General features: G+C 67.7%; 404 protein-coding genes, 6 tRNA genes, 1 rRNA gene and 1 pseudogene. 179 read left to right on the top strand and 233 right to left on the bottom strand.

The genetic code is table 11. The annotated features are described in order from the left end of the window. Positions 1-473 precede the first annotated feature (473 nt). From NDI86_RS16585 to NDI86_RS16575, 3 genes are all read right to left on the bottom strand, one after another. Positions 474-1943: ribosomal RNA gene (locus NDI86_RS16585) — 16S ribosomal RNA — on the bottom strand. Between the two features lie 573 nt (positions 1944-2516). Continuing rightward, positions 2517-2813 carry a translation initiation factor eIF-1A gene (locus NDI86_RS16580; RefSeq protein ID WP_310901558.1) on the bottom strand — a complete coding sequence of 99 codons (297 nt, stop codon included), beginning with the start codon at positions 2811-2813 and terminating at the stop codon, positions 2517-2519. 132 nt (positions 2814-2945) lie between these two features. Then, the gene (locus NDI86_RS16575; RefSeq protein WP_310901557.1) at positions 2946-3182 is read right to left on the bottom strand and encodes a UPF0058 family protein; all 237 of its coding nucleotides are present in this window, start codon (positions 3180-3182) and stop codon (positions 2946-2948) included. Positions 3183-3328: 146 nt separating this feature from the next. Here NDI86_RS16575 and NDI86_RS16570 point away from each other — a divergent pair, with 146 nt between their 5' ends. Beyond that, a complete protein-coding gene (locus tag NDI86_RS16570) occupies positions 3329-4225 on the top strand; it encodes a prenyltransferase (RefSeq protein WP_310901556.1) in 897 nt (298 codons plus the stop codon). Positions 4226-4356: 131 nt separating this feature from the next. Here the strand turns inward: NDI86_RS16570 and NDI86_RS16565 are convergent, their stop codons facing one another. Continuing rightward, positions 4357-4506 carry a hypothetical protein gene (locus NDI86_RS16565; RefSeq protein ID WP_310901555.1) on the bottom strand — a complete coding sequence of 50 codons (150 nt, stop codon included), beginning with the start codon at positions 4504-4506 and terminating at the stop codon, positions 4357-4359. 69 nt (positions 4507-4575) lie between these two features. On the opposite strand from NDI86_RS16565, the gene NDI86_RS16560 reads away from it, so the two are divergent. From NDI86_RS16560 to NDI86_RS16545, 4 genes are all read left to right on the top strand, one after another. Further along, positions 4576-5787, top strand: a complete 1212-nt coding sequence (locus tag NDI86_RS16560; RefSeq protein WP_310901554.1) for a molybdopterin molybdotransferase MoeA — start codon at positions 4576-4578, stop codon at positions 5785-5787. Next, the gene (locus NDI86_RS16555) at positions 5784-7661 is read left to right on the top strand and encodes a molybdopterin biosynthesis protein (RefSeq protein WP_310901553.1); all 1878 of its coding nucleotides are present in this window, start codon (positions 5784-5786) and stop codon (positions 7659-7661) included. The genes NDI86_RS16560 and NDI86_RS16555 overlap by 4 nt, the downstream gene beginning before the upstream one ends. Positions 7662-7760: 99 nt before the next feature. Then, on the top strand, positions 7761-8969 hold the full coding sequence (locus tag NDI86_RS16550) for an iron-containing alcohol dehydrogenase family protein (protein WP_310901552.1): 1209 nt from the start codon (positions 7761-7763) through the stop codon (positions 8967-8969). Between the two features lie 56 nt (positions 8970-9025). Continuing rightward, the gene (locus tag NDI86_RS16545) at positions 9026-10282 is read left to right on the top strand and encodes an MFS transporter (protein ID WP_310901551.1); all 1257 of its coding nucleotides are present in this window, start codon (positions 9026-9028) and stop codon (positions 10280-10282) included. Here NDI86_RS16545 and NDI86_RS16540 read toward each other — a convergent pair. Further along, complete coding sequence (locus NDI86_RS16540; RefSeq protein ID WP_310901550.1) at positions 10279-11700, bottom strand: FAD-dependent oxidoreductase; 1422 nt, start codon at positions 11698-11700, stop codon at positions 10279-10281. The two genes, NDI86_RS16545 and NDI86_RS16540, sit on opposite strands and share 4 nt — an antisense overlap. 159 nt (positions 11701-11859) lie before the next feature. Between NDI86_RS16540 and NDI86_RS16535 the strand changes: the two genes are divergently transcribed. The 3 genes from NDI86_RS16535 (at position 11860) to NDI86_RS16525 (ending at position 13974) form a co-directional block, all read left to right on the top strand. Continuing rightward, the gene (locus tag NDI86_RS16535; protein ID WP_310901549.1) at positions 11860-12225 is read left to right on the top strand and encodes a winged helix-turn-helix transcriptional regulator; all 366 of its coding nucleotides are present in this window, start codon (positions 11860-11862) and stop codon (positions 12223-12225) included. Positions 12226-12288: 63 nt separating this feature from the next. After that, entirely contained in the window at positions 12289-13059 is a 771-nt protein-coding gene (locus NDI86_RS16530; RefSeq protein WP_310901548.1) for a creatininase family protein, read from the top strand. A 69-nt stretch (positions 13060-13128) separates the two neighbouring features. After that, entirely contained in the window at positions 13129-13974 is an 846-nt protein-coding gene (locus tag NDI86_RS16525; protein ID WP_310901547.1) for a class 1 fructose-bisphosphatase, read from the top strand. Between the two features lie 26 nt (positions 13975-14000). Here NDI86_RS16525 and NDI86_RS16520 read toward each other — a convergent pair whose 3' ends face one another. The 5 genes from NDI86_RS16520 to NDI86_RS16500 form a co-directional block, all read right to left on the bottom strand. Then, complete coding sequence (locus NDI86_RS16520; RefSeq protein ID WP_310901545.1) at positions 14001-14750, bottom strand: metallophosphoesterase; 750 nt, start codon at positions 14748-14750, stop codon at positions 14001-14003. Positions 14751-14797: 47 nt separating this feature from the next. Beyond that, positions 14798-16486 carry a hypothetical protein gene (locus NDI86_RS16515; RefSeq protein ID WP_310901544.1) on the bottom strand — a complete coding sequence of 563 codons (1689 nt, stop codon included), beginning with the start codon at positions 16484-16486 and terminating at the stop codon, positions 14798-14800. Beyond that, the gene (locus tag NDI86_RS16510; RefSeq protein ID WP_310901543.1) at positions 16483-17760 is read right to left on the bottom strand and encodes a Single-stranded DNA binding protein; all 1278 of its coding nucleotides are present in this window, start codon (positions 17758-17760) and stop codon (positions 16483-16485) included. Before NDI86_RS16510 ends, NDI86_RS16515 begins: the two co-directional genes overlap by 4 nt. A gap of 137 nt (positions 17761-17897) precedes the next feature. Further along, entirely contained in the window at positions 17898-18599 is a 702-nt protein-coding gene (locus NDI86_RS16505; protein WP_310901542.1) for a MinD/ParA family ATP-binding protein, read from the bottom strand. Positions 18600-18726: 127 nt separating this feature from the next. Then, entirely contained in the window at positions 18727-19794 is a 1068-nt protein-coding gene (locus tag NDI86_RS16500) for a zinc-dependent alcohol dehydrogenase family protein (protein WP_310901541.1), read from the bottom strand. A 235-nt stretch (positions 19795-20029) separates the two neighbouring features. Between NDI86_RS16500 and NDI86_RS16495 the strand changes: the two genes are divergently transcribed. From NDI86_RS16495 to NDI86_RS16480, 4 genes are read left to right on the top strand one after another with little or no spacing between them, the layout of a single operon-like run. Then, positions 20030-21556: an aldehyde dehydrogenase family protein gene (locus tag NDI86_RS16495; RefSeq protein ID WP_310901540.1), complete on the top strand. Its 1527-nt coding sequence runs from the start codon at positions 20030-20032 to the stop codon at positions 21554-21556. Positions 21557-21560: 4 nt separating this feature from the next. After that, positions 21561-21917 (top strand): hypothetical protein, encoded by a 357-nt coding sequence (locus tag NDI86_RS16490; protein WP_310901539.1) that lies wholly within the window; start codon positions 21561-21563, stop codon positions 21915-21917. Between the two features lie 50 nt (positions 21918-21967). Beyond that, positions 21968-22627: an HAD family hydrolase gene (locus NDI86_RS16485; RefSeq protein WP_310901538.1), complete on the top strand. Its 660-nt coding sequence runs from the start codon at positions 21968-21970 to the stop codon at positions 22625-22627. A 4-nt stretch (positions 22628-22631) separates the two neighbouring features. After that, a complete protein-coding gene (locus NDI86_RS16480; protein WP_310901537.1) occupies positions 22632-23570 on the top strand; it encodes a phosphotransferase family protein in 939 nt (312 codons plus the stop codon). Positions 23571-23573: 3 nt separating this feature from the next. Here the strand turns inward: NDI86_RS16480 and NDI86_RS16475 are convergent, their stop codons facing one another. Beyond that, positions 23574-27737, bottom strand: coding sequence for a PAS domain S-box protein (locus tag NDI86_RS16475; RefSeq protein ID WP_310901536.1), 4164 nt, complete (start codon positions 27735-27737; stop codon positions 23574-23576). A gap of 279 nt (positions 27738-28016) precedes the next feature. On the opposite strand from NDI86_RS16475, the gene NDI86_RS16470 reads away from it, so the two are divergent. The 8 genes from NDI86_RS16470 to NDI86_RS16435 all read left to right on the top strand — a co-directional run bounded on the left by NDI86_RS16470 (position 28017) and on the right by NDI86_RS16435 (position 34105). After that, positions 28017-28310, top strand: coding sequence for a DUF7344 domain-containing protein (locus NDI86_RS16470; RefSeq protein WP_310901535.1), 294 nt, complete (start codon positions 28017-28019; stop codon positions 28308-28310). Positions 28311-28579: 269 nt separating this feature from the next. Further along, positions 28580-29884: a carboxylate--amine ligase gene (locus NDI86_RS16465; RefSeq protein ID WP_310901534.1), complete on the top strand. Its 1305-nt coding sequence runs from the start codon at positions 28580-28582 to the stop codon at positions 29882-29884. A gap of 486 nt (positions 29885-30370) precedes the next feature. Next, positions 30371-30688 carry an RPA12/RPB9/RPC11 RNA polymerase family protein gene (locus NDI86_RS16460; protein ID WP_310901533.1) on the top strand — a complete coding sequence of 106 codons (318 nt, stop codon included), beginning with the start codon at positions 30371-30373 and terminating at the stop codon, positions 30686-30688. A 389-nt stretch (positions 30689-31077) separates the two neighbouring features. Next, the gene (locus NDI86_RS16455; protein ID WP_310901532.1) at positions 31078-32001 is read left to right on the top strand and encodes a DUF7351 domain-containing protein; all 924 of its coding nucleotides are present in this window, start codon (positions 31078-31080) and stop codon (positions 31999-32001) included. Positions 32002-32198: 197 nt separating this feature from the next. Then, on the top strand, positions 32199-32900 hold the full coding sequence (locus tag NDI86_RS16450; protein WP_310901531.1) for a class I SAM-dependent methyltransferase: 702 nt from the start codon (positions 32199-32201) through the stop codon (positions 32898-32900). 68 nt (positions 32901-32968) lie between these two features. Next, positions 32969-33289, top strand: a complete 321-nt coding sequence (locus NDI86_RS16445) for a hypothetical protein (RefSeq protein WP_310901530.1) — start codon at positions 32969-32971, stop codon at positions 33287-33289. A 76-nt stretch (positions 33290-33365) separates the two neighbouring features. Beyond that, complete coding sequence (locus NDI86_RS16440; protein WP_310901529.1) at positions 33366-33707, top strand: hypothetical protein; 342 nt, start codon at positions 33366-33368, stop codon at positions 33705-33707. Beyond that, a complete protein-coding gene (locus NDI86_RS16435; RefSeq protein WP_310901528.1) occupies positions 33704-34105 on the top strand; it encodes a hypothetical protein in 402 nt (133 codons plus the stop codon). The genes NDI86_RS16440 and NDI86_RS16435 overlap by 4 nt, the downstream gene beginning before the upstream one ends. Before the next feature lie 48 nt (positions 34106-34153). Here NDI86_RS16435 and NDI86_RS16430 read toward each other — a convergent pair whose 3' ends face one another. Further along, a complete protein-coding gene (locus NDI86_RS16430; protein WP_310901527.1) occupies positions 34154-34816 on the bottom strand; it encodes a hypothetical protein in 663 nt (220 codons plus the stop codon). Between the two features lie 144 nt (positions 34817-34960). Here NDI86_RS16430 and NDI86_RS22130 point away from each other — a divergent pair, with 144 nt between their 5' ends. Both NDI86_RS22130 and NDI86_RS16425 read left to right on the top strand, forming a co-directional pair. Further along, positions 34961-35545, top strand: coding sequence for a helix-turn-helix transcriptional regulator (locus tag NDI86_RS22130; RefSeq protein WP_417936281.1), 585 nt, complete (start codon positions 34961-34963; stop codon positions 35543-35545). A gap of 222 nt (positions 35546-35767) precedes the next feature. Next, the gene (locus NDI86_RS16425) at positions 35768-36373 is read left to right on the top strand and encodes a hypothetical protein (RefSeq protein ID WP_310901526.1); all 606 of its coding nucleotides are present in this window, start codon (positions 35768-35770) and stop codon (positions 36371-36373) included. A 209-nt stretch (positions 36374-36582) separates the two neighbouring features. Here NDI86_RS16425 and NDI86_RS16420 read toward each other — a convergent pair whose 3' ends face one another. Then, on the bottom strand, positions 36583-37374 hold the full coding sequence (locus NDI86_RS16420) for an alpha/beta fold hydrolase (protein ID WP_310901525.1): 792 nt from the start codon (positions 37372-37374) through the stop codon (positions 36583-36585). A gap of 212 nt (positions 37375-37586) precedes the next feature. Here NDI86_RS16420 and NDI86_RS16415 point away from each other — a divergent pair, with 212 nt between their 5' ends. The 4 genes from NDI86_RS16415 to NDI86_RS16400 all read left to right on the top strand — a co-directional run bounded on the left by NDI86_RS16415 (position 37587) and on the right by NDI86_RS16400 (position 41917). Then, a complete protein-coding gene (locus NDI86_RS16415; protein WP_310901524.1) occupies positions 37587-38273 on the top strand; it encodes a helix-turn-helix domain-containing protein in 687 nt (228 codons plus the stop codon). Positions 38274-38468: 195 nt separating this feature from the next. Then, positions 38469-39440, top strand: coding sequence for an ABC transporter ATP-binding protein (locus tag NDI86_RS16410; protein WP_310901523.1), 972 nt, complete (start codon positions 38469-38471; stop codon positions 39438-39440). Further along, the gene (locus tag NDI86_RS16405; RefSeq protein ID WP_310901522.1) at positions 39437-40354 is read left to right on the top strand and encodes an ABC transporter permease; all 918 of its coding nucleotides are present in this window, start codon (positions 39437-39439) and stop codon (positions 40352-40354) included. Before NDI86_RS16410 ends, NDI86_RS16405 begins: the two co-directional genes overlap by 4 nt. An 81-nt stretch (positions 40355-40435) precedes the next feature. Beyond that, on the top strand, positions 40436-41917 hold the full coding sequence (locus tag NDI86_RS16400) for an amidohydrolase family protein (RefSeq protein WP_310901521.1): 1482 nt from the start codon (positions 40436-40438) through the stop codon (positions 41915-41917). A gap of 56 nt (positions 41918-41973) precedes the next feature. Here NDI86_RS16400 and NDI86_RS16395 read toward each other — a convergent pair whose 3' ends face one another. The 8 genes from NDI86_RS16395 to NDI86_RS16360 form a co-directional block, all read right to left on the bottom strand. After that, positions 41974-42330, bottom strand: a complete 357-nt coding sequence (locus NDI86_RS16395; RefSeq protein WP_310901520.1) for a hypothetical protein — start codon at positions 42328-42330, stop codon at positions 41974-41976. 574 nt (positions 42331-42904) lie between these two features. Next, positions 42905-42975, bottom strand: a tRNA-Pro gene (locus tag NDI86_RS16390). A 57-nt stretch (positions 42976-43032) separates the two neighbouring features. Further along, the gene (locus NDI86_RS16385; RefSeq protein ID WP_310901564.1) at positions 43033-43923 is read right to left on the bottom strand and encodes an RNA-guided pseudouridylation complex pseudouridine synthase subunit Cbf5; all 891 of its coding nucleotides are present in this window, start codon (positions 43921-43923) and stop codon (positions 43033-43035) included. Beyond that, the gene (cmk, locus tag NDI86_RS16380) at positions 43920-44498 is read right to left on the bottom strand and encodes a (d)CMP kinase (RefSeq protein WP_310901519.1); all 579 of its coding nucleotides are present in this window, start codon (positions 44496-44498) and stop codon (positions 43920-43922) included. The genes NDI86_RS16385 and cmk overlap by 4 nt, the downstream gene beginning before the upstream one ends. Positions 44499-44660: 162 nt before the next feature. Next, positions 44661-45554 carry a DUF106 domain-containing protein gene (locus NDI86_RS16375; protein ID WP_310901518.1) on the bottom strand — a complete coding sequence of 298 codons (894 nt, stop codon included), beginning with the start codon at positions 45552-45554 and terminating at the stop codon, positions 44661-44663. Positions 45555-45587: 33 nt separating this feature from the next. Continuing rightward, positions 45588-46238 carry an adenylate kinase gene (locus tag NDI86_RS16370; protein ID WP_310901517.1) on the bottom strand — a complete coding sequence of 217 codons (651 nt, stop codon included), beginning with the start codon at positions 46236-46238 and terminating at the stop codon, positions 45588-45590. Positions 46239-46317: 79 nt separating this feature from the next. After that, entirely contained in the window at positions 46318-47169 is an 852-nt protein-coding gene (locus tag NDI86_RS16365) for an NAD-dependent epimerase/dehydratase family protein (protein ID WP_310901516.1), read from the bottom strand. A 43-nt stretch (positions 47170-47212) separates the two neighbouring features. After that, positions 47213-48088, bottom strand: coding sequence for a homoserine kinase (locus NDI86_RS16360; RefSeq protein WP_310901515.1), 876 nt, complete (start codon positions 48086-48088; stop codon positions 47213-47215). Positions 48089-48203: 115 nt separating this feature from the next. On the opposite strand from NDI86_RS16360, the gene NDI86_RS16355 reads away from it, so the two are divergent. The 3 genes from NDI86_RS16355 to NDI86_RS16345 are packed head-to-tail and all read left to right on the top strand — an operon-like array spanning position 48204 to position 52506. After that, positions 48204-50411 (top strand): sensor histidine kinase, encoded by a 2208-nt coding sequence (locus NDI86_RS16355; protein ID WP_310901514.1) that lies wholly within the window; start codon positions 48204-48206, stop codon positions 50409-50411. Between the two features lie 11 nt (positions 50412-50422). Next, positions 50423-51736 carry an NAD(P)/FAD-dependent oxidoreductase gene (locus tag NDI86_RS16350; protein ID WP_310901513.1) on the top strand — a complete coding sequence of 438 codons (1314 nt, stop codon included), beginning with the start codon at positions 50423-50425 and terminating at the stop codon, positions 51734-51736. Between the two features lie 59 nt (positions 51737-51795). Beyond that, the gene (locus NDI86_RS16345; protein ID WP_310901512.1) at positions 51796-52506 is read left to right on the top strand and encodes a hypothetical protein; all 711 of its coding nucleotides are present in this window, start codon (positions 51796-51798) and stop codon (positions 52504-52506) included. A gap of 9 nt (positions 52507-52515) precedes the next feature. On the opposite strand, the gene NDI86_RS16340 is transcribed toward NDI86_RS16345, so the two are convergent. Beyond that, positions 52516-53109: a DUF6149 family protein gene (locus NDI86_RS16340; protein WP_310901511.1), complete on the bottom strand. Its 594-nt coding sequence runs from the start codon at positions 53107-53109 to the stop codon at positions 52516-52518. A gap of 222 nt (positions 53110-53331) precedes the next feature. Here NDI86_RS16340 and NDI86_RS16335 point away from each other — a divergent pair, with 222 nt between their 5' ends. From NDI86_RS16335 to NDI86_RS16290, 10 genes are all read left to right on the top strand, one after another. Further along, positions 53332-54582 carry an NAD(P)/FAD-dependent oxidoreductase gene (locus NDI86_RS16335; RefSeq protein ID WP_310901510.1) on the top strand — a complete coding sequence of 417 codons (1251 nt, stop codon included), beginning with the start codon at positions 53332-53334 and terminating at the stop codon, positions 54580-54582. A gap of 76 nt (positions 54583-54658) precedes the next feature. Further along, positions 54659-54886: a hypothetical protein gene (locus tag NDI86_RS16330; protein ID WP_310901509.1), complete on the top strand. Its 228-nt coding sequence runs from the start codon at positions 54659-54661 to the stop codon at positions 54884-54886. A 65-nt stretch (positions 54887-54951) separates the two neighbouring features. Beyond that, entirely contained in the window at positions 54952-55572 is a 621-nt protein-coding gene (locus NDI86_RS16325) for a histidine phosphatase family protein (RefSeq protein WP_310901508.1), read from the top strand. A 54-nt stretch (positions 55573-55626) separates the two neighbouring features. Next, positions 55627-56046 carry a DUF7124 domain-containing protein gene (locus NDI86_RS16320; protein ID WP_310901507.1) on the top strand — a complete coding sequence of 140 codons (420 nt, stop codon included), beginning with the start codon at positions 55627-55629 and terminating at the stop codon, positions 56044-56046. A gap of 46 nt (positions 56047-56092) precedes the next feature. Beyond that, positions 56093-56923 carry a DUF7847 domain-containing protein gene (locus NDI86_RS16315; protein ID WP_310901506.1) on the top strand — a complete coding sequence of 277 codons (831 nt, stop codon included), beginning with the start codon at positions 56093-56095 and terminating at the stop codon, positions 56921-56923. Between the two features lie 48 nt (positions 56924-56971). Beyond that, the gene (locus NDI86_RS16310) at positions 56972-57508 is read left to right on the top strand and encodes a DUF5815 family protein (RefSeq protein WP_310901505.1); all 537 of its coding nucleotides are present in this window, start codon (positions 56972-56974) and stop codon (positions 57506-57508) included. A gap of 258 nt (positions 57509-57766) precedes the next feature. Further along, complete coding sequence (locus NDI86_RS16305) at positions 57767-57997, top strand: hypothetical protein (RefSeq protein ID WP_310901504.1); 231 nt, start codon at positions 57767-57769, stop codon at positions 57995-57997. A gap of 121 nt (positions 57998-58118) precedes the next feature. Continuing rightward, entirely contained in the window at positions 58119-61370 is a 3252-nt protein-coding gene (gene carB, locus NDI86_RS16300) for a carbamoyl-phosphate synthase large subunit (protein ID WP_310901503.1), read from the top strand. Between the two features lie 234 nt (positions 61371-61604). Beyond that, entirely contained in the window at positions 61605-63320 is a 1716-nt protein-coding gene (locus tag NDI86_RS16295; RefSeq protein WP_310901502.1) for a histidine kinase N-terminal 7TM domain-containing protein, read from the top strand. Positions 63321-63496: 176 nt separating this feature from the next. Next, positions 63497-64117, top strand: coding sequence for a hypothetical protein (locus NDI86_RS16290; protein WP_310901501.1), 621 nt, complete (start codon positions 63497-63499; stop codon positions 64115-64117). A 153-nt stretch (positions 64118-64270) separates the two neighbouring features. Here the strand turns inward: NDI86_RS16290 and carA are convergent, their stop codons facing one another. Continuing rightward, positions 64271-65317: a glutamine-hydrolyzing carbamoyl-phosphate synthase small subunit gene (carA, locus tag NDI86_RS16285; RefSeq protein WP_310901500.1), complete on the bottom strand. Its 1047-nt coding sequence runs from the start codon at positions 65315-65317 to the stop codon at positions 64271-64273. Between the two features lie 102 nt (positions 65318-65419). Between carA and NDI86_RS16280 the strand changes: the two genes are divergently transcribed. The 6 genes from NDI86_RS16280 (at position 65420) to NDI86_RS16255 (ending at position 71985) form a co-directional block, all read left to right on the top strand. Next, a complete protein-coding gene (locus tag NDI86_RS16280; RefSeq protein ID WP_310901499.1) occupies positions 65420-65833 on the top strand; it encodes an Lrp/AsnC family transcriptional regulator in 414 nt (137 codons plus the stop codon). Between the two features lie 387 nt (positions 65834-66220). Next, positions 66221-67264, top strand: coding sequence for a thiamine ABC transporter substrate-binding protein (locus NDI86_RS16275; protein WP_310901498.1), 1044 nt, complete (start codon positions 66221-66223; stop codon positions 67262-67264). Next, entirely contained in the window at positions 67265-68959 is a 1695-nt protein-coding gene (locus NDI86_RS16270) for an ABC transporter permease (RefSeq protein ID WP_310901497.1), read from the top strand. Next, the gene (locus NDI86_RS16265) at positions 68956-70005 is read left to right on the top strand and encodes an ABC transporter ATP-binding protein (protein ID WP_310901496.1); all 1050 of its coding nucleotides are present in this window, start codon (positions 68956-68958) and stop codon (positions 70003-70005) included. Before NDI86_RS16270 ends, NDI86_RS16265 begins: the two co-directional genes overlap by 4 nt. Before the next feature lie 39 nt (positions 70006-70044). After that, positions 70045-71052, top strand: coding sequence for an AIR synthase family protein (locus NDI86_RS16260; RefSeq protein ID WP_310901495.1), 1008 nt, complete (start codon positions 70045-70047; stop codon positions 71050-71052). 63 nt (positions 71053-71115) lie between these two features. Further along, complete coding sequence (locus tag NDI86_RS16255; protein ID WP_310901494.1) at positions 71116-71985, top strand: mechanosensitive ion channel family protein; 870 nt, start codon at positions 71116-71118, stop codon at positions 71983-71985. A gap of 24 nt (positions 71986-72009) precedes the next feature. On the opposite strand, the gene NDI86_RS16250 is transcribed toward NDI86_RS16255, so the two are convergent. Genes NDI86_RS16250 through btuC form a run of 3 tightly spaced genes read right to left on the bottom strand, consistent with a single transcriptional unit; the run spans position 72010 to position 76743 of the window. Beyond that, positions 72010-74385, bottom strand: a complete 2376-nt coding sequence (locus NDI86_RS16250; RefSeq protein ID WP_310901493.1) for a DEAD/DEAH box helicase — start codon at positions 74383-74385, stop codon at positions 72010-72012. Between the two features lie 22 nt (positions 74386-74407). Continuing rightward, a complete protein-coding gene (locus tag NDI86_RS16245) occupies positions 74408-75676 on the bottom strand; it encodes a heme ABC transporter ATP-binding protein (protein ID WP_310901492.1) in 1269 nt (422 codons plus the stop codon). Continuing rightward, entirely contained in the window at positions 75673-76743 is a 1071-nt protein-coding gene (gene btuC, locus NDI86_RS16240) for a vitamin B12 ABC transporter permease BtuC (protein WP_310901491.1), read from the bottom strand. The genes NDI86_RS16245 and btuC overlap by 4 nt, the downstream gene beginning before the upstream one ends. Positions 76744-76802: 59 nt before the next feature. Here btuC and NDI86_RS16235 point away from each other — a divergent pair, with 59 nt between their 5' ends. Then, the gene (locus tag NDI86_RS16235) at positions 76803-77831 is read left to right on the top strand and encodes a PGF-CTERM-anchored ABC transporter substrate-binding protein (protein WP_310901490.1); all 1029 of its coding nucleotides are present in this window, start codon (positions 76803-76805) and stop codon (positions 77829-77831) included. Between the two features lie 185 nt (positions 77832-78016). Further along, on the top strand, positions 78017-79108 hold the full coding sequence (locus NDI86_RS16230; RefSeq protein WP_310901489.1) for a GNAT family N-acetyltransferase: 1092 nt from the start codon (positions 78017-78019) through the stop codon (positions 79106-79108). Here NDI86_RS16230 and NDI86_RS16225 read toward each other — a convergent pair whose 3' ends face one another. Both NDI86_RS16225 and mvaD read right to left on the bottom strand, forming a co-directional pair. Beyond that, the gene (locus tag NDI86_RS16225; protein WP_310901488.1) at positions 79109-80305 is read right to left on the bottom strand and encodes an NAD(P)/FAD-dependent oxidoreductase; all 1197 of its coding nucleotides are present in this window, start codon (positions 80303-80305) and stop codon (positions 79109-79111) included. An 88-nt stretch (positions 80306-80393) separates the two neighbouring features. Next, a complete protein-coding gene (gene mvaD, locus NDI86_RS16220; RefSeq protein ID WP_310901487.1) occupies positions 80394-81368 on the bottom strand; it encodes a phosphomevalonate decarboxylase MvaD in 975 nt (324 codons plus the stop codon). Positions 81369-81594: 226 nt separating this feature from the next. On the opposite strand from mvaD, the gene NDI86_RS16215 reads away from it, so the two are divergent. Continuing rightward, positions 81595-81771, top strand: a complete 177-nt coding sequence (locus NDI86_RS16215) for a DUF7317 family protein (RefSeq protein WP_310901486.1) — start codon at positions 81595-81597, stop codon at positions 81769-81771. Between the two features lie 69 nt (positions 81772-81840). Here NDI86_RS16215 and NDI86_RS16210 read toward each other — a convergent pair whose 3' ends face one another. Together NDI86_RS16210 and msrA are read right to left on the bottom strand one after the other, a co-directional pair. Further along, positions 81841-82377 (bottom strand): cob(I)yrinic acid a,c-diamide adenosyltransferase, encoded by a 537-nt coding sequence (locus NDI86_RS16210; protein ID WP_310901485.1) that lies wholly within the window; start codon positions 82375-82377, stop codon positions 81841-81843. Positions 82378-82439: 62 nt separating this feature from the next. After that, positions 82440-83108, bottom strand: coding sequence for a peptide-methionine (S)-S-oxide reductase MsrA (gene msrA / locus NDI86_RS16205; protein ID WP_310901484.1), 669 nt, complete (start codon positions 83106-83108; stop codon positions 82440-82442). A gap of 177 nt (positions 83109-83285) precedes the next feature. Here msrA and NDI86_RS16200 point away from each other — a divergent pair, with 177 nt between their 5' ends. The 3 genes from NDI86_RS16200 (at position 83286) to NDI86_RS16190 (ending at position 84131) form a co-directional block, all read left to right on the top strand. Further along, a complete protein-coding gene (locus tag NDI86_RS16200) occupies positions 83286-83456 on the top strand; it encodes a DUF7838 family putative zinc beta-ribbon protein (protein WP_310901483.1) in 171 nt (56 codons plus the stop codon). A gap of 70 nt (positions 83457-83526) precedes the next feature. Further along, positions 83527-83724, top strand: coding sequence for a DUF7511 domain-containing protein (locus NDI86_RS16195; protein WP_310901482.1), 198 nt, complete (start codon positions 83527-83529; stop codon positions 83722-83724). Positions 83725-83762: 38 nt separating this feature from the next. After that, complete coding sequence (locus tag NDI86_RS16190) at positions 83763-84131, top strand: response regulator (RefSeq protein ID WP_310901481.1); 369 nt, start codon at positions 83763-83765, stop codon at positions 84129-84131. Here NDI86_RS16190 and NDI86_RS16185 read toward each other — a convergent pair. The 9 genes and pseudogenes from NDI86_RS16185 to NDI86_RS16145 form a co-directional block, all read right to left on the bottom strand. Next, positions 84128-87955: a PAS domain S-box protein gene (locus tag NDI86_RS16185; protein ID WP_310901480.1), complete on the bottom strand. Its 3828-nt coding sequence runs from the start codon at positions 87953-87955 to the stop codon at positions 84128-84130. The two genes, NDI86_RS16190 and NDI86_RS16185, sit on opposite strands and share 4 nt — an antisense overlap. 55 nt (positions 87956-88010) lie before the next feature. Further along, the gene (gene gcvPB / locus NDI86_RS16180; protein ID WP_310901479.1) at positions 88011-89450 is read right to left on the bottom strand and encodes an aminomethyl-transferring glycine dehydrogenase subunit GcvPB; all 1440 of its coding nucleotides are present in this window, start codon (positions 89448-89450) and stop codon (positions 88011-88013) included. Further along, entirely contained in the window at positions 89447-90766 is a 1320-nt protein-coding gene (gene gcvPA, locus NDI86_RS16175) for an aminomethyl-transferring glycine dehydrogenase subunit GcvPA (RefSeq protein WP_310901478.1), read from the bottom strand. The genes gcvPB and gcvPA overlap by 4 nt, the downstream gene beginning before the upstream one ends. 136 nt (positions 90767-90902) lie before the next feature. After that, positions 90903-91286 carry a glycine cleavage system protein GcvH gene (gcvH, locus tag NDI86_RS16170; RefSeq protein ID WP_310901477.1) on the bottom strand — a complete coding sequence of 128 codons (384 nt, stop codon included), beginning with the start codon at positions 91284-91286 and terminating at the stop codon, positions 90903-90905. Next, the gene (gene gcvT / locus NDI86_RS16165; protein WP_310901476.1) at positions 91283-92368 is read right to left on the bottom strand and encodes a glycine cleavage system aminomethyltransferase GcvT; all 1086 of its coding nucleotides are present in this window, start codon (positions 92366-92368) and stop codon (positions 91283-91285) included. The genes gcvH and gcvT overlap by 4 nt, the downstream gene beginning before the upstream one ends. Positions 92369-92541: 173 nt before the next feature. Beyond that, positions 92542-92814, bottom strand: a pseudogene (locus NDI86_RS16160) (ABC transporter substrate-binding protein); the annotation flags it as partial. 162 nt (positions 92815-92976) lie between these two features. Beyond that, entirely contained in the window at positions 92977-93852 is an 876-nt protein-coding gene (locus NDI86_RS16155; RefSeq protein ID WP_310901475.1) for an ABC transporter ATP-binding protein, read from the bottom strand. Further along, positions 93852-94982: a FecCD family ABC transporter permease gene (locus NDI86_RS16150; protein WP_310901474.1), complete on the bottom strand. Its 1131-nt coding sequence runs from the start codon at positions 94980-94982 to the stop codon at positions 93852-93854. The genes NDI86_RS16155 and NDI86_RS16150 overlap by 1 nt, the downstream gene beginning before the upstream one ends. A gap of 1 nt (position 94983) precedes the next feature. Then, on the bottom strand, positions 94984-96141 hold the full coding sequence (locus NDI86_RS16145; RefSeq protein ID WP_310901473.1) for an ABC transporter substrate-binding protein: 1158 nt from the start codon (positions 96139-96141) through the stop codon (positions 94984-94986). Positions 96142-96586: 445 nt separating this feature from the next. On the opposite strand from NDI86_RS16145, the gene NDI86_RS16140 reads away from it, so the two are divergent. The 3 genes from NDI86_RS16140 to NDI86_RS16130 all read left to right on the top strand — a co-directional run bounded on the left by NDI86_RS16140 (position 96587) and on the right by NDI86_RS16130 (position 98589). Continuing rightward, positions 96587-97048, top strand: coding sequence for an NYN domain-containing protein (locus tag NDI86_RS16140; RefSeq protein ID WP_310901472.1), 462 nt, complete (start codon positions 96587-96589; stop codon positions 97046-97048). A 258-nt stretch (positions 97049-97306) separates the two neighbouring features. Further along, entirely contained in the window at positions 97307-98152 is an 846-nt protein-coding gene (locus NDI86_RS16135; protein WP_310901471.1) for a TatD family hydrolase, read from the top strand. A gap of 296 nt (positions 98153-98448) precedes the next feature. Continuing rightward, positions 98449-98589 (top strand): hypothetical protein, encoded by a 141-nt coding sequence (locus NDI86_RS16130; RefSeq protein ID WP_310901470.1) that lies wholly within the window; start codon positions 98449-98451, stop codon positions 98587-98589. A 156-nt stretch (positions 98590-98745) separates the two neighbouring features. On the opposite strand, the gene pstB is transcribed toward NDI86_RS16130, so the two are convergent. The 4 genes from pstB to NDI86_RS16110 all read right to left on the bottom strand — a co-directional run bounded on the left by pstB (position 98746) and on the right by NDI86_RS16110 (position 103337). Further along, on the bottom strand, positions 98746-99621 hold the full coding sequence (pstB, locus tag NDI86_RS16125) for a phosphate ABC transporter ATP-binding protein PstB (RefSeq protein ID WP_310901469.1): 876 nt from the start codon (positions 99619-99621) through the stop codon (positions 98746-98748). Then, positions 99621-101258 (bottom strand): phosphate ABC transporter permease PstA, encoded by a 1638-nt coding sequence (pstA, locus tag NDI86_RS16120; protein ID WP_310901468.1) that lies wholly within the window; start codon positions 101256-101258, stop codon positions 99621-99623. Before pstA ends, pstB begins: the two co-directional genes overlap by 1 nt. Then, positions 101258-102271: a phosphate ABC transporter permease subunit PstC gene (gene pstC / locus NDI86_RS16115; RefSeq protein WP_310901467.1), complete on the bottom strand. Its 1014-nt coding sequence runs from the start codon at positions 102269-102271 to the stop codon at positions 101258-101260. The genes pstA and pstC overlap by 1 nt, the downstream gene beginning before the upstream one ends. Positions 102272-102356: 85 nt before the next feature. Beyond that, positions 102357-103337, bottom strand: coding sequence for a PstS family phosphate ABC transporter substrate-binding protein (locus NDI86_RS16110; protein WP_310901466.1), 981 nt, complete (start codon positions 103335-103337; stop codon positions 102357-102359). 328 nt (positions 103338-103665) lie between these two features. Here NDI86_RS16110 and NDI86_RS16105 point away from each other — a divergent pair, with 328 nt between their 5' ends. Continuing rightward, on the top strand, positions 103666-104664 hold the full coding sequence (locus NDI86_RS16105) for a PhoU domain-containing protein (protein WP_310901465.1): 999 nt from the start codon (positions 103666-103668) through the stop codon (positions 104662-104664). Here NDI86_RS16105 and ppk1 read toward each other — a convergent pair. From ppk1 to NDI86_RS16090, 3 genes are all read right to left on the bottom strand, one after another. Beyond that, positions 104661-107225 (bottom strand): polyphosphate kinase 1, encoded by a 2565-nt coding sequence (gene ppk1 / locus NDI86_RS16100; protein WP_310901464.1) that lies wholly within the window; start codon positions 107223-107225, stop codon positions 104661-104663. The genes NDI86_RS16105 and ppk1 overlap by 4 nt on opposite strands. Then, a complete protein-coding gene (locus NDI86_RS16095; RefSeq protein ID WP_310901463.1) occupies positions 107222-107935 on the bottom strand; it encodes a metallophosphoesterase family protein in 714 nt (237 codons plus the stop codon). Before NDI86_RS16095 ends, ppk1 begins: the two co-directional genes overlap by 4 nt. 179 nt (positions 107936-108114) lie before the next feature. Then, complete coding sequence (locus NDI86_RS16090) at positions 108115-108486, bottom strand: 30S ribosomal protein S8e (RefSeq protein ID WP_310901462.1); 372 nt, start codon at positions 108484-108486, stop codon at positions 108115-108117. A 335-nt stretch (positions 108487-108821) separates the two neighbouring features. Here NDI86_RS16090 and NDI86_RS16085 point away from each other — a divergent pair, with 335 nt between their 5' ends. Both NDI86_RS16085 and NDI86_RS16080 read left to right on the top strand, forming a co-directional pair. After that, positions 108822-109262: a DUF2240 family protein gene (locus tag NDI86_RS16085; protein ID WP_310901461.1), complete on the top strand. Its 441-nt coding sequence runs from the start codon at positions 108822-108824 to the stop codon at positions 109260-109262. Further along, a complete protein-coding gene (locus tag NDI86_RS16080) occupies positions 109262-109612 on the top strand; it encodes a DUF7993 family protein (RefSeq protein WP_310901460.1) in 351 nt (116 codons plus the stop codon). Before NDI86_RS16085 ends, NDI86_RS16080 begins: the two co-directional genes overlap by 1 nt. Here NDI86_RS16080 and NDI86_RS16075 read toward each other — a convergent pair whose 3' ends face one another. Next, positions 109613-110089 (bottom strand): hypothetical protein, encoded by a 477-nt coding sequence (locus NDI86_RS16075; protein WP_310901459.1) that lies wholly within the window; start codon positions 110087-110089, stop codon positions 109613-109615. Between the two features lie 117 nt (positions 110090-110206). On the opposite strand from NDI86_RS16075, the gene pyrF reads away from it, so the two are divergent. Continuing rightward, positions 110207-111034, top strand: a complete 828-nt coding sequence (gene pyrF, locus NDI86_RS16070; RefSeq protein WP_310901458.1) for an orotidine-5'-phosphate decarboxylase — start codon at positions 110207-110209, stop codon at positions 111032-111034. A gap of 51 nt (positions 111035-111085) precedes the next feature. Here the strand turns inward: pyrF and NDI86_RS16065 are convergent, their stop codons facing one another. Next, positions 111086-111286: a hypothetical protein gene (locus tag NDI86_RS16065; RefSeq protein ID WP_220589288.1), complete on the bottom strand. Its 201-nt coding sequence runs from the start codon at positions 111284-111286 to the stop codon at positions 111086-111088. A 268-nt stretch (positions 111287-111554) separates the two neighbouring features. Here NDI86_RS16065 and cofG point away from each other — a divergent pair, with 268 nt between their 5' ends. Then, a complete protein-coding gene (gene cofG, locus NDI86_RS16060) occupies positions 111555-112673 on the top strand; it encodes a 7,8-didemethyl-8-hydroxy-5-deazariboflavin synthase subunit CofG (RefSeq protein WP_310901457.1) in 1119 nt (372 codons plus the stop codon). Positions 112674-112886: 213 nt separating this feature from the next. Here cofG and cofH read toward each other — a convergent pair whose 3' ends face one another. Further along, positions 112887-114227 carry a 7,8-didemethyl-8-hydroxy-5-deazariboflavin synthase subunit CofH gene (gene cofH / locus NDI86_RS16055; RefSeq protein WP_310901456.1) on the bottom strand — a complete coding sequence of 447 codons (1341 nt, stop codon included), beginning with the start codon at positions 114225-114227 and terminating at the stop codon, positions 112887-112889. Positions 114228-114384: 157 nt separating this feature from the next. Then, positions 114385-115398, bottom strand: a complete 1014-nt coding sequence (locus NDI86_RS16050) for a sodium:calcium antiporter (RefSeq protein WP_310901455.1) — start codon at positions 115396-115398, stop codon at positions 114385-114387. Positions 115399-115565: 167 nt separating this feature from the next. Between NDI86_RS16050 and nadE the strand changes: the two genes are divergently transcribed. Beyond that, the gene (nadE, locus tag NDI86_RS16045; protein WP_310901454.1) at positions 115566-116441 is read left to right on the top strand and encodes an NAD(+) synthase; all 876 of its coding nucleotides are present in this window, start codon (positions 115566-115568) and stop codon (positions 116439-116441) included. A gap of 72 nt (positions 116442-116513) precedes the next feature. After that, positions 116514-117548: a phosphoribosylaminoimidazolesuccinocarboxamide synthase gene (locus tag NDI86_RS16040; RefSeq protein ID WP_310901453.1), complete on the top strand. Its 1035-nt coding sequence runs from the start codon at positions 116514-116516 to the stop codon at positions 117546-117548. Positions 117549-117602: 54 nt separating this feature from the next. On the opposite strand, the gene NDI86_RS16035 is transcribed toward NDI86_RS16040, so the two are convergent. From NDI86_RS16035 to NDI86_RS16025, 3 genes are all read right to left on the bottom strand, one after another. Further along, complete coding sequence (locus NDI86_RS16035) at positions 117603-117824, bottom strand: hypothetical protein (protein ID WP_310901452.1); 222 nt, start codon at positions 117822-117824, stop codon at positions 117603-117605. A gap of 226 nt (positions 117825-118050) precedes the next feature. Then, positions 118051-118269: a DUF1328 domain-containing protein gene (locus NDI86_RS16030; RefSeq protein WP_310901451.1), complete on the bottom strand. Its 219-nt coding sequence runs from the start codon at positions 118267-118269 to the stop codon at positions 118051-118053. A 368-nt stretch (positions 118270-118637) separates the two neighbouring features. Then, positions 118638-119606 carry a formyltetrahydrofolate deformylase gene (locus tag NDI86_RS16025; RefSeq protein WP_310901450.1) on the bottom strand — a complete coding sequence of 323 codons (969 nt, stop codon included), beginning with the start codon at positions 119604-119606 and terminating at the stop codon, positions 118638-118640. A 122-nt stretch (positions 119607-119728) separates the two neighbouring features. Here NDI86_RS16025 and NDI86_RS16020 point away from each other — a divergent pair, with 122 nt between their 5' ends. The 5 genes from NDI86_RS16020 (at position 119729) to NDI86_RS16000 (ending at position 122767) form a co-directional block, all read left to right on the top strand. Next, positions 119729-120604: a GAF domain-containing protein gene (locus NDI86_RS16020; protein WP_310901449.1), complete on the top strand. Its 876-nt coding sequence runs from the start codon at positions 119729-119731 to the stop codon at positions 120602-120604. Position 120605: 1 nt separating this feature from the next. Beyond that, positions 120606-121262, top strand: coding sequence for a DUF7504 family protein (locus NDI86_RS16015; RefSeq protein ID WP_310901448.1), 657 nt, complete (start codon positions 120606-120608; stop codon positions 121260-121262). A gap of 38 nt (positions 121263-121300) precedes the next feature. Further along, positions 121301-121555 (top strand): phosphoribosylformylglycinamidine synthase subunit PurS, encoded by a 255-nt coding sequence (gene purS, locus NDI86_RS16010; protein ID WP_310901447.1) that lies wholly within the window; start codon positions 121301-121303, stop codon positions 121553-121555. Further along, a complete protein-coding gene (purQ, locus tag NDI86_RS16005) occupies positions 121552-122229 on the top strand; it encodes a phosphoribosylformylglycinamidine synthase I (protein WP_310901446.1) in 678 nt (225 codons plus the stop codon). The genes purS and purQ overlap by 4 nt, the downstream gene beginning before the upstream one ends. Before the next feature lie 238 nt (positions 122230-122467). Then, the gene (locus NDI86_RS16000) at positions 122468-122767 is read left to right on the top strand and encodes a DUF7967 family protein (RefSeq protein ID WP_310901445.1); all 300 of its coding nucleotides are present in this window, start codon (positions 122468-122470) and stop codon (positions 122765-122767) included. Between the two features lie 30 nt (positions 122768-122797). Here the strand turns inward: NDI86_RS16000 and NDI86_RS15995 are convergent, their stop codons facing one another. The 3 genes from NDI86_RS15995 to NDI86_RS15985 are packed head-to-tail and all read right to left on the bottom strand — an operon-like array spanning position 122798 to position 124717. Continuing rightward, a complete protein-coding gene (locus NDI86_RS15995; RefSeq protein WP_310901444.1) occupies positions 122798-123193 on the bottom strand; it encodes a DUF8147 domain-containing protein in 396 nt (131 codons plus the stop codon). 18 nt (positions 123194-123211) lie between these two features. Further along, on the bottom strand, positions 123212-124288 hold the full coding sequence (locus tag NDI86_RS15990) for an archaeosine biosynthesis radical SAM protein RaSEA (RefSeq protein WP_310901443.1): 1077 nt from the start codon (positions 124286-124288) through the stop codon (positions 123212-123214). Positions 124289-124321: 33 nt separating this feature from the next. Continuing rightward, positions 124322-124717, bottom strand: coding sequence for a VanZ family protein (locus tag NDI86_RS15985; RefSeq protein WP_310901442.1), 396 nt, complete (start codon positions 124715-124717; stop codon positions 124322-124324). 136 nt (positions 124718-124853) lie between these two features. On the opposite strand from NDI86_RS15985, the gene NDI86_RS15980 reads away from it, so the two are divergent. After that, on the top strand, positions 124854-125903 hold the full coding sequence (locus tag NDI86_RS15980) for a zinc-binding dehydrogenase (RefSeq protein WP_310901441.1): 1050 nt from the start codon (positions 124854-124856) through the stop codon (positions 125901-125903). A 21-nt stretch (positions 125904-125924) separates the two neighbouring features. Here the strand turns inward: NDI86_RS15980 and arcS are convergent, their stop codons facing one another. The 3 genes from arcS to NDI86_RS15965 all read right to left on the bottom strand — a co-directional run bounded on the left by arcS (position 125925) and on the right by NDI86_RS15965 (position 128151). Next, on the bottom strand, positions 125925-127712 hold the full coding sequence (gene arcS, locus NDI86_RS15975) for an archaeosine synthase subunit alpha (RefSeq protein WP_310901440.1): 1788 nt from the start codon (positions 127710-127712) through the stop codon (positions 125925-125927). Positions 127713-127780: 68 nt separating this feature from the next. Further along, positions 127781-127933, bottom strand: coding sequence for a DUF8143 family protein (locus NDI86_RS15970; protein WP_310901439.1), 153 nt, complete (start codon positions 127931-127933; stop codon positions 127781-127783). Continuing rightward, the gene (locus tag NDI86_RS15965) at positions 127933-128151 is read right to left on the bottom strand and encodes a zinc ribbon domain-containing protein (protein ID WP_310901438.1); all 219 of its coding nucleotides are present in this window, start codon (positions 128149-128151) and stop codon (positions 127933-127935) included. Before NDI86_RS15965 ends, NDI86_RS15970 begins: the two co-directional genes overlap by 1 nt. 128 nt (positions 128152-128279) lie before the next feature. On the opposite strand from NDI86_RS15965, the gene NDI86_RS15960 reads away from it, so the two are divergent. Both NDI86_RS15960 and NDI86_RS15955 read left to right on the top strand, forming a co-directional pair. Beyond that, entirely contained in the window at positions 128280-128534 is a 255-nt protein-coding gene (locus tag NDI86_RS15960) for a hypothetical protein (protein ID WP_310901437.1), read from the top strand. Between the two features lie 49 nt (positions 128535-128583). Further along, positions 128584-129249, top strand: coding sequence for an NAD-dependent epimerase/dehydratase family protein (locus NDI86_RS15955; protein WP_310901436.1), 666 nt, complete (start codon positions 128584-128586; stop codon positions 129247-129249). A gap of 46 nt (positions 129250-129295) precedes the next feature. On the opposite strand, the gene tgtA is transcribed toward NDI86_RS15955, so the two are convergent. From tgtA to NDI86_RS15935, 4 genes are read right to left on the bottom strand one after another with little or no spacing between them, the layout of a single operon-like run. Continuing rightward, entirely contained in the window at positions 129296-130768 is a 1473-nt protein-coding gene (gene tgtA, locus NDI86_RS15950; RefSeq protein ID WP_310901435.1) for a tRNA guanosine(15) transglycosylase TgtA, read from the bottom strand. A 25-nt stretch (positions 130769-130793) separates the two neighbouring features. Continuing rightward, entirely contained in the window at positions 130794-131240 is a 447-nt protein-coding gene (locus NDI86_RS15945) for a type II toxin-antitoxin system VapC family toxin (RefSeq protein WP_310901434.1), read from the bottom strand. Then, positions 131237-131512, bottom strand: coding sequence for a hypothetical protein (locus NDI86_RS15940; protein WP_310901433.1), 276 nt, complete (start codon positions 131510-131512; stop codon positions 131237-131239). Before NDI86_RS15940 ends, NDI86_RS15945 begins: the two co-directional genes overlap by 4 nt. A 42-nt stretch (positions 131513-131554) precedes the next feature. Next, positions 131555-132100, bottom strand: coding sequence for an NUDIX hydrolase (locus tag NDI86_RS15935; protein WP_310901563.1), 546 nt, complete (start codon positions 132098-132100; stop codon positions 131555-131557). An 86-nt stretch (positions 132101-132186) separates the two neighbouring features. On the opposite strand from NDI86_RS15935, the gene NDI86_RS15930 reads away from it, so the two are divergent. After that, positions 132187-132312 carry a hypothetical protein gene (locus NDI86_RS15930; protein WP_310901432.1) on the top strand — a complete coding sequence of 42 codons (126 nt, stop codon included), beginning with the start codon at positions 132187-132189 and terminating at the stop codon, positions 132310-132312. Positions 132313-132321: 9 nt separating this feature from the next. On the opposite strand, the gene NDI86_RS15925 is transcribed toward NDI86_RS15930, so the two are convergent. The 9 genes from NDI86_RS15925 to NDI86_RS15885 all read right to left on the bottom strand — a co-directional run bounded on the left by NDI86_RS15925 (position 132322) and on the right by NDI86_RS15885 (position 141138). Then, a complete protein-coding gene (locus NDI86_RS15925) occupies positions 132322-134382 on the bottom strand; it encodes a hypothetical protein (protein ID WP_310901431.1) in 2061 nt (686 codons plus the stop codon). A gap of 166 nt (positions 134383-134548) precedes the next feature. Further along, on the bottom strand, positions 134549-135145 hold the full coding sequence (gene trmY / locus NDI86_RS15920) for a tRNA (pseudouridine(54)-N(1))-methyltransferase TrmY (protein ID WP_310901430.1): 597 nt from the start codon (positions 135143-135145) through the stop codon (positions 134549-134551). Between the two features lie 38 nt (positions 135146-135183). Further along, complete coding sequence (locus tag NDI86_RS15915) at positions 135184-135831, bottom strand: ICP22 family protein (RefSeq protein WP_310901429.1); 648 nt, start codon at positions 135829-135831, stop codon at positions 135184-135186. Positions 135832-135911: 80 nt separating this feature from the next. Further along, positions 135912-136715 (bottom strand): arginase family protein, encoded by an 804-nt coding sequence (locus tag NDI86_RS15910; RefSeq protein WP_310901428.1) that lies wholly within the window; start codon positions 136713-136715, stop codon positions 135912-135914. Next, on the bottom strand, positions 136715-137095 hold the full coding sequence (locus NDI86_RS15905; protein ID WP_310901427.1) for a translation initiation factor IF-5A: 381 nt from the start codon (positions 137093-137095) through the stop codon (positions 136715-136717). Before NDI86_RS15905 ends, NDI86_RS15910 begins: the two co-directional genes overlap by 1 nt. Before the next feature lie 145 nt (positions 137096-137240). After that, the gene (locus NDI86_RS15900) at positions 137241-137891 is read right to left on the bottom strand and encodes a DUF3267 domain-containing protein (protein ID WP_310901426.1); all 651 of its coding nucleotides are present in this window, start codon (positions 137889-137891) and stop codon (positions 137241-137243) included. 319 nt (positions 137892-138210) lie between these two features. After that, entirely contained in the window at positions 138211-139911 is a 1701-nt protein-coding gene (locus NDI86_RS15895; RefSeq protein WP_310901425.1) for an ABC1 kinase family protein, read from the bottom strand. A 17-nt stretch (positions 139912-139928) separates the two neighbouring features. After that, the gene (locus NDI86_RS15890) at positions 139929-140285 is read right to left on the bottom strand and encodes an Hsp20/alpha crystallin family protein (protein WP_310901424.1); all 357 of its coding nucleotides are present in this window, start codon (positions 140283-140285) and stop codon (positions 139929-139931) included. A 79-nt stretch (positions 140286-140364) separates the two neighbouring features. After that, positions 140365-141138, bottom strand: coding sequence for a GIDE domain-containing protein (locus tag NDI86_RS15885; protein WP_310901423.1), 774 nt, complete (start codon positions 141136-141138; stop codon positions 140365-140367). A gap of 93 nt (positions 141139-141231) precedes the next feature. Here NDI86_RS15885 and NDI86_RS15880 point away from each other — a divergent pair, with 93 nt between their 5' ends. From NDI86_RS15880 to NDI86_RS15870, 3 genes are all read left to right on the top strand, one after another. Beyond that, positions 141232-142161 (top strand): molybdopterin-binding protein, encoded by a 930-nt coding sequence (locus NDI86_RS15880; RefSeq protein ID WP_310901422.1) that lies wholly within the window; start codon positions 141232-141234, stop codon positions 142159-142161. A 76-nt stretch (positions 142162-142237) separates the two neighbouring features. Further along, complete coding sequence (locus NDI86_RS15875; RefSeq protein WP_310901421.1) at positions 142238-143014, top strand: hypothetical protein; 777 nt, start codon at positions 142238-142240, stop codon at positions 143012-143014. 75 nt (positions 143015-143089) lie between these two features. Further along, positions 143090-144988 carry a serine/threonine protein kinase gene (locus NDI86_RS15870; RefSeq protein ID WP_310901420.1) on the top strand — a complete coding sequence of 633 codons (1899 nt, stop codon included), beginning with the start codon at positions 143090-143092 and terminating at the stop codon, positions 144986-144988. Positions 144989-145003: 15 nt separating this feature from the next. On the opposite strand, the gene NDI86_RS15865 is transcribed toward NDI86_RS15870, so the two are convergent. From NDI86_RS15865 to ahbB (NDI86_RS15840), 6 genes are all read right to left on the bottom strand, one after another. Continuing rightward, the gene (locus NDI86_RS15865) at positions 145004-145627 is read right to left on the bottom strand and encodes an HAD family hydrolase (protein WP_310901419.1); all 624 of its coding nucleotides are present in this window, start codon (positions 145625-145627) and stop codon (positions 145004-145006) included. Positions 145628-145668: 41 nt separating this feature from the next. Continuing rightward, the gene (gene lwrS, locus NDI86_RS15860; protein ID WP_310901418.1) at positions 145669-146058 is read right to left on the bottom strand and encodes an LWR-salt protein; all 390 of its coding nucleotides are present in this window, start codon (positions 146056-146058) and stop codon (positions 145669-145671) included. Position 146059: 1 nt separating this feature from the next. Further along, a complete protein-coding gene (locus tag NDI86_RS15855; protein ID WP_310901417.1) occupies positions 146060-146338 on the bottom strand; it encodes a 4a-hydroxytetrahydrobiopterin dehydratase in 279 nt (92 codons plus the stop codon). 306 nt (positions 146339-146644) lie between these two features. Further along, on the bottom strand, positions 146645-147979 hold the full coding sequence (gene hemA / locus NDI86_RS15850; protein WP_310901416.1) for a glutamyl-tRNA reductase: 1335 nt from the start codon (positions 147977-147979) through the stop codon (positions 146645-146647). Beyond that, positions 147976-148623 carry a precorrin-2 dehydrogenase/sirohydrochlorin ferrochelatase family protein gene (locus tag NDI86_RS15845; protein ID WP_310901415.1) on the bottom strand — a complete coding sequence of 216 codons (648 nt, stop codon included), beginning with the start codon at positions 148621-148623 and terminating at the stop codon, positions 147976-147978. The genes hemA and NDI86_RS15845 overlap by 4 nt, the downstream gene beginning before the upstream one ends. Continuing rightward, positions 148623-149684, bottom strand: coding sequence for a siroheme decarboxylase subunit beta (ahbB, locus tag NDI86_RS15840; RefSeq protein ID WP_310901414.1), 1062 nt, complete (start codon positions 149682-149684; stop codon positions 148623-148625). The genes NDI86_RS15845 and ahbB (NDI86_RS15840) overlap by 1 nt, the downstream gene beginning before the upstream one ends. Positions 149685-149767: 83 nt before the next feature. Between ahbB (NDI86_RS15840) and NDI86_RS15835 the strand changes: the two genes are divergently transcribed. Beyond that, a complete protein-coding gene (locus NDI86_RS15835; protein WP_310901413.1) occupies positions 149768-150052 on the top strand; it encodes a DUF7577 domain-containing protein in 285 nt (94 codons plus the stop codon). Positions 150053-150063: 11 nt separating this feature from the next. Here NDI86_RS15835 and NDI86_RS15830 read toward each other — a convergent pair whose 3' ends face one another. Together NDI86_RS15830 and NDI86_RS15825 are read right to left on the bottom strand one after the other, a co-directional pair. Further along, a complete protein-coding gene (locus tag NDI86_RS15830) occupies positions 150064-151605 on the bottom strand; it encodes a TrkH family potassium uptake protein (protein ID WP_310901412.1) in 1542 nt (513 codons plus the stop codon). Positions 151606-151613: 8 nt separating this feature from the next. Continuing rightward, the gene (locus NDI86_RS15825) at positions 151614-151817 is read right to left on the bottom strand and encodes an HVO_0649 family zinc finger protein (protein ID WP_310901411.1); all 204 of its coding nucleotides are present in this window, start codon (positions 151815-151817) and stop codon (positions 151614-151616) included. 176 nt (positions 151818-151993) lie between these two features. On the opposite strand from NDI86_RS15825, the gene NDI86_RS15820 reads away from it, so the two are divergent. Then, positions 151994-152755 carry an Lrp/AsnC family transcriptional regulator gene (locus NDI86_RS15820; RefSeq protein WP_310901410.1) on the top strand — a complete coding sequence of 254 codons (762 nt, stop codon included), beginning with the start codon at positions 151994-151996 and terminating at the stop codon, positions 152753-152755. Positions 152756-152789: 34 nt separating this feature from the next. Here the strand turns inward: NDI86_RS15820 and NDI86_RS15815 are convergent, their stop codons facing one another. The 3 genes from NDI86_RS15815 to NDI86_RS15805 all read right to left on the bottom strand — a co-directional run bounded on the left by NDI86_RS15815 (position 152790) and on the right by NDI86_RS15805 (position 153668). Beyond that, the gene (locus tag NDI86_RS15815; RefSeq protein ID WP_310901408.1) at positions 152790-153200 is read right to left on the bottom strand and encodes a DUF5778 family protein; all 411 of its coding nucleotides are present in this window, start codon (positions 153198-153200) and stop codon (positions 152790-152792) included. 76 nt (positions 153201-153276) lie between these two features. Beyond that, the gene (locus NDI86_RS15810) at positions 153277-153471 is read right to left on the bottom strand and encodes a cold-shock protein (protein ID WP_310901407.1); all 195 of its coding nucleotides are present in this window, start codon (positions 153469-153471) and stop codon (positions 153277-153279) included. 2 nt (positions 153472-153473) lie between these two features. Beyond that, complete coding sequence (locus tag NDI86_RS15805) at positions 153474-153668, bottom strand: cold-shock protein (protein ID WP_310901406.1); 195 nt, start codon at positions 153666-153668, stop codon at positions 153474-153476. A gap of 105 nt (positions 153669-153773) precedes the next feature. Here NDI86_RS15805 and uppS point away from each other — a divergent pair, with 105 nt between their 5' ends. Next, a complete protein-coding gene (gene uppS / locus NDI86_RS15800; protein ID WP_310901405.1) occupies positions 153774-154694 on the top strand; it encodes a polyprenyl diphosphate synthase in 921 nt (306 codons plus the stop codon). Between the two features lie 158 nt (positions 154695-154852). On the opposite strand, the gene NDI86_RS15795 is transcribed toward uppS, so the two are convergent. Beyond that, entirely contained in the window at positions 154853-155461 is a 609-nt protein-coding gene (locus NDI86_RS15795; RefSeq protein ID WP_310901404.1) for an undecaprenyl diphosphate synthase family protein, read from the bottom strand. A 183-nt stretch (positions 155462-155644) separates the two neighbouring features. On the opposite strand from NDI86_RS15795, the gene NDI86_RS15790 reads away from it, so the two are divergent. Beyond that, positions 155645-156988 (top strand): DUF92 domain-containing protein, encoded by a 1344-nt coding sequence (locus tag NDI86_RS15790; protein WP_310901403.1) that lies wholly within the window; start codon positions 155645-155647, stop codon positions 156986-156988. Next, on the top strand, positions 156985-157407 hold the full coding sequence (locus tag NDI86_RS15785; protein ID WP_310901402.1) for a GNAT family N-acetyltransferase: 423 nt from the start codon (positions 156985-156987) through the stop codon (positions 157405-157407). The genes NDI86_RS15790 and NDI86_RS15785 overlap by 4 nt, the downstream gene beginning before the upstream one ends. Here NDI86_RS15785 and dnaG read toward each other — a convergent pair. Next, positions 157404-158714, bottom strand: a complete 1311-nt coding sequence (dnaG, locus tag NDI86_RS15780; RefSeq protein ID WP_310901401.1) for a DNA primase DnaG — start codon at positions 158712-158714, stop codon at positions 157404-157406. The genes NDI86_RS15785 and dnaG overlap by 4 nt on opposite strands. A gap of 184 nt (positions 158715-158898) precedes the next feature. Here dnaG and NDI86_RS15775 point away from each other — a divergent pair, with 184 nt between their 5' ends. The 6 genes from NDI86_RS15775 to NDI86_RS15750 all read left to right on the top strand — a co-directional run bounded on the left by NDI86_RS15775 (position 158899) and on the right by NDI86_RS15750 (position 163367). After that, on the top strand, positions 158899-159285 hold the full coding sequence (locus NDI86_RS15775; RefSeq protein ID WP_310901400.1) for a YgaP family membrane protein: 387 nt from the start codon (positions 158899-158901) through the stop codon (positions 159283-159285). 75 nt (positions 159286-159360) lie between these two features. Continuing rightward, positions 159361-159621 carry a DUF7571 family protein gene (locus NDI86_RS15770; protein ID WP_310901399.1) on the top strand — a complete coding sequence of 87 codons (261 nt, stop codon included), beginning with the start codon at positions 159361-159363 and terminating at the stop codon, positions 159619-159621. Between the two features lie 115 nt (positions 159622-159736). Next, the gene (locus NDI86_RS15765) at positions 159737-160654 is read left to right on the top strand and encodes an HFX_2341 family transcriptional regulator (protein WP_310901398.1); all 918 of its coding nucleotides are present in this window, start codon (positions 159737-159739) and stop codon (positions 160652-160654) included. Positions 160655-160764: 110 nt separating this feature from the next. After that, on the top strand, positions 160765-160983 hold the full coding sequence (locus tag NDI86_RS15760) for a DUF3311 domain-containing protein (protein WP_310901397.1): 219 nt from the start codon (positions 160765-160767) through the stop codon (positions 160981-160983). After that, the gene (locus tag NDI86_RS15755; protein ID WP_310901396.1) at positions 160976-162502 is read left to right on the top strand and encodes a sodium:solute symporter family protein; all 1527 of its coding nucleotides are present in this window, start codon (positions 160976-160978) and stop codon (positions 162500-162502) included. The genes NDI86_RS15760 and NDI86_RS15755 overlap by 8 nt, the downstream gene beginning before the upstream one ends. A gap of 172 nt (positions 162503-162674) precedes the next feature. Continuing rightward, positions 162675-163367 (top strand): cupredoxin domain-containing protein, encoded by a 693-nt coding sequence (locus NDI86_RS15750; RefSeq protein ID WP_310901395.1) that lies wholly within the window; start codon positions 162675-162677, stop codon positions 163365-163367. Between the two features lie 3 nt (positions 163368-163370). On the opposite strand, the gene NDI86_RS15745 is transcribed toward NDI86_RS15750, so the two are convergent. Further along, a complete protein-coding gene (locus NDI86_RS15745) occupies positions 163371-164012 on the bottom strand; it encodes a type IV pilin domain-containing protein (protein WP_310901394.1) in 642 nt (213 codons plus the stop codon). Positions 164013-164279: 267 nt separating this feature from the next. On the opposite strand from NDI86_RS15745, the gene NDI86_RS15740 reads away from it, so the two are divergent. The 4 genes from NDI86_RS15740 (at position 164280) to NDI86_RS15725 (ending at position 170612) form a co-directional block, all read left to right on the top strand. Then, a complete protein-coding gene (locus NDI86_RS15740) occupies positions 164280-166958 on the top strand; it encodes a valine--tRNA ligase (protein WP_310901393.1) in 2679 nt (892 codons plus the stop codon). 63 nt (positions 166959-167021) lie between these two features. After that, positions 167022-167822 (top strand): hypothetical protein, encoded by an 801-nt coding sequence (locus tag NDI86_RS15735; protein ID WP_310901392.1) that lies wholly within the window; start codon positions 167022-167024, stop codon positions 167820-167822. 70 nt (positions 167823-167892) lie between these two features. Next, positions 167893-169317, top strand: coding sequence for a citrate/2-methylcitrate synthase (locus NDI86_RS15730; RefSeq protein WP_310901391.1), 1425 nt, complete (start codon positions 167893-167895; stop codon positions 169315-169317). A 161-nt stretch (positions 169318-169478) separates the two neighbouring features. Further along, a complete protein-coding gene (locus NDI86_RS15725; protein ID WP_310901390.1) occupies positions 169479-170612 on the top strand; it encodes a citrate synthase in 1134 nt (377 codons plus the stop codon). Positions 170613-170712: 100 nt separating this feature from the next. On the opposite strand, the gene NDI86_RS15720 is transcribed toward NDI86_RS15725, so the two are convergent. Then, entirely contained in the window at positions 170713-171480 is a 768-nt protein-coding gene (locus tag NDI86_RS15720) for a DUF1405 domain-containing protein (protein ID WP_310901389.1), read from the bottom strand. Positions 171481-171678: 198 nt separating this feature from the next. On the opposite strand from NDI86_RS15720, the gene pdxS reads away from it, so the two are divergent. Both pdxS and NDI86_RS15710 read left to right on the top strand, forming a co-directional pair. Continuing rightward, a complete protein-coding gene (gene pdxS, locus NDI86_RS15715; protein ID WP_310901388.1) occupies positions 171679-172587 on the top strand; it encodes a pyridoxal 5'-phosphate synthase lyase subunit PdxS in 909 nt (302 codons plus the stop codon). Between the two features lie 86 nt (positions 172588-172673). Beyond that, positions 172674-173882: a mechanosensitive ion channel family protein gene (locus tag NDI86_RS15710; RefSeq protein WP_310901387.1), complete on the top strand. Its 1209-nt coding sequence runs from the start codon at positions 172674-172676 to the stop codon at positions 173880-173882. Here the strand turns inward: NDI86_RS15710 and NDI86_RS15705 are convergent. Continuing rightward, the gene (locus NDI86_RS15705) at positions 173879-174187 is read right to left on the bottom strand and encodes a hypothetical protein (RefSeq protein WP_310901386.1); all 309 of its coding nucleotides are present in this window, start codon (positions 174185-174187) and stop codon (positions 173879-173881) included. The two genes, NDI86_RS15710 and NDI86_RS15705, sit on opposite strands and share 4 nt — an antisense overlap. A 153-nt stretch (positions 174188-174340) precedes the next feature. Here NDI86_RS15705 and NDI86_RS15700 point away from each other — a divergent pair, with 153 nt between their 5' ends. From NDI86_RS15700 to hmgB, 4 genes are all read left to right on the top strand, one after another. Beyond that, positions 174341-174922, top strand: a complete 582-nt coding sequence (locus NDI86_RS15700) for a DUF2150 family protein (RefSeq protein ID WP_310901385.1) — start codon at positions 174341-174343, stop codon at positions 174920-174922. Positions 174923-175031: 109 nt separating this feature from the next. Next, positions 175032-178721 (top strand): PKD domain-containing protein, encoded by a 3690-nt coding sequence (locus tag NDI86_RS15695; protein ID WP_310901384.1) that lies wholly within the window; start codon positions 175032-175034, stop codon positions 178719-178721. A gap of 113 nt (positions 178722-178834) precedes the next feature. Then, positions 178835-181738 carry a PA14 domain-containing protein gene (locus NDI86_RS15690; protein ID WP_310901383.1) on the top strand — a complete coding sequence of 968 codons (2904 nt, stop codon included), beginning with the start codon at positions 178835-178837 and terminating at the stop codon, positions 181736-181738. Positions 181739-181799: 61 nt separating this feature from the next. Beyond that, on the top strand, positions 181800-183137 hold the full coding sequence (gene hmgB, locus NDI86_RS15685; RefSeq protein ID WP_310901382.1) for a hydroxymethylglutaryl-CoA synthase: 1338 nt from the start codon (positions 181800-181802) through the stop codon (positions 183135-183137). A 21-nt stretch (positions 183138-183158) separates the two neighbouring features. Here the strand turns inward: hmgB and NDI86_RS15680 are convergent, their stop codons facing one another. Next, positions 183159-183866: a helix-turn-helix domain-containing protein gene (locus tag NDI86_RS15680; RefSeq protein ID WP_310901381.1), complete on the bottom strand. Its 708-nt coding sequence runs from the start codon at positions 183864-183866 to the stop codon at positions 183159-183161. A gap of 51 nt (positions 183867-183917) precedes the next feature. Beyond that, positions 183918-184499, bottom strand: a complete 582-nt coding sequence (locus tag NDI86_RS15675) for a type IV pilin domain-containing protein (protein WP_310901380.1) — start codon at positions 184497-184499, stop codon at positions 183918-183920. Between the two features lie 76 nt (positions 184500-184575). Here NDI86_RS15675 and NDI86_RS15670 point away from each other — a divergent pair, with 76 nt between their 5' ends. Further along, on the top strand, positions 184576-185547 hold the full coding sequence (locus NDI86_RS15670) for a TIGR03885 family FMN-dependent LLM class oxidoreductase (protein ID WP_310901379.1): 972 nt from the start codon (positions 184576-184578) through the stop codon (positions 185545-185547). Between the two features lie 110 nt (positions 185548-185657). On the opposite strand, the gene NDI86_RS15665 is transcribed toward NDI86_RS15670, so the two are convergent. Further along, the gene (locus NDI86_RS15665; protein WP_310901378.1) at positions 185658-187250 is read right to left on the bottom strand and encodes an alpha-amylase family protein; all 1593 of its coding nucleotides are present in this window, start codon (positions 187248-187250) and stop codon (positions 185658-185660) included. Positions 187251-187384: 134 nt separating this feature from the next. On the opposite strand from NDI86_RS15665, the gene NDI86_RS15660 reads away from it, so the two are divergent. Both NDI86_RS15660 and NDI86_RS15655 read left to right on the top strand, forming a co-directional pair. Then, positions 187385-188887 (top strand): replication factor C large subunit, encoded by a 1503-nt coding sequence (locus NDI86_RS15660; protein WP_310901377.1) that lies wholly within the window; start codon positions 187385-187387, stop codon positions 188885-188887. Positions 188888-188969: 82 nt separating this feature from the next. After that, positions 188970-189356, top strand: a complete 387-nt coding sequence (locus NDI86_RS15655; protein ID WP_310901376.1) for a hypothetical protein — start codon at positions 188970-188972, stop codon at positions 189354-189356. A gap of 2 nt (positions 189357-189358) precedes the next feature. On the opposite strand, the gene NDI86_RS15650 is transcribed toward NDI86_RS15655, so the two are convergent. From NDI86_RS15650 to NDI86_RS15630, 5 genes are all read right to left on the bottom strand, one after another. Continuing rightward, positions 189359-190336, bottom strand: coding sequence for an amino acid ABC transporter permease (locus NDI86_RS15650; RefSeq protein ID WP_310901375.1), 978 nt, complete (start codon positions 190334-190336; stop codon positions 189359-189361). Then, complete coding sequence (locus tag NDI86_RS15645) at positions 190333-191076, bottom strand: amino acid ABC transporter ATP-binding protein (protein WP_310901374.1); 744 nt, start codon at positions 191074-191076, stop codon at positions 190333-190335. Before NDI86_RS15645 ends, NDI86_RS15650 begins: the two co-directional genes overlap by 4 nt. Further along, positions 191073-191744, bottom strand: coding sequence for an amino acid ABC transporter permease (locus NDI86_RS15640; RefSeq protein WP_310901373.1), 672 nt, complete (start codon positions 191742-191744; stop codon positions 191073-191075). The genes NDI86_RS15645 and NDI86_RS15640 overlap by 4 nt, the downstream gene beginning before the upstream one ends. 4 nt (positions 191745-191748) lie before the next feature. Beyond that, entirely contained in the window at positions 191749-192546 is a 798-nt protein-coding gene (locus NDI86_RS15635) for a basic amino acid ABC transporter substrate-binding protein (protein WP_310901372.1), read from the bottom strand. Positions 192547-192623: 77 nt separating this feature from the next. Continuing rightward, the gene (locus NDI86_RS15630) at positions 192624-193124 is read right to left on the bottom strand and encodes a COX15/CtaA family protein (RefSeq protein ID WP_310901371.1); all 501 of its coding nucleotides are present in this window, start codon (positions 193122-193124) and stop codon (positions 192624-192626) included. 113 nt (positions 193125-193237) lie between these two features. On the opposite strand from NDI86_RS15630, the gene NDI86_RS15625 reads away from it, so the two are divergent. After that, complete coding sequence (locus NDI86_RS15625) at positions 193238-195493, top strand: NADP-dependent malic enzyme (protein ID WP_310901370.1); 2256 nt, start codon at positions 193238-193240, stop codon at positions 195491-195493. A gap of 210 nt (positions 195494-195703) precedes the next feature. Here the strand turns inward: NDI86_RS15625 and NDI86_RS15620 are convergent, their stop codons facing one another. Next, a complete protein-coding gene (locus NDI86_RS15620; protein WP_310901369.1) occupies positions 195704-195958 on the bottom strand; it encodes a DUF8015 family protein in 255 nt (84 codons plus the stop codon). A gap of 178 nt (positions 195959-196136) precedes the next feature. Here NDI86_RS15620 and NDI86_RS15615 point away from each other — a divergent pair, with 178 nt between their 5' ends. After that, the gene (locus NDI86_RS15615; protein ID WP_310901368.1) at positions 196137-197030 is read left to right on the top strand and encodes an NAD-dependent epimerase/dehydratase family protein; all 894 of its coding nucleotides are present in this window, start codon (positions 196137-196139) and stop codon (positions 197028-197030) included. 15 nt (positions 197031-197045) lie between these two features. Here NDI86_RS15615 and NDI86_RS15610 read toward each other — a convergent pair whose 3' ends face one another. The 4 genes from NDI86_RS15610 to NDI86_RS15595 all read right to left on the bottom strand — a co-directional run bounded on the left by NDI86_RS15610 (position 197046) and on the right by NDI86_RS15595 (position 199144). Next, complete coding sequence (locus NDI86_RS15610; RefSeq protein ID WP_310901367.1) at positions 197046-197708, bottom strand: ribonuclease H family protein; 663 nt, start codon at positions 197706-197708, stop codon at positions 197046-197048. A 101-nt stretch (positions 197709-197809) separates the two neighbouring features. Further along, entirely contained in the window at positions 197810-198052 is a 243-nt protein-coding gene (locus NDI86_RS15605) for a DUF8028 family protein (RefSeq protein WP_310901366.1), read from the bottom strand. A gap of 203 nt (positions 198053-198255) precedes the next feature. Next, on the bottom strand, positions 198256-198666 hold the full coding sequence (locus NDI86_RS15600) for a DUF8009 family protein (protein WP_310901365.1): 411 nt from the start codon (positions 198664-198666) through the stop codon (positions 198256-198258). 40 nt (positions 198667-198706) lie between these two features. Beyond that, positions 198707-199144 (bottom strand): pyridoxamine 5'-phosphate oxidase family protein, encoded by a 438-nt coding sequence (locus NDI86_RS15595; RefSeq protein ID WP_310901364.1) that lies wholly within the window; start codon positions 199142-199144, stop codon positions 198707-198709. Between the two features lie 146 nt (positions 199145-199290). On the opposite strand from NDI86_RS15595, the gene NDI86_RS15590 reads away from it, so the two are divergent. From NDI86_RS15590 to NDI86_RS15580, 3 genes are all read left to right on the top strand, one after another. Further along, the gene (locus tag NDI86_RS15590) at positions 199291-199860 is read left to right on the top strand and encodes a response regulator transcription factor (RefSeq protein ID WP_310901363.1); all 570 of its coding nucleotides are present in this window, start codon (positions 199291-199293) and stop codon (positions 199858-199860) included. Positions 199861-200030: 170 nt separating this feature from the next. After that, a complete protein-coding gene (locus NDI86_RS15585) occupies positions 200031-200411 on the top strand; it encodes a nuclear transport factor 2 family protein (RefSeq protein WP_310901362.1) in 381 nt (126 codons plus the stop codon). A 208-nt stretch (positions 200412-200619) separates the two neighbouring features. Beyond that, positions 200620-202350, top strand: coding sequence for an FG-GAP repeat protein (locus NDI86_RS15580; protein WP_310901361.1), 1731 nt, complete (start codon positions 200620-200622; stop codon positions 202348-202350). A 253-nt stretch (positions 202351-202603) separates the two neighbouring features. On the opposite strand, the gene NDI86_RS15575 is transcribed toward NDI86_RS15580, so the two are convergent. Then, a tRNA-Met gene (locus NDI86_RS15575) sits at positions 202604-202748 on the bottom strand. Between the two features lie 109 nt (positions 202749-202857). Here NDI86_RS15575 and NDI86_RS15570 point away from each other — a divergent pair. Further along, on the top strand, positions 202858-203787 hold the full coding sequence (locus NDI86_RS15570) for a DUF7115 domain-containing protein (RefSeq protein WP_310901360.1): 930 nt from the start codon (positions 202858-202860) through the stop codon (positions 203785-203787). A gap of 39 nt (positions 203788-203826) precedes the next feature. Here the strand turns inward: NDI86_RS15570 and NDI86_RS15565 are convergent, their stop codons facing one another. Beyond that, positions 203827-204195 (bottom strand): DUF5830 family protein, encoded by a 369-nt coding sequence (locus NDI86_RS15565; RefSeq protein ID WP_310901359.1) that lies wholly within the window; start codon positions 204193-204195, stop codon positions 203827-203829. A gap of 244 nt (positions 204196-204439) precedes the next feature. Here NDI86_RS15565 and NDI86_RS15560 point away from each other — a divergent pair, with 244 nt between their 5' ends. Further along, the gene (locus tag NDI86_RS15560; RefSeq protein WP_310901358.1) at positions 204440-204616 is read left to right on the top strand and encodes a DUF7317 family protein; all 177 of its coding nucleotides are present in this window, start codon (positions 204440-204442) and stop codon (positions 204614-204616) included. A 91-nt stretch (positions 204617-204707) separates the two neighbouring features. After that, positions 204708-205370, top strand: a complete 663-nt coding sequence (locus NDI86_RS15555) for a TVP38/TMEM64 family protein (RefSeq protein ID WP_310901357.1) — start codon at positions 204708-204710, stop codon at positions 205368-205370. On the opposite strand, the gene NDI86_RS15550 is transcribed toward NDI86_RS15555, so the two are convergent. Next, the gene (locus tag NDI86_RS15550) at positions 205345-207936 is read right to left on the bottom strand and encodes a PAS domain S-box protein (protein WP_310901356.1); all 2592 of its coding nucleotides are present in this window, start codon (positions 207934-207936) and stop codon (positions 205345-205347) included. The genes NDI86_RS15555 and NDI86_RS15550 overlap by 26 nt on opposite strands. A 47-nt stretch (positions 207937-207983) precedes the next feature. Next, positions 207984-208103, bottom strand: a complete 120-nt coding sequence (locus NDI86_RS15545; RefSeq protein ID WP_310901355.1) for an HVO_2523 family zinc finger protein — start codon at positions 208101-208103, stop codon at positions 207984-207986. A gap of 96 nt (positions 208104-208199) precedes the next feature. Between NDI86_RS15545 and NDI86_RS15540 the strand changes: the two genes are divergently transcribed. Together NDI86_RS15540 and NDI86_RS15535 are read left to right on the top strand one after the other, a co-directional pair. Next, positions 208200-209717: a molybdopterin-dependent oxidoreductase gene (locus tag NDI86_RS15540; protein WP_310901354.1), complete on the top strand. Its 1518-nt coding sequence runs from the start codon at positions 208200-208202 to the stop codon at positions 209715-209717. A gap of 178 nt (positions 209718-209895) precedes the next feature. Next, the gene (locus tag NDI86_RS15535) at positions 209896-210186 is read left to right on the top strand and encodes a DUF7526 family protein (RefSeq protein ID WP_310901353.1); all 291 of its coding nucleotides are present in this window, start codon (positions 209896-209898) and stop codon (positions 210184-210186) included. A gap of 73 nt (positions 210187-210259) precedes the next feature. Here the strand turns inward: NDI86_RS15535 and NDI86_RS15530 are convergent, their stop codons facing one another. Continuing rightward, positions 210260-213433, bottom strand: a complete 3174-nt coding sequence (locus tag NDI86_RS15530) for an adenosylcobalamin-dependent ribonucleoside-diphosphate reductase (protein ID WP_310901352.1) — start codon at positions 213431-213433, stop codon at positions 210260-210262. A 589-nt stretch (positions 213434-214022) separates the two neighbouring features. Here NDI86_RS15530 and NDI86_RS15525 point away from each other — a divergent pair. Continuing rightward, positions 214023-214211 (top strand): DUF8029 family protein, encoded by a 189-nt coding sequence (locus NDI86_RS15525; RefSeq protein ID WP_310901351.1) that lies wholly within the window; start codon positions 214023-214025, stop codon positions 214209-214211. Here the strand turns inward: NDI86_RS15525 and trpG are convergent. Genes trpG through trpD form a run of 4 tightly spaced genes read right to left on the bottom strand, consistent with a single transcriptional unit; the run spans position 214208 to position 218152 of the window. Continuing rightward, positions 214208-214825: an anthranilate synthase component II gene (trpG, locus tag NDI86_RS15520; RefSeq protein ID WP_310901350.1), complete on the bottom strand. Its 618-nt coding sequence runs from the start codon at positions 214823-214825 to the stop codon at positions 214208-214210. The genes NDI86_RS15525 and trpG overlap by 4 nt on opposite strands. Then, positions 214822-216456 carry an anthranilate synthase component I gene (gene trpE, locus NDI86_RS15515; protein WP_310901349.1) on the bottom strand — a complete coding sequence of 545 codons (1635 nt, stop codon included), beginning with the start codon at positions 216454-216456 and terminating at the stop codon, positions 214822-214824. The genes trpG and trpE overlap by 4 nt, the downstream gene beginning before the upstream one ends. Next, entirely contained in the window at positions 216453-217160 is a 708-nt protein-coding gene (locus tag NDI86_RS15510) for a phosphoribosylanthranilate isomerase (protein WP_310901348.1), read from the bottom strand. The genes trpE and NDI86_RS15510 overlap by 4 nt, the downstream gene beginning before the upstream one ends. Further along, positions 217157-218152, bottom strand: a complete 996-nt coding sequence (trpD, locus tag NDI86_RS15505) for an anthranilate phosphoribosyltransferase (RefSeq protein ID WP_310901562.1) — start codon at positions 218150-218152, stop codon at positions 217157-217159. Before trpD ends, NDI86_RS15510 begins: the two co-directional genes overlap by 4 nt. 174 nt (positions 218153-218326) lie before the next feature. Here trpD and NDI86_RS15500 point away from each other — a divergent pair. Both NDI86_RS15500 and NDI86_RS15495 read left to right on the top strand, forming a co-directional pair. Continuing rightward, positions 218327-218401, top strand: a tRNA-Val gene (locus NDI86_RS15500). Between the two features lie 373 nt (positions 218402-218774). After that, positions 218775-219119 carry a hypothetical protein gene (locus NDI86_RS15495; RefSeq protein ID WP_310901347.1) on the top strand — a complete coding sequence of 115 codons (345 nt, stop codon included), beginning with the start codon at positions 218775-218777 and terminating at the stop codon, positions 219117-219119. On the opposite strand, the gene NDI86_RS15490 is transcribed toward NDI86_RS15495, so the two are convergent. Beyond that, positions 219116-219604 carry an HTH domain-containing protein gene (locus NDI86_RS15490; protein ID WP_310901346.1) on the bottom strand — a complete coding sequence of 163 codons (489 nt, stop codon included), beginning with the start codon at positions 219602-219604 and terminating at the stop codon, positions 219116-219118. The genes NDI86_RS15495 and NDI86_RS15490 overlap by 4 nt on opposite strands. A 114-nt stretch (positions 219605-219718) precedes the next feature. Next, positions 219719-220018, bottom strand: coding sequence for a lycopene cyclase domain-containing protein (locus NDI86_RS15485; protein WP_310901345.1), 300 nt, complete (start codon positions 220016-220018; stop codon positions 219719-219721). 107 nt (positions 220019-220125) lie between these two features. Here NDI86_RS15485 and NDI86_RS15480 point away from each other — a divergent pair, with 107 nt between their 5' ends. Further along, complete coding sequence (locus NDI86_RS15480; protein ID WP_310901344.1) at positions 220126-221262, top strand: CBS domain-containing protein; 1137 nt, start codon at positions 220126-220128, stop codon at positions 221260-221262. A gap of 6 nt (positions 221263-221268) precedes the next feature. On the opposite strand, the gene NDI86_RS15475 is transcribed toward NDI86_RS15480, so the two are convergent. Then, positions 221269-221541 (bottom strand): DUF8106 domain-containing protein, encoded by a 273-nt coding sequence (locus NDI86_RS15475; protein WP_310901343.1) that lies wholly within the window; start codon positions 221539-221541, stop codon positions 221269-221271. A 293-nt stretch (positions 221542-221834) separates the two neighbouring features. Further along, a complete protein-coding gene (locus NDI86_RS15470) occupies positions 221835-222446 on the bottom strand; it encodes a twin-arginine translocation signal domain-containing protein (RefSeq protein ID WP_310901342.1) in 612 nt (203 codons plus the stop codon). Between the two features lie 271 nt (positions 222447-222717). Here NDI86_RS15470 and NDI86_RS15465 point away from each other — a divergent pair, with 271 nt between their 5' ends. Continuing rightward, positions 222718-223101, top strand: coding sequence for a cupin domain-containing protein (locus tag NDI86_RS15465; protein WP_310901341.1), 384 nt, complete (start codon positions 222718-222720; stop codon positions 223099-223101). Positions 223102-223343: 242 nt separating this feature from the next. Here NDI86_RS15465 and NDI86_RS15460 read toward each other — a convergent pair whose 3' ends face one another. Beyond that, positions 223344-225569, bottom strand: a complete 2226-nt coding sequence (locus tag NDI86_RS15460; RefSeq protein WP_310901340.1) for a CDC48 family AAA ATPase — start codon at positions 225567-225569, stop codon at positions 223344-223346. A gap of 428 nt (positions 225570-225997) precedes the next feature. On the opposite strand from NDI86_RS15460, the gene NDI86_RS15455 reads away from it, so the two are divergent. Both NDI86_RS15455 and larC read left to right on the top strand, forming a co-directional pair. After that, positions 225998-226414 carry a universal stress protein gene (locus NDI86_RS15455; RefSeq protein WP_310901339.1) on the top strand — a complete coding sequence of 139 codons (417 nt, stop codon included), beginning with the start codon at positions 225998-226000 and terminating at the stop codon, positions 226412-226414. Between the two features lie 116 nt (positions 226415-226530). Then, complete coding sequence (gene larC / locus NDI86_RS15450) at positions 226531-227919, top strand: nickel pincer cofactor biosynthesis protein LarC (protein ID WP_310901338.1); 1389 nt, start codon at positions 226531-226533, stop codon at positions 227917-227919. 58 nt (positions 227920-227977) lie between these two features. On the opposite strand, the gene NDI86_RS15445 is transcribed toward larC, so the two are convergent. Beyond that, entirely contained in the window at positions 227978-228784 is an 807-nt protein-coding gene (locus NDI86_RS15445) for a hypothetical protein (protein WP_310901337.1), read from the bottom strand. Between the two features lie 117 nt (positions 228785-228901). Between NDI86_RS15445 and NDI86_RS15440 the strand changes: the two genes are divergently transcribed. After that, positions 228902-229744, top strand: a complete 843-nt coding sequence (locus tag NDI86_RS15440) for a hypothetical protein (RefSeq protein ID WP_310901336.1) — start codon at positions 228902-228904, stop codon at positions 229742-229744. Between the two features lie 45 nt (positions 229745-229789). Continuing rightward, entirely contained in the window at positions 229790-230509 is a 720-nt protein-coding gene (gene radB, locus NDI86_RS15435) for a DNA repair and recombination protein RadB (protein ID WP_310901335.1), read from the top strand. A gap of 52 nt (positions 230510-230561) precedes the next feature. Here radB and NDI86_RS15430 read toward each other — a convergent pair whose 3' ends face one another. The 5 genes from NDI86_RS15430 to trkA form a co-directional block, all read right to left on the bottom strand. Continuing rightward, complete coding sequence (locus NDI86_RS15430; RefSeq protein WP_310901334.1) at positions 230562-230813, bottom strand: hypothetical protein; 252 nt, start codon at positions 230811-230813, stop codon at positions 230562-230564. Between the two features lie 303 nt (positions 230814-231116). Then, positions 231117-231797 carry a phosphate signaling complex protein PhoU gene (gene phoU, locus NDI86_RS15425; protein ID WP_310901333.1) on the bottom strand — a complete coding sequence of 227 codons (681 nt, stop codon included), beginning with the start codon at positions 231795-231797 and terminating at the stop codon, positions 231117-231119. A gap of 220 nt (positions 231798-232017) precedes the next feature. Further along, the gene (gene phoU / locus NDI86_RS15420) at positions 232018-232683 is read right to left on the bottom strand and encodes a phosphate signaling complex protein PhoU (RefSeq protein ID WP_310901332.1); all 666 of its coding nucleotides are present in this window, start codon (positions 232681-232683) and stop codon (positions 232018-232020) included. Positions 232684-232749: 66 nt separating this feature from the next. After that, positions 232750-234285: a TrkH family potassium uptake protein gene (locus NDI86_RS15415; RefSeq protein ID WP_310901331.1), complete on the bottom strand. Its 1536-nt coding sequence runs from the start codon at positions 234283-234285 to the stop codon at positions 232750-232752. 87 nt (positions 234286-234372) lie between these two features. Next, positions 234373-235704 carry a Trk system potassium transporter TrkA gene (trkA, locus tag NDI86_RS15410; RefSeq protein WP_310901330.1) on the bottom strand — a complete coding sequence of 444 codons (1332 nt, stop codon included), beginning with the start codon at positions 235702-235704 and terminating at the stop codon, positions 234373-234375. A gap of 163 nt (positions 235705-235867) precedes the next feature. Here trkA and NDI86_RS15405 point away from each other — a divergent pair, with 163 nt between their 5' ends. The 4 genes from NDI86_RS15405 (at position 235868) to NDI86_RS15390 (ending at position 243124) form a co-directional block, all read left to right on the top strand. Then, entirely contained in the window at positions 235868-236308 is a 441-nt protein-coding gene (locus NDI86_RS15405) for a universal stress protein (RefSeq protein ID WP_310901329.1), read from the top strand. After that, on the top strand, positions 236301-238547 hold the full coding sequence (locus NDI86_RS15400; protein ID WP_310901328.1) for an amino acid permease: 2247 nt from the start codon (positions 236301-236303) through the stop codon (positions 238545-238547). Before NDI86_RS15405 ends, NDI86_RS15400 begins: the two co-directional genes overlap by 8 nt. 110 nt (positions 238548-238657) lie before the next feature. After that, positions 238658-241201, top strand: coding sequence for an extracellular solute-binding protein (locus tag NDI86_RS15395; RefSeq protein ID WP_310901327.1), 2544 nt, complete (start codon positions 238658-238660; stop codon positions 241199-241201). 645 nt (positions 241202-241846) lie between these two features. After that, positions 241847-243124, top strand: a complete 1278-nt coding sequence (locus NDI86_RS15390; RefSeq protein ID WP_310901326.1) for a tyrosine-type recombinase/integrase — start codon at positions 241847-241849, stop codon at positions 243122-243124. 5 nt (positions 243125-243129) lie between these two features. On the opposite strand, the gene NDI86_RS15385 is transcribed toward NDI86_RS15390, so the two are convergent. Continuing rightward, positions 243130-243345, bottom strand: a complete 216-nt coding sequence (locus NDI86_RS15385) for a hypothetical protein (RefSeq protein WP_310901325.1) — start codon at positions 243343-243345, stop codon at positions 243130-243132. A gap of 394 nt (positions 243346-243739) precedes the next feature. On the opposite strand from NDI86_RS15385, the gene NDI86_RS15380 reads away from it, so the two are divergent. Continuing rightward, positions 243740-244417, top strand: coding sequence for a DUF8102 family protein (locus tag NDI86_RS15380; RefSeq protein ID WP_310901324.1), 678 nt, complete (start codon positions 243740-243742; stop codon positions 244415-244417). 288 nt (positions 244418-244705) lie between these two features. Here NDI86_RS15380 and NDI86_RS22125 read toward each other — a convergent pair whose 3' ends face one another. The 5 genes from NDI86_RS22125 to NDI86_RS15360 are packed head-to-tail and all read right to left on the bottom strand — an operon-like array spanning position 244706 to position 251527. Continuing rightward, entirely contained in the window at positions 244706-244948 is a 243-nt protein-coding gene (locus tag NDI86_RS22125; protein WP_417936280.1) for a CopG family ribbon-helix-helix protein, read from the bottom strand. 41 nt (positions 244949-244989) lie between these two features. Continuing rightward, positions 244990-245718 carry a M48 family metallopeptidase gene (locus tag NDI86_RS15375; RefSeq protein WP_310901323.1) on the bottom strand — a complete coding sequence of 243 codons (729 nt, stop codon included), beginning with the start codon at positions 245716-245718 and terminating at the stop codon, positions 244990-244992. Further along, on the bottom strand, positions 245715-248687 hold the full coding sequence (locus NDI86_RS15370; RefSeq protein ID WP_310901322.1) for a type I restriction endonuclease subunit R: 2973 nt from the start codon (positions 248685-248687) through the stop codon (positions 245715-245717). Before NDI86_RS15370 ends, NDI86_RS15375 begins: the two co-directional genes overlap by 4 nt. Before the next feature lie 3 nt (positions 248688-248690). Continuing rightward, positions 248691-249968, bottom strand: coding sequence for a restriction endonuclease subunit S (locus tag NDI86_RS15365; RefSeq protein ID WP_310901321.1), 1278 nt, complete (start codon positions 249966-249968; stop codon positions 248691-248693). After that, positions 249965-251527, bottom strand: a complete 1563-nt coding sequence (locus NDI86_RS15360; RefSeq protein ID WP_310901320.1) for a type I restriction-modification system subunit M — start codon at positions 251525-251527, stop codon at positions 249965-249967. Before NDI86_RS15360 ends, NDI86_RS15365 begins: the two co-directional genes overlap by 4 nt. A gap of 257 nt (positions 251528-251784) precedes the next feature. On the opposite strand from NDI86_RS15360, the gene NDI86_RS15355 reads away from it, so the two are divergent. After that, complete coding sequence (locus NDI86_RS15355; RefSeq protein ID WP_310901319.1) at positions 251785-252168, top strand: PH domain-containing protein; 384 nt, start codon at positions 251785-251787, stop codon at positions 252166-252168. 117 nt (positions 252169-252285) lie between these two features. Here NDI86_RS15355 and NDI86_RS15350 read toward each other — a convergent pair whose 3' ends face one another. From NDI86_RS15350 to NDI86_RS15210, 29 genes are all read right to left on the bottom strand, one after another. After that, positions 252286-252747 carry a hypothetical protein gene (locus NDI86_RS15350; protein ID WP_310901318.1) on the bottom strand — a complete coding sequence of 154 codons (462 nt, stop codon included), beginning with the start codon at positions 252745-252747 and terminating at the stop codon, positions 252286-252288. 112 nt (positions 252748-252859) lie between these two features. Beyond that, on the bottom strand, positions 252860-255103 hold the full coding sequence (locus tag NDI86_RS15345; protein WP_310901317.1) for a DEAD/DEAH box helicase: 2244 nt from the start codon (positions 255101-255103) through the stop codon (positions 252860-252862). Beyond that, complete coding sequence (locus NDI86_RS15340) at positions 255100-255849, bottom strand: hypothetical protein (RefSeq protein WP_310901316.1); 750 nt, start codon at positions 255847-255849, stop codon at positions 255100-255102. The genes NDI86_RS15345 and NDI86_RS15340 overlap by 4 nt, the downstream gene beginning before the upstream one ends. Before the next feature lie 306 nt (positions 255850-256155). After that, positions 256156-257778 (bottom strand): DUF7845 domain-containing protein, encoded by a 1623-nt coding sequence (locus NDI86_RS15335; RefSeq protein WP_310901315.1) that lies wholly within the window; start codon positions 257776-257778, stop codon positions 256156-256158. Positions 257779-257868: 90 nt separating this feature from the next. Further along, positions 257869-259347 carry a preprotein translocase subunit SecY gene (gene secY, locus NDI86_RS15330; protein WP_310901314.1) on the bottom strand — a complete coding sequence of 493 codons (1479 nt, stop codon included), beginning with the start codon at positions 259345-259347 and terminating at the stop codon, positions 257869-257871. A gap of 9 nt (positions 259348-259356) precedes the next feature. Next, complete coding sequence (locus tag NDI86_RS15325) at positions 259357-259851, bottom strand: uL15m family ribosomal protein (protein ID WP_310901313.1); 495 nt, start codon at positions 259849-259851, stop codon at positions 259357-259359. Next, on the bottom strand, positions 259851-260315 hold the full coding sequence (gene rpmD / locus NDI86_RS15320; RefSeq protein WP_310901312.1) for a 50S ribosomal protein L30: 465 nt from the start codon (positions 260313-260315) through the stop codon (positions 259851-259853). Before rpmD ends, NDI86_RS15325 begins: the two co-directional genes overlap by 1 nt. Beyond that, the gene (locus NDI86_RS15315) at positions 260315-260953 is read right to left on the bottom strand and encodes a 30S ribosomal protein S5 (protein ID WP_310901311.1); all 639 of its coding nucleotides are present in this window, start codon (positions 260951-260953) and stop codon (positions 260315-260317) included. Before NDI86_RS15315 ends, rpmD begins: the two co-directional genes overlap by 1 nt. Further along, positions 260950-261513, bottom strand: coding sequence for a 50S ribosomal protein L18 (locus NDI86_RS15310; protein WP_310901310.1), 564 nt, complete (start codon positions 261511-261513; stop codon positions 260950-260952). The genes NDI86_RS15315 and NDI86_RS15310 overlap by 4 nt, the downstream gene beginning before the upstream one ends. Next, positions 261513-261962 (bottom strand): 50S ribosomal protein L19e, encoded by a 450-nt coding sequence (locus NDI86_RS15305; RefSeq protein ID WP_310901309.1) that lies wholly within the window; start codon positions 261960-261962, stop codon positions 261513-261515. The genes NDI86_RS15310 and NDI86_RS15305 overlap by 1 nt, the downstream gene beginning before the upstream one ends. Continuing rightward, the gene (locus NDI86_RS15300) at positions 261959-262810 is read right to left on the bottom strand and encodes a 50S ribosomal protein L32e (protein ID WP_310901308.1); all 852 of its coding nucleotides are present in this window, start codon (positions 262808-262810) and stop codon (positions 261959-261961) included. The genes NDI86_RS15305 and NDI86_RS15300 overlap by 4 nt, the downstream gene beginning before the upstream one ends. After that, positions 262810-263346, bottom strand: a complete 537-nt coding sequence (locus NDI86_RS15295) for a 50S ribosomal protein L6 (protein ID WP_310901307.1) — start codon at positions 263344-263346, stop codon at positions 262810-262812. Before NDI86_RS15295 ends, NDI86_RS15300 begins: the two co-directional genes overlap by 1 nt. Before the next feature lie 4 nt (positions 263347-263350). Then, a complete protein-coding gene (locus NDI86_RS15290) occupies positions 263351-263743 on the bottom strand; it encodes a 30S ribosomal protein S8 (protein ID WP_220589140.1) in 393 nt (130 codons plus the stop codon). A 2-nt stretch (positions 263744-263745) separates the two neighbouring features. After that, positions 263746-263913: a 30S ribosomal protein S14 gene (locus tag NDI86_RS15285; protein ID WP_310901306.1), complete on the bottom strand. Its 168-nt coding sequence runs from the start codon at positions 263911-263913 to the stop codon at positions 263746-263748. Then, complete coding sequence (locus NDI86_RS15280) at positions 263910-264443, bottom strand: 50S ribosomal protein L5 (protein ID WP_310901305.1); 534 nt, start codon at positions 264441-264443, stop codon at positions 263910-263912. Before NDI86_RS15280 ends, NDI86_RS15285 begins: the two co-directional genes overlap by 4 nt. Next, a complete protein-coding gene (locus NDI86_RS15275; protein ID WP_310901304.1) occupies positions 264440-265144 on the bottom strand; it encodes a 30S ribosomal protein S4e in 705 nt (234 codons plus the stop codon). Before NDI86_RS15275 ends, NDI86_RS15280 begins: the two co-directional genes overlap by 4 nt. Next, positions 265141-265503, bottom strand: coding sequence for a 50S ribosomal protein L24 (gene rplX / locus NDI86_RS15270; protein ID WP_310901303.1), 363 nt, complete (start codon positions 265501-265503; stop codon positions 265141-265143). Before rplX ends, NDI86_RS15275 begins: the two co-directional genes overlap by 4 nt. Before the next feature lie 2 nt (positions 265504-265505). Next, on the bottom strand, positions 265506-265904 hold the full coding sequence (locus NDI86_RS15265; RefSeq protein ID WP_310901302.1) for a 50S ribosomal protein L14: 399 nt from the start codon (positions 265902-265904) through the stop codon (positions 265506-265508). Further along, positions 265904-266230 carry a 30S ribosomal protein S17 gene (locus NDI86_RS15260; protein ID WP_310901301.1) on the bottom strand — a complete coding sequence of 109 codons (327 nt, stop codon included), beginning with the start codon at positions 266228-266230 and terminating at the stop codon, positions 265904-265906. The genes NDI86_RS15265 and NDI86_RS15260 overlap by 1 nt, the downstream gene beginning before the upstream one ends. After that, positions 266221-266553: a ribonuclease P protein component 1 gene (locus NDI86_RS15255; protein ID WP_310901300.1), complete on the bottom strand. Its 333-nt coding sequence runs from the start codon at positions 266551-266553 to the stop codon at positions 266221-266223. Before NDI86_RS15255 ends, NDI86_RS15260 begins: the two co-directional genes overlap by 10 nt. Then, on the bottom strand, positions 266553-266771 hold the full coding sequence (gene rpmC, locus NDI86_RS15250) for a 50S ribosomal protein L29 (protein ID WP_310901299.1): 219 nt from the start codon (positions 266769-266771) through the stop codon (positions 266553-266555). Before rpmC ends, NDI86_RS15255 begins: the two co-directional genes overlap by 1 nt. Further along, complete coding sequence (locus NDI86_RS15245; protein WP_310901298.1) at positions 266771-267703, bottom strand: 30S ribosomal protein S3; 933 nt, start codon at positions 267701-267703, stop codon at positions 266771-266773. The genes rpmC and NDI86_RS15245 overlap by 1 nt, the downstream gene beginning before the upstream one ends. Next, a complete protein-coding gene (locus NDI86_RS15240) occupies positions 267703-268164 on the bottom strand; it encodes a 50S ribosomal protein L22 (RefSeq protein ID WP_310901297.1) in 462 nt (153 codons plus the stop codon). The genes NDI86_RS15245 and NDI86_RS15240 overlap by 1 nt, the downstream gene beginning before the upstream one ends. A 2-nt stretch (positions 268165-268166) precedes the next feature. Next, positions 268167-268589, bottom strand: a complete 423-nt coding sequence (locus tag NDI86_RS15235; protein ID WP_310901296.1) for a 30S ribosomal protein S19 — start codon at positions 268587-268589, stop codon at positions 268167-268169. Beyond that, a complete protein-coding gene (locus tag NDI86_RS15230; RefSeq protein WP_310901295.1) occupies positions 268586-269308 on the bottom strand; it encodes a 50S ribosomal protein L2 in 723 nt (240 codons plus the stop codon). Before NDI86_RS15230 ends, NDI86_RS15235 begins: the two co-directional genes overlap by 4 nt. 2 nt (positions 269309-269310) lie before the next feature. Next, positions 269311-269568 (bottom strand): 50S ribosomal protein L23, encoded by a 258-nt coding sequence (locus tag NDI86_RS15225; protein ID WP_310901294.1) that lies wholly within the window; start codon positions 269566-269568, stop codon positions 269311-269313. Next, positions 269565-270305, bottom strand: coding sequence for a 50S ribosomal protein L4 (gene rpl4p / locus NDI86_RS15220; protein WP_310901293.1), 741 nt, complete (start codon positions 270303-270305; stop codon positions 269565-269567). The genes NDI86_RS15225 and rpl4p overlap by 4 nt, the downstream gene beginning before the upstream one ends. A gap of 3 nt (positions 270306-270308) precedes the next feature. Beyond that, positions 270309-271325, bottom strand: coding sequence for a 50S ribosomal protein L3 (rpl3p, locus tag NDI86_RS15215; RefSeq protein WP_310901292.1), 1017 nt, complete (start codon positions 271323-271325; stop codon positions 270309-270311). A gap of 4 nt (positions 271326-271329) precedes the next feature. Next, positions 271330-272172: a putative RNA uridine N3 methyltransferase gene (locus tag NDI86_RS15210; protein ID WP_310901291.1), complete on the bottom strand. Its 843-nt coding sequence runs from the start codon at positions 272170-272172 to the stop codon at positions 271330-271332. Between the two features lie 353 nt (positions 272173-272525). On the opposite strand from NDI86_RS15210, the gene NDI86_RS15205 reads away from it, so the two are divergent. From NDI86_RS15205 to NDI86_RS15185, 5 genes are all read left to right on the top strand, one after another. After that, positions 272526-272597 (top strand) — tRNA-Gly (locus tag NDI86_RS15205). Between the two features lie 423 nt (positions 272598-273020). After that, positions 273021-274217, top strand: a complete 1197-nt coding sequence (locus NDI86_RS15200) for an HNH endonuclease (protein WP_310901290.1) — start codon at positions 273021-273023, stop codon at positions 274215-274217. A 291-nt stretch (positions 274218-274508) separates the two neighbouring features. Then, positions 274509-274835 carry an MTH1187 family thiamine-binding protein gene (locus tag NDI86_RS15195; RefSeq protein WP_310901289.1) on the top strand — a complete coding sequence of 109 codons (327 nt, stop codon included), beginning with the start codon at positions 274509-274511 and terminating at the stop codon, positions 274833-274835. Positions 274836-274859: 24 nt separating this feature from the next. Beyond that, a complete protein-coding gene (mch, locus tag NDI86_RS15190; protein WP_310901288.1) occupies positions 274860-275792 on the top strand; it encodes a methenyltetrahydromethanopterin cyclohydrolase in 933 nt (310 codons plus the stop codon). Between the two features lie 4 nt (positions 275793-275796). Then, positions 275797-276276: a double winged helix-containing putative transcriptional regulator gene (locus tag NDI86_RS15185; RefSeq protein ID WP_310901287.1), complete on the top strand. Its 480-nt coding sequence runs from the start codon at positions 275797-275799 to the stop codon at positions 276274-276276. On the opposite strand, the gene NDI86_RS15180 is transcribed toward NDI86_RS15185, so the two are convergent. The 8 genes from NDI86_RS15180 to NDI86_RS15145 all read right to left on the bottom strand — a co-directional run bounded on the left by NDI86_RS15180 (position 276270) and on the right by NDI86_RS15145 (position 283862). Then, positions 276270-276881: an NAD(P)-dependent oxidoreductase gene (locus NDI86_RS15180; RefSeq protein ID WP_310901286.1), complete on the bottom strand. Its 612-nt coding sequence runs from the start codon at positions 276879-276881 to the stop codon at positions 276270-276272. The genes NDI86_RS15185 and NDI86_RS15180 overlap by 7 nt on opposite strands. A 46-nt stretch (positions 276882-276927) precedes the next feature. Continuing rightward, entirely contained in the window at positions 276928-278583 is a 1656-nt protein-coding gene (locus tag NDI86_RS15175) for a GTPBP1 family GTP-binding protein (RefSeq protein ID WP_310901285.1), read from the bottom strand. A gap of 224 nt (positions 278584-278807) precedes the next feature. After that, the gene (locus tag NDI86_RS15170) at positions 278808-279485 is read right to left on the bottom strand and encodes a phosphoglycolate phosphatase (RefSeq protein ID WP_310901284.1); all 678 of its coding nucleotides are present in this window, start codon (positions 279483-279485) and stop codon (positions 278808-278810) included. A 60-nt stretch (positions 279486-279545) separates the two neighbouring features. Further along, positions 279546-280118, bottom strand: a complete 573-nt coding sequence (locus NDI86_RS15165) for a J domain-containing protein (RefSeq protein WP_310901283.1) — start codon at positions 280116-280118, stop codon at positions 279546-279548. A 43-nt stretch (positions 280119-280161) separates the two neighbouring features. Beyond that, complete coding sequence (gene cofC, locus NDI86_RS15160; protein WP_310901282.1) at positions 280162-280773, bottom strand: 2-phospho-L-lactate guanylyltransferase; 612 nt, start codon at positions 280771-280773, stop codon at positions 280162-280164. Beyond that, positions 280773-281558, bottom strand: a complete 786-nt coding sequence (locus NDI86_RS15155) for a hypothetical protein (protein WP_310901281.1) — start codon at positions 281556-281558, stop codon at positions 280773-280775. Before NDI86_RS15155 ends, cofC begins: the two co-directional genes overlap by 1 nt. Beyond that, positions 281536-282717 carry a tubulin/FtsZ family protein gene (locus NDI86_RS15150; protein ID WP_310901280.1) on the bottom strand — a complete coding sequence of 394 codons (1182 nt, stop codon included), beginning with the start codon at positions 282715-282717 and terminating at the stop codon, positions 281536-281538. Before NDI86_RS15150 ends, NDI86_RS15155 begins: the two co-directional genes overlap by 23 nt. Positions 282718-282959: 242 nt before the next feature. Then, positions 282960-283862 carry a complex I NDUFA9 subunit family protein gene (locus tag NDI86_RS15145; protein ID WP_310901279.1) on the bottom strand — a complete coding sequence of 301 codons (903 nt, stop codon included), beginning with the start codon at positions 283860-283862 and terminating at the stop codon, positions 282960-282962. A 167-nt stretch (positions 283863-284029) separates the two neighbouring features. On the opposite strand from NDI86_RS15145, the gene tmk reads away from it, so the two are divergent. Beyond that, complete coding sequence (gene tmk / locus NDI86_RS15140; protein WP_310901278.1) at positions 284030-284617, top strand: dTMP kinase; 588 nt, start codon at positions 284030-284032, stop codon at positions 284615-284617. On the opposite strand, the gene NDI86_RS15135 is transcribed toward tmk, so the two are convergent. Then, positions 284614-284931 (bottom strand): DUF7991 family protein, encoded by a 318-nt coding sequence (locus NDI86_RS15135; protein WP_310901277.1) that lies wholly within the window; start codon positions 284929-284931, stop codon positions 284614-284616. The genes tmk and NDI86_RS15135 overlap by 4 nt on opposite strands. A gap of 62 nt (positions 284932-284993) precedes the next feature. Further along, a complete protein-coding gene (locus NDI86_RS15130; RefSeq protein WP_310901276.1) occupies positions 284994-285224 on the bottom strand; it encodes an Lrp/AsnC ligand binding domain-containing protein in 231 nt (76 codons plus the stop codon). A gap of 142 nt (positions 285225-285366) precedes the next feature. Between NDI86_RS15130 and NDI86_RS15125 the strand changes: the two genes are divergently transcribed. Together NDI86_RS15125 and NDI86_RS15120 are read left to right on the top strand one after the other, a co-directional pair. After that, the gene (locus tag NDI86_RS15125; protein ID WP_310901275.1) at positions 285367-286053 is read left to right on the top strand and encodes a potassium channel family protein; all 687 of its coding nucleotides are present in this window, start codon (positions 285367-285369) and stop codon (positions 286051-286053) included. A gap of 2 nt (positions 286054-286055) precedes the next feature. Beyond that, on the top strand, positions 286056-286286 hold the full coding sequence (locus NDI86_RS15120; RefSeq protein ID WP_310901274.1) for an Lrp/AsnC family transcriptional regulator: 231 nt from the start codon (positions 286056-286058) through the stop codon (positions 286284-286286). A gap of 341 nt (positions 286287-286627) precedes the next feature. On the opposite strand, the gene NDI86_RS15115 is transcribed toward NDI86_RS15120, so the two are convergent. The 5 genes from NDI86_RS15115 to NDI86_RS15095 all read right to left on the bottom strand — a co-directional run bounded on the left by NDI86_RS15115 (position 286628) and on the right by NDI86_RS15095 (position 288792). Further along, positions 286628-287140: a DUF5813 family protein gene (locus tag NDI86_RS15115; protein ID WP_310901273.1), complete on the bottom strand. Its 513-nt coding sequence runs from the start codon at positions 287138-287140 to the stop codon at positions 286628-286630. A gap of 62 nt (positions 287141-287202) precedes the next feature. Next, complete coding sequence (locus tag NDI86_RS15110; RefSeq protein ID WP_310901272.1) at positions 287203-287379, bottom strand: DUF8036 family membrane protein; 177 nt, start codon at positions 287377-287379, stop codon at positions 287203-287205. A 47-nt stretch (positions 287380-287426) separates the two neighbouring features. Further along, a tRNA-Leu gene (locus tag NDI86_RS15105) sits at positions 287427-287511 on the bottom strand. Positions 287512-287622: 111 nt separating this feature from the next. Next, positions 287623-287964 (bottom strand): ferredoxin, encoded by a 342-nt coding sequence (locus tag NDI86_RS15100; RefSeq protein ID WP_310901271.1) that lies wholly within the window; start codon positions 287962-287964, stop codon positions 287623-287625. A 51-nt stretch (positions 287965-288015) separates the two neighbouring features. Next, on the bottom strand, positions 288016-288792 hold the full coding sequence (locus tag NDI86_RS15095) for an MOSC domain-containing protein (protein WP_310901270.1): 777 nt from the start codon (positions 288790-288792) through the stop codon (positions 288016-288018). A gap of 126 nt (positions 288793-288918) precedes the next feature. On the opposite strand from NDI86_RS15095, the gene NDI86_RS15090 reads away from it, so the two are divergent. Continuing rightward, complete coding sequence (locus NDI86_RS15090) at positions 288919-291243, top strand: amino acid permease (RefSeq protein WP_310901269.1); 2325 nt, start codon at positions 288919-288921, stop codon at positions 291241-291243. On the opposite strand, the gene NDI86_RS15085 is transcribed toward NDI86_RS15090, so the two are convergent. The 4 genes from NDI86_RS15085 to NDI86_RS15070 form a co-directional block, all read right to left on the bottom strand. Further along, complete coding sequence (locus NDI86_RS15085; RefSeq protein ID WP_310901268.1) at positions 291240-291788, bottom strand: peptidylprolyl isomerase; 549 nt, start codon at positions 291786-291788, stop codon at positions 291240-291242. The two genes, NDI86_RS15090 and NDI86_RS15085, sit on opposite strands and share 4 nt — an antisense overlap. Before the next feature lie 159 nt (positions 291789-291947). Then, complete coding sequence (locus tag NDI86_RS15080) at positions 291948-292871, bottom strand: alpha/beta fold hydrolase (protein WP_310901267.1); 924 nt, start codon at positions 292869-292871, stop codon at positions 291948-291950. 71 nt (positions 292872-292942) lie between these two features. Further along, positions 292943-293965, bottom strand: a complete 1023-nt coding sequence (locus NDI86_RS15075) for a S1C family serine protease (protein WP_310901266.1) — start codon at positions 293963-293965, stop codon at positions 292943-292945. An 84-nt stretch (positions 293966-294049) separates the two neighbouring features. Continuing rightward, entirely contained in the window at positions 294050-295135 is a 1086-nt protein-coding gene (locus tag NDI86_RS15070) for an anthranilate phosphoribosyltransferase (protein ID WP_310901265.1), read from the bottom strand. A gap of 109 nt (positions 295136-295244) precedes the next feature. On the opposite strand from NDI86_RS15070, the gene ahbB (NDI86_RS15065) reads away from it, so the two are divergent. The 3 genes from ahbB (NDI86_RS15065) to mptA all read left to right on the top strand — a co-directional run bounded on the left by ahbB (NDI86_RS15065) (position 295245) and on the right by mptA (position 298069). Further along, positions 295245-296282 carry a siroheme decarboxylase subunit beta gene (ahbB, locus tag NDI86_RS15065; RefSeq protein ID WP_310901264.1) on the top strand — a complete coding sequence of 346 codons (1038 nt, stop codon included), beginning with the start codon at positions 295245-295247 and terminating at the stop codon, positions 296280-296282. 158 nt (positions 296283-296440) lie between these two features. Beyond that, positions 296441-297031: a response regulator gene (locus NDI86_RS15060; protein ID WP_310901263.1), complete on the top strand. Its 591-nt coding sequence runs from the start codon at positions 296441-296443 to the stop codon at positions 297029-297031. 93 nt (positions 297032-297124) lie between these two features. Then, positions 297125-298069 (top strand): GTP cyclohydrolase MptA, encoded by a 945-nt coding sequence (mptA, locus tag NDI86_RS15055; protein ID WP_310901262.1) that lies wholly within the window; start codon positions 297125-297127, stop codon positions 298067-298069. Positions 298070-298088: 19 nt separating this feature from the next. On the opposite strand, the gene NDI86_RS15050 is transcribed toward mptA, so the two are convergent. The 3 genes from NDI86_RS15050 to NDI86_RS15040 all read right to left on the bottom strand — a co-directional run bounded on the left by NDI86_RS15050 (position 298089) and on the right by NDI86_RS15040 (position 301537). After that, entirely contained in the window at positions 298089-298895 is an 807-nt protein-coding gene (locus tag NDI86_RS15050) for a TrmB family transcriptional regulator (protein WP_310901261.1), read from the bottom strand. A 49-nt stretch (positions 298896-298944) separates the two neighbouring features. Continuing rightward, positions 298945-300561, bottom strand: a complete 1617-nt coding sequence (locus NDI86_RS15045; RefSeq protein WP_310901260.1) for a DUF255 domain-containing protein — start codon at positions 300559-300561, stop codon at positions 298945-298947. Between the two features lie 67 nt (positions 300562-300628). Then, positions 300629-301537 (bottom strand): sulfite exporter TauE/SafE family protein, encoded by a 909-nt coding sequence (locus NDI86_RS15040; protein WP_310901259.1) that lies wholly within the window; start codon positions 301535-301537, stop codon positions 300629-300631. Here NDI86_RS15040 and NDI86_RS15035 point away from each other — a divergent pair. The 5 genes from NDI86_RS15035 (at position 301528) to NDI86_RS15015 (ending at position 305753) form a co-directional block, all read left to right on the top strand. Next, positions 301528-302898 carry a cytochrome P450 gene (locus tag NDI86_RS15035; RefSeq protein WP_310901258.1) on the top strand — a complete coding sequence of 457 codons (1371 nt, stop codon included), beginning with the start codon at positions 301528-301530 and terminating at the stop codon, positions 302896-302898. The genes NDI86_RS15040 and NDI86_RS15035 overlap by 10 nt on opposite strands. Positions 302899-303183: 285 nt before the next feature. Next, complete coding sequence (locus NDI86_RS15030) at positions 303184-303726, top strand: FxsA family protein (protein ID WP_310901257.1); 543 nt, start codon at positions 303184-303186, stop codon at positions 303724-303726. 151 nt (positions 303727-303877) lie between these two features. After that, positions 303878-303951: transfer RNA gene (locus NDI86_RS15025), tRNA-Ile, on the top strand. Positions 303952-304177: 226 nt separating this feature from the next. Next, on the top strand, positions 304178-305059 hold the full coding sequence (locus NDI86_RS15020; RefSeq protein ID WP_310901256.1) for a DUF4013 domain-containing protein: 882 nt from the start codon (positions 304178-304180) through the stop codon (positions 305057-305059). A 133-nt stretch (positions 305060-305192) separates the two neighbouring features. Next, the gene (locus NDI86_RS15015) at positions 305193-305753 is read left to right on the top strand and encodes an NUDIX hydrolase (protein ID WP_310901255.1); all 561 of its coding nucleotides are present in this window, start codon (positions 305193-305195) and stop codon (positions 305751-305753) included. A 4-nt stretch (positions 305754-305757) separates the two neighbouring features. On the opposite strand, the gene NDI86_RS15010 is transcribed toward NDI86_RS15015, so the two are convergent. From NDI86_RS15010 to NDI86_RS15000, 3 genes are all read right to left on the bottom strand, one after another. Then, positions 305758-307641, bottom strand: a complete 1884-nt coding sequence (locus NDI86_RS15010; RefSeq protein ID WP_310901254.1) for a histidine kinase N-terminal 7TM domain-containing protein — start codon at positions 307639-307641, stop codon at positions 305758-305760. A gap of 60 nt (positions 307642-307701) precedes the next feature. Further along, complete coding sequence (locus tag NDI86_RS15005) at positions 307702-308094, bottom strand: DUF7977 family protein (RefSeq protein WP_310901253.1); 393 nt, start codon at positions 308092-308094, stop codon at positions 307702-307704. Positions 308095-308225: 131 nt separating this feature from the next. Continuing rightward, positions 308226-308387, bottom strand: coding sequence for a hypothetical protein (locus NDI86_RS15000; protein ID WP_310901252.1), 162 nt, complete (start codon positions 308385-308387; stop codon positions 308226-308228). Positions 308388-308504: 117 nt separating this feature from the next. On the opposite strand from NDI86_RS15000, the gene NDI86_RS14995 reads away from it, so the two are divergent. The 3 genes from NDI86_RS14995 to NDI86_RS14985 all read left to right on the top strand — a co-directional run bounded on the left by NDI86_RS14995 (position 308505) and on the right by NDI86_RS14985 (position 311101). Further along, a complete protein-coding gene (locus NDI86_RS14995) occupies positions 308505-309482 on the top strand; it encodes a molybdopterin-binding protein (RefSeq protein WP_310901251.1) in 978 nt (325 codons plus the stop codon). 64 nt (positions 309483-309546) lie between these two features. Then, positions 309547-310371 (top strand): aldo/keto reductase, encoded by an 825-nt coding sequence (locus tag NDI86_RS14990; protein WP_310901250.1) that lies wholly within the window; start codon positions 309547-309549, stop codon positions 310369-310371. Between the two features lie 55 nt (positions 310372-310426). After that, the gene (locus NDI86_RS14985; protein WP_310901249.1) at positions 310427-311101 is read left to right on the top strand and encodes an MBL fold metallo-hydrolase; all 675 of its coding nucleotides are present in this window, start codon (positions 310427-310429) and stop codon (positions 311099-311101) included. 14 nt (positions 311102-311115) lie between these two features. Here NDI86_RS14985 and NDI86_RS14980 read toward each other — a convergent pair whose 3' ends face one another. The 6 genes from NDI86_RS14980 to NDI86_RS14955 all read right to left on the bottom strand — a co-directional run bounded on the left by NDI86_RS14980 (position 311116) and on the right by NDI86_RS14955 (position 316193). Beyond that, complete coding sequence (locus tag NDI86_RS14980) at positions 311116-311427, bottom strand: DUF7126 family protein (protein ID WP_310901248.1); 312 nt, start codon at positions 311425-311427, stop codon at positions 311116-311118. After that, positions 311424-312341: a glutamine-hydrolyzing GMP synthase gene (gene guaA / locus NDI86_RS14975; RefSeq protein WP_310901247.1), complete on the bottom strand. Its 918-nt coding sequence runs from the start codon at positions 312339-312341 to the stop codon at positions 311424-311426. Before guaA ends, NDI86_RS14980 begins: the two co-directional genes overlap by 4 nt. Beyond that, positions 312341-314011: a glutamine hydrolyzing CTP synthase gene (pyrG, locus tag NDI86_RS14970; RefSeq protein WP_310901246.1), complete on the bottom strand. Its 1671-nt coding sequence runs from the start codon at positions 314009-314011 to the stop codon at positions 312341-312343. Before pyrG ends, guaA begins: the two co-directional genes overlap by 1 nt. 79 nt (positions 314012-314090) lie before the next feature. Then, positions 314091-314492 (bottom strand): DUF7344 domain-containing protein, encoded by a 402-nt coding sequence (locus NDI86_RS14965; RefSeq protein WP_310901245.1) that lies wholly within the window; start codon positions 314490-314492, stop codon positions 314091-314093. Between the two features lie 95 nt (positions 314493-314587). Next, positions 314588-314773 (bottom strand): hypothetical protein, encoded by a 186-nt coding sequence (locus tag NDI86_RS14960; RefSeq protein WP_310901244.1) that lies wholly within the window; start codon positions 314771-314773, stop codon positions 314588-314590. Between the two features lie 64 nt (positions 314774-314837). Then, a complete protein-coding gene (locus tag NDI86_RS14955; RefSeq protein WP_310901243.1) occupies positions 314838-316193 on the bottom strand; it encodes a hypothetical protein in 1356 nt (451 codons plus the stop codon). An 86-nt stretch (positions 316194-316279) separates the two neighbouring features. Here NDI86_RS14955 and NDI86_RS14950 point away from each other — a divergent pair, with 86 nt between their 5' ends. Next, entirely contained in the window at positions 316280-317518 is a 1239-nt protein-coding gene (locus NDI86_RS14950) for an FG-GAP-like repeat-containing protein (RefSeq protein ID WP_310901242.1), read from the top strand. Here NDI86_RS14950 and NDI86_RS14945 read toward each other — a convergent pair. Further along, positions 317502-318080: an alpha/beta hydrolase gene (locus NDI86_RS14945; protein ID WP_310901241.1), complete on the bottom strand. Its 579-nt coding sequence runs from the start codon at positions 318078-318080 to the stop codon at positions 317502-317504. The two genes, NDI86_RS14950 and NDI86_RS14945, sit on opposite strands and share 17 nt — an antisense overlap. A gap of 90 nt (positions 318081-318170) precedes the next feature. Between NDI86_RS14945 and NDI86_RS14940 the strand changes: the two genes are divergently transcribed. Beyond that, on the top strand, positions 318171-319010 hold the full coding sequence (locus tag NDI86_RS14940; protein WP_310901240.1) for a PspA/IM30 family protein: 840 nt from the start codon (positions 318171-318173) through the stop codon (positions 319008-319010). A gap of 100 nt (positions 319011-319110) precedes the next feature. Here NDI86_RS14940 and NDI86_RS14935 read toward each other — a convergent pair whose 3' ends face one another. The 3 genes from NDI86_RS14935 to NDI86_RS14925 all read right to left on the bottom strand — a co-directional run bounded on the left by NDI86_RS14935 (position 319111) and on the right by NDI86_RS14925 (position 322883). Continuing rightward, entirely contained in the window at positions 319111-320148 is a 1038-nt protein-coding gene (locus NDI86_RS14935) for a DUF7972 family membrane protein (RefSeq protein ID WP_310901239.1), read from the bottom strand. Positions 320149-320239: 91 nt separating this feature from the next. Next, complete coding sequence (gene thrS / locus NDI86_RS14930; protein WP_310901238.1) at positions 320240-322168, bottom strand: threonine--tRNA ligase; 1929 nt, start codon at positions 322166-322168, stop codon at positions 320240-320242. A gap of 133 nt (positions 322169-322301) precedes the next feature. Next, positions 322302-322883 carry an HTH domain-containing protein gene (locus tag NDI86_RS14925; RefSeq protein ID WP_310901237.1) on the bottom strand — a complete coding sequence of 194 codons (582 nt, stop codon included), beginning with the start codon at positions 322881-322883 and terminating at the stop codon, positions 322302-322304. A gap of 239 nt (positions 322884-323122) precedes the next feature. On the opposite strand from NDI86_RS14925, the gene NDI86_RS14920 reads away from it, so the two are divergent. The 4 genes from NDI86_RS14920 to NDI86_RS14905 all read left to right on the top strand — a co-directional run bounded on the left by NDI86_RS14920 (position 323123) and on the right by NDI86_RS14905 (position 326018). Beyond that, on the top strand, positions 323123-323554 hold the full coding sequence (locus NDI86_RS14920; RefSeq protein WP_310901561.1) for a universal stress protein: 432 nt from the start codon (positions 323123-323125) through the stop codon (positions 323552-323554). Between the two features lie 155 nt (positions 323555-323709). Then, positions 323710-325236, top strand: coding sequence for an ATPase domain-containing protein (locus NDI86_RS14915; protein ID WP_310901236.1), 1527 nt, complete (start codon positions 323710-323712; stop codon positions 325234-325236). Beyond that, positions 325236-325793 (top strand): DUF7504 family protein, encoded by a 558-nt coding sequence (locus tag NDI86_RS14910; protein ID WP_310901235.1) that lies wholly within the window; start codon positions 325236-325238, stop codon positions 325791-325793. Before NDI86_RS14915 ends, NDI86_RS14910 begins: the two co-directional genes overlap by 1 nt. A 96-nt stretch (positions 325794-325889) precedes the next feature. Continuing rightward, entirely contained in the window at positions 325890-326018 is a 129-nt protein-coding gene (locus NDI86_RS14905) for a hypothetical protein (RefSeq protein WP_310901234.1), read from the top strand. Between the two features lie 3 nt (positions 326019-326021). Here NDI86_RS14905 and NDI86_RS14900 read toward each other — a convergent pair whose 3' ends face one another. Both NDI86_RS14900 and NDI86_RS14895 read right to left on the bottom strand, forming a co-directional pair. Further along, a complete protein-coding gene (locus tag NDI86_RS14900; RefSeq protein WP_310901233.1) occupies positions 326022-326366 on the bottom strand; it encodes a hypothetical protein in 345 nt (114 codons plus the stop codon). Next, positions 326363-326887: a DUF5817 domain-containing protein gene (locus NDI86_RS14895; RefSeq protein WP_310901232.1), complete on the bottom strand. Its 525-nt coding sequence runs from the start codon at positions 326885-326887 to the stop codon at positions 326363-326365. The genes NDI86_RS14900 and NDI86_RS14895 overlap by 4 nt, the downstream gene beginning before the upstream one ends. Before the next feature lie 105 nt (positions 326888-326992). On the opposite strand from NDI86_RS14895, the gene NDI86_RS14890 reads away from it, so the two are divergent. Then, positions 326993-328162: an NAD-binding protein gene (locus NDI86_RS14890; RefSeq protein WP_310901231.1), complete on the top strand. Its 1170-nt coding sequence runs from the start codon at positions 326993-326995 to the stop codon at positions 328160-328162. 26 nt (positions 328163-328188) lie between these two features. Here NDI86_RS14890 and NDI86_RS14885 read toward each other — a convergent pair whose 3' ends face one another. Both NDI86_RS14885 and NDI86_RS14880 read right to left on the bottom strand, forming a co-directional pair. Next, entirely contained in the window at positions 328189-329646 is a 1458-nt protein-coding gene (locus NDI86_RS14885; RefSeq protein ID WP_310901560.1) for an HPP family protein, read from the bottom strand. A gap of 70 nt (positions 329647-329716) precedes the next feature. Next, on the bottom strand, positions 329717-330442 hold the full coding sequence (locus NDI86_RS14880; RefSeq protein ID WP_310901230.1) for a nucleoside phosphorylase: 726 nt from the start codon (positions 330440-330442) through the stop codon (positions 329717-329719). Between the two features lie 82 nt (positions 330443-330524). On the opposite strand from NDI86_RS14880, the gene NDI86_RS14875 reads away from it, so the two are divergent. After that, positions 330525-330749, top strand: a complete 225-nt coding sequence (locus NDI86_RS14875) for a hypothetical protein (RefSeq protein WP_310901229.1) — start codon at positions 330525-330527, stop codon at positions 330747-330749. Between the two features lie 3 nt (positions 330750-330752). Here the strand turns inward: NDI86_RS14875 and NDI86_RS14870 are convergent, their stop codons facing one another. After that, positions 330753-331586, bottom strand: a complete 834-nt coding sequence (locus NDI86_RS14870; RefSeq protein ID WP_310901228.1) for a DUF63 family protein — start codon at positions 331584-331586, stop codon at positions 330753-330755. A 162-nt stretch (positions 331587-331748) separates the two neighbouring features. On the opposite strand from NDI86_RS14870, the gene deoC reads away from it, so the two are divergent. The 5 genes from deoC (at position 331749) to NDI86_RS14845 (ending at position 336603) form a co-directional block, all read left to right on the top strand. Further along, positions 331749-332384 carry a deoxyribose-phosphate aldolase gene (gene deoC, locus NDI86_RS14865; RefSeq protein ID WP_310901227.1) on the top strand — a complete coding sequence of 212 codons (636 nt, stop codon included), beginning with the start codon at positions 331749-331751 and terminating at the stop codon, positions 332382-332384. A 151-nt stretch (positions 332385-332535) separates the two neighbouring features. Then, positions 332536-333819, top strand: a complete 1284-nt coding sequence (locus NDI86_RS14860) for a tRNA (N(6)-L-threonylcarbamoyladenosine(37)-C(2))-methylthiotransferase (protein WP_310901226.1) — start codon at positions 332536-332538, stop codon at positions 333817-333819. A 263-nt stretch (positions 333820-334082) separates the two neighbouring features. Continuing rightward, positions 334083-335471 carry a selenium-binding protein SBP56-related protein gene (locus tag NDI86_RS14855; protein WP_310901225.1) on the top strand — a complete coding sequence of 463 codons (1389 nt, stop codon included), beginning with the start codon at positions 334083-334085 and terminating at the stop codon, positions 335469-335471. Positions 335472-335480: 9 nt separating this feature from the next. Then, positions 335481-335792, top strand: coding sequence for a 2Fe-2S iron-sulfur cluster-binding protein (locus NDI86_RS14850; protein ID WP_310901224.1), 312 nt, complete (start codon positions 335481-335483; stop codon positions 335790-335792). Between the two features lie 22 nt (positions 335793-335814). Further along, entirely contained in the window at positions 335815-336603 is a 789-nt protein-coding gene (locus NDI86_RS14845; RefSeq protein ID WP_310901223.1) for a DUF2182 domain-containing protein, read from the top strand. A gap of 15 nt (positions 336604-336618) precedes the next feature. Here the strand turns inward: NDI86_RS14845 and NDI86_RS14840 are convergent, their stop codons facing one another. The 5 genes from NDI86_RS14840 to NDI86_RS14820 all read right to left on the bottom strand — a co-directional run bounded on the left by NDI86_RS14840 (position 336619) and on the right by NDI86_RS14820 (position 342571). Beyond that, positions 336619-338670 carry a S8 family serine peptidase gene (locus NDI86_RS14840; protein WP_310901222.1) on the bottom strand — a complete coding sequence of 684 codons (2052 nt, stop codon included), beginning with the start codon at positions 338668-338670 and terminating at the stop codon, positions 336619-336621. A 212-nt stretch (positions 338671-338882) separates the two neighbouring features. Then, the gene (locus NDI86_RS14835; protein ID WP_310901221.1) at positions 338883-340295 is read right to left on the bottom strand and encodes a hypothetical protein; all 1413 of its coding nucleotides are present in this window, start codon (positions 340293-340295) and stop codon (positions 338883-338885) included. A gap of 335 nt (positions 340296-340630) precedes the next feature. Continuing rightward, positions 340631-341026: a DoxX family protein gene (locus tag NDI86_RS14830; protein WP_310901220.1), complete on the bottom strand. Its 396-nt coding sequence runs from the start codon at positions 341024-341026 to the stop codon at positions 340631-340633. Between the two features lie 48 nt (positions 341027-341074). Then, positions 341075-341989: a cation diffusion facilitator family transporter gene (locus tag NDI86_RS14825; RefSeq protein WP_310901219.1), complete on the bottom strand. Its 915-nt coding sequence runs from the start codon at positions 341987-341989 to the stop codon at positions 341075-341077. 24 nt (positions 341990-342013) lie between these two features. Continuing rightward, on the bottom strand, positions 342014-342571 hold the full coding sequence (locus NDI86_RS14820; protein ID WP_310901218.1) for an HIT family protein: 558 nt from the start codon (positions 342569-342571) through the stop codon (positions 342014-342016). 238 nt (positions 342572-342809) lie between these two features. Between NDI86_RS14820 and NDI86_RS14815 the strand changes: the two genes are divergently transcribed. Continuing rightward, positions 342810-343007, top strand: a complete 198-nt coding sequence (locus NDI86_RS14815; RefSeq protein WP_310901217.1) for a DUF7835 family putative zinc beta-ribbon protein — start codon at positions 342810-342812, stop codon at positions 343005-343007. A 152-nt stretch (positions 343008-343159) separates the two neighbouring features. Here the strand turns inward: NDI86_RS14815 and map are convergent, their stop codons facing one another. The 3 genes from map to NDI86_RS14800 are packed head-to-tail and all read right to left on the bottom strand — an operon-like array spanning position 343160 to position 345304. Beyond that, on the bottom strand, positions 343160-344056 hold the full coding sequence (map, locus tag NDI86_RS14810; RefSeq protein ID WP_310901216.1) for a type II methionyl aminopeptidase: 897 nt from the start codon (positions 344054-344056) through the stop codon (positions 343160-343162). A 45-nt stretch (positions 344057-344101) separates the two neighbouring features. Further along, positions 344102-344419 carry a hypothetical protein gene (locus NDI86_RS14805; protein ID WP_310901215.1) on the bottom strand — a complete coding sequence of 106 codons (318 nt, stop codon included), beginning with the start codon at positions 344417-344419 and terminating at the stop codon, positions 344102-344104. Positions 344420-344452: 33 nt separating this feature from the next. Beyond that, complete coding sequence (locus tag NDI86_RS14800; protein WP_310901214.1) at positions 344453-345304, bottom strand: isoaspartyl peptidase/L-asparaginase; 852 nt, start codon at positions 345302-345304, stop codon at positions 344453-344455. Positions 345305-345362: 58 nt separating this feature from the next. Here NDI86_RS14800 and NDI86_RS14795 point away from each other — a divergent pair, with 58 nt between their 5' ends. Then, on the top strand, positions 345363-346061 hold the full coding sequence (locus NDI86_RS14795; RefSeq protein ID WP_310901213.1) for a hypothetical protein: 699 nt from the start codon (positions 345363-345365) through the stop codon (positions 346059-346061). Positions 346062-346145: 84 nt separating this feature from the next. After that, the gene (gene icd / locus NDI86_RS14790) at positions 346146-347408 is read left to right on the top strand and encodes an isocitrate dehydrogenase (NADP(+)) (protein ID WP_310901559.1); all 1263 of its coding nucleotides are present in this window, start codon (positions 346146-346148) and stop codon (positions 347406-347408) included. Between the two features lie 106 nt (positions 347409-347514). On the opposite strand, the gene NDI86_RS14785 is transcribed toward icd, so the two are convergent. Further along, a complete protein-coding gene (locus NDI86_RS14785; RefSeq protein WP_310901212.1) occupies positions 347515-348252 on the bottom strand; it encodes a hypothetical protein in 738 nt (245 codons plus the stop codon). 137 nt (positions 348253-348389) lie between these two features. On the opposite strand from NDI86_RS14785, the gene NDI86_RS14780 reads away from it, so the two are divergent. From NDI86_RS14780 to NDI86_RS14770, 3 genes are read left to right on the top strand one after another with little or no spacing between them, the layout of a single operon-like run. Beyond that, positions 348390-349607 carry a potassium channel family protein gene (locus NDI86_RS14780; RefSeq protein WP_310901211.1) on the top strand — a complete coding sequence of 406 codons (1218 nt, stop codon included), beginning with the start codon at positions 348390-348392 and terminating at the stop codon, positions 349605-349607. After that, on the top strand, positions 349604-350992 hold the full coding sequence (locus NDI86_RS14775) for a TrkA C-terminal domain-containing protein (RefSeq protein WP_470303448.1): 1389 nt from the start codon (positions 349604-349606) through the stop codon (positions 350990-350992). The genes NDI86_RS14780 and NDI86_RS14775 overlap by 4 nt, the downstream gene beginning before the upstream one ends. A 48-nt stretch (positions 350993-351040) precedes the next feature. After that, positions 351041-351316 (top strand): ubiquitin-like small modifier protein 1, encoded by a 276-nt coding sequence (locus NDI86_RS14770; protein WP_310901210.1) that lies wholly within the window; start codon positions 351041-351043, stop codon positions 351314-351316. Positions 351317-351353: 37 nt separating this feature from the next. Here NDI86_RS14770 and NDI86_RS14765 read toward each other — a convergent pair whose 3' ends face one another. Beyond that, positions 351354-352262, bottom strand: a complete 909-nt coding sequence (locus NDI86_RS14765) for a GNAT family N-acetyltransferase (protein ID WP_310901209.1) — start codon at positions 352260-352262, stop codon at positions 351354-351356. 41 nt (positions 352263-352303) lie between these two features. Beyond that, a complete protein-coding gene (gatD, locus tag NDI86_RS14760) occupies positions 352304-353551 on the bottom strand; it encodes a Glu-tRNA(Gln) amidotransferase subunit GatD (RefSeq protein ID WP_310901208.1) in 1248 nt (415 codons plus the stop codon). A 250-nt stretch (positions 353552-353801) separates the two neighbouring features. Here gatD and NDI86_RS14755 point away from each other — a divergent pair, with 250 nt between their 5' ends. After that, entirely contained in the window at positions 353802-354281 is a 480-nt protein-coding gene (locus tag NDI86_RS14755; protein ID WP_310901207.1) for a hypothetical protein, read from the top strand. Here NDI86_RS14755 and NDI86_RS14750 read toward each other — a convergent pair. The 4 genes from NDI86_RS14750 to NDI86_RS14735 form a co-directional block, all read right to left on the bottom strand. Continuing rightward, positions 354278-354925: an ArsR/SmtB family transcription factor gene (locus tag NDI86_RS14750; RefSeq protein ID WP_310901206.1), complete on the bottom strand. Its 648-nt coding sequence runs from the start codon at positions 354923-354925 to the stop codon at positions 354278-354280. The genes NDI86_RS14755 and NDI86_RS14750 overlap by 4 nt on opposite strands. 50 nt (positions 354926-354975) lie before the next feature. After that, positions 354976-355845 carry a hypothetical protein gene (locus NDI86_RS14745; RefSeq protein ID WP_310901205.1) on the bottom strand — a complete coding sequence of 290 codons (870 nt, stop codon included), beginning with the start codon at positions 355843-355845 and terminating at the stop codon, positions 354976-354978. Between the two features lie 98 nt (positions 355846-355943). Then, positions 355944-356576: a DUF1405 domain-containing protein gene (locus NDI86_RS14740; RefSeq protein WP_310901204.1), complete on the bottom strand. Its 633-nt coding sequence runs from the start codon at positions 356574-356576 to the stop codon at positions 355944-355946. A 134-nt stretch (positions 356577-356710) separates the two neighbouring features. Beyond that, complete coding sequence (locus NDI86_RS14735) at positions 356711-356881, bottom strand: hypothetical protein (RefSeq protein WP_310901203.1); 171 nt, start codon at positions 356879-356881, stop codon at positions 356711-356713. Between the two features lie 287 nt (positions 356882-357168). Here NDI86_RS14735 and NDI86_RS14730 point away from each other — a divergent pair, with 287 nt between their 5' ends. The 6 genes from NDI86_RS14730 to NDI86_RS14705 all read left to right on the top strand — a co-directional run bounded on the left by NDI86_RS14730 (position 357169) and on the right by NDI86_RS14705 (position 362276). Then, positions 357169-357528 carry a DUF5802 family protein gene (locus tag NDI86_RS14730; RefSeq protein ID WP_310901202.1) on the top strand — a complete coding sequence of 120 codons (360 nt, stop codon included), beginning with the start codon at positions 357169-357171 and terminating at the stop codon, positions 357526-357528. Between the two features lie 54 nt (positions 357529-357582). After that, a complete protein-coding gene (locus NDI86_RS14725; protein WP_310901201.1) occupies positions 357583-358476 on the top strand; it encodes a Vms1/Ankzf1 family peptidyl-tRNA hydrolase in 894 nt (297 codons plus the stop codon). A 45-nt stretch (positions 358477-358521) separates the two neighbouring features. Beyond that, positions 358522-359532 carry an N-acetyltransferase DgcN family protein gene (locus NDI86_RS14720; protein ID WP_310901200.1) on the top strand — a complete coding sequence of 337 codons (1011 nt, stop codon included), beginning with the start codon at positions 358522-358524 and terminating at the stop codon, positions 359530-359532. Further along, entirely contained in the window at positions 359529-360557 is a 1029-nt protein-coding gene (locus tag NDI86_RS14715) for a dipeptide epimerase (protein ID WP_310901199.1), read from the top strand. The genes NDI86_RS14720 and NDI86_RS14715 overlap by 4 nt, the downstream gene beginning before the upstream one ends. A gap of 145 nt (positions 360558-360702) precedes the next feature. Then, the gene (locus NDI86_RS14710) at positions 360703-361629 is read left to right on the top strand and encodes a GAF domain-containing protein (RefSeq protein WP_310901198.1); all 927 of its coding nucleotides are present in this window, start codon (positions 360703-360705) and stop codon (positions 361627-361629) included. After that, the gene (locus NDI86_RS14705; protein WP_310901197.1) at positions 361626-362276 is read left to right on the top strand and encodes a DUF7504 family protein; all 651 of its coding nucleotides are present in this window, start codon (positions 361626-361628) and stop codon (positions 362274-362276) included. Before NDI86_RS14710 ends, NDI86_RS14705 begins: the two co-directional genes overlap by 4 nt. A 24-nt stretch (positions 362277-362300) precedes the next feature. Here the strand turns inward: NDI86_RS14705 and NDI86_RS14700 are convergent, their stop codons facing one another. The 9 genes from NDI86_RS14700 to NDI86_RS14660 form a co-directional block, all read right to left on the bottom strand. Beyond that, on the bottom strand, positions 362301-362774 hold the full coding sequence (locus tag NDI86_RS14700; RefSeq protein WP_310901196.1) for a redoxin domain-containing protein: 474 nt from the start codon (positions 362772-362774) through the stop codon (positions 362301-362303). 51 nt (positions 362775-362825) lie between these two features. Further along, complete coding sequence (locus NDI86_RS14695) at positions 362826-364715, bottom strand: glutamate-cysteine ligase family protein (RefSeq protein WP_310901195.1); 1890 nt, start codon at positions 364713-364715, stop codon at positions 362826-362828. A 60-nt stretch (positions 364716-364775) separates the two neighbouring features. After that, positions 364776-365423, bottom strand: coding sequence for a potassium channel family protein (locus NDI86_RS14690; protein WP_310901194.1), 648 nt, complete (start codon positions 365421-365423; stop codon positions 364776-364778). A gap of 2 nt (positions 365424-365425) precedes the next feature. Continuing rightward, a complete protein-coding gene (locus tag NDI86_RS14685) occupies positions 365426-366877 on the bottom strand; it encodes an APC family permease (protein ID WP_310901193.1) in 1452 nt (483 codons plus the stop codon). A 102-nt stretch (positions 366878-366979) separates the two neighbouring features. Next, positions 366980-367492 carry a gamma carbonic anhydrase family protein gene (locus tag NDI86_RS14680; RefSeq protein WP_310901192.1) on the bottom strand — a complete coding sequence of 171 codons (513 nt, stop codon included), beginning with the start codon at positions 367490-367492 and terminating at the stop codon, positions 366980-366982. Between the two features lie 117 nt (positions 367493-367609). Then, positions 367610-369790, bottom strand: a complete 2181-nt coding sequence (locus tag NDI86_RS14675; RefSeq protein ID WP_310901191.1) for an amino acid permease — start codon at positions 369788-369790, stop codon at positions 367610-367612. Between the two features lie 151 nt (positions 369791-369941). Further along, entirely contained in the window at positions 369942-370430 is a 489-nt protein-coding gene (locus NDI86_RS14670) for an Lrp/AsnC family transcriptional regulator (RefSeq protein WP_310901190.1), read from the bottom strand. Between the two features lie 76 nt (positions 370431-370506). Further along, complete coding sequence (hmgA, locus tag NDI86_RS14665) at positions 370507-371718, bottom strand: hydroxymethylglutaryl-CoA reductase (NADPH) (RefSeq protein WP_310901189.1); 1212 nt, start codon at positions 371716-371718, stop codon at positions 370507-370509. Between the two features lie 121 nt (positions 371719-371839). After that, positions 371840-372016 carry a hypothetical protein gene (locus NDI86_RS14660; protein ID WP_310901188.1) on the bottom strand — a complete coding sequence of 59 codons (177 nt, stop codon included), beginning with the start codon at positions 372014-372016 and terminating at the stop codon, positions 371840-371842. Between the two features lie 367 nt (positions 372017-372383). On the opposite strand from NDI86_RS14660, the gene nadA reads away from it, so the two are divergent. From nadA to nadC, 3 genes are read left to right on the top strand one after another with little or no spacing between them, the layout of a single operon-like run. Further along, positions 372384-373505, top strand: a complete 1122-nt coding sequence (gene nadA, locus NDI86_RS14655) for a quinolinate synthase NadA (RefSeq protein WP_310901187.1) — start codon at positions 372384-372386, stop codon at positions 373503-373505. Between the two features lie 3 nt (positions 373506-373508). Next, positions 373509-375062 (top strand): L-aspartate oxidase, encoded by a 1554-nt coding sequence (locus NDI86_RS14650; RefSeq protein ID WP_310901186.1) that lies wholly within the window; start codon positions 373509-373511, stop codon positions 375060-375062. Continuing rightward, complete coding sequence (gene nadC, locus NDI86_RS14645; RefSeq protein ID WP_310901185.1) at positions 375062-375877, top strand: carboxylating nicotinate-nucleotide diphosphorylase; 816 nt, start codon at positions 375062-375064, stop codon at positions 375875-375877. Before NDI86_RS14650 ends, nadC begins: the two co-directional genes overlap by 1 nt. A gap of 34 nt (positions 375878-375911) precedes the next feature. On the opposite strand, the gene NDI86_RS14640 is transcribed toward nadC, so the two are convergent. Next, on the bottom strand, positions 375912-376457 hold the full coding sequence (locus tag NDI86_RS14640) for an iron transporter (RefSeq protein WP_310901184.1): 546 nt from the start codon (positions 376455-376457) through the stop codon (positions 375912-375914). Between the two features lie 139 nt (positions 376458-376596). Here NDI86_RS14640 and NDI86_RS14635 point away from each other — a divergent pair, with 139 nt between their 5' ends. After that, positions 376597-377250 carry an RNA 2'-phosphotransferase gene (locus NDI86_RS14635; protein ID WP_310901183.1) on the top strand — a complete coding sequence of 218 codons (654 nt, stop codon included), beginning with the start codon at positions 376597-376599 and terminating at the stop codon, positions 377248-377250. Here the strand turns inward: NDI86_RS14635 and gpmI are convergent, their stop codons facing one another. Beyond that, positions 377251-378810 carry a 2,3-bisphosphoglycerate-independent phosphoglycerate mutase gene (gene gpmI / locus NDI86_RS14630; protein WP_310901182.1) on the bottom strand — a complete coding sequence of 520 codons (1560 nt, stop codon included), beginning with the start codon at positions 378808-378810 and terminating at the stop codon, positions 377251-377253. It abuts the gene before it with no gap. A gap of 176 nt (positions 378811-378986) precedes the next feature. Here gpmI and NDI86_RS14625 point away from each other — a divergent pair, with 176 nt between their 5' ends. Beyond that, positions 378987-379379, top strand: a complete 393-nt coding sequence (locus NDI86_RS14625; protein ID WP_310901181.1) for a DUF7522 family protein — start codon at positions 378987-378989, stop codon at positions 379377-379379. On the opposite strand, the gene NDI86_RS14620 is transcribed toward NDI86_RS14625, so the two are convergent. Further along, complete coding sequence (locus tag NDI86_RS14620; RefSeq protein WP_310901180.1) at positions 379380-380294, bottom strand: calcium/sodium antiporter; 915 nt, start codon at positions 380292-380294, stop codon at positions 379380-379382. 129 nt (positions 380295-380423) lie between these two features. Here NDI86_RS14620 and NDI86_RS14615 point away from each other — a divergent pair, with 129 nt between their 5' ends. Next, entirely contained in the window at positions 380424-381677 is a 1254-nt protein-coding gene (locus NDI86_RS14615; RefSeq protein ID WP_310901179.1) for a DNA double-strand break repair nuclease NurA, read from the top strand. Here the strand turns inward: NDI86_RS14615 and NDI86_RS14610 are convergent. Further along, positions 381674-382009 carry a DUF7113 family protein gene (locus tag NDI86_RS14610; RefSeq protein WP_310901178.1) on the bottom strand — a complete coding sequence of 112 codons (336 nt, stop codon included), beginning with the start codon at positions 382007-382009 and terminating at the stop codon, positions 381674-381676. The two genes, NDI86_RS14615 and NDI86_RS14610, sit on opposite strands and share 4 nt — an antisense overlap. A gap of 37 nt (positions 382010-382046) precedes the next feature. Beyond that, complete coding sequence (locus tag NDI86_RS14605) at positions 382047-382838, bottom strand: endonuclease/exonuclease/phosphatase family protein (protein ID WP_310901177.1); 792 nt, start codon at positions 382836-382838, stop codon at positions 382047-382049. Positions 382839-382927: 89 nt separating this feature from the next. Here NDI86_RS14605 and NDI86_RS14600 point away from each other — a divergent pair, with 89 nt between their 5' ends. The 3 genes from NDI86_RS14600 to NDI86_RS14590 all read left to right on the top strand — a co-directional run bounded on the left by NDI86_RS14600 (position 382928) and on the right by NDI86_RS14590 (position 386155). Further along, positions 382928-384799, top strand: a complete 1872-nt coding sequence (locus tag NDI86_RS14600) for an ATP-binding protein (RefSeq protein ID WP_310901176.1) — start codon at positions 382928-382930, stop codon at positions 384797-384799. A 178-nt stretch (positions 384800-384977) separates the two neighbouring features. Next, positions 384978-385682: a Bax inhibitor-1 family protein gene (locus NDI86_RS14595; RefSeq protein WP_310901175.1), complete on the top strand. Its 705-nt coding sequence runs from the start codon at positions 384978-384980 to the stop codon at positions 385680-385682. 41 nt (positions 385683-385723) lie between these two features. Next, positions 385724-386155, top strand: coding sequence for a universal stress protein (locus NDI86_RS14590; protein WP_310901174.1), 432 nt, complete (start codon positions 385724-385726; stop codon positions 386153-386155). A gap of 28 nt (positions 386156-386183) precedes the next feature. Here NDI86_RS14590 and NDI86_RS14585 read toward each other — a convergent pair whose 3' ends face one another. Next, positions 386184-386627: a universal stress protein gene (locus tag NDI86_RS14585; protein WP_310901173.1), complete on the bottom strand. Its 444-nt coding sequence runs from the start codon at positions 386625-386627 to the stop codon at positions 386184-386186. A gap of 50 nt (positions 386628-386677) precedes the next feature. After that, entirely contained in the window at positions 386678-387784 is a 1107-nt protein-coding gene (locus NDI86_RS14580) for a KaiC domain-containing protein (protein ID WP_310901172.1), read from the bottom strand. Between the two features lie 107 nt (positions 387785-387891). Between NDI86_RS14580 and NDI86_RS14575 the strand changes: the two genes are divergently transcribed. Continuing rightward, complete coding sequence (locus NDI86_RS14575; RefSeq protein WP_310901171.1) at positions 387892-388743, top strand: NAD(+)/NADH kinase; 852 nt, start codon at positions 387892-387894, stop codon at positions 388741-388743. Here the strand turns inward: NDI86_RS14575 and NDI86_RS14570 are convergent, their stop codons facing one another. Beyond that, a complete protein-coding gene (locus NDI86_RS14570; RefSeq protein ID WP_310901170.1) occupies positions 388744-389031 on the bottom strand; it encodes a DUF8006 family protein in 288 nt (95 codons plus the stop codon). It abuts the gene before it with no gap. A 126-nt stretch (positions 389032-389157) separates the two neighbouring features. Here NDI86_RS14570 and NDI86_RS14565 point away from each other — a divergent pair, with 126 nt between their 5' ends. Then, positions 389158-389733 carry a response regulator gene (locus tag NDI86_RS14565; RefSeq protein WP_310901169.1) on the top strand — a complete coding sequence of 192 codons (576 nt, stop codon included), beginning with the start codon at positions 389158-389160 and terminating at the stop codon, positions 389731-389733. On the opposite strand, the gene NDI86_RS14560 is transcribed toward NDI86_RS14565, so the two are convergent. The 5 genes from NDI86_RS14560 to NDI86_RS14540 all read right to left on the bottom strand — a co-directional run. Next, positions 389714-390334: a hypothetical protein gene (locus NDI86_RS14560; RefSeq protein WP_310901168.1), complete on the bottom strand. Its 621-nt coding sequence runs from the start codon at positions 390332-390334 to the stop codon at positions 389714-389716. The genes NDI86_RS14565 and NDI86_RS14560 overlap by 20 nt on opposite strands. A gap of 181 nt (positions 390335-390515) precedes the next feature. Next, positions 390516-392051 (bottom strand): glycerol kinase GlpK, encoded by a 1536-nt coding sequence (gene glpK, locus NDI86_RS14555; RefSeq protein ID WP_310901167.1) that lies wholly within the window; start codon positions 392049-392051, stop codon positions 390516-390518. A 143-nt stretch (positions 392052-392194) separates the two neighbouring features. Then, a complete protein-coding gene (locus tag NDI86_RS14550; protein WP_310901166.1) occupies positions 392195-392983 on the bottom strand; it encodes a TetR/AcrR family transcriptional regulator in 789 nt (262 codons plus the stop codon). Positions 392984-393098: 115 nt separating this feature from the next. Continuing rightward, the gene (locus NDI86_RS14545) at positions 393099-394265 is read right to left on the bottom strand and encodes an AAA family ATPase (protein ID WP_310901165.1); all 1167 of its coding nucleotides are present in this window, start codon (positions 394263-394265) and stop codon (positions 393099-393101) included. Between the two features lie 61 nt (positions 394266-394326). Further along, the coding region (locus NDI86_RS14540) for a DUF7973 family transport facilitator (RefSeq protein WP_310901164.1) at positions 394327-395107 on the bottom strand (781 nt) is incomplete at its 5' end.

Here is a 395107-nt window from a genome sequence, read left to right as displayed (position 1 = left end):
GCAATCCACCAGCTGGCATAGTAGCCAACGTCGTTGTGACTCGCTAAACTGAACGAGTCCAGTGGACGCCTGGATCGCACGTACACACGGTTTCATACTCGCCCCCAAGGTGGTAGATGGTGGGCGAGTCGACCCTTCCCACCCTCGGTTTGACCCGGGATGGTGCATCTGTCGTCGTACCAGATTCGAACGCCGTCCCACACTTAAGGGGCACGGTTCGAACCCGGCACGAAGTACGGACCCGTCGGGAGTTGCACCCGACGCCCCCGTGAGGGGGTCCGACTCGGAGAGGTCATGTGAGCCCAGCGGGCCCATGCAGTGTCGGCGCTTACCGACTCGCGGTGACTTGTGGTCACCAGTCAATGCCAATGGTGATTGTAGCATTACGAACGTCGTCGTCCTCTGGACGACATCGTTCGAGCCTACAATCACCAGTGAAGGTGGGTTGGGGCAAAGCCCCAATCCCGGTCAGTAGGAGGTGATCCAGCCGCAGATTCCTCTACGGCTACCTTGTTACGACTTAAGCCCCCTTGCGGAGCCCAGATTCGACCACCGCTTGGTGGCCTCATCCGGACCCCACTCGGGTGCTTTGACGGGCGGTGTGTGCAAGGAGCAGGGACGTATTCACCGCGCGCTTCTGACACGCGATTACTACCGAATCCAGCTTCATGCGGGCGAGTTTCAGCCCGCAATCCGAACTACGACTCCGTTTAGAGATTAGCTTCGCCTCTCGGCGTCGCGTCCCTCTGTCAGAGCCATTGTAGCCCGCGTGTTGCCCGGTCCATTCGGGGCATACTGACCTACCGTTGCCCGTTCCTTCCTCCATTTTAGCAATGGCAGTCCTCCTAGTGTACCCGACTACCGCAGGGGTATCGCTGGCAACTAGAAGTGCGGGTCTCGCTCGTTGCCTGACTTAACAGGACGCCTCACGGTACGAGCTGACGGCGGCCATGCACCTCCTCTCAACAGCTCGGGTAAGTTCGTCAAACTGACCGTCGTTACTGTTGTCGGGACCGGTGAGATGTCCGGCGTTGAGTCCAATTAAACCGCAGGCTCCTCCGGTTGTGGTGCTCCCCCGCCAATTCCTTTAAGTTTCATCCTTGCGGACGTACTTCCCAGGCGGCTCGCTTATCGTCTTCACTACGGCACATCACGTGCTCATGGCGCGTGACATACCTAGCGAGCATCGTTTACAGCCAGGACTACCCGGGTATCTAATCCGGTTCGAGACCCTGGCTTTCGTCCCTCACTGTCGGGTCCGGTCTCTCGACGTGGTTTCCCCATTGGTGGTCCGTCCAGGATTACGGGATTTCACTCCTACCCCGGACGTACCCGTCGAGTCTCTCGGCCCCAAGCCGTGCAGTTTCCACCGGACGCCCACGCGTTGAGCGCGTGGATTTCCCAATGGACTTACACAGCAAGCTACGGACGCTTTAGGCCCAATAATATCGGCCATCACTCGTGCTGCCGGTATTACCGCGGCGGCTGGCACCGGTCTTGCCCAGCACTTGTTCCTGAACCACCTTACGGTTCAGAAAAGCGAGGACTATATGCCCTCGCACTCGGAGTCCCCCTATCGCACTCTCGTGCAGTGTAAAGGTTTCGCGCCTGCTGCGCCCCGTAGGGCCCGGTATCTTGTCTCAGATACCGTCTCCAGGCTCTTGCTGTCACAACCTGTACCGATTATGGGCATGGTGGGCCGTTACCCCACCATCTACCTAATCGGCCGCAGCCACATCCTACAGCGCCGGAACGTTTCTCACTCTCGGCACTCCAGCGTGAGAGTGATATCCGCTATTGGCCTCAGTTTCCCGAGGTTATCGCGGTCTGTAGGGTAGTTTGGCCACGTGTTACTGAGCTATATGCCGCGGGTCTAACCCGCGCGACTAGCATGGCTAAATCGGACTCCGATAGCAATGGCCTCCGGCAGGATCAACCGGAATGTGCTGATATACATCAGCGGCGGAAGTGGTTGCACTCCGTCGGAAGCTAAACACATCGGTTCCTACACCGATGTTGACTACTGCATGGGTCCGTGGGCTCACATCAGATTCCATCTTGACGGCGGACCGCAGGGGTGGAATCCTCATGGTGCGAGCGCAAGCCCGCTGGCCTGACGCTCTGAGCGAACACCCGACCACCCAGGTGGGTCGTCGAGCCGTCGTCCCGGGGGCGTTCCCCGGTGCGACCTTCGCATCATATCCGATGGGAGGGGGATACATAAATGACTCGTCTCGACGGCGCCCTGTGCCGGCCCCACACGGCACACACGTGACGTGAGTCCGTCACACACCTAATCGCAAGACAGCGCCGTTGTAACACGAATAATAGTAATTTATCGAATGTGTCCGGAACGCGGCGTGGTCACAGCGTGTCGGCGTCGGTCGCTATTGAGCGACAATAGCGCTCCGTACTCCGCCCCGCGAGCACGGACTCGCGGACGTTTCGGATAGGCAACTCGCTCGTGAGACCACTCGCTCGGCGTGTCGTCGGCGTACTACCGCAGAAGGGGTAAATCAGGCGGTCAGCGTGTCGAGGTGGCCCTCGGCACGGAGCTGGTCGGCGTCCTGGCCGTCGTAGCGCCACTCGACGTTGGCCTTCTCGTCTTGCCAGTCCCACGGCTCCGCGAGGACGATGTCTTCCTCGTTGATCCACGTCCGGAACTTCATCCGGCCCGGGATGCGCCCCATCCGGGTCTCGCCGTCCTCGCACTGGAGGCGGACGTGGTTCCCGCCGAGGTGTTCTGTTACGACCGCAAACATTTCGTCGTTTGTAGGCATGCGGAGGTTCCGCCGCCCTGTATCTTCGCTCACACCGGTACTAGGCGCCCGCTGTGTATAAGTGATTTGAGAGTTGCGATAGCGCGTACCACACGGCCACGAAAAGACGCGAAAGAGAAGCCAGAAGCTGTCGAGCGTGGTGTCACGGCCGGAGCCGGGAGAAGTTCAGTCGGCGGCGAGGGTCAGCGGTTCCTCGCTCTCGGCGACCATCTCGTCGGTGAGACCGTCGGCGAGCGCGAACACGGCGGCCTTGTGGTCCGTCTTCGACTTGTGAATCGATGTCGGCTTGACCCCGAGGTCGGCGTACTCGTCGTGGTCGACATCGGTCCCCGTGTCGGCCTCGTAGTGGTGCTGTACCTGTGCGAGAAGGCTGTGAAGATGAATGAGCTCTTGCTTCTTCATGATGGTTCCGCCTAGTAGACGAAGGGTTATAGTATTATCTTGCCACTTGTTACCAATATATATCGACGTAGCAGCGACACTGTCACGTCGAGAGTGGCGAGAATGGACAGTACTACCGGCCGAGCGGTGAGAACTGGACACCACCCGTGAGTGACGCCGCCGAAACGGCGCGGGCGCTGTGGCTCGCCTCGCGTCCGAGTCAGGTCGCGCTCGTCGCGCTGGTCTACGCCCTCGGGGTCGGCATGGCACGGGCGCTTATCGGCGCCGCGGTGTCGTGGGACGCCGTCGGCGTCGGCGCCGCCGCCCTGCTCGGCGTGGCGCTGGGCGTCCACTACGCGAACGAGTACGCCGACGTCGAGACCGACCGCCTGACCGAGCGAACGCCGTTCTCCGGCGGGAGCGGCGCCGTCGAGCGGACCGGCATCGGTCGGACGGTACTGGCGCGGGCCGCTACAGTCGCGACGCTGCTCGGCCTCGGCGGCGCCGTCGTCGGCTGGTCGACCGGCCGGCTGTCGGTGACCGCGCTCGCCCTGCTCGCCAGTATCGCCGTCGCGGGACTTGCGTACTCGCTGCCGCCCGCGGCGCTGGTCCGTCGCGGCGTCGGCGAACTGACGAACGCCGTCCTCGGAGGGACGCTGCTCCCGCTGTACGGCGTCGCCGTCGTCGGACGCGTCTCCGCGACGGCGGTACTCGCGGTGCTGCCGTTCACGCTCCTGGTCGGCTGTAACCTGCTGGCGACCCACTGGCCCGACCGCGAGGCCGACGCCGCCGTCGGCAAGCGGACCCTCGCCGTGCGGTGGTCACTCGCGGGCCTCAGACGAGCGTACTGGCTGCTCGCGACCGGCGCAGTGGCGCTGACGGTCGGTCTCACGGGTCGCGTCCTGCCGGTGCCCGTCGTCGCGGCCCAGGCGCTCGCGCTCCCGGCGCTGCTGTGGGGCGGTGCCGTCCTCACCCGCCAGCGCTCGCCGTTCCCCGCGGTGAGTGCGATGGTCGTCCACGCGGGCGCGAGCGCGTTCGCCTGGTGGTGGCTCGCGCCCGGCTAATCCTCGATAGCGTGGTGCACGCCGACGCGGTCAGCCATCTACCGTGTCGTGCACGCCGACGCGGTCAGCCATTACCGTGTCGTGCACGCCGACGCGGTCAGCCATCTACCGTGTCGTGCACGCCGACGCGGTCAGTCTGCTACCGCGTCGTGCGGGCCGACCGGCCCGTGATTCGGGCACGCGCCCGCGATAGGGGTGTCGTTGAGACAGCAGTGGCGCCGCTGGGTGGCGACGAGCCCGGTGAGCAGCGGTTCGCCACAGCGCCGGCAGCGAAGGGTCATACCCACACTTCGTGGCGAAGCCTGTTACGGCTACCGGGCTTTTTGTCCGCGCGGGCCGACGCCGGAGGTATGAACGACAGCGACCGCCACGCGGGGTTCGAGGAGTTTACCCGGACGGCGGCGGCCAGAGAGCGGTTGCTCGCGGCGGTGACACCGACGGAGCGCACCGAGCGCGTGGCCCTTCGTGCGGCCGACGACAGGGTCGTGGCCACCACCGTGGACGCCGACCGGCCGGTCCCCCACTACGAGCGGGCGGCCATGGACGGCTACGCGGTCCGGGCGAGCGACACCTTCGGCGCGACCGAGCGGTCACCGGCCTCGCTGCGGGTCGCCGAGACCGTGCGAGCCGGAACGGCGACCCGGGTCCACACAGGGAGCGAACTTCCCGAGGGCGCCGACGCCGTCGTGATGGTCGAGGCGACCGACCGGACCGGCGACGAGTTGACCGTGTTCGAGGCCGTCCCGGAAGGGGGCAACGTCGGCCCGGTCGGCGAGGACGTGGCCGCGGGCCAGGAGCTGTTCGAACCCGGCCACGTGTTGCGACCCTCGGACCTCGGCCTGCTGAAGGCCGTCGGACTGGAGAGCGTCGACGTGTACGGGCGCCCGCGAGTGAGCGTCGTCCCGACCGGCGAGGAACTGGTCCAGTCCGACCCGGAACCGGGCGAGATTATCGAGACGAACGGCCAGACCGTCACACAGTACGTAGAGCGGTGGGGCGGCGAGGCGACGTACCGCGATATCGTCACGGACGACGCCGACGCGCTCCGGGCGGCCATCGAACGGGACCTCGACCACGATATCGTCGTGACGACCGGTGGCTCCTCGGTCGGGGAGCGCGACATCGTCCCCGAGGTGGTGGGAGAACTCGGCGAAGTGTTCGTCCACGGCGTCGCGCTGAAGCCCGGCCACCCCGTCGCACTCGGTGTAGTCGAGGAGACACCCGTGTTGATGCTCCCGGGCTACCCCGTCGCCTGTATCGTCAACGCCGTCCAGTTCCTCAGACCGGCCCTGGCCGCGGCCGGTCGGCGCGAGGCGCGCGCGCTGCCGACGACCGAGGCGCGCCTGGCGCGGAAGATAGCGAGCGAGCCCGGCGTGCGGACGTTCGCCCGGGTAGCCCTGGAAACCGGCGACGAGCCGACGGCCACGCCGACCCGCACGAAGGGTGCGGGTGTCCTCTCAAGCGTGGCGCTGTCTGACGGCTGGGTCGTCGTCCCGGAGGAGCGTGAGGGGTACGCCGAGGGCGCGACAGTCGCGGTCGAGGAGTGGGAGGCGAGTCGATGACCGACCGACGGGAGTTCCGCGACCTCGCCTCGCCCGAGGAGGCCCGGGCGGTCGTCGACTCGCTCGACGTCGACCCGGGGACGGAGACGGTCGCGCTGGCCGACGCCCGGGACCGCGTGCTGGCCGAACGCGTCGACGCGGCCCTCGACGTCCCCGGGTTCGACCGCGCGAGCATGGACGGCTACGCGGTGCGGGCCAGGGACACCTTCGGCGCCGGCGAGGCGACGCCCGAGACGCTCGAACTCGCCGGGACGGTCCACGCGGGCGAGGAACCCGACGTGACCGTCGAGTCCGGCGCAGCCGCCGAGATATCCACCGGGGCGGTGATGCCGGCGGGCGCGGACGCCGTCGTGATGGTCGAACGGACCACGGAGACCGACGACGGCGTCGAGATACGCACCGCGGTGACGCCGGGCGAGAACGTCATGCTGGCGGGCGCGGACATCGCCGCCGGCGCGCGCGCACTGGGCCCGGGCACGCGCGTGACACCCCGAGAAATCGGGCTGCTGGCCGCGCTGGGTGTCGACGAGGTGCGTGTTCGTTCGCGCCCGCGCGTGGGTATCGTCTCGACGGGCGACGAACTCGTCCGACCCGGCGAGCCCATCGACAGCGCGGCGGGCGAGATATACGACGTCAACAGCGACACCGTTGCCGCGGGCGTCGAGGACGCGGGCGGCGAGCCCGTCCTCTACCCCCACGCGGGCGACGACTTCGACGCGATGGAGCGGTTGCTCCACGAGGCCGCCGACGAGTGTGACCTCGTCCTCTCGTCGGGGTCGACCAGCGCCAGCGCCGTCGACGTCATCTACCGCGTCATCGAGGAGCGGGGCGATTTGCGACTGCACGGCGTCGCGGTCAAGCCGGGCAAACCGATGCTCGTCGGCACCGTCGGCGAGTCGGCCTACGTCGGCCTCCCGGGCTATCCGGTGTCGGCGCTGACCATCTTCCGGACCTTCGTCGCGCCCGTGATTCGAGAGGCGGCGGGCCTGCCAGAACCCAGAACGGCGACGGTCACCGGCGAGATGGCCGTCGACGAGCGCTACACCGAGGGGCGACTGCGCTACATGCCCGTGGGGCTGGTCGAGGACGGCGCGGGGACGACGCTGGTCTACCCGGTCGACAAGGGCAGCGGGGCGACCACCAGTCTCGTCGACGCCGACGGCACCGTCGCCGTCGGGGCCGACACCGAACGGCTGCCCGCCGGCCGGCGCGTCGAGGTGACGCTGTTCTCGCCGGACGTGCACGTGCCGACGCTGTTCGGCGTCGGCGAGGACGACCCGCTCTGGAACCGCCTGCTCGACCGAGTCGAGACGCCGCGCTACCTGCCGACGGGGACCGCCGACGGTCGGCGTCGCCTCCGCGAGGGCGTGCCGGACGTGGCGGTCGTCTCGGGTCCCTCGACGGACGACGAGCCGGGCGAACGGCTGGGCGACTGGGACCGCGAGTGGGGCCTCGCGGTCGCGCCCGACAGCGACGTGACCGACCTGGCCGCGCTGGTCGACGGGGAGTATCGGTTCGTCAACCGCGACGCCGGGTCGGGGCTGCGACGGAGCTTCGACGCCGCAGTCGACGCGCTGGCCGACGAGCGCGGCGTCGCCCCCGGCGAACTGACCGATGCCATCGACGGCTACGGATTGACGACGGGCGCCACGGAGAGGCCGGCCCGCAAGGTCGCCGCGGGCGAGGCCGACGCCGGGCTGGCGCTGCGGGCGACGGCCGCGACGCTCGGCCTCGAGTTCGTCCCGCTGGGCACCGAGCGCGTCCGGGTGCTTGCGAATCCCGACCGCACCGGGAAAGAGAGCGTCGAGCGACTGCGGACGCTGCTGGGTGACCTCGACGACCTCGTCGCGTCGCTGGACGGCTTCGAGGGGTAGCGGGCAGAAAGCCACACAAGTGACGGTCACCTACGGGGGACGATGCCAACTGAACCGTCTCCATCCCACGTCGCCGAGACCGCCGCGGAGGCCTGAGCGATGGCCGACTCGCTCGCCGAGCCGTTCCGCTTCGAGTACGACCCCGCGACGATTCGATACGGCCCGAACTGCGTCTCACAGCTGGCCAGCGAGGTGACCGCGCTGGGCTGTGAGCGCGCACTCGTCGTCACGGGGCGGACCGTCGGGGAGACCACAGCGGTGATGGACCCCGTCCGGGCGGGCCTGGACGACCGCCTCGCCGGCGTCTTCGCCGGGACCACGCCACAGAAGCGGCTCGGGACGGCCTACGAGGCACTGTCCGCGTATCGCGACACCGGCGCGGACTGCGTCGTGGCCGTCGGGGGCGGCAGCAGCGTCGACGTGGCGACGGTACTCGCGGTGCTGGCCGGGACCGACCGCGACCCCGACGCGGTCGGCGCGGAGCTCGTCGAGCGCGGGACCCTCTCCGTGCCCGACTCGGGCGTCCCGCCGGTCATTACGGTACCGACGACGCTGGCCGGCGCCGACCTCTCGCAGGTGGCCGGCGTCACCGCCGACCCGGCGACCTGCCCCGTCGCGGACCCGGCGAGCGGCGGTATCGGCGACGCCGAACTGATGCCCGCGGCGGCCTGCTACGACCCGGTGCTGGTGGCGACCACCCCGAGAGGAGTGCTCGCGGGGTCGGCGATGAACGGCTTCGACAAGGGCGTCGAGACGCTGTACGCCCGGAACCGGACGCCCGTCACCGACGCGACCGCGATGCGCGGGCTGGGGATACTGGCCGACGGGCTGGAAGCCCTCGGCGCGGGCGAGACCGACGAGACCACCCACCAGCGACTCACGCGGGGTCTCCTCCTCGTCCAGTACGGCATCTCCCGGCCCGACGGCACCACGCTCTCGCTGATTCACGCCTTCGGCCACGGCCTGACACGGACCGACGACGTCCAGCAGGGCGCGGCCCACGCTATCGTCGCGCCCCACGCGCTCGACTACCTCTTCGACGCTGTCGACGGTCGGCGCGACCTGCTGGCCGAGGCCCTGGGTGTCGCGGCGGCTGAGGACCCCGCGAGCGCGGTGGTCGAGCGCGTCGCGGACCTCGTCGCGGGTCTGGGCCTCCCGACCCGACTCCGGGACGTCGACGGGCCGGACCGCGAGGCGTTCCCCGCCGTGGCCGACGCCGTCCTCGCGGACTCGTTCATGGCGAACGCGCCGCCGGGGCTGGACCCCACGCGCGAGGACATCGTCGGCGTGCTGGAGGCGGCGTGGTGAGACGCGCCGCGACGGGACGGTACGGTTGAAGTCGGGCGGAACGTATCTACGTACTGATGGGAGACGCCGTCGGTACGGAGGGGACACGCACCGCCAGCGCGGTCGCTGACGGACGCTGGCGGACGCTGGTGGTCGTCGCGCTCGCGGAACTGCTGACGATGTCGCTGTGGTTCAGCGCGTCTGCCGTCGCACCTGAACTGACCGTCCAGTGGGGACTCACGCCGACGGAGGCGGGGCTGTTGACCAGCGCCGTCCAGGTCGGGTTCGTCGTCGGCGCGGTCGCCTCGGCCGCGCTCACGCTGTCAGACATCGTCCCGACCCGGTATCTGTTCGCCGCCTCGGCGCTCGCGGGCGCGGCCATCACTGCGACGCTGGGGCTCGTCGTCGACAGCGCCGGGGCGGCCATCGCGCTCCGGTTCCTCACCGGGGTCACGCTGGCCGGCGTCTACCCGCCGGGTATGAAGCTGGTGGCGGGGTGGTTCCGCCGGCGCCGCGGGTTCGCCATCGGGACGCTCGTCGGCGCGCTCACCCTCGGGACCGCGCTCCCGCACCTCGTCCGCGCCGTGGGCGGCGTCGGTCGCCCGCGGTTCGTCCTGCTGGTGGCGGCCGGCCTGGCGACGGCGGGGGGGCTGCTGGTGCTCCGTGTCCGACCCGGTCCCTACCAGTCACCCGCAGCGCCCTTCGACCCTCGCGCGGTGGGGCGCATCCTTGGCGACCGCGCGACCATGCTCGCGAACCTCGGGTACTTCGGCCACATGTGGGAGCTCTACGGCGTCTGGACGTGGATTCCGGTCTTCCTCGCCGTGAGTTTCGCCGGCCGCGAGTCGGCGCTCGCGACGCCGACCGTCGCCGCCCTGTTCGCGTTCGGGACCATCGCCGTCGGCGGCGTCGGAGCCGTAGCGGCCGGCCGGGTGGCCGACCGGGTCGGCCGGACCACCGTGACGGCGGCCAGTATGGTGGTCAGTGGGAGCTGTTGCCTGCTCGCCGGGTTCGCGTTCGCGGCCCCGCTGGCCGTCCTCGCCGCGTTCCTCGCCGTCTGGGGGTTCACCGTCGTCGCCGATTCGGCGCAGTTCTCCGCCGCCATCTCCGAACTCGCCGAGTCGAGCTACGTCGGGACCGCGCTCACGCTCCAGACCGCCATCGGCTTCCTGCTCACCATCGGCTCCATCCAGTTGCTCCCGGTGGTCGCGACGCGTTTCGGCTGGCGGTGGGCCTTCCTGCCACTGGCTGTCGGCCCGGTGGTGGGGACGCTCGCGATGTGGCGGCTCCGTCGGCGCCCCGAAGCGACCGCCCTGGCCGACGGCAACCGCTAGCCCGCCAGTTCGCCCCGCAACACCTTCGCCGCGACGAGTACCGGGTCCCACACGGGGCTGAACGGTGGCGCGTACGCCAGGTCGAGCCGTTCCAGTTCGGCGACGGTGAGGTCCGACGCTAGGGCCGTCGCCAGCGTGTCGATGCGGATGGCCGCGCGGTCCTTGCCGACGATTGACCCGCCGATGAGACGGCCGCTCTCCCGGTCGGCGGTCAGACTCACGGTCGTCGGTTCGTTGCCGGGGTAGTAGCCCGACCGCGAGCCTGCGGTGACACTCTCTGTCACCGGGTCGAAGCCGGCCTCGCGCGCGTCGCCGTGGTCGACGAACCCCACCCGGCCGGCCTCCAGGTCGAACGCCTTGACCACGGCGGTGCCGGCCACCTCGCCGACCGGTTCCGGGTCGCCGGCGACCGTCTGGCCGATGGCCCGGCCCGCGCGGTTGGCCGTGAGTCCGAGCGGGACCCACACCGGTTCGCCGGTGACGGTGTGGTCGTCCTCGGCGCAGTCACCGGCGGCGTAGACGTTCTCGACGGTCGTCCGGCCGTAGCCGTCGACCGCGACAGCGCCCGACTCGCCGAGTTCGACCGGCGTGGCAGCGAGGAGGTCGGTGTTGGGCGCGACGCCGATACCCACGAGGGCGAGTTCCACGTCGACGCGGCCGTTCTCGTGGACCACCGCCTCGACGCGGTCGCCGCCGGCCAGTTCCGTGACGCTACAGCCCATGTGCAACTCGACACCGCGCTCGCGGAGGTGGTCGGCGACGCGCTCACAGACCGACTCGCCGAAGGGCGAGAGGAGGTGGTCGCCACGCTGGAAGACGTGGGTCTCCACCCCGTGGGCGCGGAAGGCTTCGGCCATCTCGACGCCGACGTAGCCGCCGCCGACGATGGCCACGCGCTCGGGCGGGTCCATCGCGGCGTAGCGCTCGACGAGGTCGGCGTCGACGTAGTCGATGCTCGTGTCGACGGCCGGGTCGTCGGGGTCGGCCAGCGCGGCCCTGACGGCCGCGGCCGAGTCCAACCCGTGCATGGTGAAGGCCATGTCGCGCTCGAAGCCGTCGATGGGGGCCGTGACGGCGTGGGCGCCGGTCGCCACCAGCAGGTCGCTGTAGGGCTGTTCGAAGCGCTCGCCGTCGCCCTCGACGGTCACCGTCTCCGCGTCGGTGTCGACGGCGACCACCTCGTGTTCCCGCCGGAGGTCGATGCCGCGGTCGGCCGCCGCCTCGGGCGAGAGCGAGAGCAGGTCGGTCAGCCGGTCGACCTCGCCCTTGACGTAGTAGGGCGTCCCGCAGTGGGCGTAGGAGACCCACCGACCTCTCTCGAAGACCACGACGTCGCCGTCTGGGTTCTCTCGCGTGTACTTACTCGCGGCGCTGAGGCCGGCGGCGTCGCCGCCGACGACCACGAACGGGTCGCTCATACCGGGAGGTGGGGCGCCCGTCACCTAACTGTTGAGTTACCTACGGGTTACGACCGTCCCGCGGCCACGGCGGGGCCGTCGGGCGCGAGGCGGGTAGTAACACTCCGTAACGTAGCTACGAGACGTACCTATTAGTGGCTCGCCGACCGACGATTCGGTATGACCGAGGGCGCGAGCGAACCGCTGGCGGTGTGGTGTGCGGGCGAGGAGTGGTGTCCAATCACGACCACGGCGACGCTCATCGGGAAGAAGTGGCACCCCGTCATCGTCCACCGCCTGCTCGATAACGGCCCCTCGGGGTTCAACGAACTCAAGGAGAACGTCGACGGCATCTCCTCGAAGGTGCTCTCCGAGAGCCTGGAGGACCTCCAGGAACACGGGCTCGTCGAGCGGGACGTGGTCAACGAGCAGCCGTTCCGGGTGTCGTACTCGCTGACCGAGCGCGGCGCCTCCCTGGAGCCGGTCATTACGGAGATGGCGGCGTGGGGCAAAGAGCACCTCCGTCCGGCGGAGTCCGAGGCCTGAGTGAGGGGGTCGGCGGCGGGAGACGGCGCACGGTTTCAAGACGCTGGCTCCGAATGAGCCCGTATGTACCTCGCCGACGAGGCCTGGCCCGACCTCGAGTCGTACTTCGAGTCGGAGTCGCTCGCCCTGGTTCCGCTGGGCTCGACCGAACAGCACGGCCCCCACCTCCCCGAGGGCACGGACCACATCATCGCGGAGGCCTTTGCCCGCGCCGCGGCCGCGGAGACCGGCTATCTCTGCACCCCGACGATAACCGTCGGCGTCAGCCCGCACCACCGGCAGTTCCACGGGACGATGTGGGCGGACGCCCCGGCGTTCCGGGACTACGTCGAGAGCATCACTCGCAACCTCGCGTACCACGGTATCGACCGCGTCGTCTACGTCAACGCCCACGGCGGCAACGTCGAACACCTCCGTGAGGTCGGCCGCCGGGTGCGCGACGACGGCACGATGTACGCCATCGAGTGGATGTGGGACGAGTCCATCACGGAGCGAATCGAGGCGGTGTTCGAGACGCCCGGCCCCCACGGCGGCCCCAAGGAGACCTCGCTCATCCAGCATCTGGCGGACGAACTGGTCCACGAGGACCGCATCGAATCGGCCCGGGACGGCGGGCTCGTCGAGTTCGACGACGACACCATCCGCAAGTACGGCGCGACCACGTTCTACGACGCCATCGACAACACCGACAACGGCGTGCTGGGCGACCAGACCGACGCCTCCGCGGCCGTCGGCGAGGACCTGTTCGAGGCCGCCCTCGCGAACCTCTGTAAGCTCTGTGAGTGGCTCGCCGACCAGCCCTTCGAGGACCTCACACCGAAGCCACACGTGTAGGCTTAAGACGCTCCCGACACGATGTAGAACTATCATGTACGACCAAGCAGAGCCGAAGGAGGGGGACCGATGAACACCCTCGACGAAATCGAACGTGCCGTAAAGGACACCGCCCACTACGTCAGTGGCAACCTCGCGAACTACGCCCATCGCTCCGCGGGCGAGAACCCGAGCGGTGAGGCACAGGTCGGCGGCGACGTCTGGGCCGACGACCTCTTCTTCGATTCCCTCTCGGGCGTCGAGGGCGTCGGCGGCTACGCGAGCGAGGAACGCGAGGAGATAGCGCAACTGGGCGACGGCTACACCATCGCCATCGACCCGCTCGACGGCTCCTCGAATCTGGCCTCGAACAACTCCGTGGGGACCATCGTCGGCGTCTACGACAGCGACCTGCCCGCGACCGGGCGTACGCTCGTCGCGTCGATGATGGTGCTGTACGGCCCCTACACCACGCTGACGGTCGCCCGCCAGGACCGCGACATCGTCCAGGAGTACCTCCTCCGGGACGGCCACAGCGAGCGGTGGGGCACGTTCACCCAGCCCGAGGACCCGACGGTACTCGGGATGGCCGGCAAGTGGAGTCAGCGCAGCGACGCGATGAACGAACTGGCCCAGGAGTTCTCCCGCGAGTTGAAACCCCGATACGGCGGCGCCACGGTCGCGGACCTGGCCCAGGTGCTCGAGTACGGTGGCCTCTTTGGCTACCCCGCGACCGAGAAGTACCCGGACGGGAAGCTCCGTATCCACTTCGAGGCCGCCCCGCTCGCGTATCTGGTCGAGGCCGCCGGGGGCGCCTCCTCGGACGGCGCCCAGTCGCTGCTCGACGTCGACCCCGACGAGGTCCACGGCCGCACCCCGACCTTCCTCGGGAACGAGTCGCTCATCCAGCGCCTCGAAGAGGGACTGGCCGAGTAACAGCGGAGCGGCCGCGATTTTTCCTCTCAGACGTCCCGGTAGTCGCCCAACCGCGTCCCGTCGAGGAGGAACGCCTCCGCGTCGGCGAGCGCCGCGGGCAGAAACGGCGCGAGGAACTCCTGGCCGCGGACGTTGACCCACGTCCCGCCCGAGCGGTCGTTGAACGCCGGGAAGACGACGAGGTCCCCCGCGACGTCGAGCGGCCGGTCGTAGCGCTCCTCGAACGTATTACCCACGAGGGAACCGCGCAGCCAGGCCCGCTCTTTCCGGTTCCCGCCAACCTCGTCTTCCAGCCTGACGACGGGGTGTTCGTGGCCCACACAGACCACGGCCGATTCGAGGACCCGCGGGGCGGGCCAGGTGTGGCCGTGGGCGAACCCGACCTCGCCGATGGTCACCCCGTGGCCCGGCGTCACCGTCACCTCGGCGTCGACAGCGTCGAGGACCGGCTCCAGCTCCCCGTCGTGGTTACCTTTCACGAGGGTAACTGGAACGTCGACGGCCGAGAACAGCGCTTCTAGCTCCTCGCGTTCCGGTTCGAACGGCGCGCCGATAGCGTGACCGAGGTCGCCGACCACGACCAGTCGGTCGGCGCCGGTGCGGTCGAGCGCGGCCAGCAGTCGCGCCCGGCGCTCCCCGGCGGCCGACCGCAGTTCGACCCCGTCGTACCGCAGTCCGGCCTCGATGCCGGCGTGGTAGTCCGCGAGCGCGAGCAGTCGCTGGCCGTCAGTCTCGACCGTGGCCGCGGGGACGCCCGGAACGGGTTCGACACGCATCGCCCGCCCGTTGGCGACCGCGGGAGAAAAACGGCGCGACTCGCCGCTCAGATGGGTGTCAGCTTCCCGTCGTCGGGCTCGTAGCAGCGCCCGCCCATCAGCGCGTCCTGGATGGCGTCCTCGACTGCGGCCGGGTCCGCGCCGTGGGTCTCGACGACCGCGTCGACGACGGCCTCGCGGTCCGCCCCGCCGCCGTCGTTCAGGTCGGTCATCGCCGCCATCACCGCGTCTTCGAGGTCGACGTCCTCGTCCGGCCCGGAGTCGGTCGCGTCCGCCGTCTCCGCTGTGTCCGCTGTTGCCTCCTCGGCCGCGACCGACTGGGCCTCCGTCTCCGCGTCGGCCGCTTCGTTGGGGTCCATCGCCTCTGCCTCGGCCAGGTCCTCGGGGTCCGGCGTCTCGATGTCGGCCTCGCCGGCGTCGTCGACCTCCGTCCCGCTCTGGAAGTCGGTGCCGTACTCTGCCTCTATCTCCTCGCGTTCCTCCTCGTCGAGTTCGAACTCGGTGTCGAAGTCATCGACCGCTTCGTCGCCGTCGGTCGAACTGTCGAAATCGCCCAGCGTCCCCGAACTGCCTTCGTCGGCAGACATATCCGCCGAGACTGAGTCGGTCGTTTCTGGCGTCGATTCGGGCTCCGTCGTCGGCTCGACTGGTTCGTCGGATTCGGCCGACTGGCTCGCGGTCTCGGACGACGTTTCCGTCGAAGGTTCCGACTCGGCCGACGCGGCGCTGTCGGTCGGCTCGCCGGTCGCATCGGGTTCAGCTGTCGACGACGGCTCACCGTCGGTCGTCGACCCGGTCGTCTCGTTCTCCGGCGTCGCCGATTCGTCGGTGTCGACCGTCGCCGGCTCGGCGGCCTCTGTATCCGCCGTGGTCGGCTCGTCGACATCGGTCTCCGGCGTCGCTGTTTCCTCGGGTTCGGCGTCCGCCGTGGTCGGCTCGTCGACATCGGTCTCCGCCGGCTCCTCGCTCGACTCGGCCGAGGCCGCCTCGGCGGCGGCTTCGAGGGTCATCATCGCCAGGGCCGGGAGCGGCCCGTCCGACCCCTCACCGGGGTCTCGCGACAGCGACCCGGCTTCGTCGCGCTCGCCGGCGACGACGCGGGCGGCGTTGAGCGCGAGGTCCCGCACCGCCTGCAGGTAGTCGCCGGTGGTGTCGTAGTAGTCCAGTGCCAGCGTCGTGCCGGCGGCGTCGCTCTCGGTGACGCCGGCCGCGACCAGCGCGCTCCGCAGCGCGTCGCCCGAGAGGTCGGACTGCCTGGCGCTGGCCATCCGGCCGACGCGGGCGACGGTCTGCTCGGTGGCCTGGACCACCCAGCGGTCGCGCGTCTCGGCGTCGACCTCGCTGATGGACTCGGGCCGGACGGAGGTGAACACGCGGTCGCCGTCCTCGGGCTCGAAGGTCCGGGCCTTGCCCGTGACCGCGACGAACAGCGGCGGCGTCGCGGCCTCGAGGAAGGCCAGCGCCTCGGGCTGGTACTGGCCGGCGTAGACGACGAAGGGGCCGGTCGGGTCGACGATACGGGCGCGCAGCACCTCGTCGTTGACCTGCTCCAGTTCGGTGAGGACGCCGACGACGAACAGGCGGTTGACCCGCGCGCCCGTCGGGGTGACGACGTAGTTCGGGGCGCGTTCCTCGTCGGACTCCGAGTAGGAGAACTCGGCGTCGTCGAACTCGGCGGCGAAGATGCGGTGAGCGACCTCCCGCCGTCCCGGGCCGCTGTCGCCGGACTCGCTCATGCCTCGACCTCCGAGAGCAGGGCCTTCGCACGCTCGGCCGGGTCGGCCGTCGACTCGTCGAACTCGCTGGCGTTGAGATTGGCGCCGTACTCGTCGACCGACAGCGAGCCGCGGACGACGTACTCGCGGCCGACCACGCGCTCGGCGATGCGGTCCGCGACGACGGACTTGTCCATGGCGTCGCGGGCGTGCTCGCGGGCGTCGTCCAGGTCGCCGCCGTAGACGCGCTCGGTCAGTTCGTCGTCGAGGATGACCGTCACCGTCGCCGTCCCGTCGTCGAGGATGGCCTTCGTCCGCAGGTCGTCCTCGCCCTCGACGGCGCCGTGGGAGCGACACTGGCCGTTCTGGACGACGCGGCCACACTCCGGACAGCGCTCGATGAGCCCCGAGCCGTCGCGTATCTGGATGACGTTGCCGACGAGTTCGACGTCGAACTGGCCGCCGCTCTCGACGGCCTCGCCGATGGCCATCCGCGGGGCGTCGTCGGCGACGGCGACGGGTTCGGACAGCGGCGTGACCGTCGAGAACTCGGAGACGTTCACCGACGGCGCGCCGCGGAACTCCCGGACGAACGTCTCCTCGATGCGGACAGACGCCCCGGCCTCGATTTCGCCGTGGGGGTCCCAGTCGGTGAAGGGGAGCCGCCCGGTGGCGTCGCCCAGCACGCCGCTCAGGATCTCGGTCTCGCCGTCGCGGCCGTCGATGGTCTTGGTCTCACACTCCAGTACCTGCACCTCGACGGTGATACCGCGGTCGCCGGGTTCGAGGTCCCTGAGGGCGGCCTCGCCGCCGACCGGGGCGTCGACGTCGAGCGCCTCGTCGGCGACGCTGGCGTTCGTGCTCTCCCCGAGGTTGAGTTCGGGCTTACCGTCCCACTCGCGGACGCCGGCGTTGCCGAACTGGACGGTCTCGCCGGGTTCGAGGCCGCCGTCGAAGCCGTCCCACGCGGTGTAGGAGATGGTGCCCGTCTCGTCGGCGAGTTCCCCCTCGCGGATGACGTGTTCCTCGCCGTTGTACTGTATGGAGCGCCGACCCGACGTGAGCACCACCGCGGTGACGGTCACGTTCGAGTCGTCGGTCGTCACGTCGCCGATGGCCTTGCTGGCGGGGCCCGAACTGCCGCCACCGCCGTCGCCGTACTTCCGGCGGAGGCTCTGTTTGGCCTCGTCCATCGGGACCGAGTAGTTCACCAGGTTCTCCAGGTCGCGTCTGACCTCCTCTTTGTCTACGTCGAGGTCGGAGGCGAGTTCCTCGACATGGTCTTCGAGAGACATCGGTGGAGGGTTCGAGAGGGGCATGCAAAAGGGTTTGTGGCCGCGGGAGTCGTCGAATACGTCCGAGTGTTCGAAAGACCAAGGCCGGTATCAGTCACGGGAGGCACTCACCGCGGCAGTCGGTCTCCAGACCGGCGTCAACTCTCGTCCGCACCGATACCCTCCGCGAGGGCCTCGGCGACGCGACCGTACGCCGCGGCCCCCATCGAGTCGGGGGCGCGTCGGACGACTGGCTCGGTGCCGAACACCTCGGGTTCGTCGGGGACGGCAGCCAGCAGCCGCGTCTCCAGGCGGTCAGCGATGTCCCGCCCGGTCTCGTCGTCCGCGCGGGTGACGACGACGCCGGGGATGTGGCTGTCGACGTGTTCGGCCATCTCCTTGGTCCGCGTGGTGTCGGCGACGCCGTGTTCTTTCGCGGTCGTCGTCAGCACCACGTCGTCGGCCAGCCCGCAGGGGACCATCGTCGCGTGGGTGACGCCCGCGCCGGTGTCGAGCACGACCACGTCGAAGGCGGTCCGGAGTCGGTTACAGACGGTCTTGAGTCCGGCCGGGTCGGCGTCCGTGTAGCGGTCCAGCGAGGGGTCACCGTACACCGCGGCGACGTCGCCGCGCGTGTCGATGGCGGCTTCGAGCGGTTCGGCGTCGGCCAGCACGTCGTGTATCGTCGGTTCGTGACTCGTCCCCAACACGGTGTGCAGGTTGGGCATCGCCAAGTCCGTGTCCACGACGACGACGTCGAAGCCGGCGTCGGAGAGCGCGTACGCGGTGTTGACGGCCGTCGTAGTCTTGCCACAGCCGCCCTTTCCCCCGGCGATAGTGATGCAGTGCGCCCCTGTCATCTGTCAGTACCGTGGGGCAGGGACCGGAAAAAATGTATCTCTGTTCGATTGTCATCACGCCGCCCGCCGGCCGGTGAGAGCCGACCTACCGCCCGGTGACGCCGCCGTCGACTCGTCGCGGCCCGGCTCAGTTACTGAACTCGGTACAGACCGGGATGCCGAGCGTGTTGTACTCGCTCATTGCGGCCAGTTCGTCGGGCACCTCGTGGATGTCGACGGTCTTATCGACCAGCGCCGTCGGGTCGAGCTTGCTCGACTCTATCATGTCCAGCATCTCCGAGTACCGCGAGGGCTGGAGGCCGAGCGACCCCTTGAAGTCGATTTCCTTGGCGACGAACTCGTCGGTCGGCAACTCGACGTAGCCCGCCTCCTCGCTCGTGGTGAGGCCGATCTGGACGTGCGTGCCGCCCTTGCGCAGCGAGTTCACGGCGTTCTGGCAGGTCGTGGCGATGCCGAGCGCGTCGGCGGAGACGTCGGCACCGCCGTCGGTGATGTCGACGACCTCCTGGGCGGGGTCGTCGACCTCGCTCGCGTTGACCGTCGCCACGGCACCAAGCTCCTCGGCCTTTTCGAGTTTGTCGTCGGTCAGGTCGACGCCGATGACGTTGCCACCCAGCGCGTTCGCGATGTGGACCGCCGAGAGCCCGATACCGCCACAGCCGTGGATGACCACGTCGTCGCCAGCGCTGACGGGCGCGCGGTGGGCCATCGCGTGGAAGGAGGTCATGAACCGACAGCCACAGCCCGCGGCGGCCTCGGCGTCGATGTCCTCCGGTAGCGGCACCGCGTTCAGGTCGGCGTTGGGGATGTGGACCTCCTCGGCGAAGGCGCCCGGCGCCTCGTTCATGAACCCGAGGCCGACGTGGTTCTCGCAGATGTTCTCGCGGCCGTTGCGACAGAGGTCACACGACCCGCAGGCGAAGTTGAACGGGATGGCTACCTCCTGGCCCTCGTCGAGGTGTTCGACGTCGTCGCCGACCTCGACGATACGACCGGTGGGCTCGTGGCCCAGGATGTGGGGCGGGTCCGGCCGGTAGCCGAACCAGTCCCAGTCGCCCTGCCAGCAGTGCCAGTCCGACCGGCAGATGCCACAGCCGATTACCTCCGCGATGGCGCCGTGGGACTCGACCTCGGGCCGGTCGACTTCCTGTACGCTCAGCGGCTCTTGGAACGCCTCCAGTAGTACGGCTTGCATGACAACGGCTAGTAACGATTCCGCCGATATAATAGTCGGTGAACAATAATTATATAATCTCTCGGGTAGTATGGGGCCCGCGGATTTATTGGACCAGTTCTGTGACAATCCACCGGATATATCCTCTCAAACGACCCAGAACAACAATTTCGTTCGCACCGACATAAACGAAAGTTCGCAGTCATGTAAGAAATACGTAGTTTTTATATGTGTTTGCTGAATATCATTTATTGTCATGTCAGTAGACGACACATCACAGAGTCCGGCTGAGCGGAAATCGGCTATCAAGCAGCGCCACGAGCAGGCCGCAAACGAGGTGGTACCGGAGAACCGCCAGCTGTACATCGGCGGCGAGTGGGTGGCGAGCATCTCCGGAGAGACGTTCGAGACGACCGACCCGACCACCGGCGAGACGCTCGCCGAGGTCGCCGCCGGCCAGGCCGAGGACATCGACCGGGCCGTCGACGCCGCGTGGGACGCCTACGACGAGGTGTACAGCGGCTACTCGTCCGCCCAGCGCCAGGCGATGCTCGAAGCGATGGCCGACGTCGTCGAAGAGAACAAAGAGGAGTTCGCCCGGCTGGAATCGCTGGACAACGGGAAACCAATCACCGAGGCCCGCATCGACATGGGGCTGGTCGCCGACCACTTCCGCTACTTCGCGGGCATCGCCCGCTCGCACTCGGGGCGCACCGTCGACACCGACGACAGCCGCCACGTCCAGACCATCCAGGAACCGTACGGCGTCGTCGGGCAGATTATCCCGTGGAACTTCCCGCTGCTGATGGCGGCCTGGAAGCTCGGCCCCGCGCTCGCGGCCGGGAACTGCGTCGTCCTCAAACCCGCCGAGGAGACGCCGCTGACGATTCTGAAGCTGATGGAGGAGGCGGGCGACGTCGTCCCCGACGGCGTGGTCAACGTCGTCACCGGGTTCGGTCCCGACGCGGGCGAACCCCTCTCGAACCACGGGGGCATCCGCAAACTGGCCTTCACCGGCTCGACCGAAATCGGCAGCGAGGTGATGAAAAGCGCCGCCGACAACATCACCGACATCACGCTGGAACTGGGCGGCAAGAGTCCCCTCGTCGTCTTCCCCGACGCCGACCTCGACCAGGCCGTCCAGACGACCATCACGGCCATCTTCTTCAACACCGGGGAGTGTTGCTGTGCCGGCTCGCGGCTGTTCGTCCACGAGGCCATCAAAGACGAGTTCCTCGACCGCCTGGCCGACGCGGCCGACGACCTCACCGTCGACGACCCGCTGCTTGACTCGACGGACCTCGGGCCGAAGGTCACCGCCGAACAGGTCGAGCGAACGATGGAGTACATCGAGGAGGCGGAAGCCGAAGGGGCCGCCTTCGTCACCGGTGGGAGCCAGCCCGACGACGAGGCGCTCTCGGACGGCTGTTTCGTCGCGCCGACGCTCATCGACGACATCGACCACGACAGCAAGGCCGTCCAGGAGGAGATATTCGGGCCGGTCCAGGAGGTGTTCGAGTGGAGCGACTACGACGAGATGATAGAACTCGCGAACGACGTCGACTACGGCCTGGCCGCGGGCGTCCTCACGGAGGACCTCACGATGGCCCACGAGTGTGCGAAGGACATCGAGGCGGGCAACATCTGGGTCAACACGTACAACGACTTCCCGGCCGGCCAGCCCTTCGGCGGCTACAAGAAGTCCGGCATCGGCCGCGAGACCGCCCAGGAGGCCGTCGACCACTACACCCAGACCAAGACCGTCAACATCAGCCTGGACTGAGGCCGTGATTCCCTTCCCGCCGGTGGAGGGCGAACTCCGCGCCCAGCAGGTCTCGGTCGCCCCGGACGGGACCATCTACGTCGTCCCCTCGGGGATGCACGAGCGACTGCGGCGGGCCGTCGCGCCCGAGCGGACCGACAGCGACCCGAAGGTCGCCCTCGCCCTGGCGGGGTGGGTCTCGCTCCAGACCGACGGGATGACCGACCGCGTCAACGTCGACGCGCCCGACGACTACACCGACGCCGGGCCGATTCGGACGTTCGCGCGCGCTCACGACGCCGGGTCGGTGGCGGTGGCGCGCCATCCCAGCGGCGAGGTGCTGCGGTCGAACGAGCCGACGGCGTTCGAGTTCCGAGAGTAGCCGAGACCGCCGCGCCGCTTTTGGCGTTCGAATCCCTGGGTCGGGATACCGTGACGTTCGACGCCGTCATCTTCGACCTCGACGGGACGCTCGTGCAGCGAACGCAGGACACCGCGGCGCTGTACGACCGGGCCTTCGACCGGGTCGGCGTCGAGCCCTTCGCCGCGCCGCCGGAGCTGTGGGCGGTGCTCGACGGCCCGCCGGACCCCGCCGACGAGGTGGGCTACCTCGGCGCCGGGTTCGCCCGACTGGCCGCCCAGCACGGCCGCCGGGTCGACGCCATCGCGCTCGCCGAGGCCTTCGTCGCCGGGGTCGACAACGCGCAGGTCGCGTTCCGGGCGGAAGCCGCCGATGCGCTCGACGCCGCCCGCGAGGCCACAGCCACGGCCGTCCTCACGAACGGTCCCGAGGCCCGACAGGCCGAGAAGGTCGGCGCCGTCGGGCTGGCCGAGCGTGTCGACGCCGTCGTCTACGCGGGCGACATGCCCCGCCGGAAGCCCCACGCCGCCCCCTTCGAGGCGACGCTCTCGACGCTCGGGGTCCCGGCCGACCGGGCGCTGTACGTCGGCGACTCGCTTGCCTACGACGTGGCCGGCGCCCACAACGCCGGCCTCGCGGCCGCCTACCTCGACGACGGTGACGGCCCCGACCCCTACAGCCCCGAGTACGTACTCGACTCGCTCGCCGACCTCCCCGCGGTGCTGGAGTGACGGCGTGGACACGGCTCTCGCCAGCGCCGTCGTCGGGACGCACTTCCCGGGGCGAGCGGTCGCCTCGGTCGACCCGCTGTCGGCCGGGAAGCGCCCGACGGCCGTCGTCCGCTTCCGGGCACACCCGGCCGTTGTCGTCCAGTTCTCGGCCGACGGCGAGCGGGTCCGGACCGAGGCGGCCCTGGTCGCGGCGGTGCGCGAGCGGACGACGGTCCCGGCCCCGGCCGTCCTGGCTACCGGGACCCGCGAGGGACGGGGCTACGCCGTCAGCGAGTATCGGCGAGGGGCGGACCTCCACACCTCCTTCGCCGACAGCGCCCCGCCCGTGCGGCGCTCGCTCGCCGAGCAGTTCGGTCGCTACCTCGGCGAACTCCACGCCGCGTTCCCGTTCGAGGGCTGTGGGCGACTCGTCCGGGCGCCCGACGGCGACCCGAACGCCCTCGTCGCGTCCGCGCCCGACTGCCACCGCTGGCTGGTGTCGTACGGGCGCCGCGCCGTCGACCGACTGCCCGCCGCGTTCGACCCGCTGCGGGACCGACTCCGGGACTGTCTCGACGCCGCGGCCCCCGCGGCCCCGACCCCGCGGCTCTTCCCGTGGGACCTGCGGCCGGGCAACGCGCTCGCGGCCGACGGCGCGGTGAGGGCCGTCGTCGACTGGGAGCGGCCGATGACGGCCCCGCCGGCGCTGGCGCTGGCCAAACTGGCCTACCTCGTCGCCGACTGGTACGTCCCGGAACCGGCGCCGCTCCGGCGCGCCGTCCGCCGGGGGTACGAGGCGGTCAGGCCGGTGCCGACGGTGGCGCCCGTCCATCGCGTCGTCGCCGTCGCCGACAGCGCCGTCGACTCGCGGGCGACGGTCACCAACCCGGGGTATCCGCCGCGAGAACGGGACGCCGCCGTCGCCTTCCACCGCGCGTCGCTGTCGGCGGCGTTACCCGACTAGCGGTCAGTCGGCCGAGGAGAACACGCGGTCGAAGACCTGTCGCTCGGCCTTCCGGATGTGCTGGTGGAAGGTCGGCGGGGCGACGCCGAGCGAGTCGGCGACGGCCTCGCCCGCGGCGGCCCGCGGCCACTCGAAGAACCCGGCGTAGTAGGCCGTCTCCAGCACGGTCCGCTGCCGGTCCGTGAGGTCGGCGAGGAAGTCACCGCTCGCCGCGCCGTCCGTGCCACGTTTCGACAACTGGCGGCGCTTCAGGAGCGTCGCGTCCGGATACGCGTCCATGACGGTCTCTATCGCCCGCCCGATGTCCGCAGTGGGCGAGAGATGGACCACGAGGCGGTAGTCGCCGTCCTCGATGACGGCCTCCTCGACCGACCCGCCCAGCGAGGCGATGACCGACAGCACCGGCGGTTCGGTGACGGTGAGTTCGAACCGCTCGCCGTCGTCCCGGAAGGTCACGCTGTCGTAGAAGGGGACCTCCTCGGCCATGGCTTCGACGACGCCGGTGGCGTCCGGGGTCGCCCGACCGAACAGGACGTACTCGTCGTCTTCGACCGAGACAACGTGTTCGAGTTCGACGCGTCCCTCGACCGCCTCGTCGATGCCCAGCGACGCCATGACGTCATCGATATGGAAGGCCAGTTCGACCACTTCGTCCGACAGTAGCGCCTGCTTGCGGTCCACCGCGGCGATGGCGTGCCCGACGATTTCGCCGAGCTGGCTCACCATCTCGCGTTCGGCGGCCTGGAAGGCGTTCTGTCGGTCGGAGTAGACGTTCAGAACGCCATAAACCGTGTCCTCGTGGACGATGGGGATGGCCGCCGAGGACCGGTAGCCGTACTCGCTGGCGTGGTCATGCCACGGCTCGTACCTGGGGGCGGTCTGGGCGTGGTCGGTCGTCTGGACATCGCCGGTGCGGAAGGCCCGCCCCGTCGGTCCCTCACTGTGTTCGTCGTCAGGGTCCACGGAGATGGTGACGTCGTCGAGATACCCCTCGACGCCGGCCTCTTCGCGGAGCCGGACCGTCTGGGTAGTCGCGTCCGCGTCGCCGACCCAGGCGAACAGATACGAGTCCGCGTCCGCCAGGAGTTCACAGACGGTCCGTTCTATCTCCTCGCGGGTCGACTGCTCGATGACCGCCTCGGTTATCTCGCGGAGGACCCGGTTGAGGTTGTTCAGCGCGGTGAGTTGCTCGCGCTGGCGCGTGAGTTCGCGCTCGCGCTCGACGCGGGCGGAGATGTCCCTGGCGACGCCACACCGCCCGGCGAGGTCGCGGTGGCTGTACGGACTGAAATGCCCCTCGACGGGCACCGACTCGCCGCTCGCCGTCTGCAGCTCGAGTTCCAGAGTCGCCGTCGTCCGGTCGCCCGCCGTGACTTCCCGCGCTAGCTCGTTGGCCCGCCGGTTCAACGCCTCGCTGTTGACGAGCGTCGGGTGAGCGCCGAGAAGCTCCTCGCGGTCGTACTCCACGAGGTCACAGAACGCCTCGTTGACCAGGACGAACCGGTCGTCCTCGTCGAGCGCGTAGACGCCGTCGGGGACCGTCTCGACTATCGTCGCGTACAGTTCGAGGTCGCGCTCGCGCTCGATGCGGTCGGTGATGTCGCGGATGACGCCCGCGCGGCGCCGCTCGCCGTTCACCTCGAACGTCCGGAACCGGCTCTCGACCGTTATCGTTTCGTCCGTCGCGGTCTCGACCGCTTCCTCGAAGACCGCCACGTCGTCCTCGCCGCGGTCTATCGACCGCAGGGCGGTAGCTTCGAGCTGCTCGAAGTCGTCGCCGAAGACGAGCGAGGCGTGACTGCCAAGCAGCCTTGCACGGGAGAACTGCGTCATCTCGACGAACGCCTCGTTGACGTGGTGGAACGTCCCGTCCTCGTCGAGGACGTAGATGCCGTCGCCCACGGTCTCGACGATTCGCTCGTACTGTTCGAGGTCGCGCTCACGGGCCTTCCGACGGGTGACGTCACGGAAATACACCGACAGCCCGGTGTCGGACGGGTAGACCGTCACCTCGAACCACCGTTCGAGCGGTGGGTAGTACTCCTCGAACGTGGTGCTCTCCTGGTCGGCCAGCGCCCGCTCGTATTTTTGCTTGAACGCCGTATCGACGGCTTCGGGGAACGCCTCCCAGAGGTTTCGACCGAGGAGCTCTCCGGCCGGTCGCTCGAGCAGCGTCGCCGCCCGGTCGTTGACGTGGGTGATGCGCCAGTCGTCGTCGATGGCGAAGAAGCCGTCGTCGATACGGCCCAACACCTCTTCGAGTTCCGCCTCGATATCGTCGCGCTGGCGTTCGAGCCGGCTGGCCCGCTCCTTGAGCCGGGTGATGTCCTGGGCGGAGACGACGACCTGGTCGAGCGCCCCGTCCGCATCCGTCAACGGCACCGCGTTCATCGCGAGCCACGCGGTCGACCCGTCGGGCCGCTCCAGGCGGACCTCCTCCTCGGTGACTGACTCGCCCGTTTCGAGGACCCGTCCGACCGGCTGGAGGTCGTAGGGGATGGGGGCGCCGTCGGGCCCGTACAGCTGCCAGTCGTCCGCGCTGAACCCCGCTGTCTGCTCGGTCGAGAGGCCGAGCGTCTCCGCGAGGCGCTCGTTGGCCCGCAGTAGCTCCCGGTCCGTGTCGAAGAGGGCCAGTCCGGTCGGTGCCGTCTCGAAGACGCGGTCCAGGAGTTCGTGCTGGCGGTCCAGTCGCTGCTCGGCCCGCCGGCGGGCGACCACGGTCCCGAGTTCGGTCGCCACGGAGGAGACGAGGTCGACGAGGCGCTCGTCGCGCTGGCGACGGTCACGCATGAGAAAGGTCAGCACGGCGACGACCTCGCCGTCGGCGACCACGGGGACGCCCAACGACGACCGGAGGTCGGCATCCAGGGCCGCGTCCCGCCTGCAAAACTCGCCGTCCGAGTCGTCGGAGAGGTCGGCGGCCCACTCGCTCGTCCCCGACGCGTACACCCGGCCGGGGAGCCCCTCGCCGGGGTCGAACCGGTAGTCGCCGGAGAACGCCGCGAAGTCGGCCAGTTCGTCGACGTGGTAGTCCGCCTCCGCCCGCCTGAGGTCGCCCTCGTCGGTCGGGACCCAGGCCTCGGCGTACTCCCACTCGGTCACCGCACAGATGTCCCCCAGCGCCGCTTGGAGCCCCGACTCCAGGGAATCGGCGCCGGCCAGCGAGTTGATGGTGTCGGTCAGGAGTTCCCGCTCGGCCTCGTCGCGTCTCGACGCCGTCATGTCGCGGGTCACCTTCGCGAACCCCTGGAGGTCGCCGTCGGCGTCGCGGATGGCGGTTATCCTGACGTCCGCCCAGAACCGGGTCCCGTCGGCGCGGACCCGCCACCCCTCAGCCGACACCCCGCCCGACTCGCGGGCCGCGGCGAGGTTCGCCTCGGGCACACCGGCCTCGCGGTCGGCGTCCGTGTAGAACGTCGAGAAGTGTTCCCCGAGGATGTCCGACGCCTCGTACCCCTTGATGGCCGCCGAGCCGGGGTTCCACGTCCGGACGTGGCCGTCGGTGTCGAGCGTGAAGATGGCGTACTCCTCGACGGCGTCGACGAGCGATTCGAACTCGGCGCGCCGGTCGACGGGCGCGTCCGCGTCGCGGTCGGTGACCGGCGCGTACCGGTGGACCCGGCCCCCGGCGAGTGCGCCCTCGTGAATCCGCCGGCAGGTGTGTTCGAGCCACCGCGCCTCGCCGTCCGCTCCCGGGTCGACCCGGCACTCGAGGGCCGTCCCGTCGGCGTGTGCGTCGCCAAACGCCGCCGCGTCCTCGACGGCCGCCGCGAGCGGGCCCTCGACGAGCGCAGCGGCGCCCCTGCCGACCAGGTCGGCGTCCTCCAGCCCGAACGACCGCCTGAACGCGTCGTTGGCCCACGTCACGCGGTCGTCGGCGTCGACGACCAGGACGCCGGTGTCCCCGCAGTCGGCGACACCGTCGAGCAACGCTCGCGTCGCCGTTGCGTCGACCGCCGTCGGCGGCCGCCACCAGATACGGGCGCTGGCACCGACCTTCTTCGTCGCCAACCGGTCCGTCTCGGCCAGCCGTTCGAGACGGGCGTAGGCGGTCCGCCGACCGAGGTCGAGGTCCGCCGCCACCTCCGGCGTCGTCCGCGGCTCGCCGCCGGCCTCGAAGACGGAGAGCGTCTCGCCCAGTTCCGCAGTCAGTGTAGAGGCGTCCATACGAGACGGGTGACAGGGAACACGTATTACGTTTCCGCCGGTGGAAACAGATAGCCCGGTTTCCGACGAGACGGCAGTCGGCCGGAGAGTAAGTTCGACGTTTCGAACAGTCTCTCCTGTTGAACGATACTGCTCGAGCAGCGCCCGAGCTGAACCTAATCTATTCTAGTACAGAGTTAGATGTGTGCCGAGCGTCCGATTCAGACAGCGGCACCGAACTGCCGATACTCCGGGTCAATCATGTCGAACACTAACAAACCTACGCCGCAGTCGGTATCTGTGGCCACACTGGACGAAAGCGAACGTTACCGGATTCTGTCTGACGAGCGACGTCGGCTGGTCCTCGAAATCCTCGCCGAGCGAACCACCGGGATAGGGCTCGACGACCTCGCGCAGGCAGTTACCACGCGCCAGACGACCGGGACCGACGTCGGTCCCGGCACAGTGGACCGCGTGCGAATCGCGCTGCACCACAAGCACCTGCCGATGCTCGACGAGAGCGGCGTGCTCTCCTACGAGAGCGAGGTCCGCCAGGTCGAACAGCCCCGTGTAGCGAGCGAGCGCCACGCGTGACCGACGTGTCGTCCCTCGCCGGGGCGTGAGCGGCGGACTCGTGTCCGCGTCTCCCGTGTTGGGTCGGGAGACCGTCCGCGGACACGCGCCGGCCGGCGCCCACGTCGTCGACTGGCTGACGGGTACTGGCGCGCCCCGACGGCGAGAGCGGCCGGACGTCGGGGACCGCTCGCCCGGAGAAAGCCGGGCTGACGACGCGGAAAGCCGCCCTTGCCGACCGTCGGCCGGACGGTAACAATCCATCTTCGGGACGAGGTGTCAGGCCCCCGATGACCGACCTCGACCCCACCGCGTGGCGGACGCTCGTACTCGACGCCGACAGCCAGGCCGGCCTCTGTGTGGTCCGCTCGCTCGGCAAGCGCGGCGTCCCCGTGACCGCCGCGAGCGACAGCCGCCGCTCTCTCGGGGCGCTCTCGACGTACGCCGAGGACGCCGTCGTCCACCAGCCGCCCGCGACGGCACCGGCGGCGTTCATCGACGAGCTGGTCGGTGTCCTCGAGGACGGCGACTACTTCGCCGTCATCCCCGTCAACGACGCGACGACCAACGTGGTCTCGCGGGCGAAGGCCCGCCTCGAAGCGACCGGGACGACCGTCGGCGTCCCCGGGTGGGACCGGGCGAAACTGGCCTACGACAAGGCACGGACCTTCGATATTGCCGCGTCGCTGTCGGTCCCGACGCCGGAGACTCACGCCCCCGAGGGCCTCGACGACGTGGAACGACTGGCCGACGACGTCGACTACCCCGTCGTCGTCAAATCCCGCAGCAAGTACGTGCGCGATGCGGCGGGGCGACTGCGCCTGCACCGCGTCGGCGACGACAGCTACGCCGACGGTCCGGACGCGCTGGTCGCGACCTACCGCGACGTGCTGGCGACGAACGACCACCTGAACAGCTTCCCGCCGCTCGTCCAGGGGTACGTCCCCGGCGAGACGACCACCACCGTCGGCCTCGCCGACGACGGCGACCTGCTGGCCTGGTTCCAGGAGCGCCGGCTCCGAACCACCCCCCACAGCGGCGGCAACTCGACTGTCATCACCGGGATGCGCGACCAGCGGATGCGCGACTACGCCGCCGAGGTCGTCGACGCGCTGGAGTGGACCGGCCCGCTCCAGATCGAGTTCATGCACACCCCGGACGACGAGTACTACCTCATCGAGGTGAACGGCCGCTACTGGGGGTCGGTCCCGCTCGCCGTCGACTCGGGCGTCGACGTCCCGTGGCTCCACCTCTGTCAACTGGCCGGGTACACGCCGACGAACCCGCCGGTCTACCGCGAGGACGTGGTTCACCAGCGGCTGCTGTACGGCGATATCAAGTGGCTCGGCGAGCGGCTACTGGACGGCCACCCCTCGGCGATTCCGGCCTTCCTCGCTGCCTTTGGCTACGCGCGACCGGTGTTCCTGCGACCCGAGGACCCGCTGCCCAGCGTCGCCGCACCGCTCTACTGGGCCGGACAGCGGGCGAAGAAAGTGTGGGAGAAGGCGCGGGACGCCTGGGTATCGGAGTCAGCAGCGTCAACGGAAGGCGATGTGGAGACTGACGTGGCCGCTCCTGTCGAGGAAATACGCTGACTCGCGGGCTCGACTCCGGCGCTCGTCATGAACGTGGGCGGTACTCGACAGGAAACGTGACGAAGATCGGCCCGCTGAGGCGGGTACAGAGCGGTCTGCTGGTTCCCACGGCACACTACGCGTGTGAGGGTCAGAGGCCCGAATTTTCATGTCGTCTCTGTGTGACTCTGTACCAGTGTACCGGTTTCGGAAAGCACGGTATATCGTTGCGTTATGTGTCGTAGTAGTCACTGGACTCGGCTTGGCCACCCAGGTTGGCGAGGTATCTGTTCGGGGTCTTGCCTCTCGGTATCTTCTGTTGACGGCGATGCTGGGTCTGTTGGGTTTCGTCTGTTGGTTCGACACGAAAGTGGCTCCGCAGTTAGCGCCCGGATGCGACCCCCGAGACCACCTTTTGGCCGAGTCAGTCACACGAGTAGTTGCCCGAGATTCGCGACGAATCGGAGATTGACACATATATCCGACAACCGTGTATCCCTACGTTGTATGCAATTCTGTGACGAGTGTGGTTCTCTGATGCACACGGAGGGTGACACGTGGCTGTGTCGCTCCTGTGAGAACGAGGAATCGCGGGACTCGCAAGCGGAAGCGGCGATGGCGATACAGGACGGACAGCGGGACGACGGGGCACCCGACGTGGCCGATGCGACCCGGGGTACCACCGAGACGATGCAGGAGCCCTGCCCGGCGGACGGCTGCGACAGCGAGCGGGCCCACTACGAGATGATGCCGAAGCCGGGCGGCTCCTACGAGGTTCGGCTGTTCACCTGCGTCGAGTGTGGCCACAAGTGGCGCGAGTCCTGACTTCCCGGTACCCCGACCCACTCGAGGCGCACGCTGACCGAGCAGGGCGTTCGCGCGACAGCCACTGCGACGGAGCGTCCAGTACCGGCCTTCTTCGAGAGGGTCGTGGTCGTCGTGCAGGTGGAACGAACCGGTCTAACGACGTTGGCCGGCACCAGGCCGTGGTCTCCGCCAGTTCCAGTAGCATCTATCTCGTTGGTCGCTACTGTTGTGAGCACGCCTGCGGAGAAAGACACTCGGTAGCTGTTGACCCCGACACGTTCGGCCGTCAACGGCGGTGTGGTATGCACGCCGAACGTCGTCGAACGACTGTCCAGCAGTTCACGGAGGCGTGTCACCCTCGACCGGGGTTTCAATATCCTGTTGTCTAGAAGTAGAGACCGAAGACAATGTCTGAGCGTCGTTCGGCTACGGATATCTTTCGCCTTCTTGCTGATGACACCCGGGTCAGTATCCTTCGAGCTGTCGCTGTCGCCCAGTTCGAACTTGAGGGGGCCGGGGCGGGAGCCGCCGAACTCGCGTTTTCGGAGGTGTACGAACACGTAGACGTGGAGAATACATCGAAGCTGTCGTACCATCTCGGCGAACTCACCGGGACGTATCTACGCAAAACCGATGACGGCTACTCGCTTTCACACGCTGGAGAGCGCATCGTCCGCTTCATCCTGTCGGAGAACTACGAGCGACCGGAGTCGTTCGGCCCTGAACCGGTCGGTGGGGTATGTGTCTTCTGTGGCGAGGAGACACTGGAAGCGAGTCTTTCCCAGCAGTTTTTCCGTATCGACTGTACCGCCTGTGAGCAACAGGTTACGGGACAGCCGATTACGCCGGCACAGATCAGGACGCGGGACGGCGACTCGCTCGTACAGAGCGTCAAGTTACGCAGTGCGGAGGACGCCAGGCAGATTCGGCGGGGGATGTGTCCAGAGTGCGGAGCGCATCTGTCGGCCGACGTCGTTGCGGTTCCCGAAAGTCCACTGCCCGATGCAGATTCACTCGTAGTGACGAGCACCTGTGAGGAGTGTCTTCGAGAGTACAACAGTCCGTTGACCTACAGTGTCGTCTATCATCCGGCGTCGGTTGCCTTCCACTGGGAGCGTGGAATCGACGTGACGAGGCGAGGTATCTGGGAGTTTCACGAACGTGTCTACGAGGGCCGGTGGACATCCGAACAGACGGCATCTGAGCCCGACGAGTACAAGGTCGTATTGCGGCACGGAGACGATGCAGTTCGGCTCTATCTCGATTCGACTGCGACGGTGATGCGGACAGAGCGCGTGCGAGGCGAGAGCGGTGAGTTTCGGAATTCCTGACAGAACTATTACAAAATCGCCGTTGAACAGACGGCAACGTTTGGCGAGCAGTTCGCTGAATATCGGTGTCGAGATAGCCAAATCGGCTGTTCTACTCAACGGTGGTTTTGTAACGGATTCGATAAATTGTCAAATTTCCGATGCTTTTATCGGTGTTGCCGGCCCGACCCATACTCGCAGTCGACGGAGACCCACCCATGGAATCGAGCAATCCCCACGGCCAGGCAGGCGGGCAGCATCGAACACACAGCGAACACACCGACCATCGACAGCCGGTTCAGCGACACTCGAAGTCGGCCGACGAAATCGCCGACGCGTATGCAGAGGTGGCTGACCGACTCACCAGGTGGCAGCAACTCGACCGGCTCTTCGCCGGTCGGTATCGCCGCCGTCAGTTCGAGCACGTAGACGGTCGAGTGCTCGACGTCGCCTGTGGGACGGGGCAGAACTTCCGCTACCTCCAGTCGCCGGCGGCGGTCGTCGGAATCGACGTCAGCGACGCCATGCTCACTCACGCTCGAAACGAACTCGATAGACTCGGGCTGGACGGGGCGGTCCAGCAGATGGACGCCCAGGCACTCGAGTTCCCCGACGACAGCTTCGATACCGTCATCTCGTCGTTTTCGACGTGTACGTTCCCGGACCCGATTGCGGCGCTCCACGAGATGGAACGCGTCTGTGCTCCCGACGGCGAGATACTGCTGCTCGAACATCGTCGCAGCGACGTGGCGCCACTCGCCTGGCTCCAGAACCGGCGCGCAGCGTCCCACTACGAGAAGAACGGCTGCCGACTGAACCACGAGCCACTCGCGACCGTCGAGGCGGCCGGCCTCCCGGTCGAAAACGTCTCGACGGCGTTTTTCGGTCTCGTCACCGCCGTCGATGCGACGCCTCGGTGACCGCCCATGCGTACGCGTCCAACACCCAACTGGCCGATGAATCGCTGCGACCGTGGCAGCCTCGAGAGATGACTTCGCCCGATTGCTCCACGACGGACGACAGCACCGGCGGAACCACGAGACGGTCGTTTCTCGCCGGTCTCGGGACGGTGGCCGGTCGGACAGGAGCCACGCCCACCGCCCGGCGTCCTACTTCACAGACGGGCGAGGACCTATTCACCGACCCGGGCGAACTCGAAGCGGTCGTCGACGAGGTGATGGCAGCGCGAATCGGGACGACGACGCCCGGTGCGACTGTCGCCATCGTCTCCGGAGACACACCAGTCCTCACCGGAGGATACGGTGCTGCCGACACCCACGTCGAGACCGGGCGGCCCCGAGCGCGCTGAGACCGTTGCTGGCGAGTACAGCCTTTCGTCACTACCACAGAGCGGTCCGTTACAGGTCGCCGACCGACTCGCGCACTTGGCCGTCGAACCCGCAAACGACGGCCGCCTGCGTACGACGACCCTCGATGGGGACACCAGAGCATGGGTCGAGACCGACCCGTACGTGTACGAGGAGGTCGGCGGTCACGATGTCCTTGCTTTCGAGGTCACAGACGGCGAGGTGGACGTCCTGAACATGAGTAGCGAACCGACCGGTGTCTATCAGCCAGTGCCGGTTCAGGAACGCCGGCTCGTAACCGGGGCTGTCCTCGGGACGGCAGTATCTGGCTTCGGACTCTCACTCGTCGGCCGGGCCGGACAGAGTGTTTGGCGCCGACTGAAGCAGTACCCGACGGGCAGCGAGGAGGACGCAAAATGACAGACGAACAGGCCACTCGCCACCGAACCGAACAGCATCACAGCGAGCACTGGCGGCTCACTCAGGTCGTCAAAGACCGACTGACAAGTCCAGCGTGGCTGGCTCGTACAGCGGGTGTCTGCCTGAGTGGTGTCTCGGTTGGATTCGTCGTACTCTTGGCGTTCATTCTGGAGACCAGGGGCGATATCGCGCTTATCACGAGACCGCTCCCGATGCAGATTGCACTGGCCTTACCGACGGTGGTCGCCGTTCTCACGGCTGTGACGGCAGTCGGGACAGTACTCGCCTGGTGGAACAGGTACTGGTCGTTGCGAGCCCGACTCCATCAGACACTGGTGACGGTTTTGGGGCTCGGGTTCAGCTGGATACTCGCTACGCTCGGCTTTCTCCCACTTTGAACACCTATCCTGCACATCAGGAGGGGATACCTGCTCTAGAGATGTCGCTCAGATCGACCGCCAATCCGTGACGTCGGTAACGCGTTCGGTCGACAGGTCGACATCAACCACATAGAGCAGTTCTCCGGAGCCATCGTCTCCCGGCTGTCGGATGCGCACAACGGCACTGTCGGCAACGTAGTTGGTCCCTCTGCTAATCGTGACGGAGTCGCTCTGTCGTTCTTCAACGGACGTCTCGTTGATCGTAAAGGTGGTATCTGACTGTCCACTCGAATTGTCGAGAGTGACGTTATACGTTCGAAGGGTATCGTCCGACACCGTTAACCGCTGTATCGGCTCGACAGCGAGTTCGTACTCGCCTATCTCATCCAGGCCCGTAGCTACAGTCGAGTTGTTCAATGCTATCTCTCTCGCGCGCTCGCGGTCGGTCGCGCTCAGCGGTCGGTGTTCCGTTGTCTGTATCGAGAACCGCCCGGTATCGGTCTCCCGAATCGTGATCCGGCTCAGATTGGACACGTTGTGTACGACGGTTTCGGACTCGCCTCCGTTTGCGAACGTCACGTTCTCGTCACCGACGACGAATTCGGGATTCGCCCCGGTGGTTGCGAGCGGGTCAGCCGCCCATAGAGTGGTTCCGGCTCCCGCTATCCCAACGCCGAGTATGCTCAGTCCGACGAGGAAGAGGAGGCGCAAGCGGATGACTTCGTCCATATAATGTCCATGGGTGAAAGAGCCCATCAACACTGGGATGAAACGCGTTCGGAACCAGTTTGAAACGCGTTTCACAGCCGTTTCAGGCCTTCTAAGCCCGATTATTTCGTCAGGCATAAATCCCAGTTGAGAGAACCAATTTATATGCGTCTCCGGGCCCTCCAACACACGCATCTGGTAGCAGCAGTCGGTTTTCTTGCAGCAGTGCTCGTCTTGGCCGTCCAGCTAATCTCCCCGTCGCAAGTGATGGTTTCGCTGGGAGAGAGCGGTGCAGAGACGGTAAGTGTAGGTGAGTATTTCACGTATCGAGAAGTCGCAGTAATTGCAGGTGCCGCTTTCGTCTGTGGAGTGAGCGGAACCTATCTGGTGTTGCACGACCAGAGACACATCGTTACATCCGCCGATCGGTCATCCGCCCAGACACACCCTTCGTCACGAGAGATGCCGACTGACGGTGGGGCGACTCCCGCTGCTCAGTCCACAGCTAGTCCCGCTGGGACATCGGGACAGGTAGAGAAGTGGGAAGCGAACCTGGAAAGACTCGCGGATAACCAGGAAACGGTCTACGAACTACTGATTGAAGGCGAGGGGAAGTTACCGCAGCGGAAAATTGTAGAGCGAACAGACCTGTCGAAAGCCACTGTCAGCCGCACGTTAGATACGTTAGAGCATCGCGGACTCGTCGAGCGAAAGCGGAGTGGGATGGGGAATACGATACATCTGCAATGACCCAGGCTGTCTGTCCCTCCGGTTTTGGGCACCCACCAATCTCGGCGGAAGAGAGCCTGTAACCGGTTTCGAACGCCTTTCGGTCGCCTTTCCAATCAACGACTATCTGGTCTTTCATACTACGTCCAATCGAGGCGAGTTGGGACACCGAGACAAGGTCCCCGCCTGACGAACACACGCGGGTCGACCCGGTGTCTCAGCTCGCCGCAAATACGACGACTCATGCGTTACAAAGCACTCACCCTCGTGGTTGCGGCACTGCTCGCCCTCGGAGCGGGCGGTGTCACAGCCGCGTCTCTGACCAATCCGACAGCCGATGCAGCGTCGGCTGATGCACTGCCCGCTAACTACACTGTCGACGTCGTCAATCCTGACGGAGTGAGCGACGAGGCCGCCGAGCAGGCTATCGAGACGGCGTGGGCCAACGACGATGTACGAAGCCACCTCGACGGAACCGACGCAGTCCACTTCGAGGTCTGGGCATCGGAACTGGACGACGATACCGTCTACGTCGACGTCGCACCAATCGACTCTCCCGAGGAGACACTGGTTAGGGCCCACGTCGACGTCGCTCGGCAGACGGTCACGGCCACCGACGAACCAGTGACACTCGACGCTTCGAACGCCACTTCCATCACTGCCAGTGGTGAGGGTAACGTGTCGGTAAACGGTACCGACTACGAACTGAATCCCGATGCCGAGACTCCGGCGGAGAACGCGACGCGATACACTGCCGAACAGTCGACCGAGTTCCAGATCAACGCGAGCGCAGCCGACTCACAGTCCGCGTTCCGCGTAACCACGGACACATCGGAGGACGACCCGTAAAGCCGGCCGTCAGTACCACCCACTGTCACCGCTCCGCTTTTTCTTTTCCGACCTCGACCGGACGACGTCCAGTCGCTACCGCCAAGAGCGGTCACAACCAGTTCGCCACACCGCGACTGTGGCTCTAAGTCGAACGACTCCTCGTCGTCTGGAGAGGGGGTGTCGGCCCCTCGATGACTGATTCTGTGCTATGACACGACGGTTACCGATTATCTCTGGAGGAACGCATCGGCTGCTGCTGCGATTCGGTCCGGTGCCTCTCCCGGGCCGCTGTGACTGACACCGTCGAATTCGACGAGACGGCTGTGTGGTAGCGCCTCGTGAACGTCGCGGGCGCTCTCGCGGAGGAACTCCGGTCCGTTCGTTCCCGTCAACACGAGCACTGGCGACTCGACGTCGAGCGTCTCCGGGAGCCGGTACTGTTCGACGGCGCGATTCATCCGGACGACCTCCTCGGCGAGTTCCACGCAGTCGGGCCAGACCGGCCACTCGGACAGCCAGGCGTCGAACTCGTCGATTCCGTCGGGATGCAGGACCTGTTCGATGTAGCGTTTCACGGCTTCTTCGCGTTCGCCGTCGTCGACGAGTGTCGCCATTCGGTCAGCGAGGTCCGCCTGCTGTCGGTATCCCTCGGGAAGCACTGCCGGTTCGTAGGCGATGACTGCATCGACGGCCGCCTCGGTTGCAGCTTCGATGGCCGTCAGCGCACCGAAGGAGTGACCGAAGAGAACCGGCTCACCGTCGACGGCGTCGACGAGCGTGCGGACATACTGAGCCTCCCGGTCCAGGACGCCCTCGGCGCTCGTCTCCGCCATGTTGTCGAGACACGTCCCAAAGCCAGGTCGCTGTGGAATCACGGGGGCATATTCCCGAAAATGCGGGAGGACTGGCCGCCAGTACTGCCGCGGGGCCATGCCGCCGTGGAGGCAGAGTAGTGGCTGGCCGTCGCCGTGTCGTTCGTAAGCTATCTCCGAGCTATCTACTGAATGGGTCGTCGCCATACACTGGTGTGTCCTCGGGCGACGTGGCTAAGCCGTGCTCTCAGCCATTGGGCCATTTATTACCGGTGGCCGACGGACCCCTACAACCACACGCTTGCGGCTGGAGCTGTCCCGACAGGTCGGGCGTGTCCGAGAGGGTGACTCTCGACGAGCCGTATCGGTATCGCCGATAGTGGCGACAGTCACATTACAGTCGGTCGAAACAACGACGTATGGGACTCGTCGCGGAGTTCGATATCGACTGCGAGGCGTTACCGCTCGCCGGCGTGGCGGCAGCCGTTCCCGACGCGACACTGGTCCTCGACATGCAGTTCAATCACGGGAACCGCCCCCTGTTTCTCGTCACCGTTCAGGGCGGTTCGCGGACGGCCGTCGAGAACGCCTTCACGGACGCGTACGACGTCGGGGAGTGGACACTCGTCGGTCAGGCCGGTGACACCCGCCGTTATCAGGTGCGTCCGGCGCTCAGTCTGGAGGAACAACTCGGTGAACACCTCGCCGACCTCGAAGGCCTCGAAGCCCTCGCCACTGCCGACGCTATCATCGAACGGATAGCCGTCGTCCCGGGCGGCTGGCGACAGACCGGGTGGTTCGTCGACCGGGACGCGTTCAACAAGTTCGCCTCGTTCTGGCAGCACAACGCCGCGTTCCGGTTACACCGACTCACTCGGGACGGCGAGTCGGAACCGCCGGGCGATGGGCTGACCGACCGGCAAGACGAGGCGCTCCGCATCGCGTACGAGCGGGGGTACTTCGATATCCCGCGTACGGCCTCGTTGGAAGATGTGGCCGAAGAACTGGGTATCACGCCCTCGTCGGTCTCCGAGCGACTCCGCCGAGCACAGACCCAGCTCATCGAGGAGACGGTCGCGACGACGTGGCCGCCCCTCCCGAGCTGAGACAGAGCAATCGGTCCTTGGGGTGAGTGGGTTGGGGGTGGAGTATTTAAAAGGCGCCACTAATTGGAGCATCGCCTACCGGACTCCGTCTCGGTGTTTTAGTTGCCTATGACATTGCAACAGGCACGACACCCATCCGAGAACGAAGCGGACCCCGCGAAGCGTCGAACTTCGATCGAGGCCGAGGGCGTCCACGTGACGTACGACGATGGAACCGAAGCGGTCCGAGGCGTCTCTCTCGACGTCGGGGACGGCGAGTTCTTCGGCTTTCTGGGCCCGAACGGGGCAGGCAAGACGACCACAATCAAGACGCTCGTCACGCTGTTGCACCCGACCGAGGGGTCGGTCCGAATCAACGGCTACGATACGAAGGCGGACCCACAGGCTGTCCGCGAATCCATCGGCTACATGGCGCAGGAGACGAGTATCGACTTCGAACTCACACCGCGAGAGAATCTCCGTGTCGCCTGTCGGATGTACGGGGTCCCGACGGAGGAGCGCGAGGACCGAATCGAGGAACTGCTCGACCTCGTAGACTTGCGTGATGTCGCCGACAAGCGGGCGGAAACGTTCTCGGGCGGCATGCAAAAGCGCCTCGACACCGCGACTGTCCTCGTCCATCGCCCACCTGTGGTCTTCCTCGACGAGCCGACGACCGGTCTGGACCCGGAAGCGCGACTCCGGGTCTGGAACTACTTCGAGGAGATCAACGACCGCGGGACGACGGTGTTTCTGACGACGCAGTATCTCGAAGAGGCAAACGAACTGTGTGACCGCCTCGCCATCCTCCAGGATGGCCAGATAACCCATACGGGGACACCGGACGAACTCAAATCAGCCATCGGGACGGAGACGGTCACGCTGACACTACAAGACGCGTCCGAGGAAAACCAACGCCGTGTGATAGACACCGTTCGTCGCCTCGGCGCTCTCGACGCCGTGGCTATCGAACGGACCGCCGACGGCGTGGCCATCGAGGCCGACAACGCCCGCTCGGCCACGAGCGACCTGTTCACCGAGCTGGCCGCGGCGAACGCCACCATCACGGATTTCGACGTCCAATCGCCGACGCTCGACGACGTCTTCCTCACGCTTGCAGGAGAGGACGACGTGGGTGCGACCGGCGCCGCTGGTGACACGGTCCGTGCCCAGGAGGTGCGTCGATGAGTTCCGTTACCGACGGGCCGGGCGCTGTCGACGGTGACTCGGCACAGCGAGCGTCGGGCAACGGCGCCGCGACCGACGCACGGATCAGCTTCAAGCGCTGGCTCGTCAAGACGTCCCGCAATCCCTACGTGACCTTCACCTCGCTGGTCCAGCCGGTCATCTTCTTCGTCCTGATGGCCGAAGTCCTCGGTGCAATCGCCGGCGGCGCCGTGAGTCAGTCGGTACAGAGCGGCGTCACGTACGTGACGTATCTCACGCCGGCGATAATCATCCAGTCGGCGCTGGCTGCCGCTGCTGTCTCCGGTATCGGACTGGTCGACGATATGGAGACGGGAATGTTCGACAAGACACTGCTATCTCCGATGAACCGTAGTGCGATGTTCGTCGGGAAAGTGCTGTCGGAAGTGGTCCGAATCACCGTTCAAACGGGAATCATCCTCGGTCTCGGCTACCTGCTGTTGGTCCTCAAACCGGGAGCGTCCCCCGATCAGTATCTCCAGACGGGACCGCTCGGTATCCTCGGCATCGTCGTCGTGACGGTGATATTCGGCGGTGTCTTCATGGCGTATTCGAACATCGTCGCGCTCGTCACACGCGACCGGGAAGCCACCGTGATGATCGCGAACCTCCTGACGTTCCCGCTACTGTTCATTTCGAGTGCCTTTCTTCCCCTCGAGTTGCTTCCGAACTGGATTCAAGCCGTCGCCGTCGCCAACCCCATCACGTACGGCGTCGACGGCATCAGAGCGCTCATGCTCGGACGGGACGTGCTGTCGGTCTTCGAAGTGACGGCGTTCGCCGGACTCTGGAACACGGTAGTCCCTGCCGTTGCTGCGCTTCTGGGGTTCAACGTGGTTCTGGGCGCCGTTGCCGTCTCGCTACTCGAGCGGGCCTCGAAGTCAGAGGTCCAATAGCACCGTCTCTCCCCCACTTCTCACTGGAAACGGACCCACCGCTTTTCCAAAGACAGACAGAATATTCCGGATACAGCTAGTATGGCGCCTGATATCCTGATCCACGATGCGACGGTACTGACCGTCGACGGGAACAACCACCTGTATCGGAACGGGACCGTGATTGTCGAGGACGGGACGATTCGTGAGGTGCGACCGTCCGAACCGGAAGACGCCGAGTCGCCTGCCGAGACGGTCATCGACGGACGCGACCGACTCGTCATGCCGGGGCTCGTCAACGCTCACGCACACCTCGAACTCACGGCGCTCATCGGTGCGTTCAGCGAGATGGGCGTCGGTGAACTGTTCGCCGAGATGACCGCCCTCTGTGAGCAGTTGGGTCGCGGCCGGTACGGGTACCTCGTCGAAGCAGGCTGTGACCTCGCGGCGCTGAACTTCGTCCGGGGCGGTATCACGACGACGAACGCGATGGACGCGCTCCCGAGTCGCGGCGCCGACGCGTTCGGTGAAGCCGGGCTCAGGGGCTTTTTCGGCCCCTGGATAAGCGACCTGTTCTGGGATATCCCCGAAGACGAGCAGTTCGAGCGCGCTCGCTCGTTCATCGAGGAATACCACGGCAGCTACGACGGGCGGATTCAGGCCACCGTGTGTCCACACGACGACTGGTCGTGTTCCCGAAGCGTCTGGGAGCGCACAGCGACACTCGCAGCGGAGTATCCCGACCTCCCCGTCCACACGCATCTGCTCGAACTGGACGCGAGCAACACGATGGCCCGAGCGAACGACGCCGAGGACTCGCTCGCGCTCCTCGAGGAGGTCGGTCTCCTCGACGACCGCCTCGTCGCCGCTCACTTCCGCGTCGCCGACGAGGACGACATCGAACGGATGTCGGCAAACGACGCGTCGGTCGCCCACTGTCCCTCTATCTTCTGCTACTGGGAGCCCGACGGAGAGACCGAGTGGACACCAGTGCCGGCGCTGCGAGAGGCGGGCACGACGGTCGGCCTCGGTCTCGACGACCACTACTGGCACGACTCCAGCGACCTGCTTGCAGAGGCCCGACAGGCACGGTTGGCGGCTAATCTCTCCTTCGGGACGAATCAGTTCCACTCGATGGAACTGGTCCGAATGCTCACCATCGACGGCGCAAGGGCCCTTGGCGTCGGCGACGAACTGGGCAGTATCGAGCCAGGCAAGCGCGCTGACCTCGTTGTGCTGGATCTGTCTGCTCCGAAATTCGCACCGAAGACGAACGTCCCGGCGTTAGTAGCAAACACCGCCACGGCTGATGACGTCGAGTCGACTATCGTCGACGGTGAGTTGCTCATGCACGAGAAAGAGGTCCGCTCGATGGACCCCGAGGCGGTCTGTGAGCGTGCCGAAGCCGCCGTCGAACGCTTTGGTGACGATATCGGCTGGGAGCTAGAGCCGAGCGGTAGCGTTCCACCACGTCACCTGCGTACTGTCCGTGACCTCCCAAAACGGGGGCCGGCACACCTCGTGGCCCGTCTCGGGTTGCAACACATCAGGGACGGTTTCGAGGGTGTGTCTCGGGAAAGTTGAATTAGCCGTTCAGGTAGGGAATCCAACGACTTCTGCAGCGGCGCTGGCAGGCCCCGTTACTCTGCTTTCCACAGAGTGTCCGCTTGCCGCTTGAGACCAGTAGGCACGTGCCTTCCGGTCAGTCGATTTGTCTTGTGGCGCTTCTTCTCGCGGACCTCGTTCGCTTCCAGCGTCGCCTTCCGCCGGCCGGTGGGACCGAGCGTCTCTATCATCTCAGGGTCGTTGTGGACGTAGTCGTCGTCGCGTAGGTCGGCCAGACTCACCTCGGAGCGGATGGCGAACGTCGATGCTAACTGCCGGAGCGTCAGCCAGTCGCCGGCGTGGGGTAGCTTCGTCCCGTCAGCCGTTCCGCCGAAGAACGCTTCGACTGTCGCTCGTCGGCCGGGGTGGCGCTGCCACCGTAGATATGACACCCCAACTCGTACCGTCGCGACCCCGCCGTAGCCATCGACCTCGGCGTCGACGGCACCGACTCGGGAGCCAGCGACAGCGGCGCCGGGAGCAAGAACTCGAAGCGGCGATGGTCCACACAGCGGAAGCCGTAGCCCGGAATCGTCTCCCCAGACTCTCGGCGATATCGAACGCCAGCAGCGAACCGGTCGGGGGCTGTGGCGTGCCGACGGAGGCCCGTCCGTCGCGGCCACAGACCGGACAGAACACCGCACTATCGCGGGGCGAAACGTCGCTACCCCGAACAGACTCGGCGGCCGTGACCGGCGGTGTCAGCAGAGAGCGCGTTTTTATCCGGCCGAACATGCGCCGTGGTTGTCGCACTCCGCACTCACGACCGAGTCCGCCAGTAGGGCCGTGAACTGCTGGTAGTCATCGGCTCCGGAACCTATGGAATCACAGGTCTGGGTGGGGACAGACTCCGCGATGCCGGAACGCACGCCGACCACCCAAATTAAAAGCGTGTCTGGTGTACTTCCGAGAGGAGAATTCGGCTAGCTGGCCGCTATACTGGCCGTAATCTGAGTGAAATTGAAGTGGGACCGCCGAGATTCGAACTCAGGTCCGACGGACCCCATCCGCCGAGGATACCGCTACCCCACGGTCCCGCGTTTTGGACGAGGAGGGTTCGTCAATTAAGGGTGTCGTTTCGGGGGCGCCGTGTGTCACACCAGCACCCGCTCTAACTCGACCGTGGTACCGCTGTCTGCGTCGGGGTCGCCGACCAGCGTCCCCAGTGCCACCACAGCCCCATCGGGGGTAACGACTGCCACCAGTTCCCCCTCCGTCGGCGTCGCCGCACCGACAGCGGCCGACTCGGCCCCGACGACGCCGGGGGCGTACACCGGCGCGCCGTCGGCCACGGCCTCGGCGGCGCTGGGGGCGACACTCACTCGCGGGAGGTGCGAAAGCGCCGCCTCGGCGGGCTGCACAACCTCCCGCAGCGCGGCCTCCTCGCCCTCGGCGGCGAAGGCCAGCGCGTCGACGAGGCCGTGCATCGACACCAGCGAGCGGTCGTCGAACTGGCCCGTCGCGGTCCGTCGCAGGTCCCCCATGTGCGCGCCGGTCCCCAGCGCCAGCCCGATGTCGTGACAGAGCTTCCGGATGTAGGTGCCCGAGGCACACCGGACCCGCAGCAGGGCGCGGCGGTCCTCGCGTTCCAGCACGTCGAGCGCGTGAATCCGGCGAGTCCGGAGCTGTCGCTTGACGGCGCTCTTTCGCGGGGGCTTCTGGTAGACGTCGCCCTCGAACTCGCTGACCACGCTGTCGAAGTCCGGCGGCGCCCTGTCGTGCAGTTCCAGCACCGCGACGTACTCCTTGACGGCGTCGTCGAAGATGCGCGCGGCGCGGGCGGCCTCGCCCAGCAGGACGGGCAGACAGCCGGTCACCTTCGGGTCGAGCGTCCCGCCGTGGGCGACACGGTCCTGTCCGGTGGCGTCGCGGACCCACGCGGCGACCTGGTGGGCCGACGGGCCGGGCGGTTTGTCGAGGTTGACGACGCCGAATTCGAGCAGGGCGTCGACGTCGCGCTCGTCGGGCGGGGCGCGGACCATCAGAACTCGTAGCGGATGCCCTGGACCGGCGTCTTGCCCTCGTCGGCGCTCTCGTCGTAGGAGTCGACGGCGTGGAGGGCGATGCTCAGGGTCCCCGGGGGGTCCCAGCGGGCGGTGTTGATAGCGAGGTCGTAGATAGAGAGGTCGTCGAAGTCGATGTCGTAGTACTCGGCGTAGCGCTGGGCCTCGCTCGCGCTGCGCTCCTCTGTCTCGGTGCGGGCCTGCTCGAAGGGCTTGTTCTCCCGCTGGGCGATGCGGTCGGCCCGCGCGGAGAGGGGCGCGGTGAGCCAGAGCTTGATGTCGGCGTACTCGCCGGCCATCCAGCCCGCCAGCCGTGACTCGAGCACCACGTCGTCTCGCTCCGCGGCGATGTCGCGCAGCCGCCGGTCGAGGTCGCGGTCTATCTGGTCGTCGTCCTCGGCGGCCTTGTTCAACTCCAGCGGTGTCATGTCCCGCTCCTCGGCCAGCGAGCGGAAGATGTCACCGCCGGAGACGTGCTCGTAGTTCAGCGCGTCCGCCAGGTTCCCGGCGAGTGTGCTCTTCCCGCTGCCCGCGGGGCCGGAGACGGTAATCAACATGGTGGTTCTCCGGGACTACCGATAAAATGCGTTGTGTCTTGCTGTCGTCGGAGTCGTTCGTTGTTTGCTTCGGGAGCGGTGATTCAGTACAGCCAGAAAGTCCCGGGCCCTTTCTGGCTGTTGTGAACTGCGATAGTCCGAGAAAAACCGCGAGAAGACTTGTTAGCTCGCCGTCGGCGTCGTCTCGACGTTCAGCGCCTTCCGGATGACCTGGGTAAAGGAGAGCGAGCACAGGAAGTACCAGACGATCCAGGCCTGCATCGGGCCGACGAGCCCCTGGCGCCAGGTCTCGACCTCGCCGAACAGCGGCAGCGTGATGACCGGCGAGGCGATGGTCAGTCCGGGGCCAAAGACCATCCAGTATATCCAGAGGAAGACGGGGATGTTGATGAGCATAATCCAGACCATCGGGCGGAACTGCTGTTTGAACATGCCCAGCTGGTCGCCCATCAGCTCCATCTGCTCCTGTTCGATGCGTTCGAGGGCCTCGTCGTCGTCGCGCTCCTTGGCCTTCTTCCGGCGTTCCTTGATGTCCTCCATCTTCGCCTGGTGGTCGCCCATCCCCGTCATGTCCATCATCTGGTCCTGCAGGATAGAGGAGGTGGCGCCGGTGAACACGGCGAGGACGAGGATGAGGACGTAGAACGGGAGTACCTCGGCCAGCGGTCCGAGCGCGATGTCGAGGGTCCCGCCGATGGCGTTCCGGATGGAGTTGATGGAGTAGCCGGCGAACAGCCCCACCGTCCCGAGGGCGGCCAGTTTGTCCCACTGGCTCCACCCCTCCTCTTCGTCCGCCTCGTCGGGGGCGGCGTCGGTCGATTCCAGTGCCTCGCGGACGCCCTCGGGGTCCTCGATGACGAACCCCTCGCCGTCGGCGTCGACCAGCAGGCCGGACTCGATGAGCCGACCCCACTCGCCGCTGGTGATGTCGTCGCTGACGTCGCTCCAGGTGACGGTCCCTTTCTCCTCGGCGACGGTCAGTACCTCACCCAGCGCGTCCGTCATCGCCTCGCCGTCGTCGGCGAGACGCTCTACTTTCGGCGCGGTTCGTGCCATTGTGGAGTGTTCAGCGGGCGCGACGTATCAACTTTATTCTGTCCGGTCGTCGATGGCGGCCTGGATGTCGCTCCAGACCTCGTCGGGCGACTGCTCGCCGTCGATGGCGACGAACCCGTCGTGGTCCTCGTAGTGCGCGATGACCGGCGCGGTGTTCTCGTCGAAGACGTCGAGGCGGTTGCGCACCGACTCCTCGTTGTCGTCCTCGCGCTGGACGAGTTCGCCGCCACACTCGTCACAGACGCCGTCCGCCTCGGGCTGGTTGAACTCGACGTGGTAGTTCGTGCCACACTCGTCACAGACCCGGCGGCCGGTGAGGCGGTCGACGAGTTCCTCGCGCGAGACGTCGAGCGAGAGGACGACGTCGAGGTCGGTCATCCCTTCGAGTTCCTCGGCCTGTTCCAGGTTGCGCGGGTAGCCGTCCAGCACGAAGCCGTCGGCGGAGTTGAGCGCCTCGTCGACTATGGCGTTGACGACGGCGTCGGGCACCAGGTCGCCCGCTTCCATGTACTCACGCGGAGTGTCGTACTCCGTGTCCATGTCGGAGATGTCCATGTCCTTGTTCGCGCGGAGCGCGTCGCCGGTCGTGACGTGGTCCACGTCGTACTCGTCGGCGATGTTCGCGCTCTGTGTCCCCTTGCCCGCGCCCGGCGGGCCCAGAATCAGGAGTCGTGGCTGCGACATAGTCGCGAGTTCCGGCGGCGTGGTTAAAGGGTTGTCCAAATGGGCGCGGACGCGTCACTGGACGGGGCACCCCGGCCGCTCACTCCGGCGGGCCGTCCCACGCCTCGCCGTTGTCCAGTGGTTCGTACCCCACGGTCTCGCGGGCGTAGGCCAGGTCGTCCAGCCACCGCCGGTCGTTGCCGCTGACGCCGTAGAAGTGGTCCCACTCGACGCTGTCGTCGTCGAGACAGCACGCGACGAGTCGGGCGCAGTCCCGGCGTGACAGCCACAGCCCCTTCATCCGGGCGGCCTGTTCCTCGTAGGCCTCGCTCCCGCGCTCCCAGCGCCCGGCCTCGACGCCCGCCTCGGCGTCGCCGTAGGGGTGGTCGTACTCGGGCGCTCGCACCGACCCGATGCGGAGCGCGTAACACCGGATGTCGTGGGCTTCGGCGGCCAGTCGGCCCAGGTCCTCGCCGTAACACTTCGTCAGCCCGTAGCGCGAGTCCGGCCGGTGGGGTTCGTCGTGGCCCGCGCGAACGGCCTCGTCCGAGTCAGCCTCGCCCGCCGGGTCGTTGTGGTACACCCCAGGCTCGTTACGAACCTCCACCATCCCGACGGCGTGGTTCGAGGAGGCAAAGACCAGACTATCGAGTCCGGCGTCGACGGCCGCCTCGGTGACGTTGTGGAGGCCTTCGAGGTTGTCCCGCTGGGCCTTGGACCAGCCCAGCGAGCGGTCGTCGGGCCCGCCGGTCCCCGGGGTGAGCGCGAGGTGGACGACGGCGTCCCGCCCGTCGAAGTGGGGCCGGACGGCGTCGTAGTCACGCACGTCCGCGACCACGTCGGTGTCCTCGCCGTCCTCGATGTCGAGCAGCGTCAGGTCGTAGTCGTCACCGAGATGCTCCGCGAGGGCACTCCCGACGACGCCGTTTGCTCCCGTGATGAGCACGTCCATACCGACACAACGGCGGCGCGCTATTTCGGTCTTGGTCCGGAGGTCAGAAAATCTGTGCGCCCCGGCCGATACGGCTCTGATAGGCCCGCGCCTCCACGCCGTGGTCGCCGAAGGTGTCGAGCATCGCACTCGCGATGGCCCGCTGGGAGCCCTCGTGACACGCCGCGATGACCGTCGGGCCGGCGCCGGAGATGGTCACGCCGGTCGCGCCCGCCGAGAGCGCCGCCTCCCGGACGGCCTCGTAGCCGTCGATGAGTTCCGCTCGGGCGGGCGTGACGACGGTGTCGTGCATCCCCTCGCCGACGAGTTCGGGGTCGTTTCGGTGCATCCCCGTCGTCAGCGTGGCCGCGTTGCCGACCGTCTCGACGAGTTGCTCGACGCGGGCGTGTTCCGGGACGACACGGCGGGCGTCACGCGTCGAGACGACGATGTCGGGGAGACACGCGACGAGCGGGATGGAGGCGTCGACCTGCCGGACGCCCGAGTGGGTGGCGATGGTAAAGCCGCCCAGAATCGAGGGCGCGACGTTGTCGTCGTGGGCGTCGCCGGAGACGACGGCCTCGCCCTTGGCGGCGATGGGGACCAGTTCCTCGCGGGTGTAGCCGCGGTCGTAGAGTGCGTTCAGGCCGACGGCCGCGGCGGCGGCGCTGGCGGCCGAGGAGCCCAGTCCCGACGCCGGGCGGACCCCCTTGTCTATCTGGATGTGGGCGGGGGCCGCAAGCGCCTCGGCGACGGCGCCGACGGTGTTTTTCTCGGGGTCCTCGGGGATGAACTGGCTGCCGGCGCCGGTCACCTCGATGGTCGTCCGGTCGGCCTTCGAGACGCGGACAACGTCGGCCGGGCGCTCCAGCGCGACGCCGAAGACGTCGAAGCCGCTGCCGAGGTTCGCGCTGGTGGCCGGTGCCCGGACGGTTAGCATGCCTGCGGATTTTCGCAGGGTGGGCAAAAAGGTAGCGGGTCGGCGAACGCGCTCTCAGTATTGAGAACACGGACCAAACGCATAAACCCCAGAGATGGAATCTGGTAGTAGAAGGATGGTCGTCGACGTCGTCGGGGTACTCGTGGCCGGGAGCGCAGCGGGAGCGCTGGTCAGCGGGGTCCTGGCGGCGGGGGCGTGGCGCGACCGGACGATGCCGGGCACGGGCCCGTTCGCCTGGCTGATGGTGGCCGCCGTCGGCTGGTGTCTGCTGAACGTCGCCTGGCTCACGACGGCGGACCCGGCGGTGGCGACGGCCGTGTTCCTGCTGACGCGGCTCGTCTCCGGCCTCATCGTCGGGCTGTGGGTGGTGTTCGCGCTCTCCTACACCGGTCGGGAGGCGTTGTTCACTCGCGCCCGACTCGTCGCCCTCCTGCTCGTGCCGACGCTGTACAGCCTGCTCGCGCTGACGAACCCGCTGCACGGGCTGGTGACCGCAGACGTGACGCAAGTGATGGTGGCCGATGTGACGCTGTTCGTCGGCGAGACCGGCCCGGTGTACCTGGCCCAGACCGCCCTCCAGGTCGGCTTCATCGCGACCGGCTACGCCCTGTTCGGGGAGTTCCTGCTCCGGTCGCGGAACCTCTATCGCACGCAGACGTTCGTCATCCTCACGGCCGGACTGTTGACCGCCGGCGTCCAGGGGCTGTTCGTCCTCGGGGCGACGCCCCATCCCGGGCTCGACATCACGCCGCTGACCTTTGCCCTCAACGGCGGCCTCGTCGGCGTCGCGCTGTTGCGCTCCGACTTCGTCTCGGTGACGCCGCTCGCCGGCGACCTGCTGGTCGACGAGCTTCCCGACCCCGTACTCGCGCTCGACACCGACGAGCGGATTATCGACTACAACGCGGCCGCGACGGCGCTGTTCGGGACCGACGACCTGGGCAGTCGCCCCGTCGACGACGTCAGCCCCGGCCTGCTCGACGATATCGAGCGCGACGAGGTGTTCGCGCTCGGCGAGCCGCTGTCGTACTACGACCCCCGGACGAGCGCCATCACCGACCAGCACGGCGGCCGGCGGGGCCGGCTGGTCGTCCTCCGCGAGGTCACCGGCCAGCAGCGACGCCAGGACCGGCTGGAGGCGCTACAGGCGGCCACCCGACAGTTCGTCGAGGCCAGCCAGCCCGAGACCGTCGCGGAGCTGACGGTGCGGTTCGCGACGCGCGTGCTCGACCAGAACGCCGCCGCCGTCTTCCTCGCAGACGACGGCGCCCTGGAGGCGGCGGCCGTCAGCGACGGGGTCGGGCGGGCAGCCGACGAGTTGACCATCGACCCCGAGCGGACGCCGGACCACGAGCTGTGGCGGACCTACGAGAGCGGTGAGAGCCGTATCGCCGACTGTTTCGGTCTGGGGACGGCGATGGAGCGGGCGCTGATGGTGCCGATGGGCGACCACGGGGTCGTCGCCATCGCCTCGGCCGACGACAGCTACGCCACCGAGGACCGACAGTACGCCAGTATCCTCGCGCAGACGACCCAGGTGGCCCTCGAACAGCTCCAGCGCCAGCGGGAGTTGCGCGAGAGCCGCATCTCCATCGAGCGGCGCAACGAACAGATAGAGTTCTTCAACGGCGTTCTCAGACACTCGCTGCGGAACGCGATGGTCGTCGTGCAGGGGCGGGCTGACTACCTGCGAGACAGCGTCGGCGCCGAGGAGGAACACCACATCGACAGCATCACCGAGTGGTGTGCGCGCCTCACCGAGATGAGCGACGCCATCAAGGACATCAACGAGACGGTGTCGGCCAGCGAGAGCGAACGGCTGGACGCCATCTCGCTGTCGGCCGCCGTAGAGGGGTCCCTCGAGCGCGCCGTCGACCGGGACGCCGACGTGACCGTCGACGTGGAGCTAGCCGACGAGCGGGTGGTGGCCAACCACCTCGCCGAGGAGGTCCTGACCAGCGTGGTCGAGAACGCGGTCGAACACAACACCAGCGACCGGCCGCGGGTGGAAATCGACACCCGCCACGCGGGCGACTGGATACAGGTGCGCGTCGCCGACAACGGGCCGGGCATCAGTGACGAACTCAAGACGACCATGTTCGAGCGCTCGATTTCCAACGACCAGACCGCCGGCGGCTTCGGCCTCTACTTCGTCTCGGTGATGATGGACCTCTACGGCGGGAAAGTCTGGTACGAGGACAACGACCCGCGGGGCGCGGTCGCCATCCTGGAGTTCCAGCGGGCCGACGCGGAGCGAGACGCCACCGCTGCCGACGCGACGGCCTCGACGACGGAAGCGCAAACTAAATCCCACGACGACTGAAACCGGAGTGTATGATCGGTGTCGTCGGCGGCGGCGTCGCGGGCCTCGCAGCGGCGTATCGGCTACAGCAGCGCGGACACGAGGTTCGCGTCTTCGAGGCGAGCGAGGACCTGGGGGGGCTGGCCGCGGTGTACGAGACGGCCGGCGACCCCATCGAGAAGTTCTACCACCACCTCTCGAAGTCGGAGGAGACCATCGTGGAACTGGCCGAGGAGCTGGGGCTGGGCGAGGACGTCGAGTGGCGTATCGGCGAGAACGGCTACTACGTCGACGGCGTCGTCCACCCGATGGACACGCCCTGGGAGATACTATCCTTCCCGCATCTGAGCCTCTACGACAAGTTCCGGCTGGGGATGCTCACACTCGACGTCGACGTCCGGGGCGGAACGCCGAAGTTCGACACCTACGAGAGACTCGAGGACTTCGAGGACGTCCCCGTCGAGGAGTTCGTCCGCGACCACACCACCGAGAACGTCTACGAGACGTTCTTCGAGCCGCTGCTGGACGCGAAGTTCGGCTCACGGAAACAGGACGTCAGCGCCGCCTGGCTGCTGGGCCGCATCAAGTTCCGCGGCGAGCGCGACATCCTCAACGGCGAGATTCTGGGGTATCTGGACGGCGGCTTCGGTCGCCTGCTGGACGCGCTGGTCGAGGCGGTCGGTCGCGAGAACATCGAGACCGGCACCCGCGTGACCGACGTGCGGACCGAGGACGGCGAAGTGACCGGACTCAGCGCCGACGACGGGACCGGTGAGGCCGCTCACGACGTCGACAGCGTCGTCGTCGCAGCGATGCCGAACGTCCTCGAAGAACTCACGGGCTACCCCTGTGACATCGACTTCCAGGGGACCGTCTGCTCGGTCATCAGCATGGACGAGCCGCTGCTGGATACGTACTGGCTCAACATCGCCGACGAGGCGCCCTTCGGCGCACTCATCGAGCACACGAACTTCGTCGAGACGGAGCGCTACGGCGGCGACCACCTGCTGTACGTCGCTCGCTACATCCAGTCGCCCGAGGAGGACGTCTGGCAACAGGACGACGACGAGGTTCGGGAGACGTGGCTCTCGGGCATCGAGTCGCTGTTCCCCGAGTTCGACCGCGGTTCGGTCAACTGGGTGAAGACCGCCCGCAACCCCCGCACCGCGCCCGTCTACGAGCGGGGGTATCTGGACATGGTCGTCCCCTACGACCTCTCCGAGGAGGTCGCCGACGGGGTCTACTACGCCGGGATGGCCTCCGAGGCCCAGTACCCCGAGCGGTCGCTCAACGGCGGCATCGTCGCCGGCTACGAAGTGGCCGACCGCATCGACGGCTCGGAGTGATTCAAGACGGATTTTCAGCCTCCTGAAAGCGTTTATCCGGGCGCTTCCACGCGCCGCACATGAACAGACGCGACCTGCTCGCGACCGTCGGTATCGCGGCCGCGAGCGCCGGTTGTCTCTCCCCGTCGGACAGCGGCCCCCAATCGGACACCGGGACGCCGACAGACACACGGCCACGAACCGACACGCCAGCCACGCCGGGCGTCCCACAGGCCGGCGACGAGTTCGCCGGGGCGGCCTGCCCGTCGTTTCCCGCCCCCGACCGGACCGTCTGTCACCACACCGCCGGTGCGGACGCCGAGGTGGTGCTTGCCGCCGAACCCGAACTGTTCGACCCGGAGCGTGGCGACGACACCGTCGAATCGCTGTCGTTCACCCTCTACAACTACAGCGAGTGGACGGTCAGCTGTAACCCCGACGACTGGGCCATCCACGAGCACGCGGGCGGGACGTGGTCGTTCGTCGCACCACAGGGGCCGATACGAGAGCCGCTGCACGTCCTCGCCCCCGGCGACTCGCTCCGGTGGGAACTCCCCGAGATGACCCACCCGTCGCCGGGCGGCGACGACACGTACAGGGTCGACACGGCGCTCGAAGCCGGCGTCTACGCGTTCAGCGTCACCGGCACCTACGGCGAGCGGGGCCTCACCGAAACGCCGAGCGGCGAACCGCCCGCGGAGACGGCCTTCGTCGCGCTGTTCAGACTCGGGTCGGCGATTGGCGGCGCCGGAGCATCCGCCACTGCGCGGACCGACGCGCCGGGAGAGTGACTCTCGCGCTCAGTCCGCGGTCCCCTCGTCGTCGACGCCGGGGGCCTGACTCGGGTCGACGTCCTCGGGTTCGGTCTGGCCGCCCACGACGAGTTCGCCGTCCTCTGTCTCGACGTAGGCGTCGTCGGCGAACCCACCGACAGCGTGGGGGTGTTCGGGGTCTTCGAGCTTCTCCGGCGTCGAGGGCGCCTCCGCGATACCGCCCGCGGGCCGGAACTCGCCGAGCGGGTCCGAGATGGTGATGCCGTACTTCCCGAAGAAATCCTCGTACCGGTCGTAGTGGGCCTGGAGTTCGTCGGCCGGGAACTCCATCATCTCCGTCCAGCCGTGGTTGTAGAAGTCGAAGTTGGCCTGGACGTGGGTTATCTCGCGGGCTTTCGCCTCCGGGAACCCCGCCTCCAGCGCGGCGACGTAGGTGTCCATCGTCGCGTCGAAGAAGTCGTCCAGGTGGTCGCGGCGTTCGTCGGCCCGCTCGGGGTCGGCTTTCCCCGCGAAGATGTCGGTGTGCATCCCGACCAGCCGGTCGTTGACCTTCTCGCCGACGACCGGCAGCGTCAGCGCCTGCTTGGCCGCCCAGTGTCTGACGTTCTGACGGAGTTTCATCGCCCGAGCGTTAGGAGTCGAACGCCTTGAAAGGCTCGCTGGCGAGAGCGACGCCTGGGAGACGGTGTGGATACAGACAGCCAGTCGGGACACTGGCGACAGCGGCGGGGCGTACTGGCGCTCACGCGTCCCGAGAGCGGCGTCGGAGTCAACTGCGAGTCGATATCGCAATCGATACGCAGATAGCAATCCACATTAGGCGTCGTGCCGAACCCTCCCAACATGAGCACGTCGCACGTGATTATCGGGGACGGTATCGCGGGAGCCTCCGCCGCGGAGACAATCAGGGAAGCCGACCCTGACGCATCAGTGACCGTCATCACAGACGAGGGAGAGGCCCTCTACAACCGGATTCTCATCAAGGAGTTCGCCAAGGGGAAACTGCCAGAGGCCCCGATATCCATCCACGAGCCGGAGTGGTACGACGAGCGCGACATCGACCTCGAACTGAACACCCACGTCACGGACATCGAACCGGTCGCCCACGAGATTCACACCCACAAGGGCGAGACCTACGAGTACGACAAGCTGCTCGTCGCGACGGGCGGGACGCCGACCCAACTGCCGGTCGAGAACAGCGACGCCGACGGTATCCACCACTTCTGGACGTTCCAGGACGCGCGGGGCATCCGCGAGCACGCCGAGGAGTCCGACCAGGGCATCATCGTCGGCGCGGGCCTGCTCGGTATCGACCTGGCGGCCGTCTGTGCCGCCCAGGGCATCGACGCGAAGTACCTGATGCGCGGGGACCGCTGGTGGCGCTACGCCCTCTCCGGTGAGGGCGCCGAAATCATCCACGAGGCGCTGCGTGAGAACGGCGTCGAGCCCGTCTTCGACTCCGGCGTCGACCACTTCGAAGTCGACGACGACGGCCACGTCTCCGGAGCTGTGGACCCCAACGGCGACCAGTTCGACGGCGGCTGGGCCGGCGTCGCCATCGGGCTGAACTTCAACACGGAGTTCCTCCAGGGCGCAGGCATCGAACAGGACGACGGCATCGTCGTCGACGAGTACATGCAGACGAACGTCGAGGACATCTACGCCGCGGGCGACATCACGCAGTTCTACGACACCATCATCGGCGCCCGCGCCCAGAACGGCGCGTGGGGCTCGGCGAAAGAACAGGGGTCCGTCGCCGGGACGAACATGGTCGCCGACGCCGAAGAGCGCGAGTTCCGCTGGGTCTCCTCGTACTCGATTACGCACTTTGACTTCCCGTTCCTCTCCTTTGGCCACCCGACCCGGGGCGACGACGAGGCCGAGCGCAAGTACTCCGACAGCGAGTGGCGCCGACTCGCCTTCGAGAACGGCCAGCTCATCGGCGGCGTGCTCATCGGCGACCTCTCCCAGCAGTCCAAGTTCAAGAAGCTCATCCGCGAGGAACGCAAGGTCGCAGACCAGAAGGAACTGCTCCTAGAGAAAGACGTCGACCTCGAGAAAGTGAAGGCCAACACCGCCCCGCCCGCCGAGTAACGGCACTCTCGGGCGGTTTCCGCACAAAGTCGTATTTTTCGCCGCTATTTTGTCCGTCTGGTCCGTAGTTTCGCGCATGATTGGGCCACTGCTCCGGCGGTTCCTGAGCGGGACGACCGGCGACGATAGCGGAGACGCAAGTGGCGACAGCGGTGACGACGCCGGCTTCGCCGGGTCGGTGCTCGATTGGTCTGTCAACTACGGCCACGGTCCCGACGGTGGTCAGCAGGAGGCGGCCCGCGAGATGGCCGAGATACAGGCCACCGCCGAACGGCTGGAAGCACAGGACCGGCACCGCCGGTAACAGCGGGTCGGACCCATCCCGCCCGCAGGCGCACATTGATTTTCCCGCACGCCGATTGACCCCGTATGGCAGACACTGTCTGGGTCGTCAGACACGGCCAGCGACAGGACAGCGTCGACCCATCGTGGGACGACCACGCCGACCGCGTCCACGACCCGCCACTGACCGACCTCGGCCGGTGGGCGGCCTGGCGGACGGGTCGGCGGTTCGTCGAGTCGGGCGTCCCACTCGACGCCGTCTACGCCTCGCCGTTCCTGCGGACGGCTGAGACGGCCGAGGAAATCGGCCGGGAGACGGGCACCGACGTGTATCTGGAGCCGGGCCTGGGCGAACACCGCAACCCCGAGTGGTTCGACGCCGACCCGGAGACCGTGCCGGCGGAACACCTCGCCGACTGGTTCGACCCGATAACCCTCGACCACGACCCGTATCTCGTTCCCGAGTTCCCCGAGAGCGGCGACGAGGCAATGGCGCGGGCCGGGAACGTCGCCCGGCAACTCGCCGCGGACGTGCCCGGGACGGTCCTGCTCGTCGGCCACGGGCTCACGGTGGGCGGCGTGGTCGACGGGCTCGTCGGGTCGACCGACGGCGTGGACGCGCCCCTCTGTGGCGTCACCCGCCTCGACCGCGACCGGGGCAACTGGGAGCTGGCGTTCTCCGGCGACACGACACATCTGGACGTGTAGGCCCGGGCGCGAGAGAACGACGCCCTTTTTTCGACCGACGGCGGAGTGTGTCGTATGGACGGCGGCAGCGGCGACATGACACTCGCGTTCGACCTCGACGCCCTCAAGGAGCTTGCCTACCCGGACAGCGTGTTCACCGACGCGCGCCAGTGGTCCGAGTACGTCGGCGTCATCTCCGAACAGCCCACCTACGTCGTGACGAACTTCACGCGCAAACACCGCATCAGACAGGACTTCTTCTCGGGCCCGCGCGGGCGCCGGGAGAGCTTAGAGAACGTCAAGGAGCAGTTCGACACCGACCGCCACGTCTTCGTCGGCGACGGCGAGGCCGACGCCGAGTTGGCCGAGGCGACCGGCTGGGAGTTCCTCCCCGTCGAGGACGCCGCCGAGGCGGCCGACTGGGAACTGGGCGAGCCACAGGCCCCCGAAGCGGAGACGTCCGAAGAGGACGACCAGCGCGACGACTGGCCGTAGCGCGGGCGACTGTAACTTTATTACCGCCAGTCGGGAACAACGCCGTATGTCCCTGGATATCGGTGACGCCCTCCGTAGCGGTATCGACGGCCTCGCGAGCGAGGACGGCCTCCTCGTGGGGGCGGTGTTCCTCCTCTACAGCCTCGGCTCGCTCGTCGTCACCGAGAGCCTCGCCGCGGAGCTGCTGAGACTGGTGTTCGAGAGCGGCGTGTACACCGCCGAGCAGCGGGCGGCGATAGCGTCCTTCGGCGGGGAGTCGCCCTTCGCGCTGGGCGTCGGGCTCCCGGTGACCGTCGTCCTGGTCGCACTCGTCGCCCTCGCGGGCGAACTGGTCCGCTACTGGGCGATTCGGCTGTTCGCCGGCCCGGCGGAGACGGCCACCGACGACGTCGCCGACCGCGCCCTCATGGCCGTCGTCCTGGGCGGGACGGTCGCGCTGTCGGTGCTGCTGTTCCAGTCGGTCCTGCCCGTCGTCGGTCAGCTCGGCGGCCTGGCGACCACGCTCGTCGGGTCGATAGTCGGGCCGGTGGTCGGGCTCGTCCTGGTGACCGTCTTCGTCTACCTCCGCCAGGAAATCGCGCTGAACGACGGCGGGTACGGCGAGACGCTCCGCAACAGCGTCGCCCGGTTCCTCGACGACCCGGTCTCCATCGTCGTCCTGCTCGTCGTCCTCGGCCTGTTCGGACTGGTCGGCAGCCTCCCCGGACTCCTCACTGGCGTTCTCGGCGGGGACGCGGCCGTCGGCGGTCTCTCCCTCGCCATCGTCTCGCGGCTGCTGTCGGCGGTGCTGGGGACCGTCTTTCAGGTCCTCGGTATCGCCGTCGTCACGGACGCGTACGTTCAGGTCCGGGCGAGCGCCCGCGAGGCCGCCGCCTGAGCGGGTCGTATCGCGGGCTTTAACCACGCCAGCGGTCTAAGCACACCAATGGCAGAACCGCGCGTGCCCGGCGGGCGCGAGTCCGAGCTCGAACTCCCCTGTGGCGAGGTCGTCTCGACCCACGACGACCTCGACCTGGGGATGCGCGAGTACGACTGCGCCTGCGGGGCGAGCCACGCCGTCGTGCTCGATATGCATCCGCTGGCCCGCTTCGTCCCGGAGTTCCTGGAGGAGGTGCTCACCGAGACCATCGAGCCGGCCGACGACCACGACACGTTCACCATGGCCCACCTGATGGGCGTCGTCATCGAGGAGTTCCCCGAGAAAGTGGCCGTCGCCGACGCGACGGAGGACGGCGCCGTCGGCTTCTCGATGGCCTGGGTGACCGACTTCGACTCCAGGCGGCTCCACGAAATCGTCGTCGAACTCATCGTCGAGCTGATGGACCACGCCGTCTCCCACGCCGAGGACGACGAGATGGCCGCGGCGTTCGAAGAACAGATGCTGGAGTTCGACATCGGACTGTTCGTCGACCAGTACCGGGCGGAGCGGGATTTCGAGGACGAGCACGACTCGGCGGTCTGAGTCGTGCGCAGGCCGAGACGTTCCAACGACTCGCCGGCGCCCCCGGCTCCGAGGGACGTTTAAACCTGGCCTGATAGATAGGCCCCTGTCCCGCGACCCTCGGGTGGTAACAATCTGGTAGATGTTTGACGGAAGCGCCGACACCGTATGACAACCATCCGCCGAACGCGTCCGGACGCCGTCTGTCGATTCGGCCTAAACCGGCGTCAGACACCAGTCTGACGGTGTTATATGGGGTTTCGGCTATTGTATGTAGGTATGGCCATCCGTCACGGCGAGTTCGAGCGCATCCAATCGGTGCTTGACGACGCCGACGCAGACGGTCCCCTGACGGCCCGCGAGATTCTGGAGCTGCTGGAGGACGAAGGCGAGGAGTTCGACAGCGCTCACCGGGTCGCCACGGTGCTCGGACGGCGAGCCCAGACCGGCGAGGTCGAGGTCATCCGGGACCAGCCCTACCGGTACGACATCACCGACGAGAGCCAGTAAGGGACCCGCCGAGTGACCGCCGGCCCCGTGTGAGCCTGTCGCATTACGATATTCGAAATCGAGCTTCGAGAAGCGTACCGTTTCGCCGGGCTTATTACGATGTGTGGGTTCGAAACGGGTAATGACAGCCGAGGAAGACCGCACAATCCTGCTTATCGGGAGCGGCCCCATCAAGATCGGCCAGGCAGCCGAGTTCGACTACTCCGGCGCTCAGGCCTGTCGGGCCCTTCAGGAAGAAGGCGCGCGCGTGGTACTGGTCAACTCCAACCCGGCGACCATCATGACCGACCCGGACATGGCCGACAAGGTGTACCTCGAACCCATCAACACCGAGGCCATCACCGAGATAATCCGGAAGGAGAACCCGGACGGCGTCATCGCCGGCCTGGGGGGGCAGACCGGGCTCAACGTCACGGCGGAACTCGCCGAGGAGGGCGTCCTCGAAGAGTACGACGTCGACGTGATGGGCACGCCGCTGGACACCATCTACGCGACCGAGGACCGCGACCTGTTCCGCCAGCGCATGGAGAAGATCGGCGAGCCGGTCCCCCGGTCGACCACTATCTCGCTCGACGAGGACGAGTCCGTGACGGACTTCGACGAGGAGAACTTCCGCCAGCGTATCCAGGACGCCGTCGACGAGGTCGGCGGCCTCCCGGTCATCGCCCGCACGACCTACACGCTCGGGGGCTCGGGCTCCGGCGTCGTCGACGACTTCGAGGAACTCGTCGAGCGCGTCCGCAAGGGGCTTCGCCTCTCCCGGAACAGCGAGGTCCTCATCACCGAGTCCATCTCCGGCTGGGTCGAACTGGAGTACGAGGTCATGCGCGACGCCGACGACTCCTGTATCATCATCTGCAACATGGAGAACATCGACCCGATGGGCATCCACACCGGGGAGTCCACGGTCGTCACGCCCTCGCAGGTCATCCCCGACGAGGGCCACCAGCAGATGCGTGACTCCGCGCTGAAGGTCATCCGCGAACTCGGTATCCAGGGCGGCTGTAACATCCAGCACGCCTGGCGCGACGACGGCACGCCCGGCGGCGAGTACCGCGTCGTCGAGGTCAACCCACGCGTCTCCCGCTCCTCGGCACTCGCGTCGAAGGCGACGGGCTACCCCATCGCCCGCGTCACCGCGAAGGTCGCCCTGGGCAAGCGCCTCCACGAGATAGAGAACGAGATCACCGGCGAGACCACGGCGGCGTTCGAGCCCGCCATCGACTACGTCGTCACGAAGGTGCCTCGCTGGCCCATCGACAAGTTCCGTGACACCGACTTCGAGCTGTCGACGGCGATGAAGTCCACGGGCGAGGCGATGTCCATCGGGCGGACCTTCCCCGAGTCGCTGCTGAAGGCGTTGCGCTCCTCGGAGTACAACCCCGCCGTGGACTTCGAGACGGTCGACGACGACGAACTCGAATCGCAGTATCTCGTCCGTCCGTCGCCCGACCGCCCCTACGCCATCTTCGAGGCGTTCCTGCGTGGCTACTCGGTCGAGGAAATCGTCGAGCTGACCGACATCCACGAGTGGTACGTCGAGCGGTTCGAGGAGGTCGCCGACGCGGCCGAGGCCGCGATGGCGGGCGACTACGAGACGGCCGCCGCGGCCGGCTTCACCGACCAGGAGATAACCGCGCTCGCTGGCGGCGAGTTCAACGACACCCACGTCTCCTGGATGCCGGCCGGACTGGATAGCGACGACGGCGGCGAAGCGGAAGTCGAAGCGGCGACCGACGGCTCCGGCGTCCAGATAGAGGACGTCGAGAGCGAGACGGTCCACCGCGACTACAAGCTCGTCGACACCTGCGCCGGCGAGTTCGAGGCGACGACGCCGTACTACTACTCGACGCGTGACCCCATCTCGGGCATCGACCGCAACGAACTGCTGGTCGACCCCGACGTCGAGAGCGTCGTCGTGGTCGGCGGCGGCCCCATCCGCATCGGCCAGGGCGTCGAGTTCGACTACTGCTCGGTCCACGCCGTCCAGGCGCTGGAAGAGCTGGGCATCGACGCCCACGTCGTCAACAACAACCCCGAGACGGTGTCGACGGACTACGACACCTCCGACGGGCTGTTCTTCGAACCGGTCACGGCCGAGGAGGTCGCCGACGTCTGTGAGTCCACCGGCGCCGACGGCGTGATGGTCCAGTTCGGCGGCCAGACCTCCGTCGACATCGGCGAACCGCTGGAGGACGAACTGGAACGGCGCGGCCTGGACTGCGAGATTCTGGGGACCTCCGTCGAGGCGATGGACCTGGCCGAGGACCGCGACCGCTTCAACAAGCTGATGGACGACCTCGGCATCGCCCAGGCCGAGGGCGGCACCGCGACGAGCAAGGAGGAGGCGCTGGACCTCGCCCACGACATCGGCTACCCGGTGCTGGTGCGCCCCTCGTACGTGCTGGGCGGGCGCGCGATGGACGTCGTCTACAACGACGACGACCTGGAGACGTACATCGAGGAGGCGGTCCGCGTCTCCCCCGACAAGCCCATCCTGGTCGACGAGTTCCTCGCCGACGCCGTCGAACTGGACGTCGACGCCGTCGCCGACGAGGAGAGCGTGCTCATCGGCGGCGTGATGGAACACGTCGAGACCGCCGGCGTCCACTCGGGCGACTCGGCGTGTATGATTCCGCCCCGCTCCCAGGAAATCAAGGACGTGATGCCGCGCATCCGCGAGGTCACCGAGGACATCGCCGACGCGCTCGACACCGTCGGCCTGCTGAACGTCCAGCTCGCGGTGCGTGACGGCGAGGTCTACGTCCTCGAAGCGAACCCGCGCTCCTCGCGTACCGTGCCGTTCATCTCGAAGACGACGGGCGTCCCCATCGCGAAACTCGCCGCCGAAGTGATGGCCGGCGCGACCCTCGACGAACTCGACGTCGAGGAGCAGATTCCCGAGCAAGTCTCGGTCAAGGAGGTCGTCCTGCCGTTCGACCGCCTGCCGGGTTCGGACCCGCGGCTGGGCCCGGAGATGAAATCGACCGGCGAGGTCATGGGTACCGCTGGCTCCTTCGGCAAGGCCTACCAGAAAGCACAGATGTGTGTCGGCAAGGACATCCCGCTGGAGGGGACCGCCCTGGTCGACCTCCCCATCCTGGGCTTCGAGGAGCACTTCGACGTACAGAGCCTCGACGACTACGCGGACACCGAGGCCGTCGTCCAGGCCATCCAGGACGGCGACATCGACCTCGTGGCCTCGCGCGACCGCGACGTGCTCGAAGCGTGTGTCGAGGAGACGGTGACGTACTTCTCGACCCGCGAGAGCGCCGAAGCGGCCCTGGAAGCCATCAACTCCGCCGACCAGCCCCTCGCCGTGCAGGCGGTCAGCGAGCGCCCCAAGACGACGCGTCAGTGGGGAAGCGAGTAGGAGACGCCGCTAGGCGTCTCCGGACAGGCGAGCGTGTCGAGGCCGACCAACGGGAGGTCGTCCGAGACGGCGAAGCCGTCTCGTGAACCCGAAAATCTTCGATTTTCGAGGGCCTCGGAGCGAACCGACGACTACAGGGAGCCGGAGAGCAGTGAGCCGGAGTCTCACAGCTGAGCGACAGTTCAGACGGCTGCCAAAACGGCTATTACGCCGTCTCCGTAAGTACTCGGAAGCTTGCTCGTAGGCATCGGGGGACTGGTCGTAGGCTCGTCTATCAGCGCCGGTGGCGGTGCGCTCGCACTCGCGGGCTACCTCTACCGCCACCGCGAGAGCCCGGGCGTACCGTGGTTCATCGCTTCGGCCGTCGCCGTGAGCGTCTGGTGTCTGGCCTACGGGGTGGCGCTCCTGGTCTCTGCGACCCCGCTCCGGGAACACCTGACCGCGCTGTGGCTGTGTGGCGCTATCTGGACCGGCCCGCTCTTCTTGCTGTTCGCGCTGGCCTACACGGGCCGGACGGCCATCGCACGGAGTTGGCCGGGGCTGGCGGTGCTCGCGATTCCGACGGTCGGTTCGGGGCTCTTGCTCACGCACACCGCGCACTCGCTGTGGTGGACCGAGTTCACCGTCGCGCCGGTGTTTGGCCTGTCGACGGCCAGTTACGCGCTCCAGCCGGTGGCCTATCTCGTCACCGTCTTCACGCTGCTGTGTGCGGGGGTCGCCGTCCTGTTGCTGTTCGAGACGGTCATCAGCTACGGGCCGCTCTACCGGGGAGAGGCCATCGCGCTCGCGCTCAGCGTCGTCCCGCCCGCGGCCGGTTCGCTCCCGTGGCTCTTTGGCTTTGGCCCGTATCCGCAACTCAACCTCTCGCCGGCGCTGTTCGTCCTGCACCTGACGCTCGACGGCTACGCCTTCGTCGAGAAGGACATGTTCGAGACGAACCCGACGACACAGCGGGCCGCCGAGCGGTCGGCGCTCGACGACATCCCGACGCCGCTGTTCGCGCTCGACCCCGAGGACCGCGTGGTGACGGTCAACGACGCCGCGGTCGAGATTTTCGACCTCGACCGCGACGCCGTCCTCGGCCGGCCGCTCGACGGCGCCGTCCCGGTCGAACGCGGCCCGGACGGCGCGTGGGAAGCGGTAACGGTCACGGCGGCCGGTCGGGAGCGCCAGTTCACGGTCGCCACCGCCCCGCTGACCGACCCCGCCGGGACGGTGGTCGGCAGCACCGTCGTCCTCCAGGAGGTGACGCGGGAGCGCGAGCGCGAACAGCGCCTGGACGTTCTCAACCGCGTCATCCGTCACAACCTCCGTAACGAGATGACCGTCATCATGGGCCACGCGGATATAGTCGCCGACCGCACCGACGACCCCGAACTGACCACGTCCGCGGGGCGGATAACCGACAGCGCCGAGCGCCTGCTCGCGACCGGGGAGAAGGCCCGGAAGTTCGAGCGGGTACGCGCGAGTCAGGCCGGGCCGAAATCGGTCGACGTCGCCGGCCTGCTCTCGGACGTGGTTGCCGACATCCACGCGGAGTACCCTGCGGCCGCCGTCGACGTCGACGTCCGTCCGGCGACGACGACACAGCGGACGGACCCGCGTGTCCTCTCGCTCGTGGTCGGGTCGCTCGTCGAGAACGCGGTCGAGCACAACGACACCGACAGCCCGCGAGTCCGTATCGCGCTCAGCGAGGTCGACGGCGACCTCGAAATCCGCATCAGCGACAACGGGCCGGGTATCGACGCCGACGAACTGGCGCCGATACAGAGCGGCACGGAGACCGACTTGCAACACTCGACGGGGATCGGGCTCTGGGTCGCGTCGTGGGGGATGACGATGCTCGGCGGGGACCTGGAGTTCACGGACACGAGCGACGGCACGGAGGTCGTCGTCCGTCTGCGCGGCGACGCCGACCCCGAGCGGACGCGAGATGGACAAGCAGTTTGACAGCGGACTCGACAGGTTTCCCGATACGTCCGTGACGGATTGGCTGCAACCCCGCCTAGAATACGACGAACAACGCCCTTCGACAGTAACAGGACTACATACAGAAGGGTGATTAAAGCCGGTCGAGAGGCCACGTTCGTGAGCATGCAGGGACTTACCAAGCGGGGTCGAGTGCGATGACAGACCGGGCCACCGACGACCGGGCGCAGACCTTGGCGGAGATAGCGCCGAACGAGACGGTGACGGCGCCGTTGCTGTCCGGTGCCGAGGGGCGGTTCTCGACCCCGCCGTTGCACGAGCCGCCCGTCGCGTATCTCGAACCGGCGGAGTCGCCCGCGTACGTGCTCTCGAACGCCAAACGCGGCGTCGGTCTCGGGTCCAAGCGAAACACGGTCTCACCCAGTCGCGACCACGAGACGGTGATGCTGGTCACCGGCCGGCGGACGCTCTGTCTCGTCGGCCAGGCGTCGACGGACCAGGTCATCGAGATACCCCACGAGGACGTCGCCGCCGTCGGCTACAGGACCGGTCTCCGAGCCCACCGGCTCACCGTCAAGACGCCGCGGCACATCTACCACTGCTGGGTCACCCGGCGGGCCGACGAGGACCTGCTGGCGGCGGTGACCGAGTTCGTCGAGGACCGACAGGGCGAGACCCCCGAGAGCGTCGGTGCGGACGGCACCGTGATGTACCGCGGCCTCCCGGTACAACAGCGGTCGGAGTCCGACGAACCGACGCCGACCGGCGAGAAACAGACGGTGATGTATCGCGGGCTGCCGGTCGACGACTCGGAGTGAGACAGGTCGGTTTCGCCTCACTGTGTTCGACGCCCCGCTCACGGGTCGCTTCGCTCCTCGTTCGTGTGTTCGTGAATCGAGCGTAGCGAGATTCGCCCACGCCTCGCGCTCCGCCGCCGGCGGTTCAGTTGCGCCTCACTCCGTTCGGCGCAACTACTCCTCGGCCATCCCGAGCACGTCGTCGAAGAAGCCGAGCGAGTCGTGCGGGCCGGGGTTGGCTTCGGGGTGGTACTGACGGGTGATGATACGCAACTCGTCGTTCTCCAGGCCTTCCGGCGTGTCGTCGTTGACGTTGACCTGCGTCACGTCGAGTTTGTCGCCGGGGTCGGCGACAGTGTAGCCGTGGTTCTGGGTCGTCATCACGACCTGGTTGGTGCGGAGGTCACGCACGGGCTGGTTGACGCCGCGGTGGCCGAACTCCATCTTCTCGGTCTCGCCGCCCAGGGCGTTGGCGACGACCTGCTGGCCGAGACAGATACCCGCCAGCGGGACCTCGCCGACGTAGGTCTCGACGAGGTCGCCGGCCTGTCCGAAGTTCTCGGGGTCGCCGGGGCCGTTCGAGATAAAGAGCAGGTCGGGGTCGACAGCCGCGACGTCGTCCTCGCCCGCGTCGTAGGGGAAGACGTGGACTGTGGCGTCGCGCTCGACCAGCGAGTCCACGATGGAGCCTTTCGCTCCGCAGTCGACCAGCGCGACGGTCGAGCCGTCGCCGCCCTCGTTGTACGTCTCGACGCTGTCGACGGAGACCTGCGAGCCGATGTCGACGTGGTCGGACATGTGCTTGCACTGGTGGAGTTCGTCCAGCGCGTCCTGCTCGGTCGCGTCCGGCCCGGCGGCGATACCGCACTTCATCGCCCCCTCGTCGCGGATTTCGGTGACGATGTCGCGGGTGTCCAGATGGTCGACGGCCGGCACGCCTTCGCCGTCGAGCCACTCGGCCACGTCGTCGGTCAGTTCGCGGGCGACGACGCCCCGCGGGTGGACGCGGTCGTCCTCGAAGCGCTCCTCCCGGACGCCGTAGTTCCCGATGAGCGGGTAGGAGAACGTGAGAATCTGCTCCTCGTAGGAGGGGTCGGTCAGGCTCTCTTCGTACCCCGTGTAGGCGGTTGTGAACACGACCTCGCCGCGTGTCGACCCCGGAGCGCGAGCGCGCGCCTCGATGACACGGTCACCCTCCAGCGCCACGTATGCGTCAGCCATTACGAGATGCGTACAGTATTCCGCGGCATAAGGATTGCTTTCGAAGCCGAGTTACGATTTTCGTAATCCTCAAGTCGGCCGGGGCGGAAGGTTCGCATCTCGATGGACGAACTGGACAGGGAGATTCTGTCGATACTCCGGCGAGACGCCCGCACGCCCTACACGGAGATCGCGGACCAGGTCGGGACCTCCGAGGGGACGGTGCGCAACCGCGTCGACCGCCTGGTCGACGAGGGCGTCATCGAGCGGTTCACCGTGGCGACCCGCACCGGCAACGTCAAGTCCATGATAGAGGTCGGCGTCGACGTCAACGTCGACACCGAGGCCGTCACCGACCACATCGCCGAGTGGCCTGCCGTCGACTTCGTCTGGCAGGTCTCCGGCGAGGAGGACATCGTCGTCGTCGTCGACGCGGCCGACACCGGCGCGGTCAACGAACTCATCACCAGGGCGCGGGAGCTGGAGGAAGTGGTGAGCACGAAGACGAGGCTGATTTTGGACGAGCGCGTCGGGTGACCGGCGGGAAGCGACGCGAGAACCGAAATTCGCCGACAGAGGCTGATTTTGGACGAGCGCGTCGGGTGACCGGCGGGAAGCGACGCGAGAACCGAAATTCGCCGACAGAGGCTGATTTTGGACGAGCGCGTCGGGTGAGGAGCGAGGAACCGACCGGGGGGAGGTTCCTCGGATACCGAGAGCGGGGAACGGAGTGACCCGCGAGCGGAGCGAGGGCGCCATGCGACCTCGACTGGTGAACGGCTGGGCCGTGAACCGCTGTGGTACCCCGGAAGCTCCGGGTCCCGGCGAGCGCCAGCCACGGTCCGAACCGGACCGACTCGGTGCGCAACTGGCCCCACCGGGAAAGCGAGTGGTTCAAGTATTACTTGGTGTAACCACCGAGGTATGAAACGACGTGCGTTCCTCTCAGGCGTCGGCGCTGCTGGCGCCGCCGCGCTGGCGGGGTGTAGCAGCGGTTCATCGAACGAGTCGGACGACACCCTCACGGTCGCGACCTACTCCTCTTTCACCGGGGAGGACTCGGCCGGGAACTGGCTCAAATCGAACTTCGAGGCCGACCGCGACGCGACGGTTGAGTTCACGACGCCGGAGAACGGCGTCAACCAGTTCATCCAGCGCAAGTCTGAGGGCGCGCCGGTCGAGGCGGACCTGTTCGTCGGGCTGAACACGGGCGAACTCGTCCGCGCCGACGAGCAACTGGACGAGCAGTTGTTCGCGACGGCCGACGTCGAGGGCGCCGACTCGGTCAAGTCCGAACTGAACTTCGACCCGGACGGCCGCGTCGTCCCGTACGACACGGGTTACATCAGTCTCGTCTACGACGAGGGCGAAGTCGACGCCCCCGGCAGCTTCGACGCCTTGCTGGAGCCGGCCTACGAGGACGCTCTCATCGCCCAGAACGCCCAGCAGTCCGACCCCGGACGGGCGTTCCTCCTGTGGACCATCAAGGCGAACGGCGCCGACGGCTATCTCGACTACTGGCGAGACCTCTCCGAGAACGGCGTGCAGATTCTCTCGGACTGGGAGCCCGCCTACAACGCCTACACGAACGAGGAGGCGCCGATGGTGGTCTCCTACTCCACGGACCAGGTGTACTACCACGGCGAGGACGTCGACATGTCCCGCCACCAGGTCGGCTTCCTGAACGACCAGGGGTACGCGAACCCCGAGGGGATGGCGCAGTTCGTCGACGCGGAGAACCCCGACCTGGCCCGCGAGTTCATGTCGTTCGTGCTCACCGAGAAAGCCCAGACGGAAATCTCGGTCCGGAACGTCCAGTTCCCCGCCGTTTCCGGCGTCGAGCCCGGCGGTGACTTCGGCGAGTACGCGCTGGAGCCGCCGCAACCGGTCACGTTCAGCTACGACGAACTCGCCGGCAAGGTCGACGGCTGGATAGAGGACTGGGCGCGCGAAATCGCGAGCAACTAGATGGGGGTCCGGGTCGACCGTGCGCTCCCGGCCGGTGTGGTGGCCACGCTGGCGACGCTGGTCGTCGTCTTCTACTACCCCGTCGGGAGCGTCCTCGTCGGCGCCGTCCACGACGCCGGGCGGGTCACGCTCGCGCCGCTTTCCTCGGTGCTGGGCGACCCGTTCTACCACGACCTCTTTGCCTTCACCGCCTACCAGGCGCTGCTGTCGACCGTCGCCAGCGTCCTCGTCGGGCTCCCCGGCGCGTATCTGCTCGCCCGCTTCGAGTTCCCCGGCCGCCGGACGCTTCGCTCCGTGACCATCCTCCCCTTTGTCCTCCCCTCTATCATGGTCGCCGTCGGCTTCCTGGCGATGTTCGGTCGGACGGGCGTCCTGAACGACCTGCTGTCCGTCGTCGGACTCGGCCCCCTCGAACTGACGTTCACGCTCGAACTCGTCGTGCTGGCCCACGCCTTCTACAACGCGCCGCTGGTCACCCGCCTGGTGACGGCCGCCTGGGAGTCCGTCGACCCGGCCCGCGTCGAGACCGCCCGCACCCTCGGGGCCACCCCGCTCCAGGCCTTCCGCGACGTGACCCTGCCACAGCTACTGCCGGCCGTGCTGACCGCGTCGGTGCTCACGTTCGTCTTCACGTTCATGTCCTTTCCCATCGTGCTGGCCCTTGGCGGGCTCGACCTCGCGACCGTCGAGGTGTGGCTGTTCGCCCGCGTCCAGCGCCTCGACCTGACCGAGGCGGCGACGCTCGGGGCCATCGAGACGGCGCTCTCGCTGGGGCTGATATACGTCTATCTGCGCTTCGAGGCCGCGCAGGTGACCGCGGGGGGCGAGGGCCGCGGCCGGGCGCGGACGCCACTCTTCGCGGGCTGGCGGTCGCTCGCCGACCCGACGCGGCTGGCGCTCTTTGCCTACGTCGGCGTCGCCGCGGTGCTGTTCGTCGGCCCGCTGGCGAGCCTCGTCGTCGAGAGCGTCACGACCCCCGGCGGACAGGTCACGCTCCGGTACTACGAGTTCCTGCTCGCACAGCAGGCCTCGACGGCCACGGGGACGACCCGCCCGCTGCCCGCCGTCGTGAACTCCCTACTCTTTGGCGCGGGCGCGCTCTTGCTCGCCCTGCCGATGGGCGTCGTCGTCTCCGTCGTCGCCACGCGTGAGAGCCGGGGCTCGCGGCTCGCCGAGGCGCTGCTGACGGCGCCCCTCGCCGTCAGCGGCATCGTCCTCGGGCTGGGGATGTTGCGGACGCTCGTCTTCGGGACGACGCTCTTTGGCCACCGTATCACCGTCACCGGCCCTGTCGCCATCGTCGCCGCCCACGCCGTCGCCGCCTACCCGTTCGTCTCGCGCAACGTCACGCCGGCGCTGGGCCGCATCGACGACCGCCTCGTCGACGCCGCCCGCGCGCTCGGGGCGGACCGGACCACGGCGCTCGTCGATATCGAACTACCGCTCGTCGTCCCGGCGCTTATCGCCGGCGCGGCCTTCGCCTTCGCCATCAGCGTCGGCGAGTTCGACTCGACGGTGTTGCTCGCCGAGGGCGTCGACAGCGCGACGATGCCCGTCGCGCTCGAACGCTACACCGGCAACCGCTCGCTCGGCCCGAACCTCGGCCCGGCGACGGCGATGGGCACCGTCTTGCTCGCGGTCACCACCGTCAGCTTCGTACTCATCGACCGCGTCGGCAGCGGGTGGGACCGATGACCGACGCCGGTGTCCAGGTGGAGTCGATGCGGGTCGCCTTCGACGGCGTGACGGCGCTGCGAGACGTGTCGCTGGCCGTCGAATCGGGGGAGTTCTTCACGCTCGTCGGCCCCTCCGGCTGTGGCAAGACGACGATGCTTCGCGCCATCGCCGGCCTGACCGACGGGGCCGAGGGCACTGTCGCCATCGACGGCCGCGACGTGACCGACGCCCCACCGGAGGAGCGCAACGTCGGGATGGTGTTCCAGAACTACGCGCTCTTTCCCCACATGAGCGTCCGCGAGAACGTCGCCTACGGCCTGCGCTTTCACGAGCTTGCCGACAAAAGCGAGGACGACCGCGTGGCCGAACTGCTGGAGCTCGTCGACCTCGGCGGCGTCGCCGACCGCTCGCCCGAACAGCTCTCGGGCGGCCAGCAGCAACGCATCGCGCTGGCTCGTGCCCTCGCCCCCGAACCCGACGTGCTCTTGCTCGACGAGCCGCTGTCGGCGCTGGACGCGAAACTGCGCAAGCGACTCCGAGTCCAGCTACAGACCATCCAGCGGGAACTGGATATTACCACTATCTACGTCACCCACGACCAGGCCGAAGCACTGGCGCTCTCCGACCGCGTCGCGGTGATGCACGAGGGCCGCGTCGAGCAGGTCGCGGTGCCCGAGACCGTCTATCGGGACCCGACCTCGCGCTTCGTCGCCGAGTTCGTCGGCGACAACAACCTCTTCGACGGCCGCGTGACCGACGACGGGGCGAGCGTCGCCGTCGACGGGGCGACGCTGCCGCTGCCGGCGGGGACCGCCGCGTCCCCCGGCGAGTCGGTGACGGTGGCGGTCCGACCCGAGGCAATTGCGGTGGATGATGGCGACGAGGCGGGGGCAGACGGGACGACCCTCGCAGCGACGGTCGAAACCGTCGAGTTCCTCGGCGACGCCTACCGGGTCCACTGCCGGTGGCAGGGTCGCCGCATCGAGTGCAAGACGACGGCGGCGAACCCGCCGGCTGGTCGAGTCACGCTGCGGTTCGACGCGGCCGACGCACAGCTGCTGTGAGTCGGCGCACTTTAGCCCCACTCCGTCGAGAGGACGACAATGAGCGACCTCGGGAAGATAGACCGCGAGACCTTCCGGGACGTCATCTACCCCAATCTGGGCGCGAACCGCGAGGACGTCGCGGTGGGCCCCCGCCACGGCGTGGACTTCGGCGTCCTCGACCTAGGCGACCGGGCGGTCGTCGTCGCGACCGACCCAATCTCCATCCTGCCGGAGCTGGGCTGGCGCCGGGCCGGCCGACTCGCGCTCGAAATCGTCCTGACCGACGTGGCCGTCTCGGGCGTCGCCCCCTCCCATCTAGCGGTCAACCTGACGCTGCCACCCGCCTGGAGCGACGACGACCTGGAGCGGCTCTGGCTGGGCATCGCCGACCACGCCGACCGCCTCGGCGTCAGCATCGTCTCGGGACACACGGCGCGCTACCCCGGCGTCGACAGCTCCTGGGTCGGCGGCGCCACGGTGCTTGGCCTCGGCGACCACGACGACATCGTCCGCCCGGACGGCGCCGCGCCGGGCGAGGATATCGTCGTGACGACCGGCCCGGCGGCGGAGGTCACGGGCCTGCTGGCGACGCTGTTCCCCGAGCAACTGGGCCTCTCACACGAGACCGTCGCGACCGCACGGGAGCGCGTCGAGGACATCGCGGCCGTCGCGGACGCCCGCGCGGCCTTCGAGACGGGCGGCGTCACCGCGATGCACGACGCGACGGAGGGCGGCGTGGCGGGCGGGCTCGTCGAGATGGCGAGCGGGGCCGGGGTCAGGTTCGATATCGACGCCGACGCGATGCCGCTCGCGCCGGGCGTCGAGGCGGTGTGTGACGCCGTCGAGGTGGACCCGTGGACGGTGACGAGCGCGGGGACGCTGCTGGTGACGGTCGAGTCCGGGCGCGGCGAGGCGGTCGCCGAGGCGCTGCGCGGCCGCGGGACGCCCGCCGCGGTGGTGGGTTCGGTGACCGACGGCGACGGGGTGGCCGTCGACGGGGTGTCGCTGTCGGCCCCCGACAGCGACCCCTCGTGGGCCGTCTTCGAGCGGTTCAGCGAGGAGTGAGCGGACCGGCTGGCCGGGGGGCTGACGCCCGAGATTCATGAGGTGGGGTCGGGAAAGGTCGGTATGCAGTTGCCCGGCGCACCGAGTGTCGATATCGTCTCCGTGTACGCACAGCTCGCCGAAGACGGCGCTACCTTCCTCGTCGTCGCCGCGGCGGTGTATCTCCTCGGCCGGTTGCTCGTCGTCCCGGCGGTCCGCTGGGGCCTCGAACGGTCGGGCGTCGACCGGACCATAGAGAGCGCCCTGGGGAGCGTGGCCCACCTCGCCGTCGTCGCCGTGACGGTCGTCACCGCGGCGGGGGCCGCCGGCTTCAGCGGCGCGCTCGCGGGGTCGACGCTGGTCGCCGCGGGAATCACCGTCGCCGTCGGTCTGGCCGCACAGGACGTGCTCGGGAACTTCGTCTCCGGCGTCTTCATCGTCACCGACCCGGACCTGAACGTCGGCGACACCATCGAGTGGGACGGCAAACGCGGCGTCGTCGTCGACATCGACCTGCGTGTCACCCGCGTACGGACGCCGAACAACGAGCGCATCGTCATCCCGAACACCGACCTGGCGACGGGCGCGGTGACCAACCGGACCTCGACCGGCCCTATCGGTATCTCCTACGAGTTCGGTATCCCCTACGACACCGACGTAGCAGCCCTCGAAACCATCGTCGAGGCGGTCGCCCGCGAACTCGACCACGTCGTCGAGAAGCCCGAGCCGATAGTGGGGGTCAGCGAACTGGGCGCCACCGCGGTCCTCGTCGTCGGCCGGGTCTGGATACCGAACGAGCGCCGGAACCGGCTTCCGGGGGTGCGCTCGGCGTTCGTCCGGCGGGTCAACGAGGAGTGTCGGGCCGCCGGTATCGACCTGAGCGAGACGACCCAGCACGACGTGACGGGCGAGATGGCCGTCCACGGGCCCGACACGACCGAAATCCCGGACTGAGAGGGTGGCCCGACTGACGGCCGCTCACGCGCCGGTCAGTCCGGCGAGCAGATGGACGGCGCCGTGTTTGTCCAGCGGGTCGTTGGCGTTGCCACAGTGGGGCGACTGCACGCAGGCCGGACAGCCAGACGCACAGTCACACGAGCGCAGCATCGACAGCGTGGTCTCCATCAGCGGCGCCACGTCGTGGAAGGCCGCGCGGTTGAGGCCGATACCCCCCGGATAGCCGTCGTAGATGAAGATTGTCGGCTCGCCGGTGTGGGGATGCAGCGGCGTCGAGAGGCCGCCGATGTCGCCGCGGTCACAGAGGTACTCGAAGGGGTACATCGAAATCATGGCGTGCTCGGCGGCGTGGATAGCGCCGGGGAAGTCCCCCGACGCGGTGCCGCCGTCCGTCGCGGCGTCCGCCCCGTCAGCGGCCACGTCATCCGCCGGCCCGTACTCCCCTGCGAGAATCTCCGACTGGAGGTCGTCGGGGACGGTGTAGTACATCGCCTTCGTCGCCAGACTGGTCTCGGGCAGGTCGAGGGGGCGCTGGCCGAGCACCTCGCCCGACGAGCCGTCACGGCGCTCGTAGCCCGTTATCTGCTTTCGCATCGTCACCGAGGCGAATCTGACGGGGACGTCCTCGCGGGTGGGGAGCGGGCGCTCGTCGAGGTCCGTCTCGACGGTGATGGTCTTGTCGTGGAGGACGCGCGTGTAGTAGTCGGCCCACGTCCGGTCGAGTTCGGCGACACCGGTGGCGAGGTCGAGGTCGGTCACCTCGTAACGGCGCCCCTGGTGGTGGTAGATGGCGCCGGGGTGGGCGTCCCGCAGCGCGTCCTCGAAGGGAAGTCGGGCGACGACGTCGCCGTTCGCGACCAGTTTCACCTCGCGGTCGTCCGCCGTCCGGAGGCTCATGTCGTGGTGCGGGCGGCCGTTCGAGGTCCAGCGGACGCCCCCGTCCGTGCTCCGCCGGTCGAGTTCGCCCGCCGATTCGAGGGCCGCGACCACGTCCGGGAAGGCAGGGCCGAAGTGACGGTCGTCGTCGGGCGAGAGCCAGTTCTCGCTCGCCGCGGCCTGCACGTGGTCCGGCAGGAGCTGGTCGTTCTCGGGGTTCGTGACCGCCTGCTCGGCCGGTTTCTCGAACAGCGTCGACGGGTTCCGGAGGACGTACTGGTCGAGCTGGTCCTCGCCGCCGACGAGGACGACCAGTGCGGGGTCGGTGCCCCGCCCGGCGCGGCCGGCCTGCTGGAACGCTCGCATCCGTGTCCCGGGGTAGCCGTCGATGAGAACGGCGTCGAGGCCGCCCACGTCGACGCCCAGTTCGAGCGCGCTCGTAGACCAGACCCCGCGGAGGTCCCCCGACTGCAGACGCGACTCTAGCTCGCGGCGCTTCTCGTTCGTCAACGCGGCCTGGTAGGCCCCCACACCGTCGGCCAGGTCGTGGTGGCCCCGCGACCGGAGTTCGTCGGCGCTGTCGCTGGCGTAGCGCTCGGCGGTCTGTCGGGAGCCGGCGAACACCACCGTCTGCAGCCCCCGCTCGACCAGGTCGACGAACAGCCGCTTGGTCTCGACGTGACTCGACTGCCGCCGGCCGCTGCCCCACCCCTCTCCAGCGTCGTATTCGGGCGGGTTCCACAGCAGCCAGTGGCGCGGCCCGCTGGCGCTCGCGTCCTCGTCGACGAGGGCGAAGGTGTCGTCGGGCTGGCCGGTGACCGTCGCGGCGTGTTCGACGGGGTTGCCGATGGTCGCCGAACAGCAGACCCACTCGGGGTCGCTGTCGAAGCGCTCGGCGATGCGTTGCAGTCGACGCATCACGAGCGAGACGTGGCTCCCGAAGATGCCGCGGTAGCCGTGGACCTCGTCGACGACGACGGTTTCGAGGCGCTGGAAGAACCAGTCCCAGAGCCGGTGGCCGTGTGGGAGGATGCCGTAGTGGAGCATATCGGGCGTCGTCAGCAGGACGGTCGGCTGGCGCTCGCGGATGGCCTCCTTCTCCGATTTGGACTGACGGCCGGTGTACTGGGCGACCGAGACGCCCGAAGCGAAGCCGAGCCGCTGGGCCAGTTCGGAGAGGCTCTCGGTCTGGTCGTTGATGAGCGCGACCTGCGGGGCGATATAGAGCGTGGTCGCCCGCCGGTCCAGCGCTCGCTCGAAGGCGGGGACGGTGTAGGCCAGGCTCTTTCCGCTCGCCGTCTCGGTGGCGAGGACGACGTTGTCGCCGCCACGCACCGCGTCGATGGCGGCGGTCTGGTGGGCGTAGCAGTCGGTGATGCCGTCCTCGGCGAGGGCGTCGGCGAGCCGCGAGTCGAGCGCGCACTCGGCCGTCGTCGCCGCCCGCCCGGGGACCGTCCGCTCGTCGACTATCTGGCCCTCGTAGTAGGGCCGCCCGCGGAGCCACGCGATTGTGTCGTCCACGGGCGGCGTACGGACGCGACCGCTATCGGTTTTGCCCTTCCCTCGACTCGACGCGTCGGTCCTCGCGGGGTAGTTCGCCGTCGGTCGGGAGCCCGGCGACGGCGTCGCGCAGCGTCTCGACCGTCGCCACGGTCGTCCGGGGCGATTCGATTGCTGGCACGCCCTCGCCGTCGACGGCGACGACCCGCTCGGCCGCGGCGACGACCGACTCGTTGGCGTCGCCCACGTCGCCGGCGACCACGACGGCGTCGGCCCCGCGGGCGAGTTCCGTCGCCCGCTGTCGGGAGTCCCCGTCGACGCCGGCGAAGGGCGGGACCGTCACCACCTGACAGTCGAGGTCACGGGCGCGCTCGGCGGCCGCGTCGCCGGCGGGGACCACGCCCACGGAGACCGTCGCGCCGGCGGCGACCAGTCGGGCGAGGGCCGCTGCGGCCTGCCCGCCGGTACCGACGACGTGGACGGTCCGGTCGACAGACTCGCGGTCGGGGAGCGGGGTCACGAGCGGCGCGTCGGCCCCCGGCTGGCCGGTGACCAGCGTCTCGGCGTCGAAGGCGTCGGCGAGCGTCCCCGACTGCAACACTTCCCGGGGCTCGCCCGCGGCGCGGACCTCGCCGTCGGCCAGCAAGACGAGTTCGTCGCAGTAGCGCGCGGCGAGGTTCAGGTCGTGGATGGCCGCGACGGCGGTCTTGCCCTCCCGGGCGAGGGCAGCGACCAGTTCCAGCGTGTTGACGGCGTGGTTGATGTCGAGGTTCGAGGTCGGTTCGTCCAGTAGCAAGACGGGCGTCTCCTGGGCGAGCGCGCGGGCCAGCACCACGCGCTGGCGCTCGCCACCGGAGAGGGAGGTGACGGGGCGGTCGGCAAAGCGGGCCACGTCAGCGCGTTCCATCGCGGCGTCTACGGCGTCCGCGTCGTCGCTGTCGGCCCGCTCGAACCGGCCGAGGTGGGGCGTCCGTCCCATCTCGACGGTCTGGCGGACGGTGAAATCGAATGAGAGCGTCGTCGCCTGGGGCGTGCTGGCGACGCGCTGGCTCACCTGCTTCGAGGAGAGGCCGTCGATGGGGTCGCCCGCGACGCGGACGGAGCCGCTGTCGGGCGAGAGCGTCGCCCGCAGGACTCTGAGGGTGGTCGTCTTGCCGGCGCCGTTGGGGCCGACGAGGCCGACGACGGCGCCACATTCGGCGGTCAGCGAGACGTCCGAGAGTATCCGGGTCCCGCCCAGCGACACCGAGATGTCCGCGGCTTCGAGCATCGGAATCGGTTCGCCGTCGTGGCCCTGGCCGGAGCGACTCATAGCTCGTGGACCTCCCGCTTTCGCAGCAGGTAGAGGAAGAAGGGCGCGCCCAGCGCGGCGGTGACGATACCCACCGGTAGCTCCGCGCTGCCCGACCGGGCCAGAGTGTCCGTCGCCACGAGAAAGGAGGCCCCGGCCAGCGCCGACGTGGGCAGCAGGACGCGGTGGTCCGGCCCGACGAGCAGCCGCATCACGTGAGGGACGATGAGACCGACGAAGCCGATGATACCCGCGACGGCGACGCCGGCCGCGGTGGCGAACGAGGCAAGCGCGAGCAGTACCCGCTTGGTGCGCTCGACCTCGACACCCAGGCTCTGGGCGTCCTCCTCGCCCAGCAGCATCACGTTCAGGTCCCTGGCGTAGACCAGCAGGAGGGCGAACGGAATCGCGACCAGCAGGAGGCTGGTCCACACCTCGGGCCAGGCGGCGCCCTTGAGGTGGCCCATCAGCCAGAACAGCGCCCGGCGGATGCTCTCGCCGGCGTTCAACAGGAGGAAGGAGACGACCGCGCCCAGGAACGTCTGGACGGCGACGCCGGCGAGCAGGAGGGTCGCCACGGGGGTTCGCCCGTTCTCCGTCGCGATGAGGTAGACGCCGAAGGCGGCCACGAGCGCTCCGGCGAAGGCCGCCGCGCGCAGGCCCAGGCCAAACGGGAGGCTCGCCCCGGCGACGATGAAGCCGACGGCGCCGACGGCCGCGCCCGACGAGACGCCGATGATTGAGGGGTCGGCCATCGGGTTGCGGAAGATGCCCTGCATGATAGTGCCGGCGGCCGCGAGCGCGAAGCCGACGACGGCGCCCAGCAGGATACGTGGAAGTCGGATACCCATGACGATCCGGCGCTGAATCGGCGAGACGCGGAATCGAAAGACCGATGCGGTCGTCACGTCGACGGCCGCGCCGGAGATGTCGACCGCTGTCGGGACGGCGACGGCGTTGAGCAGGACCTGCGCCACGTCCGCGGGCGGAATCCACACCGGGCCGATGCCGGCGCTCACCGTGACGACGGCGACCAACAGCGCCGACAGGGCCAGCGACCACGCGGCCGTTCTCCCGGAAGTTCGCACTACCTAAAACCCACTTGCAGTAGGTAAATATTTATTGTTCCCAGTCGGCCGTTGTGACGATGCGACGACTTTCGACATTCGTCGTCGGCCTGCTGGTACTCGCGTCCGTGGCGGCGACGCCGGCGGCCGCGAGCGCGACACAGGCCGGCCAGCGCTGTGCGTTCCCGGTGACGATGACCGACGCGACCGGGACCGAAGTGACCATCGAGGACCGCCCCGACCGGGTGGTGACGACCAACCCCTCGGCCGCCCAGACGATGTGGGAAATCGGCGGCCGGGACCAGGTGGTCGGGCTGACCCAGTACGCCGCGTATCTCGACGGCGCGGACAGTCGGACGAACGTCTCGGCCAGTTTCGGCGTGAGCCGCGAGACGGTCGTCGGGACGAACCCGGACCTCGTCATCGCGCCCAACGCCAGCGCCGGGGAGGTCCAGGGGCTTCGCGACGCCGGGCTGACGGTCTATCACCTGCGGGAGGCAAAGACCATCGAGGACATCGCCGAGAAGACCACGACCATCGGGCGTCTGACCGGCAACTGCCAGGGGGCGGCCGACACCAACACCTGGATGAACGCGAACGTCGACACCGTGCGGCGCCTGACCGCCGACGTCGAGGACGACCCGCGAGTGCTGTACTCGCTGGGCGGGGGGTACTACGCCGGCGGTGACACGTTCATCGACGCCCTCTTCGAGGTGGTCGGCGCCGACAACGTCGCCGCGCGCGACCACGCCGGCTACCCGCAACTGAGCGACGAGGTGGTACTGCAACTGAACCCGGAGGTGCTCGTCGTCACCGACCGGACCACCGGTATCGCGAGCGCGGAACCGTTCGCCAGCACGCAGGCCGGGCGGACGAACAGCACGGTCCGTGTCAACGTTCGCGACCTGAACCAGCCCGCCCCCCGCAGCGTCGTCTACGTGGTCCGCAACATGACCCGACAGCTCTACTTCGGCCCGGATGCGGCCGCCGGCGCGACGGGGGCGGCCACTCCGACCGCGACCGGTGCCGACGGCCCCGGCTTCACCCCCGTGGGCGCAGTACTGGCCGCGCTGGTCGCGACGGCGCTGGTCGCCCGCCGACGGCGCTGACGCGACACAAGCTCTCGGTACCGACCCCTCCGTGACGATTACTCGCACCGTCGCTCCGCCCGCCGCGTGGTAAGACCGCAGTAGGGAGCGATGGCCGGGGTTACGGTTTCCGGGGGCCGGCGACCCCGCTACAGGGATGTCATAACAACCACCCGCCCGGTCGAATTGCGCGCGCGTTTCCTCCCATGTCAGAGTACGATATCCGCTGGTATCGACCGGCCGACAGAGCACAGTTTCTCGACCGCTACGCCGAGGTGCTGGACACCTGGAGCCACAGCCCGGAGTGGTTCGACTGGAAGTACGTCTCGAACCCGTACGTCGACCACGTCCCGATAGTCGTCGCCACGGCGGACGGCGACCTCGTCGGCGCGCGCGGCTTCTTCGCGCTCCCGATGGTCGTCGACGGCGAGCCGCGTCGCACGCTCCAGCCCTGTGACACCATGGTCCACCGCGACCACCGGGGACGGGGGCTGTTCGCCCGGATGGCCGAGCGGGCCATCGAGCGCTATCGAAAGCGGGAGGCGCCCTTCCTCTTTGGCTTCGCGACCGAGCAGAGCGGTGAGGCAGACCGGAATCTCGGCTGGCGGCGCGTCGGTACGGCTCCGCTCGCCTACCGCGTCGAGAACGTCACGCCGCTGCTCGCCGCGCAGACGACGGCGCCCGGACACCAGTTCGCCGGGAACATCGCGACCGAGGTCGTCTCGGTGCACAACCGGTTGCGGGAGTCGCGTGGCGACGGGTCGCCCGACGCGCGTATCCGCCGCGAGGAACCGGTCCCGGCCGAGACGCTGGCAGACATCTACGCCGACGCTCCGCCCGAGACGATACACGCCCACCGGGACCCGGCGTTCTATCGGTGGCGGCTCTCGAACCCGAACTGGAACTACACCGCCCTCATCGGCGAGTCGGGGGGCGAGCGAGCGGCCGTCGTCGTCGCGCGCACGCCGCCGGGGAAGCGGTACGGGCCGGAGATTACCAGGGTGGCCGAGGTCGTCCCCCTGGCCGACCACGCGGGCCGCGAACGGCTCCTGCGGGCGCTACTGGCCGAGGTCCGCGGGGCGTTTCCGGGTTCGGACCTCTTCGTCGCGCCGGCGACGATGCCCGACACCGTCCTCCGGGACCAGGGGTTCTACCGCGAGGGCGCGCCGCCGCTGTCGTACCTGCGCAGCGGCCGCCCGCACCTCGTCCGGGCGCTCGACTCCTGGGCGCCCGGCGGCCGGGCGCTCACCGACGGCGACAACTGGACCACGACGCTGCTCGAACTCGATACGGGGTAGTCACTCCGTCTCCGAGACGTCGACGATGTCGTCGGTCGCCGGGTCCTCGCTCTCCTCGGCGATACCCAGTTCCTCCCGGACGAGGTCGGTCGCCTCCCGTATCGCGCCGACGCTGCCCAGGTAGCCCGCGCCGACGGTCGTCTTGAGCGCCAGCGCCGGCCGACCCGTCACGACCGTTGGCCCGACCTTCGCGACGGCGTCGTCGCCGACCGAGACCAGCCAGCCGGGCACGTCGAACCGGTAGCGGGCGAGTCGCGGTTCGAACCCGTCGGCGTCCCCGCGGCGATGCTCGACCAGCGCGCGAACGTTGTCGGCGGCGACGCTGGCCTCGCGGATAGCCGCCGCCGCGCTGGCCGGGACGGCCGTGCCGTCGCTGTCGACGACCCGAGCCGCGTCGCCCACGGCGTAGGTCGAATCGCCCAGACGGAGGTCCGCGCGCACGACCGGCCGGTCGTCGTCGAGCGCCGGCGACCCCGTGATGCCACCGGTCCAGACGAACTGCTCGTAGTCGAGGTCGCTGCCGGTCGCCAGCGTGATGGTCCCAGCGTCGGCCCGCTCGACGGCGGTCCCGGTCCGCACCGACACGCCGGCGTCCAGCAGAGCGTCGTGGACGGCCCGCTGGAACGCGGCCGGGAACGCCGGAGCGACCTCGGACTCCTGTTCGAGCAGGCAGACCTCGACGCCGAGATTCCGTTCTCCGGCCAGGGCCGCGAGTTCGCCGGCGACCTGGACGCCCGACAGCCCCGCGCCGCCGACGACGACGCGGTCGCCGTCGGCCAGGTCGAGGAACTCCCGGCGTATCTCGCGGGCGTCCGGGAGCCGTTTCAGCGGCGTCGCGTGCTCTTTGACCCCCGGCAGGCCGTAGTACGCCGTCCGCGCGCCGAGACAGACCGCGCCCACGTCGTAGGAAAGCGTCTCCTCGCCGCCGCTCGGGGGTTCGAGCGTGGCCGCTCCGGCGTCGGCGTCGACGCCGGTGACCGTCGCCTGCCGGACCTCGCAGTCGAGCGCGTCCGTGAGCGTGACGGTTATCTCGTCGGCCAGCCCCGGCCGGCGGACGACCCGGTGGAGTTCGTGCTGGACGAGGTGGTCCGTCGATTCGTCGACGACGACCAGGTCGGCGTCGGCGGGGAGGCTCCGTTCGAGCGTTCGCGCGAGCGTCAGACCGGCGTAGCCGGCACCGAGGACGGCGACTTGCATTGGCCGGGGTTAGGACTGAACGGGGATAATGTTGTTTGCGAACGGGGAAAGAGCGCCGAGCGCTCTCGAACGACACAGAAAGGTCGAGTCAGAACAGCGCGTCGTCCTCGGGAAGCACTTCGGCGGGACCGCCGACTTCCCAGACGCGGGTGTCGACGCCACACTCGGCAATCGCGTCCTCCACGCGGTCCACGTACGCCTCGGTGGTGTTGACGTAGGTGCTCGCGCCGGTGTCGACCGAGAAGTACACCGGGATGTCCTCCTCGCTGCGGAGTTCGCGGACGGTGTTGAAAATCTCGATGGTGCGGGGCTGCCAGTACACCCAGCCGGCGGGACCGGTCATCGTCGTCGCGGCCAGCGACAGCGAGTCGTGCTCGGCCAGTTCGAACGCCCGAGCGAAGTCGGCGTCGTAGAGGGCGTCGCGCATGTCCGAAATCTGGTACTGGATGTGGGCCATCCGGGCCTGGAACATGTGGCTGTCGGCGGCCTCCTTGTGGGCGGCCTCGGTCTCCTTGTAGGAGGGGACCATCCCGGCGACGATGCGCAGGTCGTCTTCGAGGTCGGTCTCGATGCGCTCGCTGCGGCAGTCCCGGTCGTTGACGCCGGTCTTGAGGTGGGAGAAGGCGCCCGTCACCGCGCGGGCCGCCGACGCGGAACCGCGGCGCGCGACCGTCGAGATTTCCGGGCGGGTCATGTCCAGCCCCGCGGCCTCGACCAGCGCCGTCGCCGCGGCGGCAAAGCCCGACGAGGAGGAGCCAAAGCCGATGTTCGTCGGGAAGTCGTTGGTCGACTCGAAGCGGACGTGGTGGTCGATGCCCGCCAGCTCGCGGACGTGGTCGACGACCGAGTCGATGCGCTCGGCGCCCCGGCCCTCGACGTCCTCCCCGTCGATGACGTAGCTGTCCGCCGCGAGCGACGGGTCGAACTCGACGGTGGTCTTGGTCCGACTCGGCGCCGTGCTGACCGAGATGCTGTCGTGGTACGGCATCCGCCGCTGCTCGTCGCGCATCCCGTGGTACTTCACCAGCCCCTGGATGGGGTGGGCCTTCGCTGTGGCTTTCATACCTCACCCTTCCGGGCCGGTCACTTTGCTATTGCGAACCGGGCCGGTGGAGCGCGTGTCGGCCCGGCGCGTCGGGCGGAACGGACACGCCACACCGTTCTTCCATATTGGTCGCGTTATAGTAGACGTTCGAAAGATTATACGACCACTAATACTCAATGTGTGCTACTTATTGTCTGAGAAACTTTAATACCTAGTCGCGTTACGGTCCAGACGAGGAAAAACGATGTCACACACCTCCCTCACGACGGCGCTGACGCTGTACTACGGCGGAACCCTCGGGCTGGAGCAGGCCGCGGCCTACGGCGGCGTAGGGACCGGGAAGCTGGCCTCGGAGCTTCGTTCGCGGGGCTTCGACGTTCGCGAAGAAGACTGGGACCTGCTGGCCGAGGCCGCGAACTGAGCCGGCTCGCTGGCGCTCCGTCACTCTGCCCTCTTTACCCCTCCCGACGCCGGGTCGGCGCGACCCCCGTCAGTACTCGGGGCTCTCCTCCCGGACGCCCTCTCGCTTGTTGACCAGCCGCGCGAGCGTAAAGAGCGTGTCCGAGAGCCGGTTGAGATAGATGATGGCAGTGCCGTTGACCCCGGCCTCCTCGGCGGCCAACGAGACACAGCGCCGTTCCGCGCGCCGACAGACCGCCCGGGCGTGGTGGAGCTTCGCGCCCGGTTCCGACCCGGACGGCAGGATAAACGACTCGAGCGGGTCGAGTTCCTCCTCCGCGTCGTCTATCATGTCCTCGATGGCGTCTACGTGGGCCTCGGTGATCCGGGGGTCGTCCTCGTCGGGACTCGGGTTCGCGAAGTCGGCCTGGACGATGTGGAGGTGGTTCTGGATGGTCCGCAGGTCGTCGTCGATGTCGTCGTACCCGGTCGGCCGGACGACGCCGACCAGCGCGTTGACCTCGTCGACGGTTCCGTAGGCCTCGATTCGCCGGGAGTCCTTCGAGACGCGGTCCATCGTCCGCAGGTCGGTCTGGCCCTGGTCGCCGCGGCCGGTGTAGATGGTCATGTTCGTGTTGGGGCTGCCACGGTCTTATATGCTCGCCGGGGAGTCAGCGTTGGCGACGGCGCTCACAGCCGCCGTTCGAGTTCGGACAGCGCCGCCGGCGTCAGTTCGACCGCCGCGAGGACCGCCTCGCGCTGGTCGGGGTCACCGTGGCCCGCGACGAAGCCGTTCAGCCGCGCCGCGGCCGTCGAGTCGACCAGCGCCGGCCCGTAGATATCTTCGAACTCGGCGCCCAGGACCGGCGTCGAGCGGAGCTCGTACTTCTGGTGGTACTTCTCCGCCAGCGTGAACGAGTCGAGCGACTCGACGGCCGTCGCGACGGCCTTGCCGGTGCGGTCTTCGAGGGCCGCCGCCGAGGCGTCGGCCGCCGCCCGCTGGCCGTCGTCGTGGGCCAGCACGACGCCCCGGTACTGGCGCTTGTGCGCCGCCGAGAAGGGGTTGTGGTTCGCCCAGAACACGTCCAGCAGGTCCTCGTACGCCAGTGTTTCCGGGACGTACTCGACCTGGACGACCTCCGTGTGGTCGCCAAGCGAGTAGTAGCTCGGATTCGGCGCCGTGCCGCCCGCGTAGCCGACGCGGGTCCGGACGACGCCAGGCATCGCGCCAAAGCGGGCGTCCGGCCCCCAGAAACAGCCCATCCCGAACGTCGCCGTCTCCGTCTCCGCGGGCGCGAGCGCGTCGGCGTCGACCTGCAAGGCGGTGAGTGGCGGCTGGTGGTCCTCGGCCGTAGTCATGCGATACTGTAGGTGGTCTACCGGTTTGCCTGTTCGGGTCCAGACGTGCGTGAACGGAGACACCGGCAGCCGGCGTTACCGAGGAGACGCTGGCACGCAGTGAGAGCGGCGATTGCAGAACCCGATTCACTTTCTAGAACCGGGAGCTTCAATTGCGCCCGCGTACAAGCCGGTCCCATGAGCCTCGAACTGGAGCACTACTGTCCGGAGTGCGAGGAGTACCGCGAGTTCTGGAAGGTCGCCAGCACGACGATGCATCTCGGGCAGAAAGTCAAGTGGCACTGCGGCGAGTGTGACTACGGCTTCGTCCGCATCGACGGCGAAGTCGACACCGCACAGAGCGCCTGAGCGCTATATACCGGTACCGAGAGGTCCTAGAAGCGGTTTTATCTGCCCCTTCGGACAGACCACATGCAGGATGAGCCTGGACCCAGCGGGGGTGGCCTCGGCCGCCACCGACCGACCGGACGTGGAACTGGCACTGACCGTCGTCCGCTACGCGGACGGGCCGGACCGCTGTACGATGTACCCGCCGGACCTGACCGGCGACGCGCGGCTGTCGACGTGGCTGAGTGCTGACCACGGCGTGTTCGTCGACCTCGCGGCGATGCGGTGACCGTAGGTTTTTATTTCGGAAGGAAGTACACCTACGAGATGAGTATCGATGTTCTCCTGGTCGACGAGGACACGGACGTGCTCGAAATCGTCCAGACGTTTCTCGAACAGGAGGACGACCTCGACGTGACGAGCGAGGCTGACCCCGAGACGGCGCTGGAACGGGCGCTGACCGACGAGTACGACGTCGTCGTCAGCGACTACAAGATGCCGCGTCTCGACGGGCTGGAGCTGTGTACGGCGCTGCGCGATTCGGGACGGGCGATTCCGTTCCTGCTGTTTAGCGCCCGCGAGCCCGACGACGTGCGGGCGGCGGCCGACGAGGCCGGCGTGACCGGCTTCGTCCAGAAAGGGACCGGGACCGAGCAGTACAGCGTCCTGGCCGAGAAGATACGCGCCGCGACCTAGGTGTCGGTCCGCGGGAGCGCCAGCGTGACCGACGCGCCATCGGCCGCGTTCTCGAACCGCACCGTGCCGCCGTAGGACTCTGTCACCCAGATGACGAGCCACAGGCCCAGCCCGCTCCCGTGGCTCAACTGGGTTATCGGCTCGTTGCCGGTCAGCACGTCGAGTTCGTGGTCCGGGATGCCCGGCCCGTCGTCGGTGACGGTGACAGAGACCATCTCGGGAGCGGGGTCGACATCGACGGCCACCGACGGCTCCGCGCCGGCGTGTTCGAGGGCGTTCTCGACCAGTTCGCCGACGACCCGTCTCAGGCGGCCGTCCGCCGCCATGACGGGCGTCTCCGGCACGGAGACATCTATCGACGTCCCGTACTGGTCGGCGTACCGCGTGGCGACCGACGCGACGGTCTCGGTCACGTCGAGGGGCGCCGTGTCGGCGTCGTCCCGGCGCACCGAGCGCTCTATCTCGCGAGCGCGGTCGCTGAGGGAGGCTATCTGTTCGCCCTTCCGGAGGAGCCGTTCGAGCAGCGAGCGGGTGGCCTCGTCGTCGGCCCGTTCGTGGAGTTCGTCGGCGAGCCCGAGGACCACCGTCAGGTCGTTGCGGAGGTTGTGGCGCAACACGCGGTTGAGGACTTCCAGCCGGCGCTCGCGCTCTATCTGTTCGGTGATGTCGGTGTAGATACCGAAGCTCCAGACGCGGCCGTCGTCCCGGCGGTACGGGACGCCGCGAAAGAGGAAGTCGCGGAAGCCATCGGCGGTGCGACGACGGATTTCGGCCTGGACGGTCTCGCCGTCGGCACCCCGCTCGTCGAGCCGGTCGGCCTCGCGCTCGGCCTCGTCGTCCGGCGGGAGGATGTAGTCGTTGAGGTCGCCGTCGAGGACGGTCCTGCGGTCGAGCCCGAACACGTCGGTGAAGGCGGGGTTGACCGAGCGGACCAGCGGGGCGTCGTCGGTGAACTCCGTCTCGACGACGGCGTCGGGGAGGTTGTTGAACAGGTACGAGAAGCGGTCCCGCTCGTCGCGCAACTCCTCGCGGGTCTGTTCCAGTTCGGTCCGGTCGCGCACGACGCCGGCGGTGCCGCGGAACGACGCTTCGTCGATGAGCGACACCGCTATCTCGACCGGACGCTCCTCGGCGTCGGCCGTGTGCAGCGTCGTCTCCATCAGTATCGTCCCTCCCTCCTCGGTCCCGCGGAGGTCACGAATCCGCGCCTCGAACGCGGCGACCGAGGCCTCGTCGAGGATGGCCCGCGGGTGGCGGCCGTGCAGCTCCGCGCGCTCGTAGCCCAGATAGTCGGCCAGCGTCTCGGTGACGAGCTGGAAGCGGCCGTCGTCGTCGAGGACGTACACCATGTCCCGGACGTTCTCCATGACCGTCTCGTAGCGCAGCAGGTCCTGTTCGCGTTCGACGCGGTCCAGCGCGGCCGCGGCGTTCGAGGCGAGGATTTCGGCGACGGAGACGTCGGCGTCCTCGAAGGCGGCTTTCTCGTAGGTGGCGACGCTCAACACGCCGTGGTCGTCGAGCGGGACGTACATCGCCGCCTTCGCGTCCCGGTCGTCGTAGTCGCTCACGTCCTCGAAGTCGACACGGAGGGTCTCGCCGCGCTGGTAGGCCTGGCCCGGGAACGCCTCGTCGGCGTCGTACACCGGCCGGTCGGGCATCCCGTCGGTCCCGGCGACGGGCGCCAGCGTGTCGGTCTCCTCGTCGTAGAGGCGCACGAGGTTCAGGTCGAACCCCAGTTCGGACTCGGCGGCGTCGACGACAGTCTCGGCGACGGCCTCTGCGGTGTGGGCCTGCATCAGCGACCGCGTCGTCTCCAGCAGCGCGGAGAGCTTCTGGTCGCGTTCCTTCTGCTCGGTGATGTCGTGGAAGTACACCGAGAGCCCGTTGGCCGACGGGTAGGCGTTGACGCGGAACCACCTGTCGACCGGCGGGTAGTACTCCTCGAAGTCGACCGGCTCCTGTGTCGCCATGGCCTCGTGGTAGGCGTCGTAGAACTGGGCGCCGACGGCCTCGGGGAACATCTCCCAGAGGTCCTCGCCCATCACCTCCTCGGCGGACCGGCCCAGCACTTCCTCGGCGCGGTGGTTCCAGTAGGTCAGCGTCCAGTCGTCGTCGACGGCGAAGAAAGCCGCCCCGATGCGGCCGAGAATCTGCTCGATGCGACGGTTGGCCTCCCGGAGCTTTCGCTCGCGCTCCTTGCGCTCGGTGATGTCGCGGATGATGCCCGCCGTCCCCTCGAAGCGCTCGCCGTCGTCGTCCCACACCAGCGTCATGTGGTCCTCGGCCGGGAACGAGTCGCCGTCGGCGGGCAGTATCTCGAGGTCGAACGTCTCCTCGTCGTCGTCGCGCTCGTCGAATATCATCGACCGGACGATGGATTCGGCCCGTTCGACCACCGCGTCGTCTTTGATGTGGCTGGTGTGGGCCCCGAGGAGCTCCGACGCCTCGTAGCCGGTCAGCTCGGTCATCGCGTCGTTGACGAGTTCGAAGTGACCCGTCTCGTCGAGCGCGTAGATGCCGTCGTCGACGGCCTCGATGACGGTCTCGTACCGCTCGAGGGCGGCTTTGCGCTGGCGCCGCTCCAGTTCGCGGCTCGTCCACTCGGCGAGCAGCTTCGTGAACGTCTGCTCGCTCTCGGAGAACGGCTCCGTTCGGGGGGTCTCGTCGGCGAAACAGAGCGTCCCGTACAGCTCGCCGTCGACCACGACCTTCCCCCCGAGATAGCAGGCGATGCCCGACACCTGGTAGGCCATATCGTCTTCCCACCCCTCCGCGGCCGCGTCGGTGACGCCGTACAGCTCCCGGTCGTCCTCGATGATGCGGCGGCAGTACGTGTTCGACAGGTCCGTCTCGGCGCCGGACTGGATGACGTCGTGGTCGCCGACGACGGAGACGACCTCGTAGTCGCTCCCGTCGATGCGCGAGAGGTACCCAAGCGAGAGGTCCAGGCGCTCGGCACCGAGTTCGAGGACGCGGTCGATTATCTCGTCGTCCGAGAGCGTCTCGCTCGTCGCCAGCTGTGTCAGTTGCTGGAGCGACTCGTTGTTCCGCTCCAGTTCCCGTTCGCGGAACTTGCGCCCGGAGATGTCCCTGATAACGCCGGTACAGTACCACGCCCCGTCGTGGGTGAAGTCGCTGAACGACACCGCGACGGTGATGGTGTCGCCGTCCGCGGTCAGTATCGGGAACTCCAGATACTCCCAGTCGACGGAGCGCTCGCCGGTTTCGAGGTACTCGCCGACGCTGTCGAGATGTGGTTGCCCCATCCCGTCTGGCATGATGTCGGTGAACGGGCGGCCGACGAGGACCTCGCGGTCGTAGCCGGTCATGTCGGCGGCGGCACCGTTGGCGTAGGCGATTCGCGAGTCGGCGTCGATAGTGATGACGGCGGTCGAGATGCTCCCGGCTATCGTCTCGTAGGAGCCGGCCAGCGACCCGTCCAGCCGACTGGGCTCCGCGTCCCGGAGCAGCGCGCGGAGCCGGTCCGTCGGGTCGGTCTCGCTCCGCGGGACGTACTCGGTCACGTCGAGCCGTGTCGCGGCGGCGGCCACGCGACCGTCGGGTTCGTCGGTACACAGGACGACCGGCACTGCCGGGTAGTCGGCACGCACTGCTTTCAGCACCGCCAGCCCGTCCAGCCCCGCGTCGGGAGCGTGGTCACAGACGACGGCGGCGACGGCGGTCTCACCGAGGACGGCGAGCGCGCTATCGACGGCACTCGCCGTCCGAACTGGTCGGTCGAAGTGCCGACTCAGCGGACGGGAGACACCGCCGTCAGTGGCCGGCTCGGGACGGACGTGGAGGATAACTGCCTGCTCGGACATTCGCTTCAGTAGTTGTACTGACCGGTGCTACCACATAAATGGGCGGTCGGAATTATCACTGCTCGGAATCGAGCGCCTGCCAGGAGAGGCGCGGACTCCGGGCCGCCCGTACCTGGTCGATGCGGCCCGCCGCGGTCCGGCTGGGCGCCCGTGCCAGGGTCCCGTCGTCCTCGCCGTGGACGGCCTCGAATGCGGCGGCCAGCTGGTCCAGCGAGCGCCGGCTCTCGCCCTCCGTCGGCTCGGTCATCAGCGCTTCGTCGACGATTTCGGGCCACTTCGTCGTCGGCGGATGAACCCCGTGGTCTAACATCCCCTTGGCCACGTCGGCGGCGTCCTGCGGGGCCGCGCTGGCGACGAACTCGTGGTGGAACGGGCCGAAGGGCACCTCGTAGGGGATTTGCTCGGCGAGGTAGTTCGCGTTCAGGACGGCCTTCGCGCTGGCGTCCGCGAGCCCCGCATCGCCAAGTCGTGCGATGTAGGCGAACGCCTTCACCAGCACGGGCCAGTTGCCGTAGTAGCCGTGGACCTTCCCGATGGAGTCGTCGGGCCGGTAGTACTCGTAGTCGCCGCGGCCGTCGCCGTCGCGCTCGCGGACGTGGGGGTCGGGGAGGAACTGCGCCAGCGCCTCGGTGACGCCGACCGGGCCGGCACCGGGCCCGCCGCCGCCGTGCGGTGTCGCGAAGGTCTTGTGGACGTTGTAGTGCATCACGTCGAAGCCCATGTCGCCGGGTCGTGCCCGGCCGAGCAAGGCGTTGAGGTTCGCCCCGTCGTAGTACAGCAGCCCGCCGGCGTCGTGGACGATATCGGCAATCTGTTCGATGTCGCGCTCGAACAGGCCGAGCGTGTTCGGGTTCGTCAGCATCAGCGCCGCCGTCTCGTCGCCGACGGCGGCCGCCAGCGCGTCGAGGTCCACCCGACCGTCGTCCCCGCTTGGCAGTTCGACCACGCTGTATCCGGCCATCGCCGCCGTGGCGAAGTTGGTGCCGTGGGCCGAGTCCGGGATGACGACCTCAGAGCGGTCGTCGCCGTTGGAGTCGTGGTAGGCCTTGGCTATCCGGATGCCGGTGAACTCCCCGGCGGCGCCCGCCGGCGGTTGGAGCGTCACGGCGTCCATCCCGCCGATGTCGCCCAGATACTGTTGCAGCCGGTGACAGAGCGCGAGCGTCCCCTGGACGGTGCTGTCGGGCCGGTCCGGGTGGACCGCCGCCGCCGGTAGGGAGGCGATATCCTCGGTGAAGGAGGGATTGTACTTCATCGTACAGGAGCCAAGCGGGAAGGGGCCGCTCTCGACCCCGTAGTTCATCTGGGAGAGGCGCGTGTAGTGGCGGGCCAGTTCGGGCTCTGCGGGCGCCGGCAGCGTCAGCGAGTCCCGTGTCAGGTCGTCGGGCAGCGCCGACGACTCGACCTCGACCGTCTGTGACGCCTTCTCCGAGAGCAGTGGCTCGTAGCGCTCGCCGTCGTCGTCGCGCCAGTTCGCCTGCGTGTATCGAGTCATCGCGCCACCTCCGCGAGCGCGCCGACGAGTCCATCTTCGGCCTCGGCGGTCACCTCCGTCGCGGCGACCTGTATCAGGTGCTCGCTGACCTCGTGGACGGCGTAGCCGGTCGCGGCGAGGTCCTCGACGACCGCGTGGGCGGGCTGGTCGGTGTGGGCGACGAACTCCCGGAAGTGGTGGCCGTCGTGGACCGGCGCCTGCACCCCGACCACGTCGTCGAGCCTGGCCGCGAGGTCCCGCGGGCGGGTCACGCAGTCCTCCGCGAGGTCCACGAGGCCGTCGGGACCGAGCCAGGCCGCGTGTATCGCCGTCCGCAGGGCCACCCAGGCCTGGTTCGTACAGATGTTCGAGGTCGCCCGCTCCTTGCGGATGTGCTGTTCGCGGGTCTGTAAGGTCAGCGTGTAGGCCCGCCGGCCGTCGGCGTCCTCGCTGGCCCCGACCAACCGACCGGGGACCTGCCGGAGATACTCCTCGCGCGTGACGAACATCCCGAGGCCGAAGCCGTAGGCCGTCCCGGTGCCGAGCGAGGCGGCGTCGCCCACGACCACGTCGGCGCCCACGTCGGCGGGCCGTTCCAGCAGCGAGAGCGCCACCGGGTCCGACCCCAGACAGAACAGGGCGTCGTGCTCGTCGGCGAGGGCGCCGACGTCGGCGAGGCGCTCCTCGACGACGCCACGGACGGTCGGCGTCTCTGCGTACACCATCGCCACGTCCTCGTCGAATCGCTCGGCGAGCCCCTCGACGTCGGCTTGCCCGTCGGCCATCGGATACGTCTCGACCGCGAGCCCGGGGCCGTCGGCGTAGTTCGAGAGCACCGCACGCTTGCCCGCTCGGAGCTGTTCGGGGACGAGAATCGTCTCGCCCGACACCGAGCGAGCGCGCTGGGAGAGCGTCGCCGCCTCGCCCAGCGCCGTTGCCTCGTCGTACATCGAACAGTTAGCCACGTCGAGACCGGTCAGTTCGACCAGCATCGACTGGTACTCGAAGAGGGCCTGGAGAAAGCCCTGGGCGATTTCGGGCTGGTACTGCGTGTAGGAGGTCAGAAACTCCGACCGGCCGGCGAGGTCGTCGACCACCGACGGGACGTAGTGGGCGTAGTGGCCGCGGCCGAGGAACTCGGTCAGGTCGTCGTTCCGGCGGAGCAACCCCGCCGCCTCGCGACGCGTCTCTCGCTCTCCGCGGGCCTCGATACCGAACTCGCCGTCGAACGCGACCGAGTCGGGGACGTCGAACAGGGCCTCGACGTCGTCGACGCCGACGGCCGCGAGCATCGCCGCCGTCTCGCTGTCGGTGTGGGGCGCGTATGGGCTGGTCATGGTGGCTGTCCCGAAAAGTGGCGTACGGTCCCGCGAGCGGACATTGCTATGCGTAGTTACGGGTGGCCGCATATGATTATCTCGATTCTACCGACCCCCGGGTCGGCACCGGCCACGAGAAAGCAGTGACTGAGACCTACGCTATCTGGTCGCGGTACGCGTCGGCGTCGAGCAGGTCGTCGAGTTCGCTCTCGTCGGCCACCTCGACCTCCAGCATCCACCCCTCGCCGAAGGGGTCGTCGTTGACCAGTTCGGGCTCGTCGAACAGCGCCTCGTTGACCGCCCGGACGGTGCCCGAGACGGGCGCGTAGATGTCCGAGACGGCCTTGATGGACTCGACGACGCCGAAGTCCTCGCCCGCCGTGAGTTCGTCGCCCTCGTCGGGGAGTTCCACGAACACCACGTCGCCGAGTTCGTCCTGCGCGAAGTCGGTGATACCGACGCGCGCGGTGCCGTCGTCGGTGCTGACCCACTCGTGCGATTCCAGATACCGGCGGTCGTCGGGTACAGTGAAGCTCATCTGTCAATAAATGGCGTCGCCCGGGTACGTGCTTCCTTCGGTTCGCCGCGGATGACGACCCGGAGCTCGCGCCCCGGTTCGGCGTGCTCGGTCGGGACGTACGCGAGCGCGATTGGGACCCCCAGGGTCGGGCTCATCGTCCCGCTGGTGACGTGACCCAGCGTCGCGCCGTCGGCGTCGGTAATCTCGTAGCCGTGACGCGGGACGCCGCGGTCCAGCAGTTCCAGCCCGACGAGTCGCTCCGCAACACCCTCGCGCTCCTGGGCGGCTAAGGCGTCTCGACCGACGAACTCGGTATCGACGGCGACGGCCCAGCCGATGGCGGCCTCGTAGGGCGTCCGTGGCTCGTCCCGCGGGTGAAACTCCTCGCCCGAGAGCAGAAAGCCCATCTCCAGTCGCAGGGTGTCGCGCGCGCCGAGCCCGCAGGGCTGGCACTCCAGGACTTGCCACACCGTCTCCGCGTCGGCCGCCGGCCAGAGAATCTCGAAGCCGTCCTCGCCGGTGTAGCCGGACCGGGCGACGAGCGAGTCGACGCCGGCGACGGCGCCGCTCGCCACTTCGAGTCGAGCGAGCGAGTCGAGGTCTACTGTCGTCTCCCCCGCCAGCAGGGCTCTGGCGTCCGGGCCCTGTAGCGCGGCCATCGCGAACTCCTCCGTCCGGTTGGTGACCGTGGCCGTCAGTCCCCACTCGTCGCGATGGGTTACCCACCGTTCGGTCATCTCTCCGTCGTGGCCCGCGTTCGGGATGAAGAGGTAGTCGTCCTCGGTGTCCGCGGGCAACCGGTAGACGATGGTGTCGTCGAGCAAGATACCCTCCTCGTCAGTGATACCCGCGTACTGTGCATCACCGGGTTCCAGTTCGGCGACGTCGTTCGTCGTGAGCCGCTGGGTGAGTTCGAGCGCGTCGGGGCCGGTGACCGTAATCTGGCCCATGTGCGAGACGTCGAACTTCCCGACGCCCTCGCGAACGGCCGTGTGTTCCGCGCGTATCGAGTCGAACTCGACGGGCATCTCCCAGCCGCCGAAGTCGGTGAGGGTGGCGCCCTCGAACACCCCCGCCAGCGGGGGTTGTCTAAGTGTCATAGGTGATGACTGGCCGCCGGCGACCTTACGAGTTGGCCTTCGAGGGGGGACAAGTAAACCACATAGCGCGATAGCAAATCGGGTCGGGTCGCGATGACGGGGGCTCTGCAGCGACACAAAACTCGGCGCGGTAGTTACGGAGCGAAAATCCGGCCGTGTGGCCGTCGCGAGGGTCAGACGTCGCCCGTGACGACATCCGCGACCCGCTGGCGGTCGAACAGTTCCTCGCCGCTCGTGACCGTGCCGAACTCGTCGGGGAACAACTGCTGTGTGGCCCGCTCGGTCAGGAACAGGTTCTGTATCGGCCCCTGGTTGAGGAAGCCGCCGCGGTACACCCGGCCGTTCCGGACGGCGGTCAGTTCGCTCCCGACCGGGTGCTCGCGCATGTACCCCAGCACGACATCGCGGAACGCAGCCGGCGACTTCCGCTCGTGGCCCCGAATCATAGTGTCGCCCCTGGGGCGACCGACTGAGACAGGTCGTCGATATCGCCGGTCTGGACGCCCGCAGCGTCGCGTAGAGCCCGTCAGCCGCTAACAGTTCCTCGTGGTCGCCACGCTCGACGATGGGGCCGTCTCGGCCGTCGGTTCGCCGTCAGTCGACACCCGTTACTCCTCGATTGCGCTGTGCGGGGCGATGTGCGGGCCGGTCGGACTCTCGCCGTCGACGGTCGCGTCGACGCGGAACACGTCGGCCAGCAACTGCTCGGTGACGACCTCCTTTGGCGGCCCCCAGTCGTACAGCGACCCGTCCTGCATGGCGATGAGATTGTCGGCAAAGCGGGCCGCCTGACCGATGTCGTGGAGCACGATGCCGACGGTGACGCCCGCCTCGCGGTTCAGCGTCCGGACGACCGACAGGACGCGTAGCTGGTGGTGGAGGTCCAGAAACGTCGTCGGCTCGTCGAGCAACAGCACGTCGGTCTCCTGGGCCAGCACCATCGCTATCCAGGCGAGCTGTTTCTGCCCGCCACTGAGGTTAGTCATCTCGCTCTCGCGGAGGTGGTCGACGCCGGCGAGGTCGATGGCGCGGTCTACGGCCGCCTGGTCCGCGTCGGTGACTGACTCGAAGAAGCCCCGATGTGGGTAGCGGCCGTGGTAGACGAGGTCCTCGACCGTGATGGTCCCGGGCGACTCGTTCTCCTGAGAGAGCAGCCCCAGTTCGCGGGCCAGTTCCTTCGAGCCGAACGACTGGATGCGGTCGCCGTCGAGCAGAATCCGCCCCGCCTCTGGCTGGAGCTGGTCGGCCATCGTCTTCAGGAGTGTGCTCTTGCCGCTCCCGTTCGGACCGACCAGCGCGGTCACCTCCCCGGCCGGCAGCAGGACGCGCTCGCACTCGACCACCGGTTCGTCGGTCGTCGGGTAGCCGATGGCGAGGTCATCGCCGACCAGTTCGCTCGGGTCTGTCTGTGTCTCGTCCGCCGCGGTCGACTCGACCGCCGACCGCTCGTCGGCGGCCTCCGAGGGCAGTCCCGTCCCCGGCATCAGATTTCCCCCATCTTGTCCTGTTTGCGCATCAGGTAGAGGAAGTAGGGTCCGCCGACCAGTCCGGTGACGATGCCGACGGGAATCTGTGTGTCCGAACCCGCGAGCACGCTCATACCGAGGCGAGCCCCGACATCGGCCCCCACCATCAGCGCGGGCCCGGCGAACAGGCAGCCGACGATGAGTTGCTTGTAGTCGCTCCCGACGATGTTGCGGACCATGTGCGGGACGATGAGGCCGACGAAGCCGACGATGCCGGCGACGGCGATGCTGGCGGCGGCGGCCAGCACGGCGACGCCGGAGAGGGCAAAGCGGACCTTCTCGACGGACATCCCGAGCGCGTTCGCGGTCCGCTCGCCCAGCAACAGGACGTTCAGTTGCCGGGAACCGACAAGCGCCAGCCCCATCGCGACGACCGTCCAGGGCAGGGCCATCCTGACCTGCTCCCAATCGGTCCCCGTCAGCGACCCGGTCGTCCACGCGATGGCGCTCTGGACCACGCCGAGGTCGTCGGCGAAGAAAAAGAGCGCCGTCTGGAACGACTGGCATATCGTCCCGACGATGACCCCCGCTAACACGAGTCTGACCGGCGAGGTCCCGTTCTTCCAGGCGATGGCGTAGACGACGAGGAAGGCCACGGCCCCGCCCAGCGCCGCCGCCAGCGGCAGGAACGCCGACAGTCCGGTGAACACGAACAGCGTGAGCAGAATCATCAGCCCCGCGCCCGAGGAGACGCCGAGGACGAACGGACTGGCGAGTTCGTTGCGTGTGACCGCCTGGAAGATGGCCCCCGAGACGGCGAGGTTCATCCCCACGAGGATAGCGACGAACACCCGTGGCAGCCGGATGTTCCAGACGATGAGGCTCTCCGTGGTCATCTCCGGCATCTCCGTCCCCCAGAGGAACGCGTCCCACGCCTGCAGGCTGAAGACGACGTTCGGGTTGAACACGGCGCCCCACGCATCGGCGATGGTCATCGAGTAAGCGCCGTTGCTCACCTGGACGAGTCCGCCGGCGAGGACGACGGCCAGACTCGTCAGGCAGAGGGTCGCCAGCGAGCCATCGACCCAACCCAGCCAGCACTCCCGCCGGCCGGTCGCCGCGCTCCCGGAGTCGGGTTCCCCGCGCATCTCAGAGCGTTCCGTTTATCACGTCGGCGACGCGCTGGCGGTCGAAAAGCCGTTCGTCGGCGGGTATCTCCGGGTACGGCCCCGACTCGTAGCGGGGCCACTCGCCGAAGACGTCGGGGTAGAGCTGCTTGGCGGTCATCTCCAGCTGGAAGAGGTTCAGTATCGGCCCCTGGTAGCGCGCGCCCTGGGGGTAGACGCGCTCTTCCTGTACCGCGGTCATCTCCGAGGCGACCGGGTCCTCCCGGAACAGTTCGCGCCGCTGTTCGATGCTCGTCCCCGGTTCGAACCCGCCCAGGAACAGTATCACGTCGGGGTCGGCCTCGACCAGCGTCTCGTAGTCGACGATGCTCGCGGACTCGACCGACCCCTCGAAGGCGTCCCGCGCGCCGAGTGGCCGCGTGTGCGAGGTCAGGAAGCCCGGATTCGACAGCGTGTAGGCGTAAATCTCCTCCATCTGGTGGGACGCTATCATCACCGCGGAGGGGCGCTCGGACTCGGCCGGTAGCCCGGACTCGATGGTCGACAGCAGGTCGTCGTGGACCGCCGAAAGCGCCTCGTAGCGCTCCTGTTCCTGAAACGCTCGCGAGACGATTTCGAACTGCTCCCAGAGGGTGTAGTACTCGTAGCCGTCGGCGTAGGCCGGGGCGGGCTCCTGGTGGGTGTCGCTGAGCGAGTTGCCGAACCACGGCGAGACCTTCGACCCTATCTCGTCGATGTCGGACTCGCTCCAGACGTCCTGTTTGGTTATCCAGGCCGGGTCGGCCAGGTGGACGTCGCTGTCGAGCGCGTACAGTTTCTCCTTCGTCGGCTGCCACGAGGAGTACAGCCCCGCCCAGTCGAGCGAGACCCCTGGGAGCCGCGCGACGAACTGGTTCCACAGCCCGTCGTAGTAGTCGGGCGCGTGCATCGCGGTGAGGCTGTCGCCCCGACCCAGGGCGAACGCCATGTCCGCGTGGTGGGTGAGCCGCGTGAAGACGGTCTCGGGCGGTTCGTCGAAGGATACCTCCCCCATCGGCGAAATCGAGGCCGTGTACGCCCCGCTCGGCGTCCCGGACTCGCCGGTGTCAGCGGTCTCCGAACAACCGGCCATAGCCATCCCGGCCGCCAGCGTCCCGCCGTATTCGAGCGTCGCTCTCCGGGTCAGTCCGTCGTCCGTCATCGATTGCCCTCCGACCGCGTCGATACCCGATAGCTAGCAGTTTCGTTCGCCATACTGTTTAGGCCAACCTAAAAGATTAAAGCGGTTTCGAATTTTAGGGAGTCCTAAAACTCGCCATGGCTCAGCAGGGTGCACCGCATCGGGGACACCCCGGTGGACCGTCTTCCGGGAGCGGCCCCGAAGTGCTGACACGTCACACCCGACGGGGTGGGTCTCGCATCGACGGCCTCGGGTGCGTCGACGGCTGCGACCGGTATCGGACCCGCCTCGTCTGCGCCACGTACCAGCACGACCGGGAGCAGACACGCGCCGAGTCGGTACGTGGACGAAGGCCCGACCGGCGGCCCTGTCGGTATTCGATATAGCGGCTTCTGGTTTATCGTCGGTGAGTCGGGGGGCGACCCGAAACACCAGAGCTAAATCCAATCGCCGGCGAGAAGCCGATATGAGCCTCCTCAGTCGGTTTCGCGACGATAGCGACGACACGGACCGGGTCGGGCTGTTCGTCGACGGGCCGAACGTCCTCCGCAGCGAGTTCGACGTCGACCTAGACGAGGTCCGGACCATCGGCGAATCCTACGGGCCCCTGGCCGCGACGCGGCTCTACCTGGACGAGAACGCCTCACCGGGACTCATCCAGGCCGGCGAGGCCAGAGGCTTCGAGGTGATAACTACCAGTGGTGACGTAGACGTCCGCCTGGCCGTCGACGCGACCGAGGCCGTCGTCGCCGACCGCATCGACGTGCTCGTGGTGGCTTCCCGGGACACGGACTTCAAACCCGCACTGGAGGTCGCCGCCCGCAACGGCGTCCACACGGTGGCACTGGCCCCCGGCGAACACGGCAAGTCGGACGCGCTCCAGAACGCGGCCCAGGACGGGCTCTCGCTTTCGGCCGACGTGGAGTAGGGAGGCCGCGAGCGTAGCGAGCGGTCTCCGAAAAGCCGAACGGGGAGAGCGAGGCCAGCACGAAGTGATGGCCTCGGATGCGAGCGGCAAAGCCGCGAGCGAAGTGACCCGTGAGGCCCGCTGGCCGGGTGGCTGTCGCACGAAGCGCGAGCGAAGGAGCGGTCTCCGGACCGGCGGCGGACCCTCGCCTGCCGCGCGCGCAGTGAGTGTCGGACTGCGAGTAGGGGCGTTTTTGTCTCGGGACGCCCGACTCCGGGTATGGATATCGAGGAGACGCCGGTACTGGACAACCACCTCCACCTCGACCCGGTCCAGGGCCGCAACACCGAGGCCGCCGAAGAGTTCGCCGACCACGGCGGGACGCATCTGCTGGTGCTGAACAAGCCCTCGTGGCACCTCGTCGAGGCAGCCACCGACGAAGGCACCTTCCGCGAGGCGTTCGACCTCACCGTCGGGGCCGTCGCGGACGCCACCGAGGTGCTTCCGGGCCGGGCCTGGCCCGTCCTCGGCGTGCACCCGGCCCTCGTCTCGAAGTTGGTCGAGGACGGCTACACCCCCGACGAAGCCCGGGACATCATGCAAACGGGGCTGGACGTGGCGAGCGAGTACGTCACGGACGGTCCGGCACTGGCCATCAAGTCCGGTCGCCCACACTACGAGGTCGACGAGGCCGTCTGGGACGCCTCGAACGAGGTGATGTGTCACGCGTTCGAGCTGGCGGCCGACGGCGGTTTCGCCGTCCAGTTGCACACGGAGGGCGGCGAAGATTTCGAGCAGGTGACCGAGTGGGCAGAGGAACGCGGAATGGACCGCCAACAGGTCGTCAAGCACTACTCCGGCGGCCGGCTACAGGGACCCACGAAGTCCGTGCTCGCGGACAAGGACGAACTGGAAATCGCTATCGAAGAGGACGAACCGTTCCTGATGGAGACAGACTTCATCGACGACCCCGAGCGGCCGGGGGCGGTGCTGGGGCCGAAGACGGTGCCCCGGCGCGTGCGGTGGCTGTTAGAGAACGGCGAGGACGAGGCTGTTCGGCTCGCGCACGTTGAGACCCCGAAGGCGGTGTACGGTATCGACACCGAGGGGACGCTGTCCCGGTAGGCAGCGCCGTCAGGGATTCAGTCAGCCCAGTAGCGACAGCGAGGTCGTGAGCAGCCTCCAGTCAGTAAACCAGAGAGCGCGATATCAAATCGCCGCCGGGGCCTGACGTCGGTGCGAGACAGGGGACTTGGTTCGGCCAGCCGATGGGCGAAGGTTTTACTTTTAGGCCCGCCTAAAACATTGTATGAGCAGCGAGATTCGGCGGTCGAGAGTCACCGGAACCAGATGGAGGGGGACTGCGAGCAGGGCGGGTGGCCGAACGAGCGGACCAGTGGCGCGTCCGGAGGGGTTGTCACATGGATAGGTTGCCACGGCGGACGCGTGCCCGTCTCTGGGTGCGGATGTACGCGTCCCTGTTCGAAGTCGACGAGAACGACGGCGAGGAACCGGGAGCCGAGACGCCCGAGGAGACAGAGCATCCCGCGACACAGCGATGAGGGGCCACACTTCGGTTCACCTCTGTACGGCAAATTCACTGGCGAGAGACAGCACTGCGTCAGTCGTGAGAACGGTACGGCTCCGTGCAGCGCAGCGGCGGACGAAAAGAGAACGGCGGCCGGTCGGGCGAGCGCCTCCGGACGGACGACCCGGCCTTATCCGAACTTGCCGGTGATGTAGTCCTCGACGCGCTGGCTCTCGGGATTCTCGAATATCTTGTCCGTGTCGTCGAACTCCACCAGCTCACCGCCCGTGAGGAAGACGGCCGTCTTATCGGAGATGCGCGCGGCCTGTTGCATGTTGTGGGTGACGATGACGACCGTGTACTCCTCGGCGAGTTCCTCGATGAGGTCTTCGATCTGTGAGGTGGCGATGGGGTCGAGCGCGGAGGCCGGCTCGTCCATCAGGACGACCTCGGGGTCGACGGCGATGGCGCGGGCGATACAGAGCCGCTGCTGCTGGCCGCCCGAGAGGTCGAGTGCGGACTCGTCGAGGCGGTCCTTGACCTCGTCCCACAGCGCGGCCTTCTTCAGTGACTCCTCGATGACCGCGTCCATGTCCTCGGTCTTGTTCTGCGTGCGCAGCCCGTAGGCGACGTTGTCGTAGATGCTCTTTGGGAACGGGTTGGGGTGCTGGAACACCATCCCGATTCGGCGGCGCAGGGCGACCGGGTCGACGTCCTCGTCGTAGACGTTCTTGCCGTTGAACGTGAGTTCGCCGTCGACGCGGGCGATGTCGATGAGGTCGTTCATCCGGTTGATACACCGCAGGAACGTGGACTTGCCACAGCCGGAGGGGCCTATCATCGCGGTGACCTGGTTCTCGGGGATGGCCAGGTCGATGTCCTGCAAGGCCTGTGTCTCGCCGTAGAACACGTCGAGGTCGCGGGACTCGATGATGGTGTCGGTCGTCGTGACCACACCGCGGTCGTCGTTCTCGCTGAGCCCGCCCTTCCCCGGGTCGGTCGTAACGAGTGACTCTGTCTGTTCGTCGTCGGCCTCGGTCTCGGTCGCCGTGTTCTCTGTTGTCATTAGTAAGCCTCCTGTTGGTATTTATTGCGGACGAGAATCGCGACGCTGTTCATCGACAGCAGGACGATGAGCAGCGTGACGACGCCGGCCGCGACGACGCCGTAGCGGAACTCCGCCGACGGGAGGAACGCCCAGGTGTATATCTGCATCGGCATCGCCGTGAGCGTATCGAAGAGCCCGCCCGGCGGCGTGTACTTCGTCCCGACGGCGCCGATCATAATCAGGGGCGCAGTCTCGCCGATGGCCCGGCCCAGCGCCAGAATCGTCCCCGTCAGGATGCCCGGGAGCGACCGGGGGAGGACGACGTTCCGGATGGTCTGCCAGCGGGTCGCACCCATGCCGTAGGACGCCTGGCGAAGCGAGTCCGGCACCGAGCGAATCGCCTCCTGGGCGGAGATGACGACGATTGGAAGGATGAGCAGGGAGAGCGTCAGCGCCGCCGTCAGCACCGTCCCGGCCCCGATACCGCCGTAGACGGTCGGACCGAGTTGGAACTCGACGTTGACGAAGATGCCAAGCCCCAGCAGGCCGTAGACGACCGACGGGACCCCCGCCAGGTTGGAGATGTTGACGTTGATGAGTCGCGTCAGGGTGCCAAGTGGCCCGCTCGATGGCGCGTACTCCTCGAGGTACAGCGCCGTGCCGACGCCGAAGACGAACGTGAAGATGCTGACGAGGATGATGAGAAAGACCGACCCGATGACGGCGGGGTAGAGGCCGGCCTTGGCGGGCAGCGAGGAGGTCGGACTCGTCAGGAACTGCCAGTCGAGCCACGGCGACGGCTGTGCGGCGCCGAGCGCGCCGACGGCGAGTTCGCCGACCAGGAAGCCGCCGACGACGACCGCCGGCAGGACGAACGCGGCCCGCCGCGCCGGCCGTCGGGCGGTGTTTACGACCGCGTAGCCGAGGGGCACGCCGAGCATCACGAGGACGGCGAACCAGACGGAGCGTGCGACCGCCGGCACCGTGTCGACCAGCGGCACGCCGACGATAGCCAGCACCGGTATCGCCGCGGCGACGGCGACGGTCACCCGACGGGAGGCGTCGAACCGCTCGGCCGCCAGGAACGCCGCCAGCCCCGCCCCGGGAACCACCAGCGAGAGGAAGTAGACGCCGGGCGCGCCCAGCAACGCGGCCGCCGTGCCGAGGACGCCGAGCAAGAGCGTGCCCGCAATCGGGCCGGCGATGACCGCACCGAGCATCGCCAGGCCGACCCACGTCGCCTCGCGGTCGTACTGCCCGTAGAGGAACAGGCCGATGACGGGCGCGACCACCGTGAGGAAGTAGGTGAACCACACCTGTGGTCCGGCGATGACCAGCAGGACGATTATCGCCGCGAAGGACAGCATCCCACCGGCGAGCGTGAGCCCGACCAGTTCCAAGGCCCCGGCCGTCACCTCGGGCTTGTCGCGGGCGTACGCGAGGAAGCCGAGCAGGGGCGCGAGCAGCGTCACCGTGTACGTGAGATACCACGTCGTCCCCGCCGTGTCGAGCCCCAGGGCGTCCCAGAAGACGTACGCGAGCAACACGCCCAGCGCGAGGATGCCGACCAGCGACGCGCCGAAGGTGAGGTATCTGAAGACGGTGCCACGCAGCCTGCTGACCTGGCCGAATCCGGTCTCGGTCTCTGTTGCCATTATTCGTACTCCTCCCGGTAGCGGCTCGCAATCGCGTCACTGACGACGTTCATCCCCAGCGTGATGACGAAGAGCGTCAGCCCGATGGCGAAGAGGGACTGGTACGCCGTCGACCCCCCGGAGAGGTCGCTGACGGCGATGTTTATCATGGCGACGGTCATCGTCGCCGCGCTCTCGCTGTAGAGGGCGAGCAGGTCGCCCGGCGCGACGTAGGGGACGACGCCCAGCGCGGTCTGGGTCGGCGGGACGTCCGGCGGCTGGGCCCCGGCGGCGAGGACGACGGCCATCGTCTCGCCGATGGCCCGGGAGATGGCGAGGATGAACGACGAGGCGATGCCCGAGACTGCCGCGGGGACGACGATGCGCAGTGAGACGTTGAACTTCGTGGCGCCGAGGCCGTAGCCGGCCTGTCGGAGCGAGTCCGGGACCGAGCTCATCGCGTCCTCGCTGATAGAGGAGACCATCGGGATAATCATGATACCGACCACGATAGAGGCCGAGAGACCGTTGAACAGCCCGAGCGTCGGGAACTGCGTCCCGAGCGCCCCGTTGAGCCCGCCGATGACGACGTTGAGCGCCGGTGTGATGTACACCAGCGCGAAGTAGCCGTAGACGACGGTCGGCACGCCGGCGAGCACTTCGAGCATCGGCTTGAGCACGGACCGCGTGCGCGCGGAGGCGTACTCGCTGAGGTAGATAGCGGTCAACAGTCCGACGGGAAGGGCGACGAGCGCGGCCCCGAAGGTGATGAGCAGTGTCCCGAGTATCAGCGGGAAGATACCGAACGAGACCGGTTCGAGGTTCGGGCTGAATCGGGTGCTGGTGAAGAACTCGGTTATCGGGACCACCGAGAAGAACTCCGCGGCGTCGACGAACAACACGGCGATGATGCCCACGGTCGTCAACACCGAGAGGAGGGCACACCCGGCAAGGGCGTATTTGTACGTCGACTCCCGCACCGTCTGTAATCCCCGATCTCCTGTGAGGTCGGGAGTCTGTCCCTCGTTGCTCATCGTGGTTGTGGGTCCATTTGCTGTATCTCGGGAAAAAGTACCCGGAATTACTCTATAGCGCTATTGCGTCTCACTAGTTCACTATTTACTGGGCGCTCGAGATGACCTCGTTCAGCGAGTCCAGTTCGCTCTGCATCTCCTCTTCGGTCTTTGGCACGTAGCCGACCCGGTCCGCGATGAGTTCGGTGTTGGCGCTCTGGCGGACGTAGAAGCGGGCGAACTCGGCGATGTGGTCCTCCGCGAGGGAGCTGACCCGCGGGTAGGTAAACAGCGGCCGGGAGAGGGGGTAGTCGCCGCTCTTGGCGTTGTCGAGCGTCGGTTCGACGGGGCCCTCGCCGGCGTCGATGCTGACGGCCGTGACCGCGTCCTGGTTGCTCTGGTAGTACGAGAAGCCAAAGTAGCCGATGGCGTACTCGTCCTGCTGGACGCCCTGCAGGATGGTGTTGTCCTGCTCGGTCGGCTCGTAGTCGCTCGTGTGAGAGGCCTCCTCGCCGATAATCGCCTCCCGGAAGTAGTCGAAGGTGCCCGAGGTGTCCGCGGCACCGAACCGGTTTATCTCCTGGTCGGGCCAGTTGCCGTTGACGTCCGCCCACGTCGAGGCACCGTCGGCCCGCCATATCTCCTTGAGCTGGTCCGTCGACAGCTCGGTCGCCCAGTCGTTCTCGTTGTTGACGATGACCGTCAGTGCGTCCGTGGCGATGTTTATCTCGTGGTACTCGACACCGTTGCCGGAACACTGGTCCGCTTCGTCGCTCGAAATCTCCCGCGACGCGTTGTTGAAATCGGAGTTGCCCTCACAGAACAGGTTGCTGAATCCGCCACCGGAGCCGTCCCGACTCACGTTGAACTCGACCTGCGGGTTCTGGGAGCGGAACTGCTCGGTCACGGCCTGTGCCACCGGATAGACCGTGCTGCTTCCGGTGATACGGATGCTCCCGGAGAGTTGCGAGCCAGTCGACTCGCCACCGGGGCCTTCGGTACAGCCCGCGAGCGCGAGCGCGCCGGCGACACCGGCGCTTGTCAGGAAGCTACGGCGCGAGACGGAACGGTTCGGTGTGTCTGACATCACCGGAACGGAGACGAGAAATAAATAAATACTCTACTATGACGGTTCGATATACCTATGTTATCTATATAGATAGGCCATGACAACAACATTCATGGACACCACTATGAATTATGAACAATCCCGTTTTTTCGGCTTACAGGGCCCAAGAACCGACAATTATGGATATTATCGAATTTATTTCGACAGTCTGTCATTTCGAGGGAAAGGAGCCCCAGAAACCTCTTAGAAGCGTGTAGAGCCCAGAATTGTCGAATCAGGGGCGAACTCGTTGCTGAATATATAGATAGAGGTGGATTTATACCGAGAGGGAGTTATACGAACGTGCATGGAGACTCGCAAGGTGCAGGTGACGGGCGGTTCGACGTACACCGTGTCACTCCCGAAAGACTGGGCGACGGCCAACGACGTGAGCGCGGGGAGCGTCGTCGAGTTCCACGCCGAGGAGGACCTCCTGTTGCTCGCACCCAAACACGACGCGGACCGCGTCGAGGGGACCCTGGACATCGACGGGCTCGAGGACCCGGCCGAACTGACGCGTGCGGTGATGACGATGTACGTCAGCGGCTTCGACGTCATCCAGCTCGAGGCGCCCCGTATCACGGCCGACCAGCGCCGCATCATCCGGGACGCCACCCAGGGGCTCGTCGGGCTCGAAGTCATCGAGGAGACCTCGGACCGCATCGTCCTGCAGGACCTGCTCGACTCCTCGGAGCTGTCGATTCACAACGCCATCACGCGGATGCGGCTGGTCTCGCTGACCATGCTGTCCGACGCCGTGGAAGCGCTCATCGAGGACGACGACGACCTCGCGGCCAACGTGATGCAACGGGACGACGACGTCGACCGCCTCTGGTACATGGTCTCGCGGGTGTTCAGAACCGTCCTCCGGAACCCCACCGCCGCCAACGAAATCGGCTTCCCCCGCGAGACCGTCTTCGACTACCAGTCCAGCGCCCGCCAGCTCGAACGCATCGCCGACCACGCCACCAAAATCGCGAGTCTCTCCCTGGAAATCGGCGAGATAAGCGGCGACACCGCCGAGTTGCTGCGCGAACTGGAGTCCGACGCCATGACCGTCCCCGAGATGGCGATGGACGCCCTGCTGACCGACGACAGCGAAGAAGCCGTCGAGCAGGCCAACGACGCCCAGAGCCGCATCCCCGCCGTCGACGAGACCGCCCGCGACATCGACAGCAAGGTCCGGAAAGCCGACCCCGAGAGCGCCCAGATTCTGGGCCGTATCGTCGACTCCCTGTCCCGGACCGCCGACTACGGCGGCAACATCGCCGAGAGCGCCCTCCAGAAGGCCGCGCCGCGGCCCTAGTCGTAGAACCGCCGGAGCGCCGTCACCGCACCGTCTCTCGTCTTCAGGTATCGCCGCCCACCGTCCGGCGTCCGCACCGCGTAGTCGTAGGTCCCGCTGTCGGGCCGATACCAATGGTCGGCGTGCCGGACCAGCGGGTCGTCGGCCCCGCCGTCCGTGGTCGCCTCCGGGTCCGACGCTGCGGCTGTCGGAGACGGGGTCCCGCCGCCCGTGGCCGACGCCGTGTCTGCCGGCGTCGAGGCTCCGTCGTCCGCCCCGCCGTCCCGGTCGGCTGCGGACGCGCTGTCGACGCTCACCACGATGTCGCTGTCGACGGGGTAATCCGCCGGGAGGCCGGCGTCGACGTCCTCGTGGCGCCCGGCCTTCAGCGTCTCGCGCATCAGAATCGCCTGCGCGTTGACCACGGGTCGTCCGTCGCGGGGATACTGCTGGTCGTAGCTGCCGTCGCTGTTCATCACCCACCGCTTGCGGTTGTCAGCCAGGATGAGGTCGAGAGTGAACTTCAGTTGTCGCCGCAGCGCGGGGTCCTCGACCGGCGTGACCGCCTCGACGCGATAGTCGAGGTTCCGGGTCATCCAGTCGGCGCTCCCGACGTAATACTCCGGCTCGCCGCCGGTCGGCGGGTCCTCGTAGTTCGCCGAGCGGGCCGCACGCGCGCCGTTCTCGAAATAGAAGATGCGGGAGTGTTCGAGAAAGCGGCCGACGAGCGAGTGGACGGTCACGTTCTCGCTGACGCCCTCGATACCGGGCCGGAGTCGGCAGATGTCCCGGACGACGAGGTCGATATCGACACCGGCCATCGAGGCGCGGTACAGTTCCTCGACGATGTCGGCGTCCTCTAGCCCGTTGACCTTCACGACGATACGGGCGGGCCGCCCAGCCTGGGCATGCTGGGCCTCCCGGCGAATCGCCCGCGTGAGCTCCCGGCGCATCGTCACCGGCGAGACGAGCAGCTTGCGGAACTCCTCGTCCAGCGCCGGGCCGGTAAAGGAGTTGAACAGCGTCACGAGGTCCTGTCCGATGTCGCGGTCGGCGGTGAGCACCCCGAGGTCGACGTAGCCCTTGGCCGTCTCGGAGTGGTAGTTGCCGGTGCCGACGTGGGAGTAGAGGTTCACGCCGTCGTCCCCGTCGCGCACCACGAGCGCGGTCTTGGTGTGGGTCTTCAGGCCGATGGTCCCGTAGGCGACGTGGATACCGTTCTCCTCTAGGCGTCGGACCCACTCCAGGTTGTTCTGCTCGTCGAAGCGGGCCTTGAGTTCGACCATCACCGCCACCTGCTTCCCGTTCTCGGCGGCCTCGATGAGCGACTGGATGACCTGCGAGTCGCTCGCAGTCCGGTAGATGGCCGCCTTCACGGCGAGCACGTCCGGGTCGTTGGCAGCCTCCGTCAGGAACCGCTGGACCGTCTCACCGAAGTCGTGGTACGGATGATGCAGCAGGATGTCGCCCTCGTCGATGTCGTCGAAGACGGTCCCCGACTCCCCGTCCTCGGCGGGGGCGAGCGCCCGGGCGTCCGAGTCACGGAGCCGCGGGTGGGGCTGTGGCGTCCACGATTCGAGCTTCAGTTCGGGCCTGTCGAGTTCCGTCAGCGTCGTGAACGCGCGGTAGTCGAGCGGGCCGTCGAGGTCGTATATCTCGCGGTCGTCGAGGTCGAGCTGGGTCCGGAGGGTCTCGCGGATGCGCGGATGCGCGTCGGCCTCGATTTCCATGCGGACGACGCTGGCGAAGCGGCGCTGTTCGAGGACGTCCTCTATCATGTCGATGAGGTCCTCGGCGACCTCCTCGTTGCGCCGCACCTCGGCGTTTCGGGTGAGCCGGAACAGCGCCGTGTCCACGATGTCGACGTTCGGAAGCAAGAGGTCCAGATTCCGCCGCACGACGTCTTCGACGAGGACGTAGCGCTGGCTCCCGCTCGCCTGCGCCGTCCCGTCGCCTCGCGCCGCCTCGCCGACCGGCACCAGTCGCGGCCGGTTCGGCGGAATCTTCACTCTGGTAAAGGTCAGCTCCCCGTCGTCGGGCCGGGTCAGCACCGCGAGCGACAGCGAGCGGTTCGAGATGAACGGAAACGGGTGGGCCGGGTCGAAGGAGAGCGGCGTCAGCGTCGGGAGCACGGACTCCTCGAAGTACTCGCGTAGGTCCCGCCGTTCCTCGTCTCTCAGGGCCCCGTAGTCGAGCACCTCGATACCGGCCTCGGCCAGTGCGGGCCGGAGGGTCTCGCGGTAACAGTCGGCCTGCCGGGCGAGCATCGGTGCGAGCGTGTCGTGGCTCTCTTCCCACTGTTCGAGAGGCGTCCGGCCGTCGGCGGTGCGCTCGCTGATGCCCGCCTGTATCTGCTGTTTCAGCCCGCCGATGCGCTTCATGACGAACTCGTCGAGGTTTCTGGTGACAATGGCGAGAAAGCGGACCCGCTCCAGCAGCGGGTTGCGCTCGTCGAGCGCCTCGTGGAGGACCCGCCGCTGGAACGCGAGCGCCGACAGCTCCCGGTTCAGGTAGCGGTCGGGGTCCGAGAGGTCGACGCCGCTTGGGTCGTACGCCGGAAGCCCGATGTCGTCGTCGGTCACTGTCCCTCCGTGGGGTCGGCCACGCGCGGTTCGACGATACTGTCGGCCGACCGCGAGACGTAGGTCTCGGGCGGCTCGACCGTCACCAGTTCGTCGGCCCGGTAGTCGTAGGCCGAAAGCTGCCCGCCGTAGACACAGCCGGTGTCCAGGCCGACGGCGTGGTCGGTGACGAGCGGCTCCGCGAGGACGGTGTGACCGAAGAAGACCCGGGGCGACTCCCGGCGCGTCTCGAACCAGTAGGGACGGTCGTAGCTCCCGTCGGGCAGGAGCGAGCGGTTGTTCAACAGCTCGGTCAGCGTGTGTTCGGCGACGGGCTTGCGGTGGTCGATACCACCGTGGACGACGAGAGCGTCGTCCCACGTGAGCGCGACCGGCAACGATTCGACGTAGTCGTAGTCGGCGTCGGTCAACGCGTCGATTGATTTCCGGCCGTCGACGAGCTTCTGCTCGTTGTTGCCCCGCACGCTCACGAGGTTCGGGCGCCCCCCCACCAGGTCGAGGACGCCCTTGCTGTCCGGTCCTTTCCGGACGAGGTCACCAACGAAGACGACCAGGTCGTCTTCGGTGGGCGCGAGTTCGTCGAGCAACCGTTCGAGCGTGTCACGGCAGCCGTGGACGTCGCCGACGACGTAGATGTCCGCCCACGCGGTGCTGTCGATGTGCCGGGTCGGTGCGTCGAGTGCCGGATTGAACGTCGGTGGCTCGGTCATGGCGGTCACTGGTGTCTTGGCGAATCCGAGGACAGAGCCGACTTAGGTGCTTTATAATAGCCGTATATATCCGTCCCCACCGCTACCGAGGGCACTGTACGAATCAGGGCGGCCGTCGGCACGCTGTCGGCGGGCACCGCGGCTCTCGGGCCGGCGACGGTCGAAAGAAGACTGCGCGATTACTCGACGAGGACGGCGTTGACCTGACCGTCCTGGCCGGGGCGGGAGGTGACGCGGGCCTCGCCCTCGCTGGTCTCGACGATGGCGCCTTTCGTGATGATGTTACGGCGGGCGTAGTTCGGGTTCGAGGGGTTCTCCGTGACCTGCTCGATAGTCGCCTCGACGGTCTCGGCGCCGTCGGCGACCGACGCGACGTCCGTCGTGACGGCGCGGACCTTCTCCGTGTTCCCGCGGGCGTCGACGACCTTGAGTTTCTGCCCGCCGACCTGGGTCTCGGTGGGCTGGCGACCCAGCTCGTGCTTTTTCTTCTTGTGAATCGGGCGTCGTCGACCGCCTGTCCGCTTGCGTGGGGAGCGTCCCTGGTCTTTCATATCGGGTACGTGGCCGAGCGGCTACTTGAACCGTTCGATGCTAGTTACGGGTACTGGTGTAGTCGATGGCCGTTGCAACAGGGAGTTAGCTACCGCGACGAACCTGTACAGCCAGAAAGGGGCGTCGGGCTACACGAACCCCGGCGTTCGGGAGAGCAAAGCTCTCTCGTGATTACGAACGGCACCACGCACCTTTCGGACGACAGCGAGCCGCGGGAGTGTAGCCCGCCGGGGCTTTCTGGCTGTAATCGTGTCTGCACTTTATACCAAAAACGGTCCCAGTCACTGCTAGCAATCGCAACCGTTACACCGGGACCGGACGCGGGTACGACTAGATGAGTCTGAAGACGGCCGTGGCCGCGCCGTTTCGCCAGCGGGGGACCGACCGGATGGCCGAGAGCGAGTTCGTCGTGGCGCTGTCGCTGGACCGCAACTGGTTCTCGCCGGACCAGGCCAAGACCCTCGTGGACGTCGCCACCAGCGAGGGGCTCCTCGAACGGAACGAGGACGCACTGGTCACCGGCTTCGACGCGTCGACGACGGCCATCCCCGACGACTTCCGGCCGGGCGAGGAGATACTCCAGTCCCGGTCGACGTTCGAGCGGGTCCTGGACGCGGTCGTCGAGGCCGGCGTCGAGAAGCAGACGGCCGTCGCGGGCGTCAACCGCCTGCAGTCGGAGCTGGGCGTGACACTCGACGCCGCCGCCGTGGTCTACGCCCGCAGCGAGGGGGTCGACGTGGACGGTATCGCGGCCGAGGTCCGGGAGGAGCTGTGATGGTCGAGGACCGCATCACCGACGGGAAGCGAATCGGACAGCTGTTCGCGTCGGAGCTGACGGGGCTAGAGCGGGGACCGCTTGGAGCCGTCTCCGTCGAGGACGCCGAGCCGGACGTCGAGCCGACGCCGGCGGGCGCGTTCGCGTTTCGCGTCGCCGCCGACGGCCAGGCTATCGGGACCGTGACGGTGACCGAGACGACGGCGCGGCTGGAACTGGACGAACCGACGGATTTCGAGAGCGAGCGCGACGACGTGACCGTCGAGGAGAGCGGCACCGTAGTCGTGGCCCACAGCGGCGCCGCAGTCAAGACACTGGTCGACGTGGTCGCCGAGGCACTGCGGACGTAATCAGGCGGGCCCGGCCAGCGCCTCGCTGGTCCAGGCGATGAAGCCGGTCAGCACGAGCGACGCGCCGACGAAGGCGAGCGTCGCGGCCGTCGCGAGCACCACCGTCGTCAGCCCGAGCGGCGAGCCAAGCGCCATGACGACCGGCGAGAGCGTGATACACAGCGAACCGGCGGCGACCGCCTGGCGCTGCTTGCGCGAGAGGTTCACGCCGATGTGAAACCGGGAGCCTGCCGGTGGGTCGGGGGCGGCGAGCCCGAGGCAGAACAGCGGCACGCTCACGAACACGAGCGTGGCGGCGACGGCGTTGGACCAGAAGGCCCACTGGCCGGTCGTCGGGGCGATAGACAGCAAGGCACCGACGGTGAGGATAGCGAATCCGACGACGACTCCGACGGGCCTGAGCCGGCTGTCCTCCAGCGCGTCGCTCAGGTCGGGGAGTGTCTCCGCGACGTGTGCCACGTCGAGGGGGCGGTCCATGCGGAGAGGTTTCTCACACAGTATAAAATACTACTGGCCCGAATTATCACCGCTGATATTCGGAGGGGGCAGGCCGAGAGGGAAACGCTTGTATCCGTCCCCATCGGCCCGGTAGGTATGCACTTTTTCGACCGGCTGGCCGACCGCATCGCGGTCGCCGACAGCGTGGTCTCGGTGGGGCTGGACCCCGACCCCGCGCGCCTGCCCGACGCCGTGGCCGACGCCGACCTGCCCCGCTGGCAGTTCAACCGCCGTATCATCGACGCGACCCACGAACACGCCGCCTGCTACAAGCCAAACGCCGCCTTCTACGAGGACGCCGACGGCTGGCGGGCGCTCCGGGAGACTATCGCGTACGCACACGGGAAGGACGTCCCCGTCCTGCTGGACGCAAAGCGGGGCGACATCGGCAACACCGCTCGCCAGTACGCCGCGATTCTCGACGACGACCACGGCCCCGCCGCCGACGCCATCACCGTCAACCCCTTCCTCGGCCGCGACTCGCTCGAACCGTTCCTCCAGCGGGCCGAGAAGGGCGTGTTCGTCCTGGGCCGCACGTCGAATCCGGGCGGTGCCGACCTCCAGGACCTCGAACTGGCCTCCGGCGAGAAACTGTACGAGCGCGTCGTCCACCTCGCCGACCTCTGGAACGACAACGGCAACGTCGGGCTGGTCGTCGGCGCGACCAACCCCGAGGAACTCGAAGAGATACGCGAACTCGTCCCCGACATTCCGTTCCTCGTCCCCGGCGTCGGCGCACAGGGCGGGGACGCCGAGGCCGCCGTCGAACACGGCCTGGCCGACGGCGTCGGACTGGTCAACTCCTCGCGCGGCATCATCTTCGCCGGAGAGGACGCGGCGAACCGCGGCACACCCGAGAAGTTCTTCGAGGCCGCCGGCCGGTCGGCGAAGCAACTGAAAGGACAGCTCAATCAGTACCGATAGCGCCGCTCCGACCGCGTTCCGTCGCACCGCTCCGACCGCGTGCCAGGACCGCTAGAACCGAAAGGTGTCGACGCCGTCCGGCAGGTTCTCGGTCGAGTCTTGCCCGCCGCGGCCGCCGACCTGACTGCTGCACTCGATGCAAACGCCGAGCTGGCGGTCCCAGTGGCGCTCACACACCAGTTGCCCACACCGGTCACAGCCGTGCTCGACGTCGGGCTGCTGGCATATTTCGCACAGGCCTGAGACACTCATGGTACCGTGTAGCGTGCTCGGACGTTTCAACGCTTCGGGGCCAGGAACGGGAGAAGCTAGTCTCGATAGCACAAGTCAACGGAGTGAGCACAGCCAGAAAGCCCCGGCGGGCTGGACGAAGGCGGACGAAGCAAGGACCGCAACGAAGTGAGGACCGCAGCGAGGCCCCCCGAGTTTAGCCAAGCGGGGCTTTCTGGCTGTCCGCAGTATGCGGAAAGCAAACTGTCGTTGCTAGACGCTTTTGTCCGTCGCCCCCCGAGTCGGAGTCGTGATTCCGGGCGCCGACGAGTACGACGTCGACATCACTATCCCCGACAGCGAGGTCGAGCGGTTGCTGTCGGTGATGCCCGAGGACGTCGACGCGGCGCCCGAGTTGAGTTACTGCCGGAACGTCTTCGTCCCCCTGACGACGGCGTGTCGGTACACCTGTACCTACTGCACCTACTACGACCCGCCGGGGCAGGCGACGCTCATGTCGCCCGCGGAGATACGCGAGACCTGCCGACAGGGCGCCGCGGCGGGCTGTACGGAGGCGCTCTTTACCTTCGGCGACGACCCGGACGACCGCTACACCGAGCTGTACGACCAGCTCGACGAGCTGGGTCACGAGACCATCCACGAGTACCTGCGGGAGGCCTGCGAGATAGCGCTCGACGAGGGGCTGCTCCCCCACGCCAACCCGGGCGACCAGACGCGCGAGCAGATGGAAACGGTGGCGGACCTGAACGCCTCGATGGGCGTGATGCTCGAGACGACGGCCGACGTGCGGGCCCACGGCGGGCCCCGAGCGAAATCGCCCGGCCAGCGCCTCGCGACGATTCGGACCGCCGGCGAACTCGGCGTGCCCTTCACGACGGGTCTCCTCGTGGGCATCGGTGAGGACTGGCGCGACCGGGCCGAGAGTGTGCTGGCTATCGCCGCGATGCACGAGCGCTACGACCACGTCCAGGAGGTAATCGTCCAGCCGGTCGTCGAGAACGAGCGCTGGCGCGGCGGCTCACCGGACCTGGCGACGATGCGGCGGGTGACCGCGATGGCGCGGGCCGGCCTCCCCGAGGAGGTGTCCGTCCAGGTCCCGCCCAACCTCGCGCCGGCGCGGGACCTGGTCGACTGCGGCATCGACGACCTGGGCGGCGTGTCGCCGGTGACCGACGACCACATCAACCCCGACTACGCCTGGCCGGCCCTCGAAGAGCTCGCGGCCGTCGCCGACGCCGCCGGGGTGCCGCTTCGGGAGCGACTGCCCGTCTACGAGCGCTTCGTCGAGGCGGGCTGGTGTCCCCCGGCCATCGAGCGGGCCATCGGCGCCGACGGAGCGGCCGGCCGGCGGTTCCGGGCGGTGCTTGAACGGGGCGAGAACCCCACGACAGCGGTCAGCTCCGACTGAAGTGGGCGAAGACGCGAGCCGCTATCCAATCCCGGCCCGGACCCCGCACCCTCCCCTCGACGCAGGGCCACCCCGGGGATACCTAGATGGCTAGGTGATATCTATAATACCGTCCGAGAACTACTGATACCCGTACCCGGGCGTGCCTCTGACAGCCCACCCGGGTGGATTTTGTTTCCGTGAGCTACCGCCAGCCGTCGCTATATCACACAGTCACTCGAGCAACGGCGTCCCGTCGGCCCGCGGCCCGAGCGTCGGGCCGACTACCTCCGCGTCCGGGTCGACGACGCGGCGCTGCTCGTAGTCCGTCGACCGCTCGACCGGCGTCCGGCCGATGGCGGTTATCATGTCGGCGTACTCCCGGACCGAGCGGAACTCGCCGTAGCCGCCGCCGGCCCGCTTGGTAATCTCCTCGGAGAGGATGGTCCCCATGAAGTCGTCGGCGCCGCAGGTGAGCATCTTCAGCCCGCCCGCGTCGCCGTATTTCACCCACGACGACTGGATGTGGTCGACGTTGTCCAGAAAGAGCCGCGAGACGGCTATCATCAGTTCGTCCTCGTCGTCGCTCGCGCCGCCCTCGACCATCCCGCGGTCGTACAGCGGCGTCTCCTCGTGGACAAAGGAGAGCGGGACGAACTCCGTGATAGCACCGGTCCGGTCCTGTAGCTCGCGGACCTTCCGGAGGTGTTCGACCCGGTGGCGGGCGTTCTCGACGTGACCGTACATGATGGTCGCCGTCGTCCCCAGGCCAACGTCGGCGGCCGCCGCCATCGCTTCGAGCCACTCGGCGCTCCCGATTTTGCCGGGACAGATGACCTCGCGGACCTCGTCGACGAGGATTTCGGCGGCCGTCCCGGGGACGCTGTCGAGCCCGGCGTCCTTGAGCCGCTGGAACACCTCGCGGTAGGACCAGTCGGTCCCCCGGCGGGCGTGGTAGGCCTCCTCGGGCGTCATCGAGTGGACGTGGACGCCCCCGACGTCCATGGCGCGAATCTGCTCGCAGTAGGTGCCGGGGTCGACGTCGTACTCGCCCGCCGGCCGGTAGTTCAGGTCGCCCCGGTCGCTGGATTCCAGTATCTCGACGTGTTCGTCGTCGAGCGCGAGCGCGGGGTGCAGGCCGGAGACGGAACAGACCTCGTAGATGCCGCGGTCGAGGGCGTCGGTGACGACGTCGCGGGACTCCGCCGGCGTCTTCGTGAAGCCGCCGTGCTCCTGTTGGTAGTCGCTGCGGAACCGCTCGGAGCGGTCCTTGAAGTTACAGAACAGACAGCCCGTGTTGCACGCGGTCGTGACGTTGTTGTTGAGGTTGGCGACGAACGTGACCTCGTCGCCGACCACCTCTGCACGACGCCGGTCCGCGGCCTCAAGCACCAGTTCCTTGCGGCAGCGGTCGATACCCTCGGTGTCGGTCCCGGTGGTGACGAGTTCGACGCCGTCGGCCACGGTCAGGCGCTGGCCGTCCCGCGCCTTCGCCAGCGCGTTCTCGAAGCACTGGTCGGTCACCGGCTGCTGGGCGAACTCGAACTCGCCGGCCGGCTCCTGGGCGTCCGCCATTGACGTAGGGAACGTGGACGACCGAGAAAAGCGTGTGGTTCGACGGTGTCGACGCCGCAGTCGGTCTCCGACCGCGCCCCCCACCACAGCGACACCGCGTCGGGTCGACCGACGGTGAGGAGGGTACCAGCGGCGACCGTCGGGACCGGCGGCTGATTCACCCGGGGAGAATGCCGGTGACGGCCCCGGCCGTCTCTGCGACGACCCAGGCGACGAAGAGGAGATACGCGCCCAGCAGGGCGTACGACTCGAGTTGCGAGAGCGCGAGGTCCGTCCGGAGCGCGGTAAACAGCATGATAGTCGCGCCGGTGAGGACGCCGAACATCGGCACCGCCATCGCGAAGTCGACGGTCCAGGCGCCGGCGATGAGGACGCCCGCGGGGATAGCCACCAGCAGGTCGAACGTGTTCGACCCGAGGACGTTCGCCAGCGACGTGACGCCACGCCCGTCGCGGGCGGCGCGGACGCTGACGAGAGTATCGGGGAGACTGGTCGCCGCCGCGAGGACGGTCACGCCCAGCAGGAACTCGTCGACGCCCAGCGAGCGACCGATGACCTCGACCGAGTGGACCAGTTGCTCGACGGCGACGAGGATGACGGCCAGCCCCGCAAGCAGGAAGAGCCACTGTCGGCGGACGTCGACACCGTCGGGGGCGCCGTCGGACTCGTAGTCGGCGGTGTCCTGGTACTGGATGAAGATATAGAGCCCGTAGAGCGCCAGCGGAATCACCGCCAGCGGGCGGGTGACTTCCCCCGACAGCGTCGCCTCGCCGGGGTAGTAGATGACCGCCAGCGCGAACGTGATGAGCAGGACCGACACCGCGAGCATGTAGAACTGCGCCTCCTTGTACACCAGTGTGCGGTTCGAGTCGACGTCGCCGCCGACCGCGATGCCGGCGACGGCGGGGATGACGAGGACGTTGAAGATAGCCGAACCGACGATTGCACCGACGCCGAGCGGCATCGACCCGCCGATGGCCGCGATGACCACCGTCGCCAGTTCCGGGAACGACGAGCCGACGGCGACGATGATGGCGCCCTGGACGACGTCGGGAAGCCCGTAGTAGGCCGCCAACCGCTCGCTGGCCGCCTCCAGCCAGTCGCTGCCTTTCCAGATGGCGACCGTCCCGGCGACGATGATACCCGCCTCGACCAGCAGACTCCCTGCCATTGTGCCGTCGGTACACCCCTCGAAGTAAATCGGTTCCCATCGGCGGCGGTCGCACTAGCAGTGTGACTGGATGTTTCATGTGTATAAGGAGTAGGCGTATATGTTGCCGTCCGATTACTCTAAACGAAGCAACCCCACGTGTGTACAAATATGACGGATGAACCACAATGACGGCGGACCCACAGCGACACGCGAGCCCGTTCATACACGAGACGCGGGACGCGGCGGCCGTCGAATCGACCGTCCGCGCGTTCCTCCGCGAGCGCGTCGACGCGGCGGGTGCGGACGGCGTCGTCGTCGCGATGAGCGGCGGACTGGACTCGACGGTGACGGCCACCCTGGCCGTCCAGGCGCTGGGCCCGGACCGCGTCCTCGGCCTGGGGCTGCCCTGTCACAAGACCGACGCGTCGGCGACGATGGCGGCCGAAGTCGTCGCGGACCACCTCGACATCGAGTTCCGGCGGGGCCACCTCCAGCCGCTGCTCCGGGCGTTCGAACAGCGACTCGCACCGGCCCTGTCGGGCGAGGAGCCCCGCGGCCCGACGCCGACGCCCGACCGCGCCCTGCACAACGCCATCGCACGGCTCCGGCTGTGCTGTAGCTACTACGCCGCCAACCGTCGGAACCGCCTCGTCGTCGGCACGGCGAACCGCTCCGAACTCCTGCTTGGCTACGTCACGAAGTACGGCGACGGCGCCGCCGACGTGTTTCCGCTGGGCGGGTGCTACAAGACGGAGGTGCGGGCACTGGCCGAGCACCTCGGCCTGCCCGACCCCATCGTCGAGAGGGAGCCAACAACCGGCCGCTACCCCGGCGAGACCGACGCCGACGACCTCGGGGCGACCTACGACGTCGTCGACTCGCTGCTGTACCGGGTCGTCGAGGAGGGCGACCCCGTCGACGCGGCCGCGACGGAACTCGGCGTCGAGGTAGCGACGGCCCGGCGGCTGGTCTCGATGTGCGTCGAGACGGCGCACAAGCGGGCGATGCCGCCGATTGCGGACGTCGGTGGGCGGAGTCACCGGCCGACGGTCGGCGAGTGAGCCGGTCCCCGTGAGAGCGCCACCGCTCGCGGTATGAGAAACGTCTTTGTCCACCGTCCCAAAGCGCCGGCAATGACGAGCGTCAAGGAGTTCCGCGTCGACGAGCCGGCGACCGCCACCGACCTCGGGCGCGGCTCGTTCGCCTTCACGGACGACTACTCGGTGTTCGACTGGGGGAAGATGCCCGACGAGATTCCGGACAAGGGCGCCTCGCTGTGTACGATGGGCGCGTACAACTTCCAACTGCTGGAGGAAAACCACGTGCCGACCCACTACGAGGGCGTGCGAGCGGAGCCCGACGGCCCCGTCCTCGACCTCGGCGAGGCCCTCTCGGCCGGTACGCCGCCCGAGGAGATGGTCATCTCGCTGACCCAGGTGCCCGAACTCCCCGAGGCGGACGGCGAGTACGACTACGACGCCTACCACGCCGAGGCCGGCGAGAACTACCTCATCCCCCTCGAAATCGTCTTCCGGAACCGCGTGGGCACCGGCTCCTCGCTCCGGCGGCGGACCGACCCGGCCGACCACGGCCTCGACTACGACGAGTGGCCCGACGAGGTCGTCGAACTGGAGACACCAGTCGTGGAGTTCTCCACGAAGTACGAGGAGCAGGACCGCTATCTCGACCGCGAGGAGGCCGAGCGCATCGCCGGGACGGCGAGCCTCGACCGGCTGGAAGAGCTGGCACTGGCCGTCGACCACCTCGTCACCGACACCGCCGCCGACGCCGACCTCGTCCACGAGGACGGGAAGATAGAGTGCCTCTACCACGACGGGGGGATTCGGGTGGCCGACGTGGTCGGCACCTTCGACGAGAACCGCTTTGCCTACGACGGCCAGCAGGTCTCGAAGGAGGTCATCCGCCAGTACCACAAGCGGACCCAGCAGGAGTGGGTCGCGGCCGTCAGCGGGGCGAAAGAGCGGGCCGACGCCGAGGGCATCGCCGACTGGAAGTCGCTCGTCGACCGCCAGCCGGAACCCCTGGACGACGCGGTCATCGGCGCCGCACGGGACCTCTACTGCGCCGGGACGAACGCCTACGTCGACGGCGAGGTCTTCGACGCGCCCTCGCTCGACGCGGCCGTCGAGGCCGTGCGTGACCTCTGAGCGCCGGCAGGGAGTGACACGCCTTCCGGGAAGTTCGTTCGTCAGTGCAGCCGCCTAGAACAGAAAGAGGGCCCCGACCACCAGAACGAGAACCAGAATCGAGGCCCACTTGGCGAGACGCAGGAGCAGGCCACCGATGTGACGGTGGGCGAGCGCGGAGGTGATGGCCGCAATCAGGGTGAGCGCGAGGATGACCGCTGCGGCGGACCGTCCGCCCTGTGTCTGGAGGAGTCCGACCGGGTAGCGCCCAGCCAGCGCTGTCTGTGTGAAGCTCATACACGAGGGTGTCGGCTCAGGTATTTCACTCACCGACGTCGTTCAGACGGTATCGCACGCTTACCTGAACGGCCACGTCGCCTCGCCCACCGACATCTCGTCGGGCTGCTTGCGCCTGTCATCGGCGCGCCGACTGTGGCGACCCCAGCCAGCACGGGCGGATGTGACTAGTCGCCCGGTGGCGACTGCCCGAGCCGGTACGCCCCGGCGCGGGGCCGACGCCGCGTTACAAGAAGAACGTGACCACGGCGAGAACGACGAAGATGATGACCAGCCACTTCGCGATGTCCATGCTCAGCCCGGCGACGCCGCGGGCGCCCAACACCCCCGCGACCAGCGCCAGGACCAGAAAGAGGATTGCGAGTTCGATGAGGCCGCCCCCGAGCTGGAGGACTGGTAGTTCCGTAGCTGACAGGCCCGTACCGATCACCTGGTTGAGAACCATACGTAACGAGAGGGCGACGCGCCGTTTGAGTCCCCGAGGTCGTTCAGGAACGTATCCGCGAGTTACTCTCGGGCGGGAACGGCTCCGAGAGGGTAGGCATCGACCAGATTCTGGAGGGTCGACAGGTTCATCCGGCGTGAGAGTCCATCGAAAAAAGCGACAGCCCGGCACGTGCCGGGCTGGAACCGTCGCCGACTGCGTCGCACCGGCAGCGACGCTCTCGCTCGGTTGTAGAGCGCGTTATAGCGTTCAGGCGCGTCGGCCGCACCGGCTCGCGGTTCCACCGCTCGTATCGAGGTCCGGGGTACCTCGCGTGGGCCAGTCGTCCGTCGCAGCGAGCCAGACGCTGAGGCGCGGTCCTCGATGGCTTAGTCGTCGGCCTCGGCCTCCTCGTCGGCCACGAACTCGCCGAGGCCGTCGATGGGGCGGTCGGGGTTCTCGTCGTCCAGCGTCTCCGGCGCGCCGAGTTGCGCGTCGGTGTTCTCGGGGTCGCGAAGCTTCGTCCGGCCGCGGTGAACCGTCACCTCGTCGTCGAGGTGGAGCTTGATGGCCTCGATGAGCGCCTCGGCTTCCAGGGGCTGGCCCAGGGTCTGTAGCTCCTCTTCCGTGGCGTCGTCGGGGACGTTGAACGCCCGCTGGGTGATGATGGGCCCCTGGTCGAGGTCGGTCGTCACGTAGTGGGCGGTGACGCCGGCGATGCGGACGCCCTCCTCGATGGCCTGCATGTACGCCGACGCGCCGGGGAACGCGGGCAGCAGGCTCGGGTGGACGTTGATGATGCGGCTCTCGTAGCGAAAGACCACGTCCGGCGAGAGGATGCGCATGTAGCGCGCCAGCGCGATGAGGTCGGCGTCGTACTCGGCGAGCAGTTCGAGCAGCCGCTCCTCGTCGGGGGTTCCCTTCTCGTCGCCGATGTCGTGGAACGGGACGTCGTACTTCCGGGCGAGCGGTTCCAGGTCGTCGTGGTTGCCGATGACGACCTCGATGTCGGCGCCGAGGTCGCCGTTGGCCCACGCCTCGAAGAGCGCTTCGAGGCAGTGCGATTCCTTGGTCACGAGGACCGCGATAGACTGGGTCTCGCGGTCGGCCGGGAACCGGACCTGTACGTCGACGCCGAGTTCCTCGCCCAGTTCGGTGAGGTCCTCGCGGAGTTTCGCCTCCGTGGTGACCATCTCGGCGGTGTCGACGTGCATCGTCATCCGGAAGACGCCGTCCCGGACCGCCTGGTCCAGGTCCTCGATGTTGATGCCGCGCTCGAACAGCAAGGACGTGACCTCGGCGATGAGTCCCGTCTCGTCCTCGCCGACGACCGTAATCTCGGTCAGCGCGTGTCGCACAGCGGACACCTCCGGGCGGTTGCAGCGGTCATTGCCCCTCAGTTCTACGGGCGCGATTCAAAAGACTTCGTTTTCGCACACCCGGCGGTATAGCTTAGTTCCTTCAGCGAATACGCGAGCACGTGAGTGACGAGCTGCCCGCCGTCGTCTGTGCCGACGCCGACGAGGAGAGGCGGACGACGACGGTCGAAGCGCTGGAGACCGGGGGATTCGAGGTCCGTGCGAGCGAGTCGGTCGCGGCCACGGGGGACGCTATGGACGACAGCGTCGGCTGTGTCGTGACGACGGCCACGCTGCCGGACGGCGGCGCGTTCGACGTGGTCGAACTGGTCCGGGAGCGGTATCCAGACTGCCCGTGTGTGCTCTTTACCGGCGAAGCGCCGTCGGACTTGCCACGGGGCGGGCGCGACCAGGTGGTCGAGTACGTCCCGCGGACAGTCCCGGACGCCCACGAGCGCCTCGTCGACGTCGTCATGGCGGCCGCGAGCGGGGCCACGCAGCCGGCGTATCCGGTGCCAAGAGACGAGAGCGAACGGATTGCGGCCCTCGAAGCGTACGACATCGACGAGCTGGCCGCGTTGGACGCCTTCGACCGCCTGACCGCGCTGATAACCAGCCACTTCGACATCGACGTGGCCTTCGTCGGCCTGGTCGACGCCCACGAGGAACGGTTCGTCGCCTGCGAGGGGGCGAACTGGCGGACGCTCGACCGCGAGGACACCATCTGTACGCACACCATCCTCACCGACGAAGTGATGGTCGTAGAGAACGTCCAGGACGACCCCCGATTCGCCGCCAACGACCGCCTCGACGAACTCGAGATACGGTCCTACGCCGGTGCGCGCGTCACCGACGACGACGGGACGGCGCTGGGGGCGGTCTGCTGTATCCACGGCGAGCCGAGGTCGTACACGCGGGCCGAGCGCGACGACCTCCGCCGGTTCGCCGACGAAGTCGAGGAGCAACTGACACTGCGGCGCCGGCTCGGGGGTGTCTGAGGTGGCGACACGGCACGGGAGCCGGTACGAGTTCCCCGGCCTCCCGGTGGAGAGCGTCGACGCGGGGACGAACCTGTTGCTGACCGGACCGGCGCTCGGCGGCACTCGCGAACTCCTGCTCAGGCTCCTCCTGGGCGAGGACGGCGTACTCGTCATCACGGCCGACACCAGCGCCCGCAACGTGCTCGAAGCGTTCGAGGGCGTCGGCGGGCGACTCGACCGCGAGCGGGTCCGGGTCGTCAGCTGTACGCAGGAGCGCGCCGACGACCTCGGCGAGTTCGTCGCCTCGGTCGGCTCGCCGGGCGACCTCACCGGCATCGGCATCGAGTACTCCAGTCAGTACGAACAGGTGTACGCCCGCGGCTACGACACGGTCCGGACGGGCATCTACACGCTGACGCCGCTGCTGGTGTACAGCGAGGACGTCCGGCCCGTCTTCCGCTTTATCAACACGGTCACCAGTCGCATTCGGACCGCCGACGGGCTGGGCGTCTGTGCCATCGACCCGTCGGCCCACGACGAACGCGTCGTCAACAGCATCGCCCAGCCGTTCGACGCCCGCGTCGACGTCCGGGAGAGAGAGGGCGCCCTCGAACTCCGGGTCACGGGGATGCCCGACCAGCCCGGCGAGTGGACGGCCGTGCCGGCGCTTTCATAACACAAGCGTTTTCTCCGCCGCCTGCCCGGTGTGCAGTAATGACCGCCTTTACCGCGACCGTCACGGTCCGGCTGAAACACGGGGTGCTCGACCCCGAGGCCGAGACCACCCAGCGCGCGCTCGAACGCCTCGGGTTCGAACTGAACGACCTGCGTAGCGCCGACGTGTTCGAACTGGACGTCGACGCCGACAGCGCCGACGCCGCCGCCGAACGCGCCGAGGAGATGGCCGAGCGGCTGCTGGCGAACCCGACCATCCACGACTACGACGTGGCGGTCGCCCAGCAAGAATGACGATAGCAGTCATCCAGTTCGGCGGCTCGAACTGCGACCGCGACTCGGTGCAGGCCCTGGAGTCGATGGGTCTCGACGCCGAACTCGTCTGGCACGAGGACGGCCTGCCCGAGGACACCACGGGCATCATGCTCCCCGGCGGGTTCTCCTACGGCGACTATCTGCGAGCCGGCGCGATGGCCGCGCGCTCGCCCATCATGGCCGCGGTCCGCGAGGCCGCCGCCGACGGGACGCCGGTGCTTGGCGTCTGTAACGGGGCCCAAATCGGCTGCGAGTCGTCGCTGACTCCCGGCGCGTTCACCACCAACGAGAGCGCCCGCTTCCAGTGTGAACACGTCCATCTGCGCGTCGAGAACGCCGACACCCCCTGGACCAGCCAGTACGAGGACGGCGAGGTCATCGAACTCCCCATCGCCCACGGCGAGGGCCGCTACGAGATTACGGACGACCGACTGGACGAACTCGAAGCCGGGAACCGCATCCTCTTCAAGTACTGCGACGCCGATGGCGAGGTGACGCCCGAGGCCAACCCCAACGGCTCGAAACACGCCGTCGCCGGCGTCACCGGCGAGTCCGACCACGTCGCCGTCATGATGCCCCACCCCGAGCGCGCCTCGCTAGAGGACCTGGGGCGGACCGACGGCCAGCCGGTGCTTTCGGGCTTCGCGGAGTAACGACTGCACCGGGGATTCTCTCGTCCGAGGGGGTACAGCGCCAGCCGCAAGGCTGGGCGGTTCGTCCAAAGGGATAGGATGGGGCCAGTGGAGCGTGTGACGTGGTCCGCGGCCCCTACAGCCCACTTGGATACCAGTTGGTAAAAACACGAGCCTACCGGAGTGAAAGTGAAACTGGTCGGTTCACGCAGTGAGACCCGTCACCACACTCTTTTCGCTCGGGTACGTAGTCGGCCGTATGAACAGTGACGAGACAGCGGTGACCGAGGAGACCGTCCGGGTGTGGCTCGTCGAACGGACCTACGGCGACGACGAGCAGAACATGATCATCCTCACCTACGCGACGCCGGACGGCCGCCGGGACTTCCGGAAGGAGCGAGCGCTGACCTCCTACACCGGCGACCACCGCGAGACCCCCGTCTCGATGACCGTCGACCCGGACAACCTCGGGAGCGTGGACGACACCGAAACCCGCGAGCGCTACGCGACGGAGGCCGAGCGGATGCGGGAGAAACACGACCCGGCGGCGACGCTGTGAGCCCGTGGCACTCGCCCCAGACCGCGTCGGTTATCGGGCGGTCTCGCGGCCCGTAGACCCGAGTGCGAGATACACCGCGGCTGTGGCTGCCAGCCCGACACCGACGGCCACCTGGGTGGTGAGGAGGGCGCGCCCGACGTTCACGTAGGCGAGTGCGAGAACCGCGAGCACGGCGGGGCCGAACGCGGCGTAGGCGAACACCGCGCGGCGGCGGGCCGGGTGCAGCTTTGCGGCGTTGAGTGCGACGGCCATGAACGTGGCGAGGCCGGCCAGCAGGCCGAGCGGGAGCGCGACGAGCGCGGAGAAGGCGACGTCGAGGAGTTCGACGAGCGGCGTGGCTATCAGCAGGAACGTCGTGGCGGCCGCGCCGACCCCGGCCAGGAGCGTCGACGGGCCCAGTCCAGTCGTGTCGACGACGTCATCCATCGTATCTCACTCCCGGAGCTACCGCGCCAGCGGCGAGGCGTAGCTGTGCTCGCGTGCCAGGACGGCCTCGTAGGTCGCCTCACAGTCACAGCTGACCTGCTCGAAGACGCTGGGGTCCTGGCGCAGGTCGAAGTCCTTGACGGCGCGCTGGACCCGGTCGTCACACTCCCCGCAGTTGTGCGGGCCGCGGTCGCTGCCGTGGCCGACGGGGTCCGAGACGACGATGACGTCCTCGTCCGCGGTGGATTCCAGCACGTCGGCGACCGACCAGAGCCACGGCGGCCGGTAGCCGCCGTCGTGGTAGAGCTCCTCGACCATCGTGTAGCGCTGGACGTTACAGGGGTTCATCGAGACGGTGTGACAGCCGTCGACGGCGGCGCAGCGGCGAACGGACGATTTCATGTCTTCGACGGCCTCCGACTCCGTGAGGAAGGGCGGTTTCATGAGCAGATACGCCTTGACGCCCGCGCCCGCCTCCCGGGCCGCCCTACAGGCCTCCTCGAAGTCCGCGAAGTCGAAGTACTTGTTCACGCAGTCGTGGCGCACGCGGTCCGTGGCGGTCTCCAGGCCGACGGCCACGTCCGTCTCCAGTCCGGCGTCCACGAAGTCGCTCACGCGCTCGTCCTCGACGAAATCGGGCAGGGACTCGACGACGATGCGGTCGCGGTCGGCGAAGGTGTCGGCGATGGCCCGGCGGGTCTCGGCGGGCACCTCGCGCTCGTCGAGGAAGCTCCCGGAGGTGTAGATTTTGATGAGTCCCGACGGGTCGTCTGCGTTCTCTTCCTCGTGGTCCAGGCAGTGCTGTATCTGGGCCATGAGGTCCTCGTGGGCTACCTGTCCGCCCTCGACGGACTCGGCGACGTAGCCACACATCGTACAGCCGCCGGCGCGGGCCCACCGGCAGCCGCCGGTGTTCAGGATGATAGTCAGTGACTGGTAGACGCCGTCGGGCGTGTTGTCCTCGTCGAGCCAGACGCGCGTGGGCTCGCGGGGGTCGTAGGTGGAATCGTTGCGCGAGCGGACCTCGCGCATCACCGCGTTGTGGGCGTCCATCCCCTTGCCCTGCTCGTACACGTCGGGACTGGGCTTGCTCATTACGCCGCTCTTGCCGACGGGCACGTAAAGCCGCTACGCTCGGTCGTCCGCGTCGAGCGCGCCCACTCTCGCCGTCAGTGTCAGCCAGAGCGCGCCGCCGCCGACGGCGCCCACCGTGTTCGCGAGGGCGTCGGCCCCGCTCAGCGTCCGCGACGGGACAAAGCCCTGCAGGAACTCGATGCCGACGCCGTAGCCGACGGCGAGGGCGGCCACCAGCGCAACTGCGGCCATCGCTCGACTCCCGTGGCCCCACGCGAGCAGGCCGGTGAGCGCGGCGTAGCTGCCGGCGTGGACCCACTTGTCCAGCGCGATGCCGAGGAGTTCGGGCGCCGGACCGCCGGTCTCGGGCGCGGGCAGCAACGAGACGACAAGCACGAGGGCGGCGAAGGCTATCGCGGGGCGGTAGCGACGCCGCGTCGACCGGTCCATGTCCGCCGTTGTCGCCGTCGGCCGATAAGTCGCGCGGTGGACGGGCGCCGGCGAACCGCGGCGGTCGGCTCGCGGGGCCACCGGCCGCGGGGGACGTTGCCAGCAGTCTTTTCCCGGCACCCATCGCATACCTGATATGAAAGCAGCCCAGTTCGCGGAACACGGTCGCAGAGACGTCCTCGAATACGACGAGTTCGAAGACCCCGAAATCGGCCGCGACGAGGTTCTCGTGGACGTGAAAGCCGGCGCGCTGAACCACCTCGATGTCTTCACGCGGATGGGGCTGGGCGCGCTGGAGCGCCTCGACCTGGAGTTGCCCCACATCCCCGGCAGCGACGCCGCCGGCGTCGTCGAGGAGGTGGGCGAAGACGTCGCGCGGTTCGAACCGGGCGACCGGGTCGCGGTCGCCGCAGGGCTGGCCTGTGGCCACTGCGAGTTCTGCCGGGACGGCGAGCCGACGATGTGTACGGACTACCGGATTATCGGCGAACACGTCCGCGGCGTCCACAGCGAGCAGGCGGCGGTGCCCGCCGACAATCTCGTTCCCGTTCCAGACCACGTGGACTGGGAGATTGCGGCCGCGGCGCCGCTCGTCTTCCAGACGGCCTGGCGGATGCTCGTCACCCGCGCGCAGCTCCGGCCCGGCGAATCCATCCTGGTCCTCGGCGCCAGCGGCGGGGTCGGCCACGCCGCCGTCCAGATAGCAGACTACCTCGGCGCGGAGGTGTACGCGACCGCGAGCACCGACGAGAAACTGAACTACGCCGCCGAGGTCGGCGCGGACCACACCATCAACTACGACGAGGAAGACTTCGCCGACGCCGTCGCCGACGCGACCGACGGACGGGGCGTCGACGTGGTGGTCGACCACATCGGCAAGGCGACCTGGCAGGACTCCCTGCACAGCCTCGCGAAGGGCGGCCGCGTCGTCACCTGCGGTGCCACCACGGGCCGGGACCCCGAGACGGACATCAACAGCATCTTCTGGAACCAGCTGGAGATTTACGGCTCGACGATGGGATCGCCCGGAGAGGTCGACGACGTGCTCGAACTCGTCTGGGAGGGGGCGTTCGAACCGCGCATCCGCGAGACCCTGCCGATGAGCGACATCGAACGCGCCCACGAGATCATCGAGGAGCGCGAGGGGTTCGGGAAGGTCGTGGTCGTCCCCGACAGCGAACTGTAGCGCGCTGACTCCCCGCCCGGCCTACAGCTCCTCGACGTGGCGCATCTGGACGGCGATGCCCCGCGTCGAGGACTGCATCTCGGCGCCGTGCATCTCCGCACGGCCCACACCGAAGGCGGCGTCGCCTTGTACCACGACCTCGTCGCCGACGCGGATGTCGTCGCTAGCGTCGACGATGCCCGGCGCGAGCACGGAGCCGTGGGGGACGAACGGCTCTATCTCGACGGTCTTGGTCGGCACGTCGCTGTCGACCCAGCGGCGGGCGCCAGCCGTCGTCAGCGAGAGGACGCCGTACTGCTGGGCGAGCGCGGCGAGCTGTTCACCCTCGCTATCGTCCACCCGCAGTTGCGGATACCGGCCCTGCGTCGACACGTCGCCAAAGAGGTCGTCGCCGGCCCCCGCGCCGAACTGGTAGTCGGCGACGGCCTGTACCGTCCGGCGCTCGCGGGTGGACTTCCGGTACGTGTCCCACCCCTCCAGTTCCGCCGCGAGGTTGCCGAGCGAATCGGCCGTCGTCGGGTGGTCTCGGACGGTGTAAGTGAACTCGCGGCCCAGCGACTCGGCGACGCGCTCACAGATTTCTCGATAGCCTTCGCCGGGGACGTGCGCGATGACTTCGGGGTAGTCGGCGTCTTCGAGGTACGCCTCCAGCACCCTGGAGACGAACTCTATCTCGTTGGCCGACCAGTTGCCCGTCACCACCGAATCGTAGTGCTGGGCGGGGTAGGTGAGTTCCAGTTCCTGTGGGACGACGCCGATGGGCGAGGTCATCGAGACGACGTGGGCGCGCCACTGGACGGCGTCGTGGTACTGCTTGTGGCTCTGTGAGTCGCTGTAGGGCTTGCGGGCCGAACAGGGAACCAGGACGAGCGGCCGGTCGTCGAAGCGGGGCGTGTACCGCTCTGTGACCCGCTGGGCGAACCGTTGAATCTCGACGCGGCGGATAGCGTCCTCGGTGGCGGCGGCGAGTTGCGCCCGGCGGATGAGCGGCGTTCGCTGTTCGACGTAGCCGTAGCGCTGGTCGAGAATCCGGACCGTCGCCGTGAGCCAGTTGTCCTGGCGGGCCTGTCCCTCGACGTAGTCCCGCAGGCGGCCGTCACGAATCCGGCGGCGGACGCGGGCGAGTTCCGCGGCGAGCGCGCGGACGTTGTGTTCGGCGCAGTCGCTGCGGTCGAACTCCTCGCGGGACCCCTGACAGGCCGGGCAGGCACACGGCAGTTCCTCCAGGTCTTCGAGGAAGTACGCCTCGTCCGTCGTCAGATAGCGGCCCTCGGTGCCCCGGACGACGGCCCGGTGTGGGTCCACGAGGTCGACACCGGCATAGACCAGCGTCGCGACGTTCCGGGGCGTAGCGACGCCCGGCAGGTAGAGCGCGGTGTCGGCGGGGACGGCGTCGTTGACCGTCGTGACGGCGTCTACGAAGGCCGAGCCGTGGCCGACGTAGCCCGTCGCACCCGACAGCACCGTCACGTCGGCAGCGTGGTCGCCGGCGGTCGTCGGCGAGACGACGGCGCCGCTCGGGAAGTCGGCGTCGGGGTAGTCGTCGGCGAAGGCCTCGGCCACCTCGTCGGGCGTGCCGGCGGGCAGGCCACGATGGGGGAGTACTGTCACCGCCGCGTCGTCGCCCTCGGGGGGGTCGGGCTCGCTCGGCCAGCGGCCCCCGGCGTCGCGGAGGACGGTGTGTACCCGCCCCGGCGTGTCGGCGTCCACGTCGTCGACGAGGGCGGGCGTCGGCACGGACTCGGCGAGGCGCAACTCGCCGATTCGTGCGGCCCCGTCGCGCTCGTGGACCTCGAAGTAATCGGTCATAGTGGCTTTGAGCCACGGGCGACCAACTATCTTGCCTTTGGCGGACCGCCGTCGTCGGACCGTGAGAGCTACCTGTCCCGGCGCACCGTCCGCTCGGCCTCAGCGCGGTCCATCGTCTCGCGCTCGTCGCGTTCGGCCCGGACCAGCGCGAACAGGGCCAGCGGCGCGCCGACGGCCAGCAGGAGGACGAGGACCGCAAACAGGGCGCTGGCCGCCGCCATCAGCCGAGGAAGACGTCCACGATGTCGCTGCTGCCGGCGGTCCGGTCGCGGTAGAGTTCCGAGTAGCCGCAGTTGGTACAGGTGACCACCTTGAAGCTGTTCGTCTGGATGTCGAACATCTTCGAGAGGCCGCCGCCGGTCGTGGAGATTTCGCCGACCTCCGTCTCCGTGTGTCCGCACTTCATGCAACCGCGGGAATCGTCTGAGTGGGGGACCATGAGTCATGATTCCGGCCGCCGGCTGTTAAATCTGACCGTCGTATGTGAATGAGCCACACACGGAGAGAGCCGACGGTCACCGTCGGGACATCAGGGCGCTTTTCGCCGTCGAAGCCCGACCGGACGGCATGGTCGGGTCACGCACCCTGACGGCGGCCGCCGGTCTCCTCGTGAGCCTGCTCGTCACGGCCGCGCTGTGGTGGTACTTCGATACCCTGCTCGTCTTCCTGTTCCTGCCGTTCGTCCCGATTCTCTTCCGCGGCCTGGGCGAGGACGGTCCCACCGTCGTCCAGGAGTGCCCTCACTGCGGTTTTCAGGCGACTTCGGAGGCCTACGACTACTGTCCCCGGGATGGGAGCCGACTGGAGTCGGCCGAGCGGTGACGACCTGTTGGCAGCGGAGAACGTTTCCGTCTCCGGACCAACGGTGGCTATGGAACTGGTAGTCTTTGGCGGCAACGGCTTCATCGGCCGGCGCGTCTGCCGGCGGGCGGTCGAGGCGGGTCACGACGTGTGGAGTATCGCCCGCAGCGGGCCGCCGTCGCCCGACCAGCGAGGTCCCTGGGCCGACGCGGTGACCTGGCACGCCGCGGACGTGTTCGCGCCCCAGGAGTACCGCCACGCGCTGGCGGGCGCCGACGCGGTCGTCCACAGCATCGGCATCGTCGAGGAGTCGCCGAGCGAGGGGGTGACCTTCGAGCGGGTCAACGGCGACTCGGCTATCCTCACCGCCCTGGAGAGCGAGCGCGCCGGCGCCGACCGGTTCGTCTTCGTCTCCTCGGCGACGACGCCGCCGACGGTCCGGGACGCCTACCTCACCGCCAAGCGGCGGGCCGAGGCGGCCATCGCGGACCTCGATATGGCGACCACGGTACTGCGCCCCGGCGCGGTGTACGGACCCGACCAGCCCCACTTCCCGTCGGTGCTGAACCGGCTGCTGACCCTCGTTGGCGGGTTCGACCCGGTCGCCGAGCGGCTGGGCGATGGCCGGCCCCTCGACGTCGAGACCGTGGGGAAAGCCGTCTCCGATGCCGCGGTCGGTGGGGTGAGAGATGCTGACCCGCTAACCGTCGAAGAGATAGCGGCCCACACCGCGTGAGTTGCACCCGTCTCTGGTCGCTCGACCCTCCCAGACCGTCGGTTTCTCACTCCCGCGCGTGGAGGTCCCGCACCCGAACGCCGTCGGGAACCCGCGCGAGCGCCGCCTCGGGCCAGTCGTCGTGGACGAGCGTGAAGGAGGTGTCGGGGTGGCGTTCGACCAGGCGGGCGACGCCGTCGGCGGCCGCTTCGCGGGCGGCGCGGTCGGTGCGCTCTGGCACCTCTGCGGTCAGCGGGTACGTGTCGGCGAGTTCCCGCGGATAGGGGCCAAAGGGGGGCAGGACGCCCCAGGTCTCGTCGTAGCGGTCGTTCGAGCCGCCCTCGGTGAGCAGGACCTCGTCGGCGTCGAGTTCGAAGCGGTCCAGGCGCCGGTGGTGGCGCAGTACTTCGGGCCGACGGGCGCTCTCGGTCGAGGTGTAGAAGAAGGCGTCCTTCGAGACGCGGTCGGTCCGTTCGAGTTGCGCGGCGTGGTCGAGCAGGGTGCGGTAGCCGTCGAGCATCGCCGGGTGGCCCCGCGCCCGTGAGTCCACGAGTTCCAGCAGGTTCCCGGCGCGGATGGCCTGGCGGACGGTGCGAATCTCGCCGTAGGTGACGTGGAGGTTGTGACGAGCCAGCAGGTCCTGTCGACTGTCGTCGTCCAGCCCGCGCAGTTCGTCGGGCGTGTGGTCGGTACAGACCGGACAGTGGCAGGGGAAGTAGTCCAGTTCGTCGAGCAGTTCGGTGCCCCGCACAGTCAGGTAGCGGTCGTCGCGGGCGTACAGCGCGTAGGCGGCGGAGTCGAAGAGGTCACAGCCCAGCGCGGCGGCCATCGCGAACATCATCGGGTGACCCGCGCCGAAGAGGTGAACGGGGCCGACTTCGCCGAGGCCGCGCTTGCAGGCCGTAACGACCTCGGCGAGGTCGGCGTAGCGGTACTCGTTCAGCAGGGGGACGACGGCGCCGAGGGGGAACACGTCGAGGCCGGTGGTTCGGGCGTGGTCGGCGGCCCGCTCGCGCAGGTCGGGGTACGTCGACCCCTGGACCGGCGCGGAGACGAGCATCTCGCCGGTGTCGGCCGCCGCGGCGGTTTCGAGGCGGTCCTGCGTCGTGGCGAGTTCGGTCTCGGCGCGGTCGCGGTCGACGTCCGGCGGGGTCGGGATGTCGACTGGCGTCCCGATGTCGCTGCCAATCGCCCGCTGGAACTGGAGTATCTCCTCGGTCGTCACGTCGATGTCGCCGTACTCCGCAAGCTGAAACGACCCAGAGTCGGTCATGATTGCGCCCGAGAAATCGAGTAAGTCGTGCAGGCCCCGCTCCAGTGCCGGCTCACGGAGTTCCTCGGAGCCGTGCAGGATATAGCTGTTCGTGATGAGAATCTCGGCGCCAAAGTCGGATTCGAGCGCCGCCGGGTCGACCGTCTGGACGTGGGGGTTCACCACGGGGAGAATCGTCGGCGTCTGGACGGTGACGCCGGCCCGCGGCACCGAGAGTTCGCCCAGGCGGCCCGCGGCGTCGTACTGGCGGACCTCGAAGTTCGTCATTGCCCGGTCTGGGCGTGGCCCGCGCCTAAGGGTTGTGTTCCTCGGCGACGGCCGGGTCGGTCCGGTCGACGATACCGTCGAAGTCGTCGTCGAAGCTCAGGACGGTGTCGATATCGTGTGTCTCGGCGTACGCGACGGTGGTCGCATCGGTGAAACTCAGGCGCTGGTCGTCGTACGCCTCGAAGACATCGACGGCAGATTCGAACGTCGATGGCGAGAGATGTTCAAGGCGGAATAACGCGGGAAACTCACCGGCGCCGCGAAGTCGGCGGCCGACTTGCTTGGCTTCGGCGTGGCTATCGGTGCGTGTGAGCGTCAGTGTCACCGTTTCGTCGTAGATGTAGTCGGTGAGGAACGGCTGCCCACAGGCACCCCGAAGGACGGCGGCGATAGCCGCCATCGCAGTCTCGTGTCGGCTCGCACCCCGGTCGGCTTGCGCGTAGAACACGCCGGAGTCGACGAGTATCGTCATCCGTAGAGGATGTCGTCGATGTCCGCTTCGTCGGTTTCGGTGCCCGAATCGAAGGTATCGTCCAGAAACGCGTCGATGTCAGCCTCGGATGCAGGCACCGTCGACTCGCGGAACGAATCGACCACGTCCTCGCGCGAATCGTAGGCGTCGTCGATGAGCCGCGAGAGCAGTTCCTGCTGTGTCACGTTCTTGCCGGCCTCCAGTCGAATCTCCGCCTGGAGCTCTTCGAGGCGGGCCTTGGCCTCGTCGTCGACTTTGACCGCCGTCGTCATAGTTACTCAGTAACGCTCGTTACTGAATAAACGTTCGGCCGCTCACCGCTCGAACAGCGCGTAGTACATGACACCGACCGCCGAGCGCCCGTCCCGCAGTTCGCCGTCGCGAACCGACGCCAGCAAATCGTCGAACGCGGTCGTCTCCACGCGGATGGACTCGTTGAAATCGAGGTCCTGCTCGGCGGTCGGTGAACAGCCCTCGGCGAGGAAGTAGTGGAACACCGAGTCCGCGTAGCCGTTGGCTGGCTCGGCGGTGTAGAGATGCCGCACACTTCGGGCCTCGTAGCCGGTCTCCTCGCGGAGTTCGCGGGCGACGGCGGTCCGGGGCTCGTCGTCCTCGTCCTCCACGCTCCCCGCCGGCAGTGCGCGGTTGACGCGCTTGACCGCCTGGCGCCACTCCTCGATGACGACGACGTCGCCGTCCCCGGTGAGCGGGAGTACGACGACGCTGTCGCCCTCCCGCAGGAAGTCGAAGTCCGTCTCGGTGCCGTCGGGAAGTCGCACGTCCTCGTGGACGATATCGAATCCGGGACAACTGTAGGCGACGTCGTCGGCGAGCGTCTCCCAGGCGAGGTCGTCGGTCATGCCAGGCACTGTGACCGGGACCCCCATACCCGTGACGGTCAACGGGTCCACCGCTTATCTGTTAGCCGCTCGTAAATTCTCCCCGAATGAGAATATCCACGATACTGCTTCTGGTCGGCGCCGGGCTGTTCGTCCTGCCGGTTCCCGGGACGTTCATCGCCGGCGGACTCACGATGGCGGCGGGCGGTCTCGCCCGCTGGCTCAGCGGCTGACGACCCCGCTCAGAGCGACTGGGCCTCGCGGGCCTGGCTGGTCCGGCGCTCCGCCTGGTCGAGACGTTTTCGGGCGGCGGTCGACAGCGGCTCCGAGAGGGCGTCGCTGGCCTCGTCGAGTCTGGTCCGGACCCGCTCCAGGCGGCTCGCGACGAGTTCGAGCTGTCGGTCCGTGGTGGCGCGGTTGCCCGTTCGGGCTTCCTCGGCGGCCCGGTCAGCGGCGCCGACCACCGCGCCGAGCGCCTGCGTCAGGCCGTCGACGGAGTTCTCCCGACCAGTCGCGTCCTCGGCGGCCTCCGAGTCGGCCACCTGGTCGCGCGTCTCCGCGGCGATGTCGGCCAGAAACGTCGCCAGCGAGGCCTTGCCGGTGTCTGGCGAGTCGATGCTGACACGCCCCGACGCGGTCGGGTCGGGGTTGACGCGGACGGCGCCGACCTCGTCGGCCGCGTCCCGGACTTCGGCCGTGTACGCGCCGCCTTCGTGGACGTACACGGCGTCGGGACCGTCCAGGGGCGCGTCGTACAGCCGGCCACCGAAGTCGTCTTCGACGGCGAAGGCGGTCAGGTCGCTGTCCGCGTCGCCCGGGTCGACCTCGATTTTCCGCGCGCGGTCGCGGGCGACCATCGGTATCTCGCCGGCGACGCCGGCGACGGTCGGCCCGTCGCCGTCGGCGACCGACACTCCCTCGCTGTGGGGAGCCGCCCCGGCTCGGTTGACGGTCAGTCGGTGGTCGCCCGCGGGCACGTCCGTGACGGCGACGACGCCGCCGAAGGTCGGCACCGCCTCCGGCGCGCTCTCCAGAAGCGCGACCGCTTCGAGTCCCGATTGCTGGGTCGTAACGCCGTCCCCGTCGGGCGCGTCGGGGTCCGGGACGGCCGCCGAGACGGTCGCCACGACGGTGTTGACCGGGGCCGCCTCGCCGATGGCGTCGTAGCGGTCGGCGAGGGTGTCGCGGTGGTTCGGCTCGGTGATATCCGCCGCCGGGTTCGCGTAGCGGGGCTGGCCCCACGGCGCACCGGTCGTCGAGATGTGGCCCGAAACCGCGTCCTCGGCCGCCTCCGGGACGGCGAACTCGAAGCTAAGCTGTGGCCCGGTGAAGTCGGTGATATGCTCGATGTCCGTGGTCGGCACCAGGTCGTAGCCGATATCGGCGTCGCCGCTCTCGCGCGCCGCGTGGTCGAACACCAGCCCGGTCTCCCGGGCCGGCAGGTCGGTCGCCGAACCGGCGAACGCCTCGAACGAGCGCACGACCAGGTCGTCGGGGACGAAGTCGGCGCGCTCGACGGTCGGGAGGTCGGGGTGGTCGTACAGCGGCGCGTCCTCGTACTCCGGTAAGAGATACGGGAGCCGCGAGCCCTCGTCGCGGGGCAGCCCGTAGGCCAGCGGGATGGCGGCGACGTCCCCGAGAGACTCGACGGCGCGGTTCGTGATATCGGCGAAGGTGTTCCCCTCGGGGAGGCGCTGGAACCGGTCGGCCTCGTCGTTGAGCGACAGCGCGCTGGAGTGTGAGCCCAGTTCCGCCAGGATTCGGGGCCGCGTCTCCGGGTCGGGGTCGAGGAACTCGTTGTTCGGGACCCGCCGGGAGTGGGAACTCGCGACGTACAGTTGGGGGCTGTCGTCGGCCGTGTCGACGAAGACGTGGAGCACCTCCCAGTCGTGCCAGTGGAAGTTCGTCGTGAACTGGTCGAAGACGGAGTAGAACCAGAACTGGACGACCGCGAGCGGCGACTCGCGGTACTCGACGGCGTTGTAGAACACCGTCGGGTCCGGGGGCAGGTCACCGGTGAAGCGGTCGTGGTAGCCGTCGAGAGCGTCAAAGCCCGTGACGACGGTCTCGCCGTCCCGCTGGCTCGTGTAGGGCCGCGGGTCCGTGGGAAACCACTGCTCGCGCTCGTCGAAGTAGAGAGTGGGGGCGAACTGCGCGGCGAGCCGTCGGGCCCGCTCCGGACCGACCGCCGTCGGCGTCCCGTCCGCGCCCGGCGAGAACAGCGGACAGCCGGCGAGCGTCGCCGCCCCGGCGCCGGCGGCCGTCCCGAGCAGCCGCCGACGGGTCAGCGTCGGGTCGACCACGCCTCAGCGACACCTCCGACCCAGACACGCGGTCGAGGAGGCTGGACGACCGCCAGCGGCGTTCGATTGCATTCCCGTCACCCCACACCGCCACGGAACAAAGCTGTTCTGGCGGCCACTCGGCACCGAACTGGTCGTCGCACGGACGACTGGCGCGACCAGCGCATCAGTACCGCTCGAACCCGTCGGTGTCGAGGTAGTTGTGCGCGACCGTGATAGCGTGGTCGGCGTGGAGCGGCTGTGGCCCCAGCGAGAGGCGCGCTTTGGCGTGGGACTCGATGCGGGCCGTCTCCTCGTCGCCGAAGTCGCGGTGGTCCGAGAGCACGAACACGGGGTCGGTCGGCGGGTCGACGTCGACGACGGGGTCGCCGTCCTCGTGGAGCTGGACGACGGCGCCGTCACTGGCAACGTCGTCGATGGTCGCCGCGAACCCACGCCGGGTGAGCGAGACGCCGGGGGAGGTCTCGACCGGGACGTGACCGATGGCCTCCTCACGCTCTTCGAGGGCGTTCCGAACGAGCGCGGCCGTCGAGCGCTCGTCGGGGTTGAGTCGACGGAGGTCGCTCCCGTCGAAGGTGACGGTGTACGTGTCGGCGAGTACGAGGTGGACGCGAACGTCCTCGCGGATGGCGTGCGAGAGGAAGAAGGCGCTCGTGACACACCGACACAGCACGTCCAGGCGGCCGGCGGCCCCGGCGAGGTCGTCGAGCGAGAACTCGGCTGTAGTGGGCGCGTCGTGGCCGATGACGACGAACTGGCGCATACCCCAGCCAGTGGCCCGGCCGGGTTAGCCCTGTCGAACTACTCCGGCGCGACGAACTGGCCGTTCTCGACGGCGATGAGGTCCCGCTCGACGGCGGCGTCGACGACGGCGTCGAACTCCTCGGGCGCGATGTCGTAGGCGCTCGTCGCGACCTCGCGTATCTCACCGCGGTCGACCGGGAACGGGCGGTTCTGGAGCAGTCGCATCACCTTGTTGTACTCCAGTCTCGTCATGGTCGGTTTCGCCTCGGCGGCCTCCTCGCCGAGGTCGGTCGACACCTCCCCCGCCTCTGGCTCGCCCTCCGAAGGCGTCCGCAGGTCGGAGGTCTCCCCGGGGTCGGGAGAGGCGCCCGCGTCCGCCGCCGGGTGGCCCTCCCAGGGCGTCCGGAGGTCCGATGTCTCCCCGGGGTCGTCCGGCGCGTCGCTGTCCCCCGCGTCCGTCTCCTCGGCCTCGAACTCGAACGCCGACGCGTCGGCCGACTCCCCGGCGTCCGTCCCGGACCCCGGCCCGTCCGTCGCCGCCACCACCGTCTCGATGACGCCGCCGAGCTTCCGCCGACAGGTCGGACAGAGCACGACCGTCGGCCCCTCGTCGCCCGACTGGAGCTCCTTCGGGACGACTGGGTACTCGGAGAGCGAGACGTCGAGGGCACCGCCACAGAAGTAACACGAGGACAGTCGGTCCATAGGTGCGCAAGTCGCTCGGCGAATATAAATCCCGGCGAGCAGCGGGGGCTCCGGGCAGGGAGGCCCGGACGGGACCGAAACTAGCCGTCGGCGTGCGCGAAGACGAACGCTCGCAGCAGCTTCGCCGCGAGCGTCGCGGCCTGCCCGTCGTCGCGGTCGTTGACCTCCACCACGTCGAAGCCGACCGCGTGGGGCGCGACGGCGCGGACCACGTCGCGGAGCGCTCGTGGCTGGAGACCGAACGGTTCGGGCGTACCCGTGCCGGGCGCGAAGCCGGGGTCAGCGGCGTCGATGTCCACGGAACAGTAGACCCGCTCGCCGTCGAAGTCGGGCCGCCAGTCGGCCACGTCCTCGGGCGAGACGACGGTGACGTCGCCCTCGCTCGCCCGCTCCCACTCGCGCTCGCTGCCGGTGCGGGCGCCCAGTACGACCGCGCGGTCGGCGACCGACAGCGCGTGGTGGGTCACGGTCGCGTGCGAGAACTCGTCGCCGGCGTAGGCCTCCCGCAAGTCGAGATGAGCGTCCGCACAGACGTACACGTCGGGGTCCAGCGCCCGGACGGCCGCGACGGTGACGGTGTGCTCGCCGCCGACCAGCAGCGGGACGGCGCCGTCCCCGTCGAACTCGCTGATGGCGCTCTCCAGGAAGGTGAGGTACTCGGCGGTGTCGGCCGTGGGGCCGACGTCGCCGTGGTCGTACACACCGAGGTCGGTAAAGTGTCGCCCGGTGTGGTGGTCGAAGTCGTCGAACTGCTGGCCGAAGTCGCGAACGCGGCGCGGGCCAAAGCGGGCGCCCGGACGGAACGAGGTCGAGGCGTCCAGTGGCGCCCCCACGAGGGCGTAGGCCGCCGTCTCGCGGTCGGCGACCGCGCCGGGAAACGTCATTACGAGCGGGTGATCTTGCGCTGCTCCTCGTATTCGAGGTACTCGATTTCGTCGTCGGGTTCGAGCGTCACGTCGTCGGGCATCAGCATGGTGAACGTCTCGTACGTTTCGAGGTCCATCACCTGGGCGTCGCCGCCGTCGGTCGAGACGACCTGTCCCTGCTTCCGGTCGATGATGGGGACCCATATCTTCGCGTCGACGGGCTGGGAGAGCGAGCGCTTCTTGCTGTCGAAGACGCCGCGGGCGTCGATGCGGGCCTTCGCGCTGCCGTGCTTGCCCGGCTTGGCCGTGCTGTAGGAGTCTATCTTACACGGTGTGTCGTCTATCATCACGTAGCTGCCCTCGTCGAGTTCACGAACCTCCGTCTGCTGTCGAGCCATACCGCCGTGTTGCCGGTGTTGTAGTATAAACGGTTTGGAATCGGGGGCGTCGAGTCGACGGCCCGAGCGACTACTGCGACCGGGCCGTCTGCGCGGTGCTGAACACGCTCGGGGGAGAGGGACTCGCCGTCGAGCGGGGTGGGCGTCAGCGCGGTTCGAAGACGTACGAGTGGCGGACGTCGCTGTCGTACAGCAGCGTCCCCTCGGGTTTTCCGAGCAGATACGCCACGACGTAGAGGTCACCGACGGCCCCGACGGCGTTGACGACCAGCACCTGAAAGACGAAGAACGCGACGAACGGCACCGGGACGGCCAGCAGGGGCACCCCGACGGCGGAGATGGCGACGAGCGGCGCGAGCGCGACCGGGAAGACGTGTTCGCGGGCGACGAACTGGTGGAACGGCGTCGCGTAGAACGCGCCTATCTGTGGCATCGCGCCGTAGGAGACGCGGTAGCCGTACCGACCGAAGACGAGGCCGTGGACGAACTCGTGGACGACGACGGTCACGCCCAGCGCGAGCAGCGTCACGCCGACGATGAGCGGCCAGCGGAAGACGAAAGTCAGTCCGGTCGGGCGCTCGGAGACGACGGCGAGCGACTCGAACACGGTCGGCCCCTGTACGGTCCAGAGCACGCCGCCAAAGAGGAGGGTGGCGACCGGGAACAGGAGGACGCTGCCGACCACGAGCAGCCAGAGCGGATACTCGAACTCGGTCGGGTCGCCGTAGCCGTCGGGCGTCGCGGGGGTCAGCGTCTCGGTCGGGGCGTGGTCGCTGTCGGGGAGGTCCGCGGCCATAGAATCGACTCGCACGACCGACATTTCAGGGTGTGGGCGTCTGAAACACGGCTATCCGTCGAAGCGGGGGCGACCCCGCAGCCGTCGCCGTGACTACGCGACCGCGGTTCTCCGGGCCGACCGCGTGGTCGAACTACCCCGAGCCGACAGCGCCCGACGGCCGAAAAATGGCTGCGTGTCGACTACTCGCCCTGCTGGACTTCGTATATCTCGTCGGCTGTGAGGCCGTGGGCGTGTTCGTGGACTCTCTCCCCGGCCTCCTTGTTCGGTCCCCCGAAGAGACAGTTCTCGGCAGGAACGCCCGCCGACGGGGCGCTGCTCAGCCGTCCTCGCCCTCGTCGGGCAGTCCCATCGCCCCGACGTTGCCGCCGTCGCGTTCGCGCATGCTCTGGCGGGTAAACTGCGGCTTGGCCCGGACGCCTCTGCGCGACCGGAACGACCACCACAGCGAGAGGCCGAGCGCGAGGACGGCCAGACCGGCGATACCCGCCACGAGCAGACCGGCCTCGGCGTAGAGAAACGCCGTCGAGAACAGCGTGCTGGCGAGCATCATCCCGAGGATGAGCCGCTTTGTCATCGTCGCCAGCAGCCTGTCGGAGTCCTCGATGTCGGCGCGGACGGTCAGTTCCTCGCGGTCGACCCTGTCGAGGACGGATTCGAGTTTGGGCGGAATCCGGACCGCCGACTGCGCGGCGTCTTGCACCTCGGTGGCGCGGTCCTCGACGTAGTTCTTGACGCCGGCGGTGATATAGCCCTCCTCGCGCAGAAAGCCCGTCGCGACGGAGATGAAGTCGAAATCGGGGTCGAGCGTCACGCAGACCCCCTCGACGACCGTCGCGACACGGAGGACGAGCGCCAGATTGGCCGGGAGTCGAAGGGGGAACTCGTAGATGGTGTCCTCGACCTGCTGGACGATTTGCTGGACGCGGTACTGCTCGATGTCCTCGCCGCGAGCGTCGGCGATGGCGAGTTCCATCACGTCGCCCATCACCTGCCGGTCCGCTTCCGGACTCAGGGTCCCCATCTCGATGAGCGCGTCGAGGATGGCCTGGATGTTCTGGTCGGCGACGGCGGCGTAGAAGTCGACTATCTTCTCCTGGACGAACGGGTCTACCCGGCCGGACATCCCGAAGTCGTAGAAGACGAGCTTGCCGTCCGCCTGGACGGCGAGGTTGCCAGGGTGGGGGTCGGCGTGGAAGACGCCGTCGTCGATTATCATCTGGAGGTACGCCTCCTGTAAGGTCTCGGCGAGTTCGGTCCGGTCGAACCCCCGCTCGTCGAGGTCGTCGATGTCGTTTATCTTCGTGCCGGGAACGTACTCCATCGTCAGCACCCGTCGAGTGGAGTGGCTCTCCATCACGGCGGGAATCCGGACGCGGTCGTTGTCGGCGAAGTTGCCCCGAATCTCGCGGAGCATCTCGGCCTCGCGCTCGTAGTCCATCTCCTCGCGGATGGTCTTGGCGAACTCGTCGGCCAGCGTCTCCAGCGAGAACGACCGGGCGTCGTCGATGAAGTACATCAGAACCGGCAGCGACCAGCGGATGACCCGCAGGTCGGCCTCGACCAGGTCCTCGATGTCCGGCCGTCGAATCTTCACGGCCACGTCCTGCCCGTCGACCCGGGCCTGGTACACCTGTCCCAGCGACGCCCCGCTGATGGCCTCGGTGTCGAACTCGGCGAACCGCTCGTCGACGGGGCCGAGTTCGTCTTCGAGGACGACTTTCGCCCGCTCCCAGTCGGCCGGGGGCACCCGGTCCTGGAGCGCCGCGAACTCGTCGATGTACTCCGGCGGGAGCACGTCCGGCCGCGTCGACAGCAACTGGCCGAGCTTGATGAACGTCGGCCCCAGCGTCAACAGCGAGTCGAGCAGCGACTGGGCCCGCTCGCGGCGCTGCTCGCTCGTGACCCGCCGGGGCGACCCGAACAGGAGGAACCGTTTCCTGTCGCGGGCGTACGCGAACAACAGGGGGAGGAACTGCCGGGCGACGACGAGGAACCGCCAGTACGCGCGGAGATTCACCAACAGGGCACCCCGTCTCAGGCCTCGTCGATGGGGATAGTCGTACTGGGCGCGGCGCTGGCCTTCGGAACCTCCAGTTCGAGGACACCCCGAGAGACGGTTCCCTCGGCGCCCTGCCCGGTGGCGTCCGGCGGCAGCGGCAACTCGACGTCGAGGAACACGGACCGGTCCTCGCGGACGAACCGGAACTCCCGAGGCACGTCCTTGCTGCGCTGGCCCTCGATGACGAGCCGACCCGCCTCGACCGTCACGTCGAGGGTGTCGGCGGTCACGCCCGGCAAGTCCAGCACGAGCAGGTAGCCCTCCTCGGATTCGAGCACGTCCGCGAACACGGCGTCGGGAAGCGACCCCAACGCCTCACGCAGCGCTGACATGGGCGCGCCTAGGGGCGGAGTCGGTGTAAACCCGGCGGTTTCGGCAGGTTCGACCCGTGACAGCGATGCGCACGCGGACCTACAACAGGACGCTCACGGCGACGGCCGCCACGACCCCGACGAAGACGAGGCCCAGCCCGGCCCGCCAGAGCCCACCACGGGCGATACGCCACGCCGTCCCGCGCTCGTCCGTGTCCGAGATGACGAACACCGGCGCCGCGTCGCCGTCGGCGACGAGCGCGTCCACGAGGTCGCTCCCCCACTCGACCGACCGGCCCGACGTGGCCTGCCCGTAGACGTACACCGTCTCGCCGACGTCGAGTCGGCGCTCGGTGAACCGCTGCCTGTTGCCCACGTTGAACTGCGTTATCCTGAGGTCGATGACCCGGTCCTGCGGGTCGACGGCGTCGGTGGCGGCGACGTACCGAGCCAGTCGCTCGGGCAGTTCCGTCCCCGGCGGGACCGTCACCGAGTGCGACTGGAAGTGGATGTCCGCGCCGTCCGGGTCGACCTCCACCCGCCCGGTACCGTCGTCGACGACGAAGTCCACGCCGCCCATCCCCGTGTCCAGCGTCTTCCAGGACTGGTTCTTTCCGCTGGAACGTAGTTCCTCGACCTCGTAGGTGTAGGCCAGACAGCGCGAGCCGGTGAAGGGGGCCTCGACGGTGCCGGCGTCGCCTTCGACGGCCCGACCCTCTATCTCGACGGGGCCGCGGTGGCCGTGGAGGTCACGCACCGCCAGGGGGTCGTTCCGGAGGATGTGGTAGACGGTCCGGAGGCGGCTGCCGCCGGTGTAACAGAAGTAGCCGCCGACGGCGAGCGCGCCGAGGGCGACGAGCTGCGGGAGGACCATACGTGCACTCGCGGCGGGCCCGGTGAAAAGAATTACCGACATGTGAGCTCCCGCGACGCGGACGCTTTTGCCCGACCAGCCCCAACGGCGGGTATGGCCGGGGCCTCGCCGACCGACGTGGAGGAGTGTACACTGGAGACCGCCCGCCGCCAGCTCGGGAGCTACGCGGCGCCGGTCGACCGGACCGACCGCATCCCGCTGTCCGTGGCCGTCGGGCGGGTGCTCGCGACGGGCGCGACGGCCAACGACCGGATTCCGGGCGCCGACCTGGGGGTCGACGACATCGTCTTCGAACGAGGCCACCAGCTTCGCCCCGCCGACGTGGGGCTGCTGAAAGCCGCGGGCGTCAACGAGGTACTCGCGCGCCAGCGGCCACAGGTCGGTATCGTCCCGACAGGCGACGACGTCGTCGAGTACGACGCCGGTTCCGACGAGCGCGTCGAGACGGCCGGGTTCACGCTCGCCCAGTACGCCGACCGGTGGGGCGGGAAAGTGACCTACCGGACGCCCGTGACCGACGACGCCCCCGCCCTGCGGATGGCCCTCCAGCGCGACCTGACGCGTGACATGGAGGTGATAACGGGGACCGAGCCGGGTGATACGGTCCGCGAGGTGGTCCGTGAGCTCGGTGACGTCGTGGCCGACCGCGTCGCCATCAGTCCGGGCGGCGAGACGGGCCTGGCGGTAATCCGGGACCGGCCCGTGTTACTGCTGCCGGAGTCGCCCGTCGACGCCCGCGTGGGGGCGGTCCAGTTGCTCCGGCCGCTGCTGAAGGGCTTTGGCGACGCGCCGCTGACGCCCCATCCGAGTCGTGAGGCGACCCTCGACGCGGCCATCGACATCGACCCGGCGGTGCGCTCGTTCGTCCCTGTCGCCCTCGAGGGCGAGACCGGGACGCCGCTGTCGGGGACGGACCTGGCGACGGCGACGCGAGCCGACGGCTGGGTGACGGTGGCTGCCGGCGAGGACGGCCCTGGCGCCGGCGACGCCGTCTACGTCGAGGACTGGGACTATCTGCCGTAGCGCGTGTCGCCGTCCCGATACGTGTCCGTCGAACAGAAAGAACAGCTAAATGTACGGCATCGAAACCGCCTGTAGTATGCGTTATCTCACAACGGCGCTCGTCGTGCTCACAGTCGTGGTCGCCGGCTGTAACAGCGCGGGTATCGGCGGGACACCGACGGCGGCGGTAAACGGGACCGAAACTGGTACCGCGGCCGACGGGCCGACCCGGGCCAGTGTCGACGCCTCGGCGGTCCCGGGCGCCGACGGGAGTACCGTGACGGACAACACGGCCTTGCTGCGGGCCTACTACGAAGCGATTCAGACCGGCCCCACCGAGTACGAGACGACCTACGAACGCGACGGCACCGAACGTCTCGGCTTCGAGTTCCGAAACGACACGCGACAGCAGCGATACGTCTTGCGCACGTCGACTCGCCAGAACACCATCTACGTCGACGGCGATACCGGCGCCTTGCGAAACGAGACCTCGGGCGAGATTATCTACAGCAACGAAACGAACGCCATCGCAGATGCCGGGGACTACCTGCGGCCCACCTACACCCAGTTTACCCTCAACTTCATCTTCCCAGGTGAGTGGGAAGCGACGGACACCACGACCGTCCACGGCGAGGAACACTACGTCCTGGAAGCGACCGGCCTCAACGAGAGCCGGGTGGCGGTACTGCCGGTGTCGGCCGAGAGCGTCTCCTCGATGGACGGTCGCCTCGTCGTGGGCGCTGACGGGGTCGTCCACTCCGGGAACGTCACGCTGCACGGTGAGACGGATATCACGCTCACCTACGCGACACGGACGGACGACGGAATCGACGTCACCGCGCCGGACTGGTACGACGAGTCACAGGCGAGCTAACCCGGGGACGTTCGGATTCGACGACGACCCGCCTGCCGACAGGGTTTTACTGGTGGTTACACACCCTTCGAGGGAATGAGTGGGCCAGCAGAGCGATTCGAGGCGGAGACGACCGAGTTCGAGGAGGTCGAACTCGTCACCGCGGGCGAGTGCGTCCACGAGTACGCCGGGTTCCTCGTCGAGACGATGCAGCGAGTCCGCGTCCGGACGCTGGCTCCCGAACTGGCCGATGTCGACACGGCGGCCGAGGCCTTTACCGCCGTGAGCGACCAGTGGTACAACGCCAGCGCGAACGCGAACATCCGTGCGGTGGCCGACCGGGGGACCGACCCCCGGCCCTGGATTGCGGTTCCCGAGACGGACGGGACCACGCTCGCGGCCGCACAGTCGACGCTCTCGCCCGACGCCGTCGAGACGGTCCTCACCGACACCGCCGACGCGCTCCGGACGCTCGGGCTGTACAACACCGTCCACGGCTACCTCTCCCCCGCGGATATCACGCTGACGGGGCTCGACGACGCGACAGCGGAGCCGTCGGTGCAGGTCGGCGGGTTCGGGCTCGAACAGGCCGTCCGGACCGCGGTCGACGAGGTCGAACCGACGCCCTACACCGCCCCGGAGCTGCTGGACCGCGACGGGCAACCGAACCAGCGGACGGACGTCTACGGCCTCGGCGCCGTCGCCTACTTCGCCCTGACCGGGCGGCCGCCGGTCGACGGCGCCGACCTGGCGGCGGCGATTCGCGACGGGGTCCAGATGCCGCCCAGCGAGCACGAAGACGGGATTTCGTCGGCCCTCGACGACGTGGTGCTGCGGGCGCTCTCGACGGACCCCGCCGACCGCCAGGACTCGCCGTACGCGTTCCACCGCGCGTTCGTGGCCGCCTTCTCGCCCGACCAGCTCGGCGCGCCCGAGCCGGCTTCCGAGACACCCGTCGACGCCGAGACGTCCGACGCGGCGGGTGACACAGACACCGACCCCGAGGCGGGGTCCCCGGCCCCCGGCGAGCCCGCCGACGGACCCGACGCCACGGAGACGGACCGCAGCGGCACGTCCAGGCGAGTCATCGGGCTGCTCGCTCTCGTCGCCGTCGGCGGCGTCGTAGTGATGGGCGCGCTCGGAAGTGGGATAGTCCCGCTCGATTCCGGCGGACCGTCGACCGATCTGGTCGGAGAACCCGACGCCCAGGAGCGCCCCGACGCGACGGCCGAGCCGACGCCAGCCCGGAACGGCGGTGACGGGACCACCGATGGTGGCGGTGACGGGACCACCGCCGGCGACGGCGACGGCGACACGGCCGCCAGCGTCGACGGGGTGAACAGCGTTCCCGGCGTGTCGGACGGCGAAGTGACGAACACCACGGCCCTGTTGTTGGCCTACTCCGAGGCGGTCTTCACCGGCCACACGGACTTCGAGACGACCTACGACGGGAACCGGCAGGCGTTCCCCGTGGAGCCCGCCGACGTCGAGCAGTTCAGCTTCCGGTTGCGAAACGACACCCAACAGCAACTGTACGTCGAAGACACGACGGAGTCGCTTCGGACCTACTACATCGACGGCGAGCGAGCCGCTATCCTGGACGAGGCCGCCGGGGAGATTCGCTACAGCGACGGGACGAACTCCGTCAGGTCCGACGCGAACTTCGCCCGTGTCTTCCCGGCCCTGACGCTCAACTACATCTCGCTCCTGCGCTGGGAAACCGCGGGCACCGCGACCGTCGACGGCGAGGAACACTACGTCCTCGAAGCGACCGGCGTCAACGAGACGGCCCTGTCGGAGGCGGGGTACACCCCGTCGGCCGACGACGTCACGTCGGGGGAGGGCCGCCTCGTCGTCGGAAGCGACGGTGTCGTCCACGACGGCAGTCTGCGTCTGACGGGCGACACCGAGGTCAGCATCACCTACTCGCTGCGGACGGACGACAGTATCGAGGTGACCCAGCCGGACTGGTACGACGAGTCACAGGCCAGTTGAGCGGACGACCGGCAATCACAGCTCCAGGAGCGACGTGACCCGGTGGTCGCCCCGGACACAGCGGTCATCGCTGATGGGCGAGTCGCGCGCGACGTGGATACCGTCGAGGCCGGCGTTCCAGGCCGCGCCGATGTCACCGGGGTTGTCGCCGGCCAGGACCCCCGCGTGGCCGGTATGAGCGCCCATATCGCTCATCGCTCGGTGAACCGGTTCGGGGTCCGGCTTCCAGCCGATGTCGTCGTCACAGCAGACGACGGTGTCGAACCAGTCGCTGATGTCCAGCCCGTCGAGTATCGGCTCGGTCAGGTACGCCTGACAGTGCGTGACGAGGCCGACTGGGTCGGTCCGGTCGGCGAGAAAGCCCTCGACGTCGTCGTACAGGTAGGTCGCCTCGGCCCGCTCGAGGGGGTCTTCCTCCTCGTGGAAGACGTCCCAGAACAGCGACGGGTCGACCTCCCGCTCGGCCAGCAGGCCGCGTCTGGCGTCGCCCTGGCCGTACCACAGCAGCGCGGCCTCCCGCTCGCTGAACCCCTGGCCGAGCCGGTCGCCGACCCGCTCCATGACCTCGACCGGGTACGCCGGCTCGACGTCCACCAGCGTCCCGTCGAGGTCGAACAGCCAGAAGTCGTAGTCTGCCATTGGGGAGCAGTGTAGGGCAGTTACGGGTAAAGCCTTTCTCCTTACTCGACGTGAATCGAACTCCCCAGATACTTCGTCAGCACCTCGGTGACGCTGTCGGCGTTGAAGGCGTCTAAGTCCGCGGCGATGGCGGCTTTCAGGTCGTCGAGATACGCCTCCGTCGTCCGGAGTTCGCTGAACGACACCGACTGGACGGGGACGCCCAGCGCGTCCGCGGCCAGCCGACGCCCGTGGGCGTCGTCGCCGACGTTCCCGCGCCAGAGCGTGTCCCGGAAGAACAGCCAGCCGTCCTCGCCGGGCGGCGCGGCCGCCTTCGACAGCACCGTCTCGAAGGTATCCGGTTCGGCACTGTACCCCGGTACCGGGTCGAGCCGGACGGTCACGCGGAACAGGTAGCGGGCCGGCGGGTCGTCGCGGTCTGGCCCCGCCACGTCAGTCGTAGATACCGTCCAGCCGCTCGGCCATGTCGATGTCGTTGCCCGTGATACCGCCGGCGTCGTGGGTCGTCAGCCGCACCTCGCACTCGCCCCAGCGGACGGTCATCTCGGGGTGGTGCCAGGCGTCCTCGGCGACGCCCGCGGCGGCCGCGAGAAAGCCCGAGGCGCCCAGATAGTCGTCGAACTCGTAGACGCGCACGATTTCGTCGCCCTCGCGGTCCCAGTCGGCCGGGAGCCGGTCGGCGATTTCGTCGTCGGATAGCAGGTCTGCCATACCGGCAGGTGGCCTGCCAGCCTCAAAGTGGTTTGGCCGCTAGGAACGGGCGTGTCTGATAGAGAGAACGACACTGCAAACAGCCAGAAAGCCCCGACACGCTAACCTCGGCGAAGCAAGCACCGACGGCGCCCAGCGAGCCGCGGGAGCCGATAGCACGGGGGCGTTCTGGCTGTTAGCGATGTCGCTGACGGTGTTGTTATGGGGGATTTCCGGCTGTTAGCGATGTCGCCGCCAGCGGTTACTACGGGAGTGTTCTGGCCGTTCGAAGCGCGTCGCTCCCGTCAAAACGGACCCGAACCGCGACTAGTCGTCGGCCAGTTGTTCGAGTACGGCCGGGGGAATATCCTCGCGCATCCCTTCCGGGATGTCCTCGATGGCCATCCCCTCGACGAACTCGGGCGGGTCGGGCCCGAAGTCGGGGTCGAAGAGTTCGAGGGCGGTGTGGATGGTGTCCCAGTCGTCCTCCTCGGCGGCGTCGCGCAGGCTCCTGGTCGGAGCGGCAAGCAGCTGTGAGACGATGGAGTCGGCCATCGCCTCCAGCACCTCGCGCTGGTCCTCGTCGAAGTCGGCCTGCGCCACCGCGGTGTTGAGTTCGGCGGCTTTCACCCGCTCGGCGCTCTCGTACATCGCCGAGATGACGCGGTCGGCCCGCTTGCGCTTGTACTGGGTCAGCAGGTGGTCGAACTCCTCGTCGACCAGCGCCTCGACGGCCTCGGCGGCCCGCTGGCGCTGCGCTCTGGTCTCCTCGGTCACCGACTCCAGGGCGTCGAGGTCGTACACCGTCACGGACGGGAGCCGCTCGGCGCCCGACGGCACGTCGCGGGGCTGGGCGATGTCGACGACGGCCGTCTCCCCCGCCTCGGCGAAGGCGTCGACGTCGAACACCTGCCCGCTGGAGCCGGTCGCCGAGACGACCACGCGGGACTCGGCGAGGGCGGCCTCGACCGCGTCGAGGGCGACCGCGCTGGCGTCGACGTCGACCGTCTCGGCGACGTGTTCGGCGTGGGGCACCGTCCGGTTGGCGACGATGAGCCGGTCGACCCGCTCGGAGAGGGCCTTCGCGGCCAGCTGTCCCATCTCGCCGGCGCCCACGACCAGCGCCGTCCCCCCGTCGAGTGCGCACTCGCGGTCGACCAGCCGCACCGCGGCGGAGGCCAGCGAGACGACCCCCTCGTTGATGCCCGTCTCGTTGCGAGCGCGCTCGCCGACGTGGATGGCCTTCGTGACGCCGTCTTCGAGGAGCTGGCCGATACCGCCGACGCCGCGGGCGTCCTCGTAGGCGTCCCGCAACTGGCCGAGAATCTGGTCCTCGCCCAGCACGATGGATTCGAGGCCCGCCGCCACGCGCATGAGGTGGCGCAGGCTCGCCTCGTGACCCATCTCGACGGCGACGTCGTCGGTGACCGACCGCGTGAACAGTTCGAGCGCGTCGATGCCGGTCTCGTGGTCCGGCGCGACGACGTACCCCTCGGTCCGGTTGCAGGTCTGGAGCGCGAACGCCTCGGAGACGCCCGGCTCGGCGAGCAGCGACTCGACGGCGTGGCGCTGGCTGTCGGCGGCGGCCGCCTCTAGCTGGTCCACGCTGGCCCGTTCGTGGCTCACACACACGCCGACGATGACGCCTGTCTCATCTCTCACGACGTATCACCCATTTGGTATCCAATCACGTCTGCTGCTACTTGTCGAGCTTTGGGCCTGCCACTATCTAAAGCCTTCCAAACCCGGTCGGACCTGACGACCGTTCTGACCGCGTCACGCCGTTCCGCGGCCGACATGTCGGTTCGCTTGAACTCCTCGCGCAGGGCCCCGGTCAGTTCCGCCATCGCGCCCGCACCGTCGAACTGCGCCTCCAAGGACTCCCGGAGGTACTTCGAGAGCGCCGGCGAGTGGCCGCCGGTGGCGACGGCCATCAGTACCGGGTCGTCCCGGACCGTGGCGGGGACGACGACGTTGCCGACGGCCTGCTCGCCGTGGTCGTCGGCGCGGTTGACCAGCGCGCCCCGCTCGCGGGCGGCGGCCTCGGCGGCCGCGTTCAGGCCGGCGTCGTCGGTGGCGGCGACGACCAGCGCCGGGTCGGTCCGCTCGACCCACTCCCGAATCCCGTCGGCGTCGGGCGCCTCGCGGACCAGTTCGGCGGCGCCAAAGTCCCGGTCGGCGAACTCGGGGCTGACGACGACGACGTCGGCCTCGGCGGCGAAGCGGCGGGCCTTGCGCGCGCCGACCGGGCCGCCGCCGACGACCAGCACCGTCTCGCCCGTGAAGTCGTGGAGGAGCGGAATCATCAGTCGTCGGCCGACTCGGCGTTGGCCCGTGCGCGCTCGTTCAGCCTGATACCCGTCTTCTTGAGGATGCGCGTCGAGAACAGCGTGTCCCAGTCGTCCTCGCCAACCGCCCAGTACTCCGTCATCCGGTCGTGGACCTGCTGGATGCGGGCCTCGCTCTCGGCCTCGCTGCGGCCGTGGGTCATCGCGAAGAAGTTGTACGGCCAGACGCCCTCGTGGCGCGGGCGCTCGTAGCAGTGGGTCACGAAGTCGAACTCGGCGATTGCCGGGCCCACCTCGTCGATGACGTCGTCGGGCACGTCCCAGACGGTCATCCCGTTCTCGGAGTAGCCCAGCGCGTAGTGGTTCGGGATAGCGCCGACGCGGCGGACCTTCCCCTCCTCGTTGAACCGCTTGATAGTCCTGACGACCCAGTCGGTGTCGGCGCCGATAGCGTCGGCCACGTCGGCGTAGGGCGTCTCGGTGATGGGGAGCCCGCCCTGTATCTCCAGGACCAGGTCGAGTTCCTCGGGCGTCAGGGACTTTCGGTCGGTCGGCTCGACCGCGGGCCCGGCGTCGCTGCAGTCGACGGCCTGGGTCTGGGGCCCCTCGACGGGGAACTTCGCGCCGACGTGGAACTCCTGCTGTTTCGGTAAGTTGTAGGTCGGTTCGCCGGTCTCGTCCTCTATCTCGGCCAGTACCTCCTCGACTCGGTCCTCCTCGACCACGCTCAGCACGAACCACATGTTGAGATACGGGTGTTCGCGCTCGTAGTTGTGGGCGACCTCGGGGTGTGCGTTGACCATGTCCACGTGGTCGTCGTAGCTGTCTTCGGGGGCGTGGGTGGCGACGAGCGTCGCCGTCCCGCCGATTGCCTCGGCGTTGATGAGCGCGCCAAAGCGGCTCAACACGCCCCGCTCGTCTAACTCCTGGACCCGTTCGAGCAGTTCGGCCCCGGTGATGTCGATGCCGTGGTCGGCCAGCGCGGCCGCCGCCGCGTCGAAGGGCCGGGAAACGACCGGGAACCCCCCCTGGAACGCGTTACAAATCGCGCTGTCTACCCGTCCGAGCGCTTCGGTCATAGCCGTCAGTGAGGACTCGGTAAATAAAAACGGCGCGGGAGCAGGTGTGTAAATTTTACCACGGTAGGGCGCCTACGCCACGTGTGGTAATCTCTACCGCGGAGCTGGCGTTCCGGTTGCTGGTCTACCTCTGCGTACTGGTAGGTGCGCCGCTCTTTTTCGTCGCGATGTTCCGGCTCATGGACTACGCCGCCCACGAGACGCTGGTCGAGCAGTTCAGCGGCCAGCGGGCCGGCCGCGACACCGGGCAACTCAACGCCTACTTCCGGCAGGCAGCGGTCGAGGCGACCAGCTGTGACATCTGCGGGGCGGCCAACGGGCCCGACTACACGTACTGTCACAACTGTCAGGAACGGCTCCAGCGGTAGCCGGTGGCGGCTCAGCTCCGCCAGTACGACCCCGTCAGGAGCACGAGGACCGGGAGTATCTCGAGCCGGCCTATCCACATCAGAAAGACCATCAGCAGCTTCGACACCCGCGGGAATGCGAGGAAGTTGTTCATCGGTCCGACGAGACCGACGCCCGGCCCGACGTTGCCAAGCGTCGCGGCGACGGCGCTGGCCGCCTCGAACGCGGACAGGGACTCGCCGGAGACGCCGACACCGACGACGAGCAGCGTCGCGACCCCGAAGATGACGAGATACAGCGCCGAGAAGGCGTAGATGCCGCGGATGGCCGTCTCGTCGATGACCGTCTCGCCGAGCCGGACCGGCTGGATGGCCTCGGGGTGGACGGTCGTGAACAGCTCCCGGCGGAACGACTTCAGGATGACGACCCACCTGATTATCTTGATGCTGCCGCCCGTACTCCCCGCAGAACCGCCGACGAACATCGCGAACACCAGGACGAACTGGGCGTGCTGGCCCCAGAAGTTGAAGTCCGTGCTGGCGTAGCCGGTCGTCGTCACGATGGAGGCGACCTGAAACGCCGCGTGGCGCAGCGACGGTTCGAGCGCGCCCACAAGGGCGTCGAGGCCGGGCGCGGTGAACAGCATCCCGGCGGTGATGGCGGTCAGGACGCCCATCGCGCCGAGATACGCCTTCAGTTCGACGTCCTCCCACACCGTCGAGAGGTCCCGGTTCCAGAGGTGCCAGAACAGTGCGAAGTTCGTCCCGGCGGCGACCATGAAGGGGATGATGAACCACTGGACGACGGCGGTAAACGCCTCGATAGAGCGGGCCTCCGGGGAGAACCCGCCCGTCGGCATCGTCGTGAAGCCGTGGGCGACCGCGTTGTAGAGCGTCATCTCCGGGGCCAGCCCGGCGAGGTGGAAGCCGTAGAGCCCGACGATTTCGACGACCGTGAGCCCGACGTAGAGCCCCCACAGCGCGCGGGCCGTTTCGGCGATACGCGGCGTAAGCTTCTCGATACCTGGTCCCGGTGCCTCGGCGTCCATCAGTTGGGCGCCGCCGACGGAGAGTTCGGGCAGGATGGCGATGGCGAGCACGACGATACCCATCCCGCCCAGCCACTGGGTCTCCTGGCGCCACATCATGAGCGCCCGGGAGTGGCGTTCGAAGGAGATACTGCCCATCACCGTCGACCCCGTCGTCGTGAAGCCGCTCATCGTCTCGAACAGGGCGTTGACGGGGAACCGGAGCGTCGACGCCGCCCCGTAGCCCGTCATCGCCCCTTCGAGGACGTAGGGGACCGCACCGACGACGCTGACGAGCAGCCACGTCAGCGCGACCATCAGGAACCCCTCTCGCGGGCCGAGGTCACGGCCGGGGTCGTCGTGTAACTGTTCGAGCGACCAGCCGACACCGAACGTGACCGCCATACTGACCAGGAACACCGTCAGCCCGCGTCCGTAGTACAGCGACAGCGCCAGGGGAAACAGCAACGCGACCGTGAGCCACTTGACGACACTGCCCGTCAGCGCGACGGGTGCGCGCCAGGCGACACGAACCTTCGAACGCATCCCGACGGCTACGCCTCGTCGAGATGGACAGTGTGTTGCTGGAGCGTCCCACACGTGGGGCACTCGTGGTGGTACTCGACGACGCGGCCGTTCGTCTCGGTCTCCCACTCACCGTCGGTGTCCGCGTACCCGCAGTCGGGACAGGACAGCGCTTCGGTATCGTAGTACTGTTTGAGCCGCTCGAACGGCGACTTGGTCGCGTCCCCGGTCATACACCGGAGTGTGGACACCCCCATTCATAAATATTCCTGTCCAAAATTATCGGATGTGAAATCGAACCCCGCCTGTATTTTCTAATCGAAAGAGCGGCGTTCGATAGCCAGCCCGAGGACGCGGTGGCCGCCCGTCGTACACAACGGCTTTTATCGAGGCGAAAATACGCGTCCGTATGGGTTACCGAATCGACGAGATAGACGAGCGTATCCTGTACTATCTCGGGGACGACGCCCGTAACACGTCGGCGCCGACGATAGCGGAGGAGGTGGACGTGACGCCGGCGACGATTCGGAACCGCATCCGTCAGCTCGAACGCCACGGCATCGTCCGTGGCTACCACGCCGACATCGACTTCGAGGCGGCCGAGGGCAGACTCACGACACAGTTCACCTGCACCGCCCCGGTCGGCGACCGCTCGGCGCTCGCGAACGAGGCGCTCGCGACCGGCGGCGTCGTCGACGTCCGCGAGCTACTGGCCGGGCAGCGGAACCTCGTCGTGACGGCCGTCGGCGAAGACACCGAAGACATCAACCGTATCGCCCAGCAGCTGTCGGCGCTGGGGCTGACTATCGAGCGCGACGACATCGTCCGGGACGCCTCTCGCGGCCCCTACGAGCCGTTCGCGCCGGAGGGCGACGAGTTCCACTCGGCCGTCACGGACTTCCAGGACGTCGTCGGCGGGGCCGAAGTCGTCGAGTTCACCGTCTCGGCCGACGCCGACATCGCCGGTCGGACCCTCGAAGGCGCCAACGCCGCCGGCGTCCTCCCCGACGACGTGCTGGTCGTCAGCATCGAACGGGGCGACCACAACATCACGCCAAACGGCAGTACCCGAATCGAGGCCGGCGACGTCGTCTCCATCTTCTCGCCCGGGACGTTCCCGGAACGGCTCATCCAGGCCTTCGAGACGACGGAGTCGCCGTCCAAGCGGTAGGTCGAAATCAGCGAGACGGGCGAGAGCGCCGGGACTACTCCCCGCGGACGCCCGTGACCGCAAAGCCCTCGTCCTCGATGGCGTCCAGAACCGCCTCGTGGTCGGCGCTGGCCTCGTAGTAGAAGACGAGGTCGAACGAGCCGTTACGGAGAAGCTGCTGGCACTCCCAGACGAACTCCTCGCCCTCGAGGGTGAGCCCCTGGTGCTGGTTCGAGGAGAACTGCGGGTCGTCGCTGCCCGAGTAGACGAACGTCTCCGTCGGGTCGATACCGTACCCCTCGGCGATGCGCTCCCCGACGTCGATGGTCGCCTGCATCATCTCTATCTCCTCGCTGTTGTCGTACTCCGTGTGGACGACCGCCCCGTTGAGCTGTATCTCGCCGGGTTCCAGGAGTTGCTTGGTCCGCCGATAGAGGTCCTCGTCGAGTGCGTCGCCGTCGCTCATACCCGTGGCTGGGCCGGCGACGCTCTTACCGGCTTCGGATTGCGGGGCGGGCTCCGGCGAGCCCGTGGTCGGTCGCCTATAACCGCGTCACGTTCTCGGCGCGTGGCCCCTTGTCGGCCTGGACGATGTCGAACTCGACCTCCTGACCCTCCTCCAGGTCGGGCCCGCCGACGTCCTCCATGTGGAAGAAGACGTCCTCCTCGGAGTCCTCGGTGTCGATGAAGCCGTACCCGCCGGTGTCGTTGAAGAAGTCGACCGTGCCTGTCGCCATTGTTACAGCCTCGTGAGGTTCTTCGCGCGCGGACCCTTCTCCGCCTGTTCGATGTCGAACTCGACCTCCTGGCCCTCCTCTAGGTCAGGGCCGCCCACGTCCTCCATGTGGAAGAAGACGTCCTCGTCGGCGTCCTCCGTGTCGATGAATCCGTAACCGCCTGTGTCGTTGAAGAAGTCTACCGTACCGGTCGCCATTGCGCTTTCCGGTTCTCGCCCCCGCCTAATAAATCTATGTGGGGCCTTCGCACGCCGGCCGCCGAGCCACAAACCCCTTATCGGTTCGTTGATATGCTACTGGTGATGCGAGAGCGGCTAGAACGGTTGGGCTACGGCGCGTACGAGCGGGTGCTGCGGCGAGAGCTGTCTGGGACGCCGAACCACGTCGCGGTCATCATGGACGGGAACCGGCGCTACGCCCGCAAACAGGGCGTCGAGACGAGCCAGGGGCACAGCGAGGGCGTCGAGACGGCGGAGGAGCTATTACACTGGTGTGACGACCTCGGCATCGACGAAGTGACGCTGTACACCTTCTCGACGGAGAACTTCGACCGCCCGAAAGAGCAACGCGAGTATCTTTTCGACCTCGTCGAGGAAAAGCTCCGGGGCTTCGCCGACGCCGACCGGGTCCACGATGCCGAGGTCTGTATCCGCGCCATCGGCGAGACGGACATGCTGCCCGAACGCGTCCGTGAAGCCATCGACTACGCTGAGTCCCGGACCGGGGAGTACGACCGCCTCAACCTCAACATCGCCCTGGCCTACGGCGGCCGCGCGGAGTTGCTTGGCGCGGCCCGCGACATCGCCGACCGCGTCGAGGCCGGCACGCTCGACCCCGTGGCCGTCGACGCGGATACCATCGAGGAGTACCTCTACGAGGGGCCGACGCGGGACGTCGACCTCATCGTCCGCACCGGCGGCGCCGAGCGCACCTCGAACTTCCTCCCCTGGCACGCCAACGGGAACGAGGCCGCGACCTTCTTCTGTACGCCCTACTGGCCCGAGTTCCGCAAAATCGACTTCCTGCGCGCGATTCGGACCTACCAGAACCGCGAGCAGTCCTGGCGCGCGACGCGGGCCCGCCGCGCGATGTCGCTCGTCCAGGCCGTCGAGGACGCCGACCTCTCGCAGGCCCGCCAGGTCCTGGGTCGGTTCCGCGACGCGCTGCCGAGCAAGGAACGGGCGGCCGTCGAGGACGAGGCGGTCGAGTCCGTGGCCGATTGAGGCGGGCACACCGCTTGGCAGCAACTACGGTATCGCCCGAACGTCCCAGAGACTCGCGTCGCTCACTTGCCGACTCGTCGCCGAGCGAGGGTCGGCAGGATTCGCCCTACCGGCCAAAGTTCCGATGGACTCCCTTCGGTCGCCCATCGGCGTTGGGACTAGCGTCCAAACCGCCGCTGTCGTTCCTGGTAGTCCCGCAGCGCCCGCAGGTAGTCGCGCTGGCGGAAGTTCTGCCAGTTCACGTCGGTGAAGTACAGTTCGGAGTACACCGACTGCCATATCATGAAATCCGAGAGCCGCTCGGCGCCGGTCTTGATGACCAGGTCCGGTGCGGTCGGGAAGACCAGATGCTCCTCGACGGCAGCCTCGTCGATGTCGTCGGGCGAGAGGTCGCCGCTGTCGACCCGTTCCGCGAGTTTACGGACCGCCGTGGCGAACTCGGACTGCCCGCCCAGCCCGATGGAAATCTGAATGGGGGCGTCGGCGGCCCGCTGGTCCTCGGGGCCACGGACTGCCACGTCGGCCGGCGCCCGCAGGTTCGATAGCTCCCGGCGCAGCGTCGGCACCACCTCCTCGTCGAGGACGCTGACGTAGACGACGATGGTGTCCGTGCCGTACCGCACCGCCCACTCGAAGAACCGCTCCAGCGTGGTGTAGGCGCCGTCGCTCAACAGGTCGCGCTCGGTGATGACGAGCGCGACGGTCTCCGGGAGGTCGGCGTCGCTCCGACGGAGACGGAGCGCGAGATACTGGTCGTACAGACCCACGCCGACGGCTACGCCGACCGCTCGCCTAAAACTCACGGTCCCGGGAGCAACCGCAGGCGGTGGCGTCGTCGAACAGGACGGGGTCGTCTGGCAATCCACACAACCAGTTACAGAGCCGACACCAGCGGCTGCTAGGCGGCAAGTTCGGAAAGGGTAAGTGCCTCTCGGGGATACCGGCGGCACGTGACATCGACAGTCCGACGGGCGGGCGCGTTCGCCGCGGTCGGCACGCTGGCCTTCGCCGTGCCGTTCGCCGCCGGCCTCGCCTCGCCCGCCGCGGCGACTGTCGCCGCGACCGCGCCGTTCCTCGTGGTCGCCTTCTTCGCCATGTTCGCAATCGGCCCGGACACTCCCGTGTTCGAGATATTCGCCCGGCCGGGCGACTACGAGGACGGCCGCCTCTACGGGCTGGCCGCGTTCGCGCTGGCCGCGGCGAGTCTGGCCTTCCTCTCGATTCAGTTCGACCTGCCTGTGTGGGCGTTCGTCGCGACGGTCGTCATCGTCTCCTACGGCAACTTCGGCCAGCGCGTCGCCCACCGGTGGCGCAGCGACGAGGTGGTGGCGACCGCCGGCTTCGTCGTCACCGGCTTCGCCTGCGGGACCGCCGCCGCCGTCGTCGCCGCACGGCTCGGAACCGGCAGCGTCGCGCCAGCGACCGCGCTGTTCCTGGCCGGCACCGGCGCGCTCGTCGCCGCGCTGTTTCGCTCCGTCCTGTTCGAACGGGACGACCCCCTCGTGGTGCTCTCCGTTGGACTGCTGCTCTGGCTGCTGTTCGAACTCGACCCCGGCGCGGGGACGACCCGCGTGTTCATCGCGCTGGGGGTTTCGGCGGTGCTTGGCTACGTCGCCTACGCGCTCGACACTGCCTCGCTGCCGGGGATGCTGACCGGCGTCCTGCTCTCGCTGCTGACAATCGTCCTGGGCGGGTACGGCTGGTTCGCCATGCTCATCACCTTCTTCGGACTGGGCGGGCTCTCGACGAAGTACCGGTACGAGGCCAAACAGGACCGCGGCATCGCAGAGGCAAACGAGGGCGCCCGCGGGAGCGGAAACGTGCTCGCGAACTCCATCGTCGCCCTGGTCGCGGTGGTGCTGTGGGCCGCCAGCCCGACGCACATCTCGGTCGACCCGGCGGTCTTTCTGTACGCCTTCGCGGGCGCCGTCGCCGCCGCCATGACCGACACCTTCTCCAGTGAGTTCGGCGGCCTGTACGACAACCCGCGGCTCATCACGACTTTCGAACGCGTCGAACCCGGCACCGACGGCGGCGTCACCTGGCAGGGTATCGTCGCCGGGCTGGTCGGCGCCGGCATCATCGCCGGTATCGCCGCGGCCACCCTGGACGTCGTCGGGCCGGTGGGCGCGGCGCTCATCGTCGGCTGTGGCTTCGTCGGGATGACCGTCGACAGCGTCCTCGGCGCCACCGTCGAGGGCACCGTCGTCGGCAACCAGGGCGTCAACACGCTGGCGACGCTTGCGGCGGCGCTGACCGGCGTCGGCGCGGCGCTCGCGGTCAGTCTGGTATGATTCGCCCGGCCGTCCCGGCCGACGAGTCGCGCCTGGAAGCCATCCAGTCGGCGGCCCTCGACGACCCCTGGCCCGAGTTGCTCGCGGTCGCCATCGACGGCCCGCCACACGTGCTGGTCGCAGACGAGGGCGCGGGGCCCATCGCGTACGCGCTGACGGTGCCCGACGAGCCGGTCGCCTACGTCGCCGAACTCGCCGTCGCCCCCGGCCTACAGGGCCAGGGGTACGGCTCCGAACTGCTGGGCGCGCTGCTCGACGAACTCCGGGAGGTTGGCTTCGAAGAAGTCCGGCTCACCGCCCGCGCCGACGACGACCGGGTTCGGTCGTTCTACGACGGCTTCGGGTTCGCCGTCGAAGCCGACCTGCCCGACCACTACGACGACGGCGGGGCGGGCGTGTTGCTGGTCCGTGACCTCTAGACCGTCCGGACCTGCACGCTGGTGGGCTGTTTGACGTACTCGCCGTCGCCCGTCGCGACGACCACTTCGACGCCACGCTGGGCGGCGACGTCCAGCACCTTCTGGGAGCAAGTGTCGTCGAGGACGACCGTCCGGGGCGCGGGGTCACAGCCCTCGATGAGCGACACCGCGTCCGCGGCGTCGCCCTCCGCGAGGACCGACAGCTCCGGGTCGAGCAGACGGACGGTAGCCGTGTCGGCCCCGATGGTGGCGTCGATGTGGTCCGAGAGCGTGGTCGGCCCGTCGGTGGCCGTCTCGGCGTCGGCGTCACGTCCCGCGACCGCCTCCTGTGTCGTGGTATCGTCGGACGCGGTCTCCGGGTGGCCCCCGGAGGTGGCTCCGGCCGTCGCGTCCGCGTCGACGCCGGCGACGGCGGCCGCGGCGTCGCCCTCACCGGAACCGGGCTGGAGCGCCACCGACTCCGGGCCAGCGCCGTCGGCGTCGAGGACGGCCTCTGGGCTCTCGGCCTCGGCGACCGTCTCGTACGGTATCTTCTCCCGCAGCGCGGCCATGACGGCCCCGCGGGGGAGGTCCTCGACGGAGCGGCCACGTGGCGCGACGGCGACGAAGTCGACTTCGCCGACCTGCGAGAGCTCTTCTAAGATGAGGTCCCCCCCGCGGTCGCCGTCGAGGAAGGCCGTGACGGTCCGGTCCCGGGTCAGGGCCGCGACGGCCTCGGGTACGTCGGTCCCCTCGACGGCGATGGCGTTCTTGACGCCGTACTTCAGGAGCTGTAACACGTCGGCCCGCCCCTCGACGACGACGATGGCGTCCGAGTCCGCGACGCGGGGCCCGGCCGGGAGCCCCTCGTAGGTGGTGATGTCCTCGACGCGGGCGCGCTGGCGAACCGTCTCGACGATGTCCTCGCTCTGGACGGCGTCGGCGTCGAAGGAGGCGAGTAGCTCCGTCGCCCGCTCGACGACCGCGCGGCGCTTGGCGCTGCGGATGTCCTCGATGTCGGTGACGACGATTTCGGCGCTACAGGGACCGACCTGGTCGATGGTTTCGAGCGCCGCCGCAAGGATGGCCGTCTCGACCTTGTCCAGCCCGCTCCCGACCGTAATCTCGCCGCTGGAGGTCCCCTCATCGGAGCGAATCTCGACGTCGATGCGTCCGACCTTCTTCGAGTCCTGCAGGTCACGGAGGTCGAGCTCGTCGCCGAGCAACCCCTCCGTCTGGCCGAACACCGCGCCGACCACGTCGCTGCGCTCGACGACGCCGGCGGCGGTTATCTCCGCGTGTATCAGGTACTTTGCTGTCTCGTCCATTGCTGGCCGGTTCGACCCGTCGCAGAACGCAGACCACGGGACGCTACCGTTACCTTACGTACGTGGCGACGGCCCAAATAACCTGCCCACCCGTCCGCTCGGCCGCGACCGACACCGCTTGCCCACGACCGAACAGACGGGCGGGGCCGGCAAGCCTCAAGGGCGTCCGGCCCGACGTTCCCGTATGGACGAATCCACAAACGTCGGCGGCCGCGACCGCCTCGTTCGCTTGCTCCTGGCTGCCGGGCTGAGTATCGCCGCGGTCCGGTGGCTGCACAGCGGGAAGCGCCTGCGCGGGGGGCTCGCGGGCGCCGGGGCGCTCGTGTTCGGATTCAACGCGACGACCGGCTACTGCGGCGTCAACGACGCGCTTGACGTGGACACGACCGGCGACGGCGAGGAGGTCAGCATCGAGTTCGACGAGACGGACGGCGAGACGACCGCCGACGCCGGCGCGACGCAGGTCCGCGAGCACTACCTCACCTGTGCCGCCTGTGGCGAGCCCATCGTCGCGGGCCAGTCCCGCGGCCCGAACAGCCAGGGCGACATCGTCCACGACGACTGTCCCTGAGGGAACGCCTGCCGCAGTCGCTGCCCTGGTCGGCAGATTCTTGTGGTGTGCTCACATGGGACGAGTTGCACAGCCATGCAACCGTGCCAGAACTGTCAGGCGGCCATCGACGAGTATCTCCTGGATAAACAACTCGAACCCCTGCGGGAACTCACAGTCGACGACTTCAACCTCTGTGTCGACTGTACGACGGTCGTTCCGGAGGCGTGCGTGGAGTGCGACGGCGGGGTGTACGTGCCACGGACGGAGAGCGAGGCGCCCGACTACTGCCCGGCCTGCCGGGCCGAGGTGCTCAAACGGACCGGCCGGGACCCGGGCTGGACGGCTTCGGCCTGAGTACGCACCACAGCGGCCCGTTTTCGGAGCGTCCCCGGTCAGCCGTCGCGCCCGGGAGAGGGCCAGGCCACGGAGAACGCGGGGGATTTTATAAACGGCCCCGCTACGCACCGGTATGCAGACCCACATCGTCCCGGTCGGCTTCGACTACGACCGGCTCATCGCGCCGCTGGTGCGCGAGCAGCTCGACGTGGACCGCGTCATCCTGCTGGAGGGGGCGGTCGGGTCGGAAGCCAACGTCGAGTACTCGCGCAACCTCGCGAAGAAGCTCGAGAAGGACTACCGGAACCTGCTGGGCGCCGAGACCGAACGGGTCGTCGTCGCCGACGTCTACGACTACGACGCGGCCTTCGAGCAGGCCTTCGCGCTCATCAACGCCGAACTCGACTCCGGGAACGAGGTGTGGGTCAACGTTTCCGCGATGCCCCGGACCGTCTCCTTTGCCTTCGCGACCGCCTCCCACTCCATCATGGTCGAGCGCGAGGGCGACCGGGAGCGCATCCACACCTACTACACGGTCCCGGAGAAGTACTTAGAGACCGAACTGGCCGAGGAGCTGCGCAGACAGGTCGAACTGCTCGAAGATTTACAGACCGGCGAGGGCGTCGACGACCGCGTCGACGAGCGGCTGTCGTCGGCGCTCGACCTGCTGGACGAGTTCGACGAGCGCGGGACGACCATCGGCGCCAAGGAGATAGACGGCTCTCACATCGTCGAGCTACCCGTCGCCTCCTTCTCGAACGTCAAGCCGTTCGAGGAAGTGATTCTGTTCACGCTGGGCGAACACGGCGAGTTCGAGTCGGTCTCCGAACTCGCGCAGGCGCTGGCCCGCGACATGGGCGAGGAGTACACCGACTCGTTCCGCTCGAAGGTCATCTACAACGTCGACCGGCTGGGCCCCGGCGGCAAGGGGTACATCGAACAGGAGGAACACGGGAAGTCCTACCGGACGAAGCTGTCCCGAATCGGCGAGCTGTGGGTCCGCGCCCACTCCGCCGAGGACCGCGAGCGGGGCGCCAGCGACCTGCCGTGAGAGAGTCACGAGGAGTCGACGGAGCCGGTTGTTGAAGAGAATAGTTCTTCAAATATAGCGCGTGATGAAACATCACGCATTAGTATCGCCAGCGGCTAGCCAACGATAGAATGAGCACCGTTCGAATCCTCGCGTGGACAGTCGTCGCGCTGGTGCTGATGGCGCTCGCCGTGCCGTGGTTCCTCTGGGGCGAAGCCCGGACGGCCGTCGGGCTCCCGCTGTGGCTGTGGTGGCACGTCGGCTGGATGGCACTCGCCAGCCTCGTCTTCGCCGTCTTCGCGCGCACCGACTGGGGTCTCGGCGTCGAGGAGGTGAGCCAGCGTGGCTGAGACGACGCTGGAACTCGGTATCGTCGGCGGGTACATGCTCGTCGCGCTCGCAGTGGGCGTCGTCGCCTACCGCCTGACCGACCGCACCGCCGAGGACTACTACCTCGCGAGTCGGACGCTCGGGACCGTCGTGTTGCTCTTTACGACGTTCGCGACGCTGCTGTCGGCCTTTACCTTCTTCGGCGGCCCGAACCTCGCCTACAGCGCCGGTCCCGAGTGGATTCTCGTCATGGGGCTGATGGACGGCGTCATCTTCGCCGTCCTCTGGTACGTCCTGGGGTACAAGCAGTGGCTGGTCGGCAAGCGCCACGGCTACGTGACCCTGGGCGAGATGCTGGGCGACCGCTTTGGCTCGACCCCGCTCCGGGTCGTCGTCGCCGCCGTCAGCCTCTTCTGGCTGTTCCCGTACGTGATGCTCCAGCAGAAGGGCGCGGGCCAGGCCATCGTCGGGCTGACCGGCGGCGCCGTCCCGTTCTGGGTCGGCGCGGGCGGCATCACCCTGTTCATGGTGGGCTACGTCGCCCTGTCGGGGATGCGCGGCGTCGCCTGGACTGACACCCTCCAGGGCCTGTTTATGCTCTCTATCGTCTGGGTCGCGGTGGCGTGGGTCCTCTCGGCCGTCGGCGGCGCCGGCGCAGCGACCGCCGCGCTGGGGGCGAGCGAGCCCGCTTTCCTCGGCCTCGGCGGCGGGCTCTACACGCCCCAGTACATCGTCTCGACGGCGGTGAGCATCGCCTTCGGCGTGACGATGTTCCCCCAGATAAACCAGCGCTTCTTCGCCGCCGGGTCGAAGAAAGTGCTCAAGCGCACGTTCGCGCTGTGGCCGGTGCTGGTCGTGCTCCTCTTCGTCCCCGCCTTCATGCTGGGCGCGTGGGCGGCCGGGCTGGGCGTCACGGTGCCGGAGGGCGGCAACGTCGTTCCCGCAATCCTGAGCGAGTACACGCCGACGTGGTTCGCCGCGCTGGTCGTCGCCGGCGCGATGGCGGCGATGATGTCCTCCAGCGACTCGATGCTCCTGTCGGGGTCGTCGTACCTGACCCGTGACCTCTACCGGCCCCTGACCGGGCGCGACGACGCCAGCGACGAGCGGACCGACCGCCGCGAGGCGCTGCTGGCCCGCGCGGGCGTGGTCGCCTTCGCGACGCTCTCCTTCGTCGCCAGCCTCTACACGCCGGGGACGCTGGTCCAGATAGGCGACACCGCCTTCAGCGGCTTCGCACAGCTCACGGTGCCGGTCGCGCTGGCGCTGTACTGGCGCGGGACGACCCGCACCGGGATGTTCGCCGGCGTCGTCGGGAGCCAGTTGTTCTACGGCCTGCACGTCTTCCCGGTCGTCGCGACGCTCGCGGGGCTGGTCGGGGCCGACATCGCGCTGCCCGCGGCGTATCTGGGCTGGTCGCCGGGTATCGTGGGCATCCTCGTCGGCGGCCTGCTTACCGTCTCGGTCTCGCTGGTGACGGCGCCCGCCGCGACCGAGGACCGGACCGCCTACGCCGTCTCCGGCGTCGAGAGCGACTGACAGCGGAGCCAACGGCGCCCGTTCGTCACCCGGCCCGTGCGAGAGACTCTCTGTTAATACACATTCATTACCTGCTATCGCATATCCGGTCAGCGTGAAATCCGATATATCCGGAAGTAAAGCTGGTAATTTATCTGCAGATGACGTGACGAGCAACCGACGGCGGGTGCTCATGGGACTGGGTGCGGCCGCGGCGATGGGGCTGGCCGGCTGTTCGGGTTCGGACGCGACCGGAACCCCGACGGCGGGGACGACCACCGGCACACCGACGGGCGGGGACGGCAGCGACGCCGTCGACCCTCGCTTCGGGTACGTGGGGACCGCTGGCACCGAACCACCGGTGGAAGCCGACCACACGGTCGACCTGAACATCCGACCGCGCGACCCGGTCCCCGTCCCGGAGTTCTACTTCGAGCCGACCGGTCTCTCCGTCGACCCCGGCGACACCGTTCGGTTCAACATGGCTACGCCACATCACAACGTCAACGCCTACCACCCGGAGTTCGGATACGCCCAGCGCGTGCCGGCGGACGCGCCGGCGTACTCGTCGCCGATTCTCACCGGCGGCGACTACTGGCTCTACACCTTCGAGACCGAGGGCGTCCACAACATCATGTGTGCGCCCCACGAGGTGTTCGGAATGGTGGGCACCGTCGTCGTCGGGTCTGCCAGTGGGCCGGGCGCGAACCCGGTCGGCGAGGCGCCCAAGCCGACCCCGCAGTCGCGGCCGCCGGAGTTCACCGCCGGAACCGTGCTGAGCGACCCGGCGATGGACCCGGACAACATCGTCGAGCAGGGTAGCGTCTCCTGGAACGACATCGCCGACGAGAACAAGCGACTGCTGCTGGAACCGGTCGAGGCGTAGCGGTCACCCGGTCACTTCGTGTTCCGCTAAGACAGTCGTCTCGTCGCTACGTTCGGACGTCCAGACGACCCGGACGGTGTCGCCGACGTCGAGGTCGATGTGGTTGTCCGTGGGGGCCGTTCGTTCCCCCGTGGGGACGAGGATATTCTCGCTGATGTTGTCCGAGCCGCCCTGTGGGTCGGAGCTGTCGCCGGTGACGACAGTGTACCCCGGGGTACCGTCGTCGAGAGCCGGGTCGTCACCGTGGACGACAGTGACGCTACTCCCCGCCGAGACCGTTCCGGAGCCGTCCCACAGCCCCGACTTCACGTCACAGTCGGGCCCACAGCCGTCGACGGTTATCCCCCACGCCCGCTCCCCGTCGACGCGGACGCTGAGTCGGCCCTCCTCTATCGCATCGCCGCCGGTCTGGGTGATAGTGACCACGTAGAACTTCGCGTAGTTGCTCCCTGTCGCGTTGACGTACATGGTCTCCTGTTGGATGTCGAACGAGGCCTGGGGGGCCGGCGTGGCCGTCGACTCGCCGATATCGAGCGCGAACGTCGCGACTACCGCGGCGAGAATCACCGCGATAGCCACCAGCAGAACGACCGAAATGACCGAGCTAACCGCAGACTCGTCCTCGTAAATCTGGTACCGGCACACAGCGTTTACTTGTCAAATCATGCTACTTAACCGCTTATACCGTTACCAGTTGTGAAACCGTCGGTGGACGGTCTGTGAGAAGCGAAAATAGAACGGAGTCACACGAAACCGAAGTCGTTTAGCCCCCGGTTGGCTCACATAGAGGTAATGGCGCGTCGAGCACACAGCCCGCCCGTTCTCGTACCGGTAGTAGGGGTCTCCACGCCCCACTAATCTCACCTCTCGACGCCCGCACCGTTTTCGACCGACTGCGACCAGCCAGCCGACATGAGTGACACACAGGACCCACCGACCGAGGAATCGCCAGCCGACCAGCAGCTCACGGGCGAGTACGACCCCAGCGACATCGAACCCAAGTGGCAGGACCACTGGGTGAACGCCGACACCTACGCCTACGACGGGGACGCCGACACCCGCTTTGCCATCGACACGCCCCCGCCCACGGTGTCGGGGAACCTCCACATGGGGCACCTCTACCAGTTCACGCTGCAGGACTTCGTCGCGCGCTACCACCGGATGGCCGACGACACCGTCTACTTCCCCTTCGGCTACGACGACAACGGCATCGCCAGCGAGCGGCTCACAGAGCGCGAACTCGACATCCGCCACCAGGACTACGAACGGCGGGTGTTCCAGGAGAAGTGCCGCGAGGTCTGTGCCGACTACGAGGAGGAGTTCACCGAGGACGTCCAGTCGCTCGCCATCTCCGTCGACTGGGACAACACCTACAAGACCATCGCGCCGGAGGTCCAGCGGGTCTCGCAACTCTCTTTCCTCGACCTCTACGAGCAGGGCCGGGAGTACCGCCAGCGCGCGCCGACCATCTGGTGTCCCGACTGCGAGACCGCCATCTCGCAGGTCGAACAGGAGGACGAGGACAAGGCCACGAAGTTCAACGACATCGCCTTCGACCTCGTCGCCGACAGCGAAGGTCCCATCACGTGGGACGAGACGTTCACCATCTCGACGACCCGACCCGAACTCCTGCCCGCCTGCGTCTCCGTCTTCGTCCACCCCGACGACGACGAGAACCAGCATCTGGTCGGCGGCACCGCGCGGGTGCCGCTGTTCGAGCAGGAGGTCCCCATCATCGCCGACGAGCGCGTCGACATGGAGACCGGTTCCGGCCTCGTGATGTGCTGTACTTTCGGCGACCAGAACGACATCGAGTGGTACCAGGCCCACGACCTGGACCTCCGACTCGCCATCGACGAGTCCGCGACGATGACCGAGGTCGCGGGCGACTACGAGGGCATGAGCACCCACGAGGCCCGCGAGGCCATCATCGAGGACTTAGACAGCGAGGGCTACCTGCTCGAATCGCGCGACCACGACCACACCGTCCAGGTCCACGAGCGCTGCGGCGTCGAGGTCGAGTATCTCGTCACCGAGCAGTGGTACATCGAGATGCTCGACAAGAAAGACGAGTACCTCGAAGCCGGTCGGGAGATGGACTGGTACCCCGAGAAGATGTTCAGCCGCTACCAGCACTGGATTGAGGGCCTGGAGTGGGACTGGTGTATCTCCCGCCAGCGCGACTCGGGCATCCCGATTCCGGTCTGGTACTGCGAGGATTGTGGCGAACCGGTCATGGCGAGGCGCGAGGACCTCCCCGTCGACCCCCTCTCGGACGACCCGCCGGTCGACGCCTGTCCCGAGTGCGGACACGGCGACCTCACGCCGGAGGAGGACGTCTTCGACACCTGGGCCACCTCGTCGCTGACGCCGCTCGTGAACGCGGGCTGGGACTGGGATTCGGGCGCCGAGGACTTCGTCTGGGACAACCCCGAACTCTACCCGTTCGACCTCCGCCCGCAGGGCCACGACATCATCTCCTTTTGGCTGTTCCACACCGTCGTCAAGTGCTACGAACACACCGGCGAGGTCCCCTTCGACAGCGTCATGATAAACGGGATGGTGCTGGACGAGAACCGCGAGGCGATGTCCAAGTCGAAGGGCAACGTCATCCCGCCCAGCGAAGTGCTGGAGAACTTCCCGGTCGACGCCGCCCGCTACTGGGCCGCGGGCACCTCCATCGGCGACGACTTCCCGTACAAGGAGGGCGACCTCGAAGCCGGCGAGCGCCTGCTCCAGAAGCTCTGGAACGCCTCCCGGCTGGTCGACCAGCTCACGCCCGCCGCGGTGCCCGAGGAGCCCGACGAACTGTCGTCGGTCGACCGCTGGCTGCTCGCGGAACTCGACGCGACTATCGACTCCGTCACCGCGAAGTTCGAGGACTACGCCTTCTCGAAGGCCCGCAACGAGCTACGCTCGTTCTTCTGGAACACGTTCTGTGACGACTACCTCGAAATCGCGAAACAGCGGGTCTCCGAGGGGAGCGACGCGTCGACCGAGTACACGCTCCTCACTGCGCACCGGACCTTCCTGAAGCTCTTTGCCCCGTTCCTCCCGCACATCACGGAGGAACTGTGGGATAGACTCGCGTATGGCGACGCTGACACCGGCGGCTCCGTCCACACCACCGACTGGCCCGTCGCTGGCGGCTACGAGGCCGACCTCGAAGCCGGCGAGACGGCGATGGAGGTCGTCTCCGCCCTGCGCCGGTACAAGACCGAGAACGGCCTCCCGCTGAACGCCGACCTCGACCACGTCGAGGTGTACGGCCACGTCGAGGGCTTCGAGGCGGCAATCGGCGAGGCGATGCACGTCGAGCGGCTGGACACCTACGAGGACGCCCCCGACATCACCACCGAGGTAAGCGGTATCGACCTCGACTACTCCGTCGTCGGCCCGGAGTTCGGTAGCGACGTGGGCGCCATCGACGGCGGCATCGAGTCGGGCGACTACGAAATCGAGGACGGCCGGCTCGTCGTCGCCGGCGAGTTCGAACTCGGCTCCGACCTCTTCGAGGTCGAGGAGACCCGAACCTACTCCGGCGAGGGCGAGATGACCGAGACCGAGAACGCGGTCGTCGTCGTGCGGTAGGGCGACGGTCCCGCCGCCGACCGACCGCACAGCTTTATTTTCCGCCGCAGTGAGCCACCAGCCATGCACGGGAACCCACCGGCCGCGCTGGGGAGTGGGGCCTACGTCGCCGGGGTCGCAGGCGCCGCGGCGCTGGTGGCCGGCCGCCCTCTCGCCGCCGGCGCCGCCGTCGCCGTCGCGGGGCTCTGTCTGGGTATCGTCGCGGGCGGGCTGGCGGTCACTCGCACCCGACTGCTGGCCCGGCGCGTGGCCTCGCGGGCGACCGGCCTCGCGGTGCTGGCACTCGGGCTCTGGGTCACGTGGACGGGGGTCCAAAGCGGCGCCGGCACCCGCTACCAGTTCACCATCGGCAGCGTCTTCCTCGCCGTCGTCGGCTGGGCCGTGATGGTGAGGGGCGACGGCGCCGCCGGGGTGGCTGACGGCGACGGGCGCTCGGAGACGCTGGCCGTGCTCCCGTGGACGACGGACGGCAGGGGCGTCACCGACGCCCGACGGCGGCAACTCGAACGCCTCGTCGACGTGGCCGCCCTCGTCGTCGTCACCGGTCTCTTCGTCCGGGCGGCCGTCCTGTCGGACCCCTCGAGCTGGCTCTTCGGCGGGCTCTTTCTGGCCGTCTTCCTCCCCGGGGCGCGCTCGCGGGTACGGCTGACCGACGCGGGACTGGTCACCACGCGATACGTCTGCTGGCGAGTTCCGTTCGACCTGACCCAGACCCCCTGGACGCGGGTCTACGGCTACGAGGCGACCGACGACCGGGTCACGATTGCGACGGAGTTCGGACCCGACCTCGTCTACGACCGGGCACGAATCGACGACAGCGAGCGGGTCGTCGGGGTCCTCGACGAGCGCGTGCCGAGGCTCTGAGCCGGGCGTGTCTCTGACGGCGGCCCCGCGACGGGAAAACAGCTAACACCGCACCTGCCCATCAGCGGACGTGACACACTCGGTCTTCGACCCCGGACTGGAGGCGATAACGGTCGCGGAGACCGAACTCAGCGACGTGGACGGCGACGCCGGCGAACTCGTCGTCAGGGGGTACCCCATCGCGGAGCTTGCGGCCAACGCGACCTACGAGGAGGCGGTGTCGCTGTTGCTGACCGGGCGGCTGCCGCCGGCCGACGAACTGCGAGCGTTCCGGTCGTCGCTGGCCGACGCCCGCGCACTGCCGGACGGCGTCGGCCCGGTGCTCCGGGCCGCGGCGGCCGAGGACGCCGACCCGATGGACGCGCTGCGGATGGGGCTGGCCGCCGCCTCGCTCGGTCTCGGGGACGCGGCCCCCCGCGCCGTCGCCCGACGCGTCGTCGCCGTCGTGCCGACTATCGTCGCCGCCCACTGGCGCTATCGGGAGGGCGAGTCGCCGGTCGCGCCGGACCCGGACCTCGGCCACGCCGCGAACTACCGATACGTGGTGACGGGCGAGGAACCGACGGCGGCCCAGCGACGGGCACTGGAGACGTTCCTGACGACGATGGTCGACCACGGGCTGAACCCCTCGACGTTCACCGCCCGGACCGTGGTCTCGACGGAGTCCGACCTCGTCTCGGCGGCCACGGCGGCCGTCGGCGCGCTGAAGGGGCGACGCCACGGCGGCAATCTCCAGCGCGTCTTCGACCTGCTCCGGGCGGCCCACGAGGCCGACGACGTGGCGGCGGTGGTCGAGGCGCGACTCGATTCGGCGGGGTGGCTCCCCGGCTTCGGCCACCGGCTCTACGACGTTCGGGACCCGCGGGCGGCCGTGCTCTCGGCGGCGCTGGAGGCGCTGCCCGGCGCGACGAGCGACGCCTTCCGGGCGACGGTCAGAGAGCTCGAGACCGCCGGGACGGCCGCGCTTTCCGAGCGCCAGCAGCGGCGTAGCGCCCCGACCGTCGAGTTCTACGCCGCGGCGCTGCTGTACAGCGTAGGCGTCCCGCCGGCGCTGTTCACGCCGACCTTCGCCGTCGCCCGCGTCGGCGGCTGGATGGCCCACTGCCTCGAACAGCGGGCGAACAACGAACTGGTCCGGCCGGTCGCGCGCTACGTCGGCGAGACCGGGCGCTCGTGGACGCCCGTCGAGGAGCGGGGCACCGACTCGGCGGCGTCGCGTCGCGCGGCGGTCGGGCCGGTGGCCGAGCGGCTGTCGACCCTCTCCGAGCCGGCGCGCCTGGAGATACTGCTCGCGCTCGCCGACGCGGCGACCCCGGTCGAGTACTCGACACTGCTGGCCGCCACGTCCATCGACGACAACGGGCGGTTCAACTACCACCTGCGACAGCTCCGTGGCACCTTCGTCGATAGCCGCGACGGGGGGTACGCCCTCAGCGCGGCCGGCCAGCGCGTCGTCGACGACGTCGTGACCGGTGACCTCCTGCCCGGAGAGTGAACAGCGGGGCCGTGAGTGGAGAACGCGCGTTCTCCATCGACGACGCGTCGGCGCCGGACCGCCCGGAGTCCGGTCTGGACGCCCCGTCCACAGACACGTCACGAATGCTACAGAAGCGCAGTTCTCCGAGCGTTTAGGGGTCGCTGGCGCCTGTGTACGGTATGCCCCGACAACAGCTTCGGTCCGGACTGGAGGGTGTCACCGTCGCCGAGACGCGGCTGAGCGACATCGACGGCGAGGCCGGCGAGCTCGTCGTCGGCGGGTTCCCCGTCGAGACGCTGGCGACGAACGCCAGCTACGAGGAGACGCTCTTCCTGATGCTGGAGGACCGACTGCCGACGGCCGACGAACTCGCGGGCTTTCGCGCGGACCTGGCCGCCCGGCGTGACCTCTGTGAGGCGGCCCACGCCGTCGTTCGCCGCGCCGCCGCCGACGGCGAGTCGGCGATGGACGCCCTGCGGATGGGGCTGGCGGCGGCGAGTCTCGACGCCGACACCGGCGACCACCGCGCGGCGGCCAAGCGCGTCGTCGCCGTCGTCCCGACTATCGTCGCCGCCTACTGGCGCTACCGCGAGGGCGAGTCGCCGGTCGACCCCGACCCGGACCTCGGCCACGCCGCGAACTACCTCGCGATGCTCACCGGCGAGACGCCGGACGACCACGCCGTCCGGGGCCTGGAGACCTATCTGAACACCGTCGTCGACCACGGCCTGAACGCCTCGACGTTCACCGCCCGGACCGTGGTCTCGACGGAGTCCGACCTCGTCTCGGCGGCCACGGCGGCCGTCGGCGCGCTGAAGGGGCCGCTCCACGGCGGCGCGCCGGGACCGGTCCTGGAGATGTTGCGGACGGTCCACGAGACGGGCGACCCGGCGGCGTACGTCCGTGAGACGCTCGACGCCGGAGAGCGACTGATGGGCTTCGGTCACCGAGTGTACCGGGTGCGCGACCCACGCGCCGCGGTGCTCTCGACCGCTGCCGAGCGGTTCTACGGCGCGGCCGGCGAGCGGGCGTTCTACGACACCGTCGAGCAGTTCGAGTCGGTGGCGCTGGACCTCCTCGCCGAGCACAAGCCCGACCGGCGGCTGGCGACGAACGTGGAGTTCTACACCGCCGCCCTGCTCCACGGCGTCGGGGTCCCGCGCGAACTGTTCACCCCGACGTTCGCCGTCGCCCGCTCGGGCGGCTGGATGGCCCACTGCCTCGAACAACTGGCCGACAACCGGCTGGTCAGACCCGTCTCGCGGTACGTCGGCGAGACCGACCGCGAGTGGACGCCCGTCGAACGGCGGTGACCGGCTTCCCTCCCCCGCTGACGCACACCTCCACCAGCCCGCCCTCCTGACGCCTCTCCCCTGCCGACAGTCGTCCCCGCTGACGCCACCACCCGGCCCCTCACCGCCGTTTCAGCTTCTCCGCGCGCGTCGCCAGCGCCAGAAAGGTCGCCAGAATCGTCAGCGTGACCGCCCAGCCCGCCGCGAGGTCGTGGGCCAGGACGGTGTGGTCGAACTCCCAGTACGTGAGCAGTGGCTCGCCCCGCAGCCAGGTGTGGTGGGGGCCGTCCAGCACGGGCACGAAGTAGTCGACGACGTCGTTGAAGCCGTACCAGAAGACGGCGACGGCGACGGCCGGAACCGAGAACGTCGCGTAGCGGTGGATGAGAAACGCCTCGACGGCCATCGCCACGTGCGAGAAGATGAGGAACCAGTAGAGCCACGGCGCGATACCCTCGCTGCCGTTGATGAACAACTGGACGTACGGGGTCCACAGGCCCAGTTTGATGCAGCCGAAAAAGGCCAGCGCGTGGAGCCACTGGGCGTCCCAGTCGAGTTTCCACGCGGCGAAGGATAGCCCGATGAACAGCGTCGCGACGGGCGAGTCCGGAATCAGCGGATAGGCCAGCGGCGGCGCGGCGCCCAGTTGCCCGCCCAGCAGCGGCGGGGCGAGGTCGGTCGGCTGCCCGGCGTAGTACCAGAAGCCAAACAGCGTCCCGACGAGGTTGACGATGGCGATGGGCCACGCGAGGCGGAGGCCGACGTTTTCGAGCCACTCGGGCAGCGGCGCGACGTAGCGGGGCAACCCCTCGGTCGGCGGTAGCGACCCGTCGAAGTACCGGGCCACGAGCGACTCGATTCGACGCCCCACCCGGTTCACGGCCGACATACCAGCCCGTGTGTGTTCCGCTCGTAAACCGATAGCGGTTGTGTGGGGCGGGCGTGGGCGTCGCCGTATCGCGGGCCAAGGTGCCACCGGCAAGATTCGAGTCCGGTCAGCGGACGGCGGCGACAGCGTTACCCACAGAATCCACGTCTAGGGGCGGAAGGACACGGGTTAAGTGAATCCAGTCCTAAGCCCGGCGTAATGGCTGAAGCTACCGATTTAGAGGAACTCCGCCGCGGCACTGACCTGGTCAAGCGCGGCTTCGCGAAGATGCAGAAAGGCGGCGTCATCATGGACGTCGTCACGGCCGAACAGGCCCGTATCGCCGAGGACGTCGGCGCGGTCGCCGTCATGAACCTCGAAGCGGTGCCGGCCGACATCCGCAAGCGAGGGGGCGTCGCGCGGATGGCCGACCCCGCCTCGCTGGAGTCGGTCATCGACGAGGTGTCCATCCCGGTGATGGGCAAGGCCCGTATCGGCCACCGGAAGGAGGCCGAGATTCTGGAGGCGGCGGGCGCGGACATGCTCGACGAGAGCGAGGTGCTGACCCCCGCCGACGACCGCTACCACATCGACAAGCGCGACTTCACCGCGCCCTTTGTCTGTGGGGCGCGCAACCTGCAGGAGGCCCTGCGCCGCATCGACGAGGGCGCGGCGATGATTCGGACCAAGGGCGAGGCCGGCACCGGCGACGTGAACCAGGCCGTCCACCACCAGCGCAACATCAAGGGGTCGATTCGCAAACTGGAGGGGATGAGCTACGAGGAACGCGAGAAGTGGGCCCGCGAGCACGAGGCCCCCGCCGACCTCGTCCACGAGACGGCGGACATGGGTCGCCTGCCCGTCGTCAACTTCGCCGCCGGCGGCATCGCGACGCCGGCCGACGCCGCGCTCATGATGCACCACGGCTGTGACGGCATCTTCGTCGGCTCGGGCATCTTCGGCGCGGAGGACCCGGAAGCGATGGGCACCGCCATCGTCGAAGCGGTGAACAACTGGGACGACGCCGAGAAGCTGACCGAGATATCCAAGAACGTCGGCAAGGGGATGAAAGGCGACGCGAACGCCGACCTCCCCGAGGAAGAGAAGTTGCAGGGACGGGGCGTCTGAGCGGACGGCACGGCCGGTTTTTCGGCGCACCTCGCTCGGTTATCCAAAGACGAAGAACCAAGTCCGTCGGCGAGTGACAGAGGAGTGTGCAGCAGACGGAGACGGCCGCGACCGGCGCAAACGAGGGGTTGCTGGACCTGATCAGGGCGTTCCAGGAGACACTCGAGGGACTGGCTGTCAGCCAGGGCCGCGTCGTCGCGACGGCCCTCCTTCTCACCGTCCTCGTCGTCACCGTCGTCGTCGTTCCGGCGGTGCTCTCACGGCTCCGCGCCGTCGCCATCGAGCGGATGGGCGCCGAGGAGTCGGGCAACGTGTTGCAGACGCTGGCCGCCTACACCCCGACGACGTTTCGCGGACTGCTCCTGCGGACCACGCAGGTGACGGTACTCGCCATCGTCGTCCTCTCTTTTCTCGTCGTCTGGGGCGTCGCGGACGTGACCGCGGCGCTCCGGCCGTTTCTGGCGGACAGAGACCCGACGCTCGTCCCGACGATACAGACCATCGTCCTCGTCATGCTGGCGTTCGTCGCGTCGGACCAGCTCCAGCGGTGGATAGACCGCTTCTCCACGGCGGTCGCCGACTTCACCGAACACCAGGAGGAGATTCTCCTCCGCATCGGCCAGGTAACCATCTTCGTCACCGTCGGCGCGACCATCTTCGCGGTCTGGAGCGTCAACATCGGCGGCCTGCTCGTCGGGGCCGGCTTCCTCGGTATCGTCGTCGGCTTCGCCGCGCGACAGACGCTTGGGTCGCTCATCGCCGGCTTCGTCCTGATGTTCTCGCGACCGTTCACCATCGGCGACTGGGTCGTCATCGGCGACCAGGAGGGCATCGTCACCGACATCACCATCTTCAACACGCGCCTGGAGAACTTCGACGGGGAGTTCGTCGTCATCCCGAACGACAGGGTGAGCGACAGCGCCATCACCAACCGAAGCCGGAAGGGGCTCCTGCGCCTGACGCTCGACGTCGGCGTGGACTACGAGGTGGACGTTGACGCGGCCAAAGAACTGGCGCGCGAGGCGATGATGGACGTCACCGACGTCGTCGACTCACCGCCGCCACAGGTCGTCCCGAAGGCCTTCGGCGACTCCGCCGTGGTGCTGGAACTGCGCTTCTGGATAGACCACCCGACGCCGCCCCGCAAGTGGCGGGCCGTCTCGGCCGTGGTGCGAGCGGTGAAGGCCGCGTTCGACGAGGCGGGCATCGACATTCCCTTCCCCCAGCGCACGCTCACCATGCGGGAGGAGGCCGCCGCCACCGAGACGCCGCGCGGTATCCAGTCTGAGGACTAGCCGTAGAGCCCCGCGAGCAGGAGTCCGGCACCGAGCAGCCAGCAGCCACACAGCGCCGTGAGCGTCGCGACGTGGACGAGCCAGGCCAGTCCGACGCCGCCAAGCAGCGGGGCATCCATGGCCCGCATCGCGAGCGCGACGCCGCCCGCGGGCGAGGCGGCCGTGGCGAGCAGTCCGGCGAGCGCGCCCGCGGCGACCGGCACGGTCAGCGCGACGATACCGAGCCCCAGTCGTAGCAGGACTGTACCGACGAGCGCCGGGTCGAGGCGGCCGGTCGGCCGGGCGGCGGAGCCGCCGTGTGCCATACCGTACCATACCATCTCCGAGCTGATAAATATCGCCGTCGACCCCGTAGTGCCTGAGCCGGAAAGCAGGGCTCCCGTCGTGCGGTTACCACGCTGGGCTCCGGCGCCAGTGGCTGTCGAAGCTATTATCCCCAGGCGCACGTACGAGGTGATATGAGCACGCCGCCGGGGGAGTACTACACAGACGAACGCTGGCAGAACTGGCTCGACCGCATCGAAAACGAGGGGATAGACCCCGAAGACGAGGACTCCGCGCGACTCCTGTTGAACCTGCAGGACGACGCCGCCATCGCGGTCGCGAAGATACTCACCGACTACGAGGACGGCGACATAGACGAGGAGACGGCGCTGTCCGAGCTGGCGGGGGTCCGCGAGATAGTTCTCGACGATATCGACATCGACGACGAGGAGACGCTGATGCTCATCGACGGCGTGCAGACCTCGCTGGTCTGTGTCTTCTACGCCGCCGAGGAGTACACCGCCGAGGGCGTCGCGAGCGAGGCGACCGTCCCGGACTACGTCGGCGCGGCCGCCGACGCCGAGGCCGAGGAGGACTTAGACGCCGCGCTGGGCTACTGCGTGCAGGCGGGCACGCGCATCATCGACGGGGACGAACTCCCGATGGACGTCGTCGAGGAGCTCGAATACGGGCTCGTCTCCGAGTGGGTCAACGGGCTGGACAGCCTCCAGACGGCGCTGTCGGACCCGGAAGTCGTCGAAGAAGACGAGGACTGAGCGGCCGTTTTCTCTCGAACCGGCGCGGCGAACGCTGGCTGGACCCGGTCGTTTTCGCGTCCGATAGCCGGCGGATAGGTTTTTAAGCAGTAGTACGCAAGTAGTCGGCATGGATTTGGTCGGGGACCGGCGGGGACAGTCCATCCAGGTCGGCGCCGTGTTGCTGTTCGGAGCCCTCATCATCGCCTTCGCCAGCTACCAGGCCTTCGTCGTCCCCGACCAGAACCGCGGGGTGGAGTTCAACCACAACCAGCAGGTCCAGTCGGAGTTACAGGACCTCCGCAACGCCATCGTCTCGGTCGGCGGGTCCGACGAGCGCCGCAGTGTGACCGTCGCACTCGGCACCAGATATCCGAGTCGGCTGGTCGCCCGGAACCCGAGCCCGCCCAGCGGGTCGCTGGAGACGGTCGGGACCGACAGCGACAGCGTCGGTCTGCGGATATCCAACGCACAGGCAGCAGGCGAGAGCGCCCGCGAGACCGGCGACTTCTGGAACGACAGCCAGCGCTACACCACCGGCGTCCTCCGCTATCGGCCCAGCTACAACGTCTACGCCAGCGCCCCGACCACGACGTACGAACACACCGTCCTCTACAACCGCTTCGACAGCGGCACCATCACGCTCGCCAACCAGTCGCTCGTCGACGGCACCGAAATCTCGCTGGTGGTGCTCAACGGCACGCTGTCGCGGGCCTCGACTGAGGCCACGTCGGTCGACGTCCGGGCGGTCAGCAGTTCGACCGAGCGCGTCCGCATCGAGGACGACGGCACCGGGCCGGTCAACATCACGTTCGCCTCTACCCGCTCGGCGGCCTACTGGGACTTCCTGGAGAACACCCAGCCCAGCGTCACGAGCGTGACCAACGCCTCCAGCGGGAACGGCTTCTACAACGTCAGCGTCGAACTGCAGCAGGGCCAGACGTACACCCTCAAACTGACGAAAGTCGGTGTCGGAACCGGCGTGACCGGCGAGGACGCCGCCTACCTGACCGACGTCGAGGGCGACGGCGCGAGCGTCTCACAGGGCGAGACCACCGAGTTGACGCTCGAAGTGCGCGACCGGTTCAACAACCCGCCGGACGACATCTCGGCCGTGCGCGTGAACGCGTCGGTCGCCGGGAGCGGGTCGCTCCGGTCGACCTCGAAGGTGCCCGACGAGGACGGCCAGGTGACGTTCACGTACGAGGCCCCATCGAGCGGGACCGGGTCACAGGAGGTTCAGTTCAGCTACGTCGGCATCGACGGCAGTTTCGATGCCACGACACGACAGAACGTCTCGATGACGGTCGACGTTACGGCGCCGTCAGGTGGCGGCGGGGGCGCGTACGCCGTCACGTGGACACGACCGCCGTTCAGCCAGCGCATTGTCAGCGAACAGTTGGTGTTCCGCGACGGGAGTTCGCCACTGACCGAGTCGGTCGGTCTCCGGTCCATACCGTTTCTCGCGCGAGCTACCGGCAGCGGAACTACGGTGGCCTACGCGACGCTGGATTACAGTGTGAGCGACGGGGTGGTCGTCCGTCCCGTTCCGACGGTGGGTGAGACGGACGGGAGCGGGTACAACGGAACGGTGGTGCAGTGGCAGTCCGACGGACGGTCATCGGTGTTCGTCGCCAGTGGAGGGACCGGCGACGAGGCGACAGCGACGTTCGACCGACTGCTCAACGAGAGCTTCGAGCATCCCAACAACGCACTCGTCTCGAACGGGTGGCAGTACAACAACAGTGCTGGTGAGGGCGATTCGGGCGTCGTGTCGTCTGTGACTGCTCCGGCGGGGTCACGCGTAGCCTACATCAGTGGGCCCGCGAGCACGACGGCCGACAGAGCCGTCGAACTCAATTACACGCTCGATACAGGCAACTACGACACGATATCCGTGAGCTACGTCGCACGGGAACCGACAGCGGATGACGACGCGGACACGCCCGACAGCGGGAGCAACTGGGAACCCGGTGAGAACCTTCGAGTACAGTACCTGGCCAGCGACGGCTCGTGGGTCACTATCGACAATATTTCCGCACAGGAGGGCGACCGGAGCGTCCCCTACGACCAGTACCGACGAACCGTCATCGAGGACACTGCAAACGCGTCCCACAGCGGCTTCCGACTCCGCTTCGTTCAGCGCGAGACGACGGCCGACGACGAGTGGCGGATAGACGCCGTCGACGTCGTCGGCGCCACCACGTCGTCGGTGACTGCCCAGAATCAGGCGCCGGTCCCGGCGTTCCGATACAGCCCCGATAGTCCGACGAGCGGTGAGTCCGTCACATTCGACGCGAACCGTTCGGACGACCCGGACGATTCGGATATAGCGAGCTACCAGTGGGACTTCGGCGACGGAACGACTGCGAACGGAGAGCAAGTGAGCCATAGCTACGGCAGTGACGGGTCGTACACAGTCACGCTGACAGTCACGGATGGTCGTGGCGCGACGGCGACGACGACCCAGACAGTGTCCGTCGGGAGTGGCGGTGGCGGCGGTACTCGGGACCCTGGCTTCGCCTACGAGGACGTGAACCAGGATGGACTGTACCAGTCTGGAACCGACACGCAACTCTCCAAGTCGACCCTGCAGGGAACCTACTCGGCCGGGGCCGGCAATGGACTCGTCGTCCCCGACAGCGTTGGGGCGTTCAACACGAACACCGATATTGACTGGTCGGCAGACGGGATGTTCGTCGGGGTAGATGTCAGCGACGATTCGAGCGTCACCCTCGACGCCGGCTCCGGACAGCTAACCCTCGACGGCACGCAGGTACAGTCACTCGGCGCCATCACCGCGACCGGTGACACGGTGGACGTCGGCGGTGTCTCGGTCGACAACTACCGGAACGGCAACGGCAACGGACAACCGGTCCAGATAACCGCCACCGGCGGCAGTCTCAGCGCCGCGAACCTGCAGGTGGCGGCGCCGAACGACATCACGCTCGACGGGGACGGTGTCACGGCGACCGGCGCGACGCTCGACAACTACCAGAACGCAAACGGCGCCGGAAGCATCGACGTGACGGCCGGTAGCGGAACGGCCGACCTCGGCTCCGCGACGGTCCGGTCGCTGGACGACATCAACGTCACCGGAACCGACGTGACCGTGTCGGGCGCCACGCTCGACAACTATCAGAACGGCAACGGCAACGGCCGTGCGATTCGCCTGGAGGCCAGCGGCGGTGACGTGACCGCGACGAACAGCGCCACGGTCGACTCGTACAACGATATCGTGGTCTCCGGGACGAACGTCGACGTCTCGACCGCGACGCTCGACAACGACCAGAACGCAAACGGCGCCGGGAGCATCGACGTGACGGCCACAGACAGTCTGACGGGTACCAGCACCTCGTTCCAGTCGCTCAACGACATCAACGTCACCGGAGGGACGGTGGACGTCTCCAGTGCGACCGTGAACAACTACCAGAACGGCAACGGCAACGGACGGGCGGTGCGCGTGGACGCGACCGCCGGTTCCCTGACGGGAACCGGTCTCAACGTCGACAGTAACGAGGCGATACGGCTCACCGGGGACACCATGGACATCTCGGATTCGGACCTGAACAACTACCAGAACGGCAACGGCCAGGGAGACATCCGGCTCGAGACCCGGAGCGGCGACATGGTCGTCGAACGGGCCGTGTTGACCACGAACGACGCCAACCGTGCCTTCGTAGCGGACACGTCCGGCGACGACCTCTTCGTCCAGAACGGCGAGTTCTATCAGGGTAACACGAACGGTAACAACGGGTCGCTCGTCAACGAGAACAACGTCGATGTCAACGGGACTCCCGCCCGCGGGAGCGTCTCGTGACCGCCGGCGTCGGCAGGCCCGTCTGGCGCGCCCTCCCGTCGCCCGTCGGCCGTTCTCACGCTCTGTAATCGCCCGCAACGGTCTTATCCGGAGTTACCCCACGTAGACCCAAGATGGAGGGGCGGGCACAGTCCGAGTCGATAGGCGTCGTCCTGCTGACGGTGGTCGTCGTCGTCACCGTCGGTGTCGGCGGCGCCGCGGTACTCGGTGGCGTCGCCGACGATGTCGACAGCGCGAGCGCCCCGCTCGTCGATTTCAGCGTCGAGATAACGGCCGACGATATCACCATCACCCACGGCGGTGGCGACGTCGTCGCCCAGTCGGAACTGACGGTCATCGCGCGCGGCGAGACCACGACGGAACGCTACGGGTTCGACGCCGCCAACGTCTCCGGCGACGACGATGGGCAGTTCGAGCCCAGCGAGCGGTTCCGCCGGGACCACGACCTGGTCGGGCCCCGGGTCGAGGTGACCGTCGTCCACGGCGCCTCGAACACCGTCCTCGTACGCGAGTCACTCACCGTCGGCGAGCCCGGCGAGGGGCTCCCGCCGACCGCCCGCTTCAGCGCCAGCCCCGACGACCCCGATCCCGGAGAGACGGTGACCTTCGACGCGTCGGCGTCGGGCGACGACGACGGCGCTATCGTCGAGTACCGCTGGGAGTTCGGCGACGGGACGACTGCGACGACGACGGCCCCGACGGTCGAGCACACCTACGGCAGCGAGGGCAACTACACGGTCACTCTGACCGTCGAGGACGACGACGGGGCGACCGACACCGCGTCGGAGACCTACCGGGTGACGGACCGTCGGGCGCCCGACGGCCCGAGCGACGTGACAGGGGGGCTCGCCTACGAGTACTACGAGGGCACGTACACGAGCCTGCCGGACTTCGAGGCCGAGACGCCGGTGCGGGCCGGCGAGGTCGACGGCTTCGACATCTCCGTGCGCGACCGCGACGAGAACTTCGCGTTCCGGTACACCGGCTACGTCGAGGTGCCCGAGGGCGGGGAGTACACGTTCACCACCGATTCGGACGACGGGAGCCGACTCTACATCGGCGAGGAGCTGGTCGTCGAGAACGGCGGCCTCCACAGCGCGACCGAGGCGTCGGGAACGATAGCGCTCCAGCCCGGGCGACACGCCATCACTGTCACGTTCTTCGAACACACCGGCCAGGAGGCACTCGACGTGCGCTGGAGCGGGCCCGGCGTCACCGACGGCCAGTCGCTCCCCGAGAGCCGGCTCTACCGCAACGCCACGCCGACCGCGGCCTTCACCGCGGACTGTGACGCGCTCACCTGTTCGTTCGACGGCAGTCCCTCGACGGCGCCCGGAAGCAGCGTCAGCGGCTACGACTGGGACTTCGACGGCGACGGCGTCACCGACGCCACCGGCCAGTCCGTCACGCACGACTTCGCCGGCGGCGGCGACTACGACGCGACGCTCACCGTCACGACGGCCGACGGGGAGACGGCGACGGCCGAACGGACCGTCACCGCGGTCGAGCCCCGACCCGCCGCGGCCCCGGGCGACACGACGGCGGGGCTGGCCTACAGCTACTACGAGGCCGACCCGCTGGACGACCGGAGCGACCTCCAGCCGTCGGCCATCGTCCGCAACGGGACGACCGACCAGTTCGACCTGGAGCCGACCCACCGCGAGGAGAACTTCGCGTTCCGCTACACCGGCTACGTCGAGGTGCCCGAGACCGGCAACTACACCTTCTATACGACCTCCGACGACGGCAGTCGGCTCTCCATCGGTGACGAACTCGTCGTCCGGAACGACGGGCTCCACGCCGCACGGACCCGCGGCGGCGAAATCGCGCTCGAAGCGGGCAGACACCCGATTACGGTGACGTTCTTCGAGCACACCATCGACGACTCGCTCGTGGTCGAGTACGAGGGCCCCGGCGTCGCCAGACAGGAGATTCCGGCGAGCGCGCTCTCCCGCGACGTGGCGACCGCCCGGTGGGAGTCCGCCGCCGACTGGGACGGGAGCGCCAGCGCCGCAGGCGTCGTCCACGACGGGGCCGGAGACCGGCAGGCGGACCGACTGCAACTTGGCTATCCGACCACGGACAGCGGCGGGTCCAGTCTCGTCGGCTACTGGCCGCTGGACGGGGCGGGCGCGGCCGACGCCAGCGGGAACGGCTACGACGGGACGCCGAACTCGGTCACGTCCGGTGTCCCGGCCGTGCTCGGGACGACCGGATACGGCTTCGCGGACACCGGCTGGGTCGGCGTCGACGGCTTCCCGAATCTCGACCGGGAACTGACCGTCTCGGCGTGGATACGGACGACCGACAACACCGAAGACGGCCAGCGGATATTCGCCGACGACGAGGGCAACACCGGGGGGTATGCCCTCTCGCTCGGAGACGGTGGCACCGGGCGACTCCGCTTTTACTCGCGGAACCTCGGCACGGTGAGCCTCGACACCGGCCGGGTCATCGAGAACGACCGGTGGTACCACGTCGCCGCCGTGATGAACCAGTCGAGCGGCGAGCGGCGAATCTACGTCAACGGGAGCCTCGTCGCCAGCGACACATACAGCGGCGCGTGGGGCACCGACGACGGCGTGGCTTCTATCGGCGGAGAGACGGCCGACGGCGAGACCGACAACCGCTTTGCGGGGACTGTAGACGAAGTCCGCGTCTACGACCGCTCGCTGTCGGCCGCCGAGGTGTCGAGGCTCGACCAGACCGGCCGGAGCGGGACGGTCACGACCGGAACCAGGACGCTCGACTACGCCGTCTCACCCTCGGAACTCTCGCTCGACAGCGTCAGCGCGACCCGGCCGGCCGGGACCACAGTGGCGGTCACCGTCCTGTCGGACCCCGACGGCGACGGGACCTTCGAGGAGCGGTCGGACACCGTCACACTCGACGGCAGTGCGAGCTACGACGTGACCGGCCTCGTCAGCGAGAGCCGCCGCTACCGTCTCGAAGTCGAACTCGCCGCGCCGAGTCCGACCGCCACGCCGACCGTCGGCCGCCTGGCGCTGTCCGGGTAGTTCGACTGTTGTCGAACTAGTGGTCGACAGTCATTTATACGTACGCGCTGACCCTCCAGCAATGACCGCAGTCGGCATCGACGCGATGGAGATCTGGACGGGAAAGCTGAAACTGGACCTCGCGGAGACGTTCGCGCCGGCACAGGGGGACGACCCCGGGAAGTACACGAAGGGGCTGGGCCTGCACGCCTCCTCGTTCCCGGACGTCCACGAGGACATCGTGACCATGGCGGCCAACGCCGCCCATCGGCTGATGGAGCGCAAGGGGCTCGAACCGGCGGACATCGGCCGCATCGACGTGGCCACGGAGTCCTCGTTCGACAACTCGAAGCCCGTCTCTACCTACGTCGCGGGCTGTCTGGAGAAGGTGTACGACGGGGACTTCCACCACGCCAACAAGGGCGAGCGGAAGTTCGCCTGCATCGCCGGGACCCAGAGCTTAGACGACGCCTACAACTGGATTCGCGCCGGCCGCAACCGCGGCCGGGCGGCCATCGTCATCGCCACGGACACGGCCCTCTACGCCCGGGACGACCCCGGCGAGGCCACCCAGGGCGCCGGCGCGGTGGCGATGCTGGTCGCCGAGGACCCCGACCTGGTTGAGCTATCGCCCGAGCAGGGCTTCGGGAGCGCCGACGAGACCGACTTCCTCAAGCCGAACCAGCAGTTCCCCTCCGTCGACGGCAAGCGGTCGGTGAACGTCTACCTCGCCCGCATGCGCGAGGCGCTCGACGACTTCGCCTCGGTCGCGGGTGAGATTCACCCCGAGGACTATCCCCTCATCCCGTTCCACACGCCGTTCCCGGGGATGGTCCGGAAGGCCGCCGCGCTGGGCTACCGGCACATCATCCGCGATACGGAAATCGAGGACGAACTCGCCGAGGAAATCGGCTATCAGCCGGTGCCCGAGGCTTTCGACAGCGACGACGAGTTCTACGAGGCCATCCGGGAGTACACCGACGCGCTGACCGAGACCGAACGCTATCAGGCGTGGTACGCCGAGACCATCGACCCCACGCTCGAACTCTCGCGTCACGTCGGCAACTGGTACACCGGGTCGGTCCACATCGCCCGCGCCGCCGGGCTCAAGCACGCCCGCGAGCACGGCCGCGACTTAGACGGCAGACAGTTGCTCGTGGCCTCCTACGGCTCCGGCGCCCAGGCCGAGGTCCACGCCGAGACCGTCGTCCCCGGCTGGGAGGACGAAATCGCCCAGCTCAACGTCGACGAGCAGGTCCGCAGGCGGTACGAACTCAGCTTCGAGGAGTACGAGCAGATTCACGACGTCCACAACCACGACGCCGAGGCCGACGCCGACTCGCTGACCGAACCTAGCGCGGAGTTCGTCTTCGACGGCTGGGGACGGATGGGCGAGCGGACGTACAAGTACATCGACTGAGCGCTGTTTTGCTGGCGCCGTTCAGGGCAGTCCGCGCAGGCCTTCGAGCACCACGTCGAGGTCGGCGTCGGTGACCGCGAGCGAGACGTCGTCGACGCGGGCGAGGTCCGGGGCGTGTTCCCAGATGTCGTCGCTGTCGAGCCCGTGCAACACGACGGCGCTGGGCGTCGGCGAGAGCACCCGCATCGCCACCAGCGGGGACTCGCCACGCGTGACGCCGGTAAAGACCAGCGCCCGGTTCGTCGACTGGCCGTAGAGCTGGTGGAACTGGTCCGAGGAGAGGCGGGTGATGGCGGCGATGGAGTTGATGACGGTGTGGCCGGCGACGGTGTCGGCCCCGCCGCGATACAGCTCCTCGGCGTCGATGGCGTCGTACACCCGGTCGACGCCCACGGTCGCCGGATACTCCCGCAGGTCGTGGACCACCTCGCTGTCGAAGCCCGAGGAGAGCACGCGGGCGTACTGGCGGATGTGGTCGCCGCCGCGGTCCTCGTCGATGTCCAGCAGGGCGCCGACGAGTCGCCGGACGACGCCGATACCAGGGTTGTCGCGGCGGCCGCTCTCGTAGTCCGAGACCACGGACGGCGAGACGTCCAGTCGGTCTGCGAGTTCGGTCTGGGCCACGTCGAAGTCCGTCCGCCACTTCCGGAGCGTCGCGCCCGGGTCGTCGCTGAGTGCGACCTCGCCGGCGATTTTCTCGGCGAGTTCGTCGCGGACGCCCCGTGCCATTAGCCGACCCGAGGGCAGTCGCGGACAAAAGCGTACCGGAGAGCGGGGGAGCTACGCCCTGATTCGCTGGTCGACGACGACGGCGTCCGTGGGCGTGTGAACGAGTCGGACGACGACGCTGTCGCCGGGGTCGAGCCGACAGGCACGCGTCGCCAGGCGGAACTGGGCGGTCTCGCCGGCGGACCACTCGCCGTCGTCGTCGACGTCGCCGGTGCCGATGGGGCCCTCCACCGAGTTGGCGGCGTTGTCGAAGACGTCGTCGCCGCGGACGTACCGACTCGTCGGCCGCGGGTCGTCGCCCTCGATGGGGAGGTTCACCAGTCGGCCGGTCTGCCCGCAGGCGTCCGTCGCGTCGACGACGAGTTCGAGGTCGCTGACCGTGAGGGTGTCCCCGCCCTCGTGGGTGAGGCGGACGACCTGCTCGTCGTACCGGCCGCCGCCGGCCGCGTATCGTTCGTAGGTCCCGCTGGACTGAGAGACGACCGGCGCGGCGCCGGTCAGTTCGTCGGTGAGCCCCACCGCTGTCGCCGAGACGGTGGCGGCGAGTACGAGTGTGAGTCCGACCAGCAGGACCACGCCGACGACCGGAGAGAGTGCGCGGTCGGTCGAGCGCCGGGGCGAGGGTGGGAGCACACGGACACTGGCCGCGCCATCGGAGATAAACCGTCGCCCGGCCACCCTTTTCCTATTGGCGATACAATATGACTCGATGCCCGACTTTGGCTACCACGCGTCCCACGAACAGTTCGCGCCCGGCGACCTCGTGGCTCGTGCGCGCGAGGCGGAGGCGGCGGGCTTTACCGACGTGCTCGCGTCGGACCACTTCCAGCCCTGGAGCGAGCGCCAGGGGGAGGCCGGGTTCGTCTGGTCCTGGCTGGGGAGCGCGATGGAGGCGACATCGCTGACCTACGGCACCGTCAACGCGCCGGGCTATCGCTACCACCCGGCCGTCGTCGCGCAGGCGGCCGCCACGCTCCGGTCGATGTACCCCGAGCGGTTCTGGCTCACCGTCGGGAGCGGGGAGCTACTGAACGAACATATCACCGGCGAGCGCTGGCCGACGAAAGAGGAGCGAAACGCCGTCCTGGAGGAGAGCGTCGCGGTGATGCGCCGACTGTGGCGCGGTGAGACGGTGACCCACCGGGGACACGTCACCGTCGAGGAAGCCACGCTGTACACGCGCCCGGAGACGCCCCCGCCGGTGTTCGGGGCCGCGCTGTCGACCGAGACGGCGGCGTGGCTGGCCGACTGGGCCGACGGGATGCTGACCGTCGCCACGCCCGACGTCGACCGTCTGGCGCGCATCGTCCGGGCGTTCCGCGACCGCGCCCCCGACAAACCCGTCGCCGTGAAAGCCCAACTCTCCTACGACGCGGACGAGGAGACGGCGCTTGCGGGCGCCTACGACCAGTGGCGGACGAACTGCGTGGCCGGGCCGGTCGTCGAGAACCTCCGGACGACCGAGCAGTTCGACACGGCCGGCGAGAGCGTCAGTCGCGACGAGGTGCGACAGAACGTGCAGGTGTCGGCGGACCTGGACGAACACCGGTCGTGGCTGGCCGACATCGCGGCCCTCGACGTGGACAGGGTCTACCTGCACAACGTCAACCGGCGACAGGAACAGTTCGTCGAGCGGTTCGGGGACGCGGTGGTGCCGGCGCTGGCAGGCGGCGACCGCTGAGCGAGTCGCGTTCGAGCGTCGCCCCCGCCGCAGTCACTCGAAATCCGCCCACTCTCGCCCGTGTGTGCTGAGCGTGCTCTCGACGCGGAACCACCGGTAGTCGTACGCGCTCAGTTCGAACTCGTAGCCCCGTCGGCGTCCGGTTCGTGGGCTTCGCCCGCGAAGATGTCGAACAGAATCGGGTCGCCGTCCAGGTCGAAAGAGACCGAGGTGGGCTCCTCGGCCAGGTTGTGGGCCATCACCACGGCGTCGTCCTGCCAGGCGCAGCGGTGGACCAGTACGGCCGGGTCGGCCGTGGCGACGACGACGAACTCGCCCCACCCTATCTCGGGGTGCTCCCGGCGCGTGTGGACGAGCCGCTGGACCCAGTTGCACAGCGAATCGGGGTCGACGCGCTGGTCGGTGACGTTGACTTCCTCGTAGCCGAACGGCCCCTCGTCGACGACCGGGGCCACGAGGTCGTCCTCGTCGGCGGTCGAAAAGCCAGCGTTGCGCTCGCTGCTCCACTGCATCGGCGTCCGCACGGCCGTCCGCCCCTCCAGCGAGAGGTCCTCGCCCATGCCGATCTCGTCGCCGTAGGTCAACATCGGCGTCCCCGGCAACGAGAACAGCAGGCTGAAGGCGTTTCGCACCCGGCGCCCGTCCCCGTCGAGCATCGGCGCCAGCCGGCGCCGGATGCCCCGGCCGTAGATGCGCTGGTCCTCGTCGGGGGCGAACGCCTCGAAGACGTCCGCTCGCTCCAGTTCGAGGAGCCGTTCGAGGTCGAGTTCGTCGAGGTTCCGCAGGAAGTTGACCCACTGGCCGTTCGACGGTATCGACGGCAGCAGCCTGAGCCCCTCGATGACGGGTTCGACGTCCTCGCGGGCCAGCGCCAGGAACAGGTAGTTGTCGAGCAGGAAGTTAAACAGCATGTCGAGTTCGTCGCCGGTGCCGAAGAAGCTGTCCAGTTGGCTGGGCTCGACGTCGGCCTCGCCCAGCAGCACCGCGTCGCCGCGCTGTTTCCGGACGAACTCGCTGAAGTTCCGGAGGACGCCGTGGGGGTCGTCGGGCTCGGTCGAGGGAAGGCCCTTGCGCTGGACGATGTGGGAGGCGGCGTCGAGGCGGAAACCGTCGACGCCCAGTCGGAGCCAGAACCGCAAGATGGCGCGTATCTCCTCGCGGACGTCCGGGTTCGAGAAGTCCAGACCCGGCTCGAAGTCGTAGAAGCGGTGGAAGTAGTAGGCCTCGGCGGCGTCGTCGTACGTCCAGACGCTGTCGGTCTGGCCCGGCAGTATCGGTTCGGCCTCGGTGTCGACGTCGTCGGGGTCGTCCGTCCAGACGTAGTAGTCGCGGTACTTCGAGTCGGGGTCCTCGCGGGCCCGCTGGAACCACGGGTGCTGTCTGGAAGTGTGGTTCACCACGAGGTCGACGATGACGCGAATCCCCCGGGTCTCGGCCTCGTCCATGAACTCGGCGAAGTCGCCGAACGTCCCCAGACGGTCGTCGATGCCGTAGTAGTCGCTGACGTCGTAGCCGTTGTCCCGGCCCGGCGAGGGGTAGAAGGGGAGCAGCCACAGGCAGTCGACACCGAGTCGGGAGAGGTAGTTCAGCCGCCGGGTCAGCCCCCGGAAGTCCCCGATACCGTCGCCGTCCGAGTCGTCGAACCGACCGACGTCGACGGCGTACAGCACGCTGTTCTTGTACCAGTGGTCGCTGACACTCATCCTACCGCGAGGTAGGGGCGCCAGCGGGTAACATCCTGTGACACCAGTGACAGCTCCGTCTGAAGGCGGCCACACTGAGTCGCGACGGCGGTCCTCCGCAACCCCTAAACGACCCTCGCGCCAACCACGGACCAATGGACTGGACCGAGAAGTACCGCCCGAGCACGCTCTCGGAGGTACGGGGGAACAACAAGGCCCGCGACAGCCTAAGAGAGTGGGCCGACACGTGGGACGACCACCGCCAGGCCGTCATCCTCCACGGGACGCCCGGCGTGGGCAAGACCTCCGCGGCCCACGCGCTCGCGTCGGACATGGGCTGGCCGACCATCGAACTCAACGCAAGCGACTCCCGGACCAAGGACGTCATCGAGCGGGTGGCCGGCGAGGCCGCCAAATCGGGGACGCTGACCGCCGGCGGGAGCGGCCGCCGACTCGTCGTCATGGACGAGGCCGACAACATCCACGGCAACGCCGACCGCGGCGGCGCCCGCGCTATCACTTCGCTCGTCAAGGAGGCCGGCCAGCCGATGATTCTCATCGCCAACGAGTACTACGAGATGAGCAACGGGCTGCGCAACAACTGCGAGGACATCGAGTTCTCCGCGGTCCAGAAGCGCTCTATCGTCCCCGTCCTGCGGGATATCTGCCGGAAGGAAGGCGTCGAGTACACCGACGCCGCCATCGAGGACATCGCCGAGCAAAACAGCGGCGATTTACGGGGTGCTATCAAGGACCTCCAGGCGACGGCGGAGGGACGCGACCGCATCGAGGCCGACGACTACGTCTCGGGCGAGCGCGACACCTCCTCGGGCATCTTCGAGTACCTCGACGTGGTGCTGAAGGAGGGCGACGCCGAGGACGCCCTGAAAGGCAGCTACGACGTCGACGAGACCCCCGACGACCTCATCAACTGGATAGAGGACAACATGCCCAAGGACTACGAGGGCGCGGAACTCGCGCGGGCCTACCACGCCCTCTCGGACGCCGACCGCTGGCTCGGGCGGGTCCGGGCGACGCAGAACTACTCGTTCTGGCGCTACGCCGGCGACGCGATGACCGCCGGGGTCGCCGCCGCCCGCGACGGGAAGAAGGGCGGCTGGACGCGCTACGGCCCGCCCAGCTACTGGTCGAAACTGGGCCGCTCGAAAGGGGCGCGGTCGACGCGGGACCACATCGCCCAGCAGATAGCGACCATCGACGGCGTCTCCATGCGGACGGCCCGCCGGGAGGTGATGCCCTTCCTCGCGACCATGACCCACCACTGCAAGAACCGCGAGTTGACCGTCGCGATGGCCGCGACCTACGAACTCGAAGCCGACCACGTCTCCTTTATCACCGGCTCCGGGGAGTCCACGAACAAGGTCCAGTCAATCGTCGAGGACGCCGAGCAACTGCGGGCGGCGGCGGCCGTCGAACACTCCGGCGGGGCCTTCGAGGGCGCCGTGGCGAACGGGGCGGGCGACGGGACGGAAGCGGTGGAATCAGGGGAGACGGAGGACGACGAGGCGGCCGACGACGGCGGGCAGGCGACGCTGGGCGGGGCGGCGAGCGACGACAGCGACGAGCCCCAGGAAGACGTCGGCAGCGACGCCGCCGAAGACGACGACCAGCAGTCCGGGCTGTCGGATTTCATGTGAGAGCGAGCCCGCTCCGGCCGAAGATAAACGCCAGTCATACTCCGCGACAGCGGATTTCCGCCACCCCGCGCATCGACCGGCCATGAGCGACGGCTACGCTATCGTCGACCCCGAGGCGGTTCCCGACGACCGGTTCCAGACCTGCGAAACGACAGTGCGGCGGCTCACGGAGCCGCTGGGCGCCGAGGAGATGCGCCTCAATCAGGTCGTCGTCGACGCCGGCGAGGTGACGACACCACACACGCACGAGGGCCAGGAGGAGGTGTTCGTGGCGCTGACCGAGGGTCAGATAGCCATCGAGGGCGAGGTACACGACGTGCCCCGTGGCGGCGTCGTCCGCGTCCACGAGGACACCGTCCGGAACCTCTGTAACCACACCCAGACGAATCACGTCTGGCTGGCTATCGGCGCGCCGCCGGTCGGCACAGCCGAGGATTTCGGCGCGTACGTCGTGGCCGACGAGGAGTGACGCTACCGCCGCCCGCCAAGGCCCGGAATCGCCGTCCGGTCCTCGACGAGGTTCATGAGGACCGAGGCCGAGACGACCAGCGCGATGTAGAACAGGCCCGCGAGCACGTACAGTTCGGTGTACTGGAACGTGTCGTTGGCGATAGACTCGGCCTGGAAGAACAGCTCACGGACGGTGATAAACGCCGCCAGCGAGGAGTACTTGATGAGGTAGACGAGCTCGTTCGACCAGCCGGGAATCGCGTAGCGAAGCCCCTGGGGAAGGACGACGTAGCGGATGCCCTCGCGCTTCGAGAGCCCGATAGAGCGGGCCGCCGTGAGCTGTCCGGCGTCGACCGACTCGAGCGCCGACCGGATGTACTCGGCCTGGTAGGCCGCGCTGTTGATGGTAAAGCCCAGTATCGCGACCAGCGCCGCCGTCCCGGGGAGAAAGCCCGCCCCGACGCCGGGAATCTCCCTGACGATTTGCGTGAGCGGGAGGCCGAAGTACAGCACGAACAGCTGGGCCAGCAGCGGCGTCCCGCGGATGAGTTCGGTGTACGACAGCGAGAGCCAGCGCAGCCCCCGCCCGCCGTACACCCGCGCGACCGACAGCGGCACGGCGAGGACGAACCCGAGCGCGATGCCGGCGACGGTGAGGACGATGGTGAGCCACGCGCCCCGCGCCAGCGCCGGGAGCGACGGGATGGCGCCGGCGACAAAGGAGAGCAGGCCGGCCACGAAGTCGAGCGGCCCGCCGACGACGCCCATCGAGGCCGCCGTCGCGGCGAGCGACTCGGCGGCCGAGGCGAACGGCTCGGCGGGGAAGAAGGACTGGTCGCCGGGGACCGCGATGGATTCGGGGAGCAGGAAGTCGTTGACCCAGCGGACGACCAGCCACCCCCAGAACGCCGCGAGGCCGAGCCAGGCCCACGGCCGGTCGGTGTCGACGTCGATTGTCGTCCTGACCTCGTCGGCCACGGTGGATTCCTCGGCGCTCATCGGTGCTCGCCCGACTGGAGGCCGGTGAGGAACGTCTCGGTGCGGTCGTGTGCCGGTCGTTCGAACAGCTGTTCGGGCGGGCCGGACTCGACGATGCGGCCGTTATCGAGGAAGTGGATGTCGTCGGCGGCCGACCGGGCAAAGCCCATCTCGTGGCTGACCACGAGCATGGTCATCCCGCCCGCGGCGAGGTCGGCCATCACGTCGACCACCTCGCCGACGAGTTCCGGGTCGAGCGCGCTGGTGGGCTCGTCGAACAGCAGCAGTTTGGGCTCCATCGCCAGCGCGCGGGCGATACCGACCCGCTGTTGCTGGCCGCCGGAGAGTTCGGCCGGGTAGGAGTCGGCCTGGGCCGCGAGCCCCACCTGGTCGAGGTGGTCCGCGGCCGCGTCCCGGGCCTCGGCCTTCCCCATGCCCCGCACTCGTTTCAGCCCGAGCGTGATGTTCTCCAGGGCCGTGAGGTGGGCAAAGAGGTTGAAGTCCTGGAACACCATCCCGACCTCCTGCCTGAGTTCGTTCACGTCCGTCTCCGGGGCGGTGACGTCGGTGTCGTCGAGCCAGATATGGCCGCTGTCGACGTCGGTCAGACGGTTGATACAGCGCAGCATCGTGGACTTCCCGCTGCCGCTTGGCCCCATCAGGACGTCGACGTCCCCGCGGTCCATCTCGAAGCTGACGCCGTTCAGTACCTCCTCGTCGCCGTACGATTTGTCGACGTTCTCGACTCGTAGCAGTGTCATCTCTCCTCTCCCGATGGAATCGCGTAGTAGTCGGCCAGCCGGTCCAGCCCGCGGTTGGTCGCGAAGGTCAGCACGAAGTACATCGCGCTGATGACCAAGAACACCTCCAGGACGGCCGTCGAGCGCCCGCTCTGTGTGAACAGGTCGTACCCCCGCGTCAGCAGCTCCGCGAGGCCGATGGCGAAGGCGATGCTCGTGTCTTTCAGCACGATGGTGAACTCGTTTTGAAAGCCCGGCATGCTCCGGCGCAGCGCCTGCGGGACGACGACGTGTCGGATGGCCTCGAACCGGCTCATCCCGACGGCGCGAGCGGCCTCTAGCTGTCCCTCGTCGACGCTCTGGAGCGCCCCGCGGAAAATCTGTGACTGGTAGGCCGCGCTCCGCAGTCCCAGCCCGACCGCCGCCGTCACGAACGCCGACTGCGAGATGGAGACGACGAAAAACAGCATGAGCATGATGACGACGATGGGCGTCCCTCGCAGGAGGACACCGGCCGTGCTCACGACCCGCTCCAGCAGGCCGTCGCCGTACACTTCGATGGCCCCGGCGGGGAAGCCAAGCAGGAAGCCCACGGCGAGGGCGGCGAGCGTGAGGCCGACGGTGACCCCCGCGCCGGTCAGCAGGTAGTCGACGTTGTCGAGGACGAACGCCCAGTCGCCAGCCTGCATGGGATTACTCGCCGAACCACTTCTGGGTCAGTTCCTCGTAGGTGCCGTCCTCCCGTACCGTCGACAGCCCCTCGCTGAGCGCGGTCTGGAGCGCGTCGTCGTCCTCGCGGACGCCGAACCCGAACTTCTCGCCGGTCTCGTAGACGAACTCCACCTCGACGGGCCGGTTCGCCGCGAACGTGTTGGCGACGGGGACGTCGATGACGACGGCGTCGACGTTGCCGTTCTGCAGGTCCTGGATGGCGAGGACGTAGTTGTCGTAGGCGTTGTACTGGCTCTCGGTTATCTCGTCGCCGACGAGTTCGCTCTGGACCTCCTCCTCGCCGGTGGTCCCCTTCTGCGCGCCGATAGGGTGGTCTGCGAGGTCCGAGAGGCTCCCCGGCGAGAAGTCCCCGTCGGAGCGGACGACGATGGCCTGGTCCGAGGAGTAGTACGGCTCGCTGAAGTCGATGGTCTCGTCTCGGTCGTCGTTGATGGTCATCCCGGCCGCGATGACGTCGATGTTGTCGTTGACCAGCGCGGGCGTCAGCGAGTCGAACTCGAACTCCTCCCAGCCGCTGAGGGTGTACTCCGTCTGCTCGACGACGGCCTCGAGCAGGTCGATGTCGAAGCCGACGAGTTCGCCGCCCTCTTTCATCTCGAACGGCGGGAACCCCGGCGCCGTCCCGGCCGTGATGGTCTGTTCGTCCTCCCCGTTACTACCGCTGTCGTCGCCGCCGAGACAGCCGGCCACAGCGAGCGTGGCGGCCGTCCCGCCGACAGTGGTCAGGTACTGCCGCCGCGAGCGTCCTTCGTCTGACATACCCGTCCATCGTAGCATGTGAAAATGAGTGTTACGAACGATACAACGCCTGTTGTAAGACAGACGACAGCCCGGGCTCAGTCCGAACTCGGCGTGGCGTCCGTCTCTGCGCCCGAGTCGGCCGGCGATTCGGCGCCCGCCGACGTCGCGGGCGCGTCGAACGACCAGGCCGTGGCGGCGACCATCGCGACCAGGATGGTCAGCGCGGCGGCGTGGTGGAGCACCTGCGCGAGCGCGCCGAAGTTGAGGATGGTGTTTGCCCCGAGCAGTATCTGGACCGGTAGCACCACGGTGGCGACGGCGGTGGCGTACTTGATGCGCGAGGCGTAGTCGCCGCGCCAGGCGGCCACGGTGGAACCGAGGATGGCGAAGCCGGTTATCATCGCCACGAGGCGGTGGAACCACTCGACGAAGCTCGCCCAGTTGGCCGGGAACAGGCCCATCCAGCCGTCACACAGCGGCCAGCGCGCGCCACAGGTCAGGCCGGCGCCGATGGCCCCCGTGTACACCCCGAGCAGGATGAGCGCGAAGGTCAGCGCCGTCGTCGCCGTGAGCAACTGGCGGAAACGGGTGGTCATAGTCGACACTGCGGACTCGACGTACTTATGAATCGCTCTTTGCGGTCGCGACGGGTCCGATACCCGCCCATGACCCAGCGTACATTTATACGGGCGCCTGACCGCGTACCCCTATGGGACTCGACGAGGACGCACTGGAGTATCACAGTCAGGACCCGCCCGGGAAGATAGAGATAGCGACGACGAAGCCGACCAACACCCAGCGTGACCTCTCGCTGGCGTACTCGCCGGGCGTGGCCGCCCCCTGCGAGGAAATCGCCGCCGACGCCGAGGCGGCCTTCCGGTACACGGCGAAGGGCAACCTCGTCGGCGTCGTCTCCGACGGGACGGCGGTGCTGGGACTGGGCGACATCGGCCCCGAGGCGTCGAAACCGGTGATGGAGGGCAAGGGCGTGCTGTTCAAGCGCTTCGCCGACATCGACGTCTTCGACATCGAACTCGACACGGACGAGGACGTGGACGTGATGGTCAACGCCATCAGTGCGATGGAGCCGACCTTCGGCGGCGTCAACCTCGAAGACATCGGGGCGCCCGAGTGTTTCGAGGTCGAGCGGCGACTCCGCGAGACGATGGACATCCCCGTCTTCCACGACGACCAGCACGGTACGGCCATCATCTCCGGGGCGGCGCTGGTCAACGCCGCGGACCTCGCCGGCAAGGACATCGCCGACCTCGACATCGTCTTCTCCGGCGCGGGCGCGAGCGCCATCGCGACCGCCGAGTTCTACGTCTCGCTGGGCGCGAAACGCGAGAACATCACGATGTGTGACTCCTCGGGCATCATCACCGCCGACCGGGCCGACCACGAGAAGTTAAACGAGTTCAAGTCCGCCTTCGCCCGCGACGTGCCCGAGGGCGACCTCGCGGACGCGATGGACGGCGCGGACGTGTTCGTCGGCCTCTCCGTGGGCGGCATCGTCTCGGAGGCGATGGTCCGGTCGATGGCCGAGGACCCGATCATCTTCGCGATGGCGAACCCGGACCCCGAAATCGACTACGAGACGGCCAAACACGCCCGCGACGACACGGTCATCATGGCGACCGGTCGGTCTGACTACCCGAACCAGGTCAACAACGTCCTGGGCTTTCCCTTCATCTTCCGGGGTGCGCTGGACGTGCGCGCGACGGAAATCAACGAGGCGATGAAGGTCGCCGCCGCGGAGGCGCTGGCCGATCTGGCGCGCAAGGACGTCCCCGACGCGGTCGTGAAGGCCTACGGCGACCAGCCCCTGCAGTTCGGCCCCGAGTACATCATCCCGAAGCCGCTCGACCCGCGGGTCCTGTTCGAGGTGACGCCCGCCGTCGCCGAGGCGGCGATGGAGAGCGGCGCGGCCCGCACCGAACTGGAGCACGACACCTACGTCGAGGAACTCGAAGCCCGCCTCGGGAAATCCCGCGAGATGATGCGCGTCGTACTCAACAAGGCCAAGAGCGACCCCAAGCGCGTGGTGCTGGGCGAGGGCGACGACGAGAAGATGATTCGGGCGGCCTACCAGCTCGTCGACCAGGGCATCGCCGAACCGGTGTTACTGGGCGACGCCGAGAAGATAGAGGCCACCCGGCGGCGGTTCGGGCTCGAGTTCGACCCCGTGGTCGTCGACCCCGAGACCGCCGACATCGAGGCCTACGCCGACCGGCTGCACGAACTGCGCCAGCGCAAGGGTGTCACTCGCCGCGAGGCCGGCGAGTTGCTGCGCAACGGGAACTACCTGGGTAGCGTGATGGTGGAGATGGGCGACGCCGACGCGATGCTGACGGGGCTGACCCACCACTACCCGCGGGCGCTGCGCCCGCCGCTGCAGGTCATCGGCACCGCCGAGGACGCCGACTACGCCGCCGGGGTCTACATGCTGACGTTCAAGAACCAGGTCGTCTTCTGTGCCGACACCACCGTCAATCAGAACCCCGACGCCGACGTGCTGGCGGAGGTGACCCGCCACACCGCCGACCTGGCTCGGCGGTTCAACGTCGAGCCCCGCGCCGCGATGCTGTCGTACTCGAACTTCGGCAGCGTCGACAACGCCGGGACCCAGAAACCCCGCGACGCCGTCGCCAAGCTACAGGCCGACGACCGCGTCGACTTCCCGGTCGACGGGGAGATGCAGGCCGACACCGCCGTCGTCGAGGACATCCTCACCGGCACCTACGAGTTCTCCGAACTCGACGCCCCCGCGAACGTGCTCGTGTTCCCGAACCTCGAAGCGGGCAACATCGGCTACAAACTGCTCCAGCGGCTGGGCGGCGCGGAGGCCATCGGCCCGATGCTCGTCGGGATGGACAAGCCGGTCCACGTCCTCCAGCGCGGCGACGAGGTCAAGGACATCGTCAACCTGGCGGGCGTGGCTGTGGTGGACGCACAGCAGGAGTAACGCCTCGCCCGAGCACGGCAAGGGCGAGCCGTTTTCGCCCACGTTTTTCGAGGAGCCCGCCTCGGAACGAGCGAGGCGAGTGAGAAAGGGCGACGACGAAAAAGGTGGTCGTCGACCTGGCGGGCGTGGCTGTGGTGGACGCACAGCAGGAGTAGCACCTCGCCCGAGCACGGCGAGGGCGAGCCGTTTTCGACCGAAGGAACGGCGCGCTCAGTTCGTCGGCCCGCGGCCCGTCGGCGGGTTCAGAAAGAGCGCGTCGGTGACCGCGACCACCGACAGAGCGGACCCGGCAGCCATCGCCGTCGGTACCGGGACGCCGAAGACGGCGACGGCACCGACCGCCAGCAGGAATATCACCGGGATGAGCAGGAGCACGGCGTCGTACCGGGTGACCGGCGCCGTGTAGCTCGTCCCGCGGCGTTGCGTCCGTCCGCGACCGGGAGAGCTATCGCTACGGGTACTCATCTGTCGTCGCCTCACAGTACAACACTGTCGCTACCCCCACTTAAAATTTTAGTCGTGTGACGTTGGGTAAACGTCTCGAAAGACTCGTTCGACTATCGTAGTAAGTTATGAGTCGCGTATCCGACTGTCGACAGTCGACCAGCGGCCTCTTTTCCGTGCGACGCGTGTAGGTGCTGTCATGACCGACACTGTCGCTGTGACAGGCGGAAACGGGCAAATCGGGCGAGCGGTGCTTGACCATCTGTCCGGCGTCGGATACCGGACGGTGAACCTCTCGCGCGGGTCCCGTGAGGAGTCACACGCCGACGCCTACCTCCGGACGGACACGCTGGAGATGGGCGAGGTGTACGGCTCGCTGGCCAAGAGCGACGCCGACGCCGTCGTCCACCTCGGGATGATTCCGACGCCGGAATCGGGCCCCGGGTACCGGACCTTCGAGAGCAACGCCATGTCCACCTATCACGTCCTGGAAGCGGCGAGCGGGCTGGGCATCGACACCGTCGCGCTGGCCTCCAGTCTGAGCGCCGTCGGCGGCGGGTTCGAACCCGACCCGATAGCCGTCGACGAGTTCCCGGTCGACGAGAGCCAGCGGCCGACACCCTCTACGTCCTACGGCCTCGGCAAGCAGACGCTGGAGATACTCGCGGACGGCTTCGCCCGCCGGAGCGACGGCCCGCGGACCATCACCAGCCTCCGGTTCCCGTGGGTGGTCGACGACGAGATGGCCCGCGAGACGTTCGTCGAACCGGACCGGCGGCTGGCGGCGCTGCGGGATTCCGAGCACTTCCGGACCCAGCGCAACACGCTGTTTGCCTACGCCCACGTCTCGGACGTGGTCTCGCTGGTCGAGGCGACGGTCACCGCGTCGTTCGACGGCCACGAGCGGGTCTGGGTGTCGGCCCCGGACACGGTGACGGAGACGCCGACGAGAGAACTGCTCGCTGAGGTGTATCCGGACGCGGAGCTCCGTGACGGGTTCCCCGACAGCGAGTACGCCTCGCTGGTCGACACCGCGAAAGCGACGTCGCTGTTCGACTGGCAACCCCAGCGGCGCTGGCGGGACGAGGGCTGAGCGGCGCTGGTGTCGTCAGTCCGAGGCCTCGCCGCGGTCGGCCCGCGAGGGCGGGGGCACCCGCTCCTCCGAGCGCGCCGCTTCGGGCCGGAGACAGCGGTCCGGTTCGGCGTTGACGTGGTCGTACTGGTCGGGCGCGTTGGCCAGCGGGTGGGCCGGGTTCCGGTCGCTCTCTATGCGCGCGGCCCGCACCTCCGCGAAGCCGTTGATGCGAGCCTGGATTCCCCGCCAGTGCAGCCCCGTCGCCCGCGGGACCTGCACCCCGTGTGGCGGGTCGTAGGCCGAGCCGTGCGTGGCGAGCACCTCGGCGTTGACGTTCTCGGCCAGCTGGTCGTGGTCGATGAGCAGTCCGACGCGGGCGTCCTCGGGCGCCCGTGTCGCGAGGACGTCGAGCCCCAGGTGGAGCGCCCGATACTCCGCGACGTTGTTGTCCGGGGCGCAGTCGGGCACCGACAGGCGGAGGACGCGCTCGCCGTCGAGCGTCTCGACGACGACGCCCAGCCCGCCGGACTCGGTCGGCGTCCGGTCGCCGTTTACCGGCCCACCGCTGTGCGGTCGGAACGAGCCATCGGTAGCGATGTAGAAGTCGCGATGGTGGCTACGAGGCGGGTGGGCGATGTGCGGCGTGGGTGACTCGTCGAACAGGTCTCGTAACGTCGGCCGGCCATAAGCGGCCATAGGTTAGGTAAGACAAGCATGATATTAAATATGTGGCCCGGAACAGGCCCGGAGACCGACACACCGGTGGCTCGCCGTCGCTGGCCGGCGGCGCGCCGGCCCTACTCGCTGGCGTGGGAGTGGCCGACGAGCAGTGCCGCTGCGTTGGCAAGCACCAGCGCGCCAAAGGCCGTGCGGACGGCCGAGGACTGGAGCCCGGTCGCGAGCAGCGGCAGGTAGAGGAAGGGGAGGGCGATAGCCGTCCAGAAGGCGACCCCGCGGATGGGCGCTACGAGTGACCGGCCGACGCTCGGGACCGTGTCGTCGAGGAGGGCGAACAGTTCGTTTACTGACGAACTCGACATGAGTGTTCCTGCCACAGAGTACAGGAGTGACCGTCTTATAACCGAGAGAGGTTTCGGTATATTTCGTCCCGTTTCACGTTACTAGAAGCTGCCTTGCGAACGTTTCACGACGGTCGCAGAACCCGTGAGAGGTTTTATTCGGTCGGCTGACGCGGTCACGTCCCACAGACGAAAATACGTAGCTCTCGGGTGGTCTCCGGAGACTACGGCCCGAGCAGCGAGACGGCTATCTCGCCGTCGACGCCGGACAGCGTGACCGACTCGACGACGTGGTCGAGCAGCGCCGACCGCCAGGCGTCGACCTGCCGCTCGTGGTACTCGCGGTGGCGGTCGACCGAGTACGTCAGGTCCTCGCGCGAGCGGAGTTCGTCGGCCGTCTCGTCCGCCGGTGGATAGGGCGGCGCGTCGTCGACGAGCGCTCGCGGCGGGACGTGGAGCGTCTCGTCGTCCTCGTCGGTCTGGACCACGTGCAAGCGGGCGCGCATCCGGCCGCTGAAGGGCGGCGTGACCCGCAGGACGGTCGGCGGCCCGCCGCGGGCGTCGGCTTCCACCGCCGCCACCAGGTCCGTCGCGCTGACGGCGAGCGACCGGAGCACCGACGGGTCGGGGGTCATCGACGGGTGTACGGGCGGACGGTACAAAGCAGCGACGGAGTCACATCCGGTCCGAGTAGTCCCAGGAGTGCAGTCGGTCGGGCGCGATACGGATGCGGACCTCCTCGCGCGACGGGGCGAGCAGGCGCTGGGCCAGGTCGCCGTCGGTCCCGCCGAGATACCGCTCCAGTAGCGCCCGTAGCACCGTTTTCTCCTCGTCGGGCGCGACGGTCGCCGTCCCGTTGCCGCGGACGCCCCGATATGGCGGGTCGTTCGTCGACACCTCGAAGGAGACGGTGTCGTCGTGTTCGAGATAGGAGACGACGTCGGCGTCGGCCGCCGTCGCACACTCGAAGGCGCCGTCCCGGTAGCGGTACCACAGCGAGAGCATCCAGGGGTCACCGCGCGGCCGCCGACAGCCAAGCCGTATCGGTACCGTCTGCTCCTCGAGGAACGCGACGACGCCTGCCCGTGACCACGCGCCGGTGACCGTGACCATCGTCGGGCCATAGCACCGCCGCGGGTAACTAAGCTGGGGTAGTGCCGACCTGAACAATCAACTCTGATAATTCCGAGCGGGGATTTATCTTGGTAGTCGAGGTATCGTCGGACACGGAGCCGCAACAATCGACTGGAGGAGCAAGGGTGCAAACGACAGCAACAGAAGAGGCGACAGTGCTCGTCGTCGACGACGAACGGGACGTAGCCGAGCTATACTCGGCGTGGCTCGACACTGCACACGACGTTCGGAGTGCCAACGGCGGGCGGGAGGCGCTCGGACTCGTCGACGGCGTCGACGTGGTGTTTCTGGACCGGCAGATGCCGGAGATGTCCGGCGACGAAGTGCTGGCCGAGATAGAGCGACGGGGCGTCGACTGCCGCGTGGTGATGGTCACGGCGGTCACTCCGGACTTCGACATCGTCGAGATGCCGTTCGACGACTATCTGACGAAGCCGGTGGACCGGACCGACCTGCTGGAGACGGTCGAGACGATGCGGACGCGGGACTCCTACGACGAGCAGGTCCAGGAGTACTTCGCGATGGCCTCGAAGAAGGCCACGCTCGAAGCCGAGAAGAACCCCGTCGAACTCGACGCACACGAGGAGTACCGCGAGGTCAGCGAGCGGGTCGAGACCCTGCGCGAGGCGGCAAACGCCGCCGCGACGGAGATAGACGACTTCGAATCGGCGTTCCGGGACTTCCCGAGCGGCTAGGCGCCGACCACGTGCTCGTCGGTCGGAGCCTCGATTTCGGGTCGCGGGACCTCCTCGACGGTGATGTCACCGGGCCCATTGTCGATGGCTGCGCGCATACCCCTGATTCAGACGGGCCCGGACAGCGGTTCGCCCCACAGCGGTAAGTTCCTCCCGCCGAATACACCGGTATGGACGCCCGGGCCACCATCCACGACTACTACGACTCGCTGCGCCACGGCGCGCCGCTTGACACCTTCTTCGCCGACGACCGACCGGAGGACGACGCCGTCGTGAAGTGTGGCGTCTCCGAGCGACTGGTCGGTGCCGACAGCGTCAAGCAGGGGCTGCGCGACCAGACCGCGTCGACGAGCGACTGGGCCGTCGACAGCCGCGACCTGCGTGTCACCCAGCGGGACACCGTCGCGTGGTTCAGCGACGACGTGGGGTTGGCGTGGGACGAGGGCGGGCAGCGCCACGAGTTCGACACCCGCTGGAGCGGGACGCTGGAACACCGGGCGGGCGACTGGTCGTTCGTCGGGCTGCACGTCAGCGTCGCGACGGACCTCTAGAGACGGATAGCTACCCGCATCCCGACGCGCCGGACGGCGCGTTGCGGTCGTCCCATGCCCGGATTTAGCAAGCCTGTTCGCGCCCATCCGGGAGTCGGTAGTAGGACGCATCTACCTGAAGCGTATCACTGTCTACTCCTGTCGAACTGGTACGTACATTGTCCGTAACTAATCGATACCACGCCGTAGCGAACCCGAGGCCAAATTCATGTCAGACCAGAAGGGAGCGAAACAGGTGAACCGGCGGGACGTCCTTCGCAGCGGTGTCGTCGCCGGTGGGGGACTGCTGGCGACAGCGCTGGCGGGAAAGCGCGTCGCCGCGGACGACAGCGACGACGTGGTCGGCTACATCACCCGCTCGTCGTACCGGAAGCTCACGGGCGCGGACGACGTCGACTGCGTCCCGAACGTCGAGGGCTGGGGCGGCACCTTCCACGTCGAGCGAGTGGCCGAGGACCGCGACGGCGAGACAGGTATCTCCGTCGAGGTCCCCGACCCGTCGGCAAAGGGCGGGATGCGCCGGCGGTGTCGGGCCTACACCGTCACCGCGGACGCGGACGTCGAACTGTCCGGGGGCCCCAGCGGGCACGGTCCCTGGGAACAGCCGTGTGGCAGCTGGGTGTTCGTCGGGGAGGACGACTCACTGGAGACGGACGCCGTCTATCGCGTCTCGACGGTGTACGACACCCGGCCGGTGTCTGCGTACTACGAGAACGTCACCGCGACCGACAGCGACGGTGACGACATCGGCTCGCCGATGGACCTCATGCGCGTCTCACTGGAGCGGCTCTCGCCCGGGGAGCAGTGGGCACAGGTCGGGAAAGTCACCAGAGGCGGGCTCGACGCCGGCTTCGCCGCGGCCACCGCCATCGACGGCGAGCGGGCCGTGGTCGGCGCCGACGGCGAGGCGGCCGCGTACGTCTTCACGCTCACCGACCACGGCTGGGTCACGGAGGCGAAACTGGGTACCGAGACAGCGGTCATCGGGAACGACGTGGCCATCAGCGGCGAGACGGTCCTCGTCGACGCGCCCGGCGAGGGCGAACAGAACGACTCGGTGTGTGTCTTCGCCCGCTCGGACGGGGACTGGGCGAAAGAGGCGACGCTCGCGCCCGACGACCTCGCGGCCGACGATGGCTTTGCCAGCGCGTTCGACGTCTCCGGCGACACCGCCGTCGTGGGCGCGCCGGAAGCCGAGGACACCGACGGGGACAGCGACGGCCTCGCCTACGTCTTCACCCGCTCCGACGGGACCTGGAGTCAGACGGCGACGCTCGAAGACACCAGGACCGACGTGGACGACGAGGCCGAGGGGCTGGGCGACGACGTGGCGATAGACGGCGACACCGTCGTCGTCGGCGCCCCGTACACGATTTACTACGACTACGGCTACGCCTCGGCCGGCGGCGCGCTCGTGTTCACCCGCTCGGACGGCGACTGGAGCCAGCAGGCGTTCCTCCGGAGCGAGACCGTCAACAACGAGGACCAGCAGGGCCAGACGGTGGCGGTAGAGAACGACACGGCGGTCGTCGCGAGCCACGACGCCCACAAGGGGGACGCGTCCGGAGTCGACGCCGGCGCGGCCTGGGTCTACAGCCGCGAGGGGTCAGACTGGCGCCAGCAGGCGAAACTCACGCCCGACGACTGGGAGACACACAGCTGGTTCGGCTACTCGCTCTCGCTGGACGGCGACCGCATGCTCGTCGGCTCGGACGTCTTCGACGGCGTGGGCAACGAGGCCACGGGCGCGGCCTACATCTTCGCCCGCGACGGGTCGGACTGGCGCCAACTCACGAAGCTCACGGCCGACGACGGCGACGCCTACGACAGGTTCGGCTCCGACGTCGCGCTGGCGGGCGAGAGAGCGTTCGTCTGTGCCGTCGACGAGCGGGGCGGCAGCGCCGCCAACTCGGGGTCGGCGTATCTCTTCCAGCGGTGACTCTCGGTCGACTGCGCGGTTTGCTCGCTGTCTGCCGGGCTCCGCGGGGAGAGCACGCGCTTGCGCTCTCGGCTCGCTCACGGCTTCGCCGTCGTCGGGCGGCGGTGCCGCCCGACTACCTGCGGGACCTTCGGTCCCGCTCCGTTCGCAGTCCGCGGTCGCAAGCGACTGCGCTTCCCTCGCCGAGACCCTCCGTCGCCACAGGGACAGTTCACGGCGTCACCACTCCCGTCGGTCGTGGTTCCTCGGAAAATGCCCGGGGAGGGCTCCGAACCCTCGATCTCCGCATAACCCAGGTCCGGGGTGTGACGAGCACCCCACGGGTCATGCCGGTGTGGTACCGCATGAGTCGTGTGACCCTATGAGTGCGGCGCTATGTCCAGCTAAGCCACCCGGGCGCAGTCGATGGTTTGCCACTCGCCGTATTGAAGGTTCTCATCTCCCCGGAGACTGTGGCGCCCTCACACGGTCGGGGGATTTAAGCCACCGCGCCGGTATGCACCCTGCATGGATATTCCAGACCTCGTCCGGCAGGAGCTCGGGGACGAGGAGATCCAGGCCGGCGTCACGCTCGGCGACGAAGACGCGGTCTGTTTCACACCGACGCGAACGCTCGTCTACCGCGGCGAGGGCCTGTTGAGCGACGAGAAAGTCGAGGCCTACCCGTTCGACTTCGAGCGGCTGACCATCTCGGAGGGCCGTCGCAAGACGAAGTTCACCCTCGTCTACACCGACGGGAAACGGGAGTTCGGGGTCCCCGGGAGCCGCGCCGACGCGGTCCTCGAACAGTTGCTGGAAGGGGCGCTGCGGGGCTCGACCGCCATCGGCGAGGAGGAAAGCGTCACCGGCGTCTTCCGCTTCAGCGAACTCACGCTCGTGGTGACTGAGGGCCGGTTGCTGAAACATCTGGGCAGCGTCACCTGGGACAACGACTTCGAGTCCTACCCGTTCGACGCCGTCACCGGCCTCGACTTCGAGGAGGGGTCGGTCGCGACGGCCGTCGTACTCACCGTCGACGGTCGCCCCGAGCGAATCAAGGCGCCGAGCAACCAGGCCTCCGCGGTCCGCAAGACGCTCCAGGAGTCGCTGTTCGCGTACCACGACGTGTCGTCGCTCGCCGACCTCAACGCCGAGGTCGCGGCCGACACCGAGGACGAACCCGACGACGGCGGCGGCCTGGGACTTGAGAGCGGCATCGACCCGCTGGTGAGCGACGAGGACGACGGTGAGGAAACGGCCACGACCGCGGCGGCGGTGGCACCCGAAACCGGCGGCCAGACCGCCGCCCCCGCGGCCGACGCCGAGGACGGCGACATCGCCGCCCTCGAACAGCAGGTCGCGCGACTCACCGAGGCCGTCGAGCAACAGAGCGAGCGCATCGAGGCCCAGGAAGCGACCATCGAGACGCTCATCGACGAACTGCGACAGGGTCGCTGAGCGGTTCGTTCGAACTCTTCGCCGAGACGCCGTCTCTCGCTACTCTCTCCCGAGAACGTTCCGGATACACGTCGAGCCGAAGGGCCCGAGTTCGCCGCCGTCGAACTGGACGAAGTGACCCGTACTGAGCGAGGCACCGCAGCGCTCACAGGAGAACTCGCCCTCTCGGACCACGACGTCGGCCTCGAAACTGACGTAGGAACCGCCGGAGCGGGGGCGGACGAGGCCGTCCTCGCGGTCGATGACGCCCCGCATCGCCGCGGTGTCGAGAATCTCGCGCTGGACCGCTGGGTTGGTCGTCACCGTCTCGATGCGGTCTATCGCCTCGGCGACCGACAGCGACTCGTGTTCCAGGTGGGCAAGCAGTTCGACCCCGAGTGCCACGGGGTCGCGCTCGTCGTCGGACACACCCGCCTCGACGAGTGCGACCGGATTAATCCTTACCGACTGCGGGGCGTCGAGGGCGCCACGGAAACCGTTCTCGTGAGAACGGCTGGCAACTCGCCACTGTTCGACCAGTATCTGATTATGACGATTGTCCATCTATAGAAGTATATATGTCGATAGTTCACTGTTAAACCGGGCTTTTCGTGACAATTATGTCGTTTTCCGGGCAAGAGTTATAACAATCGAAGCGTTACGTGTGATTGCAATGACGTACACACCGCTCGGCGAATCGGTCGAACTGTACCGGACCACGGAGCTGAGTCTCTCTCAGATAGCCGCCCGAGCAGGGGTCAGCGAAGGCGAACTCGCGTCGGAACTCCGCGCTAACGGTGTCGCCCTGCGGTCCGAAGACCAGGACGCCGCGACGACGACCCGTTACTAACACCGGAGACCGCTCCGACCCCTTTTTATACTGGTCCCCGCTGACGGCTGACCACAAGAGGTTTGACGGCCCGTCCCACTCACACGTGTAGATGGACCGCCTCGCGAAGCAACAGTTGTTCGGGTCGGCCGTCCTCGTCGTCGCTGTGGCCGTCGTCGCGCTCGTGCTCTCGCCGGGCCGACTCATCCGCGAGGCCATGCATCTCGGCGACCATCCGGCGTATCTCGCGGGCGTCATCGTCACGCTGTATCTCGTCCGCCCCTTCTTCGCGTGGCCGACGATGCCGCTGTCGGCTTTCGTCGGGTTCGTCCTCGGCGTCGGCTACGGGATTCCGGTCGCGCTGATGGGCGCGCTCGTGACCTGTCTCATCCCCTATCGGTTCGCCGAGCGGGCCGGCGAGCAGGGCGGGATGTTCGGCTGGCTGGGCGAGTCCGGCCAGCGCATCATCGAGGTGACCGGTGAGACACGCGGCGTGCTGGCGGCCCGACTCTCGCCGGTGCCGGCGGACCCCGTCTCCTACGGCGCCGGCTTTGCGGGCGTCTCGACGCGGGCGTTCGTCGTCGGCACGTTCGTCGGCGAGATTCCGTGGGTCGTCGTCGAGGTCGTCGCCGGGGCGTCGATGCGGTCGCTGACGCTCCAGGGGCTCTCTATCGAGGCGCTTCCGCAACTGCTGGTCCTGCTGGGCGCGCTCGCGGTGCTGGTGCTTGCCGGCCCGACCTACCGCCACTTCAGTGGTCGGCCCGACTCGTCGTGAACTCGAAGCGGGCGCCGCCCGACTCGCTCTCGGTGACCCGCACGGACCAGCCGTGTGCGGTCGCGATGTCCTCGACGATGGCGAGGCCGAACCCGGTGCCGCCCTTGGCCGTCGTGTACCCCCGTTCGAACACCTTCTCGTAGTCCTCGGGCGCGATACCGGGGCCGTCGTCGGCGACGTAGAACCCGGTCATGGCGTCGCTCTCGGCCGGCATCGTCCCGACGGTCACCGTCAGGTCGGTCAGGGCCGAGTCGTCGGGGGGGCGACGGGAGATAGCGTCGTAGGTCGCGCCGTGGTGGTACCCCCCGTGTTCCACGCTGTTGCGAAACAGGTTCTCCAGGAGCTCCCGCAGTCGGTCGGGGTCGGCGTCGACGGTCGCGGTGTCGACCAGTTCGAGCGTCGCGCCGACGGTATCGACGTTGGCCCACGCTCTCTCGGCGGCCGTCGCGACGTCTATCCCCTCGACGCTGCCGACGGAGTCGCCCTGTCGGGCGAGCGTCAGCAGGTCCTCGATGAGCTGTTCCATCCGGTCTGCGGCCCCTGCGGCGGCGTCGAGGTGGCTCACGTCGTCGGTCTCCAGGGCCAGCGAGAGCCGTCCCTGGACGACGTTGAGCGGGTTTCGGAGGTCGTGGCTGACGACGCTCGCGAACTCCGCGAGGCGCTCCTCGCGGGCCTTGCGCTCGTGGATGTCCCGGATGACACCGGCGGTGCCGGCGAAGTCGTCGTCGGTCGGTAGCAAGGCGAGGTTGTTCTCGGATGGAATCCGCTCGTCCCACTTCGTCACCACGTCCATCTCCAGGGTCCCGCTGTCGGTGTCGGGGTCCGCGAGCAGGTCCTGGATGAGTCGGTCGCCCCGCTGTACGTCCTCGTCGGTCATGATGACACCGATGTGTTCGCCGACGAGTTCGTCGGGGGCGTAGCCCGTCATCGGCTCGATGGCCTCGTTGACGAACGTGAACACGCCGTCCTCGTCGAGCGCGTACACCGGGTCGCCGACGGCCTCGACGATGGTCTCGTAGCGACCCAGCTCCCGGTCGCGCTGTTTCCGGTCGGTCACGTCACGCATCACGCCGACTGAGCCGACGAACTCGCCGTCGGCGTCGACCAGCGGCGCCACCTTGTTCTCGACGACCGTCAGGGTCCCCTCGACGTCGACCGTCCGCATCTCGACGGTCTCCCAGGTCCGCTCGGGCGACCCGAGGAGGTCGGACAGCACCGCCGTCGCTCGCTCGATGTCGTCGGGCGGCATGAACTTCTCGGGGTCGGCGCCGACGATGTCCTCGCGCCCGTAGTCCAGGTGGTCCACCATGGCGTCGTTGGCCATCTGTATCCGCCCCTCGGTGTCGAGGACGTACATCGGGTCGCCGACGTTCTCGACGAGCGTCCGGTACTGTTCGAGTTCCCGCTCGCGCTGGCGCTGGTCGGTGATGTCGCGGGCGATACCGGCGACGCCGAGCAGTTCGCCGGCGCCGTCCTCGATGAGCGACCCCCGGAACTCGTGGCGGATGCGCTCGCCGTCGGCGTCGACCAGCGGCGCCTCGAAGGTCGCCTGACCGGTCTGGACGGTCCGCTCGATGGTCTCGCTGACCTCGTCGTGGAACGCCTCGGGGATGAGGTCGAAGGCCGTCATCGTCGAGAGCGCCTCGTCGCTGTAGCCAAGCACCGCCGTCGCGGTGTCGTTCCAGCGCAGCAACTCGCCGTCGAGGTTGACGAGGTAGAACACGTCGTCCAGCGTGTCGACGAGGTTCTCCGTGAACTCCCGTTCGCGTTCCAATTCCTGCTCGCGCTCGATGCGGGCGGTGATGTCCGTGATGAACCCCTCCAGAATCTCGACGCCGTCCTCGCGTCCGACGACTCGACCCCGCTCCCACAGCCACCGCCGCTCGCCGTCGGCCGTCGTGACCCGGTAGCTCACCTCGAACGGCTCGTCGGCGCTGATGCTCGCCTCGACCAGCGGGTTGATTCGCTCGGCGTCCTCGTCGTCGATGAGCGTGCCCCACATCACCTCGCCGGACTCGATTGCCTCGGGCTCGTATCCGACCAGGTCGGCGGCCCCGTCGCTGACGAACTCCATGGGCCAGTCGGCCTCGTTGCGCGCCCGATACACCATCCCCGGGAGGTTCGAGATGAGCGTCGAGAGCTGTCGCTCGGACTCCTCCAGGGCTGATTTGGCACGGGTCTCCCCGACCGCCCGTCGGATGCGGTTCGCCAGAACGGTGTACTGGTCGGTGCCCACGTCCTTCTGGAGGTACTCCGTGACTCCCGCGCTGATGGCGTCACTCGCTATCTCCTCGTTGCCCTTCCCGGTAAAGAGGATGAAGGGCAGCTCCTCGAACTCCTCTCGGACGGCCTTTAGAAACTCCAGTCCGTTCATCTCCGGCATGTCGTGGTCGCTGACGACGCAGTCGACCGCCGACGTGCGGAGCCGGCTGAGTCCGTCCCGGGCCGAAACCTCGGTCACCACGTCCAGCCCATCGTCGGCCCGTTCGAGGTGCATGGCGGCGACCTCCGCGAACTCCCGTTCGTCGTCGACGTGGAGCACCCGGATGTCCCCCTCGCTGCTCATTGCCAGATACTATATTTCCATCCCTATAAATCCGCCAGCAGTCGGCGTCAGTAGAACGTGTCGGCACAGTCGTAGACGACGCCGTGTTCCGGGCAGACGTACTTGCAGTGTCGGTGGTACATCGACCGGTCACACAGCGGACAGGGCCGGCCGCCGTCGTCGCTCATACCACCGCGGACGGGCCGCCCCACTATCGCTCTTTGGGACGAAATTGGAACAGTCTTGGAAAAACACCTTTTGAGCGGGTTAGCCAAGCCGTAAGCATGAACGACGCCTTGCTCGACAGTCGGGGCGGGCAACTGCTCGCGGGCCTGGCCGCCGGCGCCGCCGGCGTCGCCGGCTCCTACGCCGCGACCGGCTCCACCCCGGCGTTCGTCGCCTCACCGGTCGAGCGAACGCTCTCGCGGACGATGCCCGGCGAGATTGTCACCTTCGCCATCGAGACCCTGGGCAGTCTCGGCCAGCAACTGAACCTACTCACGGCCGTGGTCCTGGTCTGGCTGCTGTTCGCAACGGGCATCACCGGGGCGATACTCGCCGGCCGGCGGGCCAACAACCGCGTGGTGCCGACCCTCGGGACGGCGGTGGTCACCTGGCTCGTCACCGCCGGGCTGACCGGGCGGCTCGTCCTCGCGCTGGGCCCGGTCGTCCCCTCCGTCGCCGTCGTCGCGCTCGCCCAGGCGTTCGACGCCTACCGCACCAGCACGGACCCCATCTCCTCGAAGCGCCGCCGGGCGCTCTCGACGGTCGGCGTGGCGCTGGGCGCCACCGCCGTCGGCGTCGGCGTCGGCTGGCGACGGACGTCGACGGGCGGGACGGCCCCGTCGCTTGAGGGCCAGGGCGTCGACGACGACGACGTCCAGGCGAAACTCGACACCGCAGAAGAGCGCTCGTTCGACATCGACGGTATCGAGCCGCTCGTGAGCGAGAACTTCTACGAGGTCGACATCAACGCCGTCGACCCCAACCCGACGGTCGAGGAGTACACGCTGTCGATAACCGGCGCCGTCGAGTCGGAGGTCACCGTCGACTACGACGAACTCAGAGAGATGAACGCCGTCAACCAGTTCTCTACCCTGCGCTGTGTCGGCGACAGCCTCAACGGCAGCAAGATAGACACCGCCCTCTGGACCGGCGTCCCGCTCCGGCGACTCGTCGAGCGGGCTGGCGTCCGGAGCGACTGCGACTGCGTCCTGCTCAAGGCCGAGGACGGCTACGAGGTGGAGTTCCCAATGGAGGCGTTCAACCGCGGCCTCGCCGTCTACGGCATGAACGGCAACAAGCTGCCCCGCGGCCACGGCTACCCCGTCCGCGCCGTGATTCCGGGCCACTGGGGCGAGGTCAACACGAAGTGGCTCACCGAGATCGAGTTGCTGAACCGCGAGGTCGACGGCTACTGGGAGCAGCGCGGCTGGGAGGGGACCGGCCCGGTCAAACCCACCGCGACGCTCAAACACGACGCGATACTGGACAGCGGCGAGCGCCAACTCGCCGGCCACGCCTACGCGGGCCTACGCGGCGTCTCGAAGGTCGAAGTGTCGACCGACGGCGGCGACTCCTGGTCCGAAGCGACCCTCTCGGAGCCCCTGCCCGCCGCCGAGGGCGACGGCCCCGCCCAGGACGCCTGGCGCCAGTGGCAATACAGCTACGACCCGCCGGGCTCGACGCATACGGCCGTCGTCCGGATGGTCGACCGCGACGGCAACGTCCAGACCAGCGAGGAGACCGGCCCCGTGCCGACCGGTCCCTCGGGATGGGTCACAAAGGAGTTCCAGTCGTAGTCGGGGCCGCTTCCGTGAATCGTGCCAGCCCGCCAAGCAGCGTCGGGCGGGACCGAACGGGGCGGCTGGCTGAACGAAGGCTGCCGGGACTCTCTGGCTGTTCAAACAGTGCGCAACATCGCTAGCACAGCGATACCTAACCAGAAACATCCATCCGGCTCGGCCACCACGACCAGGTATGCCCAGAGAGATAACGGGCGAGGTCATCCACGTCGTCGAGCCCGACGAGCAGGGCGACTACGAACTCGACGGGACCGTCGCGGAGCTGGCCGATTCCCGGTACCTCCTCGTCTGTCGCAAAGGCGGGGTGCCCTCCCTTTTCGAGCGGCTGGTCGCCTTCTTCAAACGGGACCCAATTACGCCGGTCACCCTCGTCTCCGACGAGGGCGCCGAGGAGGGCACGGAAATCGAGGCGACAGTCGACTTCACGACCGTCGACGGCGTCTACGAGGTCATCGAGATAGAGTAGCGGGGGAAAGCGAAGGCGGCTCCGGTGTCACACGCTCCGTCTGGCCGCGGGTTCGTTCGTTAGCGATTCGGGTTCAGCACTCGGACCAGCCACAGGACTCGCAGGTCTTGCACCCCTCCGAGTAGTACAGCGTCATCGAGCTACACTCGGGACACTCGGGGCTCTCCCCGGCGTCGATGAGGTCCTGCTGGGCGTCCTGCCCAGCGTCGGCCTGCGGACCGGCGTCAGTCTGACTCGCACCGCTGGCCTGCGGTCCGCCAGCAGACCCTGTCTGCTGTGCTCCGGCGTCGACGGACGCCGGACCCCCGTCGGTCTGGTGGGCGGCGTCGGCGTCCTCGTCGGCAGTCTCCTCCAGCGTGGTCTGTTGCGGGTAGGCCTTGTTGACCTCGCCGTCGAGGTACCGGCGCAGGGCCGTACCGATGGCGTCCGGGATGGACTGAATCTGCTCGCCCTTGTCCCAGGCGACCTTCGGCGACCGGATGCCCTGCAGTTCGTCGGCTATCTCCTCGGGGTCGACGCCCGAACGGAGCGCCGTCGAGATGGTCTTTGCCAGCGCCTCGGTGAAGGAGGCGGTGAAGCCGCCACTGTTCCCGATGTTGGCGAACAGTTCGAACGGCCGCTCGGCCTCGGGGTCCTCGTTGATGTTGACGTACAGTTTCCCGTAGCCGGTGTCGATGCGCTGGGTGACGCCGTGGAGCACGTCCGGTCGGGAGGCCTTCTTGGCGAACTCGCTGTGTTCGCCGTCGGCCACGGAGAGCATCTCCTCGACGGACTCGTCGAGGGCGGCCTGCACCGCGTCGTCCTCCAGGAAGCCCTCGATGCCGCCGAACATCGCCTCTATCTGGGCGACGACCTCCTCGGCGTCCATGTCGGCGAACTCGGTGTTCTGGGCACGCGTCGTCAGCACCTGCTTGCTGCGGGTGCCGTCGCGGTAGTAGGTGACGCCCTTGCCGCCGTGGTCGTAGATGTACTGGAACACCTCTGCGGCGTCCTCGACGGTGGAGTCGTTCGGGGCGTTGACCGTCTTGGAGATGGCAGAGTCGACGCCCTCCTGGCAGGCGACCTGGACGCCCGCGTGGTCCCGCGCCGAGAGGTCGCCGGTGGTGACGAACAGTTCGCCGATGGCGTCCGGCACCGTCGTCAGCCCGTCCACGCCGTCGAAGGCGTTGCTGGCCATCTGCTCTTGGGCCTCCTCCTTGACGGCGTCGACGTCGATGCCGTTGTCCTCTAAGGCCCGGAGGAAGTAGTCGTCGAACTCGACGAGCATCTCGTCGCCCTGGACGTCGTCGGAGACGTTCTTGTAGTAGGCGACGTTGTAGATGGGCTCACAGCCACCCGTCGTGTTGCCGATCATCGACGTGGTGCCGGTTGGCGCGATGGTCGTCGTGTTGTGGTTGCGGATGGGGAAGCCGTCTGCCCAGTCGTCGGCGTCCTCGCCGGTCTGTTTCTCGAACCACTCTCGGTACTCGGTGGGGTCGGCGTACTTGGAGTTGTCCCACTCCTCGAAGACGCCACGGTCCTCGGCGAGTTCGCGGCTCGCCTGCTTCGAGCCGTGGTTGATGTGGCGCATGACCTGCCGGGCGATTTCGTTCGCCTCCGGCGAGCCGTACTCGACGCCCAGTTGGATGTACAATTGAGCGAGCCCCATGATGCCGAGGCCGATTTTCCGCATCTCGCGGACCTTCTGCTCGATTTTCTCGACCGGGAAGTCGGACATCGTGACGACGTTCTCGAGGAAGCGCGTCCCGAGTTCGATGCGGTGGTCGAGTTCGTCCATGTCCAGCGCCTCCTCGAGGAAGGCGTCGATGGCCGCCTCCTGTGAGTCGTACTCGTCGGCGTGTTCGTCGGCCCAGACGCGGTAGTCGGGGGCATCGAGCGCCGCGAGCGTCGAGAGGTTGATGTGGCCGAGGTTACAGGCCTCGTACTCCTCCAGGGGCTGCTCCCCGCAGGGGTTGGTGGCGAGAATCTGGTGGTCCGGATGCTCCTCCACGTCGAAGGAGTGTTGCTTGTTCACTCGCTCCAGGTAGATGACGCCGGGTTCGCCGTTCTCGTGGGCGCCCTCGACGATGCGCTCGAACAGTTTCTCGGCGGGGATGGAGAGCACGTCGCCGACCTCGACGTACTCGCCGAGGTCGAACATCGAGTACAGCTCCTTGGTCTCGGCGGTCGCGATGTGTGGTTCCTCGGTGCGGGGGTTGGTGAACGTGAACTCCTCGCCCGCTTTCAGCGCGTCCATGAAGTCGTCCGTGATACCGACGGAGATGTTGAAATTCGAGAGATGGCCCTCGACGGCGTTGCGGAGGTGTTTCGGGACCTTGCCGTCGTCGTCGATGAGCTCGCGGGCCTCCTCCAGGGCCTCGGCGAAGGAGTTGTGCGTGAAGTCGTCGGGGTCGTTCAGGCGCAGCGTCTCGGCCAGCGAGACGTCCTTGTTCTTGGCGTGGATGAACTGGATGACGTCGGGGTGGGAGACGCGCATGACGCCCATCTGGGCGCCCCGTCGGGCGCCGCCCTGGGCGATGGTCTCGCACATCTGGTCGTAGGTCCGCATGAACGTGATGGGACCGGAGGCGATGCCGCCGGTGGAGCCGACGGGGTCGCCGTAGGGTCGGAGCTTCCAGAACGCGTAGCCCATCCCGCCGCCGGACTGGAACACCTGGGCGGCTTCCTTGGCGGTCTGGTGGATGTCGTCGATGTCGTCGGCCGGCGAGTCGACGAAACACGCCGAGAGCTGCTGGAGTTCGTCGCCGGCGTTCATCAGCGTCGGCGAGTTCGGCATGAAGGAGAGCGACTCCATCTGGGCCTGGAAGGCGTCGGCCGTCTCCTCGACGTGGTCGCGGACCGAGTCGGGAAGCTCGGGTACGACGGTGTCGTAGGCGAACTTGTTGACGTTGTAGACCGACAGCGTCGTCTCGGCGTCGTCCGTCGCGGAGGTCCCCTTGCCGAACACGTCCGCGGCGAGTTCGTCGCGTCGCGGGTGGTCGGGTTTTAGCTGGTCCGGCGTGACGGTGATGTCGACGTCTCGCTTGTCGGCCTCGAAGACGGCCTCGGCCAGCGCGATGTTCTTCGCGACCCGTTCGAAGAGGTCCTCCGGGGCCTCGACGAGGTCCCCGTTCGAGTCCTTGCGGAGGTATCGTGCGGGCAGGATGTTGTGGTAGGCGTTTCCTGTCAGCCGGTCTTCGAGTGTCTCCCCCTCGGTTCGCTTTATCGGGAGGGTGAGTTCGTCGGCGGTGAGTTCCGCGTCACTCATCCGTCGTCCTCCCCACTGTAGCGCCCCGCTCCTGGCCGATGTCCCGTTTTGGTGTGCTCCGAGTTCCGGTCATTTCTGGCGGCGAATAGGTATTCATGGATGTGGTATAACGCTTGCTTTCTCAGTTTCGTGTCAGGTGCCGTAGCTATCAGATAGTTTAGACTACGGTGGTTGTTGAGCGATGCCGGCGGCAGGGTACGAACTGCTCGTGTACGACCACTAGCAACGGCGGTTACTTATTAATGGTGAGTAGACCGCAGTGAAAGTGAAACGAGGACCCCACTAACCGCCCGATGAGAGTGGGAAATCCAGTGGAAACTAGTGGGGGTTTCAGGTAGAGACTGCCGCCGAGTGGTACCCGATATCGAAGCTTACCGTCCGCGTCAGACGTGACGCCGTCGGGCGATTAGCACGTGACACCACCGCCGTCGGGCGATGCGCCCCAGTGACGGTCGCTCGACAGGTGGCGATGGGCGCTGACGCGACGCATTCGGGCCCGACATCCCAGGTTCGTTTCAGTCGCTGGAGCGTAATCACTACCGGCGTCGGAGCCACGAAGTATTTGTGTCCGCTGTGTGTCACAGGCAGTATGCTCGGCCTGTTGCAACTCGGTGGGATTGGCACCGTTCCGGCGGTCCTCGCTGGCCTCGTCCTGATAGCTATCGTCCTGCTCGTCGGCCGCCTGGTCATGAAGGTGGCGTGGCGGCTGGTCATCATCGGTATCGTCGTCGTCGGCGTGATATGGCTGCTGGGCCTGCTCGGTTTCGGCGTGTTCTAGAGCCCAGCGAGGAAGTTCTCGATGACGTCGTGGCCGACGGCCGTCAGCACCGACTCGGGGTGGAACTGGACGGCCTCGATGGGGTAGTCGCGGTGACGCACGCCCATCACCAGTTCGGTGCCGTCCGCCGTCGTGGTGGTCGCCGAGACGACGAACTCGTCGGGCACCTCGGTCGCGACCAGCGAGTGGTAGCGCCCGCCCTGTAGTCCCTGGTCCAGTCCGGCGAAGACGCCCTCGCCGTCGTGGTCGATAGCGAAGGCCTTCCCGTGGATAGGCTCGGGCGCACGGCCGATGGTACCACCGTAGGCGTAGACGGCCGCTTCGAGACCCAGACAGACGCCAAGCGTCGGCACGTCGGGGCTCACCTCGCGGAGCACGTCCATCGTCACGCCCACGTCGCGGTCGTTCTTCGGGTGGCCCGGTCCCGGCGAGATGACGATGGCGTCGGGGTCGAACGCCCGTACGTCGTCGAGCGTGGCCGTGTTGCGAACGACCTCTGTCTCGGCGTGTTCGGAGACGTACTCGACGAGGTTGTAGGTAAAGGAGTCGAAGTTATCGACGAAGAGGACGCGGGGCTGGTCGCCGTCCGCGTCGGCCGCGGTCCCGGCGCTCATCGGCCCACCTCCGGTTCCTCGGCGACGGTCGCGTCGACCGCACCGGCCTCGCGCTCGATGCGTTCGACGGCCGCCAGCACGCCGTCCATCTTCTGCTCGGTCTCGACGTACTCGCTCTCGGGGTCCGAGTCCGCGACGATGCCGGCCCCGGCCTGGACGGTGATGCGGTCGTGGACCGGGTCGTCGCCGTCGGGCAGGGGAACGCCTTCCTCGACCGTCGCCGAGCGGATGACGATGGCGAAGTCGGTGTCGCCGCCCCAGTCGAAGTAGCCGACGCCGCCGCCGTAGGGACCGCGGGGCGACCGCTCCAGTTCGTCGATAATCTCCATCGCGCGAATCTTGGGCGCGCCCGACAGGGTCCCCGCCGGGAACGTCGCCCGGGCGGCGTCGAAGGCGTCACAGTCCGCGGCGAGTCGCCCCGTCACCGTGGACTCGATGTGCTGGACGTGACTGTACTTCAGGACGTTCATGAACTCCTCGACGCGGACGCTCCCGGCCTCGGCGACCCGGCGCACGTCGTTTCGCGCCAGGTCGACGAGCATCGTGTGCTCGGCCCGCTCTTTCCCGTCGGCGAGCATCTCGCCCGCCAGTCGGCGGTCCTCGACGGGAGAGTTCCCGCGTGGGCAGGTTCCCGCGATGGGGTTCGAGACGACGCGGTCGCCCGCCACGGAGACCAGCGTCTCCGGACTGGCCCCGACGATGCTCAGGTCGTCGTAGCCCAGCAGGTACATGTACGGCGAGGGGTTGACCTCCCGGAGCGCCGCGTACAGTCCCAGCGGGTCAACGTCGCCGTATAGCTCGCGAGTCCGGGAGATGACGCCCTGGTAGATGTCGCCCGAGAGGACGTACTCCTTGGCGCGGGCGACGGCGTCCTCGTACTCGTCTTTCGGCCCGGCCACCTCGGCCACACGGGCGAACCCGCCGGTCGAGAGTTCGTCGGCCCCGGTCAGCGCCGCCTCGACGCGCTCGGCCTCCGCGAGGAGTTCGTCGTACCGGTCGCCGGCGTCCTCGTCGGCCCGGACGACGGGGGTAAAGACGAGTTCGACGGCCCCCTGTGCGTGGTCGAACCGCAGCGTCGACGTGCTCAGGACGAACTGCGCGTCCGGGAACCGCGACTCCGGTCGCTCCATCCCGACCTCGTCGAGCCAGAGGTCGTAGACGGCGTCGTAGCCGAGAAAGCCGACCAGTCCCCCGTCTAAGTGCTGGCGGTCCATCTCGGGGAACCCGCGCAGTTCGACGTCGGGCATCGCCGCCCGCAGGTCGTCGACCACGTCGCCGCCGTTGGTGGTCACGAGGTCGGCGTAGCGGTCGTCGAACACCTCGACCTCGCTGTCGTCGCCCGTGACCGTCACGACCGCTCGCGGGTCGTAGCCCACGAAGGAAAATCTGGCGTGGCGGTCGTCCGTCTCCGGCGCGAAGGCGCCGTCGGGGTCGCTGGAGGCGACCTTCTCGGCACTCTCTAAGAGGAAGGTGTAGTCGCTCTCGGTGGCGTCGCTGGTCCGGCCGGAGAGGGCGGCGTAGGCGGCCAGTGGTTCGACGTCGACGGCGAGTTGGGCCGCGGCCCGAACCACGACCGGCCGGTCGGCCTCGGCGTACTCGATAAACGACTCGCGGGAGACATCGAGCGTCACGCCGATACCTCCCCCGCCGTCGCCCCGGTGGCGTTCGCGACGAAGGCGCGAACGGCGTCGTGGTCCTTCAGGCCGCCGCTCGATTCGACGCCGTCGTTTCGCTCCGCTCCGCGACGAGCATCGCGGTCGTCCGGGGCCCGCTCAACGCCGCTGGCGGTGTCGACGGCGAACGGCCCGACCGTTCGGACCGCCTCGGCGACGTTGTCGGGCGTGAGCCCGCCGGCAAGCACGACCGGAACGTCCAGTGCGTCGACGAGTTCGGCGGTGCGCTCCCAGTCGTGCGTCTCGCCGGTGCCGCCCGCGCCGTCGGCGTCGACCGAATCCACGAGCACGGCGTCGGCGTGGTCGGCGTAGGCCTCGATGTCGTCGGCCGCGGCGTCGACCACGGCGACGATTTGCTGGGTGACCCTGCGGGAGAGCGCGCCCAGTTCCGCGGGTTCGAGCCCGTCGTGGACTTGGACGGCGTCGGGCTCGATTTCGTCGACGCGGTTGACCGCCTGCTGGACGGTCGTCGGCATCGTCACCAGGACGCTGGTCACGAGCGGCGGGACGCCGGCGACCAGCGACTCGGCGGTGGCCCCATCGACTTCGCGAGGGGTGTCGACCGGGACCCCGTGGATGACGCCGACGGCGTCGGCACCGGCCGCGACGACGGCGTCGCGGTCCGCGGCGCTGGTGACGCCACAGACTTTCACCCGCGTCATGCCGAAATCAGGTCCTCCAGCTTCGCGGCGGCGTCGCCCGACTCGATGGCCTCCCGAGCGTGGTCGACGCCGGCCGCGTGGCTCTCTGCGACGCCGGCGACGTAGATGGCCGCACCCGCGTTCGCGAGGATGATATCCCGCTTCGCGCCGGTGACCTCGCCGGAGACGATGCCCCGGAGGTCCGCGGCGTTGTCCTCGGGGGAGCCACCGGCGACGGCGTCGATGCTGGCCCGGTCGAGCCCCATGTCTGCGGGCGTGACGGTGTACTCCGAGATGGAGTCACCGGTGACCTCGGCCACCGTGGTCGCGTCGTGGATGGCGATTTCGTCCAGCCCGCTGCCGTGGACGACGAGCGCCCGCTCGACGTCGAGGCGGGCCAGCGCCTCCGCGAGCACCGGGACGAGGTCCGGGTCGTACACCCCCAGCACCTGCGCGTGAGCGCCCGCTGGGTTGGTCAGCGGCCCGAGGATGTTGAAGACGGTGCGCATCCCCAGTTCCTGGCGCGGGCCGATGACGGCCTTCATCGCCGGGTGGAAGACGGGCGCGAGCATGAAGCCGATACCGTCCCGCTCGATGCGTGCCTCGACGGCCGGCGGTTCCGCGTCGACGTCGACCCCCGCGACCTCCAGTACGTCGGCGCTGCCCGACGACGAGGAGACCGAGTAGTTGCCGTGTTTCGCGATGGGGACGCCCGCCCCCGCCGCGACGATGGCGCTGGTCGTCGAGACGTTGATGGTGTCGTAGTCGTCGCCGCCCGTGCCACACGTATCGACCAGCCCCTCGCGGTCGGGCTGGATGGTCCGGGCCGCGTCGCGCATCCCTTCGGCGAAGCCCGCTATCTCGGCCTCCGTCTCGCCTTTGGCCCGCAGCGCCGACAGCAGCGCCCCTATCTGGGCCTCCGTCGCCTCTTCGAAGACGAGCCGCGCGACCTCGCGTGCCTCGTCCTGTGTCAGGTCCTCGCCGTCCGTAACGCGCTCGATGTATGCCTGCATTGTGCTCACCAATGGTCTTTTTCGTGTTGTAATGTACAAATCTGCACACTGACTTAAGCCTATCGGGCTCCGGGGCCGACGGCGAGTGTGGGCCGAACCAACAGACGCCGTGCGGGTCCGGAATTCGAAACCTTCAATTATACCCCCCGGCAACCATTGATTGCAAGCCAGCGAGGGTTCGTGGTCTAGGTCGGTTATGACACCTCCTTGACATGGAGGAGGCCGGCGGTTCAAATCCGCCCGAACCCATTTTTCAAATTCCGAACGCGAAGTTCTGGTAGAGGGATCTCGGATTATGCGGGCTCTGGCGTCGTCCCAGGGGTGTCTGAATGACGAGTTCGCCAGCAAGTGACAACGTTCCTCAATGCGTGGGCGTCCCGATAGGACAGCCCCACATTGTGACCTATCGGACAGGAACCCGGTGGTGAACGTCGAGTTATCGACCCGCCGCCGCGATGTCGCTCGCCGACTGGCCCGCCCCGACGTACCGTCGCCGGCGGAACTCGGCGTCCCCGTAGCGGCGGTCCATCTCCGGGCCGGATTGGTCCCGCCTTCCCGTATGAAGGCCCGCAATTCCGGACAGTTTCAGTAGCTTCTTACACCGGCCAGCGAACATTTAGGTATGAACCAGGCACTCGGTTCGGTCCAGTCGTTCGAGCAGTTCGTGTTGCTGTCGGTCGTAGAGCTGTCGGCCGACGGCGAGACGCCGACTCACTCCTACGACGTGACCGAGACGGCGAAGGCACGTATGGACGTGCTCGACCGGCCGCCCTTCGGCGGCATCGAGCGCCAGGAGGTCATCTCGGCACTGGGGAACCTGGCGGAGGCGGGCCTGCTCGCCAAAGCGGAGACGGAGGACGCGGTCGGGAAGGGGCGCCCGGCCTACGAACTCGCCGTCGAGGCGGGCGACGTAATCGAGTCCCTCGAAGACGACGAAGACGTCGGGCCGTACGCCCGGTCGCTCTAGTCGGAGGAAATCGGGGTCGCCGTCCGCTGTTCGAGCGCGGAGGGGTCACCGGCTTCCAGACGGTCCAGTCGGTCGGTGATAGTGTGGACGTCCTCGCCCTTCGTACACGGCGCGACGTGTGCCAGTTCCGCCCCGTCGTACTCGGCCAGCCCCATCACCGGGAGGACCATCGCCTCGGAGGCCGATTCGGTGGCCTCCGAGTCGACGGTGGTCCGCTGGTAGAACGATTCGAGCGAGACGTTGTTCGAGAGGGCCCACTGTTTGAACTCGGCGACGCGGTTGCAGATGTAGCGGCCCGCCTCCGTGGCGGCGGCGGCGGACTCGGGGGCTATCTGCTTGCCCCAGACGACGACGTTGTAGCCCGCTATCTCCTCGCGGCGCTCCAGTTCGTCGAGTTCGTCGATGACGCGCTCCTGGCGGGCCCCGGCGCCGTCGGGGAGCATCGAGCGGACGTACAGTTCGATGTAGGGTTCGGTCTGGGTCATGGTACCCGAGAAATGCGGGTAGAACTACAAATACGTTCCCTGGGGGGTGTATGGACCCGTCGGGGGGATATAATCACCTAGAACCTGACTGGAAAGGGACGACCGACCACACCCTTACTCGGCGTGGAGTGTCTCGTGGAGTCCGATGACGAGTGCGGGGACGACGACCATGAAGATGTGTTCCTCGATGGGGATGCCGAGCAGGTCGACACCGGTCCGCAGTTCGATGGCGAAGACGCCCACTTCGAGGGTGTACCAGTCCCAGACGTACGCGACGGGGTAGAGCGCGACGATTGTCTTGGCGGCCGTCCGCAGCGCGTCGGCCCGCCACAGCAGCGCCAGCGCGACGGCCCCCCAGACGACCTCCGTGACCAGGTAGGTGTAGGGACCGAACACGCCGATGTCGGGGAGCATATCCCACAGACGGCTCGGCCCTCCTAAACGTTGTCCCCGACCCCAGACGGTGGGAACTAAACCAACCTTGATAACCCTTCACGTGCTATCTCCGCGTGGGAAGCACGATGGATATTTCTGACATTGCCACGAGAGAGTTTGTCGAGGTCGACGCCAACAAGCGACTCGGGAAGGTGCGTGCCATCTTCGAGCGGGAGAACCCGAAGGGCATCATCGTCACCGAGGACGGCGAGTACGCCGGCGTCATCACGCAGAAGCAGTTGGTGCAGTCCCACGTCGAGGACGACGCGAAGGCGGGGGCGATGGTACGCTCGGCGCCGAAGGTCGAGCGGACGGCCGACGTGCGCAAGGTCGCCCGCGTCCTCGTCGAGGGCGGGACGAAGGTGGCCCCGGTGTTCCAGAGCGACGAACTCTGGGGTATCATCACCGAGGACGCCATCCTGGAGGCGGTCGTCGAGAACCTCGACGCGCTGACCATCGAGCAGATCTACACGGAGGACGTCATCACCGTCAGGGAGGACACCAACGTCGGCCAGGTCGTCAACCTCCTGCGGAAACACAGCATCTCCCGGCTGCCGGTGCTCGACGACACCGACGGCCTCACCGGGATGGTCACCCGCCACGACATCGTCGACGTCGTGGTCAGAGACATGGACAAGGCCACGACGGGCGACCGAGCGGGCGAGATAGAGCGGGTCCTCGATATGCCCGTCTACGACGTGATGAACAGCCCCGTCGAGACGGCCGAACTGAACGACTCGGTGCGCGACGCCGTCTCCCGGATGCTGGAGTACGACTTCGCCGGCCTCGTGGTGACCGACGACGTGGACCACGTCATCGGCATCGTCACCAAGACCGACGTGCTCCGGGCGCTGACCTACACCGAGGAGGAACACATGGACGTCCAGATAACCAACATCTCTCTGCTGGACACCATCTCCCGCGAGGACATCCGCGCCGACATCAGCGAGGTGGCCGACAAGTACCAGGCGATGCAGGTCCAGCACGCCCACGTCCGCTTCCACGAGCACAAGGAGAAGCTCCGTGGCACCCCGCTCATCCAGTGTCAGATTCGCCTGCGGACCAACAAGGGTCAGGCGGCCGGCTCCGGCGAGGGGTACGGCGCCGAGATGGCGTTCAACGTCGCGCTCGATAAGCTGGAGCGCAACGTCCTCGAACGCAAGGGCGTCCAGGCCGACGAGGAGTACCGCGGGCAGCTCCTCCGCAAGCTCGGCGAGCTGTAGTCGGGCTCAGACCCGGAGAAGCGTCTTCAGCCAGGCGGCCTGCCACGCGCGGACGCTGTTGGTCCAGCGGGTCCAGAACCCGGTGACGGGATTTGGCTCCGGTTCGGCCGACGCAGGGCGGGCCGTAATCTCCGCGTGACAGTCCGGACAGCTGTAGTGGACGGTCCGCCCGCTCCGCGCTCGCGTCCAGTCGCCGTCACACCGACTGCGGTAGCCACACTCCGGACAGAAGAGCGTGCTTTTCGCCGTACTGTCGGCTGGTTGGGTGTCAGTAGTCATTGGATTGGAGCGGAAATCGCCTCGCTCACGATGCCGTGGCGGCCGGGTCGACCGGCGCCACGAGCGAGACCGGGGGGTCGGTATCGGCGGCACCGACCGCGGACGGGTCACGAATCATACTGTATCCGGCCGTTTCGTTTCCACCGTGAAAAGTGTTTTTCCAGTCAACAATGAGGGTAGATGAGAAACATCCATCCAGAATAGAGAGCTATATATACACAGCGGCGGTCGGGCCGAGAGTAGCCGGACCGGAGGCCGCTGGTCGTCGGCAGACACGCGCCGAGGTGTCAGCCTCAGCTCGTCGTGTTGTTGAACGTGTCGTTCCCGTTCGACGTGCCGTTGCCGGTCCCGAGGCTCACGTCGTCGTCCTGCCACCAGCCGTCGTCGTCGAGGATATCGTCCTGGTCCTCTTCGGAGACCTCGTTGACGTTGACCGCGATGAGCTGTTCGTTGTCGCCAAGCGGCGAGTACTCCTGGTTCATCTGGTACAACTGGGGCTGGTCCGAGTCGCCCTGGTCGTCCGGAATGAACCCGAGACCCTCGTCGTAGTCGCCGATGGGTGCGTCTTCGGCGACGAACAGCGGGACGACCTCGCCCGTGTTCTGCCACCGAATGTGGTACGTGTTGTAGTCCGTGTAGGCGCTATCACGGACGTCGGGGTAGTTCGGCACCCAGTTGATGACGTCGGAGACGAAGGCGAATCGGGCGTTGGGTTGGAAGTTCTGGATGAAGATGAGTCCCTGCCACCCCTCGCCGAGGATACCGTCGTCGTCGTCCTGCTGTGCCGTCGCAGTTCCGGACGCTCCAAGCAGGAGTCCGCCCGACGCGAGCGCGCCCTTCTTCAGGAAGTCGCGTCTGGAGTCGGAGAGTCTGTTCAGCAGTGAGGTGTTCGTGTCATCGCTCATAATGGTTCCTCCGTCCCTCCGTAGCGGAGTTTTCGGGGTGAGCGCTGGCCCTGCAGATGCCACCCGCCAGACGGGAGGTGACGACGGCGGGACCGGTGATATCGGCCGGAAGACGTGCGCTGCCAGCGACACCACCACAGCGGCTACGTTGCAGTTGCCATCGGCGGCACCATCGTGGAGTATCGGGCACGTGTCGGCCCCGTCACCGACCAGCAACTGGTACTATCGAGCTTTGACCGACCGTGCCGTACGGTACCACTGGTGACACACGATGCACGCGACCAAAGAGGACCTCCCGACACTGATGGAGACGCCGGACGCGGTCGTCCAGCAACAACCTGACTTTGGCGACCTCTCCGCTGACACGACGCTGAGCGCCGAACACATGCACTTCGCCGCCGGGACGGACATCAGCCCGCTTCTGGAGGGGCTCCCGGACGACCACTGCCCGGTGCCCCACTGGGGCTACGTCATCGACGGCGAGATAACCATCTCCTACACCGACGGCAGCGAGGAGACCGACCGCGGCGGCGACGTTGTCTACTGGCCGCCGGGCCACACCGCCGTCGCCGAGCAAGACACCGAGGTCGTCCTGTTCAGCCCGCAGGAGGACCACCGGGACGTCTTCGACCACATGGCCGCGAAGATGGAGTGAGCGGGCGCGGGCCGAGAGCGCCGCCCATGTCGGGATACGAACTGATTTCTCCGAACTGAACGGCCGTCCGGCCGTGAGCGGCCTCCGTGCCGCGAACCGGGGACGGGCAGGGCTGCAGAAATCGGCATACGGCGGGCGAAGCGAGCCGTTTCACGGGAATCGAACGGAGTGAGATTCCCGCCTTTTTCACGAACGTTTTTGCGGCGAGAGGTGGCCACAGGCCACCCGAGCCGCAAAAAGGTTCATTGGAAGCCGATACGGCCGCTCCCGCCCGGCGTCCGCTGCGGGCTGGAACCGCCCTTGAACTCCTCTTGCATCTGCTCGTAGTAGTCGCGGATGTCGTCGGTAATCGTCGGCCGGACGCTCTCCATGGCCTGGCGGAAGTGGCGCATCTCGACTTCCTCGGCGTCGTCGGCCTCGCGCAGGGCCTCGATGGCGGCCTCGCGAGCGATGGACTCGAGGTCCGAGCCGACGAACCCGCCCGAACGCTCGGCGAGTTCGCGCAGGCTCACGTCGGGGGCCAGCGGCGTGTCCTCGGTGTGGATGCGGAGAATCTGCTCGCGGCCGTCGACGTCTGGCTCGCCGATCATCACGAGGCGGTCGAACCGGCCCGAGCGGATGAGCGCGGGGTCTATCATATCGGGGCGGTTGGTCGCGCCGATGACCATCACGTCCTCCATCTCTTCGAGCCCGTCGAGTTCGGTCAGGAGCTGGTTGACGACCCGTTCCGAGACGTTCGACCCCATCTCGCCGCCCCGGCCCGGCGCCAGGGAGTCGAGTTCGTCGAAGAAGATGACCGTGGGCGCGACCTGCCGGGCCTTCCGGAAGGTCTGGCGGATGGCCTTCTCCGACTCGCCGACCCACTTCGAGAGCAGTTGCGGGCCACGCACACTGATGAAGTTGGCGTCGGTCTCGTTGGCGACGGCTTTCGCCATCAGCGTCTTGCCGGTCCCGGGCGGGCCGTAGAGCAGGACACCCGACGGTGGCGTGACGCCCATGCGCTCGAACTTCTCGGGGCTGTTCATCGGCCACTCGACGGCCTCCTGGACCTGCTCTTTGGCCTCGTTGAGCCCGCCGACGCTGTCCCAGGACATCTTCGGGAGCTCGACCAGCACCTCCCGCATCGCGCTCGGACTCACCTCGTTGAGCGCGCCCTTGAAGTCCTCGCGCTTGATTATCATCCGGTCGATGAGGCTCGGCGGGATGTCCTCCTCGTCTAGGTCTATTTCGGGGAGGTACCGGCGCAGGGCCTTCATCGCGGCCTCCTTGGTCAGACTCTCGATGTCGGCGCCGACGAAACCGTGGGTGTCGGTGGCCAGTTTCGAGAGGGTCACGTCGTCGGAGAGGGGCATCCCGCGGGTGTGAATCTGGAGAATCTCCTCGCGGCCCACCTCGTCCGGCACGCCGATCTCGATTTCGCGGTCGAACCGGCCCGGGCGACGGAGCGCGGGGTCGACGCTGTCGACGCGGTTGGTCGCGGCGATGACGATGACCTGCCCCCGAGATTCCAGCCCGTCCATCATGGTCAGGAGCTGGGCGACGACGCGGCGCTCGACCTCGCCGGTCACGTCCTCGCGCTTGGGCGCGATGGAGTCCAGCTCGTCGATGAAGATGATGGCCGGCGACTCCTCGCTGGCGTCCTCGAATATCTCGCGTAACTGCTGTTCCGATTCGCCGTAGTACTTCGAGATTATCTCCGGCCCCGCGATAGAGAAGAAACTGGCGGAGGTCTCGTTGGCGACGGCCTTCGCGAGCAGGGTCTTCCCCGTGCCCGGCGGGCCGTGCAGCAGGACCCCCTGTGGCGGCTCGATGCCGAGCTTCTTGAATATCTGGGGGTGTTTCATCGGCAGTTCGACCATCTCGCGCACCCGCTGAATCTCGTTTTGCAGGCCGCCGATGTCCTCGTAGGTGATGCCGCCGCCGGTCTTCTCGAAGCCCGAGATGGGCTCTTCGCGGAGTTCCACTTCGGTGTCCTCGGTGATGAGGCAGACGCCTTCCGGTTCGGTCTCGACCGCGATGAGCGGGATGGCCTGTCCGGGCGAGCGCATGAAGGGATGGTTGGTCGAGCTCATCACGGGGACGATGTCGCGCTCGACGACCGGTCGCTTCAGAATCTGGCGTTTGACCATGCCGGCCGCGTCCGAGCCGAACTGCACCGACGCCTCCTCCGGCGGCGCCAGCACGAGCTTGTCGGCCTTCTCCGCCTCCGCTTTCCTGATGGTGACCCGTTCGCCGATACCCACGTCGGCGTTCTGTCGCGTGAACCCGTCGATTCGAACCGTGTCCGTGTTCCAGTCCTGCCGGTCCGCACGCCACACCTTCGCAGCCGTCGTATCGCTACCCTCGATTTCGATGATATCACCGGGCGAGAGCTTGAGATGCAACAACGTATCGGGGTCAAGACGGGCGATGCCACGACCCGAGTCGTTCGGGTACGCTTTCGCCACTTCTAGTTGCACTTCGTTCATAGAGTGAGACTACCAAAGGGTCCGTCACCGCGAGAGATATGCTTTATGCTACCGGCGGGCGCGGCGAGCAGCGACGGGTTTATATGCGCACTGCTATCACACGTCACGTCTACCGCAGATTCGGGCCAGCTACCGGCAGTTGACGCCCGATTGCGTAGGCCCCGCGGTGGCCGCCGGAAGCAGTCGACAGCCAGCGCCACGTTCGTGTCGCCGGGTGGGACGACACCCTCGGCGTGGACACAGTGGGCGACGGTCCGGACGTTCGCTCCCGTGGATAACGACGTTGCGCGATATATGAAAGTTTTCAGTAAAGTACTGTCGAACGACGTTTCCGTCTCACGGAACGACCGCACCACGAACTGATACGAAAGCCGCCACGGACTGCCGCCACCGCCGCGTTTGATAAGGCTGGCACCGAAAGCGGCGGTATGGCATTTCTCGTCCCCTTCGACGGTTCGCCGCTCGCCGACGCCGCCCTCGACCGCGCGGTCGAGTACGCGGCCGCGCTGGACACCGACGTGGTCGCGGTCAGTCTCGTCCCGACCGGGGCGGACTACGCCGTTCGCCGCCTCCGCGTCGACCCAACCGAGGACTTCGCCGCCGAGACCGCCGCGAACGACCTCCGCCGGAAGATAGAGGAGGCGACCGACGACGCCGAACTCAACTACGAGGACGTCAGCGCCTACTCGGCCAACGAGCTCTCCGAGACCATCCGTCGGGTGGCCCGCGACGTCGCGGCCGAAGTAGTGTTCTTGGGCAGTGCCGACACCGACGACGTCGTCGTCCCCATCTCGGAACTGGACGACGCCGACGCCTACGACGTCCACATCGTCCGCCGAACCTAGGACGAGTCGTATCTACGTACGCGGTTGTCAACAGCCAGAACGCGGGGCTGGATGAAGTATCGCTCGCCGAGCCTGCGGTGTGGTAGACTTTTCAGCCTCTAGAGCGAGTGTCGGGTATGCGAACACTCGCTTTCGACGGCCGGATGGGCGCGGCCGGCGACATGATTCTGGGGGCGCTCCTTTCCGCCGGCGCGGACCGCGACGCGCTCGGGCCAGTAGAGCAGGCGCTCGATGTCGAATACGTCGTCTCGACGGTCGACCGGAACGGTATCGGCGCCGCGGGCGTCGAGGTGTTGCTGACCGACCCGACGACGGACGGCGGTGAGGGGGACGATGAACACGGGAGCGGCGAACACAGTCACGACCACGGTCACAGTGACGGGGAACACGGCCACGAACACACCCACGGCGACCAGAGTCACGGCCACGAACACACCCACGGCGACCAGAGTCACGGCCACGAACACACCCACGGCGACCAGAGTCACGGCCACGAACACACCCACGCCGAGGGCCACGGCCCACACCGGACGTACCCGGAGGTCGTCGACATCGTCGACGGAATGGCTCTCCCCGACCGGGTCGAAGCGGACGCGCTCGCCATCTTCGAGATTCTCGGGGAAGCGGAGGCCGCCGTCCACGGCACCGACCTCGACGAGACGCACTTCCACGAGGTGGGGGCCGACGACGCCATCGCGGACGTGGTCGGGGCGGCGCTACTGCTCGTGGACCTCGACGTCGAGCGCGTGGTGACGACGCCGCTGTCGGCCGGCGGCGGCACCGTCTCGATGAGTCACGGGACCTACCCGGTACCGACGCCGGCCGTGGTCGAAATCGCCGAGCGGGCCGACTGGGCGCTGCGGGGCGGCCCCGTCGACACCGAGCTACTGACGCCGACGGGCGCGGCCATCCTCGCACACGTCGCCGAAGGGGTCGACCGACTCCCGTCGCTGACCGTCGACAGGTCGGGCTACGGCGCCGGCGCCCGCGAGTTCGCCGACCACCCCAACGTGCTTCGGGCGATGGTCGGCGACGGCGCTGGCGGGCTCCGACGGGACGACATCACGGTGCTGGAGACGAACCTCGACGACGCGCCGCCCGAAGTGCTGGGCGACCTCCAGCGGTCCCTGTCCGAGGCCGGTGCACGCGACGTCTCGATAGTCCCGCTGACGATGAAGAAGTCCCGGCCGGGCCACCTGGTGAAGGTCATCTGCAAGCCCGGAGACGCCGACCGGGTCGCGCGGCGACTCGCCGAGGAGACCGGGACGCTGGGCATCCGGGCCCAGAGCGCGGGCCATCGCTGGGTGGCCGAACGGCGCTTCGAGACCGCGGCGCTCGACATCGACGGCGCCAGCTACGATGTCGGGGTGAAGGTCGCCAGCGACACCGCCGGCGAGGTGTACGACGTGAGCGCGGAGTTCGACGACGCCGCGGCCGTCGCAGCGGCCACCGACCTGCCCGTCCGGGCGGTCATCCGGCGGGCCGAAGAGGCGGTACGGGAGTGAGTGCGGTACTGGAGTAGGGACGGCCCGCTGCTGGCTTCGCCCGGCGCACTCGCTCCGGTCAGCGGTCGGTCGGGTCCGGACCGCTATCCCCCTCGGCGTCACCGCCCCGCGCCGGGCCCGGTCGGGTCTCACTGGGCTCGCCGCCGTGTTCGGCCAGCGCCTCCTCGATGGTCAACTCGCCGGCGGCGACCCGGCGGGCCAGGTCGGCGTCGATGGCGCGGTTGGTCTCGCTTTCCTCCCGCGAGCGGTCCTTGATTCGAGTGAGTTCGCCGGCGGTGGGCTCGATGTCGCGACTCGTTATCTCCTCGCCCTCGCGGCGGGCGATGTTCGTGGCGGCCAGCACGTCGCCCATCCCGCGGGCGCCGCTGCCGAGATACGGCGTGGTGCCGGTCTCGTCGACCAGTTCCACGGGGACGTCCTCGATGTCGTCGATGACGCGCGAGCCGACCAGTCGAGCGCCGTCGCCGATGCGCACGAGTGGGTCGGGGGCGTCCTCGACCTCCCGGGCCACGAGGTCGGCGGCCTCGGCGGCGGGCACCTGGAAGGCCGCGACGACCGTCTCGCCGTGGAGGACGGCGACGCCCGGCCGCTCGCCGGGGTCGATACCGACGACGGTGCGTCCCGTCTCGCCCCGCAGCGCGTCGATTGCCGCCTCGACCGCCCGCCGGGGCCGCTCCGGGTCGGCCTGTACGAGGTCGACGCCGTCGGGAATCTCGACGCGCTCGCCGGCCGCGACGACGGCGACGGCCGCCTCGTCGGGCCACTCGCCGTCGGGTTCGATGGTGGTGAAGTCCACGCCGCGGTCGCGTAGCTCCGTGACCACGCCGTGGTACACCTCGAAATCGTCCGTGGCGACGACTATCACTGTCCGAGATTGGGCCGGCGACCACTTACCGCTGCTGGATTTGACCCCGGCGGAGACAGGCCGAGCGGCGACTGTTCGGCGGAAACCGTTTTCTGTCCCGGTGACGAACCCGAGACGATGTCGCCCACCGCTGTCCCGTCGGCCACCGAGCGGTCCGGCGACCCGCTGTGGGACGTGCTCGTCGGAACCTACGTCGCGTTGCTGGGCACCCCGGTCGTGTTGCTCGCCGCGACGCGTCTCGGCGTTCGAACCCCCGGTCTCCTGTACGGAACGACCGTGACCGCGCTCGCGCTCATAACCGGCCTGGGCTGGCGGGCCGCCGCACGCCGCCCCCGGCTGGCGGTCCGGCTCGGGTCGACCCCGGTCCGGTGGCTCCCGGGAGCGGCCCCGGTGCCGTACGCCCTCGGGGGGTTCGCGAGCCTGGCGGCCACCGGCGTCGTCGGAGTACTCGCGTTCTTCTTCGGGCTGGGAGCGCTGGTACTGGGGTTCGTCCTCGGGGTGATGGCCCGAACTCGCCACACCGACGCGAGGCTCGACGGCGTCGAGACCGACGCCACGTTCGAGGCTGGCTGGCCCGCCGCCGCCCGGCGTCGCCTCGGTCTCGCTGTCGGTGCCGTCGTCGTCGTCGCTGCCGTCTGCTTCGCCGTGGGCTTTCTCGCGGACCGCTGGCTGTTGCAGTCGGCGGGGCAGATACTGTTCCCGGCCGCCCTCGTGCTGTACAGTTCGACCGCGCAACGTCACTACACGGTAAGTGCCGCCGGGCTCGAACAGCGACTGCCTGTCGCGCGTCGGCTGTGGTCGTGGGCGCGGTTCGCGGGCTACACCCGCACGAGCGACGCGCTCGTCCTCCACCGGCCGCGGCGCGTCGACATCCGCCTCGCGCTGGCGGACCTCGACGACCCCGACGCCGTCGAGGACGCTATCGCCCGGTATCTCCGGGCGAGCGAGCCACGACGCTGACCGCAGGTGCGAGCGTTTATACCCGAATACGTCCAACCCACGCCCGTGAGCGACTACGTTCCGACCGGCTGTGGCCCGGTCGACGAGCTGCTCGGTGGGGGGCTCGAACGCGGCGCCGTCACGCAGGTGTACGGTCCGCCCGCGGCCGGCAAGACGAATCTCGCGCTGTCGTCGGCCATCGAGGTCGCCGCCGCCGGCGACGCCGCCCTCTACATCGACACCGAAGGACTGTCGCCCGACCGGATGGCCCAGATCGCCGAGGGCCGCGCCGAGGGGACCACCCAGACCGTCGACGACCTCGCCGGCCGGCTCATCGTCTCCGACGTACACGACTACGACGAACAGACCGAGGCCGTCCAGGACGCCGCGGAGTTCGCCCCGGAGGTCGAACTCGTCGTGCTGGACAGCGCCACCGGCTTCTATCGCCTGCGCCGGGACGACGGGGACAACGGCGAGACCCTGCGCGACGTGGCCCGCCAGATTACCCACCTGCTCTCGCTGGCCCGGAAACACGACCTCGCCGTCGTCTTCACCAACCAGGTCTTTACCGACCCGGACAGCGACCGCTCGACGGCGCTTGGCGGTCACACGCTCAACCACTGGTCGGGCGCCATCCTCCGACTGGACCGCTTCCGCGGCGGGAATCGCCGCGCCACACTGGAGAAACACCGTGCCAAGCCCGCCGGCGACACCGTTCAGTTCCGCATCACGAACGCGGGGCTGGCCGGCGAAGAGACCGCCGAGCCGACGCGGAACATGGACTGAGAGGGACTGGTGGAGTTCGGCCAGGAGTGAATCGGGGCCGGTCTGAACTCGTCTAGTCCTCGCTGTCGAGTCCCCGCGCCGCCAGTTCACGGTCGATATAGGCCCCGATGACCACGAACAGGAACACGACGGCCACCGCGATACCCCCGGCCACGACCAGCGCGATGGTCTGGAGGGCGCTCCCTTCGGCCCCGGTGATCCGGCTGTTCCACTCTACCACGCTCAACCCGGCCGTCGTCAGCGCGACGAGGAGGACGCCTGCGGCTCCGACGGTCCCGAATTTCGCGGTCCGGTCCAGTCGCATACCGTCCCCTCTGGCGCCTGACGAATATTCGTTACGCCGACAGAACCGAGTCCAATAGAGGTGTCTGGGCGCCACTGGACTCCGGCGCGCACTGTCGCACCCCCGTGGCGCGACGGCACTGTGCGAGCAACGCAGTCGGCTGGGGAGGGTGTGGCTGTCGCTGAGAACGTACGGCGAGCGAAGCGAGTCGTTTCCCCGAACTCGCGGCACAGCCGCGAGTTCGGCCTTTTTCGTGAGCGTTTTTCAAGGAGCCCTCCCACGGCGGCGCGAAGCGCCGCGAGGAAGGGCGACGCAGAAAACGGTTCAGTAGATGAGCGCGTCGTCGTTCTCTATCATGTACAGCGTGCGGGCGGCGATGTTGACCGCGTGGTCGCCGACCCGCTCGATGTCCCTGATAGTCAACAGGAGCCGCGAGACGTCGGCCATCAGCTGTTCGATGTCCGAGTCGCTGGAGTCGGCGTCGATTTCGCGCTCGATGAGGTCCCGGACGACGGTCTCCGAGGCGACCTCACAGCGGTCGTCGACCACGTCGTCGGTCTCGCTGATAGTGAAACACAGTTCGGGGTCCTCGGTGTCGTAGGCGTCCATCGCGTCCTCGACCATCTCGATGACGACCTCGGCGATGTCCTGGATGTCGACCTCCGGGAACACGTCCCGCTCCGCTTCGAGCGAGTACTCCCCGAGGTTCGTCGCCAGGTCGCCGATGCGTTCGAGGTCGGTGATAATCTTGAACGAGGCGGCGATAAAACGCAGGTCCGACGCGACCGGCTGTTGCAGCGCCAGCAGGTCGATACAGTCCTGTTCGAGGTCCAGATACAGCTGGTTGATCTCGTCGTCGCCCTCGATGACCTGCCAGGCCGTCTCCTCGTCTTTCTGTTCGATAGCCGACAGCCCCAGCCGCAGCCGGTCGAGGACGAGTTCGGACATGTAGAGCACGTCCTCGCGGAGCGACTCCAGGAGTTCCTGGTACGATTCGCGTGGCATTGTCGGGACTCTCCCGGCCGGCCGTATCAGCCTTTCCCTTTACTCAATATCGGCGGCCGGACGGGGGTGCGGCGAGAGAGCTGTCACGGAGAGCATACGGCGAGCGGAGCGAGCCGTTTCCCCGGAATCGAACGCAGTGAGATTCCGGCAGTTTTTCCCCCAAGTTTTTGCAAGCGGGGATTCGCGCATCGCGCGAATCCCCCGCAGTAAAAAGTGGGTCCTAGTAGATGAGCGCGTCGTCGTTCTCTATCATGTACAGCGTGCGGGCGGCGATGTTGACCGCGTGGTCGCCGGCGCGTTCGAGGTCCCTGACGGTGAGCAGGTACCGCTTGGTGTCGGACAGCGTCGCGGCCACGTCGGCGTCGGGCGAGCGGTCGACGAGCGAGCGGACGAGGTCGTTCGTGGCGGCGCCACAGCGCTCGTCGAGGTCGGTGTCGGCGGCGGCGACGTCCCGACAGCGCCGTGGGTCGCCGGTCTCGTAGGCGGTTATCGCGTCGTCGAGTTGTGCCAGCGTCATCTCGCCGATGTCGGTGATGGGCACCGACGGGACGGTGTCGCCGGCCATCGCGTCGACGTAGCCGCCGAGGTTGCTCGCGAGGTCGCCGACGCGTTCGAGGTCGGTCAGAATCTTGAACGAGGCGACCACGAGCCGGAGGTCCGAGGCGACGGGCTGATGGAGCGCCAGCAGGTCGATGCAGTCGGCTTCGAGGGTGAGATACCGCTCGTTTATCTCGCCGTCGGCGTCGGCGACGGCGCGGCCGGCCGCCGGGTCGCGCCGTTCGTAGGCGGTGACCGCGCGGTCGAGCCGGTCGGTGACGTCCCGGCCCATCTCGCAGACGTCGGCCTGGAGCCCGTCGAGCCGTGCCTCGAACGTGTCACGCGGCATGTACGTAACGTGTGGGAGAGGCGTTCTATAGATGTACCGATGGCCGGGACCGTGGTGGGGTACCCGTCACTCGTTCCAGAACGCGCCGGTGAAGATGACGAAGACGGGGATAATCTCCAGGCGGCCGAACCACATCAGGAGAATCAGCAGGAACTTGCTGGTCGTGGGGAACGCCAGATAGCTGCCAAAGGGACCCAGGAAGCCAAAGCCGGGCCCGATGTTGCCGATGGTGGCGATGCTGGCGCTGGCCGCCTCCAGAACCGAGAGGTCCAGCCCGACGCGGCCGGCGTCCAGCGCGAGCAAGACGGTGGCGAGGGCGAACACGAGGACGTACAGCATGGTGAAGCCGTAGATGGCCTGGACCACGTCCTCGTCGACGACGGTGCCGCCCAGTCGGACCGGCCTGACGGCGCTTGGGTGGGCGGTCGTGAAGAGCTGGCGGCGGATACCCTTGAAGACGACGAGCCAGCGGACGACCTTGACCCCGCCGCCGGTCGAGCCGGCCGAGCCGCCGACGAACATCGCCAGCAGCAACACTGCCTGCGCGGTGTCGTCCCACTGGGCGAAGTCGCTGGTCGCGTAACCCGTCGAGTTCAGTAGCGACGCTATCTGGAACGTCGCCTGTCGCAGCGAGTTCTCCAGGACGCCCTGCGTCGTCCCGCCGATGTCGAGCGGGGGAGCCGACCCGGTAAACAGCAGGCCCCAGAGGACGACTGCGAGGCCGGCGTTGGCGCCGATGTAGACCTGGAACTCGCGGTCCTCCAGCACGGCGGCGAACTCGTCGCGCAACAGGAAGAAAAAGAGCGCGAAGTTGGTCCCGGCCACGAGGACGAAGGGGATGATGACCCACTGGACGGCCGGCGAGAACGCCGCGATGGACTCTGCTTGCGGGGAGAAACCGCCGGTCGGCAGCGTCGAGAACCCGTGGGCGACGGCGTTGTAGACGTTCATGTTCGGGGCCAGTCCGGCGTAGTGGAGCGCGAGCAGGAGGACGACGAGCAGGACGGTAAAGCCCAGATAGAACAGCCAGAGCAGGCGAGCGGTCTCGGCGATTTTGGGCGTCAGCTTCTGGAGCTCCGGACCGGGCGCCTCCGAGTCGATGAGCTGGGCACCGTTGACCGCGGCCTCGGGCAGGATGGCGACCATCAGGACGATAATCCCCATGCCGCCGAGCCACTGGCTGAGCTGGCGCCACATGAGGATGGCGTGGGAGTGGCGGTCCAGCGAGATTTCGCCAAGCACCGTCGCCCCAGTCGTGGTGAAACCGGAGGTGGACTCGAACAGGGCGTTGATAGGGTGGCGCAGCGTCGACTCGGTGCCGTAGCCAGCGATGACGTAGGGGACGGCCCCGATGACGGCGACGGCGCCCCACGAGAGCGCGACCAGCAACAGCGCCTCGCGGGCGCCCAGTTGCGGGTCGTCGTCGAGCCGTTCGAGCGCGACGCCGACGGCGACCGTGATGGCTATCGAAGCCAGGAACGTCCCGATATCCTCGCCGTAGACGACGCTCACCGCGAGCGGGACCAGCATCGCGACGGCGAGATACTTGATGACCGTGCCGGTAAACGCGACGGATTGTCGCCAGTCGACGCGAACCGACATCACCGACCACAGTGCATTGCCCTACGCTCTCACCCCGACCCCGAAAAATCTCCCGTTATCCAGTTCGTCCCGGAACGGTCGGCGGGCCTAGAGCTTGCTGCTGGCCGCGTCCAGCACTTCGGTGTCGACGAACACGACCACGTGGTCACCGAGTTCGACGACGGTGTCACCGCGGGGGATGACGAGGTCGCCGCCGCGCGTGATGGCGCCGATGACGACCCCTTCGGGGAGGTCTCGGACCGACTCGCGGATGGGTCGGTCGAGGAGGGCGCTGTCGCCGTCGACCTCTATCTCCAGTACCTCGGCGCAGTCGGACTCGATGATGGCGACGTTCTCGGCCTGGTGTTCGCGGGTGAAGCGGGTTATCTCCTCGGCGGTCGCCTCGCGCGGGTTGACCGCCACGTCGACGCCGACCGCCTCAAACAGCTGGACGTACTCGCCGGAGTCGACGACGGAGACGGCCCGCTCGGCGCCCAGTCGCTTCGCCAGCAGGCTCGCGAGCAGGTTCTTCTCGTCGTTGTCAAGCGCCGAGACGACGACGTCGACGTCCTCGACGTGTTCGGTCTTGAGGAACTCCCGGTCGGTCGCGTCGCTCTCGAGGACCGTCGTCCGGGGGAGGGCCTCGGCCAGTTCGCGGGCCCGGTCGTGGTCGCGCTCGATGAGTCGCGGTTTCAGGCCGCGGTCCTGGAGCAGCCGGGCGGTGTGGTAGCCGATGTCGCTGCCGCCGACGACGAGCACGTCGCGGGCGCCGTGGACGTCGGGCGCTATCTCGTTTGCGAACGTGTGGACGCTCTCGGAGCTGCCGATGACGACCACGTCGTCGCCGGGCCGAAGCTCCGTCTCCCCGGTCGGGATGACGACGTCGTCGCCCCGGATGAGCGCGGCGAAGGTCAGCGACTCGTAGCGGTCTGCCTCCCGGACGGTCTGGCCGGCGATGGGGCTCGCATCGGGTATCTCGAACTCCGCCATCTGGACGGCGCCGTCGGCGAACGTCTCCACGTCCTGGGCCGCGGGCATCCCCACGACCCGCGAGATGTTCTCGGCGGTCAGCAGGTTCGTCGCGACCATGTGGTCGACGCCGAAGGCCCGGCGTGACCCCTCCCAGGTGCGCAGGAACTTCGCGCTCTTGACGCGGGAGATAGTGAACACGTCCGTCACGGTGTTGGCGGTGCCACAGGTGACGATGTTCGTCTCGTCGTCGTCGGTGCTCGCGATGAGGATGTCCGCGGAACGGATGTCGGCGTCCTCCAGCGTGTCGAGGTCTGCCCCGTCGCCCTCGACGCCGAGGATGTCCGTCTCGTACATCAGTTCCTCGACCCGCTGGCCGTCGATATCGATGACGGCGACCTCGTGCGTGTCCGCGAGGCTGGCCGCGATGCTCGACCCGACTTCGCCGGCTCCGACGATTACGACGTACATCGGCGCGCCTCCGGCCTGTGCATATCCAGCCCCTTTCACCGGGCCGGACAAGTGTATTTCCATCTCTGCACAGCTGCCGGACTGGTCCCCGAGAGTCCGACAGCCCCACCGCTGACTGGTAGCGGATACACACTCTTAACAGAGTGCGCACAGACTGGGGTGTATGAGCAGTGACTCCGAGGCGGGCGGGCGAGACCTCCTCGACCACGTTCTCCTCCCTGTGGCCAACGAGGGCGACGCGGCGGCCACAGCGACGGGGCTGGAACCGTACGGACCGGACCGCGTCACCGCGCTCCACGTCGTAGAGAAAGGTGAGGGGGTCCCCGACAAGACGCCGGTCGAGCAGTCCGAGGAGCTGGCGGCCGAGGCCTACGCCGCGGTGCGGTCGGTGTTTCCCGACGCCGACGAGCACACCGCCTACGACCGCCACGTCGCCGAGGCCATCTTCGAGGCCGCAGACGACGTCGACGCCACCGCCATCGCCTTCCACTCGCGGGGCGGTAGCCGGCTCCTGCAGTTTCTCTCGGGCGACATCACCCTACAGCTCGTCACGAAGGCCGATATCCCCGTAATCGCACTCCCCGACGAGGACAGCGATGAGTGACGAGGAACTCGCGAAGGACCTCGGCCCGCTCGCCGCACTGACCATCGGCGTCGGGACGATGATAGGCGCGGGCATCTTCGTCCTGCCGGGGACGGCAATCCAGGACGCCGGCTCGATGGCGGCGGTCGCGTTCGTGCTCGGCGGCGTTATCGCCATGTTCACGGCGTTATCGGCCAGCGAACTCGGGACGGCGATGCCCAAGTCCGGCGGGGCGTACTACTACGTCAACCACGCGCTGGGGCCCCTCTTCGGGTCTGTCGCCGGCTGGGCCAACTGGCTGGGACTCGCCTTCGCCAGTGCGTTCTACATGGTCGGGTTCGGCCGGTACATCGCCCGTATCTTCGGTCTCTCGGGTACTGTCGGGGTCGACCCGCTGTCGATATCCGTCGTCAAGCTAGTCGCGCTGGCCGGCGCGGCCTTCTTCGTGGCTATCAACTACGTCGGTGCGAAAGAGACCGGCCGGCTCCAGAACGTCATCGTGGTGGTACTGGTGGTGATACTGGCAGTGTTCACGCTACTCGGGACACTCCAGGCGGACGTGTCGAACCTCCCGCCGGCCAGCGACGCGGTCGTGACGCTGCAGACGACCGGCCTCATCTTCGTCTCCTATCTGGGCTTCGTCCAGATCACGAGCGTCGCCGAGGAGATAAAGGACCCCGGCAAGAACCTCCCACGGGCTGTCATCGGGAGCGTCGTCATCGTGACTGTCATCTACGCGCTTGTACTCGTCGTCATGAGTGCGGCGGTACCCCAGGGGTTTATCGCCGCTCTTTTCCAGAACATCCCTGCGGGCGAGACCGAGCCTATCGCCGTCGTCGAGGTCGGCCGCCGCATCCAGGGCACCGTGATGGCGGGTGCGTTGCTGTTCGGTGGCCTGCTCGCCACGGCCTCCAGCGCGAACGCCTCCATTCTCGCGTCCTCTCGCATCAACTTCGCGATGGGCCGTGACCGTATCGTCACGCCCGCGCTCAACGAGATTCACGACCGCTTTGGTACGCCGTACCGCGCTATCGGCATCACCGGCGGGCTCATCCTGTTGTTCATCGTCGTCGGCGATCTAGAACTGCTATCCGGTGCGGCCTCGGGGTTGCATCTCATCATCTACGGCCTGTTGAACCTGGCACTCATCGTGATGCGCTACGTCGCTCCGGAGGAGTACGCCCCCGACTTCACCGTCCCGCTGTTCCCGCTGCTCCCGATAGTCGGCGCCGTTCTCTCCTTTGCGCTGCTGGTGTTCGTCGCCAGCAACGCCCTCGCGCTCACGTTCGGCATCGCGGCGGCGGCGATAGTGTGGTACCTGCTGTACGCCCGCTCGCGCACGGAGAAACAGGGCATCCTCTCGAAACACATCATCTCGCGCTCCGAGGAACTGCCCGACGCCGCGGTGAGTGCGGCCGCAGGCGTCCAGCCCGACGGCGGGCAGTACCGCGTCATGGTACCGCTCGCGAACCCGGAACACGAGAAGGACCTCATCACGCTCGCCAGCGCCATCGCGAAACAGCGCGGCGGCACCGTCGTCGCCACCCACATCGTCACCGTGCCGGACCAGACGGCGCTGGCCGGGGCCGCCGAGCGGGCCGACGAACTCGACGCGACCTCCGAGCGCCTGATGCAGAGCGCCCGCGAGGACGCCGAGACGTTCGGCGTCGAGGTGGAGACACACACCATCATCTCTCACAAGTCCTTCGACGCCATCTTCGATGCCGCACGCACGCACGATGCGGACCAGGTCGTGATGGGATGGGGTCCGGACGCCCACGGCTCGCCCGGCCGGGCCGAATCGGCCCTGGACGAACTCACCGAGTCGGTCCCCTGTGACTTCCTCGTCCTGCGGGACCGCGGGTTCGACCCCTCCCACATCATGCTGCCGACCGCCGGCGGCCCGGACTCCGAGCTATCGGCGTCGGTGGCGAAACTGCTCCAGACCGAGTACGACTCCGAGGTGACGCTGCTCAACGTCGCCGAGGACCGCGACAACGCCCAGCAGTTCCTCCAGTCGTGGGCGGTCGACCACGGGTTAGAAGACGCCAACCTCCGCATCGAGTCGGGCGACGTCGAGACGGCCATCGAGGCGGCCGCGGCGGACGCGACGCTGCTCATCATCGGGGCGACCGAAGAGGGGCTTCTCCGGCGCCTCGTCTCGGGATCGCTCGTGCTAGACGTCGTCGACGAGGTCGACTGCTCCGTGTTGCTGGCGGAGAAACACCGCGACCGCGGCCTGCTGGAACGGCTGTTCTAGCCCACGGCACCGCCCCCTGGCTGCCCGTGTTCCGATTCGCTTACACTTCTGATTATTAATCTGTGAAATTTGGACGCGAACCTTAAGACCTGTATCAAAGATATCCCAGTATGAGCGACAACCGCAGTGGTGAGAGCATGGGTGGCGACCCCACGCCGGACGGCGGCGTGGTAGAACCGCCGTCGGAGAGCGAGGACGGCATCGACGTCGAATCGCTGTCCGACAGCGAACTGCGTGCGAAGTTCAGGGAGGTCGAGAACGAGCGCGACCAGGCACAGAAGCGCGTCGCGGAACTCGAAGACACCGTCGAGGACCAGCAACACCGGCTGTACGACCTCGAAGGCTCGCTGGCCGAGCTTCAGGGCGTCGTCAACGCCAACGCGTCGGGCGACCTGACCCGGCGGGCCGACATCGACTCCAACGTCGACTCCGTCGTCGATTTCGTCTCCAGCTACAACCGGATGCTCGACGAGTGGAACACGATGCTGAAACAGGTCAAGGAGGTCAGCACGTCAGTCGACCAGGCGACCGACGAGGTCGAAGAGGAGGTCGAGAAAGTCGAGCGGGAGGGCGAACAGGTGAGCCAGTCCATCGGCGAAATCGCCGACGGCGCCCACGAGCAGAACGAACACCTCCAGCAGGTCGGCGACGAGATGCGCTCTATCTCCGCGACCATCCAGGAGGTGGCGGCCTCGGCGACAGAGGTCGCCAACACCGCCGAGGACTCCGTCGAGAGCGGCGACAGCGCCCAGGAGGCCGCGACCCAGGCCATCGAGGACCTCGAAGCCATGGAGGCAAAGACCGAGGAGATGGTCCGGCAGGTCGAACAGCTCTCCGACCTGATGGGCGACATCGAAGAGATTACCGAGTTCATCAACGACGTGGCCGACGACACGAACATGCTGGCACTGAACGCCAACATCGAGGCCGCCCGGGCCGGCGAGGCCGGCAGCGGCTTCGCCGTCGTCGCCAACGAGGTCAAGGACCTCGCCAACGAGACCAAGGAGGCGACCGACGAGATTAGCTCGACCGTCTCCGAGGTGCGCGACCAGACCGAGACCACGGTCGAGAACATGTACGAGACCCAGGACGTGGTCTCGCAGGCCAGTACGGCCGTCGATTCGACTATCGACGGACTCGACGACGTCGTCCACATGATAGACCAGGTCAACACGTCGATAAAGGAGATAGACGACGCGGTCGACCAGCAGGCCCAGACGACCCAGTCGGTCGTCTCGATGGTCGACGAGGTCAGCACCGTCAGCGAGGAGACCACGGCGGAAGCCGAGACGGTCGCCACGGCGGCCGAGAGCCAGGCCGAGTCGCTCACGGACGTCACCCAGGAGGTCAGCGTGATGTCCGAGCGGGCCGAGGAACTCGGGTCGACGGCCGCGCAGTTCAACACCGGCGAGCGCCAGAAGCACACGGTGTCGAAAGGCGACACCGTCATCGACTTCTGGCACGCGATGGGCGGCTCGAAGTCGCTCCTCCTGCACGACTTCGCCCGCGAGTTCGAGGAGCAACACGGCTCGGTGCACTTCCGGCTCTCCTCGCTGGGCAGCTACGACGGGGTGTTAGACGAGAGCCTGGCGGCCGCCGGAACCGAAGAGATGCCCGCCATCGCCCAGATAAACGAAATCGGGAGCATGAAGGCGCGCCTGAGCGGGGCGTTCAAGCCCGCCGAACGCATCCTCCCGGGGACGGCGAAGGGGTCGCTGACAGACTCCGTCTCCGATTACTACACCGTCGACGGGGAGCTACAGTCGGTGCCGTTCAACTCCTCGAACCCCGTGCTGTGTATCAACCAGGACGCCTTCGAGGCCGCCGGCCTGAACCCACAGAATCCGCCCGAGACGTTCGCCGAGGTCCGCGAGGCCAGCCAGCGACTCGTCGACTCGGGCGTCTGTGATTACGGCATCACCTTCGCCAACTACTCCTGGTTCGTCGAGCAGTGGTTCGCCGAGGCCGGCCAGGAACTGGTCAACGCACAGAACGGCCGCGCCGGCGTCCCCGACGAGGCCTACCTCGACAGCGACTTCGGCCACGACTTCTTCCAGTGGTGGACCGACATGGAGGCCGACGGCCTCTACCACAACAGCGGTATCAAGGCCCGCGGGACGGCCAAGAAGACGTTCCACGACGAACGGGCCGCGATGCTCATCGGCTCGACGTCGTCGCTTGGCTCCATCCAGTCGGGCGCCGAGTTCGACCTGAAGACCGGCTACCTCCCGGTGCTGGACGAGCGCAACGGCGTCCTCGTCGGCGGGGCGTCGCTGTGGATAGGGGACGACCTCGACCCGCAGGTCGAACAGGCCGCCGGGGACTTCCTCGCGTGGCTGCTCGAACCCGAACAGCAGGCCCGCTGGCACCGCGAGACCGGCTACTTCCCGGTCTGTGACGGCGCCGCCGACCTGCTGCGACGGGAGGGGTGGTTCGAGGAGAACCCCCACTTCGCCACCGCCTTCGACCAGTTCCAGCAGTCTTCGGACACGCCCGCGACCAACGGCGCACAGATGGGGCCGTTCCCGGAGGTCCGGGGCATCATCGAACAGGCCCGCGCGGAGATGCCCGTCGGCGACGACATCGGCGACAGTCTGCGCGCGCTGAACAACGAGGTCGAAGCGGAGCTGTTCAGCTGGGACGCCGGACAGTAGCCGGCGTCGCCGAACGGAGCCCGTACCGGTATCTCTCTTCGCGGTTCTCGACGCGGTAACAGCCCCGAGACACTCGTTATCACGGACTGAAACGCTCGTCGACCGCCAGTATCAGCTTTCGAAGTTCGATAAGCAACCGCGTAGTAAGGTGGGTGGCCCGCGCAGTCGTTCCTGCACCACCATGCCTCACACACAGGTACCAGCGGTCGCGTGTCCCGTTCTCCGGGCCGAGGCCGTATCACCACCGGGTCACGACGCGACTCTCGGCACCGACTGCCAGTCGCCATCGCCTACCGGCGGCGACGGGGGACAGACTCGTGATTGAGCGGGTCCGGCAGGCGCTGGGCCGCGCAGAAACCGTCCACGAGTGTCGCCGCTGCGGCGAGACGGTCTCGGCTACGACGACACGTTGTCCGACCTGTGGGACCGACAGCATCGCCAGCTACACCGTTCGGTGAGCGGGCGTGTCCGGCACTGGGTCCGCCCGTCGCGAACAGTGAGGACGGGTGGTGCATTCGGCGAACGCGGTGGCTCGCGACGAAAAGCGGGCCGAAAAATCGAGTTTTTCGAGGAACCGTCAGCCGAACATCTGGCGCGTTTTAGGACAAAAGCAATTAATATCTGGCCCCAGTTAGGCAATATACGGTGAACGTCAACGACACCAACAACACGGAGGGGAAGGTGAACCGGCAGTGGGAACTGCTGGAACAGGCCGAAATCCCAGACCGTGACCGGGAAGCCATTACTGACTTCGTTCGCATCGAGCGGCAAGGAAACCAGAACCGAGCCGAAAATACGCTCTACTCCGACCTCAGCAACCTTCGGAACGCCACCGAGCGGGCGGATACGCCGTTGGTCGAGATGGATCGAACCGACCTCAGGGGCCTCATGCGCGTCCTGACGAAGCCGAAGAGCCAGGGCGGCCACGGCCTCGACCCCGACGGAGGCGGCATCTACAACTACAAGCGAGCCCTCCGTGTCTTCTTCCAGTGGCTCAACGAGCAACCGGACTACCCGGACTTCGGCTTCTACGACACCATCGAGATCCCCTCCCAGTCGGTGAGCCGCGTCAACGAAGACGAGATGCTCAACGACGACGAGATCGAGGAGCTGAAACAGCACGCTCGGAACCCGCGCGACCCGGCTATCATCGAGTTTTTGGCCGACACCGGGGCCCGCGTTTCGCTGGCTTCGCAGCTCCGCATCAAAGATATCCACGACCTCGAAACCCAGCGGCCTTACTTTACGCCCAACCCGAACGGAAACGGACACAAGGGGGCACCCGACAAGCGCTACCCGATCCTCCAAAGCCGGGCCGAGATCCGCAGCTGGGTGAACCAGTACCATCCCGACCCCCGGCCGGAGTCGCCGCTCTGGCCAGTCATCAGAGGATACGACCGCGACAACCCCCAGGAGTGCGCCCTCAGTAGCGACCGGCTCCGTGACGCTCTCCGGGCCTGTGCCCGACGAGCCGGTATCGAGAAGCCGGTCAACCCGCACAACTTCCGGCACACCGCAATCACCCGGCTCTCCAGGCAGGGGTTCACGCCCCAAGAGATCCAGCACATCGCCGGCTGGGCCGACGACCGGATGCTGGAAGCCTACGACCACACGACCGACCGGCAACGAAACGAGGAGATGCGCCTCAAGGCCGGTTTCATTGAGGAGTCCGAAACGGAAAACGGACCGGCCGAACCGCAGACCTGCGGGAACTGTCGGGAGACTCTCAAGCCGACGGCGCAGTTCTGTCCCCGATGCGGTGCCCCGGCTACGAAGGAGACCGAGGACGCCATCAGACAACAGGACGACCGGATCGTCGAGTCGGCGGCACTGGCCAATGGAGAATTGGCTAACGCCGTCCTGGAGTTCCGGCGATTGGTCGAACAGTCCCCCGAACTCAGGCGGATGCTGCTCGACGTGTGAGCAGCTCACTGGTCTTCTCCTCCATCGGTAAGGGCGATTGCCTTCTCGGCGTCCTCGGCTATCGGTAAGTCCGACTCGGCCAACTCGACAAAGGTGTCAAGATTCGTCTGGATTAGCTCTTCTGCCGTATTCGCACTTCTTCGCCCGGTAGGATTAGGCGAATCTGCCGTTTGCTTGTTCTGCGCTTCCTCAGTGTGGTTGTCGTCGGGTTTGTCCGTCATGTCTGCTTTGTCTTCCGGGGCATCCCGGATTCTGATGGCGGACAGGCCGACCGATTAGGCAGTTCCCGACGAATGGCCCGAAACCATTTTGTTAGTCGGAATCCGACTTATTGGTAGCCGGTGTTGGTCGACCGTCATGGTCGGTCTGTCCGGTCGCTTTGCTTCAGATGTCGGCGGGGACCTTGGCCGGGTCCGCCGACATCGATCGTTTCGCTTCCGAGCTGTAGGCTTCTTCAGGGCCGGGTTTCACCGGCCTCTGCGTGACCAGCTTGCGACTTGACGAACGGCTTGTTCGCAGTCCACAGTCGGGCCACGCCTGCGTATACAAGGATACGCCACCGACAAAACTATTTCGTCCGACTGTAGAAAGATAGTTAGGAGGAATTCGACTTGTATGGGTGAAGAAAATGACGACGAGATCCCGGACTTGTTCAGTGGCATCGAAGACAGCGACGGCAGCCTGTCTAGTGAGTCGGCTCTGAAGCCGGTTGACCGAGCAAGAGGTATTCTGTCACCGACCGACCGGGACTACTTGTGTGGCCTGAAAGACTACAGCCATAGCCAAACAGAGCTGAACCGACGGCAAGAGATCCGGGAGCGGACAATCGAAGGAATCCGAGATTTCAACCTTCTGTGGCTGCTGCTGGAGGAACCGGAATGGAAGAAGGTTATCGAGGCGTTCGAGGCTGAAGAACTGAATACGGCTTTGTCGTCAATGATTGCCTTCGCCTACACCGCGATCGGCCAAGATACCAGCCGCATGGAAGATATCCTTGAACGCGCCCTCTACGAAGGCGCCAACTACGACATGTCCGGCCGCTGGTCCGGGAAGGCGAACGACGCGACGGTTGATATCGATATCGACTATGAACCCAATGTTGAGGAGCTGTATACACGGGTTCAACAGGGGGAAGGAGATAATTTGACACCGGCCGAAATCGGCGCGCTGGTCCAGGCCGGCAAACTCGACCCGGATGATCTTGAGAAGCTGGAAAACACTGGCCCGGATTTTCCCGGCGTATACGCCGGCGGAGCTATCGAACGAACCGATGAGACCGACACAGAGGAGTAACTGGTGACTCGGCTATGGCATCTCATCGCTTAATCATAGCCGACCATTGGGCCGGGTCGAGACAAAAACAATTCCTGGGTTTTAGCCGGCTCAGATACCCGAATTAATGGTAGAAATGGTAGTACGTCGTTAGGGATCCGAGACCGGGATGATTGGCCGGCTATTCGAACTCGGCGAGTGGGTCGTATACATCTCCGTCTAACTCGGACAGCGCTTTTCGATAGTCGGCTTTCCGGTGGGCTGTTACTATCACGCGGAAGGCCACACGACAGGCCAGCCTCTTGCCAATCACAAGTCCTCCGTCGGGTCGTATGGGCTGGTCTGAAGGAAGGACGACGAGGTGCCACTGCGCGTATCATCCGACTGTTCAGCCGGTGAGTTATCGGCTTCAGCTATAGCTCGCCTCTCGTCGACGTATTGCCGAAGTGCTTGTCGGAGGACATCCGACCGGGAAGTGTCGGATTCGGCCGCCTCCTCGTCTACCTTCTCGCCGAGACTTTCGGGAACCCGGCAGGAAACGTGCGAAGTCACAGGTATACATATGTAGTTATCTAGTAAATAGATTGGCGAATCTATACGGTCAGCGTGTTCCCGTTCAGTCGTAACCACTCGCGCCGGTCCTCGTAATCCGGGATAAGCGTCCCAACGGTATTCCAGAACGAATTGGAATGCCGGTCATGGATGGCGTGGGCCAATTCATGCACAACGACGTAGTCCTGGATACGGATAGGCGAAAGTATCAATCGCCAATTCAGGCGGATGGTGCCGTCCTCGTATTCGCCCCATCGGTCCTCGATTTCAGTGACCTCAACCGAGTCGTACTGTGTCCCCAACTTCGGGGCGAATCGGTCGACCCGCTCCGGTAGCTCTTCGCCGGCTCGCTGGATGTACCAATCAACTACTGCCTGCCGCTTCCGTCGAACGCTTACACTGTCACCAGGGGCGTCGAAGCGGTGGACTCCGAGGGTGAACTGGTTGCCATCGAACGAAAGCTGAGGCTCCGGGACATCCGACTCAGCAACGTTTAGCCGGTACTGACGGCCACGGTACTGTAGTTTCTCACCGCTGAGGAACTCTTTTTTTCCGGGCGTATCGGCCTGCTCAGCGAATCCATAGATAGTCTTGAGGATCCACTGTTTCTTTTCCGCTAAGGCCTCCTCAATATCGTCAAGAGACGCTTCCATCGGTGCTCGAACGCAAAGCTCCATGGAATCATTCATTCGGAGGCCAATAGTCGAGCGCTCCAGGCTCCAGTCAATCTCATACGGAACCACTGTCTGCCCAATGTGGTACTCCCTCATGGCTGGTAATGGGCCCGTGCGAGTTCGATAATGCGGTTCGTCAGCTGGGACCGTTCACTCTCGGAAAGGGGCACGTCGGCCTTGATTAGTCGGAGCTTCACCTTTTTCCGGAGCTTTTGCTGTAGCGTCACCTTCTGCTGCCACTCGACGACGCCAGCGATGTCTTCGACCTCCGCAACGATGTCACCGGTCAACTGTACGAGCGCCTCCTGTTCGACAGCCCGGTCTTCGGCTTCAAGCACGTCTTCAATAGCGTGGTAGAAGGAAAGCTCCGTTTCGTCTGCAAGTCCCTTAGAGCGGGCTTGCTGGTCGCGAGAACGCATCTCGTCGAGGATCTTGGCGAGTTCCTCGATGATTTCGCCGTCACTCATGCGCTTCTGTTTGTACTTCTCGATGAGTTCCTCGACACGCTCCTGGAGGGAGCCGTACTGGACAGGGTCTTCGTCGAATCGGACCGATATCTCGTGTTGGACTGCATGGCGCATCTCACTCGCCCGGGCTTCGTCGTCCTCTAGGCTATCAATCTTCGCACCAAACTCCCCCTCGTCCATTATCGAGACCGGGTCGTCGTTGAGCACGTCGATGCCTTTGGAGCGGATGTGTTTCTGGATGAGCTCCCGAACCTTCTCGCCGCAGCCCTCCAGATTCATCGAGTCGTCCCGATAGCGCTGCTTTGCTCGGGCGTAGATTTCACTGAGACGGTCGAGGTCGCTCTTGTAGGGGTTCGCCATCGGGTCCGGCAGTACGATGTCCATCAGCTGCGAGAAGCGCTTGTACGCGTTCTTGAACTCGATACGGGTGTCCTCCGGTTCGAGCGTCTGGAGACACGCCTCCATGTCCTCGATGTCGTCGAAGAACGAGACCGCCTTGCGGTGGGCAGCTTCGAGTTCCGGCTTCTTGTCCGACAGCGGGACCATCGCGTGCTTCACGTCGTCATCGCTGAACATCGCCAGAGCCGTCTTGAGGTCGTCGGAGATACCGTAGTAGTCGACGATGAGCCCGTGATTCTTCTCCGGGAACGGCCGATTGACCCGGGCGATGGCCTGCAGGAGGTTGTGCTCTCGCAGCGGCTTGTCGAGGTACATCACCTGGGCAACCGGGGCGTCGAAGCCGGTGAGCAGCATATCGCACACAACCAGGAGCTCGACCTCGCCGTTCGGGTCGACGAACTCCTCCTTGTACTTCGAGAGCTCCGTATCGCTCGGTGCCCACTCCTTGACCTCCTCGGGGTCGTTGTGACCGTGCGAGATGACGGCGCGAGACTCCGGGCCGTTCAGTTGGTCGAGTTTCTTCTTGTAGCGGATGGCGGCCCGCTTGCTGGTCGTGACGACCATTCCCTTGAACGGCCGGGCGATATCGTTCTCGTAGTGCTCGACGATGTCGAGCGTCACCTCTTCGATGCGTGCCTCGGCCTCAGCGAGGTCGCGCTCCTGGGCGTACCGCTTCTGGATCTCGGCTTTCTCCTCGTCGGTTCGGTCCTCAAAGACGCGGTCAAAAATCCGGTCCAGGTTCGCGCCTTCGAGGTGGATGTCGGCGAGCCGGCCCTGATAGAGGATCTCGACGGTGGTATCATCTTCGAGCGACTGGTCGATGGTGTACGTGTCGATGTAATTCCCGAACGTCCGGCGGGTGTTCTTCTCGTCCTTCTCGATGGGCGTACCCGTGAATCCGACGTAGTAGGCGTTCGGCAGCGCCGTCCGCATATTGTTCGCGAGCTTCTTGTACTGGGTCCGGTGGGCCTCGTCGACCATCACGTAGATGTCGTCGTCGCGAGAGAGCACCGGGAAGTCCCCTTCCTCGTCGTCGTGCAGCTGGAACTTCTGGATGAGCGTGGTGATGGTCTCTCCGGCGTTGGTCTTGAGCTTCTCGCGGAGGTCGTCGATGTCTTCGGCCTTCTTCGGGTTTGGGAAGCCGCAGCGCTCGAACGTCGCGTGAATCTGGTCGTCGAGCGCGGTGCGGTCGGTCACGAGTACCATCGTCGGGTCGGGCTTCGCCCGGCGAAGCTTCAGCCCGAGAAAGAGCATCGTCAGCGACTTGCCCGACCCCTGGGTGTGCCAGACGACGCCGCCCTGTGCTTCCCGCCGACTGCGGTGGTCGATGCGCCCCAGGGCCTTCTCGACGGCGCGGTACTGCTGGTAGCGGGCGACCAGTTTCACGGCTCCGCTCTGGTTCGTCTCGAAGACGGTGAAGTGCCGGAGCTGGTCGAGGAGGCGCTCGTGGTCGAAGAGCGCGTACAGCATCCGGTGCTGTGGCGAAACGTAGTCGACGCCGAACAGGTCGGCGATGTCCTCGTCTTCGAGCGGATACGGGTCACGCCACGGCTTGTACTGGCCCTTGGGCGTTCCGTAGGTGCCCATTACTGCGCCCTCGTACCACGTCGCCACGGAGAACTGGTTGTACCGGAACAGCTCTTCCGCGCCCTCCTTGCCGGTCTCGGTGCGCTCGTTCTGGTAGCGCTGGAGCTGTTCGAGCGCCTCACTTCGTGGTTCGGCGACTGTTGGGGCCTTGCACTCGACGACGCCGAGCGGGATGCCGTTGACGAACAGGACGATGTCGGGCTTGACGACCTCTATCGGTCCCTCGACGCGGAACTGATTGAGCGCGAAGAAGTCGTTGTTCTCGGGGTTCTCGTAGTCGATGTACCTGACCGTCTGGTGTTTCAGCCCGTGGCCGCGGTCCTGCTTGACCGAGGTGTGTCGGACCAGTTTCTCGTGTATCTGCTCGTTCTCGTCCATCGTGCTCGTCCCCGCGACCTGCTGAATCTCGCGGACGGCCTTGTTCAGGTTGTTCTCGTCGATCCAGGGATTCAGGCGTTCGACGGCGGCGCGAAGTCGGGGTTCGAGTACGGCCGAGGACTCCGTTTCGCGGGGGTCGCGCCAGATCGTTCGCTGTTGGTCGACGACCTTCCAGCCGAGTTGCTGGAGCGTGTCGAGGGCGGGCCGTTCGGACTCGGCGTACTCGCTGGGCATGGGTTAGTCGGTGTTAACGCGGACAGTGCCGGTGAGGAGGTCCTGCATGAGGCCGCGCTTGAGTTCTTGGAGCCCCTTCTTGTGATTCATCTCCTTGAGGTACTTCTCTTGTAGCTCGCGAAGACAAGACGCGATTTTCTCCTGCTCATCTCGCGGAGGGATTAACACGGATAGCGTTTCCAATTCACTACTGTTGATTGAGTCAAAGGTGCTACCTGATGCAATTGACTTCACATACCGTTCACGGTGTGCAAGGTGATGGTGTAGATATTCTTGGTCGATACCACGAGCGTTTACTGCTGCGAGTCCACGCCCGATACAACATCGTTCGTTCGCGACGTTAACCTGCCCGACATACGTGCCTCTGATAGTAACGAGAGTATCGCCCTCTTCTGCGATTTTCTTGGGCTCGGAGCACCAACGGTCATTGGTTGGATTCCGGTACCCAAACTCATTATTGGCCTGATAGAATGGAAGCCCATCACCCTGTTCGTTGTAATGCTTCGACTTGGGTGACGAGCCCATTTTGACTTCGGCGACCTCGGCCAGTTCACGGATGTCCCAATCTGCAGGGACTTGACCGAAAGTTGGGGCATCCGTGAGTGGATGGTCATTATATCCAGTATGAAAGAACTCTGTCATGAGCCCGAAACGCAACTCCTCTGTCCTTTCGATAATCTCGTCTGTCTGCTGAATCTGCTCGTCGACCGTCGAGAGGATGTCGGCGATGCGGCGCTGTTCGGGGAGTGGGGGATAGAGAACGTCTAAACTCCGGTATTCACTTGCGTTAATGTTTTGTTGAGCACCATGACGAGTAATGCGGTCTACCCAGTCATGATAGAGTTTCGACTGAACGTATAGAGCAAGGAAATCGGGGTCAGCCTGCGACTCATCAAGTTCGAAGCGAATTAGATAGCCAGCATAAGCGGCGTCTATATTGTCCTCTCTGCAAAGGTAGCTTTTCCCCGCAGTTGCGCCAGTACGGGCGAACAGTAAGTCACCCGCTGAAAGGTAGTAACCTTCCGCATCATCGCGGGTGATTGATTTCCGGTCATTGTCTTTTAGAAACCCATCATCTCCGATATCCGTGATTCGGATGTACCGTGGCTTCTCAGGATCGTATTCTACGGCAGAAACGTTTGCACCGTAGTTTCCCGAATTCTTGGTTAATTCGTCCAGCTTTCGAACATCCCACTCTGGAGGGATTTTGACGAGCTTAGGGCCCAACTTTACCTCTTGGTAGCCCTCCCGAAGGTCCGACTGCTCTACGGCTTCACTCATCGGTAGTCCAGTTCCTCCATGTACTGCTGCAGTTCCTCGTCGGTTTTCCGGCGCTCCTCAGCCAATTCATCCAACTCCCGGAGCTTCTCACTCACGTCGATGGATTCCTCTGGCTCCGTGGTGTCGACGTAGCGCGGGACGTTCAGGTTCCAGTCGTTCTCCTCGATTTCCTCCAGGTCGACCAGTCGACTGTGGTGGTCCTCTTCGCGCCCGGTGAGGTGTGTCTCGGCGAGGTACTCGACGCCCGCCTCGGTCAACTGGTTCTGGTTCGAGAGCTCCTCGAAAACCTGCACGCCGGACTCCCGGAGCGTCTGGTCCTCGGCGTAAATGAACTGAATTTTGCCCTCGCGTTCTGCGGGCTTGTCCTTGTTCATGATGAGGATACAGCCCGGCGACCCCGTGTTGTAGAAGAGGTTCTCGGGCAGCGCGATGACGGCCTCGATGAAGTCGGCCTCCAGAATCGGCTTGCGAATCTTCTTCTCCGAGCGCGAGCGGAACAGCACGCCGTTGTCCATCACGATGCCCGCCTTGCCGGTCTCCGAGAGCGACGCGAGCATGAGCTGAATCCACGACCAGTCACCGCGGTTCGACGGCGGCAGTCCGTACGGGAAGCGGTTGTACGGCTCGTTCTCCTGTACCCACTCCTTGCTCCACTTCTTCTGGTTCCACGGCGGATTCGCGACGACGCGGTCGAACAGTTCGAGTTCGTCGTGCTCGGTGACGAACTTCGGTTCGGTGATGGTGTCGCCCTTCGCGATCTTGGCGTCCTGCAGCTCGTGCAGCAGGACGTTCATCTGGCCGATTGCCCACGTATTCAGGTTCTTCTCCTGGCCGTAGAGCGAGATGTCGTCGCGGTCGCCGCCCTCCTGCTCGACGTGCTGGGCGGAGTAGATGAGCATCCCGCCGGAGCCACACGCCGGGTCGTAGACGCGATCCCCCGGCTCCGGGTCGACGCACTCGACGAGCAACTGGACGACCTCGCGGGGCGTGTAGAACTCGCCGCCCTTCTTCCCGGCGTCGTCGGCGAACTGCCGGATGAGGTACTCATAGGCCCGTCCGAAGATGTCGGGGTCTTCGAGGTCCTCGTTCCGGTAGCGGTGCTTCGAGAAGTGCGTGACGAGTTCGTCGAGCGTCGCGTCGCTGAGGCGGTCCTTGTCGTTGAAGTCGACGGAGGTGAGCACCCGGTCGGCGATGGCGTCATTCTCGTCCTCGACGGCTTCGAGCGCCTTGTTCAGCGCCGCGCCAATGTCGGTGTCCTGTGCGGCGATGTGGTTCCAGCGGGCGCGGTCGGGCACCCAGAACTCTTCGTGGAGGTCACGGTCGCCGCGAACCGTCTCCTCGTCCACGTCGTACTCCTCCGCGATCTCCTCGGTCTCCTCGTCGAAGCGGTCGTTGATCCGCTTCAGGAACAGCAACCCGAAGATGTAGTTCTTGTAGTCGGCCGCGTCGATGCTTCCGCGTAGAATGTCGGCGGCTTCCCAGAGATGAGATTCCAACGTATCGAGGTCAAGAATCGAATCGCCGTCGACTCCTGGCAGCGTCTCCTGCTCGTGACTCATTATATAACAAGTCACTGGCCACCAGCCGGTTAACCCTTTCCGACGCAGTCCTGCGATAGACGCGGAAGCAGTGCATATTCTGGCAAAGCGGAATACTATTTGAAGAATACAGGAGGGTATAATAGAGCAGTGCCCACACCGTTGATACAGTTTCATTAAATCAAGCGCATAGTCGCACTGATGAGCGAACTAATAGTAAAATCACTCACTATTTGAATAGAATTATAAGAGCACGGTCAAGAATGGGTTAGCATACGATGATAGCTGCCAACGAGTATAACGCCCTATCCGATCTCGAAAGTAAGCGTCAGGAGGCACTCAAGTCGTTATTGTACGATGACGAAGAATTTATTTATGCTATCGATATTAATGACGCATTTCTTATGAAAAAGGCGCGAGCGTCAAAACTAGTCTTGACCAATCAAAGAGTGATTGAGTTCAAACGCGGGTTTATTAAAGAAACATCTAAGGACTTTCTATTGGACGAAATTGCTAGCATCGAACACAAGAAAGGATATGTAAAAAGGAAAATATCGCTGGAGGGGCATGGTGCTTCTTCAGAATATCAAACGTTGCAGGATTTCGGCCGGAAATTCGTCACTGCCGTCCGGAAAGAAAAGAATCATAATAAGAAGTCATAAACATCTCGACTGGACATCATAAAACGAGACATCGACTAAGTGGCTGATTCATTGTAGCACAACTGATCTTATCCCATATGAGTTGTTTTATGACGATATCCAAATAGAATTAAATGTTTAGCTGTTCTTTTTTCCTCGCCGGTGGAGCCAAACGAGCAAAACCGTCACACCGGCAATAGGCCCAGAGAATTCGCCGCCATTCAATTCAGCAGAGAGTGCTAGCCAACCCATTCCGAGCAAAGCGGCGAGCAAAAGCGGGAAAACGATTTTTTCGCCGATGCTCAAGCCAGTCCAGAATGATCCACCGCTCGAACTCCGTGCCGAAGACGACCGGTTCTGTTGCCCCTGTGCGGCCGGGGAAGCACTCGGCTGTTGGTCGCAGTCAGTGCAAATAACCGGGCCACCACCAAGCTCCTGATACCGAGAAGGAGCCAATCGGAGCCCGCGATTACAGGATTGGCATTCGGTATGAATCGCGCAGTCCCGACAAATAGGGTCCTCGCCAAATATCTGGAAATAGCGAGTATCAACCTGAAAATCCTTGTCGCATTTGATACAATTGACATTGGCCTGGCCCATAATGCTATGTTAGCGATTTCATACAAATAGGTAATGATAGATTCGGTTTCATGAGACAATTATCGGGGGTCGCCAACCCGATATTTTTTGTGAAAACACAGATATATTGGGTTCAGAAGTCGTCAAGGCTGGTCCCTCTGGTGTAGTCCCCGCTGGAGCCGGAACTGTCGTTTGTTGAACTGACACCTTCGTCATCCGTCTCCAGATACTCGTCGTCGACCGACCCATCACTGACGAACTCTTCGATCCGGTCGGCAGTCCGTTTCCCGACACCGGAAACGTTGCCGCTCAGCGTATCGACGAAGAAATCGGGGTTATCTAAGCCATCGTAGAACGCCGTCAGTTGCTCCCAAAGGGATCCATCCGGCATCTCGTCGACGCCGGCAATGTCCGGTCTGGCGAGATACTCCCGAAGCTTTCGGACACGGTGGCGGCCGAGGCCTCTAATGTTCTCGACGAGCGGGACCTCGTCGCGACGAACGCCGCGCTCAACGCGGAAGGTCATAATGTCCAGCCACTCCGGCCGGTGAACCTCCGGAGAGGCGTCGATGAGATACTTTGTCGCGTCCAGCGTATCGGCTACTTTCCGGGCATCAGACGAGATATATGCGCCGTCAACGCCCGTCCGCTGTTCTATCTCCCGAGTGTCGAGGTTCTTGATCCAGTACCATCGGAGAATACCGGCCGTGATTCCGTACTCGTCGACGGGTAGCTCATGCTCCTGTAGTAGGCCCTCCAGCTCGTCAGAACAGTTTCTATCGATTTTTCGGTCGGCGAGTATGGTTGTCTGATAGACGAGATTAAGCCGGGTGAGGTTCCCCGTCCCAAGGTCTTCCAGCCAGTCGTAGAAGTTACGGATACCCGCCAACGTTGCGTTGCTGAACGAGTTGAAGGCAAACTCGATTGTCCCCTCACCGAGCGGCGTCGGTTGGAACTGCCGGGCCGTGTCCTTCTCCGTAATGAAATCAAGGTCTAAGAGCCAGTCAGCGGTCTCTCTGAGGCGGCTGTTGAGCCGTTCGTCCTTCGAGGAGTGTTCTCGGCCCCAGGCGCCAATCTGTTTCATCTGCTGCCAATACAGCATCTCCTTGACGAAGGCCTCAATCTCGTGGGGCGTGTCCCAGCCGGTCGTGACCAACTCTAGGAGCAACCACCGGAAGCGCTCGTCATTCTCGATGTGTGTCGTCACCGGTTCCAGCTCCCTGTGCGGCTCGAAGTACCGCTCGATCGTCTCTTCCGGGTCGTCGGTCAGAGTGAACGCATAGCCCTCGTCGTAGCCGTATCCCGGCCTGGCGGCTCGGCCGATCCACTGGACGTATTCGTATACCCCGACAAAGTCCGGGCCACGCTTGATATCGGCGACGATGACAGACTGGACTGGCGCATCGAAACCATAGGCGATGGTCGTCGTCGCGAAGAGGCACTTGATTTCCCCCTCTTCGTAGAGGTCAACGATCCACTCCTTCACGTTCTGGGGCAGGTCGCTATGGTGGAAAGCCACCCCACCGTCCATCATCCGGGCCAAGTCTTCGAGTGTACTGGTTAGCTCTCCCTGGCTCTTGCGCTCCATTTCCTCCATGAAGTTCCGGTCGGAGGCGTCGGCGAATATCCGAGTCTTGGCGACTTCCTCCGCTCGGGACTCCGTCCACGATTTGGCGTAGTTGAAGACGAGGAAGGGCGCTTTGTCCTGCTCTGAGCGGATGAAATTGGTGAGGGCGTCCTTCTTTTCCTGGGGACCAACACCGACGACCTCTTCCTTGATTTCGATCTCACGCCCTTCTGGGCTGACAGTAAGATCGGCGTCCATCCAGTCGGCAAGTTCCTGCGGGTTCCCCAGGGTGGCACTCATCGAGAAGATCTCGATACCTTCGTACATCGCGGCGGCGATCGCTTTCTCGATACCCGGCCCGCGAAAGCCCCCATAGATTTCGTGGAAGTCGTCGAGGACCACCAAGTCGAGGTTGCGAGCGCTGCCTTTGTCTTGAAGAATTGCGCGATAGAACGAGTCGAACGTCGCAACGATCACATCGCCGGACTGGTAGGCACTCGGTCCCGAGTAGATTCGGTACTCGTCGCTACCCCATTCCTGCATCGATTCCCGTTTGTCTCGGACCAACTGGCGCGACGGCACCAGATACGCGACACGGCCGCCCTGGTCCAGCTGCTTCTTCGTGACCGCCTCGGCACAAAGGGTCTTACCGTTGCCCGTTTCGGCGACGAGGAGATGGTTCCCAGGGGCCAATATACCGTCTTCAAAAGCCAGTTGCTGGGTTTTCTTGAGCGAGTCGTAGCCGTGGGCGCTCATTATTTCGTCGACGATGTCGGCGTCCTCAGCCGGGAGGTCGGGGATGTCACTCATCGCTCGACTTCCTCGATTGGGTAGAGGAAGTCACTCTCCAGCTGCTCACCACCCAGCGAATCGTAGAGAGCGAACAAGTCGGCGATGTCGCTGATGCTGTAGTCGTAGAGGAGGCGCTCTAGTTCGTTGTGTGTCCTGGTTTCTTCCAGCCCGACTACCACGCCTTCAACATATTTTTCTCCGAGAACCTGGCCGACATGGCTCCCCTGGACGAACTTATCCTCAATCCCCAATCGCTCCCAGTAGTCCTCATCAAAATTGTAGTCGTTGTACCAGACGCTGTCGTTGTCGATATTCTCAAGATCGTATGCAATAAAATCAGGAAGTATCGGCTGGCCCTCCTGAAGTTCGTCTTCATGCCGTGCTGTGGCCGCCTTCGCGAGGTCGATATGGCCGGGACAAGATGTTTTCAAATCCGCCAGGAGACCAGTGGTTTCCCCGGACTCGTCGAGTTCCTCGGCCCAGTTGAGCAAGTGCTTCAAATCGAAGTAGGCACCGTTGTAGGTCAGCGTTCTTTCGATATCCCGCCCATCGCACCAATCAGTCATTCTATCGAATAGGTCCGCAGTATGCTCCGCTCCCCACCCACCACGCCGGAAGAGGACAGTAGTGTCCGGTTCGTTGAGCGTGTCGTCGCTGTAGGCCAGCCCAACAGAAACCCATTCGTAGAAGCGGGTATCGTTGTCTCCGCGGTCGGGTTCCTCGAACGGGCTTGCAGTTTCGATATCAAGTGCTAACGTTCCCATAGATATACTGACAATCCCGATAGGGGACATGATAAAACTCCCGGACGGCCCACCCAACCAACCCCCGTTTCATCTGGATCAACTGGAACTCGTGCGGAGGCGGAGTATGTTTTTTCGCTCGTGCCCTTAGGCACACTCCCTAAGGGGTCTGTCCCGCTGGATGGGACCAGCACCCGACACAGGACTGGCGAAGCTACGATTCCGCCGACAGGGCACAAGGCTGCACAGCTGCTTGAACCGAGAAAAGGGCTTATTTTGCCGCGTATTTACCGGGGTCGACAGTGTTGCCACTCACCAGTCAGCTCGTTAGCCCACGGAAGCGCCGACTATGCCGCTGTTCCAGGAGCCGCCACCATCCCGCCATTTCAGGTTGGCACCCCGGAGTTCCAGCGGATCCCGGCCGACCTTGCGCCATGCTTTGATGGCTTCGTGTAGGACATCGTCCAGTCGGGGGCAAGACGTGCTCTTGAGTCGGGATAACATCGTATCGATGCGTAGGGTCAACTCTCCGCTTTCGTCGTCTCTTGACACCCTCGCGGCGTACTTGTTGCACCACTGTTGCCATGCGCTCGACGACGCTTGCCTCGCTTCCATCCCCAGCAGGCTGGCGACTCGGCCGGCCGCGTTCTCGATGTGGTGCTCGGTTTTCTCGACGATAGCCGCAATCTCCTGTTCGATTTTCTTGGTGGCAAAGGTGACTGTCGCGTTCTCGTTACGGATCAGTCCGTCTAACCGGTCGAGAGCGCGGTAGATCGTGCTGACACCGTACTCAGTCGTCTCGGCTATCTCTTCTGGGTGTTGCTTCCCCCCGTCAGTCACGAGCGTCTCAAGGACGGCTACGTCGCTGTCACAGAGGTCGCGCATCTGTGTTACGAGCAGCGCCTCCTGTTGGGCTTCCATCTCCGGCGTCGGGTCCTGCTCAAAGCTTACGGCTGACTCAGCGGGCTTGACGGCGAAGTGGTGGTCCGAGACGAACGTAGTGGGGTCTGCTTTCGTCGGAACGTCGGCCCAATAGAGGGTGTTGATGAGCGCCTCCTCAATCTCCCGCCGGAGTTCCTCTTTCTGTGCCCACTTGATGGCGTTTCCATTATTCAGTGACTTCTTGACTAGCACGCCGACCTTGGGATGGAAGAGCGGATCCGTCTCGTCCTTCTTCCGAACGTGCTTGGGATGGTAGTGCTTGACCTGCTTGCCGTACTGGTGACCGGATATCAGGCGCTTAGCGTCTTGTTTTGGGAGAACAGCCCGATGGTTCTTACCGACTATCTCCTCGTTGTCGACCTTGTACTCAAACCGGCTCCCCTCTTCGGTAGCGCAAAGGTGGAGATACCGTTGCATGATGCCCGACTGTCCGACCACTTTGGGGCTCATTGACCGCCGGAGTCGAACGTATCGCTCGAAGGTGGTGATGTTGCTCATCTCGTGGGGTTGCGTAGCGAAGTAGTCGGAGTTGACACGCATTCCCCCCTCGTTCGCGAGAACGCTGAGCACCTGGGGCAGCAGCTGGTAGTACTCCTTTGGCTCGAAGTTCGACCCGCTGAAGTGGACATTGACGCCTTCGGCATTGCTTGCGTGGTCGAAGGGGCTGCTGATTCGGTCGCCCGTCTCGTAGTGTTGCATCCCCGTGAACCGGGGCTGGATCAGGTAGTTCGCCTTGCGCTCGCTTTCGCCTTCCTCGTAGAGCCCTATCCGGAACTCATACAACCGGTCTACGTCGACCGGGTCGTCAGGTCGCGGTGCGATACCACCTTTCTGGTACTTCAGGTTGACCGTCCAGGTACTGCCCGCGAGATCCGTTTCTATCTCACCGGAGTATCCATCGAACCCGTCGAACAGAAGCTTGCTGACGACCCAGTACGGGCTCAGGCCATGCTCGGTGAAAATGAGGTTGCCCTCGCATTCGTGCGGAGCAGTTGCGACGTGGCTCACGCCGACCACCCCCAGCCGAGGGAAGATTGAAGCCGAAGCAGTGGCTCAGGGGTCGTAGCGGACTTAAAGAAGTGTAGATATTCGGCCGTTCTATCCGAACATCTGGCGCATCATCGGATGCATCTCCATGAGCTGCTCCTCGGCGATCTCCTCGTACAGCTTGTACGTGATAGAGACCGTCAGCAGCAGTCCGGTCCCGGAGACGTTCCCGATGGTGCCCATCATGTTGGCCAGGACGGCCAGCAGTCCCACGAGGGCCCCACCGATGACGGTGACCTGCGGGATGTACCGCTCGAGGACCTTCTCGATGACGCCGACGTTCTGGCGGAAGCCGGGAATCTGCATCCCGGAGTTGTGAATCTGTTTCGCCGTCGCCTCCGGGCCCATGTCGGTGGTCTCGACCCAGAAGACGGCGAAGACGGCCCCGCCGACCAGCATGAACGTCAGGTCGATACCGATGCGGATGAGTATCTGCCAGACCGGGTTGGTGGTCGTCCCCTGGAGGAACCACATCCAGTCACCGGGCGACTGGATGGGAGCCAGGTAGTAGAACAGGCCACCGACCGGCTGACCGGCGTTGTTGTAGGTCCCGAGCCAGCCCGGCAGGTTCGCGACCTGCTGTTCGAGGATGCGCCCCAGGAACTGGATGTTGGCCTGCAGCGCGCGGACGAGAATCATCGGCAGGACGCTAGCGTAGATGAGCTTCACGGGGAAGCGGCCACGCGCGCCCTTGACCCGGGCGTTCGAGAGCGGAATCTCGACGCGCACCGACTCCGCGTAGACGACCACCGCGAAGATGAGGACGGTCGTCGCCAGCGCGAGTAGTCGGCCGCCGCCGGGCGAGAGGAACAGCGTCTGGATGCCCGAGGCCGTAAACAGCGACCCCGTCGCCTGCTGGCCCGTGACGAACAGGTACCAGGTGTAGACGATGCCGTTCTGGTTGCCGATGAAGGGCGTCGACAGCAGGCCGCCCAGCAGCCGCTGGCTGACGCCGGCGACGATAAAGAGGCCGATACCGGAGCCGACGCCCCACTTCGAGATGACCTCGTCCATGAAGAGGATGAGGACACCGCCGACGAACATCTGGGCGAAGATGAGCGCCTGGACGCCGGTCGCGCCGATGCCCAGCGACTGGGCGACGGCCGTGTCCGGCGGCAGGAAGTTCGCCGCGAACACCATCGGGATACCGGTCAGGCAGATCATCACCAGCACCAGCAGCTTCTGGAGCCCCTGGTAGAGTATCTGGTCCCGCGGGTCGTCCTGCGTGTTCAACCCGAGCAGGTTCGCCCCACCGAGCAACTGCAAGACGATGGAGGCGGTGACGATGGGTCCGATACCCAGCTGCATGATACTCCCCTGGCCGGAGGCCAGAATCGACCCGAATCGACCGAAGACCTGCTGACTCGCGTCGATGTCCAGACCGAACAGCTTCACGTTCGTCAGGAAGAAGTACAGAATCAACACGCCGCCCGTCCAGGCCAGTTTGCGCTTGAACGGGACGTGTCCTTCCGGACGTCGGACTGCCGGCATCCGCACGAGCAGTGGTTCGGCGGTGTCCTTCCAACTCATTGTCGTTCCTTATTCCTCGTTGTCCGATTCGTCTTCGGTGTCGGCATCTGCCTGCCGTTCCTCACCGAAGTCCGTCAACTTTGCGGTGCCGCCCGCGTCTTCGACTTTCTCGATTGCGCCCGCCGAGAAGTCGTCGGCGATGAGGGTGAGTTCGTTGCGGACCTGGCCCGCGCCCAGCACCTTCACGACGTCGGCGTCGTCGGCGTCGTCGACGACCTCGCGGGCGTCGATGATGTAGCCGTCGCCGGCCTCCTCGGCGAGGTCGTCGGCCGCCAGCAGCGGCGCGTTCTCGTCGAGTTCGCGGACGTCGACCGTCGCGACGGTCTCCTGGACCTTCTCGGGTCGCTTGAAGCCGCTCTTGCCCAGCGGCTCGTAGTTGTGGAACTCGTGCTTGTCGCGGCCGGCGGCCCCGCGGCCACCGCGATGCCCGGCACCGCGTCGGTTCTTGTGCGACCCGCCGCCGTGCGTGCGCGAACCGCGCTGTCGTCGTTTCTTGCTCGTCATTATCGCATCGCCTCCAGGAGTTCGTCGATGCCCTCGGTGTCGTGTTTCCCGAGTTCACCGCCCTCCTTGGTGGGGTGTTTGATGCCGTCGTGGCCGCCCCGTGGCGGGTGCAGACGGAGTGTCGGGGAGAGACCCTGCTCCTGCAGCGTCGTCTCCTCGGAGACCAGCGCCCACGCCAGCCCCTCGATGTCGTCGAACTCGGTGTTCTCGGCGACCCACTCGTCGTCGACGTCGGCGTCGCCCTCCGCGGGCTCCGCGCGCGTCTCGATGAGCAACTCGACGGTCTCCTGGCTCGGCTCACCGAAGGCGACGAAGTCGTTGACCTTCGTCACCATCCCACGGTACGTGTCCGTGTCGGGGACGAGCGTCGCGTGGTTGACGTGGTGGATGTTCAGCATCTTCAGCGTGTCGTGGATGTCCGTATCCATGTTCACGTCGCCGCGAATCTGAACGAGCGCCTGCATCACTCGATCACCTCACGTTTCTCGAAGGTGCGCTCGGGGACGCGGGCCTCGGCCGTGTTCTGCAGGGCGTTGAAGGTCGCCTTCGCGAAGTTGACCGTGGTTCGCGTGTTGCCCGACGAGCGGGTCCAGATGTCCTCGATACCGGCGAGTTCGAGCACCTTGCGGACGGTCTCCCCGCCCGCCAGGCCCAGCCCACGCGGGGCGGGCTGAAGCTCGACCTCGACGCTCCCGGCCTTGCCCTCGGTGCGCAGCGCGACCGTGTGCGGACGGCCACAGCCACACTCCCAGGACCCACAGCCACGGGAGACGTCGATGATGTTCAGTTTGGCCACGTCGATGGCCTTCTGGATGGCCCCGCCGACCTGGTCGTCACGCCCCTCGGCGTAGCCGACCAGCCCGTCGCGGTTGCCGACCGCGACGACACAGCGGAACTTCACCCGCCGGCCGGAGTCGGTCATCCGCTGGACCATGTTGATGTCCAGCACCTCGTCTTCCAGGTCGGGAACGAGCTGGTCGACGACTTCCGATTCTTTCAGGGGAAGCCCCGAGTTCAGCGCCTCCGTCATGGAGTCGATCTCGCCCTCGACGACCTGCTTGCCGAGGCGTGTGCGGGGTTCCCAGCCGTTGTCAGCACTCATAGTTCGATGTCACCTTCCAGTAGTGTCTCCCGAATCTCGTCGAAATGTGCCGGGAGGTCTGCCGCGTCGAAGTCCCCGCTGTACAGCGGTTCCTCGAGCTGCTCGTCGTACTCGGCGATGTGGGCACCGCGCGTGCGCTGCCAGTCGGCGAGGACGTCGTCGTTGTGGGGGATTTCGAGGCCGGCGTCGATTGCGCCTTCCTGTATTGCGAACACTTTGCTTCCGGGGGTCGGGGTGTTGAGGCCGATGTCGAGCACCGCTTCCTCGACGCCAGCGTCGAGCGCGCGGAGCCCCGCGAGCAGGCCGGTGAGGTAGGCCGCGGGCATGTTGCCCGTCGGCGCCTCCCAGCCGTACTCGGCGAGGTCACCGGACTCGGCTGCCGCGAGCGTGCGGTCGCCGTCGGGCCCGAGGGTCACCAGCTGCGCCCTGGTGTGCTTGTTGCTCTTTCGAGCGACGAGGCGGGGCTTGCCGGATTTCAGCAGGCGCAACCGCTGATGGTAATCGGTTCGGGCCTCGCGGCGTCGCCGCATCGGCACCTTGTATCGTGGTCCTGTCGCCATTATGCGTCACCGTGGTTTGCGTCGATGTAACGTTCGAGGTCTGCGACGCTGTCGAACTCGCCACCGCCGGCCTTGTCGTAGAGGTCGCGGTAGACGGACTTCGACAGCGTCCCGTCGTCGCGCAGTTCGCGCAGCTTCGTTCGCTGTGCGCGGATGCGCGACTCCCAGCTGTCCTTCTCGTTCTGTCGGGCCCCGGCCTTGCCCTTCCGGGAACCGGCTCCCTTCTGGTGGCCGTAAGCCTGCTTTGCCTTTCGCTCGCGGGCGCGACCGCGGGAGTTGCCCTTCTTGTCCTTGGCCGTGATGGCGCCCTCGTCGACTAGCTCGCGAACGTCCTCGCGAGTGATGGCGTCGGCGATGTCACCCTGGCGTTCGGGGTTGAACCAGACGCGGTCCTTCCCGACGTCGAGGATGTCCGATGCGAGTCGCTTCTGTGCGGAGAGGTCAGTCATTCCTCGTTCACCTCGACTTCGACGTAGGTGGGGTTGAGCACGCGGATGCCCGCGTCCTCGGCTTCCTCCTCGATGCGCTCGCGCTTGCGGGCGCCGACCTTCGAGGCGATGCGGACGGCCTCGACGTCACCGTCGACGCCCTCCAGGTCGTCCACGTTGTGGACACGGACTTCCTCGAAGCCCGAGGGGTGCTTGCCGCGAACCGCCGTCGGCGAGCGAAAGCCCGCTTCGACGGTGGCGCCCTTGCCCTTGATGCCGCGGCGCTGCTTCGAGAGCTGGCCGCGCGGGCGTCGCCAGGACGTGGGCACGCGCTTTTTCTTGTGGTAGTCCTGTCGGTTGAACTGCGGGCCGCCGACGCGGTGTCGCTGGGCCAGCAGTCGGGCCGTCTCGTCGTCGAGGTCCGGCGTCTTGTCGGCCAGGCCGCGGGGCTGGAGCTCCGTCTCCACGTCCTCGGCTTCCTCGGCCTCCGGCTCGCCTTCCTCTTCGACCTCGGCCTCCGTCTCGGTCTCGACTTCGAGCCCGCCGACGTCGGCCTTGATTCGGGCCGCCAGCGCGTTACCCACGCCGTCGGCCTCGGCCAGTTCGGACTGGTCCGCCGCGCGGACGTCGTCGACCGTCTCGAAGCCGGCCTCGCGCAGCGAGTCGGCTTTCGCGTCGCCGACGCCGCTGATGTCGGTCAGCTCCATGTCGCCGTCGTCGGCCTCCTCGGCGACCTGGTCGGGGTCTTCGGCTGGCTCGCCCTCGTGGGGCTTCTCCGAGGCGACGTCCTCCTGGGGACCGGTCCCCTGCGAGAGGGCCTCCTCGTTCGCGTCGGCGTCACTACTCTTGCCGTCGGGGTTGTCTGCCATCAGGCGTCACCTCGAGACGGTTTCTGGGTGATGTACACCCCGTCCTGGAACACACGCACGTCCTTGTCGTTGATGCGCGTGAGCTGTTCGATGTCCGCGGCGGTCTGACCGACGGCCTCGATGTCGGGGCCGGTGACGGTCAGCTCCTCGCCGTCGACCGACACGTCGGTGTCACCGTGGACGGTGGTCCGACGGGCGGCCTTCTCGCCGAGGAAGTTCTCGATGACGACGTCGTCGCCCTCGACGTTGACCTGCATCGGGAAGTGGGAGTAGAAGACTTCCATCTCGTACTCCCACCCGCTGGTCACGCCGTGGTACATGTTCTCGATGTGGCTCTCGAAGGTCCCGATAGTCGACTGCGTCTTGGCGTCGTCCTCGTCGGACTCGACGACGACGGTGTCGCCGTCGACGCTGACGTCGATGTCGGGATACCAGAGCCGACGTGTGACGGTCCCCTCGGGACCCTCGACCGTGAGGTCGAGATGGTCCTGGGAAACGTCCACGTCCTCCGGAATCTCCAGTTCTACTCGTGGCATTGTCTTAGTACACGTACGCGATTACTTGGCCACCGACGCCTTCCTCACGAGCCTCGTAGTGGCTCATGATTCCGTGGCTGGTCGTCACGACGAGGGTCCCGTAGTCACGGGCGGGGAGGAACCGCTTCTCCCACTTCTCGAACTCGTCGGCGCCCGCCGAGTAGCGGGGCTTGACCGGGCCACACTCGTTGATGGCTCCTTTCAGTTCGACCTCGAACTCACCGGCTTTGCCGTCGTCGACGAAACTGAATCCGTCGATGTACCCGCGGTCGTAGAAGACCTCGAGCACGCTACCGATCTCGTTCGAGGCGGGCGATACCGTCTGCTCCAGATGCCCGACGCTCTCGGCGTTGTTGAGTGCCGACAGTGCGTTGGCGAATGGGTCGTTTCCTGTCATGGTTAGCTGTACTTCTTGAAGCCCATGCCCCGCGAAATCTCGCGGAAGCACTGGCGACACAGCCAGATGTCGTACTTGCCGACCAGACCCTGCTCGCGCCCGCAGCGCTGACAGGACTCTAGCTGGCCCGTCCGCTCGTCTTCGGCCTGTTGGGTTTCACTTTCGCTCATTCGCTCACCTCCACGTCGAAGGTCGACTCGATGAACGCGACGGCGTCGTCGGGGTTGAGTCGATGGTTCGAGGGAATCGAGCGGGACGCCTTGTCCCGCTTGGCGACGCGGTAGCCCGGGCGGACGAGGTTGACCGTCACGTCCAGCCCGTAGATTCCGATGCTCGGGTCGTACTCCTGGCTCGGGAACTCCGTGTGCTCCTCGACGCCGAAGCTGAAGTTGCCGGTGTCGTCGAACTGCGAGGCGGAGAGTTCGGCGAGCGGCAGCGCCGTCTCGAGGAACTCGGCGGCGGTCTCGTCACGCAGCGTGACCTTCGCGCCGATGGGGTCGCCCTGGCGGATGTCGAACTCGCCGACGGTCCGCTTGGCCGTGGTCCGGACGGGCGTCTGCCCGGTAATCTCGCCGATGATGTCCTCGGCGTTGGCCAGGTCGCGGCCACCGTGGCCGATACCCATGTGGACGACGACCTTCTCGATGCTGGGTTCGCGCATCTCGTGGAAGTCGGCCCCGGAGTCGCTGTCGGAGCTCATTCGTCATCACCCGTGAAGTTCTCGTCGATGACGACGACGTACTCCTCGACCGTCTCGAAGCCTTCGCCCTCGTCCTGAGAGACCAGCACGTTGTTCTGGGCCGAGCCCGGCGTCACCTGAATCTCGTCGACGGTGCCGATTTCGCCCGCGTGGGCGCCCTCGACGGCGGTGACCAGCGCGCCCTCCTCGTACTCGAAGTGGGCGATGACCTCGCTCGACTCGTTGTCGACGACGATGGAGTCGCCACCGGCGTACTGGTCGCCGTCCTCGACGACGAGCGTCTCGCCGTCGTGCAGCCCCAGCTGGACGTCGCCGCCCGAGACGTGGGACTTGTTGACTATCTTCCCGAGCTTGGACTCGGCGGCGTCGGCCTCGATGGCCGTCAGCGCCAGTCGGCCGCCCTCGCCGGGGAAGACGCGGTAGTACTCCTCGCGCTGGGTGAAGGCGAGGATGTCGAACATCCCGACGGGCCGTTCCTCGTCGGAGACCGCCTTCCCGTTGATGAGGACGTTGTCCTCGTTCAGGGCGTAGCGCGCTTCCTTGCGGTTGTCGGCGTAGCCCAGCACGTCCCGCAGGACGATGAGCAGGGGGACCCCCGACTCACCGTGCGGGCCGGCGCCGGCCTTGACCGTAAACGTTGCCGTCTTGCGCTCGACGGGCCAGCTGTTTGGCACCGACAGGCGCTTTTGATGCTTGCTCATGCGGTATCATCCTCCGATTCGAGACGCGCCTCGCGGCGGTCGTCCTCGGTGTTCAGGTCCGTGACCCGAACGTTCGAGGCGTCCAGCGGGCGGGGGACCTCCTCGCCGTCGGTGGTCTCTAAGGTGACGTCCTCCACGTGGACGACGGCGTCCTGCAGGTCGACGGTGAGGACCTCGCCCGACTCGCCGGCGTAGTCGCCACGGAGCACCTCGACGGTGTCCCCGGCGTTGACGCGGACGTTGCGCTGGCCGTACTCCTCGCGGAGGTCCTCGGCGAGCGTGGCCCGCACCTGCTTGTGTCGCTCGTGCAGCGGGGCGTCCCGTTGACTCGTTCGCTGTTTGTCTGGTTGTTGCGTCATCGTTACACTATCATCGTCGCTGCGGAGGCGACGCTCCCGAACCGTTCCGCGACTTCCCGCGAGATGGGGCCCTTGAGTTCGGTCCCGCGCGGGTCCTCGTTCTCGTCCACGATGACGGCCGCGTTGTCTTCGAACTTGACGCGGGTGCCGTCGGGACGGCGGATTGGTTTACGCTGGCGGACGACGACGGCTTCGAGCACCTGGCGACGCATCTCGGGCGTCCCCTTGGTGACCGACACCGTGATCTTGTCGCCCAGCCCCGCCTTCGGGTGGCGGTTCTTCGTCCCCGAGTAGCCGTGGACGGAGATGACTTTCAGCTCGCGTGCGCCGGTGTTGTCGGCACACGTGATGAGCGAGCCCTTCTCCAGGCCCTGGGTGACGTCGGCGTTCATCGCCTCCATTATTGCTCACCGTCCTCGACAGCCACTACGACGTGGCTCTTCGTCTTCGAGAGCGGTCGACACTCTGCTATCGTGACCGTGTCACCGACCGCGAGGTCGAGACAATCGGGTGCGTGAGCCGGGACGCGGCTCCGCCGCTTCATGAAGCGGTCGTATTTGGGCACCTTCACGTCGTACTCGCGTTCGACGACGACGGTCTTCTCCATGTCAGTGGAAGCGACCTCTCCGTTCAGTGTCTGCCCGCGCACGGAGAGCTCTCCGTGGAAGGGGCAGTTCTGGTCGGAACAGGCCGTCTCCGGTTCCTGTACGTTCAGTCCTAGCGCCATTTGGAATCACCTGCGTTCGCTGTGCGTCGAGCGGGACGGGCGAGTAGTCGCTCGCCCTCGACGCGGACGGTCTTCGTTCGCGGCTCGTCGCCGCTCACGTCGGTCGAGGCGCTTTGCGCCTCGCAGTCCACGTCGAACGCGAACGTCGCGCTGTCCTTCGGCACGTGCCACACCCGAGTGTCTCGCTCGATGGTCAGCAGCTGCGTCGTCTCCATGACGACGCGGCCGCTGATACCGACGGCGTCCGGGTTGGACGCCGCGACGACCTCGACGTCGAGGCCGACGAGTTCGTGTCGCGTGAGCGTCTCGGGTGTCAGTGGCATTATTCGTCCTCCGACTGGAGGTCGCCTTCTTCGCCCTGAATCGTCTTGATTCGGGCGATGGCCTTCTTCAGTTCCTTGATGCGGCCCGGGTTCTCCGGGGCGCCGCCCGCCGCCAGCGTGGCGCGAGCGTTGAGCAGCTCCGTCTTGAGGTCGTCGAGTTCCGCCTCGCGTTCGGCGGGCGTCATGTCGCGAATCTCCTGGACGTGGAGGACGGCCATTATTCGTCAGCCTCCTCGGTGTCGTCCGACGCCTCGTCGGCGTCGTCCATCTCGTCCATGAGCTCCTCGGCTTCGGCTTCGACGTCCTCGTCGAGTTCCTCCTCGACGGCGTCGTCGAGTTCGTCGACGTCGACGTCCTCGACGTCCTCGTCGGTCGGAACGTCGACGTCGTCTTCGATGACCTCCTCGTCGACCGCGTCAGCGGCCTCGTCGGCCTCGACGCCCTCGTCGGGCTGGTCGTGGTCGACCTCGGTGGTCTCGGCGTCCTCGGGTTCGCCTTCGAGGAGTTCCTCGACGGACTCGCCCTCCGCGTCGGCGACGTAGTCCTCGACCTCGACGTCGTCGTAGATCTCGAAGTCGTCGGGGAGTTCCGCGTCCGGCGGGATAATCCGCACCTGGACACCGATGGTGCCCAGCTTCATCACCGCGACGCCGACGCCGCTGTCGACGATCTCCTCGGCGGGCTCGCCGTTGTGCTTGATGTAGCCGCGGTTGAACTTCTCCACGCGCGAGCGTGCACCGGTGACCTTCCCGGAGAGGACGATTTCCGCGCCGAGCGCGCCCGACTCCATGATTCGGTCGATGGTGGTGTGGCCGGCCTTGCGGAAGTACCAGCCGCGTTCGAGGGCGTTGCCCAGGCGGTCCGCGACGATGCGGGCGTTGAGGTCCGGCTCCTCGACTTCCTGGACGTCGACCTGCGGGTCGTCGAGGTCGAAGCGCTCCTCGAGTTCCGTCGTTATCTTCCGGATGTTCTTCCCGCCCTTGCCGATGACCATCCCCGGCTTCTCGGCTTTGAGGACGATCTGTGTGCCCATCGGCGTCTTGGCGACGTCCATGCCGCCGTAGCCGGCGCGACCGAGTTCGTCTGCGAAGAACTCGTCTATCTGGGTCCGCTGGAGGCCGTCCTCGATGAACTGCTGTTCGTCGGCCATTAGCCTTCGACCTCCTCGAGGACGAGTTCGACGTCGACCTGCGTGGAGTTCCACGCCGAGGCCCGACCCATCGCTCGCGGTTTGCGACCCTGCGACTCGCCGACCTTGTGGGCGGCGACGTGCATTATCTCCATGGCTTCACCGTCGAAGCCCTGGTGGTCGGCGTTCCCGATTGCGTTCTCGAGCAGGTCCTGGAAGGCCTCGCTGGCCTTCTTCGGGTAGCGACCCGCGTCCCAGCCGTCGACCTTCGACTTGTGGCCGACCCCGGAGTTGTGCTGTTTGAACGCGACCGGCTGGTCGCCGGCGATGACCGAATCGAGGAACTCGACGGCGTCGCCGGCCGTCTTGCCCTTTATTTCGCGGGCGATGGCCTTGCTGTGCTTGATGCTCATCTGCCGCTCCCGGAGCATGGCTTTCGCGGTGGTGTCCGGGTCGGCGTCGACTGAGTAGCTGATTCCCATGATTACTTGAGCGGTACGAATTTCGAGGAGCGTGTCGCCCCGATGCCGGCCTGACCGTGTTCGACCGAGGTTCGGGTGAGCTGGAACTCACCGAGGTAGTGGCCGAGCATCTCGGGCTCGACTTTCACGCGCTCGAACTCCTGACCGTTGTGGACGGCGAAGGTGAGGTTGACCATCACCGGCACCACCGGCATGTCGCGCAGGTGCGTGCGAATGGGGTTGTTGGCCGTCGCCTCCTCCTCGGCGTCGCGGGCCTTCTCGAGGAGCTTCTGTTTCTCCTCGGTCAGACCGCGTTCGATACTTCGCCGCTGGCGAGCGGGGAGCAGTTCCGCGACTTCCTCGAGCTCCATGTCCTGCAGCTCGTCGAGCGTGTGGCCCCGGAAGGAGAACTCTCCCTCGTGGCCGATTTGGTACTCTGAACTCATTCGTTACCACCTCGACCGGTCCGCTTCGAGGCGATATCCCCGACTTTGCGGCCCGGTGGGGCGTTGCGGGAGATGGACTTGGGCTTGCCGGGGTGCTGTCGGCCGCCGCCACCGAAGGGGTGGTCGACGGCGTTCATCGCGACACCACGGACGCGTGGGTACTTCGTCCCGCGGGCTTTCATCTTGTGATGCTTGTTGCCGGCCTTGACGAACGGCTTGTCCGTCCGGCCGCCACCGGCGACGACGCCGATGGTCGCGCGGCACTGCGGGTCCAGTCGCTTCATCTCCCCGGAGGGGAGTTTGACGACCGCGACGTTGCGGTCGTGGGTGAGCAGGGTGGCGTTGACGCCCGACGAACGGGCGAAGCGGCCACCGTCACCGGGGCTGGACTCGACGTTACAGACCGGGACCCCCTCGGGAATCTCCGCGAGCGGGAGCGTGTTCCCGGGGGCGATTTCGGCGCTGACGCCGACCTGCAGTTCGTCGCCCACGCCCACGCCCTCCGGCGCGAGCACGAGGCGGTGGTCGCCGTCCTCGAACTCGACGGCCGCGACGGGCGCCGAGCGGGCCGGGTCGTGTTCGATGTCCACGACGGTGCCGGCGATGACGTCGCCGTCTTCGACCTTGCGGTGCTCTAAGTCTGCCTTGTAGCGGTGCGAGGGCGCCCGGAACGTGGACGTCCCGCGACCGCGTCGTTGTCCCTGGATTCGTCGTCCCATCGTTAGAACACCCCGATTCTGGAGGCGACTTCCTGGGCGTCGTCGTCAGCCGAGAGGCGAACGACGGCCTTCTTCTCGCCGTCCATCGTGTTCTGCGTGTTCACGCCGACGACGGTGACCTCGTACTGGGACTCGACGGCCTCGGCGACCTCCTGTTTCCCAGCGCTGTCGTCGACGACGAACTGGAGCTTGTTCTGGAAGTCCATGTCGTTCATGGCCTTCTCCGTGACGTGGGGGTACTTGATGACGTCCCAGGTCATCGGGAACCGACCTCCTCGACTGCGGACTCCGTGAAGACGGTGAGTCGACCGGGCGCGCCGCCGGGCGCGAGGTCCTCCGCGTTGACCTCACGGGCGGTGGCCACGTCGACGCCCGCGAGGTTGCGGGCGGCCGTCGAGGGCTCCTCGCTCGTCACGAAGAGGATAGAGGAGGGGCGGCGGTACTTCCGACCGCGCATCGAGCCCTTCCCGGCCTTGATCTTCGTCTCGTCGGCGCGCTCGATGTCTGCCGCGACGTCGAGCGCTTCGAGCAGCCCCAGGACCTCCTGGGTCTTGACCAGGTCCTCGAAGTCGTCGGCGACGACGACGGGGACCTCCTCGGCGTCGAACTCGTGGCCGCGCTCGGCGACGAGTTCGGCGTCCGTCGTGGCGGCGAGCGCCGACCGCACCGCGAGCTGGCGCTCCTTGTCGTTGATGTCGATAGAGCGGTCTTTCTCGGCTTTCGGCGGGTGGGCCGCGCGGCCCTTGACCGCCTGCGGGACGCGGCGGGCACGGCCGTCCTGCTGTGGGACGTGTGCCTGGCCGCGGCCGCTACCGAACGACTCCGCGGGCGTGCGGAGGCCGGCGTACTCGTCGGCCCCGTAGTCCTGCTTTCGGTTTGCCTGGGCGGCGTGAACGGCCTTGGCGATGAGGTCCGCGCGCACCGGTGTCTCGAAGACATCGGGGAGCGTGACCTCGCCGTCGGCCTCGCCGTCCAGATTGTGGATTGTTGCCTGCATGGATTATCCCTGGTTCGATTCCGTGGAGACGAAGCGCACCTCGGGGTCGAGGCGCGGCTGGTCGTTCGGTCGGACCGCGGGCCGGAAGCGCACCAGGCGCTTGTCCGGACCGGGCACCGAGCCCTTCACGAGCGTGTATGGGCCGTCGACCTCGCCGTAGTTGACGAAGCCGCCGTCGACGGTGGCGTCGTCGCCCTCGCCGATGTCGATGAGGCGCTTGTTCAGTTCGGTGCGCTGGTGGTAGCCGGTCTGGCCCTGCTGGGGGACCGTCGAGCGCACGCGAGACGGGTTCCACGGGCCGAGGTTGCCGATGCGTCGGCGCCAGCCCTGGCGGGCGTGCTTGCCCTTCCGCTTCTGGACGCCCCAGCGCTTGACGGGACCCTGCGTCCCTTTGCCCTTGGTGACGCCCGCGATGTCGGTGTACTCACCGGCGCGGAAGACGTCGTTCATCGAGTGCTCGCCGCCGTCCTCGACGAGGTCGAGGGCGTGGTCGAGTCGGTCCGAGACCGAGCCACCGCCGACGCGAGTCTCCATCACGTCGGGCTTTTTCTTCGGGACGCTCGGGACGGCGTCGGGGACGGTGTGCGTGATGAGACGCACATCCCCGAGGTTGCCGGCCGCGAGAGCGTCGCGTACCTGTTCCTCAGCAGCGTCCGGGTCGTGGTCCTCCGGCAGGTTGAGGGTCCGGTCGAGGTCCGAGTGGAACTCGTCGGTCCAGACCTCCGTCAGCGGACGCTGACCGTACGGCGTGTCTTCGTACGCACGCAGGGCGACGGCGCGCATCGGCGGCGTCTCGACGACTGTCACCGGGACAGTCTCCTCCATCCCCTCGCGGGGGGAGTTGGGTTCGTCGTTGACCAGCACGACGTGTGTCATGCCGGCCTTGTAGCCGGCGAACCCCTGGACGCCCGGCTGGCCGTCGTCAGAGGGCCAGCTGTTGAAGCGAGGCGTCTCGCTCGTCGAGCGCTTGCGCGGGCCGAAGCCCAGCGAGCCTTTGCGTGGTCTGCTTGGTTGTGGCATTCGTTTACTCCGTGAGGGTTAGACAGGCGAGGGAGGCGAACATCGCTTCTTCAGTTCGCACGACCTCGCTGCCCTGGTTCGGAACCGTATTCAGCCAGAGGTCGAACCCTGTGGATTCGTCGTCTGTCTGGTCTCCGACGGCGTCCGGGTCCACGTCGAGTATGGACGGGAGTCCACGCTCGGGTGCCCCGAAGGCGACTGTCATGCCGCCCTCGCTCTCGCGCCGCTGGGCCAGCTGGCCCAGACGGCGGGTCGTCGCCAGCTCACCGTACCGCGATGACGCGATGGTGAGTCCGGCGTCGTCACGCGAGAGTGCCATGTCGAGGTCCGCGGAAACGACGTCGAACCCCGACAGTGGGGCGTCGACGAGTTTCGCCCGGACCGGCCGTCGCGAAGAGACCCTGACGGTCACGCGCTCCCCCTCGCCCGCGTCCATACCGTCTGGAACGGGGAGGGAGATCGGGTGTTGCATACCGCAATTGACCCGAACGCGCCCATCAGCTCCGACCTCGGTCACGATTCCCTGTCTTAACGACCCCGAACCCTCGGATCCGGAGCCGGTCTGTGAACGCACGCGGAGCGGCGGCAGGACGCCGACGTACTCTAGTTCGTCCCGCTTGCCCCACATCTCCTTTCGGAGGTGTGGCGGCGTCGCGGCGTACCGCAGCACGGTTTCGACGAACCCGTCTTCCCACTTGCCGGCCCCGTCGGGGTCCGGATACACGGTCAGCCGGTCGACCCGGAACACGGTGGCCGCGCGGGCCACGTATCCCAGTTTGCGAGTCGCCTCGCGTCGGTCCTCGGCCTCCCGTGTGAGGGAGTCGGGCACGAGTACGCTGGTCGTCATGCCGTGACGCTTCCACGTCGCGCCACTAGACTGTAGCGATACTACTCCGGCCCTACGGTAAAAAGACCCCGCTTCGCGCGTGCGTTGAGATTCGTTCACACGCCCCCTCGGCGCCCGTGCCGTGGGAACGCGCCACACATCGATTGCCGCTTCCGAAAGCTAACAGTATGGGCACAGTATGCATACCAGCTGCCAGTTCGATACCCACGCCGGCCCCCAGTTTCCCCCGTGAAACGCAAGGCTTTTTACTATCACCCTCGCCACTTTGGAATGCAGAGAGGCGACGTGCGAAACGGTGCGCGCTGGTACCGAGCGACCCCACGTGGTCGCGAGGGTCAGGGCGAAGGAAGTGAGCGCTGGTAGTGTAGTTGGTATCACGTGACCTTGCCATGGTCACAACCTGGGTTCAAATCCCAGCCAGCGCATTTCTGTCGACGCAAACCGACGAGCGAAGCGAGTCGCGTTTCGAGACGAAATCGTTCTGCGGATTTGAGCCCTATCAGACGCGCGCAGCGAAACGAGCACGTCTGAGTCCGGTTCAAATCCCAGCCAGCGCATTTCTCTTCATCCAAACTTCCAAGCGGCGCGTTTCATCGCGCCGCGTACTGGACGCTGTGAATGCGACAGGGATTTGAACTACGGAAATCCGAGCGGAGCGAGGATTTGCATCGAGTTCAAATCCCAGCCAGCGCATTTCTACCGAACACAAGACCCCGAGCGACCGCTGTGCGTGTCGCTCGATTCGTGTGAGGGGTAACTCTCTCGGCTCTGCGTAGCGGCCGAGAGAGGGGAGCGGGTCCGTTCGACGGGGCGGCACATACTTGCTGTTTCATGGCCATATGCGGGATATGTCCGACCTCGTGCCGAGTGACCTGGTTCACGGTAAGATAACGCGCATCTCGAACAGCGGCAACGGGATACTGGATTACGGCGACGGGGAGATCTCCGTCGGTCCGGTCCGACCCGATGCGGTCGGTTTGTCCGTCGACGCGGTAGTCTACGACGAGACTCTGGCACTCTGTCTCACGTCAGCGGCGCGGTCGGAGTTCTACGACAACAGGATACGCGCGCAGACGAGCCAGCTCATCGACAACCCGCCGACGGACTGCCCGGGCGTGGGGGAACTGATAGACGTCGAGCTCTCGGGACGCAACTCCGCCGGGAAGGGGAACGCGACGTTCTGTGGACTGCCGGTCCGTATCCAGAACGTCCCCGAGGGCACCAAGGCGGGCGAGAAACTGGCGGTCAAAGTCCTGCGTATCGAGCCGAGCCGCCTGTTCGCCACGGCGCTTACCGACCTGAACCTCCGGGACCGACTCCCGGAGGTCGGCGAAACGTTCAGTGCACCGGTGTCGGACCGGACACAGAGCGGGAACGGGGTCGTCGATTCCTTCGTCGGCCATCGCATCAATCTGGGACCAGTCACACCGGACGCCGTCGGCACGGAGGTTGAGGCCGTCCTGCTTGACGAGGAGTTCGCGTTCTGTCTGACCGAGGGAGTGGTCGGCCCGGAGTACGTCGACGCGATGGCCCCCCACGTCACCGAGGCAGTACTGGACAGGTCCAGGGACCTCGCTCGCGCGCTGGGACGTGACACTGCCGACGATGCGCTCCCGGGGCGAGTAGTTCGCCCCGTTCGAAAGCGCCGGAGCGGGTTCAGCCGTACGGTCCGTGAGGCGTACGACTACCGGTGCGCCGTCTGTGGCAACCGGTGGCAGGACGAGGACGGCTACTTCGAGGTCGAGGCGGCGCACATCTACCCGGTCGCCGGCGCCGATAGCGCGGACGAGTTCGAGGGCGGGCCGGACGCCCTCCAGAACGGGATGGCCCTGTGTCGGACACACCACTGGGCGTTCGACCACGGATGGTTCGGTATCGACGACGACTACCGCATCGTCGCCCGGGACGACCCGTCACGAGACGGGTACGACGAGATGGCGGTGTACGACGGGGAAGAGCTGTACCTGCCGTCCGACCGGTCGGCGTGGCCAGCGAGACATTACTTGGCGTACCACCGGACCCGAATCTGGAACGGTGGGGCGTAGCTCGGGAAGGCCACGGCCGCACCGGACTGACCGCTCACGGCATCGCGCTCTGTCTCGTCGACCGCCTCGGCCACCTCGCCGAGTCCGCGTCGAAATTACTCGGTTTCGGTCCGCAGGCGGTCGACCGCCGCCCGGAGCGGCTCGGTGACCACCGGTTGGAGGGATAGTCGTCGCTCCTCTATGTGAGATACCGCCGCTGGTCGTCGATAATAGATGGCCAGGTGGTTGCAAGGCGGCAGCGAAGCGTCGACAAGCACCAGCGTTAGGAGCGAGCCACGCGCAGCGAACAGTATGACCTGTATCGGATTTCTGTCGGTCGCACCGGTCGTCGAGGAGAGCATGGCGCCCTACGTCGCGGACGCGGTCGCCGCCCTCGACGAGTTCGACGTCGAGTACGAGACGACGCCGATGGGCACGGTGATAGAGGCCGACGACAGCGAGGAGTTGTTCGCGGCGGCCCACGCCGCCCACGAGGCCGTCGGCGCACAGTCCGACCGCGTCGAGACGTTCCTGAAGATAGACGACAAGCGCGGGGTCGACCAGCGCGCCAGCGAGAAGGTCACACGCGTCGAGGACGAACTGGGCCGCGAGGCGCGAAGCGGTAGTGGTGGAGATTAAAGGGCAGGGTGGCAAAGACCGGGTATGAACACGCTCAATCGGATGGCCACGGAACTGGTCGACGAGGCCATCGACTTCGCCGACGAACTGACGATAGACGTCCACGCACTGGAGGGCGACGCCGCCGTCCTCGACTTCGGCGTCGAAGTCCCCGGCGCCGTCGAGGCCGGACTGGTGCTCGCGGAGCTCCAGACGGCCGGGCTGGCGACGGTCCAGACCGGGATGGCCCAGGTCGACGGCGCGCCCCTGACACACGTCGAACTCGCGACGGACCACCCGGCGCTGGCGCTGCTCTGTTCCCAGAAGGGCGGCTGGGAGCTGGCGACCGACGACTTCGAGGGGCTGGGGAGCGGCCCGGCCCGCGCGCTGGTCGCCGAGGAGGATATCTTCGGCCGTATCGGCTACCGAGAGGACGAGCAGTTCGCCGTCCTCGCCGTCGAGACCGACCAGCTACCCGACCAGGCCGTCGCCGCGCAGGTTGCCGAACGGACCGGCGTTCCGGAGACGGGCGTGTTCCTGCCCGCCTTCGCCACCGCGAGCGTCACCGGCAGCGTCGTGAGCGCGGCCCGAGCCGCCGAACTCGCGGTCTTCCGGCTGGCCGAACTGGGCTACGACCCGGCGGAGGTGCTCTCGGCGAACGGCCGCGCGCCGGTCGCCCCCGTCGCCGGTGACGAGGCGGCCGCGATGGCCCGGACCACGGACGCCGTAGCCTACGGGAGCGAGGTCCACCTGACCGTCGACGAACCGGTCGAGGATGTCGAGGCCGTGCCCTCCGTCGCGGGCGCGGAGTACGGCCGCCCGCTGGAAGGCGTCTTCGAGGAGGTCGACTGGGACTTTACGGACCTCCCCGTCGAACTGTTCGGGCCCGCGAAGGTGACCGTCGACGTAGTCGGCGGCGACACCCACGTCGTCGGCGAGACCCGCGAGGACGTACTGGCCGAGAGCTTCGGGCTCTGAGCGGATGCGCTACAAGGTCGCCCCGCCGGCCCGGTCGCTCGACTTTCTGCGGACGGCCCGCGGGACGATACCGCTCGTCCCGGACGCCGAGGCGGACTGCTGTGGCGCCATCCAGCGGTCGACTGACGTCCCCGACCGCGAGACGGCGCGGGAGTATCTGACCTTCTTGCAGGCGCTCGGATTGGTCGCCGAGAGCGAGCGGGGGTACCACCGGACCCGCGAGGACGTGGACCGCGAGGCGCTCGCAACGGCCTACCGCGGGCAGGTGTTCCCCGTCGCCGAGCTACTGGACGCCGTGGCGGCGGGTGCGGACAGCACCGAAGCCGCGTTCCGGGCAGTGCGCGAGGAGATTCCGCGCTGGGAGCGCGAGCGCGACCCCGAGTGGGAGCGCCGCTGGCGCGAGCGGGTCGACAACCTCCTCGGGTGGGCGGTGGTGTTCGACCTGGTCGCCGTCGAGGACGACCGCTTCACCCCCGCTCAGTAGGCGATTCCGACCCGCTCGCAGCCGTGGCTACCGTTGACGGCCGCGTCGTAGACGAGGGTCGCCACGTCGCCGCTCGACACCGACTGGCCGCCGTCAGGGAGGTAGTCGACCGCGGTGCGGTAGTGGTTCGTCGGCGGGCCGTCGGGCATCCGAGGCGGGCAGACGAGCGTCCAGTCGAGTTCCGAGGGACGGAGGCGGTCGTAGACCGTTCGGTGGGCGGCGGCGAGTGGGCGCAATCCCGCGCGAAAGCCGTCGGTTTCGAGCCGAAGCCGCCCCGGCGTGGCCTGGAGGATACCCGCGGCGGCCACCGCGACCAGTCGCTCCACCCCGCCCGCGCCCATCGCCGCGACGAGATTGTCGATACCGGCCCCGAGGACGGCGAGGTCGTCCCCGTCGGGCCCGAGCGCGCTACAGACGGCGTCCTGGCCGTCGATTGCGGCCGCCACGGACTCGGGGTCGGTCACGTCGCCCTCGACGACCGCGACGTCCCGGGGCGCCCGGTCTGCGTCCCGGACGAACGCCGTCACGCGGTGCCCGCCGGAAACGGCGTACTCACAGAGGCGTCTCCCGACGCGCCCACTGGCTCCGAAAACGAGCAGTTCCATAGCGTCGCGAAGCACTCGACGGATAAAGCGAGGGTACCTAACGGCGTCAGTCCGTCCGGACATCGGTCACGGTGCCGACGCCCTTCGAGCGGCCCTCGCGGAAGACGAACTTCTGGCCCTCCTCGACGAGGTACGACCGGAACTTGAACCGGACCCTCGTCGTCCCGGCGTCGCCGGGCAGTAACTGTCCGTCCTCGGGGTAGAACTTCGCTGCCTCGCTGACGGTCTCTAAGTGGACGACCGGCTCGTAGCCGTCGCCGATGCGGGTCGGGTGGTTCAGCACCATCACCTCCGCCTCGAACTCCCGGACTGGGTCGGGGTCGGCGTCCCGGGGGAGCAACACCATCCCGCGCTCGATGTCGGCCTCCCGGACCCCCTTGAGCGCGATGCCGACGATGCGGCCCGCTTTGGCCTCGTCGACGCGGTGGTAGTGCATCTCGATAGAGCGCACGTCGACCTCGCGAAAACCCCCGTCCTGCATCGGTCCCAGCAGCAGTTCGTCGCCGGCCTCGACCTCGCCCGATTTGACCGTGCCCGAGGCCACCGCGCCGACGCCCTGGACGTTGTATGTCCGGTCGATGTACATCCGGAACTCCCCGACCTCGCCGCCGGTCTTTGGCAACCGCTCGAACATCTCGTCGAGCGTGTCCAGCCCGCACCCGGTCACGGCGCTTGTCGTCACGACGGGGACCACCGTCTCCGATATCTCCTCGATGGCGGCGTCGACGCCGTGGCGCTCGACCCGAAGGGGCGTCTTGTCGACCTCGCGCAGCGCTCGCTCGACCTCCCGTTCGACCTCGGAGACGCGCTCGTCGGTCACGAGGTCGGTCTTCGTGAGCGCGACGATGGTCGGCAGTTCGGTCGCGAGCAGGATGCCCAGATGCTCGCGGGTCGTCGCCGTGACGCCGTCGTCGGCCGCGACAGTCAGGAGCCCGTAGTCCAGTTTCTGGCCCACCAGCCCGCGGATGGTGGTCCGGAGCCACGGCTCGTGGCCGACGGTGTCGACGAAGCTCACGAGCCGGTCGGACTCCTCGACGATACGGGCGCGGTCGGTCTTGCGGTGGGGGTTGTCCATCCTGACCGGCCCCTCGTCGTCGAAGCCGTAGACGCCGTAGGAGAGGTCCGCCGAGAGGCCGCGTTCGACCTCGTGGGGCTGGACGTCGAGGAACCCCCGCGTCCCGCCCTCGCCGTCGTCGGCCTCGCCGGTGACGAGCGACCCCACGAGCGTTGACTTGCCGTGGTCGACGTGGCCCGCCGTCCCCACCACGATGTGGTCGTCGTCCTCGAGCACCGCGCCCTCGCGGACGGTGGCGACGCCGACGATGCCCTGTGTGGCGTCGCCCTCACTGTCGGCGCCGCCGGTACCGTCGTCGGCCTCCCTGGTACCGCTGTCGACGCCCCAGGTCTGGACCGCCTCGATGTGGGCTCCTGCCTCGTCGGCCAGCAGGCTCAGGACATCCATCGACTCGGAAAACTCCGCCGGCGAGATGCCGGCCAGACCGCCGTCGTCGGTGACGCCGACCACGTAGGTGGCCTCGCCCTCCCCGGAGAGGACGCGGTGGCGAAGCTGGGCGGCCAGCGACTCCAGTCGTCCCTCCGACAGATGTAGTTCCTCGGTGAGCCGTTCCTTGAATTCGACGCTGCCACCCTCCTCCTCGCCGCGGTCCAGCGCGCGCTGAAGGACGGCCCGGTCGGGGCTCATGAGGGTCCGTAGCGGAGGGGCAGATAAAAGCTTTCCCCGGGTATGGGGTCGCTTACCGCTGTTGAGCACGGTGGGTGGCTCTATCTCTCACAGTAGGCTCGGGCGAGCATTTATCTGGCAAGCCGGAACCAGCCCGACCCATGTAGCGGAGTCGCCGGCGGGGAGCAGCGGTCGCGCGGTGTCGCCCCCGTCGAACGTCGCCAACCCGACACCGCCAGCACGCCCTACCGGTACGGCTCGACCGCTTCGAGGAAGCCGTCGGCGTAGCTCGCCTCGGTCACGCGGTCCGCCCGGGCGAGCGCCGTCTCGTCGGCGTTGGCGACCGCGACCGACTCCCCGGCCACCTCGAACACCTCGGCGTCGTTCTCTGAGTCACCGACCGCGAGGAACTCCGTCGGCTCCCGGTCCAGTTCGGCACAGACCGCCACCAGCCCCGTCCCCTTGTCGATGCTGGGGTCGGTCACGTGGTAGGCGAAGCCGGTGTCGAGAAACTCCAGTCCGTGCTCCTCGGCCAGGCGTCGCAGCGGTTCCTCCGGTTGGGACAGGTCGACGACCACCTCGGTCTCGCGCCACCGGTTGGCCAGGTCGACCTCGCCGAAACCCATCTCGTAGCCCAGTTCGCGGTACGCCTCGGCGACCGCGAGACACGCGGCCTTGTCACCCCGAATCCGGAGCGTGTCCGTGGCCTCGACGAACACCACCCCGCCGTTCTCAGCGATGACGGTGTAGTCGATGCCGACGAACTCACAGAGAGCGATGGGGTACGGCATCGCCTTGCCCGTCGCGACGACGACCGGCTCGGGCCACTCCGAAAGAACGGGAAACACGCGCGGGTCGACGGCCCGTGTTTCGTCGGTGAGTGTCCCGTCGATATCGACCACCAGCGGCGGTGTCTCGGTCATACGTGGAGTGACGCCGGCACGGATTTGGTCGTTGCGGTCCCCCTCTCCGGTCCGAGAGCCTCAGTCGTCGGTGAGCGTCTCGTAGGCCGCCTGCACCCGTTTGAACTCCCGTTCGCTCCCGCTGTCGGTGTCCGGATGGACCTCCTTGACCCGCTCGCGGTAGGCCTGCTTGACCGCGCTCTCGTCGGCGCCGGGGCTCAGGTCCAGTCGGTCGTAGGCCTCCGCAGGTGTGGGCCCCGACGACCGCTGGACCCGCTGTCGACCTCGCGTCTGTTGTCGCCCGCCTCGGGCCTGCTGGCGGCGGGCTCGCGCCTGTCGAACGCGCTCGGCGGTCCGGCGGGCCCGTCCGTCGCGGGGCGGTTCCCACTCCTCGCGCGGGCCCGCGCCGAAGCCGCCGCGGCCGTCGGTCCGGCGAGCGCCACGCCCGTCGGTCGCGGCCCGCCGCTCGACGCGCTCGTAGACGCTCGCGGCCATCCGCCCGCTGAGGTGGTAGTACATCAGGTACGTCGAGGCCCCGAACATCAGCGCCAGGAAGAGCACGGCCGGGCTGGCCAGGATGCCCACCGCGGTCAGCACGGCTGTGAGGACGCCGAAGACGACCGCGATTCCCTTCGTGAGCCGGTCGTACTGCACGGTCACGCGTTCGGGCCAGAGAACCGTAAGCGTCTCGGATGGGTCAGGGCCGGTCGACGGTGACGCGGCCCTCGTCGACGGCCAGTTCGAAGCCGGCGTCCCGGAGCCAGTCGGCAGCGGCTCCGTCGCTGTGGAGCAGGACCTCCGCCAGGTCACCGGGCTCGTCGACGTCCGTCGCCAGCAGACGGGAATCGACCTCGGCGACGGCCGCTCCCACGTCGCGGGCCACGCGGCGGTGGTCCCGAATCGACGCGCCGTGGTAGTCTACCCGGAAGTCGGGGTGGCGGCTGACGAAGGCGTTCGTCCCGCCGCCCAGTCCCGGCGCCAGCACGACATCGGCGTCCGGGGCGAACAGGCGGGCGACGGCGTCGGCGGTGAGCAGCGGGAGGTCGGCCATCACCACGGCCAGCTCGCCGTCCGTCTCCGCGAGCAGGTCGTTGACGAGCGAGTCGAGCCCCCGGTCGTCGACAGTGACAGGTGCGTCACACGCGACTGGCGCCGTCGCGACGACCCGGGGGCTGTGGCCGGCCGTCTCGAGCGCGTCCAGCACGTCCGCGAGCATGGCTTCGGTGAACTCGCGGCGCTCGTCGGGCCTGAGAACGGAGGAGAGGCGGGTTTTCGGGTCGGACCCCGAGACGGGGACGACGAGTCGCATTACAGCTTGCTGTAGTCGTCCTCTTGTGACTGGCTGTAGAGGTAGTACCCCCCACCACCGAGCAGGAGCAGGAGGACGACCGCCCCAGCCGCGTACAGCAGCGTCTGGGTGGTCTGCTGGCTCTGCTGGGCCTGCTGGGCCGAGTTCTGAGCCTGGTTCGCGAGGTCGATAGCGTTCCCGAAGTTGCCGTTCTCGTAAGCGGAGATGGCGTTCTGGCGGAGCCCCTCGGCCTCGCTGTTGCCGCCGGCCTCCTGGATGGCCGCGCCGGCGGCGTCGATAGCGTCCCGGGCTTCACGACTCTGGTTCGTGTAGTGGTGCGCCGAGTCGGTGCGGAACTCGTTCTCGTTGCTCCCGGTCACCCGCGAGAGCGTGGCGACGGTGTAGTTCTCCCGTGGTTCGTACGTGTAGTTCTCGACGGCCGGAGCGGTGCCTTCGAGGACGATGCGGACCTCGTCACCGTCCTGGTCTCCCTCGCCGTCCATGCTCTGGTTGAACGACTGGGTCCCGTAGGTCTCGTCGTAGACGACGTTCCCGCGGTCGAGCACCTCGACGGTCCAGCTGACGTCCTCGAGCTGGGTCTCGCCCCGGAGCGTGTACTCGCTTGGCGGGCCCGTGTACGGGTCGTCGATGACGTACGTGACGGTCACCTCGTCGCCGACAGCGGTCTCGTTCGGTACACTGCCGTCCGTCGAGAGGGTGAACGCACCGGCCGTTCCCGCGACGGCGAGCAGTCCCACGATACAGAGCAGCGCAGCAGTCGCCCTAGAACAGGGGATCGAGTTCATCCTCATCGTCTTCAACCAAGTTCTCTAAGTTATCTTCGCTTTCCTGGCGGATATCGTCGATGTTGTCCTGGGCTTCGATGGCGACCTGCTGGAGCTCCTTGATTCGGGGGACGTTGTGGACGCCGGCCAGCAGGATGGAGGCGGCGACCTTCGGAGCGTTGGTCGGGTAGTCCCCGCCACGCACTTCCATCGAGCCGGTCTGCTCTTCGAGCCACTTGCGACCGCGCTCGATGCCCTTCCGGTTGAGGTGTTTCGGCGGGCCGGCCATCACGAGGAGAGCACGCTCGGTGCCCTCGATTTCACAGGGCAGCGTCAGCCGCCCCAGCGCGGCCTTCCGGACCAGCGAGGTGATGCGGTTGGTGGTGTTGGCCGTGTCGATGCCGTCGTCGCCGCCGCTGTCGCCCTTGAACCGCGAGAGCAGCCCGCCGCCGCCGGAGCTGACCTCGACGTCCTCGGAGGCGTACCCCACAGTAGAGACGCCGCCCCCGTCGAGCGTGTTGATAATCTCGGAGGAGTCGACGACGCTCTCGGCGATGTTGTCGCCGGCCTCGACCTCGCCGGCGCCAAAGAGGACGCCAAAGCGGCGGACGATTTCCTCGTTGATGTGGTCGTAGCCGCCCTCGACGGACTCGCCGGTCTGGCGCCAGGCGTCGTTGTCGAACACCATGAGGTTGTCCACCTCGCGGACGAACGTCTGGAACGACCGGGCGGCGTTGAGCGTGTAGATGCCGCCCTCGTCGCTGCCGGGCAGGACGCCGAGCCCGTAGACCGGCTCGGTGTAGATGCGTTTGAGGTGTTTCGCGACGACCGGCGAGCCGCCCGAACCGGTCCCGCCGCCCAGGCCGGCGATGACCAGGAACGCGTCGACCTCGTGGACGGGGATGTTGTCGATGGCCCCCTGGACCTCGTCGATGTCCTCCTCGGCGATTTCGGCGCCGAGTTCGTTGTCGGCGCCCACGCCGTGACCCTTGACCCGTGCCTGTCCGATGAGCACCCGATTCTCCTCCGGAATGTGTTCTAGCCCCAGCAGGTCGGCCTTGGCCGTGTTGACGGCCACGGCCGAGCGGACGATTCCCGAGCCCGTCTTCTCGTCGTACTCGAGGAATTTGTCCACGATTTTGCCACCGGCCTGCCCGAAGCCGATCATCGCGAGTTTCATTGATATGGTTCTCCAGTTAAAAGGCCTAAGTAGGAATACCCGTATAAGTTTTTTGCCCAAATCTCAGTGATGAAAGTTCGCTCCAGAAATAAAAGTGCCCTGACATCCCCACCCGGTGCAAATCTTGAGCGGCCCCCAGCGGAGGCCTGCGGTCGGTTCCCGCCCGTTCGGGTCGAGTTCGGACGGTAGCGGCCGTCGACAGGAACGGCGGTGGCGGTTATCTGCCCTGACAATGCAGGCACCTACGCGACGCCCAGATACGAGCGGAACGACCGCAAGGATGCGGGGTCGCGACCGAACGCCTCGACGTCGTTGGTCGTCGGGGTGTTGTCGAAGTCCAGCCCTTCGTACTGGTCGCTCCCCATCGGAAAGCCCAGTGAGCCAAGCACGGGGAGGCCGATTTTCGCCAGCGGCATCGGCAGCGGCACGATAGTGATGGACTTGCCTTCGGCCTCGAACACCAGTTCCGTCGCCTCTCGGAGACTCAGGGTCTCGGGGCCGCCGACCTCGTAGATCTGGCCGACGTGTTCTTCGCCCTCCAGGGCGTCGGCGAGCATCGGCACGAGGTCGTCGACCCAGATGAGCTGGAAGTGGGCCTTTTTGCCGCCGCCGGGGAGCGGATACAGCGGCACGGCGGGGGCGAAAATCTGCTTGAGTCGCTTGGTGAAGTAGACGAACTCGCCGCCGTCACCGAAGACGACCGACGGGCGGAAGACGACCCAGTCGAGGTCGGAGTTCTTCACGACGCCTTCGGCGTCCCCCTTCGCGCGGAGGTAGTGGGTCGCGCCGTTCGGGTCCGCGCCGAGCGCGCTCATCTGGAGGAAGCGGTCGACGCCGTGTTCCTCGGCGGCCCTGACGCAGTTCTCGGTCCCGCCGAGGTGGACCACCTCGTGCATCTCGTCGCCGCCGTCGGGCTTGAACAGCGGGGAGAGCGCGGGGAGGAAAACGACGGCGTCCCGACCCTCGAAAGCGCCCTCGATGCTGTCGTAGTCGGTCACGTCACCTTCCCTGCGGGTGACGCCGTCGGGCAGCGCCGCCTCGTGGGGGTTGCGTGACAGGGCGGTCACGTCGTGGCCGCGGTCGTCGAGTTCCCGGCAGAGGTGCTGTCCAACGAAACCACTCCCGCCGACTACGAGTACGTCCATAGCAGTTCCTTCCCGCCGAACGAACGTAAAGATAGGGCGAAACCAGTTGGGGGCGAACGCTGACTGCTGCAGTCTTGTTCCGGTGTCGTCGACTCCGATGGGGCGGTCACCGGGAGACGCGTACCGGGGTTCGGCGCGCTTACGTACCCGGCCATCCACGGGCCGGTATGCTCGTGACGCTGGAGGGACTCGACGGCAGCGGCAAGACGACGGTGTGGGAACGGCTGCGGGCCGACGACGCCCTGCCGAACGACGCTGTATTCACTCGCGAACCCACGGATAGCTGGTACGGCGACGCCGTCATGCGCTCTATCGAGGACGACGACGCCGACTCGCTGGCGGAACTCTTTCTGTACACCGCGGACCACGCCGCCCACCTGGCCGACACTGTCCGGCCCGCCCTCGAGGACGGGAAGCTAGTCGTCTCCGACCGCTACTCGGACTCCAGATACGCCTATCAGGGCGCCACGCTGGGCGACAGCGACCACTTCGAGGACCCACTCGCCTACGTCCAGCGGGTCCACGAACCCTGGACCCGGCCGCCGGACCGGACGGTGTATCTGGACCTCGACCCGGAGACGGCCGCCCGTCGCAGCGGCGCCACGAACAAGTTCGAGACGGCCGACTACCTCGCCGACGTGCGAGCGAACTACGAACGACTCGTCGACGCCGACCCCGACCGGTTCGTCCAGGTCGACGCCACGCAGGAGCCTGATACCGTCTACGAGCGGGTTCTGGACGCGATTCGCGACTAGGTGGAGGTGGGCAGGTCGACCTCGTCGGGCGAGGGCATCCAGACGTAGTCGAAGGTCATCCCGAGCGCGAGCGGCAGCAGTATCGCCGCGCCCACCGCGGCGACGTTGCTGAGCCCCAGTCCGGCGCCAAAGCCCAGGATGGCAAACAGCATGAACACGACGAACATCGCGACCGGACAGAGCAACACCGAGTAGACGAACCCGCCCCACCGCGTGTTCAGTCGCACCCGGAAGAAGCGCGTCATGAGTGCCGTCACGGCGCTGTTCAGCAGCACGATGACGAGCAATCCGGCGAGTCCGACGACGCTGACCATACCCCAGATAACGGGTCGAGCGTCTTTGCCGTGTCGGAACGGGACGCCTGGTGAGACGGCGCCTACTCCAGGCAGATGTACGTTCGCGTGTCGGCGACCCCCTCCAGGTCCCTGACCCGCGTCGACACCGACTGCATCACGTCGTACACCTCCTCACCGGTGGCCTCGGCGATGATGTCGTACTGCCCCGCGACGATGTGTGCCTCCGTGATTCCCTCCGAATCCCGGACGGCGGCGAGCAGGTCCTCGGACTTGCCCGCGACCGTCTTTATCATGATGAACGCGGATGCCATACTGTGGTATGACGTACCACAGTGTCAAAAACGTTCGCGCGAGCGGTTGCTTCGGCTGTCAGGGTCACTCGGGGAGCGCCCCACCGGGCGGCACGGGACAGCGGGGTGTACTTTTATTCGTCCCCGTTGCGTACTGCCGTCTATGCTATACGTTATCGTGGGTGCCGGCCGTGTGGGACTGCGGACCGCACGGGTACTGCGAGAGAGTGGCCACGACGTCACACTCATAGAGCGCGACGAGGGCGCCACCGAGCGGGCGCGGGCCGCCGGCTTCGATGTCATCTCCGGCGATGGCGCCCTCGAGCAGACGCTCGAATCGGCCGACCTGGACGAGGCGGACGCCCTCGGCGCGCTCACCGGCGACCTGAACGACAACTTCGTCGCCTGCATGATAGCCAAGGAGCACGGCTGTCGCACCGTCATGCGCATCGACGAGGACTACCGCGAGAACATCTACCGGCGCTACGCCTCCGAGGTCGACGAGGTCATCTACCCCGAGCGGCTCGGGGCCATCGCCGCGAAGAACGCGCTACTGGGCGGGAACATCCGCGCCATCGCCGACATCGCCCAGCACCTCCAGCTCGTCGAGTTCACTATCACCGACTCCGCACCGATGAAAGGCTACTCGCTCTCCGAACTCGAACTGCCCGCAAACACCAGGCTCATGGCCCACGGGAAAGGCGACGCGCCGCTGACGACGCCGGACCTCGACGAGACGCTCGAAGCGGGCGACCACCTCGTCGTCCTGGCCGACTTCGACACCCTCGCCGACGTCCGGAGCATCGTCGTGGGTGAGAGTGGCCCGGCAAAGGCCCTGGGAGGTGCCTGAGGATGGTCACCGCCTACGTCATGGTCAAGGCCCACACCGGCGACGCCGACCGGCTGCGAGACGAGATCAGTGCCATCGACGGCGTCACCGAGGCCCACATCGTCGCCGGCGACGTCGACCTCATCGCCAAGGTGAGCGTCGAGAGCCCGGCGGCCGTCAAAGACGTCGCCGCCACGCACATCCAGGACATCGAGGGCGTCGAGTCCACGCAGACGTACATCGCGATGGACTAGCGAGCGCTTTTTGCACCTCACTCGGTCGCTTCGCGACCTCGTTCGGGCAAAAACGTCCTCAGAAATCTTCGATTTCTGATGGGCTGTGTCAGAGCTTTGCTCTGACGAACGTGGGGGAAAATCGCGGCGTGCTCCCGTCGCACGCCGGAGGCGTGCCGTAGTCCGCGCGCCGCGGTCGAACACGCGGCCAGGGGCCGCGGATGCTCCTCCACGCTACACCCTCTTTGGAGGCCTGCCCTTCCCCGAGTCGTCGCACGGAGGCGACTCCCGGCCACCGCTGCCGCTACCGTCCGGATACGTCCACGAGGATTCGACTGCTCGTCCCGCGGCCGCCACACCCACTACAACGGCGTCCCGCCGCGAGACCCCTCACTGCCGCCCGTGCTCGCCGAGTTCATGAGGTCGGCGACGACGCCGACGTAGTCGTAGCCGGGGACGATACCCTCGACGTAGGTCCCCTCGACGTACTCGACGAACGTCTTGGCCACGTCGGCGGCCTCGCGCTCGCCGCCCAGGCTGAAGCGGTAGGTGACGACGACTTCCTCGTCGTCCGCCTCGACCGTGTACTCGTCCAGGTCGACGGCGACGCGGGTGGCCTTGGGGGCGTCTTCCAGTCGCCGGTCCAGCGTGTCGAGCCAGCCCTCGCGGACGGCGGGGCCGACATCGTCGGCCGTCGCGGCCTGGAGCGTCGGCGCTCGAACGGTGACCTCGTAGTCGGTGCGCCAGGCCTCGCCCTCGCTCGCGGTGACGTGGCCCTCGAAACTCGTCGTCTCGACCACGTAGCCGTTGGCGCTAGGCACGAACGTCTCGCGGGCGTCGAACACGTCTGTGACGGCGTCGGGAACCTCTGTCATTAGCCGCTGATAGGTCGCTGGCCCGCAAAAACGCGTCGTCTTCTCTGAGTGGCGGCCGCTCGTTACTTCCAGGTGACGTAGCTCGGCGCGGCGATGCCGATGGCCTCCAGCACCTGCAGGACGGCCATCACCTCGACGGCCAGCGGCGGCATGCCCGCCGGCGCGTTGAAGTAGAAGTAGAGCGCGACGGCGTTCTCTGCCAGCAGGAACGTCGCGAACACGATAGAGCCGAGCGTCATCGGCGCCTTCCCCCGGTTCGAGATGGCCGTCGCTCGCGGTCTGAGAGTGCGAGGGACGCGATTTGAACGCGCGGACCCCTACGGGAGCGGGTCTTAAGCCCACCGCCTTTGGCCAAGCTCGGCTACCCTCGCGCATCTCACCCTGCACACTGCGAGGGAAAACGGGTTTCGGTTACCGTCGACTGGAACCGTGTGAGCGGTCACACGGTGACGTGTCGCTGCGCGAAGGGACAGCCGGCAGTGCTACCAGTCGACCGAGAGGCTGCCGTCGCCGTCCGGGTCGGGGGCAACCTCCTCGTTCGTGCGGCGGTCGACGACGTGGATGACGCCCCGACCCTTCTTCGCCGGGCAGATATCGGCCGCTTCGACGTTCTGGTCGAGTTCGTCCTCGCCGAAGAAGTAGGCGTTGGGCTTGGCGATGCCGGTATCGAGGTCCAGCGACCAGTTGCTCGACACCTCGGCGCACTTGCCAGCGCCGAAGCACTTGTTGGCCTCGAAGATTATCTTGTAGGGTTTGTCCTCGACCGGCGGCGCGTTCTGCTCCCCGAACTCGCTGGGGTCGACGGGGTCGTCGGCCTCTGTCATGGCAGTCCGTAGAGAGCGGATGGTCTTTCCGCTGTCGGTTCCCGCAGGGACTCAGGCGACGATTTCGACGTCGTCACCCACACTGATGGTCGCTCCGCGGTCGGCCTCGGGGACGCGGGCGATGAGCATCATCGTGTAGAAGTGGTCGAAGGCCTCGGGGTCGGCCCAGTCGGGGAACGTCTCGCGGCGGCGCCGGACGAACCGCTCGCGGAACTCGGGGGTGGGCTCGCCGGAGTCGGGGTCCCGCGAGGGGACGACACAGCGGCCACAGGGAGTGACGCCCTCGATGCGCACGTCGCCGGCCCGGAACGCGGGCGCGTCCGCGCCGACGAAGCGGTCCTCCCAGAACGCCGGGACGCCGCCGACCTCGATGTTCGCGCGCAACCGTCGGCGCGCGCCGTCGACGGTCACGCCCTCGAACCAGTCGGCGACCGTCTCGAGGGTCGCGGTGCTGACGACCGACGGACCCATCGACTGGCGGTCGACGTGACCGAGGTCGGGGCTGTGGTCGAGGCGCAAGTCGCCGTCGAGGCCGAGCGCGTCGGCGAGCCACGCCGCCGCCTCGGCGCGACTGCTCTCGGTGTCGAGTGCGAACTCGCGACGCTCGGGCGAGGCGACACGCAGCGTGACCGTCTCCGGGTCGTAGGCCGTCGAAAGCGCGTGAAAGCGGCCGGACTGCTTGGCGTTGACCCGCTCGCCGTCGGCGTCGAGTAGCGCGAACTCCCGGTCGTGTTCGAGCGTCCCGCCGGGGAGCACCCGCGACCGGTCGACGTCGAGGCGGTCCAGCCCCTTCACCGGATAGACCGTGAGTCGGTCGATATGTGCCACTGTACGGGGGCAGGTCAGGCGGCGACAAAGCCGTTGTGCACCGCCTGCAGAGTCCGCGTGACAGGCCCCCTGTCAAACTGACAGAGCGACAGCATTACCAACGCCCCACGCAGAGTATGACGAGAGATGGTCGAGCACACACGGACGCTGGATTTCAAGATAGCCTTCGCTATCGGACTCGGGACGATGATAGCCGCCGGTATCTTCTCGCTGTCGGGGACGGCCGTCGCCGCCATCGGCTCGAGTGCGGTCGTCGCCTTCGTCATCGCGGCGCTCATCGCGGGCGTCACCGCGGCCGCCTACTCGGAGTTTGCCTCCATCTACTCCGAGAACGGCGGCGGCTACCTCTTCTGTTCGCGGACCTTCGAGGACCGCGACCTGTTGACCTACGCCATCGGGATGTCGCTGTTCCTTGGCTACACCGGGACGACGGCGTTCTACCTGGCGACGATGGACGAGTGGTTCTTCGAGTTCGTCCTGCCGGAGTGGCTGCACGTCCTCCCCCACGGGACCACCGGCGTCATCGCGGCGGTGCTCCTGGGCGTGCTCAACGCCCGCGGCACCGAGGAGAGCGGCGGCTTCCAGCTTCTCGTCACCGGCGCGAAAGTCGCCGTCCTCTTTGCCTTTATCGGCGGCGCGCTGGCCTTCCGCGGGCCATCGACGGCGGTGACGGAGTTCGCGACCAGCTTCACCGGAGGGGCGGTCGACATCCTCACTATCTCCGCGCTCGCTTTCATCACGTTCTTTGGCTTCTCGGCCATCGCGGCCAGCGCCGGCGAGATAATCGAACCCCAGAAGACGGTGCCGCGGGCCATCGCCGCGAGCATGGTCACCGTCACGATTCTGTACGCCTTCGTCATCGTCGCGATGGTGAACTCGCCGGTGCCGCCGGAAGTCATCGCCCGACAGGGCGAGACGGCGATGGGGGAAGTCGCCGCTGGCTTCCTGGGCAGTATCGGCCGGTCGCTCATCGTCGCCGGCGCCATCTTCTCGATGGTGTCGGCCTCGAACGCCTCTATCCTCGCCGCCAGTTCCATCGGCTCGCTGATGGGCCGACAGGGACAGGCCCCCCGGCGGTTCTCCCGCATCCACCGGGAGTACGGGACGCCGTTCTGGAGCGTCGCCACCGCGACGGCGTTCATCGTACTCCTCATCACCGCCTTCATCGGCCTGTTCCCCGCGGAGGGCGGGCTGGGCGCCTCGCTGGGACTCAACCTCGGACTCACGGCGCTGACGGGGTTTGCCACGCTGAACCTCCTCATGCCGCTGGCCGTCGTCAACGTCGCGCTCATCGTCTCGCGACGACGGTTTCCGGATATCGAACGCGGGTTCAGCGTCCCCGGCGTGCCGGTGGTCCCGGTCGTGGGCGTGCTGGCGAACCTCGGCCTCATCTATAACCTCCCGGTCGACGGCGTCGTCACCGGCCTCGTCCTGACCGCCGCCCTCGTGGTCGGGTACGTGGCCTGGGGCGGGGCCCCCCGCCGCGAGGAGCTGTTTCAGGAGGTCGTCCCCGGCGCCGAGCCGAGCCCGGAGACGGCGGCCACGGAGGCTGCCACAGAACGCTACCGCGTACTCGTGCCCGTCGCCAGACCCGACCGGGCGCTCCGGTACGTCCGTCTCGCCGAGCGCCTCGCCACCGCCGCCGACGAGGAGCCCCTCGTCCACGTGCTCACCGTCACGCAGGTGCCCGACCAGACCCCGTGGGAGACGGTACAGGACACCGCCGCCGCCCGCACGGAGCGCATCGAGGACGAACTCTCGAGTGCCGACCTCGACGTCGACTACGTCGTCGAGGGCCACACCTGCCGCGACGTCGCGTTCGATATCGTCCAGACGGCCCGCGAGGACGACGTCGACCTGATTCTGATGGGGTACCCGGAACGCCACCAGGACGTGACCGAGACCGTCGAACACGAGGCGCCGTGTGGGCTCTTCTTCGCCGACAGGACGGTCAGCGCCGACGACCTCTCGACCATCAACATCGGCGCCGGCGGGGGGCCACATCACGAGGCGTTACTGCCGCTGGTCGACCGACTCGGTCGCGAGGGGAGCGACCTGCATCTCATCAACGTCTCCTCGAGCGAGCGCGGCACCGACGAGATGGCCGGGACGACACTGGACGCACTCGCGGGCGTCGAGGAGACCTCAGTGACCAACGTCTTCGCCGACTCCGTCGCCAGCGGACTCGTCGAGACGGCCGCGGACAACGGCGGCGTCCTCGTCGTCGGCGCCTCGCGAGACCGGTGGCTCAAACAGGCACTGTTCGGCAGCACGCCCGACGAGGTAGTGCGGCTGGCGACCGAGCGGGACGTGCCCGTCCTGGTGTACGCGAGCGAGACGGGCGTCAGGGGACAGCTGAACGAACGGCTGTTCCCCGTGGTCCGGTACCTCAGAAAGCGGTTTCCGCGGCAGGCGTCCACTTCCGGCGGGACCCCCAGAAGCGCCGACTAGCGGTGAATCTCGACGGATTCGAGCAGAATCGGCGTCGTCGGCGCGTCGTTCATGTCCGTGTCGGCGTTCCCGATTTCCTCGACGACGTCCATGCCATCGACGACTTCGCCGAAGACGGCGTGCTTGCCGTCGAGGTGGGGCTGGGCGCCCAGAGTGATGAAGAACTGCGAGCCGTTGGTGTTCGGGCCGCGGTTTGCCATGCTGAGTTTGCCCGCGCCGTCGTGGGTCAGGTCGTCGTGGAACTCGTCGTCGAAGGTGTACCCCGGGCCGCCGCGACCGGTGCCGGTCGGGTCGCCCATCTGAATCATGAAGTCGTCGATGATGCGGTGAATCTCGATGTCCGAGTAGAGCGGGTCGATGCGCTTCTCGCCGCTGTCGGGGTCTTCCCACGCGCCGGTGCCGGGACCGACCTCGGTCCCCTCGTAGTCGTCGGCGCCCTCGGCGTGGCCGACGAAGGCCTCGACGGTGTTCGGAACGCGCTCGTCGTACAGTTCGACTTCGATGTCGCCCTCCGTGGTGTGGAGCGTCGCTGTCAGGTCGCTCATACCCGGCCGGAGGGCACCGGCGGGGAAAAGCCTGCCCACTGGCGCCGAGGGTTCTTGTACGGGGACGGGAGCAGGCCCGCTATGACCTGACCGCGGACCGCGAGGCGGGTCGCGGGAGTCCCACACGTCGCCTCGCGGGCCGGAGTGTGGGCTGTTCGCTCAATCGAGGTGCTCGAGTAGCAGTTCGTTCACCCGCTGGGGTGCGTCGAACTGCACCCAGTGGCTGGCGTCGGGGAGCCGCTCGACCCGGATGTCCGGGACCCACTCCCGTAGTCCCTCGGTCAAGGAGACGTCGAGCGCCGCGTCCTGCTCGCCCCAGACCAGCAGCGTCGGCGCTCGCACCGGCAGGTCGCCGACGCCGCCCCGGGTCAGCGTCAGCTTCGCGTTCCGTCGGGCGAGCGCTCGGTAGTAGTTGAGCGCCGCGGTGCGGGCGCCGGGCCGGTCGAGGGCCGTCTTGTAGCGTTCGATGTCCCGCTCCGAGAAGGCGTCGGGCCGGACCGTCCCCTCACCGAGCAGCCGTTCGATGGCCTCGTAGTCCATCGCGCCCAGCGCCCGCTCGGGCAGTTCCGGGAGCTGGAAGAAGCCGACGTACCACGATTTGGCGAGTTGCGCCGGGTTCGAGCGCAGCGTCCGCTCGTACTTCGTGGGGTGGGGCGCGTTCAGCACTGCCAGCCGGTCGACCAAGCCGGGCCGGTCGATGGCCGTCTGCCAGGCGACCAGCCCGCCCCAGTCGTGGCCGACGATATGGGCCGACTCGCGGTCGAAGGCGTGGACCACCCCCGCCACGTCGCTGACCAGTTCGTCGATGTGGTAGGCGTCGACCCCCGAGGGTTTCTCCGAGCGGTTGTAGCCACGCATGTCCGGCGCGACCACCCGATAGCCCGCCTCGGCCAGCGGCGGAATCTGATGGCGCCAGGAGTACCAGAACTCGGGGAAGCCATGCAGGAGGACGACCAGGTCGCCGTCCTCGGGGCCGGCGGTGACGGCGTGGAGTCGGACGCCGTTCGCGGAGACGGTGTCGTGGGTCCACGGGTCGTCCGCGACCGGGGCCGTCCAGTCGGCTTCGGTGTCTGACCGGGGCATCAGTCGTCGTTCGGGCCCGAGAGGAAAGTGGGTTCTGTCCCGACGGTGGTGCCGACGACCGGCCGCCACGCTCAGCGAGCGTCGGCCAGCGGCCCGCGTCGCCGCGAGCCGCGCCGCCCGCGACCGGCGTCCCACGAGCGGGACTCCGGTGTAGGCCGTTCGCCAAGCGTCACGCTGTCGGTGAACTCCCGGCCGTCGCGCCGAACCGTCAGGTCGACGCTGTCGCCCGGCGCGGTCTCGGTCAGCAGGTAGCTCGTCAGTTCCTCCGTCGAGCGCACCGTCCGGCCCGCGACGCCGACGATGACGTCGCCGCCCACGGGGACATCGCGCCCCCTGACCCGGACGGTCCGGTTACAGCCGCGGAGCGTCGCGCTCGACTCCGGCCCCGCGTCGACGACGAGGACACCGCCCGTGTCCTCGAAGCGGTTGGCCTCCGCGACGGTCGGGGAGACGTCGATGGTTCGGACGTTGAGGTAGGCCGATCGGAACGCGCCGTCCGCGACGAGGTCGGGAACGACGCGCTCGACGATGACCGGCGCGATGGCGAAGCCGATGCTGTCGCCGCCCTTGGCGCGGTTGACGCCGACGACGGTGCCGTCCAGTGTCAGCAGCGGCCCGCCGCTGTTGCCGGGGTTGACCGCTGCGTCGGTCTGAATCGTCTCGGGAATCGTGAAGCCGGTCCCCGTGGGATTGGACCGGTTCGTCCCGCTGACGTAGCCCACGGTGATGGTCCCGTCCAGGCCCATCGGGTTGCCGATGGCCGCGACGCGCTCACCCGGGTCGGGATTCGTCTCCGCCACCGGGAGCGGCGTCGCGTCGGCGGGCAGGTTCGACACGTGGACCACGGCGAGGTCCGTGTAACGGTCGGTGCCCACGACGGCGCCGGTCCGCCACTCGCCGTCGTGGAACCGGAGTTCGACGTAGTCGGTGTCGCCGACGACGTGCTGGTTCGTGACGACGTGCTCGTCGTCGTAGACGAAGCCGGAGCCGGCACCGCCCCGTCCGTTCGACTGCCCGTCGTCGGTGACGTACACCGAGACGACCGACGGGATACGCTGTTCGTACAGTTGCTTGATGGTTGGGGTTTCTGACATCACGGGGTCCGCCGTGCAGGGGCTGTCCCCTGCCAGCAAGACTCACCCGAGGTAATTGCTACTGCTATAAAAGTGGTTCGGCGCTCAGAACGCCCGGAGCGCCTCGAGCGCGTCGGCCGCGCTGCCGTCCTGGATAGCCTCGCGGGCGGTAGCGAGGCCGTCTTCGATGCTGTCGGCGTCCCCGCGGGCGTAGATGCGCAGGGCGGCGTTGAGGGCGACGGCGTCGGCGAAGCCGTCGGTGCGCTCGCCGGTCAGGACGGCCTCCGTAATCTCGGCCGACTCGCCGGCCACGTCGTCGACGGCGAGGTCGTCGCTGGTCACGTCCATGCCGTACTCGCCCGTGCGAATCTCGAAGTCGGCGATGTCCTCGTCGTCGCTCTCCGCGCCCGTGACCGGCCACTCGGCGACGATGGTCTCGCCGGGGCGCACGTCGTCGTACCCCTCCATCCCCTGGAAGAACAGCGCGCGGTCGAGGCTCGTGGTCTCGGATTCGAGGAGGGTGCGGACCATCTTCTTCGCGAACGGGAGGTGGTAGAAGCTGCCCAGGTGGACACTCGCACCGGCGGGGTTGGCGAGCGTCTCGACGGTGTTGACGAACGAGCGCACGCCCATGTTGTCGCGGCGGTCGAACAGGGCGTCGATGCCGGGGTTGAACGCGGGCTGGTAGTAGAAGCCAAAACCCACGTCGTCGACCATCTCTGCGCTCTCGGCGGGGTCGAGTTCGGTGCGGACGCCCAGTTCGTCCAGCACGTGCTTGTAGGCGTCCTGCTTCTGTGTCGGGACGCGGTCGCCCGAGTGGACGACCACGGGCGTGCCCGCGGCGGCGGCGACGAGGCCGGCGGCGACGCCGAGAATCGCGGAGCGGCCCTTGCCGTCGTAGTTGGCGCCGCAGTCGACCGGGTCGGCGTCGGGTTCGGCGGTGACGACCGACTCCTCGGCCATCACGTCGACGTAGGCGCCCAGTTCCTCGGGCGTGTTGCGCTTCCAGCGGTTGGCGAGCCAGAACGCGCCAAGTGTCGTGTGGTCGGGCTCGCCGTCGAGGATGCGCTGGAACGCCTCCCGGGCCTGCTCGCGGGTCATGTCGTCGGCGGACTTGTGGCCCGAACCGACGACGTCGGTCATCAGCCGTTTCAGCGGCCAGTCACCGTACTCGCGGGTCGCTTGTGCCATGCTGCGCGGTTAGGACTGCGGTTTCAAAGCCCCTCCGCTTCGTTCCCACGGCGCGAGAACACGGCGCGCTCCCGAAAACGATACACCCGTTCACTCCTAACGCCGACCAATGAGCCTCCGGTCGGGTGAGTGGCGGGACCGCATCGACGACGTCGACGCCGCGCTCATCGACGAGTTCCAGAGCGACTTCCCGGTTCGGGAACGCCCCTTCGAAGCGGTAGGCGAACACCTGGGCGTTCCGGCCGGCGAGGCACTCGAGCGGGTCGAGCGACTCCGCGAGGCCGGTATCTTCCGGCGCTTTGGCGCCGTGTTGAACCCGCCGGTCATCGGCTCCTCGACGCTGGCCGCGGTGTCGGCGCCCGAGGAGCGCTTCGAGGACGTGGCCGAGGTAATCAACGGCTACCGGCAGGTGAACCACAACTACGCCCGCGACAACGAGTGGAACATGTGGTTCGTGGTCACCGCCGGCTCCCGCGAGAGACGCGACGAAATCCTGGCCGACATCGAGGCCCGGACCGGCTGTTCGGTGCTCGTGCTCCCGATGCTGACCGACTACTACATCGACCTCGAGTTTCCGGTGGTCAACAGCGATAGATTTGCACGGGAATCTATCGAGGGCACCGACGCCAGCGCGACCCGCATCAGCGAGGACGCCACCGCCGACTTCTCCGACCTCGACCGCCGGCTCCTGCTTTCGATACAGGCCGGGTTCCCCCTGTCGGCGACGCCCTACCGCGACATCGCGGCCGGCATCGACGCCGACGTGGACGACGTGCTCGCGGCCATCGAGCGCCTGCGGGCGGACGGCTGCATCAAGCGCATCGGCTGTGTCGTCAACCACATCACCACCGGGTTCGACAACAACTGCATGGTCGTCTGGGACGTCCCCGACGACCGGCTCGACGAGTGGGGCGAGCGCGTCGGTGAACTCCCCTACGTCACGCTGTGTTACCACCGGCCGCGCCGGCCCGAGCAGGACTGGCCCTACAACCTCTTCACGATGATTCACGGCCGGGACGCCGACGCCGTCGACGAGAAGATAGACGAGCTGGCGACGGCGTATCTCCCGGTCGACCACGACCGGCTGTACTCGACCGAGACGCTGAAACAGACCGGGGCGCGGTACGACGACATCGTCGGGGAGTAACGGCGCGGGCGCCGGCGGGCAGCGCCGCCACGGAGCCCGAGCGACTCGCGACCGTCACGGGCGTCTGTGCGAGTCGAACACGCCCGAGCGGGGAGTTTCACGCTGTGTTAATTGCCACAACTCTTTTGTTATCTTTGCGCCTCCTGTAAGTCGAGACAATGTCAGAACCTGGGGGGGCTCGGATACTCGTCGTCGACGACGACGCCGACGTGGCGGAGACGTACGCATCGCAACTGACGGGGACGTACGACGTCGAGACGGTCTACAGCGGGCCCGCGGCGCTGTCGGCGCTCTCGCCGTCGGTCGACATCGTGTTGCTGGACCGGCGGATGCCGAAGCTCTCGGGCAGCGAGGTCCTCGCGGAAATCCGCGAGCGGGGCCTGGAGACGCGCGTCGCGATGGTGACCGGCGAGGAGGCCGACTTCGACATCATCGAGATGCCCTTCGACGACTACGTCCAGAAGCCGGTCACCGAGGGGGCGCTGCTGGGGACGGTCGCCCACCTCGTCCGGTGTCTGACCTACGACGAACAGCTCAGGGAGTACTACGCGCTGACGGCGAAGCGGGCCGCCCTCATCCAGAGCAAGACCCTCGGAGAACTGGCCGAGAGCGACCGGTTCAGCGAGCTCGAAGCGGACATCGAGACGGCCGAAGCGGCGCTGTCGGACCTGGTGGCCGACTTCGACCCGACGGACTTCGACCGGGCGTTCCGGGACGTCGACCGGCCGGACCCCCCGACCGCCGACTGAGCCACCGGTCGCCGACCGGGCCGGCAATATCGGCCTATTCGTCGGCCTCTATGTTCCGAAAGCAATAACCGAGTCTCGTCCCTAGCGGGGTCAATGAGTCAGCAACTCCCGGACGTGCAGGCGTCGAGTCCGGACGTGACGGTCGGTCTCAACCGCGTCGGTGTCACCGGTGTCGAGAAACTCGTCAAACTGGGCCGGCGCGACCGGGACCCGATCGTGCTCATGGCGGAGTTCGAAGTGTTCGTCGACCTCCCCTCCTGGCGCAAGGGCGCAGACATGTCCCGTAACATGGAGGTCATCGACGAGACGCTGGAGACGGCAGTCTCCGAGGAGGCCTACCGGGTCGAGGACGTCTGTGGCGACGCCGCCGAACTGCTCCTGGAGAAACACGACTACACGACGAAGGCCGAAGTGCGGATGGAAGCCGACTACGTCACCCACGAGCTGACCCCCGAGAGCGAGATGGCGACCCAGTCGACGGCGACCATCATCGCCTCGGCGACGGCGACCGAGGACGGCACCAGCGAGGAGATAGGCGCGCAGGTGACGGGCATGACCGTCTGCCCCTGCTCGCAGGGGATGTCCGCCGCGCGGGCCCGCGAGACCCTCCAGAGCATGGCCGTCGATAGCGAGGTCATCGACGAGTTCCTGCAGAAGATGCCCCAGGCCGGTCACTCCCAGCGTGGTCACGCGACGCTCACCGTCGAGAGCGAGGGGACTCCAGAGGTCGACCTGAACGAACTCATCGAGGTGGCCCGCGACTCGATGAGCGCCCGCATCTACAACCTCGCGAAACGGCCCGACGAGGACCACATGACCTTCGAGGCCCACAAGGACGCGAAGTTCGTCGAGGACTGCGTCCGCGCGCTGGCCGAGGGGGTCGTCGACCACTTCCCGGACCTGCCCGACGACGCCGTCGTCTACATGGAGCAGTCCAACGACGAGTCCATCCACCAGCACAACGCCCACGCCGAGCGTATCGCGAAGCTGGAAGACCTCCGGGCCGAGGTCGAGCAGGAACAGCTGGCCGACGACTGAGACGGACCGTCGGCGGTTCTCAGGGCGGTCCGACCGGCGTGGCCTCGGCCCAGTGGTCGTCGAAGGCCTCGCTGACGTCGGCGGTGAAGGACGGGTCTTTCAGGTCGACGACGCCGAACGTCTCGTCCCGCCCCAGCGGGTGGGGGACCTCGATGCAGACCTCGGCGTCGTCGATGAGTTCGAACGTCGTCGAGACGCGCTCGCTGTAGCGGGCGCTGTAGTTCTCGTAGGCCGAGAGTCGCTGGTAGTAGGCTCGGTTGGCGCCCTCGGGGAGCCGCTCGAAGAGGTCGCGTTCGACCAGCAGGGAGACCTCGACGCCGCGTTCGAGCGCGCGGACCAGTTCGTCGACGACGCGCTCGGTCGCCTCGACGATGTCCAGTTGCTGGGCGGGCGGCGAGCCGGCGACGACGATACGGTCGTCGGCCGCGGCCAGCCGCTCCAGAAGCAGGTTCAGCGTCTCCTCGGGCCCGACGGCGGCGGTCCAGAACGGCTCGTCGACGTGGTCGCCCGCCTCAAGCTGGTCGCCCAGCTCCGAGACGATGTCCTCGTACTGCTGGGCTTTCGCTTCGAGTTCCTCCTTCTTGTCGTCCAAAAGCCGGTCCAGCGCCGTCTCGGGCTCGACGGCGACGTACTTCTTCGGCCGGCTCGCGGTCTGGCTGCGCACCAGCCGGTAGGTCTCTAAGCTGTTGAGCACGTCGTAGATGCGTCCCATCGGCACGTCGCTGGCCCGGGACAGCTCCTTGGCCGTCGTCGGTCCGGTCGAAAGCAGCGACCGGAACGCGCGGGCCTCGTACTCCGAGAGCCCCAGGTCTCGCAGGCTTGCCATACGCCCGCCTCTCAGCGGACGAACAAAAACTAATCGGCTGTTTACTGTTTCACGCGCCGCCGGTCAGCGCCGTGTCGAGTTCCCGCGGCGTCGCGCCCTCGGCGGTGACCGTCCCACCCTCGTAGCGCCGGGCGACCCCGTCACCGTCGGGGTCGGGCACCACGGTCGTCTCGTGGTCGGCAAGCCGGAGCGCCGCCCGGTGGAGGTCCGTCCCGGCGTCGGTACCGACGACGAGTCGCTGGGGGTCCTGCAGGCGGGCGGCGACGGCCGCGTAGCCGGCCACCTCGACGCCCATCCGTTCGGCCGCGCCCGCGAAGGACTCCACGGCCTGGGTGGCAACGGCGCGATAGCTATCGTCGCCGGTCAGCGCGGCCAGGTCGACGAGCGCGTCGGCCAGTTCCACCGTCGAGTCGAGCGGATGCAGCGACCGGCCACAGAGCCCCGCCCCCTCGTCGGGGCCGTCGCGGAACGCGCCGCTCGCTTGCTGGCGGTGTTCTATCGTCCAGTCGGCGACGGCCTCGGCGGGGCCGCCCTCCCCCAGCACCTGCCAACTGGTCGTCAGCCCCTGGAGCAGGCCGGCCTGGTCGGCGAGCAGCCCGCGGTGGCCGTCGGGGGCGTCGTCGTGAATCACTGCGCCGTGCCCGTCGACGAGTTCGGTCGTGACGTACTCTCTCGCGCGCTCGGCGTAACGCCGGGCCCGCTCGTCGTCCGTGTAGGCGTGGGCCCACAGCAGCCCGTCGATAGCGAGGCCGTTCCGGTCGGCGAAGACGGTCGTATCGACGTACGGCGCGTCGGCGTCCTCCCGGCCCGTCGCACTCGCCTCGTAGTAGTCGTCGTCGCCGGCCTGGCTGCCCGCGAAGGCGTCGCCGGTCCAGAGGTCGGTCGTCAGATACTCCACGGTCCGCATCGCCGTGTCCCGGTAGGCTTCGGTACCGGTGTAGCGGTAGCCGTGGGCAAAGGCCCGCACCAGAGCGGCGTTCTCGTCTAGGAGTTTCTCCCGGCGCGGGTTCGACCAGTCCCGCCCCGTCGCGTAGCGATAGAAGCCGCCGTCGTACGTGTCGAGCAGGTGGGTCTGGACGGCTTCGAGTGTGCGGGTGGCCTGGTCGCGCGCCCGGACCAGCGCGAACTCGATGGTCCGGGCGAGCGGGAACTTGACGTCTGCTCCCCAGCCGCCGAACTCCTCGTCGAACGACCCCAGCAACTGCTCTACCATGTGCTCCTCGATGCGCGGGCGCAGGTCGCCCGCCGGCGGCGCCTCGTCCTGTAGCTGGCGCGGCACCGACCCCGCCGCCGTCCCCTTGGCGTCCCAGGATTCGCGCACCGAGTCGAGGATGCCGCGAAAGCCGTTCGGTCCCAGGAAGGTCGCGCCGCTGATGACCTCGCCGGCCGGCGTCAGGAACACCGTCGACGGGAACCCGCCCATGGTGTAGCGCTCACGGACAAGCGGGTTCCGGTCGGCGTCCACCCGGACGGGGACGAACCCGTCGTTGACGTTGGCCGCGATGCGTGGCTCGCCAAAGACCCCACGGTCCATCGCCCGACACTCCGGGCTCCAGGGCACCGAAAGCGAGAGCAGGAGCGGCTTGCCGCTCCCGGCGGCCCGCTGGAACGCCTCGGGCCCCCACTCGCGCCACTCCACTTTCGTGTCCGCCGCGAACTCGTCCATACCGGCTGTCGGTGACGGGTACACATAGGGGCTGTCCTCTGGCGCGGGCGGCGTCTCCCCCGCAGTCTCAGACGACGATGACGACGACGCCGACCACCGCGACGGCGGCGACGGTGTAGGCGACGGTCCGCTCGGAGACGCTGTGGACGTACCGCCAGCCCAGCACCTGCGCGAGGACGTAGGGAACGCCGACCACCAGCGCCGGGACGAGCGCCGGCGTCGTCCCCTGTACCGCGTGGCCGGCCGTCGCGTTGACCGTGATGAGGACGCCGCTTGCCAGCCCCGCGCCGATGGCGGTGACGGGCGCGATGCCCGCGACGAGCATGAGCGGGACGGTCAGCGCCGGGCCGCCGATGCCGGTGATACCGGCCGCGACGCCCACACAGAGGCTCCCGAGACCGACGAGGCCGACTCTGCCCGTCGTCCGCCAGCGTTCGGCGCGGTCCCCTGGAGCGGTCGGGACCGGCGACCCGCTCGCGGCCGGGCCGTCGGTCCGCCGCTGTCGGTAGACGATACCGACCACGGCGAGCAGGAGCGTGCCGGCCAGCACGGTCTCGAAGCGGGCGACCGACAGCGTCGGCGCCAGCCGCGTCCCCAGGTGGGTGCCAAGCACCGCCGGGACGGCGACCAGCGCCGCCAGACCCCACGCGATGCCGTCGCTGTAGCGATACAGTCCGGTGGCCGACAGCGTCGCCACGACGAAGACCAGACTCGCCGTGGCGGCCGCCACCGGCGACGACAGCGCCACCACCGCGTTCAGCGTGAGGATGACCGGGATGCCGCCGGGGCCGCCGATACCGCCGACGACGCCGCCGGCGGCGCCCACGAGTGCGAGCACGAGGAGCGTCTCGGGTCCGGGCATCGGTCGCTGAGGTGACTTCCGGGAGCACCGTCCTAACAGTTGCTGTCGCCGGCCACGCCGTTGCCGACGAAAGACCGAACTGTCCGCGCGCCGAACTCGGGGCAATGGCAACACAGGAGGTGAACCATCCCGGGCCCGTGACGCCCGACGACGAGCCCCCGCGGCCGGGCCGGGTCCCCGTCCTCGACAACACGCTCTCGATGCTGCGTGACCCACTGGCCTTCTACGACCGCGTGGGGGCGATGGACGCCGACGTGGTCGGCTACAACGTCGCGGGGACGACCGGCTACTTCGTCACTCATCCGGACCTCGTCGAGCGGATACTCGTCACCGACGAGGGGAGCTACGAGAAGGGGGCGCTGCTCCAGCGCTCGCTCGGGGAGTACATCGGCGAGGGCCTGTTCCTGCTGGAAGGCGAGGAGTGGAAGGAACAGCGCACGGCACTGCAGCCCGCCTTCTACCGCGAGAAGATAGCCGCCTACGGCGAGTCGATGACCGACTTCGCAGCGGCGACCGGCGACGGCTGGACCGACGGCGAGCGCGTCGACGTGCTGCCGGAGATGCGAGAGTACACCCTCCGCGTGCTCGGGAAGACGCTGCTGGACGTGGACATCGACCGCACCGCCGACGCCCTGGAGCCGCTGCTGTCGGCGCTCCGGGAGCGACTGGACCCCCGGTCGCTGTCGGCGTACGTCCCGCTTTCGGTACCGACGCCGACGAACCGCCGCGTGCGGTCGGCCCGCGCGAACTTCGAGGCGACGCTCGACGACATCATCGCCGAGCGCCGGGCCGAGAGCGCCGCCGACCGGGAGGCCCGCGACGACGTGTTGTCGTTGCTCCTCTCGCTCGACGACGAGACGATGAGCCGGAAGCGGCTGGGCCACCAGCTACTGACCTTCCTGGTGGCGGGCCACGACACGACGGCGCTGACCCTGACGTACGCGTGGTTCCTGCTCGGTCGCCACCCCGAGCGCCAGCGAAAACTCCACGAGGAACTCGACTCGGTGCTGGGCGACGCCGACCCGACACCCGAGGACCTCTTCGAGTTGCCCTACCTCGACGACGTGCTGACCGAGGTGTTGCGGCTCTACCCGCCCGCCTTTACCACCTTCCGCCAGCCGACCCGGCCCGTGACGCTCGGGGGCTACGACATCGCGCCCGACGCCCAGTTGACGATTCCCCAGTGGCTGGTCCACCGTGACGAACGGTGGTACGACGACCCCGACGCCTTCCGCCCCGAGCGCTGGACCGACTCCTTCGAGGCGCAACTCCCGGACTACGCCTACTACCCCTTCGGCGGCGGCCCCCGCCACTGCATCGGGATGCGCTTTGCCCGGATGGAGGCGAAACTCGCCATCGCGACGCTGGCGGGGCGCTACCGCTTCGAGACCGTCACCGAACCGCCGCTCGACCTCGCGATGCGGATTACGCTCTCGCCGACCGAAGCCGTCGACGTTCGGGTCCACGAGCGGTAGTGCTGGTCGGCGCTGCGCTTCTTCGAGATGTCGAACATAGTGAGACATCTCGCTGCTCGCGGTTCCCTTCGGCCACCGCTGTGCCGTTCCGAGGCGTTCACTACGCTCACGCCTCCCTGCTCGCGGTTCCCTTCGGTCACCGCTGTGCCGTTCCGAGGCGTTCACTACGCTCACGCCTCCCTGCTCGCGGTTCCCGCTGGTCGCCGCTGCGCTTTTCGAGGTCGCTCACTTCGTTCGCGACCTCGCTATCCAAAAGCGTTTGACCGAGGCCCTGCAAGCGAGGGTATGCTCCGGGCTATCGCCCTGTTGTTGCTCATCCCGCTGTTCGACGCGGTGTTGCTCGTCGCGCTCGCGACGGGCGTCGTCTATCCGGTCCCGCCGCTTGTCATCGTGGCGCTGGTCGTCCTCACCGCCCTCGTCGGCATGTTGCTCGTGCGGGCGGAGGGACGCGCGACACTCCGGAAGATACAGCAGAAGCTCGCGACCGGCGAGGTGCCCACGAACGAACTCATCGACGGCGGGCTGCTCGTCGCCGCCGGCGCGTTCTTCCTCACGCCCGGCCTCGTGACGGACTTCGTCGGCCTGCTGCTGGCGCTGCCGCCCACCCGCTACCCCATCCGTGCCGCGGTGCGCCGGTGGGTCGTGCGCCCCTACATCGACGCCAAGACCGGCGGCTTCGCCTCCGGCCAGGTGTACGTCGGCGGCTTCCCCGGCGAGGAAGGCGCGGCCGACGCCGGCGGTGCCGGACCGGGCGGGGCCGGCGGCGACGGCGGCTTCGACCGCGAGAACGCGACCGACGTGGACTTCGAGGAATCCGACGAGAAGTAGCGAGGGCGCAGACGGCGGACGCGACCTCGAAATACACAGCGGCGAGTGACAGGAACCGCGAGCAGTATCGCGCCCTGTGGCGGTTTGACACCGCGCTTGTGAAACGTCACCCTTTTCTATACCCCTCGGGTACACTCTGTTGCGCTCACCTGGGCCAATAGCTCAATCAGGTTGAGCGCTCGGCTGATAACCGGGAGGCTCTCGGTTCAAATCCGAGTTGGCCCACCTCTGTCCCTATCGGGCACTGTCCGACGGGGAACTGGGGCCGCAACTCCCCAGCCACTTCATCTCGGTTCGACACTCCACAGCGGTGCATCGGTTACTGTCAACTCGGACCGGATAGCGAGCCGTGTGACCGTCTGGAACAGTCAAACAGTGTACAAATCGCACACAGAGTTGTTTACTGACAGTCATAAGTTATTTACAGATATCCGCGAATTGCTACGATGATATGATAGAAGCAGCACTTCGCTATCAGACGGAGGGCGAGGATTGGGTCAAACGGGTCGGTATCGGGAGCGCGGCGACGTTCCTATCGTTTTTCATTTTCCTTCCGATATTCCCCGTCTACGGCTACATGCTGGAGGTCATGCGACAGGTACTGCGTGGCGACGCCCAGAACCCGCCGGAGTGGAGCGACTACGATATCGTCCAGCTCAGTATCAACGGCGTGAAGGCGTTCGCCATCCTGTTCGCGTACGGCTTGGTCGTCGGGTTCATCACGCTCGTTCCAGCGGGGGTGTTCTTCGTGCTGGGAGCCATCCTTCGGAGCGCTATCGTCTCGTTCCTCGGTACGCTCATCGGCGGCGCCCTCTACCTGGTGGGCATCGTCATCATCGCCGTCATCGCGCCGATCATGATCTGTAACTTCGTCCTCACGGACGAACTGAGCGCGGGCTTCGACATCGACGTGTTGCGGGCGTTCGTGACCAACCGGACGATGCTGCGGGCCGTGGGGCTGGCCATCGTCGTCAACATCGCGGTCAGCATCGTCAGCAGTATCGTGTTTTTCACCATCGTCGGCCCGGCCGTCGTCGCGTTCTTCGGGCTGTCGGCCGTCGCGTACATCTGGGCGAACGGCTTCGCCGACGCCTACCGCGAGGTCTACGGCGAACTCCCGGAGATTCCGGACGGACCGGTCAAGATGGGCGTCGGCCAGCAGTCCGGGACCGCGGCCGGGGCGACGGCGACTGGTGCGGGGACGTCCACTGCGGCCGATGAGGGGACGACCACCGGCGGCACGCCCGACGATATCGCCACCAACGTCAGCGACCCGACCGGGACCGACGAATCCGATGGCCCGGACCCGACCGACGAGGAACGCTGGGACTGACGGGCAGCGAGCGGATTTTCGCGGTGGAGTCGCGCTCGCAGTCGGCGGACACGCCACGGTGTGCAGTTCTGTCACCGCTCTCGCCCGCTGGCAAGTCGAAGCGCGTAAGACACCACCGGGTATCATAGCAACCATGACCTCCGACGCCGCCGAGACGCACAAGAACGCCGAGCAAGACGTCATCGCGGTCGACCCCGACGACGAGCCACAGGGGCTGGTCAACCGGCTGGAGGCCCACACCGGCGACGGCATCCGCCACCGGGCTTTCACCGCGCTACTGTTCGACGGGGACGGCAACATATTGCTGGCCCAGCGCGCGGCCGACAAGCGCCTCTGGGACACCTGCTGGGACGGCACCGTCGCCTCCCATCCCGTCGAGGGCCAGACACAGGTCGAGGCGACCGAGGAGCGCCTCGAAGAGGAACTGGGCATCACCCCGGACCAGTACGACGACCTCCGGGTGACCGACCGCTTCGAGTACAAGCGCTACTACGAGAACGCCGGCCTGGAGTGGGAGGTCTGTGCGGTCCTGCAGGCGACGCTGACCGACACGACGCTCGACCCGAACCCCGAGGAGGTCGACGGCCTCATGTGGGTCCCCTACGACCGACTGGACGAGCATCCGGAGTACTACCGGCAACTGCGGCTCTGCCCGTGGTTCGAAATCGCGATGCGCCGGGACGAGGAGCGGTAGGGCCTCAGGCGGCCGGCGGGTCGTCCGTCGGCGAGTCGTCCGTCGACGAATCGTCCGTCTTCGGGTCCGTCATCGGCGAGTCGTCCGTCTGTAGCCCGTCGGAGTGCCGTTCGGCGGTGGCCGGCGGCCTCGCCGCCGGGAGTTCTATCTCGACGGTCGTCCCCGGCCCGTCGGCAAAGGAGAGCGTGCCGCCGACGTTGCGTACCACCCACTTCACGAGCCAGAGCCCGACCCCGGAGCCGTGCTGGAGCGGCGTCTCCTCGCCGGCCAGGATGACGGCCCGCTCGTGGGCGGCGATGCCGGGCCCGTCGTCGCTGACACGGACGACGACCCCGTCGTCTCGGACGGTCACCTCGATGTCCACGGTCACCGGAGGGTCGCCGTGTTCGACAGCGTCCTGCCGAGCCTGCGAGGCGGGGCCCGTGGAGCTGTGCTCCACGGCGTCATCGGAACGCTTCGCGTTCTGATTGCCTGTCGAGCTATGCTCGACAGCGTTGTCGAGCAGTTCCTCGAACGCGAGCGTCAGCGCCGGCGACCCCTCGACCCAGCACACCTCGGGACAGGAAAGCGCGATGTCGGCGACGGGGTGGCGCTCGCGGGCCTCGGTGACGACCGCCGCCAGCAGTTCCGGGAGCCGGAGCGGTCTGGCGCGCTCGCTCTCGAGGGCCTCGGAGACGCGGCCTATCTTGTTGCTCCGGTCGACGATGTCGTCGACGGTCCGGACGATGCGGTCGATGCGGTCCCGCTGGGCCGGGTCGACGCTGTCCGCCAGCAGGTCGGCGTTGCCCCGGACCACGTTCATCTCGTTGCGGATGTCGTGTCTGAGCAGCCTGTTGAGCACGTCGATGCGCTGTTCGCGCTGGCGGCGGTCCGTCACGTCCCGGAGGCTGACGAGGTGGCCCGAGACCACGCCGTAGGAGCGATACAGCGGCGTAATCCGGACGTCGTAGTACCGGACCGCACCGTCGCGTTCCAGCCGGGTGTCCGTCTGGGCGCGCTCGCCAGCGTCGGGGACCGTCGCGGCCAGGTCGGGCAGTTCGTCGGCCAGTGCCCGCCCCGAGAGCGCGTCGGGGGGCGCCGAGAAAAACACCGTCGCGGCGGCGTTGACGTCGACGATACGGCCGGCGCCGTCGACGATGATGACCGCGTCGTCCATCTCGGCGAACACCGCCTCCCGGCCCAGGTCGCGGGTGACCGGGGCGACGTCTAACAGTTGGCCGCGCAACAGCGCCCCCGAGAGGACGACGCCGGAGACGACGTAGCCCAGACTCGTCGGGTCGAACCGTGCGGGGACGAGGTCGAACGCGTGGATGGCGTGGCCGACCGTCGGGACGGTGATGGCGACTAGCAAGGCGAGCACCTGGCCCTGGAACCGGTCGTTCGTCCGCAGCATCGTCCGGATGAGGAGGACGCCGCCGGCCAGTATCAACACGAGCATGTACGCGAGATGGCCCCAGCGGGCCAGCCCCCAGACCGGGACCAGCGTGGAGGTCCCCGCGGCGGCCGCGACCCCGAGGCTGCGAAAGACCAGTCGGTGGGCGCCGTTGGACCACACCAGCGTGACGAAGACGGCGGGTTCGACAAGCAAGAGCGCGACCCGCTTTCTGGTGAGCCAGTACGGGTGGCCGGTGTACTCCACGACCGTCACGAGCCACGCGACGGGGACGACGACCGACAGCGTTAGCTGCGTCTGGAGCAGTCGCTCCATCAGCACCACGTCGGGGACGGCGAGTTCGAGGCCGTGAGCGACGGCCCAGAGGCTCGCCGCGACGACGAACGCCGCCAGCGGCCCGGCGCCCGGGCGGTCGCGATGGAGCCAGACCAGCACGGCGACACCCATCCCGACCACGGCGGCCAGCAGGACCACCGCGAGGGACCAGGGGACCATTTGCTTCGACCGTGGATAGACGCCGGTATAAACGTTCGCGGCCGAGTATCGACTCCGATACTACGACCGGCGCGAGCGCAGCGCCGACCACACCGCGACGGCCCCCAGCAGGAACGCCGGCACCAGCGGCAGCGCCAGGTAGGCGGCCCGGAGCGTCAGGCCGAGCGACCTGACGAACCCCTGTGCGGCCGGCAAGAGGAGGATGGCGAGCGGGATGACGAGAAAGCCGAGGACGACCATCGCCACGAGCACCCACCCCTCCGCGCCGAACTCCTCGCTGGTCTCGGCCTGCTGGGGCGGTTCGCCGCTGGGTCGGTGGACGTAGCCGTCGTCACCGTCGTCGTCGCTACCCATCGAACCCACCCGCCCGCCCGGCCGAGCAGTCGAGCGAGCGACGCCCGTTCCCCCGGCGTCGCGGCCGCGGAGCGTGCCGTCGGGTCCGGACAGCCACATGAACTGCCTGCATACCTGTCCGTCGGGCGAGCGGGCGCAAAACACTGGCGGTCGGCCGCTCGTGGGACTGGCGGAGCGTCTTTCCGGCCAGCGCTGGCCGCGCGGGTCGTCGCGCCGGGACACCAGTCCTCTCAGGCGTCTATCAGCGGCTTCGGCCGACTGATTTCGAGATGGCTGACACGGTGTCCGTGTTCGTCCTCGTGGAACTCGCGTTGCCCTGTCGCGTCCCCCGCCGTCGTGTACAGTCCTTCGAACGGACACTCGTGACACACCACGTGATACACCCCACTCATATGCGAACTGTCCGCACATCTCGGCATAAATTTTCCGGGCTGTCTTCAGGAACAGAATGTCTCCTCACGGGGCTCACACGGGGGAACCATTTAGCGGGCGTGGGACGTTGTACCGCCATGGTCGATTTCCAGTCCCGCGACACGCGCCGCGGCCCCACCACGGACGACGAGTCGGAGGCCGGGTCGGCATCGTCGGACGCCGCGGCGTCGGGCGAGACCGACGACGCCGAGGCGGCCGGCGCCACGGGGGACGCATCCGAGGGGAACGGGTCGGAGAGAGCCGGGGACACGACGGCCGAGGAGACGGTCGGTGAGCCAGCAGACGGGCCGGACCCGCTGGCCGAGGAGCGCGGGTCGGCGGCCGATTCGGATCCCGTGGAGAGCGAAGCGGGGGCCGAGGACCCCCTGGCGGTGGACCCGGCGGACGAGGGCGCGACAGTGAGCACAGACGAGACGGTCGAGGGGAACAACAGTGACCCGCTCGCGGACCCGGACGAGGCGGGCGACGAGGGTAGCAGTGACCCGCTGGGAGACGCCGGTGAGGCGGGCGCGAACCCGGCCGACGAAGCGGTCGCGGCGACGGGGTCCGAGCAGTCGGCGGCCGAACCGCCGGCGTCGGCGCCGGCCGCGCCGAGTCGCGCCGTCGACGTGGCCGTGGTCACGGTGGCGGGCGACCGGGCCTCGCTCGAAGACACCGTGGCCGGGGCCTTCGAGACGGCCGGGCACGCGGTCGTGCGCCGAGAGCGCCTGCGGGGCGGCTACGACGGGGTCCAGCAGATGGTCGAGACGCTGGTCGGACAGGCGGGCGTCGACGTCGTCGTCACCGTCGGCGGCGTCGGGCTGGCGGCCGACGAACTGACCATCGAGGCGGTCCACCCCCTGCTTGAGAAGGCGCTGCCGGGCTTTGGCGAGGCGTTTCGCTCGCTGCTGGCCGACCACATCGGCACCGGCATCGTCGGCGTCCGGTCGGCGGCCGGCGTCAGCGACGGGACGCTCGTCTTCTGTCTCCCCGGTGACGCCGACGCGGCGGGGCTGGCGGTCAGGGAGATTCTGGCCACCGAAGCGCCGGTACTCCTCGACCAACTCGACGGCTGAGCCACTCGGCGCGTGAGACGCCCGGCGACACTGCCGTTATGCCGCTGGCGGCCCAACCGACGGTATGGAACACATCGAGGTCCAGGGGGCGTCGGTCCCCGCGCTCGGCCTGGGCACCTGGCAGTTGACCGGGCCGACGTGTACAGAGACGGTCCGGACGGCGCTGGAACTGGGCTATCGTCACGTCGACACCGCACAGGCCTACGGCAACGAGCGCCAGGTCGGCCTGGGTATCGAGGCCGCCGACGTGGACCGCGAGGACGTCTTCCTCGTGACGAAACTCGACGGCTCCAACCGGGACCCGAAGAGCGTTCGGCGGTCGACCCGCGAGAGCCTGAACAAACTCGGGACCGACTACCTGGACTGCCTGCTCATCCACTGGCCAAACACCCCCTGGATGGCGCCGCTGTCGGAGACCGTCGGCGCGATGAACGACCTCGTCGACGACGGCGTCGTCGACCACATCGGCGTCAGCAACTTCTCGCCCGCACGCCTGGACCGCGCCCGCGACCTCTCCGAGGCCCCCATCCTCACCGACCAGGTCCAGTATCATCCCTACTGGGACCAGCGGCAACTGCTCGACTACTGTCGCATCCACGACGTCCTCCTGACGGCCTACAGCCCGCTGGCCCGCGGCGGCGTCCTCTCGGACCCCGCGCTGGTCACCATCGGCAACCGCTACGGCAAGTCCCCCGCCCAGGTCGCGCTGCGCTGGCTGGTCCAGCAAGACGGCGTCGCGGCCATCCCGAAGGCGTCCAGTCGCGACCACCTGGAAGCGAACATGGCCGTCTTCGACTTCGAGTTGACCGACGACGAGATGGACTGGATTCGCAACCCCTCGAAGACCAAGACCGGAATCGACTTCGTCCGGTCACAGCTCCCGTTCTGAGCGGGCGGCGCTCGGCTTCCGAGCGAATTTTCCACGCCGAGACCGAACGCCCGGTATGGTCACCCCGCTCGCCGACGACGTCTGGTGGTACGACCTCACTGGAACCAACGCCTATCTCGTCGACGACGGCGCCCTGGCGCTGGTCGACACCGGCACGCGCTTTCACGCCAGCGAACTCATCGGCGGCCTGCGTGACGCGGGCTTCGAACTCCGGGACCTCGACCGAATCCTGCTGACCCACTACGACATGGACCACGTCGGCGGGCTCTCCGCGTTCGACGGCGTCGAGTTGACTGTCTACGTCGGCAGCGACGACGCCCCGTTCGTGACCGGCGAGGCGAAACCGCCGCTGTCGAACCACAAGGGACTCGTCCAGCGACTCGGCGGGCCGCTCAGTTCGCCGCCCGACAACCCGGTCGAACCGCTCGAAGACGGCGATACCGTCGGCTCGTTCACCGTCTACGAGACGCCGGGCCACACGCCGGGCCACGTCTGTTACGTCAGTGAGGCGCTGTCGACCGGATTCCTGGGCGACCTCGTCGTCGAACGCGGTGACGGCCGCTTCCACCCGTCGCCGTGGCTGCTGAGCTACGACACCGAGGCCGTCGCGCGGAGCGTCCGCTCGCTGGTCGAGCGCGCGCCCGCCTTCGACGTGGCCGCGATGGGCCACGGCGTGCCGTTCGAGCGGGGCGGAAGCGAGCGGCTGGCGGACGTCGTAGAGAGGCTCTAAAAGGGGCGCGCGACCTACAGTTCTTCTGCGACCGCGTCGGGCCCGAGCAGTTCGGGGTCGACGACGAGGTCGGTCTGGCGGCTGGCGAAGTCGGGCAGCGAGCCCTCGGCGTAGACGACGACGCGCAGGTCGGGGTTGAGGTCCTTCGCGACCACGATGGAGGTGGCCTGTGCCATCTCCGTCAGCAGGTACACCGCGGCGTCGTGGACGCCGGCCTCCTCCAGTCCGGGGCGGTTGCCGACGTCGGCGACCGTAACGGTGTGGCCCTCCGCTTCCAGCGCCTCGCGCATCCGTTCGGGGTCGTCCCCGACGAGGACGACGTTCATTCGTACTCGATGGTCGCGGGCGGTTTGTGCGTCACGTCGTAGACGACGCGAGCGACGTTCTCGTGGGCGCCGGTGATACGGGACTGCATCCGCTGGAGGGTGTCCCAGTCGAGTTCCTGTGCGCGGGCGGTCATCCCGTCACGCGATTCGACGGAGCGGACGGCGACGACCCAGCCGTGGACGCGGTTGTCGCCCTTGACGCCGGTGGCCTTGCCGATGACGGCGGCCAGGGCCTGCCACGGTTCGTACTCCTCTAACTCCTCCTCGACGACGTGGTTGGCCTCGCGGGCCACCGCCAGTTTCTCCTCGGTGACCTCGCCGATGATGCGCACCGCGAGGCCGGGACCGGGGAACGGCATCCGCTCGGAGATTATCTCCTCTAAGTCGAGCGCGCGGGCGACTTCCCGCACTTCGTCCTTGTACAAATCGCGCATCGGTTCGACGATGCCGTCGAAGTCGATGCGCTCGGGGAGCCCGCCGACGTTGTGGTGGCTCTTTATTGTGCCCTCGCTCTCGATGCGGTCGGGGTAGATGGTCCCCTGGACGAGGTAGTCGGCGTCGACCTCCCTGGCGACCTGTTCGAACTCCCGGATGAACTGCTCGCCGATGATGTGCCGTTTCTCCTCGGGGTCGGTCTCGCCTTCGAGTTCGGCGAGGAAGCGGTCTTTCGCGTCGACGACGCGCAGCGACTCCATGTAGTCGAAGGTGTCTCGAATCTCGTCGGTCTCGCCTTTCCGCATGAGGCCGGTGTCGACGTACACCGCCGTTAGCTGGTCACCGATGGCCTCGTAGGCCAGCGCCGCCGCCGTCGAGGAGTCGACGCCGCCGGAGAGCCCGATGACGGCGTTCTTCTCGCCGACCTCGTCGGCTATCTCCTCGATTTTCTCGTCGATGAACGACTCGACGTCGACCATCAGTAGCTCACCTCCCTGGTCTCCGCGTCGGCGGACTCGCTGGGCTCGTCGTCGACGACTGCCTCCAGCAGGCCGACGAAGGGCGGACTCGCCCTCGTGGGCCGTGAGCGGAACTCGGGGTGGAACTGCGTCCCGATGAAGTAGGGGTGTTCCTCGCGGTCGAGTTCGAGTATCTCCATGCGGTTGGCCGAGCGGCCGGAGAAGGTCAGCCCGGCGGCTTCGAGTTCGTCGAAGTACTCCGGGTTGACCTCGTAGCGGTGGCGGTGGCGTTCGGTACAGGAGTCGCCGCCGTAGAGGTCGGCCGCCAGCGTCCCCGGCTCGATGTCGGTCTCGTGGGCGCCCAGGCGCATCGTCCCGCCCATGTCCTCGATTTCGTACTGCTCGGGGAGGATGTCGATGACGGGGTGGGGCGTGTCCGCGTCGAGTTCCGCCGAGTGGGCGCCCTCCAGGCCGAGGACGTTCCGGGCGTACTCGATGACCGCGAGCTGGAAGCCCAGACACAGGCCCAGATACGGGACGTCGTTCTCGCGGGCGTAGCGGATGGCGTCTATCTTCCCCTGGGTGCCCCGCGTCCCGAAGCCCCCGGGGACGACGATGGCGTCGGCCTCGCGCATCCGCTCGGCGTGGTGGTCGGGCATCTTCTCGGAGTTGACCCAGTCGACGTTGACCTCGACGTTCTTCTCCAGCCCGGCGTGTTTCAGCGCCTCGTGGACGGACATGTAGGCGTCTTCGAGGTCGTACTTCCCGACGAGAGCCACGTCGACCTCGCCCTCGGTCTGCTGGGTGACCAGTTCCCGCCAGCGGTTCTCCCGCTCGGTCTCGGGCAGGGCCTCGTCGGCGATGTTCAGTCGCTCCATGACGTACTGGTCCAGCCCCTCCTCCTCGACCATCAGCGGGACGTGGTAGATGTCGTCCACGTCGGGGTTCGAGAAGACGGCCTCGGTCGGCACGTCACAGAACAGGGCAATCTTCTCTTTCGTGTCGATGTCGAGTTTGTCCGAGCAACGCCCGACGAGCACGTCGGGCTGGAGGCCGATGCTCCGGAGTTCCTTCACGGAGTGTTGCGTGGGCTTTGTCTTCTGTTCGCCGTTTTTCGAGTACGGGACGAGCGTGACGTGGGTAAAGAGGATGTCCTCCTCGTCTTCCTCGTGAGCGAACTGGCGCAGAGCCTCGAGGAACGGCATCCCCTCGATGTCGCCGACGGTGCCGCCGACTTCGATGATACAGACGTCGTTACCCTCGGCGGCCTCCCGGATGCGCCGTTTGATGTCGTCGGTGATGTGCGGGATAATCTGGACCGTGCGGCCCAGATAGTCCCCGGCGCGTTCCTTCTCGATGACGTGCTGGTAGGTCTTGCCCGTCGTGACGTTGTGGTCGAAGGTCATGTCGATGTCGAGGAACCGCTCGTAGTTCCCCAGGTCGAGGTCGACCTCCCCGCCGTCTTTCAGCACGTACACCTCGCCGTGCTGGAAGGGGTTCATGGTACCGGCGTCGACGTTGAGATACGGGTCTATCTTGACCGCGGTCACGTCGAACCCGGCGTTCTTGAGAAGGCGGCCCGTGCTGGCGGCGGTGATGCCCTTGCCCAGTCCTGACATCACGCCGCCGGTGACGAAGATGAACTTGCGACCCAGTTCCGGGTCGTAGTCCGTTTCGGGTTCGGTCGGCATACTGTCGGTGGCTCCCGTGCCCTCAAAACGGTTTCGGAGCGCGCCATCTTCGCCAGCGAGTGGCACTGTCGGGCGGGCGCTACTTCACTCGCTTGCGGCCCGCCGGTCCCAGCACTCGCGAGAGCAGCCCCGGCTTCTTCTGGGGGTCGAACCGGAGATACGCGAGCAACACCTCTGCGCGGTCGGTCAGGCGCACCGTCTTCTCGCGGGCGTCGTGGACCAGCACGTCCGCATCGACCAGTCGCGGGATGTGTGTCTGGTGCAGAGAGACGTAGACGGTCTTTCGCTGGCTCGCCGCCGCCTGTTCGCCGTGTTCGTCGGCCGCGAGCTCGTTCGTGATGTCACCGACGGTCGCTTCACCGCCCAGCCGGTCGACGACCCGGAGCAGTTCGCGTCGGCGGCGCGTCGAGAGCAGCGTGAAGATACGGTCTTCGGACAGTTCCACCCCGTCGGCCGATTGCGCTTTCGAGCTTGTATCCACAGAAGCACCTCGTCTATAGTATTTTCCCCGGCATAATCAGCGTTGACTCCAGATTATTTCCCGTTACTCCCAGCACACCGGTGAAAATCGCCCTCTCAGTTGACACGCGTCAACGTCCGCGTGACCGCGACCAGCGCCGCCAGCGCCAGCGACGAGAACACGGCGTCCGCCGTCGAGGCGCCGATGGCGAGAAACAGCGTCAGACCGGCCAGAAAGCCGGCCGCGAGGGAGACCGCCCCGTGGCTCACTCGCTCGACGGGCAGGGAACTGGCGGTAGACATATACGCATATTGGGAGGTATATAGCATAAATATACGCCCGGCAGTCGCCGTGTCGTCGACCGTCTCAGTTCACGACGGGCTGTGAGATAATCCACAGCGAGCAGACGGTGTAGCCGACCATGACCGCCACGAGCGGGAGGTGTGCCCGGCGGGCCTCGGCCGGGCCGTACCGGTCGACGGCGACCAGGTGGGCGGCGGCGACGGCGACGAGGTGTCCCCCGACGACGAGTGCGACCTGCGAGGCCCAGAACACGCCCGTGGAGAGGCCGGCCACCGGGGCGACGGTGACCGCCTCCGCCGTCAGTAGCACCCCCAGCGTCCCGAGGTTCCGGAGGACGAACGGGTAGACGTGGGCCACCTCGTAGGCGGCGGCGATGGGGAGCAGGGACGCGGCGAAGGCCGCGGCCGGTCGGCGGCCGCCACCGACCCGGCCGACGACCGCGACGGCGGCCCGATAGCTCATCAGGAACAGGCCGAAGCCGCCGAGGTACAGTCCGACCGCGGCCGCCGTCGGACCGGTCGGCACTGCGACCACCGCCGACTGGAACGGGGCCGTCTCGGTCAGGCCGTCGAAGCTGACGGTGTAGAGCGCGAGCACGACGAACGCGACCGTCGAGGCGCCCGTCACCGGCCGCGTGCAGGCGACCCAGGGAGTGCGGAGCGCGAGCCGGTACCCCCCGTCCGCGGCCGTCACCGAGAGCGGCGCGACCCGACCCAGCTGGCGATATAACACCGCGAAGACGTCGGCGTGGCGGAGCCACGCCGGCCCGTAGGCGAGCGCGCCCAGCAACATCGCGAGCGCGTAGCCCGCCACCACCACCGCGGTGAGTCGCGGCGACCGGGGCAGCGTCGTCAGGTTCTCGACGAGACCCACCAGTAGCGCGAAGCCGACGACGGCGGGCCACTCGCCCAGTCGGTCCGGATAGGCGCCGAGGAGGCGAGGCGGAGTCCCTTCGAGGCGCGAGACGGCGGCGTAGAGCGTGCCCCACGGAGAGAGGACCCCCCAGGGGCTCCCGACGAGCACGGCGAGCAGGCCGAGCCCCTTCAGCCAGACAGGCCAGAACAGCACCGTCGCGACGTTCTCCGCGGCGACCTGTGGCCCGGCCAGTCCGGTCGCCAGGACGGCCACCAGGGCGAACAGCCCCAGCACGCGGCCCACGTTTCGGAGGGCCTGTCCGGCCCAGAACGGCACCGTGACCGTTCTGGCCCCGTGCCGGTCGGTCCGGTCGGCCCCGCCGACTGCCAGCCAGCCGGCGGTGACGGCGACCGTCCCGCCGGCGCCGACGTACAGCAGCCACAGCGGGATGGGTGCCTCGAAGCCGCCGCCGACCGCCCCGTGTGCGCTGGCGATACCCGCCGAGACGACCAGCCACCACGCCGCGACCGCCGCCGCGCTCGCCCGGACCCAGCGACCGTACATACCGCACCTGGGCCGTGGGCGCCGAAGTACGTACCGCTCTCGACCGGGATGGCTGACCTTATCCGCGCCGCTGCCCGAGAGTGAGTATGCGACCGCGAACGGCGCTCACGGCGGCGCTTTGCTGTAGTCTGCTCGCCGGGGTCGTCGTCGCGGGACTGGCCGCCGGCGGCGGGACGCTCACGCAGACCTGGAGCAGTGACACCGCCCGCGACAACGAGGTGAACCACCACTCGGTCGGCGTCGGGCCGGGCGGCGACGTGGTGGTCGCGCCGGTCGCGGCGGTCCCGAACGCGGAGCCGATCGGCCCCACCTCCTGCTCGCTCGTCAGGCTCCGGCCCAGCGACGGCGCGGTGACGTGGCGCTGGAGCGTGCCCGCCGCGGACTGTTTCACCCACGCGCTCACCCAGCCCGCTATCGCCGACATCGACGGGGACGGCGGCCTGGAGGTCGCCGTCGGGACGACGCTCGACGCGCTGGTCGTCCTCGACGCGGCGACGGGCGGCGAGGAGTGGCGACTGCCGCTGTCGACGTACGGCTACGGCCAACCGGCGGTCGGGAACCTCAGCGGCGACGCCCGACCGGAGGTGGTCGTCAGCGACATCGACGGGGCGCTCGTGGTCGCCCGCGGTAACGGCTCGGTGGCGTGGCGCGCCGACGCGAACATGACCGTGTGGGCGCGGCCGCGACTGGTCGATGTCGACGGCGACGGCCGGCGGGAGGTCGTGCTCGGCGGGGACGACGGCGTGGTCGTCTACGGCGCCGACGGGACCGAGCGCTGGCGGAGCGAGACGCGAGCCAAGACGCTGGCGGTCGGCGACGACGGGACGGTGCTGGCCGGGGACACGGGACAACTCGTCGCCGCCGACGGCGCGACCGGCGAGCGGGTATGGCAGCGGAGCGTCGACGGGACACCGCGAATGCACGACGTCGGCGACGCCGACGGCGACGGCGAACCGGAACTGTACGCGACCGTCGCCGGGCGCGTGATGGCGGTCGAGACGGCCGACGGCGAGCGCGACTGGGTGACCGACCTCGGCGGTAGCGAACGCCAGTCCTCGTTCGCGCCCGTACTCGGCGACGTGGACGGCGACGGCGCGACGGACGTGATAGCCGTCGCCAACGACGGCACCGTGGCCGTCCTCGACGGGGCGACCGGCGCCGAGCGGGCGGCGTTCGAGCGGTCCGTTCCCATCTGGACGTTCGCCACGGCGAGCGACCTCGACGGCGACGGCGACGACGAGATACTCGTCCAGTACGGCGACGGCCGCGTCGTGGCGCTCGACTGGACCGAACGCGGGACCCTGGAGCCTACAGCCGGTCGCTGAGGAAGGCGCCGACGGCCCGGCCGAGCCGGTGGAACTGCCCGGCGAAGCCGTGCCCGCTCGGGAGCCTCACCACCGCCTGGCCCAGCGCCGCAGCGCGGTCGGCGACCGGTTCCCAGTCGACGGTGGTGTCGCGCTCGCCCACGACGACCTGCAGCGGGCAGTCGACGGCGGCGAGCGTGTCGACGGCCTCGCCCGGCGGCGCCAGGGCCGAACAGGCATCGGGCGGGTCGGCAGCGGCGGCCGCCCGCAGGGCCACTCCGGCGCCGAAGCTGTAGCCGAACAGCCCGACGGTATCGAAGCGGCCCCTGGCCCACGCGAGGGCGCGCTCGGCGTCGCCGGTACAGAGTGCCGGGCCCCGCTGGTCGTCCCACTCGCCGTAGTCGAAGCGGAGACAGGCCACGTCGGGGGCCAGCGCGTCGCTCACCGCCCGGAGACGCGGGTCCGAACGGGCGCCCCCGTGCCGGGGATGGGGCGGACAGGCCACGACGACGCTGTCGGCGTCGGGCGTATCGAGACGGCCGACGACCTCCCGGCCGCCGGCGACGACGACGGGGTCGCTCATAGCTCGACCGTCGGGCTCGAAGCGCGTGTAGCTGTCGCCGGGACCCACCCTATGAAAGAAGTTTAAGGTCAGAGACCCGAACTGTGGGGTATGGGAATCCTCTCGCGCGCATCGTACGTCATCAGGTCGAAGGTCAACGCCGTCCTGAACCGGTCGGAAGACCCGACCGAGACGCTCGACTACAGCTACGAACAGCTACGGGACGAACTACAGGACGTCAAGCAGGGCATCGCCGACCTGACGACCCAGAAGAAGCGCCTGGAGATTCAGAAGCGCCGGCTCGAGGAGAACGTCGAGAAACACAACGACCAGGCCCGCCAGGCCGTCAAGCAGGACCGCGACGACCTCGCGCGACAGGCCCTGGAGAAGAAAAAGCAGAAGATGAGCCAGATAGAGGAGCTGGACGGTCAGATAAGCCAGCTCCAGTCCCAGCAGGACCAGCTGGTCGAACAGAAAGACGAGCTCCAGCGCCAGATAGAGCAGTTCCGCACCAAAAAGGAGACGATGAAGGCCCGCCACGAGGCCGCCAAGGCCTCCGTCCGAGTCAACGAGGCCATGACGGGCGCGGGCGAGGAGATGGAGGACGTGAGCCGCGCCATCGAGCGCGCCGAGGAGCGCACCGAGGACATGGAGGCCCGCTCGCAGGCGATGGACGAACTCCGCGAGGACGGCGTTCTGGAGAACCAACTCGACGACCGCAGCCAGCTCGACAAGGAGCTAGAGGCGGTCCAGCAGGACGGCGAGATCGACGCCGAACTCGACACGCTGAAAGCCGAGATGGGGAAAGCCGACGAGCCGACGGCCGACAGCGCCGCCGACGAGTCGGTCGAGACCGACCTCGAACGGGAACTCGAAGACGACACCGTCGGCAGCGTCGACGACAGCGAGGTCGAGGCCGAACTGGACGAACTGAAAGAGGACGAACAGTAGGCCGCCGGCGTCTCGGTTTTCCTCTGGTCGCCCTCGCTACTCCACGGCTCGCTGCGGTCGCCGCTTCGCTTCGAGATGTCTCACTCCGGTCGACATCTCGCTACTCCCACTCGACGTCCACAGACCGGTCCGTCTCCCGCAGGATGAACGGGCCGATGGAGAGGGTCCGTTTGGTTATCGTGACGATGCGGAGGATGTACGACAGCAGGAGGGTAAAGGGGAGCATCGACGCGGTTACGGCCGCCGCGACGATGAGCAGCGAGTTGGCGATGCCAAGCGTCAGCCCGGAGAAGTCCGCGGGGTTCAGGAAGAGCAGCGAGCAGATGGTCACCGCGAGCGCGGGAATCGAGACGTACAGCAGCGTCCGCGAGAGGTTCGACAGCTCCCACTGGAAGTACAGCGTCTTGAAGTGTTCGCGGGCCGGCCCGAACAGCTCCAGCGTCCGGTTGAGTCGGTCCAGTTGCTCCGCGACGTCGTCCGGAAGCTGGTCGGCGTAGCTCTCGTTGATGCGGCGGCCGGCGTAGAGCTTCCAGGAGTAGTTGTAGTTCAGCGCGGCCTTGAGCACGTCGAACTCGCCGAAGTTCGCGCCCTCCAGCTGTTCGGTGACGGTGTCTGCGTTACCGGTGATGGAGTCGAGATACGTCGACAGCAGGTCGGTCAGCTCCTCGCCGAGTTCGTCGGGGTCGAGCCCGTCCTGGATGTCCGCGGCCTGCTCGCCGGTCCCGCGGACGAGCGAGCGGAGGAACGCGGAGGGCTCGGCCGGGCTGATGGGCGTTCCGATGTTGTTGGCCACGTCGTCGCGGAACTCCATCGCGCCGGTCATCCGCTCTCGCTGGTCGCCGGCCGCGCCCAGCTCCTGGGAGAGGACGAGCTGTGAGAGGGTCAACACCAGGGTGACGGCGGTGATCATACCCGTGACGAGCGCCTGGAACAGCGTCTCTATCGGGTCGGCCACCGTCAACAGCGTCTGTGCCGGGACGGGGTGGGCGAGCCCGGCGGCGAGAATCGCCAAGAACAGGACCCCAGAGAGGATGCCAGCGACGAGCCACCGGTTCGCGTCCAGCAGGAGATAGAGCAGCCACGAGGCTCGACCGGCCCGCTCTCGCATCGTATCGCCCGGCTGGTCGGCGTCGCTCATACGGAGATGACACGCCCGAGACACAAAAGGGCGCGTTCGTGCGGCGCGATACCACGGCGGCGGTCTCCGCGGACGAGAGTGTCGACCGCGGCTATCGCCCGGCCAGGAACGTGACGGCGGTGCGCTGCTGGTCGACCTCGGTTTCGAGGTGGTCACGGAACTCGTCTATGCCGACGTCTTTCTCCTCGCGCTCCGTCCGGTCGCGGACCGAGATGGTCCCCGCGTCCTCCTCGTCGTCCCCGATGACGAGCATGTAGGGCACCCGGTCGTCGTGGGCGACCTGAATCTTCTTGCCGACGGTCCAGGAGCGGTCCTCGATTTCGACGCGGAAGTCGCCGAGTTCGGCGGCGACGTCCTCACAATAGGGGATGTTGTCGTCGGAGACGGGGAGGATGCGGACCTGTTCGGGGGCGAGCCACGGCGGGAACTTCCCGTTGTAGTGCTCGGTCAGCACCATGAAGAAGCGCTCGTAGCTGCCATACAGCGCGCGGTGAATCATCACCGGGCGGTGGTCCTCGTTGTCCTCGCCGGTGTAGGTGAGGTCGAACCGCTCGGGCATGTTGAAGTCCAGTTGGACCGTGGGGCCGTCCCAGTTGCGACCCAGGGCGTCCTCGAAGGCGAAGTCTATCTTCGGGCCGTAGAAGGCCCCGTCGCCCGCCTCGACCACGTAGTCGATGTCCTGCTCGTCGAGGACGGACTCGAGTTGGGTCTCGGCTTTCTCCCAGATTTCGTCGCTGCCGACGCTCTTCTCCGGTCGGGTCGCGAACTGGACGGTGTAGTCGAGGCTGAACGTGTCGAGCGTGTCGAGGATGATGTCGACCGTCGCCAGCACTTCCTGCTCTATCTGGTCCGGGCGGACGAACAGGTGGCCGTCGTCGATGGTAAAGGCCCAGGTCCGGGAGAGTCCGGAGAGTTCGCCGCGCTGTTCCTTGCGATAGACCTTCCCGTCCTCGAAGTACCGCACCGGGAGGTCCCGGTAGGACCACGACTTCTGGTCGAAGATGGTCGCGTGGCCGGGGCAGTTCATCGGCTTGAGGCCGTACTCCTCGTCGTTGACGTCCAGCAGGAACATATCGTCGACGTAGTTGTCGTAGTGGCCCGACTTCTTCCACAGTTCCGTGCGGAAGACGTGGGGCGTCTCGACCTCGTCGTAGCCGGCCGCCTGGTTCAGCCCCGCGGCGTAGTCCGACAGTTCGTTGAGTACCTTCTTGCCGTTTGGCTCGTACAGCGGGAGCCCGGGTCCGGTGGTGTCGTCGATGGAGAACAGGTCCATCTCCTGGCCGATTTTCCGGTGGTCCCGCTCCTGGGCCTCCTCGCGCATCTCGAGGTACTCTTCGAGGCCGTCCTCGGTCGGGAAGGCGGTGCCGTAGACGCGGGTCAGCGTCTCGTTGTCCTCCTCGCCGCGCCAGAACGACGCCGAAATCTCCAGCAGCGCGAAGCCGCCGATTTCGCCCGTCGACTCGACGTGGGGCCCCTGACAGAGGTCGTAGAAGTCGTCCTGCTGGTAGAACGAGACCGGGTCCTCGTCGGCGGCCTCCGTCTCGAGGATGTCCTGCTTGAACGGGTTGTCCTCGTAGCGGTCGAACGCCGCTTCCCGGGGAACTTCCTCGCGAACGATGTCGTAGTCGGCCTCGATGATGTCCTGGGCCTCGGCCTCGATGTCCGCCAAATCGTCCTCGTCTAGGTCGACGCCGGTGACGTCGTAGTAGAAGCCGTCGTCGGTCCACGGTCCGATGGTCAGCGTCGCCTCGGGGAACTCCCGCTGGAGCGCCTGGGCGAAGACGTGGGCGGCCGAGTGACGCAACACGTCGACGTACTCGTCGCTCTGTGGTGTGACGATGACGAGTTCGATGTCCTCCGTGAGAGGGGTGTGCTTGTCCACCAGGTCGCCGTCCACGACGCCCGCGACGGTGTCCGAACCGAGCCCCGGCCCGATTTCGTAGGCGACGTCCTCGACCGTGCTGCCTGCGTCCACCGAGAGCGTGGACCCGTCCGGCAGAGTGACCGTGACCGTACTCATACCCGTGGCTACGACAGCGGCCGGGGATAAGTGTATTGAGATGCTGGCGGTCTCGCGTGAACGCGAGAGCAGACTGGCGAGGACAGCGAGTCGTCGGTGGTCCGCGGGTCGCGAAGCGAGCCTCGGAAACGCACTACCGCTGTGGAAGCAGCGCGGGTTCCTCGGCGTCGGGGTCGTCCGGCTCGGCGTCCGCCGACTCGACGTCGGTGGCCGCGGTGGGTGTAAGCGGTGTCATTCGTCGCAGGGGTTCGAACCGCGTCGGCTCGCCCGACGCCAGGTCGTCCAGACGGTCCTCGACGCTGCGGACGGCGTCGCCGTCGTGGTGTGGCGTGACACACCGGAGGTCGCCGTCGCGGTACTCCGCCAGCACCAGTGCGGGGAGACGGAGCGCCCGGTATCGCGTGTCGGTCAGCGAGTCGTCGACCTGTCGCACCTCCATCGCGGGCGCGAGCGAGCAGTCGTTTCGCTTGGCCCACTCCTGAAAGGCAGCCAGTCGGGTGACGAGGCGCTCGCCGACCGCGGTCCGGGTCTCGGTGACCGACGCGGGTATCTGGTGGCCACACACCTGGACATCCCGCTCCCCGACGAGGCCGCGCTCGACGAGGTCGGCGACCCGCTCCAGCGTGGCCGCCTGCTGCTGGCTGTACCCCTCTGGCAGTAGCGACCGGAGGTACAGTTCCGCCCGGTCAGCCACCGGCTCTCGCTCCCCTTGCATGGTATTAACTAGCAATGTTTGCCGGGAGCAAAAGTTTGTGGCATGATACCCGAGGCCGACCGACGGGAGGCCTCGACAGAACGGCGAGCGGAGCGAGCCGTGGAGTAGCGAGATGTGAGCGGAGCGAACACCTCGTGGCGAACGGAGTGAGGCGGAAGAAAGCAAGGCCGCCCACCGCCACGGGGCGTGTGACGTGCCAACAGGGAGTACTATGTACCGTGGGGACGCAGTCCCACGGGATGTACGACAACGTACTGGTCGCGACCGACGGGAGTTCCGGGACGACGGAGACGCTCGCCCACGCCGTCTCTATCGCCCGCGACAACGACGCGGTGTTGCACGGCCTCTACGTCGTCGACCGACGCCTGGTGCTGGCCGCGGAGAAGGACACGCAGGACGACGTGCGCCAGTCCCTGGAGGAAGAGGGCGACGTGGCGCTGGACGACATCTCGGTCGGCGGGGAGGAAGCCGGCCTCCCCGTCGAGACGCGCATGACGGAGGGCATTCCGCACAAGGCCATCGTGGACTACGCCGAATCGGCGGACGTCGACCTCGTGGTGATGGGGACCCACGGGCGCACCGGCCGCGACCGGGTGGCCAACCTGGGAAGCGTCACCGAGTGCGTCGTCGAGAGTTCGCCCGTCCCCGTCCTCGTGGTCCACATCGACTGAGACGGGTTCTCCGAGCGAGTTCCCGGGCCGCGCCGACTCCGGGGTCGGCGGTGTCCGGAACTGTTCTACGACGAGCCCCACGACCGAATTTCAGGAGTGATACTGTTGGCATCAGTGATTTATGGGGTGGTTGCCAACTCCGGGCAGATAGCTATATGTCCGTTCCGACCGGCAGTGAGACGCTCGACAGTATCCTCGACGGCGGACTCCCCGAGGGCCGGACGGTTCTGGTCACCGGCGGGCCGGGAACGGGGAAATCGACGTTGGCCATGCAGTTCCTCGCCGAGGGGCTGTCTCGCGGCGAGGACTGTCTGTTCATCAGCACCGAACAGACCTTCGACGAACTGAACGACGCCTTCGCCGACTTCGCGTTCGACCTCGACCACGAGAACCTGACGGTCACGTCGCTGCACGCGACCCCCGGACAGACAGTCGAGGGCGGCGACGAACGCGAACTCACGCTCGAGACCCTCGACGGTGGGCAGATGCTGGGCGGGGACTACTCCGCGCCGTTCGAGGCGACGTACATCACGCAGTACCTCGAACGGTTCGCGCCGGCCGACCGGGTCGTGCTCGACTCCGTCTCGGGCCTCTCCGTAATCGGGGACGACCAGGACGTGTTCCGGCGGACGCTGCTCGATTTCATGCGCCTCCTGAACGACGAGTTCGACGCGACGGCCCTGTTCACCGCCGAGGAGTCCCAACCCGACCTGAACCGGGCCGACGTCAAGACCGTCGCCGCGAGCGACGCCGTCCAGTTCAACACCCACGGCGTGCTCCGACTCTGGCGGGAGAACGTCGGCGGCGACTACCATCGCTTCGTCGAGGTGGTGAAGATGCGCGGCGTCGACCACGACACGCGCGTCCACGAGATATCGTTCACCCACGACGGGCTCCGCATCTCGCCGCGACTGCGGACCCACCCCGGGGAGTTCGTCCCGTCGGACCACATGTCGACCGGCATCCCCGGTCTCGACCGGCTGATGGGCGGCGGTATCGTCAAGGGCGGGACCCTGCTGCTGGAACACGACGGCAACGCCAGCCCTCACTCCATCCTGACGAACCTACTGTCCCGAGCCCACGAGGAGGGGTACGCCATCACGATGGTGCCCCCGGTCGAACTGCCGCCCAAGCGGCTCCGGGCCATCATCGACGAACGCATCGGCGACATGGAGCAGCTGCTCGCGAACGACGACCTGTTCCTGGTGGACTTCGCCAACATCTGGGAGAACACCAAGCGCAACGTGTTCAAACCGCAGGAGCACGACACCGACAACCCCGCGGCGGTGTTCCGGACCATCGACGACCGCCGGGGCGAGCGGCCGATGTTCAGCGTCCTCAACGTCGAGGCCCAGCTCCCGATGCTGACGGACGACGAGCTCCGCCAGATTCGGTTCTGGGAGGAAGAGAACCTCTACCGGCCCGAGGACACCTCGCTGTACCTGTTCAACCCCGCGACGCTCGACGACGAACTCGCGGCGTTCTACGAGAACGGCGCCTGGCAGACCCTGGAGACGTGGGTGACCGACAAGGGGCTGCAGTATCTCGAACTCCAGAAGTCACCCAGCGGATTTATGGGATCGACCCGCCTCGTCGAGTACATCGAAGCAGAACCCTACATGCGAATCCAGCAGCCACCGGGCGCCGGCAGCACTCGCTCGGCCGACGACGGAGGCCCCTGATGCCGCTCGACAGTCCGACCCCGGGGACGAACGTCATCGTGATGGCCCCGTCGCTGAGCGACGAGAAGCGGCGAACCTGTCTGGACCTGCAGGCCGCCGGTTCGCTCGACCGCCTCGACGTGCTGTACGTCACCTACTCTGGTACGCCCGCAGACCTCACGGACCGGTGGCGCGACCACCACGGCGACCTGCCGGCCCGGATGGGCATCGTCGTCGTCGGCGACCAGCCCGGTCAGGCGCCGGGCGGCGATAGCGTCCCCGAGAACGTCTTCGTCACGACGGCGAACCCGAACGACATCACGGGGCTGGGGATGCGACTCAACAACTACCTCAACGACCGCGACGGGGACAGCCAGCTCGTCGTCTGCTTCGACTCGATGACGGAGATGCTGCAGTTCGCCGAGCTCCAGCCGGTCTTTAAGTTCCTCCACATGTTCGCCGGCCAGCTCCGGGACGCCGACGCCGCCGCCCACTTCCATCTCGACCCCGGCGCACACGACGACCGGACCATCAACCGGCTGAAACCGCTGTTCGACGACGCCGTCGACCTGCGCTGACAGTTTCACTTTCGCTCCGGGTCCGTGGCGACGGCTTTTCTCCGGGCGGGCGGTAGCTCCGGTGTCCGCCGGGCGGCCCCCGCGGGCGCACCCACCATGTCACCGACACACTCAGACACGGAGTCGACAGTAGCGTCGCTCAGACGACGGCTCACGCTCCTGAAGCAGGTGCTGACGATACTCGTCGCCCTGGCGACGCTCGCGAGGTTGCTCGGCTGGCTCTGACACTCATCGGGCCTGGCTGGTCAGAAAGCCGACGCCGGCGACCAGCACGACCACGCCGGCCAGCAGCAGGTCGCCGCTGCCCAGCAGCGGCCCGGCCACCAACAGCGCCCACGCGACGGCGAAGACGCCGTGGGCCAGGGCGAACAGCCGCCGACCGCGAAGCGCGAAGACGGCGGTCCCGAGCGCGAAGCCAGCGGTGAGGGTCACGGCGGAGAGCGCGACGGGACTGACCCGCAGGCTGCCGACGGGAACCGGGTCGACCACGGGCGCGGCGAGAAAGAGCACCCCGGCCAGCCCGACCAGCGAGCCGACGGCGACGGGGCCGGCTTCCAGATCGAGGGCGGTCATACGAGCCGGTAGGTGCCCCGGGACTCACTGACCTGCCCGGCCCGGACGAGCTTTTCCAGCGCCCGCCGGGTGTAGTCGGCCGGCACGTCGCGCTCGCCGGCGTAGGCGACCACGTCGGCTTCCGTCGGTTCGTCCAGGTCCCGCAACGCCTGCAGGACGGTTTCCTTCCGGCTCGTCGAACCACCGGTCGCCCGACCGGCGCGGTCGCCGGCGGCGGCGACGGCGTCGCTGTCCAGCCCCGACCCCTCCAGATAGGTCTCGTCGTCGACGCCCGCGTCGTCGACCTGCCGGTCCATCTCGGCGAAGGAGTCGAGTTCGGCGAACGCGTCGCCGTGGCCCTGTCGGTTGGCGAGCATCGACGACCGCACCTCGCGGGCGTGGTCCTCGTCGTCGGTCTCGACGAACTTCCGCCGTTTGGCGTGCTGACGGCGCTGCCCGCAGCGGGGACACTGACTCGTCTCCTGGCGGCCCTCGACAATCCAGAGGGCGCTGCACTCGCTACAGCCCACGACCGCGTACATGCCCCCAAGTATGGCCCGTTCGGGGTTGAACGTTCGCATTGCTACGCCGTGGCGCACTGGCCCCGGGACAGTACATTTACACCCACCGGTAGATACACTGGGGACATGGACTGGTCGCGGGAGTGGTTCAGCGCCCGGGCGACGATACTGCTGCCGACGCTCGTCGCGGTGCTGTCCTTTGCCACCGGCGTGGCGAACATCGCCACCCCGATAGAGGCGGCACTCGGCCTGCCGATTCCCGAGAGCGTCGAGCAGGCCGCGGGCTTTACCGGTGCGTTGACGGGGTTTACACTGCTGCTGGCCGTCGTCGGGCTCCGCCGCCGCATCCGCCTGGCGTGGTATCTCACCGTCGTCTTGCTCCCGGTGTCTGCGGTCCAGGGGCTGGTCCAGACGGCACAGCTCTCCGTGCTCTCCCTGCCACTGGTCGTCCTGTCGCTGGTCTCGCTGCCGACGCTGCTGGTCAATCGCCACCGCTTCGACCACGAACTCGACCTCTCGACGGCCCAGCTGGCGGCCGGGGCGGCCCTGCTCGGCGCGCAGGTGTACGGCACCGTCGGGACGTGGGCGCTGCGCGAGGAGTTCGCCAACGTCTCCACGCTCACCGACGCCTTCTACTACACCCTCGTCACCGCGAGCACGGTCGGCTACGGCGACGTGACGCCGTCGAGCGAGCGCGCGACGCTGTTCGGGATGTCGGTGGTCGTCCTCGGGACGGCCAGTTTCGCCATCGCGCTGGGGACGCTGCTGGGCCCGGCCATCGAAAAACGCCTCTCGGAGGCACTCGGTAACATGACTGACGCACAACTGGACCTGCTCGAGAACCACGTCGTGGTTCTGGGCTACGGCGACCTGACGGAACCGATACTCGACGAACTCGCGGACGCGACGGACTTCGTCGTCGTGACGCCGGACCAGGAGCGAGCCGCCCGGCTCCAGCAGCGGGACATCGCCGTGTTGACCGACGACCCGAGCGACGAGGTCCCCCTGCAGCGGGCGGGCATCGACGACGCGCGGGCGGTCGTCGCCGCCACGAACGACGACGCCCAGGACGCGCTCGCCATCCTGACCGCCCGCTCGCTCAACGCCGACGTGAACATCGTGGGCGCCGCGACCGACCGCGAGAACGTCGAGAAGCTCCGCCGGGCCGGCGCCGACACCGTCATCAGCCCCTCGGTCATCGGCGGCCACCTGCTCGTCCAGTCGGCACTCGGTCGCGAGGGCATGGAGAACGTCGCCGACCACCTGCTCACCGTCGAGGACGAGGAGGACCTGTAGCGCCGCGGGCCGGCGACAGCCCGCCGTTAGTGGTTCCGGTCGACGATAGCGACGTCCGTCTCGATGTCGTCAAGGCGCTCGAACGTCGGCGGCGTGATGAAGCGGGAGGCGGCGCTCCGGTCCTGGCTCGCGCCGATGATGACGAGGTCGTAGTCTTCGCCCGTCCGGTCCAGAAACGAGTGAATATCGGTGCCGCTGACGCGGGTCTCGATGGCGCCGGCGAAGGGCTCGACGATGTCGGCGAGCATCGACTCGGCGCGGCGGCGGTCCCCGCCGGTGCCGATGCAGGTCGCGACCGCGATGCGGCCGCTCCCGCCGGCGAGGCGGACGGCGAAGTCCACCATGTGGTGGGCCACGTCGCTGGCCCGTCTGACCGGGACCAGCACCTGTCGCCAGCGGGTCCGGCCGTTGCGCGAGCGGTGGACGAGGACGTCCGTCCGGCCGCGGAACAGCTGTCTGAGATACGTGGTCAGCGCCCCGTGTGCGCTCTCGTAGGGCGCGACGACGAGGTCGCAGTTCGTCGACTCGGCGGCCCGCAGCGTCGTCGCCGCCGCGGACTCCTCGCCGGTCGCGACGACCACCTGACAGGGGACACCCACGCGCGTCTCGACGGTCGCGGCGCGGGACTCCAGGCGCCCGACTCGCTCGCGGAGCGTGTCGCTCACCTCCCCGGACTTGTCGATGCCACCCGCTTCGACGGTGCCCGTCTCGACACCGCCGTTCAGCATCGCCCGTTCGGTCTCGGCGACCGTCGCGTCCTCGACGAGGTCCAGCAGGACCACCTTGCCCGCCTCGTGGGCCGCGGCCAGGCGAGCGGCGAGCATCGCCGTCGCGTGGGCGTGCTCGCCCCGCATCGGGACCAGCACGTGGTCGTCGCCGGTCGTCGACTCGTACAGGACGGTCGCCCGGCGGTCGTAGAAGCGGTTGCGCCAGACGACGAAGACGACGGCGACGATGGAACTCGCGAGGAAGATGCTGCCGAGGAAGGAAAGGCGCTGGGCGGGCTGGACCAGCAGTGCCAGCAGCGCCGTCGAGTACGCGGAGGGCTCCTCGATGTCGAACGGCCACGTGACCAGCCCCGTCGCGAGCGTCGCGAGCACCGCCGCCCCGGCGGCCACCTGAAACTGCCCCGTGGGAGGGGTGAGCAGCGCCGTCGACAGCCACAGCGCCCCCAGCCCACAGGCGGCGCCGATGGTCAGCCCGGCGACGAACTGGCCGGGGTCGGCGTACTTCCCGCGCGGGTTCGCAAACAGCGTGTAGCTGCCCGACGCCAGCGGCGGGAAAAGCAGGAAGGAAAGCTGCGGGACGGCGTTCGACAGCAGCGTCACCAGCCCGATGAGCAGCGGGACGAACACGAGCACCGAGAGGTGGACGAGCCGGTCGGTCGTCTCCGCCCAGCGGCGAAACTCCCGTAGTTCCCGCCGCTCGGCCCGACGAAGCCGTAGCAGGAGCGTCCGAACCTGCCGGACGAACTCGTCGAACATGTCTAGGGGTGTGTCGTCGGCCACCCTAAGCACACCGGCCGGTCCGGCCGGGTGTTCGCCACTGGACGACCTAGAGGGTCGTCGCCGCGGTCAGGGCGATGTCGATGGCGCGCTCGACGTTGTTCTTCGCTTTCTCGGGGAGTTCGTCGGCGTCGGTCTCGCCCTTCTGTGTCCCCTCGACGAGGTTGCCGTCGACGGTACAGATGGCACCGGCGGCGAGCCCCTTGCGACGGGCCAGCGAGAAGATGGCGGCGGCCTCCATCTCGACGCACTGGAGGCCGGCGGCCTCCCAGTCCTCGACGTACTCCTCGGTCTCGGCGTAGAAGGCGTCGTCCGTGGCGACGGGGCCGACGTGAACGTCTTCGCCGTTGGCTTCCGACGCGTCGACGAGCGCCGACAACACGTCGTAGTCCGGTACCGCGGGGACGGCTTTGTCCTCGTAGCGCTCGGTGGTGCCCTCGTCCTTGGCGGCGCCGGTGGCGACGACCATGTCGCCGATGTCGATGCCGGACTGGAGCGCGCCGGTGGTGCCGACGCGGACGAACGTCTCACAGCCGACGGCGGCGAGTTCCTCGACGGCGATGGCGGCCGACGGCGAGCCGATACCGGTCGAGCAAATCGTGAGCTCGCGGCCCTCGTAGCTGGCGTTTACGAGCTTGTACTCGCGGTTCTGTGCGACGACTTCGGTGTCCTCGCAGTGACCGGCGATGCGGTCGACGCGGCCGGGGTCGCCGGGCAGCAAAACGATGTCGTGCAGGTCGCCAGGCTCCACCAGCAGGTGGGGTTGTTTGGCCATGCCAGTCCGTTGGACGCCGGGGGGGTAAAACCGACGGGGATTCTCCGGAACAATAACGTGGGTCCGTCGCAACTCCCCTGCCATGAGCGACGACATCTCGCTGTTTCACCCGCGAATGCGCGTCCCGGCGGTCATCGCACTGGTGTTTGGCCTCGTGCTCGGCTTTCTGGCCGTCGGCGCCCAGCGAATCATCGGCGGGTCGGGCCAGTCGCTGGTTCTGGCTATCGTCCTCGGACTGCTGGCCGCGGCGTTCCTCTACGGCATCATGTACCGCAACCTCTCGGCGCATCTCGCCGCCGAGGACTAGCCCTCAGCCGGCAAAGAGGAACAGGACGACGTTGTTCGTCGCCGGGCCGAGCCCGACGGCGGCCACGACCGAGAGGATGAGGCTCGCTTCGACGGGGTCTTCCTGCAGGTAGTCGTCCATGAGGACGACGACGAACACCGCCACGACCAGTTTCACGAGCACGAACAGCCACCCGCTCCCGACCGTCGAGGCCGTCGGGAGACTCCCGGCGAACTCCATGATGGCCCGCGGGATGGGGGAGCGCTCGCTGACGCCGAGCACGTCGGTTCCGATGGCGGTCGAGACGCCGTCGAAGGCGTGCGCGAAGACGACGACCGGCGCGGCGTAGCGCGCCCGGATGATTACCGGCGTCCGCCAGAGCGCCACCGCGAGCACGGTGACGGCGGCGACGAACAGCGAGGCGAGCACCGCGAGCGTCGGCCAGACCGGGTCGATGAGACCAGAACGGAGCGCGGTGACGGCCGAGAGCACCAGCACGACCGTCAGGATGCCCGTGCCGACGAGCCCGAGGTTCCGCGAGATGTTCCCGTCGTTTCCGGTTCGGACGCCGAAAAAGGATAGCAGGAGCCACACCGTCCCCACGAGGTTGAACGTGGTCAGATACACAGAGGGCGTTCCAAAGAGCGGGGCCAGCGCCGCGTCGTACAGCTCGATGGGGGGCTGGCCGAGCGCGTGCAGGGCGCCCCCCAGCGCCATCCACGGCGCCAGTGCGACGACGGTCCGCTGGTCAACGGGTGGCTCCAGAGCGACCAGCAGCGCAGCGATGAGGACGACACCCCCGACGAGCACGACCAGATACGGCAGCGGTGGCAACCCAAAGCCCGTCGGCAGTACCATATCCCCCACGGCGCCCTCAGTCGTTGAAAAGCTTCCGGCCTCATACGGAACGTTGTCGCCCGTGTCCAGTAGCGCCGACCTCGAGTCGGCGCATACAGACTGTCGCTACAACAACCCGTATCACCCCGGGACGTTTAGGTACGTGCCATCTGAGTACCGGGTATGGACGACGTAGCCGACCGCATCGAACACACGGTGCTGGGACCGACGACGGGGGCCGACGATGTCCGCGCCTGTCTGGACGCGGCACTACAACACGGGATGCGGGCCTGCATCCCGCCCTGGGCGCTCCCGCTGGCGAGCGAGTACGCGGACGTCCCCATCGCAACCGTCATCGACTTCCCGCACGGCCAGGGAGCGACCGACGCCGTCTGCTCGGCGGCCCGTACGGCGTGGGACGAGGGTGCCGACGAACTCGACGTGGTCTGTAACGTCGGTCGCCTGAAAGCCGGCGAGGACGACGCAGTCCGTACGCACCTCTCGGAAGTCGTCGCCAGCGTCCCGATTCCGGTGAAGGTCATCGTCGAAGCGCCGCTGCTGTCGGAGGACGAACGCCACCGCGTCGGGGGACTGGTCGCCGACGCCGGCGCCGACTACCTCAAGACCGCCACCGGTTTCTCCGAGGGCGGCGCGACGGTCGAGGACGTGGCGACGCTGAGTCAGTACCGCCCGGTGAAAGCCAGCGGCGGCATCGGCTCCTGGGCCGAGGCGAAGGCGATGTTCGAGGCCGGGGCCGACCGCATCGGGGCCTCCGCGGGGGACCGCATCGTCGAGGAGTGGCGAGGGGCCGACGAGTAGGAGGGCCCTCGAAGTGAGACGGTGAACGGAGTGAGCCGTCGAACAGTGGCGGCCGTATCCGACGTTCGCGGACGCCGACGGCGACTGAACGGCGCGACCACCCGGAATCCGTCGCACTTTTGCCCGCGAACCCTCTCCGTCCTAGCAAGCGATGGCCCGCTATCACATCGAGACGTACGGGTGTACCTCCAACAGAGGTGAGACCCAGCAGATAGAGCAGGCGCTCCGCGAGGGGGGCCACCACCCGGCCGACGGTCCCGAGTCGGCCGACGTGGCCATCCTCAACACCTGCACGGTGCTCGAGAAGACCGAGCGCAACATGCTCGCACGGGCCAGAGAACTGGACGACGGGACCCCCGCCGACCTCGTCGTGACGGGGTGTATGGCGCTCGCCCAGGGTGACGAGTTCCGCGAGGCCGGCCTGGACGCCGAAGTGCTCCACTGGGACGACGTGCCACAGTACGTCCTCAACGGGGAGTGCCCGACGGTCACGCCCGACACGGAGACGGTCATAAACGGCGTCGTCGGCATCCTCCCCATCGCGCGGGGCTGTATGTCCGACTGCTCGTACTGCATCACGAAGCAGGCCACCGGCCGCATCGAGTCGCCCGCCGTCGACGAGAACGTCGAGAAGGCCCGCGCGCTGGTCCACGCCGGCGCGAAGGAGATTCGCATTACGGGTCAGGACACCGGCGTCTACGGCTGGGACACCAACCAGGGGACCAGCCTGCTGCCCGAACTGCTGGACCGCATCTGCACCGAGATAGACGGCGAGTTCCGTGTCCGCGTGGGGATGGCGAACCCGAAGGGCTTGCACGGGGTGCGCGAGGAACTCGCCGCCGTCTTCGCCCAGCACGACGAACTCTACAACTTCATCCACGCGCCGGTCCAGTCGGGCAGCGACGACGTGCTGGCCGACATGCGCCGCCAGCACTCGGTCGAGGAGTATCTGGAAGTCGTCGCGGCCTTCGACGACGCCCTGGACTACTGGACGCTCTCGACGGACTTCATCGTCGGCTTCCCGACCGAAGACGAGGCGGACCACGAACAGTCGATGGAACTGCTCCGGGAGACCAGCCCCGAGAAAATCAACGTCACGCGCTTCTCGAAGCGCCCGGGGACTGACGCCGCCGACATGAAGGGGCTGGGCGGCCAGACGAAGAAGGACCGCTCGAAGGCCATGAGCGGACTGAAGATGGAGCTGACGGGCGCGGCCTACGAGGAGATGGTGGGACAGACCTCCTCGGTACTGCTGGTCGAAGACGGTACCGAGGCGTCGCTGGTGGGCTACGACGAGGCCTACCGACAGGTGGTCATCGTCGACGCCGAAGAGCGCGGGCTGGAAGTCGGCGACGTTGTCGACGTGGAGATTACCAGTCACAGCACCGTCTACGCCTTCGGCGAACCGGTCGAGCGACCGGTGGTGGCCGACTGACCCGCCCGAGTAAGATTGCCCACTCCGCGAGTGCCTCGTCGGTACCGTCGGACAACGGCCGATTTCTCTCCGGAAGGGGACACCACACCACGCTGCTCGGTACCGTGGCGCGTAGTGCACGCGAGTACTCACAGGACAGTCCGGTCGCCGGGCGTCGCGGCTGGCGACAGATGCTGCAACCGCAACGACCGCCGGAAGTAATTCCCGCGGGGCTGCGGGATGCTGGTTCGTAACAAAGCGCGTGCGGAGCCAATTGAATCCCGATGTCTGAACCACAGCACGACCACGAGCGGACGGACCACGCTCACCACGACCATCACGGCCCGGGGTACATGACGCCCCAGGCGGCCATCGAGAAATCCGAGCGGGAGCGCATCGCCTACGTCATGGGCAACCACGTCGGCATCGACGCCGAGAAGCCGGATTTCCTCGCCGTGGTCGATGTCGACCCCGAGTCCGAGAGCTACTGCCAGCTAATCGACCGCATCGACCTGCCCAACGTGGGCGACGAACTCCACCACTTCGGCTGGAACGCCTGCTCCTCGTCCTGTCACATCGGCGGGCTGGAGCGCCGGTACCTCGTCGTGCCGGGCAACCGGAGTTCGCGAATTCACATCGTCGACACCGAAGACCGCGACCACCCCGAACTGGTCGAAGTCATCGAGCCCGAGGAGGTCCACGAGTACGACCTCTCGGCACCCCACACCGTCCACTGCATCGGCGGGGGCACCGTCGTCATCTCGATGCTGGGGAACGCCGACGGCGACCTCCCCGGCGGCTTCCTCGAACTCGACGCGGAACTGAACGTCATGGGACGGTGGGACGCCCCCGGCGAGATAGACTTCAACTACGACTTCTGGTACCAGCCCCGCCACAACGCGATGCTATCCTCGGAGTGGGCGGCGCCAAAGACCTACCAGCCGGGCTTCGACATCGAGGACGTCGAGGCGGGCGAGTACGGCCACGAACTGCAGTTCTGGAACTGGGAAGAGCGGACCGTCGAACAGGCCGTCGACCTCGGCGAGGAGGGGCTGGTGCCCCTGGAGGTCCGGTTCCTCCACACGCCGGAACACGCCCACGGCTTCGTCGACGCGGCGCTGTCCTCGAACATCTTTCACTTCTACGAGCGCGACGGCGAGTGGCGCGCCGAGAAGGTCATCGACTTCGAGGCCCGCGAGATGGAGGGGTGGGACATGCCGGTGCCGGCCCTGCCGACGGACATCCTCATCTCGATGGACGACCGCTACCTCTACGGCGCGAACTGGCTCCACGGCGAGGTGTGGATGTACGACATCTCGGACCCGGCCAACCCGCGGGAGGCCGACACCATCTCCATCGGCGGCTACTTCGGCGACGTTCAGGAGCTACAGGGCCGGGACATCGTCGCCGGCCCCCAGATGCTCCAGTTGAGCCTCGACGGCGAACGGCTCTACTGGACCACGTCGCTGTACTCCTCGTGGGACGACCAGTTCTTCCCGGAGGAGGCCGAGAAGGGGTCCGTGATGCTGAAGGCGGACGTCGACCCCCGACGCGGCACCATGACGCTGGACGAGGAGTTCCTCGTCGACTTCGGCGCTCTGCCGGACGGCCCGGCGCGGGCCCACGAGATGCGCTGGCCGGACGGCGACTGTACGAGCGACGTCTGGGAGTGAGTCACGTAGATGGCGACGCTCAGGCTCGTGTGGCGGGACGGCCCCAGCGCCAATATCGAGGACGCTGACGGACCGGTCCTCGACGCGGCACGAGCGGCCGGCCTGTGCCTGCCCTATGGCTGTCGGACGGGCGCCTGCGGTACCTGCACCGGGCGGGTGCTGGCAGGGAGCGTGACCCACGACCGCCCCCCGAGAGCGCTCAAGCGGCGCCACCGCGACGACGGCTACGTCCTGACCTGTATCGCGACCCCAGAGGGCGACTGTACGGTCGAAGTCGGCACCGAAGTCAAACGCGACCTGCTGGAGAACCCGTTCAAATGACCTATCGACCCTACCCACGCCGATGCCCGTGACGACACTCGAACGGCTAGCCACGCGCACGCGCCGGTCGACAGTTCCCGTCGCCCTCGCCACCTACGTCGTCGCCGCGCTGGCCTGGCTGGCGCTCGTGCTCCACGACCCGCTCGAATACGCGCTGCTTGGCCACGCCGGCCACGGCGGCCCGGGTGTCGCCGAGACGGTGGCGCTAACCCACGGCGCCGTCGGCGTCGGCCACTACCTGCTGATGTGGGGGCTGATGATGGTGGCGATGATGTACCCCTCCTCGGCGGCGGCGTTCCAGTGGTACGCCGACCGGCAGTCACGCCGGACCGACGCCGCCCCGGCCACCGCCGCCCTCGCGTTCGTCGCCAGTTACACGCTCCTGTGGGTCGCCGTCGGCGTCGTCCCGCTGGCCGTCGTCGCCGTCGTCCCGCTCGGAGCCCTCGCGGCCGCGTTCGGACCGGCGTACCTCGGGGTCGCGCTGCTGGCCGTCGGCGGGTTCCAGCTATCGGGGCTCAAGCGCCGGGCGCTGCAGTCCTGTCGGTCCCCCGCCGGCTTCCTCCCGCCCGGCGCCGAGGACCGCCGGCCCGTCCGGCTCGGGTGGCAGTTCGGCCGACAGGACGTCGCCGCCTGCGGCGTCCTGATGGGGCTGATGGTCGCCGTCGGCTCGATGAACCTGGGCTGGATGGCGCTCGTCACCGGCGTCCTCTCGCTGGAACGACTCTCGGCCGACGGCCAGCGGTGGGCCCGCTGGGTCGGCTACGCGGCCGTCGGGAGCGGCGTGGCCCTCGTCGCGGTGGCCGCGCTGTGAATGGACCCGAAAGTCTCAGACGGACCGCGAGGCCGAGTCTGTCGCGCCGTCGGTGTCGGTGACGGTCACGACCACCTCGGCGGCGGTGCGCTTGCTGCGAACCCCGTCGACGCCGGCTGCCGACCCGCCGCTGACGCGGCTGGTCGCCGAGTCCAGAACCCGCCCGCTGCCGTCGCGCAACGCGACCACGACGCTGTCGAGGTCGCCGTCGGCGTCGCCCGCCGACCAGTCCACGTCGAAGCGGTCCCACCGCGGGTTGCTCCTGTCGCGCAGTCCGTCGATAGCGGCGGTCGGCGCGGCGTTGGTCTCCTCGGTCTCGTTCACACCGGTCGACTCACCGCCCGTCAGACCGCCCGCGTCCGTGACGGTGGCTCCGACGGTGTAGCTGTTGCCCGACCCGTCGGCGCCGGCGGCGACCAGCCGCGTAGTCCCACTGGCCCCGTCGCCCGCGACGCTCACCGTCGCCGCGTCCTCGGTCGCGCCGTCGGCGTCCCGGAGCACGAGGTCGACCGACGAGAGGTCGCCGTCCGCGTCGGTCACGCGCCAGTTCGCGTCGAACTCGGCGTCGCCGTCGGCCGTCTCGACCTCCGCCGCCGAGAGCGCGTCGACCGTCGGCGCGGCCTCGGTGTTGTCCGTGGTGACGGTGACGGCCGCCGTCGCGGTGGTGCCCGCCGAGTCGGTCGCCGTGGCCGAAAGCGTGAGGTCGCCGTCGGCGAACTGCGTCGTGTCGAGTTCGTCCTCGTAGTAGCCCGAGGTGTTGTCGTAGGTCGTCGACCGACTGCTGCTCCCGACCGTGTAGGTCACGTCCAGCGTCCCCGCCCCGTCCTCGTCGTCGCTGGCGTCTATCTGGACCGTCACGGTTCCCGAGACCGTCTCGCCGTCAGTGGGGGTCACCCACGAGACGGTCGGCGCGGCGTCGGTCGACGCCCCAACCGCCGCTTCGACGTCGAGCAGGCCGCTGCCCTGTTCGGCCGACCCCAGGCCGATGTCCTCAGCCGTCGACGTGAGCCGGTCCCGCGCTTGCGCGCTCGTGTACCCGTTGTCCATGAGCTGTGCGCCCGCGCCGGCCACGTGCGGGCAGGCCATACTCGTCCCGGAAAACGTGGCGTAGCCGCCCGACACCGTCGAGTAGACGCCGCCACCGGGTGCCGCGATGTCGATTTCCCGCCCCGTCGAGGAGAACGGGGAGAGCGTGTCGTCGCTGTCGGTCGAACTGACCGCCACCACCGTCGCGTACGCCGCCGGATAGTTGACACAGCCCGAACAGCCGTCGTTACCGGCGGCGGCCACGAGCAGGACGCCCCTGTCCGCCGCGTACCGGCAGGCGTCACGGAGCGTCGCGTAGCTCGACGGCGTGCCGAGGGAGAGCGACCCGACGTCGTACCCCTGGTCGGCGGTGTGCTCGATGCCGGCGACGACGTCCGAGAGGTAGCCGCCGCCGTCGCCGTTCAGCGCCTTCACCGCGTGCAGCGTGGCGGCGGGCGCGACGCCGACGACGCCCCCGTCGTCGTCCGCGGCGCCGGCGATACCGGCACAGTGGGTGCCGTGGTCGTTGTCGTCGTCCCAGGGCTCGGCGCAGTCGGTGCTCGCACAGTCGACGTAGGCCCGCCCGGTCCCCAGATTCGCCTGCAGGTCCGGGTGGTCGGCGTCGATGCCGGTGTCGATGATAGCGACGTCGGCACCGCCCTCGCCGTCGGTGTCGTCGCCGCCGGTCTCGCCGTCGGCGTGGACCGCGTCGGCGTCCACCCGGTCGATACCCCAGGGGACCGTCTGGGCGATCGCCTCCACGGTGCCGTCGGCCTCGACGTACCGGACGTTCGGATTCTTCCGCAGCGCGTCGAGCGCCTGCTCGCTGAACCGCCCGGCGACCGCCTGACCGATGTCGTCGAAGTCAAAGACCCTGTGGACGCTTTCGGCTCGGCGTTCGGCCGCTCGCCGTGCCGCCGGGGTGCTCGTGCCGACGATGTGACGACCCCGTTGTTCCGCGCCTGCGGGACCCGTGGCGACCAGTCCGCCGAGTCCGACCCCGATACCTGTCAACAGTTCGCGCCGCGAATGCGAAGACATAGACGAGGGAACGCTCGCCGGAGTGAGTCAAATTGTTTGTGGCCATCGTGTGTTTGAATTAACGTATCGATAGAGAAGAATCTCGAGGGCAAAAGGCGGTTCCACGGGCCGAGCGACGGTCACCGCGCGGCGATGCGGGCGGGCGCCGCTCGCGGGTCGAGGCCGCGACGGCGCCAGTGAGACGACCTGCCGGGCGTCGCCCGGCGTGTCGCTCACTCCAGTTCGCCGGTCGCGAAGAACGACGAACCGGTCGGGACGGCGAAGTCACCGGAGACGATAAAGCGGTCGTCGTCGACCACGTCGTCGACGGCGGACGGACGGAAGCTGGCTTCCAGGCTCCCGTCGTTCACCGCGACTTTCTGGGCCGGGACGCCCCGCTCGGTCGGCGGGGCGAACCGCCCGTAGTTGTTGAGCTTCACCGTGTCCTCGACGACATCGGAGAGGCCGATGCCCGTCTCTTCCTGCTGGAAGGACAGCGAGACCCGGAGCTGGCCCTGCCCGCGCCGGGTGACCTCGTCGACGGACAGCGCCAGGAGCGCCGGGAAGTCGTACGTCCGCTCGTAGCTCTCGTCGTCGTCGCTCCAGCCCACCACGAGGTGGTCGAAGGAGCGGTCGAGACGCGTCTTCGACTGTGTGTTCCCGGCGCCGAAGCCGACCCCGGCCAGCGTCGCGTCGGGGTAGGCGTCGGCCAGCACCACGGTCTCGTCGGGGTCGTCTCGGAGCGCCCGAGCCGTGTTTATCGCGCCCATGCTGGTGACGATATCCATGAACTCGACCGACTCGACGTCCCACGCGACGGTGTCGATGGCGTCCTTGACGTCCAGCGTGGCCCACTCCTCGGTCGCGTCCTGCCGGTTGAGGCTCTCGACGGCCAGCTTCAACTGGTCGTCCGCTGTGAGGAAGGAGACGAACACTTCGTCTGGTATCGAGCCGGTGTTGTGCGGGCCCTCGTAGTAGTCGTAGGTCAGCGTCTCCAGGCTGTCCAGCGTGATACGGTCGTCGACCCGTGGGAGGATACTGGCCATCCCGTGAGCGTAATCGCGCGTCTGTCGCTCGCTGACGACGTGGACGACGTTCTCGCGGTCTTTGTCGTCACCGCTCGCGTCGCCGGCCCCGTTATCCGTCGCATCGCCGTCGGGAGCGGCCGGGTCACCGCCCAGTCTGAACTCGGTGTCGTACGTGCTCGGACGGTCGTCGAACATGTCGAGTTCGCAGAGGACGGCTCGCCCCCCGCGGGGTTCGCAGAAGACGACGCGGCTGATGGGCTGTGTCTCGTCCTCGACGTCGACCGTCCCCGAGAACCCGCCTTCGACCCACCGGCCGTCCGGTCCGAACTGGACGTGCAGGACCGCGATACCGGTCTCGGCCTTCCAGGAGAACGACCGGACCGGTCCCTGCTCGGGGAGGTGGTCGAAGCTGACGACGTCGTCGCCCGAATCGAGGGCGAGCGAGCCGTCCTCGACCGTGTACCTCGCAACTTCGGTGGTCCCGGGCGGACACTCCGGAGACTGCCCGCTCCGGCCGGAGTTCCCGTGGTCGTTCGCTGCCCCGACTCCCCGGACCCCGACGAGCGCGCCGCCCGTCAGTGCCGCGGTCTTCAGATACGTTCGTCTGTCAATCGGCATAATCACCACACGTTTGAGTCATTTGTTGCTCAATACATCCGTAGAAATCGACGATGTTAGTTAATCGTGGGTTATGAGTAGAGGCATCGTTACCCCACCGAGACACCGTTTTCCCAGGCGCCCGACCGACCCTGACAATACCGGTCAATTAACCGATAGAAATGGACGGCGCGTCCCCCCAGTCGCGGGGAAGGGGGACGCCGAATCGGGAGCGAACCTCCGAGTTCTCGCGAGCGGCGGCCGAGTCCCCGGGACGGCGAACCTGTCTAGCAGAGACCTATCACCCGTAAGCCACGCCTACACCCGTTCTGTCCCGATTGGGGCCAGGTACTGGCCTACTCGCCCCGGTAGGCCTCCTGCAGGTACGCCAGTGCGGCGCCGAACATCGCCAGGTTGCCAAAGAAAGCCAGCCGTTCGCCGTCGCGGTCCTCGGGGTCGGCGTTCCAGAAGTCGTGCATCGTCAGGGTGACGACCGCCAGGAAGCCGGCGACCGCGCCGGTCGCGACGCGGGGGAGCCGCCAGAACGCGACGCCCAGCCCGCCGACGAGCATCGTCCCCGAGGCCAGCGGCGCGAGCAGGTCCGGGAACGGGACCCCCGCCGACTCGGCGTAGTCGACGGTGTCGTCCATGTCCCGGAAGTCCTCTGTGGCCTGCAGCGCCATTCCGAGGCCGAAGACGAGTCGGCCGAGTCTGAACTCGGTGCCCTCACGTTCCGCGGTGTCGCCTGCCATACGACACCGAACGGCGGCATGAGTGATAAAACTCCGAGCCGGTCTTTCTCACTCCAGGTCCGCCAGCCGCTCGACCTCGTCGTCGTCTTTCCACTCGCCCAGTTCCTTCGGGTCGACGTGGACGAACACGTCGTCGACCTCCGGGAGCGACTGGACGGACTGGATGACCTCCGTCTCGATGTCGTGGGCCTCGTACAGCGTCAGTTCGCCCTCGACCTCGATGTGGAGGCTGACGTCTATCTCCGGGCCGACGTAGTGGGCGATGACGTCGTGGGCGCCCTGGACCTGCTCGTGGGCCAGCGCGCGTTCGAGTATCTCCCGGCGGAGGTCCTCGGGCGGGGCCGCGCCCACGAGATAGGCGACGTTGTCGCGGACGACCTCGTAGCCGGTGTAGAGGACGCCGACGGCGACGACGCCGGCCGCGAGCGGGTCCAGCAGCGGGTAGCCCGCGGAGGCGCCGACGACGCCGACCAGCGCCGCCCCCGCGGTCAGGATGTCGTTGCGGTTGTCCTTCGCCGTCGCCACCAGCGCCGGCGAGTTGGCGTCGGCGGCGGCCGCCAGACAGTACCGGTAGAGCCCGTACTTCGCGGCCGCCGACAGCACGAGCACGCCGACGGCGTAGGGACCCTGCGTGACGGTGCTGTCGCCGGACAGCAGCGCCTGCCCGGCCTGGAAGAGGACGACGCCGCCCGCCGCGAAGATACCGGCGGCGACGAACAGCGAGACGAACGGCTCGATGCGTTCGTGGCCGTGGGGGTGTTCGAAATCGGGCGGCTGGGTCGTCAGGTAGAGTCCGGCGACGACGACCAGCGAGTAGGCGGTGTCGGCGGCGCTGTTGACCGCCTCGCCCTGGACGGCCAGGCTCCCCGTGGTGAGCCACACCGCGCCTTTCAGCAGCGCCAGCGCGAGGTTGACACCCAGCACGAGGAGGCCGACCCGCCGGAGTGTGTCGCGCCGAGCCATCTGTCCGTGAGTAGTCCGTGCGGCCTAAAGCCCCTTCGGCGGCGCCTCGATGCGCACCGCCGCGTCCGGCCCGGGGACGCTGGTCCCGTCCTGCGCGGCGAACCCGTCGTGGATGCGGTCGTAGCTGTCGTCGACGGCCTCGACGATGACCTGGGTGTCGCCGACGACGGGCATGAAGTTGGTGTCGCCCTCCCAGCGCGGGACGACGTGGGTGTGGAGGTGGTCGTCGATAGAACCCCCCGCCGCCGACCCGCCGAGGTTCAGACCCGCGTTGAAGCCGTCGGGGCCCATACCCCGCTCCAGCGCGTCGAAGGTGCGCTGTTTCAGTCGGGCGTGGTCAAGCAGTGTCGCCTCGTCGAGGTCGCCGTATGCGCCGGTGTGGTCGTGGGGAATAACCATCACGTGACCGGGGTTGTACGGGTAGTTGTTCAGCAGGACGAACGCGTGGTCGCTCCGGGCGACGACCCGGTTCTCGCGGTCGGCATCGGCGTCCCGGAACGCACAGAACACGCAGTCAGCGTCGGGGTTGTTCTCCTCCCGCTCGACCCACTCGATGCGCCACGGCGCGAACACGCTCTCCATACAGATGGCTCCGGGCCCCGGTCCAAAACCACTTCGACTCCCGGAACGTATATTTAAAAGTTTCGGCCGTTCACGCCGATAAACCGAATATCACCGTCTGAGAAACGGCGCGAACGGCGTTTTCCGGCGCCGAGCGCTTCGACGGCCGGGGTTCGAGACGGCACCGACCGTTAAACCGTCTGAACGGCCTCAACGGTAGCGTCTTTTTATGCTGCTATCCGCGGGAGTAGTGGGTGGGATGGCTACTACAAACGACGGGGTCGATATGTCGGAGGCGTGCGCGGACTGCGGACGCGACACGCCCCACGCGGTCAGCGTCCAGATACAGACCGAGAGCACGAAATCCGAGAACGCCGAGTTCTCGCGCGAACCGTATCGGGTCAGCGAGTGCCAGGTCTGTGGCGCGACCACGAGCACGCGGATGAACAACGCATAGACCGGACAGTCTGACAGGACCAGTGTTCTCCGTCCGGACCGCCTTCGGGGGTCGCCCGGTCGGGTGGGTGAGTGCCGACCCCGCCCCCACGGGACTGCGCGCTCACGGGCGCGGAGCGCCCGTCCGCATCTCGCGGTCGCAAGCGACTGCGCTTACCGCGACCGCGTCGTCACTTCCACGCCGTCGTCGGTGACGATGACGGTGTGTTCCTTCTGACTGACGAACCGCCCGTCTTCCTCCTTGAGCACGGGGTAGCCATGGACCATGTCCTGCTGTTTGAGGCGGCGCAGCGCCATCTTCGCCCGCGGAGAGTCGAGCCAGCGGGCGGCGAAGGGGAGGGTCCTGAACTCCTCGGTGACCTGGTCCAGCACCTGCCGGGCGTTGCGGTCCCGAATCGAGCCCTCGCGTTCGAGCGCGAAAATCTCCTCGCTGCCCCCCTCCTGGACCTTGCCGCGGCCGTCCGTCGCGAACGGCTCGATGGCGACCACGTCGCCCGGCGACAGGGTCGCGCCCTGGGCCACCTCGCGGTTCGGGATGTTCGGCGCGGTGTGTTGCTCCCAGTGACCCAGCCCGTGGCCGGTGAGGTTGACGACGGGGTTGAAGCCGTACCCCTCGATGACCTCCTCGACGGCCGCACCGATTTGCCCGACGTCGACGCCCGGTCCGGCGACCTCCAGAGCCGCGTCGAGCGCCTCTTCCGACGCCGCGGCCAGTTCGTCCTGCCCGGAGAGGTCCACGGTGACGGCGGTGTCGGCCAGCCAGCCGTCGACGTGGACGCCGATGTCTAAGTTGACCATCTCCTCGCCGAACGTGCTGTCGTCGTCGCGTTCGGGCGTCGCGTGGGCGGCCTCCTCGTCGATGGAGATGTTGACCGGGAAGGCGGGCTCGCCGCCCAGTTCCCGAATCTTCTCCTCGGCCCACTCGGCGACTTCGAGGTGGGAGCCCCCCACTTCGACGCGCGTTGCGGCTTCGTCGCGCACCTGCGCGAGAATCTCGCCGGCCTCGCGACACTTCTCGTACTGCTCGGCTTCGAAGTCCACGTCGCTCATGTGGCGGCGTTGGGTGGTGTTGGTGAAAGCGTTTGTCGTTGTGGTCTACGTTGCGTGGCGAAAGCGGACGAGGGAACCGTACCCCGAGCAGACCGCGCCGGAGACCGCCGCGACTGCCGCCACTGTCAGGCCGAGCAGTTCACGCGGCGTCGAGACCACCAGCGGCTGGCCGTTTAGGGTGGCGTACGCCGACAGCAGGAGGGCGTCCGCGGCGACGACGCCGAGCGACGCGACAAAGGCGACGGCGCCGACGGCGACCGCGGGCGTGAGCCACGACCGGCCGCGACGGCTGGCGTCGACGGCGGCGACACCGGCGGCGATGGTCGCGAACAGGGCCGCGAGTGTGAGTTGGACGAGGGACATAGCTTTCCGGACGAGAAGTGTGGTAATAACCCTTCAGGTCGGCCCCGCTCGCGCCGTCTGCATCGCGGCAGTGTTGTGCTCGCGCCCGACGCGGCCCTCGTGGTCCAGTACGAGCACACCCGCTTTGCCGTCCGTCTCCGCACCGAACTCGGCGATGGCCTCGCTGGCGGCCTCCCTGGGGCTGAACGTGTCAAGCAGCTCGACGGCCCGCCGGGCCAGCCCGAAGCGGGCGATGGCCTCGCCCTCGCCGGTGGCGCTGGCGCCGCCGCGCTCGTCGGCGAAAAAGCCCGCACCGAGCTGTGGCACGTCACCGACGCGACCGGCCAGCGCGAACCACCGGCCGGCCGTCGAGGTGGCCGCCGCCAACCGGTCGCCGTCGGTCGCCACCGCGCCGACGGTGTCGGTGCCGCCGAAGCGCTCGCGGACCCACGGGAGGTGGGCGTCGTCGGCGAGCGGGGGCGGGTCGGCGGCCGCGTAGCGCTCGCCGGTCGCCTCGGTCAGCAGGTCGGCGTCCGTCTCGATGCCGCGGGCGGCCGCCAGTTCGACCGCCGGGTCGCCGGCCACGAGCAGGTGGGGCGTCTCGCGGGCGACGAGGGCGGCCGCGTCGGCGGCGTGGACCACGCCCGTCAACCCGGCCACGGCACCGGCGGTCCCGTCGCCGGTCGTCACGCCGGCCTCGGTCCGGACGACGCCGTCGCTCTGGACGGCCCCGCCGACGCCGGCGTTGAATTTGGGGTCCCGTTCGAGCGGCCGAATCGCCTCGCGGACGGCGGCGAGGGGCGCGTCGGCCTCGCGGGCACGCTCGACCGCGGCAGCGAGTGCGCGCTGGCGGTCGGTCGGCTCCTCGGGCGGACTGCCGGCACCGCCGTGGACGGCGACGTACATACGCTGACTTGGGCCGTCGAGCGGAAAACGTATTCCCCGGGCGACAGAGCACTCGGCCATGCCAATGTACCGCCGCGAGGAGAGCGCCGACTACCGGGTCGTCGACCGCTGGCACCGCGGCGTCGGCTGGCGGGCCCGTCCGGACGAAGACGGCCAGCGGACGAGTCACGCCTTCCGTGCCCCCGACGGCGGCGTCTGGCTGGTCGACCCGCTTGACGCACCGGGCGTCGAGGCGGTCTACGCCGACCTCGGCGAGGTGGTCGGCGTGGCCGTGCTGGCCGACTACCACGCCCGCGACGCCGGGGTCTTTGCCAAGCGCCATGGCGTGCCGGTGACGGTGCCGACGGGGCTGGACCGGGCCGCAGAGATGGTCGACGCGCCCGTCCGTCGCGTGACCGACTCGCTGGCCGGTTTCGACCTCCGTCGAGTCAGTCCACTGGGGGCGTGGACCGAAACCGTCGCCTACCGCGAGCGCGACGCGACGCTGTACGTGCCGGACGTGCTCTCTTCGGGGCCGGCCTTCACCGTCGGCGACGAACGGCTCGGCCTGAACGTCCTCGCACGGCTCGCGCCGCCCCGGGCGGCGTTCGCGGGCGTCGACCCCAACCGCGTGCTCCTCGGTCACGGCACGGGCCTCTTCGGCGACGCGAGCGAGGCGCTCGGCGAGTCCCTCAGGAACGCCCGCCGCAGACTCCCGCGAGCGATGGCCTCGACAGTCCCGCGGGAACTGCGAGCGATGGTCGGCGCCGTCAGGTGACAGCCCCGCGTCTTCGGCTGGCGTGCGTTACCATATCAGCGGGAAAACGGCAGCCCTTTAGGTGCAACTATCATGGGGCGCGATATGGGCTACGACTACGACAAAGTGGATGTCCCGGACGAGGGACAGAAAATCGAGGTTACCGACGACAACACGCTCGACGTCCCCGAGAAGCCGATAATTCCCATCATCCACGGGGACGGTATCGGCGTCGACGTCGGCCCGGCCGCCCAGAAGGTCCTCGAAGCCGCCGCCGAGGCCACCGGTCGCGACATCGCGTGGATGCGCGTCTACGCCGGCTCCAGCGCCCGCGAGAAGTACGACGAGAACCTCCCCGACGACACCGTCGAGGCCATCAAGGAGTTCAACGTCGCCATCAAGGGCCCGCTGACGACGCCCGTCGGCGCCGGCTTCCGCTCGCTGAACGTCGCGCTCCGGAAGACGCTCGACCTCTACGCGAACGTCCGCCCGACCTACCACCTCGACGGCGTCCCCTCCCCCGTGAAAGACCCCGGCGAGATGGACATGGTCACGTTCCGTGAGAACACCGAGGACGTCTACGCCGGCATCGAGTGGGAGGCCGGCACCGACGAGGTCCAGCAGGTCAAGGAGTTCGTCGAGGAGGAGATGGGCTTCGACAACACCATCCACGACGGCCCGGTCGGCATCGGCGTCAAACCCATCACGGAGTACGGCACCAAGCGGCTGGTCCGTGAGGCCATCGACTACGCCATCGAGAACGACCGCGACTCGGTGACGCTGGTCCACAAGGGCAACATCATGAAGTTCACCGAGGGCGCCTTCCGCGACTGGGGCTACGAGGTCGCCGAGGAGGAGTACGGCGAGGACGTCATCACCGAGGACGAGCTGTGGGAGGAGTACGACGGCGAGGCCCCCGAGGACACGCTCGTCGTCAACGACCGCATCGCGGACAACATGCTCCAGCAGCTCCTGACCCGGACCGACGAGTACGACGTCATCGCGACGATGAACCTCAACGGGGACTACATGTCCGACGCCGCCGGCGCGCAAATCGGCGGCCTGGGCATCGCCCCCGGCGCGAACTTCGGCGAGGCGCGCTGTCTCGCGGAGCCGGTCCACGGCTCGGCCCCGAAATACGCCGGCGAGAACAAGGTCAACCCGACCGCGATGATTCTCTCCGGTCGGCTCATGCTCGAATACATGGGCTGGAAGGACGCCGGCCAGCTCGTGCGCGACGCCGTCGAGGAGACCATCTCGTCGGGCCAGGTCACCTACGACCTCGAACGACAGATAGAGGGCGGCGAGAAGCTCTCGACCTCCGACTTTGCCGACGCCGTCGTCGAGAACATAGAGAAGCTGGCCTGAGGTCGGCCGCCGAGCCCCCGATGGCGTAGCCGCCAGAACATCGAATCGCTCGGGTAGCGCGGGACGCACCTATTTTTTCACCGTCGGACCCGACTGGAGCGACGCGTCAGGCGGTCCCGTTCGCCACCGCCCACGCGGGCCGGGTGGGGTCGGTGTCGCCCACGCGCCGGACGGTATATCGCATTCGAACGGTCACGGGGCGGTCGGTATCGGCGTACGCCGCCCGGGCGCGGACCGTGACCGACCGGACGACGTCGCCGCGTATCTCGGCGTCGAGGGTGGCGTTCCGGCCGCGCCTCAGGCCGGTCGGCAGCGGCACGGTCAGCGGGCCGGTCTGCCGGCCGGTGAGCCGGGTTCGGCCGTTCGCCCGCTCGACCGCCAGGTCGAAGCCCGAGAGCGCCCGCCGGAGAAAGCCCGACAGGGTGATGTCGTCGAAGCCCGGCCGCTCGCTGACGCGCACCGTCGCCGTGCCGTTGTCGGCCGTGGTCCGGCGGAACTCCGTCGAGCGGTTCTGCCAGACGGTGAAGTTCGACAGGGCGGCGGGATAGGGACCGGTGACGTGTCGGTCGTAGCGGTAGGCGCCGTCGCGCCCGACCGCGAACTCGTCGGTGAGCCGTGCCGTCGTCCCGTTCGCGTAGACGACGGTCAGGGCCACTGCCGTCGCGTACGACCGGTCGTGGAGCGCCCGCCGGTGCCGGTCCGCTAACGCCGTCGCGTCGGTCCTCACCACGTCGCCCTCGGTCGGGACCGGGGCCGGCGTCACCGTCTCGCCGCCGCCGTCGAGCCCCTGACAGCCCGACAGCACGAGGAGCGTGACCACCGCGACGGCGCGATAGCGGACCATACACGCCAATCCGTGTCGCCGGGCAAACCGTTTGTGCCGACCGGGAGAGTGACCGGTGGCTCGCTGACGGCCACGGGAGGACCACCGGTACCGACCGCGTCGGAAATCATTTACTACCGGACCGGTACCGTGGATACATGGCTTCCCTGCCCGTCGAGATTCTGCTGGGTATCTATCTGGGGCTGCTGGTCGGCGTCATTCCGGCGCTCGCGTCGTGGGCGCTCGGATTTTCGTTCAAGTACTTCACCGGGGTGACGCTGCCCGGCTTCGGTGTCGCTGTGCTGGCAATCGCGCTGGCCGGCGTCAGCGGCGGGCTGCTGGCGCTCGCGGACAAGTCGATTACCTCGGCGCCCAACGCCGAGCGCGTCGTCACCGCCATCCTGCTGGTCGGGATGGTGTCGCTGTACGCCCACAGCCAGGGCGACAAGATGGGCGCCGAGTTCCCGAAACGGCTCACGCTGAAACAGCTCCGGGACAAGCGTCTGTCGGCCGACGTGGTGGAACTGGTCGGCGGGCGCGACGAGGTCCGCATCCGCGTGGTCGGCGACGTGGCCGACATGGAGGGGTATCCGCCCCTGCCCGAATCGCTGCGGGCCGAGATACGCGGCGGCGAGTGGACGTTCCCGGCCGACCTCCGCATCGGCGAACTCGAAACGCGGCTGGAGGAGCGCCTGAAGACCGAGTTCGACCTGGGCGACGTGGCCGTCAGCATCGACGAGCGGGCGCGGGCGACCGTCACCGCCGCGCCGCCGTTCTCGGGCCTCTCGAAGCGAATCGGCGACGGCCGCCACGCGGTGTCGGTCGACGCCCTCCTCCCGACCGGGCTCGCGCGCAACGACGAGGTGACGGTGCTGACGCCCGGTGCCGAGGTCCGCGGGACCGTCGTCAGCGCACGGACCGAGGACCCCGAGAGCGCCGCCGAGGCGCCGGAGGCGTCGGAGGGAGGCGAGACGGAGGCCCCGCCGGCGCCCGTGCGAGCCCCCACCACGGCCGGGGGGGAGGGCCGGTTGACCGTCGCGGTGGCCCGGACCGACGCGGGGCCGCTCCTGCGGGCCGAGGGCGCGAAGGTGGTCGTCGAACCCCGAGGGACCCGCCGCGAGTACGAACTCATCTCGCTGCTGCGCCGCGCCGGCAACCGCTTCCGGCGGGTGACCCTCGGCGCCGGGAGCGCCCTCGACGGGCAGACGCTCCGCGAGGCGCGGGTCCGTGACAGCTACGGCGTCGCGGTCCTCGCGGTCCGGAAACCCGGCGGCTGGCGGCTCGCGCCGCGTGGCGACACCGAACTGTCGGTCGGCGAGGAGCTGTACGTCGTCGGCCCCACGGACGCGCTCGACGCGTTCGAGGAGGGAGCATGACGGCCGTCCTGCCCGACGAGTTCGTCCTGCAGAGCGGGCTGAACGCGTCGGACCCGGTGACGCTGGCCGGACAGCTGCTGGGTATCACCGTCGCCGCCGCGACGGCCGCCGGCCTCGTCGCCGTCGCCTACCGCTGGTACGTCCGCGAGCGGGTCCCCGCGGGACTGGGCGTCCTCTTCGGACTGACCGTCGTGACGGTGTACCTGGGGACGACGGGCGCGCTGGGGGCGGTCATCGCGGACCCGGCGGCCGAGGAGGCCATCCTCCAGACGAGCGACGTGCTCCCCAACCTCGCCGCCTTCGCCCTCGGAGCCGGGGGCTCATCGGTGGGCATCCGCGTCGGCGACGCCGTCGGGACGGACCTCTTCGCCGCGACCGGCGGGCGCACCGTCGACGCCGACGTGAGCGAAATCGTCCAGACGGTCGGACGGGTCACGTCGGTGAAACTGCCCGACGACGTCGACGACATCGTCGGCTACGACCCGATGCCCGAAGAGACGACGGCGGCCCTCGCGGGCAAGCGCTTCCTCTTCCCCCGCCGGTTGACGAAGAGCGAGCTTCGCGACCGACTCGTCACCCGGCTCAAGACCGACTACGGCGTCGGCCACGTCGACCTCGAACTCGACGACGACGGCAACGTCGACTACATCGCGGTCGGTTCGCGGGCGGCCGGTATCGGGCCGACGCTCCCGCCGGCGACCAACGCCGTCGCGGTGCGGGCCGACCCGGCCCACGCCGCAAGCTCCGGCGACCTCGTGCAGGTGTGGGACACCGACCCCGCCGAGCGCGTGCTGACGGGCGAACTCCGCGGCGTCGCCGGCGACGTGGTGACCGTCGCCATCGACGCGGCCGACACGCCGAAACTCGACCCCGAAACGGAGTACCGGCTGGTCACGCTCCCCGTCCAGGACCGGCCGGACCGTGAGTTCGCCTCCCTGCTCCGGGCCGCCGACGAGACGATGGGGACCATCACCGTCCCCGCCGGCAGCGAACTCGCCGGGACGCCCATCGGCGAACTGGGGGTCACCGTCGCGGCCATCACCGGGCCCGACAGCCCGCCGGAGCCGATTCCCTCGCGGGACAGAACGCTCGAAGGCGGCGACGTCGTCTACGCCATCGCCACGCCGGATGCGCTCCGGCGCGTCGAGACGGCCGCGAACCGCCAGCGCCCGGCCGAGGAGACGGCGGCAGGGGACGATGCGGATGATGAGCCAGCGGACGACGAGGAAGCGGACGACGAGCCAGCGGACGACGAGCCAGCGGACGACGAGGAAGCGGACGACGAGGAAGCGACGGACGGGGACCTCCTCGCGGAGGGTGACGCCGACGAGAGCGACGCCGACGGGGACGACCCCCAGTCCACCGACGGCGAGACGCGGGACTGAGGGCGGCCGTGGCACAACGCTCAAGTTCGGCGCTCTCCGGCTTCCCGTATGGAGTGGAAGCTGTTCGCACACCTCCGTGACGCCGCCGGCGGCGACTCCGTCAGCGTCGACGTCGACCCCGACGCCACCGTCGAGGAGGCCCTCGCCGCGCTGGTCGAGGCCGAGCCGGCGCTGCGCGCGGAACTGTTCGAGGACGGCGCCCTGGCCGACCACATCCGACTGCTGGTCGACGGCGAGGACGCCTTCGCCGCGCGGGAGGGACTGGAGACCGAGGTCAGAGCCGACACCGAACTCGCGCTCTTCCCGCCCGTGAGTGGCGGCTGACAGCGTCTGCGGGTGGTTTCTGACGGCCGGGAGTTAACTAGCTCAGGTCCGCGGCGAGGACGAAGTCCGGCCAGTCGGCCAGTTCGGCCCGGACGGCGGCGGCTTCGGCGACGTGGCGCGGGGTCTCGGGAAACAGCACGCGCGTCCCGTCGACGCCGAGTTCGGCGGCGTCGGCGCGAATCGCGTCGAACAGCGCCCCCGCGGCGTCCCGGTCGGCCCAGGCGCCGACGGCGTACTCCGCGAGGCGGTCGCCGTCGGGGCCCGCTCGCTCGCCGGTTCGACAGGCCATCCCGGTCGTGCCGTCGGATTTGACCGCGAAGACGCGCTCCTCGTCGGCCAGCCGGTGGAGTCGCTCGCGGGGCAGTTCCGAGAGTGCCCACGCCCGCTCCGGGTCGAGTGCAAGCCCCGAGAGGTGGGTCCGCGCGTCGCTGGCCGTCCAGTAGCTCCAGGCCGCCGCGGGGTCGCTTTCGACCGCGGGAGCGGGCTCGGCCTCCCCGCCGGGGTCGGCGGCCGCGTCAGGCTCGGGGTGGGCGAAGCGAAACGAGGTGTCGGGCGCGAATCCGGCGGCGACCGACTGGCCGAGGCCGGCGTCGTTCCACGAGAACACCATGTTGCGGGCGACGGTCGCGCCACGGTCGCGCGCCCAGTCGAAGCAGTGCTCGACCATCGCCAGCCCGAGCCCCGCGCCGCGGTGGGCGGGGTCGACGCGCATCCCCTGGAGCCACGCCTCGTGGTCGGTCAGCATCACGGCCTGACAGAGCCCGGCGGCCGCGCCGTCGACTTCGGCGACGACGGTGTGCTGGTCGGGGCCGTCGCTGTCGACCCAGTCGGCGAACACGTCGGGGATGTAGTCGACGGTGTCGGGGCGGTCCTCCCAGACCTGCTCGGCGAAGGCGACGACGGCGGCTTCGTCGTCGGCGCGGGCCTGCCGGACGGTCGGGTCCATGGCGGCCCTTCGACAGCCAGCGAGAAAAAGCTACAGCGCGCTCACAGCCACGGCGTCGACCGCTGCTGAATCTCGCCGGCCAGCGGCTCACCCATCGTGTCTGCCACGTCGTCGCTGTTTTCCAGCGCCCACATCAGCTTGACCTTCGCGGTGCCGGGCAGCATGTCCTCGCCCTCGACGACGCCCGCCTCCAACAGGTCCCGCCCGGTGTCGTAGACCCGGTCACACACCCGACCTTCGAGACACTGGCTGGTCATCACGACGGGGATATCGAGGCCGTCGATGACCGATATCCAGTCCGTGTTGACGTGGCCCAGTCCCGTCCCCTCGATGACGAGGCCGTCGCTGCCCTCGGCCGCGGCCGAAAGCAGGGCGGTGTCCATCCCCGGCGTGAACTTGACGAGTTCGACGTCGGTGGCGAGGTCGTCGTGGAGTGCCAGTTCGTTGGCCCCCCGCTCGACGTACTCACGGCGGAACGACACCGCGTTGTCCCCGTCGGTGTCGTAGTCGACGACGCCCAGCGGCTCCGCGCCGACCGTCTCGAAGGCGTCCCGGCGGGAGGTGTGGTTCTTGCGGACGCGGGTACCCCGGTGGAGCGCACAGCGGTCGTCGGACTCGCTCTCGTGCATACAGACGAGGACCTCCGCGCAGTCGCTCGTGGCTGCCTCGACGGCGGAGACGGCGTTCATCACGTTGTCCGAGGACGGGCGGTCCGCCGAGCGCTGGCTGCCGGTGAAGACGATTGGGACCGGCGTGTCGAGCATGAACGCCATCGCCGACGCGGTGAACTGCATCGTGTCGGTGCCGTGCATGACGACGACGCCGTCGGCGCCGGCCTCGATTTCGTCGCGGATGGCCTCGGCGAGGTCCCGCCAGACGGCGGGGGTCATGTTCTCCGAGAGGATGTTGGCGACGACGCGGCCCCGGTAGTTGGCCATCCCGGCGAGGTCCGGCACCGCCCGGAGCACGTCCTCGGCGTCGAACTGGGCGGTCACCGCGCCGGTGCGGTAGTCGACGGTGGAGGCGATGGTCCCGCCGGTCGAGATGAGCGACACCGTCGGGAGGTCCTCGTCGAACTCGATTTCGGAACTCGACTCCTCGTCCTGTGCGCTCTCGACGTCGTAGACGTCCGATTCGAGTACGTCGACAGTTGCCTGGTCGCGGTCGATACCCACGTTGTACCCCCCGTCGAGCTTGACCACGAGGTGGTCGTCCGTGCTGGAGGGGAGCAAGACGCCCTCGTAGCGCTGGTCCGCGCGGTCGACGCGGACCCGGTCGCCTGCGTTCATGTCCGTCAGTTCCGGCCGCCCCGACTTGAACCCATCCGTTCGGCTTCAGCCGCCGAGGACGGGGCGACCGTACCGGCGTCCGCCTGCGGGGTAGGTGGTCTCACCTGCCGGCGTTCCCAGTGGGAGACACCGGCTGATATGCCCCCGTTCCCAGTGGGAGACACCGGCTGGTATGCCGGTGTCAACCAGTGGCTGACGGGCGTCAGACGGTCCCCATAAAGGACATACGTCCAGCGGGCGCAGTACGGGTATGGCCGAACGAACGGCGGAGCGAACCCGCGAGTCGGACGCGGACGCCGAGTCGGCGCCGACGGCCACCGACGCGGCCGACACCACCAGCCAGCCGGCGAGCGAGGCCACCGAGACGGCCGACGAGTCCGGCGGCAGTTACTTCTCCGTCCGGGCGCTGGTGGTCGCCTTCGTCGCCATCGGCGGCGGGATGACGCTTGGCAGCCTCGTCCCGATGATTCCGTTCACCTCGTTTGCCGGCATCCCCCTGGGCTCGTTCGTCCACGGGGTACTGGACCGCGAACGCCGCTACGCCGAGACGGCTATCGCGGGCGGCCTGCTGGCCGGCCTGGCGGCCGTCAGCTCGCTGCTTCCGCAGGTACTCGCCGGGCTGGACGGCACGCGGCTGTTCGCTATCGCCGCCGCCGTCGGGCTCGTGCTGGCGCTTCTGGGCCACTACTTCGGCCGGGACCTCCGGGACGGGCTGACCCGGGAGCTCTAACTGAGCTGCCAGCCGTCGTCGGTCCGCTCGACGACGTCCTCCGCCGCGAGGCGGGACAGCGCCTTCTCGACCAGTTCCGGCGGCGCCTCGACATCGCGGGCCAGCGAGCGGACCGACATCGGGCCGTGCGTGAGCGCACTCACAAGCTCCGCGTACAGCCGCCCCTCGCCGTCCTCGATGGCGTCGTCGAACCGGTCGCGGACGTCTGTCACCCGCCCCTGGACCCACCGCTGAGCCAGCGAGAGCTCGTTTTCCAGCTGTTCGAGCCGCGCGAGCTGTCTGGCCAGGTCCCGGAGGTTCTCGCCGTCCTCGTCGTCGACCTCGATGGAGAGGTGTCGACAGGTGGAGATATCCAGCCCGGTACTCGCGGGATAGGCGCTCTTGGTCCCGAACTCGTAGGGCGAGACGCGGACCTCCAGGCGGAGGTTCCGCGAGATGGAGAAGTACTTCCGGCGCTGGTCGTCGGTTCGGGACTCGACCAGCCCCGCCTCTTCGAGCTTCTTGAGGTGGTCGATGACGGCCTTCGGGCTGACGCCGAGATACTCGCTTATCTCGGTCACGTAGCAGGGTTTGTGTGCGAGGAGGCGCAGAATCCGCCGCCGGTTAGCGTTTCCAAGCAGGTCGAGCAACTCGGCGGAGTCCATTCACCTGACGTAACGGGTCGTAGTTCAAAAGCGTGACCCTCAACTGTCCGTCAGTTTCGGGCACGCGAGCCGTCGTCACCGGCGTGGCTCCGGCCGTTCGTGTCGTCGCGCTGCCCGTCTGTGGCGCCGTTCGACCCGCCCGCGGAACGACCGCCGGCGGCGCCGTCCGCGCTGTTCGTCCCGTTGGCGGCGTTCGAGCCCTGCACGCCGTCCGTGGCGTTGGCGCCGCCGTCAGCGCCCGTAGCGCCGCCCTGCGTTCGGTTCGCAGGCGGGCCGCGCTCGCCGTCCGACGGGCCGCCGTTGCTCGCCCCGGCCGACGGACCCCGGTCTTCCGGCGGCCCCCGCTCGCCCCGGTCCGTCGGTGGGCCCCGGTCCGCCGGCGGGCCGCCGCCCAGCCCGCGGGCGATGGCCGCGACTTCCGGCCCCGTCAGGTCGGACGCGTTCCGTCGGAGCCCCTCGAGCCGGCTATCGTTCACGCCGGCCCTGGACGCGGCCTCGTCGGTGTCGTTTATCGCCGTCCGCAGCGCGTCGATACGGGCGCTGAGTCGGCTCTGTCGGGCGACGTACGCGGGCTGTGGGAGCGAGCCGTTCTCGTATCGCTCCCGGAGCGTCTCGTTCTCCCGCTGGAGCCGTTCGAGTCGCCCTTCCAGCGACCCGGCCCGCTCCCGGACGAGCCGCGCCCTGTCGCTGGCGTTGGACTGGTCGAACCCCGCCTTCCACATCCCGTTCTCGATGGAGTCGTTCGCGGCGGCGGCGCTGGACTGGGTAAACGCCGTCAGCTGGGCCCCCATGCCAGCGGTCTCCCCGCTCTCGTTTTCCGCCGTCCGGGTCGCCGTCGCGGTCTCCTGGGCCATGATGGTCGGCGAGACCAGCATGGCGACGGCGACCGACACGACGAGCAGCGTGTGCCGGTGAGTCATCTACCTGGGTGTATGGCGACCCCCAATTAAAAACCGGGCCGTTCGTTCGCGTCGTTCACCCGTCCGCGTGACGACCCGAGCTAGTCCAAGAGAGTTTATCAACTGCTCTCGTCCAGCCTCGGGAGCCAGCGTGCCGCCAGCGCCACCGACGCGACCGACAGCGCCACCGTGGCGACGACGAGCGCCGGGCCCGGGTCGTAGCGCAGCGGCGGGTAGTAGCCCAGCCCGTAGTCCAGCACGTCGTTGGCGAGTGCGAGCACCAGCGCCGTCGCCAAGGCCCCGCGGGTCGTCCGCGCGTAGTGTGGGACCAGTGTCCCCTCGGCGACGAAGCCGACGTGGGTGACGATGATGCCGAAGTAGGCCCACAGCGCGGGGAAGTAGGCGTCGAACCCGAGGTTCAGCGCCACGACCGTCCAGACGCCCATCTTCACCAGCCACACCAGGGCGATGGTGTGGAGGTAAGCGAGCGGGCGGTTCGTCGGGACGGCGTCGAGCGAGTCGCCCAGAAACGGCCACAGCGTCACCAGCGACAGCGTCATCAGGAAGAGCGCGGTCGGCGAGTCGGCGTACAGCGGCCAGAGAAACGTCGAGACGCCGGGCATCGTCTCGACGTAGTAGCGCACGCCGACGAGGACGGCCACGCTGTTGACGACCACCAGCCACACCAGGCTCGGCGCGTTCTCCAGGTAGTACCGCGCGTATCTCCGCGGTAACGGCCCCCGGTTGTCCATACGCCCCCTGCAACACGACGGGCGGAAACGCTGTCGGTATCGGTCGCCGGCGTGTGAGCCCGGCGGACAGACGCGTTCGCCGGGACAGTCCCCAAGTTCCCACGGCGGAGCGAGTCGTCGGACCGCGGCGGGGCCTACTCCGACGCCGCAGCCGTCTCGGCGGAGAGTTCGATCTCGCTCTCGGATATCTGAATCGCCTCGCGGATGTGGTACAGCGCCTCGTCGTCTCGGGCCGTCTCGCTGGCGGCACGCAAGTGCTCCAGGACGGAGTCCGGAACGGAGTATTTGCGCTCTGTGGGGTCCATACTCTGTTTCGAGACAGTTTTCCACTCAAACGTTCCGGTTTCGCCCGTTTCCACTCGTGATACTAGTATAAAAGCGACCGTCCGGGTTCATATTCGAACGAAAGCTGTTCTCATACGTGCGAACAGTACCGGGCTACGATGGCCGAACGGTCCCGCCGCATCGAGCGCCGTGGATAGCCCGGACCCGCGAGCGGTGTCACGCGTCGTGTCACCGCTGGAATAGCCCGCCGACAAAGGGATTTCGCCGAAGGCTTTTATATAAGCGTGCGCATCGTTCACGTGTACCGATGTTCGAACAGTTCTCACGCGGCTACTATCTCGGCCGTCTCTACGTCGAACCGCGAGACGGCGGGGCCGCGATGTGTCGGGACCAGCACGAGCGAGTGAACCAGCGGCTGTACGGCGACGAGGGCGTAACACGGACGGACCTGCCGCTGGTGATGAAACTCGGGCGGCGCCACTTCCCCGTCCGAGGCGACGAGGAGGTGCCCGCGGACACGCTCGCGGTCCCCCGGGAAGTACTCGCGGACGCGGACATCCGGAACCCGCCCAGTCTCAGCGAGGTGTTCCTCGCGAAGGCCGACCACGCGGCCCAGCTACTGTCGGTCGCGGACGCGAGCGACGCCGTGCCCGACAGCGCGGTGTAGCCGGGTCGACGAGGGCAGCCACTTTTAAGCCGGTCGCCCGCAGCAGTTCAGTCCATGCTGGACCGGCTGCTGGGGCGCGAGTCGCTGAAGGAGCGCGTCGCCGAACTCGAAGAGGCAAAGCGCCACCTCGAACGCCAGCTCGACGCGGAGGAAGAGCGCCGCGCCGAGGCGACGACGGCCCGCCAGCGGGCCGAGGAGCGGGAGAACCGCCTCGAGGACCGCGTCACGGAGCTCGAAGACCGCGTCGAGCGGTTACAGTCGGCCGACGGCGCCGCGAGCGGGCGCACCGCCGAACGGCTCAACGGCGCGCGGGTCGGGGAGATACTCGACCGGCTGGCGTCGTTCGCCACGGAGCCGGAGGGCGTGTTCACCGCCTACGTCGCCGACGAACACGACCTTCCCGAGGCCGTCCGCGAGGCCTTCGGCGACCGCACCGAGGCGGTGGCCGGCGCCGCGCCGTGTCTGGCGGTCACCGACGACGCGGGGCTGCTGTCGGCCTGCCTCTCCGTGCCAGTGCCGCCGGAGCCCTTCGCGGACTGGGCCGACAGCGTCCAGTTCGAGCGGTCGTGGTTCGAGCCCACCGGGTCACACACCGTCGCGCTCGTCCGGTCGGACCTGTTCGCGCTCGGGGAGTACGACGGGCGCGAGCGGACGGCGTTCCATGGCTTCGACTCCGAGCTGAAGAGCCAGCACTCCAAGGGCGGCTTCTCCCAGTCGCGGTTCGAGCGCCTGCGCGACCAGCAGATAGCGAGCCACGTCGAACGCTGTCGGGCCGCTATCGACGAGGTCGACCCCGACCGGCTGTACGTCGTCGGCGAGGGGTCGGTCGTCCACGAGTTCGACGACCGGGCGGCGGTCGTGCGGCGGGTCGACGCCACCGGCGACCCCGAGGACGCGCTGGCCGACGCGGTGCGGTCGCTGTGGTCCGTGCGGCTGGTACTGCCGTAACCCGCCGCCCCTAGCTTTAGGCGCTCACCACGCGACCCTCCACGTATGCAGGTCGCCGTCCTCGCCCACGAGTTGTTCCCCGAGCGCGCCAAGACAGCGGTGGGACTCCTTCGGTACGGCGACCACGAGGTGCGGGCGGTGCTGGACCGCGACAACGCCGGCGGGCGGGTCGCCGATCACCTCCCGGACGTGCAGGACGCCCCAATCGTCGCGTCGATGGCCGACGTGCCCGAGGTCGACGCCCTGGTCGTCGGCGTCGCGCCCATCGGCGGCGAGTTCGACGAGTCCTGGCGCCCCGACGTTCGGGCGGCGCTAGAGCGGGGCTCGCACGTCCTCGCCGGACTGCACGACTTCCTGGCCGAGGACGACGAGTTCGCCGAACTCGCGGCCGAGCACGGCGGCCGACTGGTCGACCTTCGAAAGCCGCCCGAGAACCTCACCGTCGCCGACGGGACCGCGGGCGACGTGGAGGCGACCGTCGTCACCACCGTCGGCACCGACTGCTCGACGGGCAAGATGACCACGGCCTTCGAACTCCGTGACGCGGCCCGCGAGCGGGGGCTCGACGCCGCCGTCGTCCCGACCGGCCAGACCGGCGTGGTAATCGAGGGGTGGGGTATCGTAATCGACCGCGTCATCTCGGACTACGCCGCCGGCGCCGTCGAGCGCCTGGTCGAGACGCCGGTCGGGATGGACCTCATCGTGGTCGAGGGCCAGGGCGCGCTCGTCCATCCGGCGTACTCGGGCGTGACGACGAGCATCCTCCACGGGTCGGCGCCGGACGCGCTGGTCATGTGTCACGAGGCCGGCCGCGAGGTCGTCCACGGCTACGAGTCGTTCGACCTGCCCCCGCCGGGGGCGTACGCCGACCTCTACGAGCGCATGGCCGCGCCGGTCGCTGAGGCCCCCGTCGTCGCCGGCACGCTGAACACCCGGGGCCTCGACGACGACGCGGCGGCCGACGCCGTGGCGGCCTACGGCGACGCCATCGACGCGCCCGCGACCGACCCGGTCCGGCACGGGATTCCAGAGGACGTACTGGAGGCGATACTGTGAACTGGACCGTCGAGACCCACGACCTGCCACTCGCGACGCCCTTTGGCATCAGCCGCGGGACGAGCGAGGTTTGCGAGTCCGTCGTCGTCGAGTTGACCCACGAGGGGACGACGGGCTACGGCGCGGCGACGCCGTCGGCCTACTACGGCGAGAGCGTCGAGACGGTCGCGGAGACGCTGCCGGACCTGCTCGCCACCGTCGAGGAAGTCGGTGACCCCCACGCGGGCCAGCGCATCGAGCGGCTGTGCCACGAGGACGCCCCCGAACAGCCCGCCGCCCGCAGCGCCGTCGGCATCGCCGTCGCCGACCTCGCCGCGCGCGACCTGGGCGTCCCGCTGTACCGCCAGTGGGGACTCGACCCGGGCCGCGTCCCGCCGACGACCTACACCGTCGGGCTGGACCCGCCCGAGCGGATGGCCGAGAAGGGGCGGGCCGCCGTCGACGCGGGCTTCGACCGGCTGAAACTGAAGCTCGGCAGCGACGGCGACCGGGCCCGCTTCGACGCGGTACGGGAAGCCGTCCCCGACGCCGAACTGCGGGTCGACGCGAACGCGGCCTGGGACGCCGACGAGGCCGTCGAGAAGGCGGGCTGGCTGGCGGCGGGCGGCGTGACGATGCTCGAACAGCCCGTCGCCGCCGACGACGTCGACGGACTCGCCCGCGTCACCGACGTGACGACGATGGCGGTGTGTGCCGACGAGGCCTGTCGGACCGCGACCGACGTCCCCCGACTGGCCGACGCCTGCAACGTCGTCAACGTCAAACTCGCCAAGTGCGGCGGCCCGCGAGCGGCCCGGCGGCTGATCCACGCGGCCGACGCCCACCGGCTCTCGACGATGCTTGGCTGTATGGTCGAGTCCGGCGCGAGCATCGCTGCCGCCGTCCACCTCGCGCCGCTGGTCGACTACGCCGACCTCGACGGCGCACTCTTGCTCGATTCGGACCCCTTCGACGGTGTCCCCATCGACGGCGACCGCTTCGACCTCCGGAGCGTGTCTGCTGGCACCGGCGCGCGCCGGCGCTGAACTGGGTAGAACTGGCCGTATCTCGGCGGCCAATGTAAACTGTCAGCAACGTTGTTGGTACGAACCTTACTTATATTGTTGCTTGCAAAATCATGGCCGATAATCGGTCGGCCAGAGCTATATGTTGGTTTCCGTCAGGAGAGGTATGTCAAAGGCGACGACTGAGGAGGCGAGCGACCTCTCGCGAACGGTACTGTGCGTCGACGACGACCAGCGAATCGAAGACGTGTCGGCTGCTATCGACAGCGAGGGGACCCTCGACGCTGTAGAGGCGACGACCGTCGAGGACGCGACCGACCTGCTCCGCGAGGAGTCCGTGGTCTGTGTCGTCACGAGCTACGACCTGGCCGACGGGACCGGGATGGACGTCATCGACGCCGTCAGGGAACACGCCCCACAGGTTCCCAGCGTCCTCTTTACCGACCGACAGCCACAGGATATCGACACCGCCTCCTTCGAGGAGACCATCGTCGAGTATCTCAACAGGGACCTACCCGACGCCCACGACCGGCTCGGGTTCGTCACCAACGACGTCATCGAACACAGCGCGCAGGTCGGCTTCCTCCGGCCGGACGACGAGGAGGAGCGGCTGGCGACGCTGGCCGAGTACGACATCGAGGAGCTCCCCATCGAGGAGAGCTTCGAGCGGCTGACGGACCTCATCGCGAGCCACTTCGACGCCGGCGTCGCCTTCATCGGCCTCATCGAGGCCGAGGAAGAGAACTTCCTCGCGTGCCACGGCGCCGACCTGGACAGCCTCACGCGCGAAGACACGATCTGCACCCACAGCATGCTCCAGGAGGACGTCATGGTCATCGAAGACATCGCCGACGACAACCGCTTCAACAAGAACGAACAGCTCGAGAACCTCGGTATCGTCTCCTACGCCGGCGCGAACATGACCGCCCCGAACGGGCAGGTCATCGGCCAGGTCTGTCTCATCGACTTCGAGAAACGAAGCTACGACGCCAGAGAGCAGGCTGAACTCCAGGACTTCGCCGAGACGGCCATGGAGATTCTCGACCTGCGGAAGTCACTTCGGAACGCCCGCAGCGAGGAGGTGGCACGATGAGCGTCGCGACCGACGGGTTCGACGTCGACCCGCTCTCGTTGGGTCCGGTCGACAGCGGAACCAGCATCCTGCTGACCGGCGAGGACGCCGACGCGCTGCAAGCGGTCTTCTCGAAACTGGTCGCGGCCGACGACGACGAGCGCTCCATCGTCCTCTCGACGGGTAGCGGCGGGCGGGCCGTCCAGCGCGACCTCAACAGCGCCCGCACGGGGGCCGGCTCGCGCGCCTCGGTGCTGACCTGTGAGGGCCCCGCGAGCGGCGACGACATCCAGACGGTCGACGACGTCAGCGACCTCACCCGGCTCGGGATGGACTTCTCGACGCTCGTCGCCTCGGCCCAGCAGGGCTCGGGCCGGTTCCGCTCGGGCATCATGCTCTGTTCGACCATCGCGAGCGAAATCGAGGACACCCGCTCGCTGTATCGGTTCCTCAACTCCAACTTCCTGACCGAACTCCGCCGTGGCGACGGTATCGGCGTCTGTGCCGTAGACACCAGCGCCGACATCGGCGCCGACATGTCGAGTACGATTAGCGGCCTCCAGACGTCCTTCTCGGCTCACATCGAGGTCGAGAAGACCGGGCTGGGACAGGCGACGCTCACCGTCGACGGGCTGGACGGCGAAGAGACGGTCGACGTCGACCTGTAGACGAAAAAAGCGGTTCGCGGTTTTTCAGGCGCTCTCGACGGCGTCGAGCAGTGCCTCGTAGTCCGGCTCGTTGGTCGGGTCCTCGGCGACCCAGCTGTAGGTCACCTCGCCGTCGTCGTCGAGGACGAACACCGAGCGGTTGGCGACGCCCATGAGGCCGAGGTCCTCGATGTCGATGCGGACGCCGTAGTCCTCGATGGCGTCGCGGTCCATGTCGCTGACCAGGTCGAACTCCAGGCCGTGTTCCTCGCGGAAGGCGTTCTGCGAGAACGCCGAGTCGGCGCTGACGCCGAGGATGGTCGCGCCGGCGGCCTCGAAGTCGCCGAGGTGTTCCTGCAGCGCCACCATCTCGTTGGAACAGGGCGGCGTGAACGCGCCGGGGAAAAAGGCGAGCACGACCGGGCCGTCGCCCAGGTGGTCGGACAGTTCGAACGCCTCTACCTCTCCGTTCGCGACCGTTGCCGAGATACCAGGTGCGGAATCGCCTGTGGATACCATCACTCGTCGGTTGGAGCGGGACCCGGATAAATGGTCGTCAATCGACACGCCCTAGGCGTCGTCGGTCAGCCACTCCGCGAAGGCGTGGTGCTCGCGGCAGTGTTCGAAGTACTCCCGTTGCATCGCCGCCATCGCCTCGTCGAGGGCCAGTCCGTCGCCGAGATGCGCCCGCACCCGGTCTATCTTCCAGGAACTCGGCGTCTCGCCGGCGTCGTAGCGGTCCTCGATGGGGCCGAGGTACTCGTCGATTCGGGCCTCGGGCAGGTCCTGCTCTTCGAGCCCGAGTCGGGCGAAGCGGAATAGCTCGTCGAAGATGACCTCCCGGTCGGTGGTCCGCTCGCCGTGGATAGTCACCCACGAGAGGTCGGCGTCGAGACCGTCTTCGGCGGCGGCGTAGAAGCTCCGCTCGGCCTCCTGCCAGGGCAGTTCCGTCACGGGGTGGTCCGCGACCACGAGGCCGCGGATGAGGCCGACGGTCAGCGCCTGTAGCCCTATCATGTCCTTGACGTGGGGCTGGGTCGGGAGCGGGCGGTACTCGATGCGCAGGGACCGCTCGTCGCTCGCGCCCTCGACCGGCGCCCCGCCGATGACACAGCGGAGCCAGCGCCAGTAGGTCCCCCGCTTGTGGTCGAACTCCCAGATGTCGTCTTCGAGGGTGTCCCGGTCGCTCTCGTCGAGCCACTCCCGGAGGAACGGGCCAAAGAGGTCGTCGGCGACGACCCGGTCGACGACGTCCTCGACGGTGTCGATGTCCCGGGGGACCCGCACTTTCGGATTCTCGCTCGTGTTGACCGACTGCTCGAACGCCGCGATACGCAGTTCGTGGTCGGTGCTGGCACAGAGCCACTCGCCGTCGGTGTCCTCTGGGTAGAAGTCCGCCGGCAGGAACGGGGCGTTCACCGACAGCGCGAGCAGCGGCCCCAGCGTGCGGATGGCGGCGTTGTAGTACTCCGGGAACGTCTCGGTGTCGGGAATCTGGAGGTGGGGCTGAATCGACGTGGCCAGCGACTCGAACAGGATGGTGGGGAACGACCCCTCGTAGCCCGGCACGGAGAAGTCGATGGCCCCGCCGGCGCGCTGGACGGCCTCGTTGTCCAGCGCGACGTAGCGGGGCGCCTGCCGCATGTTGTCGGCCAGCACCACGTCGTCCCGGACCTCGTGGGCCGAGAGGTAGTCCTCGCCGCCCTCCTCGGGCGGAATCGTCCACATCGCGTCCAGAATCAGCTCGCAGTTGTGTTTGCTCGCCTGCTGGCGGGCCTGCTTCGTGTGCATCTCGACGGCCGTGGTCTGGACCTCCATGCCCGCCCCGTCGAAGGTGTTTGGCGCCGTGTTGATTTCGGCGTTGTGCAGCCCCAGTTCCTTGTTCGCCTCGCCCTCGAAGACGACGTCCGGCAGTCGGGTGAGCCGCCCCTCCCACTCCTCGGGGTCCATGTACGGCCGGTCGTCGTCGGCTTCGGCCTCGACGGCCGGCTCGCTGTCGGGCTCGTCGGGCTCGTCCGGTTCGTCGGGCGCGAGCGGGCTGTCCGGGTCGACGTCCAGCGACGGCCCCTCACCGGGACCGAAGCCGTCGTCGGCGTCCGCCTCGGGCGGCGGCGTCTCGTTGTCCGGCTCCAGGGAGGCTCCGCCCCCGTCAGATTCGCCCTGGGGCTCCAGGGAGCCGTCCCAGGCGTTCCCGCTCCCGCCGCCCCCGAGGTCGTCGTCGAGAGCGGCCGACTGTTCCTCGTCGGCGTCTACCTCGTCGGCCTCGGGGTCCGGTGGTTCTGGCACGCTGTTTATGGCGTACAGTTCGACCTCCAGCCCGACCGAGAACGCCTCGTTGTCGAACTCGCCGGCGGCGATGGCGCGGCGAAGCTCCTCGGCCTGCATGTCGACCCGGTCGGTGAACTCCCCGTAGGTCTCATCGGCCAGCGACCGGCGCACCAGGTCGACGATATCGTCCATGCAGGGAGTGTGGCGGCGCTTCCATTATAAGTGGTCCGTCCAGCGGGCCCGGTGTCGGGCTCACCCGCGGAGTAACTGGACCACCTCGTCCGCCACGCCGGGCTCGACGGCGACGAGATACCGTTCGCCCGGTTCGAGCGTCAGGTCCGGGGTGGCGACGCTGTCGCCGTCGGAGATGACCAGCGTCCCCGCCGGGAACCGGACCTCCGTCAGTTCCTTCCCGGCCGCGGGGGCGTCCGCCGCGACGCGGACGAACATGATGTCGAGGTCCGACGTGACCGCCGACAGCGACTGGATGTCCGACCCGACTATCTCGTTGACCGCCAGTTTCGCGCCGGCGCCCTCCGGGAAGACGACGGCGTCGACCAACTGCGTGTACGTGTCGTCCGCCGCCTCGTCGATGCGGGCCACCGTCCGCACGCCCGGGTTCAGCTCCGCGGCCGCCATACAGATTGCGAGGTTGACACCCGACTGGCCGGTGAGCCCCGCCACCACGTCGGCCCGGCCGACATCCGCCTGTCGGAGGATGTCCGGGTGGGTCGCGTCCCCGTTGATGACCGTCGCCAGCCACTCGCTGGCCACGTCGTCGACCACCGACTCGTCCCGCTCGACGAGGACAACGTGGTCGCCCCGGTCGACGAGGAGCCGCGCTGTTTGCAAGCCGACGCGTCCGCCGCCCGCGATTACGACGCGAAGATTCCGTGTCATGGTTAGTCTTCCTCCGCTGTGACCGTGCCCTGGGTCGAGCCCGCCTCGGCGCCACGCGCGAGGCGATACCGGTCGAGCGCGTAGTAGGCGACGGCGCCCAGCCCCAGCCACCCGAGGCTGAGACCGAGCGCCATCGGGTCCGTCTGGACGAGGAACGCGACGAGGACGAGCGTCAGCACGAGGTTCAGGCCGATACCGAGCAACGGCGGGAGCGGGTAGTAGGGTATCTCGTAGGGTCGGTTCATGTTCGGGCGCTCCCGGCGGAGTTTGATGACCGCCCCGTTGACGATGACAAAGGAGAGCAGGAAGAACAGGCTCGACATGTTGCCGGCGCTCTGGGTCGGCAACACGACGGAGCCGGCCATCACGACGGCACTCAGGAGAATCGCCGCGAAGGGCGTCCCGTACCGGTGGTGAATCCGGCCGACGCGGGCGAGCAACTGCCCCTCCCGCCCCATCGCGAAGGCCACGCGCGAGGACGCGATGACGACGGCGTTCAGCGCCGTCAGCGTCGAGAAGACGGCCCCGAAGACGATGATGGCCCCGCCGTTCTTGATTATCGGGAGCCCCGTGGGCATGAACGCCGTCGCCGCCTCGGCGATACCGGCCTCGCCGGCCTCGGCCAGCCCCTCGGCACCGAGGGTGCCGATTGCCACCGTCACCACCGCGATGTAGACGACGATGGTCGCGGCCAGACTCACGAAGATGGCCTTTGGGATGTTCTCCCGCGGGTTCTTGACCTCCTCCGTGACAGTCGTGATGAGGTCGTACCCCTCGAAAGCGATGAAGGTCAGCCCCATCGCCGGGAGGACGGCGTACGCGCCGGTCTCCTGGGGAAAGAGCGGCTGGAACTCCGCACTGGAGAACATCGGCGACGCGATACCGAACGCGACGAAGACAAGCAGGATGGTCACCTTCGTCGCGGTGAAGATGGTCTCGACGCTCCCGCTGGCGGCCGTCGAGACGGCGTTGAGCGAGACGAAGAGAACGACAGCGCCGAAGGCAAAGGCGAGACCCAGCGGCACGCCGACGTCGACGGCCGGCAGGGCAACGGCGCCGACCGACTCCGGCGGCGGGACCAGGTCGTAGACGTGGAGCAGTTCGATGAAGTTCGGGGCGAACCCCAGGGCGTAGAGCCCGCCGGCTATCATGTACGCGAACCACAGCATCCAGCCCATCAGGAAAGAGGAGAAGTCCCCGAAAATCTCCCTGACGAAGGCGTAGCCGCCGCCGCTTTTCGGTATCGCCGAGGCCAGTTCCGCGTACGACAGCGCGGTGAAGGCGGTGACGACGCCGTTCAGCACGAACACGGCAAGCGCCGCGGGGCCGGCGATGTCGGCCGCCAGCCCGGTCAGGACGAAGATGCCGGCGCCTATCATCGCGCCCATGCCTATCATGCTGGCGTCCAGCAGTCCCAGTTCGGCGTCGGGCGAGCGTGTCTGTTGCCCACTCATTGTCGGTAGCGATGGCCCCGGCAGACGGTGCGTGACGACCCCGCTATCGAGAGACGTGCTACCAGTGGCCACGAACCACTTACGACCGAATCACAATCAGTGTTACTCGAAGAGGTCCTCGTGTCGCGCGGCCAGGTTCGCGTAGTCTCCGGAGGAGAACGCCTCGAACACCTCGTCGGGGTCGATGGTCGTCTCCGAGAGCGGTGTCACCTGGGCGGGGCTGCCCCGGACGAACGACTTGGGCGGGACCTCGTAGCCCGGCGGGACGACGGTGCCCATGGCGACGATAGAACCCTCCCCGATGACGGCGTCGCTGACGGTGGAGTTGAACCCCACCAAGGCGCCGTCTTTCACGTCGGCGTCGTTCAGCACGGCGCCGTGGCCGACCATCACCTTCTCGCCGACCGTCGAGGCGTGCAGGATAGCCCCGTCGCCGATGGCGGTCTCGCGCCCGACCTCGACCGGTCCCACGTCCCCCCGGAGCACCGCGCCGGGCCAGACGTTCGCGTTCGGCCCGATGCTCACGTCGCCGACGACCGTCGCCTCGCGGCTGACGTGGGCGTATCCGTGGATGTCGGGCTCCGCTCCCTCGAAGGCGTACTCGCGACTGTCCATACGGATACCGGGAGTGGGCCATCCGAAAAGATACCGGTCACACTGCCGGCTGTAGCGTGCCGAACGAATCGTCACGTCCGAGTTCCGGATATCGTCACGGACCTACAGCCGGCAGCGTTAGAAGGTCAGCCGTTCGAGCAGCCGACGCGCGAGCGGTGGGCGACCGGACTCGTGGGGGTACACCGTGACGGTCGTACAGCCCGGGTTCGGGACCGTCGGGCGCGGGTCGAGCAGCGCCCCGCGGACGCTGTCGTCGGCGCCGCGCCGGACCAGCAGGTCGGGCCGCGAGGGCTGGCCGCCGTCGGTCCGGAGCGACTCCGACCGCACCGGCACCGAGAGCATCGCCGACAGTTCGTCCTGATACGTCGCCAGCGTCTCCCGGTGGGTGTCAGGTCCCGCGCCGTCGACGGGGTACCACAGCGCTATCGTCCCCTCGTTGGCCGCCGCGACGGCGCCGGCGACCGTCACCGCGAGCGGGTGGTACGGCCCCCGGTCGCCCGAGAGCGCGACGGTTCTTGGCGCGTCGTAGCCGAGGTTGTCGACCAGCAACACGTCACACGGCGCGTGGCGGACGACCCAGTCGATGGGGTCGCCGAGCAGCCTGGAGCGCAGCCGGAGCGGCTCGTGTTCGGCCACGATACTGTCGACGCCGCGATGTCGGGCGAAGTTGACGATGGCGTGTTTCGTATCGTGGCTGACGATTTCGTCGGCCTCGATGGCGACGTCGAGTTCGTCGGCCAGCGCTTCGGTCCGGACCTCGAAGGTGCGGTCCGCGGCGGACTGGCGGGCCACGTCCTCGGTCAGCGGGGCCTGGTCGGGCACCTCCTCGAACCGCACCGCGACGACACGGCCCCCGTCGGGACGGACCAGGTCCGCGGCCAGGCTGACCAACGCCCGCTCGCGCGCGCCGCCGCGGCCTTTCGTCAGCGGAACCAGCACCTCGGTCGGGCTCTCGTCGATGGCGGAGGCGACCTCGGTGAGCGCCTGGCGACCGACCTGGCGGCGGACGGCGTCGGTCGCCACGCCCTCGCGGCTGACCCGCGGGCGGACGTAGGCGAGGTACCAGACCACACTGGCGGCGACGATGGCGACGGCCCCGACCAGCGCGACCGGCCCCATCTGCGTGAGCAGCGCCAGGCCGGTGAGCAGGCCGAACACCTGCACCCACGGGTACAGCGGCGCGGTGAACTCGGGCTCGTAGTCGGCGCCGCCCTCGCGGAAGGCGACGACGGCGACGTTGATGAGCGCGAACACCAGTATCTGGAAGGCGCTGGCGAGTTTCGCTATCTCCAGGATGGGGACGAAGGCGATGAGTACCAGCAGGACGACGCCGGTGAGCGTGATGGCGTTGAGCGGGGTGCCAAAGCGGTCGCTGACGGCCGAGAGCGACGGCGGCGCGAGGCGGTCGCGGCTCATCGCGAAGGGGTAGCGCGACGAGGAGAGGATGCCCGCGTTGGCCGTCGAAATCAGCGCGAGGATGGCCGCGAGGATGACCGCCACGACGCCGACCTGGCCCAGCGTCGCCTCGGCGGCGACGGCGACGGGCGTCAGCGACCCGGCGACGCTGCCCGGGTCGGTCACGCCCACGAGGACGGCCACCAGCGCGACGTACAGCAGCGTCGTGAACACGAGCGAGCCCAGTATCCCGAGCGGGATGTTCCGGCCCGGGTTCTCGACCTCCTCGGCGACGCTCGCGACCTTGGTGACGCCGGCGTAGGAGACAAAGACCAGCCCCGTCGCCGCGAGCAGGCCAGCGAGACCGGCGTCGAAGAAGTTCGCGTAGTTGGCCGACGCGACACTGGGCGCGCTGCCGGCGGCGAACCAGCCCAGCGCCGCAAGCATCACGACGACGATGGCGACCTGGAGCCGGCCGGTCTGTTTGGCCCCGACGACGTTGACGAGGATGAGGAGGGCGGCCAGCGCCAGCGCGACCGGCTTCAGCGGGAGGTCGAAGAGCAGGAGGAGGTAGGGGACGCCGCCGACCAGCGCCAGCGCGCCCTTGAACGACAGCGAGAACCACGTCCCGACCCCGGCGACGGTGCCAAGCAGCGGCCCCATCCCGCGCTCGATGTAGATGTACGTCCCGCCGGCCTCGGGCATCGCTGTCGCCATCTCCGCCTTCGAGAGGGCGGCGGGCACCACGAGCAGCCCCGCGAGCGCGTACGCGACGATGACGAGCGGGCCGGCTATCTCCAGGGCCAGTGCCGGCAGGATGAAGATGCCGCTACCGATCATCGCACCGATACTGATAGCCAGGACGGAGGGGAGGCCGAGGTCCCGTTCGAGGTCTTTGGTCATATCCGTTGGTAGTGGGGCCGACGGGACGCCGCGTCGCCGTCACACCGCTCTCACTACGCAGCAGTATATTCCGGAAAGAGATAAAGGCGTGGGTTTAGATTCCGTTTCGGAAATTAATATAGTTCTGTATCGGGTTGCCGGAACCGAACGCTCAGTTATCGTCCCCGACCGTCTCGGCGCTGAACTGGTGGAACGGCCGGGTGTACTCGTTGCGGATGATGTCTTCGTCGACGACTTCCAGGCCGATGTCGTTGAGGTCGCGACCGATGCGGCTGAGGTCGTTGCCGTCGACGCCGACGACCTCGACGTAGACGTTGTCGGCGCCCGTCATGACCTCCCGCAACGCGACGACGCCGTCCACGTCGAGGGCCCGCCGGGCTATCTCCTCGCGCTCGTGGATGGGGGCCGTACAGACGACGAGCGTGTGAAGTTGGTAGCCGGCGGCCTCGTAGTCCACGTCGACGTCGTACCCCCGTATGACGCCGGCGTCTTCCAGGTTGGTGATGCGGTTCCGGACGGTGCGGGCCGAGACGTCGAGCGACTCCGCGATTTCGCTGGCGGCAGTGTGGCGGGCGTCGCGCTGCAGGGCGTGGATAATCTGTCTGTCGAGGTCGTCGATAGCGTACTCCGGGTCGGCCATGCCGTCCTGTTAGCGACGGGCTGGCACAAAAGTGCGCGGTTCGGTGGCGGGGCCGCCGGACCGTCCGGGCGGCGCCTTACCGTCCCAGTTCCGCGTGCGCCGAGGAGAGATGTCGAGACGAGAGGGCCGCCAGCAGGGAGAGTTCCCCCGCCAGCACGCCCGCGGCGATGACCTCCGCGAGCGCGTCGGCGTTGCTGCCCGCCGGGTCGCCGCCGCCGGCGTAGCCCAGCACGTCGAGCGCCTCGGCCTGCGTGGGCAGCGAGGTGCCGCCGCCGACGGTCCCCACTTCGAGCGACGAAAGCGTCACGGAGGCGTACAGCCCCTCCTCGCGCGCGTCGACGGTCGTGATAGTGTTGCTCCCTTCGACGACCTGGGCGGCGTCCTGGCCCAGCGCGAGGAACGCGGCGGCGACGACGTTGGCGGCGTGGGCGTTGAAGCCCAGGGCACCGGCTTTGGCGGAGCCGACGAGATTCTTCCGCGTGTTCGCTTCGGCGATGGCCGCCGTCGTCGTATCGAGGCGTTCCTCGACCTGCTCGTGCGGGATGAGCACGTCCGCCGAGACGGTGCGGCCGCGGCCCTCGACGGCGTTGATGGCCGCGGGCTTCTTATCGGAACAGAGGTTGCCCGACAGGGCGACGAGGTCGGCGGGCGTCTCCGACTCGACGACGTCACAGGCCGCCTCGGTCGCGATGGTGGCCATGTTCATCCCCATCGCGTCCTTCGTGTCGTAGGCAAAGCGGAGGAAGACGCTGTCCCCGACGACGTAGGGCGTCACGTCCTGCAGTTCGCCGTGGCTGGTCGTGGACTCGGCCGCCGCGGCCAGTTCGTCGACGTGGTCGCGGACCCAGGCCGACACTTCGCCGGCTTCGGCCACGTCGTCGACCCTGAACACCGGCGCGCGGGTCATGCCGTTTTTCAGGACGCGAGCGGTCGCGCCGCCGGCCTTACGGATGGTCGAGACGCCCCGGTTGACGCTCGCGAGCAAGGCGCCCTCCGTCGTCGCCAGCGGGAGGTAGTGCTCGCCGTCGGCCGCGCCGCCGTCGACTGGCAGCGGGCCGACGACGCCCATCGGAATCTGGGCCGCGCCGACCATGTTCTCGATGTTGGGCTCGGCGTCGGCGGCGTCGAACGCGTACTCGCCCACCGTTTCGAGGTCCGCGCCGACCTCCTCGGCCAGGAGCTGTCGGCGGGCGGCGGCGGCCGTCTCGGCGTCGGCGTGGTCTTCGAGTTCGTAGAGGCGTAGCTCGCCGTTCTGTACCCGCTCGGCGAGCGTCTCGGCGTCGGTCATACCGGTCGGTGGCGGGCCGGGCCCCTAACAGTTGCTCTTGTCGGCCGTTCCCGTGGCGTCGGCTCCCGGCGCAGTGTTCACCCAGCCGGCCGGGAGACGGGCCACGAAGGACGCTTGTGCGTCACGTCACCGCCGCCACGGCCTCGGAGACGTCGTCGCGCCGGACGTAGAGGACGACGAGTCCGGCGAGCAACAGGCCGATGCCCCACCAGAGCGAATCACCGGGCAGTACGTAAAGGAGGACCGTGACGATTCCGGAGGTGAGGAGCGACCAGCCGACCGTCGTCTGATAGGTCACGGACAGACTATTCGTGTCGGTTCGATAACCCGCCGGGTTGCCGTTGCAAGCGAGACTGACTCCGCTGCGAGAGAGCCGAGCGGCCGCGGGGGCGGCCCCCTGCCGCGTCGTGGCCCTCTCGCACCGGGCGGCACCCGACGCAAGCCTTCGAGAGACTGCTCGCCGAGAGCGGGAGTGCCGTCTGGAAGCCGACTGTGACCGGACGGCGGACCGACGACCGTGTGAGCGACGGTATCACACACCAAGTGTCGACAAAGTCCGTCACTGACCCACTAATCTCCCCCATCGCCGGTTATTGAAGGCAAAATTTTTTCAATAGAGGGGTTCGAACGACTAGGTACCTATAGGAGGGTCAACTTTGCCCGAAATGGAAACGGCTGAGTTCGAAACCGACCTCAGTCTCTTCAAGTACGACAACCTCGAACAGCTCCCACCGGCGTACCGGGAACTCGGGGAGGACGAACGGACCGAGCGCATCGAGGCGGCGCTCGAAGCGCTGGGCGACGACGTGGTCATCCTGGGCCACAACTACCAGCGCCGCGAGATAGTCGAACACGCCGACTTCATCGGTGACTCCTACCAGCTCTCGAAGGAGGCCGCGGAGTCCGACGCCGACTACGTCATCTTCGGCGGGGTGACGTTCATGGCCGAGTCCGCCGACATCATCACGGACGACGCCCAGAGCGTCATCCTCCCTTCGATGGAGGCGTCCTGCCCGATGGCGGGGATGGCCGAGGCGCTGCAGGTCGACGCCGCGTGGGCCGAACTCACCGCCGAGACGGACGAGACCATCATCCCGATTACGTACATGAACAGCTACGCCGACCTGAAGGCCTTCTGCGCCGAACAGGGCGGACTGGTCTGTACCTCCTCGAACGCCCACAAAGCGTTCGAATACGCCTTCGAACACGGCGACAAAGTGCTGTTCCTGCCCGACAAACACCTCGGGGAGAACACCGCCCACCGGCTGGGGATGGAAGACGATATCGTCGAGTGGGACCCGTGGGACCCCGAGGGGGCCGACGCGGCGAGCGCCGTCGAGAACGACGTCATCCTCTGGGAGGGGTACTGTCAGGTCCACGAGCGATTCCGCGAGGACCACGTCGAGCAGATTCGGGAAGAGTACCCCGACGCGAACGTCATCGTCCACCCCGAGTGCCGCCGCGAGGTCGTCGAGGCCGCGGACGTGAGCGGCTCCACGGCGACCATCTGCGAGAAAGTCGCGAACGCCGACCCCGACGAGACGTGGGCCATCGGTACCGAGATTCACCTCACCCACCACCTGAGGCGCTGGCATCCCGAGGTCAACGTCGTCCCGCTCTGTGGCGACGCCTGCATGGACTGCAACGCCATGCGCCAGATAGACCCGAACTACCTCACCTGGGTGCTGGAGGAACTCGTCGCGGGCCGCGAACGAAACGTCATCGAGGTCGCGCCCGAGGAGAAGGAACTGGCCCAGGTCGCCCTCGACCGGATGCTGGAGATTTGAGCCATGTCTGCACAGAAAACCTCCGACGTCCTCGTCGTCGGCTCCGGCATCGCCGGGCTGGCGGCGGCGCTGGGCGCCACGCGGGAGGGCGGCGACGTGACCGTCGCGACGAAGGCCACCCGGCCGGAGGGGGCCTCCTCGTGGTGGGCCCAGGGCGGCATCGCCGTCTCGCGGGACGACCCCGAGCAGTTCAAGCGTGACATCCTCGCGGCGAGCGACGACACCGCCGACCCCGACGCCGTCGACGTGCTCGTCGAGAACGCCAACGACGCCGTCGAGGACGTGCTGCTGGATACCCTCGAAGTCGAATTCGACGCCAACGGCGAGGACCTCGATTTCACCCGCGAGGCCGCCCACAGCGAGGACCGCATCCTCCACGTCGACGCCGCGACGGGCAAGCACATCCACGTCCCGTTCCTGAACTATCTGGACGCCCACGACGGCGTCGAGATTCTGGACGACACCGCCGCGCTCGAACTGGTTCGTCACGAGGGGCGGGTCCACGGCGCGATGCTGGAGTACAACGGTGAGGTCCGCCCCCACTACGCGGGCAGCGTCGTCCTCGCGACGGGCGGCATCGGCGACCTCTACCCGCGGACGACCAACCCCGACGACGCCACCGGCGACGGCATCGCCATGGCCGCGCTCGCGGGTGCGGACGTGGCGGACATGGAGTACGTCCAGTTCCATCCGACAGTAGCAGTACCGAGCGAGGCCCAGCGGGCCTCGAAGCGAGGCGGTGAAACCGCCGAGCGCGACGAGGCCGACGATTCGGGCGTCTTCCTCGTCAGCGAGGCCGTCCGCGGTGAAGGCGGGCTGCTCCGCAACGGCGAGGGAGAGCGGTTCATGCCCGACTACCACGCGGACGCGGAACTCGCACCCCGCGACGTGGTCGCCCGCGCTGTGAAAGCCGAGCGGGAGGCGACGGGCGAGGTCCGTCTGGACGTCTCGCCGCTCGATTTCGCCGCCAAGTTCCCCGGCCTGACCGAGCGCTGTGTGGGCCACGGTATCGACTACGAGGGCGGCATCCCGGTCGCGCCCGCCGAGCACTTCCTCTGTGGCGGGGTCAGCGTCGACGACCGCGGCCGGACCTCGCTCGACCGGCTCTACGCCGTCGGGGAGTGTTCCCGAACCGGCGTCCACGGCGCGAACCGACTGGCCTCGACCTCCCTGCTGGAAGGGCTGGTCTGGGGGCTGCGCGCCGGCGAGGACGCCGCCGGCAACGGTATCGACCCTATCGAGGCACCGGACCTGCTGGAACGGGACCCCGACCTTCCCGCCCGCTTCGCCAGCGACAAGCTGCACCGGCTCCGTCGGGTGATGGACGAGCAACTGGGCGTCGAGCGCGACCCCGCCGAACTCGGTCGCGCGATGGCGTTGCTGCGCCGACTCAAGGGAGAGGTCGACGCATACGTCCGCACGCGGACGAGCCGGTCGCTGTACGAGCTGCGCCACGCCAGCGTGACGGCGCTGCTCGTGGCCCGCCACGCCAGCGAGAACGACGAGTCCGTCGGCACGCACAACCTCGTCGACGCCCCGGAGCCCACCGCCGACTGATGATTACGGACGCCGACGTCGAACGGTGGCTCCGCGAGGACGTGGGCCACCACGACGTGACCAACGACGTGCCGGGCGACACCGAGGGCCGTCTCGTCGCCAAGGAAGCCGGGACAGTGGCGGGACTGGCGGCCGCCGAGGCCGTCTTTTCGTATCTGAACTGCGAGCCGGCGCTGGAAATCGAACCGGGCGACCCCGTCGAGCCCGGCGACGTGGTCCTCACCGTCGACGGACCGGCCCGCGAGGTGCTCCGGGGCGAGCGCGTCGCCGTCAACGTCGTCGGCCACGCGTCGGGTATCGCCACGAAGACCGCCGCCGCGGTGGCGGCGGCCCGCGACGTGTCGGACGACGTCGCTATCGCCGGCACCCGCAAGACGACGCCGGGGCTTCGCGGCGTCGAGAAGCGCGCCGTCGCGGCCGGCGGGGGCGACACCCACCGACTCGACCTCTCCCACATGGTGATGGTCAAGGACAACCACGTCGCCGAGATGGGACTGGAAGGGGCCATCTCGCACTTCCGCGACCGGGCCTCCTTCGCCACACAACTCGACGTGGAGGTCGAGACGGTCACGGACGCCCCGCGAGCGGCCGAGTGCGGGGCCGACATCGTCCTGCTGGACAACATGAGCCCCGCCGAGACCGAGCGGGCGGTCGAACTGGTCGCAGAGACCGACGGCGAGACGCTGACCGAGGCCAGCGGCGGCGTCACGGTCGAGACGGTCCCGGACTACGCCGCGACGGGCGTCGACGTCGTCTCGATGGGCTCTTTGACCCACTCCGCACCGACGCTGGACCTCTCCTTTCGGACCGGATAGCGACCCGAACCGCGAGCTGTCGGGACGGTGACACTCAGTCCTGTCCGGTCTCGACGGCTATCTCCTCGAACGTGACCTCGACCGTCTCGCCGTACCGGTCCCCGTTCGTCTCGTCGTGGCGGTGGAACTCCGGCGGTTCGATGGTCACGTGCAGGTCGTAGGTCCCGCTCTCGGGCACCTCGAGGTTCGCCCCGTAGTGGTAGACCCCGGGGTGCCAGAGGAAGGAGAGGTCGAAGGGACCGTAGCTCTCGCCGTCGCGGTCCAGCGTAATCGAGACGTCGCAGTACGGGACGAACCGATGGTCCGCGCGGTCGGCGACGATGACCTCCAGGTGACAGTTCTCGTCGTCGGGTTCGACGAGTTCGAACTCCCCCTCGCCGGCGAGGCGATAGAGCGGTTCGGCCTCCTCCTGGGCGTAGCCGACCAGATAATCGCCGGCGGTCGTCGTCCCGCCGTCGTGAGCGACAGTCTCGGTCATATACGTCGCCGAGGTCAGGTACGCCTGGCCCTCGGTCCGGGACTGCTGTATCTGATTGATGTCGACCTCGTCGCTTGGCTGTTTCTCCGGAGTATCAGACATCGAGTTGATATAATCGCCTGAGGCGGGAAAATGCATTGCTGGCACAGCGCGAGTCGCGAGTCGGAGACGCGCCGAACCCCACGACGGGGAGCGGTAAGCGGCGAGACGCTTTTGTCCGCCGGCAAACGAGTGAGTACTGATGCCAGCAGACGTTCGGACCTGTCCGGACCACGGGTTCTTCGAGGGAGAGACGTGTCCACGCTGCAATCGGACGGGCGAGCACGTCGTCGACGGCGGCCGCCGCCGACAGCTCTCGAAGTTCGTCTCGGGGGCACTCAGGCACTTCCCCGACGACGCCGGTATCGAACTCGACGGCGCGGGGTGGGCGCCGCTGCCCGCCCTCGTCGACGCCGTCGGCTCGAAGTACAGTTGGCCGGACCGCGAGATAGTCGCGGGCGTTCTGGCGACGGACCCGAAGGGGCGGTTCGAGCGCGACCCCGGCTTCGGCACTGCACCGGACCGCGTCCGGGCGGCCTACGGGCACTCTGTCGACGTGACCATCGAGGACGACGACAGTCCAGTCCCCGCCACCCTCTATCACGGGACCGCGCGTCGGAACGTCGACGCGATTCTCGACGCGGGTCTCAAACCGATGAGTCGCCAGCGGGTCCACCTCTCAGAGAGCGTCGAGACGGCGAGAGACGTGGGGTATCGGCACGACGACGAGCCCGTCGTCTTCGGCGTCGACGCGGCGGCGATGGAACGGGACGGCCACGACATCGCGAAACGCGGGGCGGCGACCTACACCACCGACCACGTCCCGCCGGCGTATCTCAGCCGGCGCGACGACTGATTACTCGACCAGCGGCTCGCCGGTCATCGCGTCGGGCTGGTCCACGTCGATGAGCGCGAGCAAAGTCGGGGCGAGGTCCGCGAGCGTGCCGCCGTCGCGGGCGCTCAGGCCGCCAGCGGTGCCGTCCGGCGCGACGTAGACGAACGGCACCGGGTTCGTCGTGTGTGCGGTGTGGGGGTCGTCCTCGGTCCCCATGTCGTCGGCGTTGCCGTGGTCGGCACAGACGAGGACGTGCCCGCCGGCGCCGTGGATGGCCTCGACCAGCCGACCCAGTTGCTCGTCGACGGCTTCGACGGCCGCGACGGCGGCGTCGAAGTCGCCGGTGTGGCCCACCATGTCCGGGTTGGCGTAGTTCAACACGAGGGCATCGGGGTCCTCCGACTCGATGACCGAGATAGCGGTGTCGGTGACGCCGGGCGCGCTCATCTCCGGCTGGAGGTCGTACGTGGGCACGTCCGGGCTCTGGACGATTTCCCGGCGCTCGCCCTCGAACTCCACCTCGCGGCCGCCGTTGAGGAAGTAGGTCACGTGGGGGTACTTCTCCGATTCGGCCAGCCGGAGCTGTGTCAGCCCGGCCTCGGAGAGCACCTCGCCGTAGGTGTCGGCGGGCTGGTTCGGCGGGAAGGCCACGGGGAGGTCGAAGGTGGCGTCGTACTGGGTCATCGTCACCAGCCGAATCGTCGGCGGCTCGGTGTCGGCGCCCCACGCGTCGGGCCGGATGTTCGCGAGCATCCGGGAGAGCTGGCGGGCGCGGTCCGACCGGAAGTTGAAGAAGATGGCCGCGTCGCCGTCGTCCATGCCCGCGTAGTCGCCGACGATTGTGGGTTCGATGAACTCGTCGGTGGTGTCGCGGGCGTAGGACTCGGTGGCCGCGGAGACGGCGGCGCTGACCTCGTGGTCCCCCTCGGCGTCGACGACGGCGTCGTAGGCGCGGCGCGTGCGCTCCCAGTTCTGGTCGCGGTCCATCGCGTAGTACCGCCCCGTCACCGTCGCGACGTGGCCGGTGCCGTGTTTCTCGGCCTGGGAGGCCAGTTGCGAGAGGTAGCCCTCGCCGCCCTTCGGCGAGGTGTCCCGGCCGTCCGTGAAGGCGTGAGTCACCGCCTCGGTGCCGCGCTCGTCGGCGAGTTCGATGAGCGCGTGGAGGTGGTCCTGATAGGAGTGGACGCCGCCGTCCGAGACCAGTCCCATGAAGTGGACCTTGCCGTCGTTGGTCTCGGCGTAGTCGAAGGCCGACAGAATCGCCTCGTTCTCGAAGAAGGGCGGGTCGGGGTCCTGCTCGTCCGGCGGGCTCTCGCCCCGCGAGCGGGCGACGGCGTCGGTGACGCGGGCCGAGTCCTGCTTGACGACGCGGCCGGCGCCGATGTTGAGGTGGCCGACCTCGCTGTTGCCCATCTGGCCCTCCGGCAGTCCGACGCGGCGGCCGTGCGTCGTCAGCGTCGAGTCCGCGCCGTCCTCCCGGTACCTGTCGAAGTTGGGTGTCTCGGCCGCGGCGACGGCGTCCCGTACATCTGTGTCTGGATTCAGTCCCCAGCCGTCGAGGATGACGAGCCCGACTTGCATACTAGATTGGTCACGCGAACGGGGTAATAGCCCTTCGGTCGGCCACCTCTGAGACGGGCTGTCGGTGGTCGCGCCCGGCCCCCAACGACGCACGATTTCAGCGGCGCTGACCGAGACTATCACGTTCGATAGCCGGGAACACCGAGGTTAAGAGGGTGGCCCGTCACCTAACGCGCATGACGCGAAATATCCTCTCGGACGACCTGGCCGACGCCATCGTCACGACGGCGCGCACAGCGACGGGCGACTCACTGCGCTCGGTGACCTACTTCACACGGGCGAACTTCGAGCAGTTGTATCTGCGGGACGACCTGCAGCAGGACGCCGACCTCAACGACTTCGTCGGCCACGAGTGGCAGGGGTACAAACAGACCAAGAACGCCTACCAGGAGTCCGAACTTGGCGAGTACAAGTTCACCGTCCGAGCCTTCGAGAACGGCTATCTGCTGCGGGCGACCACGGAGCGCCAGGGCGTGCTCATCACCACCGACGGCCTCTCGATGGGTTCCTACGAGGAAATCGCCGAGGCCATCGAACGGCTCCTGCGCGAGGAGTCCGGGAAAGAGTAGTCACAACAGGTTCAGCAGCCAGTTCGCCGCGTTGAGCGCGACGAGCAACGCGCCTTCCAGTCGACTGAGCGTTTCTCCGGTGTGGAACAGCACCACCACCAGGACCGTCGTTCCCAGCAGCCACGCGGTCCCCTCGACACCGACCGGCGAGACGTCGAGGGGGTGGACCAGCGCGGCCAGGCCGACGACGCCGAGGGCGTTGAAGAGACAGCTCCCGACCAGATTGCCGGCGGAGATGCCCGTCCGGCCGGCCCGGGCGGCGGCGAGGGAGGTGGCGAACTCCGGCAGCGAGGTGCCGGCAGCGACGATGGTGAGCCCGATGACCCACTCGGAGACGCCGGCGACCCGCGCGATGTCGACGGCCGAGACCACCAGCAGGTGTCCCCCGCCGACGACGAGCGCGAGACCGACGACCAGTCGGGCGGCGTCGGGCGGGTGGAACGGCTCGGTCGCGGTCGTCACGCCGCCGCTCTCCGACCGTGCCAGCACGCCCAGGTACGCGAGCAGCGACGCGAACAGCAGGCCGCCCTCGAGGGCCGAGAGCCGACCGTCGACTACGACGGCCAGCAGGAGCGCCGTTGAGCCGACGAGCAAGAGCCCGTCGCGGCGCACGAGCGTCCCCGGGGTGGCAAGCGCCCGCACGAGGGCGACCCCGCCGAGGATGAACCCCAGGTTCAGGACGTTCGAGCCGACGACGTTGGCCACCGAGATGTCGGACTGGCCCGCGAGGGCGGCGTCTATCGTCACCGCGAACTCCGGGGCCGAGGTGCCGAAAGCGACGACGGTGAGGCCGATGACCAGCCCCGGCACGCCCAGCCGGCGGGCGACCCGCGAGGCGCCGGTGACGAACTGGTCGGCGCCGAACCACAGCGCGACGGCCGCCACGCCGACGTAGAGCACGTCGAAGACGACCACGTCAGTCCCCTCCGACGGCGCGGCGCGGATTCGGTTGCGATAGCACTGGGGTAGCGTAGCGACAGAACCCCCCTAACTGTTCCCCCGCCGCCCCACCAGAGTTATGCCCTCGCCAGCGAACGCTGGCACATGACGCTGGACCCGGTGCACGTCGACGGAATCGCCCAGCTCGCGGGGCAGGTCCGGGCGACCGTCGAGACGAGCGACCAGGGGGCCGCCGCCGAGACGGTGTGGGAGTCGTTTCTTTCCCCGCTGTACGACACCGACGGCCGCGAGATTCTCGTCCCGCTGGGCGGGCAACGCCGCCGGCTGGTGCCCATCGAGGACGTCGCCCTGGAGGAGCCGCCGTTCCCGACCCAGCACGGGCTGGACTCGGGGACCATCAACCCGACGACGTTCAAGAACGGGCTGGTGCTGGACGTGGCCCAGGCCGCCATGAGCGCGACGCCGTCGGACGTGGACTTACACCGGGGTCGGACCATCATCATGGCCGTCCACTCGAACGACGCGACGCTCGCGTTCGACGGCGAGTGGCGGGCCGACGACCGCGGCTACGCCCGCCGGCGGGTGCTCGACGCCCCGCAGGTCGACCGCTTCGAACAGCGGGTCGTCCACGCGCTGGCGCTGTACCTCGCCGAGAGCGAACACGCCCTGCTCAACGCCGACGCCGTCGAGGACCTCTTCGTGCTGGACGGCCCCATCTATCCGACCGGCCTGCTCCGCTGGGCCGACCGTGACACAGAACTCGCCGAACTGCTGGCGGAGGACGACCGGCCGAAGACGGTCGTCGGGAACTACGTCGAACTCGTCGAGCGGTTCGTCGAGAGAGACGTCCCCCTGGTCGGCTTTGTCAAGACCTCCTCGCGCAAACCGCTGACCCGCGTCGTCCGCAAGAAGACGGCGGCGCCCTGGACCAGCGACAGCGCCTTCTTCCGGCACGTCCTCGAACGTCGGGACGGCGACGGCGAGCGCCGGACGGACGCGCTGACCTGTACCAACTGGTTCCGCTCTCGCGGGGGGACCGACGGCGTGATGGCCGCCGACGGCGACGCCCTCGGTATCGACCGCGAACTCGACCCCGAGGCCTACGAGGTGACTTTCTTCGTCATCTACGACCCCCGGACGGACCTCGTCTTCCGGGTGGAAGCCCCATACGCGTTCACGAAAGACCCCGAGCGCCGGGAACGGCTGGCGCGCCAGATACTCCACGACGTGGCCGCCGAGCAGGGCCCGCCGCTGGCCGTCGCGAAGGCCGACGAACTCGCGAGCATCGACCGACGGGGCAGCGAGGAGCTCACCAGACGCATCGAGCGGGAGTTCGAGACGGACCGCGACGCATCCTACAACGACCTCCGCTGGGGCGCCATCGAGGAGAAGTTCTAGGCGTCGACGACCGGCTTGACCGTCACGATGACGTCGTCCGAGGGGACACCCAGCCGGGCGAACTGGGTCCTGACGTGCTCTCTCGCCGCTTCCAGTGCCGTCTCGCGGTCGTCGAACCCTCTGAGGACCGGCGACTCGAAGGCGACGCGCAGCTCCCGGTCACCGATGCGCTGTGGCTGGCCCCCGCTCTCGACCTCGTAGAAGGCGTCACAGACCCAGACGTACGGCGACGCTCCGTCGGGCGCGCCCCGGTACGACGGCGATTCCTCCCCCGGTTCGTACAGCGTGCCGGTCAGGCCGGCCCCACCGGCGCTGCCGCGAACGAGTAACATGGTATAGGATAGGGGCCCGGTCGGCAAAAGCGTCACTTCAGAACTCGCAGTCGACGACGACCGGGAGGTGGTCCGACGCGTAGTGCGTGTCGTCGCGGTCGGTGACGGCCGACCAGCCGGTGACCGCGGTGTCCTCGCTGACGAAGACGTGGTCGATGCCCATGTCGGGCAACAGGTCCTCGAAGTCCGTCCGAGTCGTCGTCGGGCCGTGACAGCACGGCGCGAGCCGTCGGCTGTCGCGCAGGCGTCGACCGTCGGGGAGCGCGTAGTCGCTGGCGGCGGCGTGGGCCGGGCCGCCGACGACGCAGTTGAAGTCCCCGCAGACGACGACCGCCTCGTCGTCGACGACGTCGCCGAGGCGCGACAGCGCCAGCGCGATGCCCTCCCGCCGGGCGCGCTCGCCGTAGTGGTCCAGATGCGTGTTCAGTACGACCAGCCCGCGGTCGGCGCCGTGCTCGCACAGTCGCACCCAGGTCGCGACCCGCGGGTGGCGGGCGTCCCAGCCGACGGAGTTGGCCGTCTCGGGCGACTCCGAGAGCCAGAACGTGTCGGTTTCGGACGCGTCAAAGCGCGCCTCCCGGTAGCCGACGGCGGTGTGCTCCCCGCTGGGCGCGGCCGTGTCGCGGGCGTCACCGACCCACTCGTAGCCCGGTAGCATGGCCTCTAGCTCCCGAAGCTGGTGGGTCATCGCCTCCTGAACGCCGACCACGTCCGGGTCGTGATACCGGATGGTGTCGGCCACCAGCCGCCGCCGGTGGGCCCAGTTGTGTACTCCGTCCTTGGCAGTGTCGTACCGAACGTTGAACGACATCAGCCGCACCGGCTTCATGTAGGTCGGTCTGTGGGCCAGAAGGGTAAGCGTTCCACTTCCGGCGCGCCGGGGAAAGGTGTTAATCCCAGGCTACCGTGGGTGGCTGTATGTCCGACCTCGGGGATTTCACCGATTTCGACGGCGGGGACGACGAGAGCGAGTCGGCCGACGACGGGGAAGACGGGACGGACCCGCCGGCCGACGCGGACGCCGAGAGGGCGGCGTCCGACGACTTCGAGCGCATGGACGTGACCCCGGCCGGCACCGACACCGGCCTGGGCGTCCTCTCGGCCGCCGACGGGCTCCGCATCAGCGAGGACGACGACGAGTGCAACCTCCGGGCGTACGTCACCGTCCAGAACCGCTCGCGGGTCCGCCTGGGGAAGTATCTGCTCGTGCCCTACCCCGACGGCGAGCGGCTGTTCTGTCGCATCTCGGCCCTGGAGTACGCCCAGGAGTTCCGCGCCGACGACGCCACCGAAATCCACGCCCGCCGCGCGATGCGGGAGGCGGAAATCGACGAACAGGACTTCAAGTTCATGGCGACGCTCGACCCCATCGCCGTCCTCTACGCCGACGGCGGGGCGCAGGACGGCTCGGACGGCGGAGCGGCGACGCCGCGAGACGGCGGCGACCTCAAGCGCCGGATGACCGACCGCGTCCCCAAACCCGAGACGGTCGTCCGCGAGGCCACCGACAAGTCCGAGATAAAGACCGGGCTGAAGATTCCAGCCGAGGGCGTCTTCCTGGGCCACCTCTCCGTCGGCGGCGAGAAGGTCCAGACCAGCGCCCAGCCCCCGACCATCGACTACCGCCTGAAAGACGACTACGAGTCGGGCGACCCGCTCGTCTTCCGCCACACGCTGGTCGCGGGTGGCACCGGCTCCGGGAAGACCCACAGCTCGAAGAACGTCCTCCGGCAGTATCTGGGTCGGACCTACGAGATGGGCGACGGGCGCACGCCCGAACTCGCCGTCGTGCAGTTCGACCCCCAGGACGAGTACGCCCAGATGCACGACGACAACCCAAAGATGGACGCCAACTTCGCCCGCCGCTGCGAGCGCGAGGGCGTCAAGACGGGCGGCCACGACGACACCATCGCGTTCGTGCCGAAAGTCGCCGGTGCCGAGTACAACGCCAGCCACCACCGCGCCGAACAGGTCGAGTTCACCATCCCGTTCTCGCTGGTCCACTCGAACCCGTGGCTCATCGCCGGGTCCAGTCTCAACGACAACCAGTACGGCGCGCTGGTGAACACCCTCCTGCCACGGTTCAAACGCGAGTACGGTCACAGCGCCACCTACGACCAGTTCCTCACCTTCCTGGGCGACCCCGCGCTCAAGGAGGAACTGCACGAGACCGGCGACATCCACGAGGCCACCTTCGACGCCGTCAAGCGCCGGGTTCGCGGCTTCGGCGGCGTCTTCGACCAGGACGCCCGCCCTATCACCGACCAGATTTCGCAACTGGTCCGGGACGGCGGACTGACCGTGATTCCGACCTACCACATCACGGACTCCCGGACCGCTTCGACCATCGTCCTCGCCGTCTCCAGCCTGCTCATCGACCAGAAGCTCTCGAACGACCCTACCTACGACCGCATCAAGGAGACGCCCCTCGTCCTCGGGATGGACGAGGCCCACAACTTCCTCACCGACGCCGACAGCGTCCAGGGCCGGAAAGTCATCGGCAAGTTCACCGAGGCCGCAAAGCAGGGCCGGAAAGAGCGCCTGGGCCTCTATCTCATCACGCAGGACCCTCAGGATATCGCCGACCCCGTCTTCAAGCAGATAAACACGACCATGGTGTTGAACCTCGGCGACGAGGACGCCATCAAGGCCGTGAACATCCCGAGGAACCTCGAATCGAAGGTGCCCTACATGGAGAAGGGCCAGCGCGTGGTCTACTCGCCCGACAACTCCGAGCCCGTGGAGTTGATTGGACTCTCGACGTGTGTGACCCGACACGGCAGGGAGTAGGCGGAACGAACAACGTGAGTTCCGCCGAAACGTGAACGTAGAGCGAAGCGACACCCGTGAGCGGTGGTGAGATGGCTCGCACGGCGAACCATCTCGTCACGGCGAACGCAGTGAACCCTCGTCACACACCCCTGCTGTGTGAAAAGAATCATGTGTCGCAGTCGTCTCTCCCCCGCATATGAGCGGGTCATTCGGCAGGGAGACAGTACAGGCGACCGGCACAGTCGACCGGAACCTCACGAAGATAATCGGGATGGCGACTGGCCTCATCGCCGTCAACATCCTGGCGATGCTGGCGCTGTCGTACGTCCCGCCCGTGGTCGGTCTCGGGTCGGTGCTGTTCGGGAACTTCTTCATCGGTATCGCCGTCTTCGCCGTCACCGTCGGGGGCGGTTCGTGGGTCGCGAGCAAGGGGACCAAGCGCGGGAGTCTACCGCTGGCGGGGGCCGGCCTCACGCTGACGCAGGTCGGCTACGCCCTCTTTGGCGCCACGGTGCTGGGGCTGGCGGCCGCCTCGCTGCGCGTCCCGGCCATCGGCATCGCCGTAGTCGTCACCGCCGCCCTCACGGCCGCCGTGGCCGCCGTCGTATTCACCACGGAGAAGGATTTCTCCAGTTGGCAGAGCTACTCGTTTTACCTCTTCGTCGGCGGGTTCGCGGTCGGAGCGGTCGCCTTCTTCGTCGCGCCCGCGCTCATCCTAGTCGCCAGCCTCGTCTTCTTCGCCGCCTTCGTCGTCAGCCTGACCTACGAGATATGGGCGGTCAAGGAGAACCGCTACGCCAGCGACCTCCGCAACGCCATCGGCATCTACGTCGCCGTCATGGGCGTGTTCGTCAACGTCCTCGTCTGGGTGCTGCGCATCCTCGAACTGCTCGACGCCTGACGGGCCGAACATTCAAGCCCGCCGGTAGTGGCAGTGCTTGTATGCGCAAGCGCATTCTCGTCCCGGTCGACGGCTCCGAACAGGCGGCCGCGGCCGCGGCGTTCGCCGTCGAGCAGTTCCCAGACGCCACAGTGGTGCTCTTGCACGTCATCAACCCCGCCGAGGCGGGCTACAGCGCGCAGGCGTCGGTACCGTCGTTCTCCGAGGAGTGGTTCGAGGAGCGACAGGCCGAGGCCCGGACGCGCTTCGACGAGCTAGAGGCCGCCGCCCGCGAGTCGGGCGCCGAGCGCGTCGAGCGCGCTATCGAGGTCGGCCGGCCGAGCAAGACCATCGTCGAGTACGCCGACGACCACGACATCGACCAGATTGTGATGGGGAGCCACGGCCGGTCGGGGATGTCACGGCTCCTGCTGGGCAGCGTGGCCGAAGTCGTCGTCCGCCGGGCGACCGTGCCGGTGACGGTCGTTCGGTGAGCGGCCGCCGGTGGACGACGAGGGGCGCCTACGGATGGCGGATGATGTACACGTCGTACCCCGGGTCCTCGGAGACGGGGGCGCCGACGCTCGAGACCGGCGAGGAGACGCGGCCGGCGTTCTCGCTGCCGATGAAGACGACCGAGGCCTCGACCTCGTGAGCGACCGCGCGGATGGTCCGAATCACGTCCGTCCTGAGCGAGGCCATCGAACTCACGTCCTCGGGGACCTCGTGGCGGAACTCGGCTTCGGGCGCGATGTCGGCGACCCGTTCGCGGAACCGCTCGGCGACGGCCTCCGGGTCGAAGGGCTCGTCGGGCCCGAGCCAGTTCCGCGAGAGGGCGTACTCAACCTCGTCGGGGACGACGGTCAGCACGAGCACGTCCTCGCCGGCGAAGTCGGCAAACTCGGTGGCGCGTTCGAGGGCGGCTTCGGACAGTTCCGAACCGTCGAAGGGGACGAGTAGCGTCATGCCCGACGGTTCGCCGGTGGGACGGATAAAACGTGGTTGCCGGTCGCGTTTCAGAAGATGTTGGCCTGCTGGTAGACGCTGATGCCGTCCATCGTAATCTCGTAGGGCTTGGTCTCGCGGGAGTGGTTGGCGTTGCGTATCTTCTGAATCTCCACGGCGAGGCGGGTCTCCCGAGTCTCGGAGCGGACGTACTGGAGGACGAAGACGGCGTCGGTCAGATACTCGATGATGCCGTGGCGGGAGGCGTAGGGGTTGTCCTCGCTGGCCTCGGAGGTGAGCATCGTCGTGACGCCAGCGGCCTTCAGCGACCGGGTGAAGTCGAACACCTCGGTCCGGCGCTTCGCCGGGTTGTCGTACATCATCTCTAGCAGGGAGACGGAGTCGAGCACGAGGCGGTCGGCGTCGAAGTCCTCGATGAGGCCGGGGAGTTCGCCGCGGATGTTGTCGAGGCTGTTGGCCATCTCCACCGGGTCCAGGTCGACGACGGCCAGTTGGTTGTCGGCCTCGTACGCGTCGAACCCCCAGTCGCGGTCGTCGGCGGTGCCCATGATGGCGGCGTGGGACTGTTCGAGCGTGATGAACACGCAGTTCTCGCCGTTTTCGAGCCCGTGGTGGAGGAACTGCAGGCCGAAGGTCGTCTTGCCGGTCCCGGCCGAGCCGATGGCGACGATGAGGTGCCGGCGCGGGATACCGCCCTGTATCATCCGGTCGAGCCCCTCGATGCCCACGTCGATGCGGGGAATGTCCGAATCGAAGTCCTCGTCCTCGAACTCGGCGTCCGAACCGCCGCCACCGCCGCCGGGGGCGCCGGCGGACTCGAACGCCGTCGCGAAGTCGTCGCCGAAGAGGCTCCCGCCGTCGTCGGCGTCGTCGCCGCTGTCCTCGAACGGACTCTCGCTCCCGCTGTCCTCGAACGGGCTCTCGCTCCCGCTGTCCTCGAACGGGCTCTCGCTCCCGCTGTCCTCGAACGGGCTCTCGCTCCCGCTGTCCTCGAACGGGCTCTCGGCCTCGCCGTCGTGGCCCGACGCGCCCTCCGAGTCACCGGCTTCACCGCCGGAACCGACCGACTCGTCGGCCGTGGCGTCCGCGTCCTCGGGGTCCTCCTCGAGCGCGCGCTCGAACCAGTCGTCGTCCCGGTCGTCCGTGCCCTCGCTCATTCGCCCGACCACCGGCCAGGGACAGCCATGGATGCACACTGTCTTGCAGACGGATATAAGCTTGCCGTCGTGGAGGGTTTATAGTCGCCCGGCGGGAACGGCTACCAATGACCGTCGGCATCGTCGCACAGCGGGACAACGACCGGGCGATGGCGCTCGCGAGCACGCTGACCGACCGGCTCCACGGGGTCTCGGCGACCGTCGCCGTCGACGAGACGACCGGCGGGGCGCTGTCGGACCACGCGGCGTGGAACGCCGCGACGCCGTCGACCCGGCCAGTCGACGAGATGAGCGACTGCGACCTGGTCGTCAGCATCGGCGGCGACGGGACCTTCCTCTATGCCGCCCGCGGTGCCGGCTCGACCCCCATCATGGGCGTCAATCTCGGGGAGGTGGGCTTCCTGAACGCGCTGGCGCCCGAGGAGGCCATCGAGACCGTCGTCGCCGAGGTCGAACACATCCAGAAGACCGGCAGCGCACGGACCAGAGCGATGCCCCGACTCCGGGCCAGCGGCGACGGCTGGGAGCTCTCGCCGGCGCTCAACGAGGTAGTCGTCCAGGGCTCCCACCGGGGGAGCGGCGGGGGAGGGAAGTTCGAGGTCCGCGTCGACGGCTCGTTATATACCAGCGGCCACGCCGACGGGGTGCTGGTGGCGACGCCGACCGGCTCGACGGCCTACAACCTGAGCGAGGGCGGACCGCTCGTCCACCCGGCGGTCGGGGGGATAGTGATAACAGGGATGGCACAGAGCGACGGGATGCCGCCGCTCGTCGCCGACGTCGACAGCGACGTGACGGTGTCGCTCTCGGGCGCCGACGAGGGGTGTGTCGTCAGTGACGGCCGTATCAGAGAGGCGGTGTCGCCGCCGGAGCGAGTGACGCTGACGCGGGCGAGCGAGCCGATTCGGCTGGCCGGCCCGCCGCTCGACTTCTTCACCGCGCTGGGAAAACTGCGGTAGTTACTTCCGACCGACCGAGTACAGAATCGGGGCGAGCGCGACGAGGACGAGCCCGACGAGTTTGTACGCGAACGCGGAGGTGAGTACGCTGCCGGCGTTCGGTGCCATCATCGACGCGGGAATCAGCAACAGTAACACGCCGATAGAGACGGTGTGGGCGCCCAGCATCTTGAGCGACCGCGTCGGCAGGATGCCGACGGCACCGAGGACGAACCCGAGCAACAGGACATCACCGATGGTGTAGTTCAGCAGAAAGCTGTCGATGATTTGCAGCGGTGGCGCGAGCATTCCTATGGTGAATCTGGCCGTGACGCAATCTTTAAAGTTCCGTTACGCGCTTCCTGTGGACCGTCACGTGGAACAGTTGCGCCCCGCACAATAATTATATGGCCGCACCCAACAGTATAGGCTACTGTGTCAGAGTCTACTGCGGACGCAACCGTCCTCGTCGTGGACGACGAGGCGGAAGTGGCGGACGTCTACGCGTTGCGTCTCCGCAACCAGTACGAGACAGAGACTGCCTACGGCGGTGCGGCCGCGTTAGAGCGGCTCGACGACGACGTAGACGTGGTGTTGCTCGACCGACGGATGCCCGACATCGGTGGCGACGAAGTGTTAGCTGAGATACGCAACCGCGACGTCTCGACACGCGTCATCATGATAACCGCAGTGGACCCCGACTTCGACATCATCGAGATGCCCTTCGACGACTACCTCTGCAAGCCCGTCGAGAAAGACGACCTGGTGGCGGCCATCGACCAGCAACTGGCCGCTCGGCGGTACGACGACCGGCTCGCGGAGTATCTGGAGGTCACGTCGAAACTCGCCCTGTTGAAAGGGGAGAAGACGGCCCAGACGCTCGACGACAACGACGGCGTCGAGTCGCTCGAAGCGCGGGCCGAGACGCTGCAGTCGGAGATGGACGACGCGCTCTCCGATTTCGACGATATCGACACCGCGTTTCGGGACATCACTCGCCGGCCGAGCTGAGTTCGCTCCGGGGAGTGTACAGCAGGTAGCCGGTCTGGCCGTTCGTTATCGTTCTGAGCCGGACCCGCTCGGTCCCGACTGCCGTCTCGCAGTCGACGACGCGGTCGAGCCCGCCCGCCGTGACGGCGTCGGCGGCGACCGTCCCCTCGCCGGTGACCAGCAGCGCCTCCGAGAGCGGCGTCCCTTCGATGCGGTCCACCGGAACGTCGAACGTCTCGCCGAAGGCCTCGTTGGCCGCCCGGACGACCGCCCCGTGGCCCTCGGCGGCGTAGTACAGCACGGGGTCGGGATGGCCGTCGAAGAGGTCCGCCGGCTCCGGCGCCGTCGTCTCGTCGGGGTCGACGTCGACCGTCATGGTCTGGTCGGGGCGTTCGGCGCGCTCGTCGACCCGGAACAGGCGGGCGACGCCGCCGATACCGCCGCCGAGCGCGATGCCGAGGCCGAGTGCCACCTCCCGCGAGAACGGCAGGGCGACGACGCTGTCGAGGGCGAGCAACACGGCGGCGAGCGATACCGCGCCGACCGCAATCCACCCCACGACGGCGAGGAGACTTTCGAACTGTGGCCCGCTGCCGGTCTCGCCGCTTGGCCGCTCGCTCATATGGGTGGCACTCGTGAGTCCACCTGTTAACCTCTTTCGGGACACGGCCGAGAGCGCGCCATCACAGCGCCGAGGCCCCGTCTGCGACGAGTTTCACGCCGATGGCGGCGAGCAACAGGAGTGTGCCAGCGGTCACCGTGCGGTCGGAGGGCGGACCGCAGACGCAGCGGCCCGTCGACAGTTATTCCGCCTGTGCCCAGTCGAGGGACCGCTCGACGGCGTCGTCCCAGCGGTCGTAGAGCTTGTCGACCTCTTCGGCGGACTTCTCGGGGCTGAACTCGCGGTCGATACGCCAGTTGTCACGCAGTTCCTCGACGGTGTCCCAGTAGCCGACGGCCAGGCCGGCGGCGTAGGCGGAACCGAGCGCGGTGGTCTCGTCGACCTCCGGGCGCGCGATGTCCGTCTGGATGATGTCGGACTGGAGCTGGCAGAGGAAGTTGTTCTTGACCGCGCCACCGTCGACCCGGAGTGTCTCCGTCTCGACGCCGGAGTCGGCTTCCATCGCCTCCGCGAGGTCACGGGTCTGGTAGGCGATGGACTCGAGGGTGGCACGCACGATATGCTCCTTGCGCGTCCCACGCGTCATGCCGACGATGGTACCGCGTGCGCGCCCGTCCCAGTGGGGCGCACCCAGGCCGGTGAAGGCGGGCACCACGTAGACACCGTCGGTCGAATCCACCGAACGGGACAGCTCGGCGGTCTGGGCGGCGTTGTTGATGAGGTCGACGTCTTCGAGCCACTCGATGGCGGCGCCGGCCATGAAGATGGAGCCCTCCAGCGCGTACTGGACCGGCTCACCGGACAGCTGGAAGGCGACGGTGGTCAGGAGGCCGTGGTCCGATTCGACGGCCTCGTTGCCGGTGTTCATCAGGTAGAACGCGCCGGTCCCGTAGGTGTTTTTCGCCTCCCCCTTGTCGAAGCAGGTCTGGCCGAACATCGCGGCCTGCTGGTCACCCAGCGCGCCCGCGACCGGCACTTCGGCGCCCAGGAAGCCGTCGGCGTCCGTGGAACCGTAGGTGTCCTCGTCCGAAGAGGGACGGACCTCCGGTAGCATGGACGCTGGCACGCCGAACTCGTCGAGGAGCTCGTCGTCCCACTCCATCTCGTGGATGTTGTACAGCATCGTCCGCGACGCGTTCGAGACGTCCGTGATGTGGTTGCCGGTCAGATTGTATATTATCCACGTGTCGGGGGTTCCCATGAGAAGTTCCCCCTCTTCGGCTCGCTTGCGAACGTCCTCGCCGCGGGAGGCTTCCATCTTCAGTGGCTCGGCGTTGTCGAGAATCCACTCGGTCTTGGTCGCCGAGAAGTAGGCGTCACACTCCAGCCCGGTCTTCTCGCGAATCCACTCGACTTTCCCCTCGTCTTGGATCTCCTCGACGCGGTCCGTCGTACGACGGTCCTGCCAGACGAGTGCGTTGTGGACCGGCTTGCCGGTCGCCTCGTCCCAGACGATGGTCGTCTCGCGCTGGTTCGTGATGCCGATGGCCTCGAGCTGCTCGGGGTCGAGGTCAGCTTCCTCGAGACCCGTGGTCACCACACTCTGTGTGTTCTGCCAGATTTCTATCGGGTCGTGCTCGACCCAGCCTGGCTCCGGGTAAATCTGCTCGTGTTTCTCGTAGGCGCTGGTGACGACCCGCCCGCTGTGGTCGAACACCATGAACCGCGTACCTGTCGTTCCCTGGTCTATCGCACCGACGTAGGTGTCTGTTGTCATTGTGTATCACAACTCCGCGTGCTCGAAAGAACAACTGATTGACATATTAAAGTTAGGGAACGGCCATTATATAGGATTAGTTAGGCTTCTTCCACACCGAAACGAGTCACGTCGGGAGTGTGGGGCACTCGGGCCGGGGCGGGCTACTCCTCGGTCTCGTCGGGGTCGCGAAGGTCTTTCTCCAGCGGCTTCGACGGGAAAAACGGGTGGCCGCCCGGGCTCCCCGTCGTCAGCCGCGGGTCGGCGTTGTTCTCGGTCCCACCGGTCGTCAGCCGGCCCGGTCGCTGCCGCCAGCTCGCGATCTCGGAGTCCCGCCGCTCGCGGACGAGGTGGCTCTCGATGTACTCGCTCAGACACACCCAGAGCTCCTCGCGCCGGTCGTCCGTCCGCGTCGTGGCCTCGACGATGATGCCGTCGACGATGGTGAGCAAGAACGTCGCGGTCCGCTCGGCGTCGACGTCGTTGAACACGCCCTGCTCGATGCCGTCCTCGATAATCTCGGTCAGGCGGGCGACGTACCGGTCCGGGTTCTCGGTGAACTTCTGGCGGAACTCGGGGTCGTTGATGGCCTGCGAGCGCAGTTCGAGGAACGCGCCGAGTCGCTCGACGTGGTCCGGCGCCGACCGCTCGGTCGGGTAGACGCCGAGGATGAGATTGAGGAACGTGTAGAGGTCTTCCACCGGGTCGCCGGTGGATTCGGTCCCCATGGCCCGCTCGAAGTCCGCCAGCATGTAGTCGGCAAAGGCGAGCATGATGTCGTGTTTGCCGTCGAAGTGGTGGTAGAACGAGGACTTCGAGAGGCCGGCCTCTTCGGCGAGCCGTGAGATAGAGATACCGGCGTAGCCGTACTTCTGAAGCGCGACGTAGGTGGCGTGCATTATCTCCTCGCGCGTGTCGGTGGCCTCGCCACCGAATGCAGCGTCGCCGGCCATACCCGAGCCTATTCCGCTGACGCTCAAATACTTTCGTGATACCGTCCGCAGCCCGCGGGGGTCACGGTGGGTTCTGAGACGCGCGTGGACGGCGACACCCGACGGTGACGGCGGCTCACCCCTGCGTCTCCGCCTCGTAGAGCCGCCGGAACACGCTGGTCGGAAAGCGGGGCTCGACGCGGCTCGGGGGGCGCCCGCTCGTCGACCCGTCGGTGCGGACCCGCTCGACGATGCCGTCGTCTGCGAGTTCGTACAGGTAGCGTCGCACCGTCCCGGCCGAGAGGTCGACGCCGGCGGCGATAGCGGCGGCCGTCTCCTCGACCGACGAGCGGTCCGCTGGCCGGACGTCGAGTAGTTCGCGCAGGACCCGCTGGCGGTTGGGAGCGAGCGTGAGCACCTGCGAGAGCGGGACAGCGTGACGGGGAGTCGCCTCGCACGCGTGAGCGATATCGTCGTCCTCGACGCGGGCCCGGCCGCGCTCGCTCGCCCGGTCGGCGGCGGCAAAGAGCGCGGCGAGGGCGTCGTGAGCGTCGCCGTCGGCCCACGCGGCGAGGTCACGGCACTGCTGGTGGGTGAGCGCGCGGGCGTCCAGCCCCGCCATCGCCCTGGTCGTGACGACGTCGGCCAGCGTCCGCGTCTCGTAGGCCGGCACCTCGAAGCGTGTCGCGGGCGGGTCGCCGTCCAGGTCTGTGGGGCGGTCACGGCCGATAGCGACCCACGCGAGGGCGCCGTCGAGGGGCGCGAGCGCCGCCTCGAGGGCCGAAAGCGAGCAGGTCTCCGACTCGCCGACGTGGTCGACGGCGACGACGGCGCGGCGGGACGACCGACAGAGCGTGTCCCGGAGCCGGTCCAGCAGGGCGTCGGTGCGGACGCCCTGTGTCGGGACCGACTCGTCGACGACGCCGTCGAGGATGGCGTGATAGCGGGCGAAGTCCGTGGTCGCGGCCCGGGCGTCGACGTAGACGAACGACTGGGACCGCTCGCGGGCGGCCCGGGGGCGCGTCGCGGTGTGAACGATGGAGCCCCGTCGGGAGCGGCGGGGACGGAGGTGGGCGAAGAGGGCGGTGACGACGGCGGACTTGCCTGCGCCGGCGGGCCCCCAGACGTAGGCGTCGGGCGGGAGGGCGCCGTCGAGCACCGGGTCGAGGTAGTCGAGCAGCGCTTCGAAGGTCGGGCCCCGACCGACCGGGTCGGCGATGTGGCTGACCGGGCTGATGGTCGCTTCGTCGCGGACGAGCCCGGCGTCGTCCTGCCGTCGTCTGATTCGCGTATCGATGTTCATCGGTGGGACAGTGGGTTGGGCGTTCGTGGGTCGCGAAAAAATCCGACCGCCGTCGGACTGTCTAGAACGGGACGTACAGCCCCCGTGCGGTCACACCGGCGAGTGTCAGGACGCCGATGAGCAGCGACATGACGAGGATGCCAAAGGCCGGCGGGTCGACGTGGGTGTCGCCGTGTGCGTAGAACACACGCTGGCCGGCCTCGCCGACGAGGGCGCCGGCCATGCCGAAGACGGCCGCGATCAGGATTGCGACGACCTGTGACGAGCCGGTCGGGTCGGCGACGAGGGCGGCCGCGCCGGCGCTGCCCGGTAGCGTCATGTGGTGGGTGACGGGAATCTTCTCGACGCCCAGGTTCAGGAACGTGAGCGAGGCCGCGGAGATACCGAACCCGAGGAAGACACTGCCCGTCGAGATGACGAGGAAGCCACCGAGCAGGCCCGCGACCAGACCGATCATCGCGACGTTGCCCCACGTGTACTGGTGGGGGAGCCACGGTTCGACGGCCGGGCGCATGACTTCGCTCCCGCCGTCGGCGGCGACCTCTTCGCCGTTCTCGAAGGGGGTCATGTCGAAGTAGCCGCTGCCGCCGGGCGAACCGAACAGCGAGTAGCCGAAGACGACCCGGTGGACCAGGGCGGAGAAGAACACCGTGAACGCGATGGTGTCGAACGCCACCGCCGTGGCGACGAGGTTCGCGGCCAGCGTCTGGGTGACGGCACCGAAGATACCGAAGATACCACCGACGGCGAGGACGTCGGGGCGCGTACCGAGCGCGTAGGCGATGTCCTTACCGGGGTGGTAGCCGCCGTCCTCCTGGGGCGGCATGGCGCCGTCCTGCTTC

This window comes from Haloarcula onubensis (assembly GCF_031624605.1).
Lineage (GTDB): Archaea > Halobacteriota > Halobacteria > Halobacteriales > Haloarculaceae > Haloarcula > Haloarcula onubensis.
Note: the sequence above shows the minus strand (reverse complement) of the source record. Positions and strands in the feature narration are given on the sequence as shown.

What these genes read in the sequence shown, in the direction of transcription:
- NDI86_RS16575 (WP_310901557.1), bottom strand. Translation starts at nt 3,182, where the DNA reads ATGAAGAAGCAAGAGCTCATTCATCTTCACAGCCTTCTCGCACAGGTA.
- NDI86_RS16565 (WP_310901555.1), bottom strand. Translation starts at nt 4,506, where the DNA reads ATGACCCTTCGCTGCCGGCGCTGTGGCGAACCGCTGCTCACCGGGCTC.
- NDI86_RS16560 (WP_310901554.1), top strand. Translation starts at nt 4,576, where the DNA reads ATGAACGACAGCGACCGCCACGCGGGGTTCGAGGAGTTTACCCGGACG.
- NDI86_RS16555 (WP_310901553.1), top strand. Translation starts at nt 5,784, where the DNA reads ATGACCGACCGACGGGAGTTCCGCGACCTCGCCTCGCCCGAGGAGGCC.
- NDI86_RS16550 (WP_310901552.1), top strand. Translation starts at nt 7,761, where the DNA reads ATGGCCGACTCGCTCGCCGAGCCGTTCCGCTTCGAGTACGACCCCGCG.
- NDI86_RS16545 (WP_310901551.1), top strand. Translation starts at nt 9,026, where the DNA reads ATGGGAGACGCCGTCGGTACGGAGGGGACACGCACCGCCAGCGCGGTC.
- NDI86_RS16540 (WP_310901550.1), bottom strand. Translation starts at nt 11,700, where the DNA reads ATGAGCGACCCGTTCGTGGTCGTCGGCGGCGACGCCGCCGGCCTCAGC.
- NDI86_RS16535 (WP_310901549.1), top strand. Translation starts at nt 11,860, where the DNA reads ATGACCGAGGGCGCGAGCGAACCGCTGGCGGTGTGGTGTGCGGGCGAG.
- NDI86_RS16530 (WP_310901548.1), top strand. Translation starts at nt 12,289, where the DNA reads ATGTACCTCGCCGACGAGGCCTGGCCCGACCTCGAGTCGTACTTCGAG.
- NDI86_RS16525 (WP_310901547.1), top strand. Translation starts at nt 13,129, where the DNA reads ATGAACACCCTCGACGAAATCGAACGTGCCGTAAAGGACACCGCCCAC.
- NDI86_RS16520 (WP_310901545.1), bottom strand. Translation starts at nt 14,750, where the DNA reads ATGCGTGTCGAACCCGTTCCGGGCGTCCCCGCGGCCACGGTCGAGACT.
- NDI86_RS16515 (WP_310901544.1), bottom strand. Translation starts at nt 16,486, where the DNA reads ATGAGCGAGTCCGGCGACAGCGGCCCGGGACGGCGGGAGGTCGCTCAC.
- NDI86_RS16510 (WP_310901543.1), bottom strand. Translation starts at nt 17,760, where the DNA reads ATGTCTCTCGAAGACCATGTCGAGGAACTCGCCTCCGACCTCGACGTA.
- NDI86_RS16505 (WP_310901542.1), bottom strand. Translation starts at nt 18,599, where the DNA reads ATGACAGGGGCGCACTGCATCACTATCGCCGGGGGAAAGGGCGGCTGT.
- NDI86_RS16500 (WP_310901541.1), bottom strand. Translation starts at nt 19,794, where the DNA reads ATGCAAGCCGTACTACTGGAGGCGTTCCAAGAGCCGCTGAGCGTACAG.
- NDI86_RS16495 (WP_310901540.1), top strand. Translation starts at nt 20,030, where the DNA reads ATGTCAGTAGACGACACATCACAGAGTCCGGCTGAGCGGAAATCGGCT.
- NDI86_RS16475 (WP_310901536.1), bottom strand. Translation starts at nt 27,737, where the DNA reads ATGGACGCCTCTACACTGACTGCGGAACTGGGCGAGACGCTCTCCGTC.
- NDI86_RS16465 (WP_310901534.1), top strand. Translation starts at nt 28,580, where the DNA reads ATGACCGACCTCGACCCCACCGCGTGGCGGACGCTCGTACTCGACGCC.
- NDI86_RS16460 (WP_310901533.1), top strand. Translation starts at nt 30,371, where the DNA reads ATGCAATTCTGTGACGAGTGTGGTTCTCTGATGCACACGGAGGGTGAC.
- NDI86_RS16455 (WP_310901532.1), top strand. Translation starts at nt 31,078, where the DNA reads ATGTCTGAGCGTCGTTCGGCTACGGATATCTTTCGCCTTCTTGCTGAT.
- NDI86_RS16450 (WP_310901531.1), top strand. Translation starts at nt 32,199, where the DNA reads ATGGAATCGAGCAATCCCCACGGCCAGGCAGGCGGGCAGCATCGAACA.
- NDI86_RS16445 (WP_310901530.1), top strand. Translation starts at nt 32,969, where the DNA reads ATGACTTCGCCCGATTGCTCCACGACGGACGACAGCACCGGCGGAACC.
- NDI86_RS16435 (WP_310901528.1), top strand. Translation starts at nt 33,704, where the DNA reads ATGACAGACGAACAGGCCACTCGCCACCGAACCGAACAGCATCACAGC.
- NDI86_RS16430 (WP_310901527.1), bottom strand. Translation starts at nt 34,816, where the DNA reads ATGGACGAAGTCATCCGCTTGCGCCTCCTCTTCCTCGTCGGACTGAGC.
- NDI86_RS22130 (WP_417936281.1), top strand. Translation starts at nt 34,961, where the DNA reads ATGCGTCTCCGGGCCCTCCAACACACGCATCTGGTAGCAGCAGTCGGT.
- NDI86_RS16425 (WP_310901526.1), top strand. Translation starts at nt 35,768, where the DNA reads ATGCGTTACAAAGCACTCACCCTCGTGGTTGCGGCACTGCTCGCCCTC.
- NDI86_RS16420 (WP_310901525.1), bottom strand. Translation starts at nt 37,374, where the DNA reads ATGGCGACGACCCATTCAGTAGATAGCTCGGAGATAGCTTACGAACGA.
- NDI86_RS16415 (WP_310901524.1), top strand. Translation starts at nt 37,587, where the DNA reads ATGGGACTCGTCGCGGAGTTCGATATCGACTGCGAGGCGTTACCGCTC.
- NDI86_RS16405 (WP_310901522.1), top strand. Translation starts at nt 39,437, where the DNA reads ATGAGTTCCGTTACCGACGGGCCGGGCGCTGTCGACGGTGACTCGGCA.
- NDI86_RS16400 (WP_310901521.1), top strand. Translation starts at nt 40,436, where the DNA reads ATGGCGCCTGATATCCTGATCCACGATGCGACGGTACTGACCGTCGAC.
- cmk (WP_310901519.1), bottom strand. Translation starts at nt 44,498, where the DNA reads ATGTTGATTACCGTCTCCGGCCCCGCGGGCAGCGGGAAGAGCACACTC.
- NDI86_RS16375 (WP_310901518.1), bottom strand. Translation starts at nt 45,554, where the DNA reads ATGGCACGAACCGCGCCGAAAGTAGAGCGTCTCGCCGACGACGGCGAG.
- NDI86_RS16370 (WP_310901517.1), bottom strand. Translation starts at nt 46,238, where the DNA reads ATGTCGCAGCCACGACTCCTGATTCTGGGCCCGCCGGGCGCGGGCAAG.
- NDI86_RS16365 (WP_310901516.1), bottom strand. Translation starts at nt 47,169, where the DNA reads ATGGACGTGCTCATCACGGGAGCAAACGGCGTCGTCGGGAGTGCCCTC.
- NDI86_RS16360 (WP_310901515.1), bottom strand. Translation starts at nt 48,088, where the DNA reads ATGCTAACCGTCCGGGCACCGGCCACCAGCGCGAACCTCGGCAGCGGC.
- NDI86_RS16355 (WP_310901514.1), top strand. Translation starts at nt 48,204, where the DNA reads ATGGTCGTCGACGTCGTCGGGGTACTCGTGGCCGGGAGCGCAGCGGGA.
- NDI86_RS16350 (WP_310901513.1), top strand. Translation starts at nt 50,423, where the DNA reads ATGATCGGTGTCGTCGGCGGCGGCGTCGCGGGCCTCGCAGCGGCGTAT.
- NDI86_RS16345 (WP_310901512.1), top strand. Translation starts at nt 51,796, where the DNA reads ATGAACAGACGCGACCTGCTCGCGACCGTCGGTATCGCGGCCGCGAGC.
- NDI86_RS16340 (WP_310901511.1), bottom strand. Translation starts at nt 53,109, where the DNA reads ATGAAACTCCGTCAGAACGTCAGACACTGGGCGGCCAAGCAGGCGCTG.
- NDI86_RS16335 (WP_310901510.1), top strand. Translation starts at nt 53,332, where the DNA reads ATGAGCACGTCGCACGTGATTATCGGGGACGGTATCGCGGGAGCCTCC.
- NDI86_RS16330 (WP_310901509.1), top strand. Translation starts at nt 54,659, where the DNA reads ATGATTGGGCCACTGCTCCGGCGGTTCCTGAGCGGGACGACCGGCGAC.
- NDI86_RS16325 (WP_310901508.1), top strand. Translation starts at nt 54,952, where the DNA reads ATGGCAGACACTGTCTGGGTCGTCAGACACGGCCAGCGACAGGACAGC.
- NDI86_RS16320 (WP_310901507.1), top strand. Translation starts at nt 55,627, where the DNA reads ATGGACGGCGGCAGCGGCGACATGACACTCGCGTTCGACCTCGACGCC.
- NDI86_RS16315 (WP_310901506.1), top strand. Translation starts at nt 56,093, where the DNA reads ATGTCCCTGGATATCGGTGACGCCCTCCGTAGCGGTATCGACGGCCTC.
- NDI86_RS16310 (WP_310901505.1), top strand. Translation starts at nt 56,972, where the DNA reads ATGGCAGAACCGCGCGTGCCCGGCGGGCGCGAGTCCGAGCTCGAACTC.
- NDI86_RS16305 (WP_310901504.1), top strand. Translation starts at nt 57,767, where the DNA reads ATGGCCATCCGTCACGGCGAGTTCGAGCGCATCCAATCGGTGCTTGAC.
- carB (WP_310901503.1), top strand. Translation starts at nt 58,119, where the DNA reads ATGACAGCCGAGGAAGACCGCACAATCCTGCTTATCGGGAGCGGCCCC.
- NDI86_RS16290 (WP_310901501.1), top strand. Translation starts at nt 63,497, where the DNA reads ATGACAGACCGGGCCACCGACGACCGGGCGCAGACCTTGGCGGAGATA.
- carA (WP_310901500.1), bottom strand. Translation starts at nt 65,317, where the DNA reads ATGGCTGACGCATACGTGGCGCTGGAGGGTGACCGTGTCATCGAGGCG.
- NDI86_RS16280 (WP_310901499.1), top strand. Translation starts at nt 65,420, where the DNA reads ATGGACGAACTGGACAGGGAGATTCTGTCGATACTCCGGCGAGACGCC.
- NDI86_RS16275 (WP_310901498.1), top strand. Translation starts at nt 66,221, where the DNA reads ATGAAACGACGTGCGTTCCTCTCAGGCGTCGGCGCTGCTGGCGCCGCC.
- NDI86_RS16270 (WP_310901497.1), top strand. Translation starts at nt 67,265, where the DNA reads ATGGGGGTCCGGGTCGACCGTGCGCTCCCGGCCGGTGTGGTGGCCACG.
- NDI86_RS16265 (WP_310901496.1), top strand. Translation starts at nt 68,956, where the DNA reads ATGACCGACGCCGGTGTCCAGGTGGAGTCGATGCGGGTCGCCTTCGAC.
- NDI86_RS16260 (WP_310901495.1), top strand. Translation starts at nt 70,045, where the DNA reads ATGAGCGACCTCGGGAAGATAGACCGCGAGACCTTCCGGGACGTCATC.
- NDI86_RS16255 (WP_310901494.1), top strand. Translation starts at nt 71,116, where the DNA reads ATGCAGTTGCCCGGCGCACCGAGTGTCGATATCGTCTCCGTGTACGCA.
- NDI86_RS16245 (WP_310901492.1), bottom strand. Translation starts at nt 75,676, where the DNA reads ATGAGTCGCTCCGGCCAGGGCCACGACGGCGAACCGATTCCGATGCTC.
- NDI86_RS16235 (WP_310901490.1), top strand. Translation starts at nt 76,803, where the DNA reads ATGCGACGACTTTCGACATTCGTCGTCGGCCTGCTGGTACTCGCGTCC.
- NDI86_RS16230 (WP_310901489.1), top strand. Translation starts at nt 78,017, where the DNA reads ATGTCAGAGTACGATATCCGCTGGTATCGACCGGCCGACAGAGCACAG.
- NDI86_RS16225 (WP_310901488.1), bottom strand. Translation starts at nt 80,305, where the DNA reads ATGCAAGTCGCCGTCCTCGGTGCCGGCTACGCCGGTCTGACGCTCGCG.
- mvaD (WP_310901487.1), bottom strand. Translation starts at nt 81,368, where the DNA reads ATGAAAGCCACAGCGAAGGCCCACCCCATCCAGGGGCTGGTGAAGTAC.
- NDI86_RS16215 (WP_310901486.1), top strand. Translation starts at nt 81,595, where the DNA reads ATGTCACACACCTCCCTCACGACGGCGCTGACGCTGTACTACGGCGGA.
- NDI86_RS16210 (WP_310901485.1), bottom strand. Translation starts at nt 82,377, where the DNA reads ATGACCATCTACACCGGCCGCGGCGACCAGGGCCAGACCGACCTGCGG.
- msrA (WP_310901484.1), bottom strand. Translation starts at nt 83,108, where the DNA reads ATGACTACGGCCGAGGACCACCAGCCGCCACTCACCGCCTTGCAGGTC.
- NDI86_RS16200 (WP_310901483.1), top strand. Translation starts at nt 83,286, where the DNA reads ATGAGCCTCGAACTGGAGCACTACTGTCCGGAGTGCGAGGAGTACCGC.
- NDI86_RS16195 (WP_310901482.1), top strand. Translation starts at nt 83,527, where the DNA reads ATGAGCCTGGACCCAGCGGGGGTGGCCTCGGCCGCCACCGACCGACCG.
- NDI86_RS16190 (WP_310901481.1), top strand. Translation starts at nt 83,763, where the DNA reads ATGAGTATCGATGTTCTCCTGGTCGACGAGGACACGGACGTGCTCGAA.
- NDI86_RS16185 (WP_310901480.1), bottom strand. Translation starts at nt 87,955, where the DNA reads ATGTCCGAGCAGGCAGTTATCCTCCACGTCCGTCCCGAGCCGGCCACT.
- gcvPB (WP_310901479.1), bottom strand. Translation starts at nt 89,450, where the DNA reads ATGACTCGATACACGCAGGCGAACTGGCGCGACGACGACGGCGAGCGC.
- gcvPA (WP_310901478.1), bottom strand. Translation starts at nt 90,766, where the DNA reads ATGACCAGCCCATACGCGCCCCACACCGACAGCGAGACGGCGGCGATG.
- gcvH (WP_310901477.1), bottom strand. Translation starts at nt 91,286, where the DNA reads ATGAGCTTCACTGTACCCGACGACCGCCGGTATCTGGAATCGCACGAG.
- gcvT (WP_310901476.1), bottom strand. Translation starts at nt 92,368, where the DNA reads ATGACACTTAGACAACCCCCGCTGGCGGGGGTGTTCGAGGGCGCCACC.
- NDI86_RS16155 (WP_310901475.1), bottom strand. Translation starts at nt 93,852, where the DNA reads ATGCCGGGGACGGGACTGCCCTCGGAGGCCGCCGACGAGCGGTCGGCG.
- NDI86_RS16150 (WP_310901474.1), bottom strand. Translation starts at nt 94,982, where the DNA reads ATGCGCGGGGAACCCGACTCCGGGAGCGCGGCGACCGGCCGGCGGGAG.
- NDI86_RS16145 (WP_310901473.1), bottom strand. Translation starts at nt 96,141, where the DNA reads ATGACGGACGACGGACTGACCCGGAGAGCGACGCTCGAATACGGCGGG.
- NDI86_RS16140 (WP_310901472.1), top strand. Translation starts at nt 96,587, where the DNA reads ATGAGCCTCCTCAGTCGGTTTCGCGACGATAGCGACGACACGGACCGG.
- NDI86_RS16135 (WP_310901471.1), top strand. Translation starts at nt 97,307, where the DNA reads ATGGATATCGAGGAGACGCCGGTACTGGACAACCACCTCCACCTCGAC.
- NDI86_RS16130 (WP_310901470.1), top strand. Translation starts at nt 98,449, where the DNA reads ATGGATAGGTTGCCACGGCGGACGCGTGCCCGTCTCTGGGTGCGGATG.
- pstB (WP_310901469.1), bottom strand. Translation starts at nt 99,621, where the DNA reads ATGACAACAGAGAACACGGCGACCGAGACCGAGGCCGACGACGAACAG.
- pstA (WP_310901468.1), bottom strand. Translation starts at nt 101,258, where the DNA reads ATGGCAACAGAGACCGAGACCGGATTCGGCCAGGTCAGCAGGCTGCGT.
- pstC (WP_310901467.1), bottom strand. Translation starts at nt 102,271, where the DNA reads ATGAGCAACGAGGGACAGACTCCCGACCTCACAGGAGATCGGGGATTA.
- NDI86_RS16110 (WP_310901466.1), bottom strand. Translation starts at nt 103,337, where the DNA reads ATGTCAGACACACCGAACCGTTCCGTCTCGCGCCGTAGCTTCCTGACA.
- NDI86_RS16105 (WP_310901465.1), top strand. Translation starts at nt 103,666, where the DNA reads ATGGAGACTCGCAAGGTGCAGGTGACGGGCGGTTCGACGTACACCGTG.
- NDI86_RS16095 (WP_310901463.1), bottom strand. Translation starts at nt 107,935, where the DNA reads ATGACCGAGCCACCGACGTTCAATCCGGCACTCGACGCACCGACCCGG.
- NDI86_RS16090 (WP_310901462.1), bottom strand. Translation starts at nt 108,486, where the DNA reads ATGAAAGACCAGGGACGCTCCCCACGCAAGCGGACAGGCGGTCGACGA.
- NDI86_RS16085 (WP_310901461.1), top strand. Translation starts at nt 108,822, where the DNA reads ATGAGTCTGAAGACGGCCGTGGCCGCGCCGTTTCGCCAGCGGGGGACC.
- NDI86_RS16080 (WP_310901460.1), top strand. Translation starts at nt 109,262, where the DNA reads ATGGTCGAGGACCGCATCACCGACGGGAAGCGAATCGGACAGCTGTTC.
- NDI86_RS16075 (WP_310901459.1), bottom strand. Translation starts at nt 110,089, where the DNA reads ATGGACCGCCCCCTCGACGTGGCACACGTCGCGGAGACACTCCCCGAC.
- pyrF (WP_310901458.1), top strand. Translation starts at nt 110,207, where the DNA reads ATGCACTTTTTCGACCGGCTGGCCGACCGCATCGCGGTCGCCGACAGC.
- NDI86_RS16065 (WP_220589288.1), bottom strand. Translation starts at nt 111,286, where the DNA reads ATGAGTGTCTCAGGCCTGTGCGAAATATGCCAGCAGCCCGACGTCGAG.
- cofH (WP_310901456.1), bottom strand. Translation starts at nt 114,227, where the DNA reads ATGGCGGACGCCCAGGAGCCGGCCGGCGAGTTCGAGTTCGCCCAGCAG.
- NDI86_RS16050 (WP_310901455.1), bottom strand. Translation starts at nt 115,398, where the DNA reads ATGGCAGGGAGTCTGCTGGTCGAGGCGGGTATCATCGTCGCCGGGACG.
- nadE (WP_310901454.1), top strand. Translation starts at nt 115,566, where the DNA reads ATGACGGCGGACCCACAGCGACACGCGAGCCCGTTCATACACGAGACG.
- NDI86_RS16040 (WP_310901453.1), top strand. Translation starts at nt 116,514, where the DNA reads ATGACGAGCGTCAAGGAGTTCCGCGTCGACGAGCCGGCGACCGCCACC.
- NDI86_RS16035 (WP_310901452.1), bottom strand. Translation starts at nt 117,824, where the DNA reads ATGAGCTTCACACAGACAGCGCTGGCTGGGCGCTACCCGGTCGGACTC.
- NDI86_RS16030 (WP_310901451.1), bottom strand. Translation starts at nt 118,269, where the DNA reads ATGGTTCTCAACCAGGTGATCGGTACGGGCCTGTCAGCTACGGAACTA.
- purS (WP_310901447.1), top strand. Translation starts at nt 121,301, where the DNA reads ATGACCGCCTTTACCGCGACCGTCACGGTCCGGCTGAAACACGGGGTG.
- purQ (WP_310901446.1), top strand. Translation starts at nt 121,552, where the DNA reads ATGACGATAGCAGTCATCCAGTTCGGCGGCTCGAACTGCGACCGCGAC.
- NDI86_RS16000 (WP_310901445.1), top strand. Translation starts at nt 122,468, where the DNA reads ATGAACAGTGACGAGACAGCGGTGACCGAGGAGACCGTCCGGGTGTGG.
- NDI86_RS15995 (WP_310901444.1), bottom strand. Translation starts at nt 123,193, where the DNA reads ATGGATGACGTCGTCGACACGACTGGACTGGGCCCGTCGACGCTCCTG.
- NDI86_RS15990 (WP_310901443.1), bottom strand. Translation starts at nt 124,288, where the DNA reads ATGAGCAAGCCCAGTCCCGACGTGTACGAGCAGGGCAAGGGGATGGAC.
- NDI86_RS15985 (WP_310901442.1), bottom strand. Translation starts at nt 124,717, where the DNA reads ATGGACCGGTCGACGCGGCGTCGCTACCGCCCCGCGATAGCCTTCGCC.
- NDI86_RS15980 (WP_310901441.1), top strand. Translation starts at nt 124,854, where the DNA reads ATGAAAGCAGCCCAGTTCGCGGAACACGGTCGCAGAGACGTCCTCGAA.
- arcS (WP_310901440.1), bottom strand. Translation starts at nt 127,712, where the DNA reads ATGACCGATTACTTCGAGGTCCACGAGCGCGACGGGGCCGCACGAATC.
- NDI86_RS15970 (WP_310901439.1), bottom strand. Translation starts at nt 127,933, where the DNA reads ATGGCGGCGGCCAGCGCCCTGTTTGCGGTCCTCGTCCTCCTGCTGGCC.
- NDI86_RS15965 (WP_310901438.1), bottom strand. Translation starts at nt 128,151, where the DNA reads ATGGTCCCCCACTCAGACGATTCCCGCGGTTGCATGAAGTGCGGACAC.
- NDI86_RS15960 (WP_310901437.1), top strand. Translation starts at nt 128,280, where the DNA reads ATGGTCGGGTCACGCACCCTGACGGCGGCCGCCGGTCTCCTCGTGAGC.
- NDI86_RS15955 (WP_310901436.1), top strand. Translation starts at nt 128,584, where the DNA reads ATGGAACTGGTAGTCTTTGGCGGCAACGGCTTCATCGGCCGGCGCGTC.
- tgtA (WP_310901435.1), bottom strand. Translation starts at nt 130,768, where the DNA reads ATGACGAACTTCGAGGTCCGCCAGTACGACGCCGCGGGCCGCCTGGGC.
- NDI86_RS15945 (WP_310901434.1), bottom strand. Translation starts at nt 131,240, where the DNA reads ATGACGATACTCGTCGACTCCGGCGTGTTCTACGCGCAAGCCGACCGG.
- NDI86_RS15940 (WP_310901433.1), bottom strand. Translation starts at nt 131,512, where the DNA reads ATGACGACGGCGGTCAAAGTCGACGACGAGGCCAAGGCCCGCCTCGAA.
- NDI86_RS15935 (WP_310901563.1), bottom strand. Translation starts at nt 132,100, where the DNA reads ATGACCGACGACCTCGCCTGGGAGACGCTCGCCGACGACGTCGCCTAC.
- NDI86_RS15930 (WP_310901432.1), top strand. Translation starts at nt 132,187, where the DNA reads ATGAGAATATCCACGATACTGCTTCTGGTCGGCGCCGGGCTGTTCGTC.
- trmY (WP_310901430.1), bottom strand. Translation starts at nt 135,145, where the DNA reads ATGCGCCAGTTCGTCGTCATCGGCCACGACGCGCCCACTACAGCCGAG.
- NDI86_RS15915 (WP_310901429.1), bottom strand. Translation starts at nt 135,831, where the DNA reads ATGGACCGACTGTCCTCGTGTTACTTCTGTGGCGGTGCCCTCGACGTC.
- NDI86_RS15910 (WP_310901428.1), bottom strand. Translation starts at nt 136,715, where the DNA reads ATGACGTTTCCCGGCGCGGTCGCCGACCGCGAGACGGCGGCCTACGCC.
- NDI86_RS15905 (WP_310901427.1), bottom strand. Translation starts at nt 137,095, where the DNA reads ATGGCTCGACAGCAGACGGAGGTTCGTGAACTCGACGAGGGCAGCTAC.
- NDI86_RS15900 (WP_310901426.1), bottom strand. Translation starts at nt 137,891, where the DNA reads ATGGCCGCGGACCTCCCCGACAGCGACCACGCCCCGACCGAGACGCTG.
- NDI86_RS15890 (WP_310901424.1), bottom strand. Translation starts at nt 140,285, where the DNA reads ATGTCAGCGCTGCGTGAGGCGTTGGGGTCGCTTCCCGACGCCGTGTTC.
- NDI86_RS15885 (WP_310901423.1), bottom strand. Translation starts at nt 141,138, where the DNA reads ATGGTCCTCCCGCAGCTCGTCGCCCTCGGCGCGCTCGCCGTCGGCGGC.
- NDI86_RS15880 (WP_310901422.1), top strand. Translation starts at nt 141,232, where the DNA reads ATGGCCGGGGCCTCGCCGACCGACGTGGAGGAGTGTACACTGGAGACC.
- NDI86_RS15875 (WP_310901421.1), top strand. Translation starts at nt 142,238, where the DNA reads ATGCGTTATCTCACAACGGCGCTCGTCGTGCTCACAGTCGTGGTCGCC.
- NDI86_RS15870 (WP_310901420.1), top strand. Translation starts at nt 143,090, where the DNA reads ATGAGTGGGCCAGCAGAGCGATTCGAGGCGGAGACGACCGAGTTCGAG.
- NDI86_RS15865 (WP_310901419.1), bottom strand. Translation starts at nt 145,627, where the DNA reads ATGGCAGACTACGACTTCTGGCTGTTCGACCTCGACGGGACGCTGGTG.
- NDI86_RS15855 (WP_310901417.1), bottom strand. Translation starts at nt 146,338, where the DNA reads ATGGCAGACCTGCTATCCGACGACGAAATCGCCGACCGGCTCCCGGCC.
- NDI86_RS15845 (WP_310901415.1), bottom strand. Translation starts at nt 148,623, where the DNA reads ATGATTCCGCTCCTCCACGACTTCACGGGCGAGACGGTGCTGGTCGTC.
- ahbB (WP_310901414.1), bottom strand. Translation starts at nt 149,684, where the DNA reads ATGACCGAAGCGCTCGGACGGGTAGACAGCGCGATTTGTAACGCGTTC.
- NDI86_RS15830 (WP_310901412.1), bottom strand. Translation starts at nt 151,605, where the DNA reads ATGCGTTCGAAGGTTCGTGTCGCCTGGCGCGCACCCGTCGCGCTGACG.
- NDI86_RS15825 (WP_310901411.1), bottom strand. Translation starts at nt 151,817, where the DNA reads ATGACCGGGGACGCGACCAAGTCGCCGTTCGAGCGGCTCAAACAGTAC.
- NDI86_RS15820 (WP_310901410.1), top strand. Translation starts at nt 151,994, where the DNA reads ATGGGTTACCGAATCGACGAGATAGACGAGCGTATCCTGTACTATCTC.
- NDI86_RS15815 (WP_310901408.1), bottom strand. Translation starts at nt 153,200, where the DNA reads ATGAGCGACGGCGACGCACTCGACGAGGACCTCTATCGGCGGACCAAG.
- NDI86_RS15810 (WP_310901407.1), bottom strand. Translation starts at nt 153,471, where the DNA reads ATGGCGACAGGCACGGTCGACTTCTTCAACGACACCGGCGGGTACGGC.
- NDI86_RS15805 (WP_310901406.1), bottom strand. Translation starts at nt 153,668, where the DNA reads ATGGCGACCGGTACGGTAGACTTCTTCAACGACACAGGCGGTTACGGA.
- uppS (WP_310901405.1), top strand. Translation starts at nt 153,774, where the DNA reads ATGCGAGAGCGGCTAGAACGGTTGGGCTACGGCGCGTACGAGCGGGTG.
- NDI86_RS15785 (WP_310901402.1), top strand. Translation starts at nt 156,985, where the DNA reads ATGATTCGCCCGGCCGTCCCGGCCGACGAGTCGCGCCTGGAAGCCATC.
- dnaG (WP_310901401.1), bottom strand. Translation starts at nt 158,714, where the DNA reads ATGGACGAGACAGCAAAGTACCTGATACACGCGGAGATAACCGCCGCC.
- NDI86_RS15775 (WP_310901400.1), top strand. Translation starts at nt 158,899, where the DNA reads ATGGACGAATCCACAAACGTCGGCGGCCGCGACCGCCTCGTTCGCTTG.
- NDI86_RS15770 (WP_310901399.1), top strand. Translation starts at nt 159,361, where the DNA reads ATGCAACCGTGCCAGAACTGTCAGGCGGCCATCGACGAGTATCTCCTG.
- NDI86_RS15765 (WP_310901398.1), top strand. Translation starts at nt 159,737, where the DNA reads ATGCAGACCCACATCGTCCCGGTCGGCTTCGACTACGACCGGCTCATC.
- NDI86_RS15760 (WP_310901397.1), top strand. Translation starts at nt 160,765, where the DNA reads ATGAGCACCGTTCGAATCCTCGCGTGGACAGTCGTCGCGCTGGTGCTG.
- NDI86_RS15750 (WP_310901395.1), top strand. Translation starts at nt 162,675, where the DNA reads ATGGGACTGGGTGCGGCCGCGGCGATGGGGCTGGCCGGCTGTTCGGGT.
- NDI86_RS15740 (WP_310901393.1), top strand. Translation starts at nt 164,280, where the DNA reads ATGAGTGACACACAGGACCCACCGACCGAGGAATCGCCAGCCGACCAG.
- NDI86_RS15735 (WP_310901392.1), top strand. Translation starts at nt 167,022, where the DNA reads ATGCACGGGAACCCACCGGCCGCGCTGGGGAGTGGGGCCTACGTCGCC.
- NDI86_RS15725 (WP_310901390.1), top strand. Translation starts at nt 169,479, where the DNA reads ATGCCCCGACAACAGCTTCGGTCCGGACTGGAGGGTGTCACCGTCGCC.
- NDI86_RS15720 (WP_310901389.1), bottom strand. Translation starts at nt 171,480, where the DNA reads ATGTCGGCCGTGAACCGGGTGGGGCGTCGAATCGAGTCGCTCGTGGCC.
- pdxS (WP_310901388.1), top strand. Translation starts at nt 171,679, where the DNA reads ATGGCTGAAGCTACCGATTTAGAGGAACTCCGCCGCGGCACTGACCTG.
- NDI86_RS15705 (WP_310901386.1), bottom strand. Translation starts at nt 174,187, where the DNA reads ATGGCACACGGCGGCTCCGCCGCCCGGCCGACCGGCCGCCTCGACCCG.
- NDI86_RS15700 (WP_310901385.1), top strand. Translation starts at nt 174,341, where the DNA reads ATGAGCACGCCGCCGGGGGAGTACTACACAGACGAACGCTGGCAGAAC.
- NDI86_RS15695 (WP_310901384.1), top strand. Translation starts at nt 175,032, where the DNA reads ATGGATTTGGTCGGGGACCGGCGGGGACAGTCCATCCAGGTCGGCGCC.
- NDI86_RS15690 (WP_310901383.1), top strand. Translation starts at nt 178,835, where the DNA reads ATGGAGGGGCGGGCACAGTCCGAGTCGATAGGCGTCGTCCTGCTGACG.
- hmgB (WP_310901382.1), top strand. Translation starts at nt 181,800, where the DNA reads ATGACCGCAGTCGGCATCGACGCGATGGAGATCTGGACGGGAAAGCTG.
- NDI86_RS15680 (WP_310901381.1), bottom strand. Translation starts at nt 183,866, where the DNA reads ATGGCACGGGGCGTCCGCGACGAACTCGCCGAGAAAATCGCCGGCGAG.
- NDI86_RS15670 (WP_310901379.1), top strand. Translation starts at nt 184,576, where the DNA reads ATGCCCGACTTTGGCTACCACGCGTCCCACGAACAGTTCGCGCCCGGC.
- NDI86_RS15665 (WP_310901378.1), bottom strand. Translation starts at nt 187,250, where the DNA reads ATGAGTGTCAGCGACCACTGGTACAAGAACAGCGTGCTGTACGCCGTC.
- NDI86_RS15660 (WP_310901377.1), top strand. Translation starts at nt 187,385, where the DNA reads ATGGACTGGACCGAGAAGTACCGCCCGAGCACGCTCTCGGAGGTACGG.
- NDI86_RS15655 (WP_310901376.1), top strand. Translation starts at nt 188,970, where the DNA reads ATGAGCGACGGCTACGCTATCGTCGACCCCGAGGCGGTTCCCGACGAC.
- NDI86_RS15650 (WP_310901375.1), bottom strand. Translation starts at nt 190,336, where the DNA reads ATGAGCGCCGAGGAATCCACCGTGGCCGACGAGGTCAGGACGACAATC.
- NDI86_RS15645 (WP_310901374.1), bottom strand. Translation starts at nt 191,076, where the DNA reads ATGACACTGCTACGAGTCGAGAACGTCGACAAATCGTACGGCGACGAG.
- NDI86_RS15640 (WP_310901373.1), bottom strand. Translation starts at nt 191,744, where the DNA reads ATGCAGGCTGGCGACTGGGCGTTCGTCCTCGACAACGTCGACTACCTG.
- NDI86_RS15635 (WP_310901372.1), bottom strand. Translation starts at nt 192,546, where the DNA reads ATGTCAGACGAAGGACGCTCGCGGCGGCAGTACCTGACCACTGTCGGC.
- NDI86_RS15630 (WP_310901371.1), bottom strand. Translation starts at nt 193,124, where the DNA reads ATGACCACCCGTTTCCGCCAGTTGCTCACGGCGACGACGGCGCTGACC.
- NDI86_RS15625 (WP_310901370.1), top strand. Translation starts at nt 193,238, where the DNA reads ATGGGACTCGACGAGGACGCACTGGAGTATCACAGTCAGGACCCGCCC.
- NDI86_RS15620 (WP_310901369.1), bottom strand. Translation starts at nt 195,958, where the DNA reads ATGAGTACCCGTAGCGATAGCTCTCCCGGTCGCGGACGGACGCAACGC.
- NDI86_RS15615 (WP_310901368.1), top strand. Translation starts at nt 196,137, where the DNA reads ATGACCGACACTGTCGCTGTGACAGGCGGAAACGGGCAAATCGGGCGA.
- NDI86_RS15610 (WP_310901367.1), bottom strand. Translation starts at nt 197,708, where the DNA reads ATGGCCGCTTATGGCCGGCCGACGTTACGAGACCTGTTCGACGAGTCA.
- NDI86_RS15605 (WP_310901366.1), bottom strand. Translation starts at nt 198,052, where the DNA reads ATGTCGAGTTCGTCAGTAAACGAACTGTTCGCCCTCCTCGACGACACG.
- NDI86_RS15600 (WP_310901365.1), bottom strand. Translation starts at nt 198,666, where the DNA reads ATGACCCCCGACCCGTCGGTGCTCCGGTCGCTCGCCGTCAGCGCGACG.
- NDI86_RS15595 (WP_310901364.1), bottom strand. Translation starts at nt 199,144, where the DNA reads ATGGTCACGGTCACCGGCGCGTGGTCACGGGCAGGCGTCGTCGCGTTC.
- NDI86_RS15585 (WP_310901362.1), top strand. Translation starts at nt 200,031, where the DNA reads ATGGACGCCCGGGCCACCATCCACGACTACTACGACTCGCTGCGCCAC.
- NDI86_RS15580 (WP_310901361.1), top strand. Translation starts at nt 200,620, where the DNA reads ATGTCAGACCAGAAGGGAGCGAAACAGGTGAACCGGCGGGACGTCCTT.
- NDI86_RS15570 (WP_310901360.1), top strand. Translation starts at nt 202,858, where the DNA reads ATGGATATTCCAGACCTCGTCCGGCAGGAGCTCGGGGACGAGGAGATC.
- NDI86_RS15560 (WP_310901358.1), top strand. Translation starts at nt 204,440, where the DNA reads ATGACGTACACACCGCTCGGCGAATCGGTCGAACTGTACCGGACCACG.
- NDI86_RS15555 (WP_310901357.1), top strand. Translation starts at nt 204,708, where the DNA reads ATGGACCGCCTCGCGAAGCAACAGTTGTTCGGGTCGGCCGTCCTCGTC.
- NDI86_RS15550 (WP_310901356.1), bottom strand. Translation starts at nt 207,936, where the DNA reads ATGAGCAGCGAGGGGGACATCCGGGTGCTCCACGTCGACGACGAACGG.
- NDI86_RS15545 (WP_310901355.1), bottom strand. Translation starts at nt 208,103, where the DNA reads ATGAGCGACGACGGCGGCCGGCCCTGTCCGCTGTGTGACCGGTCGATG.
- NDI86_RS15540 (WP_310901354.1), top strand. Translation starts at nt 208,200, where the DNA reads ATGAACGACGCCTTGCTCGACAGTCGGGGCGGGCAACTGCTCGCGGGC.
- NDI86_RS15535 (WP_310901353.1), top strand. Translation starts at nt 209,896, where the DNA reads ATGCCCAGAGAGATAACGGGCGAGGTCATCCACGTCGTCGAGCCCGAC.
- NDI86_RS15530 (WP_310901352.1), bottom strand. Translation starts at nt 213,433, where the DNA reads ATGAGTGACGCGGAACTCACCGCCGACGAACTCACCCTCCCGATAAAG.
- NDI86_RS15525 (WP_310901351.1), top strand. Translation starts at nt 214,023, where the DNA reads ATGCTCGGCCTGTTGCAACTCGGTGGGATTGGCACCGTTCCGGCGGTC.
- trpG (WP_310901350.1), bottom strand. Translation starts at nt 214,825, where the DNA reads ATGAGCGCCGGGACCGCGGCCGACGCGGACGGCGACCAGCCCCGCGTC.
- NDI86_RS15510 (WP_310901348.1), bottom strand. Translation starts at nt 217,160, where the DNA reads ATGACGCGGGTGAAAGTCTGTGGCGTCACCAGCGCCGCGGACCGCGAC.
- trpD (WP_310901562.1), bottom strand. Translation starts at nt 218,152, where the DNA reads ATGCAGGCATACATCGAGCGCGTTACGGACGGCGAGGACCTGACACAG.
- NDI86_RS15495 (WP_310901347.1), top strand. Translation starts at nt 218,775, where the DNA reads ATGAACCAGGCACTCGGTTCGGTCCAGTCGTTCGAGCAGTTCGTGTTG.
- NDI86_RS15490 (WP_310901346.1), bottom strand. Translation starts at nt 219,604, where the DNA reads ATGACCCAGACCGAACCCTACATCGAACTGTACGTCCGCTCGATGCTC.
- NDI86_RS15485 (WP_310901345.1), bottom strand. Translation starts at nt 220,018, where the DNA reads ATGCTCCCCGACATCGGCGTGTTCGGTCCCTACACCTACCTGGTCACG.
- NDI86_RS15480 (WP_310901344.1), top strand. Translation starts at nt 220,126, where the DNA reads ATGGATATTTCTGACATTGCCACGAGAGAGTTTGTCGAGGTCGACGCC.
- NDI86_RS15475 (WP_310901343.1), bottom strand. Translation starts at nt 221,541, where the DNA reads ATGACTACTGACACCCAACCAGCCGACAGTACGGCGAAAAGCACGCTC.
- NDI86_RS15470 (WP_310901342.1), bottom strand. Translation starts at nt 222,446, where the DNA reads ATGAGCGATGACACGAACACCTCACTGCTGAACAGACTCTCCGACTCC.
- NDI86_RS15465 (WP_310901341.1), top strand. Translation starts at nt 222,718, where the DNA reads ATGCACGCGACCAAAGAGGACCTCCCGACACTGATGGAGACGCCGGAC.
- NDI86_RS15460 (WP_310901340.1), bottom strand. Translation starts at nt 225,569, where the DNA reads ATGAACGAAGTGCAACTAGAAGTGGCGAAAGCGTACCCGAACGACTCG.
- NDI86_RS15455 (WP_310901339.1), top strand. Translation starts at nt 225,998, where the DNA reads ATGGCATTTCTCGTCCCCTTCGACGGTTCGCCGCTCGCCGACGCCGCC.
- larC (WP_310901338.1), top strand. Translation starts at nt 226,531, where the DNA reads ATGCGAACACTCGCTTTCGACGGCCGGATGGGCGCGGCCGGCGACATG.
- NDI86_RS15440 (WP_310901336.1), top strand. Translation starts at nt 228,902, where the DNA reads ATGTCGCCCACCGCTGTCCCGTCGGCCACCGAGCGGTCCGGCGACCCG.
- NDI86_RS15430 (WP_310901334.1), bottom strand. Translation starts at nt 230,813, where the DNA reads ATGCGACTGGACCGGACCGCGAAATTCGGGACCGTCGGAGCCGCAGGC.
- phoU (WP_310901333.1), bottom strand. Translation starts at nt 231,797, where the DNA reads ATGCCACGCGAATCGTACCAGGAACTCCTGGAGTCGCTCCGCGAGGAC.
- phoU (WP_310901332.1), bottom strand. Translation starts at nt 232,683, where the DNA reads ATGCCGCGTGACACGTTCGAGGCACGGCTCGACGGGCTCCAGGCCGAC.
- NDI86_RS15415 (WP_310901331.1), bottom strand. Translation starts at nt 234,285, where the DNA reads ATGTCGGTTCGCGTCGACTGGCGACAATCCGTCGCGTTTACCGGCACG.
- trkA (WP_310901330.1), bottom strand. Translation starts at nt 235,704, where the DNA reads ATGTACGTCGTAATCGTCGGAGCCGGCGAAGTCGGGTCGAGCATCGCG.
- NDI86_RS15405 (WP_310901329.1), top strand. Translation starts at nt 235,868, where the DNA reads ATGAGCAGTGACTCCGAGGCGGGCGGGCGAGACCTCCTCGACCACGTT.
- NDI86_RS15400 (WP_310901328.1), top strand. Translation starts at nt 236,301, where the DNA reads ATGAGTGACGAGGAACTCGCGAAGGACCTCGGCCCGCTCGCCGCACTG.
- NDI86_RS15395 (WP_310901327.1), top strand. Translation starts at nt 238,658, where the DNA reads ATGAGCGACAACCGCAGTGGTGAGAGCATGGGTGGCGACCCCACGCCG.
- NDI86_RS15385 (WP_310901325.1), bottom strand. Translation starts at nt 243,345, where the DNA reads ATGACGGACAAACCCGACGACAACCACACTGAGGAAGCGCAGAACAAG.
- NDI86_RS15380 (WP_310901324.1), top strand. Translation starts at nt 243,740, where the DNA reads ATGGGTGAAGAAAATGACGACGAGATCCCGGACTTGTTCAGTGGCATC.
- NDI86_RS15375 (WP_310901323.1), bottom strand. Translation starts at nt 245,718, where the DNA reads ATGAGGGAGTACCACATTGGGCAGACAGTGGTTCCGTATGAGATTGAC.
- NDI86_RS15370 (WP_310901322.1), bottom strand. Translation starts at nt 248,687, where the DNA reads ATGCCCAGCGAGTACGCCGAGTCCGAACGGCCCGCCCTCGACACGCTC.
- NDI86_RS15365 (WP_310901321.1), bottom strand. Translation starts at nt 249,968, where the DNA reads ATGAGTGAAGCCGTAGAGCAGTCGGACCTTCGGGAGGGCTACCAAGAG.
- NDI86_RS15360 (WP_310901320.1), bottom strand. Translation starts at nt 251,527, where the DNA reads ATGAGTCACGAGCAGGAGACGCTGCCAGGAGTCGACGGCGATTCGATT.
- NDI86_RS15355 (WP_310901319.1), top strand. Translation starts at nt 251,785, where the DNA reads ATGATAGCTGCCAACGAGTATAACGCCCTATCCGATCTCGAAAGTAAG.
- NDI86_RS15350 (WP_310901318.1), bottom strand. Translation starts at nt 252,747, where the DNA reads ATGGGCCAGGCCAATGTCAATTGTATCAAATGCGACAAGGATTTTCAG.
- NDI86_RS15345 (WP_310901317.1), bottom strand. Translation starts at nt 255,103, where the DNA reads ATGAGTGACATCCCCGACCTCCCGGCTGAGGACGCCGACATCGTCGAC.
- NDI86_RS15340 (WP_310901316.1), bottom strand. Translation starts at nt 255,849, where the DNA reads ATGGGAACGTTAGCACTTGATATCGAAACTGCAAGCCCGTTCGAGGAA.
- secY (WP_310901314.1), bottom strand. Translation starts at nt 259,347, where the DNA reads ATGAGTTGGAAGGACACCGCCGAACCACTGCTCGTGCGGATGCCGGCA.
- NDI86_RS15325 (WP_310901313.1), bottom strand. Translation starts at nt 259,851, where the DNA reads ATGACGAGCAAGAAACGACGACAGCGCGGTTCGCGCACGCACGGCGGC.
- rpmD (WP_310901312.1), bottom strand. Translation starts at nt 260,315, where the DNA reads ATGCAGGCGCTCGTTCAGATTCGCGGCGACGTGAACATGGATACGGAC.
- NDI86_RS15315 (WP_310901311.1), bottom strand. Translation starts at nt 260,953, where the DNA reads ATGAGTGCTGACAACGGCTGGGAACCCCGCACACGCCTCGGCAAGCAG.
- NDI86_RS15310 (WP_310901310.1), bottom strand. Translation starts at nt 261,513, where the DNA reads ATGGCGACAGGACCACGATACAAGGTGCCGATGCGGCGACGCCGCGAG.
- NDI86_RS15305 (WP_310901309.1), bottom strand. Translation starts at nt 261,962, where the DNA reads ATGACTGACCTCTCCGCACAGAAGCGACTCGCATCGGACATCCTCGAC.
- NDI86_RS15300 (WP_310901308.1), bottom strand. Translation starts at nt 262,810, where the DNA reads ATGGCAGACAACCCCGACGGCAAGAGTAGTGACGCCGACGCGAACGAG.
- NDI86_RS15295 (WP_310901307.1), bottom strand. Translation starts at nt 263,346, where the DNA reads ATGCCACGAGTAGAACTGGAGATTCCGGAGGACGTGGACGTTTCCCAG.
- NDI86_RS15290 (WP_220589140.1), bottom strand. Translation starts at nt 263,743, where the DNA reads ATGACAGGAAACGACCCATTCGCCAACGCACTGTCGGCACTCAACAAC.
- NDI86_RS15285 (WP_310901306.1), bottom strand. Translation starts at nt 263,913, where the DNA reads ATGAGCGAAAGTGAAACCCAACAGGCCGAAGACGAGCGGACGGGCCAG.
- NDI86_RS15280 (WP_310901305.1), bottom strand. Translation starts at nt 264,443, where the DNA reads ATGAGCTCCGACAGCGACTCCGGGGCCGACTTCCACGAGATGCGCGAA.
- NDI86_RS15275 (WP_310901304.1), bottom strand. Translation starts at nt 265,144, where the DNA reads ATGAGCAAGCATCAAAAGCGCCTGTCGGTGCCAAACAGCTGGCCCGTC.
- rplX (WP_310901303.1), bottom strand. Translation starts at nt 265,503, where the DNA reads ATGACGCAACAACCAGACAAACAGCGAACGAGTCAACGGGACGCCCCG.
- NDI86_RS15265 (WP_310901302.1), bottom strand. Translation starts at nt 265,904, where the DNA reads ATGGAGGCGATGAACGCCGACGTCACCCAGGGCCTGGAGAAGGGCTCG.
- NDI86_RS15260 (WP_310901301.1), bottom strand. Translation starts at nt 266,230, where the DNA reads ATGGCGCTAGGACTGAACGTACAGGAACCGGAGACGGCCTGTTCCGAC.
- NDI86_RS15255 (WP_310901300.1), bottom strand. Translation starts at nt 266,553, where the DNA reads ATGCCACTGACACCCGAGACGCTCACGCGACACGAACTCGTCGGCCTC.
- rpmC (WP_310901299.1), bottom strand. Translation starts at nt 266,771, where the DNA reads ATGGCCGTCCTCCACGTCCAGGAGATTCGCGACATGACGCCCGCCGAA.
- NDI86_RS15245 (WP_310901298.1), bottom strand. Translation starts at nt 267,703, where the DNA reads ATGGCCGACGAACAGCAGTTCATCGAGGACGGCCTCCAGCGGACCCAG.
- NDI86_RS15240 (WP_310901297.1), bottom strand. Translation starts at nt 268,164, where the DNA reads ATGGGAATCAGCTACTCAGTCGACGCCGACCCGGACACCACCGCGAAA.
- NDI86_RS15235 (WP_310901296.1), bottom strand. Translation starts at nt 268,589, where the DNA reads ATGAGTTCAGAGTACCAAATCGGCCACGAGGGAGAGTTCTCCTTCCGG.
- NDI86_RS15230 (WP_310901295.1), bottom strand. Translation starts at nt 269,308, where the DNA reads ATGGGACGACGAATCCAGGGACAACGACGCGGTCGCGGGACGTCCACG.
- NDI86_RS15225 (WP_310901294.1), bottom strand. Translation starts at nt 269,568, where the DNA reads ATGACCTGGGACGTCATCAAGTACCCCCACGTCACGGAGAAGGCCATG.
- rpl4p (WP_310901293.1), bottom strand. Translation starts at nt 270,305, where the DNA reads ATGCAGGCAACAATCCACAATCTGGACGGCGAGGCCGACGGCGAGGTC.
- rpl3p (WP_310901292.1), bottom strand. Translation starts at nt 271,325, where the DNA reads ATGCCACAACCAAGCAGACCACGCAAAGGCTCGCTGGGCTTCGGCCCG.
- NDI86_RS15210 (WP_310901291.1), bottom strand. Translation starts at nt 272,172, where the DNA reads ATGACGACCAGCGTACTCGTGCCCGACTCCCTCACACGGGAGGCCGAG.
- NDI86_RS15200 (WP_310901290.1), top strand. Translation starts at nt 273,021, where the DNA reads ATGTCCGACCTCGTGCCGAGTGACCTGGTTCACGGTAAGATAACGCGC.
- NDI86_RS15195 (WP_310901289.1), top strand. Translation starts at nt 274,509, where the DNA reads ATGACCTGTATCGGATTTCTGTCGGTCGCACCGGTCGTCGAGGAGAGC.
- mch (WP_310901288.1), top strand. Translation starts at nt 274,860, where the DNA reads ATGAACACGCTCAATCGGATGGCCACGGAACTGGTCGACGAGGCCATC.
- NDI86_RS15185 (WP_310901287.1), top strand. Translation starts at nt 275,797, where the DNA reads ATGCGCTACAAGGTCGCCCCGCCGGCCCGGTCGCTCGACTTTCTGCGG.
- NDI86_RS15180 (WP_310901286.1), bottom strand. Translation starts at nt 276,881, where the DNA reads ATGGAACTGCTCGTTTTCGGAGCCAGTGGGCGCGTCGGGAGACGCCTC.
- NDI86_RS15175 (WP_310901285.1), bottom strand. Translation starts at nt 278,583, where the DNA reads ATGAGCCCCGACCGGGCCGTCCTTCAGCGCGCGCTGGACCGCGGCGAG.
- NDI86_RS15170 (WP_310901284.1), bottom strand. Translation starts at nt 279,485, where the DNA reads ATGACCGAGACACCGCCGCTGGTGGTCGATATCGACGGGACACTCACC.
- cofC (WP_310901282.1), bottom strand. Translation starts at nt 280,773, where the DNA reads ATGCGACTCGTCGTCCCCGTCTCGGGGTCCGACCCGAAAACCCGCCTC.
- NDI86_RS15155 (WP_310901281.1), bottom strand. Translation starts at nt 281,558, where the DNA reads ATGAACTCGATCCCCTGTTCTAGGGCGACTGCTGCGCTGCTCTGTATC.
- NDI86_RS15150 (WP_310901280.1), bottom strand. Translation starts at nt 282,717, where the DNA reads ATGAAACTCGCGATGATCGGCTTCGGGCAGGCCGGTGGCAAAATCGTG.
- NDI86_RS15145 (WP_310901279.1), bottom strand. Translation starts at nt 283,862, where the DNA reads ATGGACGTACTCGTAGTCGGCGGGAGTGGTTTCGTTGGACAGCACCTC.
- tmk (WP_310901278.1), top strand. Translation starts at nt 284,030, where the DNA reads ATGCTCGTGACGCTGGAGGGACTCGACGGCAGCGGCAAGACGACGGTG.
- NDI86_RS15135 (WP_310901277.1), bottom strand. Translation starts at nt 284,931, where the DNA reads ATGGTCAGCGTCGTCGGACTCGCCGGATTGCTCGTCATCGTGCTGCTG.
- NDI86_RS15130 (WP_310901276.1), bottom strand. Translation starts at nt 285,224, where the DNA reads ATGGCATCCGCGTTCATCATGATAAAGACGGTCGCGGGCAAGTCCGAG.
- NDI86_RS15125 (WP_310901275.1), top strand. Translation starts at nt 285,367, where the DNA reads ATGCTATACGTTATCGTGGGTGCCGGCCGTGTGGGACTGCGGACCGCA.
- NDI86_RS15120 (WP_310901274.1), top strand. Translation starts at nt 286,056, where the DNA reads ATGGTCACCGCCTACGTCATGGTCAAGGCCCACACCGGCGACGCCGAC.
- NDI86_RS15115 (WP_310901273.1), bottom strand. Translation starts at nt 287,140, where the DNA reads ATGACAGAGGTTCCCGACGCCGTCACAGACGTGTTCGACGCCCGCGAG.
- NDI86_RS15110 (WP_310901272.1), bottom strand. Translation starts at nt 287,379, where the DNA reads ATGACGCTCGGCTCTATCGTGTTCGCGACGTTCCTGCTGGCAGAGAAC.
- NDI86_RS15100 (WP_310901271.1), bottom strand. Translation starts at nt 287,964, where the DNA reads ATGACAGAGGCCGACGACCCCGTCGACCCCAGCGAGTTCGGGGAGCAG.
- NDI86_RS15090 (WP_310901269.1), top strand. Translation starts at nt 288,919, where the DNA reads ATGGTCGAGCACACACGGACGCTGGATTTCAAGATAGCCTTCGCTATC.
- NDI86_RS15085 (WP_310901268.1), bottom strand. Translation starts at nt 291,788, where the DNA reads ATGAGCGACCTGACAGCGACGCTCCACACCACGGAGGGCGACATCGAA.
- NDI86_RS15080 (WP_310901267.1), bottom strand. Translation starts at nt 292,871, where the DNA reads ATGCCCCGGTCAGACACCGAAGCCGACTGGACGGCCCCGGTCGCGGAC.
- NDI86_RS15075 (WP_310901266.1), bottom strand. Translation starts at nt 293,965, where the DNA reads ATGTCAGAAACCCCAACCATCAAGCAACTGTACGAACAGCGTATCCCG.
- NDI86_RS15070 (WP_310901265.1), bottom strand. Translation starts at nt 295,135, where the DNA reads ATGGCACAAGCGACCCGCGAGTACGGTGACTGGCCGCTGAAACGGCTG.
- ahbB (WP_310901264.1), top strand. Translation starts at nt 295,245, where the DNA reads ATGAGCCTCCGGTCGGGTGAGTGGCGGGACCGCATCGACGACGTCGAC.
- NDI86_RS15060 (WP_310901263.1), top strand. Translation starts at nt 296,441, where the DNA reads ATGTCAGAACCTGGGGGGGCTCGGATACTCGTCGTCGACGACGACGCC.
- mptA (WP_310901262.1), top strand. Translation starts at nt 297,125, where the DNA reads ATGAGTCAGCAACTCCCGGACGTGCAGGCGTCGAGTCCGGACGTGACG.
- NDI86_RS15050 (WP_310901261.1), bottom strand. Translation starts at nt 298,895, where the DNA reads ATGGCAAGCCTGCGAGACCTGGGGCTCTCGGAGTACGAGGCCCGCGCG.
- NDI86_RS15045 (WP_310901260.1), bottom strand. Translation starts at nt 300,561, where the DNA reads ATGGACGAGTTCGCGGCGGACACGAAAGTGGAGTGGCGCGAGTGGGGG.
- NDI86_RS15035 (WP_310901258.1), top strand. Translation starts at nt 301,528, where the DNA reads ATGGCAACACAGGAGGTGAACCATCCCGGGCCCGTGACGCCCGACGAC.
- NDI86_RS15030 (WP_310901257.1), top strand. Translation starts at nt 303,184, where the DNA reads ATGCTCCGGGCTATCGCCCTGTTGTTGCTCATCCCGCTGTTCGACGCG.
- NDI86_RS15020 (WP_310901256.1), top strand. Translation starts at nt 304,178, where the DNA reads ATGATAGAAGCAGCACTTCGCTATCAGACGGAGGGCGAGGATTGGGTC.
- NDI86_RS15015 (WP_310901255.1), top strand. Translation starts at nt 305,193, where the DNA reads ATGACCTCCGACGCCGCCGAGACGCACAAGAACGCCGAGCAAGACGTC.
- NDI86_RS15010 (WP_310901254.1), bottom strand. Translation starts at nt 307,641, where the DNA reads ATGGTCCCCTGGTCCCTCGCGGTGGTCCTGCTGGCCGCCGTGGTCGGG.
- NDI86_RS15005 (WP_310901253.1), bottom strand. Translation starts at nt 308,094, where the DNA reads ATGTGGCTGTCCGGACCCGACGGCACGCTCCGCGGCCGCGACGCCGGG.
- NDI86_RS15000 (WP_310901252.1), bottom strand. Translation starts at nt 308,387, where the DNA reads ATGAGTGGGGTGTATCACGTGGTGTGTCACGAGTGTCCGTTCGAAGGA.
- NDI86_RS14995 (WP_310901251.1), top strand. Translation starts at nt 308,505, where the DNA reads ATGGTCGATTTCCAGTCCCGCGACACGCGCCGCGGCCCCACCACGGAC.
- NDI86_RS14990 (WP_310901250.1), top strand. Translation starts at nt 309,547, where the DNA reads ATGGAACACATCGAGGTCCAGGGGGCGTCGGTCCCCGCGCTCGGCCTG.
- NDI86_RS14985 (WP_310901249.1), top strand. Translation starts at nt 310,427, where the DNA reads ATGGTCACCCCGCTCGCCGACGACGTCTGGTGGTACGACCTCACTGGA.
- NDI86_RS14980 (WP_310901248.1), bottom strand. Translation starts at nt 311,427, where the DNA reads ATGAACGTCGTCCTCGTCGGGGACGACCCCGAACGGATGCGCGAGGCG.
- guaA (WP_310901247.1), bottom strand. Translation starts at nt 312,341, where the DNA reads ATGGTCGACGTCGAGTCGTTCATCGACGAGAAAATCGAGGAGATAGCC.
- pyrG (WP_310901246.1), bottom strand. Translation starts at nt 314,011, where the DNA reads ATGCCGACCGAACCCGAAACGGACTACGACCCGGAACTGGGTCGCAAG.
- NDI86_RS14960 (WP_310901244.1), bottom strand. Translation starts at nt 314,773, where the DNA reads ATGTCTACCGCCAGTTCCCTGCCCGTCGAGCGAGTGAGCCACGGGGCG.
- NDI86_RS14955 (WP_310901243.1), bottom strand. Translation starts at nt 316,193, where the DNA reads ATGTACGGTCGCTGGGTCCGGGCGAGCGCGGCGGCGGTCGCGGCGTGG.
- NDI86_RS14950 (WP_310901242.1), top strand. Translation starts at nt 316,280, where the DNA reads ATGCGACCGCGAACGGCGCTCACGGCGGCGCTTTGCTGTAGTCTGCTC.
- NDI86_RS14945 (WP_310901241.1), bottom strand. Translation starts at nt 318,080, where the DNA reads ATGAGCGACCCCGTCGTCGTCGCCGGCGGCCGGGAGGTCGTCGGCCGT.
- NDI86_RS14940 (WP_310901240.1), top strand. Translation starts at nt 318,171, where the DNA reads ATGGGAATCCTCTCGCGCGCATCGTACGTCATCAGGTCGAAGGTCAAC.
- NDI86_RS14935 (WP_310901239.1), bottom strand. Translation starts at nt 320,148, where the DNA reads ATGAGCGACGCCGACCAGCCGGGCGATACGATGCGAGAGCGGGCCGGT.
- thrS (WP_310901238.1), bottom strand. Translation starts at nt 322,168, where the DNA reads ATGAGTACGGTCACGGTCACTCTGCCGGACGGGTCCACGCTCTCGGTG.
- NDI86_RS14925 (WP_310901237.1), bottom strand. Translation starts at nt 322,883, where the DNA reads ATGCAAGGGGAGCGAGAGCCGGTGGCTGACCGGGCGGAACTGTACCTC.
- NDI86_RS14920 (WP_310901561.1), top strand. Translation starts at nt 323,123, where the DNA reads ATGTACGACAACGTACTGGTCGCGACCGACGGGAGTTCCGGGACGACG.
- NDI86_RS14915 (WP_310901236.1), top strand. Translation starts at nt 323,710, where the DNA reads ATGTCCGTTCCGACCGGCAGTGAGACGCTCGACAGTATCCTCGACGGC.
- NDI86_RS14910 (WP_310901235.1), top strand. Translation starts at nt 325,236, where the DNA reads ATGCCGCTCGACAGTCCGACCCCGGGGACGAACGTCATCGTGATGGCC.
- NDI86_RS14905 (WP_310901234.1), top strand. Translation starts at nt 325,890, where the DNA reads ATGTCACCGACACACTCAGACACGGAGTCGACAGTAGCGTCGCTCAGA.
- NDI86_RS14900 (WP_310901233.1), bottom strand. Translation starts at nt 326,366, where the DNA reads ATGACCGCCCTCGATCTGGAAGCCGGCCCCGTCGCCGTCGGCTCGCTG.
- NDI86_RS14895 (WP_310901232.1), bottom strand. Translation starts at nt 326,887, where the DNA reads ATGTACGCGGTCGTGGGCTGTAGCGAGTGCAGCGCCCTCTGGATTGTC.
- NDI86_RS14890 (WP_310901231.1), top strand. Translation starts at nt 326,993, where the DNA reads ATGGACTGGTCGCGGGAGTGGTTCAGCGCCCGGGCGACGATACTGCTG.
- NDI86_RS14885 (WP_310901560.1), bottom strand. Translation starts at nt 329,646, where the DNA reads ATGTTCGACGAGTTCGTCCGGCAGGTTCGGACGCTCCTGCTACGGCTT.
- NDI86_RS14880 (WP_310901230.1), bottom strand. Translation starts at nt 330,442, where the DNA reads ATGGCCAAACAACCCCACCTGCTGGTGGAGCCTGGCGACCTGCACGAC.
- NDI86_RS14875 (WP_310901229.1), top strand. Translation starts at nt 330,525, where the DNA reads ATGAGCGACGACATCTCGCTGTTTCACCCGCGAATGCGCGTCCCGGCG.
- NDI86_RS14870 (WP_310901228.1), bottom strand. Translation starts at nt 331,586, where the DNA reads ATGGTACTGCCGACGGGCTTTGGGTTGCCACCGCTGCCGTATCTGGTC.
- deoC (WP_310901227.1), top strand. Translation starts at nt 331,749, where the DNA reads ATGGACGACGTAGCCGACCGCATCGAACACACGGTGCTGGGACCGACG.
- NDI86_RS14860 (WP_310901226.1), top strand. Translation starts at nt 332,536, where the DNA reads ATGGCCCGCTATCACATCGAGACGTACGGGTGTACCTCCAACAGAGGT.
- NDI86_RS14855 (WP_310901225.1), top strand. Translation starts at nt 334,083, where the DNA reads ATGTCTGAACCACAGCACGACCACGAGCGGACGGACCACGCTCACCAC.
- NDI86_RS14850 (WP_310901224.1), top strand. Translation starts at nt 335,481, where the DNA reads ATGGCGACGCTCAGGCTCGTGTGGCGGGACGGCCCCAGCGCCAATATC.
- NDI86_RS14845 (WP_310901223.1), top strand. Translation starts at nt 335,815, where the DNA reads ATGCCCGTGACGACACTCGAACGGCTAGCCACGCGCACGCGCCGGTCG.
- NDI86_RS14840 (WP_310901222.1), bottom strand. Translation starts at nt 338,670, where the DNA reads ATGTCTTCGCATTCGCGGCGCGAACTGTTGACAGGTATCGGGGTCGGA.
- NDI86_RS14835 (WP_310901221.1), bottom strand. Translation starts at nt 340,295, where the DNA reads ATGCCGATTGACAGACGAACGTATCTGAAGACCGCGGCACTGACGGGC.
- NDI86_RS14830 (WP_310901220.1), bottom strand. Translation starts at nt 341,026, where the DNA reads ATGGCAGGCGACACCGCGGAACGTGAGGGCACCGAGTTCAGACTCGGC.
- NDI86_RS14825 (WP_310901219.1), bottom strand. Translation starts at nt 341,989, where the DNA reads ATGGCTCGGCGCGACACACTCCGGCGGGTCGGCCTCCTCGTGCTGGGT.
- NDI86_RS14820 (WP_310901218.1), bottom strand. Translation starts at nt 342,571, where the DNA reads ATGGAGAGCGTGTTCGCGCCGTGGCGCATCGAGTGGGTCGAGCGGGAG.
- NDI86_RS14815 (WP_310901217.1), top strand. Translation starts at nt 342,810, where the DNA reads ATGGCTACTACAAACGACGGGGTCGATATGTCGGAGGCGTGCGCGGAC.
- map (WP_310901216.1), bottom strand. Translation starts at nt 344,056, where the DNA reads ATGAGCGACGTGGACTTCGAAGCCGAGCAGTACGAGAAGTGTCGCGAG.
- NDI86_RS14805 (WP_310901215.1), bottom strand. Translation starts at nt 344,419, where the DNA reads ATGTCCCTCGTCCAACTCACACTCGCGGCCCTGTTCGCGACCATCGCC.
- NDI86_RS14800 (WP_310901214.1), bottom strand. Translation starts at nt 345,304, where the DNA reads ATGTACGTCGCCGTCCACGGCGGTGCCGGCAGTCCGCCCGAGGAGCCG.
- NDI86_RS14795 (WP_310901213.1), top strand. Translation starts at nt 345,363, where the DNA reads ATGCCAATGTACCGCCGCGAGGAGAGCGCCGACTACCGGGTCGTCGAC.
- icd (WP_310901559.1), top strand. Translation starts at nt 346,146, where the DNA reads ATGGGCTACGACTACGACAAAGTGGATGTCCCGGACGAGGGACAGAAA.
- NDI86_RS14785 (WP_310901212.1), bottom strand. Translation starts at nt 348,252, where the DNA reads ATGGTCCGCTATCGCGCCGTCGCGGTGGTCACGCTCCTCGTGCTGTCG.
- NDI86_RS14780 (WP_310901211.1), top strand. Translation starts at nt 348,390, where the DNA reads ATGGCTTCCCTGCCCGTCGAGATTCTGCTGGGTATCTATCTGGGGCTG.
- NDI86_RS14775 (WP_470303448.1), top strand. Translation starts at nt 349,604, where the DNA reads ATGACGGCCGTCCTGCCCGACGAGTTCGTCCTGCAGAGCGGGCTGAAC.
- NDI86_RS14770 (WP_310901210.1), top strand. Translation starts at nt 351,041, where the DNA reads ATGGAGTGGAAGCTGTTCGCACACCTCCGTGACGCCGCCGGCGGCGAC.
- NDI86_RS14765 (WP_310901209.1), bottom strand. Translation starts at nt 352,262, where the DNA reads ATGGACCCGACCGTCCGGCAGGCCCGCGCCGACGACGAAGCCGCCGTC.
- gatD (WP_310901208.1), bottom strand. Translation starts at nt 353,551, where the DNA reads ATGAACGCAGGCGACCGGGTCCGCGTCGACCGCGCGGACCAGCGCTAC.
- NDI86_RS14755 (WP_310901207.1), top strand. Translation starts at nt 353,802, where the DNA reads ATGGCCGAACGAACGGCGGAGCGAACCCGCGAGTCGGACGCGGACGCC.
- NDI86_RS14750 (WP_310901206.1), bottom strand. Translation starts at nt 354,925, where the DNA reads ATGGACTCCGCCGAGTTGCTCGACCTGCTTGGAAACGCTAACCGGCGG.
- NDI86_RS14745 (WP_310901205.1), bottom strand. Translation starts at nt 355,845, where the DNA reads ATGACTCACCGGCACACGCTGCTCGTCGTGTCGGTCGCCGTCGCCATG.
- NDI86_RS14740 (WP_310901204.1), bottom strand. Translation starts at nt 356,576, where the DNA reads ATGGACAACCGGGGGCCGTTACCGCGGAGATACGCGCGGTACTACCTG.
- NDI86_RS14735 (WP_310901203.1), bottom strand. Translation starts at nt 356,881, where the DNA reads ATGGACCCCACAGAGCGCAAATACTCCGTTCCGGACTCCGTCCTGGAG.
- NDI86_RS14730 (WP_310901202.1), top strand. Translation starts at nt 357,169, where the DNA reads ATGTTCGAACAGTTCTCACGCGGCTACTATCTCGGCCGTCTCTACGTC.
- NDI86_RS14725 (WP_310901201.1), top strand. Translation starts at nt 357,583, where the DNA reads ATGCTGGACCGGCTGCTGGGGCGCGAGTCGCTGAAGGAGCGCGTCGCC.
- NDI86_RS14720 (WP_310901200.1), top strand. Translation starts at nt 358,522, where the DNA reads ATGCAGGTCGCCGTCCTCGCCCACGAGTTGTTCCCCGAGCGCGCCAAG.
- NDI86_RS14710 (WP_310901198.1), top strand. Translation starts at nt 360,703, where the DNA reads ATGTCAAAGGCGACGACTGAGGAGGCGAGCGACCTCTCGCGAACGGTA.
- NDI86_RS14705 (WP_310901197.1), top strand. Translation starts at nt 361,626, where the DNA reads ATGAGCGTCGCGACCGACGGGTTCGACGTCGACCCGCTCTCGTTGGGT.
- NDI86_RS14700 (WP_310901196.1), bottom strand. Translation starts at nt 362,774, where the DNA reads ATGGTATCCACAGGCGATTCCGCACCTGGTATCTCGGCAACGGTCGCG.
- NDI86_RS14695 (WP_310901195.1), bottom strand. Translation starts at nt 364,715, where the DNA reads ATGGACGATATCGTCGACCTGGTGCGCCGGTCGCTGGCCGATGAGACC.
- NDI86_RS14690 (WP_310901194.1), bottom strand. Translation starts at nt 365,423, where the DNA reads ATGACACGGAATCTTCGCGTCGTAATCGCGGGCGGCGGACGCGTCGGC.
- NDI86_RS14685 (WP_310901193.1), bottom strand. Translation starts at nt 366,877, where the DNA reads ATGAGTGGGCAACAGACACGCTCGCCCGACGCCGAACTGGGACTGCTG.
- NDI86_RS14680 (WP_310901192.1), bottom strand. Translation starts at nt 367,492, where the DNA reads ATGGACAGTCGCGAGTACGCCTTCGAGGGAGCGGAGCCCGACATCCAC.
- NDI86_RS14675 (WP_310901191.1), bottom strand. Translation starts at nt 369,790, where the DNA reads ATGACCAAAGACCTCGAACGGGACCTCGGCCTCCCCTCCGTCCTGGCT.
- NDI86_RS14670 (WP_310901190.1), bottom strand. Translation starts at nt 370,430, where the DNA reads ATGGCCGACCCGGAGTACGCTATCGACGACCTCGACAGACAGATTATC.
- hmgA (WP_310901189.1), bottom strand. Translation starts at nt 371,718, where the DNA reads ATGACCGACGCCGAGACGCTCGCCGAGCGGGTACAGAACGGCGAGCTA.
- nadA (WP_310901187.1), top strand. Translation starts at nt 372,384, where the DNA reads ATGGAAACGGCTGAGTTCGAAACCGACCTCAGTCTCTTCAAGTACGAC.
- NDI86_RS14650 (WP_310901186.1), top strand. Translation starts at nt 373,509, where the DNA reads ATGTCTGCACAGAAAACCTCCGACGTCCTCGTCGTCGGCTCCGGCATC.
- nadC (WP_310901185.1), top strand. Translation starts at nt 375,062, where the DNA reads ATGATTACGGACGCCGACGTCGAACGGTGGCTCCGCGAGGACGTGGGC.
- NDI86_RS14640 (WP_310901184.1), bottom strand. Translation starts at nt 376,457, where the DNA reads ATGTCTGATACTCCGGAGAAACAGCCAAGCGACGAGGTCGACATCAAT.
- NDI86_RS14635 (WP_310901183.1), top strand. Translation starts at nt 376,597, where the DNA reads ATGCCAGCAGACGTTCGGACCTGTCCGGACCACGGGTTCTTCGAGGGA.
- gpmI (WP_310901182.1), bottom strand. Translation starts at nt 378,810, where the DNA reads ATGCAAGTCGGGCTCGTCATCCTCGACGGCTGGGGACTGAATCCAGAC.
- NDI86_RS14625 (WP_310901181.1), top strand. Translation starts at nt 378,987, where the DNA reads ATGACGCGAAATATCCTCTCGGACGACCTGGCCGACGCCATCGTCACG.
- NDI86_RS14615 (WP_310901179.1), top strand. Translation starts at nt 380,424, where the DNA reads ATGACGCTGGACCCGGTGCACGTCGACGGAATCGCCCAGCTCGCGGGG.
- NDI86_RS14610 (WP_310901178.1), bottom strand. Translation starts at nt 382,009, where the DNA reads ATGTTACTCGTTCGCGGCAGCGCCGGTGGGGCCGGCCTGACCGGCACG.
- NDI86_RS14605 (WP_310901177.1), bottom strand. Translation starts at nt 382,838, where the DNA reads ATGAAGCCGGTGCGGCTGATGTCGTTCAACGTTCGGTACGACACTGCC.
- NDI86_RS14600 (WP_310901176.1), top strand. Translation starts at nt 382,928, where the DNA reads ATGTCCGACCTCGGGGATTTCACCGATTTCGACGGCGGGGACGACGAG.
- NDI86_RS14595 (WP_310901175.1), top strand. Translation starts at nt 384,978, where the DNA reads ATGAGCGGGTCATTCGGCAGGGAGACAGTACAGGCGACCGGCACAGTC.
- NDI86_RS14590 (WP_310901174.1), top strand. Translation starts at nt 385,724, where the DNA reads ATGCGCAAGCGCATTCTCGTCCCGGTCGACGGCTCCGAACAGGCGGCC.
- NDI86_RS14585 (WP_310901173.1), bottom strand. Translation starts at nt 386,627, where the DNA reads ATGACGCTACTCGTCCCCTTCGACGGTTCGGAACTGTCCGAAGCCGCC.
- NDI86_RS14580 (WP_310901172.1), bottom strand. Translation starts at nt 387,784, where the DNA reads ATGAGCGAGGGCACGGACGACCGGGACGACGACTGGTTCGAGCGCGCG.
- NDI86_RS14575 (WP_310901171.1), top strand. Translation starts at nt 387,892, where the DNA reads ATGACCGTCGGCATCGTCGCACAGCGGGACAACGACCGGGCGATGGCG.
- NDI86_RS14570 (WP_310901170.1), bottom strand. Translation starts at nt 389,031, where the DNA reads ATGCTCGCGCCACCGCTGCAAATCATCGACAGCTTTCTGCTGAACTAC.
- NDI86_RS14560 (WP_310901168.1), bottom strand. Translation starts at nt 390,334, where the DNA reads ATGAGCGAGCGGCCAAGCGGCGAGACCGGCAGCGGGCCACAGTTCGAA.
- glpK (WP_310901167.1), bottom strand. Translation starts at nt 392,051, where the DNA reads ATGACAACAGACACCTACGTCGGTGCGATAGACCAGGGAACGACAGGT.
- NDI86_RS14550 (WP_310901166.1), bottom strand. Translation starts at nt 392,983, where the DNA reads ATGGCCGGCGACGCTGCATTCGGTGGCGAGGCCACCGACACGCGCGAG.
- NDI86_RS14545 (WP_310901165.1), bottom strand. Translation starts at nt 394,265, where the DNA reads ATGAACATCGATACGCGAATCAGACGACGGCAGGACGACGCCGGGCTC.